General features: G+C 73.4%; 415 protein-coding genes, 1 tRNA gene and 2 pseudogenes (2 of these 418 cut by a window edge). 185 read left to right on the plus strand and 233 right to left on the minus strand.

All coding sequences use genetic code 11. The annotated features are described in order from the left end of the window. Together egtD and H1226_RS13060 are read left to right on the plus strand one after the other, a co-directional pair. Positions 1–839, plus strand: the 3' portion of a protein-coding gene (gene egtD, locus H1226_RS13055; RefSeq protein ID WP_258349223.1) for an L-histidine N(alpha)-methyltransferase. Its footprint begins 133 nt before the window's first position; the window shows 839 of its 972 coding nt (coding positions 134–972); its start codon lies beyond the left edge, outside the window; the stop codon is at positions 837–839. A gap of 81 nt (positions 840–920) precedes the next feature. Then, positions 921–1,385 (plus strand): nitroreductase family deazaflavin-dependent oxidoreductase, encoded by a 465-nt coding sequence (locus H1226_RS13060; RefSeq protein WP_258349224.1) that lies wholly within the window; start codon positions 921–923, stop codon positions 1,383–1,385. A 13-nt stretch (positions 1,386–1,398) separates the two neighbouring features. Here the strand turns inward: H1226_RS13060 and H1226_RS13065 are convergent, their stop codons facing one another. Both H1226_RS13065 and H1226_RS13070 read right to left on the minus strand, forming a co-directional pair. Beyond that, entirely contained in the window at positions 1,399–2,109 is a 711-nt protein-coding gene (locus H1226_RS13065) for an SAM-dependent methyltransferase (protein WP_258349225.1), read from the minus strand. A gap of 346 nt (positions 2,110–2,455) precedes the next feature. Further along, a complete protein-coding gene (locus tag H1226_RS13070) occupies positions 2,456–2,731 on the minus strand; it encodes a hypothetical protein (RefSeq protein ID WP_258349226.1) in 276 nt (91 codons plus the stop codon). 290 nt (positions 2,732–3,021) lie between these two features. On the opposite strand from H1226_RS13070, the gene H1226_RS13075 reads away from it, so the two are divergent. After that, positions 3,022–4,416 (plus strand): LCP family protein, encoded by a 1,395-nt coding sequence (locus H1226_RS13075; RefSeq protein WP_258349227.1) that lies wholly within the window; start codon positions 3,022–3,024, stop codon positions 4,414–4,416. Positions 4,417–4,494: 78 nt separating this feature from the next. Here the strand turns inward: H1226_RS13075 and H1226_RS13080 are convergent, their stop codons facing one another. Next, positions 4,495–7,305, minus strand: coding sequence for an aconitate hydratase (locus H1226_RS13080; protein ID WP_258349228.1), 2,811 nt, complete (start codon positions 7,303–7,305; stop codon positions 4,495–4,497). A gap of 367 nt (positions 7,306–7,672) precedes the next feature. On the opposite strand from H1226_RS13080, the gene H1226_RS13085 reads away from it, so the two are divergent. Both H1226_RS13085 and H1226_RS13090 read left to right on the plus strand, forming a co-directional pair. Next, complete coding sequence (locus tag H1226_RS13085) at positions 7,673–8,542, plus strand: MIP/aquaporin family protein (protein WP_258349229.1); 870 nt, start codon at positions 7,673–7,675, stop codon at positions 8,540–8,542. A 113-nt stretch (positions 8,543–8,655) separates the two neighbouring features. After that, positions 8,656–9,615 carry an EamA family transporter gene (locus H1226_RS13090; protein WP_258349230.1) on the plus strand — a complete coding sequence of 320 codons (960 nt, stop codon included), beginning with the start codon at positions 8,656–8,658 and terminating at the stop codon, positions 9,613–9,615. 300 nt (positions 9,616–9,915) lie between these two features. Here the strand turns inward: H1226_RS13090 and H1226_RS13095 are convergent, their stop codons facing one another. The 9 genes from H1226_RS13095 to H1226_RS13135 all read right to left on the minus strand — a co-directional run bounded on the left by H1226_RS13095 (position 9,916) and on the right by H1226_RS13135 (position 25,072). Next, positions 9,916–14,454 carry a cation-translocating P-type ATPase gene (locus tag H1226_RS13095; protein ID WP_258349231.1) on the minus strand — a complete coding sequence of 1,513 codons (4,539 nt, stop codon included), beginning with the start codon at positions 14,452–14,454 and terminating at the stop codon, positions 9,916–9,918. Positions 14,455–14,602: 148 nt separating this feature from the next. Next, entirely contained in the window at positions 14,603–15,310 is a 708-nt protein-coding gene (locus tag H1226_RS13100; protein WP_258349232.1) for a hypothetical protein, read from the minus strand. A 113-nt stretch (positions 15,311–15,423) separates the two neighbouring features. After that, positions 15,424–16,128, minus strand: coding sequence for a sirohydrochlorin chelatase (locus tag H1226_RS13105; protein ID WP_258349233.1), 705 nt, complete (start codon positions 16,126–16,128; stop codon positions 15,424–15,426). Then, on the minus strand, positions 16,125–17,231 hold the full coding sequence (locus tag H1226_RS13110; RefSeq protein WP_258349406.1) for a uroporphyrinogen-III synthase: 1,107 nt from the start codon (positions 17,229–17,231) through the stop codon (positions 16,125–16,127). The genes H1226_RS13105 and H1226_RS13110 overlap by 4 nt, the downstream gene beginning before the upstream one ends. 112 nt (positions 17,232–17,343) lie before the next feature. Then, positions 17,344–17,670 (minus strand): nitrite reductase small subunit NirD, encoded by a 327-nt coding sequence (nirD, locus tag H1226_RS13115; protein ID WP_224957423.1) that lies wholly within the window; start codon positions 17,668–17,670, stop codon positions 17,344–17,346. Next, complete coding sequence (gene nirB, locus H1226_RS13120) at positions 17,667–20,192, minus strand: nitrite reductase large subunit NirB (protein ID WP_258349234.1); 2,526 nt, start codon at positions 20,190–20,192, stop codon at positions 17,667–17,669. The genes nirD and nirB overlap by 4 nt, the downstream gene beginning before the upstream one ends. Next, entirely contained in the window at positions 20,189–21,601 is a 1,413-nt protein-coding gene (locus H1226_RS13125; protein WP_258349235.1) for an FAD-dependent oxidoreductase, read from the minus strand. Before H1226_RS13125 ends, nirB begins: the two co-directional genes overlap by 4 nt. Next, positions 21,598–23,703, minus strand: coding sequence for a molybdopterin oxidoreductase family protein (locus H1226_RS13130; protein ID WP_258349236.1), 2,106 nt, complete (start codon positions 23,701–23,703; stop codon positions 21,598–21,600). Before H1226_RS13130 ends, H1226_RS13125 begins: the two co-directional genes overlap by 4 nt. Further along, positions 23,696–25,072 (minus strand): MFS transporter, encoded by a 1,377-nt coding sequence (locus H1226_RS13135; RefSeq protein ID WP_258349237.1) that lies wholly within the window; start codon positions 25,070–25,072, stop codon positions 23,696–23,698. Before H1226_RS13135 ends, H1226_RS13130 begins: the two co-directional genes overlap by 8 nt. A gap of 170 nt (positions 25,073–25,242) precedes the next feature. Between H1226_RS13135 and H1226_RS13140 the strand changes: the two genes are divergently transcribed. From H1226_RS13140 to H1226_RS13170, 7 genes are all read left to right on the plus strand, one after another. After that, positions 25,243–26,073, plus strand: a complete 831-nt coding sequence (locus H1226_RS13140) for an SIR2 family NAD-dependent protein deacylase (protein WP_373690053.1) — start codon at positions 25,243–25,245, stop codon at positions 26,071–26,073. A gap of 267 nt (positions 26,074–26,340) precedes the next feature. Further along, positions 26,341–27,657: an NlpC/P60 family protein gene (locus H1226_RS13145; RefSeq protein ID WP_258349238.1), complete on the plus strand. Its 1,317-nt coding sequence runs from the start codon at positions 26,341–26,343 to the stop codon at positions 27,655–27,657. 111 nt (positions 27,658–27,768) lie between these two features. Further along, complete coding sequence (gene mobA / locus H1226_RS13150; protein ID WP_258349239.1) at positions 27,769–28,320, plus strand: molybdenum cofactor guanylyltransferase; 552 nt, start codon at positions 27,769–27,771, stop codon at positions 28,318–28,320. A gap of 382 nt (positions 28,321–28,702) precedes the next feature. Beyond that, the gene (locus H1226_RS13155) at positions 28,703–29,791 is read left to right on the plus strand and encodes an AAA family ATPase (RefSeq protein WP_224957430.1); all 1,089 of its coding nucleotides are present in this window, start codon (positions 28,703–28,705) and stop codon (positions 29,789–29,791) included. Positions 29,792–29,841: 50 nt separating this feature from the next. Next, the gene (locus H1226_RS13160) at positions 29,842–30,795 is read left to right on the plus strand and encodes a DUF58 domain-containing protein (RefSeq protein ID WP_258349240.1); all 954 of its coding nucleotides are present in this window, start codon (positions 29,842–29,844) and stop codon (positions 30,793–30,795) included. Positions 30,796–30,797: 2 nt separating this feature from the next. Then, the gene (locus H1226_RS13165; RefSeq protein WP_224957467.1) at positions 30,798–31,778 is read left to right on the plus strand and encodes a VWA domain-containing protein; all 981 of its coding nucleotides are present in this window, start codon (positions 30,798–30,800) and stop codon (positions 31,776–31,778) included. Between the two features lie 24 nt (positions 31,779–31,802). Continuing rightward, a complete protein-coding gene (locus tag H1226_RS13170) occupies positions 31,803–32,393 on the plus strand; it encodes a class I SAM-dependent methyltransferase (protein WP_258349241.1) in 591 nt (196 codons plus the stop codon). A 39-nt stretch (positions 32,394–32,432) separates the two neighbouring features. Here H1226_RS13170 and H1226_RS13175 read toward each other — a convergent pair whose 3' ends face one another. Further along, a complete protein-coding gene (locus H1226_RS13175) occupies positions 32,433–33,455 on the minus strand; it encodes an SAM-dependent methyltransferase (protein WP_258349242.1) in 1,023 nt (340 codons plus the stop codon). A gap of 213 nt (positions 33,456–33,668) precedes the next feature. On the opposite strand from H1226_RS13175, the gene H1226_RS13180 reads away from it, so the two are divergent. Next, on the plus strand, positions 33,669–34,391 hold the full coding sequence (locus H1226_RS13180; protein WP_224957436.1) for an MgtC/SapB family protein: 723 nt from the start codon (positions 33,669–33,671) through the stop codon (positions 34,389–34,391). Between the two features lie 207 nt (positions 34,392–34,598). Here H1226_RS13180 and H1226_RS13185 read toward each other — a convergent pair whose 3' ends face one another. Further along, the gene (locus H1226_RS13185) at positions 34,599–37,484 is read right to left on the minus strand and encodes an FAD-binding and (Fe-S)-binding domain-containing protein (protein ID WP_258349243.1); all 2,886 of its coding nucleotides are present in this window, start codon (positions 37,482–37,484) and stop codon (positions 34,599–34,601) included. Positions 37,485–37,746: 262 nt separating this feature from the next. Between H1226_RS13185 and fabG the strand changes: the two genes are divergently transcribed. The 3 genes from fabG to H1226_RS13200 all read left to right on the plus strand — a co-directional run bounded on the left by fabG (position 37,747) and on the right by H1226_RS13200 (position 40,392). Further along, positions 37,747–38,451: a 3-oxoacyl-ACP reductase FabG gene (gene fabG / locus H1226_RS13190; protein WP_224957440.1), complete on the plus strand. Its 705-nt coding sequence runs from the start codon at positions 37,747–37,749 to the stop codon at positions 38,449–38,451. A 70-nt stretch (positions 38,452–38,521) separates the two neighbouring features. Continuing rightward, the gene (gene fabI, locus H1226_RS13195) at positions 38,522–39,289 is read left to right on the plus strand and encodes an enoyl-ACP reductase FabI (protein WP_224957442.1); all 768 of its coding nucleotides are present in this window, start codon (positions 38,522–38,524) and stop codon (positions 39,287–39,289) included. An 80-nt stretch (positions 39,290–39,369) separates the two neighbouring features. Further along, positions 39,370–40,392, plus strand: a complete 1,023-nt coding sequence (locus H1226_RS13200; protein ID WP_258349244.1) for a ferrochelatase — start codon at positions 39,370–39,372, stop codon at positions 40,390–40,392. 61 nt (positions 40,393–40,453) lie between these two features. Here the strand turns inward: H1226_RS13200 and H1226_RS13205 are convergent, their stop codons facing one another. After that, the gene (locus H1226_RS13205; protein ID WP_258349245.1) at positions 40,454–41,077 is read right to left on the minus strand and encodes a TetR/AcrR family transcriptional regulator; all 624 of its coding nucleotides are present in this window, start codon (positions 41,075–41,077) and stop codon (positions 40,454–40,456) included. A 148-nt stretch (positions 41,078–41,225) separates the two neighbouring features. Here H1226_RS13205 and H1226_RS13210 point away from each other — a divergent pair, with 148 nt between their 5' ends. Further along, complete coding sequence (locus H1226_RS13210; RefSeq protein WP_224966124.1) at positions 41,226–42,050, plus strand: oxygenase MpaB family protein; 825 nt, start codon at positions 41,226–41,228, stop codon at positions 42,048–42,050. 1 nt (position 42,051) lies between these two features. On the opposite strand, the gene H1226_RS13215 is transcribed toward H1226_RS13210, so the two are convergent. Further along, the gene (locus tag H1226_RS13215; protein WP_224966123.1) at positions 42,052–42,825 is read right to left on the minus strand and encodes a hypothetical protein; all 774 of its coding nucleotides are present in this window, start codon (positions 42,823–42,825) and stop codon (positions 42,052–42,054) included. A gap of 139 nt (positions 42,826–42,964) precedes the next feature. Between H1226_RS13215 and H1226_RS13220 the strand changes: the two genes are divergently transcribed. The 3 genes from H1226_RS13220 to H1226_RS13230 all read left to right on the plus strand — a co-directional run bounded on the left by H1226_RS13220 (position 42,965) and on the right by H1226_RS13230 (position 45,562). Further along, the gene (locus H1226_RS13220) at positions 42,965–43,771 is read left to right on the plus strand and encodes a DUF3097 domain-containing protein (RefSeq protein ID WP_258349246.1); all 807 of its coding nucleotides are present in this window, start codon (positions 42,965–42,967) and stop codon (positions 43,769–43,771) included. 137 nt (positions 43,772–43,908) lie between these two features. Further along, positions 43,909–44,337 (plus strand): NfeD family protein, encoded by a 429-nt coding sequence (locus tag H1226_RS13225; RefSeq protein WP_258349247.1) that lies wholly within the window; start codon positions 43,909–43,911, stop codon positions 44,335–44,337. Between the two features lie 13 nt (positions 44,338–44,350). Beyond that, complete coding sequence (locus tag H1226_RS13230; protein WP_258349248.1) at positions 44,351–45,562, plus strand: SPFH domain-containing protein; 1,212 nt, start codon at positions 44,351–44,353, stop codon at positions 45,560–45,562. A 170-nt stretch (positions 45,563–45,732) separates the two neighbouring features. Here the strand turns inward: H1226_RS13230 and H1226_RS13235 are convergent, their stop codons facing one another. Continuing rightward, positions 45,733–46,458, minus strand: a complete 726-nt coding sequence (locus H1226_RS13235) for a GntR family transcriptional regulator (protein ID WP_258349249.1) — start codon at positions 46,456–46,458, stop codon at positions 45,733–45,735. Positions 46,459–46,525: 67 nt separating this feature from the next. Here H1226_RS13235 and H1226_RS13240 point away from each other — a divergent pair, with 67 nt between their 5' ends. After that, a complete protein-coding gene (locus H1226_RS13240; RefSeq protein ID WP_258349250.1) occupies positions 46,526–47,800 on the plus strand; it encodes an MFS transporter in 1,275 nt (424 codons plus the stop codon). A 78-nt stretch (positions 47,801–47,878) separates the two neighbouring features. Beyond that, entirely contained in the window at positions 47,879–49,312 is a 1,434-nt protein-coding gene (locus H1226_RS13245) for an aldehyde dehydrogenase family protein (RefSeq protein WP_258349251.1), read from the plus strand. Positions 49,313–49,383: 71 nt separating this feature from the next. On the opposite strand, the gene H1226_RS13250 is transcribed toward H1226_RS13245, so the two are convergent. Then, positions 49,384–50,307, minus strand: coding sequence for a LysR family transcriptional regulator (locus H1226_RS13250; RefSeq protein ID WP_258349252.1), 924 nt, complete (start codon positions 50,305–50,307; stop codon positions 49,384–49,386). 114 nt (positions 50,308–50,421) lie between these two features. On the opposite strand from H1226_RS13250, the gene H1226_RS13255 reads away from it, so the two are divergent. Further along, positions 50,422–51,408, plus strand: coding sequence for a YeiH family protein (locus H1226_RS13255; RefSeq protein ID WP_258349253.1), 987 nt, complete (start codon positions 50,422–50,424; stop codon positions 51,406–51,408). A 111-nt stretch (positions 51,409–51,519) separates the two neighbouring features. Here the strand turns inward: H1226_RS13255 and H1226_RS13260 are convergent, their stop codons facing one another. Then, positions 51,520–52,944 (minus strand): amidase, encoded by a 1,425-nt coding sequence (locus tag H1226_RS13260; protein ID WP_258349254.1) that lies wholly within the window; start codon positions 52,942–52,944, stop codon positions 51,520–51,522. Beyond that, positions 52,941–53,924, minus strand: a complete 984-nt coding sequence (locus H1226_RS13265) for a D-2-hydroxyacid dehydrogenase (RefSeq protein ID WP_224968991.1) — start codon at positions 53,922–53,924, stop codon at positions 52,941–52,943. The genes H1226_RS13260 and H1226_RS13265 overlap by 4 nt, the downstream gene beginning before the upstream one ends. A gap of 309 nt (positions 53,925–54,233) precedes the next feature. Here H1226_RS13265 and H1226_RS13270 point away from each other — a divergent pair, with 309 nt between their 5' ends. The 4 genes from H1226_RS13270 to H1226_RS13285 all read left to right on the plus strand — a co-directional run bounded on the left by H1226_RS13270 (position 54,234) and on the right by H1226_RS13285 (position 57,159). After that, positions 54,234–54,728 carry a DUF3830 family protein gene (locus tag H1226_RS13270; protein WP_224961495.1) on the plus strand — a complete coding sequence of 165 codons (495 nt, stop codon included), beginning with the start codon at positions 54,234–54,236 and terminating at the stop codon, positions 54,726–54,728. 14 nt (positions 54,729–54,742) lie between these two features. Continuing rightward, positions 54,743–55,504 (plus strand): maleate cis-trans isomerase family protein, encoded by a 762-nt coding sequence (locus H1226_RS13275; protein WP_224961494.1) that lies wholly within the window; start codon positions 54,743–54,745, stop codon positions 55,502–55,504. Positions 55,505–55,664: 160 nt separating this feature from the next. After that, positions 55,665–56,423: a maleate cis-trans isomerase family protein gene (locus H1226_RS13280; protein ID WP_258349255.1), complete on the plus strand. Its 759-nt coding sequence runs from the start codon at positions 55,665–55,667 to the stop codon at positions 56,421–56,423. 25 nt (positions 56,424–56,448) lie between these two features. Further along, positions 56,449–57,159, plus strand: coding sequence for a GntR family transcriptional regulator (locus tag H1226_RS13285; protein ID WP_258349256.1), 711 nt, complete (start codon positions 56,449–56,451; stop codon positions 57,157–57,159). Positions 57,160–57,213: 54 nt separating this feature from the next. Here the strand turns inward: H1226_RS13285 and H1226_RS13290 are convergent, their stop codons facing one another. The 3 genes from H1226_RS13290 to H1226_RS13300 form a co-directional block, all read right to left on the minus strand. After that, complete coding sequence (locus H1226_RS13290) at positions 57,214–58,362, minus strand: glycerol dehydrogenase (RefSeq protein ID WP_258349257.1); 1,149 nt, start codon at positions 58,360–58,362, stop codon at positions 57,214–57,216. 219 nt (positions 58,363–58,581) lie between these two features. Then, positions 58,582–59,289 (minus strand): DUF3632 domain-containing protein, encoded by a 708-nt coding sequence (locus tag H1226_RS13295; RefSeq protein WP_258349258.1) that lies wholly within the window; start codon positions 59,287–59,289, stop codon positions 58,582–58,584. 86 nt (positions 59,290–59,375) lie between these two features. Continuing rightward, a complete protein-coding gene (locus H1226_RS13300) occupies positions 59,376–60,869 on the minus strand; it encodes an NAD-dependent succinate-semialdehyde dehydrogenase (protein WP_224961483.1) in 1,494 nt (497 codons plus the stop codon). A gap of 104 nt (positions 60,870–60,973) precedes the next feature. On the opposite strand from H1226_RS13300, the gene H1226_RS13305 reads away from it, so the two are divergent. Further along, positions 60,974–62,230: an aspartate aminotransferase family protein gene (locus H1226_RS13305; RefSeq protein WP_258349259.1), complete on the plus strand. Its 1,257-nt coding sequence runs from the start codon at positions 60,974–60,976 to the stop codon at positions 62,228–62,230. Positions 62,231–62,461: 231 nt separating this feature from the next. Then, positions 62,462–63,571, plus strand: coding sequence for an LCP family protein (locus tag H1226_RS13310; RefSeq protein ID WP_258349260.1), 1,110 nt, complete (start codon positions 62,462–62,464; stop codon positions 63,569–63,571). 75 nt (positions 63,572–63,646) lie between these two features. Here the strand turns inward: H1226_RS13310 and H1226_RS13315 are convergent, their stop codons facing one another. Beyond that, on the minus strand, positions 63,647–64,444 hold the full coding sequence (locus tag H1226_RS13315) for a lysozyme (RefSeq protein ID WP_258349261.1): 798 nt from the start codon (positions 64,442–64,444) through the stop codon (positions 63,647–63,649). A 260-nt stretch (positions 64,445–64,704) separates the two neighbouring features. Between H1226_RS13315 and H1226_RS13320 the strand changes: the two genes are divergently transcribed. The 3 genes from H1226_RS13320 (at position 64,705) to H1226_RS13330 (ending at position 67,776) form a co-directional block, all read left to right on the plus strand. Continuing rightward, positions 64,705–66,471, plus strand: a complete 1,767-nt coding sequence (locus H1226_RS13320) for an ABC-ATPase domain-containing protein (RefSeq protein WP_258349262.1) — start codon at positions 64,705–64,707, stop codon at positions 66,469–66,471. A gap of 80 nt (positions 66,472–66,551) precedes the next feature. Continuing rightward, a complete protein-coding gene (locus H1226_RS13325; RefSeq protein ID WP_258349263.1) occupies positions 66,552–67,202 on the plus strand; it encodes a phosphoribosyltransferase in 651 nt (216 codons plus the stop codon). 181 nt (positions 67,203–67,383) lie between these two features. Continuing rightward, positions 67,384–67,776, plus strand: coding sequence for a hypothetical protein (locus tag H1226_RS13330; RefSeq protein WP_224968860.1), 393 nt, complete (start codon positions 67,384–67,386; stop codon positions 67,774–67,776). A 14-nt stretch (positions 67,777–67,790) separates the two neighbouring features. Here the strand turns inward: H1226_RS13330 and H1226_RS13335 are convergent, their stop codons facing one another. Further along, the gene (locus H1226_RS13335) at positions 67,791–67,979 is read right to left on the minus strand and encodes a hypothetical protein (protein ID WP_224961470.1); all 189 of its coding nucleotides are present in this window, start codon (positions 67,977–67,979) and stop codon (positions 67,791–67,793) included. Between the two features lie 128 nt (positions 67,980–68,107). Between H1226_RS13335 and H1226_RS13340 the strand changes: the two genes are divergently transcribed. From H1226_RS13340 to H1226_RS13355, 4 genes are all read left to right on the plus strand, one after another. After that, complete coding sequence (locus tag H1226_RS13340; RefSeq protein ID WP_258349264.1) at positions 68,108–69,532, plus strand: MFS transporter; 1,425 nt, start codon at positions 68,108–68,110, stop codon at positions 69,530–69,532. A gap of 58 nt (positions 69,533–69,590) precedes the next feature. Continuing rightward, on the plus strand, positions 69,591–71,969 hold the full coding sequence (locus tag H1226_RS13345; protein WP_258349265.1) for an ATP-dependent Clp protease ATP-binding subunit: 2,379 nt from the start codon (positions 69,591–69,593) through the stop codon (positions 71,967–71,969). A gap of 75 nt (positions 71,970–72,044) precedes the next feature. Continuing rightward, on the plus strand, positions 72,045–73,988 hold the full coding sequence (locus tag H1226_RS13350) for an aconitate hydratase (RefSeq protein ID WP_258349266.1): 1,944 nt from the start codon (positions 72,045–72,047) through the stop codon (positions 73,986–73,988). Positions 73,989–74,219: 231 nt separating this feature from the next. Then, positions 74,220–74,714 carry an STAS domain-containing protein gene (locus H1226_RS13355; RefSeq protein WP_225045122.1) on the plus strand — a complete coding sequence of 165 codons (495 nt, stop codon included), beginning with the start codon at positions 74,220–74,222 and terminating at the stop codon, positions 74,712–74,714. A gap of 16 nt (positions 74,715–74,730) precedes the next feature. Here the strand turns inward: H1226_RS13355 and H1226_RS13360 are convergent, their stop codons facing one another. Next, positions 74,731–75,231, minus strand: a complete 501-nt coding sequence (locus H1226_RS13360; RefSeq protein ID WP_309148812.1) for a GNAT family N-acetyltransferase — start codon at positions 75,229–75,231, stop codon at positions 74,731–74,733. Positions 75,232–75,351: 120 nt separating this feature from the next. On the opposite strand from H1226_RS13360, the gene H1226_RS13370 reads away from it, so the two are divergent. Further along, positions 75,352–76,101 (plus strand): GntR family transcriptional regulator, encoded by a 750-nt coding sequence (locus tag H1226_RS13370; protein WP_258349267.1) that lies wholly within the window; start codon positions 75,352–75,354, stop codon positions 76,099–76,101. Next, the gene (locus H1226_RS13375; RefSeq protein WP_258349268.1) at positions 76,098–76,637 is read left to right on the plus strand and encodes a gamma carbonic anhydrase family protein; all 540 of its coding nucleotides are present in this window, start codon (positions 76,098–76,100) and stop codon (positions 76,635–76,637) included. Before H1226_RS13370 ends, H1226_RS13375 begins: the two co-directional genes overlap by 4 nt. A 595-nt stretch (positions 76,638–77,232) precedes the next feature. On the opposite strand, the gene H1226_RS13380 is transcribed toward H1226_RS13375, so the two are convergent. Further along, positions 77,233–77,493, minus strand: a complete 261-nt coding sequence (locus H1226_RS13380; protein ID WP_224963023.1) for a Prokaryotic metallothionein — start codon at positions 77,491–77,493, stop codon at positions 77,233–77,235. A 221-nt stretch (positions 77,494–77,714) separates the two neighbouring features. Here H1226_RS13380 and H1226_RS13385 point away from each other — a divergent pair, with 221 nt between their 5' ends. Further along, positions 77,715–80,753 carry an alpha-mannosidase gene (locus H1226_RS13385; RefSeq protein ID WP_258349269.1) on the plus strand — a complete coding sequence of 1,013 codons (3,039 nt, stop codon included), beginning with the start codon at positions 77,715–77,717 and terminating at the stop codon, positions 80,751–80,753. A gap of 496 nt (positions 80,754–81,249) precedes the next feature. Then, complete coding sequence (locus H1226_RS13390) at positions 81,250–81,558, plus strand: DUF6221 family protein (protein WP_224963286.1); 309 nt, start codon at positions 81,250–81,252, stop codon at positions 81,556–81,558. A 6-nt stretch (positions 81,559–81,564) separates the two neighbouring features. Here the strand turns inward: H1226_RS13390 and H1226_RS13395 are convergent, their stop codons facing one another. Then, complete coding sequence (locus H1226_RS13395; RefSeq protein ID WP_224963284.1) at positions 81,565–81,825, minus strand: DUF3040 domain-containing protein; 261 nt, start codon at positions 81,823–81,825, stop codon at positions 81,565–81,567. A gap of 75 nt (positions 81,826–81,900) precedes the next feature. Continuing rightward, entirely contained in the window at positions 81,901–82,749 is an 849-nt protein-coding gene (locus H1226_RS13400) for a class I SAM-dependent methyltransferase (RefSeq protein WP_258349270.1), read from the minus strand. Positions 82,750–83,789: 1,040 nt separating this feature from the next. Between H1226_RS13400 and H1226_RS13405 the strand changes: the two genes are divergently transcribed. Continuing rightward, positions 83,790–84,167: a YunG family protein gene (locus H1226_RS13405; protein ID WP_258349271.1), complete on the plus strand. Its 378-nt coding sequence runs from the start codon at positions 83,790–83,792 to the stop codon at positions 84,165–84,167. Positions 84,168–84,170: 3 nt separating this feature from the next. On the opposite strand, the gene H1226_RS13410 is transcribed toward H1226_RS13405, so the two are convergent. Beyond that, positions 84,171–85,022 (minus strand): SDR family NAD(P)-dependent oxidoreductase, encoded by an 852-nt coding sequence (locus H1226_RS13410; protein WP_258349272.1) that lies wholly within the window; start codon positions 85,020–85,022, stop codon positions 84,171–84,173. A gap of 12 nt (positions 85,023–85,034) precedes the next feature. Then, positions 85,035–86,108: an AraC family transcriptional regulator gene (locus tag H1226_RS13415; RefSeq protein ID WP_258349273.1), complete on the minus strand. Its 1,074-nt coding sequence runs from the start codon at positions 86,106–86,108 to the stop codon at positions 85,035–85,037. 69 nt (positions 86,109–86,177) lie between these two features. Here H1226_RS13415 and H1226_RS13420 point away from each other — a divergent pair, with 69 nt between their 5' ends. Further along, complete coding sequence (locus tag H1226_RS13420) at positions 86,178–87,686, plus strand: flavin-containing monooxygenase (protein WP_258349274.1); 1,509 nt, start codon at positions 86,178–86,180, stop codon at positions 87,684–87,686. 231 nt (positions 87,687–87,917) lie between these two features. On the opposite strand, the gene H1226_RS13425 is transcribed toward H1226_RS13420, so the two are convergent. Beyond that, positions 87,918–88,166, minus strand: a complete 249-nt coding sequence (locus H1226_RS13425) for a hypothetical protein (protein ID WP_258349275.1) — start codon at positions 88,164–88,166, stop codon at positions 87,918–87,920. Positions 88,167–88,477: 311 nt separating this feature from the next. Beyond that, on the minus strand, positions 88,478–89,194 hold the full coding sequence (locus H1226_RS13430; protein WP_258349276.1) for a 3-keto-5-aminohexanoate cleavage protein: 717 nt from the start codon (positions 89,192–89,194) through the stop codon (positions 88,478–88,480). 692 nt (positions 89,195–89,886) lie between these two features. Here H1226_RS13430 and H1226_RS13435 point away from each other — a divergent pair. Continuing rightward, entirely contained in the window at positions 89,887–90,873 is a 987-nt protein-coding gene (locus H1226_RS13435) for a malate dehydrogenase (RefSeq protein ID WP_258349277.1), read from the plus strand. 113 nt (positions 90,874–90,986) lie between these two features. Here the strand turns inward: H1226_RS13435 and H1226_RS13440 are convergent, their stop codons facing one another. Continuing rightward, positions 90,987–91,424, minus strand: a complete 438-nt coding sequence (locus H1226_RS13440; protein WP_258349278.1) for a nitroreductase family deazaflavin-dependent oxidoreductase — start codon at positions 91,422–91,424, stop codon at positions 90,987–90,989. Between the two features lie 207 nt (positions 91,425–91,631). Here H1226_RS13440 and H1226_RS13445 point away from each other — a divergent pair, with 207 nt between their 5' ends. The 5 genes from H1226_RS13445 (at position 91,632) to H1226_RS13465 (ending at position 95,242) form a co-directional block, all read left to right on the plus strand. Further along, positions 91,632–92,645: an NAD(P)/FAD-dependent oxidoreductase gene (locus H1226_RS13445; RefSeq protein ID WP_258349279.1), complete on the plus strand. Its 1,014-nt coding sequence runs from the start codon at positions 91,632–91,634 to the stop codon at positions 92,643–92,645. A gap of 28 nt (positions 92,646–92,673) precedes the next feature. Next, entirely contained in the window at positions 92,674–93,303 is a 630-nt protein-coding gene (locus H1226_RS13450) for an SAM-dependent methyltransferase (RefSeq protein WP_258349280.1), read from the plus strand. A gap of 134 nt (positions 93,304–93,437) precedes the next feature. Continuing rightward, entirely contained in the window at positions 93,438–94,361 is a 924-nt protein-coding gene (locus H1226_RS13455) for a hypothetical protein (protein WP_258349281.1), read from the plus strand. 156 nt (positions 94,362–94,517) lie between these two features. Then, the gene (locus H1226_RS13460; protein ID WP_225045140.1) at positions 94,518–94,976 is read left to right on the plus strand and encodes a hypothetical protein; all 459 of its coding nucleotides are present in this window, start codon (positions 94,518–94,520) and stop codon (positions 94,974–94,976) included. Between the two features lie 5 nt (positions 94,977–94,981). Further along, complete coding sequence (locus H1226_RS13465) at positions 94,982–95,242, plus strand: DUF3817 domain-containing protein (protein ID WP_258349408.1); 261 nt, start codon at positions 94,982–94,984, stop codon at positions 95,240–95,242. Between the two features lie 71 nt (positions 95,243–95,313). On the opposite strand, the gene H1226_RS13470 is transcribed toward H1226_RS13465, so the two are convergent. From H1226_RS13470 to H1226_RS13480, 3 genes and pseudogenes are all read right to left on the minus strand, one after another. After that, on the minus strand, positions 95,314–97,470 hold the full coding sequence (locus H1226_RS13470; RefSeq protein WP_258349282.1) for an ATP-binding protein: 2,157 nt from the start codon (positions 97,468–97,470) through the stop codon (positions 95,314–95,316). Positions 97,471–97,610: 140 nt separating this feature from the next. Beyond that, positions 97,611–97,820, minus strand: a complete 210-nt coding sequence (locus H1226_RS13475) for a DUF397 domain-containing protein (protein WP_258349409.1) — start codon at positions 97,818–97,820, stop codon at positions 97,611–97,613. Positions 97,821–98,030: 210 nt separating this feature from the next. Continuing rightward, a pseudogene (locus tag H1226_RS13480) lies at positions 98,031–98,138 on the minus strand (DUF397 domain-containing protein); the annotation flags it as partial. 239 nt (positions 98,139–98,377) lie between these two features. Here H1226_RS13480 and H1226_RS13485 point away from each other — a divergent pair. After that, a complete protein-coding gene (locus tag H1226_RS13485) occupies positions 98,378–99,934 on the plus strand; it encodes a class I adenylate-forming enzyme family protein (RefSeq protein ID WP_258349283.1) in 1,557 nt (518 codons plus the stop codon). 40 nt (positions 99,935–99,974) lie between these two features. Here H1226_RS13485 and H1226_RS13490 read toward each other — a convergent pair whose 3' ends face one another. Next, positions 99,975–101,234, minus strand: a complete 1,260-nt coding sequence (locus tag H1226_RS13490; protein WP_258349284.1) for an amidohydrolase family protein — start codon at positions 101,232–101,234, stop codon at positions 99,975–99,977. 118 nt (positions 101,235–101,352) lie between these two features. On the opposite strand from H1226_RS13490, the gene H1226_RS13495 reads away from it, so the two are divergent. Then, positions 101,353–104,454, plus strand: coding sequence for a UvrD-helicase domain-containing protein (locus H1226_RS13495; protein WP_258349285.1), 3,102 nt, complete (start codon positions 101,353–101,355; stop codon positions 104,452–104,454). A gap of 108 nt (positions 104,455–104,562) precedes the next feature. Here the strand turns inward: H1226_RS13495 and H1226_RS13500 are convergent, their stop codons facing one another. After that, a complete protein-coding gene (locus H1226_RS13500) occupies positions 104,563–105,171 on the minus strand; it encodes a TetR/AcrR family transcriptional regulator (protein ID WP_258349286.1) in 609 nt (202 codons plus the stop codon). Between the two features lie 100 nt (positions 105,172–105,271). On the opposite strand from H1226_RS13500, the gene H1226_RS13505 reads away from it, so the two are divergent. After that, positions 105,272–105,904, plus strand: a complete 633-nt coding sequence (locus H1226_RS13505; RefSeq protein ID WP_258349287.1) for an FMN-dependent NADH-azoreductase — start codon at positions 105,272–105,274, stop codon at positions 105,902–105,904. A 60-nt stretch (positions 105,905–105,964) separates the two neighbouring features. Here the strand turns inward: H1226_RS13505 and H1226_RS13510 are convergent, their stop codons facing one another. The 3 genes from H1226_RS13510 to H1226_RS13520 form a co-directional block, all read right to left on the minus strand. Continuing rightward, positions 105,965–106,852 carry an acyl-CoA dehydrogenase family protein gene (locus H1226_RS13510; RefSeq protein WP_258349288.1) on the minus strand — a complete coding sequence of 296 codons (888 nt, stop codon included), beginning with the start codon at positions 106,850–106,852 and terminating at the stop codon, positions 105,965–105,967. Continuing rightward, on the minus strand, positions 106,853–107,107 hold the full coding sequence (locus H1226_RS13515) for an acyl-CoA dehydrogenase family protein (RefSeq protein ID WP_258349289.1): 255 nt from the start codon (positions 107,105–107,107) through the stop codon (positions 106,853–106,855). 102 nt (positions 107,108–107,209) lie between these two features. Then, positions 107,210–107,542 (minus strand): hypothetical protein, encoded by a 333-nt coding sequence (locus tag H1226_RS13520; protein WP_258349290.1) that lies wholly within the window; start codon positions 107,540–107,542, stop codon positions 107,210–107,212. Between the two features lie 400 nt (positions 107,543–107,942). On the opposite strand from H1226_RS13520, the gene H1226_RS13525 reads away from it, so the two are divergent. Further along, positions 107,943–109,109 carry a glycosyltransferase gene (locus H1226_RS13525; protein ID WP_258349291.1) on the plus strand — a complete coding sequence of 389 codons (1,167 nt, stop codon included), beginning with the start codon at positions 107,943–107,945 and terminating at the stop codon, positions 109,107–109,109. Positions 109,110–109,123: 14 nt separating this feature from the next. Here H1226_RS13525 and H1226_RS13530 read toward each other — a convergent pair whose 3' ends face one another. Continuing rightward, positions 109,124–110,116: a helix-turn-helix transcriptional regulator gene (locus H1226_RS13530; protein WP_258349292.1), complete on the minus strand. Its 993-nt coding sequence runs from the start codon at positions 110,114–110,116 to the stop codon at positions 109,124–109,126. A gap of 90 nt (positions 110,117–110,206) precedes the next feature. Between H1226_RS13530 and H1226_RS13535 the strand changes: the two genes are divergently transcribed. From H1226_RS13535 to H1226_RS13545, 3 genes are all read left to right on the plus strand, one after another. Continuing rightward, on the plus strand, positions 110,207–110,605 hold the full coding sequence (locus H1226_RS13535) for a VOC family protein (protein WP_224968212.1): 399 nt from the start codon (positions 110,207–110,209) through the stop codon (positions 110,603–110,605). Positions 110,606–110,659: 54 nt separating this feature from the next. Then, positions 110,660–111,511 carry a class I SAM-dependent methyltransferase gene (locus tag H1226_RS13540; RefSeq protein WP_258349293.1) on the plus strand — a complete coding sequence of 284 codons (852 nt, stop codon included), beginning with the start codon at positions 110,660–110,662 and terminating at the stop codon, positions 111,509–111,511. A 311-nt stretch (positions 111,512–111,822) separates the two neighbouring features. Next, on the plus strand, positions 111,823–112,581 hold the full coding sequence (locus tag H1226_RS13545; protein WP_258349294.1) for a sulfite exporter TauE/SafE family protein: 759 nt from the start codon (positions 111,823–111,825) through the stop codon (positions 112,579–112,581). On the opposite strand, the gene H1226_RS13550 is transcribed toward H1226_RS13545, so the two are convergent. After that, positions 112,582–113,760 carry a tyrosine-type recombinase/integrase gene (locus H1226_RS13550; protein WP_258349295.1) on the minus strand — a complete coding sequence of 393 codons (1,179 nt, stop codon included), beginning with the start codon at positions 113,758–113,760 and terminating at the stop codon, positions 112,582–112,584. A gap of 234 nt (positions 113,761–113,994) precedes the next feature. Here H1226_RS13550 and H1226_RS13555 point away from each other — a divergent pair, with 234 nt between their 5' ends. Next, entirely contained in the window at positions 113,995–115,191 is a 1,197-nt protein-coding gene (locus H1226_RS13555; protein WP_258349296.1) for a coiled-coil domain-containing protein, read from the plus strand. Positions 115,192–115,565: 374 nt separating this feature from the next. Here H1226_RS13555 and H1226_RS13560 read toward each other — a convergent pair whose 3' ends face one another. Next, positions 115,566–116,612, minus strand: a complete 1,047-nt coding sequence (locus tag H1226_RS13560; RefSeq protein ID WP_258349297.1) for a ParB/RepB/Spo0J family partition protein — start codon at positions 116,610–116,612, stop codon at positions 115,566–115,568. 492 nt (positions 116,613–117,104) lie between these two features. On the opposite strand from H1226_RS13560, the gene H1226_RS13565 reads away from it, so the two are divergent. From H1226_RS13565 to H1226_RS13585, 5 genes are read left to right on the plus strand one after another with little or no spacing between them, the layout of a single operon-like run. Then, positions 117,105–118,040 (plus strand): NAD-dependent epimerase/dehydratase family protein, encoded by a 936-nt coding sequence (locus H1226_RS13565; RefSeq protein WP_258349298.1) that lies wholly within the window; start codon positions 117,105–117,107, stop codon positions 118,038–118,040. A gap of 33 nt (positions 118,041–118,073) precedes the next feature. After that, on the plus strand, positions 118,074–119,474 hold the full coding sequence (locus tag H1226_RS13570) for a KamA family radical SAM protein (protein WP_373690054.1): 1,401 nt from the start codon (positions 118,074–118,076) through the stop codon (positions 119,472–119,474). A gap of 59 nt (positions 119,475–119,533) precedes the next feature. Next, positions 119,534–119,821 (plus strand): hypothetical protein, encoded by a 288-nt coding sequence (locus H1226_RS13575; protein ID WP_258349299.1) that lies wholly within the window; start codon positions 119,534–119,536, stop codon positions 119,819–119,821. Further along, the gene (locus tag H1226_RS13580) at positions 119,818–120,711 is read left to right on the plus strand and encodes a macrolide 2'-phosphotransferase (protein WP_258349300.1); all 894 of its coding nucleotides are present in this window, start codon (positions 119,818–119,820) and stop codon (positions 120,709–120,711) included. Before H1226_RS13575 ends, H1226_RS13580 begins: the two co-directional genes overlap by 4 nt. 35 nt (positions 120,712–120,746) lie before the next feature. Continuing rightward, positions 120,747–121,838: a nucleoside 2-deoxyribosyltransferase domain-containing protein gene (locus H1226_RS13585; protein WP_258349301.1), complete on the plus strand. Its 1,092-nt coding sequence runs from the start codon at positions 120,747–120,749 to the stop codon at positions 121,836–121,838. 13 nt (positions 121,839–121,851) lie between these two features. Here H1226_RS13585 and H1226_RS13590 read toward each other — a convergent pair whose 3' ends face one another. From H1226_RS13590 to H1226_RS13610, 5 genes are all read right to left on the minus strand, one after another. Continuing rightward, complete coding sequence (locus H1226_RS13590; RefSeq protein ID WP_258349302.1) at positions 121,852–123,630, minus strand: ABC transporter ATP-binding protein; 1,779 nt, start codon at positions 123,628–123,630, stop codon at positions 121,852–121,854. Further along, a complete protein-coding gene (locus H1226_RS13595; RefSeq protein WP_258349303.1) occupies positions 123,627–125,300 on the minus strand; it encodes an ABC transporter transmembrane domain-containing protein in 1,674 nt (557 codons plus the stop codon). The genes H1226_RS13590 and H1226_RS13595 overlap by 4 nt, the downstream gene beginning before the upstream one ends. 261 nt (positions 125,301–125,561) lie before the next feature. Then, positions 125,562–127,109 (minus strand): amino acid adenylation domain-containing protein, encoded by a 1,548-nt coding sequence (locus tag H1226_RS13600; protein ID WP_258349304.1) that lies wholly within the window; start codon positions 127,107–127,109, stop codon positions 125,562–125,564. Further along, positions 127,109–128,716, minus strand: coding sequence for a condensation domain-containing protein (locus tag H1226_RS13605; protein WP_258349305.1), 1,608 nt, complete (start codon positions 128,714–128,716; stop codon positions 127,109–127,111). Before H1226_RS13605 ends, H1226_RS13600 begins: the two co-directional genes overlap by 1 nt. Next, positions 128,713–130,431: a carbamoyltransferase family protein gene (locus H1226_RS13610; protein ID WP_258349306.1), complete on the minus strand. Its 1,719-nt coding sequence runs from the start codon at positions 130,429–130,431 to the stop codon at positions 128,713–128,715. The genes H1226_RS13605 and H1226_RS13610 overlap by 4 nt, the downstream gene beginning before the upstream one ends. A gap of 96 nt (positions 130,432–130,527) precedes the next feature. Between H1226_RS13610 and H1226_RS13615 the strand changes: the two genes are divergently transcribed. Then, complete coding sequence (locus H1226_RS13615; protein WP_258349307.1) at positions 130,528–132,102, plus strand: CocE/NonD family hydrolase; 1,575 nt, start codon at positions 130,528–130,530, stop codon at positions 132,100–132,102. Here the strand turns inward: H1226_RS13615 and H1226_RS13620 are convergent. From H1226_RS13620 to vioD, 9 genes are all read right to left on the minus strand, one after another. Continuing rightward, positions 132,063–133,094, minus strand: coding sequence for a glycosyltransferase (locus H1226_RS13620; RefSeq protein ID WP_258349308.1), 1,032 nt, complete (start codon positions 133,092–133,094; stop codon positions 132,063–132,065). The two genes, H1226_RS13615 and H1226_RS13620, sit on opposite strands and share 40 nt — an antisense overlap. 3 nt (positions 133,095–133,097) lie before the next feature. Next, entirely contained in the window at positions 133,098–134,342 is a 1,245-nt protein-coding gene (locus tag H1226_RS13625) for an ATP-grasp domain-containing protein (protein ID WP_258349309.1), read from the minus strand. Next, a complete protein-coding gene (locus H1226_RS13630; RefSeq protein WP_258349310.1) occupies positions 134,335–135,006 on the minus strand; it encodes a PIG-L deacetylase family protein in 672 nt (223 codons plus the stop codon). Before H1226_RS13630 ends, H1226_RS13625 begins: the two co-directional genes overlap by 8 nt. Continuing rightward, positions 135,003–135,965 carry an NAD-dependent epimerase/dehydratase family protein gene (locus tag H1226_RS13635; RefSeq protein ID WP_258349311.1) on the minus strand — a complete coding sequence of 321 codons (963 nt, stop codon included), beginning with the start codon at positions 135,963–135,965 and terminating at the stop codon, positions 135,003–135,005. Before H1226_RS13635 ends, H1226_RS13630 begins: the two co-directional genes overlap by 4 nt. 112 nt (positions 135,966–136,077) lie before the next feature. Further along, entirely contained in the window at positions 136,078–137,130 is a 1,053-nt protein-coding gene (locus tag H1226_RS13640; protein WP_258349312.1) for a Gfo/Idh/MocA family protein, read from the minus strand. 75 nt (positions 137,131–137,205) lie between these two features. Further along, entirely contained in the window at positions 137,206–137,946 is a 741-nt protein-coding gene (locus H1226_RS13645; protein ID WP_258341050.1) for a hypothetical protein, read from the minus strand. 3 nt (positions 137,947–137,949) lie between these two features. After that, on the minus strand, positions 137,950–138,966 hold the full coding sequence (gene vioC, locus H1226_RS13650; protein ID WP_258341051.1) for an arginine beta-hydroxylase, Fe(II)/alpha-ketoglutarate-dependent: 1,017 nt from the start codon (positions 138,964–138,966) through the stop codon (positions 137,950–137,952). Positions 138,967–138,989: 23 nt separating this feature from the next. Continuing rightward, positions 138,990–140,792: a non-ribosomal peptide synthetase gene (locus H1226_RS13655; RefSeq protein ID WP_258341052.1), complete on the minus strand. Its 1,803-nt coding sequence runs from the start codon at positions 140,790–140,792 to the stop codon at positions 138,990–138,992. Then, positions 140,789–141,946, minus strand: coding sequence for a capreomycidine synthase (vioD, locus tag H1226_RS13660; protein WP_258341053.1), 1,158 nt, complete (start codon positions 141,944–141,946; stop codon positions 140,789–140,791). Before vioD ends, H1226_RS13655 begins: the two co-directional genes overlap by 4 nt. A 365-nt stretch (positions 141,947–142,311) precedes the next feature. Between vioD and H1226_RS13665 the strand changes: the two genes are divergently transcribed. From H1226_RS13665 to H1226_RS13675, 3 genes are all read left to right on the plus strand, one after another. Next, complete coding sequence (locus tag H1226_RS13665) at positions 142,312–142,875, plus strand: GNAT family N-acetyltransferase (protein ID WP_258341054.1); 564 nt, start codon at positions 142,312–142,314, stop codon at positions 142,873–142,875. A gap of 149 nt (positions 142,876–143,024) precedes the next feature. Continuing rightward, positions 143,025–143,816, plus strand: coding sequence for an alpha/beta fold hydrolase (locus H1226_RS13670; RefSeq protein WP_258341055.1), 792 nt, complete (start codon positions 143,025–143,027; stop codon positions 143,814–143,816). Positions 143,817–144,104: 288 nt separating this feature from the next. Continuing rightward, positions 144,105–145,292 carry an amidohydrolase family protein gene (locus H1226_RS13675; RefSeq protein ID WP_258341056.1) on the plus strand — a complete coding sequence of 396 codons (1,188 nt, stop codon included), beginning with the start codon at positions 144,105–144,107 and terminating at the stop codon, positions 145,290–145,292. A 3-nt stretch (positions 145,293–145,295) separates the two neighbouring features. Here H1226_RS13675 and H1226_RS13680 read toward each other — a convergent pair whose 3' ends face one another. After that, positions 145,296–146,225 carry a zinc-binding dehydrogenase gene (locus tag H1226_RS13680; protein WP_258341057.1) on the minus strand — a complete coding sequence of 310 codons (930 nt, stop codon included), beginning with the start codon at positions 146,223–146,225 and terminating at the stop codon, positions 145,296–145,298. Positions 146,226–146,382: 157 nt separating this feature from the next. Between H1226_RS13680 and H1226_RS13685 the strand changes: the two genes are divergently transcribed. The 3 genes from H1226_RS13685 to H1226_RS13695 all read left to right on the plus strand — a co-directional run bounded on the left by H1226_RS13685 (position 146,383) and on the right by H1226_RS13695 (position 148,701). Next, a complete protein-coding gene (locus tag H1226_RS13685; RefSeq protein ID WP_258341058.1) occupies positions 146,383–147,333 on the plus strand; it encodes a phosphotransferase in 951 nt (316 codons plus the stop codon). Between the two features lie 87 nt (positions 147,334–147,420). Continuing rightward, on the plus strand, positions 147,421–148,059 hold the full coding sequence (locus H1226_RS13690) for a TetR/AcrR family transcriptional regulator (RefSeq protein ID WP_258341059.1): 639 nt from the start codon (positions 147,421–147,423) through the stop codon (positions 148,057–148,059). A gap of 207 nt (positions 148,060–148,266) precedes the next feature. Continuing rightward, complete coding sequence (locus H1226_RS13695; RefSeq protein WP_224967809.1) at positions 148,267–148,701, plus strand: VOC family protein; 435 nt, start codon at positions 148,267–148,269, stop codon at positions 148,699–148,701. A 7-nt stretch (positions 148,702–148,708) separates the two neighbouring features. Here H1226_RS13695 and H1226_RS13700 read toward each other — a convergent pair whose 3' ends face one another. The 5 genes from H1226_RS13700 to H1226_RS13720 form a co-directional block, all read right to left on the minus strand. Continuing rightward, positions 148,709–149,251 (minus strand): DnaJ family domain-containing protein, encoded by a 543-nt coding sequence (locus H1226_RS13700; RefSeq protein WP_258341060.1) that lies wholly within the window; start codon positions 149,249–149,251, stop codon positions 148,709–148,711. Between the two features lie 191 nt (positions 149,252–149,442). Further along, positions 149,443–150,225, minus strand: a complete 783-nt coding sequence (locus tag H1226_RS13705; RefSeq protein WP_258341061.1) for an SDR family NAD(P)-dependent oxidoreductase — start codon at positions 150,223–150,225, stop codon at positions 149,443–149,445. 200 nt (positions 150,226–150,425) lie between these two features. Continuing rightward, positions 150,426–151,007 (minus strand): hydrolase, encoded by a 582-nt coding sequence (locus H1226_RS13710; RefSeq protein ID WP_258341062.1) that lies wholly within the window; start codon positions 151,005–151,007, stop codon positions 150,426–150,428. Between the two features lie 35 nt (positions 151,008–151,042). Beyond that, the gene (locus H1226_RS13715; RefSeq protein ID WP_309148729.1) at positions 151,043–152,410 is read right to left on the minus strand and encodes an MFS transporter; all 1,368 of its coding nucleotides are present in this window, start codon (positions 152,408–152,410) and stop codon (positions 151,043–151,045) included. Beyond that, positions 152,407–152,850, minus strand: coding sequence for a MarR family winged helix-turn-helix transcriptional regulator (locus H1226_RS13720; RefSeq protein WP_258341063.1), 444 nt, complete (start codon positions 152,848–152,850; stop codon positions 152,407–152,409). Before H1226_RS13720 ends, H1226_RS13715 begins: the two co-directional genes overlap by 4 nt. 134 nt (positions 152,851–152,984) lie before the next feature. Here H1226_RS13720 and H1226_RS13725 point away from each other — a divergent pair, with 134 nt between their 5' ends. Further along, positions 152,985–153,290 (plus strand): GNAT family N-acetyltransferase, encoded by a 306-nt coding sequence (locus H1226_RS13725; protein WP_258341064.1) that lies wholly within the window; start codon positions 152,985–152,987, stop codon positions 153,288–153,290. Positions 153,291–153,312: 22 nt separating this feature from the next. Next, complete coding sequence (locus H1226_RS13730; protein WP_258341065.1) at positions 153,313–154,317, plus strand: pirin family protein; 1,005 nt, start codon at positions 153,313–153,315, stop codon at positions 154,315–154,317. A 6-nt stretch (positions 154,318–154,323) separates the two neighbouring features. Here H1226_RS13730 and H1226_RS13735 read toward each other — a convergent pair whose 3' ends face one another. Together H1226_RS13735 and H1226_RS13740 are read right to left on the minus strand one after the other, a co-directional pair. Further along, positions 154,324–154,857, minus strand: coding sequence for a GNAT family N-acetyltransferase (locus tag H1226_RS13735; protein WP_258341066.1), 534 nt, complete (start codon positions 154,855–154,857; stop codon positions 154,324–154,326). Between the two features lie 44 nt (positions 154,858–154,901). Next, complete coding sequence (locus H1226_RS13740) at positions 154,902–156,356, minus strand: carboxylesterase/lipase family protein (protein ID WP_258341067.1); 1,455 nt, start codon at positions 156,354–156,356, stop codon at positions 154,902–154,904. Between the two features lie 114 nt (positions 156,357–156,470). On the opposite strand from H1226_RS13740, the gene H1226_RS13745 reads away from it, so the two are divergent. The 8 genes from H1226_RS13745 to H1226_RS13780 all read left to right on the plus strand — a co-directional run bounded on the left by H1226_RS13745 (position 156,471) and on the right by H1226_RS13780 (position 164,171). Next, the gene (locus tag H1226_RS13745; RefSeq protein WP_224961453.1) at positions 156,471–157,238 is read left to right on the plus strand and encodes an exonuclease domain-containing protein; all 768 of its coding nucleotides are present in this window, start codon (positions 156,471–156,473) and stop codon (positions 157,236–157,238) included. Between the two features lie 165 nt (positions 157,239–157,403). Next, positions 157,404–159,152, plus strand: coding sequence for a glycosyl hydrolase family 28-related protein (locus H1226_RS13750; RefSeq protein ID WP_258341068.1), 1,749 nt, complete (start codon positions 157,404–157,406; stop codon positions 159,150–159,152). A gap of 628 nt (positions 159,153–159,780) precedes the next feature. Further along, on the plus strand, positions 159,781–160,101 hold the full coding sequence (locus tag H1226_RS13755; RefSeq protein ID WP_258341069.1) for a hypothetical protein: 321 nt from the start codon (positions 159,781–159,783) through the stop codon (positions 160,099–160,101). Between the two features lie 133 nt (positions 160,102–160,234). Beyond that, positions 160,235–161,035: a putative protein N(5)-glutamine methyltransferase gene (locus H1226_RS13760; RefSeq protein ID WP_258341070.1), complete on the plus strand. Its 801-nt coding sequence runs from the start codon at positions 160,235–160,237 to the stop codon at positions 161,033–161,035. 134 nt (positions 161,036–161,169) lie between these two features. Beyond that, a complete protein-coding gene (locus H1226_RS13765; protein ID WP_258341071.1) occupies positions 161,170–162,237 on the plus strand; it encodes a s-methyl-5-thioribose-1-phosphate isomerase in 1,068 nt (355 codons plus the stop codon). Continuing rightward, complete coding sequence (gene mtnC / locus H1226_RS13770; RefSeq protein ID WP_258341072.1) at positions 162,234–162,953, plus strand: acireductone synthase; 720 nt, start codon at positions 162,234–162,236, stop codon at positions 162,951–162,953. The genes H1226_RS13765 and mtnC overlap by 4 nt, the downstream gene beginning before the upstream one ends. After that, positions 162,950–163,585 (plus strand): methylthioribulose 1-phosphate dehydratase, encoded by a 636-nt coding sequence (gene mtnB / locus H1226_RS13775; protein ID WP_258341073.1) that lies wholly within the window; start codon positions 162,950–162,952, stop codon positions 163,583–163,585. The genes mtnC and mtnB overlap by 4 nt, the downstream gene beginning before the upstream one ends. A 13-nt stretch (positions 163,586–163,598) precedes the next feature. Then, positions 163,599–164,171 (plus strand): 1,2-dihydroxy-3-keto-5-methylthiopentene dioxygenase, encoded by a 573-nt coding sequence (locus H1226_RS13780; protein ID WP_258341074.1) that lies wholly within the window; start codon positions 163,599–163,601, stop codon positions 164,169–164,171. A gap of 194 nt (positions 164,172–164,365) precedes the next feature. Here the strand turns inward: H1226_RS13780 and H1226_RS13785 are convergent, their stop codons facing one another. From H1226_RS13785 to H1226_RS13805, 5 genes are all read right to left on the minus strand, one after another. Continuing rightward, on the minus strand, positions 164,366–165,544 hold the full coding sequence (locus tag H1226_RS13785; protein WP_258341075.1) for a macrolide family glycosyltransferase: 1,179 nt from the start codon (positions 165,542–165,544) through the stop codon (positions 164,366–164,368). Between the two features lie 152 nt (positions 165,545–165,696). Beyond that, a complete protein-coding gene (locus H1226_RS13790; protein WP_258349412.1) occupies positions 165,697–166,848 on the minus strand; it encodes an RtcB family protein in 1,152 nt (383 codons plus the stop codon). Positions 166,849–167,149: 301 nt separating this feature from the next. Then, positions 167,150–167,608 (minus strand): DUF6314 family protein, encoded by a 459-nt coding sequence (locus H1226_RS13795; RefSeq protein WP_258341076.1) that lies wholly within the window; start codon positions 167,606–167,608, stop codon positions 167,150–167,152. Next, a complete protein-coding gene (locus H1226_RS13800; RefSeq protein ID WP_258341077.1) occupies positions 167,605–168,294 on the minus strand; it encodes a histidine phosphatase family protein in 690 nt (229 codons plus the stop codon). Before H1226_RS13800 ends, H1226_RS13795 begins: the two co-directional genes overlap by 4 nt. Before the next feature lie 103 nt (positions 168,295–168,397). Continuing rightward, complete coding sequence (locus H1226_RS13805) at positions 168,398–169,228, minus strand: undecaprenyl-diphosphate phosphatase (protein WP_258341078.1); 831 nt, start codon at positions 169,226–169,228, stop codon at positions 168,398–168,400. A gap of 361 nt (positions 169,229–169,589) precedes the next feature. Here H1226_RS13805 and H1226_RS13810 point away from each other — a divergent pair, with 361 nt between their 5' ends. From H1226_RS13810 to H1226_RS13820, 3 genes are all read left to right on the plus strand, one after another. Then, positions 169,590–170,564 (plus strand): YncE family protein, encoded by a 975-nt coding sequence (locus H1226_RS13810; RefSeq protein ID WP_258341079.1) that lies wholly within the window; start codon positions 169,590–169,592, stop codon positions 170,562–170,564. Further along, positions 170,561–170,833, plus strand: coding sequence for a DUF5703 family protein (locus H1226_RS13815; RefSeq protein ID WP_224960547.1), 273 nt, complete (start codon positions 170,561–170,563; stop codon positions 170,831–170,833). Before H1226_RS13810 ends, H1226_RS13815 begins: the two co-directional genes overlap by 4 nt. 206 nt (positions 170,834–171,039) lie before the next feature. Then, entirely contained in the window at positions 171,040–171,201 is a 162-nt protein-coding gene (locus H1226_RS13820; protein ID WP_224960549.1) for a hypothetical protein, read from the plus strand. 38 nt (positions 171,202–171,239) lie between these two features. Here H1226_RS13820 and H1226_RS13825 read toward each other — a convergent pair whose 3' ends face one another. Beyond that, on the minus strand, positions 171,240–171,899 hold the full coding sequence (locus tag H1226_RS13825; protein ID WP_258341080.1) for a TetR family transcriptional regulator: 660 nt from the start codon (positions 171,897–171,899) through the stop codon (positions 171,240–171,242). 138 nt (positions 171,900–172,037) lie between these two features. On the opposite strand from H1226_RS13825, the gene H1226_RS13830 reads away from it, so the two are divergent. After that, positions 172,038–173,195 (plus strand): acyl-CoA dehydrogenase, encoded by a 1,158-nt coding sequence (locus tag H1226_RS13830; protein ID WP_224969010.1) that lies wholly within the window; start codon positions 172,038–172,040, stop codon positions 173,193–173,195. Between the two features lie 46 nt (positions 173,196–173,241). Here the strand turns inward: H1226_RS13830 and H1226_RS13835 are convergent, their stop codons facing one another. Then, complete coding sequence (locus H1226_RS13835) at positions 173,242–173,718, minus strand: YkvA family protein (RefSeq protein ID WP_224960553.1); 477 nt, start codon at positions 173,716–173,718, stop codon at positions 173,242–173,244. A gap of 149 nt (positions 173,719–173,867) precedes the next feature. Between H1226_RS13835 and murJ the strand changes: the two genes are divergently transcribed. Continuing rightward, positions 173,868–175,484 (plus strand): murein biosynthesis integral membrane protein MurJ, encoded by a 1,617-nt coding sequence (murJ, locus tag H1226_RS13840; protein WP_258341081.1) that lies wholly within the window; start codon positions 173,868–173,870, stop codon positions 175,482–175,484. Positions 175,485–175,494: 10 nt separating this feature from the next. On the opposite strand, the gene H1226_RS13845 is transcribed toward murJ, so the two are convergent. The 11 genes from H1226_RS13845 to H1226_RS13895 all read right to left on the minus strand — a co-directional run bounded on the left by H1226_RS13845 (position 175,495) and on the right by H1226_RS13895 (position 193,417). Continuing rightward, positions 175,495–176,217 carry a type 1 glutamine amidotransferase gene (locus H1226_RS13845; protein ID WP_224960556.1) on the minus strand — a complete coding sequence of 241 codons (723 nt, stop codon included), beginning with the start codon at positions 176,215–176,217 and terminating at the stop codon, positions 175,495–175,497. Next, positions 176,214–177,617 carry a MurT ligase domain-containing protein gene (locus H1226_RS13850; protein ID WP_258341082.1) on the minus strand — a complete coding sequence of 468 codons (1,404 nt, stop codon included), beginning with the start codon at positions 177,615–177,617 and terminating at the stop codon, positions 176,214–176,216. Before H1226_RS13850 ends, H1226_RS13845 begins: the two co-directional genes overlap by 4 nt. Positions 177,618–177,669: 52 nt before the next feature. Further along, positions 177,670–177,864, minus strand: coding sequence for a hypothetical protein (locus H1226_RS13855; protein ID WP_224960560.1), 195 nt, complete (start codon positions 177,862–177,864; stop codon positions 177,670–177,672). A gap of 489 nt (positions 177,865–178,353) precedes the next feature. Next, positions 178,354–180,687 (minus strand): ABC transporter permease, encoded by a 2,334-nt coding sequence (locus H1226_RS13860; protein WP_258341083.1) that lies wholly within the window; start codon positions 180,685–180,687, stop codon positions 178,354–178,356. A 30-nt stretch (positions 180,688–180,717) separates the two neighbouring features. After that, positions 180,718–183,045, minus strand: coding sequence for an FtsX-like permease family protein (locus tag H1226_RS13865; protein ID WP_258341084.1), 2,328 nt, complete (start codon positions 183,043–183,045; stop codon positions 180,718–180,720). Positions 183,046–183,118: 73 nt separating this feature from the next. Then, complete coding sequence (locus H1226_RS13870) at positions 183,119–185,455, minus strand: ABC transporter permease (protein ID WP_258341085.1); 2,337 nt, start codon at positions 185,453–185,455, stop codon at positions 183,119–183,121. Continuing rightward, positions 185,452–186,153, minus strand: a complete 702-nt coding sequence (locus H1226_RS13875; RefSeq protein ID WP_258341086.1) for an ABC transporter ATP-binding protein — start codon at positions 186,151–186,153, stop codon at positions 185,452–185,454. The genes H1226_RS13870 and H1226_RS13875 overlap by 4 nt, the downstream gene beginning before the upstream one ends. Before the next feature lie 254 nt (positions 186,154–186,407). Then, positions 186,408–187,349 (minus strand): NrfD/PsrC family molybdoenzyme membrane anchor subunit, encoded by a 942-nt coding sequence (gene nrfD / locus H1226_RS13880; RefSeq protein ID WP_258341087.1) that lies wholly within the window; start codon positions 187,347–187,349, stop codon positions 186,408–186,410. Beyond that, entirely contained in the window at positions 187,346–188,284 is a 939-nt protein-coding gene (locus H1226_RS13885) for a 4Fe-4S dicluster domain-containing protein (protein WP_258341088.1), read from the minus strand. Before H1226_RS13885 ends, nrfD begins: the two co-directional genes overlap by 4 nt. A gap of 11 nt (positions 188,285–188,295) precedes the next feature. Further along, entirely contained in the window at positions 188,296–191,595 is a 3,300-nt protein-coding gene (gene fdh / locus H1226_RS13890) for a formate dehydrogenase (protein WP_258341089.1), read from the minus strand. A gap of 97 nt (positions 191,596–191,692) precedes the next feature. Beyond that, positions 191,693–193,417: an MFS transporter gene (locus H1226_RS13895; RefSeq protein ID WP_258341090.1), complete on the minus strand. Its 1,725-nt coding sequence runs from the start codon at positions 193,415–193,417 to the stop codon at positions 191,693–191,695. Between the two features lie 120 nt (positions 193,418–193,537). Here H1226_RS13895 and H1226_RS13900 point away from each other — a divergent pair, with 120 nt between their 5' ends. Continuing rightward, positions 193,538–194,191 (plus strand): TetR/AcrR family transcriptional regulator, encoded by a 654-nt coding sequence (locus tag H1226_RS13900; protein WP_258341091.1) that lies wholly within the window; start codon positions 193,538–193,540, stop codon positions 194,189–194,191. Positions 194,192–194,302: 111 nt separating this feature from the next. Here the strand turns inward: H1226_RS13900 and selD are convergent, their stop codons facing one another. After that, a complete protein-coding gene (gene selD / locus H1226_RS13905; RefSeq protein ID WP_373690077.1) occupies positions 194,303–195,292 on the minus strand; it encodes a selenide, water dikinase SelD in 990 nt (329 codons plus the stop codon). A gap of 167 nt (positions 195,293–195,459) precedes the next feature. After that, positions 195,460–196,632 (minus strand): acyl-CoA dehydrogenase family protein, encoded by a 1,173-nt coding sequence (locus tag H1226_RS13910; protein WP_258341093.1) that lies wholly within the window; start codon positions 196,630–196,632, stop codon positions 195,460–195,462. A 108-nt stretch (positions 196,633–196,740) separates the two neighbouring features. Here H1226_RS13910 and H1226_RS13915 point away from each other — a divergent pair, with 108 nt between their 5' ends. The 8 genes from H1226_RS13915 (at position 196,741) to H1226_RS13950 (ending at position 205,728) form a co-directional block, all read left to right on the plus strand. Beyond that, positions 196,741–197,379 carry a TetR/AcrR family transcriptional regulator gene (locus H1226_RS13915; RefSeq protein ID WP_258341094.1) on the plus strand — a complete coding sequence of 213 codons (639 nt, stop codon included), beginning with the start codon at positions 196,741–196,743 and terminating at the stop codon, positions 197,377–197,379. A gap of 93 nt (positions 197,380–197,472) precedes the next feature. Continuing rightward, positions 197,473–197,568 (plus strand) — tRNA-Sec (locus H1226_RS13920). A 51-nt stretch (positions 197,569–197,619) separates the two neighbouring features. Further along, entirely contained in the window at positions 197,620–198,015 is a 396-nt protein-coding gene (locus H1226_RS13925) for a DUF5313 family protein (protein ID WP_224969086.1), read from the plus strand. Positions 198,016–198,066: 51 nt separating this feature from the next. After that, positions 198,067–199,362: an L-seryl-tRNA(Sec) selenium transferase gene (selA, locus tag H1226_RS13930; RefSeq protein WP_258341095.1), complete on the plus strand. Its 1,296-nt coding sequence runs from the start codon at positions 198,067–198,069 to the stop codon at positions 199,360–199,362. Further along, positions 199,353–201,128, plus strand: coding sequence for a selenocysteine-specific translation elongation factor (gene selB, locus H1226_RS13935; RefSeq protein ID WP_258341096.1), 1,776 nt, complete (start codon positions 199,353–199,355; stop codon positions 201,126–201,128). The genes selA and selB overlap by 10 nt, the downstream gene beginning before the upstream one ends. 86 nt (positions 201,129–201,214) lie before the next feature. Then, a complete protein-coding gene (ku, locus tag H1226_RS13940; protein ID WP_224963300.1) occupies positions 201,215–202,162 on the plus strand; it encodes a non-homologous end joining protein Ku in 948 nt (315 codons plus the stop codon). Between the two features lie 13 nt (positions 202,163–202,175). Beyond that, positions 202,176–203,078, plus strand: a complete 903-nt coding sequence (ligD, locus tag H1226_RS13945; RefSeq protein WP_258341097.1) for a non-homologous end-joining DNA ligase — start codon at positions 202,176–202,178, stop codon at positions 203,076–203,078. A gap of 127 nt (positions 203,079–203,205) precedes the next feature. Then, complete coding sequence (locus H1226_RS13950) at positions 203,206–205,728, plus strand: ATP-dependent Clp protease ATP-binding subunit (RefSeq protein ID WP_224963254.1); 2,523 nt, start codon at positions 203,206–203,208, stop codon at positions 205,726–205,728. 157 nt (positions 205,729–205,885) lie between these two features. On the opposite strand, the gene H1226_RS13955 is transcribed toward H1226_RS13950, so the two are convergent. Next, the gene (locus H1226_RS13955; RefSeq protein ID WP_224963251.1) at positions 205,886–206,350 is read right to left on the minus strand and encodes a PPOX class F420-dependent oxidoreductase; all 465 of its coding nucleotides are present in this window, start codon (positions 206,348–206,350) and stop codon (positions 205,886–205,888) included. Between the two features lie 325 nt (positions 206,351–206,675). Here H1226_RS13955 and H1226_RS13960 point away from each other — a divergent pair, with 325 nt between their 5' ends. The 7 genes from H1226_RS13960 to H1226_RS13990 all read left to right on the plus strand — a co-directional run bounded on the left by H1226_RS13960 (position 206,676) and on the right by H1226_RS13990 (position 213,586). Next, a complete protein-coding gene (locus H1226_RS13960) occupies positions 206,676–207,320 on the plus strand; it encodes a hypothetical protein (protein WP_258341098.1) in 645 nt (214 codons plus the stop codon). A gap of 35 nt (positions 207,321–207,355) precedes the next feature. Further along, on the plus strand, positions 207,356–208,951 hold the full coding sequence (locus tag H1226_RS13965; protein WP_258341099.1) for a molybdopterin-dependent oxidoreductase: 1,596 nt from the start codon (positions 207,356–207,358) through the stop codon (positions 208,949–208,951). Positions 208,952–209,063: 112 nt separating this feature from the next. Then, positions 209,064–209,720 carry a fasciclin domain-containing protein gene (locus H1226_RS13970; RefSeq protein ID WP_258341101.1) on the plus strand — a complete coding sequence of 219 codons (657 nt, stop codon included), beginning with the start codon at positions 209,064–209,066 and terminating at the stop codon, positions 209,718–209,720. A gap of 105 nt (positions 209,721–209,825) precedes the next feature. Then, positions 209,826–210,806, plus strand: coding sequence for a phytoene/squalene synthase family protein (locus H1226_RS13975; RefSeq protein ID WP_258349413.1), 981 nt, complete (start codon positions 209,826–209,828; stop codon positions 210,804–210,806). Further along, positions 210,803–211,507: a class I SAM-dependent methyltransferase gene (locus tag H1226_RS13980; RefSeq protein ID WP_258341102.1), complete on the plus strand. Its 705-nt coding sequence runs from the start codon at positions 210,803–210,805 to the stop codon at positions 211,505–211,507. Before H1226_RS13975 ends, H1226_RS13980 begins: the two co-directional genes overlap by 4 nt. Continuing rightward, on the plus strand, positions 211,500–213,017 hold the full coding sequence (locus H1226_RS13985; RefSeq protein WP_258341103.1) for an FAD-dependent oxidoreductase: 1,518 nt from the start codon (positions 211,500–211,502) through the stop codon (positions 213,015–213,017). The genes H1226_RS13980 and H1226_RS13985 overlap by 8 nt, the downstream gene beginning before the upstream one ends. Before the next feature lie 44 nt (positions 213,018–213,061). Then, entirely contained in the window at positions 213,062–213,586 is a 525-nt protein-coding gene (locus H1226_RS13990) for a hypothetical protein (RefSeq protein WP_258341104.1), read from the plus strand. 3 nt (positions 213,587–213,589) lie between these two features. Here H1226_RS13990 and H1226_RS13995 read toward each other — a convergent pair whose 3' ends face one another. Continuing rightward, positions 213,590–214,570: a Rieske (2Fe-2S) protein gene (locus H1226_RS13995; protein WP_258341105.1), complete on the minus strand. Its 981-nt coding sequence runs from the start codon at positions 214,568–214,570 to the stop codon at positions 213,590–213,592. A 184-nt stretch (positions 214,571–214,754) separates the two neighbouring features. Here H1226_RS13995 and H1226_RS14000 point away from each other — a divergent pair, with 184 nt between their 5' ends. Beyond that, positions 214,755–215,087, plus strand: a complete 333-nt coding sequence (locus H1226_RS14000; protein WP_258341106.1) for a plasmid stabilization protein — start codon at positions 214,755–214,757, stop codon at positions 215,085–215,087. Positions 215,088–215,113: 26 nt separating this feature from the next. Here the strand turns inward: H1226_RS14000 and H1226_RS14005 are convergent, their stop codons facing one another. Together H1226_RS14005 and H1226_RS14010 are read right to left on the minus strand one after the other, a co-directional pair. Next, positions 215,114–215,515, minus strand: a complete 402-nt coding sequence (locus H1226_RS14005) for a hypothetical protein (protein WP_258341107.1) — start codon at positions 215,513–215,515, stop codon at positions 215,114–215,116. 175 nt (positions 215,516–215,690) lie between these two features. Then, complete coding sequence (locus tag H1226_RS14010) at positions 215,691–216,860, minus strand: S8 family serine peptidase (protein WP_224958730.1); 1,170 nt, start codon at positions 216,858–216,860, stop codon at positions 215,691–215,693. 313 nt (positions 216,861–217,173) lie between these two features. On the opposite strand from H1226_RS14010, the gene H1226_RS14015 reads away from it, so the two are divergent. Then, positions 217,174–217,599 carry a universal stress protein gene (locus tag H1226_RS14015; RefSeq protein ID WP_224958729.1) on the plus strand — a complete coding sequence of 142 codons (426 nt, stop codon included), beginning with the start codon at positions 217,174–217,176 and terminating at the stop codon, positions 217,597–217,599. 65 nt (positions 217,600–217,664) lie between these two features. After that, positions 217,665–218,651 (plus strand): NAD-dependent epimerase/dehydratase family protein, encoded by a 987-nt coding sequence (locus tag H1226_RS14020; RefSeq protein ID WP_258341108.1) that lies wholly within the window; start codon positions 217,665–217,667, stop codon positions 218,649–218,651. A 21-nt stretch (positions 218,652–218,672) separates the two neighbouring features. Here the strand turns inward: H1226_RS14020 and H1226_RS14025 are convergent, their stop codons facing one another. The 10 genes from H1226_RS14025 to H1226_RS14070 all read right to left on the minus strand — a co-directional run bounded on the left by H1226_RS14025 (position 218,673) and on the right by H1226_RS14070 (position 230,657). Then, entirely contained in the window at positions 218,673–219,515 is an 843-nt protein-coding gene (locus H1226_RS14025; RefSeq protein WP_258341109.1) for a PLP-dependent lyase/thiolase, read from the minus strand. Then, positions 219,512–219,790, minus strand: a complete 279-nt coding sequence (locus tag H1226_RS14030; protein WP_258341110.1) for a hypothetical protein — start codon at positions 219,788–219,790, stop codon at positions 219,512–219,514. Before H1226_RS14030 ends, H1226_RS14025 begins: the two co-directional genes overlap by 4 nt. A 113-nt stretch (positions 219,791–219,903) precedes the next feature. Next, positions 219,904–221,430 carry an arylsulfotransferase family protein gene (locus tag H1226_RS14035; RefSeq protein WP_258341111.1) on the minus strand — a complete coding sequence of 509 codons (1,527 nt, stop codon included), beginning with the start codon at positions 221,428–221,430 and terminating at the stop codon, positions 219,904–219,906. Positions 221,431–221,492: 62 nt separating this feature from the next. Continuing rightward, on the minus strand, positions 221,493–222,155 hold the full coding sequence (locus H1226_RS14040; RefSeq protein ID WP_258341112.1) for a sulfotransferase family protein: 663 nt from the start codon (positions 222,153–222,155) through the stop codon (positions 221,493–221,495). A gap of 56 nt (positions 222,156–222,211) precedes the next feature. Beyond that, positions 222,212–223,498: a sulfate adenylyltransferase subunit 1 gene (locus H1226_RS14045; protein WP_258341113.1), complete on the minus strand. Its 1,287-nt coding sequence runs from the start codon at positions 223,496–223,498 to the stop codon at positions 222,212–222,214. Beyond that, positions 223,498–224,409 carry a sulfate adenylyltransferase subunit CysD gene (cysD, locus tag H1226_RS14050; RefSeq protein WP_224958722.1) on the minus strand — a complete coding sequence of 304 codons (912 nt, stop codon included), beginning with the start codon at positions 224,407–224,409 and terminating at the stop codon, positions 223,498–223,500. The genes H1226_RS14045 and cysD overlap by 1 nt, the downstream gene beginning before the upstream one ends. Continuing rightward, positions 224,409–225,182: an inositol monophosphatase family protein gene (locus H1226_RS14055; protein WP_258341114.1), complete on the minus strand. Its 774-nt coding sequence runs from the start codon at positions 225,180–225,182 to the stop codon at positions 224,409–224,411. Before H1226_RS14055 ends, cysD begins: the two co-directional genes overlap by 1 nt. Further along, a complete protein-coding gene (locus H1226_RS14060; RefSeq protein WP_258341115.1) occupies positions 225,179–226,063 on the minus strand; it encodes a sulfite exporter TauE/SafE family protein in 885 nt (294 codons plus the stop codon). The genes H1226_RS14055 and H1226_RS14060 overlap by 4 nt, the downstream gene beginning before the upstream one ends. Then, entirely contained in the window at positions 226,060–227,580 is a 1,521-nt protein-coding gene (gene cysC, locus H1226_RS14065; RefSeq protein ID WP_373689952.1) for an adenylyl-sulfate kinase, read from the minus strand. The genes H1226_RS14060 and cysC overlap by 4 nt, the downstream gene beginning before the upstream one ends. Positions 227,581–227,705: 125 nt before the next feature. Next, positions 227,706–230,657, minus strand: a complete 2,952-nt coding sequence (locus tag H1226_RS14070; protein ID WP_258341117.1) for an alpha-L-rhamnosidase — start codon at positions 230,655–230,657, stop codon at positions 227,706–227,708. A gap of 145 nt (positions 230,658–230,802) precedes the next feature. Between H1226_RS14070 and H1226_RS14075 the strand changes: the two genes are divergently transcribed. Next, positions 230,803–232,275, plus strand: a complete 1,473-nt coding sequence (locus tag H1226_RS14075; RefSeq protein ID WP_258341118.1) for an MFS transporter — start codon at positions 230,803–230,805, stop codon at positions 232,273–232,275. Positions 232,276–232,317: 42 nt separating this feature from the next. Here the strand turns inward: H1226_RS14075 and H1226_RS14080 are convergent, their stop codons facing one another. Genes H1226_RS14080 through H1226_RS14095 form a run of 4 tightly spaced genes read right to left on the minus strand, consistent with a single transcriptional unit; the run spans position 232,318 to position 234,843 of the window. Then, the gene (locus tag H1226_RS14080) at positions 232,318–232,557 is read right to left on the minus strand and encodes a hypothetical protein (protein ID WP_258341119.1); all 240 of its coding nucleotides are present in this window, start codon (positions 232,555–232,557) and stop codon (positions 232,318–232,320) included. Beyond that, positions 232,554–232,781, minus strand: a complete 228-nt coding sequence (locus H1226_RS14085; protein WP_258341120.1) for a non-oxidative hydroxyarylic acid decarboxylases subunit D — start codon at positions 232,779–232,781, stop codon at positions 232,554–232,556. The genes H1226_RS14080 and H1226_RS14085 overlap by 4 nt, the downstream gene beginning before the upstream one ends. Before the next feature lie 23 nt (positions 232,782–232,804). After that, entirely contained in the window at positions 232,805–234,229 is a 1,425-nt protein-coding gene (locus H1226_RS14090) for a non-oxidative hydroxyarylic acid decarboxylases subunit C (RefSeq protein ID WP_224958708.1), read from the minus strand. Between the two features lie 17 nt (positions 234,230–234,246). Further along, a complete protein-coding gene (locus tag H1226_RS14095) occupies positions 234,247–234,843 on the minus strand; it encodes a non-oxidative hydroxyarylic acid decarboxylases subunit B (protein WP_425565682.1) in 597 nt (198 codons plus the stop codon). 143 nt (positions 234,844–234,986) lie between these two features. Here H1226_RS14095 and H1226_RS14100 point away from each other — a divergent pair, with 143 nt between their 5' ends. Further along, entirely contained in the window at positions 234,987–235,436 is a 450-nt protein-coding gene (locus H1226_RS14100) for a MarR family winged helix-turn-helix transcriptional regulator (RefSeq protein WP_224967825.1), read from the plus strand. 270 nt (positions 235,437–235,706) lie between these two features. Further along, complete coding sequence (locus H1226_RS14105; RefSeq protein ID WP_258341121.1) at positions 235,707–237,455, plus strand: sensor histidine kinase; 1,749 nt, start codon at positions 235,707–235,709, stop codon at positions 237,453–237,455. 40 nt (positions 237,456–237,495) lie between these two features. Here H1226_RS14105 and H1226_RS14110 read toward each other — a convergent pair whose 3' ends face one another. Next, on the minus strand, positions 237,496–238,185 hold the full coding sequence (locus H1226_RS14110; RefSeq protein WP_224967823.1) for a response regulator: 690 nt from the start codon (positions 238,183–238,185) through the stop codon (positions 237,496–237,498). Positions 238,186–238,495: 310 nt separating this feature from the next. On the opposite strand from H1226_RS14110, the gene H1226_RS14115 reads away from it, so the two are divergent. Beyond that, a complete protein-coding gene (locus H1226_RS14115) occupies positions 238,496–238,732 on the plus strand; it encodes a hypothetical protein (protein ID WP_258341122.1) in 237 nt (78 codons plus the stop codon). A gap of 49 nt (positions 238,733–238,781) precedes the next feature. On the opposite strand, the gene H1226_RS14120 is transcribed toward H1226_RS14115, so the two are convergent. Together H1226_RS14120 and sfnG are read right to left on the minus strand one after the other, a co-directional pair. After that, positions 238,782–240,008 carry an acyl-CoA dehydrogenase family protein gene (locus H1226_RS14120; RefSeq protein ID WP_258341123.1) on the minus strand — a complete coding sequence of 409 codons (1,227 nt, stop codon included), beginning with the start codon at positions 240,006–240,008 and terminating at the stop codon, positions 238,782–238,784. Between the two features lie 34 nt (positions 240,009–240,042). Further along, entirely contained in the window at positions 240,043–241,170 is a 1,128-nt protein-coding gene (gene sfnG, locus H1226_RS14125; RefSeq protein ID WP_258341124.1) for a dimethylsulfone monooxygenase SfnG, read from the minus strand. A 468-nt stretch (positions 241,171–241,638) separates the two neighbouring features. Between sfnG and H1226_RS14130 the strand changes: the two genes are divergently transcribed. From H1226_RS14130 to H1226_RS14185, 12 genes are all read left to right on the plus strand, one after another. Further along, positions 241,639–242,124, plus strand: coding sequence for an NUDIX hydrolase (locus H1226_RS14130; RefSeq protein ID WP_224958701.1), 486 nt, complete (start codon positions 241,639–241,641; stop codon positions 242,122–242,124). A gap of 536 nt (positions 242,125–242,660) precedes the next feature. After that, a complete protein-coding gene (locus tag H1226_RS14135) occupies positions 242,661–243,479 on the plus strand; it encodes a CoA transferase subunit A (protein ID WP_258341125.1) in 819 nt (272 codons plus the stop codon). Continuing rightward, positions 243,476–244,237 (plus strand): CoA-transferase subunit beta, encoded by a 762-nt coding sequence (locus tag H1226_RS14140; RefSeq protein ID WP_258341126.1) that lies wholly within the window; start codon positions 243,476–243,478, stop codon positions 244,235–244,237. The genes H1226_RS14135 and H1226_RS14140 overlap by 4 nt, the downstream gene beginning before the upstream one ends. Beyond that, positions 244,234–245,415 (plus strand): thiolase family protein, encoded by a 1,182-nt coding sequence (locus tag H1226_RS14145; RefSeq protein ID WP_258341127.1) that lies wholly within the window; start codon positions 244,234–244,236, stop codon positions 245,413–245,415. Before H1226_RS14140 ends, H1226_RS14145 begins: the two co-directional genes overlap by 4 nt. Before the next feature lie 14 nt (positions 245,416–245,429). Further along, the gene (gene pcaH, locus H1226_RS14150; RefSeq protein ID WP_258341128.1) at positions 245,430–246,152 is read left to right on the plus strand and encodes a protocatechuate 3,4-dioxygenase subunit beta; all 723 of its coding nucleotides are present in this window, start codon (positions 245,430–245,432) and stop codon (positions 246,150–246,152) included. Further along, positions 246,152–246,721: a protocatechuate 3,4-dioxygenase subunit alpha gene (gene pcaG / locus H1226_RS14155; protein WP_258341129.1), complete on the plus strand. Its 570-nt coding sequence runs from the start codon at positions 246,152–246,154 to the stop codon at positions 246,719–246,721. The genes pcaH and pcaG overlap by 1 nt, the downstream gene beginning before the upstream one ends. A 19-nt stretch (positions 246,722–246,740) precedes the next feature. Next, entirely contained in the window at positions 246,741–248,054 is a 1,314-nt protein-coding gene (pcaB, locus tag H1226_RS14160; protein ID WP_258341130.1) for a 3-carboxy-cis,cis-muconate cycloisomerase, read from the plus strand. Then, entirely contained in the window at positions 248,051–248,812 is a 762-nt protein-coding gene (gene pcaD / locus H1226_RS14165; RefSeq protein WP_258341131.1) for a 3-oxoadipate enol-lactonase, read from the plus strand. The genes pcaB and pcaD overlap by 4 nt, the downstream gene beginning before the upstream one ends. Further along, the gene (gene pcaC, locus H1226_RS14170) at positions 248,809–249,192 is read left to right on the plus strand and encodes a 4-carboxymuconolactone decarboxylase (protein ID WP_258341132.1); all 384 of its coding nucleotides are present in this window, start codon (positions 248,809–248,811) and stop codon (positions 249,190–249,192) included. Before pcaD ends, pcaC begins: the two co-directional genes overlap by 4 nt. Before the next feature lie 84 nt (positions 249,193–249,276). Then, positions 249,277–250,074: an IclR family transcriptional regulator gene (locus tag H1226_RS14175; protein ID WP_258341133.1), complete on the plus strand. Its 798-nt coding sequence runs from the start codon at positions 249,277–249,279 to the stop codon at positions 250,072–250,074. A gap of 102 nt (positions 250,075–250,176) precedes the next feature. Then, positions 250,177–250,719 carry a MarR family winged helix-turn-helix transcriptional regulator gene (locus H1226_RS14180; protein WP_224958681.1) on the plus strand — a complete coding sequence of 181 codons (543 nt, stop codon included), beginning with the start codon at positions 250,177–250,179 and terminating at the stop codon, positions 250,717–250,719. Continuing rightward, on the plus strand, positions 250,716–251,717 hold the full coding sequence (locus H1226_RS14185; protein ID WP_258341134.1) for an LLM class flavin-dependent oxidoreductase: 1,002 nt from the start codon (positions 250,716–250,718) through the stop codon (positions 251,715–251,717). The genes H1226_RS14180 and H1226_RS14185 overlap by 4 nt, the downstream gene beginning before the upstream one ends. Positions 251,718–251,724: 7 nt before the next feature. On the opposite strand, the gene H1226_RS14190 is transcribed toward H1226_RS14185, so the two are convergent. The 5 genes from H1226_RS14190 to H1226_RS14210 all read right to left on the minus strand — a co-directional run bounded on the left by H1226_RS14190 (position 251,725) and on the right by H1226_RS14210 (position 257,652). Next, complete coding sequence (locus H1226_RS14190) at positions 251,725–252,759, minus strand: DUF3616 domain-containing protein (protein ID WP_258341135.1); 1,035 nt, start codon at positions 252,757–252,759, stop codon at positions 251,725–251,727. Between the two features lie 289 nt (positions 252,760–253,048). Continuing rightward, a complete protein-coding gene (locus H1226_RS14195) occupies positions 253,049–253,975 on the minus strand; it encodes a sugar kinase (RefSeq protein WP_258341136.1) in 927 nt (308 codons plus the stop codon). Positions 253,976–254,036: 61 nt separating this feature from the next. Beyond that, positions 254,037–255,251, minus strand: coding sequence for a D-mannonate dehydratase ManD (gene manD, locus H1226_RS14200; protein ID WP_224962821.1), 1,215 nt, complete (start codon positions 255,249–255,251; stop codon positions 254,037–254,039). Next, positions 255,248–256,270 carry an alcohol dehydrogenase catalytic domain-containing protein gene (locus H1226_RS14205; RefSeq protein WP_258341137.1) on the minus strand — a complete coding sequence of 341 codons (1,023 nt, stop codon included), beginning with the start codon at positions 256,268–256,270 and terminating at the stop codon, positions 255,248–255,250. Before H1226_RS14205 ends, manD begins: the two co-directional genes overlap by 4 nt. 62 nt (positions 256,271–256,332) lie before the next feature. Beyond that, a complete protein-coding gene (locus H1226_RS14210; RefSeq protein ID WP_258341138.1) occupies positions 256,333–257,652 on the minus strand; it encodes an MFS transporter in 1,320 nt (439 codons plus the stop codon). Between the two features lie 137 nt (positions 257,653–257,789). Here H1226_RS14210 and H1226_RS14215 point away from each other — a divergent pair, with 137 nt between their 5' ends. Further along, positions 257,790–258,533, plus strand: a complete 744-nt coding sequence (locus tag H1226_RS14215; protein ID WP_224962816.1) for an IclR family transcriptional regulator — start codon at positions 257,790–257,792, stop codon at positions 258,531–258,533. A 290-nt stretch (positions 258,534–258,823) separates the two neighbouring features. After that, the gene (locus tag H1226_RS14220) at positions 258,824–259,051 is read left to right on the plus strand and encodes a hypothetical protein (RefSeq protein ID WP_224962814.1); all 228 of its coding nucleotides are present in this window, start codon (positions 258,824–258,826) and stop codon (positions 259,049–259,051) included. A gap of 12 nt (positions 259,052–259,063) precedes the next feature. Here the strand turns inward: H1226_RS14220 and H1226_RS14225 are convergent, their stop codons facing one another. The 3 genes from H1226_RS14225 to H1226_RS14235 all read right to left on the minus strand — a co-directional run bounded on the left by H1226_RS14225 (position 259,064) and on the right by H1226_RS14235 (position 262,255). Beyond that, positions 259,064–259,633: a GNAT family N-acetyltransferase gene (locus H1226_RS14225; RefSeq protein WP_224978288.1), complete on the minus strand. Its 570-nt coding sequence runs from the start codon at positions 259,631–259,633 to the stop codon at positions 259,064–259,066. Beyond that, positions 259,623–261,140 carry an APC family permease gene (locus H1226_RS14230; RefSeq protein WP_258341139.1) on the minus strand — a complete coding sequence of 506 codons (1,518 nt, stop codon included), beginning with the start codon at positions 261,138–261,140 and terminating at the stop codon, positions 259,623–259,625. The genes H1226_RS14225 and H1226_RS14230 overlap by 11 nt, the downstream gene beginning before the upstream one ends. Positions 261,141–261,418: 278 nt before the next feature. Then, complete coding sequence (locus tag H1226_RS14235; RefSeq protein WP_258341140.1) at positions 261,419–262,255, minus strand: GPP34 family phosphoprotein; 837 nt, start codon at positions 262,253–262,255, stop codon at positions 261,419–261,421. 459 nt (positions 262,256–262,714) lie between these two features. On the opposite strand from H1226_RS14235, the gene H1226_RS14240 reads away from it, so the two are divergent. Continuing rightward, positions 262,715–264,595 carry an ABC transporter ATP-binding protein gene (locus H1226_RS14240; protein ID WP_258341141.1) on the plus strand — a complete coding sequence of 627 codons (1,881 nt, stop codon included), beginning with the start codon at positions 262,715–262,717 and terminating at the stop codon, positions 264,593–264,595. A 307-nt stretch (positions 264,596–264,902) separates the two neighbouring features. Here the strand turns inward: H1226_RS14240 and H1226_RS14245 are convergent, their stop codons facing one another. Beyond that, positions 264,903–265,391: a MarR family winged helix-turn-helix transcriptional regulator gene (locus tag H1226_RS14245; protein WP_258341142.1), complete on the minus strand. Its 489-nt coding sequence runs from the start codon at positions 265,389–265,391 to the stop codon at positions 264,903–264,905. A gap of 83 nt (positions 265,392–265,474) precedes the next feature. On the opposite strand from H1226_RS14245, the gene H1226_RS14250 reads away from it, so the two are divergent. After that, positions 265,475–266,266 carry a dioxygenase family protein gene (locus H1226_RS14250; RefSeq protein WP_258341143.1) on the plus strand — a complete coding sequence of 264 codons (792 nt, stop codon included), beginning with the start codon at positions 265,475–265,477 and terminating at the stop codon, positions 266,264–266,266. 185 nt (positions 266,267–266,451) lie between these two features. Here the strand turns inward: H1226_RS14250 and H1226_RS14255 are convergent, their stop codons facing one another. Beyond that, a complete protein-coding gene (locus H1226_RS14255) occupies positions 266,452–267,408 on the minus strand; it encodes a PHP domain-containing protein (protein WP_258341144.1) in 957 nt (318 codons plus the stop codon). 80 nt (positions 267,409–267,488) lie between these two features. Here H1226_RS14255 and H1226_RS14260 point away from each other — a divergent pair, with 80 nt between their 5' ends. Further along, positions 267,489–267,839: a LysR family transcriptional regulator gene (locus tag H1226_RS14260; RefSeq protein WP_258341145.1), complete on the plus strand. Its 351-nt coding sequence runs from the start codon at positions 267,489–267,491 to the stop codon at positions 267,837–267,839. 71 nt (positions 267,840–267,910) lie between these two features. After that, on the plus strand, positions 267,911–268,978 hold the full coding sequence (locus H1226_RS14265) for a tartrate dehydrogenase (protein WP_258341146.1): 1,068 nt from the start codon (positions 267,911–267,913) through the stop codon (positions 268,976–268,978). Positions 268,979–269,084: 106 nt separating this feature from the next. On the opposite strand, the gene H1226_RS14270 is transcribed toward H1226_RS14265, so the two are convergent. Next, positions 269,085–271,013 carry a glycoside hydrolase family 5 protein gene (locus tag H1226_RS14270; protein WP_258341147.1) on the minus strand — a complete coding sequence of 643 codons (1,929 nt, stop codon included), beginning with the start codon at positions 271,011–271,013 and terminating at the stop codon, positions 269,085–269,087. A 228-nt stretch (positions 271,014–271,241) separates the two neighbouring features. Here H1226_RS14270 and H1226_RS14275 point away from each other — a divergent pair, with 228 nt between their 5' ends. Then, positions 271,242–271,376 (plus strand): hypothetical protein, encoded by a 135-nt coding sequence (locus tag H1226_RS14275; RefSeq protein ID WP_255615664.1) that lies wholly within the window; start codon positions 271,242–271,244, stop codon positions 271,374–271,376. On the opposite strand, the gene H1226_RS14280 is transcribed toward H1226_RS14275, so the two are convergent. The 3 genes from H1226_RS14280 to H1226_RS14290 form a co-directional block, all read right to left on the minus strand. Next, positions 271,377–274,964, minus strand: coding sequence for a HAMP domain-containing protein (locus H1226_RS14280; RefSeq protein WP_258341148.1), 3,588 nt, complete (start codon positions 274,962–274,964; stop codon positions 271,377–271,379). 4 nt (positions 274,965–274,968) lie between these two features. After that, positions 274,969–275,625 carry a response regulator gene (locus H1226_RS14285; RefSeq protein ID WP_258341149.1) on the minus strand — a complete coding sequence of 219 codons (657 nt, stop codon included), beginning with the start codon at positions 275,623–275,625 and terminating at the stop codon, positions 274,969–274,971. A gap of 392 nt (positions 275,626–276,017) precedes the next feature. Continuing rightward, positions 276,018–276,242, minus strand: a complete 225-nt coding sequence (locus H1226_RS14290) for a hypothetical protein (RefSeq protein ID WP_258341150.1) — start codon at positions 276,240–276,242, stop codon at positions 276,018–276,020. 143 nt (positions 276,243–276,385) lie between these two features. On the opposite strand from H1226_RS14290, the gene H1226_RS14295 reads away from it, so the two are divergent. Continuing rightward, a complete protein-coding gene (locus H1226_RS14295) occupies positions 276,386–277,765 on the plus strand; it encodes a dihydrolipoyl dehydrogenase family protein (RefSeq protein WP_258341151.1) in 1,380 nt (459 codons plus the stop codon). Positions 277,766–278,139: 374 nt separating this feature from the next. After that, positions 278,140–278,457, plus strand: coding sequence for a ferredoxin (fdxA, locus tag H1226_RS14300; RefSeq protein ID WP_224959841.1), 318 nt, complete (start codon positions 278,140–278,142; stop codon positions 278,455–278,457). A gap of 22 nt (positions 278,458–278,479) precedes the next feature. Here fdxA and H1226_RS14305 read toward each other — a convergent pair whose 3' ends face one another. The 3 genes from H1226_RS14305 to H1226_RS14315 all read right to left on the minus strand — a co-directional run bounded on the left by H1226_RS14305 (position 278,480) and on the right by H1226_RS14315 (position 283,187). Continuing rightward, entirely contained in the window at positions 278,480–280,135 is a 1,656-nt protein-coding gene (locus H1226_RS14305; protein ID WP_258341152.1) for a class I adenylate-forming enzyme family protein, read from the minus strand. Between the two features lie 301 nt (positions 280,136–280,436). Continuing rightward, on the minus strand, positions 280,437–281,582 hold the full coding sequence (locus H1226_RS14310; protein WP_258341153.1) for a thiolase family protein: 1,146 nt from the start codon (positions 281,580–281,582) through the stop codon (positions 280,437–280,439). A gap of 69 nt (positions 281,583–281,651) precedes the next feature. Beyond that, complete coding sequence (locus H1226_RS14315; protein ID WP_258341154.1) at positions 281,652–283,187, minus strand: acyl-CoA synthetase; 1,536 nt, start codon at positions 283,185–283,187, stop codon at positions 281,652–281,654. Between the two features lie 182 nt (positions 283,188–283,369). On the opposite strand from H1226_RS14315, the gene H1226_RS14320 reads away from it, so the two are divergent. Beyond that, a complete protein-coding gene (locus tag H1226_RS14320) occupies positions 283,370–284,020 on the plus strand; it encodes a TetR/AcrR family transcriptional regulator (protein ID WP_258341155.1) in 651 nt (216 codons plus the stop codon). Positions 284,021–284,036: 16 nt separating this feature from the next. On the opposite strand, the gene H1226_RS14325 is transcribed toward H1226_RS14320, so the two are convergent. Then, positions 284,037–284,774, minus strand: a complete 738-nt coding sequence (locus H1226_RS14325; RefSeq protein ID WP_258341156.1) for a GAF and ANTAR domain-containing protein — start codon at positions 284,772–284,774, stop codon at positions 284,037–284,039. Positions 284,775–284,940: 166 nt separating this feature from the next. Continuing rightward, positions 284,941–285,705, minus strand: coding sequence for a 3-hydroxyacyl-CoA dehydrogenase (locus H1226_RS14330; protein WP_225045160.1), 765 nt, complete (start codon positions 285,703–285,705; stop codon positions 284,941–284,943). A gap of 309 nt (positions 285,706–286,014) precedes the next feature. On the opposite strand from H1226_RS14330, the gene H1226_RS14335 reads away from it, so the two are divergent. Then, positions 286,015–287,589 (plus strand): long-chain-fatty-acid--CoA ligase, encoded by a 1,575-nt coding sequence (locus H1226_RS14335; RefSeq protein WP_258341157.1) that lies wholly within the window; start codon positions 286,015–286,017, stop codon positions 287,587–287,589. A 51-nt stretch (positions 287,590–287,640) separates the two neighbouring features. Here H1226_RS14335 and H1226_RS14340 read toward each other — a convergent pair whose 3' ends face one another. Both H1226_RS14340 and H1226_RS14345 read right to left on the minus strand, forming a co-directional pair. After that, a complete protein-coding gene (locus tag H1226_RS14340; RefSeq protein ID WP_258341158.1) occupies positions 287,641–288,399 on the minus strand; it encodes a PaaI family thioesterase in 759 nt (252 codons plus the stop codon). Continuing rightward, positions 288,384–289,148, minus strand: coding sequence for a crotonase/enoyl-CoA hydratase family protein (locus H1226_RS14345; protein WP_258341159.1), 765 nt, complete (start codon positions 289,146–289,148; stop codon positions 288,384–288,386). Before H1226_RS14345 ends, H1226_RS14340 begins: the two co-directional genes overlap by 16 nt. A gap of 192 nt (positions 289,149–289,340) precedes the next feature. Between H1226_RS14345 and H1226_RS14350 the strand changes: the two genes are divergently transcribed. The 3 genes from H1226_RS14350 to H1226_RS14360 all read left to right on the plus strand — a co-directional run bounded on the left by H1226_RS14350 (position 289,341) and on the right by H1226_RS14360 (position 292,514). Next, positions 289,341–289,886 carry a DUF1697 domain-containing protein gene (locus tag H1226_RS14350; RefSeq protein ID WP_258341160.1) on the plus strand — a complete coding sequence of 182 codons (546 nt, stop codon included), beginning with the start codon at positions 289,341–289,343 and terminating at the stop codon, positions 289,884–289,886. 132 nt (positions 289,887–290,018) lie between these two features. Next, entirely contained in the window at positions 290,019–291,929 is a 1,911-nt protein-coding gene (dnaK, locus tag H1226_RS14355; protein WP_258341161.1) for a molecular chaperone DnaK, read from the plus strand. Positions 291,930–291,932: 3 nt separating this feature from the next. Next, positions 291,933–292,514, plus strand: a complete 582-nt coding sequence (locus tag H1226_RS14360; RefSeq protein ID WP_258341162.1) for a nucleotide exchange factor GrpE — start codon at positions 291,933–291,935, stop codon at positions 292,512–292,514. 198 nt (positions 292,515–292,712) lie between these two features. Here H1226_RS14360 and H1226_RS14365 read toward each other — a convergent pair whose 3' ends face one another. After that, positions 292,713–293,018, minus strand: coding sequence for a hypothetical protein (locus tag H1226_RS14365; protein ID WP_258341163.1), 306 nt, complete (start codon positions 293,016–293,018; stop codon positions 292,713–292,715). 196 nt (positions 293,019–293,214) lie between these two features. On the opposite strand from H1226_RS14365, the gene H1226_RS14370 reads away from it, so the two are divergent. Beyond that, positions 293,215–294,054, plus strand: coding sequence for a helix-turn-helix domain-containing protein (locus tag H1226_RS14370; RefSeq protein ID WP_258341164.1), 840 nt, complete (start codon positions 293,215–293,217; stop codon positions 294,052–294,054). Next, the gene (locus tag H1226_RS14375) at positions 294,044–294,235 is read left to right on the plus strand and encodes a DUF397 domain-containing protein (protein ID WP_258341165.1); all 192 of its coding nucleotides are present in this window, start codon (positions 294,044–294,046) and stop codon (positions 294,233–294,235) included. The genes H1226_RS14370 and H1226_RS14375 overlap by 11 nt, the downstream gene beginning before the upstream one ends. A 128-nt stretch (positions 294,236–294,363) precedes the next feature. On the opposite strand, the gene H1226_RS14380 is transcribed toward H1226_RS14375, so the two are convergent. Beyond that, complete coding sequence (locus H1226_RS14380) at positions 294,364–295,560, minus strand: macrolide family glycosyltransferase (protein WP_258341166.1); 1,197 nt, start codon at positions 295,558–295,560, stop codon at positions 294,364–294,366. 279 nt (positions 295,561–295,839) lie between these two features. Here H1226_RS14380 and H1226_RS14385 point away from each other — a divergent pair, with 279 nt between their 5' ends. Beyond that, on the plus strand, positions 295,840–296,403 hold the full coding sequence (locus H1226_RS14385; protein WP_258341167.1) for a TIGR03086 family metal-binding protein: 564 nt from the start codon (positions 295,840–295,842) through the stop codon (positions 296,401–296,403). A 261-nt stretch (positions 296,404–296,664) separates the two neighbouring features. Here the strand turns inward: H1226_RS14385 and H1226_RS14390 are convergent, their stop codons facing one another. The 8 genes from H1226_RS14390 to H1226_RS14425 all read right to left on the minus strand — a co-directional run bounded on the left by H1226_RS14390 (position 296,665) and on the right by H1226_RS14425 (position 309,536). Continuing rightward, positions 296,665–298,116: a glutamate synthase subunit beta gene (locus H1226_RS14390; RefSeq protein WP_258341168.1), complete on the minus strand. Its 1,452-nt coding sequence runs from the start codon at positions 298,114–298,116 to the stop codon at positions 296,665–296,667. Next, on the minus strand, positions 298,109–302,674 hold the full coding sequence (gene gltB, locus H1226_RS14395) for a glutamate synthase large subunit (protein WP_258341169.1): 4,566 nt from the start codon (positions 302,672–302,674) through the stop codon (positions 298,109–298,111). The genes H1226_RS14390 and gltB overlap by 8 nt, the downstream gene beginning before the upstream one ends. Positions 302,675–303,390: 716 nt before the next feature. Continuing rightward, the gene (locus H1226_RS14400) at positions 303,391–304,677 is read right to left on the minus strand and encodes a glycosyltransferase family 87 protein (RefSeq protein WP_258341170.1); all 1,287 of its coding nucleotides are present in this window, start codon (positions 304,675–304,677) and stop codon (positions 303,391–303,393) included. A 415-nt stretch (positions 304,678–305,092) separates the two neighbouring features. Next, entirely contained in the window at positions 305,093–305,554 is a 462-nt protein-coding gene (locus H1226_RS14405) for a cupin domain-containing protein (protein ID WP_224966868.1), read from the minus strand. Between the two features lie 19 nt (positions 305,555–305,573). After that, entirely contained in the window at positions 305,574–306,638 is a 1,065-nt protein-coding gene (locus H1226_RS14410) for an Rrf2 family transcriptional regulator (protein WP_258341171.1), read from the minus strand. Between the two features lie 64 nt (positions 306,639–306,702). After that, positions 306,703–307,821: an LLM class flavin-dependent oxidoreductase gene (locus H1226_RS14415; RefSeq protein ID WP_224958876.1), complete on the minus strand. Its 1,119-nt coding sequence runs from the start codon at positions 307,819–307,821 to the stop codon at positions 306,703–306,705. A gap of 84 nt (positions 307,822–307,905) precedes the next feature. Continuing rightward, a complete protein-coding gene (locus H1226_RS14420; RefSeq protein WP_373690078.1) occupies positions 307,906–308,613 on the minus strand; it encodes an ABC transporter ATP-binding protein in 708 nt (235 codons plus the stop codon). A 53-nt stretch (positions 308,614–308,666) separates the two neighbouring features. Beyond that, the gene (locus H1226_RS14425) at positions 308,667–309,536 is read right to left on the minus strand and encodes an ABC transporter permease (RefSeq protein WP_258341172.1); all 870 of its coding nucleotides are present in this window, start codon (positions 309,534–309,536) and stop codon (positions 308,667–308,669) included. 419 nt (positions 309,537–309,955) lie between these two features. On the opposite strand from H1226_RS14425, the gene H1226_RS14430 reads away from it, so the two are divergent. Further along, complete coding sequence (locus H1226_RS14430; protein WP_224958872.1) at positions 309,956–310,795, plus strand: metallophosphoesterase family protein; 840 nt, start codon at positions 309,956–309,958, stop codon at positions 310,793–310,795. Continuing rightward, positions 310,792–311,448, plus strand: a complete 657-nt coding sequence (locus H1226_RS14435; RefSeq protein WP_258341173.1) for a 4'-phosphopantetheinyl transferase family protein — start codon at positions 310,792–310,794, stop codon at positions 311,446–311,448. The genes H1226_RS14430 and H1226_RS14435 overlap by 4 nt, the downstream gene beginning before the upstream one ends. A gap of 177 nt (positions 311,449–311,625) precedes the next feature. On the opposite strand, the gene H1226_RS14440 is transcribed toward H1226_RS14435, so the two are convergent. From H1226_RS14440 to H1226_RS14465, 6 genes are all read right to left on the minus strand, one after another. Continuing rightward, positions 311,626–312,795 carry a lipid-transfer protein gene (locus tag H1226_RS14440; RefSeq protein ID WP_258341174.1) on the minus strand — a complete coding sequence of 390 codons (1,170 nt, stop codon included), beginning with the start codon at positions 312,793–312,795 and terminating at the stop codon, positions 311,626–311,628. Continuing rightward, positions 312,792–313,223 (minus strand): MaoC/PaaZ C-terminal domain-containing protein, encoded by a 432-nt coding sequence (locus H1226_RS14445; protein ID WP_224958868.1) that lies wholly within the window; start codon positions 313,221–313,223, stop codon positions 312,792–312,794. The genes H1226_RS14440 and H1226_RS14445 overlap by 4 nt, the downstream gene beginning before the upstream one ends. Then, complete coding sequence (locus H1226_RS14450) at positions 313,220–314,188, minus strand: bifunctional MaoC family dehydratase N-terminal/OB-fold nucleic acid binding domain-containing protein (RefSeq protein ID WP_258341175.1); 969 nt, start codon at positions 314,186–314,188, stop codon at positions 313,220–313,222. The genes H1226_RS14445 and H1226_RS14450 overlap by 4 nt, the downstream gene beginning before the upstream one ends. Before the next feature lie 91 nt (positions 314,189–314,279). Then, positions 314,280–315,443, minus strand: coding sequence for an acyl-CoA dehydrogenase family protein (locus H1226_RS14455; RefSeq protein WP_258341176.1), 1,164 nt, complete (start codon positions 315,441–315,443; stop codon positions 314,280–314,282). A 9-nt stretch (positions 315,444–315,452) separates the two neighbouring features. Further along, positions 315,453–316,541 (minus strand): acyl-CoA dehydrogenase family protein, encoded by a 1,089-nt coding sequence (locus tag H1226_RS14460; protein ID WP_258341177.1) that lies wholly within the window; start codon positions 316,539–316,541, stop codon positions 315,453–315,455. Between the two features lie 83 nt (positions 316,542–316,624). Further along, positions 316,625–318,799: an acyl-CoA dehydrogenase gene (locus H1226_RS14465; RefSeq protein ID WP_258341178.1), complete on the minus strand. Its 2,175-nt coding sequence runs from the start codon at positions 318,797–318,799 to the stop codon at positions 316,625–316,627. A 99-nt stretch (positions 318,800–318,898) separates the two neighbouring features. On the opposite strand from H1226_RS14465, the gene H1226_RS14470 reads away from it, so the two are divergent. Next, a complete protein-coding gene (locus tag H1226_RS14470; RefSeq protein ID WP_258341179.1) occupies positions 318,899–319,570 on the plus strand; it encodes a class I SAM-dependent methyltransferase in 672 nt (223 codons plus the stop codon). Between the two features lie 58 nt (positions 319,571–319,628). Here the strand turns inward: H1226_RS14470 and H1226_RS14475 are convergent, their stop codons facing one another. From H1226_RS14475 to H1226_RS14485, 3 genes are read right to left on the minus strand one after another with little or no spacing between them, the layout of a single operon-like run. Then, complete coding sequence (locus H1226_RS14475; protein ID WP_258341180.1) at positions 319,629–320,720, minus strand: prenyltransferase; 1,092 nt, start codon at positions 320,718–320,720, stop codon at positions 319,629–319,631. Continuing rightward, positions 320,713–321,438, minus strand: coding sequence for a class I SAM-dependent methyltransferase (locus H1226_RS14480; RefSeq protein WP_258341181.1), 726 nt, complete (start codon positions 321,436–321,438; stop codon positions 320,713–320,715). The genes H1226_RS14475 and H1226_RS14480 overlap by 8 nt, the downstream gene beginning before the upstream one ends. Further along, the gene (locus H1226_RS14485) at positions 321,432–322,673 is read right to left on the minus strand and encodes a glycosyltransferase family 4 protein (RefSeq protein WP_258341182.1); all 1,242 of its coding nucleotides are present in this window, start codon (positions 322,671–322,673) and stop codon (positions 321,432–321,434) included. The genes H1226_RS14480 and H1226_RS14485 overlap by 7 nt, the downstream gene beginning before the upstream one ends. A 155-nt stretch (positions 322,674–322,828) precedes the next feature. On the opposite strand from H1226_RS14485, the gene kstR reads away from it, so the two are divergent. After that, on the plus strand, positions 322,829–323,449 hold the full coding sequence (gene kstR / locus H1226_RS14490; protein ID WP_373690079.1) for a cholesterol catabolism transcriptional regulator KstR: 621 nt from the start codon (positions 322,829–322,831) through the stop codon (positions 323,447–323,449). A 29-nt stretch (positions 323,450–323,478) separates the two neighbouring features. Here kstR and H1226_RS14495 read toward each other — a convergent pair whose 3' ends face one another. From H1226_RS14495 to H1226_RS14510, 4 genes are all read right to left on the minus strand, one after another. After that, positions 323,479–324,510 (minus strand): MBL fold metallo-hydrolase, encoded by a 1,032-nt coding sequence (locus H1226_RS14495; protein WP_258341183.1) that lies wholly within the window; start codon positions 324,508–324,510, stop codon positions 323,479–323,481. A gap of 240 nt (positions 324,511–324,750) precedes the next feature. Next, a complete protein-coding gene (locus H1226_RS14500; protein ID WP_258341184.1) occupies positions 324,751–325,917 on the minus strand; it encodes an acetyl-CoA C-acetyltransferase in 1,167 nt (388 codons plus the stop codon). A gap of 31 nt (positions 325,918–325,948) precedes the next feature. After that, positions 325,949–326,857, minus strand: coding sequence for an SDR family oxidoreductase (locus tag H1226_RS14505; protein ID WP_258341185.1), 909 nt, complete (start codon positions 326,855–326,857; stop codon positions 325,949–325,951). 30 nt (positions 326,858–326,887) lie between these two features. Continuing rightward, positions 326,888–327,655, minus strand: a complete 768-nt coding sequence (locus H1226_RS14510) for an SDR family oxidoreductase (RefSeq protein ID WP_258341186.1) — start codon at positions 327,653–327,655, stop codon at positions 326,888–326,890. 124 nt (positions 327,656–327,779) lie between these two features. On the opposite strand from H1226_RS14510, the gene H1226_RS14515 reads away from it, so the two are divergent. From H1226_RS14515 to H1226_RS14530, 4 genes are read left to right on the plus strand one after another with little or no spacing between them, the layout of a single operon-like run. Beyond that, positions 327,780–328,538, plus strand: coding sequence for an enoyl-CoA hydratase family protein (locus H1226_RS14515; protein ID WP_258341187.1), 759 nt, complete (start codon positions 327,780–327,782; stop codon positions 328,536–328,538). 5 nt (positions 328,539–328,543) lie between these two features. Continuing rightward, entirely contained in the window at positions 328,544–329,407 is an 864-nt protein-coding gene (locus H1226_RS14520; RefSeq protein WP_258341188.1) for a CoA transferase subunit A, read from the plus strand. Continuing rightward, positions 329,407–330,153 (plus strand): CoA-transferase subunit beta, encoded by a 747-nt coding sequence (locus H1226_RS14525; RefSeq protein ID WP_373689953.1) that lies wholly within the window; start codon positions 329,407–329,409, stop codon positions 330,151–330,153. The genes H1226_RS14520 and H1226_RS14525 overlap by 1 nt, the downstream gene beginning before the upstream one ends. A gap of 11 nt (positions 330,154–330,164) precedes the next feature. After that, positions 330,165–331,223 carry an NAD(P)H-dependent flavin oxidoreductase gene (locus tag H1226_RS14530; RefSeq protein ID WP_258349416.1) on the plus strand — a complete coding sequence of 353 codons (1,059 nt, stop codon included), beginning with the start codon at positions 330,165–330,167 and terminating at the stop codon, positions 331,221–331,223. Here H1226_RS14530 and H1226_RS14535 read toward each other — a convergent pair. Genes H1226_RS14535 through H1226_RS14545 form a run of 3 tightly spaced genes read right to left on the minus strand, consistent with a single transcriptional unit; the run spans position 331,204 to position 333,831 of the window. After that, positions 331,204–331,827, minus strand: a complete 624-nt coding sequence (locus tag H1226_RS14535; protein ID WP_258341190.1) for a TetR/AcrR family transcriptional regulator — start codon at positions 331,825–331,827, stop codon at positions 331,204–331,206. The two genes, H1226_RS14530 and H1226_RS14535, sit on opposite strands and share 20 nt — an antisense overlap. Positions 331,828–331,873: 46 nt before the next feature. Next, on the minus strand, positions 331,874–332,653 hold the full coding sequence (locus tag H1226_RS14540; protein ID WP_258341191.1) for an SDR family oxidoreductase: 780 nt from the start codon (positions 332,651–332,653) through the stop codon (positions 331,874–331,876). Continuing rightward, a complete protein-coding gene (locus H1226_RS14545; RefSeq protein ID WP_258341192.1) occupies positions 332,650–333,831 on the minus strand; it encodes an acyl-CoA dehydrogenase family protein in 1,182 nt (393 codons plus the stop codon). The genes H1226_RS14540 and H1226_RS14545 overlap by 4 nt, the downstream gene beginning before the upstream one ends. A 132-nt stretch (positions 333,832–333,963) precedes the next feature. Here H1226_RS14545 and H1226_RS14550 point away from each other — a divergent pair, with 132 nt between their 5' ends. The 4 genes and pseudogenes from H1226_RS14550 to H1226_RS14565 all read left to right on the plus strand — a co-directional run bounded on the left by H1226_RS14550 (position 333,964) and on the right by H1226_RS14565 (position 338,343). Further along, on the plus strand, positions 333,964–334,824 hold the full coding sequence (locus H1226_RS14550; RefSeq protein WP_258341193.1) for an enoyl-CoA hydratase: 861 nt from the start codon (positions 333,964–333,966) through the stop codon (positions 334,822–334,824). Positions 334,825–334,837: 13 nt separating this feature from the next. After that, positions 334,838–335,997: pseudogene (locus H1226_RS14555) on the plus strand (acyl-CoA dehydrogenase family protein). After that, positions 335,994–336,998, plus strand: coding sequence for an acyl-CoA dehydrogenase family protein (locus tag H1226_RS14560; protein ID WP_258341194.1), 1,005 nt, complete (start codon positions 335,994–335,996; stop codon positions 336,996–336,998). The pseudogene H1226_RS14555 and the gene H1226_RS14560 overlap by 4 nt, the downstream one beginning before the upstream one ends. A 229-nt stretch (positions 336,999–337,227) precedes the next feature. Beyond that, a complete protein-coding gene (locus tag H1226_RS14565) occupies positions 337,228–338,343 on the plus strand; it encodes an acyl-CoA dehydrogenase family protein (protein WP_258341195.1) in 1,116 nt (371 codons plus the stop codon). A gap of 82 nt (positions 338,344–338,425) precedes the next feature. Here H1226_RS14565 and H1226_RS14570 read toward each other — a convergent pair whose 3' ends face one another. The 13 genes from H1226_RS14570 to H1226_RS14630 form a co-directional block, all read right to left on the minus strand. Next, the gene (locus H1226_RS14570) at positions 338,426–339,592 is read right to left on the minus strand and encodes an MCE family protein (protein WP_258341196.1); all 1,167 of its coding nucleotides are present in this window, start codon (positions 339,590–339,592) and stop codon (positions 338,426–338,428) included. Next, on the minus strand, positions 339,592–340,644 hold the full coding sequence (locus H1226_RS14575; RefSeq protein ID WP_224963293.1) for an MCE family protein: 1,053 nt from the start codon (positions 340,642–340,644) through the stop codon (positions 339,592–339,594). The genes H1226_RS14570 and H1226_RS14575 overlap by 1 nt, the downstream gene beginning before the upstream one ends. Beyond that, entirely contained in the window at positions 340,644–341,795 is a 1,152-nt protein-coding gene (locus H1226_RS14580) for an MCE family protein (RefSeq protein WP_258341197.1), read from the minus strand. The genes H1226_RS14575 and H1226_RS14580 overlap by 1 nt, the downstream gene beginning before the upstream one ends. Continuing rightward, positions 341,792–342,805, minus strand: coding sequence for an MCE family protein (locus tag H1226_RS14585; protein WP_258341198.1), 1,014 nt, complete (start codon positions 342,803–342,805; stop codon positions 341,792–341,794). Before H1226_RS14585 ends, H1226_RS14580 begins: the two co-directional genes overlap by 4 nt. Beyond that, complete coding sequence (locus tag H1226_RS14590; RefSeq protein WP_258341199.1) at positions 342,802–343,839, minus strand: MCE family protein; 1,038 nt, start codon at positions 343,837–343,839, stop codon at positions 342,802–342,804. The genes H1226_RS14585 and H1226_RS14590 overlap by 4 nt, the downstream gene beginning before the upstream one ends. Next, positions 343,836–345,158: an MCE family protein gene (locus H1226_RS14595; protein ID WP_258341200.1), complete on the minus strand. Its 1,323-nt coding sequence runs from the start codon at positions 345,156–345,158 to the stop codon at positions 343,836–343,838. The genes H1226_RS14590 and H1226_RS14595 overlap by 4 nt, the downstream gene beginning before the upstream one ends. Further along, positions 345,155–346,024, minus strand: coding sequence for an MlaE family ABC transporter permease (locus H1226_RS14600; protein WP_258341201.1), 870 nt, complete (start codon positions 346,022–346,024; stop codon positions 345,155–345,157). Before H1226_RS14600 ends, H1226_RS14595 begins: the two co-directional genes overlap by 4 nt. Continuing rightward, positions 346,024–346,818 (minus strand): MlaE family ABC transporter permease, encoded by a 795-nt coding sequence (locus H1226_RS14605; protein WP_258341202.1) that lies wholly within the window; start codon positions 346,816–346,818, stop codon positions 346,024–346,026. Before H1226_RS14605 ends, H1226_RS14600 begins: the two co-directional genes overlap by 1 nt. A gap of 156 nt (positions 346,819–346,974) precedes the next feature. After that, positions 346,975–347,724: a glucose 1-dehydrogenase gene (locus H1226_RS14610; protein WP_258341203.1), complete on the minus strand. Its 750-nt coding sequence runs from the start codon at positions 347,722–347,724 to the stop codon at positions 346,975–346,977. 1 nt (position 347,725) lies between these two features. Then, positions 347,726–349,234 carry an aldehyde dehydrogenase family protein gene (locus H1226_RS14615; protein ID WP_258341204.1) on the minus strand — a complete coding sequence of 503 codons (1,509 nt, stop codon included), beginning with the start codon at positions 349,232–349,234 and terminating at the stop codon, positions 347,726–347,728. Between the two features lie 44 nt (positions 349,235–349,278). Then, positions 349,279–350,160 (minus strand): 3-oxoacyl-ACP reductase, encoded by an 882-nt coding sequence (locus H1226_RS14620; protein WP_258349417.1) that lies wholly within the window; start codon positions 350,158–350,160, stop codon positions 349,279–349,281. Positions 350,161–350,377: 217 nt separating this feature from the next. Beyond that, positions 350,378–351,454, minus strand: a complete 1,077-nt coding sequence (locus H1226_RS14625) for a Zn-dependent alcohol dehydrogenase (protein WP_258341205.1) — start codon at positions 351,452–351,454, stop codon at positions 350,378–350,380. Positions 351,455–351,547: 93 nt separating this feature from the next. Then, positions 351,548–351,757, minus strand: coding sequence for a ferredoxin (locus H1226_RS14630; protein ID WP_258341206.1), 210 nt, complete (start codon positions 351,755–351,757; stop codon positions 351,548–351,550). A 300-nt stretch (positions 351,758–352,057) separates the two neighbouring features. Here H1226_RS14630 and H1226_RS14635 point away from each other — a divergent pair, with 300 nt between their 5' ends. The 3 genes from H1226_RS14635 to H1226_RS14645 all read left to right on the plus strand — a co-directional run bounded on the left by H1226_RS14635 (position 352,058) and on the right by H1226_RS14645 (position 356,295). Beyond that, positions 352,058–353,236, plus strand: a complete 1,179-nt coding sequence (locus H1226_RS14635; RefSeq protein ID WP_258341207.1) for an acyl-CoA dehydrogenase family protein — start codon at positions 352,058–352,060, stop codon at positions 353,234–353,236. A gap of 38 nt (positions 353,237–353,274) precedes the next feature. Further along, a complete protein-coding gene (locus tag H1226_RS14640; protein ID WP_258341208.1) occupies positions 353,275–354,393 on the plus strand; it encodes an acyl-CoA dehydrogenase family protein in 1,119 nt (372 codons plus the stop codon). A gap of 273 nt (positions 354,394–354,666) precedes the next feature. Next, positions 354,667–356,295, plus strand: a complete 1,629-nt coding sequence (locus H1226_RS14645; protein WP_258341209.1) for a long-chain-fatty-acid--CoA ligase — start codon at positions 354,667–354,669, stop codon at positions 356,293–356,295. Here the strand turns inward: H1226_RS14645 and H1226_RS14650 are convergent. From H1226_RS14650 to H1226_RS14665, 4 genes are all read right to left on the minus strand, one after another. Next, on the minus strand, positions 356,270–356,503 hold the full coding sequence (locus H1226_RS14650; RefSeq protein ID WP_455363828.1) for a helix-turn-helix domain-containing protein: 234 nt from the start codon (positions 356,501–356,503) through the stop codon (positions 356,270–356,272). The genes H1226_RS14645 and H1226_RS14650 overlap by 26 nt on opposite strands. Continuing rightward, positions 356,500–357,147 (minus strand): DUF2975 domain-containing protein, encoded by a 648-nt coding sequence (locus H1226_RS14655; protein ID WP_258341210.1) that lies wholly within the window; start codon positions 357,145–357,147, stop codon positions 356,500–356,502. The genes H1226_RS14650 and H1226_RS14655 overlap by 4 nt, the downstream gene beginning before the upstream one ends. A 79-nt stretch (positions 357,148–357,226) precedes the next feature. Next, on the minus strand, positions 357,227–358,330 hold the full coding sequence (locus H1226_RS14660) for an NAD(P)H-dependent flavin oxidoreductase (RefSeq protein WP_258341211.1): 1,104 nt from the start codon (positions 358,328–358,330) through the stop codon (positions 357,227–357,229). Beyond that, positions 358,330–360,048 carry an acyl-CoA synthetase gene (locus H1226_RS14665; RefSeq protein ID WP_258341212.1) on the minus strand — a complete coding sequence of 573 codons (1,719 nt, stop codon included), beginning with the start codon at positions 360,046–360,048 and terminating at the stop codon, positions 358,330–358,332. Before H1226_RS14665 ends, H1226_RS14660 begins: the two co-directional genes overlap by 1 nt. A 96-nt stretch (positions 360,049–360,144) precedes the next feature. Here H1226_RS14665 and H1226_RS14670 point away from each other — a divergent pair, with 96 nt between their 5' ends. After that, positions 360,145–360,933, plus strand: a complete 789-nt coding sequence (locus H1226_RS14670) for a crotonase/enoyl-CoA hydratase family protein (RefSeq protein WP_258341213.1) — start codon at positions 360,145–360,147, stop codon at positions 360,931–360,933. Positions 360,934–360,998: 65 nt separating this feature from the next. Here the strand turns inward: H1226_RS14670 and H1226_RS14675 are convergent, their stop codons facing one another. Together H1226_RS14675 and H1226_RS14680 are read right to left on the minus strand one after the other, a co-directional pair. Beyond that, the gene (locus H1226_RS14675; protein ID WP_258341214.1) at positions 360,999–362,519 is read right to left on the minus strand and encodes an acyl-CoA synthetase; all 1,521 of its coding nucleotides are present in this window, start codon (positions 362,517–362,519) and stop codon (positions 360,999–361,001) included. Between the two features lie 52 nt (positions 362,520–362,571). Beyond that, positions 362,572–363,636: an LLM class F420-dependent oxidoreductase gene (locus H1226_RS14680; protein WP_258341215.1), complete on the minus strand. Its 1,065-nt coding sequence runs from the start codon at positions 363,634–363,636 to the stop codon at positions 362,572–362,574. 100 nt (positions 363,637–363,736) lie between these two features. On the opposite strand from H1226_RS14680, the gene H1226_RS14685 reads away from it, so the two are divergent. Genes H1226_RS14685 through H1226_RS14705 form a run of 5 tightly spaced genes read left to right on the plus strand, consistent with a single transcriptional unit; the run spans position 363,737 to position 368,348 of the window. Continuing rightward, on the plus strand, positions 363,737–364,759 hold the full coding sequence (locus H1226_RS14685) for a Zn-ribbon domain-containing OB-fold protein (protein WP_258341216.1): 1,023 nt from the start codon (positions 363,737–363,739) through the stop codon (positions 364,757–364,759). A 25-nt stretch (positions 364,760–364,784) separates the two neighbouring features. Beyond that, positions 364,785–365,840 (plus strand): thiolase domain-containing protein, encoded by a 1,056-nt coding sequence (locus H1226_RS14690; RefSeq protein WP_258341217.1) that lies wholly within the window; start codon positions 364,785–364,787, stop codon positions 365,838–365,840. Continuing rightward, positions 365,840–367,009, plus strand: a complete 1,170-nt coding sequence (locus H1226_RS14695) for a thiolase domain-containing protein (RefSeq protein WP_258341218.1) — start codon at positions 365,840–365,842, stop codon at positions 367,007–367,009. The genes H1226_RS14690 and H1226_RS14695 overlap by 1 nt, the downstream gene beginning before the upstream one ends. Further along, positions 367,009–367,887, plus strand: a complete 879-nt coding sequence (locus H1226_RS14700) for a TIGR03619 family F420-dependent LLM class oxidoreductase (protein ID WP_258341219.1) — start codon at positions 367,009–367,011, stop codon at positions 367,885–367,887. Before H1226_RS14695 ends, H1226_RS14700 begins: the two co-directional genes overlap by 1 nt. Beyond that, the gene (locus H1226_RS14705; RefSeq protein WP_258341220.1) at positions 367,884–368,348 is read left to right on the plus strand and encodes a nuclear transport factor 2 family protein; all 465 of its coding nucleotides are present in this window, start codon (positions 367,884–367,886) and stop codon (positions 368,346–368,348) included. Before H1226_RS14700 ends, H1226_RS14705 begins: the two co-directional genes overlap by 4 nt. A 221-nt stretch (positions 368,349–368,569) precedes the next feature. Here the strand turns inward: H1226_RS14705 and H1226_RS14710 are convergent, their stop codons facing one another. Further along, on the minus strand, positions 368,570–368,977 hold the full coding sequence (locus tag H1226_RS14710; protein ID WP_258341221.1) for a RidA family protein: 408 nt from the start codon (positions 368,975–368,977) through the stop codon (positions 368,570–368,572). A 94-nt stretch (positions 368,978–369,071) separates the two neighbouring features. Between H1226_RS14710 and H1226_RS14715 the strand changes: the two genes are divergently transcribed. Then, a complete protein-coding gene (locus H1226_RS14715; protein WP_225045131.1) occupies positions 369,072–369,455 on the plus strand; it encodes a winged helix-turn-helix transcriptional regulator in 384 nt (127 codons plus the stop codon). Positions 369,456–369,479: 24 nt separating this feature from the next. Here H1226_RS14715 and H1226_RS14720 read toward each other — a convergent pair whose 3' ends face one another. Further along, positions 369,480–370,706, minus strand: a complete 1,227-nt coding sequence (locus H1226_RS14720; RefSeq protein ID WP_258341222.1) for a cytochrome P450 — start codon at positions 370,704–370,706, stop codon at positions 369,480–369,482. Between the two features lie 228 nt (positions 370,707–370,934). Here H1226_RS14720 and H1226_RS14725 point away from each other — a divergent pair, with 228 nt between their 5' ends. Further along, the gene (locus H1226_RS14725; protein WP_258341223.1) at positions 370,935–372,080 is read left to right on the plus strand and encodes a steroid 3-ketoacyl-CoA thiolase; all 1,146 of its coding nucleotides are present in this window, start codon (positions 370,935–370,937) and stop codon (positions 372,078–372,080) included. A gap of 4 nt (positions 372,081–372,084) precedes the next feature. Beyond that, positions 372,085–373,668 carry a FadD3 family acyl-CoA ligase gene (locus tag H1226_RS14730; RefSeq protein WP_258341224.1) on the plus strand — a complete coding sequence of 528 codons (1,584 nt, stop codon included), beginning with the start codon at positions 372,085–372,087 and terminating at the stop codon, positions 373,666–373,668. 228 nt (positions 373,669–373,896) lie between these two features. On the opposite strand, the gene H1226_RS14735 is transcribed toward H1226_RS14730, so the two are convergent. From H1226_RS14735 to H1226_RS14775, 9 genes are all read right to left on the minus strand, one after another. Further along, positions 373,897–374,754, minus strand: coding sequence for an SAM-dependent methyltransferase (locus H1226_RS14735; protein WP_258341225.1), 858 nt, complete (start codon positions 374,752–374,754; stop codon positions 373,897–373,899). 64 nt (positions 374,755–374,818) lie between these two features. Beyond that, positions 374,819–375,346 (minus strand): 3-hydroxy-9,10-secoandrosta-1,3,5(10)-triene-9,17-dione monooxygenase reductase subunit, encoded by a 528-nt coding sequence (gene hsaB, locus H1226_RS14740; RefSeq protein ID WP_258341226.1) that lies wholly within the window; start codon positions 375,344–375,346, stop codon positions 374,819–374,821. Continuing rightward, a complete protein-coding gene (gene hsaC / locus H1226_RS14745) occupies positions 375,343–376,245 on the minus strand; it encodes an iron-dependent extradiol dioxygenase HsaC (RefSeq protein ID WP_258341227.1) in 903 nt (300 codons plus the stop codon). The genes hsaB and hsaC overlap by 4 nt, the downstream gene beginning before the upstream one ends. Positions 376,246–376,263: 18 nt before the next feature. Continuing rightward, positions 376,264–377,142, minus strand: coding sequence for a 4,5:9,10-diseco-3-hydroxy-5,9,17-trioxoandrosta-1(10),2-diene-4-oate hydrolase (hsaD, locus tag H1226_RS14750; RefSeq protein WP_344927824.1), 879 nt, complete (start codon positions 377,140–377,142; stop codon positions 376,264–376,266). 11 nt (positions 377,143–377,153) lie between these two features. Continuing rightward, a complete protein-coding gene (hsaA, locus tag H1226_RS14755) occupies positions 377,154–378,332 on the minus strand; it encodes a 3-hydroxy-9,10-secoandrosta-1,3,5(10)-triene-9,17-dione monooxygenase oxygenase subunit (protein ID WP_258341228.1) in 1,179 nt (392 codons plus the stop codon). Positions 378,333–378,461: 129 nt separating this feature from the next. Next, entirely contained in the window at positions 378,462–379,532 is a 1,071-nt protein-coding gene (gene dmpG / locus H1226_RS14760) for a 4-hydroxy-2-oxovalerate aldolase (protein ID WP_258341229.1), read from the minus strand. Then, positions 379,529–380,440 (minus strand): acetaldehyde dehydrogenase (acetylating), encoded by a 912-nt coding sequence (locus tag H1226_RS14765; RefSeq protein ID WP_258349419.1) that lies wholly within the window; start codon positions 380,438–380,440, stop codon positions 379,529–379,531. The genes dmpG and H1226_RS14765 overlap by 4 nt, the downstream gene beginning before the upstream one ends. Before the next feature lie 19 nt (positions 380,441–380,459). Beyond that, positions 380,460–381,254, minus strand: coding sequence for a 2-keto-4-pentenoate hydratase (locus tag H1226_RS14770; RefSeq protein ID WP_258341230.1), 795 nt, complete (start codon positions 381,252–381,254; stop codon positions 380,460–380,462). After that, a complete protein-coding gene (locus tag H1226_RS14775; protein ID WP_224959191.1) occupies positions 381,241–382,872 on the minus strand; it encodes an FAD-binding protein in 1,632 nt (543 codons plus the stop codon). The genes H1226_RS14770 and H1226_RS14775 overlap by 14 nt, the downstream gene beginning before the upstream one ends. Positions 382,873–382,970: 98 nt before the next feature. Between H1226_RS14775 and kstD the strand changes: the two genes are divergently transcribed. Genes kstD through H1226_RS14800 form a run of 5 tightly spaced genes read left to right on the plus strand, consistent with a single transcriptional unit; the run spans position 382,971 to position 387,995 of the window. Beyond that, positions 382,971–384,686 (plus strand): 3-oxosteroid 1-dehydrogenase, encoded by a 1,716-nt coding sequence (gene kstD, locus H1226_RS14780; RefSeq protein WP_258341231.1) that lies wholly within the window; start codon positions 382,971–382,973, stop codon positions 384,684–384,686. Further along, entirely contained in the window at positions 384,683–385,816 is a 1,134-nt protein-coding gene (locus tag H1226_RS14785) for an aromatic ring-hydroxylating dioxygenase subunit alpha (RefSeq protein ID WP_258341232.1), read from the plus strand. The genes kstD and H1226_RS14785 overlap by 4 nt, the downstream gene beginning before the upstream one ends. Then, on the plus strand, positions 385,813–386,121 hold the full coding sequence (locus H1226_RS14790; protein WP_373689954.1) for a hypothetical protein: 309 nt from the start codon (positions 385,813–385,815) through the stop codon (positions 386,119–386,121). The genes H1226_RS14785 and H1226_RS14790 overlap by 4 nt, the downstream gene beginning before the upstream one ends. Continuing rightward, positions 386,118–387,125, plus strand: coding sequence for a ferredoxin--NADP reductase (locus tag H1226_RS14795; protein ID WP_258341233.1), 1,008 nt, complete (start codon positions 386,118–386,120; stop codon positions 387,123–387,125). Before H1226_RS14790 ends, H1226_RS14795 begins: the two co-directional genes overlap by 4 nt. Before the next feature lie 9 nt (positions 387,126–387,134). After that, positions 387,135–387,995 (plus strand): MaoC/PaaZ C-terminal domain-containing protein, encoded by an 861-nt coding sequence (locus tag H1226_RS14800; RefSeq protein WP_258341234.1) that lies wholly within the window; start codon positions 387,135–387,137, stop codon positions 387,993–387,995. 61 nt (positions 387,996–388,056) lie between these two features. Here the strand turns inward: H1226_RS14800 and H1226_RS14805 are convergent, their stop codons facing one another. Continuing rightward, on the minus strand, positions 388,057–389,115 hold the full coding sequence (locus tag H1226_RS14805; protein ID WP_258341235.1) for a glycoside hydrolase family 76 protein: 1,059 nt from the start codon (positions 389,113–389,115) through the stop codon (positions 388,057–388,059). A gap of 414 nt (positions 389,116–389,529) precedes the next feature. Between H1226_RS14805 and helR the strand changes: the two genes are divergently transcribed. Continuing rightward, positions 389,530–391,740 (plus strand): RNA polymerase recycling motor ATPase HelR, encoded by a 2,211-nt coding sequence (gene helR / locus H1226_RS14810; RefSeq protein WP_258341236.1) that lies wholly within the window; start codon positions 389,530–389,532, stop codon positions 391,738–391,740. Between the two features lie 712 nt (positions 391,741–392,452). Here the strand turns inward: helR and H1226_RS14815 are convergent. Beyond that, the gene (locus tag H1226_RS14815; protein WP_258341237.1) at positions 392,453–393,685 is read right to left on the minus strand and encodes an epoxide hydrolase family protein; all 1,233 of its coding nucleotides are present in this window, start codon (positions 393,683–393,685) and stop codon (positions 392,453–392,455) included. A gap of 172 nt (positions 393,686–393,857) precedes the next feature. Between H1226_RS14815 and H1226_RS14820 the strand changes: the two genes are divergently transcribed. Both H1226_RS14820 and H1226_RS14825 read left to right on the plus strand, forming a co-directional pair. Then, positions 393,858–394,796, plus strand: a complete 939-nt coding sequence (locus tag H1226_RS14820; protein WP_258349420.1) for an aldo/keto reductase — start codon at positions 393,858–393,860, stop codon at positions 394,794–394,796. Positions 394,797–394,958: 162 nt separating this feature from the next. Further along, positions 394,959–396,224, plus strand: a complete 1,266-nt coding sequence (locus H1226_RS14825; RefSeq protein WP_258341238.1) for a low temperature requirement protein A — start codon at positions 394,959–394,961, stop codon at positions 396,222–396,224. 81 nt (positions 396,225–396,305) lie between these two features. Here H1226_RS14825 and H1226_RS14830 read toward each other — a convergent pair whose 3' ends face one another. The 6 genes from H1226_RS14830 to H1226_RS14855 all read right to left on the minus strand — a co-directional run bounded on the left by H1226_RS14830 (position 396,306) and on the right by H1226_RS14855 (position 400,018). Further along, on the minus strand, positions 396,306–397,478 hold the full coding sequence (locus H1226_RS14830) for an MFS transporter (RefSeq protein WP_258341239.1): 1,173 nt from the start codon (positions 397,476–397,478) through the stop codon (positions 396,306–396,308). Continuing rightward, complete coding sequence (locus tag H1226_RS14835) at positions 397,475–398,128, minus strand: GntR family transcriptional regulator (protein ID WP_258341240.1); 654 nt, start codon at positions 398,126–398,128, stop codon at positions 397,475–397,477. Before H1226_RS14835 ends, H1226_RS14830 begins: the two co-directional genes overlap by 4 nt. Before the next feature lie 184 nt (positions 398,129–398,312). Further along, positions 398,313–398,498, minus strand: coding sequence for a hypothetical protein (locus H1226_RS14840; protein ID WP_224967171.1), 186 nt, complete (start codon positions 398,496–398,498; stop codon positions 398,313–398,315). Positions 398,499–398,564: 66 nt separating this feature from the next. Further along, positions 398,565–398,762, minus strand: coding sequence for a DUF397 domain-containing protein (locus H1226_RS14845; RefSeq protein ID WP_258341241.1), 198 nt, complete (start codon positions 398,760–398,762; stop codon positions 398,565–398,567). Positions 398,763–398,956: 194 nt separating this feature from the next. Continuing rightward, positions 398,957–399,157: a DUF397 domain-containing protein gene (locus H1226_RS14850; protein WP_258341242.1), complete on the minus strand. Its 201-nt coding sequence runs from the start codon at positions 399,155–399,157 to the stop codon at positions 398,957–398,959. A gap of 15 nt (positions 399,158–399,172) precedes the next feature. Then, the gene (locus tag H1226_RS14855; RefSeq protein ID WP_258341243.1) at positions 399,173–400,018 is read right to left on the minus strand and encodes a helix-turn-helix domain-containing protein; all 846 of its coding nucleotides are present in this window, start codon (positions 400,016–400,018) and stop codon (positions 399,173–399,175) included. A gap of 122 nt (positions 400,019–400,140) precedes the next feature. On the opposite strand from H1226_RS14855, the gene H1226_RS14860 reads away from it, so the two are divergent. From H1226_RS14860 to H1226_RS14875, 4 genes are all read left to right on the plus strand, one after another. Next, a complete protein-coding gene (locus H1226_RS14860) occupies positions 400,141–400,383 on the plus strand; it encodes a zinc finger protein (protein WP_258341244.1) in 243 nt (80 codons plus the stop codon). A 560-nt stretch (positions 400,384–400,943) separates the two neighbouring features. After that, positions 400,944–401,471: a GNAT family N-acetyltransferase gene (locus H1226_RS14865; protein ID WP_258341245.1), complete on the plus strand. Its 528-nt coding sequence runs from the start codon at positions 400,944–400,946 to the stop codon at positions 401,469–401,471. An 83-nt stretch (positions 401,472–401,554) separates the two neighbouring features. Continuing rightward, positions 401,555–402,427, plus strand: coding sequence for a hypothetical protein (locus H1226_RS14870; protein ID WP_258341246.1), 873 nt, complete (start codon positions 401,555–401,557; stop codon positions 402,425–402,427). 301 nt (positions 402,428–402,728) lie between these two features. Continuing rightward, on the plus strand, positions 402,729–403,133 hold the full coding sequence (locus H1226_RS14875; RefSeq protein ID WP_258341247.1) for a hypothetical protein: 405 nt from the start codon (positions 402,729–402,731) through the stop codon (positions 403,131–403,133). Positions 403,134–403,172: 39 nt separating this feature from the next. On the opposite strand, the gene H1226_RS14880 is transcribed toward H1226_RS14875, so the two are convergent. The 4 genes from H1226_RS14880 to wrbA form a co-directional block, all read right to left on the minus strand. Then, a complete protein-coding gene (locus tag H1226_RS14880; RefSeq protein WP_258341248.1) occupies positions 403,173–404,030 on the minus strand; it encodes a helix-turn-helix domain-containing protein in 858 nt (285 codons plus the stop codon). Between the two features lie 155 nt (positions 404,031–404,185). Beyond that, positions 404,186–404,800: an alpha/beta hydrolase gene (locus H1226_RS14885; protein ID WP_258341249.1), complete on the minus strand. Its 615-nt coding sequence runs from the start codon at positions 404,798–404,800 to the stop codon at positions 404,186–404,188. Beyond that, the gene (locus H1226_RS14890; protein ID WP_224978087.1) at positions 404,797–405,762 is read right to left on the minus strand and encodes a ring-cleaving dioxygenase; all 966 of its coding nucleotides are present in this window, start codon (positions 405,760–405,762) and stop codon (positions 404,797–404,799) included. The genes H1226_RS14885 and H1226_RS14890 overlap by 4 nt, the downstream gene beginning before the upstream one ends. 138 nt (positions 405,763–405,900) lie before the next feature. Next, positions 405,901–406,512 carry an NAD(P)H:quinone oxidoreductase gene (gene wrbA, locus H1226_RS14895; RefSeq protein WP_258341250.1) on the minus strand — a complete coding sequence of 204 codons (612 nt, stop codon included), beginning with the start codon at positions 406,510–406,512 and terminating at the stop codon, positions 405,901–405,903. Positions 406,513–406,714: 202 nt separating this feature from the next. On the opposite strand from wrbA, the gene H1226_RS14900 reads away from it, so the two are divergent. Beyond that, a complete protein-coding gene (locus H1226_RS14900) occupies positions 406,715–407,209 on the plus strand; it encodes a MarR family winged helix-turn-helix transcriptional regulator (RefSeq protein ID WP_224968444.1) in 495 nt (164 codons plus the stop codon). Here the strand turns inward: H1226_RS14900 and H1226_RS14905 are convergent. Then, positions 407,206–407,724, minus strand: a complete 519-nt coding sequence (locus H1226_RS14905) for a 2'-5' RNA ligase family protein (protein WP_258341251.1) — start codon at positions 407,722–407,724, stop codon at positions 407,206–407,208. The genes H1226_RS14900 and H1226_RS14905 overlap by 4 nt on opposite strands. A gap of 176 nt (positions 407,725–407,900) precedes the next feature. Here H1226_RS14905 and H1226_RS14910 point away from each other — a divergent pair, with 176 nt between their 5' ends. Beyond that, the gene (locus H1226_RS14910; protein ID WP_258341252.1) at positions 407,901–408,659 is read left to right on the plus strand and encodes a TetR/AcrR family transcriptional regulator; all 759 of its coding nucleotides are present in this window, start codon (positions 407,901–407,903) and stop codon (positions 408,657–408,659) included. Between the two features lie 114 nt (positions 408,660–408,773). On the opposite strand, the gene H1226_RS14915 is transcribed toward H1226_RS14910, so the two are convergent. From H1226_RS14915 to H1226_RS14940, 6 genes are all read right to left on the minus strand, one after another. Continuing rightward, positions 408,774–409,790, minus strand: a complete 1,017-nt coding sequence (locus H1226_RS14915) for an Acg family FMN-binding oxidoreductase (protein WP_224959147.1) — start codon at positions 409,788–409,790, stop codon at positions 408,774–408,776. Between the two features lie 129 nt (positions 409,791–409,919). Next, the gene (locus H1226_RS14920; RefSeq protein WP_224959145.1) at positions 409,920–410,105 is read right to left on the minus strand and encodes a hypothetical protein; all 186 of its coding nucleotides are present in this window, start codon (positions 410,103–410,105) and stop codon (positions 409,920–409,922) included. Positions 410,106–410,272: 167 nt separating this feature from the next. Then, positions 410,273–412,042, minus strand: a complete 1,770-nt coding sequence (locus H1226_RS14925; protein ID WP_258341253.1) for an acetyl/propionyl/methylcrotonyl-CoA carboxylase subunit alpha — start codon at positions 412,040–412,042, stop codon at positions 410,273–410,275. Positions 412,043–412,148: 106 nt separating this feature from the next. Continuing rightward, positions 412,149–412,442 carry an acyl-CoA carboxylase subunit epsilon gene (locus H1226_RS14930; RefSeq protein ID WP_258341254.1) on the minus strand — a complete coding sequence of 98 codons (294 nt, stop codon included), beginning with the start codon at positions 412,440–412,442 and terminating at the stop codon, positions 412,149–412,151. 10 nt (positions 412,443–412,452) lie between these two features. Continuing rightward, positions 412,453–414,090, minus strand: a complete 1,638-nt coding sequence (locus H1226_RS14935) for an acyl-CoA carboxylase subunit beta (protein ID WP_258341255.1) — start codon at positions 414,088–414,090, stop codon at positions 412,453–412,455. 231 nt (positions 414,091–414,321) lie between these two features. Further along, positions 414,322–415,503 (minus strand): TetR/AcrR family transcriptional regulator, encoded by a 1,182-nt coding sequence (locus tag H1226_RS14940; RefSeq protein WP_258341256.1) that lies wholly within the window; start codon positions 415,501–415,503, stop codon positions 414,322–414,324. A 193-nt stretch (positions 415,504–415,696) separates the two neighbouring features. Here H1226_RS14940 and H1226_RS14945 point away from each other — a divergent pair, with 193 nt between their 5' ends. Then, positions 415,697–416,500, plus strand: coding sequence for an enoyl-CoA hydratase-related protein (locus H1226_RS14945; RefSeq protein ID WP_258341257.1), 804 nt, complete (start codon positions 415,697–415,699; stop codon positions 416,498–416,500). A gap of 39 nt (positions 416,501–416,539) precedes the next feature. Here the strand turns inward: H1226_RS14945 and H1226_RS14950 are convergent, their stop codons facing one another. Continuing rightward, positions 416,540–417,865: a hypothetical protein gene (locus H1226_RS14950; protein ID WP_258341258.1), complete on the minus strand. Its 1,326-nt coding sequence runs from the start codon at positions 417,863–417,865 to the stop codon at positions 416,540–416,542. 340 nt (positions 417,866–418,205) lie between these two features. Here H1226_RS14950 and H1226_RS14955 point away from each other — a divergent pair, with 340 nt between their 5' ends. Beyond that, entirely contained in the window at positions 418,206–419,123 is a 918-nt protein-coding gene (locus tag H1226_RS14955; RefSeq protein ID WP_224959135.1) for an oxygenase MpaB family protein, read from the plus strand. A gap of 167 nt (positions 419,124–419,290) precedes the next feature. Here the strand turns inward: H1226_RS14955 and H1226_RS14960 are convergent, their stop codons facing one another. The 10 genes from H1226_RS14960 to H1226_RS15005 form a co-directional block, all read right to left on the minus strand. Then, positions 419,291–419,974, minus strand: a complete 684-nt coding sequence (locus H1226_RS14960; RefSeq protein ID WP_258341259.1) for an SDR family NAD(P)-dependent oxidoreductase — start codon at positions 419,972–419,974, stop codon at positions 419,291–419,293. A gap of 163 nt (positions 419,975–420,137) precedes the next feature. After that, a complete protein-coding gene (locus H1226_RS14965) occupies positions 420,138–420,677 on the minus strand; it encodes a VirB8/TrbF family protein (protein WP_258341260.1) in 540 nt (179 codons plus the stop codon). A gap of 185 nt (positions 420,678–420,862) precedes the next feature. Next, on the minus strand, positions 420,863–422,050 hold the full coding sequence (locus H1226_RS14970; RefSeq protein WP_258341261.1) for an MlaD family protein: 1,188 nt from the start codon (positions 422,048–422,050) through the stop codon (positions 420,863–420,865). Continuing rightward, a complete protein-coding gene (locus tag H1226_RS14975; protein WP_258341262.1) occupies positions 422,047–423,090 on the minus strand; it encodes an MCE family protein in 1,044 nt (347 codons plus the stop codon). The genes H1226_RS14970 and H1226_RS14975 overlap by 4 nt, the downstream gene beginning before the upstream one ends. Then, entirely contained in the window at positions 423,087–424,169 is a 1,083-nt protein-coding gene (locus H1226_RS14980; protein ID WP_258341263.1) for an MCE family protein, read from the minus strand. Before H1226_RS14980 ends, H1226_RS14975 begins: the two co-directional genes overlap by 4 nt. Continuing rightward, positions 424,166–425,161, minus strand: coding sequence for an MCE family protein (locus H1226_RS14985; RefSeq protein WP_258341264.1), 996 nt, complete (start codon positions 425,159–425,161; stop codon positions 424,166–424,168). Before H1226_RS14985 ends, H1226_RS14980 begins: the two co-directional genes overlap by 4 nt. Beyond that, positions 425,158–426,159 (minus strand): MCE family protein, encoded by a 1,002-nt coding sequence (locus tag H1226_RS14990; RefSeq protein WP_258341265.1) that lies wholly within the window; start codon positions 426,157–426,159, stop codon positions 425,158–425,160. Before H1226_RS14990 ends, H1226_RS14985 begins: the two co-directional genes overlap by 4 nt. After that, on the minus strand, positions 426,156–427,349 hold the full coding sequence (locus H1226_RS14995; RefSeq protein WP_258341266.1) for an MCE family protein: 1,194 nt from the start codon (positions 427,347–427,349) through the stop codon (positions 426,156–426,158). The genes H1226_RS14990 and H1226_RS14995 overlap by 4 nt, the downstream gene beginning before the upstream one ends. Continuing rightward, positions 427,349–428,209, minus strand: coding sequence for an MlaE family ABC transporter permease (locus tag H1226_RS15000; RefSeq protein WP_258341267.1), 861 nt, complete (start codon positions 428,207–428,209; stop codon positions 427,349–427,351). Before H1226_RS15000 ends, H1226_RS14995 begins: the two co-directional genes overlap by 1 nt. Next, complete coding sequence (locus H1226_RS15005; protein WP_258341268.1) at positions 428,209–429,015, minus strand: MlaE family ABC transporter permease; 807 nt, start codon at positions 429,013–429,015, stop codon at positions 428,209–428,211. The genes H1226_RS15000 and H1226_RS15005 overlap by 1 nt, the downstream gene beginning before the upstream one ends. 96 nt (positions 429,016–429,111) lie before the next feature. Between H1226_RS15005 and H1226_RS15010 the strand changes: the two genes are divergently transcribed. Next, positions 429,112–429,717, plus strand: a complete 606-nt coding sequence (locus H1226_RS15010) for a TetR/AcrR family transcriptional regulator (RefSeq protein WP_258341269.1) — start codon at positions 429,112–429,114, stop codon at positions 429,715–429,717. Positions 429,718–429,725: 8 nt separating this feature from the next. On the opposite strand, the gene H1226_RS15015 is transcribed toward H1226_RS15010, so the two are convergent. From H1226_RS15015 to H1226_RS15030, 4 genes are all read right to left on the minus strand, one after another. Continuing rightward, entirely contained in the window at positions 429,726–430,709 is a 984-nt protein-coding gene (locus H1226_RS15015) for an SRPBCC family protein (RefSeq protein ID WP_258341270.1), read from the minus strand. After that, positions 430,702–431,175, minus strand: coding sequence for a hypothetical protein (locus H1226_RS15020; RefSeq protein WP_224966813.1), 474 nt, complete (start codon positions 431,173–431,175; stop codon positions 430,702–430,704). The genes H1226_RS15015 and H1226_RS15020 overlap by 8 nt, the downstream gene beginning before the upstream one ends. A 177-nt stretch (positions 431,176–431,352) precedes the next feature. After that, a complete protein-coding gene (locus H1226_RS15025; protein WP_258341271.1) occupies positions 431,353–431,805 on the minus strand; it encodes an FHA domain-containing protein in 453 nt (150 codons plus the stop codon). A 356-nt stretch (positions 431,806–432,161) separates the two neighbouring features. Further along, complete coding sequence (locus tag H1226_RS15030; RefSeq protein ID WP_224966814.1) at positions 432,162–432,446, minus strand: hypothetical protein; 285 nt, start codon at positions 432,444–432,446, stop codon at positions 432,162–432,164. A gap of 117 nt (positions 432,447–432,563) precedes the next feature. Here H1226_RS15030 and H1226_RS15035 point away from each other — a divergent pair, with 117 nt between their 5' ends. The 3 genes from H1226_RS15035 (at position 432,564) to H1226_RS15045 (ending at position 435,005) form a co-directional block, all read left to right on the plus strand. Next, the gene (locus tag H1226_RS15035) at positions 432,564–433,286 is read left to right on the plus strand and encodes a YqeB family protein (RefSeq protein ID WP_258341272.1); all 723 of its coding nucleotides are present in this window, start codon (positions 432,564–432,566) and stop codon (positions 433,284–433,286) included. After that, positions 433,286–433,894 carry a TetR/AcrR family transcriptional regulator gene (locus tag H1226_RS15040; RefSeq protein ID WP_258341273.1) on the plus strand — a complete coding sequence of 203 codons (609 nt, stop codon included), beginning with the start codon at positions 433,286–433,288 and terminating at the stop codon, positions 433,892–433,894. Before H1226_RS15035 ends, H1226_RS15040 begins: the two co-directional genes overlap by 1 nt. 214 nt (positions 433,895–434,108) lie before the next feature. Further along, complete coding sequence (locus H1226_RS15045; RefSeq protein WP_258341274.1) at positions 434,109–435,005, plus strand: MerR family transcriptional regulator; 897 nt, start codon at positions 434,109–434,111, stop codon at positions 435,003–435,005. A 205-nt stretch (positions 435,006–435,210) separates the two neighbouring features. Here H1226_RS15045 and H1226_RS15050 read toward each other — a convergent pair whose 3' ends face one another. Further along, a complete protein-coding gene (locus H1226_RS15050; RefSeq protein ID WP_258341275.1) occupies positions 435,211–435,957 on the minus strand; it encodes an SDR family oxidoreductase in 747 nt (248 codons plus the stop codon). A gap of 127 nt (positions 435,958–436,084) precedes the next feature. On the opposite strand from H1226_RS15050, the gene H1226_RS15055 reads away from it, so the two are divergent. Further along, complete coding sequence (locus tag H1226_RS15055) at positions 436,085–437,302, plus strand: glycoside hydrolase family 25 protein (RefSeq protein WP_258341276.1); 1,218 nt, start codon at positions 436,085–436,087, stop codon at positions 437,300–437,302. A gap of 97 nt (positions 437,303–437,399) precedes the next feature. On the opposite strand, the gene H1226_RS15060 is transcribed toward H1226_RS15055, so the two are convergent. The 3 genes from H1226_RS15060 to H1226_RS15070 form a co-directional block, all read right to left on the minus strand. After that, positions 437,400–440,690 carry an arabinosyltransferase domain-containing protein gene (locus tag H1226_RS15060; protein WP_373689955.1) on the minus strand — a complete coding sequence of 1,097 codons (3,291 nt, stop codon included), beginning with the start codon at positions 440,688–440,690 and terminating at the stop codon, positions 437,400–437,402. 425 nt (positions 440,691–441,115) lie between these two features. Further along, on the minus strand, positions 441,116–443,401 hold the full coding sequence (locus tag H1226_RS15065) for a molybdopterin-dependent oxidoreductase (protein WP_258341277.1): 2,286 nt from the start codon (positions 443,399–443,401) through the stop codon (positions 441,116–441,118). An 81-nt stretch (positions 443,402–443,482) separates the two neighbouring features. Then, positions 443,483–445,330 carry an AMP-dependent synthetase/ligase gene (locus H1226_RS15070; RefSeq protein WP_258341278.1) on the minus strand — a complete coding sequence of 616 codons (1,848 nt, stop codon included), beginning with the start codon at positions 445,328–445,330 and terminating at the stop codon, positions 443,483–443,485. Between the two features lie 105 nt (positions 445,331–445,435). On the opposite strand from H1226_RS15070, the gene H1226_RS15075 reads away from it, so the two are divergent. Beyond that, on the plus strand, positions 445,436–446,527 hold the full coding sequence (locus H1226_RS15075) for an AraC family transcriptional regulator (protein WP_258341279.1): 1,092 nt from the start codon (positions 445,436–445,438) through the stop codon (positions 446,525–446,527). A 124-nt stretch (positions 446,528–446,651) separates the two neighbouring features. On the opposite strand, the gene H1226_RS15080 is transcribed toward H1226_RS15075, so the two are convergent. Both H1226_RS15080 and H1226_RS15085 read right to left on the minus strand, forming a co-directional pair. Next, positions 446,652–447,962 carry an MCE family protein gene (locus H1226_RS15080; protein WP_258341280.1) on the minus strand — a complete coding sequence of 437 codons (1,311 nt, stop codon included), beginning with the start codon at positions 447,960–447,962 and terminating at the stop codon, positions 446,652–446,654. A 343-nt stretch (positions 447,963–448,305) separates the two neighbouring features. After that, positions 448,306–448,590, minus strand: a complete 285-nt coding sequence (locus H1226_RS15085) for a hypothetical protein (RefSeq protein WP_258341281.1) — start codon at positions 448,588–448,590, stop codon at positions 448,306–448,308. A gap of 85 nt (positions 448,591–448,675) precedes the next feature. Here H1226_RS15085 and H1226_RS15090 point away from each other — a divergent pair, with 85 nt between their 5' ends. The 3 genes from H1226_RS15090 (at position 448,676) to H1226_RS15100 (ending at position 451,026) form a co-directional block, all read left to right on the plus strand. After that, the gene (locus tag H1226_RS15090; RefSeq protein ID WP_224955655.1) at positions 448,676–448,912 is read left to right on the plus strand and encodes a DUF397 domain-containing protein; all 237 of its coding nucleotides are present in this window, start codon (positions 448,676–448,678) and stop codon (positions 448,910–448,912) included. Positions 448,913–449,063: 151 nt separating this feature from the next. Beyond that, the gene (locus tag H1226_RS15095; RefSeq protein ID WP_224955656.1) at positions 449,064–449,924 is read left to right on the plus strand and encodes a helix-turn-helix domain-containing protein; all 861 of its coding nucleotides are present in this window, start codon (positions 449,064–449,066) and stop codon (positions 449,922–449,924) included. A gap of 232 nt (positions 449,925–450,156) precedes the next feature. Next, positions 450,157–451,026, plus strand: a complete 870-nt coding sequence (locus tag H1226_RS15100) for an SAM-dependent methyltransferase (RefSeq protein WP_224955657.1) — start codon at positions 450,157–450,159, stop codon at positions 451,024–451,026. A gap of 24 nt (positions 451,027–451,050) precedes the next feature. Here H1226_RS15100 and H1226_RS15105 read toward each other — a convergent pair whose 3' ends face one another. The 5 genes from H1226_RS15105 to H1226_RS15120 all read right to left on the minus strand — a co-directional run bounded on the left by H1226_RS15105 (position 451,051) and on the right by H1226_RS15120 (position 455,136). Beyond that, positions 451,051–452,367, minus strand: coding sequence for an LLM class flavin-dependent oxidoreductase (locus H1226_RS15105; RefSeq protein ID WP_258349422.1), 1,317 nt, complete (start codon positions 452,365–452,367; stop codon positions 451,051–451,053). A 13-nt stretch (positions 452,368–452,380) separates the two neighbouring features. Next, complete coding sequence (locus H1226_RS15110; protein ID WP_258341282.1) at positions 452,381–453,379, minus strand: ABC transporter substrate-binding protein; 999 nt, start codon at positions 453,377–453,379, stop codon at positions 452,381–452,383. 109 nt (positions 453,380–453,488) lie between these two features. Further along, the gene (locus H1226_RS28340) at positions 453,489–453,566 is read right to left on the minus strand and encodes a putative leader peptide (RefSeq protein WP_358444385.1); all 78 of its coding nucleotides are present in this window, start codon (positions 453,564–453,566) and stop codon (positions 453,489–453,491) included. A gap of 121 nt (positions 453,567–453,687) precedes the next feature. Beyond that, positions 453,688–454,113: a universal stress protein gene (locus H1226_RS15115; RefSeq protein WP_258341283.1), complete on the minus strand. Its 426-nt coding sequence runs from the start codon at positions 454,111–454,113 to the stop codon at positions 453,688–453,690. Positions 454,114–454,347: 234 nt separating this feature from the next. Next, on the minus strand, positions 454,348–455,136 hold the full coding sequence (locus H1226_RS15120) for an enoyl-CoA hydratase/isomerase family protein (protein WP_258341284.1): 789 nt from the start codon (positions 455,134–455,136) through the stop codon (positions 454,348–454,350). Positions 455,137–455,233: 97 nt separating this feature from the next. Between H1226_RS15120 and H1226_RS15125 the strand changes: the two genes are divergently transcribed. Continuing rightward, positions 455,234–455,950: a dienelactone hydrolase family protein gene (locus H1226_RS15125; RefSeq protein ID WP_258341285.1), complete on the plus strand. Its 717-nt coding sequence runs from the start codon at positions 455,234–455,236 to the stop codon at positions 455,948–455,950. A 216-nt stretch (positions 455,951–456,166) separates the two neighbouring features. Here H1226_RS15125 and H1226_RS15130 read toward each other — a convergent pair whose 3' ends face one another. From H1226_RS15130 to H1226_RS15140, 3 genes are all read right to left on the minus strand, one after another. Further along, on the minus strand, positions 456,167–457,087 hold the full coding sequence (locus H1226_RS15130; protein WP_258341286.1) for an AEC family transporter: 921 nt from the start codon (positions 457,085–457,087) through the stop codon (positions 456,167–456,169). Positions 457,088–457,434: 347 nt separating this feature from the next. Continuing rightward, complete coding sequence (locus H1226_RS15135) at positions 457,435–458,391, minus strand: SAM-dependent methyltransferase (protein ID WP_258341287.1); 957 nt, start codon at positions 458,389–458,391, stop codon at positions 457,435–457,437. A gap of 144 nt (positions 458,392–458,535) precedes the next feature. Further along, a protein-coding gene (locus tag H1226_RS15140) for an IclR family transcriptional regulator (RefSeq protein WP_258341288.1) crosses the window boundary here: on the minus strand, positions 458,536–458,738 show its 3' portion. The gene runs 601 nt beyond the window's last position; only the last 203 of its 804 coding nucleotides appear in the window; its start codon lies off the right edge, out of view — the gene reads right to left on this strand; its stop codon occupies positions 458,536–458,538.

Raw genomic sequence — 458,738 nt, forward strand, 5'->3', positions numbered from 1 at the left:
GCGAGCTGTTCGAGCGGATCACCGCGCTGCCGGAGTACTACCAGACCCGCGCCGAGCACGGCATCCTCGGCAGGCACGCCGTGGACGTCGCCGAGCTCACCGGGGCGGGCACCCTCGTCGAGCTCGGCTCCGGCTCCTCGGAGAAGACCCGGCTGCTGCTGGACGCGCTGCGCAAGACCGCGACGCTGCGGCGGTTCGTGCCGCTGGACGTCTCGGAGTCCGCGCTGCGCCAGGCGATCACCGCGATCGCCGTGGACTACCCGGAGCTGCCGGTGCGGGGCATCGTCGGCGACTTCACCACCGAGCTCGCCGCGGTGCCCGCGGGCAGCGGGCGGCTGGTGGCGTTCCTCGGCGGCACCATCGGCAACTTCCCGCCCGCCGAGCGCGCCCGGTTCCTCGTCGCGGTGCGCGCCGCGCTGCGGCCGGGGGAGTGGTTGCTGCTGGGCACCGACCTGGTGAAGGACCCGGACCGGCTGGTGCGGGCCTACGACGACGCCCAGGGCGTGACGGCCGAGTTCGACCGCAACGTGCTGCGGGTGCTCAACCGGGAGCTGCGCGCCGGGTTCGACCCGGACGCGTTCGCGCACGTGGCCCGGTGGGACGCCGAGCAGGAGTGGATCGAGATGCGGTTGCGGGCGAGCCGGGCGATGCGGGTGCCGATCGAGGAGCTAGGCCTGACCGTGGAGCTCGCCGCAGGCGAGGAGATCCGCACCGAGGTGTCGGCGAAGTTCCGCCGCACCCGCGTCGAGGGCGAACTCGCCGACGCCGGGTTCGAGCTCACCCGCTGGTGGCTCGACGACGCGGGCGACTTCGCGCTGTCCCTGGCCACCGCGGTCTGAACCCCGCCCGCACCGTGGCCGCGATCACGACCGCGGGTCGCGGCCGCGGTGCGGTGTGACAGGGTTGGCCGGGTGAGCGGCATGATCAAGGTTGCGCAGTGGCTGGGTCGCAAGCAGTGGTTCGCCTCGGCGGGCCGGAAGCTGGTGCCCGCCGACCTCGCCGTGCAGCGGCGCACCGGTGGCCGGATCGGCCTGGCACGGCTGGCCGGGTTGTCCTCGATGCTGCTCACCACCACCGGGCGGCGCAGCGGCCTGCCGCGGGAGGTGCCGCTGCTGTACGTGCCGCACGGCGACGACTTCCTGGTGGTCGGCTCGAACTGGGGCCAGGCGTCGCACCCGGCCTGGTCGGCGAACCTGCTCGCGCACCCGGAGGCCGAGGTGGACGTGATCTCCCGCCGGGTCCCGGTGCGCGCGGTGCTGCTCACCGGCGAGGAGCGGGAACGGCTGTGGCACGAGGTGGTCCTGCCGTTCTGGCCCGCCTACGCGGACTACGCCCGCCGCGCCGGCGGCCGCGAACTGCGCGTCTTCCGCCTCACCCCGCGCTGAGGCGAGCGGGTCCTCAGCGGCGTTCGCCGATGAGGACCGACCAGCCGAGCGACCCGCGTTCCCGGGTCAGGTAGTCGTTGCGGAACCGGCGCGAGTCGCCCAGCACCCGCTCCCGGTCGGGGTGCTCGGGGTTGCGCCTGGCCCAGGTGTGGGCGTTCTTCCACTGCCCGGACTCGTAGCGGTCCCAGTCGTCGAGCGAGGCCGACACCAGGCCGGTGACCTCCACGTCGAACTCCTCGGCGACGTGCACCAGCTCGATCAGCGACGGCAGCTCCTCGGTGGAGGAACCGTCGACGGAGTGCACGTCGCCGATCGCGAACCGGCCGTGCTCCACCAGCGCCGCGACCATCCACTCCATCGACGCGCGGAACCCGCCGAGCGCGAAGCTCGCGCCCAGGCAGGTCGCGACCGCGTACCCGCCGGGCTCCGGCTCGAACTCCAGCGCGGGCCCGTGCACGTGCCGCACCCGGTCGGTCAGCCCGGAGGCCGCGGCGCGGTCCCGCGCGGCCCGCACGAACTCCTCGTTGTTCTCCAGCCCCACCACTTCGGCGCCCATCGCGGCGAGTTCGGCGGCCCACCAACCGCGCCCGGCCCCGACGTCGAGCACCCGGTCACCGGCGCCGATCTCGAGGTGTTCGGCGACCTCGCGGAGCTTCGCTGGGCTGATCGGGTTCTGCACGTCGTGGGTGGATTCGACGATGGAGAAGTAGTCGCTGTCGCTCATCGGCGGCAAGGGTAGCGGACCCGGAGATCACCCCCGCCCGGTGTTTCGTCCCCCGGCTGCGGCGGGCGGAACCGCCGGGATGGATCTTGGGCGCGCCCCGGGACCGGAGCGGAGTTGCGGCCGTGCGCGCAGCCGGACCGCGAGGAGGGCCGATGACCCGTGCGAGCCGACCCGGCTTCGGGGGGAGGCCGCCCCGTGTGGCGCAGCCCGACCGGCCGTCGCGGGAGCCGTGCGGGGACGAGTGCCCGGCGGGCGGTGATCACGTGCTGATCCCCGAGCAAGGGGGCCGGATGGTGTGCGTCACGTGCGACCAGGTCCGCTGAGCACCGCCCGCAGGCGGCCCGTGTCAGGCGCGGCCGGGTGCGGGGAGACCGACGAGGCAGCGCAGGCACGGCATGCCCGCCGGTCCCGGCGAGACCTCGGCGACGTCGGCGGGGATCAGCTCGCCGCACGCGGTCGTCCAGCGCACGACGTCCGCCACCGGCCCGTCGGCTTCGGCCAGGTGGGCCTGTCTGCGGGATTCGGCGACGGCGCCCGGCGCGTAGCGGACGGCCACGACCCGGGTGGTGCGGGCGGGTGTTCGTCGGCCACCGGACGGGGCGTTCTCCGATGCGTCGGGCAAGCCGGTTCACCTCCGGGGGTGGGACGCGGCCGCCGACGCGGGTGACGCGGGGTAGGCGGCGCCGCTACCCGAGCAGGGTAACGACAGCGGGCGGAGGGCGGAACCTCCGATCCGCGGGCGGGTTCGGCGCAGCGGACGGTGACCGTGCCCGGACGTTCCCGGTGCTGCGCGCGGGTGTTCGGCGGAACGGAGCACGTCCGCCGATGCGGCAGCGGGCCGTCGGCGCACGGCTGAACGGGGCAGCCGCGGCTAGCCTGACCAGCGGTCCGCGCAATCCAGGGGGTGGCTCGTTGGGTCGAGAATCACGCGCGTTCGACGCGCCGCGGCTGCCGCACCGGTCACGGGCTTCGACGGTGGCCCGGGTCGGCGCGGCCCTGCTGTCGGCGGCGGTGCTCGCGGTGACCGGCTACGGCTGGGCGAACTACGGCGACCTGCGGTGGGCGCTGAGCACCAGCGCCGCCACCGAGGGCGCGACGGCCGACGGGGCCACCGACATCCTGCTGGTGGGTTTGGACAGCCGCACCGACGCGCAGGGGCGGCCGCTGCCGGACGACGTGCTGCGCCGGCTGGGGGCGGGGCGGAACCCGGCGAGCCTGACCGACACGCTGATCCTGGTGCACGTGCCGGAGGACGGGTCGCGGGCCACCGCGTTCTCCATCCCGCGCGACACGTACACGACCATCCCGGGGCACGGCGAGCACAAGATCAATTCGGCGTACGGGCGGGGGAAGGCGGCGGCCGCGGCGCGCCTGGTCGGGCTCGACCCGGCGGAGCGGGAACGGCGCTCCGCCGACGCGGGCCGATCGCTGGTCACCGACTCGGTGCAGCGGCTGACCGGGGTGCAGGTCGACCACTACGCGGAGGTGAACCTGCTGGGCTTCGCGCGGCTCACCGAGGCCGTCGGCGGGGTGCCGGTGTGCTTGAAGCGGCCGGTGCGCGATTCCTACTCGGGGGCGGAGTTCGCCGCGGGGCACCAGCGGATCGCCGGTGCGAAGGCGCTGGCGTTCGTGCGCCAGCGCCACGGCCTGCCCCGCGGGGACCTGGACCGGATGGTGCGCCAGCAGGCGTTCCTGGCCGGGCTGGTGCGGACCGCGACCTCCGGCGGGGTGCTCGCGCAGCCCGCGCGGCTGAGCGAGCTGATCGACTCGGCGCGGCAGTCGATCGTGCTGGACCGGGCGTGGGACGTGCTGACCTTCGCCCAGCGGATGCAGGGGCTCACCGCGGGGGCCGTCGAGTTCTCCACCATCCCGATCCGGGACGCGAACTTCGACACCCGCGACGGCCAGGCGGTGCGGGTCGATCCGGTCGAGGTCGGCCGCGCCGTGCAGGGCGCCGCGCACGGCAGGCCGGTGCCGCGCCAGGCCGATCCCACGGGCGCGCGCTCCACCGGGGAGCGCACCGCGGAGACCGGCCGGTCGACGTCCACCCGCAGCACCCGGGAGGCCGACGAGACCGGCGCGTCCACGAGCTCGCCGCGGACCTCGACGACCCGCACGTCCCGGTCGAGCGAGGAGACCACGAGCCCCTCCAGCGCCACCCGCTCGTCGAGCACCCGCTCCACGACCTCGGAGACCACGCGGACCTCGGAGCCGACGACGAGCCGCACGGGCACTTCGGCGCCCCGCCAGGAGCAGCCCATCGCCCCGGAACCGCTCACCGCCGACGGCATCAACTGCATCAACTGACCCGGAACGCGCGACGGCCCCGGCACGCTTGTGACGTGCCGGGGCCGCCGATCAGCTACCTGCCGGATCGGCAGGTGATCAGGAGCGGATCATCTTGCGCAGCACGTACTGCAGGATGCCGCCGTTGCGGTAGTAGTCCGCCTCACCGGGGGTGTCGATGCGCACCTTGGCGTCGAACTCGACGGTGGAACCGTCGCCCTTGGTGGCCACGACCTTGACCGTCGGCGGGGTCTCGCCGTCGTTGAGCGCGGTGATGCCCGACAGGTCGAAGGTCTCGGTGCCGTCCAGGCCCAGCGACTTCGCCGAGGAGCCCTCGGGGAACTGCAGCGGGATGACGCCCATGCCGATCAGGTTCGAGCGGTGGATGCGCTCGAAGGACTCGGCGATGACCGCCCGCACGCCCAGCAGGCTGGTGCCCTTCGCGGCCCAGTCGCGGGAGGAACCGGAGCCGTACTCCTTGCCGCCCAGCACGACCAGCGGGGTGCCCTGCGCGGCGTAGTTCTGCGCGGCGTCGTAGATGAACGCCTGCGGAGCGCCGTCCTGGGTGAAGTCCCGCGTGTAGCCGCCCTGCACGTCGTCCAGCAGCAGGTTCCGCAGCCGGATGTTCGCGAAGGTGCCGCGGATCATGACCTCGTGGTTGCCGCGGCGCGACCCGTAGGAGTTGAAGTCCTTGCGGTCGATGCCGTGGTCGCTGAGGTACTTGCCCGCGGGGGAGTCCGGCTTGATCGCACCGGCCGGGGAGATGTGGTCGGTGGTGACCGAGTCGCCCAGCAGCGCCAGCACGCGGGCACCGGAGATGTCGGTGACCGGGCTCGGCTCCATGCCCATGCCCTCGAAGTACGGGGGCTTGCGCACGTAGGTGGACTCGGAGTCCCACTCGAAGGTCTCGCCCTCCGGCGTGGGCAGCGAACGCCAGCGCTCGTCGCCCTTGAACACGTCGGAGTAGTCCTTGGTGAACATCTCCTGGGTGATCGCGTAGTCGATGGTCTCCTGGACCTCCTGCGGCGAGGGCCACAGGTCGCGCAGGAACACCGGCTTGCCCTCGGTGTCGTGACCGAGCGGGTCGGTCTCGAAGTCGAAGTCCATGGTGCCCGCGAGCGCGTAGGCGATGACCAGCGGCGGCGAGGCCAGGTAGTTCATCTTGACGTCGGGGTTGATCCGGCCCTCGAAGTTCCGGTTGCCCGACAGCACCGAGGTGACCGACAGGTCGTTCTGCTGCACCGCGGCGGAGATCTCCTCCGGCAGCGGGCCGGAGTTGCCGATGCAGGTGGTGCAGCCGTAGCCGACCAGGTGGAAGCCGAGCTTCTCCAGGTACGGCCAGAGACCGGCCTTCTCGTAGTAGTCGGTGACGACCTGCGAACCCGGCGCCATCGAGGTCTTCACCCAGGGCTTGCGGGTGAGGCCCTTGTCCACGGCGTTGCGGGCCAGCAGCGCGGCACCCAGCATCACCGACGGGTTGGAGGTGTTGGTGCAGGAGGTGATCGAGGCGATCACCACGGCACCGTGGTCGAGCTCGAACTCGCCGTACTCGTCCGAGGACACCTTGATCGGGTTCGTCGGGCGGCCGGAGGCGCCGTCGGCGGCCGAGACCAGCCGCGGCTTGTCGCCCTCGCCGTGGTGGGTCACCGACACCGGGTCGCTGGCGGGGAAGGACTCCTCGCCGGCCTCGTCGAGCGCCGCGTCGTCGGTGTTCTGCACCTGCACGTAGTCGGTGAGCGACTTGCGGAACGACGGCTTGGCGTCGGAGACCTCGATGCGGTCCTGCGGGCGCTTCGGCCCGGCGATGGACGGCACCACGGTGGAGAGGTCCAGCTCCAGGTACTCGGAGTACTCCGGCTCGTGGTCGGCGTCGTGCCAGAGGCCCTGCTCCTTGGCGTAGGCCTCCACCAGCGCGACCTGGTCGGCCGGGCGGCCGGTGAGCTTGAGGTAGCGGATCGTCTCGTCGTCGATCGGGAAGATCGCGGCGGTCGAGCCGAACTCGGGGCTCATGTTGCCGATGGTGGCGCGGTTGGCCAGCGGCACCGAGGCGACGCCCGAACCGTAGAACTCGACGAACTTGCCGACGACGCCCTGCTTGCGCAGCATCTCGGTGATCGTGAGGACCACGTCGGTGGCGGTGGCACCGGCGGGGATCTCCCCGGTCAGCTTGAAGCCGACCACGCGCGGGATGAGCATCGAGACCGGCTGGCCCAGCATCGCGGCCTCGGCCTCGATGCCGCCGACGCCCCAGCCCAGCACGCCCAGGCCGTTGACCATGGTGGTGTGCGAGTCGGTGCCGACGCACGAGTCCGGGTAGGCCTGGCCGTTGCGGGCCATCACGGTGCGGGCCAGGTGCTCGATGTTGACCTGGTGCACGATGCCGGTGCCCGGGGGGACGACCTTGAACTCGTCGAAGGCGCCCTGGCCCCAGCGCAGGAACTGGTAGCGCTCCTTGTTGCGGCCGTACTCGAACTCGACGTTGCGCTCGAAGGCGTCCGGCTTGCCGAACACGTCGATGATCACCGAGTGGTCGATGACCAGCTCGGCGGGGGCCAGCGGGTTCACCTTGGAGGTGTCGCCGCCGAGGTCGGCGACGGCCTCGCGCATGGTGGCCAGGTCGACCACGCAGGGGACTCCGGTGAAGTCCTGCATGATGACCCGCGCGGGGGTGAACTGGATCTCCGTCGACGGCTCGGCCTTGGCGTCCCAGCTCGCCAGGGCGCGCACGTGGTCGGCGGTGATGTTCGCACCGTCCTCGGTGCGCAGCAGGTTCTCCAGCAGGATCTTGAGGCTGTAGGGCAGCCGCGCCGCGCCGTCGACCGCGTTCAGCCGGAACACCTCGTAGGAGGCGTCACCGACCTTCAGCGTGCCGCGGGCACCGAAGCTGTCCTTGCTCGCAGGTGCAGTCACGTTCAACTCCATCTCGCGACGGGCGCAAGTCAGTTCAGGGAACGACCGCGAGTCTCGCGCACGTCGGCCGAGCATGCGCGCAGCCCCGGCGGTCTGATGGTCGTAACAGTACGCTTGTCCTGTAATCCGGCTCAAGGCCGGGTCCGCCCGAATCGGCCGTCCGATGTTCCGGTTCGTGCACAACCCCGTTTTTTCCGGCGGAATCCCCTCCGGAACGCCGCGGAACGGTGCGGGAGATCACGTTTCGCCCCGGGCGCGTCCCGCCCTCCTCGGCGCCGCGCGCCCACCGGGCCGCGGACTTACGCTCGACGCGGCAGACCGCCCGGGCGGAACGGTGCCGTCCGGCGCTCCAGCGCAGGGGGGAACCATGGCCACACGGGAGCGGTCCCGCAGCGGGCTCGGCGGCGAGCTGGCGGCGGAATTCCTCGGCACCTTCGTGCTCATCCTGCTGGGCTGCGGCTCGGTGGCCGTCGCGCTCGCCGGGCTCCCCGGTTCCGGCCGCCAGGAGGACGCGTTCGGCGCGGGCAACTGGCTCATCATCGCCTTCGGCTGGGGCTTCGCCGTCGTGTTCGGCGTCTACATCGCGGGCGGCGTCAGCGGCGCGCACATCAACCCCGCCGTCACCCTGGCCTTCGCCGTCCGGCGGAGCTTCCCGTGGCGCAAGGTCGTGCCCTACGTGGCCGCGCAGGTCGTCGGGGCCTTCCTCGCCGCGGGCGTCGTGCACGCCTGCTACCGGTGGGCCATCGACGCCTACAACGCGAAGGCCGGGGTCACCCGCCCGGAATCGCTGGACACGTTCTCGATCTTCGCGACGTTCCCGGCGAAGTACTTCGGCGACTCCTGGTTCGGCCCGCTGCTGGACCAGGTCGTGGGCACCGCGATCCTCGTGGCGCTGATCTGCGCGCTCATCGACCTGCGCAACACCGCGCCCGCCTCGAACCTCGGCCCCTTCCTGATCGGGATGGTAGTGACCGCCATCGGGCTGAGCTTCGGCACCAACGCGGGTTACGCGATCAACCCGGCGCGCGACTTCGGGCCGCGGCTGTGGACCTACCTGGCCGGGTGGGACCAGATCGCGCTGCCCGGCAGCTACCAGTACTTCAGCTGGTACTTCTGGATCCCGATCGTCGGGCCGCTGGTCGGCGGGGTGCTCGGCGCGGTCGTCTACGACCTGTTCATCGGCCGGGTGCTCGCCGCGCGCGACACGGCGCCCGAACCCGGCCGGACCGGCGACTAGACCGGACGGTCCGCCCTCGATCCGGCTGGTCGACCGGTCGGGCGGAACCGCGGAGGTGCGGTGCTCCGGGTGGTGCCGGGACTCGGAGCGGCGGGCCCGGCGCCTGTGCTTCGATGACCTGCGTGCGCACCCTGCTCGCCGCTCCCAAGTCCGCCGGCGTGACCGCCGCGGTCCTCTCCGCGTTCTGCTTCGGCGGCTCGGGCCCGTTCGCGAAACCGCTGATCACCGTCGGTTTCACCCCGCTGCAGGTGGCGTGGATGCGGCTGGCGGGCGGGGCGCTGCTGATGCTGCCGTTCGCGGTGCGCCACGCCGGAGCGCTGCGGCGGGCGCCGTGGCTGCTGCTGGGCTACGGGCTGTTCGCCATCGCCGGGGTGCAGACCTGCTACTTCGCGGCCATCGCCTCGATCCCGGTGGCGGTGGCGCTGCTCATCGAGTTCCTGGGGCCGGTGCTGGTCCTCGGCTGGATCCGGTTCGTGCGCCGCGCCCCGGTGACCAGGCAGGCCGCGATCGGCACCGCGCTCGCGCTGGTCGGGCTGGCGTGCGTCGTGGAGGTCGCCGCCGGGCTGCGCTTCGACCCGGCCGGGCTGCTGCTCGCGCTGGCCGCGGCCGGGTGCCAGGCCGGGTACTTCCTGCTCTCGGACAGCTCCGCCGAGGTGGATCCGCGGGCACTGGTCTCCTACGGCCTGCTCGTCGGTGCCGCCGTCGTCACGCTGGTCGCGCGGCCGTGGGAGCTGGACTGGGCGCTGCTGGCGCGGCCGGTGCAGCTGTCCGGCACGCCGTTCCCGGCGCTGCTCGTCGTCGGATGGGTCGTGCTGGTGAGCACCGTGCTCGCCTACCTCACCGGCATCCTGGCGGTGCGGCGGCTGTCGCCGCCGGTCGCGGGCGCGGTGGCGTTCCTGGAGCCGGTGGTGGCCACGGTGCTGGCCTGGCTGCTGCTCGGCGAGCACGTCGGCCCGTGGCAGCTCGCCGGGGGAGCGCTGGTGCTCGCCGGTGCCTTCATCGCCCAGCGGTCCGCCCCCGCGGTCGAACCCACCGCCCGGCCCGTCGAGGTCCGGGCAACGCCGGAGCGCTGATCGGTCAGGCCGCGCGGGTGCGGGACATGCGCTGGTAGGCGGTCTTGGCGGCGTGGACGATGAGCCCCTCCAAGAGGGCCACGGCCACGCTGGTCAGCAGGGTCGCCAGGAAGTTCATGGTGGGCGTGCTTTCTGCCGTCGGATTCCTGCTCGTACGCCCCGACGGTCCCGGTGCGGGGTGAGGGCCGGGTTGGTTCCGGGTGACGGGCAGGTGAAGCGGCGGGGAAAATCCGCCGTTCCACCAGGTGAGGGGATCTCCGGGGCCGCGCGCGACCGGTCGCCCGAGGTGCCGCGTGCCGCTCACCCGGGTGTCGTGGCGAGCGGCGCGGACCCGGTGGGGATGCCGCGGTCGGCGCCGTTGCGGGCGGCGCGCGGAGGCGGGAGCACCTCGCCGTCCACGACCGGACCGTCCGCACCCTCGGTGATCTCGTCCGGGGCCGGTTCGGCCGGTTCCTCCTCCGCCGCGGGCAGCGCGCGCGGTTCGGCGGGGGAGGAATCCGCAGGTGGGCGCTGCCACAGCACCACGGCCGTGGTGGTTCCGATCGCCGAGCCCACCGCGATGCACCACTGGTGTGGTAGTAGCGGACTGCTACCGAAGAAGCGGCTCAACCCCGGCACCTGCACCACCCCGAACAGCACCACCAGCGACACCGCGCCCGAGGCGAGCACCAGCCGCGTGCGCCCGCGCACGGCGAGGGTCTGGGCGAGCTGCGCGGCCACCAGCGCCACCAGGCCGGTGGTGCGGGCCTGCGCCGCGGTGGACACCGGGCGGGCCAGCGCCCAGGCGAGTCCGGCCGCGCCCGCCGTGGCCGCTGCGCGCAGGTACACGGCCTCCGTGAGCGCCTTGCCGAGCGAGGCGTCCGGCCCTTCGGCGAGCAACCGCTCCGGGGTGGCGTGCGGCGGCGGCCGCACCGCGATCGCGATCGCGGGCAGCACGTCGGTCAGCATGTTCACCACCAGCAGCTGGCGGGCGTTGAGCCCGGCGTCCCCGCCGAAGAACCCGGACCCGACCGCGTAGCCGATCTCGCCGAGGTTGCCGCCGAGCAGCATCGACAGCGCGTCGTGCACCGAGGCCCACATCCCGCGGCCCTCCACGATGCCGTCGGTGATGGTCTCGATCCGGTCGTCGGCCACCACGAGGTCCGCCGACTCCCGCGCCGCCGGGGTCGCGCGCGAACCCAGCGCGATGCCGACGTGCGCGAGCTTGATCGCGGGCACGTCGTTGGCGCCGTCGCCGGTCATCGCCACGGTGCGGCCGTCGGCGCGCAGCAACCGCACGATGCGGGCCTTCTGCGCCGGGCTGACCCGGGCGAACACCGAGACGGCGGGGAGTTCGGCGGCCAGCTCCTCGTCGTCGAGCTCGTCGAGCTCCGCGCCGTGCAGCACCCGCTTGCCGCCGAGCATGCCGAGCTCCGCGGCGATGGCCTCGGCGGTGCTCGGGTGATCGCCGGTGATCATGATGACGTCGACTCCGGCCCGCCGCAGCCGGCTGACCGCTTCGGCGGCGGTGGGGTGCACCGGGTCGGCCAGGCCGAGCAGCCCGACGAAGTCCAGCCCGTACACCTCGGCGTCGTCCAGTTCGGACCCGGTGTCGTCCGGCGCGGCCTTCTCGGCGACGGCCAGCAGCCGGTAGCCGAGCAGCGCGAGCCGCTCGATCTCGCGCTCCACCTCGGCGCGGGCCGGCGCGTCGAACTCGGCGCCCCGCCACCGCGTGCAGCGCTCCAGTACGACCTCGGGCGCGCCCTTGACGTGCAGCTCGACCCCGTCGGGGCCGCGGGTGCGGGTGGCGTGGAAGCTGCGGGACGGTTCGAACGGCAGGTCCGCCAGCACCTCGCGGTCGTTCGGGTCGATGCCGGCGGCCAGCGCGCCCTCCAGCACGGCCCGGTCGGTGAGGTGCGGCAGCGGCTGGTCGCCCTCGGCCTGCGGGTTCGCCCGCACCGCGGCCTCGACCACGGCGCGCCCGGCGGCGTCGAGCCGGTCCGGGGTGCTGCTGCGCGTGCCGTCGGAGACCTGCCCGAGGGTGATGCGCCCCTGGGTGAGGGTGCCGGTCTTGTCGAAGCACAGCGCGTCCACCCGGCCCAGCGCCTCGATGGTGGCCGGGCTGCGCACCAGCACGCCGCGGCGGGCCAGGCGCCGCGCCGCGGCCAGCTCGGCGAGGGTCGCCACGAACGGCAACCCTTCCGGGACGGCGGCGACCGCGAGGCCGACCGCGCGGCCGACGGTGGCCCGCAGCGGGGTGCCGCGCAGCAGGTCCACCGCCAGCAGCGCGCCGCCCGCGCCGACGGACAGCGGCAGGATCTGCCGGGTCAGTTCGGCGAGCCGGGCCTCCACCCCGCCCGCGGCACCGGTGGGGTGCCCGTCCTCGCCGGTGGTGCGTCCGACCTCGGTGGCGGCGCCGGTGGCGACGACGACGGCGGTCGCGGTGCCGGTGGCCACGGTGGTGCCCTGGTAGAGCATCCCGGTGCGGTCGCCGAGCGCCGCCGCCGAGGTCGCTTCCGGCGTCTTGACCACCAGGGCCGACTCGCCGGTGAGGCTGGACTCGTCGACCTCCAGGTACTCGGCCGCCAGCACCCGGCAGTCGGCGGGCACCCCGTCGCCGGAGCGCAGTTCCACCACGTCTCCCGGCACCAGCTGGTCGGCGGGCACCGTGGAGGTGGCGCCGTCGCGGCGCACGTGCGCGGGCAGCTGCCCGGCGTCGAGCAGCCTGGCGAGCTCGCGGTCGGTGGCGATGCGCTGCACCCCGTCGATGAGCGCGCTGATCCCCAGCACCCCGGTGATCAGCACCGCGTCCACCGCGGATCCCAGCCCGGCGGACACGACCGCGCCGGCGACCAGCACCGGGGTCATCGGGTTGACCAGCCCTTCCAGCGTGGCGCCGACGACCCCGATCCCGCGGTCGGCGCATTGCGGCTGGGCGCGGCGCCAGCGGCGCGCGACGGCGGCGCTGAGACCGTCGACCGAGCTGTCCAGCAGTCCCAGCACGGCCCTGCCGGGCAGCGCGTGCCACGGGGTCCGCTGGTGCGGCGCGGGCGGTGGTCGCTCGCCCGCCTGGAACCCGGCCAGGGTCCCGGTGCCGAGCGCGAAGAGGTTCGCCGCGTGCACCGGCAGCCCGGCGCGCGCCGGCGCGCCCGCCGACGGTCCGAGCGCGCCGAACAGCACGCCGAGGCACGCCCCGCCCGCGCACAGCGCCGCGGCGTGCTTGCTGGCGGTGCGGGCTTCGGCGACGGCGCACAGCGCGCTGTGCGCCTCGGACCGGTTCGGGGACAGCAGGTCGGCGCCCCACGGCATCGGCTGGTCGTCCTCGGCGATCCCGATGCCGACGTCGGCGGCGGCCAACGCGGCGTGCGCGCGGGTGGACAGCACCGCCACCACCCGGCCGTCCTGCTGCAGCCGCCGCACGGAGGCGGCGAGCCGGGTGCCGCCGTGCACCACGTCGTCGACGGTGATCCGGCGGTCCAGCTTGCTGCCGATCCCGGCGAGCACCGCGGTCCCCGCGGCCCGGGCGGCCTCGGCGAGCGCTTCGGCCAGCGGGTCGAGCTCGTCGATGACGACCACCACGGCGACGGCCTCGTCGTTCCGGCGCAGCTCCAGCAGCACCGCACCCCGGTCGCGGTGCGCGCGCAGCTCGGCCTGCACTCGCCCGGGCAGTTGCGCGGCGCGGCCGTCGAGCGGCGCACAGGACCACTTCCCGCGGCTGCGGCGGGCCTTCGGGCGCTGCGGGTCGACGAGCTCGGCGGCGTGCGCGAACAACCGGGTGGCGTCGGCATCGCTGTCCAGCGGCAGCACCTCGTCCACGACGCGCCTGCCGGTCAGCAGCGCCGGGGCGTCCAGCACGACGGTGTCCACCCGGTCCAGCTTGCGCAGCGCCTTCGGTTCGAGGACGAGGGTGCCGCGGGCGGACAGCGCGGTGGTCAGCTGCGCGGCGAACCCCTCGCGGCCGGTCTTCGCCGGTTTCGGGATCGCGGCGAGCATGGTGGCGAGCGCGCGCCGCTGATCGCGGGTGGCGGCGAGCACCGTGCCGTAGCCGCCGAGGGCGAACGCGCCCGCGAGGTTCGAGACCTGCTCGACCGGACCGTCCGGCAGCTCGACCGGCCGCGGCTCGGTGCTGATCGCGGTGGATTCGTGCGCTCCCGGCGGGGTGGTCTCCTCCCACCGGCGCCACGCCTGCTGGCGGGCGATGCCCTCGCGGGCGGAGCAGAAGCGGGCGGACAGGTCGCTGAACACCGCCAGCGGGTTCTGCGAGAGGCCCTGGGTGACGGCCCCGCCCACGGCGAGCGCCGCTTCGGCACCGGTGCTCCCGAGGGTGCGCTCGGCTCCTTCGCGCAGCCACGGCACCGCGTCCGCCAGCGACACCGCGGCCGGGATCAGCGGGGACGCGGGCCGGAACGGCAGCAGTCCGGCGACGGCCGAGTAGCCGAGGCCGAGCACGCTCAGCCCGAACGCGCCGACGTCGCGCATCAGCGCGTCGGGGTTGCCGGGATGCGCGACACCTGCGGGGGAGCTGCCGAGGCCGGCCAGGTCGTGGTCGCGCTCGACGGCGTCGACGACCTCGGCCAGCACCGCGCACCCGACCTGCTCGGCGTCGTGGTGCACCAGCACCCGGCCGAGCACGGCGTTCACCTCGACCGACGCCACGCCGTCCACTTCGGACAGCCGCGCGCGCAGGTCCCGCGCGGCTCCGGCGGACTCGGGCAGGTGCAGGCCGCGCACTTCCAGGTGGGTGCGGCCGTGCCGGGAGTAGGTGCGGCGGTTCAGCGGCGGGGAACCGGTGTTGCGCACGGCGTCGAGCACCGGCGCGGCGAGGTGGGCGGCTCGGGACAGCAGGGCGCCGAACGGCATGGATCCCCTCTCCAGGCGTGCGTCCCGTCGGCGGACGCGGTGGGCGGGACGCGAGGTTCCGGGTGCGGCGCGCACCGCCTCGGCCCGGGACGCGGGCCCGGGGACCGGGGCGGTGCGGTGCGCGGTGCCCGGCACCGCGGTGCGGCTACTACTCGTGCCGCTCGCGGCCGATGACGGCGGTGCCGACGCCGATGGCCAGCGCGACCGGCCATTCGAGCAGGCTCAGCGCGACGCCCGCGGCGAGACCGCCGTAGAACAGGGCCTGGCCGGGTTCGGGCAGCTGCGCGCGGACCGCTTCGGTCGCGGAGGCGAGTTCGTGCTTGCCCGGCAGGTGCACGTCGGGCTTGTGGAACTGGGCCGTGACGAACGGCAGGTGCACGGTGGCTTCCTGCGCCTTCGACGAGGTGGCGGCGGTCCGCGAGGTGCCGGTGGAGGTGCCGCTCGTCCCAGTGCTGGTGGTGCCGGTGCTCGTGGTGCCGCGGCTGCCTGCGGTGCGGCGCCCGGTCGTGGCGGGGCGCGACGTTCCGCTGGTGCTGCGCGTGGTCCCGCTGCTGCGCGAGGTTCCGGTGCTGCGCGTGGTCCCGCTGCTGGTGCGCGAGCTCCGGGAAGTGCTGGATCCGGTGCGCGAGCCGCGGGCCGTGCCGGAGCCGGAGCCGCTCGACGTGCGCGACGATCCGGTGCTGCTCGACGTGGTGCTCGTCCCGGACGTGCCGGTGCTCTGCCGGGTGCTGCTGGAGCGGGAACCGCCGGAGCGCGAGCCGGACCCGGAGGAGCCGGATCCGCGCCCCCGGGCGCTGCCGCCGGACGTGCGCCGACCGGAACCTGATGTCGCTCCGGAACTGGTTGCGCTGGTCATGTGTGCCTCCCCGCTGACGACGCAAGAAATGTCCACCGTAAGCGGGGCTGAACGAGCTATGAATCGAACGAACTCCAAGTCCCCACGAAGGAGTCAGGTCGGAGGACCCGGCTTCACCGCGGGTGGCCCGGCCCGGCCCGGACGGGGTCGAACACCTCCCGGCAGGCGGACCGGTAGCGGCGCAGCACCAGGTCCACCACCAGCGGGTGCGCCCCGATCGGGGCCGCCGCCGCGCGCACCGGCAGCGCCGCGAGCCCGCGGTGGAACCTCCCCGGCGCCAGCAGGTACGGCGCGACGAACCGCTCCGGCCCGGGCTCGGCGCACACCTCCGCGGTGCGCGGCGCCGCGGTCGTGACGTAGCTCGGCCGCAGCACCTGCCCGCAGCGCGCGCCGAGCAGCCGCGCGGTGGTCCGCACGTCGGCGAGCGCCCGCGGATCCGTCGAGCCGGCGGCGGCGAACACCACCGCCGCGCCCGGCCGCCACCCCGCGGCCCGCAACCGCCGCAGCATCACCTCGGCGAGCACCGGGTCCGGCCCCAGCGGCGCGCTCGTCGTCACGTCCTCGCGTCCCGCGGCGGCCAGTTGCGCGGGCAGGTCGACCCGCACGTGGTACCCGGCGGCGAGGAACGCGGGCACCGCCACCACCGGCCCGTCCAGCCCGTCCAGCGCCTCGGCGACGGTCGGTCCGATGACGTCGACGTAGGCGGTGCGCACCGCGATCCCGGCGCGCTCGGCGACGGCGGCGGCGATCCGATCCACGACCGGCGGCCCGGCCGGGTCGCGGGTGCCGTGCGCGACCAGCAGCAGCGGGGGAGTCACGCGCCCTCCAGCGGCAGCCGGTAGCCGCGCTTGATCACCGTCTGCACCAGTTCCGGGTCGCCGAGCGCGGACCGCAGCCGTGCCACGGCTTGCTCCACGGCGTGCGCGTCGGCGGACGGCGACCGCCTCGGCGCCAGGGCGGCGGCGAGCTCCTCGCGGGCGACGACCTCGCCGGGCCGGGCCAGCAGCACCCGCAGCAGCGCCTTGCCGCCCGGCGAGAGGGGCCGCGGTACCCCGTCGACGGCGGCCGCGTGCCCGCGCAGCTGCAGGGTGCGCCCGGCGACGGGCAGCGACGGGTAGCGCCCGGGCAACCGCTCGCACAGCTCCCGCACCAGCGCGCCGAGCCGGGCGCGCCGCGGCAGCACCGCGGGCACGTCCACCTCGGCCAGCGGTGCGTGCGTCACCGGGCCGACGCACGCCGCCAGCACCGGCCCGCGCAGCGCGGCGAGCAGTTCACGGCGGCACCCCTGCTCGGTGGCGCGAGCCAGCAGTCCGGCCGCGGCGGGCGCGCTGGTGAACGTGACGGCGTCGAGCTCGCGGGCGCACACCGCGTCGACCAGCGCCGCCAGCGCGGCGGTGTCGGCGGGCGGGCACCAGCGGTACACCGGGACCTCGACGACCTCGGCGCCCGCGGACCGCAGCGCGGCGGTGAACTCCGGCAGTGGTCTGCCGTGCAGCTGCACCGCGACCCGCACCCCGGCCAACGGTGCGGCCAGCAGGTGCGCCAGCAGGTCCGCGGACGACTCGGACTCGGGCGACCAGGCGTCCGGCAACCCGGCGGCGCGGACCGCGCCGCGCGCCTTCGGCCCGCGCGCCAGCAGGCGGGCCGAGCCGAGCGCGCTGAGCAGGTCCGCGCCGAACCCCCAGCCCTCGGCGGCCTCCACCCAGCCGCGGAACCCGATCCCCGTCGTGGCCACCACCACCGACGGCGGGGCCTCGACGCACCGCTCGGTGGCGGCGCGCAGCCGCGCGTCGTCGGCGACCGGCACGATCCGCAGCGCCGCCCCGGGCAGCACCCGCGCCCCGCACCGCGCCAGCAGCGCGGTCTGCTCGTCGACGCGGCGCGCGGCGGTGACGCCGACGGTGAACCCGGCCAGCGGCATCGGTGGTTCGCGCAACGTCACCACCTCCCCGCACCGGTCGCGACGAGCTCGGGAACCGGTGGGCGGGCCGGGGCGGCGGCTCGGCGCCGGAACGGAGACGGGCAGCACGCGTTCACGGCAGCCCGACCTCCACCACTCCGCCGCGCCGCCGCACCGGGAAGGTCGGCAGCCGGGCGGCCGGATCGTCCAGGCACGCACCGGTGCGCAGCGAGAACACCTGCTTGAGCATCGGCGAGGCCACGGTCGGTTCGCCGCCGCGATCGCCGACGATGCCGCGGCTGATCACCCCCGCCCCGCAGAACGGGTCGACGCCGCCCACCGCGTACAGCTCGTCGTCGGAGGTGCGGAACAGCGCGACCGGCCCGGCGGCGAGCAGCGCGGGCACGCCGCAGGCGGGCGGCAGCGCCTCCCACGGGCAGATCGGGTACCAGGTCGTCATGCGGGGACCTCCGCGGAACCGGGCCGGATCGACGGCGCGGGCAGCGGGACCGGGCCGGTGCCCGGCCGGTCCCGATCGGGCAGGAAACCGACCGTCGGGTCGGGCGCGTCGGGGGCGTTGACGAAGGACACGAACCGGGCCAGCTTCGCCGGGTCGGCCAGCACCCCGGCCCACTCGTCGGCGTAGCCCTCGACGTGCTCGGCCATCGCGGCCTCCAGGTCGGCGGCGATGCCCAGCGAGTCCTCGACGACGACCTCTCGCACGTGGTCCAGGCCGCCGTCGAGGGATTCGATCCACGCGGCGGTGCGCTGCAACCGGTCGGCGGTGCGCACGTAGAACATCAGGAACCGGTCGACGAGCCGGATCAGCTGCTCGTCGTCGAGGTCGGCGGCGAGCAGCTCCGCGTGCCGCGGGCTGAACCCGCCGTTGCCGCCGACGTGCAGGTTCCAGCCGCGGTCGGTGGCGATGACGCCGAAGTCCTTCGACCGGGCCTCCGCGCATTCGCGCGCGCAGCCCGACACCCCCGACTTGAGCTTGTGCGGCGCCCGCAGCCCGCGGTAGCGCAGTTCGAGCCGGACGGCCATCGCCACCGAGTCCTGCACGCCGTAGCGGCACCAGTCGGTGCCCACGCAGGACTTCACGGTGCGCAGCGCCTTGCCGTAGGCGTGCCCCGATTCGAACCCGGCGTCCACCAACCGGCGCCAGATCGCGGGGAGCTGCTCGACGCGGGCGCCGAACAGGTCGATCCGCTGCCCGCCGGTGATCTTCGTGTAGAGCCCGAACTCGCGGGCCACCTCACCGAGCACGATGAGCCCGTCCGCGCTGATCTCCCCGCCCGGCACCCGCGGCACCACCGAATAGGTGCCGTTGCGCTGCAGGTTGGCCAGGAACCGGTCGTTGGTGTCCTGCAGCCCGGCGTGCTCGGCGTCGAGCACGTGCCCGCGCCCGAGGCTCGCCAGGATCGAGGCCACCACCGGTTTGCACACGTCGCAGCCGCGACCGCGGCCGTGGGCGCGGACCAGTTCGGAGAACGTGGCGATGCCGGTGGCCCGGACGATCTCGAACAGCTCGGCGCGGGAGTGGGCGAAGTGCTCGCACAGCGCGCGGGAGGGCGCGACGCCGCAGTCGGCGAGCAGCCTGCCGAGCATCGGCACGCACGACCCGCAGCTCGTCCCCGCCCGGGTGCACGCCTTGATCCCGGCCACATCGGACAGCCCGGAGCCGCCGATCGCCGCGGTGATGTCCCCTGTGGACACGTTGTTGCAGGAGCACACCACCGCGTCGTCCGGCAGCGCCCCCGCGTCCGGCGCGGGGCCGGCGGGCAGCAGCAGCCGCTCCGGCGGGGCGGGCAGCGCGCGGCCCACCAGCGGCCGCAGCGAGGCGTAGGCGCTCGCGTCGCCGACCAGCACCCCGCCCAGCAGCACCTGCGCGTCGTCGCTGAGCACGAGCTTCGCGTAGGTGCCCGCCGCGTGGTTGGCGTGCACCACCTCCAGCGCGCCGTCCGCGGTCGCGTGCGCGTCGCCGAAGCTGGCCACGTCCACTCCGAGCAGCTTCAGCTTCGTCGACATGTCGGCACCGGTGAACGCGTCGCCGTCGAGCCCCAGCAGCTGGCGCACCACCACTTCGGCCATCGCGTAGCCGGGGGCGACCAGCCCGTAGCAGCGGCCCTCGACGGCGGCGCACTCGCCGACCGCCCAGACGTGCTCGTCGGAAGTGCGGCAGCGCCCGTCCACCAGCACCCCGCCGCGGTCGGCAAGCGCCAGACCGGACCGCTCGGCGAGCTCGTCGCGCGGGCGCACCCCCGCGGAGAACACCACCAGCTCGGCCGCGATGCTGTCGCCGTCGCCGAGGGTCACCCCGGCTACGCGCCCGTCCGGCCCGGCGTCGATCGAGGCGGTCGCCGTCCCGCAGCGCACCGCCAGCCCCAGGTCCTCGACCAGCCGCGCCAGCACCCGCCCGCCGCCGTCGTCGACCTGCAGCGGCAGCAGCCGGGGCGCCCGCTCCACCACGTGCGGGCGCATCCCCAGCAGCCGCAGCGCGTTCGCCGCTTCCAGCCCGAGCAGCCCGCCACCGATGACGACCCCGGGCGCGCCCGCCACCGCCGCGTCCCGGATGCCGTCCAGGTCGTCGAGCGTGCGGTACACGTGGCAGCCGGCCAGGTCGTGCCCGGGCACCGGCGGCACGAACGGCCGGGACCCGGTGGCCAGCACCAGCGCGTCGTAGCGGAACTCGGCGCCGCCGGTGGTGCGCACGGTCCGCGCCGCGCGGTCGATGCTCGTGACGGCGTGGTCCAGGTGCAGCCGCACCAGCGGGTCGGCGAAGAATCCCGGCCCGGCCAGGCCGAGGTCCGCGGCGCTGCTGCCGTCCAGGTAGGACGACAGGGCCACCCGGTCGTAGGCCGCGCGGGGTTCCTCGGCGAGGACCTCCACCCGCCAGCGGTCCGCGTCGTCGCGGGCGCGCAGCTCCTCGACGAGGCGGTGGCCGACCATCCCGTGGCCGATCACGACAAGGGTTCGGGTCATGCGACGCCCTCCTGTTCGGGTTCGTCGGCTCCGGTCGGTCCGTCGGCGCGCAGCGCGGCGCACAGGGCGCGCACCTCGTCGGCGCAGCCGCCGCAGCCGGTGGTGGCCCGGGTGGTCCGGGCCAGCGAGCCGAGGTCGCGGGCACCGGCGCGCCACGCGTCCTCCAGCCGCCGCTTGCTCACGTCGTTGCAGCGGCACAGCACCGCGTCCGCGGGCAGCTCGGCCGGTGCGGCGGCGGGCGCGGCGCCCAGCAGCAGGCCCAGCCGGTCCACCGGCAGCGGCAGGCCCCGGTCGTGCAGCTGGGCGAGGGTGGCGGCGGCCTGCGGGAACCCGATCAGCACCCCTGCGGCGAGGCGCTCGGCGCGGACCGCGAGCTTCGCGTACCGGCCGCGCGCCGGGTCCGAGAGCACCACCTGCTCCACCTCGGGGGACGCCAGCAGCGCCACGTCACCCAGCGAGGCCACGTCGATGCCGCGCGCCTTGAGCCGGGTCGCGGTCGCTCCGGCGCGGTACCGCGCCGCACCGCCGGCGAGCCGCCGCGCCAGCACCTCCGCCTGCTCCCAGGCCGGTGCGATCAGCCCGGGCACCCGCCCGTCGTGCTCGGCGCAGTCGCCGAGGGCGTGCACGTGCGGGTCCGAGGTCGTCAGGTGGTCGTCCACCAGCACGCCGCGCCCCACCCGCAGCCCCGCCTCGCGGGCGAGCCCCGCCTCCGGGACCACGCCGGTGCACAGCACCACCACGTCCGCGGCCAGCACCTCGCCGTCGTCGAGCACCAGCTCACCCGGCCGGTGCGCGGCGGCGCGGCGGCCGAACCGGGTCCGCACGCCCGCCTCCCGCAGGTGCTCGGCCAGCAGCGCTCCGCCCGCCGCGTCGAGCTGCCGGTCCATCGGGTGCGGATTCGGGTGCACCAGCACCACGTCCAGGCCGCGGCCGAGCAGTCCGCGCGCGGTCTCCACGCCGAGCACCCCGCCGCCGAGCACCACCGCGCGCCGCGCCCCGGCCGGAATCCGCGCGCAGTCCGCGAGGGTCCGCAGCGCCGCGACACCGGCCGCGAGCGTCCCGTCCGCCGCGCGCAGCCCCGGCACCGCGGGCACCGCCGCCCGCGCCCCGGTCGCCAGCACCAGCTCGTCGTACCGGTGCACCACCCCGGCGTCCGTGCGCACCAGCCGCCGCGCGGGATCGACGGCGGTCGCGGTGACTCCGGTCCGCACCTCGGCGTCGAGCTCCGGCAGCTCCACCGCGTCCGGCGGCAACGTCCCGTCCAGCACCGAGGCCAGCAGCACCCGGTTGTAGGCGGGCCGGTCCTCCGCGCCCAGCACCGTGATCGGGCCGTCGTGGCCGTGCCCGCGCAGTCGCTCCACCAGGCGGTGCGCGGCGGGACCGTTCCCGGCGATCAGCACGTGGTTCACGCGAACACCTCCGCCGCATCCCCGGCGGGCGGCGCCGGGTCGGCGGGCAGCGGATCGAGCCGGGCCGCGGCCACCTTGAACTCCGGCATCCGGCTGCGCGGGTCCAGCGCCGGGTTCGTCAGCAGGTTCGCCCGCCCCGCGCCGGGGAAGTGGAACGGCAGGAACACGGTGTCCACCCGCATCGAGTCCACCAGCCGCACCCGCGCGGCGGTCCGGCCGCGCGCCGAGCTCACCAGCGCCAGATCCCCGTCGGCGAGCCCCGCGCGCCGCGCCGTGTCCGGGTGCACCTCGACGAACGCCTCCGGCGCTGCGGCCGCCAGCTCCGGGATCCGGCGGGTCTGGGCACCGGACTGGTAGTGGGCCAGCACCCGGCCGGTGGTGGCGTGCAGCGGGAACTCGGCGGACACCTGCTCCGCCGCCGGGCGGTGCTCCACCGCGGCGAACCGGGCGCGGCCGTCGGGGTGGGCGAACCGGTCCAGGAACAGCCGGGGCGTGCCCGGGTGGTCCTCGGCGGGGCACGGCCAGTGCAGCGCCTCCCCGGCGTCGAGCCGCTCGTAGCTGATCCCCGCGTAGTCGGCTGCGCCGCCCGCCGACGCGCGGCGCAGCTCCTCGAACACCTCGCGCGGCGTGGTGGGGTAGCGGTGGCCGGGTTCGCCGAGCCGCCGCGCCAGCCCGTGCAGCACCTCCAGGTCGCTGCGCGCGTGCCCCGGCGGCACCCGCACCCGGCGGCGGCGCAGCACCCGGCCTTCCAGGTTCGTCACGGTGCCGTCCTCCTCGGCCCACTGCGCCACCGGCAGCACCACGTCCGCCGCGCGCGCCGTCTCCGAGGGCACGAAGTCCGCCACCACCAGCAGGTCCAGCGCCGCCAGCCGCTCGGCGACGTGCCCGGCGCGCGGCGCGGAGACCACCGGGTTCGACCCGAACACCAGCAGCCCGCGCACCCCGCCCGGCGCGCCCGCCGCATCCAGCAGCTCGTAGGCGCTGATCCCCGGCCCGGGCAGCGATTCCGGCGGCACGCCCCACACCCCGGCGACGTGCTCGCGCGCCGCGGGGTCGGTGATCGAGCGGTAGCCGGGCAGCTGGTCGGCCTTCTGCCCGTGCTCCCGGCCGCCCTGCCCGTTGCCCTGCCCGGTGAGGCACCCGTACCCGCTGCCCTCGCGGCCGGGCAGTCCGAGCGCGAGAGCGAGGTCGATGAACCCGGCGACGGTGTCGGTGCCCTTCGCGTGCTGCTCGGCGCCGCGCCCGGTCAGCACGTAGGCCCGGTCGGCGCGCGCGAGCATCCGCACCGCCGCCCGCTGAGCGCGCACCGGTACGCCGGTGATCCGCTCCACCCGCTCCGGCCACCAGCTCATCGCGCGCTGCCGGGCCGCGTCGAAACCGGTGGTGCGGTCCCGGACGTAGTCGCCGTCCACCCAGCCGTCGACGACCGCGATGTGCAGCATCCCCAGCACCAGCGCCAGATCGGTGCCCGGCGCGGGCTGCAGGTGCAGGGCGGCGCGCTGCGCGGTGGCGCTGCGCCGCGGGTCGATGACGACCAGCTCCGGCGCGGTGAGGTGCCGCAGCAGCGGCGGCATCGTCTCGGCCGGGTTCGCCCCGGCCAGCAGCACCACGTCCGCCCGGCCGAGGTCGGTCACCGGGAACGGCAGCCCCCGGTCCGAGCCGAACGCGGCGGTCCCGGCCGCGGCCGCCGAGGACATGCAGAACCGGCCGTTGTAGTCGATGCGGCTGGTGCCCAGCGCGAGCCGCGCGAACTTCCCCAGCAGGTACGACTTCTCGTTCGTCAGCCCGCCGCCGCCGAACACGCCGACCGCGTCCGAGCCGTGCTCGGCCTGGAGCTCCCGCACCCGGTCGGCGACGGTGCGCAGCGCGGTGTCCCAGTCCACGGCCCGCAGCCGGCCGCCGCGCCGCACCATCGGGTGCAGCAGCCGGTCGGGGACGTCGAGCAGCGCGGGCGCGGTCCAGCCCTTCTGGCACAGCCCGCCCCGGTTCACCGGGAAGTCCGTCGGTTCGACCACGACGCCGGTGCGCTCCCGGGTCAACCGGGTGCCGCACTGCAACGCGCAGTAGGGGCAGTGGGTGGTCGTGGTGCGGGGTTCAGGCACGGCCGGGACCTCCCGCGATCGCGGGCCGCGCCGCAGCGTGCCGCGGACGCAGGTACACCGCCCAGGTCACCAGCACGCACACCAGGTAGCAGCCGAGGAACGTGGCCAGCGCGGCGTCCCCGCTGGCGGCCGCCCCGCCGAACGAGGCGCGGAACGCCAGGTTGATGAACACCCCGCCGAGCGCCCCGACCGCGCCGGCCGCGCCCATCAGCGCCCCGGAGGACCTGCGGGCCCGCGCGAACGCGTCCGCGGGTACCCCGCCCCCGGCGATCTCCCGGCGCGCCCGGTCGGCGAACACCGCCGGGATCATCTTGTACACCGAGCCGTTGCCGACCCCGCTGAGCACGAACAGCACCACGAACGACCCCAGGTACAGCGGGAACGAGTCCAGCCCGGAGGCCACCAGCAGCACCCCGGTCCCCGCGGCCATCGCCAGGAAGTTCCAGCACGTCACCCGCGCCCCGCCGCACCGGTCGGCCAGCAGCCCGCCGACCGGCCGCGCCAGCGAACCCAGCAGCGGCCCCAGGAACGTCCAGGTCGCGGCCTGCAGCGGGGTGAAGCCGAACTCGCTCTGCAGCACGAGCCCGAACGCGAACCCGTAGCCGATGAACGACCCGAACGTCCCGACGTAGAGCAGCGAGAGCCACCAGGCGTGCGAGCTGCGCAGCACCTCCCGCTGCGCGCCCGGTGCGGTGACGACCGCGTCGACGTCGTCCATCCGCAGCGCCGCCAGCAGCGCGGCCAGCACGATCAGCGGCAGGTAGATCCCGGCGACCAGCGCCGGGCTCGTCCCGCCCGCGGTGGCCACCACGAGCAACCCCACCACCTGCACGACGGCGACGCCGATGTTCCCGCCACCGGCGTTCAACCCGAGCGCCCAACCCTGCTCCCGCTGCGGGAAGAAGCTCGTGATGTTGGTCATCGAGGAGGCGAAGTTGCCGCCGCCGAGCCCGGTCAGCGCACCCAGCACCAGGAACACGCCCAGCGGCGTCCCCGGCTGCTGCACGAAGTAGCAGATCAGCCCGGTCGGCACCAGCAGCACCGAGGTGGCGAACACCGTCCACCTCCGCCCGCCGAAGCGGGTCACCGCGTAGCTGTAGGGCAGCCGCAGCAGCGCCCCCACCAGCGTCGGCACCGTGGTCAGCAGGAACTTCTCGGCGGCGTCGAAGTCCAGGCCGATCTCCGGGGACATGAACAGCACCAGGACCGACCAGATGCTCCACACCGAGAACCCGACGTGCTCGGACAGGATCGACAGCCGCAGGTTGCGGTGCGCGACCCGCCGGCCGGTGCGCTGCCAGAACGCCTCGTCCTCCGGGTCCCAGCCGTCGATCCGGCGACCGGGCCTGCTGTGCGGGGTGGTGGTCACCGCGCCTCCTCTCGTCGGGCAGGGCCGACGCTAGGAACCGGGTGTTTCCGCCGATCGACGCCGCGCGTTACCGCGAGGCAAAGCCGCCATCACACCCGCGCGGCCGCCGGGCGTGAACTGCGCCGACGCCCGGATTCGGGGTGGCTGCGGCCACGTGGCACCGTGGTGGGGTGACAGCACGCGGCAGCGATCCCGGCACCGAGCACGCCCGCGCCCGGGAGTTGTTCGGCTCGGCCCGGCGCATCACGGCGCTGACCGGGGCGGGGGTGTCCACCGCCTCGGGCATCCCGGACTTCCGCGGCCCGAACGGGGTGTGGACGCGGGATCCGCGGGCCCAGCGGCTCACCGACCTCGACTCGTACGTGGCCGACCCGGAGGTGCGCAGGCTCGCCTGGCGCGGCCGAGCCGAGCACCCGGCGTGGGAGGCGGTGCCGAACCCGGCGCACCGCGCGTTCGCCGACCTGGCCGCGCAGGGCCGGCTGACCTCGCTGCTCACCCAGAACATCGACGGACTGCACCAGCGGGCGGGGCTCCCGGCCGGGCTGGTGCTGGAGCTGCACGGTTCGGTGTTCGGCGTGGTCTGCCTGGACTGCGGGGCGACCGGGTCGATGCGGGCGGCGCTGGAGCGCGTCGCCGACGGCGAGGAGGACCCGCCGTGCCGTTCCTGCGGCGGGATCCTGAAGTCCACCACCATCTCGTTCGGCCAGAACCTCGACCCGGACGTGATCCGCGCCGCGCAGCGGGCCGCCCTGGACTGCGATCTGTTCGTCGCGGCCGGGACGTCGCTGACGGTGCACCCGGCGGCGGGGCTGGCGGAGCTCGCGGTGCGCGCCGGTGCGCGGCTGGTGATCTGCAACGCGGAGCCGACGCCGTACGACGAGCTCGCCGCCGCGGTGCTGCGCGAGCCGCTGGCCGAGGTGCTGCCGGAGCTGGCCGCGGTGCCGCTCGCCGAGTCCGGTGAGCCGCTGCGCACCTGGGGCGACCCGAGCACCTGGGGCTGAACCGGCCCTCGCACCCCGCAAGCACCCGAGATCGTCTCGACGATCTCGGGTCGATTCCGTGCTCGCCTGCTCGCCTGCTCGGCTTGAGCGGTTCAGCGCGCCCGAAAAGTCCTGTTCATGCCCTGAAGTACGGCTTGTGGCGCAAGTGGTTCGTGCGACGAATTGCGAGCAGTGGGGTCACGATGCACAGTTGTGCTCGTCCTGTGCGCTGAATGGCGCAACACTGCAAGTCCGAACGGCCTAGTTCGGTGCCTGGAGGTGGCGGTCGTGCGGCGACCTCGACTACTGCCCGGCGGTCTGGTGCTCGCCTCCGCGTTCGCCCTCGCGCTCCCGCTGGCCGCGGCCGGCGCGCCGGAACCCCCGGCGCGACCTGACGACGGCGAGATCCAAACACAGCGCGACCGGGTCGGCGACCGGGCGGACCGCGTCGGCGAGCTCACCCAACGCCTCTCCGAAGCCGAGACCCGGCTGACCGAGCTGAGCGCGCGGGTGGAGCTGGCGATGGAGGACGCCAACAAGGCGCGCGTCGACCTGGACCGCGCCGAACTCGCCCGCTCCCGCGCGGAGCAGACCGCGGCCGGTGCCCAGGGCCAGGCCAACGCGGCCGCCGACGAGGTGGAGCGCCAGCGCGCCCGGCTCGACGAGTTCGCGGCGGGCAGCTACCGGCAGGGCAGCAAGCTCGGCTCGCTCACCGCGTACGTGGGCGCCCGCGGGCCGGACGAGCTGCTGGAGCGCGCCGAACTCCTCGACACCGTCGGGCGCACCCAGCTCGACGTGCTCGACGACCTGGAGCGGTCCCGCATCGACCGGGTCAACAAGGACTCCCTCGCGCGCGAAGCCCTAGAGGAAGCGGCCGCGGCCCGCGCCACCGCCGCCGAGGCGAAGGGACGTGCCGACACCGCGCAGCAGGCCGCGATCGCCGCCCGCGCCTCGCAGGCGAGCACCTCCGCGAGGCTGGAGGCCGAACGCTCCGGCGTGCAGCAGGAGCTCACCGCCGCCCGCGCCGCCGTGCGCGGGCTGGAATCCCAGCGCGACCGCTACGAGGAGTGGCTCGAGGCGAGCCAGGCGGCGCAGGCCCAGCAGGCGGCCGAGGCGCAGGCCGCCGCCGGGAACGCGCAGGGCGGCCCCGCGCCGGACTCCGACGACGACACCGAGGTCGCCACCGGTTCGGTGGAGACCGTCGTGCGGCGGGCGCTCTCCCAGCTCGGCATGCCCTACGCGTGGGGCGGCGGCAACTCCAGCGGCCCGACCCGCGGCATCCGCGACGGGGGAGTGGCCGACTCGTACGGCGATTACCAGAAGATCGGGTTCGACTGCTCCGGGCTGATGATCTACGCGTTCGCCGGGGCGGGGGTGCAGCTCGACCACTACAGCGGCTACCAGTACCAGTCCGGCACCCAGGTGCCGCTGTCCTCGATGCAGCGCGGGGACATGCTGTTCTGGCGCAGCGGGGGACGGGTGCATCACGTGGCGCTGTACTTGGGCGGTGGCCGGATGGTGGAGGCGCCGTACTCGGGTTCGAAGGTGCGGGTCACCTCGGTGCGGTACGCGGGCATCGCGCCCTACGCGGTCCGCCTCCTCTGATCGGTTCCGACGGCGGTCGTGCCGGGTTGTCCCCACCGGCACGACCGCCGCCGTGCGTTCCGGGGTGGGGTGCCCGCGCCGCGGCGGCGGTGCTGCGGTAGGCATCGGGGCGTGGTGGACGAATTCGCAGCGGTGGTCCTCGCGGGCGGGAGCTCCCGCCGGCTCGGGGGAGTGGACAAGCTCGCGTTGAGCACCGGTGGCCGCACCTTGCTGGCGCACACCGCGCTGGCGGTGCGCGACGCCGACCCGGTGGTGGTGGTCGGGCCGCGGCGGCCGGTGCCGGTGCCGGTGCGGTGGGCGCGGGAGGATCCGCCCGGGTCGGGTCCGCTCGCCGGGCTGCACGCGGGGCTGGAGGAGGTCCCGTTCGAGCGGGGCCTGGTCGCGGTGCTGGCCGCCGATCACCCGGGGCTCTCGGCCGGGACCGTGGCGCGGCTGCGCGCGGCGGCGGCGGAGTCCGGCGCGGTGCTGGTGGACGCGGACGGCGCGGTGCAGTGGCTGCTGGGCGTCTGGCCGGTCGACGTGCTGCGCGCGGCGATGCCGGAGCAGGTTCGGGACCGGCCGGTGCGCGCGTTGTTCGGCGCGCTGCACCCGGCGCACGTCCCGGCGGTGGGGGCGGAGGCGGCCGACGTGGACACCCCGCAGGACCTGCACCGCCTGGGCTGAGCGGCCCGGGGCCCGCTGGGAGGGCCCGGGTGGCGCCGCGCTCGAACGATCAGCGGGTGCGTGAGCGCAGGAGTGCGCGTCCGGATGTTCATTGGCTCGGTAACTTCAGTGTTGACTGAAATCAATCCGCCCGCGCGGCCTCGCCCTCCGACGTCCGGCCGAAAACGGCCAGGAGGAGGGAGATCGCTTCACAGGGGCCACACCGCCGGTGCGGTTCACTGCGAACCTGGCCGGGTGCCCCCTCGCGCGACCGGGGCGCGCCCGTGCCAAGATCGCTGCGAAGTGCGCTCGGCGCGCGAGCGCCCACGTCCGCCGAGGCCCGGCGGCCCGGCACCGCGGCGAACGCCCGAAGCGACCAGGGAAGCGAACGAGAGGTGTCGAAGTGACCGAGGCCGGCGAGGGCGGAGCGGCGCCCGCGGACCAGGTGAGCACACCGGCCCGGGACGCGCAGTTGCTCGAACGCACCGTGTTCGAGGTCAAGCGGATCATCGTCGGGCAGGACCGGCTCGTCGAACGGGTCCTGGTCGGCCTGCTGGCCAAGGGCCACGTGCTGCTCGAAGGCGTGCCCGGCGTGGCCAAGACGCTCGCCGTGGAGACCTTCGCGAAGGTCGTCGGCGGCTCGTTCTCCCGCCTGCAGTTCACCCCCGACCTGGTGCCCGCCGACATCCTCGGCACCCGGATCTACCGGCAGGGCAGTGAGCGCTTCGACGTCGAGCTCGGCCCGGTGCTGGCGAACTTCGTGCTGGCCGACGAGATCAACCGCGCGCCCGCCAAGGTGCAGTCGGCGCTGCTGGAGGTCATGGCCGAGCGGCACGTGTCCATCGGTGGCGAGAGCTTCCCGATGCCGAAGCCGTTCCTGGTGCTGGCCACCCAGAACCCCATCGAGAACGAAGGCGTCTACCCGCTGCCGGAGGCGCAGCGGGACCGGTTCCTGTTCAAGCTGCAGGTCGAGTACCCCTCGGCCGAGGAGGAGCGGGAGATCGTCTACCGGATGGGCGTGGCGAGTCCCGAGCCGACGCCGGTGCTCGACGCCGACGAGCTGACCCGGCTGCAGGACGTCGCCGCGCAGGTGTTCGTGCACCACGCGCTGGTCGACTACGTCGTGCGGCTGGTGCTGGCGACGCGCACCCCGAACGACCACGGCCTGTCCGACATCGCCGGGTGGGTGTCCTACGGCGCCTCGCCGCGAGCGAGCCTCGGCATCGTCGCCGCGTCCCGGGCGCTGGCGCTGGTCCGCGGCCGCGACTACGTGCTCCCGCAGGACGTGGTGGACGTGGTGCCGGACGTGCTGCGGCACCGGCTGGTGCTGTCCTACGACGCGCTCGCCGACGGGATCCCGGTCGACCACATCGTCAACCGGGTGCTGCAGACCGTGCCGCTGCCGCAGGTCTCGGCGCGTCCGCAGGCGAACCCGCCGCAGGCGCAGCCCGGGTACGGGCAGGCGCCGGTCGGCCCGCCGCCGCAGTACTGACCCGCGGCCGCGCGCCCATGACCCACTCGACGAACGAGGAGCGATCAGCCGTGCCGGTGAGTTCCGCCCAGGCAGGTGCGGACCGCCCGTCCTGGGCCCCGCCGGAGCTGGAAGGGCCCCGGCTGCACGCCGCACTGCGCTCGCTGGAGCTGACCGTGCGCGGCCGGCTCGACGGCCTGCTGCAAGGCAACCACCTCGGCCTGGTACCCGGTCCGGGCACCGAGCCGGGGGAGGCGCGGGTCTACCAGCCCGGCGACGACGTGCGGCGGATGGACTGGGCGGTCACCGCCCGGATGTCCGAACCGCACATCCGGCAGACCGTGGCCGACCGCGAGCTGGAGACCTGGGTGGCGATGGACCTGTCGCCGAGCCTCGACTTCGGTTCCGCGGCCTGCGACAAGCGGGAGCTGGCGATCGCGGCGCTGGCCGCGGTGACGCACCTGACCAGCGGCGGCGGGAACCGGATCGGTGCGGTGGTGGACAACGGCACCGGGCCGGTGCGGCTGCCGGCGCGCGGCGGGCTGGGGCATTCGCGGGGGCTGCTGCGCAAGGTCGCCGAGACCGCGCGGGCGGACGAGGGGACCCGGGGTGACCTGCCGCGGCTGCTGGAGTCGTTGCGGCGCCCGCCGCGGCGGCGGGGCCTGGCGGTGGTGGTCTCCGACTTCCTCGGCGAGCTGGACTGGCAGCGCGCGCTGCGCGGGCTCGGCGCCCGGCACTCGCTGCTCGCGGTCGAGGTGCTCGACCCGCGAGACCTGGAGCTGCCGGACGTCGGCACCGTGGTGCTGTCCGATCCCGAGACGGGGGAGCAGCGGGAAGTGCGCACGACACCGGTGCTGCGCAAGGAGTTCGCTGCCGCGGCCGCGGCGCACCGCGAGGAGGTCGCGGCGGCGCTGCGGCGAGCTGGCTGCGCGCACCTGGTGCTGCGAACGGATTCGGATTGGATCGCCGACGTGGTGCGGTTCGTGGTGGCCCGCAAGCGCGGATGGTCCGGAGGAACGGCGTGATGTTGAGCTTGTCGGGTTTCACCGCGCCGTGGTGGTTCCTGCTGCTGCTGGTGGTCGCCGCGCTCGTCGGCGGGTACGTGTGGGCGCAGCAGCGGGCGCGCAAGGAGGCGCTGCGGTTCAGCAACCTGGCGGTGCTGGACCGGGTGGCGCCGAAGCGGCAGGGCTGGCCCAAGCACGTGCCCGCCGCGCTGCTGGCCGTCGCGATGATCCTGCTGACCGTGGCGCTGTCCGGGCCGACCGCGGAGCAGCGCATCCCGCGGAACCGGGCGACGGTGATGCTCACCGTGGACGTGTCGCTGTCGATGATGGCCAAGGACGTCGAGCCGAGCCGCCTGGAGGCGGCGAAGATCGCGGCGAAGGAGTTCGCCGACAAGCTCACCCCCGGCATCAACCTCGGACTGGTGTCGTTCGCGGGCACCGCCACCGTGATGGTGATGCCCACGACGGACCGCACGGCGGTGAAGCAGGCCATCGACAACCTCTCGCTGTCGGAGGCCACCGCGACCGGTGACGGCATCAACGCGTCGATGTCGGCGATCGACTCCTTCGGCAAGATGGTCGGCGGCCCCGGTGGCGCGCCGCCCGCCCGGATCGTGCTGATGGCCGACGGCGGGCAGACCATCCCGCGCGACATGAACGCTCCGCGCGGTGCCTACACGAAGGCGGGGGAGGCGAAGAAGGCCGGCATCCCGATCACCACGATCTCGTTCGGCACCGATTACGGCACGATCGACATCGAAGGCCAGTCGCAGCCGGTGGAAGTCGACGACGAGGCCATGGAGGAGATCGCGGACCTCTCCGGCGGCGAGTTCCACAAGGCCGCCAGCGCCGAACAGCTGCGCCGCGTCTACGACACGTTGGGCGAGCAGATCGGCTACGAGATCAAGCACACAGACGCCAGCAAGCCGTGGTCGGTGCTGGGTACGCTCACCGCGATCGTCGCGGCGGTGCTCTCGTTGCTGCTGGGGCGACGTCTGCCCTGACGCCGCAGAGCACGGGAGCCCGAGGTGAGCAGTGCCGCCGGTGCGGTGGAATTCCTCCGCGAGTTCGTGAAGTCCCCGGCGACGACGGCCGCGGTGGGCCCCAGCTCCCGCCACTTGGCGCGGGACATGGTGGCGCCGATCCCGGCCACCGGTGATCCGGTGGTGGTGGAGCTCGGACCCGGGACGGGCGCGTTCACCGAGGCGATCCAGCAGCGGCTCGGCGGCCGGGGCACGCACCTGGCGGTGGAGCTCAACCAGCGGTGGGCGGAGTCGTTGAGCGCCCGGTTCCCCGAGGTGGACGTGGAGTGCGCCGACGCCCGCGCGTTGCCGCGGCTGCTGGCGGAGCGGGGCGTGCGGGCCGACGTGGTGGTCAGCGGGCTGCCGTGGGCGGCGCACGCGCCGCAGGGCGGGGTGCCGCTGATCCGGCTGATCGCGGACTCGTTGACCGAGCAGGGGGCGTTCACGCAGTTCGCGTACACGTGGACGCGGTGGGCGGCTCCGGCGCGGCGGCAGCACGCCGACCTGCGCGCGACCTTCGAGGAGACGGTGCTGAGCCGCACGGTGTGGCGGAACGTGCCGCCCGCGCTGGTGTACCTGGCGCGGCGTCCTCGCTGATCTTCGAGTCGGACGCCGGCCGCGCGAGCGGGCAGGCGGTCAGTCCCGCGGCCTGCGCAGCAGGACGAGCCTGCCGAGCGGGCTGGCGACGATCTGCGGTTCGTCGAACCCGGCCGCGGTGCCCTCGGTGGCGAGGTCTTCGGCCGACACGCCGAACGCGACCCGCTGGCGGCGGTGGAACAAGCGGTCCAGCGCACCGCGGGTGCCGGGGTCGTCCTGGGCGGGGAACAGTTCCTGGACCAGCAGCAGGCCACCGGGGCGCAGGGCGCGGCGGATGGCGGCGAGGGTGCCGGCGCGGGCTTCGGCAGGGAAGAACGCCTGGGCCCAGTAGCAGACCTCGAAGGCGTCCGCGTCCGGCAGCTCCCGGGCGTCGGTGACGCGCACGTCGAGCCGGTCGGCGACCCCGGCGTCCGCGGCGCGGGCGGTGAGCTCGGCGGCGACGGCGGGGACGACCTCGACGCCGACGGCGCGCAGCCCGTCGTGCAGGGCGAGCGTGGTCAGCAGCGCGCCGCCGACGCCGCTGCCGACGTCGAGCAGCGGGCCGCCCCGCGCCAGCCGGTCCTGGTAGTCGGGCAGGGCCTGGTAGAGCACCTGGTACAGCTGCCGTGCGCCGTCCTCGGGCCGCACGCCCCAGCCGCGGGCGAGCCGCAGCGCCTGCTCGCCGTCGAGGTCGTGCTGCCGCTCGGCGGGCAGGACGGCTCCTGCGACGCGGTCGCGGGCCAGGTCCGCGGCGTCGAGCACGGTCGGCACGTCGACGCCGGAGGCTCCCGCGAGCAGGGCGTCGAAGGCGGGGGTGAGCCGGAACGCGTCGTCCTGGTGCTGCACGACGCCCGCCGAGGTGAGGGCGGCCAGCACGTCCTCGGTCTGTTCGGCCGGGGTGCCCGTGGCCTCCGCCAGCCGGGCGGCGGTGGTCCCGTCCCGCAGCCGGTCGAGCCAGCCCGCGCGGTGCGCGGCGCGGAACAGTTCGAAGAGCTCCAGGCCTTCCGCCCAGCCCTGCACGGTGGCGCGCGCCGCGAGGGCGGACTGGAGTCCGTCGAGGCCGGACGCTCCGCTGTCGTGCACTGCCGCTCCTCGGGTCCGTTGGGCCGTTCCATGATCGACAGTACTCCGCCGGGGTGCGGTGGTGCGGTTGCGGGCGGTGCGGTCCGGTTCGCGGTGAATGCGACTCCTGTCCGGTGTTCGTGCTGGTCAAGGCGGTGTGGCTGATCGATCCGGTGGGGCTGGTCATGGTCGGTGGGCGTGTCCGCCGAGCCGTGCCCGGGTTACGTTCGTCCGATGGCGGATGAGGTGGTCTCGGGATTGGGTGAGATCCCGCTGCTCGTGGAGCTGGGGAGCGCGCTGCTGCTGTCCAGCCTGGTAGGGCTGGAACGCGAGGTGCGGGCCAAGAGCGCGGGTCTGCGCACGCACACCCTGGTCGGGGTGGGTGCGGCGCTGTTCATGCTGGTGTCGAAGTACGGCTTCGGGGACATGCTGGAGTTCGACCGGGTGTCGCTGGACCCGTCGCGGGTGGCCGCGCAGGTCGTGTCGGGCATCGGGTTCATCGGCGGCGGATTGATCTTCGTGCGGCGGGACGTGGTGCGGGGGCTGACCACGGCGGCGACGGTGTGGCTGGTCGCGGCGATCGGGATGGCCTGCGGTGGTGGCCTGGTGCTGCTGGCGTCGGCGACGACGCTGGTGCACTTCCTGGTGGCGGTGGGGTATCCGCGGCTGCTGCAGCTGCTGCGCGGGGTGCTCCGGGAGCCGCAGATCGTGCGGGTGGGCTACCTGGACGGGCACGGGGTGCTGCGCGAGGTGCTGACGCTGTGCACGAGCCGCGGGTTGAAGGTGCTGGACCTGCAGGTGGAGCGCGAGGACACCGACGACGAGGACCAGCGCACCGCCGTGGTCGCGGTCCGGCTGCAGGGCAAGCAGCCGGTGGCGGGACTCGTCGAGGAGATCAACGGCTTCCCCGGAGTGCTGCACGCCGCGGTCGGCGACTCCGCGGAGGCGGGGATTTGATCGTCCTGCTGCTGGGAGATGGGTCGGGTGCGGAACCTCGGCGGTTCCCTCGCTGCGGGCAGTCCGTACACGGCGACATCGCTGTCCTCGCGAGGGAACCGCGGAGAACCCGTGGGTGGTCCGGTTGATCGGGTGGTCGCTGGCTCAGCGGCTGCGCCGCTGACAGGAAACGGCCGAAGATCCGCCGGGCAGGTTCGAAGGCGGGCCTCACCCGTCGAGGGCTCGGCGGACCAGGGTGGCCAGGTGGACCGGTTCGACGTCGGTGGCCTGGCGGATCTGCAACCGGCAGCTGAAGCCGTCGGCGACGACCGAGGTGCCGGGTTCGGCGGCGCGCACCGCGGGCAGCAGGGCCTGCTCGGCGCAGTCCATCGACACCTCGTAGTGGCCGCGTTCGAAGCCGAAGTTCCCGGCGAGGCCGCAGCAGCCGGCGTCGAGGACCTCGGCGTCGGTCCCGGTGGCGGCGAGCGCGGCCCGGTCGGCGTCGAAGCCGAGCTCGGCGTACTGGTGGCAGTGCCGCTGCACGAGGGCCTTGCCGCCGCCGGTGCGCTGCCAGCGCTCGCGGGTGGGTTCGACGTGTTCGGCGAAGGTGCGGGTGGCGGCGGCGAGCGCCTGCACGTCCGGGTCGTGCGGGGCGAGTTCGAGGGCGTCGCCGCGCAGGAACGCGGTGCAGCTCGGTTCGAGCCCGATCACCGGTAGCCCGGCGTCGATCCGCGGGCGCAGCAGGCGCGCGGTGCGCTGCACGACGCGGCGGGCGGTGCCGAGCTGCCCGGTGGAGGCCCAGGTCAGCCCGCAGCACACCGGTTCGCGGGGGAGTTCGACGGTGTGGCCGAGGCGTTCGAGGGCGAGGACGGCGTCGCGGCCGATGTGCGGGTCGAAGTGGTCGGTGAAGGTGTCCGGGAACAGCAGCGCGGGGGCGCCGCCGGGGGTGCTCGGGTGTTCGCGGTGGGTCCACCAGGACCGCAGGCTGCGTCCGGCGAGCTGCGGCATCCGCCGTTCGGGCGCGATGCCGCCGAGTCGTTTGACCAGCGGTGCCGCCGGGCCGTCGAGCATCGCGTTGACCAGGCCGGGCGCGATCCGGCCGAGGGCGAGCCACAGCGGCAGGAAGCCCATCGAGTAGTGGGAGGCGGGCCGCGGCCGGTGCCGGTAGTGGTGGTGCAGGAACTCGGCCTTGTAGGTCGCCATGTCGACACCGACGGGGCAGTCGGTCTTGCAGCCCTTGCACGAGAGGCACAGGTCGAGCGCCTCGCGGACTTCGCGGGAGCGCCAGCCGCCGCGGATCAGCGAGCCGTTGAGCATCTCGAACAGCAGGTGGGCACGGCCTCGGGTGGAGTGCTGCTCGTCCTTGGTGGCCCGGTAGCTGGGGCACATCACCCCACCTGTGGTGTTCAGGCACTTGCCCATGCCGACGCAGCGCCTGCTGGCGGGCGCGAGGTCGCCGCCGTCGGCGTGCAGCGCCAGCTCGGTGCGGGTGGGGATGTTCGGCGGGGCGACCAGCAGCCGCAGGTCGGCGTCGACGGGCCGGGGCCGCACGATCTGGCCGGGGTTGAGCAGGTCGTCGGGGTCGAAGGCCGACTTGAACCGCTCGAACGCGCCGATGATCTCCGGCGGGTACATCCGGGACAGCAGCGCCGAGCGGGCCCGCCCGTCGCCGTGCTCGCCGGAGACCGAACCGCCGTGGGCGACGACGAGGTCGGCGGCGGCCTCCAGGAACTCGCGGTAGCGGGCGGCGCCGGGGCCGTCGAGCAGGTCGAAGTCGACGCGCACGTGGATGCAGCCGTCGCCGTAGTGCCCGTAGGTGACGCCCTTGCGCCCGAACCGGGCCAGCAGCGCGTCGAACTCGCGCAGGTAGGCGCCGAGCCGTTCCGGCGGCACGGCGGCGTCCTCCCACCCGGACCAGCGCTCGGAGCCGTCGGCCATCCGGGTGGAGTAGCCGGAGCCCTCCTCGCGGATCTTCCACAGCGCGCCCATCCGGGCCGGGTCGGTGTGCACGACGGCTTCGGCGCGGGAGCCGATCGCGCGGCGGACGCGTTCGGCGGCGTTCTCGGCGTCGCGCCGGTCGGTGCCGCCGACCTCGACGAGCAGCCAGCTGCGGCCGCCGGGCAGCAGCCGCAGCGCGGGGGAGGAGGGGTTGCGGACGCGGACCACGTCGACGAGTTCGGCGCTGAGCCCTTCGATGGCGAGCGCGTCGAGCCCGCGCAGCCGGGTGACCTGGTCGGCGGCGGCGTAGCTGTCCTCGAAGCCGAGCACGATCATGGCGCGCGCGGCGGGTGTCTCGACGAGTTCGACGGTGGCGCCGAGCAGCACCGCGCAGCCGCCTTCGGTGCCGGTCAGCGCGCGGGCCAGGTGGAACCCGTTCTCCGGCAGCAGCTGTTCGAGGTTGTAGCCGGACACCCGCCGGGTGAGGTCGGGGAACGAGGCGCGCACCTGCTCGGCGGTGTCGTCGCGCAGCGCCCGCAGCTGCTGGTAGAGCCGTCCGGTGCGGTCCTCGCGGGCGCACAGCGCGTCGAGCTCGGCGGGGGAGGTCTCCCCGACGGTGAGCCGGGTGCCGTCGGAGAGCAGCACGTCCAGCGAGCGCACGTTGTCGACGGTCTTGCCCCAGGCCACCGAGTGGGTGCCGCAGGAGTTGTTGCCGATCATGCCGCCGAGGGTGCAGCGGCTGTGCGTGGACGGGTCGGGCCCGAACGCGAGCCCGTGCGGCTTCACTGCGGCCTGCAGGACGTCGAGCACCACGCCCGGTTCCACGGTGGCCAGCCGCCGCTCGGGGTCGACGTCGAGGATGCGGTTGAAGTGCCGGGAGAAGTCCAGCACCAGCCCGGGTCCGCAGGCGTTGCCCGCGATGCTGGTGCCCGCGCCGCGGCCGGTGATCGGCACCCGGTGCTCGCGGGCGACGGCGACCGCGGCGGCCACGTCCCCGGCGTGGCGGGGGTGCACGACGCCGAGCGGCACCTGCCGGTAGTTCGAGGCGTCGGTGGAGTACAGGGCGCGGGTGCCGGGGTCGAACCGGGCGGGTCCGTCGAGCACGCCGCGCAGCGCTGCGGCGAGTTCGGCGGGGTCGGGCTGGGGCGCGGTGGTGGTCGCGGCGGTGGTGGTCAAGCGAGAACTCCTGTCCTGGCCGTGGGCAGGTGCGGTCGGGGATCGCGGTCCGGGATCGCGGCTGTACGCACCGTAGGTCTTCGCGGGGCCGGAAGGCGGTGTCCACTGTCGGCGCGCCACCGCTCTGGCGATCGATTTCTGTTCGGAGCGGATGGGAGGCCGGTACCGGTGAACCGATAATGTCGCGGCTGTTCAGGTGAACGGACTCGCCCGTCGGGGCGCGGGCGTTCACCGCGCAGGGCTTTTCGGGAGGAGATCCACAGTGGGACGGTCCGTTCTGGTGACCGGAGGCAACCGCGGCATCGGGTTGGCCATCGCCCGCGCGTTCCAGGCGGCGGGCGACGAGGTGGCGGTCACCCACCGCGGCTCGGGCGCTCCGGACGGGCTGCGCGGCGTGCAGTGCGACGTCACCGACGCCGAGCAGGTCTCGGCGGCCTTCGACGAGGTGGAGGCCGCGCAGGGCCGCGTCGAGGTGCTGGTGTCCAACGCCGGGATCACCGACGACGGGCTGCTGCTGCGCATGGGGGAGGAGCAGTTCGGCCGGGTGCTCGACGCGAACCTCGCCGGTTCGTACCGGGTCGCGAAGCGGGCGGCGAGCAGCATGCTGCGGCTCAAGCGCGGCCGGATGGTGTTCGTGTCCTCCGTGGTGGGTCTTTCCGGCGGGGCCGGTCAGGCGAACTACGCGGCGAGCAAGGCGGGTCTGGTCGGCCTGGCGCGCTCCATCGCCCGCGAGCTGGGGTCGCGGTCGATCACCGCGAACGTGGTCGCCCCCGGGTTCGTCACCACCGACATGACCGACGCGCTCTCCGAGGAGCGCAAGAAGGAGATCTTCGCCCAGGTGCCGCTGGCCCGGTTCGCGGAACCGGAGGAGGTCGCGAGCACGGTGGCGTGGCTGGCCTCGGACGCGGCCGCCTACGTCACCGGCGCCGTGATCCCGGTCGACGGCGGCCTGGGCATGGGGCACTGAGCGGTACCCGCCCGGTTTTTCACCCGGCCCGCCGCGCGGCGGGCCCAAGCAAGCACAGCGGAGGAAGTTCGTGAGCGGATTGCTCGAAGGCAAGCGCATCCTGATCACCGGCGTGATCACCGACGCGTCGATCGCGTTCCACGCGGCCAAGATGGCGCAGGAGCAGGGCGCGGAAGTGGTGCTCACCGGGTTCGGCCGGATGAGCCTGGTGGAGCGCATCGCGGGCCGGTTGCCGAAGCCCGCGCCGGTGCTGGAGCTGGACGTGACCAACGCCGAGCACCGCGACAGCCTGGCCGACCGGGTGCGCGAGCACGTCGACGGCCTCGACGGCGTGCTTCACTCGATCGGGTTCGCGCCGGCGTCCTGCCTCGGCGGTGACTTCCTGGACGCGCCGTGGGAGGACGTGTCCACGGCGGTGGAGATCTCGGCGTACTCGCTGAAGTCGCTGACCACCGCGACGCTGCCGCTGCTGTCGGCGGGTTCGTCGATCGTGGGCATGGACTTCGACGCGCGCGTCGCCTGGCCGGCCTACGACTGGATGGGCGTGGCGAAGGCGGCGCTGGAGTCGACCAGCCGCTACCTGGCCCGCGAGCTCGGTCCGCGGGGCATCCGGGTGAACCTGGTGTCGGCGGGCCCGGTGCGCACGATGGCCGCGAAGTCCATCCCCGGCTTCTCCGGGCTGGAGGAGACCTGGGGCGAGCGGGCTCCGCTGGGCTGGGACGTCAACGACCCGACCCCGGTGGCGCAGTCGATCTGCGCGGTGCTGTCGGACTGGCTGCCCAAGACCACCGGCTCGATGATCATGGTGGACGGCGGGTTCTCCGCGCTCGGCGCGTGAGCCCGGTGGGGCGTGCGCGGGCCGCCCGCACGCCCCACCCCCCGTGAGCGGCCCGTTCGGCGGCGGGCCATCATGGTCGGGTGAGTTTCGATGCGCTGCTGTTCTTGTCGTTCGGTGGACCGGAGGGCCCGGAGGACGTCCGGCCGTTCCTGGAGAACGTCACCCGGGGCAGAGGCGTGCCGCCGGAGCGGCTGGACGAGGTGGCCGAGCACTACCACCACTTCGACGGGGTCTCGCCGATCAACCGGCTCAACCGCGAGATCATGGCCGGGTTGCAGGAGCAGCTGCGCGCCGAGGGCCGGGACCTGCCGGTGTACTGGGGCAACCGCAACTGGCACCCGATGGTCGAGGAGACCGTGGCGCGGATGGCCGAGGACGGCGTGCGCAACGCGCTGGTGTTCGCCACCTCCGCGTGGGGCGGCTACTCGGGTTGCAAGCAGTACCACGAGGACATCGCCCGGACCCGCGAAGCGGTGGGGGAGCAGGCCCCGGACCTGGTGAAGCTGCGCCAGTTCTTCGACCACCCGCTGTTCGTGGCCGCCAACGCCGACGCGGTGCGCCGCGCCTACGCCGAGCTCGGTGATCCGCAGGCCCGGCTGGTGTTCACCGCGCACTCGGTGCCGGTGCGCGCCGATTCGATGCCCGGCCCGGACGGCCGCCCCGAGTGGTACTCCCGGCAGGTCGCCGAGTGCGCCCGGCTCGTCGCCGAGGAGGCCGGGGTGGAGGCCTACGACGTGGTGTGGCAGTCCCGGTCCGGCCCGCCGCAGGTGCCGTGGCTGGAGCCGGACGTGGTGGACCACGTCGAGGACCTGCACGCCAAGGGCGTCGCCTCGGTGGTGGTGAGCCCGATCGGGTTCGTCTCCGACCACCTCGAAGTGATCTGGGACCTGGACAACGAGGCCGCGGAGAAGGCCGCAGAGCTCGGCATGGGCTTCGTGCGGGCCGGGACCGCCGGGGACGATCCGCGGTTCGCGAAGATGATCGTGGAGCTGATCTCCGAGCACGTGGACGAGGTGCGGCCGCGGAAGCTGTCGCTGATGCCCGCCGCCGGCTGCGGCCGCAACGGCGAGGTGTGCGCGCCGGGCTGCTGCTCGCCGTCCTGACGCTCGTCGCTCGCGGGGCCGCGGTGGTCGTGGGACCGCCGCGGCCCTCGCGCGTCCGGGCTCAGTCCCGGACGGGGGCGCCGATGGCGAGGAAGATGCGGGTGCAGTGCTCGACCAGGTCGTCGCGGTCGATGCGCAACGCCCCGTCCAGCCAGGCGGTGAGGGTCTGGGCGAGGCCGCCGACGGCGAACTGGCTGAGCACGTCCAGGTCGGCGCTGTCGCCCAGCCCGTAGAAGTCCTTGGCCTGGCCGCCGAGCAGTCCGGCGAACAGCAGCGTGGAGCGCTGCCTGCGTTCGGCGAGCACGGCGCCCGCGCGGGTGGAGAACAGCAGTCGCCCGCGCCGCGGGTCGTCGCCGACGACGCCGATGACGGTGCCGAGCCCGGCCCGCACCTTGGCCGCCGCGTCGTGCGGGGCGGCCGTGACCGCGGCCAGCGCGCCGGTGGCGAGGTCGTCGATGACCTGGTCGTAGACGGCGGCGGTGAGCTCCTCGCGGTCGGCGAAGCTCTCGTAGAAGTAGCGGGCGGCGAGCCCGGCCCGCTTGCACACGCCGCGCACCGAGAGGGTGGCGTCGGCGTCGGGTGCGCCGAGCAGGTCCAGGCCCGCTTCGAGGAACCGGACGCGCCGCTCGGCCTTGCGGTGGTCGCCGTCGACACCGCCGTACACCCGCAGGGAAGACGGCTCCATGCCGCCCATCTTGGCATCTCGCGGGACGGGTCCGGGCGGGTCTTGACAGTGGGGGAACTGATCGGTTCCATATCTGCTAACGGGTGTGAGCAGAGTTCGCCGGGCGGGGCCGCCCGCACTGCCACCCGCTAGCGGAGGAGAGGGACCGATGACAGCTCCCACCGGATCACGCGTGCGCGAGGACGAACTGGTCGTCGGCGCCGGCCTGCTCGCCGGCGGCGCCAACGTGATCATGCAGCTGGCCCGGCCGGGCGTCGGCTACGGCGTCGTCGAGAGCAAGGTCGACAGCGGCAACATCTTCAAGCACCCCGTCAAGCGCACCCGCACCACGCTGACCTACCTCGCGGTCGCCACCATGGGCACCGACGAGGAACGCGCCCTATTCCGGCGCGCCACCAACCGCTCCCACGCCCAGGTGCGCTCCACCTCGACCAGCCCGGTGTCCTACAACGCCTTCGACAAGAACCTGCAGCTGTGGGTGGCGGCCTGCCTCTACCGCGGCATCGAGGACGTCCACCGGATCTTCGTCGGGGAGCTCACCGACGCCGAGATCGACGAGCTCTACCGGCGCTCCGCCACCCTCGGCACCACCCTGCAGGTCACCGACGACATGTGGCCCGCCGACCGCGCCGCCTTCGAGGAGTACTGGAACGACGCGCTCGACCAGGTCCACGTCGACGACACCGTGCGCGCCTACCTGCACCAGATCGCGGTGCTCGGTTTCATGCCGCGCTACGTCCGCGCGCCGCTGGGCCGGTTCAACCGGTTCATCACCACCGGCTTCCTGCCGCAGCGGTTCCGCGACGAGATGCGGCTGCCCTGGACCGACCGCGACCAGCGCCGCTTCGACCGGCTCACCCGCGTCATGGGTGCGGTCATCCGGCGGCTGCCCCCGGTGCTGCGCAAGTTCCCGTTCAACTACTACCTGTGGGACGTGCGGCGCCGGATCGGGGCGGGTGCTCCGCTGGTGTGAGTCAGTGCTTGCCGGCGCTGTCGGCCAGCACCCGCACCATCTCCGCGATCGAGGCCCGCCGGGCCGCCCGGACCGAGTCGAACAGCGGCCGCAGGGCCTCCGTGCGCGCCCGCGTCGCGGACGCCGACAGCGCTCCGCCCGGGGCGTCGTCGGTGGCCACCCACAGGATCGCCTCCACCTCGGAGGCGCGCTGCAGGATTCGCAGCGGCCGCTGCGGCACGTCCTCCGGCCACGGCGGCTTCGGGCGGTCGGCCACCGTCGAGGCGATCTCGTCGCGCACGCCGGGGCGGTGCTTGGCGATGTCCAGGTCGATCAGCGTGCTCGCGGCCTCCCGCATCGCCGAGGACATGCCGTGCTCGGCCTCCCCGATCGGCAGGTGCTCGGCGGGCGGCAGCTCACCGACGGCGAACACCGTCCAGCGCAGGATCCCCTCGGCGACCGGCTCGGGCACCAGGCCCAGCCCGGCCTCCGGCAGCACCGCCGCCTCACCGCGGCGCAACGCCTGCTTGGAGAACGGGCTCGCCGAACCCAGGCCCCGCACGTCACCGGGTACCGGCAGCGCCAGCTCCCCAGCGGTGGCACCGGCCTTGCGCAGCGCCGCCAGCAGCAGCGCCGGACCGGCCGGGGTGTCCTGCGGGCCCGGCAGTTCCAACCGGGCGGCGAGTTCGTCGTCGGCGGCGCGCACTTCCTGCGATTCGCCCCAGACCTGCAGAGCGTCGAGCACGTCGTCCGCGGCGGTCGCACCGTGCAACCACGCGGACGTCCAGACGACCATCGTTGCGCTTGGGCATGGCACGTCGAGAGAGAGTACGTATCCCGTCCGCGCGCATCAGCCCGGGGGCCGCGCGGTGTGGGCCTCGTCGCGGGCGGCGTGCCGCGACCACGGCGTCCGCGATGGTGCATAGGATCTTCGCGTGCGTTCGGTCAACTACGGCAACGACGTCCTGTCCTCCGGTCGCAAGCGCCGCGAGATCCCCGAGGTCCCCGCCGAGCCTGGGCTCGTGGTCGAGGACCCGGCCAGCGGCTTCTGCGGCGCGGTGGTGCGCGTGGAGAAGGGCAACGCGGTGCTGGAGGACCGGCGCGGCGCCCACCGGCTGTTCCCGATGCGGCCCGCCGCGTTCCTGCTGGAGGGCCGCCCGGTCACCCTCGTCCCGGTGCCCGCCACCGCCCCAGCCGCGACCCGCACCTCCGCGTCCGGGTCGGTGCACGTCGACGGGCTGCGGGCCAGGGAGGCTCGGGGCAGCCGCATCTGGGTGGAGGGCCTGCACGACGCCGAGCTGGTCGAACGCGTCTGGGGCCACGACCTGCGCGTCGAAGGCGTCGTGGTGGAGCCGCTGCACGGCGTGGACGACCTGCCCGGGCTGCTCGGCGAGTTCCGCCCCCGCGCCGGTCACCGGGTCGGGGTGCTGGTGGACCACCTCGTCGAGGGCAGCAAGGAGTCCCGGCTCGTCGGCGGGATCGACGACCCGCACGTGCTCATCACCGGACACCCCTTCGTCGACGTGTGGGAGGCGGTCAAACCCGCGTCCCTGGGCATCGCGGCCTGGCCGCGGGTGCCGCGCGGGCAGGACTGGAAGGAAGGCGTCTGCGCCGAGCTGGGCTGGGGCGAACCGGCCGAGGGCTGGCGCCGCGTGCTCGGCGCGGTCGAGGGCTTCCGCGACCTGGAGGCCCCGCTGATCGGCGCCGTCGAGCGGCTGATCGACTTCGTCACCGAGCCCTGATCCCGTTCCGGGCCTGCCCGGGCGTCCACGGTGGAACGCCGGCGTTCCACCACCCGAGCGCCGCGCGGCGGGAGCCGAGCCGGTCAGGTTGGCCGGAACAACCCCACAGAACGCTTGTGCTCTGCCACGATGGGTGCATGGCCCCCGTCGTGTGGTTGATCATCGGTGTGATCCTGGTGGCGGCCGAGGTGCTGTCCGGGGAGTTCGTCCTCGTGATGCTCGGCCTCGCCGCGCTGGGGACCGCGCTGGTGGTCCTGGCCGGAGCGCCGACGTGGCTGGCGGCCGTGGTGTTCGCCGCGCTGGCCGGGGGACTGGTGCTGGGGGCGCGTCCGGCGTTGAAGCGCCGCTTCCTCGGTGGCCGAGAGCTGAAGACCAACGTGGACGCCCTGGTCGGCAAGCACGCCGTCGTGGTCGCCACGGTCGACCACCAGGGCGGCCGGGTCCGCATCGACGGGGACGTGTGGTCGGCCCGCGCGAGCGCTGAGGCCGACGTCTTCGAAGCCGATTCAACGGTGCTGGTCACGGAGATCTCCGGGGCCACCGCCATCGTCGCGGCACAACCGTGAACTGGAGGGTGCAGTGGAATTGATCGTGCTGGCGGTGGTGGTGCTGCTGGTGATCGTGGTGGTGGCCAAATCCGTCCTCGTGGTGCCGCAGGCGCAGGCCTCGGTGATCGAGCGGCTGGGCCGGTTCCGCACCGTCGCCGCGCCCGGGCTGAACTTCCTGATGCCGTTCCTGGACCGGGTGCGGGCGAAGATCGACCTGCGCGAGCAGGTGGTGTCCTTCCCGCCGCAGCCGGTGATCACCCAGGACAACCTGACGGTGTCGATCGACACCGTGGTGTACTTCCAGGTCACCGACTCGCGTTCGGCGGTCTACGAGATCTCCAACTACATCGTCGGCGTGGAGCAGCTGACCACGACGACGCTGCGCAACGTGGTCGGCGGCATGAGCCTGGAGGAGACGCTGACCTCCCGGGACCAGATCAACACGCAGCTGCGCGGCGTGCTGGACCAGGAGACCGGGCGCTGGGGCATCCGTGTGGCGCGGGTCGAGCTCAAGGCGATCGACCCGCCGCCGTCCATCAAGGACTCGATGGAGAAGCAGATGCGCGCCGACCGGGAGAAGCGCGCGATGATCCTGAACGCGGAGGGCGCGCGCGAGTCCGCCATCAAGACCGCGGAAGGCCAGAAGCAGTCCCAGATCCTCGCGGCCGAGGGCGCGAAGCAGGCGTCGATCCTGGACGCGGAGGGCGAGCGCCAGTCCAGCATCCTGCGCGCCCAGGGTGAGCGGGCCAGTCGCTACCTGCAGGCGCAGGGCCAGGCGAAGGCGATCGAGAAGGTCTTCGCCGCGGTGAAGCGGGGCAAGCCCACGCCGGAGCTGCTGGCCTACCAGTACCTGCAGACCCTGCCGCAGATGGCGCAGGGCGACGCGAACAAGGTGTGGGTGGTGCCCAGCGACTTCAACAAGTCCTTGGAGGGCTTCGCCCGGATGCTCGGTGCGCCCGGCGAGGACGGCACGTTCCGCTACGAGCCCCCGAAGGAGGAGCCGCCGGCGGGCAGCCCGGAGGACGAGGAGGAGTCGGTGGCCGCGTGGTTCGACACCTCGTCGAACCCGGAGGTCGCCGAGGCCGTGCGCGCCGCGGAGGAGGTGGCCCGCAAGGAGGTGCCGAGCGCCGCGGCGGGGATGCCCTCCGGTGGTGCCGCGTTGTCGGGTCCGAAGGCCACGCAGGCGCTGGGGGAGACCGGGGCGCTCGGTGAGCCCCCGGTGGGTGGTGGTTCCCCGGCCTGATCGGATTCTGGCCCGGGCAGAGGCCCGGGAGCGAGAAGAAGTGGGCGGCGTGCGCGCCGCCCACTTTTGCACCGCAACCACTTTATTAGCTCGATGGTTTCAGCGGCGGCCGAAATCAATGATCTAAAGATCAAGAACAAGAACGTGCAAAGACGCTCGGGGGCCGGCGCTCAGGCTGGGGGTTCGAGCATCGGGCCGCCCGCGACTCCGAGCGCTCGCAGCACGCCGAGCAGGTGGTCGCGCAGGACCGCCTTGGCGGTGTCCGCGGCGCCGTCGCGCACGGCGGTCGCCACCTCGGCGTGCTGCCGGGTGATGTCCGGGCGGCGGTCCTGGGTCCGGGCTCCGGCGGTGATCCGCAGTTGCCGGTCGCGCAGCGCGTTGTAGAGGTCGTCGATGATGGGGTTGGCCGCGGCGGCGACCAGCCGGGCGTGGAAGTCGCGGTCGGCCTCGTGCATCTCCGCCGTACTCAGGCCGCTGCCGTCGCACGCCGCGTGGGCGCTGAGCTCCTCGCCGACCCGGCGCATCGTCGCGGGGCCGTCTGCCGCGATCTTGTCGATGGCGAAGCTCTCCAGCGCCAGCCGGGCTTCGAGGACGGCGCGGGCCTCGGTGGGGGTGACCGGGACGACCAAGGCTCCCCGCTTCGGGTAGAGCCGCAGGAAGCCTTCGGTCTGCAGCCGCAGGAAAGCCTCGCGCACCGGGGTGCGGGACATGTTCATGGCGGTGGCCACTTCGCCTTCGGACAGCAGGTGCCCGTCGGGGTAGGTGCCGTCGAGCAGCCCGGTCTTGACGTGCCGGTAGGCCCGGTCCGCGGCCGGAGGTTCCGCGCTCGCCGGGCCGGTGCCGCCAGGGGCGGCGGTGGGCGGCGGCACGTCGTGGTTCGGTGTTGCGCTCGACACGCGCCCATAGTACTGATCCGCGCCTTGTATCTATGGTGGATACAAGTCGAGAGAGGTGGGTGTTCCGGTGTCGGTCGGTGTTGCCGGGGAACAGCAGGTGGCGCGATCGAGCGTCGTCCAGCGCGGGGCCTGGCTGGTGTGGGGCGTGGGTGCGGCGTGCTACTTCGTGGCGTTGTTCCACCGGGCGAGCTTGGGGGTCGCGGCGCCGGACGCGCTGGTGCGCTTCTCCGCGGGCCCGGGGGTGCTGGCGCTGTTCTCGGCGCTGCAGCTGGGCGTGTACCTGGTGCTGCAGGTGCCGTCGGGTCTGCTGGCGGACCGGTTGGGGCCGCGGCGGGTCATCACCGGCGGGGTGCTGGCGCTGGCGATCGGTTCCGCGGTGTTCGCGGTGAGCGGCTCGGTGCTGGGTGGGGTCACCGGCCGGGTGTTCATCGGCATCGGTGACGCGTTCATGTTCACCAACGTGCTGCGGTTGGCGGCGCAGTGGTTCCCGGCCGACCGCTACGGCCGGGTGGCGGCGCTGACCGGTCTGGTCGGTGGGCTCGGGCAGGTGCTCTCGACGGTGCCGTTGACCTCGGCACTGCACGGTCTGGGCTGGGTGCCGACGTTCTTGGGGGCGGCGGGTCTGACCGCGGTGTTGGCGGTGGTGGCAGGTGCGGTGATCCGGGATCGGCCGGCCGGGCTGGGCCCCGAGGTCCCGTCGGAGGTCGGGGAGCGGATCTCCCGCACGTTGCGCGTGGTGGTGGCGCAGCGCGGCACGAAGCAGTCGTTCTGGGTGCACTTCGTGCTCCTCTCCCAGTTCTTGGCGATCACGACGTTGTGGGGTGCGCCGTGGTTGACCGGTGCGCAGGGCGTGGTGTCGTCGGCGGCCGGTGGTCTGCTGCTGGTGGCGGCGATCGGGTTCATCGCGGGCTCGTTGGTGGCGAGCCAGTGGATCGCGGGGCGCCCGCGGCGGCGGGAGCGCTACACGCTGGGGATGTCGGTGCTGGTCGTGCTGACCTGGCTGCTGGTGGTGGTGTGGCCGACGGCCATGTCGGTGCCGCTGCTGGTGGTGGTGCTGGCGGTGCTGGGCTTCGGTGGTGGCGCGGCGATGCTGGCGTTCGACGGTGCGCGGGAGGCGAACGCGGTGCACCGCTCGGGTGCGGCGTCGGGCGTGGTGAACATGGGCGGTTTCCTGGCGGGGGTGCTGATCCAGGTGCTGGTCGGGTTGGTGCTGGAGGTGGTGTCGGTGCTGCCTGCGCTGGAGGCGTACCGGTGGGCGTTCGTGCCGGTGGTGGTGCTGCTGGCGGTGGGTACCGCGGGGCAGTGGGTCTGCCGGACGCGTCCGGTGGAGGTGCGGTCGTGAGGGCGCGGCGCGGCTGAGCGCGGTGCCGGTGCGCGGTTAGGGTCGCGTGATCGGTGCCGTCGGTCGGAGGAGGTCCGGGTGTCCACTGCGCTGGAGCTGCGGAACGTCGTGGGCGGGGTGCGGTCGGGAACGGTGGCGGGGGAGTCGTTGCCGTTGGTGGATCCGGCTTCGGGGGAGGAGTACGGGTCGGCTCCGCTGACGCGGTGGACCGATGTGGACGAGGTGATGGGGGTGGCGGCCGCGGCGTTCGAGGAGTGGTCGGTGACGACTCCGGGGGAGCGGCAGCGGGTGTTGTTGCGGTGGGCGGAGGAGGTGGAGCGGTCCGCGGAGCGGTTCGTGCTGGCGGAGTGCCGGAACACGGGCAAGCCGTGGGAGGTGGTGCGGTCGGGGGAGTTGCCGCGGGCGGTGGATCTGCTGCGGTTCTACGCGGGTGCGGCGCGGTTGCAGGAGGCGGGTGCGGCGGGGGAGTACGTGCCGGGGTGCACGTCGTTCGCGCGGCGGGAGCCGATCGGGGTGTGCGCGCAGGTGGCGTCGTGGACGCATCCGTTGCTGTTGGCGGTGGCGCGGGTGGCGCCGGCGTTGGCGGCGGGGAATGCGGTGGTGTTCAAGCCTGCGGAGACGACGCCGGTGAGCGCGGTGTTGTTGGCGGAGTCGGCGGTGGGGGTGTTGCCGTCGGGGTTGTTCAACGTGATCTGCGGTGATCGGGACAGTGGTCGGGCGATGGTGGCGCACGAGGTGCCGGGGATGTTCTCGATCACGGGGACGGTGCGGTCGGGGATGGAGGTGGCGGGTGCTGCGGCGGCGGATTTGAAGCGGGCGCACTTGCAGTTGGGTGGGAAGGCGCCTGCGGTGGTGTTCGGGGATGCGGAGGTGGGTGCGGCGGCGCGGGGTATCGCGGCGGCGGCGTTCGGGGATGCGGGGCAGAGCTGCACGGCGGCGAGCCGGGTGCTGGTGGCGGAGGGCGTGTACGAGGAGTTGGTGGCGGAGTTGGCGGCGCAGGCGGAGGTGTGGCGGCCGGGGCCGCCGCAGGATCCGGATGCGGCGTTCGGTCCGTTGAACAGCGCTGGGCAGCGGGAGTTGGTGGCGGGGTACGTGGAGCGGTTGCCCGCGCATGCGCGGGTGGTGGCGGGTGGTCGTCGTCGTGGTGGGCGGGGGTTCTTCTACGAGGCGACGGTGGTGGCGGACGTGGAGCAGTCGGACGAGTTGGTGCAGCACGAGGTGTTGGGTCCGGTGGTGGTGGTGCAGCGGTTCTCCTCGGAGGAGGAGGCGGTGGAGTTGGCGAACGGGGTGCGCTACGGGTTGGTGGCGAGTGTGTGGACGCGTGATCATGCGCGGGCGATGCGGATGTCGCGGGCGTTGCAGGCCGGGACGGTGTGGGTGAACGTGCATCGGCCGTTGGTGGCGGAGATGCCGCACAGCGGGTTCAAGCATTCGGCGTCGGCGCGGGATTTCGGCCGGTTCGGGTTGGAGGAGTACAGCCGGGTGAAGCACGTGATGTCCGGTCTGGGGTGAGCGGGTGGTGGTCATGACTCCATGGTGCGGAGTCGAACAGGCGTTCGCCAGTGCTCGATGGGGTGATCGTGTCAGCGGGTGGCGGTGCCGTTGTCGGTGGCGTCGCGGAGGGCGACGGAGAGCAGGGCCGCGGCGGGTCCGGTGAGGCGGTGCCCGGCGCGCCAGACGGCGTGCAGGGGGCGGTGGAGGTCGAGTCCGGTGACGGGGACTTCGACGACGTGGCCCGCGGCGAGGTCGGTGGCCACGGCGAGGGTGCTGAGCACGGCGGGTCCGGCGCCTGCGACGACGCTGTTGCGCACCGAGGTGGTGGAGTGCAGTTCGAGCAGGGGTTCGGTGGGGGTGGCGCCTGCGGTGGCGAGCGCGTGTTCGAGGGTTTCGCGGGTGCCGGAGCCGTGTTCGCGGACGATGAGCGGGGTGGCGGCGAGTTCGGTGGGGTCGAGGGGTTCGCGGCGCCGGGCCCAGCGGTGGTCGGGTGGGACGACGACGGTGAGGCGGTCGCGGGCGAGGTAGCGCACGGAGACGCCGTCGGGGACCTCGGGTGATTCGAGGAAGCCGAGGTCGGCGCGGTCGTGGCGGACGGCGTCGGTGACGGCGGTGGAGTTGGCGACGTCGAGTTCGAGGCGGAGTCCGGTGAAGGCGGTGCGCAGCGAGGTGAGCCAGCGCGGGGCGAGGTAGTCGGCGATGGTCATGCTGGCGGCGACGCGGAGGCGTTGTTCGTGGCGGGCGCGCAGGGCGTGCACGCCGGTGTGCAGGGCGTCGAGGTCGGTGAGCACGTCGCGTGCCCAGTCGAGGACGGTGCCGCCGGCGGGGGTGAGGTCGGCGCCGCGACGGGTGCGTTCGACGAGGTGGAGGCCGAGGCGGCGTTCGAGGCTGTTGAGGCGTTTGCTGGCGGAGGGTTGGCTGATCCGCAGTTGGGCGGCTGCGGCGCCGATGCTGCCGAGTTCGGCGATGAGCACGAGGAGTCGCAGGGATAGCGGGTCCGGATCTTCTGCCATGCAGCAACTGTAGCTCGCAGGGGTTCTCTGGCCCTGTGGTGATGCATTCCGGTTATGGGTTCCTGTGCGGTTGACGGCTACCGGGCGCGCGGGTGGCGGGTGAGGCTCGGGGGCATGCGGACGTCGGTGGAGTTGCGTGCGGTGTGGTCGGAGCGTCGATCGGGTGTGCTGGTGGCCGCGGTGGGGGTGCTGGTCGCGCAGCTGTTGTCGGCGTGGGTGCCGGGGGTGGGCGTGGTGACCGCTGCGGTGGTGTTGGGGGTGCTGGTGGGGAACCTGCCGGGTGGCACGGGTGCGGCGGGTCCGGGCTTGGCGTGGGTGGCGCGGGCGCCGTTGCGGGCGGGGGTGGTGCTGCTGGGGTTGCAGCTGGCGGTGGGCCAGGTGCTGGGGTTGGGGGCGGCGACGTTGGGCGTGGTGGTGGCGGTGGTCGTGGTGGGGGTGCTGGGCACGGTGCTGATCGGTCGTGCGCTCGGGTTGCCGCCGGGGTTGTCGGTGCTGGTGGCGGTGGGGTCGTCGATCTGCGGTGCGTCGGCGATCGCGGCGGTGGAGGGCGTGGTGGAGCGCGAGGACGAGGACGTGGCGGCGGGGGTGGCGATGGTGACGGTGTTCGGCACGCTGCTGGTGGTGCTGGTGCCGTTGGTCGGTTCGGCGTGGGGGTGGGGTGCTGAGGACGTGGGGCGGGTCGCGGGTGGCGGCGTGCACGAGGTCGCGCAGGTGGTCGCGGCGGCTTCTCCTGCCGGTGCGGCGGCGGTGTCGGTGGCGGTGGTGGTGAAGTTGAGCCGGGTGGCGTTGCTGGCTCCGGTGGTGGCGGTGATCGGGTTGGTGCGGCGGCGCGGCGGGGGTGGGGTGCCGCTGCTGCCGTTGTTCGTGGTGGGTTTCCTGGTGGCGATGGGGGTGCGGGCCACGGGTTGGGTGCCCGCGCCGGTGTTGGGGGTGGCGGCGCAGGTGTCGTCGGTGCTGTTGGCGGCGGCGCTGTTCGCGTTGGGCACGGCGGTGCGGGTGAGCGGGTTGCGGCGTGCGGGGCCGCGGGCGCTGCTGCTGGGGGCGTGTTCGACGGTGCTGGTGGTGGGCACGGCCGCGACGGGGATGCTGTTGGTGGCGTGATGCGCGCGAACGCGGCCCGGCCGGGACGTCCGGTCGGGCCGCGTTCGTCGTCCTGCGGGTGGCGCGTCGGCTGGGCGTGGCCACCTGTTCGTCCTGGCGGGTGAGGGGCCGCTATCGGCGGGGGCGCTGCCAGGGGTGGGCTCGTTCGTAGGCGCGGCAGGCGCGCAGGACGCGGGCGTCGGAGTGGCGGGGTCCGACGATCTGCAGGCCGATGGGCAGGCCGTCGCCGGTGAACCCGCAGGGGATGCTGGCGGCGGGCTGCTGGGTCATGTTGAACGGGTAGGTGAACGGGGTCCACCCGGTCCAGCGTCGGCTGGTGGCCTCGGCGGGTGCTTCGAGGCCGGCGTCGAACGGGGCGATGCCGACGGTGGGGGTCAGCAGCAGGTCGTAGGTCTCGTGGAAGGCGCCCATGCGCTGGCCGAGGAGCATGCGGGTGTTGGTGGCTTCGAGGTAGTCCTGGGCGTCGTAGGTGAGGCCTTGTTCGACGATCTCGGCGAGCCCGGGGTCGAGCAGGGCGCGTTGGGCGTCGGTGAGGTGCTCGACGGATTTGGCGGCGCCGGAGAACCACAGCACGTGGAAGTCCTCGACGGGGTCGCTGAAGCCGGGGTCGGCGTGCTCGACGGTGGCGCCGAGTTCGGCGAAGGTGCGGGCGGCGCGGGTGACGGCGTCGGCGATCTCGGGGTCGACGGTGGCGAAGCCGAGGTCGGTGCTCAGGGCGATGCGCAGGCCGGCGACGCCGTCGTCGAGTCCGTCGAGGAAGGACTGCGCGGGTGGTTCGAGCGCGGACCAGTCGCGGCTGTCGGGTCCGCTGAGCACGTCGAGCATGAGCGCGGTCTCGGTGACGGTGGTGGTCATCGGTCCGGCGTGGGCCATGGTGCCGTAGGGGCTGGCGGGGTAGTGGGGGATGCGCCCGTAGGTGGGTTTGATGGTGCAGATGCCGCAGAAGGCCGCGGGGATGCGCACGGATCCGCCGCCGTCGGTGCCGATGGCCAGGGGCGCCATGCCGAGTGCGACGGCGGCGCCTGCTCCGCCGCTGGAGCCGCCGGGGGTGCGCTCGGGGTTCCAGGGGTTGCGGGTGATGCCGTTGAGGGTGTTGTCGGTGACGCCCTTCCAGGCGAGTTCGGGGGTGGTGGTCTTGCCGACGAACACGGCTCCGTGTTCGCGCAGCCGGGCGACGGCGGGTGCGTCGGCGGTCCAGGGCTGGTGGGGGTCGATGGTGCGGGAGCCGCGGAGGGTGGGCCAGTCCCGGGTGAGGAAGATGTCCTTGATGGAGGTGGGCACGCCGTCGAGGCGGCCGCGGGGTTCGCCGCGGGACCAGCGGTCTTCGGCGGCGCGGGCCTGGTCGAGGGCGCGGTCGGCGTCGACGAGGCAGTAGGCGTTGACGGCGGGGTCGGCGTCGGCGATGCGGGCGAGGGTGGCTTCGGTGGCTTCGACGGGGGAGAGCTCTCGGGTGGCGAAGCGTTCGAGCATGTCGGTGGCGGTGAGGTCCGCCGGGGTGGTGGCGTGGGTGGGTGCCGCGTCTGGGGTCGAGGTCATCGGTTCCGCTCCGTTCCGCTGACGTAGCCGCGCTGCTTGTCCACTACGTTGCGCAGTTCGCCGCCGTGGGCGTAGCTGCGCAGGTTGTCCAGGAAGAGTTCCACCAGTTCGGTGGTCCAGCCGATGGTGTCGCCGGACATGTGCGGGGAGATCAGGACGTTGGGCATCTCCCACAGGGGTGAGGTGCTGGGGAGGGGTTCGGTGTCGAAGACGTCGAGGGCGGCGCCGGCGATGGTGCCGGCTTCGAGGGCTTCGACGAGGTCGGGTTGGACGACGAGTTCGCCGCGTCCGACGTTGATCAGGCGTGCGGTGGGCCGGAACCGGGTGAGGGCGTCGGCGTCGATGAGCCCGTGGGTCTGCTCGGTCAGGGGTGCGGCGAGCACGACGTAGTCGTAGTCGCCGAGGACGTCGTGGAGCCGGTCGGAGGCGTGCACGGTGCCGAAGTCGGGGTCGCCGGTGCGGGCGACGCGTCCGGCGCCGTGCACGTGGAGTCCGGCGGCGGTGAGCCTGCCTGCGATGGCGCGTCCGATGGGGCCGGTGCCGACGACGAGGGCGGCCTTGCCCGTGATGCGTTCGGTTTCGCGGTGGCGCCATTCGCGGCGGTCTTGCAGGCGCACGCTGGTGTGCAGGTCCTTGGCGAAGGCGAGGACGGTGGCCAGGACGTATTCGGCCATGGGTGCGTCGAAGATGCCGCGGGAGTTGGTGAGGGCGACTTGGGAGTCGAGCAGGTCGGGGAACAGCAGCCGGTCGACGCCGGCGCTGGCGGCGTGGACCCAGCGCAGCGCGTCGGCGTGCGCCCAGGTGTCGGCGACGGCGTCGGAGCGGAAGTCCCACACGAACAGCACGTCGGCGCCGGGCAGTGCGGTGGCGAGCTCGTCCTCGGTGGTGGGGCGGAGTTCGGCGGCCGCGGCGATGCGGTCCATGGCCGGTGGCGGGTTGCCACCGTGGAGGACGACGACGGTGGGGGTGTGGTGGGTCATGACCTGCCTTCGCGGTCGTCGGGGTGGGGGTGCGCGTCGTCGCGGCGTTCCGGGCGATCGCGCCTGCCTGGCTGCCGATCATGGCCTGGAGTCGATCGTCGTCCGGGGATTGACACGCTAGGAAGCGCTCGTAGGATTGTCAACAATCCGCAGGTACCTCGCTGCGGGGCCGCCACCGGTCGGTGCGCGCGGCCCGCGGGGGAGGTCTTCGGCCCTGGGCAGGGCACGGCGTGACCGGTGGTGGTCGCGAGCCGAGACCGCGGAGACCGATTCCCATCTGCACGTCCCCCTCATGGAACGGAATTCACCATGCCCAGGTACCTGTCGATCACGTTGGAGAAGCGCGGTGTCTCGTGCGTGGCGGAGTTGCTGGACGCCGACGCGCCCCGAACCTGCGAGGCCGTGTGGCAGGCGTTGCCGCAGGCGGGCCCGGTGCACCACGCGAAGTACGCGCGCAACGAGATCTACACGATGGTCGAGCGCTTCGCCGCGCGGGAACCGGGTCAGGAGAACCCGACGGTGACGCCGATCCCCGGTGACCTCGTGTACTTCTCCTTCGACAGCGGGATGCTCGACCGCGGGTTCAAGGAGGAGAAGGACCTGCAGGAGCTGCCGGGGGTGATCGACCTGGCGATCTTCTACGGGCGCAACAACCTGCTGCTCAACGGGGACGTGGGCTGGGTGCCGGGCAACGTCTACGGCTCCATCGTGGAGGGCTTGGCGGAGTTCGCGGCGGCCTGCAACGACGTGTGGCGCGCGGGCAGCGTCGGGGAGCGGTTGCGCTACGAACGCCGCTCGGGCTGACGGGGGCCGGACCGATGCCACCGGAGGACCTGCTGGGCGGGCTGCCAGGTCCGGTGCCGCAGCGCGGGGTGGGCGTGGTCGCCCCGTTCGACCTGGCGATGGATCGCGAGTTGTGGCGGTGGACGCCGCCGGAGGTGTCGCTGTACCTGACGCGGACCGCGTTCGTGCCGGTGCCGATGACGGTGGAGATGGCGTCGTTGATCTCCGACGAGGCGGCGGTGCACGCCGCGACGCGCGACCTGCTGACCCCGGAGCCGGAGGTGGTGGCCTACGCGTGCGCGTCGGGCAGTTTCGTCGACGGTGCGGCCGGGGAGCGGAACCTGACCTCGGTGATGCGGGAGGCGGGTGCGCCCGCGGCGGTGACGACCTCGGGTGCGCTGGTGCAGGCGCTGGAGGTGCTCGGGGCGCGGCGGGTGGCGATCGCGACGCCGTACGTGGCGAACGTGACCGAGCGGCTGGTGGGGTTCCTCGGCGAGCACGGTGTCGAGGTGGTCACCAGCGTGGGGCTGGGCCTGCTGGGCCGGATCTGGCAGGTCGGGTACCGGCAGGTGGTGGACATCGTGCGCTCGGCGGACCGCCCGGACGCGGAGGCGATGTTCATCAGCTGCACGAACCTGCCGACCTACGACATCATCGGGCCGCTGGAGCAGGAGCTGGGCAAACCGGTGCTCACGGCGAACCAGGTGACGATGTGGGCGGCGCTGCGGTCGATGGGGTTGCCCGCGGTGGCCCCGCAGCAGCGGCTGGTGCGGGCCTGCGCCGCGCCGGCCGCCTGATCGGCGCCGCTGCGGCGTGTCGATCGAATTACGAAAGCGTTTCTGCCATGTCGGGCGGCCCCGAACCGTGCGGTAACATTGTCGACAATTGACCGCCGGTCCGGTGTCGTTCGCCCGTGGTCCCGTCGGGATCGCGGGGCGATCAAGGAGGGAGCTGCCGGTGTCGATCACCGCGGGAATTCTCTACCCCGGATACAGCGCCGAGGACGACTACCCGGCCCTGCAACGGCTGCTCGGCGAGGACGTCGCGCTGCCGCTGGTGCACACCGAGATGCGCGAGGACGCCCACCGGGTGGACGCGCTGCTCGACGTCGGTTCCGACGAGGTCCTGGCCGACGGTGCCCGCGCGCTGCTGGACCACGAGGTCGAAGCGGTGATCTGGGCGTGCACCAGCGGCAGCTTCGTCTTCGGCTGGGACGGGGCCCGCGAGCAGGTGGAGAAGTTGCAGGCCGTGACCGGGCTGCCGACCTCCAGCACCTCGTTCGCGTTCGTGCACGCCGCCGCGCGCCTCGGGCTGCGGCGGGTGGCGGTCGCCGCGACCTACCCGGCCGACGTCGCCGACCGGTTCGCGGCGTTCTTGGCGCACGGCGGCATCGAGGTCACCCGGCTCTCCAGCCGCGGCATCGTCACCGCCGCCGAGGTCGGCACGCTGGGCCGGGAGCAGGTGCTGGAGTTCGCCGCGGCCAACGACGATCCACCCGCGCAGGCGCTGCTGATGCCGGACACGGCGCTGCACACCGCGCAGTGGCTCGACGAGCTCGAAGGGCGCGTGGGCAAGCCGGTGCTGACCGCCAACCAGGTCAGCGCGTGGGAAGTGCTGCGACTGGCCGGGGACACCCGCGCCCGCGAAGGGCTCGGGGCGTTGTTCCGGCAGACCGGTCCGGCGGACGGGCCGCTCGGGGGAGCGGGCCCGCACTAGCGGAGGCGATGAGGAGATGGTGTCGGTGCTCGGAGTCGACGAGCAGAACCAGCACGGCGAGTTAGAGCCGGTGCAGCGCAAGTCCACCGCGGCGATCGTGGCCGACCAGCTGCGGTCGGCGATCATGTACGGGTCGTTGCCGCCGGGCAGCCAGATGGGCGAGGCGGAACTGGCGTCCCGGCTCGGGGTCAGCCGCGGCCCGCTGCGGGAGGCGATGCAGCGGCTGGTGCAGGAAGGGCTGCTGCACAGCGAACCGCACCGCGGGTTGTTCGTGACGACGCTGGACGCCGACGACGTCGCCGACATCTACCTGGCGCGGCTGGCGGTGGAGCGCGCGGCCTGCGAGCGGATCGTGCGCCACCACCGGGTGGAGGCGGTCGCGGAGCTGACCGCCGCGCAGGCCCGCATCGTCTCGGCCGCGGGCCTCGGCGACGCGATCGAGCTCTCCGACGCCGACCAGGAGTTCCACGAGACGCTGGTGCGGGTTTCGGGCAGCCCCCGGTTGCAGCGGATGGCGCAGACGCTGCTGGTGGAGAAGCGGATGTGCTTGACGGCGTTGCAGGACAAGTACACCGCGGACCCGCAGACCCTCGTCGACGAGCACGCGGGCCTGGTGGATGCGATCGAGTCCGGCGACGAGGCGCTGCTGCTGGCGCGGCTGGAGGCGCACATGAACGACGCGCTGGAGCGGCTCAACGCCTTCACCCCGCTGCTGTCGGAGTCCGACGCGAGCTGACCGGCCAGCGCCGGGCCGCGGTGGGGCGGCCCGGCGCGGAACACAGTGCAAGGGTCAGTGCGCGGGCGCGACCGGTTCGGGCAGGCCCGCTTCGGCGCGCACGGCGCGGCCGGTGACCTCCACGGCCTTCAGCGCGTCCACGACGGCGTCCGCGGTCACCGGGAACGGCAGGTTGTGGATCGTCTCGTCCGGGTGGCAGGCCGCTTCGGCGGCGGTGCGCAGCACCGAGTCGTCGGCGTCGCCGAGCCCGGCCTCGGTCAGCGTGGTGGGCAGTCCGACGCGGGTGGTGAACTCGACGAAGTCGTGGATCTCGCCGCTCGGGCGGCCTTCCAGGATCAGCTGCGCGATCGACCCGATGTTGACCTTCTGGCCGTGGGCGAGGCCGTGGGTGTGCGGGACGGCGGTGAGCCCGTCGTGGATGGCGTGGGCGGCGGCGAGCCCGCCGGATTCGAAGCCGAGCCCGGACAGCAGCGTGTTGGCCTCCACGACCTCCTCCACCGCGGGGGTGACCAGGTGGCGTTCGACGGCGCGCACCGCGGGGATCGCCGATTCGTGCAGGATGTCCCAGGACAGCTGAGCCAGCGCTGCTCCGGCGCGGGTCGCGGCCCCACCGGCCATGGTGGTGGCGTTGGACTGGCGCACGGCGCGAGCTTCGATCCAGGTGGCCAGCGCGTCGCCGATCCCGGCGATGAGGAACCGGGCGGGCGCGTCGGCGACCAGCTGGGTGTCGACGAGGACCAGCGCGGGGTTGCGGTGGTAGAAGCGGTAGGACTCGAAGGACCCGTCGGCGGTGTAGACGACCGACAGCGCCGAGCAGGGCGCGTCGGTGGAGGCGACGGTGGGGACGCTGACCACGGGCAGCCCGGTGTCGTCGCCGGCGGCCTTGGCGGTGTCGATCGGTGCGCCACCACCGACGCCGACGAGCACGTCGGCGCCCTGGGCGCGGGCGGCCTCGGCGACGCGGCCGCTCTCGGCGGCGGTCGGCACTCCGCCGAACCGGTCGAACAGCACCGGCAGCCCGGCGGCGGTGAACGATTCGGTGATCGCGTTCTCGGTCAGGCCGCGCACCACGTCGTCGGCGAGCACCAGCGGGCGGGCGCCGAGCTTCGCCACGTAGGAACCCAGCGAGTCCAGGGCGCCGCGGCCCTGCACGTAGCGGCCGGGGGAGATCAGCGTGCGCAGTGCTGCGGACGTGTCGGTCATGGATGGTGCCCTTCCTGCGTTCGACCCGGTGGACCGGGGTTCGCCCCGAGGGGATCGTGCGGTGCCCGCACGCGGCAACCCGCTGCTCCACATGCTGATAACGCGCTACCCGCGACCTGCCGGAGCGGAAACGCCCCGGCGGTTCCGGTGCAGGTCGGAGGTTCGGGCGAGCGTGCCGGGCCGGTCCCGGGGTGATCGGTGTCGCAGTGCGGGGCGGCTTCAGCGCCGCGGCAGGAACGCCAAGGCCCTCCGGGCGTCGGCGGTGCCGAGTTCGGCGAGGCGGGTGCGCCAGAACGCCCACCGGTCGGGGAAGAAGCCGTGGCCGCGGATCCCGCGGTCCCGCGCCAGCGGCCCGAGCCGGTCGGGTCCGCGATCGTGGTCGGCGAACGCCCGGCGGGTGCGGGCGAACCCGGCCAGCACCGGTCCGCCGTGCTCGGCCCAGCACAGCACCGCGGCCAGGTCCGCGGGTGGTTCGGGCTGTTCGAGGTGCTCGCGCAGCGCCCACAGGGCGTGCAGGGAGAAGTCGATGCCCGCGGTGGTCAGGCGGGCGGCGAACGCGGCCAGCGGCACGGCACCGGTGGGGTCGGCGTCGCAGACCTCGCGCAGCTGTGCGCCGAAGCAGGGCAGGTCGGTGAACACCTCCAGCCCCCACACTCGGTCGGCGCCGGGCAGCGGGCCCAGCTCGCGCAGCGCCACCAGCAGCGCCACCAGCGCGGGCTGGGTGCCGGGGCGGGTGCGGGCGGTGGTGAGCACCGGCTGCCAGGCGGCCCAGAGGATCTCGGCGATCGCGTCCTCGCCGAGTCCCGCGGCGCCTGCGCGGCGCACCGGTGCGGCGAAGCGGTCGGCGCAGGCGGTGGGTGGTTCGTCGCCGCGCAGGTGCTCGGCGAGCAGCGCCCGGTAGTGCTCGGCGGCGGTCTCGTGATCCACCGGGGCGACGCTACCGGGCCCGGCCGTGGCGGTGCCCCCGCGCGCAGCGCACGCGGGGGCACCGGATCCGGTTGCGGGTCAGCGGATCACAGGCCGCCGATGGCGATGTACTTGGTCTCCAGGAACTCGTCGATGCCGACCTTGCCGCCTTCGCGGCCCAGCCCGGAGGCCTTGACCCCGCCGAACGGGGCGGCCGGGTTGCTCACCACGCCCTGGTTGAGGCCGATCATGCCGCTCTCCAGGGCTTCGGAGACGCGCAGCGCCCGGTTGAGGTCGCGGGTGTAGACGTAGGCGACCAGCCCGTACTCGGTGTCGTTGGCCTGGTCGATGGCGCTCTGCTCGTCGGTGAAGGTGCTGATGGGCGCGACCGGCCCGAAGATCTCCTCGCGGGTCATGCGTGCTTGGGCGGGCACGTTCTTGAGGACGGTCGGCGGGTAGAAGTAGCCCTCGCCGTCGTGGCGGGAGCCGCCGACGACGACCTCGGCGCCGTGCCCGACGGCGTCGTTGACGAGTTCGTCGACCTTGCCGAGCTGGGTGGCGTCGATCAGCGGGCCCACCTGCACGTCGTCGGCGACGCCGCGGCCGAGGCGCAGCGACCCCATGCGTTCGGCGAGGCGCCGGGAGAACTCGTCGGCGACGTCGGCGTGCACGTAGAACCGGTTGGCCGCGGTGCAGGCCTCGCCGATGTTGCGCATCTTGGCCTGCATGGCGCCTTCGACGGCGGTGTCGAGGTCGGCGTCGGCGAACACCAGGAACGGGGCGTTGCCGCCGAGTTCCATCGACACGTTGAGGACCTGCTCGGCGGACTGCTCGATGAGCTTGCGGCCCACCGAGGTGGAGCCGGTGAAGGAGAGCTTGCGGGCGCGCCCGTCGCGGATCATCGGTTCCATCACGGCACCGGCGCCGACGGCGGTCACCACGTTGAGCACCCCGTCGGGCAAGCCCGCTTCCTGCAGGATCTCGGCGAGCGCGAGCATCGACAGCGGCGTCTGGTGCGCGGGTTTGATCACCGAGGTGCAGCCGGCGGCGATGGCCGGGCCGATCTTGCGGGTGCCCATGGCCATCGGGAAGTTCCACGGGGTGATCAGCAGGGTGGGGCCGACGGGCTGCTGGGTGACCAGGAAGCGGCCGGTGCCGCTGGGGGCGACGGCGTAGTCGCCGCCGATGCGCACGGCCTCTTCGGCGAACCAGCGGAAGAACTCCGAGGCGTAGGTGATCTCGCCGCGCGCTTCGGGCAGCGGTTTGCCCATTTCCAGGGTCATCAGCAGGGCGAGGTCCTCGTGGCGCTGCTGGATGAGCTCGTAGGCGCGGCGCAGGATCTCCCCGCGTTCCCGCGGCGGGTGTTTGGCCCAGGTGGCCTGGGCTTCGTGCGCGGCGGCGAGGGCGGCGATGCCGTCTTCGGGGCTGGCGTCGGCGACCGAGCACAGCGCTCGCCCGGTGGAGGGGTCTTCGACCTGGTAGGTGCGGTCGCCGGTGGCCGCGCGCCACTTGCCGCCGATGAGCAGCTGCTTGGGGGCGGCGTCGACGACGGCGGCCTCTCGGGACTCGGTGCCTGCGGGGGAGCTGCTGGAGGTGCTCATCTCTGTTCTGCGGGCCTTCCGTGTCGGCGGGTGGACATGACGCAGCCGTGATGGTTGCATGTCCCTCGCGATTGTCAACAATCCTACATTGCTTGGAGTCGGACATGGCTGAGCTCTCGTCGGCGTTGAAGCAGGCGACACCAGTGCTGGCCGCCCGCGGGGAGGGCGTCTACCTCTACGACGAGGACGACCGCCGCTACCTCGACTTCACCGCCGGCATCGGCGTCACCAGCACCGGACACTGCCACCCCCGCGTGGTCGAAGCAGCGCAGCGCCAGGTGGGCACGCTGATCCACGGCCAGTACACGACGGTCATGCACCGGCCGCTGCTCCAGCTGACCGAACGCCTCGGCGAGGTGCTGCCCGCCGGGCTGGACCGGATGTTCTACGTCAACTCCGGCAGCGAAGCGGTGGAGGCCTCGGTGCGGCTGGCCCGCCAGGCCACCGGGCGCCAGACCATCGTCGCCTTCCACGGCGGGTTCCACGGCCGCACCATGGGCGCCGGGGCCCTGACCACCTCGGGTGTGAAGGTGCGCGCCGGGATCGGGCCGATGATGCCGGGCGTGGCGTTCAGCCCGTTCCCCGAGACCTACCGGCACGGCTGGTCGGAGACCGAAGCGGTCCGCTTCGCCCTCGCCGAGCTCGACCAGCTGCTGCTGACCGTCACCTCCCCCAAGGACACCGCCGCGTTCATCGTCGAACCCGTCCTCGGCGAAGGCGGCTACATCCCCACGCCCCCGGAATTCCTCGAAGGACTGCGCGAACGCGCCGACCACCACGGCATCCTGCTCATCGCCGACGAGGTGCAGACCGGCGTCGGGCGCACCGGGAAGTTCTGGGGCCACCAGCACTCCACCATCACACCCGACATCCTGATCACCGCCAAGGGCATCGCCAGCGGATTCCCCATCTCCGGCATCGCCGCCTCCGCCGAACTGATGGGCAAGGCGTGGCCCGGTTCGCAGGGCGGCACCTACGGCGGCAACGCGGTCGCCGCGGCCGCCGCCGTGGCCACCCTGGACGTGGTGCGCGACGAGCACCTCGTGGACAACTCCGCCGAGCAGGGCGCCCGCCTGCAGGAAGGGCTGCGCAAGGTCGCCGCCGAACACCCCGTCATCGGCGAGGTCCGCGGCCGCGGCCTCATGGTCGGCAACGAGTTCACCACCGCCGACGGCCGGCCCGACACCACCACCGCGACCCGCGCGCACGCCGCCGCCGCCGAACGGGGCCTGCTGCTGCTGACCTGCGGGCCCGCGGGCAACGTGGTGCGGATGATCCCGCCGCTGATCGTCACCGCCGAGCAGGTCGACGACGGCGTCGCCCTCTGGTCGGAGGCGGTGTCGGCGGCCGTCCACGGCTGAGCACCGTCGAGGGGCGGGGTGCGGTGCCTGCGGGCGCCGCACCCCGCTGCTGCGTTCGGCCGCCGCCGCTCCCGCCGATGCCGCGCACCCGCTACCCCCAGCGGCTCCGGACGGGTGGTTTCCATACCGTTGCGGTAGCGGTGTGCCGGTCGCCACGGTGCTTCTGGGATGCTGCACCGCACAGGTCGGCACGGAGCGTGCCGGCGAGTCGACTCCGCAGGTGTGAAGGTCATGAGTGATTGGTCGGCGAATCCGCCGAGGGGCCGACGGCCGCAGCAGGGCGGCTACGACTACTACGCCCGCAACCGCGGCGGCGGTGGCGCACCGCCGCAACCACCGCCCACCCGGCGCGCCGGGCCACCGCCCCCGCCGCCGCGTCGGCGCAAGCGGATGGGCTGGGGCAAGCGCATCGGCATCGCCGTGCTGGTGCTGCTGCTGGTCGTGGCCGGGTTCGGCATCTACGTCGACAGCGTCCTGCAACGCACCGAAGCCCTCGAGTACGACGGGCGCATCGCCGACACCCCCGGCACCAACTGGCTGCTGGTGGGCTCCGACAGCCGCGAAGGCCTCGACGAGGCCCAGCGCGAGGAGCTCTCGGCCGGTGACGCCGCCGGGCGCCGCACCGACTCGATGATGCTGGTGCACATCCCCACCGGCGGCGGGAAGCCCGCGCTGATCAGCCTGCCCCGGGACTCCTACGTCCCGATCCCCGGCCACGGCCGCGACCGGCTCAACGCCGCGTTCTCCATCGGTGGCCCGCAGCTGCTGGCCCAGACCGTGGAGACGGTCACCGACGTGCACATCGACCACTACGCCGAGATCGGGTTCGGCGGGTTCTCCGAGCTGGTCGACGCCGTCGGCGGTGTGGACATGTGCCTGGACGAGCCGATGGACGACGACATGGCCAACGTGCACCTGGCGGCGGGCTGCCAGGAGCTCGACGGGCCGCAGGCGCTCGGGTTCGTCCGTGCCCGCTACTCCCTCGACGGCGGCGACCTGGAACGCGCGGAGAACCAGCGCAAGCTGCTGGGTGCGCTCACCGACAAGGCGATGGGCCCGGCGACGCTGCTCAACCCGTTCCGGCTGGTGCCGCTGGCCAACGCGGCGGGCACCACGTTCCTGCTCAACGACTCCGACCACGTCTGGCACCTGTTCTGGCTGGTCAAGGCGCTCGGTGATGTCAGCGGCGGCAACGGGATCACCACCAGCGTCCCGTTCGGGGACTTCGTGCGCACCGACAGCGGCCAGTCGGTCATCAAGTGGGACAGCGCGAACGCCTCGCGCCTGTTCGGGGCGATCGCCGCGAACGAACCGATCCCGGACGACCTCGTCGGACCCTGATCGCGGCGGGCCCGCACGGCGGAGGGGTGGGACCGAACACCGGTCCCACCCCTCCGCTGCGTCCCAGGGGCCCGCTCACATCGCGAACCGCTCCAGCTGCCCCGGATCGCCGTTGAAGGTGTTCTGATCGCCCGGGAACACCCCGGTGTTGTTGAACTGCCAGATCGCCTGGTAGTCCCAGCCCGCGGGCAGCGGTCCCATCTCCGGGGCGAACCGGGCCAGCCACAGCGGGTTGTTCGCCGCGAAGTCCGGGTTCGCCCCCGTGCACTGGTCCCACCAGCGGGTGGTGGTGTAGATCGTGGGGAACCGCCCGGTGCGGGCCTGGTAGGTGCCGCTGAAGTCGGCGATCCACCCCGACATCTGCTCCGGGGACAGGCCGTAGCACTCGTCGCCGTACGGGTTCGACTCGATGTCCAGCGCCCCCGGCAAAGTCCGCCCGTCCGGCACCCACCCGCCGCCGTGGTCGACGAAGTAGTGCGCCTGCTCGGCGCCGGTGGAGCTGTCGGGCAACCCGAAGTGGTAGGCGCCGCGGATCATGCCCGCCGCCCGCGAACCCTCGTACTGCTGCGGATAGCTGTCGCTGGTGAACCCGATGCCCTCGGTGGCCTTGACGTAGGCGAACCGGGCGCCGTCGGCGAACGCCCGCGGCCAGTCCACCGCACCCTGGTGGCCGCTGACGTCCATGCCCGCCACCCCGGGGCCCCGCGGCTGCGGCCCGGACCGGTCGGTGTCCTCGGTGGCGGAACGGCCCACGCTGTAACCGGCCCACGCCCCGTCCGGGTCGGCGCGGTCCAGGCGCGGCGCCGCGTCCGCGCCGTCGGCGCGCGCGGGCAGGGCGGGGGACACGATCGCGGCCAGCAGCGCACCGGTCAACGCGGCAGTCAGCCCGTGGCGCAGCCGGCGGCTCCGGGACGGGCGGGGATGTCGGGGAACGGGCACGGCGGTTCGCCTCCTAGGTGCGGGACGTCCGGTCGGCGCACGCCCGGCCGCCACCGTCGGTGATCGACCGGGTCGAAGATCGTGCGGGCGGAGGATAACCGCTTGATCGCGAACCCGCCCGATCTCAGTCGCCCGACCGTGACCCGAGCGCAGCGGAGTGGATATTCGCCGCCGCGTCGGGTACCTGTCGGGCCATGGCAGAACGAACCCACGGCCCCGGCGGCCCCCGGCGCGACGGGCGCCGCCGCCACGACCACCGACCCGACCGCGGGCCGCAGCAGCACTCCGGGCCGCGCGACGCCGCCGGGCTGCGCTCGCTGCTGCGCGACCTGCACGGCGCCGGCTACGGCCGCTACAAGACGCTGACCGGGGACTGGTCGTTCGACGGGTTCGACCTGGAAGTGCAGCGCGTCCAACCCGACCCCTACGCCCCGGCCAGCCGCTGCGAGGTGCGGGTGCACCCCGGGACCGCGGGCCTGCCCGAGCAGCTGCGCTCCACCCCGGTGCGAGCGCGGGCCGTCGCGGGATTCCTGGTGCGCGCCGCCGAGCACCGGTTGCGCGACAGCGGGCTGCGCGTCGACGCCGGCCGCCAGCAGGTCCTCGACCGCAGCTCCTGCCAGCTGCTGCCCGGCGGCGGGGTGCGGCTGCGGCTGGGCATCGACCTGCCGGGGCGCGGGCGCAGCATCGACGGCCGCGCCGCCGAACGCGCCCTGTGCGACCGGGTGCCGGACGTGGTGGAGGCGGCGCTGCGCTACGCCACCGCCGAGCAGGACCGGCTGCGGGAGTTCGTGGAATCGGTGGAGGACACCGACGCGCTGCGCGAGGAGCTCGCCGCCCGCGACCTGGTGGCGTTCGTCGCCGACGGCGCGGTGCTGCCGCGGCGCAGCGGTGTCGACGAACGCCCCCTGCCCGGTGCGGTGCCGTTCCGCTCACCGGAGTCGATGCGGGTGTCGGTGACCCTGCCCAACCGGGGTGAGGTGTCCGGCATGGGCATCGGGGAGGGCATCACCCTCGTCGTCGGCGGCGGGTTCCACGGCAAGTCCACGCTGCTGCGCGCCCTGGAGAACGGCGTGTACGACCACGTGCCCGGTGACGGGCGGGAACTGGTCGTCAGCCGCGAGGACACGGTGAAGGTCCGCGCCGAGGACGGGCGCCGGGTGCACCGGGTGGACGTGAGCCCGTTCGTGAGCCACCTGCCGACCGGTGCCGACACCGCGGACTTCTCCACCGACAACGCCTCCGGTTCGACCTCGCAGGCCGCGGCGATCGTGGAGTCGGTGGAGGCCGGGGCGGGGGTGCTGCTGGTGGACGAGGACACCGCGGCCACGAACCTAATGATCCGGGACGCGCGGATGCAGGCGCTGGTGGCCAAGGAGTCCGAGCCGCTGACGCCGTTCCTGGACCTGATCCGGCCGCTGTCGCGGTCCCGCGGGGTTTCCACGGTGCTGGTGATGGGCGGGTCGGGCGACTACATGGACGTCGCCGACCGGGTGCTGATGATGGACTCCTACCAGGCGCGGGAGGTCACCGACCGGGCCAGGGCGCTGGCGGCGACCCCCACCGGGCGCAGCCGGGAGGCCGAGGAGTTCCCGCCGGTGCGCGCCCGCATCCCCGCCCCGTCCTCGATCGAGGGGCAGCGCCCGAAGGTGCGGGCTCGCGGCACCGATGCGCTGACGTTGGGGGAGTCGACGGTGGAGTTGCGGGCCGTCGAGCAGCTGGTGGACCCGAGCCAGGTCACCGGGATCGGGTTGGCGCTGGTGACGTGCGTGCGGTCGGGCCTGCTGGACGGGACGCGCACGGTGGCCGAGGTCCTCGACGGGTTCGGGCAGCGGGTCGCCGAGCGCGGCGTGGCCGGGGTGGACGAGCGGTACGCGGGTGATTTCGCGGTGCCGCGCCGCTTCGAGCTGGCCGCGGCGCTCAACCGGTTGCGGACGTTGCGGGTCGCGGCGTTCCGGGACTGATCGGCGCGGGCGGGTTTCCCGCCGGGCCCGTGGCGGGCACACGGTGGTGGCAGGCTCGCCTCGGGAACGGAGGTTCGACGATGCCGGGGCTCGGTGCGGCAGGGCGCTTCCGGGACCGCGAGCACGCGGGTGAGGTGCTCGCCGAGCAGCTCGCGCAGCAGCGGTGGGTGCGGCCGGTGGTGCTGGGCCTGGCCCGTGGCGGGGTGCCGGTGGCGGCGCGGGTCGCCGACCGGTTGGGGGCGCCGCTGCGGGTGGCGGTGGCCCGCAAGATCGGTGCTCCCGGGCAGCCGGAGCTGGCGTTGGGTGCGGTGACCGCGCACGGCCCGCCGAGCTACGACGAGCGGTTGCTGCGGTCGTTCCGGGTGGCGGAGTCGGCGTTGGCCGAGGCGTGCGAGCGGGAGCGCGCCGCCGCGCGGGCCCGCGAGGAGCGTTTCGGCGGTGGCCGGGCGCCGCAGGTCGCCGGGCGGGACGTGCTGCTGGTCGATGACGGGTTGGCGACGGGGGCGACGGCGCGGGCCGCGGTGCGGATGGTGCGGGAGTCCGCGCCGCGCTCGGTGGTGCTGGCGGTGCCGGTGGGTGCTCCGGATGCGGTGGAGGCGTTGCGGGCGGAGGCCGACGAGGTGGTGTGCGTGCTGCGGCCGGTGGACTTCAGCGCGGTGGGGCAGTGGTACGGGAGCTTCGCGGCGACCACCGACGAGGAGGTGGCGCGGCTGCTGGGGTCGTCTTCCTGACGGTCGCCCTCGGTGACGGTGCTTCGGCGGCCGGTGCTGCGCGGCCGTCCCGCACCCCAAAAGCAATGCGTTGCGGAATGCGCAACCCAGGCGTGGGGTTGTGCGGGAAACGGGTTGTTTCCGAGAACTTTCGCCCCGAAGGTGTGGTCTCCACCGGTTCCGTGGGGTTGGCTGAGCTGTTATGACCCTTCCCGCGCACTCCGATCATCCAGCGGCGCCGACGCAGCGGCGCGCCGCCGGCTCCGGCGGCAGGCGGCCCGGGGTCGACGACGGCGGCTACACCGCGGAGGTCGCCCTCCAGGTCGGCGAAGCCGCCCGCGTCCTCGGGGAACGGCTCGGCGACCCGGCCATGCCGCACTCGGTCGCCGACCTCGAACTCGCCACCCGCGGTTTCGCCGCCACCGCCGAAGGCATGGCCGCCGGCGTCGCGGGCGTCACCGAATGGCTGCGTGCCACCGGGCACGCCGGGGCCCTGTCCGGGCACGCCAGCGTCGTGGCCGAGCGCCTCGTGCACGTCAGCCGCGAACTGACCCGGCTCGCGGACGCGGTGGACGCCGCCGAACGTTCCGCCTGACCGCGCGGCGCCGGTCAGCCCTCGGGTTCGTCGCCCGGTGCCGGGGGTTCGGGCCGCAGCGCGGCCGGGTCGTCGTCGGCGGGCGGTTCTGCGTCGAGCTCCTCCTGGGCGCGGGTGGGGTGGTTGCCCTGCAGGAGTCCGCGCACGTCCTGCTCCAGCGCGTCGTCCTGCGCGGGTCCGTGCTTGTCGCTGCCGCGTTGCATCGGCGCTCACCTTCCTTCATCGGGGGTCCCTCGCCTACCCGTCGTCCGGGTGGTCGAATCCCGCCGTCCGGGAGGCGTATCCCACGATCTCTGAAGTTAGGCACGCTAACGAACTAGTGTGGGGTGACGTGACCGCACACGACGTCCAGGAGACCGGCACCGACCGAGCACTGCCCCGCAGCTTCGTGCTGACCATCGCCGCCGGGACCGTGCTGCAAGCGCTCAACGCCTCCACCATGGCCGTCGCCCTCGTCGACATCCGGCAGCAGTTCCACGCCGGCGCGGCCGCGTCCTGGCTGATCTCCGGGCTGTACCTGGCCACCGCCATCGGCTCGCCCACCGCGGGGCGCCTGGCCGACCGCATCGGCGCCCGCCGGGTGTTCACCACCTCCCTCGTGCTCACCGTGCTCAGCTCCCTGCTCGCCCCGCTCGCACCCGACCTCGGCTGGCTGATCGCGCTGCGCATCCTGCTGGGCCTGGGCACCTGCGCGGCGTTCCCCGCCGGAGTCGCGATGCTGCGCGCCGAAGCCGACCGCCGCGGCACCGCCCTGCCCGCGGGGGCGCTGAGCGCCCTGGCCATCGGCGGACAGGTCATGATCGCCTTCGGCCCCGTCGTCGGCGGACTGCTGGTGTCCTGGCAGGGCTGGCAATCGATCTTCCTGATCAACGTGCCCCTCGGCCTCGCCGTCGGCCTCGCGGCCTGGCGCCACCTGCCCGCCGACCCGCCCCGGCCACCCACCAGCACCACCGCCGTGCTGCGCGGCCTCGACCTGCCCGGCGCCGCCCTGTTCACCGGCTGCATCGCCGTGCTCATGCTGTTCCTGCTGTCGCTGGCCGAACAGCCCCGCTGGTGGCTGCTCGGACCGCTGGCCGTGCTCGTCGCCGCGTTCACCACCTGGGAACTGCGGGTGCCCGACCCGTTCGCCGACGTGCGGATGCTCGCCCGCAACCGGCCGCTGACCGGCACCTACCTGCGCACCGCGCTGACCTACGTCGCCTTCTACACCGTCTTCTACGGCTACCCGATGTGGCTGCAGAACGCCCGCGGCCTCAGCCCCGACCAGGCAGGGCTGGTCGTGCTGCCCATCGCGCTGCTGGCAATGGCCTCGGTGGCCGTAGCCGGGCGCGTCATCCGCCGCCGCGGGCACCGGCCCGTGCTGCTGGTCGGGTCGGTGGCGCTGCTGGCAGGCGGGTTCGGGCTGACCTTCCTGCACTCCGCCAGCGACCTGGTGCCGCTGCTCGGCGTCGCCGCCCTGCTCGGCCTGCCCAACGGGTTCAACAACATCGGCAACCAAGCCGCCCTCTACCAGCAGGCCGACGCCGCCGACGCGGGCATGGCCTCCGGGCTCTACCGCACCTCCCAGTACGTCGGCGCCAACATCGCCGCCGCCGTCATCGAACTCGGCTTCGCCGGACCGGCCGCTGACGCCGGACTGCACCGGCTCGGTACCGTCGTAGCCGTGATCAGCGCCGTGCTGCTGGCAGGAGCGCTGCGGGAACGGCTCGCCACCGGGCGCCGCGCGGGCGGTGCGTTCCCAACCCAGAAGAGTTGATCACTATGGTGGCGTGGTGCGGGCACGACCGGTGCCCGCCGCGGCAGGAGGTGCACCAGTGGATCGGGGCAGTGCAGGCGATGCGTCGGCCGCATTCGATTCGCTGCTCAACAGCCTCGTCGAAGGCGGCGGCCAGCAGCACCGCACCGAACACGGCCCCGGCGGCCTCGGCCTGGCCAACCTCCTCGACCCCGAAGCCCACGACGTGGTCTCCAAAGCCATCCACGCCACCGTCGACTGGGGCAGCCGCGAACTCGACAGCACCCACCTGCTGTGGGCGGTCACCCAGGTCGACTCCACCGCCCGCATGCTCGCCGACTCCGGTGTCCGCGTCACCGACCTCGCCACCGGCGTGCGCACCGTCGCCGGCACCGTCGACGCCGTCGCCGGCGGACCGCGCCGCGCCCCCGTGCTCTCGTCCTCCGCGCGCCGCGCCCTGCTCGGCGCCCACCAGCAGGCCCTCGGCGAAGGAGCCGAAGTCGTCGGCGCCCGCCACGTGCTGCTGGGCCTGGCCCACGACCCCGAATCCGTCGCGGGCCGCGCACTGGCCCGCGCCATGGAAGGCGGCGAACGCCCCCGCGGCACCCGCAGCGGCCCCGGCTCGCTGAGCGCCACCCCGCGCCTGGACGAGTTCGGCCTCGACATGACCGAACTCGCCCGCAACGGCGCCTTCGACCCCGTCATCGGCCGCGACGAGGAGATCGACCAGGCCATCGAAGTCCTCGGCCGCCGCGCCAAGAACAACCCGGTGTTCATCGGCGACCCCGGTGTCGGCAAGACCGCCCTGGTCGAAGGGCTCGCCCAGCGCATCGTCGACCACGAGGTGCCCTGGCCCCTGGCCGGCAAGCGCCTCGTGTCCCTGGACCTGGCAGGCATGGTCGCCGGCGCGAAGTTCCGCGGCGAATTCGAACAGCGCTTCCGCGACGTGCTCACCGAACTGCGCACCCACCGCGATGACGTCGTCGTGTTCATCGACGAGATGCACAGCATCGTCGGCGCGGGCGCGGGGGAGGGCTCCATGGATGCGGGCACCATGCTCAAACCCGCCCTCGCCCGCGGCGAACTGCACCTGATCGGCGCCACCACCGTCGAGGAGTACCGCAAGCACGTCGAGAAGGACCCGGCGCTGGAACGCCGCTTCCAACCCGTCCTGGTGCCCGAGCCCTCCGTCGAGGACACCATCCGCGTCCTCGACGGCGTCGCCGAGAAGTACCGCCGCCACCACCGGGTCCGCATCGCCCCCGACGCCCTCGACGCCGCCGCCCGCCTCGCCGATCGCTACCTCACCGACCGGTTCCTGCCGGACAAGGCGTTCGACCTGCTCGACCAGGCATGCTCCCGGGTGCGGATGCGCCGCGGCGGCACCTCCTGGGCCGCCGAACCGCTGGTCGAAGCCGCCGACGTCGCCGACGTCGTCGCCCGCCGCACCGGCATCCCCGTCGCCGAAGTCTCCGACCAGGACCGGCGCCGCCTGCTCGACCTCGAACAACGCCTTACCGAACGCGTCGTCGGCCAGCCCGTCGCGGTGCGCTCCGTGGCCGAAGCCGTCCGCCGTGCCCACGCCGGGCTCGCCGACCCCGACCGGCCCATCGGCAGCTTCCTGTTCCTCGGCCCCACCGGCGTCGGCAAGACCGAACTCGCCCGCGCCCTGTCCCGCGCCCTGTTCGGCGACGCCGACCGCATGGCCCGCTTCGACATGGGCGAGTTCCAGGACAAGCACACCGTCTCCCGCCTCATCGGCGCCCCACCCGGCTACGTCGGCTACGAGGAAGCCGGGCAGCTCACCGAACGCATCCGCCGCCAGCCCTACTCGGTGGTGCTGCTCGACGAAGTCGAAAAAGCCCACCCCGACGTGTTCAACACGCTGCTGCAGGTCCTCGACGCCGGACGCCTCACCGACTCCCAAGGCCGCGCCGTCGACTTCCGCAACACCGTGATCATCATGACCTCCAACATCGGCGCCGACCGCATCCTCGACTCCACCGCACCCGCCGACGAACTCGCCGACGCGCTCCTCGACGACCTGCGCGGGTTCTTCCGCCCCGAATTCCTCAACCGCATCGACGAGGTCACCGTCTTCCAAGCCCTCGGCGACCGCGAACTCGCCGAGATCACCTCCCTGCTGCTGGAACGCACCGCCGCGCAGCTGCGCGAACAAGGCATCCGCATGGAGGTCTCCGCCGCCGCCATGGCCTGGCTGGCCGAACGCGGCGCAGGCGGCGAATTCGGCGCCCGCCCGCTGCGGCGCACCATCCAGCGCCACCTCGACACCCGGCTCGCGTCCCTGCTGCTGGAAGGGTCCCTCACCGACGGGGGAGACGTGCTCGTCGACGTCCTCGGCGGCGAACTGTCCCTGCACGTCTCCGCCGCCCGCCCCGGACCCGCAGGCGGCCGCCACGCCGCACCCGCGCACCGCCGCACCAGCGCCCCCGCCTGACCTGATCGTTTGGCCCGCACCCCGCCCGGGTAGCCCCGCGGAGACCGGTGATCCTCCACCACCCGGGAGGCAGCGATGCCGCAGACGCTGGCGCACAAGCTCATCACCGCCCACCTCACCGACGGCGAACCCACCCCGGGAACCGAGATCGGCCTGCGCGTCGACCAGACCCTCACCCAGGACGCCACCGGCACCCTCGTCATGCAGGAACTCGAAGCGTTCGGGCTGCGCCGCGCCCGCACCGAGCTCAGCGCCCAGTACGTCGACCACAACCTCCTGCAAACCGACGAGAAGAACGCCGAAGACCACGCCTACCTGCGCACCGCCGCCGCCCACTACGGGCTCTGGTACTCCCCACCCGGCAATGGCGTCTCCCACCCCACCCACATGCAGCGCTTCGGCGCCCCCGGCAAAACCCTCGCCGGATCCGACTCCCACACCTGCGCCGCCGGATCCCTGGGCATGCTCGCCATCGGCGTCGGCGGCCTCGAAGTCGCCCTCGCCATCACCGGCGCACCACTGCGCCTCCGGATGCCGCACGTGTGGGGAGTGCACCTGGACGGGCGGCTACCGCCGTGGGTGTCGGCCAAGGACGTCGTGCTCGAAATGCTGCGCCGCCACGGCGTCGCCGGCGGCGCCGGGCGCATCATCGAATACCACGGGCCCGGCCTCGCCGAACTCACCGCCATGGACCGGCACGTCATCGCCAACATGGGCGCCGAACTCGGCGCCACCACCACCGTGTTCCCTGCCGACGACGCCGTCCACGACTTCCTGCGCGCCGAAGACCGCGAAGCCGACTTCACTCCGCTGGCCGCCGACCCCGGCGCCGACTACGACCTCACCGAACACATCGACCTGTCCACCCTCGAACCGCTGATCGCCCGGCCCCGCTCACCCGGCAACGTCGTGCCCGTCCGCGAAGCCGCCGGAACCGACATCGGCCAAGTCGTCATCGGCTCCTCCGCCAACCCCGGCCTGCGCGACTTCGCCATCGCCGCCGACATGGTCCGCGGCCGCCGCACCGCCCCGCAGGTCAGCTTCGACATCAACCCCACCTCCCGGCAGATCCTCACCGACCTCGCCGCCACCGGAGACCTCGCCGCACTCGTCACCGCAGGCGCCCGCCTGCACCAGACCGGCTGCCTCGGCTGCATCGGCATGGGACAAGCACCCGCCGAAGGCACCCACTCGCTGCGCACCTTCCCCCGCAACTTCCCCGGCCGCTCCGGCACCCCCGACGACTCGGTGTGGCTGTGCTCCCCGGAGACCGCCACCGCCGCCGCCCTCACCGGCCGCATCACCGACCCCCGCGACCTCGCCGACGACCTCGACCTGCACCCGCGGCCCCGGCTGCCGCAGCGCTCCGCCGTCAACACCGCCATGCTCGTCGCCCCACCACCGGCCGACGACGCCGAACGCATCCGGCCGGAGAAGGGCCCCAACATCTCCGCGCTCCCGGAGTTCACCGCCCTGCCCGACCACCTCGACGCCCCCGTGCTGCTGATCACCGGCGACGACGTCTCCACCGACGAGATCTCCCCGGCAGGAGCCCACGCCCTGCCGCTGCGCTCCAACATCCCCGAACTCGCCCGCTTCACCTTCACCCGCCTCGACCCCGACTACCCGCGCCGCGCCGCCGACACCGGGCCGCACATCGTCATCGGCGGCGACAACTACGGGCAGGGCTCCTCCCGCGAACACGCCGCCATCACCCCCCGCTACCTCGGCGTGCAGCTGGTCATCGCGAAGTCCTTCGCCCGCATCCACTGGCAGAACCTGGTCAACTTCGGGATCCTGCCGCTGCGCTTCACCGACCCCGACGACCACGACCGCATCGACCTCGGCGACGTCCTGACCGCCGACGGCCTGCGCGACCGGCTCCGCACCGGCGGGCCCCTCACCCTCCGCAACACCACGAAGAGTCGCGACATCACCGCCGAACCTCACCTGTCCGAACGACAAACCGAAGCCGTCCTCGCCGGAGGCATCATCCCGCTGTCGGCCAACTCCCCTTAAGTCTTCGCACGATGGTGGCCAGCCTTGTTTCGGTCGGACTAGCGCTCCTACGGTGGGGAAACAGCGGTCGAGCACCTGGCCATGACGTCCCTGGCCCACATCGGAACCGCAGCGCCGCACCCGGGCACAGCCACCGAGATCACCGGTGGCCACCGCAACGCGCCGCCGCCACCGACACGCCCGGACCAGCCACCCCGGCCGCGAACAGCATTCGAACACGGGGGAGGCAGTGTGATTCTCGCGAACACCGGCAACAGCGACCGCACCGCGCACCAGCGGCACGCCCCGGTCGGACTCGAACCGCAACGCACGATTACGCCGCCCCGCGACGCCGGAGAACCCGTCAGCGGCACCCCCGGCCACCCCCGCACCCTGCGGCTGGCCGTGCACCGGCCCGACCCCGGCGTCGTCGTCGTCCACGTCGGCGGCGAGATCGACCTCGCCGCCGCACCCCGCCTCGGCGAAATGGTCCGCCAACGCCTCACCGCCGCCGCCCTGCGCGCCGTCGTCCTCGACCTCACCGACGTCACCTTCTGCAGCTCCGCCGGGCTCGAACTGCTCCTGCACGCCCAACGGCGCGCCGAATGCCGCCGCACCCCGCTCTACGTCGTGTTCGGCACCGGAGCCGTGCTGCGGCTGATCACCCTCACCGGCCTCGCCGACCGGTTCACCAGCCGCGCCACCACCGCCCACGCCATCGCCGACATCCGCCGCCACCACCTCTGACGCCGACCGCGGCACCTCACCCCGCGCGGCACATCGCCACCCGCGGCCAGTGCGGGAACGCCGCCTGCTCGGCCGCATGCCTCGCCGCCAGCCCCGGCGACATCGCCCCAGGCGGCACCTCCCGGAAACCCAGGCGCGCGTAGTACGGGGCGTTCCACGGCACCAGCCGGAACGTCGTCAACGTCAACGCCGCACACCCGAACCGCACGGCCCGCGCACCCGCGTGCGCCAGCAGCGCGGCACCGATGCGCTGCCGCGCACACCACGGATCCACGCTCACCTGCGCCACGTGCAACGCCCCGTCCAACCGCTCGGCGGCCAGGAACGCCACCGGGCCGGCCACTTCCACCGCCACCCACAACGCGCCGCGATCCCGGAACCCCTCCAGCACCCGCACCGGCATCGGCGGATCCAACGCCACCCGATCCATCCCCACCTCCCGGAAGCACGCACCCGACCGGCGCTCCACCTCCGGCAACGCCGCCAGATCGGCGGCCTCCGCGACACGAACCAGCACCACCCCAGCATCACCACCGGCCACCCGCGGCGGCAACCGAATTGCCGAACCGACCGCGGCGCCGCCCCCCACCGCGGCGAACGCCCACCGCACAGGCCCGCGACAGGGCAGACTGACCCCGTGACCGGATCAGTGGAAGATCAGGTGGCGCAGCGGCCGATCGCATCCGCGCCCAACATCGCCGACCCGCCGAGCCTGGTGGAACTGGCGGCCGGAACCCTCCGGCACATGATCATCAGCGGCGGATTGCGCTGCGGCGACCGCATCGTGGAGAACCGCCTCACCCACGAGATGGGCATCAGCCGCCCACCCCTGCGCGAAGCGCTGCGCGTGCTCGAACACGAAGGACTCGTGCGCCAGCTGCCCCGCAAGGGCGTCATCGTCACCCCGCTGACCCTGCACGACATCTACGAGATCGTCACCCTGCGCCGCGAACTCGAACGCTTCGCCGTCCGCCACGGCGTCCCGGTGCGCGAACCCGCCCGGCTCCGCCGCTGCCGCACCGCCCTGGACGCCCTCGCCGCCACCACCGGCGACCCCGCCCTGTTCGCCGAACGATCCCTGCACCTGCGCCTGGCCGTGGTGGGACTCGCCGGCAACGAACGCCTGGAGGACACCTGCCGCAACCTCGGCCTCCAGCTGATGCTCGCGCTCACCCTCACCCACCGCGTCGCACCCGCCCCCGACTTCGCCGCGCAACGGCGCCTGGTCGAGGCCATCGCCGACGGCGATGCCGATACGGTGCTGACGGAACTGGCCCGCACCACCGACCCCCGCACCTTCGACGGCGTCGAAGCGGTCGTCGACGGCCATTCCCACGACGCGGTGCAATGGCTGCGCCGCGAACGCGCCGACCCGGAGGACCCGTGAACGCCCCAGCCGAGACCGCCCGCACCATCACCATCGACGAGCACACCCCGCAGCTGGACGAGGGCGCCTGGGCCGCACCCGGCGCCACCCTCATCGGCCGCGTGCACCTGCACGCCGACGCCAGCATCTGGTACGGGGCGGTGCTGCGCGGCGACAACGAGGACATCACCGTCGGCGAAGGCAGCAACGTCCAGGACGGCTGCGTGCTCCACGCCGACCCCGGGTTCCCGGCCACCGTCGGCCGCGGCGTCACCGTCGGGCACCGCGCCGTGCTGCACGGCTGCACCGTCGGCGACCACTGCCTGATCGGCATGGGCGCCGTCGTCCTCAACGGCGCCGCCATCGGGGAGGGCTCGCTGATCGCGGCCGGAGCCGTCGTGCTCGAAGGCACCGAGGTCCCGCCCGGCTCCCTGGTCGCCGGCACCCCCGCGAAGGTCCGCCGCGAACTCACCGAAGACGAACGCGCCCGCCTGCGGCTGTCCGCGGAGGTCTACGTCGCCAACGCCGGACGCCACCGCGACGCCCTGACCGGCTGACGCCGCCCGCGCGCGGGCAGGGGAGGGGAGCGGTACCACCGGAACCGGCCCCGAACGTGCGAAATGCCGTGGCCCCGTCCGAAGTGGACGGGAGCCACGGCATCTTCAGCAAGCCTGCGTGGGTCGCGAGGTCTCACTTGATGTGGCGTTGACCGTGCTCGCCGGAGCACCGCGCACGCGGTGGGCGCCGGTCCGCGACCCGGTGGGGCGCCACGTTCAGCCGTAGTGACCGGGGCTGACGAACAGAGCCTCAGCTCTGACCGCGACGGGCGGCCGAGCTCACGACCTGCGAGTGGGGGTGTCGCATCACGGTGCGAGCCCGTCCCATCTCCCGTGCCATGTCACCCAGCCAACGAACCAGACCTGCCATCTCGGCATCCCTTCACGCGTAGTGGTCCAGCCGCCACCACCCGCCCCGTGCCCCGCGAACTGGTGCGCCCCGGGTGAGCAAGTGGTGCCACCCCCGTAGTCGTCACTGGTGAACGTCGTGTTTCACCCCGAAAGTAACGAACAGGTAACGAACGCTGGTGCGGGTGGATTCACCCCACAACACCCGTATGAAACGTTTCACCACGCACCAGCCGCACCCGGACCATCACGCAGGGCGACTCCCCACCGCATCCCGCACTTCTTCCACCATCGACATCCCCGACTCCCGCGCACAATGCGCACAGCAGAAGAACCGGCCGCTCACCTCCACCCCGTGCCCCAAGATCCGGCACCCGCAGTGCTCGCACTGCGGCGCCAACCGCTGCGCCGCGCACTCGAACGAATCGAACACGTGCACCCCGCCACCCGACGTGCGCACCTCGAAACTCATCCAGTACTCGTTCCCGCACACCTCGCACGTACCCATCACCACGTCGCCTCCACGATCATCGGGGACCGCGCGCCACACCGGCACGCCCTGCGAAAGGCCCCAGCATGCGAGGCCCCGCGCACCCCGGCAACCGCCATGACCTGCACGAGCGATCACCCAGCCCGGTTCGGCGGCACCCACCCCCACCAGCGATGTGCCACGATGATCGACGCTCAGCAGTGGTCTGCACCAACCCGCTCCGAACGAGGGGACACCACATGCACGACGACCGCGCCGCAGTGGAAAAACGCCTCGACCGCATCCTCGCCGAACGACTCCGGCCCGCCGTGCACACCCGCACCCACCCCCTCGACATCGCCGCCTGGCACGTCCCCGGCGAACCCGTCCCCGCACACCGAGCCCTCCACGCCCGCTACACCCCCGTCCACATCGGACATGAATGGGGACCCGCCTGGGGCACCACCTGGTTCCGCCTCACCGGCACCCTCCCCGAAACCTGGGCCGACCAACCCGTCGAAGCCGTCATCGACCTCGGCTTCGACCTCGACCGCCCCGGATTCCACTGCGAAGGCCTCGCCCACACCGACACCGGCACCCCCATCAAAGGCCTCAACCCCCGCAACACCCACCTGCCCGTCCACACCCCACCCGGACAACCCCTCACCTGGTACGTCGAAGCCGCCGCCAACCCCCTCATCCTCGGCGACAACGGCTACCGACCCACCCACCTCGGCGACCCACCACCCTGGCTCGACGGCGGCACCACCACCGGCACACCCCTCTACCGCCTCACCCGCGCCGACCTCGCCCTCCGCGACCTCACCGTCCACGAACTCGTCCACGACACCGAAGTCCTCGCCCAACTCATGCACGAACTCCCCACCGACTCACCCCGCCGCCACGACATCCTCCGCGCCCTCGAACGCATGCTCGACCGCCTCGACCTCCACGACATCCACACCACCGCACCCGCCGCCCGCCACGAACTCACCACCGCACTCCACCGCCCCGCCCACACCACCACCCACCGCATCAGCGCCACCGGCCACGCCCACATCGACTCCGCCTGGCTCTGGCCCCAACGCGAAACCATCCGCAAAGTCGCCCGCACCGTCGCCAACGTCACCGAACTCATGACCCGCGACCCCGCCTTCACCTTCGCCATGTCCCAAGCCCAACAACTCGCCTGGCTCAAACAACACCACCCCGACCTCTTCGACCGCGTCCGCGAACACGTCCGCACCGGCCAATTCGTCCCCGTCGGCGGCATGTGGGTCGAATCCGACACCAACCTGCCCGGCTCCGAAGCCCTCGCCCGCCAATTCCTCCACGGCAAACGCTTCTACCTCGACGAATTCGGCATCGACACCCAAGAGGTCTGGCTACCCGACTCCTTCGGCTACAGCGCCGCCCTGCCCCAACTCGTCCGCCACTCCGGATCCCGCTGGTTCCTCACCCAGAAGATCTCCTGGAACCAGACCAACAAATTCCCCCACCACACCTTCTGGTGGGAAGGCATCGACGGCACCCGCGTCTTCACCCACTTCCCACCCGTCGACACCTACAACGCCGAACTCACCGGCGCCGAACTCGCCCACGCCAGCCGCAACTTCACCGAACACGGCCACGCCACCCGATCCCTCGTGCCCTACGGCCACGGCGACGGCGGCGGCGGACCCACCCGCGACATGCTCGCCCGCGCCCACCGCCTCGCCGACCTCGAAGGCTCACCCACCGTCGAACTCCACTCACCAGCCGAATTCTTCACCGCCGCCGAAGCCGACCACCGCGACCCCGCCGTCTGGTCCGGCGAGCTCTACCTCGAATTCCACCGCGGCACCTACACCTCCCAAGCCCGCACCAAACAAGGCAACCGCCGCAGCGAACACCTCCTGCGCGAAGCCGAACTCTGGTGCACCACCGCCCACACCACCCTCGGCCACGACTACCCCCACGACACCCTCGACCGCCTGTGGAAAACCGTGCTCCTGCACCAGTTCCACGACATCCTGCCCGGATCCTCCATCGCCTGGGTCCACCGCGAAGCCGAACAGACCTACCAGCACGTCACCGCCGAACTCCACGAACTCATCGACCACGCCCAACGCGCCCTCGCCGGCACCGGACCCGGCACCACCACCTTCAACGCCACACCCCACCACCACGACGGCATCCCCGCCCTCGGCGCCGGAACCCCCACCACACCCGCCGCCACCACCGCCACCGAACACTTCGACGGCACCACCACCCTCGACAACGGCCGCATCCGCGCCACCATCGACCAACGCGGCCTGCTCACCTCAGTGCTCGACCTCGACACCGGCCGCGAAGCCCTCGCCCCCGGACAACCCGGCAACCTCCTCCAACTCCACCCCGACCACCCCAACGCCTGGGACGCCTGGGACCTCGACGAGTTCTACCGCCACCAAGGCCACGACCTCACCGACACCGACCGCACCACCCTCGACGGCACCACCCTCACCGTCCACCGCACCTTCGGGAACTCCACCCTCGTCCAACGACTCCACCTCCACGGCCACACCCTCCACATCGACACCGACATCGACTGGCGCGAAACCGAAAAGATCCTCAAAGCCGCCTTCCCCCTCGACGTCCACGCCGACCGCTCCACCGCCGAAACCCAGTTCGGCCACATCCACCGACCCACCCACACCAACACCACGTGGGACGCCGCCAAGTTCGAGATCTGCGCCCACCGCTGGCTCCACCTCGGCGAACACCACTACGGCCACGCCCTCATCAACGACTCCACCTACGGCCACGACGTCACCCGCCACACCCGCCCCGACGGCGGCACCACCACCACCGCCCGCCTCTCCCTGCTGCGCGCCCCCCGATTCCCCGACCCCCACACCGACCACGGACACCACCACCTGCGCTACGCCCTCGTCGTCGGCGCCGACATCGGCGACGCCATCCGCGAGGGATACCGCCTCAACCTCCCCCCGCGCACCGTCCCCGGCGGCAACGCCGTCCCACCCCTGATCACCCTCGACAACCCCGACGTCATCGTCGAAGCCCTCAAACCCGCCGAAGACCGCAGCGGCGACCTCATCGTCCGCCTCTACGAATCCCGCGGCGGCCGCGCCACCACCACCCTCACCCCGCACTTCCCCCACACCGCGATCACCCGAACCGACCTGCTCGAACGCCCCACCGGCGAACCCCGGCACCACCCCGAACCCATCACCCTGCGCCCCTTCGAAATCCGCACCCTCCGCATCACCCGAACCGGTGCCGAGACCAGGGGAGCGGACCCGGACCCGACCCGGTGAAACCCGCGGCGCGCCGGGGTGAACACCACCCGGACCCGGTGATCGCCGCGCGCCCCACCACCACGCGCTCCGCATCATGGCCGCAGAGCCCGCACCGACCGCACACCGCGCCGGACGGCTCACCGGACCGCGTCCCCCGGGACGCGGACGAAAAAGGGGGTCGGTCGAGCCGCCACACCGGCTCGACCGACCCCCGAAACGCGCCACCGCGCACGACTCTCGCGGGTGATCCGCACACCCCGCCATGGGTACCGTCGAACGATCGAACGAACGACGACGGAGGTACGCCCCGTGCTCGTGGCAGCCACCGGCGCACCAGGCGCCACGAGCCGCGCAGTGCTCGACACCCACCCGAACCACCACGCCCAGGCATGACCCCCGCACACCGCGTCACACCCGGCCCCCTGCCGCGTCCCCACCCGAGCGGGCCGACAACCGGCACCGCACGCCGAACGGCAGAACGGGCGGTACCCGCGTACCGCGGTGGGGGACGACCATGAACCGGTTCGCCGAGTTCCTGCGACGACAGATCGACATCGACCTGGAACTGCTGCGCTGGGTGCGCGAAGACGTCGAAGCGGGCAACGCCAAACCCTGCGGCGGCACCGTCTTCCGCGGCTTCCGCGAATGCGAGCTCAAGACCAGGCTGCTGCGCCAGCACCAGCTCTGCGGCTCCGGCACCGGACCCTGCGACCGGCTCGGCGAGGCCTACCCGCCCGAAGACGAACGCGGCTGCGCCACCCGAGCCCTGCTCGGCCTGCCCTACGCCGACCGGCCCGGCTACCGCGCCCGCTGGCGCCCCTGACCGCCCTCAGGACGTCAACAACCGCCAGCCCCGCGCCGCCAGCAGCACCGTCGCCAACAACCCCGCCAGCAGGAAACCCGCCACCTCACCGAGCACCATGCACAACAACGCCGCCACCACCGCGACGCAGCCCAGCACGACCCGCACCCCGGGCCGCGACCGGCCGGGCAGCTCCGCGCGCCGCAACCGGTCGGCGAAATCGGGGTCCTGCAGAACCAGACCCTTCTCGATTTCCGCGATGCGGCGGCGTTCGTGCCTGGGCAGCATGACCTCGACCTCCCTGGAGTGGACCGACAACCGGCTACCCGCGAGAACGAGATCCCTACACCCCGCAGCCGCAGGTCACGGCCGCCGCGCCCGCACCAGCCACGCCGCCGACTCGAACAGCACGCCCCGCTCGGACTCGTGCTCGGTGAGCAGCGCCAGCAGCCGCGCCTCCGCCCGCTCCCGCTGCGCCGCCTCCAGCCCGGCCAGCAACCCGGAGAACTGCCCGGTGACGAACCGGAACGCGTCCGCGGCGTCCCGGCCGAAGTACATCCGCTCCCGCAGCCCGTCCAGCCGCACCCGCTCGAAACCCGCCGACTCCAGCAACGCCCGCACCACCGCCGGCTCGCTCATCGACAGCGGACCCGGCCCGTCCACCGGCGGCGCGCCCTCGCGCCCACCGGAGAGCACCGAGCGGAACCCGCCCATCCACGGGTTGTGCTCCGCCGGCTGCCAGGTCAGCAGCGCCAGCCCACCGCCCGGCGCCAACGCCCGCCCGAGGTGGGTGAACGCGTCGCGGGGCGCGCCGAAGAACATCGCCCCGTGCCTGCTCAGCACCAGGTCGACGGTGGGGAAGGGGTGCACCTGCGCGTCAGCCCGCTCGAACGACGCGTTCGCCACCCCCTCCCGCTGCGCCAGCACCCGGGCCAGGTCCACCAGCGGCGCCGACAGGTCGACCCCGTGCGCCCAGCCCGCCGCCGCGCGCCGCGCCGCGTCCCGGGTGACCTTTCCGCTGCCGCAGCCGACGTCGAGCACCTGCGCGGCCGGGCTGATCTCGGCCGCGTCCAGGAACCGCTCGTGGTAGGCGGCGACGCCCTCGTCGAAGCGCTCGGCGCGCTCCGCCCAGAACTCGCCCTGATCACCGTCCCACGCCCGGGACTGGGCCGTGTTCGACGGGGCGATCGCGATCTCGGACTGCTCGGCCATGTGCTTCCCCCAGCGGTGCGGTGAACGGTGCGTGCGGGGAGGGGAGTCTATGGGGTAGGGGGACGCGGGATGATCGGGACGGAGATGGCGGAGTCGGCCGTCGCAGGGGCCGCGAAGATCGGCTGGTCCCGCGGTGGGGAGCGGTGTTCGGCGCGGAGCGTTCGCGGTGTCGCGGTAGCGGAGTGGTGGCGGCGCGATCTCGAAGTCGATCAACGGGGTTGTTTGGTGGATAACGTTGATTATCCACCAAATGGAGAAGGGGGCGGGGGCCCGACCACGGGGGACCCCGGTTGCTCCGGGCCGCTCCCGCGCGATGGCGAAGTCGGCGTGCTCGCCGGTTCGGTGCACGTCGTGCGGAACCTTCGCGGCCGCCGCCGGCGCGTCCGCCGATCCGGCCCGGAGTACGACGACCCGGACTCGTGGGGCTTGATCATCCGAGGCCTGTGGATCTTGCTCGCGCGGCGGGTCCTTCGGTCACCTGGCCCCACGCGACCCGCAGCCACCCCGCAAAGCGTCACTGTGACGTTTTGCGGCGGACGGAGACCCGGTATGGGATGCCGTCGGGGATGGTTCGTTCGTGCCGTGGCGGCGAGCCGGCCGCCGCGCAGCCGGGACGCCGCCGCCAGGTGTCGTGTCGGGCACCGCGCCGCGAGCCGCCGAACGTCACCTCGCCGAACCGCCGAACGTCATCGCGCCGTCGAGCCACCACGGCGCCCGTCGGCGAACGCAGGCCCGACACACGCCCGCATCGCACACCCGGCCGCCGACCCCTCCCGACTCGGATCACCCGAGGTCACCGAAGTGCCGATAATCTACATTATGTCAAGTAACGGAGATCCGACCTCCTCCGACCGCTCCCCGCGGCCGCACGAACGCTCCGCACACCACCGAGCCAGCACCCCGCCCGCACGGCACGCCGCACCACCGCCGGCACCGGCAACCATCGGCTCAGCCTCGGCGTCGGGACGAGCCAGCCACGTCGTACCCGCCGGTCACCGCACCACCTGTCGCCTGTCGGTCCCCACCGGTAGGCAGTCCCCATGCCGATGACGTTGACCGGGATCGAACACGCGTTCCGCTGTTTCTGGGGTGCCGACACCTGCGCCCCCGAAGACCTCCCCAAGTGGTCGCCGCGGAACCCCGCGCGCGGCCAGTGCGGGGTGACCGCGCTGGTGCTGCAGGACTTCCTCGGCGGTGAGCTGCTGCGCGGCGAAGTCCTCGTCGCCGGTGCGCGGGTCGACTTCCACTGGTGGAACCTGCTCGGTTCGGTGGAGGTGGATCTGACCCGGGAGCAGTTCGCCCCCGAGGAGGTCGTCGGGCCGGGTGAGGTGGTCGTCCGCGGCCCGCTGCGGCGGATGCAGGCGGAGTACGAGCTGTTGCGCGAGCGGGTGCGGACGCACCTCTCCCCCGTCGGCTGAGCGCTAGCGCCGCAGTGCCGACGGTCGTGACTGCGGGTGCAGCCGGTAGAGCACGTCCATGTAGCGGGCGGGGAAGAGCCGAGCGAGCAGGTCCGGGACGACGGCCGAGGACGCGATGAGCACGCGGCGCTTGCGGCGGTGGACGCCGTCGAGGATCTGGGCGGCGGCCTTGTCGGCCGGGTAGGACAGCAGCTTCGCGTAGTTCGCCCTCCCCCGGGCCAGCTGTTGTTCGTCGACGCCGCTGGCGACGCGGGCGGATTCGGCGATGCGGGTGCGGATGCCGCCGGGGTGCACGGTGGTGACGCCGATGCCTTGTTCGGCGAGTTCGTGGCGGAGGGCGTCGCTGAAGCCGCGCAGTGCGAACTTGCTCGCGGCGTAGGCGGATTGGCCGGGTGGCGCGATGAGGCCGTAGAGGCTGGAGACGTTGACGATGTGCGCGCCTTCGCCGAGCCGGGGCAGCAGCAGCCGGGTGAGGGTGACGGGTGCGCGGAAGTTGATGTCGATGACCCAGTCGAACTCGTCGCCGGTGAGCTGGTCGAAGGTTCCGCCGAGGGCGACTCCGGCGTTGTTGATCAGCAGGGTGATGTGGGGTGCTGCGGTGGTGATGCGCTGGGCCAGGTCGTCGAGGGCCGGTGTGTCGGCGAGGTCGGCGACGTGGGTGTGCACGGTGCGGTCCGGGTGGGTGCCGCGGAGGGTGTCGGCGACGGTGGTGAGGCGGGCTTCGTCGCGGTCGATGAGGACGAGATCGCTGCCGCGGGCGGCGAGCTGGTGGGCCATCTGTTCGCCCATGCCGCTGGCGGCGCCGGTGAGGACGGCGGTGCCGCCGGTGAAGCGGTAGCGGTCGAGGGTGGGCATGCGTCTCCTTGCTCAGCGTCGTGGTGATCGAGTGTGGGTGGCCGTAGGCGTGGTGGCTTGACCTTGCGCGACGTTCTCGTGACTTCGTGCGACACGGCGCATGTCGCTGGGGGTGGTGTGCCACCAGCGTCGGCAGCAGCGGCTGAGCGCGGATTGTTCGGAGAGGCCGAGCAGGGCGGCGATCCGGCCGAGGGGCAGGTCGGTGCTCGTGAGGTAGCGGTGGGCGGCGTGGCGGCGGGCGTCGTCGAGGAGTGCGGCGAAGGTGGTGCCTTCGTCGCGGAGCCGGCGTTGCAGGGTGCGGGGGTGCAGGTTGATGAGGTGGGCGATGGCGCCGATCTCGGGTGGTGTGGTGCCGAGGGCTTGGGTGAGGACGCTGCGGACGCGGGTGGTGAGGTCGGCGCTCTCCCCCGGTGTGCGTTCGGCGAGGTAGGCGAGGGCGAGTTGGCGGACGCGTTCGTCGGCGCCGGTGAGCGGTCGGGTGGTGAGGCTGCGGGGCAGGCGGAGCAGTGCGGCGGGGGCGCCGGTGGTGATGGGGGCGCCGAAGAACTCTTCGTAGACGTGCAGTGGTGCGGCGGGTGTGTGGGGCAGTTCGGCGGTGCGGAGTCCGTAGCGGCCTGCGGCGAGGAAGGTGATGGCGCGGTGCAGGAAGCCGAGTCCGAGGTCGATGGCTTGGCTGGAGGTGGGGGCGCCGGGTGGGAGTTCGTAGCGGAGGGCGGCGATGCCGGGTGTGCCGCGGGGGTCGTCGTCGAGGGTGATGGTGAGGGCGCGGGCGTGGACGAACAGGTAGCGGGTGGCGCATTCGAGTGCGTCGCCGATGGTGGGTGAGTTGCGGATGGCGAGGGCGAGGGGGCCGAGCATGCCGAGGTCCTGGCGGGCGGCGATGCGGAGTCCGAGGTCGGGTCGGTGCAGGTCGGCGGCCGCGGTTTCGAGGGTGGTGACGAGGGCGCGTTCGGGGACGAGGAGGTCGTCGGTGTCGAGTGCGGCGGTGGGCAGGCCTGCGGTGCGGGCGTAGTGCTCTGCGTCGCCGCCGAGTTCGGCGACGGTGGCGCGGAAGCCGCGCAGGCCTGCGGAGCGGATCACCGTCATGTCGTCGAGGGTCAAGGAGTTGTCGTGTGGCGTCAAGATCGGGTCGGGGTGGGTGCGGAGACTGGGGGCATGTCGGAGTCTGCGGTGGATGTCGAGCACGTCGATGTGGTGGTCGTGGGTGCCGGGTTGTCCGGTGTCGGGGCGGCGTACCGGGTGAAGTCGGAGTGCCCTGGTCGTTCGTTGGCGGTGCTGGAGGCGCGGGACGTCTCGGGTGGGACGTGGGATCTGTTCCGGTATCCGGGGGTGCGGTCGGATTCGGACATGGCGACGTTGGGGTATCCGTTCCGGCCGTGGCGGGGGTCGCGGCCGTTGGCGGATGGTGCGTCGATCTTGGAGTACGTGCGGGCGACGGCTGCGGAGTTCGGGATCGAGGGGTTGATCCGGTACCGGACGAAGGTGGTGGCCGCGGAGTGGTCGAGCGCGGAGTCGCGGTGGACGTTGCGGCTGGCGGTGCGGGGTGCGGACGGCGGGGTGTCGGAGCGGGTGTTGACGTGCGGGTTCTTGTACTCGTGCGCGGGTTATTACGACTACGAGCGTGGTCATGAGCCGGTTTTCCCGGGTGTGGAGTCGTTCGGTGGTGAGTTGGTGCATCCGCAGTTCTGGCCGGAGGGCTTGGATCATGCGGGCAAGCGGGTGGTGGTGATCGGTAGTGGTGCGACGGCGGTGACGTTGGTTCCGGCGATGGCGCGGGAGGCGGCGCGGGTGACGATGTTGCAGCGGTCGCCGACGTGGATCAGTCCGGTTCCGGGGCGGGACCGGAAGGCGGAGCGGTTGCGGGCGTGGTTGCCGGAGCGGGTGGCGAGCCGGTTGGTGCGGTGGAAGAACATCGCGTTCTCGACGGCGTTCTTCCAGTTCTGCCAGCGTTTTCCGCGGGCGGCGCGGGGGTTGTTGACGCGGGTGAGCGCGCGGGCGTTGCGGGATGAGGCGGCGGTGCGGGAGCACTTCACGCCGTCGTACGACCCGTGGGACCAGCGGTTGTGCGCGGTGCCGGACGGGGATCTGTTCGGTGCGGTCCGGGAGGGGCGGGCCGAGGTGGTGACGGATCACGTGGAGTCGTTCGTGCCGGAGGGGGTCCGGTTGCGGTCGGGTCGGGTGTTGGCGGCGGATGTGGTGGTGTCGGCGACGGGGTTGCGGTTGTTGGCGTTCGGGGGGATTTCGTTGCGGGTGGACGGTCGTGCGGTGGAGTTGTCGGAGGAGTTCGTGTGGCGTGGGGCGATGGTGTCGGGGGTGCCGAACTTCGCGGTGTGCATCGGGTACACGAACGCGTCGTGGACGTTGCGGGCTGATCTGTCGTCGCGGTTGGTGTGCCGGGTGTTGGGGTTGATGGGTCGGCGGGGTTGGTCGGCGGTGGTGCCGGTGCCGGGTCGGGGGTTGCGGGCGCGGCCGTTGCTGGATCTGGCGTCGGGGTATGTGCAGCGGTCGATCGGCGCGTTCCCGCGGCAGGGTGATCGGGGTTCGTGGCGGGTGCGGCAGAACTACCCGTTGGATGCGGTGGCGACGTTGCGGGGTGGCTTGGCGCGGGAGTTGGTGCCGGTGCCGGTGTCGGGGGTCCGCTCCCCTGCTGTCACGGGGAGTTGAGCAGGGCGCGTTCGGTGCGGGTGGTGAGTCCGGCGAGCCGGGTGCGGCGGTCTCGGAGGGCCCGCTGCGGGATCGTGCCGGGTCGGCGGGCTGAACGCGCCGCCGGTGATCGGCGTGGTGGGGCTGCTCCCGCACTGCGGCGGCCTCGACGAACTCCTGGACGTAGGTGGACGGGAACGGCCCTCGGGCGGCTTCTGCTGCGATACGCCCGCGAAGCCGGTGCGAGTGGTCTCAGCAGCCGCTGCCACCGTCGCCGTTGCGGGCGTCACCGCGGCCCTCGCCGTCGAGGTCGCCGCTGACGTCGCCTCCGTCGAATCCGCGGCCGTGCACGGAGGTGCTGTGCGTGGAGGGGTGGGCGCCGCCGGCCCCGATGAACGGGGCCGCGGTGTAGCCGCTACCGCGCGGGGCGGGGCGGCGTCGAGCGAGCAGGCCGACCACCACGGCGAGCACGAGCACGAAGAGCGCCACTGCTGAGATCACGACGATCAACCCCCATCGTCTCGGGCTCAGTGCCACCCGCGGGAGCCCGTTTCCGTTTCCAGTCCGAGCGGGCGTGTTCGGACGCTATCAGGTCGACGGCACCGCTGAACCGAGAACAGGTGGGTGACCAGCCTGTTCTTCGGCTGGTCACCCACCCCTGGCATCGGATCGCCGTTGACCTCCGCCGGTCGCCGATCCTGTTCCACCGAGCGTCGATCGTGCGTCCGCTGCATCCCGGTTCGACGGCGCGGATGCCTGCTGCCTGCCGCGAGGAGCTGCCGCTCCCCCGCCGCTGGTGCGGGCGTGCGGTGTCAGCGGCTGGTGAGGATCCGGCTGGCGGTGGTGACGAGTGCGGCGTTGTCGGGGGCGATGTCGCCGTCGGGGAGTTGGAGGGTGTCTTCGAGGCCGATGCGGGTGTCGAGGCCGCGGTGGGCGGCGAGGGTGAGCACGGGCCAGGCGCCGGCGCCGGAGCCGTGCAGCAGGACGGGGCTGCGGGCGGGTCCGATGTGGTCGAGGAGGGTGTCGGCGGTGGTGGCGGCGCCGCGGGTGGTGGGGTCGGTGACTTCGGCGAGGACGCGCAGGACTCGGTCGCGGGTGGGTGCGGTGCGGAACCGGTCGGGTCCGTCGGTGCCGGAGTGCAGGCCTGCTTCGACGGCGATGCCGCGGTCGAGGAGGGCGGCGGCGATGTCGTCGGCGCCGTCTTCGTGCCAGTTCACCGAGGCGTGGTCGGGCAGCACGGTCCAGGAGCGGATGGCGGTGATGCGGTCGCGGGGGTCGGGTGCGGTCCAGGCTCCGGTGGTGATGCCGATGGGGGTTCCGGGTGTGGCGGCGCGGACGGCGAGCAGGGTGGCGGCGAGGATGTGCGGGTCGAGGCTGTCGGTGCCGTCGGGGTGTTTGGGGTGCAGGTGCAGTTCGGTGGCTCCGGCCGCGGTGCAGGCGGCTGCGGCGGTGGCGAGCTGTTCGGGGTGCACGGGCAGGTGGTGGTGCTCGCGGGGGGTGCGGGCGCCGTTGAGGCAGGCCTGGAGCATGTGCCTGATTGTGGCGGTTTCCGGGGGTGCGGGGTATTCGGTGCGCTGGGTCGTTGCCGTGCCGGTGGCGTGTCGTGATCATCGGTGGGGTGGTTAGCGTGGTGGTGTGGTGATGTTGGGTGCTCGGGAGCGGTTGGCGATCGATCGCCGGTTGGCGGGGTGGGATGTGGATTCGGCTCGGGGGCCGTGGACGCGGTGGTTGTTGGAGTCGGTGCGGGATCGGCCTGGGGTGCGGGCGGCGGAGTTGGCCGCGGAGGTGGGTCGTCCGGTGTCGCGGGTGAAGGCGCAGGCGTGGTGGTTGGCGGATCTGGGGTTGGTGGAGCGATCCGGTCAGTCGTACCGGTTGTCGGAGCGGGGCGCGGAGTACGTGGCGGGGCGGGGTGAATGAGTGGTGGCGGGTGGGTGCGTCTGGGGTTCCGCCGCTGACGAGGAACCGACGGAGAACTCGCCGGGCGAGTTCGGGCGCGGGCAGCGAGGTTTCGCTTCCGCCGGGGTCCGCTCCCCTGGCCGGGGCTCTGGGTGATGCGGGTGGGTGCGCGGTTCGGGCCGGGTTGATCCGGCCTGCTCGGGTGGGTGCTGAATCGGTCCGGGCGGGTGCGGGTTGTGATCCGTTGCGGCGGCGCGTGCGGGGCGGCGGGTGCGGGATAGCATCGCGGTCGGTAACCGTCCGGCGAGCAGGAAAGATTCCTCCTATGACCAAAGCGCCCGTCACCGTCACCGTCACCGGTGCCGCTGGCCAGATCGGCTACGCGCTGCTGTTCCGGATCGCTTCCGGGCAGCTCATCGGGGCCGACACTCCGATCAAGCTTCGCTTGCTGGAGATCCCGCAGGCCGTGAAGGCGGCCGAGGGCACCGCGATGGAGCTCGACGACTGCGCGTTCCCGTTGTTGAGCAGCGTGGACGTGTTCGACGATGCGACCGCGGCGTTCCAGGGCACGAACGTGGGCCTGCTCGTGGGTGCGCGGCCGCGCACCAAGGGGATGGAGCGCGGTGATCTGCTGGAGGCCAACGGCGGCATCTTCAAGCCGCAGGGCGAGGCGATCAACGCGGGTGCCGCGGAGGACGTGAAGGTGCTGGTGGTCGGGAACCCGGCGAACACCAATGCGCTGATCGCGCAGTCGCACGCCCCGGACGTGCCTGCGGAGCGGTTCACGGCGATGACGCGGCTGGACCACAACCGCGCGTTGACGCAGCTGGCGCAGAAGCTGGGTACGACGGTCACCGACATCAAGAAGCTCACGATCTGGGGCAACCACTCGGCGACGCAGTACCCGGACCTGTTCCACGCGGAGGTCGGCGGGAAGATCGCGGCCGAGCAGGTGGAGCGGTCGTGGCTGGCGGACGAGTTCATCCCGACGGTGGCCAAGCGCGGTGCGGCGATCATCGAGGCGCGTGGTGCGTCGTCGGCGGCGTCGGCGGCGAACGCGGCGATCGATCACGTGCACACCTGGGTCAACGGGACTCCGGAGGGTGACTGGACTTCGGCGGGTGTGGTGTCGGACGGTTCGTACGGGGTGCCGGAGGGCATCATCTCGTCGTTCCCGGTCACGGCGAAGGACGGCCGGTTCGAGATCGTGCAGGGCTTGGATGTCGACGAGTTCTCGCGGGAGCGCATCGACGCTTCGGTGAACGAGCTGGTCGAGGAGCGCGATGCGGTGCGCGGGCTCGGTTTGATCTGAGCGGTGCGTTGACGGAGGGGCCTCGCCGGGTTGCCGGTGGGGCCCCTCCGTCGTGTTCGGGGCCCCGGTGGCGGCGCGTGCAGGTGCTCGGCGCCGGTGTTCGGGTCGGGCCGTCAGGTGAGGGGTTCGAGGAGGAAGACGGGGATGTCGCGGTCGGTCTTGGCCTGGTAGTCGGCGTATTGGGGGAAGACGTCGACGGCGCGCTGCCACCACGTGGTCTTCTCGGCGCCGGTGAGTTCGCGGGCGCGCATGTCCTGCTTGCGGGTGCCGTCCTGGACTTCGACGTGGGGGTGGTGGCGGAGGTTGTGGTACCAGCGGGGGTGGCGGGTGGAGCCGCCGTAGGAGGCGACGGCGAGGTAGCGGCCGTCGTGTTCGACGCGCATGACCGGTACTTTGCGCAGCGCTCCGCTCGTGCGGCCGCGGTGGGTGATGATGATGATCGGTGCGCCGTGCAGGACGGTGCCTTCGGTGCCGCCGGAGGATTCGACGACGGCGACCTGGTCGCGGACCCACCGGGTGGGGCTGGGTAGGTAGTCACCGGTCAGGGGCATGGGGGTGAGTGTTTCCGAGGGTGTGGGCTCCGGCAACGCGGCGTCGCGGGATGCGCGGGTGCGGGTGGTGGGGTGTCGGGTCCGGGTGGTGTGGTCGCAGCGGGTGCGGGGCGCGGCGGCCGCGCGTCGTTCTTTTGCCGGTGTGGCAATTTTCTTCGCCGGATCGGCGCGGTGTGTGGAGCATCGGCTGCAGAGGAGGGATTTCCCATGGATCTGCAGGATCGCTCTTACGAGATCGTCGTGGTCGGTGGCGGTGCGGCGGGCACGAGTGCGGCGTTGAGCTCCGCGCGGGCCCGCCGCAGCGTGCTGGTCGTCGATGCCGGTGAGCCGCGCAACGCCCCTGCCGAGGGCGTGCACAACTACTTGGGCCGCGAGGGCACCCCGCCGGGTGAGCTGGTGGCGGCCGGGCGTGCCGAAGCGGAGCGCTACGGCGCCGAGTTCAGCACCGGTGAGGTCGTCGCCGCCGAGCGCGCACCGGGCGGTGGGTTCCGGCTCACCCTCGCCGGTGGTGCCGCGGTCGTCGCGGCGCGGTTGGTGGTCGCCACCGGCTTGGTCGACGAGCTGCCGCCGGTGCCGGGGCTGGCGCAGCGGTGGGGCCGGGAGGTGCTGCACTGCCCCTACTGCCACGGCTGGGAGGTCCGCGACCGGCACATCGCCGTGCTCGGGACCGGCCCGATGGCGCTGCACCAGGCGCTGCTGTGGCGGCAGTGGAGCCCGCGGGTCACGTTGCTGCGCCACGCCCTCGATGAGCTCGGCGCCGAGGACCGCGCGAACCTGGACGCCCGCGGTATCACCGTCGTGCCCGGCCCGGTGGAGGGCGTGCGGGTGGAGGAGGACCGGTTCACCGGTGTCGAGGTCGGCGGGCGGCTGCTGGCCTGCGATGCGCTGGTGGTGGCGCCGCTGTTCACCGCTCGTCTCGGTGCCCTGGCCGAGCTGGGGCTGCGCACCGAACCGGTGCGCCGCGGCGATGTGCTGGTCGGTACTCGCCTGCCCGTGGACGCCACCGGTGCGACCGCGGTGCCGGGGGTGTGGGCGGCGGGCAACGTCACGGACTTGACCGGCAACGTCATCGGCGCCGCCGCCGCGGGCGCGAACGTCGCCGCCCAGGTCAACTCGGATCTCGTCGAAGCCGACCTCCGCCGGGCCCGCGCCGATCCGTTCGTCGTGCGGGAACGCGAGGTCGCCGATCTCGTCGCGGGCGAGCGGCGCCACGGGCTGTGAACGACGACGACCACGTGAGGAGCGCCTGATGAGCGATCGCACCGCCGAAGTGCGGCTGTGGGACGAGATGTACAGCGGGGCCGAGCACTACTGGAGCGGCGAGGCCAACACCGCCTTGGTCGAGCAGGTCGCGGACCTGCCGCCGGGCCGGGTGCTCGACCTGGGCTGCGGGGAGGGCGGGGACGCGCTGTGGTTCGCCGGCCGGGGTTGGCAGGTCACCGCGGTGGACCTGTCCCCCGTCGTCCTCGGGCGTGCCCGCGCCCGTTGCGCCGAAGCGGGTCTGGACGGGCGCATCGACTGGCGGGAGGTGGACTTGGCCGTGGACTTCCCGGCGGGCGAGTTCGACCTGGTCTCGGCGCAGTTCCTGCACTCGTGGGGTGAGCTGCCCCGGGAGCGGGTGCTGCGCCGCGCGGCCGAGGCCGTCGCCCCCGGTGGGACCTTGCTCGTCGAAGGGCACTGCGGGTGGCCGGAGTGGGAGCGGAATCCGCATCCGGAGGTGCACTTCCCCACCCCGCAGGAGGTCGTGGATTCCTTGCGGCTCGCCGACGGGCGGTGGGAGGTGCAGGTCTGCGCCGAGCACGAACGCGTCCAGGCCGCACCGGACGGCACCGAGATCACCCGCATCGATTCCACCGTCAAGGTCCGCCGGTTGCGCTGAGCGGTTCCCCGGTGCCCGGTCCGGTCGAGCACCGGGGATCTGCCCCTGGTGGTGCCCGTTCGTCCCTTTCCCGGCGCCACCGGGGGCGGCGACGGTGGGGTGCATCCCGATCACGTCCGTCCAGGGAGGACTCGATGCGTCGTACGCGCGATCAGCGGTCGGCCGCGGCACGGGCTCGGCCGGGGCACCCGTCGGGCCTGGAGGTCGAGAACGATGCGGTCTGCGCCTCGGGCGGGCGGGTGCCGCACGGTGTCGCGGCGTTGCAGCGGGTGGTGGGCAACGCCGCGGTCGCCCGGTTGCTCGGCGACCGGCCGTCCCGCGGTGACGGGACGCCCGTGCAGCGTGCCGTCGTCGATTACGCGGACGCCGAGGAGCCCGTGGTGGTGACGTTGGAACAGATCACGGCCCGTCCGGAGTTCCAGGGCCTGACCGCCGCCCAGCGGGAGGGTCTGGCGGCGAAGGTCGCCTCGGACGACTACTTCGTGCTGCAGGACCTGTTGCGCAGCACCGTGACGGGCGCGGTCAGCGGACCGCATCCTCGCGAGGGGCGTTTCCTGGCCGAATTGGCGAGCAAGCGGAGCAACGTGTTCGCCTACGACCCGGAGATGGCCGAGAGCGCGATCCGGCGCGTGCTGAACGATCAGCTGGTTCCCGAGGGCGCCGTGATGTTGCACGCGGACTCGATCACCTCGTTCGGTGACCACGTGCCCAGGACGGACGTGTTCGTCCCGCATCCGGGGCCGTGGACGATGGCGGCGGCGGGTTCGGATCTCGCCGCGGCCTTGGACCACGTGCTCGGCTCGGGCAGCCGTGCGTTCGTGCTCACCGACAACGAACCCGAGAGCACTTACGCAGCCCACTTGCAGGAGCGGATCGGTCAGATCAACGCCGCTGGGCAGCAGGATCCGGCCTACCGGCCGCTGGCGGTCGCGGTCGAGAAGATCGCCGCTTCCGGGGCGGCAGGCCAGCGGATCGGGTTCGGCGCGGACTCCGACGGGGTCGAGATGGAAGCGGGGCATCGGGGGGATTACCGCCTGCTGCGGATCACCCGGAGCTGACTCGACCGCGGTGGCCCTGCGGGGCTCGTCGTGGTTGAGCACGCGCGCTCGCCCGGGCTGGCGAGAACCCGGTGGTTGTTGTCGATCACGCCACTGCCGGGCGTGCCGGAGGCCGACTAGCTTTCCCTCCGACCCCTCGGAGAGGAAGAGCCCCCAGTGACGAAGTTCCTGCTCAGCGTGCACGTGCTCGCGGCGGTCCTGGCCATCGGCCCGGTCGCCGTCGCGGGCAGCGCATTCCCCCGCTACCTGCGCGCCGCCGCCACCGATCCGAACGCGCCCGCGGTGCTGCGCGCCCTGCACCGGCTGTGCCGGGTGTACGCGCTGCTGGGCATCGTGGTGCCGGTGTTCGGGTTGGCGACGGCGTCGCAGCTGGGGGTGCTCGGTGACGCGTGGCTGATCACCTCGATCGTGCTGACCGCCGGGGCCGCCGCACTGCTGGCCGCGGCGATCCTGCCCGCGCAGCGCCGTGCCCTGGAGCTGGCGGGTGATGCCGAAGCCGTGGACGCCGCGCGGCTGCCGGCGCGGCTGGGCATGAGCACCGGGGTGTTCAACCTGCTGTGGGCCGTCGTGGTCGTGCTCATGATCATCCGGCCTGGTTCGACGACGGGGGCGTGAGCGGGATGCGCGGAGAACTCCGCCTGCTGCGCGCGGCCGCGATCGTCGAAGCGGCCTCGCTGCTGGTGCTGCTGGTCAACCTCGCCACCGTGCACTGGGAGCCGGTCGCCTCGGCCACCGGCCCGATCCACGGCTGCGCCTACCTGCTGGCCATCGCCGCCACCTGGGCCGGCCCGGCACCGACCCGGGCCAGGCTCGTGGCCCTGATCCCCGCCGTCGGCGGCCTCCTCGCCCTCCGCGAAACCCGCCGCACCCCGACGACCTGAGCGGGTGGCCCGCTTGTCCCACCAGATCTGACGAACGTGCCGATCACCGCCGGACGATCAGCGTCTTGCGGTCAGAGCTGCCCGAGATCTGCGCGCACCGCTTCGGCCTCTGCGGCTCCGCATGCTTCGAACTCCTGCAAGGCTTCCTGCCACGCGTTTCGAGTGCCGTCGACATCACCGGCCGCGGAGAGCGCGGCGCCGAGTCCGCGCAAGCTCGTCGCCGCCCCGTGCCGGTGCCCGATGGCACGGCGGTGCTCAGCTGCTTTCCGGAAGGTTGCGGCGGCCTCCGCGAACCGTCCTGCGGCCAGGCAGGCATCGCCCCGATTGTTCAGTACGAATCCTTCGCCCCATTGTTCGCCGACCCGCCGGTACAGCGCCACCGCTTCGTCGAACGCGATGAGGGCCTCGTCGATGTCGCCGCGCCCGCTGTACAGGAGACCGAAACCCGCTCGGGCATAGCCCATGCCGTTCGCGTCACCAGCGGCCGCCCGGAGGCGGAACCCCTCATGAAGCGGTTCCTCCGCCGAATCGAAGTCACCGAGGCGCAGGTGCGCGTACGCATGGCTGATCAGCATCATCCCGTAGAAGGGCTCGGTGTCGTCCAGCAACGACAGCGCCGCCGCTCGCTTCTCGATCGCCTCCTCGTACTGCTGCAACGAGTAGTGCAGCCCGGCCAAGTCCTCCAACAGATGCCCCTCGGCCCGCCGGTCCCCCAGCGCGCGAGCTGATCGCACTGCGATGCTGAAACTGCGCAACCAATCATCGGTGTGGCGGCGGAGGTTGAAGTAGTACATCAACGTGTAGGGCAACTGCCACGCGTGTTCGTGCAGCCCTTCAGCGGCGGCATGTTCGACGACCGCCACCAGGTTCGCGCGTTCCGCGTCCCACCATTCGATGCCCGCGTCGCTGGTGTCGAATTCCTTGGCACGGATCTCGGAATCCGGTGGATCCGGCACGAACAACCGCGAGTGGCTGGTCAGGCTGCGCTCGACACCGCGGCTCGTTCGCAGGTAATGGTCCACGAGCCTGCGCAGCGCCGCGATCCGCTCGGCCGCGTCCTCGTCCCGGGCTGCGCATTCGGCGGCGTAGGACCGCAGCAGATCGTGCATCTCGTAACGGTCGGAACCGCGCAGCTCTACGAGGTGGGCCTGCACCAGATCGCGCAGCACCCGGCGTGCCGCAGTCCGTTGCAACCCGGCGAGGGCCGCAACCGCGTCCAGCTCCACGTGCGGCCCGCGCAGCAGCCCGAACAGCCTGAACAGCCGTGCCGCTCCCTGCGGCAGCGACCGATAGGACCACGAGAACACGGCTCGCACGCCGGTCTCCCCGCCCATGTCCAGGGCGTTGAGGCGTTCTTGCTCGTCACCGACTTCTTCGACCAGCTCGGCCAACGGCACGCCCGGCATCTGCACCGCTCTGAAAGCGACCATGCTCAGCGCGAGCGGTAACCCGGCGCAGCACGTGATCAGCGCGTCGACCGCGGGTGATTCCGATGCCACGCGATCCGCACCGAGATGACCGGCCAGCAGATCCCTCGCTTGATCGTGGGGTAGGACTTCCAAGCTGATGCGGGAGGCTCCTTCGCTCATGACAAGATCGTCCAGCCGATTGCGGCTCGTCACCAATACCAGGCATCCGTCGCAGCCCGGAAGCAGCGGACGCACCTGTGCGGACGACCGCGCGTTGTCCAGCACGAGCAGCATCCGGCGCCCGTGCAGCAAGCTGCGCAACATGGAAGCCCGATTGCCGGGGTCCACCGGGATCGTGTCGTGCGCAACGTCCAACGCCAGCAGGAAATCGCGCAGGACGTCGGCAGTGGGCATCGGTTCCGCCGCAGGATCGAACCCGCGGAGGTTCACGTACAACTCCCCATCCGGAAATCGGTCGCGGACGTGATGCGCCCAGTGCACCACCAGACTCGACTTCCCGACCCCCGCAACACCGTCGATCATCGACAGCAGCACCAGCCCAGCAGCCGAACCGCCGTTGAGCAACGTGGTCAGAGCGTCCTGTTCGACGCCCCGGTCCACGAAATGCCGCAGCCGAGGCGGAAGTTGACGGGGAATGCTGCGCGCCGGTACATGAGGTTGGTGGAAGTGCACGTCGCCGTGGATCTGCCCTGCTTGCACGACGTGCCCCGACACCGAACCCGAGACGTCGTTGGACACGGCCGCGTCCTCGCCAGCACCTGTTCCGCTCATCTGTCCCAACCAGACGTTGTTGATCAACGATGGTCAGATTGCCACAGAGCGGAACCAGGTGGGCACCCATTGCGACCGATGCTGCCGAAACGCCTGAACGGAGCAGTGGAACCGAGTTGGCGGGCGAGCCGGGGCCGCGAACAGCGTGGAGCCGCAGTAGTACGCGCTCACGCGAGGGTGTCCTCGTCGCGGACGCGGAGGTCTTGGAGGAACTGGCGGAAGGCGCGGCGGCTGAACATCAGGACCGCGCCGAGGGGGCTCTTCGAGTCGCGGACCGCGATGCGCGCGGGCAGCGCCGCGACTTCGACGCACTCCTGCACCGTGCTGCGGCTGCTCTTACGCCAGGTGACGGTTCCGAGCTCAGCACTGGTGGTCATGTCCGCCTCCGCCTGGATCGGTCCGGGTGACTCCCCCACCAGTGAAACCGGGCGGGGCCGAGCGCCGCTAGCTCCAGGTGGGTGGACGGTCTCGCACGCGGCGTGATCGGCTCGGGGTGCTGCGCCCGGCCTGGTCAGCGGATCGTCGCGGTGAACCGGCGGAACGCCGCACGGGACACGACCAGCACCGGACCGGACGGAATGTTTCGAATCCCGCACGGCGACCTCGTCGGCCACCGCCGCGACTTCCACGCACTCCTCGGTGATGCTGCGGCTGCTCTTGCGCCAGGTGAGGTTCTCCGGCGCGCGATCGGTCATCCCGTCATCGCACGTGGTGCTTCGCGGGGCCGATGCGGCGGCCGGTGGCTCGAAGCTCAGGGGTTGCTCGCGGGGTTCGGTGGTTCCGCGTCGGAGCGCTGCCGTCCGTTGCGGATCGGTGGACCGGCCGAATAGGACGAATGGTTTTTTCTGGGCGTGGGTGCAGGGTTCTGGAAGTCGGGGGTGTTACCGCGTGATTGCATACCCCGGTGATTTCCAATGCCACGTTCCCACCAGGTATGTACTTAGAGCGAATTCTTCCCCAGTGGGAGCAGGACGAGGAACGCGACGCGATCATCGACGGCGCGGTGCGGTTCACCCGCGGACAGTCCCGCCGACTGCTCTTCCAGATCGGACACACGCTGCGCGAGCAGGGGCTCGGCCCGGGCGACGGCGTCGGGCTGTTCCTCACCAACCGCGCGGAATCGGCGCTGGTGGTGCTCGCGGTGCACCTGATCGGCTGCCGCGCGGTGATGCTGCCACCGGAACCCGGCCCCGGGGAACTCGCCGGGCTCATCGACCAGTCCGGGGCGCGGACCGTCGTCGTCGACCCCGCGCACGGGCAGCAGGCCCTGCGCGCCGCCGAACGCTGCACCAGCAGCCCCGCGCTGCTGAGCCTGGGCGCCGCCACCGACTCCTTCACCGACGCCGACCTGCTGGCGCTCGCCGCGCACCAGCCCGAGCACCGCCCCGAACCCGCACCGGAACCCGGCCCGGACGACGCGGTCACCGTCTTCTACACCGGCGGCACCCTCGGCAAGCCGAAGCTCGCCGCCCACAGCAGGAACCCCTACGACGCGATCGCGGCCATCGCCGAGATGATGCGCGCCGAGCGCTCGACCGGTGCCGACCGCGTCCTCGCCATCACCCTGCTCACCCACACCAGCGGGCACCTGACCATGCTGCACGCGTTCATGACCGGCTCACCGCTGCTGGTGCTGCCCGAATGGGACGCCGACGCCGCCTTCACCACCCTGCGCGACGAGAAGATCACCGCCACGATGCTGGTCCCGCCGATGCTGTACCAGCTGCTGGACCACCCGGACTGCACCCCGGGCGCGCTGCCCTCGCTGCGGCAGATCACCCTCGGCGCGGCACCGGTCGCCCCCGAACGGCTCCGGCAGGCCGTGGAGATGTTCGGGCCGATCATCGCCCAGGGCTACGGGCAGACCGAGTGCGCGGGCATCGTCACCATGCCCCCGCAGGAGCTGCCCGACCCCGCCGACCACGACTCCCCGCTGTGGCGCAGCTGCGGACGCCCCTTCCCCGGCACCCAGGTGCAGATCCGCGGCGAGGACGGCGAGGTGCTGCCGCAGGGCGAAGCGGGTGAGGTCTGCTCGCTCAACCCGATGCGGATGCTCGGCTACTGGAACGACCCCGAGCGCACCGCGGTCGCCGTCGACGCCGACGGGTGGCTGCGCACCGGCGACATCGGCTACCTCGACGCCGACGGCTACCTGTACCTGGTGGACCGCGCCAAGGACATCATCGTCACCGGTGAGGCCGGCGGGAACGTCTACAGCCGCCTGCTGGAGGACTTCCTGCACACCCTGCCCGGCGTGCGCCACGCCGCGGCCGTCGGCATCCCCGACGAAGCCGTGGGCGAACGGGTGCGGCTGTTCCTCGTCGGCGAGGACATCGACCTCGACGCCGTGCCCGCCGCGGTCACCGCCGAACTCGGCACGACCTACACCCCGCACGACGTGGTGCTGGTGCCCGAACTGCCGACCACCCCGATCGGCAAGGTCGACAAGAAGGCCCTGCGCGCCCTCCCGGAACCCGCGCTCGCCCGCTGAGCCCGTCCCGGCGCCCCGCCGCGAGCCGGTGGGGCGCCGGTCAGGCCGGGGTGACCGGTTCGCCTCGGGTGAGCACGAGGCGCTGGCGGCGCAGGGCGTGCACGTCGGCGCTCGGGTCGCCGTCGACGACGAGCAGGTCGGCGTCGAAACCGGCGGAGACCCGGCCCACGCGGTCCAGGCCCAGGGCCGCGGCCGCACCGGCGGTGGCCAGCTCCACCACCCGGCCCGGCGTCCAGCCCACGGCCTCCACGTAGTACGACAGCGCCCCGGCGTAGTCGTCGAACACCGAGGTCGGCACGCCCGAATCCGTGCCGGGCAGGAACGCCACCCCGCGCTCGTCCATCCAGCGCACCCGCTGCACCGCCTCGGCGAACCGCTGCTCGCCGACGAACTCGGCGAACCCGCGCCAGTCCGGCGGATACGCGTGGCAGACCGCGATGCCGCGGGCGCTGATCTCCCGGGCCACCTCGTCGCGCAGGTCCGGTCCCGAGTTCTGCTCGCCCTGCCACGAGCAGTGCTCGATGGTGGACACCCCGGCGGCGACGGCGGCCGCGATCGACCCGGTGCCGTGCGCGTGCGCGGCCACCGGCAGGCCCGCGGCCGTGGCCTCCTCGACCACCACCCGCAGCTCCTGCCGGCTGAACTGGGCTGCCCAGGTCGGCGGCGAATCCGGAGTCATCTGGCCACCGGAGGCCATCACCTTGATGACGTCGGCGCCCAGGGCGGCGTTGTGCCGCACCTGCGCGCGGATCGCCTCGATCCCGTCGACCTCGCCGCCGAAGAACCAGCAATGCCCCTTCGGCGGCGTCAGAGGCGCGGCGGAGCCCAGCAGTCGCGGGCCGGTGAGTTCGCCCCGGTCGATCGCGTCCCGCACCCGCAGCACCAGCCCGCGGCGATCCCCCAGGTCGCGCAACGTCGTCACCCCGGCCCGCAACGCCCGCTGCGCCCGCCCCACGACCCCGAGCAGCAGTTCCGCGTCGTCGGCGTCGAAGTAGTGCGCCAGCATCGCCATGCTCGCGTCCCACACCAGGTGCGCGTGCCCGTTGATCAGGCCGGGCAGGATCGTCGCGCCCGGGAAGTCGCGGCGCTGCGCGCCTGCGGCGCCCGGGTGCCGGTCGAGTTCGGCGCGCGGCCCGGCGGCGACGATCGTGGATCCGTCCACCAGCACCGCGCCGTCGGGGATCCGGTCCCCGTCCGGGCCGGTCAGGACCAGATCAGCGGTCAGCAGCAGCACGAGGAGACCTCCGACGAGCACGGCGCGCAGCCACGGCCTGGTCCGGCCGGGAACGCGGGCGAGCACCCGCCACCCCAGTGATCCGGCGAGCGCCGCCGACCCTACCGAGACCCACCACCCCGGCGGGCGGCATTCGCGAAACTCACCGGGCGGACACCGGCGAGCGGACTGGCAAGATCACCGGGTGCGTTTTCACGCCGATCTGCACGTCCACTCGAAGTACTCCCGCGCGTGCAGCAAGGACTGCGACATCGAGCACCTGACGTGGTGGGCGCGGCGCAAGGGCATCGCCGTGGTCGGGACCGGCGACCTCACCCACCCCGCCTGGTTCGCGCAGCTGCGGGAAGTCCTCGAACCCGCCGAGCCCGGGCTGCTGCGGCTGCGCCCGGAGCTGGACCGGGAGATCACCGCGGCGATGCCCGCGAACTGCGGCGGTGACGTGCGGTTCATGCTCTCCTGCGAGATCTCCACGATCTACAAGTACGGCGAGCACACCCGCAAGATCCACCACCTGTGCTACCTGCCGGACTTCGCCGCCGCGGAGGAGTTCTCCCGCCGCCTCGGCCGGATCGGCAACCTCGCCTCCGACGGGCGGCCCATCCTCGGGCTCGATTCCCGCGATCTGCTGGAGATCACCCTCGAATGCGGCGGCTACCTGGTGCCCGCCCACATCTGGACGCCGTGGTTCGCGGTGCTGGGTTCCAAGGCCGGGTTCGACTCCGTCGACGCGGCCTACCGGGACCTCGCCGGGCACGTCTTCGCCCTCGAAACCGGCCTGTCCAGCGACCCGGAGATGAACTGGCGCGTGTCCGGGCTCGACCGCTACACACTGGTCAGCCACTCCGACGCGCACTCCCCGCCGATGCTGGGCCGCGAGGCCACCGTGTTCGACACCGACCTCGACTACTACGCCATCAAACGCGCGCTGGAAACCCGCGACGGGTTCGCAGGCACCGTCGAGTTCTTCCCCGAAGAGGGCAAGTACCACCTCGACGGGCACCGCAAGTGCGGGGTGCGGCTCGAACCCGCCGACACCGAAGCCCGCGCCGGACGCTGCCCGGAATGCGGGAAACCGCTCACCGTCGGCGTGCAGCACCGCGTCGACGACCTCGCCGACCGCGCCGCCGGCGTCCGCCCGGATGGGGCCGCCGGGTTCCGCAACCTCATCCCGTTGCCGGAGATCGTCGGCGAGATCCACGGCGTCGGGCCCAAGAGCAAGAAGGTCTTCGGCGCCGTGTCCGACCTCGTCGCCGCCCACGGGCCCGAACTGGGCATCCTCGACGACGTGCCGCTCGACGAGCTGCACCGCAGCGACCCGCGCGTCGCCGAAGCCATCGGACGGCTGCGCGCCGGGGAAGTCGTGCGCGACGCCGGGTACGACGGGGAGTACGGCACCATCCGCGTGTTCCAGCCCGCCGAACTCGCCCGCCTGCGCAACGGCGACTCCTACAGCCTGTTCGACGACGACCTGTTCGCCCCCGCCGAAGCGCCCCGGCAGCCCGTCGCCGCCGAACCCGAGCCCCGGCCGGAACCGGCCGAGGCTCCCGCCACCGCACCGGAAGCGCCCGCGCACGGCATCCTCGCCGGACTCGACCCCGACCAGCGCGCCGCCGCCGGAGTCCCCGCCGGGCCGCTGCTCATCGTCGCCGGGCCCGGCACCGGCAAGACCCGCACCGTCACCCACCGCCTCGCGCACCTCGTCCTCGAACGCGACGTGCCCGCCCGCGACTGCCTCGCGATCACCTTCACCCGCCGCGCCGCCGACGAACTCACCGAACGGCTGCACGCGCTCATCGGCCCCGACGCCGACGACATCACCGTCGGCACCTTCCACTCCTTCGGACTCGGCTTCCTGCGCGAACACCACGACCGCCTCGGGCTCACCGCCGCCTTCGGCGTCGCCGACACCGCCCGCAAGCACGGCGTGCTCACCGAGATCACCGGCGACGAGACCGCGGCCCGCGCACTCGCCCGCGGCCTCACCGACCCCGGACCGGCCGACCCAGCGCACGCCGAGGCCGCCGCCCGCTACCGGGCGCGGCTGCGGGAACTCGACCTCGTCGACTTCGACGACCTCGTCACCGAACCCGTGCGGCTGCTCGAAGCAGACCCGCAGCTGACCGCGGCCTACCGCGACCGGTACCGGTGGATCACCGTCGACGAGTACCAGGACGTCGACGACACCCAGTACCGGCTGCTGCGCGCCCTGGCACCGCCGGAGGCGAACCTGACCGCCATCGGCGACCCCGACCAGGCCATCTACTCGTTCCGCGGCGCCGACGTCGGGTTCTTCCTGCGGTTCGAACAGGACTACCCCACCGCGCCCGCGCACGCGCTGACCCGCAACTACCGCAGCGGCCGCCACATCATCGACACCGCCGTGCGCGCCATCGCTCCCGGCACCCTCGTGCCCGGCCGAGCCCTGCACGCCGCCTCCCCTCGCGAGGCACACCGCGTGGTGCGCCACGACGCCGCCGACGAACGCACCGAAGCGGCGTTCGTCGCCCGCACCATCGACGGCCTGCTCGGCGGCTCCTCGTTCCACTCCCTCGACAGCGGCCGCGTCACCGGCGACGGGCCCGGCGGCATCGGGTTCGACGACATCGCCGTGCTCTACCGCACCGACGCCCAATCCCGCGTGCTGCTCGACGAGTTCGCCCGCGCCGGGCTGCCGGTGCAGAAGCGCTCCCACGACCCGCTGTCCGCCCGCGCCGGCGTCGACCTGCTGCTGGCCGAACTCGCCCACGTCGCCGACCGCGACGGCAGCGCCCTGGACGAGCTGCGCGCCGCCGCGACCACCGTCGTGTTCAGCGTCCCCGACGAAACCCAGGCCGACGTGCACGGCGCGGTCGAACTGCTGACCCCGCTCGCCGCCCGCTGCGGCGACGACCTCGCCCGGTTCCGCCGCGAAGTGGTGCTCGGCGCCGAGGTCGACGCCCTCGACCCGCGCGCCGAAGCGATCTCCCTGCTGACCCTGCACGCCTCGAAAGGCCTCGAATTCCCGGTGGTGTTCCTCGTCGGCTGCGAGGACGGGCTGCTGCCGCTGAGCTGGCCCGGCACCGCACCCACCGCCGAGGAGATCGCCGAAGAACGCCGCCTGTTCTTCGTCGGCGTCACCAGGGCCCAGGACCACCTGTGGCTCACCGGCGCCGCGCGGCGCACCCGCCACGGCCAGGTCCGCGACCGCACCCCGTCGCCGTTCCTCACCGGCCTCGGCGACGCCGTCACCCGAGCCGAGGCACCCGCCCCGCGCAAGGCCCGCGCGACCCAGCTCAGCCTGCTGTGAGGAGCGCGGGCTGCACGCGCTGAGCCGGCACCGGGGAGCGTGCTCGCCGCGTGCGGCCACGTCGGCGGCTTCGCGGCCGGACGGAGCGCGCTCACCGGGCTCCGGCGCTCAGCCCCGCGCGTCGTCGATGAGGACGCGTTCGACCAGCGTCCGCCAGCTCTCGACCAGGCTCACCTCCGCGCCCGGTGCGGGCTCGGCCGCGTCCGGGCGCAGGTAGAACAGCACCGGCCCCTCCAGCGCGGCCGAGAGCTGGAGGGCGAGGCCGTCCGGCTCCGGCACGTCCGCCTCGCCGAGCAGCATCCTGACGTGCAGCCGGGTCAGGCTGATCCCGGAGCCGACGTCCGCCCGTCCGGGACCCGCGGCCGCCTGCGCGAACGCGTGGTGGCGCAGCAGGTACGGGATGCGTTCCCGGCCGTAGGCGATGAGCCGCTCGGCGGGACCGGCACCGGGCCCCAGCGGCGGCGGCCCGGACAGCACCCGCTGCTGGAACCGGCTCTCGTCGTCCTCCAACAGGGCGCGGAAGATGCCCGCGCGGCTGCCGAAGCGCCGGAACACGGTTCCCTTGCCCAGGCCCGCGCGCTCGGCCAGGCCGTCCATGGTCACCTTCTCGACGCCGTGCTCCGCGATCAGCTCGCGCACGACCGCCAGCAGGTGCTCGCGGTTGCGCACCGCGTCGGCACGTTCCGCGCGCGGCTTCCCGAAGGGCACGACATCCACACCGGCGAACCTACCCCGGAACAAAAGCGGGGTACGGTCCGTTTATCGTTCCGGGTGTGACGACGGGTCACGCACCGCACCACCGCAAGGAGCCGCACGCATGAACCTCTTCCGCCTGGACGCCAGCATCCTGCCCGGCACCTCCACCAGCGCCGAGCTCGCCGACCTCGCCGAAGCCGAATGGACCGCGGCCCACCCCGGCGCCACGATCACCCGGCGCCACCTCGCCGCCGAGCCGCTGCCCGCCGACGCGTGGACATCGGCCACCACCGCCGGATTCACCCCCGAAGCCGACCGCACCCCGCAGCAGCGGGAAGCCCTCGGCCTGGCGGCAGCGCTGGCCGACGAACTCCGCCACGCCGACGCGGCCATCTTCGCCGTGCCGATGTACAACTTCGGCGTCTCCCAGCACTTCAAGACCTGGGCCGACCTGGTCATCGCGGGCGCGGGCCCCACCGACCCGCTGCTGGCGGGCAAGCCCGCGGTCCTGATCACCACCATCGGCGGCGGCTACGGCCCCGGCACCCCGCGCGACGGCTGGGACCACTCCAGCCCGTACCTGCAGCGCATCCTCGGCGACGTCTGGCAGGCCGACCTCACCTTCATCAAGCGCGAGCTGACCCTCGCCGCGAGCAACCCCGCGATGGAGGCCCTGCGCGACCTCGCCGAGCAGCAGCACGCCGAAGCGCAGGCCGCCGCCCGCGACGCGGGCAAGGCCCTCGCCGACCGCTGAACCCGCAGCGGTGCCCGCGCGACGTCGAGCGGACGCGGGCACCGCAACCAGGCCGCGGCCTCAGAGCAGGCCGGACGGCGCCTCGTCGAGACCGAGCAGCAGGACGCCGTAGTCGTCCTCGACGACGTGCGAGGTGAACTGCACGTGCCGCGACCCGACCGCGAAGTCCCGCCAGAACCGCTGCAGCGGATTCGCGCTGTCCAGGCCGGTGGAACCGTGCAGGTCCAGCAGCTCTTCCAGCGCGCCGCGGCATTCCCGCACCGCGGTGATCAGGTCCATCCGCAGCCGGGCCCGCTCCTCGGCCGGCAGGGCCTCGCCGGGCGAGGCGGATTCGAGAGCCTCGGCGATCCCGAGCATCCGCCGCCGCGCGGTGTCGATCGCGTGCGCGGCGACCGCGAGGTTCCTGCGCGCACCGGGCGAATCGGCCATCGTCGAGTGCGCCGGGTTCGGCGAGGTGCGCTTGCCGACGACCTCGGTCACCACGTCCAGCGCGCCGCGCGCGGCACCCCACAGCGGGGCGAACAACCCGACCGCGATCGCCAGGTTCGACAGCGACGCCCCGATCCGCGCCAGGTCCAGCAGGTGCGTGTCGGGGATCCACACGTCCTCGCCGACCAGGGTGTGGCTGCCGGTGCCGCCCAGCCCCGCCATGTTCCAGTCCCGCTCGACGGTGAGATCGCGGGTGCGGGCGAACACCGCGGCGGGCTGCGCCGGGCGATCCCCCTCCGCCGGGAACCGCACCGACAGCATCGCCCACTCGGCCAGCTCGCAGCCCGACGCGTACGGCCACCGCCCGGAGACGCGCAGACCGCCGGGCTCGCGGACAGCGGTGCCGGTGCGCGCCGAGGAGCACACCACGGCGTCGACGTCGCGGAACGCGTCCGCGTACGCCTCGTCGGTGGTGCCGATCTGCAGCAGGCTCTTCGCCTCGCAGGTCGTGGCCGCCACTCACGCCGTCGACGGGCAACCCCGCCCGAGCTCGGCCAGGAACCGGACCCGCGTGGTGAGACCGGCTTCGAGCCCGCCGTCGGCTCGGCGCACGCCCAGGGCGAACGCGCCCGCGGCCCGGGCGGCGGCCGCACTGGCATCGGTGATCCGCCGATCCCGCTCGGTGACCGCGGCGTCGGCCGCCGCCTGCTTCGCCGCGGTTCGAGCGGCATCGAGCAGCGGGACGGCCGCGCCGTCGAGGATGTCAGTCGTCATGAGCTCGGCAACATTCCATGATCGACATCTATTCCCGGGATGCGGGAAACCGGTCAGCGGAATCCGCAGCGGCTCGTCCCCGCCGGGGACCGGCGCTGCGCCTCAGCCCGGCAGGTCCCCGCGTTCGACGCGGTACTGCTCGACCAGCACCTCGTGCTCCGCCGCAGCACCCCGCCGCAGCACGACCTCCCGCCCGGTCAGCCCCCGGACCCGCTCGGCGAGCCGCTCGGCGACCTCGGCCGAGGCGATGATCGCGACGACCAGGCACACTCCGGTGCCGGTGTCGCGCACGGTGCACGTCCACGGCACCTCGCACGGCCCCCGGTGCTCCGGTTCCGGGCACAGCAGCAGCGCGATCGGCTCCTGCCACGCCAAGGCCTCCCGCGTCGAGGTACACCCGTGGACCTGCACCTCGTGCACACCCGCTTCTCCCATGCCCACCACCCTCGGACATCGGACAGCCCGGAACATCGGGGATGCCACCGACCCGGCACCGGGGCCGTCCGGCTCGACGCCTCCCCGACGACCCCGGCGAACTGCTCCGCTGCCCCCGCAGGTGAGCACCTGCTCCGGTGCGCGAACCGGGAGCCGGTTGATCCGCCGGTGACACTCGATGGACGGGAACCAGCTACGCGCGCTTCGACCAGCGATCGCGAGCCCCCATCGCCGAGCGGCCGGTGTTCTTCGTGGCCACGGCCCCGCCGGCCGCAAGACCGACGCCGAGTGCGCCGCCCACTGCGCGGCCGAGGAGCACAACGGCACCGGCATCGACAGCCGGCCCGCCCGGCCGCTGCCCCGCAGCTAGCCTGCGCACACGACACGACCGGGGGTTCGGATGCGGGCACTGCTGGCCACCATGGGAACGCGCGGCGAGGTGCAGCCGCTGCTGGCGCTGGCGCGCGCCCTGCTCGACCACGGGCACCGCGCGCAGGTCGCCGTGCCACCGGACTTCCGCGGCCACACCGAGCGCCTCGGAGTGCCGGCGCTCGCGCTCGGGCCGCCGATGCGCGGCTCCGACTGGGACCTGACCACCGATGCCGGTCGCCGCCGCGCCGCCGAGGACACCGTCGCCGCCCAGTTCGCCGTGCTGCCCGCGGCCGCGGCCGGAGCGGACGTGCTGGTGGGCGCCGGGTCGTTGGCGATCGGCGTGCGCTCGGCCGCCGAACTCGCCGGGACCCGCTACGTCCACGTGCACTACTGCCCGGCGACGCTGCCGTCCCCGCGCCACCCGCCCGCCCCGTGGCCGGGCTGGCCGCAGCATCCCGCGGGCGGCAACGCGCAGCTGTGGGCCGCCGACGAGCGCCGGTGGGACACCACCTGGGGCGAACCGCTGCGCACCCACCGCGCCGCCGCCGGACTCCCACCGATCGGCGGCGTGCGCGCCCACGTGTTCGGGGATCGGCCGTGGCTGGCCGCCGACCCGGTCCTCGGCCCGTGGCCCGGTGACGAGGTGCACCGGACCGGGGCGTGGCTGCTGCCCGAACACCGCCCGCTGCCGCCCGAAGTCGTCGACTTCCTCGACAACGGTGATCCCCCGGTCCACTTCGGACTCGGCAGCAGGCCTGCCGCCGCGGACGATCTCGCCCAGGCCGCGGTCGAGGCGGCCCGGCGAGTCGGGCGTCGCGCGATCATCTCCCGCGGCTGGGCCGGGCTCGACCCGCCGGCCGGGGACCACCTGGTCGTCGACGACCTCGACCACCAGGTCCTGTTCCCGCACGTCGCCGCCGCCGTGCACCACGGGGGCGCGGGCACCAGCACCGCGGCCGCCCGCGCCGGAATCCCGCAGGTCCTGCTGCCGGAGGTCTACGACCAGCACTACTGGGCCCGGCGCGTCACCGAGCTCGGCATCGGCGCCGCACACCCCGGCACGCCCACCGCGGACTCACTCGCCGCCGCGCTGCGCACCGCGCTCACCGGTGCAGAACGCGCCCGGCACCTCGCAAGCCGGATCACAACCGACGGCGCCCGCATCGCAGCCCGAGACCTCGCCCGGCCGGGCTGAGCGGCCGACGCCCCCTACCGATCGCCACCCGCTCCGGGAGGGCGTCTGCGCGCCGAACGCGCAAGGCGATCGGCGAACGCCGCGACGTGCTCGCGCAGCTCGGCGGGACGCTCGATGACGAAGGGCAGGTCCAAGGCGGCGAGCACGCCCGGCACCCAGTCGAGCCGCTCCGCCCGCAACTCCACCCGGCACCACCCCGGCTCGTCCACGGCCTCCGAGACGACCGCGAGCCCCGCGGGCAGCCCGCCGCGGACCCGCCCGGCCTCGCCCTGCACCAGCAGCACCACCTCGTGCCGGTGCGGGGCGGTGGCCAGCCCGGTCAGCACCCGCTGCGCCGCGTCCACCTCGCCCGGCGGGTCGAACGAGCCGGTCAGCGGCGTCGCCGCCGAGATGCGGTCCAGCCGGAAGTTGCGGTCCGCGCCGACCCCAGGATCAACACCGGTCACGTACCAGCGGCCCGAGTGCGCGACGAGCCCGTACGGGTGCAGGGTGCGGTCGCTGCGCCTGCCGTCGGCGGCGGTGTAGCGGATCGACACCGGCCGGTGGTGGCGCACCGCATCGGCGATCGCCAGCAGCACCGCCGCCTCCGGCACCGGGGGATCCGCGGCCGCGCTGGTGAAGGCGAGGGAGCCGAGCACCGCATCGAGCCTGCCCCGCAGCCGCTGCGGCAGCACCCGCCGGATCTTCGCCGCCGCCGTCTCCCCGGAGGCGCCCGTGGCCGTGGCCAACCCGGCCCGGCGCCCGGCGACCAGTCCGAGCAACACCGCCAGCGCCTCCTCGTCGGTGAGCATCAGCGGCGGCAGCCGGTGCCCGGTGGCGAGCCGGTAGCCGCCGTAGCGGCCGCGCACCGACTCCACCGGCACCTCCAGGTCCAGCAGGTGATCGACGTAGCGGCGCACCGTGCGCTCGTCCACCCCCAACCGGTCCGCGAGCTCGGCGACGGGGCGGGTGCCGCCCGACTGCAGCAGTTCCAGCAGGGCCAGCACGCGAGCGGTGGGTCGGGGCACGCCCGAGATTCTCCCTCCGATACCGGGCGGGTTCCGCCCGGTATCGCTCGTAGCGTGCGGCTGACAAGCACCGAACGAACAGGAGCACCCGTGGACTTCGCCTCGATCCGCATCATCACCGCCGACGTCGCCCGCCTCGCCGACTTCTACGAGCGCGCCACCGGCATCGCGGCCACCTGGGCCACCGCGGATTTCGCCGAGATCAACGCCCCCGCGGCGACCCTCGCGATCGCCGGCACCCGCACCGTCCCGCTGTTCGCTCCCGGCTCGGCGCAGCCCGGCGAGAACCGCAGCGTCATCATCGAATTCCTGGTCGCCGACGTGGACGCGGTGCACCGGAACCTCACCGGCGTCGTGCCCGAGTTCGTCACCGAACCCACCACGATGCCCTGGGGGAACCGGGCGCTGCTGTTGCGCGACCCCGACGGCAACCTCGTCAACTTCTTCACCCCCGTCACCCCGGAGGCCATCGCGAAGTTCGCCCGCTGATCAGGTGGCCGGATTCACCCGGGCCGGGCGCTGGTCGCTGAGTAGGTTCGGGGCATGGACGCCGAGGAACCCAGCCGGACCGCGCTCGCGACCGCCCGCGCCCGCGCCTACCACCAGGTCGCCGACCGGCCGCTGATCCTCGTCGACCCGCTCGCCGGGCCCCTGCTCGGCGTCACCGACGACGAGCTGGCCGCGTCCGGCGAGCCCGCCGAGGACCGCATCGACAGCCGGGCGCGCCGGTTGTTCTTCGCCGCCCGGGCCCGCTTCGCCGAGGACCGCGTGGCCGCGGCCGCCGCAGCCGGGGTGCGGCAGGTCGTGGTCCTCGGCGCGGGCCTGGACACCTTCGCCCACCGCAACCCGCACCCCGGGCTGCGCGTGTTCGAAGTCGACCACCCGGCCACCCAGGCGTGGAAGCGCGAGCGCCTCGCCGCGGCCGGGATCCGGCGGCCCGAGACGATGACCTTCGTGCCGGTCGACTTCGAAACCGATGCGCTGGCCACCGAACTGGCCGCCGCTGGATTCGACCGGGCCGCACCGGCCGTGTTCGTGTGGCTCGGCGTCGTGTTCTACCTGAGCCCGGAAGCCGCGCACGACACCCTCGCCTACATCGCCGGCCAGGCCCGGCCCGTCGAGGTCGTCTTCGACTACCTGCGACCCGCCGGCACCGACGCGGAACGGGCGCGGCTGCGGCGGCGCGCCGAACGGGTCGCCGCCCTCGGCGAACCCTGGCACAGCCTGTTCACCCCCGAGGACATCGCCGCGCAGCTGCACGGGCTCGGGTTCACCGAGGTCGAGGACCACTCCGCCACCGAACTCGTCGCCGGTTACCTCGACGGGCCGGCGGAATTCGACGGCGCGCCGCCCGAGGCGCTGCGCGCGAGCCGCCTCCTGCGCGCCCGCCGCTGAGCGGACCCGCCGCGCCCGGAGGCAACGGCGCCCGCAACACCGGGTTCGGCTCGCCCGGCGAGGAACCGGCCGCCATCGAGCGGCGGCAACGCGGCCCGCCTGTTCCCCGGCTCGCCTGACCAGCCCATGATTTCGTCACCGTGACTCAACTGAATCATGTCCAGGCATCCGCGAAGATCGTCGCGGATCGGACCCGGCGCGACTTCGACGTGATCCCTGCCCGGTAACTTGAGCACCCGCACAGCCCGGGAACCGCAGGACGCTGAGGAGGCTGCCGTGGCGCTGAACCACGATCGACCGGTGGCCGCGCGGTGACGGACCCCGCCACCCTGCTCGCCCTGGCGCTGTTCGGCCTCGTCGGCGGCATCGGCATCACCGCCCTCGGACCCGGCGGCGTGCTGCCCACCATCGGCCTGTTCGCCCTCACCGGACTGCCCCCGGCCGCGGTCGCCGGGACCGCCATCGTCACCCACATCGCCACCGGCGCACTCGGCACCGCCGCCTACACCCGCTCCGGCCAGCTGCGCGAACCCGAGACCCGGCGCACCGCGCTGATCCTCGCCGGCACCGCCGTGCTCGGCACCCCGATCGGCGTGCAGCTCAACACCCTCGTGTCCGCACGCACCTTCGGGATCGTGCTCGCCGTGCTGGTCACCGCGGTGGCCGGGCTGGTGTGGTTCCGCGAACAGCGCACGCCCACCCAGGACCGGGCGCACCCGCCGGTGGTGGGAGTGGTGCTGCTCGGGCTGGCCGTGGCCGTCGCCTCGGGCATCGTCGGCATCGGCGGGCCGATGCTCACCGTCCCGCTGCTGATCGCGCTGCGCGTGCCGGTGCTCGAAGCGCTCGCCGCCGCCCAAGCCCAATCGATCGTCATCGCCGGCGTCGGCACCATCGGCTACCTCGCCCACGGCGCCATCGACTGGCCGCTGGCCGCGATCGTGGGTGTGCCGGAACTGATCGGCGTGCTGCTCGGCTGGAAGATCGCCCGCTCGCTGCCCACCCGCACCCTCAAGTACGCGCTGATCGTCACCCTGCTCGCGCTCGCGCCCTACCTCGCGCTGCACGGCTGATCACCGCAGCCAGCCCCGGTGCAGCGCCGGGGCCAACTCGTGCGCCGCCGAGTTGGCCAGGTCCTCGGCATCGTGCAGGTAGCCCTCGGTGGTCGACAGCGCCGCATGCCCCAGGTCGTGCTGCACCTGGCGAGGTTCGGCGCCGCGGGTGATGGCGTGCGTGGCGTAGGAGTGCCGCGCCGAATGCGGGTGGATCGTCTCCCGCAACGGGCCGAGGTGGGCCGCGACCAGCGAAGCCTGCTCACCGTCGAGCACCTCCCGCACTCGCCGGGACCGGGGCGGCGCCGCATCCGGAGCGGGGGCGAACGTCGCGCACAACCGCCGCAGCACCGCCTGCACGTGCGAGACGTGCACCCGCCGGCCCGTCGAGGTCACGAACATCGGCTCCGGCTCGCGCAAGCCCGGCTGCCCGCGCAACGCCGGAACCTGCGGCGCGGCCCGCACCCGCAGGTAGTCCGCCACCGCATCCGCCACCGGCGCCGCCAACGCCACCCGCCGGTCTTTCGCGCCCTTGCCGTGCACCCGCAGCGCGGCAGGACCACCCGCGGCCGGGCGGTGGTAGTCGTCCAGGTTCACCCCGACCAGCTCCTCCGCGCGCACCCCGGTACCGATCAGCACCTCCACCATCGCCCGGTCCCGCGGCCCGTTGCGGTGCCGGTCGGCCAGCAGGTGCGCGGCCAGCAGCAGCGCCCGGCACGCCTCGAACGACCACATCGCCGTCTGCGACGGGCTCGAACCGGACCGGTTGAGGTGCTGGGCGGAGCGGTCCACCAGCGCGGCCGGGTTGTGCTCGGCGAGGCCTTCCCGCAGCAGGTACTTCTGGTAGAACGCCGAGACCGCCGAGAGCATCCGCGCCCGGGTCGCGTCCCGGTACCCGGCCCGGGCGAGTTCCTCCAGCCACCGCTCCACGTGCTGCACCCGCACCTCCGCGAACGAGCCGAAGCCCTCGCGCACGCACCAGTGCAGCCATTCCAGCCCCGTCGGTTCGCCGCGCCGAGCCCGCCCGCGGCGACGTCCCGGCTCGGGGGCGGTGTAGCCGGGGACCCAGTCCAGCGGGATGCCGAGATCGGTGGCGTAGGCGAGGCGGGTGTTCAACGAGGCGTAGACGCGCAGGAACTCCGCGAACCGCTCCGGGCCCGGCGTGCCGGTCCGCTCCTGGCGGGTGGCGACCTCGGTCATGCGTCTCCTCTGCCTCGCGGGCCCCTCATCTTTCGGGGGCCGATTCCACCGCGGGTCGTGTCCGTTTTGCCGTAGTGCGCGGTCGTTCCGGTTTCGCGGCGCCGCAAGATCAGAGTATATCCATAATCCTGGTTATCCATATGAACCCACCGAGACTTCGTGGGCAGGGCAGTTAAAGTATCGAAACCCGAACCGAATGATAAGGTTTCAAAACCTAAACCAGCTGGAGGAAGAGTGCAGGTCAACGTGAGCGAAGAGGCGGAGATCCACGGCGCCCCCGAGCAGGCCGCCACCCGCACACCCCCGGCCCGCCGCGGCAGCCGGGACGAACGACGGGAGACCACGCTGCGGGCCCTGGCCGCCGGAGAGGACGCCGCCTGCGCCTACTGCGGCGAACCGCTGCCGCCGCTGCCCCCGCGCGGCGGACGCCCCACCCCCTACTGCGCCCCCGACCCCGACCGGTACGGGCAGTGGGGCGCCAAGACGATCAGCTGCGCCATGCTCGACGAGCACCGCGAGATCTGGACCCGCGTCTACGGCCCCGATCAGCCGATGACCCACCTCGACGTGCACGCCCTCGACGAACGGCTCGCCGGGCTCACCGGGGTGCTCGACCCGGTGCGCACCGAGGTCGCCGCGCTGCGGCAGCACGCCACCGAACAGCTCGCCACCGCGCTCACCGCCCGCGCCACCGCCGAAGCCGATCGGGACGACGCGCTGGAGAAGTCCCGCGCCGCCGAGCACGACCGGGACCGCGCCCGCGCCGAGGCCGCCGAAGCCCACGAGCAGGCGGCGACCGCCCGCGCCGCGCAGGAGACCGCCGAGGCCGAACGCGATCAGGCCGTGCAGGACCGCGACGCCGCCCACGCCGACCGGGACGCCGCGCGCCGCGACAGCGCTCAAGCCCACGCCGACCGGCAGGCCGCCCTCACCCAAGCCGCCGCCGCCCAGCAGCACATCACCGAGCTCAACGACGCCCGCGCCACCGAACGCGCCGCCGCGCTCGACGAGCAGGAACGCCTCCGTCACGAAGCCGACGAGGAACGGCAGCGGCTGCGCGACGAACTCGACCAGCACTGGCGGCAGCGGCTGCACGACCAGGAGGCCGCGTTGACCGAGCGGATCACCGCCACCCGCGAGGCCGCCGACGCCCGCGCCGCCGAACTCACCGACCGGCTCACCGAAGCGACCCGCTCCTACGCCGCCGGCCTCGCCCCGCTGCACGCGGAACTCGCCGCCGAACGCACCGCCCACGCCGAGCAGCAGGCGGCCGCGGCCACCGCCCGCCGCGAACACGAGGAATTCCGCACGGCCCTGCGCCAGGCCCTCACCACCGAACCCGGCGACGAGCTGCCCGCACGGGTGCGCGCCCTGCTCGGACCGGACGGCGAGGACCCGGTAGGCGAGAGCTCCGGGACGACCACCGGCTGAGCACGGCGGCGACCACCCGCGATCGGCCTCGGCGACCGGGTCCGCGCCGATATCGCGGAGGGGAGATCACCCGATCATTTCGTCACGGTGCTGGAAGTCGACGGTGTCCAAGGGTGCGGAAACGATCACTCTCGCGCCGGTCCGGACGCCCGACGGGTGGCGAAGGAGCCGCACCCACGACGTTGATCAGCGCGGACCGGTGCTGCCCGGACCGGCCGGGCCGGGCCTCGCGGACCGCGCCGGGCCGGTCGAGGGCACCCCCGATCGCCGCCGTCGAGACCCGCGAACAGCCCGGCCACCGACGCGGAACCAGGTGCGCACCCGGCTAGCCCGCCCGACGCGCGCCGTCCGGCCCGGGCACGTCCCTGCCGCGGTCAGCCGTCACCCGCGGCCGGGGTGTTCGGCACCGCCGCGTGCCGCCGCTTGAGCTGGTCGGCGAACTCCCGCCACAGCTCGGCGCAGTCCTCGGCCGCAGCGCTGATCACCTCCACCTGGTGGCCCGGCAGGTTGGCGATCAACCTGTCCCATCCCCCGGAACGCAGCGCTCCGGCGAAGTTGGTGTGCAGCAACCGGATCAGCGCTCTGCCCGATTCGGAGAAGCGCAGCGACGGGTCCTTGCCGAGGTCGTGCAGCACCCGCGGCCAGTCGCGAGCGCAGGGTTCCGCGGCCTGGGGTCGCCGCGCCACCGGGATCGGCTCGGGGCGTGCGGCCCGCACGAGCGCGTGTCCCTCGGCCGCGCAGCGCGCCGTACCGGCGGCCGCGGCGCCACCGGGGTCCGACAACCGGTCCCGCACCTTCTTCGCGGTGCTGACCGAGACGCCGCAGGCCGCGGCGACCTGCCGCAGCGACGCATGCGGGTTCTCGGCGAGGAACTGCGCGATGCGCCGCCAGTTCAGCGCGGCGTCGGCAGGCCTGCGACGACCGTCGTGACCGATCCGGACCTCGGCGGCGAACACGCCCCCGTGCGCGCGGCCGCGGATCGCGGCCACCGTGCGAGCCGAGATCCCGGCGATGTCGGCGATGACGCGATCCGACCAGTCGGGGTTCGTCGCCAGGATGCGCACCGCGGCGATCTTGCGCTCGGCGAACGACAGCGGCAGGCCGTGGGTGACGTTGGAGCGGACGGCGAGCACGAACGACTCGGCCGCGTCACCGTCGAAGAACCGCACGGTGATCTGCTGCTCCCCGTTGGCGATCGCGGCGCGCAACCGGTGCATGCCGTCGACCACCCGCATCGACCCGCGCTGCACGGTGATCGGCGGCAGCTCGGCGCCCAGCTCCGCGAGCAGGCGGACGTGCTCGGCGTTCTCGCCGTCGATCCGCGGCGAGTCGGACAGGTGCAGGTCCCGGATGGGGACGCGGTGCACCGCGGACGCCAACCGGTTCTCCGGGTCGTCGGGGAATGCGCGCCCGGCGGTCATGTGGCCGGCTCCGGAACGAGACGGCGGAACGGTCCGCGCGGTCGCGGGCTCACCGAAGGACAGGCACGATTCACGACCCACTCCAGACGGGCGGCCGACAATGGGAGATCCATCCGGAGATTAGCAGTCGCACAATTCCCGCTCACGCCTCCGGACGAGTGATCGATTCGAATCGAACCGCGAACGCCGGGCCGAGTTCCGCCCGGAGAGCGTCCTGGCATCGGCGACGCCGCAGCACAGCGCGGTGCCACCACCTGGACTCCTCGGTTCGAGGCAGGACTGCCGAGTTGTTTCGGCGTTCGACGCGAGGAACCCCCGGATCGCACCGAGCAATTTCTCGGACAGCCGTGACGAGGCGTGCGCGCGTCAAACTTTTCCACATTACCCACCCTCGCAATTTTTCGGCAAAACGTGGACGAACAGCGCTCCTTTCCGCACCATTCGGCCCGGCGCCGGAGAATCCCGGCGCGCGGTTCCCGAAAGGATGTGCCAGTGCGCTGTCTCGTTACCGGCGGGGCGGGCTTCATCGGATCCGCCGTGGTGGACCGGCTGCTCGCCGACGGCCACGACGTGATCGTCGTCGACGACCTGCGGCGCGGCCGGGCCCAGAACCTCGCCGAGGCGCTCGGCTCCGGCCGGTGCGCGCTGCTGCGCGTCGACGTCACGACGCCGCGAGTGCGCGAGGTCGTCGTCGAGACCCGCCCCGAGGTCGTGCTGCACCTGGCCGCGCAGGTCGACGTGCGAGCCAGCGTCGCGGACCCGCTCACCGATGCCCGGCTCAACGTGCTGGGCACCCTCAACGTGGCCGAGGCCGCCCGGATCGCGGCCTGCCGCAAGATCGTGTTCGCGTCCTCGGGAGGTTCCATCTACGGCGCCGCGGCGGTGCTGCCCGTCGCCGAGACCGCGCCGCTGCGGCCGCGTTCGCCGTACGCGGCGGCGAAGGTGGCCTGCGAGATCTACCTCGACACGTATCGGCGGCTGCACGGGCTGGAATGCACGCACCTCGCACCGGCCAACGTCTACGGGCCCCGGCAGGACGACTCCGGGGAATCCGGTGCGGTCGCCGTGTTCGCCCGCGCGCTGCTGCGCGGCGAGCCGACGACCGTGTTCGGCGACGGGTCCAACACCCGCGACTACGTCTTCGTCGGCGACGTCGCCGACGCGTTCGCGCTGGCCGTGGGTGACGCGGGAAACGGCGGCCGCTTCAACCTCGGTACCGGGGTGCAGACCTCCGACCGGCTGCTGCACACCCGCGTCGCGGCCGCGGCGGGGGCACCGGACCGGCCGCGGGCCGCCCCGGCTCGGGCCGGCGATCTGCGCCGATCGGCGCTGGCCTGCACGGCGGCCGCCCGCGAACTCGACTGGAAACCGCAGGTCGACCTCGCCGAGGGGATCCGCCGAACGGTCGAGCACCTGCGCACGCACTGACTCGCTCCGCTCAGACGCAAGGAGATGCCTTCCGTGCTCAGCGACACCGAACCGCCCCCGTCCGAGGTGGGAGCCCACCGGCCGGACCTGTCCTCCGGGACAGCGCCGTACCAGTACCGCCGCCGCGAGCTGGTCGAACGCGACTGGACGCGGTTCCGCCCGTGGCGCGAGGTGACGCGCGCGGAGTGGGAGTCGATCCGCTGGCAGCGCGCGCACTGCGTGAAGAGCGTGCGGCAGCTGCGCGAGCTGATGGGCGACCGGCTCGGCGAGGCGTTCTACGAGGACCTCGCCCGCGATCAGGCGCACCGGGCGACGATGTCGATGCTGCTGCCACCGCAGATGATCAACACGATCGCCGGGGGCAGCACCGACGACTGGTACGCCGACCCGGTGCGGCGCTACATGGTGCCGGTGTTCTCCGACCGCCGCACCGACTGGCCGTCGCACCCGCGGGCCGAGCGCGATTCGCTGCACGAGCTGGAGATGTGGGTCGTCGAGGGGCTGACGCACCGCTACCCCACCAAGGTGCTCGCCGAAGTGGTGCCGACCTGCCCGCAGTATTGCGGTCACTGCACCCGGATGGACCTCGTCGGCCTGTCCACACCTCAGGTGGAGAAGCTGCGGTTCACCGCCAAACCGGCCGACCGGCTCGCCGCGATGCTGGGCTACCTGCGCCGGACCCCCGGTGTGCGCGACGTCGTCGTCTCCGGCGGCGACGTCGCCAACCTGCCGTGGCCGAGGCTGGAGCGGTTCGTCGCCGCCCTGCTGGAGATCGACCACGTGCGCGACATCCGGCTGGCCAGCAAGTCGCTGGTCACGTTGCCGCAGCACTGGTTGCAGGACGAGGTGCGGGCGGGGGTGGCGAGGCTGGCGGCGACAGCCCGGCACCGCGGTGTCTCCCTCGCGATCCACACCCACGTCAACGCGGCCCAGCAGGTGACCCCGCTGGCGGCCCGCGCGTGCCGGGCGATGCTGGAGGCCGGTCTGCGCGACGTGCGCAACCAGGGCGTGTTGCTGCGCGGGGTCAACGACAGCAGCGAGGCGCTGCTGGACCTGTGCTTCGCGCTGCTCGACGGGGCGGGCGTCATGCCCTACTACTTCTACCAGTGCGACATGATCCCGTTCAGCGAGCACTGGCGGCTGGCGCTGTGGGAGGCCCAGCGGCTCCAGCACGACATCCTGGGCTACCTGCCCGGTTTCGCGACGCCGCGGGTGGTCTGCGACGTGCCCTTCGTCGGGAAGCGCTGGGTGCACCAGCACAGCCACTACGACCGGGAACGCGGCATCAGCCACTGGCGCAAGGGTTACCTGACCGATCCGGAGCGGCGCGGTGAACAGCCGCTGGGCCGCGGCCACGAGTTCTTCGACCCGATCCACACCTTGCCCGAATCCGGCAGGCAGTGGTGGCAGGAGCGGAGCGCCGGGCACGCCTGAGCGCAACGCATCGGGCGGCGCCGCCGCGACACCGAGATCATGCGTCTGAGGAGGAACGGTTGTCCAGCGGAGACGAGGAGCGCGGGGGTTCGACGCGCGACGGGCAGTTGCGGCGGCTGGCGGAGCTGGATTCGTTGCTGCGCGCCCCGGCGGCCCGTCCCGCGGCGCACGACGAAGCGTTGCTGTGCCTGCTGGAATGCGCGTGCCGGGCGGCGCGGGCGCTGGGGCGCGCCGAGCTGGACGGGCGCGACCGCGAGCTGCTGCACGAGGCGTTGCGCGCGGCCAGGGCGGCGGCCACCTGCGTGGCCTACGCCATGAGCTGCCCCGGACCCGGAGCGCGGCCGTGACCGGGACCGCGGCGCGGGTGGCCGACGCCGCCGCGCGGATCGGTGTCGCGCTGGTCCCGGGGACCGCGCGGGCCGACTGCAGCGGCTGGGACTTCTCGGTGGTGCACGTGGCCGGCGAGGACGGCACGGACTGGATCTTGCGGTATCCGCGGAGGCCCGAGGCGGCTGCCCTGGCACGGGTGGAGGCGCGAGTGCTGGCGCGGGTGCGCGATCACCTGGACGTCGCCGTTCCGCGCTGGGTGGTGCACGACCCCGACCTGATCGCCTACCGCCGGCTGCCCGGCGTGCCCGCGGGCACGGAGGATCCGGTGCTGCTGCGCTACCGGTGGCGCATCGATCCGGTCGCGGCGCGGCGGGAGTACCTGGCGCCGCTGTGCGGGTTGCTGGCCACCGTCCACGAGATCACCGACGTCGCCGGGCTCACCACCTGCGGGATCGATCGCGTCCGCGAGCGGCTCAGCGCCGACCTCGACCGGGCCGAGACCGCGTTGCCGGTCCGGGCCGAGGCCGTGCGCCGCTGGCGCCGGTGGCTGGGGCGGGACCGCGGATGGCCGCCGCACCCGGTGCTGGTGCACGGCGACGTGCATCCGGGGCACACGTTGGTGCGGAGCTCGGACGCGAAGCTGATCGGGATGCTGGACTGGGCCGATGCCGAGATCGGCGACCCGTCGGCGGACTTCGCGGACATGTGCTTCGCGGGCGGTGCGGCGGTGCTGGACGCGATGCTGGCGCACTACCGGGCGCGCGGCGGGTCGGTGTGGCCGGGGATGCGCGAGCACGTCCTGGCCCGGTGCTCGTTCCTCTGGGTCAAGGTCGGGCTGCGCGGCCTCGACACCGGCCGGGACGACCTGGTGGCGACCGCGTCGCGGCGGTTGCGGGCTCCCGCGTGAGCTCGGTCCGGTTCCGGCGTCCCCGAGGAGGAGCTGTGGGCAGTGCGGTCACCGTCGTGCACGTCGATGAGGCGGCGCCCGACTCCTGGTCGGCGGCGATCTACCTGTGCGGGCCGACGCCGGTCGACTCGGCGATCCCGTCGTGGCGGCCCGCGGCGGTGCGCGAACTGCGCGCCCGGTGGCGTGGCGCGGGCAGGCTGGTGGTGTTCGTGCCGGAGCCGGTGCGCGCCTACCCGGCCTACGCCGACCAGGTGGCGTGGGAGAACGCGATGATGCGGCGCAGCGACGTCGTGCTGTTCTTCGTCCCCAGGCGCATGCCCGCGTTGCCGGGGTTGGTGTCGAACATCAAGTGGGGTGCGTGGCACGACTCGGGGCGGGCGGTGCTCGGGGCGCCCGCGGACGCGGACCGGATGGAGTACCTGCGCCACCAGGCCGCCGAACTCGGTGTCCCGGTGGCCGGTGATGTGCCCGCCACGTGCGCGGCCGCGCTGGAGCTGCTGGGCGCGGGTGCGCGACGCCGTGGCGGGGAGCGCGCGGTGCCCTTGCCGGTGTGGCGGACCGGGGAGTTCCAGCGCTGGTACGGGGCGCGGCGGGCCGTCGGTGACGTGCTGGTGGACGCGCGGGTGGAGCGCTCCGGGCGCGGCGGCTGGTCGCTGTGGGCGACGGTGCGTTCGGCGAGCGGGGTCGAGGTTTCCGGGCGGGTCGCCGGGCACGGCGATCGGGTTCCGGTGCTGCTGCACGGCCGGGACGACCGGTTCGAGCGGATCCGGTTGGCGTTCGCGGCGTCCGGGCCGGTGTCGGGCCGGCCGGGTTCGTCCGGCCTGCCGGTCGTTCCCGCCGCCGTGGAGCCGTCCGGCGTCGCGGGGGTGCGGGCGCTGATCCGCACGTGGACGGGGCTCGACGTGGCCGCCGAGCGGGTGCGCATCGTGCCGGCCGGGCACGGCGACCCGGAGCATTCGCCGTCGCTGCTGCGACCTTGCGCCGTGGAGCTCACCGACGCGGAGCTGGACGGGATCTGCGACGGCGCCCTGCGGGTCCGCACCGTGCGGGAGGGCGCCGCGGACTTCGCGACGTGGGGCATCCTCGCCGCTGCCCTGCTGGGGCCGCGCGGTCCAGCCGCCCGCTGAAGGTCGTGTCCGGTCAGTCGTGGTCCGCGCGGTTCCACGCGGACCACAACCGCGCGTAGGTGCCGCCGGCCGCGACGACCTCGTCGTGGGTGCCGACCTCGACGATGCGTCCCGCGTCGAGCACCGCGATCCGGTCGGCCTCGGCCGCGGTGTCCAGCCGGTGCTCGATGGAGATCACCGTGCGACCGGCCAGCACCGCGGCGAGCGAGCGCTCCACCTGCCGGGACGCCGCCGCGTCCACGAGCGCGGTGGCCTCGTCGAGCACCACGGTCGCGGGGTCGGCGAGCACGAACCGCGCCAGCGCGAGCCGTTGGGCCACCGACGCGGGCACGGTGATCGTCCCGTCGCCGATCTCGGTGTCCAAGCCGTGCGGCAACGACCGCACCCAGTCCGCGAGGTCGACGAGGTCGAGGGCGTCGAGCAGTTCCGCGTCGCTCCAGTCCGCGCCCGGGTCGCCGTCGCGGTCGGCCAAGGTGAGGTTCTCCCGCGCGGTGCCGAGGAAGACGTGGTGTTCCTGGGTGATCAGCGCGATCTCGCGGCGCAGCGCCTCGGTGCTGAGGCTCGTGGTGGGCACGCCGCCGACCAGCACGGATCCGCCGTCCGGGGCGTGCACCCCGGCCACCAGCTTGGCCAAGGTGGACTTGCCCGCGCCGGAGGCGCCGACCAGCACGATCCGTTCGCCTTCCCGGACGTCGAGGTCGACGCCGCGCAGGACCTCGTGCCCGGGCCGGTAGCCGAACCGCACGTCGCGCAGCCGGATCGCGTGCCCGCGCGGAGGCGGCGAGTCCGGGATCTCGGGCGTGGGGATCCGGTCGGCGCCCAGCACCCGGCGCAGCGCGGCATTGCCGATCTGGAGCTCGTCGACCCAGGTGAGCAGTTCGTTGAGCGGTCCGCCGAGCAGCTGCACGTAGACGACCACCGCGGTCAGCTCGCCCAGGCCGACGAGTCCGTGCCGGTGGGCGAGCACGCCGAGCAGCAGCACGACCCCGGCCGGGACCGTGGTGGCCAGGTCCAGGCTGGGGAACCACACCTTCTGCAGGTCCGCGGTCCGGGCCCGGGTGCGCACGACCGCGGCCACCGCCCGGCCGTGGTGGTCGACGCGGCGCGGTCCGAGGCCGAAGGTCTCGGTGGTGGCGCAGCCGTGGACGGTTTCGTGGGTGCTGGCGAGCACGTCGGCTTCCTCGACGAGCAGCCGGGCGTAGGCGCGGCGCGCTCGCGGCCGGTACCACCAGGTCGACAGCACCGCGAACGGCAGTCCGGCCAGCAGCGCGAGCGACAGCAGCGGCGAGGTCAGCACGATCGCCGCGGCGAGGAACACCAGCGTCAGCGCGGAGATCACGATCTCCGGCAGCGCGTGGCGGATCCCCTCGTCGAGCCGGTCCACGTCGGAGGTCGCGCGGCTGAGCAGGTCCCCGGTCCCGGCGGATTCGACGGTCTGCGGGGGGAGTTCGACCACCGTGCGCACGAACTCCTCCCGCGTCTCGGCCAGCACCTTCTCGCCGAGGTAGGCCGCGCGCACCATCGCGGCGCGCTGCAGCAGCGCCTCCACCGAGAGCACGCCGAGCAGCGCCAGCGCGATGAGGTCCACGCGCGCCGTGGTGGTGCCCGCGGTGACCGAGTCGACCAGCAGGCCCAGCAGCCGGGGCCCCACCAGGGCGGCGAGGAGCGCCAGCGCGAACAGCAGCAGGACCGAGGTCACCGCCGCGGCGTTGGCCCGCAACACCCGGCGCACCCAGGTGCGGACCTGGGCGGTGTCGGCGATCGGCAGCGGCGTGCGCGTCGCGGTGCTCACAGCGGGTCTCCTCCGGTCGCGGTGGCAGGTTCGGCGTCGAGCCGGCAGGTCCGGTCGGCCGCCTTCGTCCACAGCGGGCTCTGGCTGAACACGACGGTGCTGCGGCCGCGGCGGTGTTCGGCGAGCCGCCGCACGATGAGGGCTTCGGTGTGCGCGTCCACGGCGGAGGTGGGGTCTTCCAGCACCAGCACTTCCGGGTCGGCGAGCACGGCGCGGGCCAGCACCAGCCGTTGCCGCTGGCCGTGCGAGAGCGACCTGCCGCCTTCGGCGACCGCCGCGGACGGGCCGCCGAGCGAGTCGAGGACGTCCGCGGCGGCCGCGACGTGCAGCGCGGTCGTGAGTTCGGCGCGGCCGGCCGTTCGCCGCACGCTGGTCAGCTCGTCGTCGAGCGCACCGCTGAACAGGGTGTCGGTGTGGGTGCACAGCACGACGCGGCGCCGCAGCTGTGCGAGGTCCAGCCGCTCGATCGGGAGGCCGCCGACGGTGACCTCTCCGGTTCCGGCGCTGCGCCGGGTGATCCGCGCGGCGGTGGGGCCGCTGACCGCGCTGGGCGCGTCGACGACCGTGAGCGCTCCCGGTTCGACGACGAGGCCGGTCGGCGAGTCCACGATGCGCAGTGCGGTCTTCGGCAACGGCACCGGGTCCGCGGGCGGCGGGGGTGCCGGTTCGAGCCGCAGGACGCGCCGCATCCGCCGGGCCGCCACCAGCGCCATGCTCACCGAGTCGGCGGTTTCGGTCGCCGTGCTCACCGGCAGCGTCAGGAACGCCGCCGCACCGTAGAAGGCGATCAGCTCGCCCGGACTGATCACGCCGCCGAGGACGAGACGCGCGCCGAGCCACGTGACCACGACGGTGACCAGGCCGGGCAGCAGCACTCCGGCCGCCTCCAGCCACGCCTCCGTCCGGCCCGCGGCCCCGCCCGCCGCGCGCACGCGCTGGCTGACCACGGCGAACCTGCGGGCGAAGCGGCGCTCGCCCCCGATGCCGCGCAGCACCCGCAGGCCCGCGACGATGTCGCCGGCTCGGGCGGTGGCGTCGCCGAGGTGTTCGCGCTGCTGCTCGTTGCGTTCCTGCAGCGGCCGCAGCAGCGGTCCGATGCCTGCGACCGCCAGCGGCACGCCGACCAGCGCGACCGCGCCGAGCAGCGGCGAGGTCAGCACCAGCACCACCGACACCACGGCGAAGGCGACCAGCGAGCCGATCGCGCGCCCCACGACCTCGAACGCGTCGCCGATGTTGTCGACGTCCCCGGCGGTGATCGCGACGACGTCGCCGGTGCGGGCCTGTTCGCGCAGCGACCCCCCGAGGCGCACCGAGTGCCGCAGCAGCACCCGGTGGCCGACCGACACGGCGTGCATCTCGGCAGCCGTCGCGGCCTGGATGAGCCCCGCTCCGGCAAGGGCCTGCACCGCGCCCAGGCCGAACACGGCGCACGCCCAGCCGTACACGGCACCGTCGGCGCCGTGGGCGATGCCCGCGTCGATGGCGCGGCCGATCACCAGCGGGACCAGCGCTAGGGGCACCATCCAGCAGACGCCGAGCGCGGCGGCGGCCACCAGCGGCCACGGCCGCAGCCGCACCAGCCACCACAGCAGCCGCCAGGCGCTGCGGGAGTCGGCTTCCGGGAGCACGTCCGGATGCCCGGGACGGACGAACCTGTCAGATCGCATGTTCCACCTGTCGTCGTGCTGCCGTCGCGCAGCGGCGCGGACGGCGGATCCTCGACCTGCTCCGCAGCGCGCGAGCGAGCTCCTGGCCGGTTCGGCTCCGGGGAAGACCGCCGTTCTCACCAGGGGCGCCGGTGACCCGGGTGGCCGCGTGCGCCGGCGCCGATCAGCGGCCTCGCCCGCGACGGGACCAGAACGGCGAAGCAGTGGGGACGCCGTGCCCCGGCTCGATCCGACGGGCCCGTCGCTCGTACCGGCGCGGCATCAGGGAGAACCGCGCAGATGCTCGTCGCGGGTGGCGTTCCGGTCGATCTTGCCACTGGCCGTGTAGCGGAGCTCGGGGACCGCCACCAACTCGTTCGGCACGAGGTGCGCCGGCACCGAATCGACGAGCCGCGCGCGAACGCGGCCGAGCACGGTGTCCGCGTCGGCCGCCGCGACGACGAACGCCACCAGCGATTCGTGCTCGCCGCGCCGCGCCGCGGCCACGGCGACCGCCACCACGCCGGGCACCGCGGCGATCTGCTCCTCCACGGTGTTCAGGTCGACCCGGAAACCGCGGATCTTCACCTGGTGCCCGATGCGGCCGTGGAAGACCAGTGCGCCGTCCGGGCGGGCGCGCACCAGGTCGTGCGTGCGGTACCACCTGCGGGGGCCGTCGCCGAAGTCCGCGCGCGGGAACCACTTCGCGGTCAGCCCCGGATCGCCGTGGTAGCCCAGCGCCACGTTCGGGCCGCTGAGGTACAGCTCGCCGACCTCGCCGGGGCCGACGGGTTCGCCGGTGTCCTCGGAGATCAGCCGTTGGCGCACGTGCGGCAGCGGCCGGCCGATCACGACGCCGCCACCGTCGACCACGTCCGGTCCGTCCAGGCGCACCGCGTGGGTGATCATGCCGGTCTCGGTGGCGCCGTAGGTGTTGAGCAACCGGACGTGCCCGGCGCCGAGCCGCCCCCAGCGTTCCAGCATGTCCGCCCGGCACGCCTCCCCGCCGATGATCACGGTGCGCACGCAGCCCGGCAGCGGTGCGCCCTCGTCCAGCAGCCGGTTCACCAGCAGCAGCCAATAGCTCGTGGTCAGGTTGAGCACGCTGATCTCGTGCTCGGCCAGCACCTCCGACATGCGCACGTCGCAGTCGTCGTCGATGACGAGCGTCCCGCCCCCGGTCAGGGTCGGCAGCACCTCCTCCAGGCTCGTGTCGCTGGCCGCGCTGTGGAAGTACAGCGCCGTCTCGCCGGGCCGGATGCCGAACAGCTCGCGCAGCCGCGGGACGGTCGCGGCCAGCGCGCTGTGCGGCAGCACCACGCCCTTGGGAGCTCCGGTCGAGCCGGAGGTGAACAGCACGTAGGCCGGGTCCCCTGCGACGACGGGTTCGGCGGCCTCGCGCACCGGCAGGTCCGCGTTCGTCCAGTTGATCTCGATCAGCTCCGGCACCGGCGGCCGGTACCCGGTGGCGGCGGTCGCGACCACTTCGACGCAGCCGGTCGCGGCCAGCACCGAACGCAGGTACGCCGAAGGCGCGTCCGGGTCGACCGGCAGGTAGCAGCGCCCGGCGGCGAGCACGCCGAGCATCGCGGCCACGTCGTGCGCGGACCGGTGCGCGACGACGCCGACCGGGGGTTGCTCGTGCTCGGCGCGAGGCGTGACGGCGTCGGCGACGGCACTGACCCAGCGGGCGAGCGTGCGGTAGCTGACGGCCACGCCGTCGCTGACGATCGCCGGGCAATCCGGGTCCGCGCGGGCGTGCGCGAACACGCCGTCCACGATGTTGGCCGGCGCGATGGTGGGGGGTGCGTCGAGGTCGGGCGTGCTCATCAGCGCTCGCTCCTGTGCGGTTCGGGGGACGTCTCGGGTCGGCACGCCCGGCGGCGGTGCTCGGCGGCCAGGCGCCGGATCGTCGCGGGCACGTGCAGGGCGCGGGAGTACCACCACTCGACGCGCAGTTCACCGTCGGAGATCATCGCCAGCACCTCGATCAGGTGCGGCCGGGACCAGTCGGCGGCGGTGATCCCGGTGGGCTGCTCGTCGGCGACGTCGATCAGCACCTCGCCGATCGGCAGCGCGTCCTCGTCGCCCTCGTAGTCGAAGGACACGTCGGAGCGGGCGGCCGAGCGCAACCGGCCGGAGGGACGCGGTCTGCCGTGGTGGCGCAGCGCGCCGTAGCCGACACCGCCGTGCGGCATGCCGTCGAGGTGGTCGCGGGTGCCGATGAGCCCGCCCGCCCGGGACAGGCGCACCGGCACGGACACCGTGAACCAGCCGGTGGTGCGGCCGAGGTCGACGGGGGCGAGATCCTCGTCGCGACCGTGGCGCAGCACGTCGAGCCGGAACCGGTCGGTGCCGCACCACGTCGCCAGCACCTCGCCGAGCGCGTGCAGCAGCACCGTCGCGGGCGGCACCCGCTCTCCGCCCACCGCGGTCGTCAGGAGGCGGCCGGTCTGCTCCCGGGTGAACCGTTCCACGTGGATCTCCGCGGTGGCGCCGGTGTTCGCCCGGTGCGGGTCGTCGTGCGGGAAGTCCAGCGGCACCGCGGCGGGGGTGTCGAGCACGCCGGTCCACCACGGCAGTTCCGCTTCCGCACCGGGTGTCCGGGCGTACTCGGCGACCGCCGCGGCCCACCGCAGCGCGGACGTGCCCTCACCGGGCAGCGCCGGTTCGGCGCCCGCCTCGGCGGCCGCGGCGAGGTGCTCCAGGTCGGCGAGGATGATCGGCCAGGACATCAGGTCGACGGTCAGCTGGTGTGCGGTCACCAGCAGCCACCCGGGTGCGTCGCCCGCGTCGAAGAAGACGCAGCGGAAGGTGCGGCCCGCGGCCAGGTCCAGCTCGCGCTGCTCCCGCTCCGCGCGCCGCAGCACCTGCTCGCCCGCCCGCCGTTCACCGAGGCCGGTGACGTCGACCTGGTGGAACACCGCATCCCGGTCGCCGTCCTCGGCGTCCCACGAAGTCTGCCTCGGCCGCTGCCCGGGCCGGTCCTCCACCCGCAGCCGCAGCGACTGGTGCCGGACCACGAGGCCGCGCACCGCGGTGCGCAAGGTCGCGCCGCGCACCGCGGGGCGGGTGCGGAACAGCAGCGACTGGTTCCAGTGGTCGCGCCCGCCGCGCTGCATGTCCCAGGCGTGCTCCTGGGAGGGCGCGAACACCACCGGGCCGAGCAGTTCACCGCCGGCGCCGCCGGCCGTGCCCTCCCGCGCGCGCACCGTCCGCACGAGCGCGTCCAGCGTCAGGTCCGGGTCGAGCAGTTCCCGCAGCGCGATCCGGGCCGCGAACTCGATCTCGGCGCTGCGGGCGAGGCGGATCAGGTCCAGCGAGTCGACGCCCTGCTGCCACAGCGCCGTCGCGGGATCGAACTCCGCGGTCACCAGCCGATGCCCGAGCAGTTCCACCAGCCGGTCCCGCACCCGCTGGTCGTCCCCGCCGGTCATGACCGCCCCCCGGTGTCCCGGCGCACCAGGAACGGTCCGAGCGCCACCGCGTCGAGCGGGCACCGGGCGAAGGTCGCCAGCGCGTCGTCCGGGGAGCACACGACGGGTTCTTCCTTGCCGTTGAACGAGGTGTTGAGCACGACCGGGACACCGGTGCGCTCGCCCACCGCACCGAGCAGCCGGTGGTAGAGCGGGTCGACGTCGGCGGAGACGGTCTGCGGCCGGGTGGTGCGGTCCTCGTGCACCACCGCGGGCATCAGCTCCCGGGAGCTCTCCGGCACCGGGGTGGTCACGATCATGTACGGCAGCGGGGTGGGAACGCCGAGCAGTTCCGGCGCGGCTTCCGCGGGCAGGCTCGGTGCGAACGGGCGCCACGCCTCCCGGTCCTTGACCCGCACGTTGACCCGGTCGCGCTGGGACAGCGGCGCGGGGCGGGTGAGGATGCTGCGGTGGCCCAGCGCGCGCGGACCGCCCTCCGCCGCGCCTTGCACCCAGCCCACCACGTCGCCGGCCGCGATCAGGTCGGCGGTGGCCTCGGCGATGTCGGCCGGTTCGGTGTAGGCGATGCCGGCCGCCTCCAGCCGTTCCCGGATCCGCCCCGCGCTCCACCGCGGGCCCCAGGCCACCGACCCGGTCATCGGCCGCACCCGTTCGCCTGCCTCGGCGGCGACGAACGCCGCGGCGCCGAGCGCGACGCCCTGGTCCCCGGCCAGCGGCTGCACGAACAGGTCGCGGACCTCCGGCATCCGCAGCAGCTTCCCGTTGAGGGTGGCGTTGAACGCGACACCGCCCGCCAGCAGCAACGTGCGCTGCCCGGTTTCGCGCAGCAGCGCGCGCACCAGGCCCATCGCGCACTGCTCCACGGCGGACTGCGCGGTGGCGGCGAGGTCCCGGTAGTCGAACGGATCCCGCTCGGTCACCCGCCGGAACCGGCCGATCGCCGGGTCGAAGCGGGTGCTGACCCGGTTCGGCGGCAACGGCTGCGTGCGCGCCAGGTGCTCCCGCCACAGCTCCAGCGCCGCGGACTCCTCGTCGGTGCTGCCGCGCGCGAGCAGGCCCTCCGGGACGGCGTCGAGGGTGTAGCCGTCGTCGGTGAACCCGAACGTGCCGAACGTGGCGTCGCCGGGCGTGCCGTAGGAGGCCAGCCCCATCATCTTCCCGGCCGCGTCGCCGCCCAGTCCGACGTGCTCGCACACCGCGGAGTAGAAGTAGCCCAGCGACCAGCCGGGCCGAACCGAGCGCAGCATCCGCACCCTGCCCCGCTCGCCCACGGCGAGGCTCGCGCTCTCGTTCTCGCCCTGGCCGTCGAGCACCAGGATCGCGCCGCGGTCGTGGCCGGAGAGGTGGTAGGCGCTGGCCGCGTGCGCGTGGTGGTGGCCGACGAACGTCAGCTGCGGGTCGCGGCCGCGCGGGAACAGCGCCGCGGGCAGCAAGTGCTCCAGCGCGTCGCGTTCGCACGAGAACCAGTCCAACCCGCGATCGCGGTAGAGCCGCGGCAGGTCCCAGCCGTGGGCGACGACGTCCACGTCGTCCAGCGCGAGTCCGGCGCGGTCCAGGCAGTGCGCGGTCGCGTTCAGCGGCGCCGCGCCGTAGGCGTGCTTGTGCCGGGTGAAGCGCTCCTCTTCGGCGAACGCCACCACTTCTCCGTCGATGAGCAGGCAGGCCGCCGCGTCATGACTGACACCGGGCCACCCGTTGACTCCGAGAACGCGCATGCTCGATCCTTTGCCCACTGTGCTGACAACGGCTGCGCACCGGATCGGTGCGCGACTGATCCGGGAGCGGAAACGGACATCAAAGTCACCCGCGGATTGCGGATTCCGCTGCGGGACAACACTGTTCTCCTCGCCGACCTGTACCGGCCGGACACGGCGGACCGGCTGCCGACCGCGGTGCGGCGCACCCCTTACGGCCGTTCGGGAGCGCCCGGGGGACGGTCCGTGGACGGGCTGCGCCTGGTGCGGGCCGGGTACAACCTGCTGGTGCAGAGCACGCGCGGCCGGGACGGTTCCGATGGCGCCTTCCGGCCGTTCGCCACCGAACGCGAGGACGGCGCCGACACGCTCGACTGGGTCGCCGCTCAGCCGTGGTGCGACGGCAGGACCGCGCTGTTCGGCCGCTCCTACGAGGGCATGGCGGCGCTGCTGGCGGCGCCGGATTCCGGGTGCGGAGCGGTCGCCGCGCAGGTCGCGCCCGGTTCCCGCGCCGGTGCCACGCGTTCCGGTGGTGCGTTCCAGCTCGGGTTCTGCCTGCACTGGGTGCTGTGCGATCTGGTGCTGCCCGAGCTCGCGGCCGGTTCGGCGGCGGCCGCCGAGGTCATCGCCGCGCTCGACGACATCGACCGGCTCTACGCCGATCCCGGTGCGGCGCTGGAGCTGCTGGACAGGTGCGCGCCGTACTACCGGGACTGGCTGGAGGAACCCGCGGTGGCGGAGGAACCCGCCGCGGGACCGCCGCTGCTGAGCATCGGCGGCTGGTACGACATCTTCCTCGCCGACGGCCTCGCGGCGCGCTCCCGGCGGCCCGAGCTGTCCACGTTGGTCGTCGGACCCTGGTCGCACTGCGTCACCGGCGGGATCTTCCCGCAGCGGCGCTACGGCCACGCCGCCGACGAGGACGTCGTCGACATCACCGCCCTGCACATCGCGCACTTCGACCGGGCGTTGAAGGGCCGGGACACCGCGCCCGGCGCGCCGGTCCGGTTGTTCGTCACCGGAGCCGACGAGTGGCGCGACTTCCCGTGCTGGCCGGTTCCCGGCACCACCGACCAGGCCGTGCACCTGGCCGGCCGGGGACGGGCCGCCGAAGGCGACGGGCGGTTGCTGCCCGAGCCGGCGGAGCCCGCATCGGACCAGCTGCGCCACGACCCGGCCGCACCGGTGCCCACGTGCGGCGGGGCCACGCTGATGACCGGGATGTTCGTCGGCGCCGACTGCGGCCCCCTCGACCAGCGCGACGTCGAACGACACCCCCACGTGCTGCGCTACACCGGTGACCGGCTGCACCGGCCGCTCACCGTCATCGGCGAGGTGCGGGTGGTGCTCGGTTTCGCCGCCACCACCCCCGATGCGGACTTGGCGGCGAAGCTCGTCGACGTGCACCCGGACGGCCGGGCCGAGCTGCTCTGCGACGGCGTGCTGCGCGCCCGCCACCGCGACCCGGGCGCCCCGGCCGGTCTGGAACCCGGCCGGATCACCGAGCTCGCGGTGCGGCTGGGCGCGGTGGCGCACCGGTTCGGCGCGGGACACCGCATCCGGCTCGACCTCGCCGCGAGCAACTTCCCCCGGTTCGACCTCGACCCCGCCCTGGCCGCGGGCGTGGTCGGCGCGGTGCACCACGGTGGCGCTCACGGGTCCTGCCTGGTGCTGCCGGTGTCCCCGGACTGATCGCCGGCCGCGGCGATCGGGGTGCCGTGGCGCGCGTGCGACTCCCGCAACCGCCGCTTCTGCTCGGGGCTCAGCTCGCAGCAGTGCTGCGGGATGGCGTGCACCATCCGGACCCGCCGCGCCGTCGCCGGGTACCGCGCCCGCACCCGGTAGGGGTCCCGCAGCAGGTGGTGGAGCGTTCCGGTGTGCAGCGCCGCCTTGAGCACCGCGTAGTACGCGGCGGCACCGATCCCCTTGCGCCGCGCGCAGTGCAGCAGCGTCCGCGACGCCTCGAAGCACCGCCACAGCACCGGCACGGCCGGGGTGGTGAACACGCCCAGCTCCTGGGCGATGCCCTCCCCGATGCCGTAGCGGAAGTAGCTGCGCACGTTCTGGAACCCGCGCTGCGCGTCGTGGAAGATCCGCGCCTCCGGCAGGGAGCGCACCGCGATCCCGGCCAGCTGCAACCGGAAGTCGAACTCGCGGTCCTCGCACCAGTGGATCAGCGGGTTGAAGTGGTAGCCGCCGATGCGCTCGACGATGCCGCGGTCGTAGACCAGCGGCGGGGACAACGCGCTGATGTAGTCGCCCTCGTCGTACTCGCGGACCCGGGCGGTGAGCCTGCTCAGCAGCTCGTCGGCTTCGCCGTAGACGACCTGCCCCTTGACCACCGGGTCGGTCAGCGCCGCGCGCACCATCGACCGGATCACGCCGGGCGCGAAGGTGCAGTCGGAGTCCATCAGCAGCAGGTAGCGGCCCGCGGCGGCCTCGGCCCCGGCGTTGTAGGCGGCGCCGAGGTTGCCCGCGTCGGCGATCTCGGTGATCGTCAGCGGTTCGGGCCGGGCCGCCAGCAGGGCGCGGATCTGGGCGGTGGCGCCGTTGAGCGCCAGCACCACCTCCACGTCCTCGTCGATGGAGTTCAGGCACTCGGCGATGCGCACGTCGTCGCGCAGCGCGATGATCACGCTGGTCGCGGCCAGCGCGCGCGACAGCTCCGGTTCGTCGTCGCCCACGGCTCACCTCTCCCGGTTCGGGTCGTCGGTCTCCAAGCGCACCGGCAGCGAGCGCAGCGCCGCGGCGGCCACGGACTCCGCTTCGGCGACCGACTCCCCGGTCGCGATGACGCCGCCGAGCACGTCGGTCCCGCTGCCGCAGCGCGGCAGCCTCGTGCCGGCGCGGGGGCGCACTCCCCAGAACAGGTCGTGCACCCGCGGGTCTCGCGGCACCTGGCCGAGATCTCCCGCCCAGGCCACGAATTCGCCGTCCACCGGGCGGAACCGCTGCACCACCGCCCGGCACCGGGTGGGCACGAGCTCGTCGACCGCGAGCGGCCTGCCCAGGGCGAGCCGGGCCAGGTTGGGCAGCGGGTCGACGCCGGTGCTCAGCGGCATCACCTCGGTGGCGATCCGGGCGCCGGTGATCCGCGCGGTGATCTCCAGCAGGAACACCTCGCCGTCCGCGGTGCGCAGCACATCGGTGTTGATCACAGCGGGATCCAGTTCCAGGGCCCGCGCGGCGGTGTGCACGACCGCCAGCACTTCGCGCACCTGCTCCGCGGTGAGCGCGGTGGGCAGGGTGTCACCGCTTTCCAGGAAGTGCGGTGCGAACAGCTCCTTGTTCCGGTAGTCGCGGTCGGCGAACCCGACCGGGTGCAGCACGCCGTCGGCGAGGAACGCGACCGCGGTGTGCTCGGTGCCCTCCAGGAATTCCTCCAGCACGATCCGGCCGGACCGGCTCAGCCGCAGCGCCCGCTCGACCAGCGGCCGCGCGGTCTCCGGACCGTCCACTTTGGCCACCCCCACCGATGAGGACCGGTCGCACGGTTTGACCACGGCGGGCAGTCCCAGTTCGCGCAGCCCGTCGAGCGCGCCGCGCAGCGTCGTGGCCACCGCGTGGCGGGGCGTGGCCACTCCGGCCGCGGCGAGCCGCCGCAGCCTGCGGTGCTTGAGGGTGCAGTCCAGCGCGACGCGCTCGGGCAGGCCCGGGCAGCCGAAACGGGCCGCCAGCCCGCTCACGGCGGGCGGGTTGTCGCAACCGAGGGACAGCACACCGTCGAGCCCCGTGATCCCGGCTCCGGCGAGCCCGGCCGCGACCGCGTCCGCGTCGTGCGGGTCGACCCGCAGCACGGTGCCCGCGTCGCGGTGCGCGGCCGGCCCGGGGCGTTCGGTGGCGACCACGACCTCCAGGCCGAGGCGGGCCAGCGCGGAGACCGACCCGTCCATCCCGGCGCCGACGCCGCAGACCAGCAGCCGGCTACCCACGGGCGGCCACCTGCAGCACCTGGAACACCTCGGCGTGCCCGCCACCGGAGGTCAGCACGCCCCGGTAGGACGCCAGGCCGCGCACTCCCTCGTCCCAGCGGGCGTGCGCGAGCTGCGACCGGTAGCAGCCCATCGCGGCCACCTTCGCCTCCAGGTGCTCGCCGATGTCGCGCACGTGCTGGAACCGGGCCAGCGGCGACCACACCTCGTAGCCCAGCACCAGTTCCGGCGCGGACATCGGTTCGCCCGCTTCGCCGAAGAACGACGACTGGGCCATCCACAGCGCCTCCACTCCGAGCCGGTGCACCGCGCGGTGCTCGACGTCGTCGTCGTTGTCGTGCGGCAGGTACACCACCTGCGGGCGGGTTTCGCGCAGCGCCCGCACCACGTCGAGGTGCAACCGCCGGGACGACCGCAGATCGCGGGAGGGCTCGTCGAGCCGCACGCACCTGCTCACCCCGAGCACCGCGCAGGCGTCGGCGGTCTCCTGGGCGAACTCCTCATCGGTGACGTCGTCGTCGAATCCGCTGCGTTCGCGTTCGACCACGACCACGACGGTCACCCGCGCTCCGTTCGCCGCGTGCGCGGCGATCGACCCGCCGCAGCCGATCACCTCGTCGTCCGGGTGCGGCGCGAGCACCAGCACGTCGCGGACCCCGGTCACGACGCGCTCGCCGGGACGAGTCCGTACCAGCGGGCCCACTGCGCGGTCAGCGCGATGCCGTCGGCGAACGACACCCGCGCGTGGTGGCCCAGCTCCCGCCGCAGCTTGCCGAACTCGGCGCGGCCGGGCTGGCGGTACAGCGCCAGCTCCCAGTCCGCAACGGTGCACCGACCCGCTCCGGACGGGGTGCCGTGGCCGAGCATGCCGCGGAAGGCGTCGAAGAACGCGCCCCAGCTGACCGGTTCGTCGCTGCCCACCAGGTAGCGCTGCCCCGCCGCGACGGGCGCGGTGACGGCCAGCCGTGCCGCGTCGGCGACGTCGTCGACGTGCACGGCGTTGCTGATCCCGGCGTCCCCGGTCGGCAGGTGCTCGTAGTCGGCGGCGGGCCGCGTCAGCTGCGCCACCGTCCACTGCTCGGCCCACGGCCCGTAGATCACCCCGGGTTGCAGCACCACGGTCTCCAGCCCCTCGCCGTGCGCCCGCAGCACGAGGCGCTCCGCGGCGAGCTTCTGCTGCTCGTACTCGCGGTCGCCGGGATCGTCGGGGCGGGCCGGCGCCGACTCGGTGATCCGCTCGATCGTGGTCCGGTCGTAGACGTCCAGCGTGCTCAGGTGCACGACGCGCCGCACACCCGCCCGCCGGGCCGCGGCGAGCACGTTCGCGGTTCCCCCGACGGTGGTGGCCCAGCGTTCGTCCTCCGATCCGCGCGAGCCGAAGGCGCAGTGCACGACCACGTCGACGCCGCGGAACGCGTCCTCCAGCGCCTCCTGGTCGAGCAGGTCGGCGACCCGGAACGACATCCGCTCCTGCGGCAGCAGGGCGAACCTGGCCACCCGCCCGAACCCGCGCACCACCGGCACGACCCGCTCCGCCCCATCGAGCACCAGCCGTTCCACGATCCGCCCGCCGACGAGCCCGCTCGCTCCGGTCACGGCCACGGTTCTGTCCGCAGTGGTCATCCAGACATCCCTCCAGGTCTTCGATCGTCTCGTCAGCAGCGGAAGCCGATCAGCGGTGACCGGCTCGGACACGTCGGCACCCGGCCCGCTGCGGCTCGCCCTCGGTGGACTCCTAGGCGCGGACCGCTCCGGCGTCGCCGGTGATCCAGGGCTGGGCCCACGCGCGCCGGGCGGGGCCGTGGTAGCAGCGGTCGATCAGGTCGACGACGGCGAGCCCGTCGGCGGGAACGGAGTGCGGTGCGGTGCCGCGCTCGACGGCGGCCGCGAAGTCCGCCAGCTGCTCCACGAACAGCAGCTCCCACTCGCCCTGCGCGGGCGCCACCGGTGCCACGTCACCGCGGTGGAGCTCGACGCCGTCCGCGGTGATCAACGTGCACTCCCCGGCGGGGAAGTCCGTACCGATCGTGGCCGTCGCCCGGTCGCCGACGACGGTGCAGCCGCCGCCGAGCGGCCGCAGCCTGCTCAACGACACCCGCGCCTCGACCGGTCCGAACCGCAGCGACAGCTCCGCGTCGGACTCGACGCCGCCGAGGGAGTTGTCGCGGTAGTCGGCGACTTCCACGTCGGGCCCGAACCACCACAGCAGGGTGTCCAGGACGTGCGCGCCGGTGTCGGTGAGCACCCCGCCCCCGGCCAGCGCGCGGTCGAACATCGACCAGCTCACCGGTTCCCACCCGTAGGGCGCCCCTTCGACCCAGTCGACGCGGCGCACGTCGCCCAGCTCGCCGGACCGGATCAGCCGCCGCACCCAGGCGTAGGCGGGGAACAGCCGCCGCGGGTGCGCCATGGCGAGCACGGCCGCACCGGAGCGGGCCCGCTCGACCAGGTGGCGCGCGTCGGCGGGGCCGGTGGTCATCGGTTTCTCCAGCAGCACGTGCTTGCCGTGCGCGAGCAGATCTTCGGCCACGGCGCGGTGCGCGGTGTGCGGGACGACCACCACGGCCGCGTCGAACTCGTCGAGGACCTCGTGCACGGCGGTGGCCGGCCGCACGTCCCCGGTACCGGAGTGCGCCCGGTACACCTCCAGGGCCCGCTCGGCCTCCCGCGGGCTCCGGTCGACCAACGCGGTCAACCGCACCTGCGGTCCGGACCGGGCGAGCGCGGGCAGATGGCATCCGCGCGCCGCCGCTCCGCAACCGACGACGGCCAGGCGAAGTGATGACATGGTGGAACCTCCGTTCAACGGCCGGGATTCGACCGAGACGTCCTTCGTCCGCAGGCGGTGCGGCCACCGGCACCGCTACTCGGATCCGCCCGAGGCGGGCGGTTCGTGGTGCAGCCAGAGGTTGGGTTCCGCGTAGGTTCCGGTGCCGTCCTCGGCCACGACGATCGGAGCCAGGGCGCCGGGTACGAGGTAGCGCCCCGGCGCGGGTATCGGCAGGTCCAGCAGTTCCGCCCAGCGCTCCGCCGGTTGGCTGATCACCAGCGAGCGTTCGGCCACGGCCAGCCGCCGCGCCCCCAGCTCCAGGTGGGTCCGCAGCCACGGGTCGAAGCAGCGCCCGTCCCGGTCGGTCCAGTCGGCGTAGTCGCCGAGCGGGATGAGCGGGTACCGGCACTTCCTGGTGGGCCGCAGCGGGACGAGCACGCCGCGCCGGACCCGGCGGGCCGCGCGGTCGATCAGCTCCCGCAGCAGGATCCGGGCGTCGCCGCTGCCGCGGTGCACCGCCGAGACCGACAGCGCGCACACGACGTCGTGCCCGCTCCGCCCGGCGTTGTCGATCACCTCGACGAGCACGTCGTCGGAGCCGCCCGGCAGCCCCGGCACCGTCCCGTCCCACCAGGCGGGCAGCGCGTTCGCCGCGGCCCGCAACGACCCGTCCTCGGCCAGCAGGCACAGCTGCCATTCGGGGAACAGTTCGCCGAGCCGGTGCCAACGCCAGTTCCCCGGCGATTCCCAGCTCATGAACGCGGGCATGTTGCGGCCGACGAGGGCGTCGACGTCGGCGGTGAGCTGCGGATCCCTGGCGAGGTCGGTGAGCACGGCTCAGCCCAGCAGGCGGGATTCGGCGCCGGCGCGCATGTCGCGGGACTTCGCCAGATCAGCGGTCACGCACACCCGTTTGAGCCAGCGGTCGGTGCCGTCGTAGCGCGCCCGGAACGGCAGCCTGCCGTGCACCGCGCGGTGGTTGTTGAGGACCAGCAGGTCGCCGACGTCGGCGACCACGGGACGCATCCGGGCGTCGACGTGCTCGACGATCGCGCGGAACGCGCGCGCGGCCTCCGCGTCGGTGGGCTCCGCCATGAAGTACGGGTCGAGCCGCAGGCACGGGGCTTCGCGGTCGCCGAACAGCACGGCCACCGGCCGCTGCTCGTCCAGCATCCGCTGGATGCCGTCGAAGCGGCCGCCGCGGGTGCCGGTGCTGTTGTTCTTCGGCAGGTGCGACTCGTCCGGCGCGATGTGGAACCGCTCCTGGAACAGGACGTCCACGTCGTGCGGCGACAGCGCGGAGACGTCGAGCTCGCCGACGGTCGTCGGCACGTGGTCGGGGTTGCGCAGCGCCGCCAGCAGCAGGAAGTCCCCGCGGTACGGGTGGAAGGCGTCCTCGGTGTGCCAGGTCAGGAGTTCCCGGCTGCCGAGGCCGAGCTGGTCGTTCTCGTGGGCGCGGACGGGGAAGATGTCGTGCACCAGCACCCCGTCCTGCTGGGTGGCCCAGCCGAACGGTTCGCCCAGCAGCGCCGAGTACAGCAGCAGCAGGATCTCCTCCGGGAACTCGGGGCCGGGGCGGTGGCGGGCGCGCCAGTGCTCCGGAGTCGGGCCGATGCGCTCCTGGTCGACCAGGTGCCCGCGCACGACGCAGTAGCCGGCGCGGTCGCCCATGGCGAACTCGCGCAGGTGGCGCTGCACGCCGTAGGGCAGCTGGCCGGCGAGGTAGGGCAGGTCCAGCATGAGCCCCGGATCGTCGAACGACGGGTAGGCGCGGGACACGGCCAGGACGTGCTCGGCGATCGTGCGGGCCTCGTCGGGTTCCAGGACGTAGGGCGCGCGGTCGGCTTTCGACATGCCAACTCTCCTTCCTGCGAGGACTACCGGTGCGGGGTGGCAGGTGCCGGGGCGGTCCGCAGCTGCGCGGACAGCCGTCGTGGCGTGCGGTGGCCGAACAGGACGCGGGGCCGCAGTTCCCGGGCCGGGTCGAGTTCGCGGCGCAGCTCGGCGATCAGGCGCAGCGCCAGCACCGAATGCCCGCCGTGGACGAAGAAGTCGTCGTCGGGGCCGAGGTCCGGCGCGTCGAGCACGTCGCGGAAGCAGCGCAGGACCGTGGCCAGCAGCGCGTCCGAACCGGTTCCGCCACCGGAACCGGCCGGCACGGCGGTCCACGACACCAGCGCGTCGCGGTCGACCTTGCCGTGGGCGTTCTTCGGGAGTTCCCGGACGTGGTGGATGCGGTGCGGCACGAGGGCTTCCGGCAGCACCGCGGCCAGTCGCGCGCTCAGCCGCGCGGACCGCGCCTCGGGGAGCGCGGGTGCGCAGCCCGCGGCCGGGGCCGAGCCGTCGCCGACCACCAGGTAGGCCCACAACGCGGTGCCGGTGCGCGGGTCGGCCAGCACCACTGCCTGTTCGGCGGGTGCGTGTTCGGTGAGCAGCCGCTCGATGCGCGCGGGTTCCACCCGGTGACCGCGGATCTTGAGCTGGTCGTCCACCCGGCCGGCGAACACGAGCTGGCCGTCCGCGTCGATCCGTCCCAGGTCGCCGGTCGCGCAGATGCGCGCCCCGGTGCGCGGGTCCCGGCCGAAGCGCGCGTCGGTGGTCCCGTCGACGTGGCCGCGTCCGACGAGGGGGCCGCCGAGGTGGATTTCGCCGGTCTCCCCGTGCGCCACGGCGGCGCCCGCGGCGTCCCGGATCGACACCTCGACCTCCGGCAGCGGTACGCCGACGGGGACTTCCGACGCCTCCGCGGGGAGGTTCCCGTCGTACGTGGTGGAGGTGACGGTGCATTCGGTCAGCCCGTAGACGTGCACCAGCCGGACGTCGTGGGCGCGCTGCCACGCCCGGTAGGCGTCCGGGTCCATGCGCTCGCCACCGACGAGCGCGGTGTGCAACGCGCGCGGCGGCGGCCGCCGGTGCGCGGCGAGCCAGCGGCCGTACTCCAGCCAGTACTGCGTGGACAGTTCGACGACGGTGCTGGCGGTGTCCTCCAGCATCCGGTGCAGCTCGTCGAGCGCCGGTACCCGATCGTCGCGGCGGCAGACCACGGCGGCTCCCGCCGTCAGCGCGGGGAACACCTCCTCGATGAGCACGTCGAAGCCGAGCGAGGCGAGCTGCGCCCACCGGTCGTCCGGTCCCAGCCGCAGCCGGTCGCGCACGGCCGGTGCGAACCGGGACAGGGAATTCCGCTCGATCGCGATGCCCTTGGGCGCGCCGGTCGATCCGGAGGTGAACAGCACGTACGCCAGCTGGTCGCCGTCGTGCAGGTGGCGTCGCCAGTCGCACCGGCCGCCGGCCCCGGACCGCCCGGGAACCAGCACGGGAACCTCGCCGAACACCGCGGGATCCGCCCGGTCGGCGAGCCACATCTCGGCGTTCGCGCCTGCGGCGATGGCCGCTCGGGCCGAACGCGGCAGCGCGCCGTCCAGGACGGTGAACGCCGCTCCGCTCTTGAGCACCGCGACCATGCCCGCGACCGTGCTCGCCGGGGAGGCCAGCGCCAGGCCGACGATCCGTTCCGGCCCGGCACCGCGTGCGACGAGGTCCGCGGCCAGCGCGTCCGTGCGCCGGTCCAGCTCGCGGTAGGTCAGCACCGGTCCGCCGTCGATGATCAGCGCGGGCCGGTGCGGACCCTCGCCGACGCACCGCTCCCACTGGGCCAGCAGGTCCGCTTCGGCCGTCATGACCGCGCTCCGCGCAACCAGGCCGACAACTCCCCGAGTCCCGCCCGGAACTCCCGTTCGGCGCCGCCGAACCCGAGCCGCACCCCGTCCGGCCTGCCGAACGCGCTGCCCGGCACGAGCAGGGTGCGGTGCGCCTCCAGCAGGCCGAGGCAGAACGCTTCGCAGTCGGCGGCCTCCCCGCTGAGCCCGCGGATCTCCAGCAGCGCGCACACCCCGCCGAGGGGTTCCTGCCAGCGCACGTGCTCGGCGTGCTCGGCCACCCAGGCGCGCAGCCGGTCGAGGTTGCGCCGCGCTTCGGCTCGGCGTGGTTCGATCAGCGCGGGGGCGCGGCGCATGGCGCGGGCGGCGATCAGTTCGACCAGCGGGGACAGGAACAACGTGCTGCGGTCGCGCCGCGGGAACGTGGCCCGCAGCAGTTCGGGTGGCCCCAGGCACCAGCCGACGCGGAGCCCGGGGAGGCCGAACGCCTTGGAGAACGTGCCGTAGGACAGGGTCCGCTCGTAGCGGGACGCGGGCTCGGGCAGCTGGGCCCAGCGGTGGGTGATCTCGGAGAACGCCGCGTCCCAGACGAGCAGCGCGCCGGTCGTCGCGACGTGGTCGACGAACGCCGCCCAGCCCTCCGGGGACAGGGTGCGGCCCGTCGGGTTGTGCGGGAAGTTCACGATCACGGCCGCGACGTCGCCGGTGATCAGTTCGGCCAGCACGGCCGGGTCCACGTGGCCGCCGCGCACCGCCCCGGTCGGCAGCACGGCGACCTCGCAGCCGATGGCCGCCGGGTAGTGCCCGAGCGCGTGGTAAGCGCTCTCCTGCACCACGACCCGGTCACCGGGGCGCAGCACCACCGGCAGCGTGAGCGCGATGGCTTCGCTGGAGCCGTGGGTGACCAGCACCCGGTCCGGGTCGCCGTCGCCGTAGCGGTCGGCGATGGCTCGGCGGACGTCCGCTCCGCCTTGGGAGTCGCTGTCGTCCATGAGCACCGCGTCGAGTTCGGCCCGGCCGATGCCGCAGGCGAGGCGCACTTGCTCGAAGGTGTAAGGCCGCACCCCGCTGGAGCTGAGGTCGAGCACGCCGGGTCGCAGGTGGCGGCGGTACCACTCCTCCAGCAGCGGGGCCGAGTTCGCCGGAACCTGGTCCGGCAGCCGTGTTGCCCTCAACCTTGCGTCCCTTCCTCAAGCCGGCGCGGGACGGCGGCGCTCCCGCGATCGATCTCCTACGAGGACGACCCTCGAACGGTGCGCCGAAATGGTCCGAACACCCGTGAATCGCCAGGTTCGGCCGGAATCGGTGCCGAGGTCCGGATCAGAATCGCCACGTCCGCTCCGCCGCGTCAAGCGGGCGGTGTTCGACCGCGCAAATACGCGGTCGAACACCGGGAGAACGGTGTCACCCGAATGTGTGCGCACATTCCACGAATGCCGCGGATGATCGCACTCCGGGCACGTGCAATACCCCGATCCGAGCGCGTCGCAAATCCGGTATCGGTATTCACGGTCGCCGCGCGTTGTGCGATCATCGCCACGTGATCGAGCAGCAGAACGACTCCCCGAGCACCGGAATCACCTTCCGCAGGGCCGGGAACGGAGATGAAGCCGCCGTCCGCGCGATCGACGGATCCTTCACCACGAACACCATCTTCGAAGTCAGCGGGGACGAAGACGGTTTCCGCTTGCGCGAGATTCCGGTGTCACCTCCGATCAACAAGGTGTTCCCCGCCGATGCGGAAGAGGACGACGAGGACGACGACCCGGTTCGGTTCGTGTGCGTCGACTCCGCCGGAGTGGTCTGCGGTTTCATCGACCTCGAACACGAGCCTTGGAATGGCCGGATGACCATTTCCGATGTGGAAATATCTCCGGAGCAACGGGGGCGCGGAATCGGTCGCGAACTGGTGAACCTGGCCATCGGCCACGCCCGCGAACTGCGGGCCCGAACCCTGTGGCTGGAGGTCACCAACATCAACGCGCCCGCCATCAACGCGTATCGGCGCCTGGGCTTCACGCTCTGCGGACTGGACACCTCGCTGTACCGGGGAACCGCGTCGGAAGGCGAAACGGCGCTGTTCATGAGCCGCGACCTGACCTGAGCACCCGGGTGCCGCCGCGACCGGCGACGACTCGGTGACGGGTGCACGCCCCGCGAGACCGCCGTCGCCGGAACCGTCCGCGGCGCTCGTCGCCGACGTCGCCCCGGGCCACCCGTCGCCCGCGGAGTGACCACCGTTCGGGAGGACCGATGCCGGTAGAGGACGACCGCGGCGCACCACCGCCCTTCGGCGACGTCGGCACCGGCGAGCCGGTGGTGCTGGTGACGGGGTCCGGCGCGGGCGGATCGACGTGGCACCTGCAGGTTCCGGCGCTGGTCGCGGCCGGGTACCGGGTGCTCACCCCGGACCACCGGGAGCACTCGGCCGGTGGTGCCGACGATCTCGTCGCGGACCTCGTCAGGTTGATCGAACGCGTACGGCTGGGGCCGTGCCGCCTCGTCGGCACGTCGCTGGGCGCGCACGTGGTCCAAGAGCTGCTGCTGGCCCGTCCGGACCTCGCCCGGCAGGCGGTGCTGCTGGCGACCCGCGGCCGCGCCGACGCACTGCGCGCGGCCATGGTGGCCGCCGAACGCGAACTGCTCGCCAGCGGCGTCGTGCTCCCGCCCGGGTACGCGGCGGTGCAGCGGGCGCTGCAGTTCTTGTCCCCCGCGACGCTCAACGACGACGTGCGGCTCACCGACTGGCTGGACCTGTTCGAGGCGTTCCCGCCGGAGCGCGCGACGGAACTCGTGGACGTCGCGGCGGACCGGCTCGACGCCTACCGGGCGATCCGGGTGCCGACCCTGGTGATCGGGTTCGGCGATGACCTGATCGCGCCGCCGCACCTGGGTCGCGAGGTGGCCGCGGCCATCCCCGGAGCGCGCTACATGGAGATCGCCGACTGCGCCCACTACGGCTACCTCGAACGGCCGGAGGCGGTGAACTCGGCTCTGCTCGACTTCTTCGCACCACCGTCCGCAGGCCGCACGCCGCCGACGTGATCGGCGGCGTCGACACCCCCGCAGGAGTTCCGCACCGCCGGTACCGGCGGTGGAGCGCTCGAACGGGTGCACCCCGCTCGGGTCGGACGACGACACCGGCCGAACCCGGCGGTGAATATCCGCGATCGGCCTCGGCGACCCGGTTCGCGCCGCTACGTTCCGGAGGAACGACGACCGAGACCACGCGCTCTTTTCGTCACCGTGCCGAAAGGCGCCGGAGTCGGGAGACGCGCGAGAACGATCTCCTTCGGCCCCTTCGGCGGGCCGGAAGACGAAGGAGCCGCACCCATGAAGCTGATCAGCGCGGACCGGGTGCTGGCCGGGCCGGCCGGGCGGTGCCTCGAAGACGGCGCCGTCCTGGTCGAGGGCGCCCGGATCGCCGCGGTCGGGACGCGCGAGCAGCTGCGCCACCGGGAGCACACCCGGCACGAGCACTGGTCCGGCGCCACCCTGCTGCCCGGGCTGATCAACGCCCACGTGCACCTGGTCTTCGACGACACCGCCCCCGATCCGGCCGCCCTGGTCGAGCGGGTGCGCACCACCTCCGACGAGCGGCTGCACGAGCAGGCGGCCGGGCGCGCGCTGCGGGCACTGCGCTCCGGCACGACGACGCTGCGGGACTGCGGCGACCGGGACGGGATCACCGCGCGGCTGCGGGACGAGATCCGCACCGGCGCCACCACCGGCCCGCGCCTGATCACCACCGGACCGCCGCTGACCGTGCCGGACGGGCACTGCTGGTTCCTCGGCGGTGCCGCCGGAACGGACGAGGAGTTGCGCGAGCGGGTGCGGCGCAACGCCGAGCTCGGCGTCGACATGATCAAGGTGATGGCCTCGGGCGGGCAGATCACCCCCGGCTCCCCACCGAGCTGGCAGTCCCAGTTCGACCGCGACCGGCTGCGCCTCGTCGTCGCCGAAGCCGAGCGGCACGGGCTGCCGGTCGCCGCGCACGCCCACGGCACCACCGCGATCCGCGACGCCGTGGCCGCGGGCGTGCGCACCGTCGAGCACTGCTCCTGGACGACCGGGCCGGGTGAGGTGCACCGCGACGCCGCGACCGCCGCGGAGATGGCCGCGCGCGGTGTGCACGCGTGCGCGGCCTCCTCCCGCAACTGGCGGCGGATCATCGACTCGCTGCCCCCGGAGGTCGCCGAGCAGGTCTACGGCCGGTTGCCGTGGCTGGCCGAACGCGGCGTCGGGCTGATCACCGGCACCGACGCGGGTCTGCCGGCCAGCCCGTTCGACGACCTGGCCGGGGCGCTGCAGCTCTACGTCCACCTCGGGTTCGCCGCCGACCGCGTCGTGGAGATGGCGACCACGACGAGCGCGGCCGCGCTCGGGCTGGGCGAGGTGACCGGCCGGCTCGCTCCCGGCTTGGACGCGGACCTGCTCGTCGTCGACGGTGATCCGCGCACCGGCCTCGCCGCGCTGGGCGCGGTGCGCGCCGTGTTCGCCCGGGGCGCGGCGGTCGGCTGAACCTCAGCTGAGGTCGAGGACCGCTTTGCCGTGCAGCCGGGCGCCGCGCAGCTGGTCGATGGCCTCCCCGGCCCGCTCCCAGTCACCGCGCCAGGAGATCTCCGGGTGCAGCCGCCCGGTCGCGACTTGCCCGGCCAGCCAGGTCAGGTCCGCGCCCAGCCCAGGGGCGGAGGGCATGAAGAACGTGACCAGGTGGCGGTCGTCGTTGCCGGGCGCGCCGAACAGCTCGCCGTGCGGGAAGTGCTCGGCTTCGCCGGTGGTGTGCCCGACGGCGACCAGCGTGCCGCCCGGGTGCAGCTTCCGGAACGCGCTGACCAGCTGCGGGCCGCCGACGTTGTCGACCACGCCGTGCACGGGTGCGTCGAGCTCGTCCGGCCCGCCGATCACCTCGTGGGCACCGAGGTCGCGCAGCTCGTCGCCGCGTGCGGTGGTGTCGCGGGTGGAGGCGATCACGTGCGCCCCGCCGAGGCGGGCGAGTTCGACCGCGTAGCGCCCGACTCCGCCGGTGGCGCCGGTGACCAGCACGCGCCTGCCGAGGATCGGGCCGAGGCGGCGCAGGGCGCGCAGCGCGCTGGCCCCGGCGACCGGGACGGTGCTGAGCAGCCCGAGGTCGGCTCCCTCGGGCGCGGTGCCGATCGCGTCGGTGTCCACGGCGCGCAGCTCGGCCCACCCGCCCTGCATGGCCATGGTGACCACCGGGGTGCCTGCGGCCGGGCCGGATCCGTCGGCGGCGGGGCGTTCGACGACGCCCGCGGCGTCCCAGCCCAGCAGCGTGCCGTCGGGCGAGCCGGGCAGCAGGTCGGTGACCTCGCCGTAGTTCAACGAGATCGCCGAGACCCGCACCAGCGCCTGGTCCGGCGCGGGTGCGGGGTCGGTGGTGCGGCCGAGCCGCAGCCCGGTGGGTGCGGAGTGGTCGACGAGCAGTGCACGCATGGCGCCGCGCCTTTCCCCTGGGTGGAGTCGTCGCTCGGACGCGACCACCCATTTATGCCACCGAGTGGCAGTTGGCGTCAAGTGGCATACCCGGTGGTGATCCGACCGGCCGGAAAATCCGTCGCACCCCGAACCGCCGCGTGACAGCATCTGCCGCATGCCCGCAGCCGTGACCGCGCAGCAGCGCGCCGACCGCACCGCCCGCGCCCTCGCCGCCGCCACCGCGGCCGGCCGCGACCTCGGACTCGACGTCGGCGCGGCGACCGTGCTGCACGACGCGTTCTCCGTCGTCGTGCACCTGTCCCCCTCCCCGGTCGTGGTGCGGGTGCCGACCGTGCTGCCGGGCGGTACCGACGTCGAGACCCAGGCAGCCCGCCAGCGCAGCGAGCTCGACGTCGTGGCCTGGCTGGCCGAGCAGGGCGTGCCCGTCGTCGCGCCGAGCCCGCTCGTGCCCCGCGAACCGGTGCGGCGCGACGGCTTCTCGATGACCTGCTGGCAGCTCGTCGAGCACGACACCACCGCCGAACCCGACTACCTCGACCGCTGCCGCCTGGTCGCCGACCTGCACCTGGCGCTGCGCAGCTACCCCGGCGCGCTGCCCTTCCTGGACGCGGTCGACCTCGGGATGATCACCCGCGGGCTCGCCGACCTCGCCGAGCTGCCCGAGCTGCTCGCCCCCGCCGACCTGGAACGAGCCCGCCGGGAATGGGACGTGCTCGCGCCGCTGGTGCGGTCCCGCCAGGAGTTCGAGGCCGCGTTCCCCGGCGTCGGCATCCAGCCGATCCACGGTGACGCGCCCGCCGTCAACATCCTCACCACGCCCGGCGGCGACCTGTTCGCCGACTTCGAACTCGCCACCTCCGGGCCCGTCGAATGGGACCTGGCGTTCCTCGGCGCCGACGCCGCCACCACCTACGACGCGGCGGCGCGCGCACTCGGCCTGCGCACCCTCGACGACCGGGTGCTGCGCCTGGTCGACGCGATCGGCGTGCTGCGCTCGGTGGCCTGCCTCGCCCTCGCCCCGCAGCTGCCGATGCTCGCCGAAGCCGTCGCCCCGGTGCTCGACCGCTGGCGGGACGGCCCCTTCGCCGGTGGCTTCGAGCGCTGACCTCGCCCGCCTCCGCGCCACCGGGTGCCGTCCGTCCCCGAGCGGCATCCACCACTCGGGGACGGACCTGCGCGTAGGCTCGGCCGCATGCCCGAGGCCCCCGCAGGTTCGCTGCGCGAGCGCAAGAAGCAGCGCACCCGCCAAGAGCTGATCGACACCGCGTTGGAGATGTTCACCGAACGCGGCTTCGACGCGGTCACCCTCGACGAGCTCTGCGCCGCCGTCGAAATCTCCAAGCGCACGTTCTTCCGCTACTTCACCAGCAAGGAAGACGTCGCGATGGCCCCCAGCCAGGACATGTGGGCCGCGCTGATCGAACGGCTGCGCGCCGGTGAACCCGGCCTGGACCGCACCCTGCTGGACTCCGTCCAGGACGACCTGCTCGCCGTCGTGGCGGACATGCCCGAAGGATGGGCGCGCCGCACCCTGGCCGCGCACCGGCTCACCGCCACCACCCCGTCGATCAACGGGCACAACCTGCACTTCTGCGACCGCACCACCCGCACCGTCCGCGACGTGCTCGGCAAGCGGTTCGCCATCCCCGACGACACCACCGATCCGCGGCCGCGGATCGCCCTCGACGTGCTGATCTCCGCGACCCGTTGCGCTCACGACGCGTGGGCCGCCGGGAGCACCGGCACCCGCGACGAGCTGCTCGCCCACCTGCGGACCGCGTTCGCCGCGATCCCCGGCGCGCTCACCTGCACTCCGCACGTGCGGGGCTGAACCGCGCACGCCTCGCCTTCGGCCGGGTCGTGCTGCTTCGCCGCCGTTCCGGGTGCTCGGCGCCCTCCCCGGCTCGCCGATGGGGACCCCGGTCGACGCCCTCGGGTTCGCCCCGATCAGGGCGGTGCTCCTGGGAAGAGCGCGCTGACCTCCGGAATTCTCGCCGTTCCCGGCCCCGGCGCGAGCCCCGCCACCTAGGGTGAGCGGATGTCGTCGATCAAGCAGGTCCAGGTCACCTTCGACTGCGCCGAACCGGAACGCCTCGCCCGGTTCTGGTGCGAGGTGCTCGGTTACGTCGTCCCGCCACCGCCGGAAGGCTTCACGAGCTGGGCGGAATACGACCGCACGCTGCCGCCGGAACGGCAGGGCGCCGGGTTCGTGTGCCGCGACCCCGAAGGGCAGGGCCCGCGGCTGTACTTCCAGCGCGTTCCCGAAGGCAAGGTCGTCAAGAACCGGGTGCACCTGGACGTGCGGGTCGGCACCGGCCTGGTGGGCGAGGAGCGCGTCGCCGCGCTCGAAGCGGAATGCGCCCGGCTGGTCGAGCTCGGCGCGCAGCGGGTGCGGCTGCTGGTCGCCGACGAGTACGACGAGTCCTGCCTGGTGATGCAGGACATCGAGGGCAACGAGTTCTGCCTCGACTGACCGCCGTTCAGCCGCGCCCGGCGGGGAACCGGCTGGTGCCGCGCAAGAAGCGGGTGATGCGCTGCCACCGCCCGCCCAACGGCTCCGCCCGGACCGGCGCGGCCGGAGCGGTGGCGCGGGCCCGCGCGCGCTGGTCGCGCCAGTCGGCGACGAGTTCCTCCACCTGCACCAGGCCCAGCGGCACCTGCGGTCCGGTCGGGGTGCGCAGCCACGCCAGGATGCGCCGGTTGAGCTCCGCGGCCGCATCCCGCACGGCCTGCTCGGACGGCAGCTGCCGCACCTCGCCGCGGAGCCGTTCGGCCTCCTTGCGCAGTTGCAGCGGGGTCGGCAGCAGCGCCTCGCGGGACAGGCCTTCGCGATCGACGTAGCCGCGGACCCACCACAGCTCGTCGTGCGGCTCACCGGCGCCGGGCAGCGGGCGGCCCAGGCCGTCGAGGTCCTCGAAGTCGCCGCGTTCCTGGGCGACGCGGATCTGCCGCTCGATCCACGTCTCGAACGTCGTGCCGTGCGGTTTGCGCTCGGTCATGCCGCCCTCCCGCGTCGTCGCCACCGGCTCCCACGATATCCGCGGCTCCACGGCCGATCGAGCGCCGCTCAGCGCGCCGCGAACGCGCGCAGGTGGCGAACTTCTCCCAGCACCTGGCCGGCCGACCCGGTGCCGGGAGAAGAGCTCCGGCGCGGAGCGTCCCACCGGCACCACCACCTCGGCGCCGAGGAAGGGGGCGCCGACCAGGTCAGCTTTCAGGTGCGCAGGTGGGACGCGCCGTTGACGTCGAGCACCGCGCCCGAGGACCAGGTCGCCTCCGGTGAGGCCAGGTACAGCACGGCCGAAGCGACCTCCTCCGGCGCCGCGACCCGGCCGAACGGGCTCTGCGCCCGGATGTCGGCGCCCTGCTGCCCCGCCAACCGGCCCGCGACGCGTTCGGTCTCGACGAACCCCGGCGCCACCGAGACCACCGCGATGCCGTGCGGCGCCAGCGCCACCGCCAGCGACTGGCCGAGCGCGTGCAGCGCCGCCTTGCTCGCCGCGTACGCCGGGTGGTCGGGTTCGCCGCGGAACGCGCCGCGCGACCCGACGTTGACGATGCGCCCGGTGGCGCCGCGTTCGATGAGGTGCGCGGCCACCTGGTGGCTCAGGTTCGCCGCGCCCAGCAGGTTCACCTCGACGGTGCTGCGCCACGCGGCCTGCCAGTCGGCGTAGGAGGTGGTCGCGGGCGGGTGCGGGGTCATCACCGCCGCGTTGTTGACCAGCACGTCGAGGGCGCCGAGCCCGTCGACCGCCTCCCCGACCAGGCGCTGCACCTGGCCGGGGTCGGCGAGGTCGGCCCGCACCAGCACGTGCCCGGAACCGGGCAGCGAATCGAGGGTGCGGGCGGCGTCCTCGGGCCGAGAGGAGCAGTGCACGGCCACCCGGTCCCCGGCCTGGGCGAACGCGGTCGCGATGGCCCGCCCGATACCGCGCGAAGCGCCGGTGACCAGCACCCCGCGCCCGGATTCGGCCGAGTGGTGGGAAGAACTCGACATGGGACTCCGATCGCTGGGTCTCGACTTCTGCTGTGGAACGGGTGGCGGAACCGCACCGCGTGTCCTCGAACCTGCGCCGCGGGCCGTGTCCGTGTCCTGTCAGCGGCGAAGCCGATGAGCAGAGACCACGCACGCAGCTCGACCACCCGCGGGTTCCGCCACCCCAGTGCTACACGACGAGAGTTGAGCAGAGAGGCCGGTCAGCGGGTCGACTCGAACAGGTCGACGACCTCGTCGGTGGTCCCCGTTTCGCCGAGGCGCGGGAAGATCCGCTCCAGGCTGTTGCGGTGCGCCTCCGCGTCGAGGTCGGTCATCGCGTCGGTGGCCAGTGTGACGTGGTAGCCGTGCTCGTGCGCGGCGCGCGCGGTGGACTCCACGCCGAGGCTGGTGGCGATGCCGCCGAGCACGATCTGGGTGACGCCGCGGCGCCGCAGCTGCACGTCCAGGTCGGTGCCGTGGAAGGCGCCCCAGTTCCGCTTGGTCACCACGATGTCGGCGGGGTGGCCGGCGAGTTCGTCGATGATCCGGTCCCAGCCCTCCGGGAACTCGCGGCGGCCGCCCCCGGCGGAGGTGCGGCCCGGCGCGGCGTCGGCGCCGTCGGCGGCGAAGCTGACCCGCACCAGCACGACCGGGGCGTCGTGCTCGCGGAACACCTCGGCGAGCCGGACGCAGCGCTGCACCACGTCGGCGGTGGTGTGCGGGGTTCCGGGCGCGCCGGCGATGCCGTTCTGCAGGTCGATGACGACCAGCGCGGTGCGCGGGTCGAGCGTGCTCAGGGACATGGGTGGAACCTTTCCGGGAGGGGTTTTCCGGTCGATCACCGCACCGCCGCGGGCCCGAGGCGCCGCAGGGTGCGGTCGAGCACCGTCACCACCAGCAGCAGGGCGGCGACGACGATCAGGAACAGGGCGAGGCCGTGCAGCCCGGTGGTGTCGGCTCCCCCGCTGAGGAAGGTGCCGCCTGCGGCGGCCGCGACCATCGCCCCGACGTAGGTGAAGGTGCGCAGCAACCCGGCGGAGGAACCCATCCGCTCGGGGTCGGCCTGGTGGTAGAGCGCCTTCTGGTTGGCGAGGCTGATCAGCCCCTGCGGGATGCCGACGACGACCGCGATCGCCACCAGCAGCCAGATCCCGCTGCGCGCGCCGACGAACAGCAGCAGCGCGCACGCCACCAGCTGGGCCAGGCCGCCGACGAGCAGCTTGCCGCGGACGCCGTCGCTGCGGCCGGTGGTGCTGGACACGACGATGCCGGTGAGGAACATCGGCAGCAGCACCAGCCCGGATTTGGTGGGCGTGAGCCCGCGGCCCTGCTCCATCCACTGGGTGTAGCCGAACAGGAACGCGTAGGAGACGGTGAACGCCAGCAGCGTCCGCGCGAAGGTGCCCAGCACCGGCGGGTTCCCGGCCAGCACCCGCAGGTCCAGGAACGGTTCCGCCGCGCGCAGCTCCCGCACCGCGAACCCGGCCCCGGCGGCGACCGCGAGCACCGGCAGGTACCAGTGCGCGGTGGAAGGCTCCATCAGGAACAGCAGCAGCGCGCTCAGCGTCGCCGCGAACAGCGCGATGCCGGGCACGTCGAGCGAACCCGAACCGGATTCGTGCCCGCCGCCGCGGGGCAGCCGCAGCGCACCGAGCACCAGGCAGGCCAGCGAGAGCGGGATGTTCACCGCGAACACGGTGCGCCAGCCGCCGAACCCGATCAGCAGCCCGCCGAGGGTGGGGCCGACCACGGCGATGGTCTGCGCGGAGATCGCCAGCGCGGTCAGCACCCCGTTCGGGCTGTCCCGCCCGGTGCGCCGCGATTCGCTGCGGATCAGGTGCATCGCCGCCGGGTAGCCCGCGCAGGTGCCGAAGCCGATCAGCACCCGCGCGACGACGAGCACGCCGAGGTTCGGCGCCAGCGCCCCGAGCACTCCGGCGATCCCGAGCAGCGCCGCACCGGCGAGGAACAGCCGCCGCGGGCCGTGCAGGTCCACCAGTCTGCCCACCACGGGCTGGCCGATGGCGGTGGCCAGGTACAGCGCGGACACCAGCCACGCCGTCTCGGCGGGTGGCGCGCCGAGGGCGGCGCCGATCGGCACCAGCGCCACGGCGATCATCGAGGAGTTCACCGGGTTCAGCGCCGACCCGAGCACCATCGGGGCGATCAGCTTCCGGTCGAAGCGCTCCTGCCCGGTGGCGGTCACCGCTCCGCGACCCGTTCCAGCAGCGCCATCGCCTCGATGATCACGTGTCGTTCCTGTTCGGTGCAGCGTTCCTGCAGGGCGGTGGTGAGCCATTCGCGGCGGGCCTGCCGATCGCCTTCGGCGCGGCGCTTGCCCGCGTCGCTGAGCGTGATGAGCTGCCTGCGGCCGTCGGCCGGGTCGGGGCGGCGTTCGATGAGCCCGTGCTGGTCGAGGGCGGCGAGCGTGCTGGCCATCGATTGCGGCCGCACCCCTTCGGCGACCGCGAGCACGCTGGCCGAGGAGTCGCCCTCCTTGCCGAGCCGGGTGAGCACCGAGGTCTGCGAGGGGGTGAGGTCGTCGCCGACGGCCAGCTCGCGCAGCCTGCGCCGCAGCCTGCCGACCACCACCCGCACCTCGCGGGAGGCGCGCACCGCCGAGTCGTCGTTCCCGGTTCCCGTCATGCCCCCACGGTAAATTCGACAGGCTGAACTGTCCAGTCCCACCTGTCCAGTTCGACCTGCTCAGCCTCGACTGCCCGGAATGCGCGATCGTCCCGAACCGGACGCACCGCCGCGCCAACTGGTAGAAGGGCGGTATGAGCGAACAACCGCAGGTGCAGGACCACCCGGAGCGCAACCGGTTCGAGATCACCGTCGGCGGCGAGCTCGCCGGGTTCGCCGACTACCGGCGCACCCCCGGGCACGTCGACCTGGTGCACACCGAGATCGACCCCGCCCACCAGGGCGCCGGGCTCGCCGGGACGCTCGCGAAGTCCGCGCTCGAGTCGCTGCGCGCCGAAGGAGTGCAGGTCACGCCGTCCTGCTCCTACATCGCCGCCTACATCCGCAAGCACCCCGACTACCTCGACCTGGTGCCCGAGTCCGCGCGCGCCGCCCTCTGATCGCGCGGGCTACCGTCGTCCGGTGAGCAACACCGAGCCGGACCCCGCCGAACGCACCGTCTGCGACGGGCCGCCCACCGGCACCGCCGAACCCCGCGCGGACCTGCTCGAACCGCGCGACGTGCCGCTGGGCGGGCCGCGGGCGATGCGGGTGCGGCGCACCCTGCCGCACCGGGACCTGCGCATGGTCGGCGCCTGGTGCTTCGTGGACTCCTACGGTCCGACCGACCTCGGCGGTGGTCCGGGGATGCAGGTGCCCCCGCACCCGCACATCGGGTTGCAGACCGTCAGCTGGCTGCTCGACGGCGAGATCCTGCACCAGGACAGCCTCGGCAACGCGCGGCTGGTGCGGCCCGGGCAGCTGAACCTGATGACCGCGGGCGGCGGCATCGCCCACTCCGAGCAGACCCCGGCCGAGCACTCCCCGGTGCTGCACGGCGTGCAGCTGTGGATCGCCCAGCCCGAACGGGACCGCAACGGGCCAGCCCACTTCGAGCAGCACGCCGACCTGCCGGTGCTCACCGAGGACGGCGGCCGCATCACCGTGATCAACGGCGAGCTCGGCGGCGCCACCTCACCGGCCCGCACCTGCACCCCGCTGGTCGGCGCCGAGATCGCGCTGCGCCCCGGTGGGCGGGTGCGGCTGCCGCTGCGCCCGGACTTCGAGCACGCGGTGCTGGCGCTGTCGGATCCGGTGGAGGTCGACGGCACCGCGCTCACCACCGGCTCGCTGCTGCACCTCGGCGAAGGGCGCCGGGAGGTCCTGCTGTCCGCGGAATCGGCGAGCCGGGCCCTGCTGATCGGCGGGGCGCCGTTCGACGAGGAACTGGTCATGTGGTGGAACTTCGTCGCCCGCACCCACGAGGAGGTCGTCGAAGCGCGCCGCGACTGGGAGGCCGAGCGCACCGGCCCCAGCCCGGACCGGTTCGGAGCCGTGCCCGGCTACGACGGCGCCGCGCTGCCCGCGCCCGAACCACCCCGCGCACGCCTGCGCGCCCGCCCCCGGGCCCGGCACCTGGAGCGCTGAGGCGGCTCACCGGGCCCGGTCGGACCAGACGACCTCCCCGTCCACGACCGCCGAGGTCGGGGACAGGCCCACCGCGCGGGCGACCGCGCTCGACCGCCGGTGTCCGGCACGGATGTGCGCGGTCAGCTCGCCGACGCCCTGCTCGTGCAGCCAGCCGGCCATGGCACGCGCCGCTTCCTGCGCGTAGCCGTGGCCCTGGTGCTCGGTGCCGACGACCCAGGCGAGCGCGGCCCGCAGCAGCCCCGGCTCCGGGCGGGTGAGCGTGGCCTGCACGGTGCCGCGAACCCGCCCGTCGGCGCGGCCGCGCACGATCCAGTTCAGCCAGCCCTGCTCGCCGTCCGGGGAGTGCCCGGCCACCTGCCACCGGTAGCGCGCCGCGAGCTCGTCGGCGGAACGCGGTTCCCCACCGGTCCACTCGTGCAGCCGCACGTCGTCGAGGACCGGCGCGGTCTCCCGCGCGTGCTCGACCCGCAGCGGTTCCAGCCGCAGTCGAACCGTCAGCAGCGGCGCGGCGGCCGGCCAGGCCGCGAGATCGGACACGCCGCGGATCGTAGCCGCGCAGGCCACCGGCGGCCGGGCACCCGTCACCGGGGCCCGGCGGCCCCCGGCTCGGGTCCCGCGGTGAACACGTGCCCGCCGCGGTGCTCCGGCCACCCCGGGTCGCCGGTGGCCACGAACGACACCCACGCCCCGTGCAGCCGATCCGCCAGAGCACGGTCCGGCTCCTCCCCGAGCAGCCCGGTCGGCCCGGTGGCGACCGCCAGGTTGTGGAACACGAACGGCAGCTCCAACCCGTGGCAGGCACCCAGCCGGCCGCCGAAGCGCGGCGAGCGCCAGGTGAACTCGGCGACGTGCGTGCGCCCACCCGAATCGCGGTGGCGCGCGGCGAACTCCCTGGCCGGCAGCCGGAACACCAGGTCGGTCAGCGCCGCCGACAGCGCCTCGCCCGCCGGGCGCCGCCCCAGCCCGTAGGCCGCGAGCACGCCGGACGCGTCCGGGTGCGAGGCACCGAGCGCGGCGACGGCCTGCTCGTCGGTGGTGGAGTCGACGACGCCGGAGGCCGCCAGGTACAGCGCCATCTCCTCCCGGCAGGTGCTCACCAGCACGTCGATCCCGGCCGCGCTGCCCGCGGCCACCGCCTCGCCCGGCGGCACCGGCAGCACGTCGTCGCCGTGCACCGGCAGGAACGCGCTGAGCCTGAACGACGGGTCGTGGCCGTGCTCGTCGCGCAGGTCCGGAGCACCGCCGGGCGCCATGACCGCTGCTTGCGCGGCCAGCAGCTCCCGCACCCCGACCCGCCGGAACGCCTCCGCCGTCGCGGGAACGCCCAGGTGCCGCGCCAGCGACTCCACCAGCGCCCGACCCAGGTCCCGCGAGCGGGTCATGCCGGTGTGCCCGCTCTGCACGATCGCCCGGTCCACCAGCCCGTCCAGCAGCGGCGAACCGAGCAGGTCCGCGATGCTCATCGCCCCGGAGGACTGCCCGCACACCGTGACGTTGCCCGGGTCGCCGCCGAACGCGGCGGCGTTCTCCCGCACCCAGCGCAGCGCGGCCAGCTGGTCGCGCAATCCCACGTTCGTCTCCCCGATCGGGGCGAAGCCCTCCGCTCCCAACCGGTGGTTGATCGCGACCAGCACCACCCCGGAGCGGGCGAACGCGGCCCCGTCGTAGAGCGGTGCCGCGCCGCCGCCGCTGACGAACGCGCCGCCGTGCACGAACACCAGCACCGGCAGCCCGGCGCCGTCCTGGTCCGGGCGGGTGATCTCGGCGGTCAGGTAGTCGTCGCCGCCGGACCACTCCGGGCCGCGCAGCACCGAGACGTCCAAGCCCGGCAGCTCCCCCGCGGCCTGCTGCGGCGCGACCGGCCCGACCCGGTCCGCCGCGCGCACCCCGTCCCAGCGCGGCGCCGGTCGTGGGGCCGCGAACCGCAGGTCACCGGTGGGTGCGGCCGCGTAGGGCACCGCGCGGAAGCGCACCACCCCGCCGCCGCGGATCCCGCGGACCCGCCCCGACGTGGTGGTGGCGATCGGTTCTGCCACTGCCCGGTCCTCCTCCTGCCGCGCCCGATCGAGTCGGGCGGATCACTGCGCGATCACCGGATCCTCCGGCGAGGCCCGCTGATCCCGTCGGACGATCTCGATACCGTGGCGATCATGACCAACCCCACGTCGTCCTGGGCGGACGGGCCGCTGCTGGCGTTCGACCTGGAAACCACCGGAACGGACACCGGCACCGACCGGATCGTCACCGGCACCCTGATCTCCATCGTGCCCGGCCGCGAACCGCAGGTCCGCACCTGGCTGGCCGACCCCGGTGTGGAGATCCCCGCCGAGGCCGCCGAAGTGCACGGCATCAGCACCGACCACGCTCGCGAGCACGGCCGCCCCGCCGCGGAGGTCGCCGCCGAGATCGCCGAAGCGCTGACCGACACCTGGCACCCGACGCGGCCGCTGTGCGTGTTCAACGCGCCGTTCGACCTGTCGCTGCTGGACTCGGAGCTGCGCCGCCACCACGGGCGGAAGCTGGAGGTGACCGGGCCGGTCGTCGATCCGCGCTGCCTGGACAAGCGGTTCGACCGCTACCGCAAGGGCAAGCGCACCCTCGGCGCCCTGTGCGAGCACTACCGGGTGCGGCTGGACTCCGCGCACGACGCCACCGCCGACGCGCTGGCCTGCGCCCGGCTGGCGTGGCGGCTGGCCAAGACCCACCCGGACGAGATCGGCACCCGCGCCCTCGCCGCCCTGCACGAGGACCAGACCGGCTGGCACCGCGACCAGCAGCACGACTTCGCCGGGTTCCTCGACCGCCAGGCCGACCGCGCCACCGACACCGCCGAAGCCGACGGGCTGCGGGCCCGCGCGGCCGACGTGCGCGCCCGCGCCGAGCACTGGCCGCTGGCGCTGGTCGCCGAACCGGCCTGACGGCGAGTGGGGCAACGGGTGCGGCGCGCGGAGCAGCCGCCCTGTCGGGTTCCCGTCATCGGGTCCGCCCGGGTCCGGCGCGCTCCTACGGTGAGCGCTTTCCGCAGGTGACGCGGCCGTGCGGGCCGCCGATCCCGCTCGTTCCCCGGACCCGAAGGACGTGCTGTGCCGAGCCCCGAACTCCCCGACACCGGCCGCGATCCGCGGTGGCGCCGCCGCGCCGTGACGGCCGCGGTCGCGCTGCTGGCCGCGGGCACCACCGCGCCGGCCACCGCGGCCGCCGAACCCGACGCGCGCGCCGGCGCGCAGACCCCGTTCACCTCGGGGGAAGCCGAGGACGCCGAGACCAACGGCACCGTGCTGGGCCCCGACCTCACCCAGGGCAGCCTCGCCTCGGAGGCCTCCGGGCGGCGCGCGGTGACCTTGGACGGCCCGGACCGGTACGTCGAGTTCACCCTCGGCGCCGACGCGAACGCGCTGACCGTCTCCGGCAACGTCCCGGACGGCACCGAGGGCACCGTGACCGTCTCGGTCAACGGTGAACGCCTCGACACCCCGCTGCGGGTCACCAGCGAGTACTCCTACCTCGACACCCCGGACATCGAAGGGTCGACGACCCACCACCTGTTCGACCACGCCCGCCTGCTGCTGGACCGCGACCTGCACGCCGGGGACGTGGTGCGGCTCCAACCGGGCACGGTGCCCTCCTACACCGTCGACGTCGCCGACTTCGAACAGGTCGCCCCCGCCCCCGAGGCGCCGCAGGGCTCGGTGTCCGTGCTCGACACCGGTGCCGATCCGACCGGCGCCGAGGACTCCGCGGCCGCGTTCACCGCCGCGATCGAGCAGGCCAGGGCCGCGGGCACCGAGGTGTGGGTGCCCGAAGGCCGGTTCCGCATCGACTCCCCGCTGGCCGTCGAACAGGTCTCGATCATCGGCGCCGGGCCGTGGCGGTCGGTGCTGCTGAGCTCGCACCTGATCGACCAGACCGAGTCCGCGGGCGGGGTGCGGCTGCGCGACTTCGCGGTGCTCGGCGACGTCACCGACCGGGTCGACGACTCCCCGGACAACTTCGCCACCGGCAGTCTCGGCGCGGGTTCCGAGGTGACCGGGTTGTGGTTGCAGCACCTCAAGGTCGGCATGTGGCTGACCGGGAACAACGACGACCTGCTCGTCGAGGGCAACCGGATCCTGGACACCACCGCCGACGGCATCAACCTCAACGGGTCGGCCCGCGGCGTGCGGGTGCGGAACAACTTCCTGCGCAACACCGGCGACGATTCGCTGGCCATGTGGTCGCTGCACGCGCCCGACACCGGCAGCTCGTTCACCGGCAACACCGTGATCGCGCCGAACCTCGCCAACGGCATCGCCGTCTACGGCGGCACCGATCTGCAGGTGCGGGACAACCTGGTCGCCGACACCAACGCGCTGGGCAGCGGCATCGCGATCTCCAACCAGGCGTTCGCGGCTCCGTTCTTCCCGCTCAGCGGCACGATCGAGGTGACCGGCAACGAGCTGGTGCGCACCGGGGCGATGAACCCGAACCGGCAACACCCGATGGGGGCGCTGCGGGTGGACGCGTACGACTCGCCCATCGAGGCCGAGGTCCGGATCGCCGGGACGACCGCGACCGGCAGCCCGTACTCGGTGTTCGAGTTCTCCTCCGGCGGCGGGCAGGGCCACGAGGTCCGCGGCGTCACCGTCGAGGGCGCGGAGCTGCGCGGCGTGGGCACGGTCGTCGTGCAGGCCGAGACCGGCGGTGCGGCCCGCTTCGAGCAGGTCACCGCGGAGTCCGTGGGCGCGGCCGGGGTGTACAACTGCCCGGACCGGGGGACGTTCACCGTCGATCTCGGCGCCGGCAACAGCGGCTGGGACGACATCTGGCCGTGCGGGACGTGGCCCGAGCCGTGAGCCGCGGCGGGTCTCCCCGAGGTCGATCCCGGGGAGACCCGCGCACGCAGCGAACAGGGCGGGTGTCCTGCGGTGCCCGCGCACCGGTCTCCTGCCACGGACCGTGAGCACGAAGGTGCCCGAACCGGCCCGCGAAGTCGGCACGGCCGCTCACGGTCGGCGACCGCGGGCGGGATGTGGCGGGGAACGCATCCCGCTTCTGGCCCTAGCGACCGCAGTGATCGCCGCAGTTGAGGACGATGTTCGGCACTGGCCGTGACAGTGCGCGGCGGATCACCCACATTTCGCGCCCACTCGGGTGGTGCTTTACCGGTCCGTTACCGGTAGGGTCTGATCCGCCGGTGGGTCACCCACTGGTGGTACTGGCCGTTTGCTCCCCGCAGAGTCGATACGGATGACACTTCAAGACGATCTAGTTCGCCCCTGGTTCCAGCCGGCGGTCCCGCCCGAGCAGCAGGACCGTTCGCGGCCCGATGCCGGACCGGTGACCACTCGCTTCGTCGGAGAACTGCCCCTCGATGCGGCACCGGCACCGTCCGCCTCCCCCGGCCCCGCCCGTCCGGCGGCGCGCCCGGAGGACTTCCTGCCCCGCCCGGATGCGCCGGCGCCGAGGCCGGATCGAGTCGAGGTGACCCAGCCCTACATCCCGGCGATCCGGGAAGAGCGGCCGGAGTTCGCCAAGCGGCTCAATCCGGACCCACCGGCCGCGCGGGCGGGCACCATCGAGGAGGTGCCACCGAAGTCCCCGTCCGGCACGCTCGCCGACCTCATCCCGGTGACCCCGCCGGAGGCCCCCGCGGCCCCGCCGGTCCCGGACACCGCGGCCGCGCCGCCCGCGAAGGTCCCGCCGCGGCAGCCGGCCAAGCGCCGCAGCCTGGCGCGCAGGGTCGTGCGCCGCATCATCGGCCCGGACCTGCTGCGCAAGGACCCGCCGAAGAAGCGCCGCTGACGTTCTTCCCCGACGCGGCGGTCGAGCCCGAACCCGGTGCTCGGCCGCCGCGTCGTCGCGTGCGCGGCCACCGGCCGCCCGCTCCCCGCGGGATCCTCGGAAGGTCCCACCGCGCACCTCCGGAGGTCGCCCGTTGTCCCAGCCATCCCCGTCGTCAACGGCGGACCGGTTCGACCAGGTCGTGGCCCGGTTGCGGGCGGCGGGCTGCGTGTTCGCCGAGGACGAGGCCCGGCTGCTGCTGGCGGCGGCCGCCGACCCGGGCGACCTCGCCGAGCTGGTGCGGCGGCGGGCCGAGGGCCTGCCGCTGGAGCAGGTGCTGGGCTGGGCGGAATTCCTCGGGCTGCGCATCGCGGTCGAGCCGGGCGTGTTCGTCCCGCGGCGGCGCACCGAACTGCTCGCCCGCGAGGCCATCGACGCCGCCCGCGCCGCCGGCCCGGAACCGCTGGTGGTGGACCTGTGCTGCGGCTCCGGCGCGGTCGGCGCCGCCGTGCTGGCGGCCGTGCCCGCGGCGGTGGTGCACGCCGCCGACATCGACGCGGCCGCGGTGCGCTGCGCCCGCCGCAACCTGCCCCCGGAGCGGGTGCACGCCGGTGACCTGGGCCGGGCGCTGCCCGCGGCGCTGCGCGGCCGGGTGGACGTCCTGGCGGTCAACGCGCCCTACGTGCCGACGGCGCGGATCCCGCTGATGCCGCCGGAAGCGCGCGACCACGAACCGGCGACCGCCCTCGACGGCGGGGACGACGGGCTCGACCTGCACCGGCGGGTCGCCGCCGCCGCGCCCGCCCTGCTCGCCCCCGGCGGTGTCCTGCTCATCGAGACCAGCACCGAGCAGGCCGCGGGAACGGCCGCGGCGATGACCCGGCACGGCCTGCTCCCGCACACCACCGAGGACCCGGACGTGGCGGGCACCGTGGTCCGCGGCAGCACCCGCTGACCTCGCCCGATGCGGAAACGCATGCGCATCCGGCAGTCCCGGGATCTGGAAGAAGTTGCGCCACCGGGGGGTCGCCTCAGTAATCTGAGCGATCTGATCTTCCACCGGTCGACGACTATCCACAGAGGACGCAGATGCCGTTGATCACCGACCCGGCGACCCCGCCGGTGCTGGCCGACAGCGTTCGGCTCGCCGACGACGGCGTGCACCTGCTGGACCGCCGGGTGTTCCCGTTCGAACGCACCTGGGTGCACGCCCGCGACGTCGAGCAGGTCGCCCGCGCCATCGAGGACATGGTCACCCAGTCCAGCGGCCCGTACTTCGCCGCGCTGTGGGGCCTCGCGCTGGCCGCCCGCCACGCCGCCGCCGACGCGCCCGACCAGGTCACCGAGCGGGTCCGCGCGGCCGCGGACCGGCTCATCGCCACCCGGCCCACCAACGACCACCAGCGGCTCGCCGCGGCGTTCGTGCTCGACGCCGTCGACGCCGCCCGCGCCCGCGGCGAGGACTCCCCGGCGGAACTCGCCGCCGCCGCGCTGGCCGGGGCGCGCGCCGGGGACGCCGACTACCGGGGGCGCAGCCGCGCCATGGGCGAGGCCGCCGCGCGGCTGCTGCCCGACGGCGCCCGGGTGCTCACCCACTGCTGGGGCGACCTGTACCTGACCGAGACGGTCGCCGCCGCCCAGCGCGCGGGCAAGGAACTCACCTTCTACTGCACCGAAACCCGCCCCTACCTGCAAGGCGCCCGGCTCACCGCCGAAACCCTCGCCGAGATGGGCGTACCCACCACGCTGATCACCGACGGCATGGGCGCTTCGCTGTTCAGCCGGGGCGAGGTGGACGCGCTGATCACCGCCAGCGACCGGGTCACCCTCGACGGGCACGTCGTCAACAAGGTCGGCACGCTGCAGCTCGCCGTCGCCGCGCACGCCTTCGGCGTGCCGTACCACGCGCTGTGCCACGAGCCGGACCCGAAATCCCCCACCGCGGCGGACGTGCCGATCGAGCACCGCGACGGCGACGAAGTGCTGCACACCCTCGGGCGGCGCACCGCCAGCGAACGCGTCCGGGGCCACTACCCCGCGTTCGACGTGACCCCGCCCCGGTTCGTCACCACCGTCGTCACCGACCGGGGCCCGTTCGCCCCCGGCGCGCTCGCCGGGTACGAGCACCCCACCCACGACCAGGGGGAACAGGAATGACCGAACCGGTAGCGGCCCGCTGGGTCGTCATCGACATCGAAGGCACGGTCACCCCGACCAGCCAGGTCCGCGAAGTGCTCTACGACTACGCCCGCCCCAGGCTCGGCCCGTGGATCGACGAGCACCCCGACGACCCGGAGGTCGGCGCCGCGGTCGCCGACGTGCGCGCCGAAGCGGGCCTGCCCGCCGACGCCGGCACCGACGCGGTCGTGGCGGTGCTGCACGCCTGGATGGACGCCGACCGCAAGGCCACCCCGCTCAAAACCCTGCAGGGCCTCATCTGGCGGCAGGGCTACGCGGACGCGGAGCTGACCACCGAGCTGTTCCCCGACGTCGTCGGCGCCCTGCTGCACTTCCACGACCAGGGCGCGGGGCTGGCCGTGTTCTCCTCCGGGTCGGTGGCCGCGCAGATCGCGTCGTTCTCGCACACCGGCGACGGGGACCTGCGGCACCTGTTCCAGCACCACTTCGACACCACCAACGCCGGGCCCAAGCGGGAGGCGCGCTCCTACCGGGCGATGACCGAAGTCCTCGGCACCGACCCCGGTGACGTGCTGTTCGCCTCCGACGTGCCCGCGGAACTCGACGCCGCCGCCGAAGCCGGGTGGCGCACCGTCGGGCTCGCCCGGCCCGGCGAACCGTTCGCCGACGCCGACTTCGGCACGCACCGCGCCGTCACCACCTTCGACGACATCAGCATCGAGGTGCCCGCATGAGCGCCCCCATCACCGCCGGGGAGCTCGACGCCGCCGGGGCCGCGCTGGCCGCGGAATCCGCGCGGTTCGCCGGGCTCGGCTGGATGCGCGGCACCTCCGGGAACCTGTCGGTCACCTTGCGCACCGACCCGCTGCGGCTGGCGGTCACCACCAGCGGCCGGGACAAGGGCGAACTGACCCCGCAGGACGTGGTGGTCGTCGACGCGGCCGGCGCCGCCGTCCCCGACCAGCCGCGGCCCGGCCGGCGGCCGTCCGCCGAAGCCGGGCTGCACGCGCGCGTCGCCGCCCGCGCCGGAGCGGGAGCCGTGGTGCACGTGCACGTCATCGCCCCGGTGCTCGCCGCCGCCCGTTGGCCCGGCGGAATCGTGCTGCGCGACCTGGAGATGCTCAAAGGGCTCGGCCGCAGCGCCCACGACGACGAGGTGACCGTGCCGGTCGTACCCAACGGACAGGACATGACCTGGCTCGGCGACCGCTTCGACGAGGTCTTCGACCCGGCGACCCCGGCGCTGGTCGTCGCGGGCCACGGCGTGTACGTGTGGGGCGACGACCTCGCCCAGGCGCGGCACCGCACCGAATGCCTGGAGTGGTTGACCTCGTTCGCCCTCGCCGCCGACCAGCACACCTCGTGAACAGGAGAACCGCATGACCCTGCTGACCGTCTGGGACGACACCGACCCGGGCACCGCCACGCTGCGCACCGAGGACCCCGCCGAGATCGGTGGCGTCCTCAAGGAGTTCGGGGTCCGCTTCGAACGCTGGCAGCTGCGGGAGCTGCCCGCCGACGCCACCTCCGAGCAGGTCCTCGACGCCTACCGGTCCGAAGTGGACCGGGTCATCGACAGCGAGGGCTACATCAAGGTCGACGCGATCGCGATGCGGCCCTCCGCCGACCCCGAATGGCCGGCGAAGGCCAAGGCCGCGCGGGAGAAGTTCCTGTCCGAGCACACCCACGACGACGACGAGGACCGGTTCTTCGCCCGCGGCGCCGGGGTGTTCTACCTGCACCTCGACGGCAAGGTGTACGCGGTGCTGTGCGAGGCCGGGGACCTGCTCAGCGTCCCCGCCAACACCACGCACTGGTTCGACATGGGCACCAGCCCCGACTTCGTGTCCATCCGCTTCTTCCACGACGACGACGGGTGGATCGGCGAGTTCCTCAACACCGACACCGCCGAGAAGTTCCCCACCTTCGACGACCTGATGGCCGGTCGCTGACGGTCCGCTTCCCGTCGGGAGCCGGGCCGGGTGGCGGAACCTCAGCGGTGCCCTCGCGAGGGCACCGCTGAGAAACCGCGGGCGGGTGGCCGGCCGCGCAGCACCTCCGCCGCCGGGAGGGGAATCCGCCGCGCGAGGCCGTGGGTGCACGGCCCGGCCGGTCCTGCCGGACCGGTGGGCCGTTCACCCGCGGGTCAGCGGCAGGCGTTCTCGATGACGTCCGCGCCCGCGACGGGGCCGCCGGCGGCGGCGATGTCGGCGCGCATGCCGGCCAGGTTGGCCCTGATGTCCTCGTCGGAGGCGACGGCCTCCACCGCGGCGAACACGCTCTGCGCGGTGATCTCCTCCTCCGGCAACCTGCGGCCCAAGCCCAGTTCGGTGACGCGGTCGGCGTTGGCGGCCTGCTCCATCATCTGCGGGACGCCCACCATCGGGACCCCGTAGGCCAGCGCCTCCATCGTCGACCCCATCCCGTTGTGCGTGACGAACGCCGAAGCGCGCCGCAGCACCCCCAGCTGCGGGAACGAGGGCCGCACGTCGAAGTTCGCCGGGATCTCACCGAGCTCGGCGACGTCCACCACACCGCCGATGGACATCGCGACCTGCCAGCGGGTGCCGCCGAAGGCCTCCAGGAACGTGCGGTACAGGTCCGGGCGGTCGTTGAACCCGGTGCCCAGCGAGATGAACAGCAGCGGTGCCTGCTCGTCGGCCGGGGTGTAGTCCTGCTCGGCGCGGCTGCCCAGGCACGGGCCGACGAAGTGGAAGCCGTCGTCGAAGGTCTCCCCGCCGAACTGGAACGACTTCGGCAGGAACACCACGCTGTCCGCACCGGGTACCGGGCGCATCGGGAACTGGTCGCCGGAGAGCCCGTACTCCTCGCCGAGCTCCTGGAACAGCGCGGCCGCCTTCACCAGCGCCGGGTGCTGCGGGTCGAAGTCCGCGGGCACCGACCGCTGCTGCAGCGACACCTGCTCGTTCGCGGCGAAGCTGGGTACCAGCGGGACGATCGGCACGTCCAGCTTCTGCGCGAGCAGCCGGCCCGCCGGGGTGAGCATGTCGACGCACACCACGTCGGGCCGGTCCGCGGAGAACCGCTCCAGCAGCACCGGCAGCGCGTTGCGGCTCTCCCCGTGCAGGTACTCCAGCATCCCGGCCATCACGTCGACGGTCATCTGCATGCCGGGCCGCACCGACGGCAGCGTCGAGGGCATCTCGACCCCGTCGGCTCCCGCGGCCTCCACCAGCTCGAGCATGCTCTGCCCGGTGGCGTAGCTGACCCGGTTGCCGCGCCGGGTGAGCTCCTCCACCAGCGGCAGGGTCGGGTTGATGTGCCCGTGGCCGGGCACGGTGACCACGGCGATGTGCTTGTTCACGATTCCCCTAGCGATCGGTATCGGCCGCTCGGCCCGCACCGGTCCAGTCTGCCCGTCCCCGCTCGGCGAGGTGCGCGGGGAGCCGTGCGGTGATCGTCACACCGCGCGTGCTCCCGACATCGGATGGTCACTGCGCTCGCCCGCCGCGGCGATCAGCCCTTCACGCAGACGACCTGCTTGAGGTGGGCGACGACGTCGACGAGGTCGGTCTGCGCCCGGATCACCTCGTCGATGTCCTTGTAGGCGGACGGGATCTCGTCGACCACGCCCGCGTCCTTGCGGCACTCCACCCCCGCGGTCTGGGTCGCCAGGTCGGCGGCGGTGAACGTCCGGCGCGCCTTCGACCGCGACATCGCCCGCCCCGCGCCGTGCGAGGCGGAGGTGAACGACTCCGGGTTGCCGAGGCCGCGCACGATGAACGATCCCGTCCCCATGCTGCCCGGGATGATCCCGAGTTCGCCGCTGCCCGCGCGGATGGCGCCCTTGCGGGTCACCAGCAGCGGCACGCCGCCGTAGGTCTCCTCGGCGACGTAGTTGTGGTGGCAGGAGATCGGCTCGTCGAACCGGGTGCCCGGCACGGTGGCCGCCAGCGCCCGCTGCACCAGCGACACCAGCACCGCCCGGTTGCGCCGCGCGTACTCCTGCGCCCAGAACAGGTCGCGCCGGTAGGCCGCCATCTGCGGGGTGCCCGCCACGAACACCGCCAGGTCCCGGTCCGGCAGGTCGGCGTTGTGCGGCAAGGACTTCGCCACCTCGATGTGCCGCTCGGCGAGCTCCTTGCCGATGTTGCGGGAACCCGAGTGCAGCATCAGCCACACCCGGCCCTCGTCGGTGCCGCCCTGCTCCAGGCACACCTCGATGAAGTGGTTCCCGCCGCCGAGGCTGCCCAGCTGCCGCAGCGCCCGCTGCCGCCTGCCGCGCACCCCGTCGTGCAGCTCCTCGAAGCCGCCCCAGAACCCGTCCCAGCCCGATTCGCCGGCCACCCGGCCGGTGTCCACCGGTTCGTCGTGCATCGCGAACCCGACCGGCACCGCCGATTCGATGCGCCGCCGCAGCCGGCCGAGGTCGTCGGGCAGGTCCGCGGCTCGCAACGAGGTGCGCACCGCGCTCATCCCGCAGCCGATGTCCACCCCGACCGCGGCCGGGGACACCGCGTCGCGCATCGCGATGACGCTGCCGACCGTCGCGCCCTTGCCCAGGTGCACGTCCGGCATCACCGCCAGCCCGTGCACCCACGGCAGGTCGGCGATGTTGCGCAGCTGGGCCATCGCCGCGTCCTCCACCCGGGACGGGTCCGCCCACATCCGGATGGGCACCCCGCTGCCCGGCACCACGCTGACCACCACGACCTCCTAGGAAGAACCGCCACCGGACCCGACGGGTCTCCGGGGCGGGAAGACGAAGAACCCGGGCCGCTCGGGCCCGGGCACCAGCACGCGAGAACGACGGGCGTCAGCGGACGCCACGACGCGCGGGCAGGACGGGACACGAGCGGATTCGCCACCGGACCGGCGCCACGCGACCACCTCCCGCGCGCTCGAACGACTCGTCGATCATGCGGTGCGGCTTCGCCGGGCCGCAACCGAATTTCGGCGCGGCCGGGCCTCACGCCCGGGTGAACTCGGTGGTCAGGACGTGGGCCTTCGCCGGGCCCGCCACGTGCCAGCGCTGCCACCAGGAGCCGGGGCCGTGCACCGCGTACTCGCCGCGGTAGAGGTCGGCCCGGCACGGGTGCTCCACCCGCCAACGCCCGGACCGCAGGTCCAGGTCGTGGAAGTAGCCGCCGTGGTCGAAGTGCACCGACGCGGTGGCCGGGTCGACCAGCCGGTAGTGCAGCGTCCGCTGCGCCGGACCGCGGTGCGCGCCCAGCTCCAGCTCCCCGGTCTCGCGGTACACGAGCTCGCCGGACCCGGCGGTGAACTCCGCTTCGCCCGCGAAACCGCCCAGCCGCACGCCCGCGTCGTCGGCTATGTCGCGCCGCAGCACCCACCGGCCCGCGAAGTACTCCGCCAGGTCCGGGACGGGAACCGGGGCGAGGTCCGGGACCGGGAGCGGCTCGGTCACGCCGAGGCGCCGGTGGAGCCGCCCACCACCGCGTCCGAGGACGCGGCCTCCTTCGGCGGCAGCAGGCCGGACACGTCCGAGCCGGTGTCGTTGACCTTGAGCACGAACGGGCGGGTCTCGGTGTAGCGCACCACGCTGATCGAGCACGGGTCGACGACGATCCGCTGGAACCCGTCCAGGTGCACGCCCAGCGCGTCCGCCAGCACCGACTTGATCACGTCGCCGTGCGAGCAGACCGCCCACACCGCGTTCGCCCCGAACTCCGCCGACACGCGCGCGTCGTGCTCGCGGATCGCGGCGACCGCCCGCGCCTGCACGTGCGCCAGACCCTCCCCACCGGGGAACACCGCCGCGGACGGGTGCTGCTGCACCACCGACCACAGCGGTTCGGCGGTCAGCTCGGAGATCTTCCGGCCGGTCCAGTCGCCGTAGTCCACTTCGGAGAGCCGCTCGTCCACCACCGGTGCCAGCTCGCGGGCCGCGGCGAACTCCCGCACCGTCTCGCCGCACCGCTGCAGCGGGGAGACCACCAGCGAGGAGATCGGCACCTCCGCGAGCCGCCCGGTCAGGCCCGCCGCCTGCGCGTTCCCCGCGGTGTCCAGGCCCACGCCCGGGCTGCGCCCGGCCAGCACCCCCGAACCGTTCGCCGCCGACCGTGCGTGCCTGAGCAGGATGAGTGTCGCCACGGAAACCGAGGGTAGGCCCCGCCGCGGACCGCGCCGAACCCCACCCGAGCACGACGGTGGCCCGGCGCCGCGCGGGCACCGGGCCACCGGGGGCCGAGCACGATCAGGGCTGCATGACGCCGAGCCCGAGCAGCGCGAACACCAGCAGGCCCAGCCCGATCCGGTACCAGACGAACAGGTACACGCTGTGGCGCTCCACGAACCGCAGCAGCCACGCGATGCACGCGTAGCCCACCAGGCCGGCCACCAGCGTCGCCACGATCATCTGCGCACCCGAGGGCTGCAGGCCGGGACCACCGCCCTCGAACACGTGCGGGATCTCCGAGAGGCCCGCCGCGAACACCGCGGGGATCGCCAGCAGGAACGAGAACCGCACCGCCGTCGGCCGGGTCAGCCCCAGCGACAGCCCGGCGGTGATCGTGCCACCGGAGCGCGACACCCCGGGGATCAGCGCCAGCGCCTGCGCCAGTCCCATCAGCACGCCGTCGCGCAGCGTCAGGCCGTCCTGCGACCGCCGCTGCCTGCCGAACCGCTCCGCCAGCCCCAGCAGCACGCCGAAGACGATCAGCATCGCGCCGGTCACCCACAGGCTGCGCAGCGCCCCGCGGATGTAGTCCTGGAACAGCAGGCCCAGCACCCCGATCGGGATGCTGCCCACGATCACGTACCACGCCAGCCGGTAGTCCTGGGTGCGCCGCACCTCGGCGTCGACCAGGCCGCGGAACCACGTGCCGATCAGCCGGACGATGTCCTTGATGAAGAAGATGACCACGGCCAGTTCGGTACCGATCTGCGTCACCGCCGTGAACGAGGCGCCCGCGTCATCGCCGAAGAACAACTCCGAGACGATCCGCAGGTGCCCCGACGACGAGATCGGCAGGAACTCGGTCAGACCCTGGACCACGGCGAGCACCATGGCCTGCAACCACGACAACTGAACCCACTCCAGTGCTGTGAGAGATGAATCGGGCCCGCACCGGTTCCGCGACCAGGGCGACGCCTCGTCCTGAGCGCAAATCTTGCATCACCGCCCGCACCTGCCCCGTCCCGCCCCACCGCAGCGGCCACCAGCGACGACCCGCCCACCGAGCCCCGGCGTCGCCCCCGCTGGCGGAGACGAACTCTCGGCGAACGCGTCGTGAACGCCATCGGCGCCGGACGGGGCCTGGCCCACCGCCGGTGACGGGTGCGATGCTGGGTGGTCACCCGGGGGTGGGCGGCCGAGCACCACGGCAAATCAGGGATCCTGGAGGGGTCACCGCCCGAACCGCGGGCGCACGCACCTGGAGGGCCCCTTGCGCCGACTGGTCGCCGCCTGCCTCACCGCCACCGTGCTCACCGGCTGCGGTGGTGTCGGCGCCGACGATCCGCTGCAGGTCACCGACACGCTCACCGCCGCCGAACCGGCCCGCGCCCCCGACCAGCCCGCCCGGCCCGCGGGCACCGTGGTGCCCGCCCCGCCGACTGCGCTGAGCGCGTTCCTGCCCGGCGCTTCGACGTTGGCGACCGCGCACGAGCGCACCGTGTCCCTCTACGACGCGCGCGACCTGCGCCGCGCTCCGCGCACGGTGCGGCTGCCCGCGGCGCCCGCGACGTTGCGCGCCACCCCGGACGGGAAGCTGCTGGCCGCCCAGCCCGACGCCGACCTGGTCGCCCGCATCGATCCGGCGACCGGGACCGCCGAGCAGCTGCGCTACCCGGGCCGTCCGCTGGACGCCGCGCTCGTTCCCGGTGGGCTGGCGGTGGCGTTGGAGGCCACCGGCAGCGTCGCGCTGCCCGGCGGGAAGCAGGCCACCGGGTTCAAGCGGCCCGCGGAGCTGGTCGAGCTCGGCGGGCGGCTGCACGTGCTCGACGTGCTGGCGACCTCGTTGACGCCGGTCGACCCGGCCACCGGGGAGAAGGAACCCGCGCTGCGGGCGGGCACCGGCGCCACGCACGTGGCCGCCGACCGCTACGACCGGGTGCTGGCCGTGGACACCCGCGGGCAGGAGCTGCTGGCCTTCGCCACCGATCCGCTGATCATGAAGCAGCGCTACCCGGTGCCCGGCGCGCCCTTCGCCCTGGCCTACGACCCCGGCCGGGACCTCGCGTGGATCACGCTGACGGCGAGCAACGAGCTCGTCGGCTACGACGTCGCGGGCGGGGAACCGCGGGAGGTGCACCGGGTGCCGACCGTGCGGCAGCCGAACTCGGCGGCCGTGGACCCCGCTACCGGAGCAGTGTTCGTCGCCTCGGCAACCGGGGCAGGAATGCAGGTGGTGACGCCATGAGCGAAGAACGGGACCCCGAAACCTCTTCCGAGCCCGCCCCCGCCGGCCGCGGGGCGCGGGAGAGCGGCTTCTCCGACGAGAAGTGGGACTACCGGCCGCTGCGGCTGCCGCCGGGCATCACCCGGCTCAGCGCCGCCACCCAGCTGAGCATCCACGCCGAGTTCTCCGGGTGGGAGCTGTCCCGGGTGCTGCTCTACTCCGACGGCACCCGCAAGGTGTGGCTGCGCCGCCGCCGGAGCACCCCGGGCGTACCGGAGCTGCGCACCTGATCGGTCGCCCGTCGGGTGGGTGAGCCGGTATCGGCGGTCTCCGGTCTTCGCGGGTTCCTGACGCGTTCCTGATGCGTCGGCCGTGCCGTGTGGCGGGTCCGTTCCGGTGGACTGAAGATATCGACGGCGTGGTGGGAGTGCGATCTGCGCCACTCCCCAGGACCATCGGCCATACCCTCCCGACACCCGACGAACAGGAGCACGACGTGGAACCCGCCGAGCACAACCCGGCCGACCAGTTCGACCCGCCGCGCGCGAGCGTGCAGACGCTGCTGCCCGAGGCCGCCGTTCCAGGACAGCACCGCGGGCAGTGGCCCGGTGAGCTCGACGACGCCGACGAGAGCCACCTGATCCGCGGCTACGACTGACCGAACCCGGTCCCCGGCCCGGGACCGCCCGCCACCGGCTACGCGGGTGCGCTCCCCACCCGGTCGTCCAGCGCGGCGCCGAGGGTTCCGGGCCAGGTCGCGGCCATGCCGCGCACTCCTGCCAGCGCGGCGTGCAGCCTGCCGCGCGCGTCGAGCTCGGCGCCGCTCTTGAGCCATTCCCGCAGCACCTGGTTGTGCGCGGCGACGACGGCGGCCGCCGCGACCGCCGCGCGCAGCGCCGCGTCCGGTTCGCCGTCGTAGCGGCCGCGCAGGTAGCGGGTGAACGCCCGCTGGTAGTCGTCGGTGCTGGCGATCTCCTTGGCCCGCAGCGACGGGACCTGCCTGGTCAGCGCGAAGCGCTGCAGCGACACCGCGGGGTCGGCCAGGTAGGTCTCCAGCACCGCTTCGGCGGCCCGGCACACCGCGGGCAGCGGTTCCTCGCCGCCGGCCTGCTCCAGCAGCTCGGCCACGTCGGCCAGCCGCTCCTCGTGGTCGCCGAACACGGCGTCCTCCTTGGAGCGGAAGTACCGGAAGAAGGTGCGCCTGCCGACCCCGGCGGCCTCGGCGATCTGGTCGACGGTGGTGGCTTCGAACCCGTTCGCGGCGAACAGGTCCAGCGCGGCCGACGACACGGTGCCGCGGATCCGGCGGCGGCCCTGCGGGGTGCGGCCTGCGCGCGGCCGCGGCTGCTCGGACATGGCCGAAATATACCCACCCGATTGAGAGTGGCACTCCGTGCCGTTAGGATTCCGGCGACCGAGGGCGCGGCGCCACACCCGCACCCGGATCCGGCGATCACCACGGCCCCAGCGCAACGCTGGAGACGGGAGGCAGCAGTGAACCCGAACTTCGAGACCTACCGGCTCAACGACGAGCACGACGCCCTGCGCGAGGCGGTGCGCGCCCTCGCCGAGAAGGAGATCGCCCCGCACGCCGCCGAGGTCGACGAGCAGGAGCGCTACCCGCAGGAAGCGCTCGACGCCCTGGTCAAGGCCGGGTTCGCCGCCGTGCACGTGCCCGAGGCCTACGGCGGCGAAGGCGCCGACTCGGTCGCCACCTGCATCGTCATCGAAGAGGTCGCCCGCGTCTGCGCCTCCTCCTCGCTGATCCCCGCGGTGAACAAGCTCGGCACCATGCCGATCATCCTGTCCGGCTCCGAGGACCTGAAGAAGAAGGTCCTCGGCGACCTCGCCGCGGGCACCGCCACCGCCTCCTACGCGCTGTCCGAGCGCGAAGCCGGCTCCGACGCCGCCGCCATGAAGACCCGCGCCCACCGCTCCGGCGACGACTGGGTCCTCAACGGCAGCAAGTGCTGGATCACCAACGGCGGCGTGTCCAGCTGGTACACCGTCATGGCCGTCACCGACCCGGACAAGAAGGCCAACGGCATCAGCGCCTTCGCCGTGCACAAGGACGACCCGGGCTTCGTCGTCGGGCCCAAGGAGAAGAAGCTCGGCATCAAGGGCTCGCCCACTGTCGAGCTCTACTTCGAGGACGCCACCATCCCCGGCGACCGCATCATCGGCGAGCCCGGCACCGGCTTCAAGACCGCCCTGGCCACCCTCGACCACACCCGGCCCACCATCGGCGCCCAGGCCGTCGGCATCGCCCAGGGCGCTCTCGACCAGGCGCTGGCCTACGTCAAGGAGCGCAAGCAGTTCGGCAAGTCCATCAGCGACTTCCAGGGCGTCCAGTTCATGCTCGCCGACATGGCCATGAAGGTCGAAGCCGCCCGCCACATGGTCTACGTCTCCGCGGCCCGCGCCGAGCGCGGTGAGGGCAACCTCGGGTTCATCTCCGCCGCCGCGAAGTGCTTCGCCTCCGACGTCGCCATGGAGGTCACCACCGACGCCGTGCAGCTGTTCGGCGGCGCCGGCTACACCCGCGACTTCCCGGTGGAGCGCATGATGCGCGACGCCAAGATCACCCAGATCTACGAGGGCACCAACCAGATCCAGCGCATGGTGATGTCCCGCGCCCTGCTCAAGGGCTGACCGCCCCCGCCCGTGGCCCCCGGTACCGCCGGGGGCCACGGCGCGTTCACGCCTCGCCCGCGTCCTCGTCGTCGGTCTCCCGCGCCAACTGGTTGCCCGCCTCCGCGTACAGGCTCGTCAGCAGCCACGCCCCCACCCCGATGTCATCGGTGATGCCCACCAGCGGCAGCAGGTCCGGCACGAAATCCAGCGGCCAGATCAGGTACAGCACCCCCGCCAGCCACAGCACCGTCTGGTAGCGCGGCACCGCCGCGGGCCGGCCGCGCCACGGCGCCGCGACCATCGACGGGATCGCCCGCAACCGCCGCACCGGACCACCCGTGCCCGGCGCCGACCGGTGCGCCCGCCGCGCCGCCCGCACCGGGGCGAGCCTGCGCCGCACCAGCGCGACCAGCCCGGCGATCACCACGCCGATGCCCGCCGCGATCAGGCCGCCCGGCACCAGCCAGCCCTGCCCGCTCCAGTCCCCGACCACGAGCGCCACCACACCGGCCAGGACGAGCACTCCACCAACGGCGATCATCACGAACACCCCTCACGAGCACGGGAACCGGCACCAGCCTGCCACGAGCCGCCGCGCAGCCCCGATCACCCGCCCGGTCCGACCGGCACGCGAGCCACCACGATCCGTGCCACAGTCGCCGAGGGCCGGGCGGACAGCAGGGGGGCACCGTGGTCGAACAGGCCGAACCGACACGTCGGCAACCGTCGCTGGCCCGCGCGGGCGGCACCATGGCCGTGGCCACCGTCGTCAGCCGGATCACCGGACTCGCCTCGAAGGTCGTGCTCGTCGCCGTCCTCGGCCTCGGCATGGTCAACGACTCCTACACGGTCGCCAACACGCTACCGACCGTCGTCAACGAACTGCTCCTCGGCGGCGTTCTCACCAGCGTCGCCGTCCCGCTGCTGGTGCGCGCCCAGCAGCGCGGCGAACGCGACGGCGAGCAGTACGCGCAATGGCTGATCACCACGGGTGGGGTGCTCATGGCGGGGGCCACCGTCGTCGCCGTCGCCACCGCACCGCTGCTGACCGCGCTCTACCTCGGCGCCCACACCCGCGCCAACACCGCGCTGACCACCGCTTTCGCCTACCTGCTGCTGCCGGCGATCCTCTTCTACGGCCTGTCCGCGCTGCTGTCGGCGGTGCTCAACGCCCGGCACGTGTTCGGCCCGCCCGCCTGGGCGCCCGTGGTCAACAACCTCGTCGTGCTCACCACGGCCGGGGTGTTCGTGCTGCTGCCCGGCACCATCACCCTCGACCCGGTGCGCATGGGAGAACCGAAGCTGCTCGTGCTCGGCATCGGCACCGCGCTCGGCATCGTCGCGCAGAGCCTCGTCGTCGCCGTCTCGCTGCGCCGCACCGGTTTCCGCTACCGCTGGCGGTGGGGCTGGGACCACCGGCTCGGCGAGTTCGCCTCGCTCGCCGGGTGGGTCGTGCTCTACACGCTGATCAGCCAGTTCGGCATGATCGTCACCACCCGCGTCGGCGCGCAGGGCACCGAGGGCAGCGTCGCCACCTTCACCTACGCGTGGCTGCTGTCCCAGGTCCCCTACGGGGTGCTCGGGGTGTCGCTGCTGACCGCGCTCATGCCGCGCATCAGCCGCTCCGCCACCGACCCCGACACCCGCGCGTTCGTCGCCGACCTGTCGCTGGGCACCCGGATGAGCGGGGTGCTGCTGCTGCCGATCAGCGCGCTCATGCTCGTCGCCGGGGGCTCGCTGGGCATCGCGTTCTTCTCCCTCGGCAACAACGGCATCGCCGCCGCCGACCGGCTCGGCGCCACCATCGGGGTGTGCGCGCTGGGCATCGTGCCGTTCGCGATCACCATGCTGCAGCTGCGCGCCTTCTACGCCATGAAGGACGCCCGCACGCCCACCGCCATCAACCTGATCATGGTCGTGTTCCGGTCGGGGCTGTGCTACCTGTTCCTGGCCACCACCGACCCGGAGGACCTCGTCGTCGGCGTCGCGCTCGCCATGTCGCTGAGCTTCGCCCTCGGTGCGCTGGTCGGGCAGCTGTGGCTGCGGGCCCGCGTCGGCGGCGTCGACACACGCCGCACCGCGGGGAGCCTGCTGCGCGCGCTCGCGGTCACCGCGGTGGCCTGCGGCTGCGCCCTCGCCGCCGACCGGGCCGTGCACGCCGCGCTCGGCGAGACCGGTGCCGTGGCCGGTGCGTGGATCACGCTCGTCGTGGACGGCGTCGTCGTGCTCGCCGCGAGCTTCGGCGGCCTGCTGCTGGTGCGCGCCCCCGAAGTGCAACCGGTGCGCGAAGCGCTGCGCCGGCGCTGAGCGCGCAGGCTCACTTCGGGTTGCGCGCCCGCACCCGGGTGCGCTCCACCCGCAGCGCCGCCAGTTCCTCCGGTTCCGCGATCGGCTGCAGCGGCGCCCCCATCGCCCACTCCAGCAGCAGGTCCGCCAGCGCCGGGTTCCGCGCGAGGATCGGGCCGTGCAGGTAGGTGCAGACCACGTGCCCGCGCACCGCGCCCTCCGCGCGCTCGTGCCCGTTGCCGGTGCCCCGGGTCACCCGCCCCAGCGGGACCGAACCCGCACCGAGCCTGGTGCGGCCCAGGTGGTTCTCGAAGCCGGTCAGCATCCCCACCCCGGCCAGCACCGAGTTCGCCGTCACCTCCCCGATCGCGCGTTCCCCGGCGGGTTCGGTGACCGCGTCCACCAGACCCAGGCCCTCGTGGCGCACTCCGTCGCCGGTGGTGAACTCGGTGCCCAGCAGCTGCAGGCCCCCGCAGATCCCCAGCACCGGCACCCCGCGCGCCGCCGCGCGCTGCAGGCCGGGCGAACGCGACAGCACCCGCATCGCCGCGGTCTGCGCCACGTCCTCACCGCCGCCCAGCAGGTACACGTCGCAGGACTCCGGCACCTCCGGGGCGGAGGACAGCACCGTCACCGTCTCGCTCGGGATGCCCCGCCACGCCAGCCGCTGCTCCAGCACCAGCACGTTCCCGCGGTCCCCGTAGGTGCCCAGCAGGTCCGGCAGCAGCAGCGCGATCCGCACGCCCCCGCTCATCGGGTCACGCTCCGGGCCAGCAGGTCGCGGAAGGCGGTGTAGTTCGCGATCACGTCCGGTTCGGCCCCGCTGCGGCCCAGCGCGTCCTGCGGGGTGCCCACCACCTCGCAGCGCACCCCCGCGTACCGCAACCGCACCGCCAGGTCCAAGCCCCGTTCGCCGGTCACCAGCACCGCCCTCCCGCGCAACGACTCGAAGTCCACGTCCCACAGCCAGGAGACGTCGTAGCCGTCGGCCTCCCTGCTGTTGACCACCAGCACCAGCGGCCGGTCGTGCCCGGAGACCAGGTCGAGCATCTCCAGCCAGCTCGCCGGGTTCTTCGCCAGCAGCAGCCGCACCACCCGGTCGTCGAGCAGCACGGTGGCGTAGCGGCCGCTGGCCTGGCGCAGGTCGGCGATCCGGGCCAGCACCCGGTCCGGGTCGCAGCCGAGTTCGGCGGCGGCGGCGACCGCGAAGGTGGCGTTGATCCGGTTGACGTGCCCGGGCAGCTGCAGGCTCAGCTGCCGCGCCCGCCCGTCCGGGCCGAGGACCGCGTCCGCGGTGACCGTCCAGTCCGCCTCGGGGCGGGCCAGGCCGCACTCGCAGCGCCACGGACCGTCGAGGTCGGTGATGCACGCGCCACAGCGCGGGCAGTTCGACGCGTCGTGCATCCAGCGCGCCCCGCCGGACACCCAGGTCACCCCGGGGTGCCCGGCGGCGACGGAGACGATGTTCGGGTCGTCGCGGTTGGCGACGACGCGGGTCCGCGGCACGCGTTCCAGCGCGGCGCGCAGGCTGCGCTGCACGGTGCGGATCTCCCCGACGCGGTCCATCTGGTCCCGGCTGAGGTTGAGCAGCACGATCACCGACGGCGCGAACTCGGCGGTGACCTGGGCGAGGTGCAGTTCGTCCACTTCGAGGGCGGCGAACGGCGCGGACAGGTCGGTCATCAGCGCGGCGACGTGCCCGTCGAGCATGTTCGCGCCGGTGACGTTGCTGGTGGCGGTGCCGCGGCTGCGCAGGGCTTCGGCGACCAGTGCGGTGGTGGTGGTCTTGCCGTTGGTGCCGGTGATCATGACGATGCGCCGGCCCGCGGCGAGCCTGCCGAGCAGGCCGGGTTGCAGGCTCAGCGCCAGCCTGCCGCCGATCATGCCGCCGCTGCCCAGGCGCAGCCGCCGGGACATGCCTGCGACGACGCGGCCCGCGCCGACGGCCAGCGAGGTGCGCAGCGGCCTGCCGGTGGCGGGTCCGCCGGGATGCGGCGGGGCGATCACCCGCCACGGCGGGACCGCGGCCGGGTCGGTGGGCGTCGCGTCGTCGGCCGCGCGGGGCGGCGGCGGGACCCCCTCGCCCGCCGCGGTCCGCTCGCCGTCGGGCTCCGCGGTCTCGCCCTGCTCGCCGTCCCTTCTGGTTCCGGTCATTCGTCACTCCCCCTTGACGAACAGCGGTGCGGTGGCCGGTGCCCGGCTCACCTCACTGCCGCGGGACCAGGGGATCGACCAGGTCCGGCCTGCTCACCGCCCTCGCCCGCCGCTTCGACAGTGTGGCCCGGCGCCGCCGATACAGCGCGACGAATCCGAGCAGGCCACCGGCGGTCAACGTCAGCGCACCGACCTGCCCGTGGGTCTGCAGCGATTCGGCGAGCACCACCTGATGTGCGGGGAACACGACTCCTCGGCACCTCCCTCCCCGTGTCGGCTGAGCCGGGTTTCCGGCGTGGCCCCCATGGTCGGAGCGCGTCGGTCACGGACCGGTGCCGACATGCCGGAGCGTCACCCGGCCGGGCTGCACGTTCCGGTCGTGCGCGGCGAGCTCGGTGCCGCGGTCTCGTCCGGCGATCAGGCGTCGCGGCTCACTAGGGTCGTCACCGCGTCCGGTGCCGGGACCGCCGGACGCGGTGACGCGCTGGGGACCGGGGAGTCGTGCGATGACCGAGTACTGGGTGCTGTTCGTGCTGGGGGCGGTGGTGTTCGGCGGGGTGTGGTGGACGGCGTGGGACATCCGGTCGGACCTGCGGCGCAGGCGGCTGAAGTGACCCGGTCTCCCGGCGGCCGAGGGCGACGGCCTCGGGTCGTCGAACGCGCGCAGCGGGTCGTTCCCGCAGCCGCTGAGCTGCCGACCACCTGATCAACGGCCTCCGGCGAGCCGCGAAGAGAGCTATTCGACGTGGAGGCCGTCGCTGTTCATGGCTTTGGACAGGGTGGGTGCGGTCAGTGCGGTGACGACGAGCACCGACACCGCGGCGAAGGCCAGCACCGCGGCGGTGCCCGGCAGGTCCAGCGCCGGGATCTCGGCGAAGTCCGTCACGTAGATCAGCACGCCCAGCCCGTACCCGGCGGGCACCGCGATCGCGGTGGCCAAGAGCATGGGTACGGCGTTCTGCAGGAAGGCCGACCACACGAGCGTGCTGCGCTTGGCCCCCACCGCACCGAGCACGGCCATCGGGCGGGCGCGTTCGTGGATCTGTTCGACGGCGGTGACCAGCAGGCTGCATCCGATCAGCGAGAACACCACCAGAGCTCCCGCCAGCAGCCCCGTCTTCACCAGCTGGAGCGTGGCGGTCGGCACCACGGGCCCCGCCGCGACGGTGTCGGAGACCTCCCCTTGTTCCAGGGTCGCCTCGACGAGGTTGCGGATGCGTTCGACGAGGTCCTGCGGGGTCGTCGCCGCCAGCTCGATCCGGATGTCCACGTTGCGCGGCTCCAGCGGGATGCCCGTCGCCGCGGCCGGTGTGATCAGCAGGCCCGCGGGCGTGAGCATGTTCCGTTCGGCGTTGCGCGGTTGCGTCGGACGCAGCGGCGGAACCGTCCAGGAGGCCCCGGAGCCGGGAGTCTCGGCGCTGGAGCCTCCTGGCGAGCCGACCGTCCACGTTTCGCCGGTGCGCGGCGGTTCGCCCTCGCCGTCGCTGCCCGCGGACGCGGCGAAGGTGTCGCCGTCCCGGCAGTCGGGGGCCATGCCGAGTCGGGTGATCAGGTCGCAGTCGGCGATCACCGCGTACGTCGAGCGGTCCGGTCCGGCCTGGAGGGTGATCTGGTGGTGGCCGCTGACCGCGACCACTCCGGGCAGCGCGGCCAGTTCGGTGCGCAGCTGCTGCAGCCCGTCCCGGCCGGAGCGGTCCTCGCGGCCGGAGATCGACGCCGTCCGCGGCTCCGACGGGTGCTCTGCGACCTGCTGTTCGAGGGAGGCGAGCATGGTTTGGAGGGCGATGATGCCGGTGACGACGACGGCGATGGCGCTGACGGAGCGGGCGGCGGTGCCGCTGGTGAGCTGCAGGCGGCGCAGCGCTAGTTGCCAGGCCACCGGGCCGGCGTGTCCGCGCCGGGCGACGTTCTCCACGATCCAGGGCAGCAGCAGCGGCACCGACAGCAGCACCAGCGCCACCGCGAGGACCACCAGCGCGCCCCAGACGTTCGAATCCCAGCCCAGCGGCATGCGCGACACCACCAGACCGGCGATGCCCAGCACCAGCGCCGCCGCGCCCGGCCACAGCCTGCGGCGGATCGGCGTGGCCTGGCGCACCGAGCGCAGCGGGTCGTGCACGGCGCCGCGCAGCGCGGCCAGCGAGATCAGCACGGTGAGCGCCGGAACCCCCGCGGTGATCAGCACCGCCGGCCACCACACCGGGGTGATGTCGGAGACGAACACGGACACGAACGACGTCTCGAACCGGGAGAACGCGAGGTGCCCGGCGAGGAACAGCGCCCAGCCCGCCAGCACCCCGGTGCTCGCGCCGACGAGCGCTTCCCCGGAGGCGATGCGGCGTACCTGCCAGGCGCTGGCGCCGACCAGGCGCAGGGCGGCGAGTCTGCGTTGGCGGGCGGCTTCGGCCAGCCTCGTCGTGCTGATCACGAACACCACGACCGGCAGCAGCAGCGCGCAAGCGCCGATCAGCACCAGCAGCCAGGTCGACTCCCCGTACGAGGGCGGCCGGTAGGTCTCACCGAAGTGGTCGACGACCCGGATGCTCGCGGCCTGCTCGGTCAGCCCGGACGCACCACCGTAGTAGTGCAGCTCTCCCGGTGTGAGCAGTCCGTCGTCGCCGATGGTGCCGGTGATGGTGCCGGGCAGGCGTTCGCGCAGCAGTGCGGAGTCGGGTCGGGCCAGCAGGTCGGCCAGCGCCGGGGACACGATCAGCTCTCCCACGGCCGGGTAGTGGTCCAACCCGGCGGGCAGCGGCGCGTCGGGGCGCTGCGGCTGCAGCAGCCGCCCGGTGATGCGCTGCCCCCGGAACGTCGTGCTGTCGTGCAGTCCCAGGACGGCGGTGGAGGCCGCGGGCTCGGTCTCGTAGGTGAGCTCCATGTGGCGGCCGGCGGTCCGCTCCGCGTGCCGCTCCAGCCACGTGGGCAGCGACGCGCTGATCAGGAGGACGAGCACGCCGATGCCGATGCCGACGGTCATCAGGGCGAGGCGCCCCCACGGGGTGTTGCGGTCGCCGACGGCGAGCCGTGCGCCCAGCACCAGGTCTGCGGTCCAGGTGCGGATCCTGCTCATCGTGCGCGGTCTCCTCGGCGTCGGTGACGGCTATTCGGTGTGGAGCCCGTCGGGGCTCATGGCCTTGGACAGGGCGGGGGCGGTCAGTGCGGTGACGACGAGCACCGACACGGCGGCGAAGGCCAGCACCGCCGCCATCCCCGGCAGGTCCGGGGCGATCAGGAGTTCGGACTGCGACGCCAGGGCCAGCGTTCCCGTGGCGTAGCCGATGGGAACCGCCGGCACCAGCGCGAGCAGCATCGGTACGGCGTTCTGCAGGAAGGCCGACCAGACGAGGGTGCTGCGCTTGGCCCCCACCGCACCGAGCACGGCCATCGGGCGGGCCCGTTCGTGGATCTGCTCGGCGGCGGTGACCAGCAGGCTGCACCCGATCAGCGAGAACACCACCAGGGCCCCTGCCAGCAACCCCTGTCCGAGCAGCCGGATCGCGGCCAGCGATTCCTCGACGCCGGTCCAGTTCGCCGCGCCGACGGTCGGTTTCCGCAGGTTCGCCGCGGCGGCGTTGCGGATGTGCTCGACCAGGTCCGGTGGCGCGTCGGCTTCGAGGTCGACGCTCATCACCGCGGTACGCGCCTCCATCGGGACCGCGGTGGCCGCGGCCGGGGTCAGGACCAGGTCGTAGCCGTTGAACTCGGCGGTGCCCCGGCCGACGAGGCGCCCAGGCGGAACAGGCCAGTCCACCGTCTCCGGGCCGGTGCCCGCCGCGTTCGAGTGCGGCGTGGCGATCCGCCACGGGCGGCCTTCCTGCGCGCGGACGTCGACGTCGTCGGAGTGCTCGGGGAGGAACACGTCGCCGTCGCGGCACTCGCCCACCGGAACGAAGCGGGTGATCGTGGCGCAGTCGGCGATGCTGATCAGCAGCGAGTCCGCGCCGGAGGCGGCGTTGGCCTCGTGCATCGCGGTCACCGATCGCACTCCGGGCATCGCGGTGATCTCGGCCGCGGTCGCGCTCATCGCGGGCCGCCCGGCCGGGTCCTCGTCGGCGTAGACGTACACCGAGTGCGCGTCGGCCGCTCCGGTGCCGCGCTGCGCGTAGTTCGCCTCGCTGGCGGCGAGCATGGTCTGCAGGGCGATGACGCCGGTGACGACGACGGCGATGGCGCTGACGGAGCGGGCCGCGGTGCCGCTGGTCAGGTGCAGCCTGCGCAGCGCGAGCTGCCAGGCCACCGGGCCCCCGCGGACCCGTTCGGCGAGGGACGCCACACCCCACGGCAGCAGCAGCGGCACCGACAGCAGGATCAGCACGATCGAGACGACCAGCCAGGCCATCCACCAGTCCGTGCTCCAGCTCTGCAAGCGGGCCGTCGCGACACCGAGGATCCCCACCACCAGCGGCACGCACCGCGGCCACAGCCTGCGGCGGATCGGCGTGGCCTGGCGCACCGAGCGCAGCGGGTCGTGCACGGCGCCGCGCAGCGCGACCAGCGAGATCAGCACGGTCGCGGCCGGGACCCCCAAGGTCACCGCCGCGGCCGGCCACCACATCGGGGTGAGGTCGGCGACGAACACCGCCCCGGAGGACGCCTCGAACCGGGAGAGCGCCAGGTGCGCGGCCCCGAACAGGCCCCACCCGGCGAGCACCCCGGTGGTGGCGCCGACGAGGGTTTCGCCGGAGGCGATGCGGCGCACCTGCCAGGCGCTGGCGCCGACCAGGCGCAGTGCGGCGAGCCTGCGTTGGCGGGCGGCTTCGGCCAGCCTGGTCGTGCTGATCACGAACACCACGACCGGCAGCAGCAGCGCGCAAGCGCCCATCGCCCACAGCAGCAGCAGGTCCGGCGTCGAGGTCGGCTTGTCGTCGTAGGTCTCGCCGAAGTGGTCGTCGACGCGGTAGTCGGCGTTCCACCCGGTCAGCCCGGCGGCGCCACCGTAGTAGTGCAGTTCCCCGGGCATGAGCAGTCCGTCGTCGCCGATGGTGCCGGTGATGGTGCCGGGCAGGCGTTCGCGCAGCAGTGCGGAGTCGGGCCGGGCCAGCAGGTCGGCCAGTGCCGGGGACACGATCAGCTCTCCCACGGCCGGGTAGTGGTCCAGACCCGCCGGCAGCGGGGCGTCCGGGCCTCGCGGTTCGAGCAGCACGCCGGAGATCGCGTGCTCGTGGAACGTGGTGCGACCGTCCACACCGAGCACCGCGGCCGGAATGCCCCAGCGGTCGGACTCGGCGTCGGCCAGGTCGCGGGCGGCGGCGCGCTGATCTTTGGCTTCGGCCCAGTTCGGCAGCGCGGTGCTGGCCAGCAGCACGAGCACGCCGATGCCGACGCCGACGGTCATCAGGGCGAGACGCCCCCACGGGGTGTTGCGGTCACCGACGGCGAGACGGATCCCCAGCACCAGGTCCGCGATCCAGCTGCGGATCCTGCTCATCGCCCTGCCTCCTCGGCGGCGTTCGGTTCTCGGTACGGGACGGTCCCCACCCCGGGGCGGGGTGCGGGCGGGACTACTCGGAGTGCAGCCCTTCGGAGCTCATGGCCTTGGACAGGGCGGGTGCGGTCAGCGCGGTGACGACGAGTACCGACACGGCGGCGAAGGCCAGCACCGCCGCCATCCCCAGCAGGTCCACGGCGGGCAGGAGCGTGAACCCCGCCGCCATGAGCACCCCGCCGAGGACGTAACCGACCGGGACGGCGACCACCAGGGCCAAGAGCATGGGTACGGCGTTCTGCAGGAAGGCCGACCAGACGAGCGTGCTGCGCTTGGCTCCGACGGCGCCGAGCACGGCCATGGGGCGGGCGCGTTCGTGGATCTGTTCGACGGCGGTGACCAGCAGGCTGCACCCGATCAGCGAGAACACCACCAGGGCCCCTGCCAGCAACCCGTACTTGACCAGGTTCAACGCGATGCGCGGGTCGGTCCCCTCGGTGTAGCTCTCGTAGATGTCCGGGTTCGGCAGGTGGTGCCAGGCCGCGGTGCGGATCTGGTCGAGCAGCTGCGGTGGCGCGTGCTCGTCGCGCATCACGGTGAGGCTCACCCGGCGGGTCTCCATCGGGATCCCCGCGGCGGCGGCCGGGGTCAGCACCAGGTTCGGCGCGTTGAGCGCCTCGGGCGTGCGCGGGCCTGCGGGGAGCACGGGCGGGACGACCCAGGCGATGGTGCCCGGCCCGGTGGCGTTCGAACCGGACCGGTCGATCTCCCACCGCTCCCCTTCGCGCAGCGGCCGTTGACCTTCTTCGAGTGGGCTGTCCTCGGTGCGGGCGGGTGAGAAGGCATCACCGTCGCGGCACTCCCCGACCTCGATGATCCGGCTGATCGTGGCGCAGTCGGCGATCGCCACCGACGCGGCGGAACGTTCTCCGGAACGCAGGGAAACCGTGTGCTGGGCCGTCACCGAGCGCACCCCGGGCAGCGCGGCGATCTCGTCCCGCGTGGCGCTCAACCCTTCCCGGCCGGTCAGGTCCTCCTGCCCGTAGACGTTCACCTCCGATGTGCTCGTCCGGGTCGTCAGCCGCTGGTACTGCTGTTCGAGGGCGGCGACCATGGTTTGGAGGGCGATGATGCCGGTGACGACGACGGCGATGGCGCTGACGGAGCGGGCGGCGGTGCCGCTGGTGAGGTGCAGGCGGCGGAGTGCCAGTTGCCAGGCGAGCGGGCCGGTGTGCCAGTGTCGGGCGACGTTCTCCACGATCCAGGGCAGCAGCAGCGGCACCGACAGCAGCACCAGCGCCACCGCGAAGACCGGGATCGAGATGCGCAGGTCCGAGGACCCGATCTCGGTCCAGGGAACCGTGACGCCCACCATGCCCAGCACGAGCGGCACCAGCCGCGGCCACAACCGGCGGCGGCGGGGCATCGCCTGGCGCACCGCACCGAGCGGGTCGCCGACCGCGCCGCGCAGCGCGGCCAGCGCGATCAGCACGGTGGACAGCGGAACACCCGCGGTGATCAGCGCCGCCAGCCACCACACGGGCGTGAAGTCGTCGACGAACGCCGAGAAGCCGGCCACCTCGAGCCGGTCCACCGTCCAGTGGCACACCGCGAACAGGCCCCACCCGGCGAGCACCCCGGTGGTGGCGCCGACGAGGGTTTCGCCGGAGGCGATGCGGCGCACCTGCCAGGCGCTGGCGCCGACGAGGCGCAGTGCGGCGAGCCTGCGTTGGCGGGCGGCTTCGGCCAGCCTGGTGGTGCTGATCACGAACACGATGACCGGCAGCAGCAGTGCGCAGGCGCCGATCGACCACAGCATCAGGGTTTCCGGCGTGGAGTTGAACTTGTCGTCGTAGGTCTCGCCGAAGTGGTCGTCGACGCGGTAGTCGGCGTTCCACTCGGTCAGCCCGGTGGCGCCCGCGTAGTAGTACAGCTCTGCCGGCGAGAGCAGTCCGTCGTCGCCGATGGTGCCGGTGACGGTGCCGGGCAGGCGGTCCCGCAGCAGCTCGGTTCCGGGCCGGGCCAGCAGGTCGGCCAGTGCCGGGGACACGATCAGCTCTCCGGCCGCCGGGTAGTGGTCCAGGCCGGCGGGCAGCGGGGCGTCCGGGCGCCGCGGTTCGACGAGCAGGCCCTCCACCGCTTCCCGGCCGAACGCGGTCCTGCCGTCCAAGCCGAGCACCGCTGCCGGGACCTGCGACTGCTCGGCCGTGGCGTGGGCCATGTCGCGGGCGGCGATGCGCTGGTCGCGGGCGTCGAGCCAGTTCGGCAGCGCGGCGCTGGCCAGCAGCACGAGCACGCCGATGCCGATGCCGACGGTCATCAGCGCGAGGCGTCCCCACGGGGTGTTGCGATCGCCGATGGCGAGGCGGATCCCCAGCACCAGGTCGGCGATCCAGGTGCGGGACCTGCTCATCGCGCGGTCTCCTCCGCCAGGGCCGTTCTCCCGTCGCGGATGACGACTTCGCGGTGCGCGTAGGCGGCGACGGTGGGTTCGTGGGTCACCAGCACCACGGCGCTGCCGGATTCGGAGGCGGTCTCGGTGAGCAGCTGCATCACTTCGCGGCCGCCGGTGGAGTCGAGGGCACCGGTCGGTTCGTCGGCGAAGATCACCGACGGGTCGGCGACCAGTGCGCGGGCGAGGGCGGCGCGCTGGCCCTGGCCGCCGGAGATCTCGCCGGGGCGCTTGTCGAGCTGGGCGGTGACGCCGAGCTTGTCGGCCCAGTCGCGGGCGCGGCGCTCGGACTTGCTGCGGGCGGCACCGTTGAGGCGCAGCGGCAGCGCGATGTTCTCCAGCACGCTCAGCTCCGGGACGAGCTGGCCGAACTGGAACACGAACCCGAACTCGGAGCGCCGCAGCGCGCTGCGCTCGTCGTCGGACATGGCGGTGACGTCGCGGCCTCGGAAGCGGACCGTGCCGGATTCGGGGGCGACGACCCCGGCCATGCAGTGCAGCAGCGTGGACTTGCCGGATCCGGAGGCGCCGACGACGGCGACGACCTCACCGGCGTCCACGGCGAGGTCCGCGCCGCGCAGCGCGGGGGTGGCGCCGAAGGAGCAGACCAGATCGGTCCCGGTGAGCATCGATTCGGTGCCGGACCTGGACGCGGTCATGCTGGGGTCTCCTTCTGCGTGCTGCGGGGGCCGGGTGCGACGGCGCGATTCTCCCGGTGGCGCGCCGCGGCGCCGGCGGCGGGTGCTCCCCCGGCCGATCCGGTTCCCGGGCGCGTCGTGCGGGGCCGGTCGTCGGACTCCGACCGATCATGCATGGCCGAACCCTACACGGCCGGGTGAACCGCTCCGGCGCGTTTCGGCAAGATCGTTCCGCGCGGGTGGGCCGCGTCGGCTCCGCTCGCGCGGTGCCCGGTCTACCCGTCTCCTCCGGTGGACGCGGGAGCACCGGCGTTCGCCCGTTCCCGCTGCGGCACGACGGTGTAGCGGGGGTCGCGGGCGGTGACCCGCCCGGCTTCGAAGATCCCGAAGCGGGCGGCGGCCCCGGCCGCGGCCAGGCACGACCCGGCGACCGCCGCGATCCGCCGGTCCCGCCCGGCCAGCGCCGCCGCGGCCGCACCGGCCCAGGTCAGGATCCGGGAGGCGCGCAGCAACCGGCCGGGCGTGCCGGTGTCGTAGGCCTCGGCGGCGAGCCCGGCGCGCTGCAGCATGCGGTGCTCGGCGGCCAGTTCCAGCGCGGACCCGGTGATCGCCATCCGCCGCGCCGGGGCGGCCTGGGCGGTCGGGGTGGCGAGCAGGGCGATACCGCCCGCGCTGGAGACGGCGCTGCCGGCGAACACGAACGGCAGCTCCCGGTGCACCTCGTGCCAGCCGGGCACGGCGGTGTCGGCCAGCAGCACCGCGGTGTAGGTGGTCATGGCGGGGCCGAGCACGGCGGCGGCGGCGCCCGCGAGCCTGCCGGTGCCGGGCAGCAGGCCGGTGAGGTCGCTGGCGGCCGCTGCGGCGGTCAGCCCGGAGAACGGGGCGAGGATCCAGGAGCCGACGCTCAGCGGCGAGGTCGGTTTCAGCACCCGCAGCATGTTCAGGAACCGCAGCGGCCGCCCGAGGTCGTGCACGAGCGCGAGCACGCTGGCCCCGGCGCCGGCCGCGGCGGCGACGCGCCCGGTGCGGCGCAGCTCGGGCCGCCCGGTCAGGTCGGCCAGCGCCGCCATCACCGCCGAGCCGCCTGCCAGCCCGCCGAGGAACAGGTAGGCGGGCACGTCGGGGACCTTCCAGGTGGGGCTCTTGATGATCTGCCGCCCGTAGTAGGAGCGGAACTCGGCGTCGGGCACGATCGATTCCCCGCGGCGCCTGCTCATCGCCGTCCCCGCCCGGCGAAGCAGACCGCGACCAAGGCGGCGGCGGTGCCCGCGGCGGCCGCGGCGTGCCGCCACATCGCCGGCAGGTCGCGGGTGGTCACGACCGGGTCGGGTGGCAGCCCGTAGACCTCGGGTTCGTCGAGCAGCAGGAAGAACGCGCCGTCCCCGCCGACGCCGTCGCCGGGGTCGTGGCCGTAGAGGCGGGCGCCGGTCTCACCGCGTTCGTGCAGTTCGTCGACACGGCGGGCGGCGCGGGCGCGGAGTTCGTCGAGCGGCCCGTACTGGATGGACTCGGTGGGGCAGGCGGTGGCGCAGGCGGGGGCGAGCCCGGCGCCGAGCCGGTCCTGGCACAGGGTGCACTTGAACGCGCCGCCGTCCCCGGGCCGGATGTCGATCACCCCGTAGGGGCAGGCGGGCACGCAGTAGCCGCAGCCGTTGCACACGTCGTCCTGCACGAGCACGGTGCCGTGCTCGGTGCGGATGAGCGCCCCGGTGGGGCACACGTCGAGGCAGGCGGCGTGGGTGCAGTGCTTGCACACGTCGGAGGACATCAGCCACCGCACCCCGCCTCCCCCGCCGCCGGGCGAGCCGTCGCCGGGCGAGCCGTCGCCGGTGGACCCGTCGCCGGTGGACCCGTCGCCGGGTGGTCCGAGGCCGGGCATGCCGAGGTCGGTGGCGGGCAGCTCCTGTTCGACGAACGCGACATGCCGCCAGGTGCTGGCACCGAGGTCGCCGGTGTTGTCGTAGGACATGCCGGTGAGTTCCAGGCCGTCCTCGGGCAGCAGGTTCCACTCTTTGCAGGCCACTTCGCAGGCCTTGCAGCCGATGCAGATGCTGGTGTCGGTGAAGAACCCGACGCGTTCGGGGTGCTCGGCGTAGCCGGCGTCGGCGGCGGGGTCCTCCAGCGGTCCGCTGAGGCTGGTGCGATCGACCACGGCTGGCTCCCTCATCGTCCGGTGTCGCGGGGGTCGTCGGCGTGTTCGGTTCCGGTGCGCCCGGTGATGCCCGCGCGCCTGCGGTGCTCGGCGACGAGCTCGGCGAGCGCGGGGCCCCTGGGGCGGCGGCCGGGGCGGATGTCGCAGGTCCCGGCCTTGGTCTCCATGATGTGCACGTTCGGGTCCAGGGACACTCCGATCAGTTCGTTGGCGGCGTCGCCGGTGCTCAGCCCGTTCGGCCCCCAGTGCCAGGGCAGCCCGACCTGGTGCAGGGTGCGGTCGCCGAGGCGCAGCGGCCGCAGCCGGCGGGTGATCAGCACGCGGGCTTCGATGGCGCTGCGGGCGGTGATGATGGTGGCCCAGCCCAGGTGCCGCAGGCCGCGTTCGGCGGCCAGTTCCGGGGAGACCTCGACGAACATGGCGGGGGCGAGTTCGGACAGGTGGTGCAGCCAGCGGCTCATGCCCCCGGCGGTGTGGTGCTCGGTGAGGCGGAACGTGGTGAACGCGTACGGGTAGACCTCGGCGCCGGGTTCGCGCCCGCTGGGCTGGTAGCGGTTCTCCGGGCGGGAGAGGGTCTGGCGGGCGGGGTTGCGCTGCTGGCGGTCGTGCAGCGGGTTGGCCAGCGGTGATTCCTGCGGTTCGTAGTGGGCGGGCAGCGGCCCGTCGACGAGCCCGGCGGGGACGTAGAGCCAGCCGCGGCCGTCGCTCTGCATGATGAACGGGTCGGTGCCCGCGAGCCCGGCGGGCCCGGTGGCGCCGTCGGGGGGCCGGTAGCCGGGGTGCTTGTCGGTCTCGAAGTCGGGGACGTCGTGCCCGCGCCAGCGCCCGGCGTCCTCGTCCCACCACACGTAGGCCTTGCGGTCGCTCCACGGCCTGCCCTGCGGGTCGGCGGAGGCGCGGTTGTAGAGGGCGCGGCGGTTCGCCGGCCACGCCCAGCCCCAGTCGGGGGCGACCCAGTTCTGCTCGCGTCCGGGGGTGCGGCGGGCGGCCTGGTTGGTCTCCTCGGCGTGCACCCCGCTGTAGATCCAGCAGCCGCAGGAGGTGCTGCCGTCGGCGCGGAGTTCGGCGTAGCCGGACACGGTGGTGCCGTCGGGTCCGGTGCCGTTGATCTCGCGGAGCACGGCGTCGGCGCTGGGTTCGGCGATAGCGCCTTCGGTCGGGTAGTCCCAGGTGAGGTCGAGCAGGGGCCGGTCGTTCTCCTGCTGCTCGGGGGTGCGCCGGTCGCGGCGGGCGGTGAGCTCCTCCCGGAGCCTGCGGCCGAGGTGGTAGTAGAACCACAGGTCGCTGCGCCGGTCCCCGCGGGGTTCGACGGCCTTGTGGTGCCACTGCAGCAGCCGCTGGGTGTTGGTGAACGAGCCGTCCTTCTCGGTGTGGGCGGCGGCGGGCAGGAAGAACACCTCGGTTCCGATGTCCGGTGTGGACAGCTCGCCGTTCTGGACTTCGGGCCCGTCCTTCCAGAACGTGGCGGTTTCGATCATGTTGAGGTCGCGGACGACGAGCCAGTCGAGGTTGGCCAGCCCGAGCCGCTGCTGCCGCGAGTTCGCGGTGCCCACCGCCGGGTTCTCCCCGATCACGAAGTAGCCCTTGACCTTGCCGTCGATCTGGTCGGCGACGGTCTGGAAGGTGCCGTGGTCACCGGTGAGCCGCGGCAGGTTCGCGAAGGCGAAGTCGTTGTCGGGGGTCGCCGCGTCCCCCCACCAGGCCTTGAGGAGGCTGACCACGTAGGAACGCATGTTCGCCCAGTAGCCGCGGGCGTGCTCGTCGGCGGCGACGAACGCGTCGAGGTCGTGGTCGGTCTGGGCCTGCGGCATCGGGATGTAGCCGGGCAGCAGGTTGAACAGCGTGGGGATGTCGGTGGAGCCCTGGATGCTGGCGTGCCCGCGCAGCGCGAGGATGCCCGCGCCGGGGCGGCCGATGTTGCCCAGCAGCAGCTGCAGGATGGAGGCGGCGCGGATGTACTGCACGCCGACGGTGTGATGGGTCCAGCCGACGGCGTAGGCGATGGTGGTGGTGCGGTCCCGCCCGGAGTTGCTGATCAGCGCGTCGGCGACCCGCTGGAACTCGGCCCGCGGCACGCCGCAGGTCTGCTCGACCATCTCCGGGGTGTAGCGGGCGAAGTGCCGTTTGAGCAGCTGGAACACGCACCGCGGGTGCTGCAGCGTCGGGTCGGTCTCGGGGGTGCCGTGGTAGACGGGCCCGCCGGATCCGGCGCGTTCGGGCCGGCTGCCCGCGCGTTCCCGGCCGTGCGGGCTGGCGGGCCGGTCCTCGCGTGGTTTCTCCCAGGACACCGCGGAGAGCGCTTCGGCGCCCTCGTACTGCCAGCTGCTCGGGTCGTAGGCCCCTTCGTCGGGGTCGAACCCGGAGAACACGCCGTCGAGGTCCTCGGTGTCGGCGAACTCCTCCCCGATGATCATGGCGGCGTTGGTGTAGTTCACCACGTAGTCGTGGAAGTGGGCGTCGCGTTCGAGGACCTGGTGGATCAGCCCGCCGAGGAACGCGATGTCGCTGCCCGCGCGCAGCGGCACGTGCTGGTCGGCGACCGCGGAGGTGCGGGTGAAGCGCGGGTCGACGTGGATGACGGTGGCGCCGCGCGCTTGGGCCTCGGTCACCCACTGGAAGCCGACGGGGTGCGCTTCGGCCATGTTGGAACCCTGGATGAGGATGCAGTCGGCGTTGGCCAGGTCTTGCAGGAAGGTCGTGGCCCCTCCCCGCCCGAAGGAGGTTCCCAGACCGGGAACCGTGGAGGAGTGTCAAATGCGCGCCTGGTTCTCCACCTGGATGGCGCCCATGGCGGTGTAGAGCTTCTTCATGAGGTAGTTCTCCTCGTTGTCGAGGGTCGCTCCTCCGAGGCTCGCGATGCCCGTGGTGCGCCGCAGCGGCCTGCCTTCCTCGTCGGCCTGCTGCCAGGTGGCGTCCCGCGTGGCCAGCACGCGGTCGGTGATCATGTCGAGTGCGGTGTCGAGGTCGAGGTCCTCCCACTCGGTGCCGTGCGGGCGCCGGTAGCGGACCCGGTCCTGCCGGGTGGGTGCGGTGACGAGTTCGCGGCTGGCGGAGCCCTTGGGGCAGAGCCTGCCGCGGCTGATCGGCGAGTCCGGGTCGCCTTCGATCTGGGTGATCTCGCCGTCGCGCACGAACACCTGCTGCCCGCAGCCGACGGCGCAGTACGGGCAGATCGAGCGCACGACCCGGTCGGCGTCCTGGGTGCGGGCGCGGAGCGCGTCGGTGCGGCGGGAGCGGGCGGCGGTGCCGCGCCCGAGCGGGTCGGGTCCGGTGAGCTGGCGGACCAGCGGCCAGTTCAGCCACTGCGGCATCCGGCGACCTCCTCCCGCGAACGACGACGGCGGGTGCCCGATTCCCCATCGGACACCCGCCGCGGCGGTGGTGCAAGCCGGTCGTGCTCGCCGCTGGTCAGCCGCTGATGTTCTCGGCGGGCCGGTCGTCGTCGCGCTCGGCGGTGGCGCCCGCGGCCGGGTCGGGCTCGGTTCCGGCGTCGTCCGCGGCCTCGGGTGCCGGGGTGCCGGCCTGGGTGGCCGTGCGCGGCATCCAGATCCAGGCGATGAGCGCGGCGAGCAGGATCAGCGCGGCGCCGGCGAGGTTGGCGAAGCGCATCCCGCCCATCCAGGACACCACGACGTCGTGGGCCAGGGCGGCGCCCTGCTGCCCGAGGGACGCGGCGACCTGGAGGCCACCGGGCAGCGATTCCTTCGCCATCGCTTGGGCCTCGGGCGGCAATCCGGCCACGGCCGGGCCCAGCTGGGTGGAGTAGGCGCTGCCGAGGACGCTGCCCAGCACGGCGACGCCGAGGGAGGCGCCGACCTCGCGGGTGACGTCGTTGGTGGCCGAACCCATGCCGGCGCGGGCGCGCGGCACGTTCGCCATCAGCTGGTCGGTGGCCGGGGCCATCGCCAGCGACATGCCGCCGGAGGTCAGCGCCAGCGGCAGCAGCAGGTGCAGGTAGCCGGAGTCGGCGGTCAGGGTGCTGAGCCCGGCCATGCCGCAGGCGGCGAGCACCAGGCCGGCGGCGATGGTGGTGCGCGGGCCGAACCGGCCCACGATGCGCCCGACCTGCGGGGCGACCAGCACCATCATCACCGACATCGGCAGCATGGCCACCGAGGAGCCCAGCGGCGAGTACCCGAACACCAGGATCAGCGTCTGGCTCAGCGAGAAGAACACGCCGATCATCGCGAAGAACACCAGGGTCAGCGCGACCGCGGAGGCGGAGAACCCGGCGTTGCGGAACAGGTCCATGTCCAGCATCGGGTCCTTGACCCGCCGTTCCCAGGCGACGAACGCGCCGACGAGCAGCAGCCCGACCACGACCATGATCAGGGTGCGGGGTGCGGTCCAGCCGACGTGCTGGGCGTCGATGAGCCCGTAGACGACGACGGTGATGCCGACGGTGGACAGGATCGCGCCGCCGATGTCGATGCCGCCGTGCCCGCCTTCGACGGGCGCGTCGCTGCCCGCGTTCTTCGGCACGTAGCGGATGCTGGCGATGACGGCCACGACCACGACGGGCACGTTGATCGCGAACACCGCGTGCCAGGTGCTGACCTCCAGCAGCAGCCCGGCGATGACCGGGCCGAGGGCGGTGCCCGCACCGGAGACCGCGGCCCACACCCCGACCGCCTTGGTGCGCTCGGAGCTGGGGAACACGCTGGTGAGGATGGACAGCGTCACCGGCATGATCATCGATCCGCCGAGGCCGAGCAGCCCGCGGGCGGCGATCAGCTCGGCGCTGGAGCTGACGAAGAAGCACACGTACAGCGACACCGCGCCGAACAGCACCAGCCCGGCCTGCAGCATGAGCTTGCGCCCGTAGCGGTCGGCGAGGGTGGAGGTGGTGAACAGCAGCCCCGCGAACACCAGGGCGTAGGCGTTGCTGAACCACTGCTGGTCCGACAGCGAGGAGCCGAGGTCCTGGGACAGGAACGGCAGGGCGACGCCGAGCGAGGTGTTCGCCAGCATCGTCGCCGACAGCGCCAGGCACAGCACCAGCAGCGTGGTCCAGCGGCGGCGATAGACCCCCAGGTCGATGCCGTCGGCGACGGCGCGGCGCTCGCCTTCGGTGTTCGGGCCTTCGGTGGGGTGCGCACCGCCCGAAGCCGACTCGGGGTGGGTACCGGACACGAGGTCTCCTCATTTCGCGTGCGACAGGATGCCCACCCACGTTATGTCACCACTGCCATTTGTCACTCATGACATCAGTCACCGTTGACGGAACGTGCACACCGGGTGAACCTGGGTCGCATGACCGCCGCACCCGTCGAACCCTCCGCCGAGCCCGTCGACCGCAGGCGGCGCCGCACCGCCCGCACCCGGGCGGGCATCGAGGAGGCGGCGCTGCGGCTGTTCACCGAGCGGGGCTTCGACAACACCACCGTCGAGCAGATCGCCGAGGCCGCCGACATCGCCCCGCGCACCTTCTTCCGCCACTTCCCCAGCAAGGACGCGGTGCTGTTCGGCGATTCGCTGCGCGAGCAGGAGCGGATGCACCAGGTGCTGGCCTCCCGGCCCGCCGACGAGCACCCGATGCGCAAGCTGGCCGCGGCCATGTTCGACACCGCCGAGCGGGTGCAGGCCGATCGGCGCCAGCACCTGATGCGCGCGCAGCTGCTGGATTCCCTGGAGGCCGGGGGCGACTACGAATCGCACCTGATGCACCGGCGCTGGGTGCACGAGGTGGCGAGCAGCCTCGCCGAGCACTGCGGTGGCGGCGAACCCGATCCGCGGCTGTACACGTGGTCGATGCTGATGATGACCTGCTTCGGTTCGGCGATGCGGTCGTGGCTGGTGCGCACCGACGGCGCGACGCTGCCCGACATCCTCGCGGAACTGCTCGCCGAGACCTCCGCGGGCCTGCGCGAGGTCACCGCGGACCCGATCGGCGGTCCCCTGCCCTGACCCGTTCCGGCCCGGACGGGTGCGGGCCGGGGTTCCTCGCGAACCTGGTCGCGCCGCCACACCACCCCGACCCGGTCGGGCGGCGGTGGGCACCCGCAGCCGCGTACCGGGTCAGCGCACGGTGATGAGGTGTTCGGTGCGGGGGACCAACTCGCCGATGACGGGGGCTCCGGGGATCTCACCAGCCACCAGCAGCCCGCCGGAGGTCTGGGCGTCGACCAGCAGCAGCGCCTCGCCTTCGCTGGTGGCGGCGAGGGAGCAGTGCGGGCGCACCCAGTCGAGGTTGCGGTGCGTGCCGCCGCTGACGTGCCCGTCGCGCAGCGCCTCCCGCGCCCCGTCCAGGTAGGGCACGGCGGCGGAGTCGAGGACGGCGGAGACCCCGCTGGCGCGCACGAGTTTCAGCAGGTGCCCGAGCAGCCCGAACCCGGTGACGTCGGTCGCGCAGCGCGCCCCGGCGGCCAGCGCGGCGGCCGAGGCCTCGGCGTTGAGCTCGGTCATGGCGGCCACGGCCTGCGGGAACACCTCACCGGTGGCCTTGTGCCGGGTGTTGAGCACGCCGATGCCGAGGGGTTTGGTCAGCGACAGCGGTAGCCCGGCGCGCCCGGCGTCGTTGCGCAGCAGCGCGTCGGGGTCGGCGGTGCCGGTGGCGGCCATGCCGTACTTGGGTTCGGGGTCGTCGACGCTGTGCCCGCCTGCGACGGGGCAGCCCGCGGCGCGGCCGACGTCGAGGCCACCGCGCAGCACCTCGCGGGCCAGTTCCAGCGGGAGCCGGTCGCGGGGCCAGCACAGCAGGTTGATCGCCAGCACCGGGCGAGCGCCCATCGCGTAGAGGTCGGACAGGGCGTTGGTGGCCGCGATCCGGCCCCAGTCGTAGGCGTCGTCGACGACGGGGGTGAAGAAGTCCGCGGTGCTGACCACCGCCTGCCCGGCCGGGTCGATGCGGACCGCGGCGGCGTCGTCGCCGTCGTCGAGGCCGACCAGCAGCGCCGGGTCGGGCACGCCGCGCAGGTCGGCGACGACCTCCTCCAGCTCTCCGGGCGGGATCTTGCAGGCGCAGCCGCCGCCGTGGGCGTACTGGGTGAGCCGGTACCGGGTGGGCACGTCGAGTTCCGTCACGTCACCGACCGTATCCACCTCGTCGACCCGGTGCCCGGTTCCCGGGGCGGAGCGACCCGTTCGCGGCCCGTCGGGCGCGGCTCGGCGCAGTTGCGCACGTCGGTGGCCCCGGCGGCGGCGCGGGCGGGACCACCGGGCGCCGCCGGGTGCGGTCAGAACCGGATGACGCTGGACGGTTCGGCGACGGTGCCGGTGAGCTCGTGGCGGCCGATGTAGACGTTCTTGGCGTCGACGGGGTCGTGGGAGGCGAAGGTGCGGGCGTTGCGCCAGAACCGGTCGTAGCGGTGGGCGTGGGAGGTGCTGCGGGCGCCGGTGATCTCGTGGATCTCGGCGGCGGTCTCGAGGGAGGCCTCGACGGCGGCGACCTTGGCGCGGAAGCAGTCGACGGTGGTCTCGTCGGTGTCCTCGGCGCCGGTTTCGAGCCGGTCGGCGGCGGTGTGCAGCAGGGCGCGGGAGGCGGCGAGCCTGCTGGAGGTGGCGCCGATGCGGCGCAGCACCAGCGGGTCGTCGGCGGGTCCCGAGAAGCGGGGCAGCGAGCCGCGGGTCATGGTGCGGGCGTGCCCGAGCAGGGCATCGAGGGCGCCTTCGCCGATGCCTTGCAGCAGCGCCGCGTGCAGCAGCATCACCGCGCCGAGGAACACCGGGGAGGGCGTGGCCGGGGCGGGCCGGTGGTGGCCGTCGGGGGCGAAGACGTCCCGGTAGGTGAGGGTGCGGCTGCGGGTGCCGCGCTGGCCCATGTTGTCCCAGTCGTCGTGGGCTTCGATCCGCGGGTCGTCGAGGTCGACCAGCGCTTGGTGCGGGGCACCGTCGAGCAGGCAGCGCACGAGCGCGGCCCCGCCACCGCCGCTGTTGGAGTTGAAGGTCTTGGTGCCGGTGACCAGCACTCCCCCGTCGACGCGGCGGGCGGTGACCGTGCCGGTGGTCCCGGTTTCGGCGACGGAGGAGACGAACCGCAGCCCGTCGTGCAGCACCCGGTGCGCCAGCTCCTCCCGGGTGCCGCGCGGCAGTCCGTTGCCGGGGCCGAACAGTTCGCGGGCGACCAGGGCGGTGGTGAGCCAGTTCTGCCCGGTGGGCCCGTCGCCGGCGCTGATCTCGCGGACGGCGCGGATGAGGGTGCCCCAGCCGCCGCGTTCGGTGCCGTCCCAGAGCCCGCCGTGGGCGGCGGGCACGACGAGCCGGGCGGTGCCGAGTTCGGCGAGCAGCGCGAGGTTGCCGGTGGGGTCGGCGTTGTCGCGGTCGGCGGCGAATCCGCCTTCGGCGAGCCGCGGGCGGTGCGCCCGGATGGCGTGCAGCAGCGCGGTGCCCTCGTCCTCGGGGGTCGGCATGACGAACCTCCAAATGCGAACGTGAATTCTCGTTCTCGAATATAGCGGGCGGTGGGCGCCACCCGTCAAGGACGAACCGGCCCGATCACCGCCGATACGATGCGGGCCATGACCGACGAGCCGGACCCCCAGGCGCACTACCGGCAACCCCGCCAAGCCCGCAGCGCCGCCACCCTGGCCCGCGTCCTGGAAGCCGCCGAAGAACTCGCCTTCGACATCGGCCTCGAACAACTTACGATCACCGGCGTCGCCGAACGCGCCGGAGTGTCCGTCGGCTCCATCTACCGCCGCTTCGACGGCAAGGACCAACTCCTCGCCGCCCTCACCGACCGGATGCTGCACCAGCGCGAAACCGACCTCGCCGACGCGCTGCGCACCGCCGAACCCACCCTGCCCGGCGTCCTGCACGCCTACACCGACGCGCTGCTGCGCTCGTTCACCTCGACCCGATCGCTGTTCCCCTACCTGCTGCGCGCCCACGAGATCGACGTCCTCGACCGCGGCGCCCGCACCATCACCGAAGTGCACCGGCTGCTGATCGACGCCGCCACCCCGCACACCGGCGACATCCGCCGCGACGACCCCGGCGCCGCCCTCGACGCCGTCGCCCGCGCCCTGCTGGGCGCCTGCTTCCACAACTCGGTGCGCCCCGACCGGCCCGCCGACGAACCCACGATGCGCCGCTACGCCGACGAACTCGCCGAAATGGGACTCGCCTACCTGCGCACCCCCGACCGCGAACACTGACCCCGCGCACCGACCCCACCCTGGGCAGCGGGCCCCGGGCAGCGCGCCCCACCCGCCCGGCGTAGGTTGGGCGCCGCCCGCACGACGGGCAGAGGAGGCGTCAGGGCGCCTGGTGGCCCCCGCGGTCTTCAACACCGACGTGGCCGAGCACCTCGGCCAGGCGGGTTCGATTCCCGTCCGCCTCCGCCACCGGCCCAGCGCCCACCGGCCCAGCACCGCACGCCGACTACACTGCCCGCCGTGGCGATCGAGCGGCCCGGACCGGTGCGCTGGCTGTACTACCAGTACGGCGGCACGCTGCCCCCCACCTACCGCGACTGGGTGCTGCGCGACGCGACCTGCTCCACCTGGGTGCTGCGGGTCTGCCTGCGCGGCCTGCTGCACGTGCTCCCGCTGATCGCGCTGCTGTTCGGCGTGCTGTGGTGGGCCGGTGGATCCTGGCCGATCGCACTGGGCTCCGTGCTGCTCGGCGTGCTGGTGGTGCTGCGGATCGTGCTGACCAGCTCGGTGGAGAGCGTCGACGCCCGCCTCGCCCGCCACGGCTTCCCACCCGGCCACGCCTCCGCGGTGCGCTCCCAGCTGGACGCCGACGCCGCCGCCCGCTACCGCGCCACCTGGCGCGGCGAACACTCCTGATCACGCGATCGCGCGCAGCACGACCCCCGCCGGGCTCCTAGGCTGCGCCGCATGGACGCGCGCCGCCGGATCCCCGCCACGGACCGGGTGCTGGCCGACCCCCTGCTGCACGGCGCCGCCGACCGGCTCGGCCACGACGTGGTGCGCCGCGCCGTGCACGACGCCCAGCAGCAGGCCCGCCACGGCCACCTGCCACCCGAGCAGGTCGCCGCCGCCGCCCGCGCCGCACTCCCCGACACCGCCTGCGGCATGCGCCGGGTCATCAACGCCAGCGGAGTGCTGCTGCACACCAACCTCGGCCGCGCCCCCCTCTCCGACGCCGCCATCGACGCGGTGCGCGCCACCGCGGGCACCAGCGACGTCGAACTCGACCTCACCACCGGACGACGTGGCCCCCGTGGCCGCGGCACGCGCGACGCCCTGATCGACGCCGTACCCGCCGCCGAAGACGCCCACGTCGTCAACAACGGAGCCGCCGCCCTCTCCCTCGCGGCCACCGCCCTCGCCGCGGGCCGCGAGATCGTGCTCGCCCGCGGCGAACTCGTCGAGATCGGCGACGGATTCCGCATCCCCGACCTGCTCACCGCCACCGGCGCGCGACTGCGCGAAGTCGGCACCACCAACCGGGTCCACCTCGCCGACTACCAGGACGCCCTCGGACCCGACACCGGCTTCGTGCTCAAGGTCCACCCCTCGAACTTCCGCATCACCGGCTTCACCTCCCACGTGACCGTCGCCGAACTCCGCACCCTGCCCGCACCCGTCGTCGCCGACATCGGCTCCGGCCTGCTGCACCCGCACCCCAAGCTGCCCGCCGAACCCGACGCGCAACGCACCCTCGCCGCCGGAGCCGACCTCGTCACCGCCAGCGGCGACAAACTCCTCGGCGGCCCCCAAGCCGGCCTGCTGCTCGGCACCACCGACCTGATCACCCGGCTGCGACGGCACCCGCTGGCCCGTGCACTGCGCGTCGACAAGCTCACCCTCGCCGCCCTCGAAGCCACCGTCCGCGGTCCCGCCACCCCCACCGCCCGCGCCCTCGCCCGCACCCCCGCCGAACTCCTCGACCGCGCCCGCCGCATCGCCGCCGCCCTGCGCGACCGCGGCATCGACGCCGACGCCCACGACAGCACCGCCACCGTCGGCGGCGGCGGAGCCCCCGGCGTCGAACTGCCCAGCGCCGCGATCACCCTGCCCGCCCGGTTCGCCACCGCCCTGCGCACCGCCCCCACCCCCGTGCTCGGACGCGTCGAACAGGACCGCTGCCTGCTCGACCTGCTCGCCGTCGCCCCCACCGACGACCACACCCTCATCGACACCACCGCGGCGGCCGACCGATGCACGTGATCGCCACCGCCGGGCACGTCGACCACGGCAAGACCACCCTGCTGCGGCAGCTCACCGGCATGGAACCCGACCGGTGGGAACAAGAACGCGACCGCGGCATGACCATCGACCTCGGCTTCGCCTGGACCACCCTCGGCACCCGCACGCTGGCGTTCATCGACGTACCCGGCCACGAACGGTTCGTGCCCAACATGCTCGCCGGCGCAGGCACCGCCCCCGCCGCCCTGTTCGTCGTCGCCGCCGACGAAGGCTGGCAACCGCAATCCGACGAACACCTCGCCGCGCTGCACGCCCTCGGCGTGCGCCACGCCCTGCTCGCCATCACCCGCACCGACCTCGCCGACCCCACCGACGCCGAAACCCGAGCCCTGCAGAACCTGGCCGCAACCACCCTCGCCGACCCACCGGTCGTGCAAGTCAGCGGCCGCACCGGCGCCGGCCTGCCCGCGCTGCGCACCGCCCTGGCCGAGCTCACCGACTCCCTGCCCACCCCCGACACCACCGGACCCGTGCGGCTGTGGATCGACCGGGCCTTCACCATCCGCGGCGCAGGCACCGTCGTCACCGGCACCCTCACCGCAGGCACCCTGCGCACCGGCGACCGGCTGCGCCTGCACCCCGCCGACCAGGACGTCGTGGTCCGCGGCCTGCACACCCTCGGCGAACCCCGCACCCACGTCACCGCCACCGCCCGGGTCGCGGTCAACCTGCGCGGCATCCCGCACCGGCAGGTCCGCCGCGGGCACGCCCTGCTCACCGAGCACGGCGGACACCGCAGCGACCTCGTCGACGTGCGCCTGCCCGAAACCACCGCCGCCGACCTGCCCCGCCACCTCGTGCTGCACCTCGGCTCCGCCGCCGTACCCGTCCGCATCCGCCCCCTCGGCACCCGCACCGCCCGGCTGTCCCTGGCCGCACCACTACCGGTGCGCATCGGCGACCGGGTGCTGCTGCGCGACCCCGGCGGCCACCACATCCACGGCGCCGACCTGCTCGACGTGCGCCCCCGCCCCCTGCACCGCCGCGGCGCCGCCCGCGACCGCGCCCGCGAACTCGACAGCATCCCCACCCGACCCGACGGCACCACCGCACCCGACGGGGCCGCCGAACTCCGGCGCCGCAAGCTCATCCGCCACCACGAGCTGCGCGCCATGGGCGCCGAACCCCCCGCCGACGCACCCACCGCCGCAGGCTGGCTGCTCGACCCGGCCCACCGCGACACCCTCGCCGCGCACCTCGTGCACCTGCTGCACGAACACCGCCACCAGCACCCGCTCGACGCCGGCATGAGCCTCGAAGCCGCCCGCCGCGCCCTCGACCTGCCCGACCCGGCACTGCTGGAACCACTCCTGCGCACCCCCACCGCCCGCGACGTGCACCGCGCCGACGGCAGGCTGCGCCTGGGCACCGCACCCTGGCCCCCCGAAGTCGCCGCCGCGCTGCACGCCCTGCACGACACCCTGCGCGCCGACCCGTTCACCGCCCCCACCGCCGACGAACTCCACGACCTCGGCCTCGGCCCCGCCGCCCTCGCCGCCGCCGCCCGCGCCGGAGAACTCCTGCGCCTGGCCCCCGGCATCGTGCTCGCCGCGGGCGCCGACCAGCACGCCTGCGACGTGCTCGCCACCCTGCCCCAGCCGTTCACCCCCGCCGACGCCCGCCGCGCCCTGCGCACCACCCGCCGCGTCGCCCTGCCCCTGCTGGAACTGCTCGCCCGCGACGGCCGCACCGAACGCCTCCCCGACGGCACCCACCGGCTGCGCTGAACACCGCGGACCGTGCGATCAGCCCAAGCGCGGCGCATCGTGGGGACATGACGGGCCGGGTCGCCCGGCAGCGAGGGAGGCACGTCATGGCACGCAAGATCTGGACCGGCTCCATCAACTTCGGCCTGGTGACCATCCCGGTCGGCCTCTACGCCGCCACCGAGGACCACAGCCCCTCCTTCCACCAGTACCAACGCGGCACCACCGACCGCGTCCGCTACAAGCGCGTCAACGAACGCACCGGCGACGAGGTCGACTACGGCGACATCGTCAAAGGCCGCGAAGTCGAGGGCACCCTGATCACCGTCGACCAGGAAGAGCTCGACGAGATCGCCCCCGGCCGCTCCCGCACCATCGACATCACCTCCTTCGTCGACCTCGACGAGATCGACCCGGTGCACTTCCAACGCACCTACTGGCTCGCACCCAACGCCAAGGAGAACCACCGGCCCTACGACCTGCTGCGCCGCGCCATGGAGCAGACCAACCAGGTCGGCATCGCCACCTTCGTGCTGCGCGGCAAGGAATACCTCACCGCCGTGCGCGCCGACGACGCCGCGCTCGCCCTCAACACGCTGTTCTTCGCCGACGAGATCCGCGACCCCGCCCAGATCATCGGCGACACCGCAGGCTCGGCACCCTCCGACAAGGAACTGGAAATGGCCGAGACCGTCATCGAATCCATGACCGGCGAATGGCACCCCGAGGACTACGAGGACACCTACACCGACCGCGTCGAACAACTCCTCGCCGACAAGGCCCGCGGCGTCGAACCCGCCGCCGAGGCCGAACCCGCCGCCGACACCGACGTCATCGACCTCACCGACGCGCTCCGCCGCAGCGTCGAACACGCCCGCGGCACCCGCAGCAGCAGCCGACGCGGCGGGCGCGGAGACGAACTCGGCGAACTCACCAAGGGCGAACTCGACAAGCGCGCCAAGGAACTCGGCGTCCGCGGCCGCTCCAAGATGAACCGCGCCGAACTCGAAGACGCCGTCCGCGACGCCACCCACGGCTCGCGCGCCGCGTCCTGACCGGAGCACCACCGTGGGACGCGTGACCGTGCGAGTGCAGGACCGCGAACTGACCCTGTCCAACCTGGACAAGGTGCTCTACCCCGCCTGCGGGTTCCGCAAACGCGACGTCATCGACTACTACCGGCGCATCGCCCCCGTGCTGCTGCCGCACCTGCGCGGCCGCGCCACCACCCTCATCCGCTACCCCGACGGCGTCGACTCCGGCTCGTTCTACGAGAAGGACGTCTCCCGCCACGCCCCCGACTGGGTCCCCACCGCCCGCCTGGTCAGCGGCGCCGACGGCACCGGCCGCGCCGTCAACCACCACGTGCTCATCGACGCCCTGCCCACCCTGGTGTGGACCGCGAACCTCGCAGCCCTCGAACTCCACGTCCCCCAGTGGACCGTCGGCGAACACGACACCCGCAACACCCCCGACCTGCTCGTGTTCGACCTCGACCCAGGGCCACCCGCCACCATCGTCGAATGCTGCCGCGCCGCCGAAATCCTGCACGAACGGCTGCGCGCCGACGGACTGCGCGCCTACCCGAAGACCAGCGGCGCCAAAGGCATGCAGCTGTACTGCCCGGTGCGCACCGAACGCCCCGACCGCACCTCCGCCTACGCCAAGCGGCTCGCCCACGAACTCGCCGCCGAACACCCCGACGCGCTGCTGGCGAAGATGAACCGCGCCGCCCGCACCGGCAAGGTCTTCCTCGACTGGAGCCAGAACAACCCCGCCAAGACCACCATCGCCCCCTACTCGCTGCGCGCCCGCGACCACCCCACCGCCTCCACCCCCCTCACCTGGGACGAAGTCCGCGCCTGCCGCGAACCCGACCAGCTGCGCTACACCGCCGACGACGTCCTCGAACGCGTCGACGACCACGGCGACCTGCTCGCCGACCTGCACACCGACCCGCACCCGCTGTGACCCCCACCCACCCCCGCCGCTCCGTGACGAGCCGCATACCGCGGAATGCCACCACCGCGCACGCGTGTTTGAGCCGACGAGACCCGCGGGAAGACAACGAGGAGTTTCACGGACGAGAGAGGTGACCATGACCGGCTTCTTCGGCTCCGGAGGGTTCGGTTCGAGCCCCTTCGACGACTTCCTGGCCCGCTACCTCTCCGGTGGCGACGGCCCGAACCAGCCCCAACGGGTCGACCTCACCCGCCTGATGAGCAGGCACGCCCAAGACCTGGTGGCCAACGCCGCCCGCCTCACCGTCGAACACGGCGGCCGCGACCTCGACACCCACCACCTGCTGTGGGCGGCCACCCGCTCCGAAACCACCCGCGCCATGCTGGAACGCGCCGGAGCCGACCCCGACCCGCTCGCCCAGCGCATCGAACAGCAGCTGCCCACCGGCGACGCCGTCGAACAACCACCCGCGCTGACCCCCGCGGCCAAGCGCACCCTGCTCGAATCGCACCAGATCGCCCGCGCCGTCGGCGCCTCCTACATCGGCCCCGACCACCTGCTGCTCGCGCTGGCCGCCAACCCCGAATCGCAGGCCGGGCGCATCCTCGCCGCGGCCCACGTCACCCTCGAATCGCTGCAGGCAGGCCCCGCCGATCCGGCGCAGCCGCGGCCCGACACCGCCGAGACCAGCAGCACCCCCACCCTGGAGCAGTTCGGCCAGGACCTCACCACCAAGGCCCGCGACGGCGGCCTCGACCCCGTCATCGGCCGCGACGAGGAGATCGAGCAGACCATTGAAGTGCTCTCCCGCCGCACCAAGAACAACCCGGTGCTCATCGGCGAAGCCGGCGTCGGCAAGACCTCCGTCGTCGAAGGCCTCGCCCAACGCGTCGTCGACGGCCAAGTGCCCGACGTGCTCCAGGACAAGCGCGTCGTGCAACTCGACCTCTCCGGCGTCGTCGCAGGCACCCGCTACCGCGGCGACTTCGAAGAACGCATGAACAAACTCCTCGACGAGATCAGCAAGAACCGCGACCGGCTGATCATCTTCATCGACGAGCTGCACACCGTCGTCGGCGCAGGCGGCTCCGACGGCGCCGTCGACGCGGGCAACATGCTCAAACCCAAGCTCGCCCGCGGCGAACTGCACGTCGTCGGCGCCACCACCCTCGACGAATACCGCACCAACATCGAGAAGGACGCCGCGCTGGAACGCCGCTTCCAGCCCATCACCGTCGACGAACCCAGCGTCGCCGACACCGAACGCATCCTCTGCGGCCTCCGAGACCGCTACGAAGCCCACCACCAGGTCCGGTTCCACGACGACGCCATCCGCGCCGCCGCCGAACTCGCCGACCGCTACATCACCGACCGGTTCCTGCCCGACAAGGCCATCGACCTCATCGACCAGGCAGGCGCCCGCAAACGGCTGCGCACCGGAACACCCGACACCGACCTGCGCGAACTCGAACAGCGCAACGACGAACTCAGCCGCGACAAGGCCCAAGCCATCGCCGAAGAGGACTACGAACGCGCCGCCAACCTCCGCGACGAGATCGTCGCGGTCCGCGAACGGATCCGGTCCCAACGCCAAGGCGGCGGCGGCATCCCCGTCGTCGGCCGCGAAGAGATCGCCGACGTCGTCTCCCGCGCCACCGGCATCCCCGCCACCCAACTCACCGAGCAGGAGAAGACCCGCCTGCTCAACCTCGAAGAACAACTGCACAAGCGCGTCGTCGGCCAGGACGAAGCCGTCCACGCCATCGCCCGCGCCGTCCGCCGCTCCCGCACCGGCATGGGCGACCCCAACCGGCCCGTCGGCACCTTCCTGTTCCTCGGACCCACCGGCGTCGGCAAGACCGAACTCGCCCGGGCGCTGGCCGAATCCCTCTTCGGCGACCAGGACCGCATGGTCCGCCTGGACATGAGCGAATTCCAAGAAGCCCACACCGCCAGCCGCATGGTCGGCTCCCCACCCGGCTACGTCGGCTACGGCGAAGCCGGCCAGCTCACCGAAGCCGTCCGCCGCCGCCCCTACTCGGTCATCCTCCTCGACGAGATCGAGAAGGCCCACCCCGACGTGTTCAACACCCTGCTGCAAGTCCTCGACGACGGCCGCCTCACCGACGGCCAAGGCCGCACCGTCGACTTCAGCAACACCGTGCTGATCATGACCAGCAACCTCGGCTCCGACATCATCTCGCAACGCTCCGGAGTCCTCGGCTTCTCCAGCCGCGGCCAGGAACAAGCCGACGAACCCGCCCGCGACCGCCTCATGGCACGACTCCGCGACGCGTTCCGGCCCGAATTTCTCAACCGCATCGACGAAGTCGTCATGTTCCGCAGGCTCGAAACCGACCAGCTGCACCGCATCACCGAACTGCTGCTCGGCGACACCCGCGAACGCCTCGGCACCCAGGACATCGAAGTCGACTTCAGCAACGCCGCCGTCGACTGGATCACCGAACACGGCCACCAACCCGACTACGGCGCCCGCCCGCTGCGGCGCACCATCCAACGCGAAGTCGACGACTCCATCTCCGAACTGCTCCTCGAAGGCAAGCTCGGCGAAGGACAACGCGTCGAAGTCGACACCTCCGGCGACCAGCTCACCTTCCAGATCAGGCCCGCCCTCGAAACCGGCGCCGGAACCTCCTGACCCACCGGCACCCGAAAAAAGTCAGCACGGAGGGTGACCGAGCCGATGCGATGAGTTACGATGATGATCGCCGCCGCACCTCCCCCTCGTGCGGCGAAGGACGCCCAGGGCTTGGACCCCCAGCAAGCCCTGGGCGTCACTCACGTCCGGAACCGGCTCACTCCGCCAACCGCGCCGGAAAACCACCCGTCGCGATCGGACCCCACGACTCGATCGACACCCGGATCAGCGACTTGCCCTGCTTGCGCATCGCCTCCCGGTACTCGTCCCAATCCGGATGCTCACCCGAGATGCACCGGAAGTACTCCACCAGCGGCTCCACGCTCTCCGGCGGATCCACCACCTCCGCCGAACCGTCCACCTGCACCCACGGACCGTTGAACTCATCCGAGAGCACGCACACCGACACCCGGCCCGACCGGCGCACGTTCACCGCCTTCGCCCGCTCCGGATACGTCGACACCACGATCCGCCCCTGCCCGTCCACCCCGCACGTCACCGGCGAGATCTGCGGACGACCCGACGCCCGCTCCGTCACCAGCAACGCACGATGACGCGGACGCACGAACTCCAACAGCTCCGGGAACTCGACCCGATCATTGGTGGCGATGCTGGGGGCCACAGCGGTCCTTCCGACGCACGACGAACTGACGGCCGAAAACCTACCCCAACCACCCGGCCACCACCCCGCACCACCACCGACCCGCGTGACGATAACCGCCGCCCACACAGGTGTTTCCACCGATCACGCGCGCCATGTGAGTGACGAAAGACCCTGCGATCTGCGCACCCGCCCCCGTAGCCTCGCACCAAGGCCACGCCCCGCCGCACCACCGCGGGAGCAGCACCGGCCACCGAACTGGGGACGCGGACACGGCCCACCGGCCACCCGCAGCACCACCGCACGCGCGCGCCACCACACCGGCCCGCGGAACCGGGGGACGACCTTGCCGAGGATCGACGCGGTCGCACGAGAATTCCTGCGCTACCTCTACGCCGAAGACCACTTCCGCCCCGAGGTCGCCGCCTTCCTGCACAGCCCGCACGCCCGCACCCTCACCCCACCCCCCGACCACACCGAACTCGCCGAAGCCCTCGACTCCCTGCGCCACCACCAACTCGTCGCCACCGGACGCGAACACACCGACGGACTCCCCCACCGAGCCGGCCTCACCGGCACCGGACTCATCTGCGTCAGCGAACACGACGGCGACCTGCCCGCCTGGCGCCGCACCCGCACCACCACCGTCCTCACCGCACCACCACCCCCACCCCACGTCATCAGCCCACGCCCCGCCGCCGAACCCACCACCGTCCCCACCGACTCCCTCCACGGCATCGCCCGCGTCGCCCGCATCTGCCTGCTCGCCCTCCCCACCGTCCACGCCCGCTACGGCGAACACGACCCCGTCCAACGCACCGCCCGGCAACTCTTCGACGCCACCCGCGGCCCCCACCCCGACCCCCGCCGCATCCGCAGCCTCACCACCGAACTCCGCAACCACCTCAGCACCGGCACCATCGCCAACACCCTCGGCGTCGTCCTGCTCGACAGCCTCGACGAAGCCATCCGCGAAGCCCAACTCCCCTGACCAATCCCCCACGCCCACCGCTCCGAACCGGTCACGTGCACCCGACCCGCCCACCCCGGCTCACCCCCACCGCGGCCACCTGGTGCGGCCTCGCAGCCGCCACCACTGCCATCGGCACCGGACACCTCACCGCCGCACTCCTCGAACCCCGCTCCTCCCCCTTCCTCGCCATCGGCAACGCCGCCATCGACCGCACCCCCGAACCCGTCAAGCACTTCGCCATCACCACCTTCGGCCAAGCCGACAAAACCGCCCTGCTCACCGGCATGGCCCTCGTCCTCGCACTCCTCGCCGCCACCGCCGGACTCCTCTCCCGCCGCGACCCCCGACCCGGCACCGCCCTCATCGCCGCCACCGGACTCCTCGCCACCGCCGCCGTGCTCTCCCGCCCCGACATCGGCACCGCAGGCCTCCTCGCGCCCCTCGTCGCCACCCTCACCGGCATCGCCGCCTTCCACGCCCTGCACCGCACCGCACCCACCACCACGACCCCACCACCGCCACCCGCCCACGACCCGCACGACACCCTCGAAGAACCCCTCGACCCCGCACTCCCACCCGAAACCACCCACCCCGACCGGCGCCGCTTCCTCACCACCTCCGCCGCCGTCGCCACCACCGCAGGCCTCACCGCCACCACCGGCGCACTCCTGCCCGGCGGCCCCGACACCGACACCGCCCGCCGCACCATCGCCCGCGCACTCCCACCCGCCGGCCCCCCGACCCCCGGCACCGACTTCGCCGACGCGGGCACCCCCACCTTCATCACCCCGAACGACGACTTCTACCGAGTCGACACCGCGCTGAGCATCCCCCGCATCGACCTCGCCGACTGGCGACTGCGCGTGCACGGCATGGTCGAACGCGAACTCGACCTCGACTTCACCGCACTGCGCCGATTCCCCCAGACCACCCGCACCATCACCATGACCTGCGTCTCCAACGAAATCGGCGGCCCCTACACCTCCACCGCCGAATTCACCGGCGTCCCCATCCGCGACGTCCTCCTCGCCGCCGGAATCCGCCCCGGAGCCGAACAGGTCTTCAGCACCAGCACCGACGGATTCACCGCCGGAACACCCACCGACGCACTCCTCGAACCCGAACGCGGCGCCCTGCTCGCCTACGGCATGAACGGCCAACCCCTCCCCGCCGCCCACGGCTACCCCGTCCGCATGGTCACCCCCGGCCTCTACGGCTACGTCTCCGCCACCAAATGGCTCACCGACCTCGAACTCACCACCTTCGACAAGCAGGCCTACTGGATCCAACGCGGCTGGGGACGCCTCGCCCCCATCAAGGTCCAATCCCGCATCGACACCCCCGGCGGATTCGGCCGCATCCCCGCCGGCCGCACCACCATCGCCGGCACCGCCTGGGCCCAACCCATCGGCATCGAACGCGTCGAAGTCCGCGCCGACGGCGGACCGTGGCACACCGCCCGACTGTCCACGGAGGTCAACCCCCACACCTGGCGGATGTGGCGCTGCGAACTCGACCTCCCACCCGGCGGCCACACCATCGAATGCCGCGCCACCGACCACCACGGCACCACCCAAACCCCCCGCCGCGCCCCCGTCCTCCCCGACGGCGCCACCGGCTGGCACTCCGTCTTCTGCACCACCCGCTGACCACCCCAAGAAAAAAATCACCAACCGACCAATCCGGACCCGACCCAGCACCGAACACCCCACGACGACAACGGAAAACGCCCCAGGGCGAAACCCGAGAGGAACACCTCACATGACGATCCGCCGCCGCGCCGCAGCGATCACCGGCACCACCGCCGCCCTCGCCCTCGCCCTCACCGCCTGCGGACAAGGCCAGCAGAACGACACCCCCGCCGCGCAGGAACCCGCCCCCGCACCCGCACCGGCCCCCACCGCCGACGGCGTCACCACCGCCGACGACGTCTTCGGCCCCGCCTGCTCCCAGGTCCCCAGCGACCCCAACGACCCCGGCTCCGTCCAGGGCATGATCGACGACACGGTCGGCACCGCCGCGAGCAACAACCCCCTGCTCACCAAGCTCACCGCCGCCGTCCAGGCCGCCGGGCTCGGCGACACCCTCAACAAGGGCGACGCCAACTACACCGTCTTCGCCCCCGCCGACCCCGCCTTCGACGCCGTCCCCGCCGACACCCTCAACGCCCTGCTCACCGACCCCGCCCAGAAGCAGCAGCTCACCGACCTGCTCACCTACCACGTCGTCCCCCAGCGGATGGACGCCGACGGCATCGCCCAGGCCGGCAAGCTCCCCACCGCCCAAGGCGGCGAACTCACCGTCGAAGGAAGCGGCGACAACCTCAAGATCAACGGCGCCTCCGTGCTGTGCGGCAACGTCCCCACCGCCAACGCCACCGTCTTCGTCGTCGACAAGGTCCTCATGCCCGGCAAGTGACCCGAACCGGGTGCCACACCACCCGACCGGGGTGGCCCGGCCCACGTGCGGGCGGCGCTGACGAGCGCCGCCCGCGACCCGTGTGCTTCGATCTCCACCGTGGACGTGCCGAACCGAGAACTCCGGCGCCCCGCCCGAGAAACCTCACCAGCGGCGCGGCGCGAACTCGACGCCGCAGGCATCCACGACCCCGCCCTCCGCGCCGCCTACACCCGCTGCCGCGCCCTCAACGCCGAACACGGCCGCACCTACTTCCTCGCCACCCGGCTCCTCCCCACCGCCGACCGCCCCGCCGTGCACGCCCTCTACGGATTCGCCCGCTGGGCCGACGACATCGTCGACGACACCACCACCCCCACCGACACCCGCGAACGCGAACTCCACCACCTCGACGCCGCCCTGCACCGCGCCCTCCACCACGGCAGCACCGACCACCCCGCCCTCGCCGCCGTCGCCGACACCGCCCACCGCTACCGGCTCCCCACCACCCTGTTCACCGACTTCATGCGCTCCATGCGAATGGACCTGCGCATCACCGAATACCCCACCCGAGCCGCACTCGACGACTACGTCCACGGCTCCGCCGGAGTCATCGGCCTGCAAGTCCTCCCCGTCCTCGGCACCACCGGCCCCCGCGAACACGCCGCGCCCCACGCCGCCGCACTCGGATTCGCCTTCCAGCTCACCAACTTCCTCCGCGACGTCGGTGAAGACCTCGACCGCGGCCGCGTCTACCTCCCCGCCGACGAACTCGCCGCCTTCGGCGTCGACACCGACCGGCTGCACTGGTGCCGCCGAAACGGACGCCCCGACGCACCCGTCCGCCGCGCCCTCAGCGACCAGGTCGCCCGCACCCGCGCCCTCTACCGCAGCGCCGAACCCGGCATCGCCCTCCTGCACCCCGCAGCCCGCCCCTGCGTGCGCACCGCACACCTGCTCTACGGCGAAATCCTCGACCTCATCGTCGAATCCGGCTACCAGGTCTTCGGCCACCGCCTCGCCGTACCCACCAGCCGACGCCTCGGCGTCGCCGCACCCCGCATGCTCACCGCACTCACCACCCGAGCCCTGCGGAGCCGCCGATGAACCCCCGGGTCACCACCCTGTTCGACCGCGGCGGCCGCGACTACGACGCCCTCGTCGCCGCCAACCCCGGCTACCACCGCGACCTGCACCGCTCCGCCCGACGCCTCCGCATCCCCGGCGACGGCCACGGCCTCCACCTGCTCGACCTCGGCTGCGGCACCGGCGCCTCCACCCGCGCCCTGCACCGAGCGCTGCCCGCCGCCACCATCACCGCCGTCGACGGATCCGCCCGCATGCTCGCCCGCGCCCGCGAGAAGCCCTGGCCCACCACCGTCCGCTTCGTCCACGCCGACGCCCACGACCTCCCCGACGCCGGCGTGCACGGCCCGTTCGACGGCATCCTCGCCGCCTACCTGCTGCGCAACCTCCCCGACCCGGACGCCGGACTCCGCCTGCTGCACGACCTGCTCCGGCCCGGAGCACCGCTGGCCGTGCACGACTACTCGCTGCCCCGGCGCCGCGCCGACCGGCTGCTGTGGCACGCCGTGTGCTGGAGCGTGATCATCCCCGCCGGGCGGTGGGTCACCGGCGACACCGCGCTCTACCGCTACCTGTGGCGCAGCGCCCTCGACTTCGACTCCCCACCGGAACTCACCGCGCGGATGCGCCGCACCGGGTTCACCGGCGTGCGCGTCGAACCCATGTCCGGCTGGCAGCGCACCCTCACCCACACCTTCCTCGGGAGGAGACCCGTTGCGTGACCCGCGCGCCGTCCGCCACCCCGCCCACCCCGGCGCCGACCGAGCAGGCACCGGCGGACCCCGCGTCGCCGTCGTCGGCGGCGGCATCGCCGGGCTCACCGCCGCCGCCTGCCTGAGCGACCGCGGCGCCGACGTGCTGCTGCTGGAACGCGAACCGCACCTCGGCGGACGCGTCGGCGGCTGGAGCACCACTCTCGCCGACGGCTCCGAGGTCGCGATGAACCGCGGCTTCCACGCCTTCTTCCGGCAGTACTACAACCTGCGCCGCCTGCTGCGCCGCGCCGACCCCGACCTCGCCGGGCTCGTCGCCCTCCCCGAGTACCCGCTGCTGAGCGCGGGCGGCAGCACCGACACCTTCGCCGGGCTCCCGCAATCACCGCCGTGGAACGCGCTCGGCTTCGTCTCCCGCAGCCCCACCTTCCGCTGGCGCGACGTGCCCGGCATGGACCTGCGCGCCGCCGCCACCCTCGCCGACGTGCGGGTGCCCGGCGTCTACGCCCGGCTGGACGGGACCAACGCCGCCGACTACCTGCGCGACATCGGGTTCCCGCCCGCCGCGCGGCACCTGGCGTTCGAGGTGTTCTCCCGCAGCTTCTTCGCCCCGCCCACCGACCTGTCCGCCGCCGAGCTGGCGCTGATGTTCCACCTGTACTTCCTCGGCTCCAGCGAGGGACTGCTGTTCGACGTCGCCGCCGACTCGTTCCCCACCGCGCTGTGGGAACCGCTGCGGACGCACCTCGCAGCCCGGGGCGTGCGGTTCCGGCTCGGCACCGAGGTCGCCGAGATCTCGCACCGCGGCCCGCGCGAGTTCGCCGTGCACCCGGCGGACGGCGAGCCGGTGGCGGCCGACGCCGTGGTGCTGGCCACCGAACTCGGCGGAGCGCAGCGCGTTCTCGCCGACTCCCCCGAACTGGCGCACCGCGCGTGGCGGGAGCGGGTCGGTGCGCTGCGCAGCGCACCACCGTTCCTGGTGTCCCGGTTCTGGCTGGACCGGCCGGTGCGCGCCGACCGGCACGCGTTCCTCGGCACCAGCGGGTTCGGCCCGGTGGACAACATCAGCGTGCTGGAGCGCTACGAGCACGACGCCGCCGAGTGGACCCGCGCGCACGGCGGATCCGTCGTCGAGGTGCACTGCTACGCCCTGGCGCCCGACGCGACCGTCCCGGGAATGCGGTCCCGGGTGCTCGACGAGCTGCACCGGGTCTACCCGGAGACCACCACGGCCGGGATCGTCGACGAACGCCACGAGCTGCGCGCGGACTGCCCGCTGTTCCCGCCCGGCGGGTTCGCCGCGCGGCCGACGATCACCACCCCCGAACCGGGACTGGTGCTGGCCGGGGACCACGTGCGGGTCGACCTGCCGGTGGCGCTGATGGAACGGGCCGCCACCAGCGGGATGCTGGCGGCGAACCGGCTGCTGCGGCTGTGGGGGCTGCTCGGGCACGACGTGTGGAGCGTGCCGGTCGCAGGGCGTTCACCGCTGCTGCGGCTGGCCGCGCGGTTCGCCTGAGGCTCGTCGTCGTTGCGGGGGTTGTTCTTCGTGCTCGTCGAACATTGATTTCGGTCGACACTGAAACCATCGTGCTTAGAAAGATACGTCGGCCGGGCGGGCCGCCCGGCCGACGATCCAGGGCTCAGGCGCCGCTGCCGCCGTCGACCGGGACGCTCGCGCCGGTCACCATCGAGGCCCGTGCGGATCCGGACCGCGGCGCCGGACACCGGGACTCCGCCGCGCTGCGGCTCACCGACGGCGAATCCGACCACCTGCACGTCGGCCCCGCGCCCAACCGGACCCGGCGGCACCGGCGCGACGCCCGGCCCGGCATCCGCACGCTGCTCGAACGACTACCGCTGACGGCGGGCATCGTGGTGTCGGCCAGGTTCGACGTGCTCGCGTGGCATCCCGTCGTCGGGGAGGTCACGGTCGACTGCGACTCGCTCGCGCTCAGCGACCGCAACCAGCACCTCGTGTTCCACACCGCGCAGCCCGGCTCCCCCCCCCGACGCCGAAGCGCTGGCGCTGCTGGACGTGCTGGGCACCGAGCGGTTCGACGCGGGCGAAGCCTCGCGACCGGATGACCTTCAGCCCCCGGACCGGCCGCGGAGCTCGCAGCGGCGCTCCGCGTAGGCCAGGTCGTCGCGCCACAACCGCAACGCCGCCCACCGCATCACCGGCCGCAACCCGCCCGCCGCCGCGCGGGCCAGCCGGAAACCCGGCCGCGTCGAATGCGCCACCACCGCTTCGACCACCGCCGTCGTCGGGCGCCCGGCCGAGTTCCGGCCCAGCGGCGTCGCGTGCGTCTCGACGACGCTGCCCAGGCCCTCCCCCGCCACGATGTGCATCACCACGGTGCGCGGCTCCGGGGCGGTGAAGGTCGCGCGCACCGGCACCCCTACTCCCCCGGTCAGCCGGAACGACACCGCGACCTCGAACTCGTCCCGCTCCGCGTCCGGCTCGCGCAGCACCTCCAGGTTCGCGAACGAGTACGGGTGGAACCACGAGCCGTGCCACGGGTCCAACCGGTTCGCCACCACGTCCCGCGGCTCGCACACCCCCACCGCGGTGGCCACCGCGTCGACGCTGCCCGCCGGCGGCGGCCGGGTCGGCAGCACGGGCGCGGGCAGCGGTGCCTCCCCGCCGGCCGCGTCCAAGCGGACCCAGGCGAGCACCCCGTCGTCGTGCGCGGGGAAGGTGCGCCAGCCCGCAGTCCCCTCCCCCAGGCACATCCCGTGCCAGCGGCACACCAGCCGTCCCTCGTGCAGCCGCGCCTCCCGCAGCGGGGCGCCCAGGTGCGGGCAGGCGCCGGGACCGACGTGCAACTCCCCTGATCCGTCGCGCCACGCCACCAGTTCCACACCGGCCACCGTGCGCCCGAACGGCCGCGACGCGGAGATCTCCCGGCTCCCGGCCAGCACGAACCAGTTCCCCGACGGCCGGGCCTGCGCGCGCCGCAGCGCGGCCGCGATCAGCTCCGGCCGCGCCTGCCGCCAGGTGCCCGGCTGCTCCGCCCAGCGCGGCGAGCGGATCCGCCGGAGCGGAAACCGCACTCCCTGCTCACCCATGCGCACTCCCGTTCGTCAGCGGTGCAGCGTAGTCCCGAGCGGCGCCGCCGGCCCGCTCCCCGCGCGGTCGCGGAACGGATTCCGCCGAACGCGCAAGGGAATTCCGTCCCCCTCCGGAGGTGTACCGCCGTCACTGCGCGGGTAGAGCGGAACCGGAACACCGCCTCGTCGGAGGAGGAGCACCATGCCCGCCGGAGCGAACCGCAAGCAGGAACGCCAGTACGAGCACATCAAGCACGGCGCCGAACGGCGCGGCAGCAGCGAAGGCCGGGCCGAGGAGATCGCCGCCCGCACCGTGAACAAGGAACGCGCGCAGCAGGGCCAGGCCAAGCGGCGCAGCAAGACCTCGGTGCAGGACATCTCACCGGAGCGCCGCGGCGGACTGCGCTCCGGGAACCGCACCGGGCCGCTCGGCCGCACCAAGGCGCAGCTCTACCAGGACGCGCGCCGGGCCGGGATCGGCGGCCGTTCGAAGATGAGCAAGGCCGAGCTGGAGAAGGCGTTGTCCCGCGGCTGACTCCGAGCAGCACGGCGGCGGGGCGTTCACCGCTCCGCGTCGTGCTGCTCGGCGATGGCGGCGGCCGCGGCCTGGACGCAGTTGCCGAGGTCCTCCGCGGCCGCCGCGGCCTGGTCGAGGGCCACGTGCGCGTCGGTGGGCCGCGCGGTTCCCGGCGTGGCGTAACGACGGGCGAGACCGTCCAGCAGCAGCGCCAGCCGGTGCCCGCGGACAGCCACGTCGAGCAGCGCGTCCCGCGCGGACAGCGCGCCCGGCTCGCCGCCGGGTTCGGTGCGGGCGTCGGGGATCGACGCGGGTTCCACCGCGCGGTCGGCGCCGTCCAGCGCCGCCCCCATCTCCTCGCGCGCGCGGACCGCTTCGTCGACCGCCGCCGCCCGGTCCGGTTCTCGACCGGTCCGGCCACCGCCGGTTGCGTCGCCTGTGCTCATCTCCGTCCCCCCGGCCGATCGCCTGCCGGAAGATCCGCCGCCGGCGCCCCGCGGGACAGCGGGGGCGGCGGACCTGACCGGCTGCGCGCGGACTACCCGGAACGGGGGACGGGCACACCTGGCAGCGCGGGTGGCGGGCGCGCGCGAAGCGCACCCGCCACCCGCGGAACCGGGCTCAGGGTGCCTGGACGATGCCCGCGCCGATGTCGGTGGACGGCAGCGGCAGGCGCTTGGCGTTCTGCGCGAGGCGAGCCCAGAGGCCCCACGCCCGTTCCGGGTACTGCTGGGCGAGCAGCGCGGCGACGCCCGCGACGTGCGGGGTGGCCATGCTGGTGCCGCTGAGCTTCCGGTAGCGCTCCTGACCCGGCCAGCTGGAGTACACGTCCACCCCCGGCCCGACCACGTCGACCTGGCCGATCTGGTCCACCGTGCCGGAGGAGAAGTCGGCGACCGCGCCCTGCTCGTCCACCGCGCCGACGGCGAGGATCGACGGGCAGTTCGCCGGGTGCCCGACCGGCGCGATCGCTCCCGCCGACCGCTGACTCTCGTTGCCCGCGGCGGCCACGATGAGCGTGCCGCGCTCGATGGCGCGCCGCGCCACGCGTTCGAACGCTTCGGAGAACGGCTGCCCCGGTTCGGTCGGCGCGCCCAGCGACATCGACACCACCGAGCAGCCGTTGGAGATCGCCCACTGGATGCCGGACAGGATCCCGCTGTCCCCGCCGGATCCCTCGTCGCTGAGCACCTTGCCCGCGTAGATCGACGCCTCGGACGCGATGCCGTAGCCCGGGCCGGACTGGGTGCTGCGCGGCCCGCAGGCGGTGCCGATGCAGTGCGTGCCGTGGCCGTGCCCGTCGTGGGCGTCCTGCCCCTCCACGAAGGACCCGGTGACGACGTCCCGGCCGGCGAAGTCGGGGTGCTGCTCGTCGAAGCCGGTGTCGAGCACGGCGACCCGGATGCCCTTGCCGGTGGGCGTGCTCTGGTCGGCCCGGACGGCGCGCAGGCCCCAGGTGACTTCGGCGTCGGCGGCGGGTTGCGGGGATCCGATGGCGAAGACCCGGCGCTCTGCTTCGATCGCCGCCAGCGGGGTGCCGCGTTCGCGCACCGAGTTCTGCAGCGCGGTGAACTGCTCCGGGTCGGCGTCGACGAGCGCGACGCCGAGTTCGTGCAGCACGACGCCGCCTGCGCCGCTGAACAGCGCTCCGGGCGCGGCGCCCGCGGCGTCGGCGGTGCTGGCGGTGCGGATACCGGCGAGCCGGTTGAGCTCCCGGGCACCGAGCACCGTCGCGTCGTCCTCCAGCAGGACCAGGTAGCGGCCGGTGGTTCCACTCTCGGCTGCGGTCATGATCGCCCCCTTGCTCTCGGTGAAACGTGCCCCTTGAGGTAACTCCCGTCCCACCCGTCCCGGCAAGACGCCGGTCGTGTGCGGATGATCCCCCGTTTTTCCCTTGCACAGCGGGAAATTCACCCTCACCCACCGTGCCGGGTGACCCCTGATCGGCGAGCACGACACGGAGAGTTCCGTTCCGAACCGGAGGAGTTCCGCTCGACCGGAGGCGCCGGGGTTCCGGCGGCCCGCCCGTTCGTCGCACACTGGGGGCCGCGGAGCGCGAGTCCCTCCGCCGCCGGGGCGGCGGACCACACCAACGAGGTGGCGCATGGACAGCACGACCGAGAACGTGATCATCGTGGGTGTCGACGGGTCCGAACCGTCCCGCGCGGCGCTGCGCTGGGCGATGCGGCAGGCCGAGCACACCGGCGCCGCGGTGCGCGCCGTGGTCGCCTGGGAATACCCGGCGTTCTACAGCTGGGAGGGCGGGCCGATGCCGCCGGACGACTTCCAGCAGGCCGCCGAGCGGAACATGCACGACGCGGTGGACGCGGTGACCGGACCGGGCAGCGCGGTGGAGCGCGTGGTGGTGCACGGGCACTCCGCGCAGGCGCTGCTGGAGGCCGCCGACGGCGCGGAGCTGCTGGTGGTCGGCAGCCGCGGCCACGGCGGCTTCTACCGCACGCTGCTGGGCTCGGTGAGCCAGCGCTGCGCGGTGCACGCGAAGTGCCCGGTGGTCATCGTCCGCGAATGAGGGCTCCGGCCCGCGCCGCGAAAACCGCTTTCCCCGCGCGACGCGGACCCGTAGCGTCGGCCCGCGTGAACGACGAGAAGATCCTGGTCACCGGCAGTGCAGGCCACCTCGGGGAGGCGCTGGTGCGCGGCCTGCGCGCCGAAGGCCGCGACGTGGTGGGGCTGGACCTGCTGCCGTCCCGGTTCACCACGGCCACCGGCTCGATCACCGATCGGGAGCTGCTGCGCCGCTGCCTGGACGGAGTCACCGGCGTGCTGCACGCGGCGACGCTGCACAAGCCGCACGTCGGCTCGCACGACCGGCAGGCGTTCGTGGACACCAACGTCAGCGGGACGCTCGCGCTGCTGGAGGAATCCGTGGCCGCGGGGGTGCGGAGCTTCGTGTTCACCAGCAGCACCAGCGCGTTCGGCCGCGCGCTGACCCCGGCACCGGGCGAGCCCGCGACGTGGATCACCGAGGACGTGGTGCCGGTGCCGCGCAACGTCTACGGCGTCACCAAGATCGCCGCCGAGCAGGTCTGCGAACTGGTGCACCGCGACCACGGGCTGCCGGTGGTGGTGCTGCGCACCTCCCGCTTCTTCCCGGAGGACGACGACCGCGAGGACGTCCGCACCGCCTACGACGGGCTCAACGCGAAGGTCAACGAGCACCTGTACCGGCGGGTGGAGCTGCAGGACGCGGTGGACGCGCACCGGCTGGCGCTGGCGCGGGCCCCGCAGCTCGGGTTCGGCCGCTACATCATCAGCGCCACTCCCCCGTTCTCCCCGCAGGACGCGGCGCTGCTGCGGACCGACGCCCCCGAGGTGGTGCGGCGGCTGTTCCCCGACCAGGAGGCGGAGTACGCGCGGCGCGGCTGGCGGATGTTCCCCTCGCTGGACCGGGTGTACGCCAACGACCGGGCCCGTGCGGACCTCGGCTGGACGCCGCGGTGGGACTTCCGGCACGTGCTGGACCTGCTGCGCGCGGACGAGGACGTGCGCAGCCCGCTGACCAGGGCGGTCGGTGCGAAGGGCTACCACCCGTACCCGCACGGGGTCTACACCCGGCCCTGACGGGGCGCGGTTCCCCGGCGGTCAGAGCCCCTTGAAGGGGTGGGCGGTGGCGACGAGGACGGCGGTCTCGCCCGGCGCGATGCGGCCGGATCCGTGCAGCCGGTGCAGCGCGGGGAGCACCAGGGCGCTGGCCCCTTCGAGCAGGATCCCGTGCCGCGCCAGCCGTTCCGCGGCCGCTGCGGCCCTGTCGGCGACGACCGGATCTCCCCCGGATTCCGCCAGCACCCGCTGCGCTTGCACCGTGGTGGAGCCGCCGCCGATCGACGGGGCACCGGTGGCCGTCCCCGGGAAGGAGTCGTGCACGCCCGCGCCCGCGCGGACCGCGCTCAGCCGCGGGAACGGTTCGACCAGGTGCACCCGGGGGCCGGGCCGGTCGTGCCGCCGCGCCGCCTCCCGCAACCCGAGGTGCGCGCCGAAGGCGAGGTCGCCGCGCGCGGTCGGCAGCAGCACGTGCTCCGGGACGCGGCCGAGGCCGTCCACCACCTCCCAGCCGAGCGGTCGCATCGCGTCCACGCCGAACGGGCTGCTGCCCACGGCGGGCCGCACGTAGTTCGTCACCGCGAGCCGACCCGGATCGGCGGCGCGGTCGCGGACGAAGTCCCAGCGCTGCTCGGCGTCCTCGAACACGTGCAGCCGCGCGCCGGTGGCGCGCACCGCGTCGACGATCGGGGCGGGCACGGCGGTGGTGACGGCGAGGTCGCACTCCAGCCCGTAGAGCGCGGCGTAGGCGGCCAGCGACACCGCGGCGTTGCCGGAGGACGCGGCCACGACCCCCGCGCAGCCCGCCGCGGCGGCCCGGCCGACCGCGCCCCAGCTGAACCGGTCCTTGTGCGAACCGGTCGGGTTCGCGGCCTCGTTCTTCACCCACACCTCGACGCCGTCCGGGCGAGCTCGGCGGGCAGCGGGAACAGCGGGGTGCCGCCTTCGCCGAGGGTGCGGGCGCCGCGCAGCGGCAGCTGCCCGAACGGGTCCCCGTCGTAGCGGCAGCGCAGGTTCGCCGGGGTGCCGCGCACCAGGCAGTCCGGGCAGCCGGCGGTCAGGTCGCCGACGGGGTGCGAGCGCCCGCAGCCGAGGCAGTCGAGCGCGACGAGGCGTTCGTTCGTGGTGACCTGCGGGGCGTGCGGCATGGGCGTGCTCACGATCGTGCGAACCGGACGGAGGACCACCGCGCACCCTAGCTTCCCGGTTCGCCGCGCGGACCGGTCCCGAACGGCCCGGTCGAGCGGTCGACCGGGCCGTTCACCTGGCGCGATCAGGCGACTTCGGCCGCCGGGGAGTCGCCGAGGACCTCGCCCCGGGCGTCGAGCGCCTGCACGCCGACGAAGGCGGCGGCGCCGGGCACGTCCACCCGGGTCTCGAAACCGGTGCGCGGCACGTCCTGCACGGGCGCGAGGTTCGCCTCGTCCGGCCCGGTCAGCACCCGCCACGCGGCGACCTCGGTGGCCCCGTTCCAGCTGGCGTACACGCTGGTGACGCCGTCCCCGGCCTGCCCGGCCACGGCGGGCCGGTCGAGCGGTCTGCCGACCCACGGGGACCGGAACGCGCGGTAGGAGGTGATGGAGTCGACGAAGTTGCCGTGGAACAGCACCTCGCCGTCCGCGTCGAACTCGGTGAAGTACGGCTCCCCGCCCCAGCCGACGAACAGGTGGTCCTCGTCGAGCAGCTGGGTGTTGCCCTGGTTCGGCGCGAGCAGCCCCTCCGGGCTCTCGTGGCTGCGCCGCACGGTCGCGGTGCGCGCCTGCTCGTCGACGTCGAGCACGAGCGCCCGGGAGCGCCCGCGGCCAGGTGCGGCGGCGGCGTTGTCGAACAGGGTGATCGTGCCGTCCTCGCGGCGCCTGCAGTCGTGCTGCCAGGCGAACGCGGCGTCCGGCCCCATCTCGAAGTCGCTCTTCTTGCCGTTGAGCCGCCAGGTGACCTCGCCGGTGCCGCGGTCGATGCGGTAGACGGCGTGCGTGCAGCGGGCGGAGACGAGCAGCGCGTCGCCGTCCTCGCAGACCGCGTTGAGGTGGATGTAGTCGAACCACTCCTCCGGATCCGCGGGTACCGGGTAGAAGGATTCCTCGATGGCGACGTGCTCCAGGCTGCGCCACTCGAACAGCAGCTCGCCGCCGGCGATGTCGATCTCCTGCACGACGCCTTCGAGCACCTTCGCGTTCGCCGCGCCGCCGACGGGCGTGGTGTCGGCGCGGACCTCGGTGTAGACGATGATCAGCGCGGTGCCGCGCGGGGTGATCACGAACTCGTGCATGTCGCCTTCGAGGCCGTTGGCGGGCCGCACGGTCGCGATGCGCTGGTAGCTCTCGTCGACGATCGCGAACTGCCCGGTGCCGAAGCCCGGCGGGACGTGGATGGCGCCTTCCCAGAAGGTCAGCACCGGTTTCTCCTGGTACTGCTGCACCTGCATGTCGGCGATGACGCCCTCGGCGGGGTGCGAGAACCACACCGGTTGCCCCAGGTCGTCCATGATCAGCGCGCCGGGCTGGAAGTCGGCGCGCGGGGCGGCGGCCGCGGGGTCGAGCTTGTTCGCCCCGGCCGGGGTGAGCAGCACGTGGCCGGGCCGGACGCCGGCGGCGGGGGTGCTGATGGCGACCTGCGGCGGGTTCAGGTCGGGGCGGCTCACGAAGGTGTGGCCGGCGCGCGTCCCGGCGCGGGGCGCGGGTGCGGCCGCTGCGGCGGCGGTCGCGGCGGTGCCGGTGCTCACCAGGGCGGGGACGGCGGAGGCGGCGGCGAGCATCCGCAGCACGCTGCGGCGGCCTAACTCGCGCGGGTGGGGCGTCATCGGTCGGCTCCTCGGAGTGGTTCGGGGGACGCGGGCGCGGTGCCGCGGCACCGCGGGCCGGGTCAGGCGTTGCTGAACGGGGAGGGGAACTTCCCTTCGCTCCGGACCTGCTCGGCGAGGTCGCGGATGGAGGCGCTGTCGTTGACGTGCGGGAAGTCCTCGGCCGGGACCGGCACGTCGAGGAACTCGCACAGCGGCTCCCAGCCCTGGCCGGGCTGGTACTCCAGCAGCCGGTCGGCGGGGACGGTGGCGCGGACTTCGGCGTTGTGCCGCTCGAACACCTCGATGGCGTGCGCGCGGTCCTCGAAGCGGCCGTCGAAGGTGCCGTTCCAGATCATCCGCTCGATGGTGGGGCGCAGCTTCGTGGTGAACGGGTCGTCCGAGTCGCCCGGCGGGTCCTGCACGAACTGGTAGATGGTGTCGTAGGTGCTGTCGTACCAGCGCTGCGGGTCGCGGGTGGTGAGCAGGACCTTCGCGTCCGGGTAGGCCTCCACCAGCTCGCGCCAGAACGTGCAGCCCGGCCAGTCCACAGTGGACCGGTACCCGCCGAGGACCTGGTCCCAGTCCACCGGACCGTCCAGCGCGCGAGCCCAGTCCCGCATCCGCTCGGGCTCCGCGATGACCTCGAACATGTGGTAGCACGGCCCGAAGCCGAGGTGTTCCAGCGCCGCCTTCATCGACGCGGTCCCGGTGCGGCCGAAACCGGCTCCGATGATCTTGACCATGGTGTTGCTCCTAGTCGTGCTCGCTCTTCCCGGTGGCGCCTGGAGGCGCCGGGTCCTCACCGCGCTTCGGTGATCATCACGGCGCCGACGGTGGCGTGCGTGGCCTCGTCGACCAGCAGGCCGCCGCCGGTGAGCCGGTTGCGCTCGTAGGGATCGCAGAACACCGGCTGCGCCAGCCGCAGGCCGACCTCGCCGATGTCGTTGAGGCCCAGCTTCGCGGCCGGTTCGCGGTGCAGCGTCGTCACGTCCACCCGGTGGTGCACCGCGGTGACCAGGGCCTTGACCGTGCGCGTGGTGTGCTTGAGCAGCAGCCGAGTTCCGGGCCGCAGCACCGGGTTCGCCGCCATCCAGCACACCCGGGCGGTCAGCTCGGTCGCCGCTGCCGGCGGGGCGTCCGGGGCGCACAGCAGGTCGCCGCGCCCCACGTCGATCTCGTCGGCCAGCCGCACCGACACCGACTGCGGCGCCCTGGCCTCGGCGAGCGCGCCGTCCGCGGTGTCCACCGCGGTCACCCGGGTGCGCAGGCCCGAGGGCAGGTGCAGCACCTCGGCGTCCTCGTGCACCGAGCCACCGCTGATCTGGCCCGCGTAGCCCCGGTAGTCCCGCTCGGGGGCGCGGATCACGTACTGCACCGGCAGCCGGAAGTCCCCGGCCGCCCGGTCGTCCTCGATGTGCACCCGCTCCAAGTGCTCCAGTAGCGACGGGCCCTCGTACCACGGCATCCGGTCCGAGCGGTGCACCACGTTGTCGCCGCGCAGCGCCGAGATCGGGATCGCGGTGACCTCGGGCAGCTCCAGCTCCGCGGTGAACCGGGCGAACTCCGCGGTGATCGCCGCGAACACCTCGTGGTCGTGGTCGACCAGGTCCATCTTGTTCACCGCCAGCACCAGCCGCGGCACCCGCAGCAGCCCGGCCAGCACCGCGTGCCTACGGCTCTGCTCGGTGAGCCCGTTGCGGGCGTCGACCAGCACGATCGCCAGGTCCGCGGTGGAGGCGCCGGTGACCATGTTCCGGGTGTACTGGGCGTGCCCGGGCGTGTCGGCGATGATGAACGCGCGGTGCGCGGTCTCGAAGTACCGGTGCGCCACGTCGATCGTGATGCCCTGCTCGCGCTCCGCGCGCAGGCCGTCGGTGACCATCGCCAGGTCCAGCCCGTCGTCGCCGCGCTCGCGGCCGACCAGCTCCAGCATCTCCAGCTGGTCGGCCAGCAGCGAGCGGGAGTCGTGCAGCAGCCTGCCGATCAACGTGCTCTTGCCGTCGTCGACGGCCCCGGCGGTGGCGAACCGCAGCAGGCTGTCGGCGGGGGCGAAGCTCCGTTCCTCCGCATCGGTGGGCAGGCTCATCAGAAGTACCCCTCTCGCTTGCGGTCCTCCATGGACGCCGCGCTCGCGCGGTCGTCGGCACGGGTCTGGCCGCGTTCGGTGACCTTCGTGGCGGCGATCTCGGCGATCACCTCGGCGACCGTGGACGCGGTGGACGGCACCGCCCCGGTGCAGGTCATGTCGCCGATGGTGCGGAACCGCACGGACTTCTCGGTGAGCACCTCGTCCGGATCGCGGTGCACGAACGGGTTGTCGGCGAGGTACATGCCGTCGCGTTCGAAGACCTTCCGCCGGTGCGCGAAGTACAGCGCGGGCAGCTCCACGCCGTCCTGGTCGACGTAGGTCCAGATGTCGCGCTCGGTCCAGTTCGACAGCGGGAACGCGCGCACGTTCTCCCCCGGGCCGATCAGCCCGTTGTAGAGGTTCCACAGCTCGGGGCGCTGGTTGCGCGGGTCCCACTGGCCGAAGGCGTCGCGGAAGGACAGCATCCGCTCCTTCGCACGCGCACGTTCCTCGTCGCGGCGGGCGCCGCCGAACAGCGAGTCGAACCGGTGCTCGGCGATGGCGTCGAGCAGCGTCACCGTCTGCGCCCGGTTGCGGCTGGCACCGCGGCCCTCCTGCTCGACGACGCGGCCCGCGTCGATGGAGTCCTGCACGGACGCGACCACCAGCCGCACGCCGAGCTCGGCGGCGCGGCGGTCCCGGAACTCCAGCACCTCCTCGAAGTTGTGGCCGGTGTCCACGTGCAGCACCGGGAACGGGATCGGGGCGGGCCAGAACGCCTTCTCGGCCAGGCGCAGCAGCACCGCGGAGTCCTTGCCGCCGGAGAACAGCAGCGCGGGCCGGTCGAACTCGGCGGCGACCTCGCGGATCAGGTGCAGCGCCTCGGATTCGAGGACGTCCAGGCGGGACAGGGCGCGTCGGGCGGGCATCAACTGCTCCCCTCGGGAGGTGTTCCAGGTGCGGCGGCCACCGCCGCCAGCAGCGGTTCGGCCAGTTCGGGGCGGCAGACCAGCAGGTCCGGCAGCCACGGGTCGGGTCGGTCGTAGACGAGCGGCGAGCCGTCGAGGCGGCTGGTGTGCAGCCCGGCGGCCCGGGCCACGCCGATCGGGGCGGCGCTGTCCCACTCGTACTGGCCGCCCGCGTGCAAGTAGGCGTCGACCTCGCCGCGGACCACCGCGCTGATCTTGGCGCCTGCCGAGCCCATCGGGACGGTCTCGGCACCGAGCGCGGCGGCGACGGCGGCGACGAACTCCGGCGGGCGGCTGCGGCTCACCGCGATGCGCGGCGGCCCGCCGTGCGCGGCCGGGACCCGCGGCGGGCTGCCGGTGCCGAGCACCAGGCCCGCGGCGGGCAGCGCCACGGCGGCCGCCCGCACCTGGTGCTCCGCGGCGAGCGCCACGTGCACGGCCCAGTCGGGGCGGTCCGGTTCGGAGAACTCCCTGGTGCCGTCGAGGGGATCCACGATCCACACCCGGCCGCCGCCGGAGCGCTTGGGACCCGCGGTGCCGTGCTCGGAGAGCACCGCGTCCTGCGGGCGCTGCTCGGCGAGCGCGGCCAGCAGCAGTTCGTGCGCGGCGGCGTCGCCCTCGTCACCGAGCACCTTGCCGTCCACTTCGGACCGGCGACGCGCGCGCAGCTCCAGCAGGCACCGCCCGGCCTCGTCCGCCAGCCGCGCGGCCAGCTCGTGATCGTCCGCCTTCACCCGGTTCCTCCTTCGGCGCCGGCATCGATCCGCTCCCCCGCCGGGGCCGACGCCCGACCGCGGGAGAACCATCCGGACGACACCGCCGCGGCGGCGAGCGCGACCAGCACGCCGAGCGCCGCCGCCACCGCCGCCCCCGTTCCGGCCAGCATCGCCCCGCTGGCGGCGAGCATGCCGCCCAGCAGCACCCGGACGGGCCGGTCCGGGATGCGCGCCGACAGCAGTGATCCGGCGAGCACCCCGGGTAGCGAACCGGCCAGCAGCGAGCCCACCAACCCGAGGTCGACCTGGCCGTGCAGCAGATGTCCCAGCGCGGCGACCAGCACCAGCGGCACGGCCTGCACCAGGTCGGTGCCGACCAGCCGCGCCGAGCTCATCGCCCGGTCCAGCAGCAGCAGGCACACGATGACGATGGACCCGGAACCGACCGAGGTGGTGCCGACGACGAACCCGGCGGCCGCGCCCAGCAGCACGGCGGGGACCGGGCGGATCCGCGGTGCCGCGCCGGACGCCGGACGTCCGCGGTCCAGGCGCATCCGCACCACCAGGGTCACCGCGGCGAGCAGCACCGCGGCCGCGCTCACCCCCTTGAGCACCGCGCCGGTGCCCGCGCCGAGCCGGCCCGCGAGCAGCGAGCCGAGCAGCGCGCACGGCAGCGAGCCCAGGCACAGCAGGCCCACCGTCGGCAGGTGAGCGGTGCGCCGCCGCAGGTGCACGGCCGCGCCCACCGGTTTCATCACCGCGCCCGCCACCAGGTCGGTGGACACCGCGGCCAGCGGCGGCACGCCGAACACGACGGTCAGCAGCGGCATCGTGAGGGCACCGCCGCCCATCCCGGTCAGGCCGACCAGCGATCCGGTCAGCAGACCGGTCAGGGTCACTCCGAGGTCCACGAGCGCACCCAGCCCCGTTCCCGCAGCAGCGCCACGACCCGGGCGACGGCTTCGCCCTGGGACAGCCCGGAGGTGTCCAGCGCCAGGTCGGCGTCGGTGGGCGGCTCGTAGGGCGCGGACACGCCGGTGAACTCGGGCAGCGCCCCGGCCCGCGCCTTGCGGTACAGGCCCTTGCGGTCGCGGCGTTCGCACTCGCCGAGCGGGGTGGCGACGTGCACCAGCAGGAACCCGCCGCAGTCGGACACCATGCGGCGCACCGCGTCCCGGTCGGCCGCGTAGGGCGCGATGGGCGCGCAGATCGCCGCGCCGCCGTGCCGGGTGACCTCGGAGGCGACGAACCCGATGCGGCGCACGTTGCGGCTGCGGTCGGCGGCGGAGAACCCGAGGCCTTCGCAGAGGGTCCGGCGCACCACGTCCCCGTCCAGCAGCGTCACCGCCCGGTGGTCGTGCTGGCTGAGCTCGTCGCGCAGCGCGCGGGCCAGGGTGGACTTGCCCGCCCCGGACAGGCCGGTGAACAGCACGGTGAAGCCGCGTTCGGCCAGCGGCGGGTGCAGCCTGCGCTGGTGTTCGGCGATCGCCGGAGTGGTGAACCAGGACGGCAACGGGGCGCCCTCGTCGAGGCGGGCGCGCAGCTCCTCGGCGCCCAGGCCGCCACGCCCGCAGCCGGGTTCGACCCGCTCGGCGCGGATCCAGGCGTCGGCGGAGTCGCGGACCAGTTCGGGCGGAGCGACCACGGTGATCGGCGAGTCCTCGACCGGGTCCGCGGTGACCAGGTGGGTCGCGCCGTAGGCGGCGGCGACCTGCGCGGCCAGCGCCGCGTCGGCCTTCGGGTCGGGCCGGCGGGCCAGCGGGACCGGCACGACCGCGGTGCCCGCGGGCAGGTGCGGGCGGGCGGCGAGCAGGGCCTGCACCAGCAGTTCCGGGCGCGGCCCGGTCATCCGGGGCAGCAGCAGCACGTGCCCGTCGAACTCGGCGGCGAGTTCGCGCAGCTGCGCGAGTTCGCGGTGGTGCAGCGGGGCGTCGGCGACGACGCCGAGCACCGGTCCGGCGGGCAGGTCCGCGCGGACCTCGGCGGCGGGCGGGCGCATCCGGCGCAGCGCTCCGGCGGGGTCCGCCGCGGCGCGCAGCACTCCGGCGGCGAAGCAGGTGGTGCCGTCGGACCAGGGATCGTCGTTGCGCAGCACCGCGACCGGGGCGCCTTCGGCGTCGCGCAGCTCGATCCGGGGCGCGTCGGCGAGGTCGGCGGGCACCGGCAGCACGATCGGCGCGGGCCACGGGGTGCCGTCCAGCAACCGGCGCCGGGTGCGCACCGAGTCGACGTCGGCGGCGCCGAGGAATCCGGTCAACGGACCGAAGGCACCGTCCAGCAGCAATTCCACATCGGACAGTTCAGCGGGTTCGGGGGTCCAGCCCGGGATCGTCCCGTCAGGGCCGGGACATTCAGGCTCCGCTCTGCTCGCGCTCACACGCACCTCTGTCCGCTGGTCGGGGCCGACTTGATGCATACCGTGCCGAAGTGGGATCGACGGGTGAACCCCGGTGTCCACTTCTCGCCACATCGCATTTTTCCCACCGCACCGGCACATTTCCAGCCTTGACGAATCGCCGATTCCGGCATTGTTCGCGAACTTCACCGGTCGTTTCGGGACTCCGCGCGGGGCAGCGTCGAGCGGAACGTGCGCTCCCCCGGCCCCAGCTCGAACACGCCGTGCCCGTCGCGGACCAGGTCCGCTCCGGCGGTGCGGCCGGGCACGTGCACCTCGGCGGTGGTGTTCGGCGGGATCCGCACGGTGAGGGTGAACTCGCGCCCGTCGCGGCACCAGCGGGACTCGACCCGGCCCGCGGGGGTGGTGTGGTGGCCCTCGACCCGGCGCAGGTCGCCCACGACCTTGGGCCGGATGCGCAGCCGCCGGAAGCCGGTGGAGCCCGGCGCCTGGTCGAGGCCGGCGAGTCCGGTGTGGAACCACTCGTCGAGCTGGGTCAAGATCATGTGGTTCAGCGAGTTGCGCAGGTCCCACTGCTCCGGAACCGTGCTGAGCCCGCCCGGGTTCGCCGGGGTGTCCCGGAAGAACGCGCCGTAACCGGCGTCCTGGTGCAGCGCCTCCCACAGCAGCTCGTCGCGGTCGGCGTCGCGCAGCACCCGCACCACCGGCCCGAGTCCAAGGTGCCCGGCGCGCAGCAGCGGGCCGCTGGACGCGCGGACGCGTTCGACCAGCGCGGCCAGCACCCGCGGGCGTTCCGGCACGGGCACGATCCCGGCGTCCAGCGGCATCGCCTGCGCCGCCTGCGTCGCGCCCCGCTCGGTCCCGTCGCCGCTGTAGCAGCCGAGGTCGGGCAGGTAGAACCGCTCGTGGAAGGCGCGGGCGATGTCCTCGGCCAGCGCGCCGTACTCGCGCGCGTCCGCGGGGTTCCCCAGTGCCGCGGCCACGTCCGCCACGGCGCGGGCGGTGGCGTGGTAGCCCCAGGTTCCGGTGAGCTCTCCCGCGGTCTCCTCCGCCGCCACCCAGTCGCCGAGCTCGCCGACGACCAGGTGCCGGTGCGCCTTGCGGCGCCGCAGGTAGTCCAGGTAGGCCGTCATGGCCGGGTAGTGCCGCGCCATCGTCTCGGCGTCGTCGTAGAGCCGGTGCAGCAGCCACGGCACCAGCACGATCGCGTTGCCCCAGTTGACCTCGTCGCCGAACCGGTCCCGGTAGCCCCAGTCGTAGACGGGCGCCTTCAGCGCCACGTTGCCCACGTCGGGCCCGCGCCCGGACTGCCCTTCGGCGAGGTGCCGCTGCATCGTCGGCAGGTAGGCCGCGAGGTCGAAGTGCCGGGACAGCACGCCCATCGGGTGCGTGTAGTCGGCGCCGTAGGCCAGCTTCTCCCGGCCGGGGCAGTCGGTGAGCACCGACATCAGGTTCGAGGCGACGGAGAAGTGCGCCATCCGGTGCAGCCGGTCCACCCGCTCGTCGGAGGTGCGCACCGACCCGGCGCGCGGCGCGTCGGCCCGCAGTTGCAGCCCGACGACCTCGGGACGCACCTCGGGTGGCGCGGTGACCTCCACGAAGCGCATCGCGAAGTACTGGAAGGCGGGCTGCCAGGTCTCCCCGCCGGGCAGGCCCGCGGCGGTGTAGGTGTGCAGCACGTCGGTGCCACGCCGGTCGTTGCGGATCGAGGTCTGGTCGACGGAGCCGTCCGGCGCCAGCGATTCACCGGGCCGCAGGGCCACGACGGTGCCCGCGGGCACTTCGGGCAGCCGCAGCCGCGGCCAGCCCGCGAGGTTCTGCCCCAGGTCGAACACCCGGCGTCCCGGTTCGAGCTCGCGCACCCGCACCGGCCGCCACTCGCGCACGATCCGCACCGGCTGCGCCCGGCGCCACACGAGTTCGGTGCCGCCGTTCGGCGGCGTGGTGCGGATCGCGTCGACCCACCCGGCCGGCTCGCCGTCGCGGCGGGTCGCGGCCGCGGTGTGGTCGGCGCCGGGCTCGTCCCAGCCGGGCTGGGCGCGGCGGGCGTCGTGGTCGGTGCCGGAGAACCAGTTGTCGGTGATCGCGGGCCCCAGCGCGGTGCGCCAGTCCGGTCCGCTGACGATGTCGCGCCGCCCGTCGGGCCCGGTCAGCTCCAGGCGGGCGATCAGCCGCGGGGACACCGCGGCGCCGGCGGTCGGTTCCCACTGCGCCACCGGGTCTCCGGAGCCTTCGACGGGTGCGCCCGCGGGGTGCCGGTGCTCCAGCGGCGGGGCGATGATCAGCCCGTGCTCGTCGGCGGCGACGACCTGCCTGCTCTCCCAACGATCGCGGGTGCCGATGGTGACGGTCCCGCCGATGGGGTGGCCACCCGGATCCGGGACGCGGATGCGGTCGGCGCCGGGGTGCGCGGGCACCAGCAGCTCGCCGCGCGCCGGTTCGGTGCTGGTCCACCACGAGTAGGGGTCGCGCGCGCCGCCGCGGGTGCCGTGCCGGTGCACGTGCGCGGTGCCGTGGCCGAGCGCCACGCCGAGCACGTTCGCCCCGGGCAGCAGGAGTTCCCGCACGTCGTGCACCCGGTGTTCGGCGGAGCGCTGGTAGTTCGAGTTCCCGGGGGCCAGCACCTCGTCGGTCACCGGCCGCCCGTTGAGGGTCGCGGCGTGCACGCCCAGCCCGCACAGGTGCAGCCGGGCGGCGCTGATCGGCCCGCACGTGGTGAACGCCTTCGCGAAGATCGGCAGCGGATCGCCGGGTCCGCGGTCCGGGTGCGCGATCCAGCTCGCCGTTCCCCAGTCCCGGCGGGTGAGCAGCCCGAGCTCCCACTCGCAGCGCCCGCTCCACGGGGACCAGCGCTCGTGCTCGTCGCGGACCCGCACTCGCCAGCGCAACCGCTGCCGCGCGGCGGGTTCCGGTCCGCCGCAGCGCACCCGCGCGCGCCCGGACTCGACCACGCCGCTGTCCCACCAGGTCCGGCCGTCCGGATCGGTGACCTCGACCTGGAAGGCGGTCTGCAGGCCGCCGGGTTCCGCGTCCTCCGCGGCGAACCCCCAGCTGAGCACCGGGTGCCGGTCGTCGACGCCGAGCAGCGGCCCGGTGCGGCCGTCGATGCGGAGGCGTTCCGGGCGGATTCCGGTCATCGGCTGCTCCAGCGCGGTCGTCTGCCGCTCTCGTTCTACGCACCGCGGCACCGGCCGTCAACACTCCACAGTGGACGGATGCCCGGGGTGGCGCGGCCGCCTATCCTCGGTGCGTCGGCCGGACGACGGCCGCGGAGAGGACCGCATGACCAGCACCGACGGCAATCCCACCGCCACCATCCCGCTGGCGAGCCGCACCGGCCGGTGGATCATCGCGGGCACCATCCTCGGCTCGGGCGTGGCGTTCCTGGACGGGTCGGTGGTGAACGTGGCGCTGCCCGCCATCGGCCGAGACACCGGCGGCGGGTTCGCGGTGCTGCAGTGGGTGCTGGACGCGTACCTGCTCACGCTGAGCGCGCTGCTGCTGCTCGGCGGGGCGCTCGGCGACCGCTACGGGCGGCGGCGGGTGTTCCAGATCGGGCTCGTGGTGTTCACCCTCGCCTCCCTAGGCTGCGGGCTCGCGCCCAGCGGGGAGCTGCTGATCGTGGCACGGCTGCTGCAGGGCGTCGGCGGGGCGCTGCTCGTGCCGGGCAGCCTCGCGCTGATCAACTCCACCATCCGGTCCGAGGACCGCGGCCGGGCGGTGGGCACCTGGGCCGGCCTGACCGGGGTGTCCTCCGCGCTCGGGCCGTTCATCGGCGGGTGGCTGGTGGACGCGGCGTCCTGGCGCTGGGTGTTCTTCATCAACGTGCCGCTGGCCGCGCTCGCCCTGCACGTCACCGCCCGGCACGTGCCGGAGACCCGCAGCGGGCGGCCCGGCTCGCCCGACCTCGCCGGGGCCGCAACGATCACGCTCGGCCTGGCCGGGGCGATCTACGCGCTGATCGAGCTGCCCGCGCGCGGCTGGAACCCGGTCACCACCGCCGCGCTGGTCGTCGGGGTCGCCGGGCTGGTCGCGTTCCCGCTGCTCGAACACCGCGGGCGGAACCCGATCCTGCCGCTGAACCTGTTCGCCTCCCGCCAGTTCACCGGGGCGAACCTCACCACGTTCACCGTGTACGCGGCGCTCAGCGGCGCGCTGTTCCTGCTGTCGTTGCAGCTGCAGCAGACCCTCGGCTACTCGGCGCTGCGCGCGGGGGTGGCGACGCTGCCGATCACCGTGATCATGCTGCTGATCTCCGGGCGGATGGGTGCGCTGGCGCAGCGCACCGGGCCGCGGCTGCCGATGACGATCGGGCCGTTCGGATGCGCGGCGGGGCTGGCGCTGCTGACCTGGGCGGAGCCGGGCTCGACCTACCTCACCGGGGTGCTGCCCGGGGTGCTCGTGTTCGGGCTGGGCCTGTCGGTGACGGTGGCGCCGCTGACCTCGGCGGTGCTCGCCTCGGTGACCGCCGATCGTGCCGGGGTGGCCTCCGGGGTGAACAACGCGATCTCCCGCCTCGCCGGGCTGGTCGCGGTGGCGGTGCTGCCGCTGGTCGCGGGGATGACCGGGCCCGGGGACACCGTCGCCGACGGGTTCGGGTTCGCCATGCTGGTCTCGGCCGGGGCGTGCGCGCTCGGCGGCGTGCTGTCCTGGTGCACGGTCGGCGGCCGCCGCCTCGCGGTCGAGCCGATGCCGCTGCCCGGGGTGCAGCAGGCCTGCCAGGACCCGTGCACCTGCACCGACGCCCACCGCTGACCCGCCCCGCCCGACCTACTCGGCCGGGCGGGCGCCGGAAGGTCAGCTGACCCGGTCGAAGGTCCACTGGTGCGGTGGTCGCGCGACCAGGTGCGGCGGCGGGGTCGGCAGCCGCGGCGGGTCCGCGTCGTGGTGCGCGATGAGCACGACGCGGTCCTCGGCCGAGCGGTACAGCTCGACCGCACCGCAGCGGGGCACCGCGTGCTCCCGGACCCACGCCAGCAGCTCCGGCTGCGCGCCCGGCGCGGCCCGCACCTCCCACATCAGCGCCCGGCCGCTCACGGCGCACCCCGCAGCGGCGGGACGGCGGGCATCTCGGTCGCCGATTCGACGTCCTGGCGGGTCATCCGGAACGCCTCCGGGTAGGACTCGCGGCGGGTGCGGCGCTCCGGTTCGGTGCTGCGCCAGAAGTAGTGGCAGCACTCGCAGCGGCGCACCTCCCACACCCCGGCGACCGGCGACACGGCCTGCAGCGTCACCTCGGTCGCGGCACAACGCGGGCACATCGCGCTCTCCTCTCGTCGTCGGTTCAGTTCTCGCGCAGCAGGGCGCGCAGCTTCTCCACCCAGCGCCCGGTCTCGGGCAGGTCCCGCACCGGCTGGCCGTAGTGCCCGCGCGCGTCCGGCGCCACCGGCGTCGTCGCGTCGATCACCAGCTTGTCGCTGATGCCCGCGGGCTGCGACCCCGGATCGAGGCCCACCACCGACATGTTCGGCAGCACCACCAGGTCCCCGGCCGGGTTGACCTTCGTGGACAGCGCCCACATCACCTGCGGCAGGTCGAACGGGTCCACGTCCTCGTCGACGACGATCACGACCTTGGTGTAGCCGAGGCCGTGCGGCGTCGTCATCGCCCGCAGCCCCACCGCGCGGGCGAAACCGCCGTAGCGCTTCTTGGTGGACACGATCGCCAGCAGCCCGTGCGTGTACATCGCGTTGACCGCCTGCACCTCGGGGAACTCCGCGCGCAGCTGCTGGTAGAGCGGCACGCAGGTGGCCGGGCCGATCAGGTAGTCGATCTCGGTCCACGGCTTGCCCAGGTACAGCGATTCGAAGATCGGGTCGGTGCGGAAGGAGATGCGGTCGATGCGCACCACCGGCATGTTCCGGCCGCCGGAGTAGTGCCCGGTGAACTCGCCGAACGGCCCCTCGACCTCGCGGCGCCGCCCGACGACCACGCCTTCGAGCAGCACCTCGCAGCCCCACGGCACGTCGAACCCGGTCAGCGGCCCGGTGGCGATCGGCGCCGGGGCCCCGCGCAGCGCGCCCGCCATCTCGTACTCGGACTGCTCGTAGCCGAGCGGGGTGCCGCCGACGATGGTGATCATCGGGTCGTTGCCGAGCGCGATCGCGACCGGCAGGTCCTCGCCGCGCTCCTCGGCCTTGCCCAGGTGCAGCGCGATGTCGTGCATCGGCACCGGTTGCAGGCCGAGTTCGTTCCGGCCCTTGACCTCCATCCGGTAGACGCCGACGTTCTGCTTGGCGAAGTTCTCCGGATCGTCCGGGTCGCGGGAGACGACGGCGGCCTTGTCCAGGTAGAAGCCGCCGTCGCCGTCGTTGAGCCGGAACAGCGGCAGCACCTCGAACAGGTCGACCTCGGCGCCTTCGCGGGAGTTCGCCAGGAACGGCGGGTCGGCGCGGCGCTCGGGGGCGACCGGGAAGTCCTCCCAGCGCCGGATGAACTCCTGCACCTGCTCGCGGGTGGAGGTCTCCGGCGGCATCCCCATCGCGATGGCGTGGTTGGGCCAGGACCCGTGCGCGTTGAGCACGATGCGCGGGTCGGTGAACCCGGTGACGTCGTCGAACCGCAGCGCGGGCGCGCCCTCGCCGAGCCGGGACACGGCGTTGGCGGCGGCGCCGAGGTCCGGTTCCGGATCGACCTGTTCGGTGATCCGCAGCAGCTGTCCCGCCTCGTCGAGCGCATCCAGGTAGGACCGCAGGTCGTCGTGGGCCACTTCTCCTCCTTCACTGGTCATCGGTCGGCCGATGCGTCCCGGGCCGCGCGGAGACCGCCCCAGCGAGGGGTGTCCGGCGCGGGCAGGTCGAACTGGTCGAGGACCCGCATCACGACGTGGTCGAGCAGATCGGTCACCGACTGCGGGTGGTCGTAGAAGGCGGGCATCGGCGGGACCAGCACGGCGCCCATCCGGGAGAGCGCGAGCATGTTCTCCAGGTGGATCTCGCTCAGCGGCGTCTCCCGCGGGACGAGCACGAGCTTGCGCCGCTCCTTGAGCACCACGTCGGCGGCACGTCCGATGAGCCCGTCGGCGTAGCCGGTGCGGATGCCGGCGAGGGTCTTCATGCTGCACGGCACGACGATCATGCCGTCGGTGCGGAACGAGCCGGACGAGATGGACGCGCCCTGTTCGGCGGGCCCGTGCACCACGTCGGCGAGCTCGGCGACCTCGCGGGTGCTGCGGCCGGTTTCGAGCTCGACGGTGGTGCGGGCCCAGCGGCTCAGCACCAGGTGCGTCTCGACCTCGGGCAGGCCGCGCAGCGCTTCGAGCAGGCGCACGCCCAGCGGCGCCCCGGTGGCTCCGGTCATCCCGACGATCAGGCGCACCGCCACCCGCCTCCTTTAGTTCGTAGACGAACGTTCGTACACACACTACCACTCCCGCAGCCGCGGTCACCGCGGCGACGGCTCCGGCCCCACCGCCCGAACCGATCTCGTAGGATGCGAGCCCACCGGACCGGCAAGAGGAGTGCGTCGTGCAGCTGGAAAGCGCCGTCTTCCACCTGATGCGCCGGGTCCTGCAGGACCACGGCGCCCGCTGGCAGGCGCGATCCCCGCAGCTGACCAAGCCGCAGTACGCCGCGCTCACCGCCATCGACGAGGCCCCCGGCATCGAACAGGCCGCGCTGGGCAGGCGCGCCGCGATCGACAAGGCGACGCTCGCCGCGATGCTCGCCCGCCTCGAACAGCGCGGGCTCGTCGCGCGCACCGTCGACCGCTACGACCGCAGGCGCCGCGTGCTGGAGCTGACCGACGAGGGCAGGCGGGTGCTGCGCGAGACCACCGCGCTCGCCGACGAGATCAACAGCACCGCGCTGGACCGGCTCAGCGCCGAGGAATCGGACCGGCTCCGGCAGCTGCTCACCAAGCTCGCCGCCGACGAGACCGGCGAGCTCGCCCCGCCCCCGGAAACCCCCGGCACCTGACCGAGAACGACTCGCCACCACCGCGGCGTTCGGTCACACTCAGGTCACGCTCGACCCCGCGCCGACGGCACGCGGCCCGGCACCGGCGAGCACCGGCACGTCCGCCACGGGCACGGCCGCACCCCGCGGCCGCCGCCCCGACGACCCGGCCCGCGTTCGGCCCGCAGCCCCGGCGGCACCCGGCCGAGACCGCGCCGGGAACGGGCGGCTCCCGCACCGACGCCCCGCCGAAGCACCTCGGCGGGCCCGCCGCACACCGATGGATCAGCGATGTCCGAAGCCTCCTCCCACGACCCGGTCACCGACCGGCTGCAAGAGGTGGCCTCCACGTTGGGCGACCTCCGCCTCGACGAACTGCTCGGCGAGCTGCAGGAGCGGCTGGCCAGGGTGATCAGCACCCGGGACCGGATGCAGGACCTGCTGGACGCGGTCCTCGCGATCGGCACCGAGCTGGAGCTCGACACCACCCTGCACCGCATCGTCACCGCCGCCACCGAGCTGGTGCAGGCCCGCTACGGCGCGCTGGGCGTGCTCGGGCCGGACGGCGAGTTCACCCAGTTCGTGCACGTCGGCATCGACGAGGCCACCGTCGCCCGGATGGGGCCGACGCCGCGGGGCCGCGGGCTGCTCGGGCAGCTCACCCGGGATCCGCGCCCGCTGCGGCTGCGCGACCTCACCCAGCACCCGGCGTCGATCGGCTTCCCGCAGCACCACCCGCCGATGCGCGGCTTCCTCGCCATCCCCATCCGGGTGCGCGACGAGGTGTTCGGCAACCTGTACCTCACCGAGAAGCTCGACGGCGGCGAGTTCGGCCAGGACGACGAGGTGGTGCTGCGCGCGCTGGCCGCGGCCGCCGGGGTGACCATCGAGAACGCGCGGCTGTTCGACCAGGCGCGGCTGCGGCACCGCTGGTTGCAGGCCTCCAGCGAGATCACCACCGAGCTGCTGTCCGGGGTGAGCACCGCCGACGGGCTGCGGCTCATCGCGCAGCGCGCCATGGAGATCTCCCGCGCCGACTGCGCGCTGATCGTGCTGGCCCGCCAGGGCACCTCCACCGGCCAGGCACGGGTCGAGGCCGTCGCCGGGGAGGCGGACATCGAGGTGGGCATCCCGGTGAGCACCGACGGTCCGGTGCTGGCCAGCCTCACCGGCGACACGCCGGTGCTGGAGTCGGACGTGTCCGCGTCCCCGGTCAGCGGGCTCAACCACGTGCTGCCCGGCTACGGCCCGGCGCTGGCCGTGCCGCTGCACTCGGGCGAGGCGGGCGCGGGCGCGGTGATCGCGTTGCGCCGCAAGGAGAGCAGACCGTTCGGGCCGGGCCAGGTGCCGCTGCTGGCGTCCTTCGCCGACCAGACGGCGATCGCGCTGGAGCTGGCGGCGAAGAACCGCGCGCAGCGCCAGCTCGACGTGTTCGGCGAGCGCGACCGCATCGCCCGCGACCTGCACGACCACGTGATCCAGCGGCTGTTCGCGACCGGGCTGAGCCTGCAGGGCACGCTGCGCCGCGCGACCGACTCGGACGTGCGGCGGCGGGTGCAGCAGTCGGTGCAGCAGCTCGACGACACGGTGCGCGAGATCCGCACCGCCATCTTCGACCTGCACTCCTCGCCCGGCGCGGACGACCCGGTGAGCCTGCGCCGCCGGTTGCTGGACACCGTCGCCGACGCCAGCAGCGGCGCCGGGTTCGCCCCGGCGGTGCGGATGTCCGGTGCGATCGACACCGCGGTGCCCGCCGGCCACTTCGAGCACGCGGAGGCGGTGGTGCGGGAGGCGGTCGCGAACGCGCTGCGCCACGGCGGGGCCACCGCGATCACGGTGTCGGTGGACACCGGCGCGGAGCTCACCATCGAGGTGGTCGACAACGGCTGCGGCGCGGCCGGCGGAGCTCCCGGCAACGGGTTGCGCAACCTCCGCGCCCGCGCCGAACAGCTCGCAGGCACCCTGGAACTCACCACCCCCGAGGACGGCGGTACCCGCCTCACCTGGCGAGCCCCCCTCCCCCACGACGACCCCGCCTGACCGGAAGCGCCCGCCGAACGCCGGGCCGTGCACCCCGAGGTCAACCGGAGGAAGGACGAGAGCGGAGTTCGGTGGCCAGGACCGCCGCTTGGGTGCGGCGTTGCATCCCGAGCTTCGAGAGCAGCTGCGAGACGTAGTTCTTCACGGTCTTCTCGGCGAGGAACATCCGCTCGGCGATCTGCCGGTTGGTCATCCCGGCGCCGATCAGCTCCAGCACGGCCCGTTCCTGTTCGGTGAGCCGCCGCAGCGGGTCCTCCCGGGAGTGCTTGCGCCGCTGCCGTTCGAGCACGGCGGAGGTGGTGGCCGCGTCGAGCAGCGAACGACCGGCGGCGACCTGCCGGATCGCGGAGCGCAGGTCGGATCCGAGGACCTGCTTGAGCACGTACCCGGACGCCCCGGCCATGATCGCGTCCAGCAGGGCTTCGTCGTCGGAGAACGAGGTGAGCACCAGGCAGCGCACTCCGGGCAGCAGGGAGAGCAGTTCGCGGCACAGCTCGATGCCGTTGCCGTCGGGCAGCCGCACGTCGAGCACCGCCACGTCGGGCCGGGCCGGTGGCAGCCGCACCAGGGCCTCCTGCACGGTGCCGACCTCGGCGACGATGGTGAAGTCGTCCTCGTCCTCCAGGAGGTCGGCGATCCCGCGGCGCACCACCTCGTGGTCGTCGACGAGGGCGATGCGGGTCGCGCCGCCCGCGTCGGGGCCGGTGCCCGCCTCGTCCGGTTGTGCCATCTCGCAGCCCCCGCTTCCGCCCGCGGCGTGCGGGCGCGCCAGAAACCGTCGCTCCCAGGCTAAGGGCGGTGCGGCGGGCGGCGCAGGGCCGGCGGCGGTGCCCGCTGATCCGGACTCCGGCGGTGGCTGGTGGTGGCCGCATGTCGGTCCGGCTCCGTCCTGGCGTCGTGCGCCGGGTGCCCCCAGCTGTTCTCACCTGTTCGACGGTACGAACCGGATACGGCGGGTCACACGGTCGAAGGTCCCGCCCCCGGCCGGATGACCACGGCCGGGAACTGTTCCGCACCGGTGGCGCGCTGTGGTGTCATCGGTGCTGATCATCGCCGTGGCCCGCGAGGCCGCGGCGCGCGGCGAGCGGGGAAGGGACGGCGGGATGCGGCGAGGACGGCGGGGTCACCCGTGCGAGCCGGACGCGAGCAGGCTGGGACCGTGGTTCTGCCCGGAGTGCGGCCAGGAGTGGGAGATCCACGGCGTGGCGGGCGGCAGGCCGAAGGTCCGGCGGGTCAGCCGGGTCGCGAAGTTCGTCGCCACCTGGCTCGGCGGCTGACGCGCGGCGCGACCCGCCCGGTGGCGCCGGGCGGGTCGCGCGCACCGGATCACGTGTACCAGGTCGGTTCCGGGATCTCGCCGAGCAGCGCGTAGCGGCCCACCTCGACCCGCTTGTACGCGATCGGGTCGTGCAGCGTGTGGGTGCGCAGGTTGCGCCAGAAGATGTCCAGGCCGGCGGAGTTCGCGGTCGCCCGGGCCCCGGTCACCTCGTAGATCCGGGTGGCGATCTCCAGTCCGGTCTGCACGATCCGCTCCTTGGCGGCGGCGATGAGCACGGCGGCCTGCCCGCGCTGCGCGGCGGTCACCGAGTCCCGTTCGGCGTGCAGCAACCCGTCGATGCGCTGCCCGGCGCGGTCCACGAGCGCTTCCGCGGCCCACAGCTTCGCCTGCAGGTCGCCGTAGGTGTCGAGGACGTAGAACTCCTCGGTGGCGCTGTCCTTGTCGTCCCCGCCGTAGGGCCACGGCCGGGTCTTCTCCCGGGTGTAGGCGGTCGCGGCGTCCAGGGCGCCCTGCGCGATGCCGAGGTAGAAGTTGGTGAACACCAGCTGGATGGTGGGCGTGTTCAGCGTGTTGTAGACCAGCGGCTGGAACCGCTTGTCCACGTAGCCCGCCGCCGACTCCCACGGCACCCGCACGCCGCGGATCTCGACGCTGCCGGATTCGGTGAGCCGCTGGCCGAGGTTGTCCCAGTCGTCGCCGTAGACGATGGCCTCCTGGTCGGAGGGCACGATGGCGAAGATGTGGTCGTCGGTGCCGTCGAGGACGCCCTCCAGCACGGTGAGGTCGGAGACCTTGCTGCCGGTGGAGAAGGACTTTCGCCCAGTGTAGACGATCTCATCGCCCTCGTCGGTGATGACCACGTCGGAGTCGCGCGGGTTCACCGCCCCGCCGAAGAACAGGTCGTTCTCGGTGTAGAGCTGCTCGACGGCGTCGATCTGCGCGTCGGTGCCGACCAGCCGCACCGCCCACGCCCACAGGTAGTGGTAGCCGAGCAGCTGGCCGATGGACCCGTCGCCCTTGGCGACCTCGCGGATCACCCGGTAGGCGGTGTCCCAGCGCTGACCGCCCCCGCCGTGCTCGACGGGCCCGAGCAGCCGGACCAGGCCGGATTCCTTGAGCAGCCGGACTTCGGCGTGCGGGGTGGCGCCGGCGCGGTCGCGCTCGACGGCGTCGACGGCCAGCAGCGCGGCCACGTCGCGGGCGCGTTCGAGCCAGCCCTCGGGGGTGTCGGGTCGTCGTTCCCAGCGGGTGGTGGTCGGTTCGGTGGTGCTCACAGCGGTTCTCCTCGGGTTGCGGTGGTGCGGGTGGTCACCGGGTGGCGCCGATGGGGTCGCCGGTGCGGTCGAGGTCCGCTTCGAGTTCGCGGACGATGGGCAGCACGTGGGTGCCGAAGTGCTCGACGTCTTCGAGGTAGTGCAGGAATCCGAGCAGGATCAGGTCCGCGCCGCGCTTCTTGTACTCGATGATGCGGTGCGCGATCTGCTCCGGAGTGCCGATGAGGCCGGTGCGGAAGCCGTCGTTGTACTGGACGAGGTCGGCGAATTCGGAGTCCGCCCACATGCCCTTGCCGTCCGATGTGGACTTCCCGGCCTGCTGCACGGACTTGCGGAACCCTTCGACGGCGGCCACGTCAGCCTTGTCCACGATCTCCTTGAGCACGGCCCTCGCCTCGGCCTCGGTGTCGCGGGCGATGTGGAAGCCGTTGAGGCCGAAGCGGACGGTGCGGCCGTGGGCGGCGGCCTGGGCGCGGACGTCGGCGACCTGCTCGCTGAACCCGTCGAAGTCCTTGCCGTTGCTGAAGTACCAGTCCGAGACGCGTCCGGCGAGGGTGCGCGCCGCGGAGGAGTTGCCGCCCTGGAAGATCTCCGGGTGCGGGCGCCCGGGCACCTCGAACGGTTGCGGGCGCAGGCTGAAGTCGCGGATGCGGTAGAAGTCGCCGGCCAGCTCGAAGTTCGGCTGCGTCCACAGCCCGCGCAGCACGCGGATGAACTCCTCGGTGCGCCGGTAGCGCTCGTCGTGCTCCAGCCAGGGTTCGCCGAGGCCGGTGAACTCCTCCTTGAACCAGCCGCTGACGATGTTCACCGCGAACCGGCCCTGGGACAGGATGTCGGCGGTGATGCCGAACTTCGCGAGGATCGCCGGGTGCCACAGGCCGGGGTGGGCGGCGACGATGAGCTTGAGCCGTTCGGTGGCCAGCAGCAGGCCGAGGCTGAACGCGGCCGGGTCGTGCTGCTGCGCGGCACCGTAGCTGGAGGCGTAGCGGACCTGGCTGAGCGCGTACTCGAACCCGCTGCGCTCGGCGAGCACCGCGAGTTCCTTGTTGTACTCGAACCCGAAGTCGGTGCGCTGTTCGATGGTGCTGGTGACCAGGCCGCCGCTGACGTTGGGCACCCAGTAGGCGAACTTCAGCGGTGCGGCGGGGATGTCGGTGGACACGGTCGTCTCCCGTGGACAGGTCGTGCCGGCGGTGCGCGCGCAGGACGGCGCGCACCGCCGGGTGCGGGGGAAGGTGCCGGTGGCCGCGGTGCGGCGCGAACCGGGTGCGCGGTGGGCGCGACCGGGACGATCACCGGGAGGAGTGCTGATGCCGCCGGAGTCGCGGCGAGGACATCAGGTCAGCGACGACAACCCTGCGCACCGACGCGGACGAAGTCCACGTGGCGGCGGCGGGTCAGGCTGGTCGCGATGAGCACGGGATCATCGTGACCGCATCGGCTGAACGGTGTCAACGGAATGCCGCCACCGTTCCACCAGCCGGGCATCGTCCACAGTGGATGATCGTAACCGGATCGGGCGCCCGTGCGGATCTCCGCGCGGCGGAGCGGGACTCCGCGGGCCCCGCGCGGTAACGTGATCGGTTCGACCGCGCGGCGCCCGACGCCGGGGCAGGAAGGGGATTCAGCCATGGCCAAGTTCACCTGGCACACCCGCGCCGTGCCCGGAGGCCTACCGGTCCGCCAGGTCTACGGGTTCCTGTTCGCCCCGGACGGGCGCGTGCTGATCAGGGTGGACGGCGCGAAGCACTCGCTGCCCGGCGGGCGACCGGAGCCCGGCGAGTCCGCCTACGTGGACATCTTGCGGCGCGAGACCTACGAGGAGGTCACGCTCGACATCGCCGAGCCGCACTACCTCGGCTACCAGTGCGTCGACGACGGGCACTCGCCGTACGCGCAGGTGCGGATGGTCGCCGAGATCAGCCGGGTGCACCCGCCGGAACCGGACCCGGACAACGGGCGCACCTACCTGCGGCTGCTGGTGCACCCGGGCAAGGCGGGCGACCTGCTCAACTGGGGCGAGACGGGCCACCAGCAGGCCGCGGCCGCGGCGAACGCCGCGATCGCCGTGCTCGGCCTCCCGCACCAGGGCCTGCCGGACAGCGGCTACCTCTGACCCTCGGGCGCCCCGCGCGGTCCAGCCGGTGCTCGGCCCGGTGCGGAGCCGGCCGCGGCGCCTCGATCGGCGGCCTGGGCCGCCCGGCCACCGGGACCGGCGCCGCGACCGCCACCCAGGACGTCGCGATCCCCAGCGGGCGCTCCAGCGGCACCAGGCCGACGAGCCCGGCGGGGACCCGGCGCCGAGGTGGCACGCGAGGTACGGCGCCCCGGTGATCGCCCCGCGGCACGACCTCCTCCACGGCGGCCGTCGCCCCCGCCGTAGGCCGGCCCGTGCCCGGCCCCCGCGACGACCGCCGCCGGCGGCACCAGGCTCGCCGGCAACGACCCGGCCACCGTCCAGGCCAGGAACCCGGACCGCGACCACGACCCGCCGCCCCCTCGGCTTCGGAGTGAACGGACCGTTCGCCTCATCTCGTTGGTCGAACGGTCCGTTCACCACTGCTCCGCGCGGTGCTTGACCGCGTCGTCGCGGCGGCACTACTGTTCGCTCAAAGAACACATGTTCACTATGCGCACGATCGGAGCGGATCGGTGGCACGCATCCTCGCCCTCGACGAGGCGATCGCCGAGTTGGTCGCCGACGGCGACGTGATCGCACTCGAAGGCTTCACCCACCTCATCCCGGTCGCCGCCGGGCACGAGATCATCCGGCAGCGCAAGCGCGACCTGGTGCTGTGCCGGATGACGCCGGACATCGTCTACGACCAGCTCATCGGCGCCGGGTGCGCGCGCAAGCTGGTGTTCTCCTGGGGCGGCAACCCCGGAGTCGGTTCGCTGCACCGGTTCCGGGACGCCGTGCAGCACTCCTGGCCGGTGCCGCTGGAGATCGAGGAGCACAGCCACGCCGGCATGGCCAACCGCTACGCCGCGGGCGCCTCCGGGCTGCCGTTCGCGATCCTGCGCGGCTACACCGGCACCGACCTGCCCGCGCACACCGACTCCATCAAGACCGTCACCTGCCCGTTCACCGGCGAGGAGCTGGCCGCGGTACCCGCGCTGAACCCGGACGTCGGCATCGTGCACGCGCAGCAGGCCGACCGGCAGGGCAACGTGCAGCTGTGGGGCATCACCGGGGTGCAGAAGGAGACCGTGCTCGCCGCGAAGCGCTCCCTGGTGACCGTCGAGGAGGTCGTCGACGAGCTCACCCCGCGGCCCGGCGCCGTGGTGCTGCCGACGTGGGCCGTCACCGCCGTCGCCGAGGTCCCCGGCGGCGCCCACCCGTCCTACGCGCAGGGCTACTCGGAACGGGACAACGACCACTACCGGCGCTGGGACGCGATCTCTCGCGACCGCGCCGAGTTCGAGGCGTGGCTGGACCGCGAGGGCCTGGTCGAGAGGAGCGCGCGATGACGTTCACCGCCGACGAGATGATGAGCGTCGCGGCCGCGCGCTCGCTCACCGACGGTGCCGCCTGCTTCGTCGGCATCGGGCTGCCCAGCACCGCCGCGAACCTGGCCCGCCGCACCCACGCCCCCGACCTGGTGCTGATCTACGAATCGGGCACGCTCGGGGCGAAACCGGACCGGCTGCCGCTGTCCATCGGCGACGGGGTGCTCGCCGACACGGCCGACTCGGTGGTGAGCGTGCCGGAGATCTTCAACTACTGGTTGCAGCCGGGCCGCATCGACTTCGGGTTCCTCGGCGGCGCGCAGATCGACCGGTTCGGCAACATCAACTCGACCGTGATCGGGGACGACTACGCGGACCCGAAGGTGCGGCTGCCCGGCGCGGGCGGTGCCCCGGAGATCGCCGCCTCCTGCAAGGAGGTGCTGGTGGTGATGCGCCAGAGCACCCGCAGCTTCGTGGAGTCCGTCGACTTCATCAGTTCCGTCGGCTACGGCCGCGGCGCGGGCGACCGGGAGCGGCTGGGGCTGCGCGGGCGCGGCCCGGTGAAGGTGATCACCGACCTGGGCGTGCTCGAACCCGATCCGCGGACCTGCGAGCTGACCCTCACCCGGCTGAGCCCCGGCGTGTCCGTCGAGCAGGTGCGGGCCGCCACCGGCTGGAACCTCGAAGTCGCCGACCCGCCCACCGTGCAGGAACCCCCGACCGACACCGAACTGCGGGTGCTGCGGGAACTGAAGGCCACGATCGGAGCAGAAGCATGAGCAACGGCGCTCACATCCTGGACGCGGTGCGCACGCCCTTCGGCCGCTACGGCAAGGGCCTCGCCGAGGTGCGCCCGGACGACCTGGCCGCGCACGTGGTGCGCACCCTCGTGGACCGCTCCCCCGGGCTGGATCCGGCGCGCATCGAGGACGTCGCGTTCGGCGACGCCAACGGCGCCGGGGAGGACAACCGCAACGTCGCGCGGATGGCGGCGCTGCTGGCGGGCCTGCCGACCGGCGTCCCGGGCGCCACGGTGAACCGGCTGTGCGGATCCGGGCTGGAGGCCGCCATCGGCGCCAGCCGGGCCGTGGAGACCGGCGACCACGAACTGACCATCGCCGGCGGCGTCGAGTCGATGAGCCGCGCGCCGTGGGTGCTGCAGAAACCAGCGGGCGGTTTCCCGCGCGGGCACGAGACGCTGCACTCGACCACTCTCGGCTGGCGGATGACGAACCCGGCGATGCCGGAGCGCTGGACCATCGGGCTCGGTTCCTCCGCCGAACTGCTCGCCGAACGCTACGGCATCGGCCGCGAGGCCCAGGACGAGTTCGCGGTGCGCAGCCACCGCCGCGCCGCCGCCGCGTGGGAGGCCGGGGCGTTCGAGCGCGAAGTGGTCCCCGTGCCGGGCACCGAGCTGACCGCGGACGAGGGCGTGCGGGCGGACAGCTCGGTGGCGAAGCTGGCGAAGCTCAAGCCCGCGTTCCGCGACGGCGGCACCGTCACCGCGGGCAACTCCTCCCCGCTCAACGACGGCGCCGCCGCGCTGCTCATCGGTTCCGAAGCGGTCGCCGCCGACCTGGGCGTCACCCCGCTGGCCCGGATCGCCGGGCGCGGCGTCGCCGGGGTGGATCCGGACGTGTTCGGCATCGGCCCGGTGGCGGCGGCGGAGACCGCGCTGCGCCGCGCGGGCATCGGCTGGGGCGACCTGACCGCGGTGGAGCTCAACGAGGCGTTCGCCGCGCAGTCGCTGGCCTGCCTCGCCGAATGGCCGGACCTGGACCCGGAGATCGTGAACGTGCAGGGCGGCGCCATCGCCCTCGGCCACCCGCTGGGCGCGTCGGGCGCGCGCATCCTGGGAACCCTGGCGCACCAGCTGCGGGCCGCGGGTGGCGGCTGGGGGCTGGCGGCGATCTGCATCGGGGTGGGGCAGGGCCTGGCCGTGGTCCTGCAGGCGTGAAGGAGGAGCCGACGATGAGCATGCTGCTGCCGCACTACCCGCCCGACACCGCCTCGCACCCGCCGCTGGACAGCGCCGAGTACCGCTCCTCGGCGCTGCGGTACCCGAAGCAGCCGCTGCGGCTGCTGCCGCAGTACCTCACCGAGGTCACCGGCCCGCTGCTGGGCCACGACCGGGTGGGCGAGCACGACCACGACCTGACCGCCGGGCACGCGGGCGAACCGATGGGCGAGCGGATCGTCGTCAGCGGCCGGGTACTCGACTCCGGCGGGAAACCGGTGCCGCACACGCTGCTGGAGCTGTGGCAGGCGAACTCGGCGGGCCGCTACCTGCACTCCGGCGACCGGCACCCGGCACCGCTGGACCCGAACTTCACCGGCGTGGGGCGGGCGATGACGGACGCGGACGGCCACTACCGGTTCGTGACGATCAAGCCGGGCGCCTACCCGTGGCGCAACCACGACAACGCGTGGCGGCCGGCGCACCTGCACTTCTCGCTGTTCGGGCAGGCGTTCACCCAGCGGTTGATCACCCAGATGTACTTCCCGGGCGATCCGCTGTTCGGCCAGGACCCGATCTTCAACTCGGTGCGCGACCCGGCGGCGCGGGACCGCATGATCAGCCGGTTCGACCTGGCGAGCACCGTGCCGGAGTGGGCGCTGAGCTACAAGTTCGACATCGTGCTGCGCGGCGCGCACGCCACCCCGTTCGAGGACGACGAGGAGGACGACGACTGATGCCGGAGCAGGGTGCGCTCACCACGCCGTCGCAGACGGTCGGACCGTTCTACGCGCTGCCGGACGGGTTGCTGTGGCCGGACGGCCCCGAGGTCGTCGCGCCCGGCGCGCCCGGCGCGATCCTGCTGCGCGGAACGGTGTTCGACGGAGCGGGCGAGCCGGTGCCGGACGCGGTGCTGGAGATCTGGCAGGCCGATGAGCGGGGCCGGTTCGCCCACCACGCCGATCCGCGCGGCGCGGCGGGCTCGTTCCAGGGATTCGGGCGCTGCGGCACCGATCCGCGTGGCGGTTTCTGGTTCCGCACGGTCAAACCCGGCCCGCTGCCGACGCCCGACGGGCGCACCGAAGCACCGCACCTGGACGTGACGGTGCTGGCGCGCGGCATGCTGCAGCGGCTGGTGACCCGGGTGTACTTCCCCGACGAGGCCGCCGCGAACGCCGCCGACCCCGTGCTGTCCACCGTGGAGGAGGAACGCCGGGGCACGCTGGTCGCGGTCGCCGAACCGGACGGGCTGCGCTTCGACGTCCGCCTCCAGGGCGACGGCGAGACCGTCTTCTTCGAGCTCTGAGGCCGCGATGTTCACCCCGATGTTCAGCACGCCGGACGCCGAACGGCGCACCGGCGCGGCGGCGTGGGCGCAGGCGATGCTCGACTTCGAGGCGGCCCTGGTCCGCGCGCAGGCCCGCGCCGGGGTGGTCCCGCCGGACGCGGCCGAGCGGATCGCGGCGCACTGCCGGGCCGAGGAGTTCGACCTGGAGTCGATCGCGCGCCGCGCCGTCGGCTCGGCGACCCCGGTGATCGCGCTGGTCGCGGACTTGACCGCCCTGGTGGAGCCCGCGGACCGCCCGCACGTGCACGTGGGCGCCACCAGCCAGGACGTGCTGGACACGGCCGCGATGCTGGTGGCCCGCCGCGCGCTGCGCGGGGTGCTAGCCGACCTGCGCGGCGCCGCCGACCGCTGCGCCGAGCTGGCGCGGGACCACCGCGGCACGCTCATGATCGGACGCTCGCTGCTGCAGCAGGCGTTGCCGACGACGTTCGGCCGCCGCTGCGCGAGCTGGCTGACCGCGCTGGACGAGTCAGCGGACGCGCTGGACCGGGTGGTCGCCGAGCGGCTCGCGGTGCAGCTGGGCGGCCCCGCCGGAACGCTCGGTTCCCTCGGCGACCGCGGCACGGCCGTGCTCGGGCACCTCGCCGCCGAGCTGGGACTGGCCGAACCGGTGCTGCCGTGGCACACCGACCGCACCCGCGTCGCCGAGCTGGCGGGCGCGCTGGGCACCGCGGCGGGCGCACTCGGCAAGATCGCGCTGGACGTGGAGCTGCACGCGCAGACCGAGGTCGGCGAGCTCGCCGAGGGCAGCTCCGGCGGTTCCTCGGCGATGCCGCACAAGCAGAACCCGGCGGGTTCGGTGCTGATCACCGCCGCCGCGCACCGGGTGCCCGGCCTGGTGGCGACGCTGCTGGCGGCGATGCCGCAGCCGCACGAGCGCGCCGCCGGGACCTGGCAGGCCGAATGGGAACCGCTGACCGAACTGCTGCGCCTGGTCGCCGCCGCCTCCTCCGGCGCGGAGCGGCTGCTGGCCGGGCTGCGGGTGCGCACCGATCGGATGGCGGCGAACGTGGAGCTCACCGCCGGGCTGGTGATGGCCGAGAGCGCGTCCGCCGCGCTGCGCGGCGCGCTGGGCGGCACCGAGGCGCGGCAGCTGGTCGCCGAGCTGTGCGGGCGGGTCGCCGAGCGCGGCGGCACGTTGCGCTCCGCGCTGCTCGCCGACGAGCGGGTGCGGGCGGTGCTGTCCGAACCGGAGGTCGTCGCGGCGACCGAGCCCGCCGACCACCTCGGATCGGCCGGGGCGTTCGTGGACCGCGCCCTGGCCCGGCACGACCTCGGAGGGAACCGATGATCCCGCACCACGACCTGACCGGACCGGACGGCGCCGAGGTGCTGGTGCTGTCCAATTCGCTGGGCACCGCCCTGGGGCTCTGGGACGGGCAGCTGCCGGTGCTCGCCGAGCACTTCCGGGTGCTGCGCTACGACCAGCGCGGGCACGGGGGCACCGCCGCACCACCCGGCCCGTACCGGCTCGGCGAGCTCGGCACGGACGTGCTGGAGCTGCTGGACCGGCTCGGCGTGGCCCGCGCGCACTTCGCGGGGGTGTCGCTGGGCGGCATGACCGGCATGTGGCTGGCCCAGCACGCGCCGGAGCGGATCGGGCGGCTCGCGCTGATCTGCACCTCCGCCGAGCTCACCCCGCGCCAGGCGTGGCGGGACCGCGCCGCGCAGGCCCGGCGGGAGGGCACCACGTCGATGGTCGCGAGCTCCCTGGAGCGCTGGTTCACGCCCGCGTTCGCCGGCGGGGACGGGGTGGTGCCGTTCGCCGCCGCGCTCAGCGCCTGCGACGACGAGGGCTACGCGAGCTGCGCGGAGGCGATCGCCGAGCTGGACCTGGTGGACGGCCTGCCGCGGATCACCGCGCCGACGCTGGTGCTCGCCGGCCGCGAGGACCCGGCCACTCCCCCGCCGCACGCCGAACGCATCGCCGCCGCGGTGCCCGGTGCGCGCCTGGAGATCCTCGATGACGCCTCGCACCTGGCCGTCGCGGAACGGCCGGACGCGGTGAACGCCCTGCTGCTGGACCACTTCACGAGGAGCGCGCGATGACCGACGACACGACCCGGCACGCCGAGGGCATGGCGGTGCGCCGCGCGGTGCTCGGCGACGCGCACGTGGACCGCGCCGTCGCGGCGACGACCGAGTTCACCGCCGGATTCCAGGACTTCATCACCCGCTACGCGTGGGGCGAGCTGTGGGCCGGGGACGGGGTGCCGCGCCCGACCCGCAGTTGCCTGACGCTGGCGATCCTCGCCGCGACCGGCTGCGAGGAGGAGTTCGCGATGCACGTGCGCGCCGCCCGCCGCAACGGCGTCAGCCCCGAGGAGATCCGCGAGGTGCTGATGCACGTCGCGATCTACGCCGGGGTGCCGAAGGCGAACCGCGCCTTCGCCCTCGCCCGGGACGTGCTCGCCGCCGAGGACGGCTGACGGGTGCCGCGGGCGGCCCGGGTGTCGCATGTGGAACGGTAGGTGCCCGGGGGCGAGGGCCGCTCCGGACGAGCGAGGAGAGCGATGGAACCGGCTTCGGAATCCGGCGGGTACGTGCAGTCGCTGGCGCGCGGCCTCGCGGTGATCCGCGCGTTCGACGAGACGCGGCCGGAGATGACGCTCAGCGACGTCGCGCGGGCCACCGACCTGTCCCGCGCCGCCGCCCGCCGGTTCCTGCACACCCTGGTGCAGCTGGGCTACGTGTGGACGGACGGCAGGCGGTTCGCGCTGACGCCGCGGGTGCTGGAGCTGGGCTTCGCCTACCTGTCCAGCATGTCGCTGCCGGAGATCGCTCAGCCGCACCTGGAACGCCTGGTGTCGCGGGTGCACGAATCGGCGTCGGTGTCGGTGCTCGACGGCGACGACATCGTCTACATCGCCCGGGTGCCCACCAGCCGCATCATGACCGTGTCGATCAACATCGGCACCCGGTTCCCCGCGTACGCGACCTCGATGGGCCGGGTGCTGCTGGCGAACCTGCCGGACGAGCGGCTGGACGACTTCCTCGCGCGGGTGCGGCTGGACCCGCTGGGCCCGCACACCGTGGGCAGCGCCGCGGAGCTGCGCGCCGAGCTGGCGCGGATCCGGGAGCAGGGCTGGTCGCTGGTGGACCAGGAGCTGGAGGCGGGGCTGCGGTCGATCGCCGCGCCGATCCGGGACCGCGCGGACCGGGTGGTGGCGGCGGCGAACATCTCCTCGCACGCCAGCCGCACCACGGCCGAACAGGCGCGGGAGAACCTGCTGCCGCCGCTGCTGGAGACGACCGGGGCGATCGGCGCGGACCTGCGCTCGGCGCCCGGTTCGGCGGCCACCGCGCGGTGATCGGCTGAGGACCGGGGGCTCCCGAACGGCCCTGCCCGGCATCCCTCGCCCCGATATCGGTATCGTACCGGTATCGCCGGAACGCCGAGGAGGGACGAGACCGTGACCGACGCGCAGCACCCCCGCGCCGCGGCCGGCACCGAGCTCCCCGAGCCGGGCCCACCGAGCGAACCGGACGGCACCACCTGCGACGCGATCGACACCGTCGAGTTCCAGACCGCGGTGCTGATGCGCAACCTGGAGATGCTGTGCCGCCGCGGCGAACTCCACCAGGAGGTGGACCGCGCCGGGTACCTGCTGCTGCGCACCTTGATCGCGCGCGGCCCGTCCGACATCGGCGGGCTCGCCGCCGCGCTCGGCCTGGACCCGTCCACGACCGGCAGGCAGGTGCTCGCCGCGGAACGCGCCGGGCACCTCACCCGCAGCCCCGACGGCGCCGACCGCCGCCGCAGCGTCCTGGCGATCACCGGTTCCGGTGCGGCGGCGGTGCGCGCGGTGTGCGAACGCCGCCGCGAACGCACCGCGGCCCTGCTCTCCGGCTGGAGCGAGCAGGACCTGCGGCTGCTGTCCGAGATGGTCAGCCGCTACAACCGGGCCATCGCCGAGGAATTCCTGGAAACCGACCCGCCCGGAGGGGCTTCGTGACCGCACCGCACGTTCCGCTCGACGTCCTCGACCTCGTCTCCGTCAGCGAGGGCTCCACCATCGCCGACGCGATCGCCTCCTCGATGGCGGCCGCCGAACTCGCCGACGAGCTCGGCTACTCGCGGGTGTGGTACGCCGAGCACCACAACACCCCGTACCTCGGCGCCACCGCGACCGCGCTGCTCATCGCGCAGGCCGCCGACCGCACCGAGCGGATCCGCGTCGGCTCCGGCGGCATCATGCTGCCCAACCACGCGCCGCTGCAGGTGGCGGAGTCGTTCGGCACCCTGGCCCAGTTGCACCCCGGGCGGATCGACCTCGGGCTGGGCCGCGCGCCCGGCACCGACCAGCTCACCGCCCAGCTGCTGAGCCGGTCCGGGGCGGACGCGCAGAGCTTCGCGAACTCGATCTACGACCTCACCGGCTGGTTCGGCGACGAAGGCCGCGGGCACAGCGCACCGGTCACCGCGGGGCCGGCGACCGGGACGCACGTCCCGCTGTGGGTGCTGGGATCCACGGTGAACGGCGCGTCCATCGCGGGGCAGCTGGGCCTGCCGTTCGCGGTCGCCTCGCACTTCGCGCCCGCCGACCTGGACGAGATCGTCGAGGTGTACCGCTCCGCGTTCTCCACCGAGGCACCGACCGCGCAGCTCACCGAGCCGCGCCTGATGATCGGCGTGAACGTCCTGGTCGCTCCTTCCGACGAGGAGGCGGCACGGCTGTGGACGACGGTGCAGCGCATGTTCGTCAACGTGCGCAGCGGAAACCGGCGCGCCCTCGAAGCACCGGTGGACCCCGACGCGGTCGACGCCCGGGAACGCCACTTCGCCGACGCGATGCTCGGCATCAACGCCGTCGGCTCCCCGGAGACCGCGGTGCGCCGGCTGGAGGAGCTGGTGACCCGCACCGGCGCCGACGAGCTCATCACCGTCACCTACTGCCACGACCCCGCCGACCGCCTCCGCTCCCTGAAGCTCCTCGCCGAAGCCTGGTTCTGAGGCCCGGTCAGTCCGGGGCGAGGACGTCGGCGAGGACGGTGCCGGGTTCGGGCAGGCGCGCCGGGGCGGGGCTGTCGTGGACGACGAGGAGGTCGCCGCCGGGCAGCACGGTGATGCCCTCGGCGTGGTCGCGGCCTTCGCCGTGCGGCAGGTCGGCCACCCGGACCAGTTCGTCGCGGCGCACGACCTCCGGCAGGTCGGCGCGGGCGGCGCCGGGCCAGCGGTACAGCCGCACCGGGCCGGACAGCGCCATCGACGGCCCGGCGAGCACCAGCAGGTCGTCGCCGTGCGGGCACAGGTCGCGGACGCCGAGGCCGTCGAGGTCCAGGAAGTGCTTGGCGTAGCGCCGGTGCCCGTCGACCTTGCGCAGCACCAGCTCGCCGTCCTCCTCGCGGGGCGCCAGCCGCAGCACCACCGCCCAGCCGCGCAGCACCGGGCCGCGCAGGCCCAGCAGCACCCGCTCCGTCCCCGGCTCGCCGTGCACCGCGATGCCCTCGACGTCGAAACCGTTGTCCTTGCCGGGGATCGGCAGGAACGCCGCCAGGTGCGGGTCGTCGGCCAGCAGCTCGCGCAGGCCCGGTTCGCCGAGCGCCGCGCTGCGCGCCCCGTCGCGGGTGCGGCGCACCGGGACGCCGTCGGAGAGCGCGACCCGCGCCAGCACACGGCGAGCCGGTTCCGGTACGACGGTGGCGAGGCGCTTGGCTGCCTTCGCGTCCGAGTGGTGGGCCTTCGGTTTCTTGCGCTTCGCGCTGTGCGAACCGACGACCCACAGGTAGGGGCCGCGGCGGGCCAGGCCCTCCACGTCGACCTCCTCGTCGGCGCCGCCGGGCAGGTCCAGCACCTCGGTGAGGTCGAACGAGACGTGCTCGGCGTACTCGGGGCGCGGTGCGTCGGTGCGGGTGAAGCGCTCCACCGTGGCGGTCTCGTCGCCGCCGACCCACAGGTGGTGGCCGTCGGCCCGGACCGCGGACAGGTTGACGTGCGTCTCCGCGCGCACGGCGTCGGAGTGGAAGCGCAGCGCGGCCGTACGAGTGGTCCCCATGCGCCTTTTCTACACGGGTGTGTTGTCGCTCGTTTTGCGTGGCACGGGGGTGGCGGAACCTCAGCGGTTCCCTCGCTGCGGGATCGATTTCCCGAGTGGCTCCGCCACGAGGGAAATCGCTGTCCTCGCGAGGGAACCGCTGAGAACCCGCGGGTGGTCCGGTTGCTCTGGTGGTCGCTGCTCAGCGGCTTCGCCGCTGACAAGAAAACGACAAGACCCGCCGGGCGGGTTCGGGCGCTGAGGTTCGGCAACCCGACTACGACGCAAAACCGAGTTCAACGACCGGCGGTCACCCGACCGGCGCCGCGGACCGCCGGGGCAGCACCGACTCGGCGACGATCGCGCCGCGGTGCCGGATCACCGTGGCGGCCAGCTCCTGCGCGCGGTGCGCCGCCGCGACCGGATCGGCACCGGTGAGCCGAGCCGCGAGGTAACCGGCGTCGAACGCATCCCCGGCGGCGGTCGAGTCCACCACGGACTCCACCGGCACGGCAGGCACCCGCACGACCCGCTCGCCGTCGAGGACGACGCAGCCCGCGGCACCGTCCTTGACCGCGACGTCCGCCACCCCGGCCGCCCGGAGCCTGTCCACTGTGGACTCCGCGGTGGGGTCGCCGAACAGCGCCTGCTCGTCGGAGAACGTGGGCAGCCCGATCGCCGTCAGCGACCACAGTTCCCGCACCTGCTCGGCCGCCACGGCGGCACCGTCCCACCCGGCCGGCCGGTAGTTGCTGTCGAAGGACACCCGGCCACCGGCGTCGCGGAACCGCCGCAGCGCCGCGCGCAGCCGCTCCCGCGCGGGCGGCGCGAGGATCTGCAGGCTGATCGCCGACAGGTGCACCAGGTCGTAGCCGTCGAAATCCGGTTCCCCGTCGGCGAACAGGCCGCGGGCCGCCGACTGCGAGCGGTAGTAGGTGAACGAGCGCTCGCCGTGCTCGTCGGTGCGCACCAGGTACAGCCCCGGCTGCGCCCCGGCGACCCGGCCGATCCGGTCGGTACCGACGCCCTCCGCGCGCATCGCCGCCACGATCCGGTCGCTGTAGTGGTCGTCCCCCACCAGGGTCAGGTAGTCCACCTGCAGCTCCGCGGATCCGGTGAGCCGGGACAGGTAGGTCGCGGTGTTGAACGTGTCCCCCGCGCAGCCCAGCGACAGCACGTCCGCTTCCCGGTGGGTCAGTTCGATCATGCATTCGCCGATGGCCAGTACCCGGATCACGCCCGGTCCTCCCCGTCTCGTCCCGCCCGGCGGCGCCGGGTGATCACCGATTCCACCACGCTCACCAGTCGTGCATCGAGCCGTCCCGCAACCGGTTCACCGGCAGGTACTTCGGCGAGTACGGGTAGCGGGCCGCGGCCTCCTCGTCGAGCTCCACGCCGAGGCCGGGGGCGTCGCCGGGATGCATGTAGCCGTCCCGGAACGAGTAGTTCACCTTGAACACCTCACCCGCCGGATCCAGGTGACCCATGTACTCCTGCACGCCGAAGTTCGGCACCGTCAGGTCCAGGTGCAGCGCGGCGGCGAACGACACCGGCGACAGGTCACCCGCGCCGTGCGAACCGGTGCGCACCCCGTGCAGCGCCGCCAGCTCGAACACCTGCCGCAGGTGGGTGATCCCGCCGGTGTGCGACACCGAGGTGCGGATGTAGTCGATCAACCGCTCGCTGATCAGGTGCTTGCAGTCCCAGATCGAGTTGAACACCTCGCCGACCGCGATCGGGGTGGTGGTGTGCTGCCGGATCGTGCGGAACGCCTCCTGGTCCTCGGCCGGGGTGGGGTCCTCGATCCAGAACATCCGGTACGGCTCCAGCGACTTGCCCAGCTGCGCGGCCTCCAGCGGCGAGAGCCGGTGGTGCACGTCGTGCAGCAGGTGGAAGTCGTAGCCGAACCGCTCCCGCACGGCGCGCATCAGCTCCGGCGCGAACTCCAGGTACGCCGGGGTGTGCCACACGTTGTCCGAGGGCATCGCCGCGTCCGCCGGTTCGTAGGTGGAACCGGTCCCCGGGTGGTGCAGCCCGTAGGTGCTCTCCAGGCCGGGCACGGCGGCCTGCACCCGGATCGCCCGGTACCCGCGCTCCCGGTAGGCGGCGACGTCGTCGAGCAGCTCCTCGACGCTCTGCCCGCTGGCGTGCCCGTAGATCATCACGCCCTCGCGCGCGGCGCCGCCGAGCAACCGGTGCACCGGCAGCCCGGTCTCCTTGCCGAGCAGGTCCCACAGCGCGACGTCGACGGCGGCGATCGCGGTCATCGTCACCGGCCCGCGCCGCCAGTAGGCACCGCGGTACAGGTACTGCCAGATGTCGTTGATGCGCCCCGAATCCCGCCCGATCAGCAGCGGGCACACGTGGTCGCGCAGGTAGGAGGCGACGGCGAGCTCGCGCCCGTTGAGCGTGGCGTCGCCGAGCCCGGTCAGCCCGTCCTCGGTGGTGATCTTCAGCGTGACGTAGTTGCGGCCGGGGCAGGTGACGACGACGTCGGCGGCGGTGATCTTCACGGGGTCTCCTCGGCGAGCACGGCGATCTTCAGATGATCGCGTTCGGTCAGTGCGGTGCGCAGCGCCCGATCGGCTTCGGCGAGCGGGAACCGGGCGGTGACCATCCGCTCCAGGTCGGCCCGCCCGGAGCGCAGCAGCGCCGCGGCGGCGGCGAACGCTCCCGGTCCGTAGCGGAAGCAGCCGCGCACGTCGATCTCCCAGCGCTGCGCCGCCGCCAGCAGGTCGGGCGCCGCGGGCCGGTTCGCGGGGATCCCGACCAGGGCGACGACCCCGCCGGGAACCAGCGCGTCCAGGCGCACCGCCTCCGGCGCACCGGAGCACTCCAGCTGCTGGTCGAAGGCACCCGGCTCGGGGTGGACGGTGCCGGTGTCCAACACCTCGTCCGCTCCGGCCCCGGCGGCGAGGTCGAGCCGCCGCCGATCGACGTCGGTGAGCACGATCCGCGCGGCGCCGGCGGCGCGGGCCGCCGCGACCGCGAGCTGCCCGATCGGACCCGCTCCCGTGACCAGCACCGAGGCGCCGCTGAACACCCCGGCGCGGCGCACCGCCCAGCAGGCCACCGCGAGGGGTTCGACCAGCGCGGCCACCGCCGGATCGGTCCCGGCTGGCACCCGGTGCACCAGTTCCGCGTCCACCACCAGCGTGCCGCGGATCGTGCCGTGCACCGGCGGCGAACCGAAGCAGCGCCCCGACGGGCACAGGTTGTAGCGGCCCGCCGCGCAGGTCGGGCAGCGGCGGCACGGGCGCGCCGGTTCGACCGCGACGGATGCGCCGAGCAGTCCCGCGTCGACGCCCTCGCCGAGTTCGACGACCACCCCGGAGGCCTCGTGCCCCAGCACCGTGGGCGAGCGCAGCACGTTCGACCCGTTGCGGCCGTCGGCGTAGTAGTGCAGGTCGCTGCCGCACAACCCGGTGGCGCGCACCGCCACCCGCACCGCACCGGGCCGCAGCGGCTCCGGCTCCACCTGTTCCACCCGCAGGTCCCGGGCGCCGTGCAGCACGGCGGCTCGTTCGCTCACCACTCCTCCACTCCGTCAGCTCCTCGTTTCCGCGCCCCCGTCCGGGGAAGTCCGCCGCGGACTCACGTGCGGACCGGCAGCGGCTCCACCTTGCGGATCAGCACCCCGTAGGAGAACGCGCCCACCAGGCCCAGCACCCCGGACAGCACCAGCGGCGCCACGAACGATCCGCCGGTCGCCGTCTGCAGCACGCCGGTGACGATCGGGCCGACGAACCCGGCGATGTTCGACGCGCAGTTCTGGATGCCCGCCAGCGAGGACACCTGCCCGGGCTGCGGCGCCACGTCCGCGGGCAGCGACGCCACCGACGCCGCGCTGAACGCCAGGCTCGCGTAGGAGATCGACAGCAGCACCACCGCGGTCGCCGCGTTCGGCACCACCACCGCCAGCGCGATCACGGAACTCAGCAGCATGCCCGGGATCAGGCAGGTCTTGCGGGCCCGGGTGAGGCTCCAGCCGCGCCGCACCAGCGAATCCGACGCCCAGCCGCCGAGCAGGCTGCCGCCGATCGCCACCACGCCGGGGATCGCACCCACCGTGCCCAGCTCCAGCAGGTCGAAACCGCGCGCCTGCACCAGGTAGCTCGGGAACCAGGTGATGAAGAAGAAGATGATGTAGTTCAGGCAGAAGAAGCCCAGCATCATCGCCCACACCGTGCGGTACCGGAACAGGTCGCGCCAGCGCACCTTCGGCCCGTCGTCCGATGTGGACTCCTCGCGCGCGCCGCCCGCCCGGATGTAGGCCAGCTCCTCCTCCGTCACCCGCGGGTGGTCCTCCGGTTCGTGGTAGGACAGCCACCACCACCCCGCCCACAGCAGGGCGAGGACGCCGACGACGAGGAACGCGGCCCGCCAGCCCTCCCAGGCGATGATCGCGGTCACCACCGGCAGCGCCACCGCGGTGCCCGCCCGCGCGCCGTTGTCCCAGATGCTGTTGGCGAAGGCGCGCTCGCGGCGCGGGAACCAGCGGGACACGACCTTCGCCGAACCCGGGTAGCCGGTGGACTCGCCGATGCCCAGCAGGAAGCGGAACACCAGCAACGACAGCAGCCCGGTGACCAGGCCGGTGAGCATCGTCGCCACGCCCCACACCAGGGCGCCGAGCGCGAACGCGCGCTTCGCCCCGATCCGGTCGATGAGGGCGCCGGCGGGGAGCTGGAAACCCGCGTACGCCAGGAAGAACGTGCCGAGCACCAGCCCCTGCACGCTCGGGTCGAAGCCCAGGTCGTGGTTCATCGACGGCAGCGCCACGCTCAGCGCGGAGCGGTCCACGTAGTTCACCGAGAGGCCGACGAAGCACAGCAGCGCCATGCCCCACCGCAGGTTGTGCGCGCGGCCGCGGGGGCGGGCCGCCCCGGTCGCGGCCTCGGTTCGCCCGGTCATCGCTCCTCCTCGAGCCGCCCGGTTCCCGCGCCCGACGGAGTCGTTCCGTTCCGCGGAATACCGTTCTGCTGATGCGAACGGTAGCGTAAGGGGGAGATCACCGGAAAATCAACGGCCGAGGAAGCGGTGCAGCACCTATGAGCTCCGGCGCCACCGAAGGCAGCGCACTGCGCACGCTGCGCGTGCTCGAAGCAGTGGCCCGCACCGGCGGCCCGCACCGGCTCGGCGAGATCGCCGCCGACACCGGCATCGCCAAACCCAGCACGCACCGCATCCTCAGCGGGCTCAGCGGCGCCGGGTACGTCGTCAGCGACGGCGACGGCGCCTACGGCCTCGGCCCCCGCGCCTACGCGCTGTCCGCCACCATCGCCTCCGCCGAGGACACGGGCGGCGACACCGTGCTGCGCCGGTTCCAGTCCGAGGTCCAGCAGACGGTGCACGTGGCGCTGCGCAGCGGCGATCACGCCATCTACGTGCGCAAGGTGGACAGTCCCGGGCCGTACCGGATGGCGTCCCGGATCGGCGGCGTGCTGCCGCTGCACTGCACCGCCATCGGCAAGGCCGTCCTCGCCCACCTGCCCGCGGACGAACGGGCGCCGCTGCTGCGAGACCTCACCGCCCGCACCGAGCGCACCACCACCGATCCCGCCGTGCTGGAGCAGGAGCTGGCCCGGGTGCGGGCCGACGGCTGCGCGCTCGACGACGAGGAGAACGAGCCGACCATCCGCTGCCTCGCCGCCCCGATGCTGGACCGCGCGGGCCGGCCGGTCGGCGGGGTGAGCATCTCGACGATCACCTTCCAGACCCCGAAGGAGGCGCTGCTGGCGCACGCGGACCGGTTGGTCGAGACGGCCGCGCTGCTCGCGCCCCTCTACACCTGACCACCGCCCGGCATCCCGCACCGCCGCGCGTTTTCCCCCGGGCGATGGGGAAAACCGGACGTCGCGGGCACGGGGGCCGCCGCCGGATCGCAACCCTCCGGCAACCGGATCGGAGTACGCTCGGTCACCACACCGGTGACGACGGTGACCGCGCGGCACCCGGCCGGGCCCGCTCCACCCCCCGGCCCCCGAAACCGAAGATCCCTCGATCCGGTGAGTTCGGGAACCGGACGGGCCGGACCGGAGTCGGAACCGGTTGCCGTCAGGAGTCGGCGAAGGGAGTCACTGCAGTGGATCAAGTCCGCGCCCGGTTGCGCGGCGGGCCCGAGGACGGCCGCGAGGTCAGCGTCCCCGCCGATCCCACCGGCCACCCCGTTCCGCGCATCACCGTGCCCGTCCGCGTCCCGGAGCAGCGCCGCGCGACCGCACCACCGCCGCTGCTGGTGTACGAGCGGTCCGGCTCGAAGCACACCGGAACCTGGGACTTCGACTACGTCGGGGCCGAGTCCCAGACCTGACCCCGGCGCACCTCACCGACCGGCCACCGCTCGCCACATCGGGTGCAGCAGCGGACCGCCGGGCAGTTCGATCGGCGTGCCCAGGTCGGCGAAGCCCAGCCGCTGGTACAGCGCGCGGCTGGCGGTGCTGCTCGCCTCCAGGTACGTGGGCAGCCCGGCCCGGTCGCACTCGCGCAGGCTCGCGGCCAGCGCGGCCGTGCCCGCTCCGGCGCGCTGCCGGTGCGGCGGGACGCCGATCAGCGACAGGTACCAGTGCGCGACCAGCGGGTGCCGCTCCCCGGTGAGCTCGCCGAAGGTCGCGAACCGGTCGGCGAAGGGCCCGAGCAGCTCGTGGAGCCGCCGTTCCCCCTCGTCATCCAGCGTCTTGGGCGGCTCCCGCCCGTCGCCGCGGAACCACACCTGCACCGCCGAACCCGTGGTGACCACGGCACCCGTGCGTTCGGCGTGCGCGACGGTCAGCTCGAACCACGCTTCGTACAGCGGTCTGCGCCGCGCGGGATCGGGCACCAGCCAGCAGGAGACCGCGTCGTGGACGAACGCGCTGACCAGCGTCCGGACGGGCAGGTCGAGGTCAGTTCGCATCGCCCGGCTCCTCGGCTCGATCGATCGTGGCGGATCGCGCTCCCATGCCGATCCGCGCGTAGGCATCCGGCCGGCGCACCCGCAGCACCGCGCCCCAGCAGAACCCGGCCAGCGCGACCGCCAGGTACGCGCCGGGCAGCGCCCACGCCGCCGCGGAACCCGGCGGCAGGCCCAGCACCGTGCCGAAGGAGTGCAGGGTCAGGACCAGGATCCCGGTGAGCACCACCGCCGCGATGCCCGGCGCCAGCAACGTCCGCCACCGCCCGCACCCGTGCCCCGGCACCCGCAGGAAGTAGCCGACGACGGCGAACGAGGTGGCGGTGACCAGGCACAGCACGCCGAGCGCTCCACCGGACGCACCCCAGAAGAACAGGTGGACGATCGGGTCCCACCCGGTCACCGCGAACAGCGCGATCACCAGCGCGGTGATGACGCTCTGCGTCACCGATCCCGCGGTGGGCGCCGAGGTGCGCGGGCTGGTGACCCCGAGCGCGCGCGGCCCGATGCCCTCCCGGCCGAGGGCGAACAGGTAGCGGGCACACACGTGGTGGAACGACAGCATGCCCGCGAACAGGCTCGTCACGTACAGCGCGGACCCGAGCGTGACCAGCGCGGCCGGCAGCCGCTCGGCGGCGAGCACGAACATCAGCTCGGTGGAGTGCTCCCCGGCGGCGGCCACGATCCGGTCCGGTCCGGTGGCCACGGTCAGCGCCCAGGTGGAGAGCCCGTAGATCCCGCCGATCAGCGCCAGCGACAGGTAGGTGGCGCGCCCGACGGTCCGCGGGTCGCGGGCCTCCTCCGCGAGCACCGTGGAGTTCTCGAAGCCGATGAACCCGGTGAAGGCGATCACCAGGATCACCCCGGCCGCGGCGGTGCCCAGCTGCAGCGGGTTCAAGGTGGTCAGCGTGACCCCCGGCTCGGCGGGGTCGGTGACGAACGCCAGGTCGTAGAGCAGGATCATCGCGATCTCGGCGAGCAGCAGCACGCCCAGCACGCGCCCGTTGACGTCGATGCGCAGCACCCCGAGCACCGCGACGAGCCCGGTGCCCACCCCGGAGAACACCCACCACGGCAGCGCGGGCCCACCGGCCTGGTGCAGGAAGTCGGCCGCCCCCACCCCGCAACCGCCGACCAGGCTGACCTGCACCATCGCGTAGGCGAGCACGGCGACCCCGCCCGCTGCGGTGCCGCTGGTCCGGCCGAGCCCCTTCGCGATGTAGGCGTAGAACGCCCCCGCGTTCTCCACGTGCCGGGACATCGCCACGTAGCCGACGGCGAACAGGCCGAGGACGACCGCGACCGCCAGATAACCGACGGGGATGCCGTTCACGCCCGAGACGGCGAACCCGCTGACCGCTCCCCCGCCGACGACGGTCTCCGGGGCCGCCGCGGCGACGGTGAAGAAGATGATCGACCACATGCCGAGGCGGGAGGCGGCGAGCGAGTTCGCCACCGGTCCCGGGCGGGGTGATCGCTCCGCCGATCTGGGCAGGGTGGACGGTGGCACGGTCGGTTCTCCTCGCTGGTCGGGGTGGGTCGGGTCGTCCGCGGTGCCCCGCGGGCGTCCGGTGTTCGGACGTGGTACCGGAGCCGCTGCGGTGCGGAACTCGGCTGCCGCGGCCGGGAACTCGCCTGCAGCGGTGCAGGCCTTCCCCGGCGCGGCGGGGAACTCGTTGCCGCCGTGCGGGTGCTCTCCCCGCCTCGGTGCGGGTGCCGGTGCGGGCTCCGCGGTCCCGCTGTCGGGTCGGTGCGCCGGGCCGCGGATCCGCTTCCGGGGTACCGCGTTCATCTCCGCGGGGTCATGGCCCACTGCTCGCGGGCGGCGGTCACCTCCGCGACGACGGTGCGCAGGCCCGCGGGCAGCCGGGGCAGCCACTGCTCGGCCCGCTGCTCCGCGCGGCGCTGCACGGGGCGGGGCAGGCCGAGCCGGCCGGTGACGCCGGTGCCGGTGACCAGCAGGGCCAGCGCGACCTCGGCCTGGGCGTCCGGGACGGTGATCATCCCGGAGCGGATCGCGGCGGATTCCTCGTGCGCGAACGTGTCCACCACCGCCTCCGCCGGGTCGCGCTGGTCGAGCCGGACCGGGCGCCAGGCGACCGCGGGCCCGGCGCGCCACCCGGCGGTGACCGGCACCTCGCGGACCACGTCGATGATGGTGAGGCGGGCGCGGACCTTCTCGGTCGCCGTGCCGGACAGGTACTGGATCCAGGTGCGCACCGAGTGCTGCGGCTCGGAGCGGATCTCGCGCAGCACCGACCAGGACAGGAAGTCCGGCGGCATGCCCTTGCCCGCCGGGCGGACGGTGGGCAGCACGCCGATCTCGTCTTCCAGCAGCAGTTCGGCGAGCAGGCCGCCCGCGCAACCGAGCGCGACCAGCTTGGGGTCCACCCGCGCGGCGAGCCGGTCGGTGCCAGTGTGCGCCACCAGGAAGTAGCGGTCGGCCAGCCGCAGCGGGATGCGGCCGGTGCGGGTGGCCCGTTCCCGGGACGCGCGTTCCGCGCGCGGATCCGGCGCCCGGGCGTCCGGACCTTCCTCGTCCGGCGGGTCCGGTGACGTGGTCAGGACGGCTCGCGGCAGCCGGCGCGACCGGCCGCCGTTCACCGCGCCCTCGTGGATCGGCATGAACACCCCAGTGACTCGGTTTCCCCCGGGAAACACCCTCGCGACGACGACTCCGCAGCGTTTCCAACCCGGGACACAGCGTAATCGTTCCCGGTCCGGGCCAAGATCCTCCAGAAGCGCGATGTTCGCTGTGATCAAGCCGACCCGACTTCGCTCGTTCGAGTGGTCATCAGTGGTCCGGCGTCGGAAACCCCTTGACGCGGAACGACTTCCCCTCCGAAAGCGGGCGCTCGCGGCACCGGCGGCGGGGCGCTCCGGAACACCCGGCCGCTCCCGGGCGTTTGACTTCGAGTTAACGCGAACTAGCACGATCGGCGCCGACCCACCACGAACGGCGCCGCGCCCGGCCCGCACCGCGGTCCCGTCCCAGGACGCCGCCCGCACCGGCCGCGCACCGCACCGGCTCCGCGACCGACCCGAACCGGCCGGCGGAGCCGCCACACCGAGAGGAACCACCACATGACCAGCTGGGAGACGATGCGCTCCTTCGCCAGCGACGACTCGGTGACCAGGCAGCGCCTGGCACCCGGGCTCGCCAGGCGGATCGCGCGCTACGCCCGCCCGTACCTGCGCGACATCGTCCCGTTCCTGGTGCTGGTCGCCGCGGCCGCCGTGCTCGGCGTGGTGACCCCGCTACTGTTCAAGGCGATCATCGACCACGGCATCCTGCCGCGGAACCCGGGCGTGGTGCTGTGGCTGGCGCTGGCCGTCGCCCTGGTCGCGGTGCTGGAGGCCGGGATGTCGCTGCTGCAGCGCTGGTACTCCGCGAAGCTCGGCGAAGGCCTCATCTACGACCTGCGCTCCGAGGTGTTCGACCACGTGCAGCGGATGCCGGTCGCGTTCTTCGTGCGGGCGCAGACCGGATCGCTGGTCAGCAGGCTCAACACCGACGTGATCGGCGCCCAGCGCGCGCTGACCAGCACCCTGTCCTCGGTGGTGTCGAACGTGCTGAGCCTGGTGCTGGTGCTGGCGACGATGTTCACGCTGTCCTGGCAGATCACGCTGATCGCGCTGGCGCTGCTGCCGCTGTTCCTGCTGCCGGTGCGCTGGGTCGGCCGCCGGTTGCAGCGGATCACCCGCGAGCAGATGAAGACCGACGCCGAGCTGAGCTCGCTGATGACGGAGCGCTTCGGCGTCGGCGGCGCGATGCTGGCGAAGCTCTACGGCCGGGCCGACGAGGAGGCCGGGATGTTCTCCTCCCGGGCGGCGCGGGTCCGCGACCTGGGCGTGGTCTCGGCGATGTACAGCCGGGTGTTCTTCGTGGCGCTGACCCTGCTGGCCTCGCTGGCCACGGCCGTGGTGTACGGGCTCGGCGGCGGGCTGGTGATCTCCGGGGCGTTCGAGCTGGGCACGCTGGTGGCGCTGGCGACGCTGCTGAGCAGGCTCTACGGCCCGCTGACCGCGCTGTCCAACGTGCACGTGGACGTGATGACGGCGCTGGTCAGCTTCGACCGGGTCTTCGAGGTGCTGGACCTGCGGCCGATGGTCGAGGAGAAGCCGGACGCGGTGGTGCTCGACTCCCGGACCGAGCCGGCGGCCGTCGAGTTCGACGGGGTGTCGTTCCGCTACCCGGCCTCCGCGGAGGTGTCGCTGGCCTCGCTGGAGTCGGTGGCGCGCCCGGAGAGCGCCCCGGCGCACGAGGTGCTGCACGACATCAGCTTCCGCGCCGAGCCGGGCCAGACCATCGCCCTGGTGGGGCATTCCGGCGCGGGGAAGACGACGATCACGCACCTCGCGGGACGGCTCTATGACGTCGACGCGGGCAGCGTCCGGGTCGGCGGGCACGACGTGCGGGACGTGGCGCTGCGTTCGCTGTACTCGACGGTCGGCGTGGTCACCCAGGACGCGCACCTGTTCCACGACACGATCCGCGCGAACCTGGCCTACGCGCGGCCCGGGGCGTCCGACGCCGACCTGCTGGCCGCGCTGCGCACCGCGCAGCTGCAGGATCTGGTGGCCGACCTGCCGGACGGGCTGGACACGGTGGTCGGCGACCGCGGCTACCGGCTCTCCGGCGGGGAAAAGCAGCGGCTGGCGATCGCGCGGTTGCTGCTGAAGGCACCGCCGGTGGTGGTGCTGGACGAGGCCACCGCGCACCTGGATTCGGAGTCGGAGGCGGCGGTGCAGCGGGCGCTGTCCACGGCGCTGGCCGGGCGGACCGCGTTGGTGATCGCGCACCGGCTCTCCACGATCCGCGAGGCGGACCGGATCCTGGTGATCTCCGGTGGCCGCATCGCCGAGCAGGGCACCCATGCCGATCTGCTCGCCCGCGACGGCCTCTACGCGGAGCTGTACCGCACCCAGTTCGCCGATTCCGCGGAGGCCGCCTCGACCACCTGATCCACCGCGGGCGTGCGGCCCGCCGAAACCCGGCGGCCCGCGCGCCCGCACCCGACGCGCCGGACGACGATGCCTCCGCGGGCGCATCACTCCGGCCCGCGACCGGTCCCGCACCTCAAGCTCGTTCGAGGTCTCCGTCCGGCCCCACCCCGGCCACCGCCATCTGCAACGGGTGGCCGCCGCGAACGAACACCACGGAGCTCCACCGCGAGGTGCTCAAGAACCTGCGGCCCGCCAAGCCGAACCCACGCATTTTCGATCTTCCGCCGGCAGGCTCCGGCGTCCTTCGGGCGCAGGCCCTCCGCGGTCAGTCGGTGAGGGGGCGGGTACCCCTGTGGCCGTCCGGGTCGATGCGGCGGAGCATCGCGCCGCAGATCTCCCCCATCTGCTGGACCTGCGGGCCGGTGAGCGCGTCGAGCACCAGGTCGCGGACCCGTTCGACGTGCCCGGGCGCGGCTTCGACGACCTTGCGGTACCCGGCATCGGTGAGCTCGGCGAGGTTGCTGCGGCCGTCCCGGTCCGAGCGGGCGCGGCGCACCCAGCCGTTCTTCTCCAGCCGCGCCACCACGTGCGAGACGCGGGACGGCGAGGCGCTGGCGCGGGCGGCGAGGTCGCTCATCCGCAGCGACCGGTCGGGGCGTTCGGAGAGCATCGCCATCACCCAGTAGCCGAAGTGCGTGACACCGGAGTCGCGCTGCAGCTGGGAGTCGAGCGCGGGCGGCAGCAGGGTCATGAGCATCGCGAGCTGGCGCCATGCCTGCTGCTCTTCGTCGGTCAACCAGCGCGGCTCGTCCACCGGACCAGTCTAACCAGACCGGTTGAGTCGACCTGCGGCTTTGCCTATCCTAATATTTGAAGCTTCAATCAAAGGAGTAGGCGATGACCGCAGCGCACCCCGGGCCGATGCCTGCCCTCTACCTCAGCCACGGAGCGCCACCGCTGGTCGACGACGAGCTGTGGACCGGCCAGCTGGCCGGGTGGAGCGCCGCCCTGCCGCACCCGCGCGCCATCCTGGTGATCTCCGCGCACTGGGAGTCCGCGCCGCTGATGCTCGGCGCCACCGACACCGGGGTGCCGCTGACCTACGACTTCACCGGCTTCGCCGAGCGCTACTACCGCACCGAGTACCGCAGCCCGGGCGCCCCGGAGCTCGCCGCGCGGGTCGCCGCCCTGATGCCGGACGCCGAACCGGTCGCGCACCTGCCACGACGCGGGCTCGACCACGGGGCGTACGTCCCGCTGACCGTGATGTACCCGGACGCCGACGTCCCGGTGCTGCAGATGTCGCTGCCCACCCTGGACCCGACCCGCCTGCTGGAGATCGGGCGCAGGCTCCGGCCATTGCGCGACGACGGCGTGCTGATCATCGGCTCCGGGTTCACCACGCACGGGCTGCCGTTCCTCACCGACCCGAGCCCGCGCGCCGCCGCGCCCACCTGGTCGCAGGAGTTCGACCTGTGGGCCGGGGAGGCGCTGGCCCGCGGCGCCGTGGACGAGCTGGCCGCCTACGCCGACCACGCCCCCGGGATGCCCTACGCGCACCCGACGGCCGAGCACTTCGCGCCGCTGTTCGTCACCCTCGGCGCCGCGACCGACCCGGAGGCGCCGCCGGAGCAGCTCATCGACGGCTACTGGATGGGCCTGGCCAAGCGTTCGTTCCAGGTGGCCTGACCGGCCGCGGCCAGGTCGGCGGCCCGCCGGCGAGGCCGGGCACTCCTCGGCGAGCCAGGGCGCTCCTCAGCCAGGCCGGGCACTCCTCGGCGAGGACGGACGGTCTGCGGCGCGGCCGGGCCGGTCCGCAGCGAGCATCTGCCGAGCGCCGGGAGAAACCGCCCGACCAGCGCCTCGGCACGACCTCAGCCCGCGTTGACGATCCGTTCCGCCGGGATGCCGCAGCGCTCGGCGCGGGCGCACCCGTGGATCTGCCAGTCCAGCTGGCCCGGAGCGTGCGCGTCGGAGTCGATCGCGAACTCGCAGCCCAGCTCGAAGGCCCGCCCGAGCAGCTCCATCGGCGGATCCAGCCGCTCCGGCCGCGAATTGATCTCGACGGCGACGCCGTGGTCGCGGCAGGCGCGGAACACCTCCTCCGGGTCGAACTCCGACGGCGGCCGCTTCGAGCGCAACCGGCCGGTGCAGTGCCCCAGCACGTCCACCCGCGGGTGCACGACCGCCGCGCACATCCGGCGGGTCATCTCCCGACGCGGCATCCGCAGCTTGGAGTGCACGCTCGCCACCACCACGTCCAGCTCGGCGAGCAGCCCCGGGTCCTGGTCGAGCGCGCCGTCGTCGAGGACGTCCACCTCGATGCCGGTGCGGATCCGGAACGGGGCGAGCTCGACGTTCAGCTCGGCCACCAGCTCCAGCTGGGCGCGCAGCCGCTCGGCGCTCAGCCCGCGCGCGACGGTCAACCGCGGCGAGTGGTCGGTGAGCGCGATCCACTCGTGCCCGAGGTCCCGCGCGGTGCGGGCCATCTCGGCGACCGGGCTGCCGCCGTCGGACCAGTCGGAGTGGGTGTGGCAGTCCCCGCGCAGCCTGGCCCGCAACCCGCGTCCCTCCCCCGGTTCGGGCGCGTCCGCGCGCAGCCGCGCGAGGTAGTCCGGGGTGCGGCCGCGCACCGCCTGCTCGATCACGCCCGCGGTGGTGCGGCCGATGCCGGGCAGCTCGGTCAGCCGCCCGTCCGAGGTGCGCTGCTCCAGGTCGTCGTGCCGGGCGACGACGTCGGCGGCGCGGCGGAACGCGCGCACCCGGAACGCGGGCTCGTCCGCGCGCTCCAGCAGGAACGCGATCTCCCGCAGTGCGGCACCGGGGTCCATCCTCCGTTGGTAACCGGTCCTCGCCGCGGTCGCACTCCGGCGGGAGGATGCGCACGGACCAGGCCGGCACGGGAGGCACGGTGGAGGCGCGGCAGCTGGAGCACTTCGTCACGATCGTCGACGAGGGCGGGTTCAACCGCGCCGCCGAGCGCCCGCACGTCGCGCAGCCCTCGCTGTCGCAGGCGGCGCGGGCGCTGGAGCGGGACGTGGCGCTGTTCCACCGCCTGGGCAGGAGGGCGGGGCTCGCCGAGGCGGGCCGGGCGATGCTCGAACCGGCGCGGCAGGTGTTGCGGAAGGCGGAGTTCGCGCGGGCCGCCGGTGCCCGCGCCCTCGACCTGGCACCGGCGGCGGAGCTGCGGATCCCGCTGGTCCACCGCCCGGTGCCGCTCACCCCAGCCGCGCAGCGCTTCGCAGACCTGGCGCTGGGCTGATAGGCGTTCCCTCTCCTCCGGATCCGCGGCCGGTCCTGGACGCCGCCGCGAGATCCGCGTTGGATGGCGGCATGTCCAGCTACGAGATCGCGGTCCTGCCGGGTGACGGCATCGGTACCGAGGTGATGCCGGAGGCGCTGCGCGTGCTCGACGCGGTGCGCGCCGAGCACGGCACCGAGTTCCGCTACCGGCACTTCGACTGGAGTTGCGAGACCTACCGGGAGACGGGCCGGATGATGCCGGCGGACGGCATCGACCGGCTGCGCGACCACGATTCGATCCTGCTCGGCGCGGTCGGCTACCCGGGCGTGCCGGACCACGTGTCGCTGTGGGGCCTGCTGCTGCCGATCCGCCGGGAGTTCGACCAGTACGTGAACCTGCGGCCGGTGCGGCTGTTGCCGGGGGTGACGCCTCCGGTGCGGGACAAGGCGCCTGGCGACATCGACTTCTGGGTGGTGCGGGAGAACACCGAGGGCGAGTACTCGCGGCTCGGCGGGCGCCAGGGCGAGGGCACCCCGGCGGAGATGGTGCTGCAGACGGCGGTGTTCACCCGGCACGGCACCGACCGGATCCTGCGCTACGCCTTCGAGTTCGCCGAGCGGATCGGGAAACCGCACGTCACGTCGGGGACGAAGTCGAACGGGATCTACCACTCGATGCCGTACTGGGACGAGCGGTTCCGGGCGATCGCGGCGGAGCACCCGCAGGTGGCGGTGGACCAGGACCACATCGACATCCTGTGCGCCCGGTTCGTGATGTCGCCGGAGCGGTTCGACGTGGTGGTGGCGAGCAACCTGTTCGGCGACATCCTCTCCGACCTGGGGCCGGGGGTGACCGGCACGATCGGCGTGGCGCCGTCGGGGAACATCAACCCGGAGCGGCGGTTCCCGTCGACGTTCGAGCCGGTGCACGGTTCGGCGCCGGACATCGCGGGGCGCGGGGTGGCGAATCCGATCGGGCAGATCTGGTCGGCGGCGATGATGCTGGACCACCTCGGCGAGCAGGACGCTGCCGCGGACGTGGTGCGGGCGATCGAGTCGGTGCTGGGGGCGGGCGCGGTGCGCACTCCGGACCTGGGCGGGACGGCGAGCACCGCGGATCTCGGGAAGGCGATCGCCGCGGAGATCGGCGCGGCGTGACCGCGGCGGGCCGCGCACCTCGCGGGTGCGCGGCTCGCACGTACGCGGCACACGGGTACGCGGCTCACGGGCGCGCGGCACGCGGGTCCGCGGCCGGGCGCGCGGCTCAGCCGGGGAAGTTGTGCTGGAGCCAGCCGGTGAGTTCCGCCCGCGCCGCGGCGAGCCGGTCGGGGGCGGGAGCGCCGGGGCCGTTGGCGATGAGCGCGACGTGCACCGCGCCCGGGTCGTCGGGCGCCGACAGCAGCAGCCGGGAGTCCTCCGTGCGGTGAACGGCGTCCGCGTCGAGGTCGGAGAGCACGGTGGTGGCGCGCTCGCCGAAGGTCGCCGGCAGGTGCAGTTCGGTCGGCGCCGCGCCCGGCCCGTCCCGCCAGACGAGCACGCCGAACTGCCCGTCGCCGACGACCTCGCGCAGCGCGGGCAGCTCGGCGGGGATCCGGTTCCAGGTGAGGGTGGTGTCCCCGTCGCGGGAGCGGTCCTCGTAGCTGAACGCGAGCGTGCTGCCGTCCACCGCGCGCGGGTACACCCGGTCCAGCACACGGGGATCGGCGCGCAGCCCCAGGGTTCCGGTGTCGTCGCGGTGCACCACGGAGAAGTCCTCGCCGTTCCACCCGTCGGCATCGGTCCGCACCTTGTCCGGGTTCCCGTTCATCTCCTCGTGGTGCCTGCCGTGGTAGACGTCCCACTGCCACTGGGTTCCGGAGAGCACCGGTCCGGATTCGGCGGGCCGCTGCCACCAGTCCGCGCCGGGCAGCCGGGAGTCCATGCCCTGGTAGAGACCTTTGAGGACGGTCGGGAACTTCTCGGCGGTGTTCCCGCCGAGCGGATGCCCGAACTCGGAGACGAACCCGGTGGTGCCGAGGTCGGCGGCGCGGTCCCGGATCTCGGCGAAGTCCGCGGAGTTCTCCCCGTCCCGCGCCTTCCCGTACAGCCCGGATTGGGCGAGGGCGTGGTAGAAGTGCGCGTTGAACACGTACCGGGTGCCGAGCGCGTCGAGCTCGGTGAACCCGCCCGGCTCCCGCACGAACGGCACGTTGTTGTTCCAGAACAGCGCGGGTTCGACGTAGGCGGGTTTGTCCTGCCAGCCGGCGCGGTCCATCGCGGCCCGGAACTCCTCGAAGAACGGCCACAGCAGGTCGCGTTCCCATTCGGCGGCGTCCTGGCCGTCGTCGAGCTCCCCGGCGTGCGGCTCGTTCATCGGGTCGAAGCCCAGGACGCGCTGGAACTGGGCCGGGGTGAGGTGGGTGGCCAGGTGGCGCAGCGTGATCTCGGCCTGGTCCAGGAACGCTTCCCGCACACCGACCGGGCCTGCCTCCGTGGGGATGCGGCGGTCGTGCCAGAAGTCGGCCTTGGCCTGCTTCACCGCCTGGTTGTTCATCATGTTCTGCCCCCAGTGGACGCAGATCCCGCAGCTCTCCGGCGGGTAGTCGCCGCCGTCGACGACCCAGTCCGGTGCGCCGTCTCCGGTGTACCAGCTGTCCGGGCGGAACAGGTGCCGGGAGTAGAGGTCCTGGTGGTAGTCGGGCAGCACCCAGAACCCGGCGTCCGCGAACGCGGCGATCTGCTCGGTGACCTGGCGCAGGTAGTCATGGTCGATGCGGTCCGGGGCGGGCTGCACCCGCTCCCAGGACAGCAGGAAGCGGACGGCGTTGGCGCCGGTGCTCTCGCGCAGCGCGGTGGCCGATTCGCGGGCGTCCGCGGTGTCGGCGAAGGGCAGGTTGCCGTTCTCGGCGAGCTTGACCTCGCCGGAAATGTTGAAGCCGCGCAGCACGACCTCCCGGCCGTGCCCGTCGCGGTAGGACGCCCCGTTCGCGGACGGCACGAGGGTGAGGGTGCGGGCGGCGGCGTCGGCGGGCGCCGCGGCGCCGGGCGGGTCCGCTGGTGCTGCGGCGCCGGGGACGTCGGCGAGTGCATCGGCGCGGGGCACGTCGAGCGCTGCGGCGCGGGCGACCTCGGCGGGCGGCGGTGCGGCGTGCGCGAGCGGGAGCGGGAACGCGACCAGCGACAGCGCGCAGGCGGCGCCGAGCGAGCGGATCATGCGCCACAAGCTACGAACCGGGCGGTCCACCCACAACCATCAAACGTGAACAGCGTTCATCTTTCATTCGTTCGGCGCAACGCGCACCGAGCCGCACCCGCGAGCACCCGCGACCCCGGTTCCCGGTACCGGGACCACGGCACCTACGCTGGACGTTTCCGGCCTCGTCAGTCCCCCGAGCGGGGCCGGAATCCCCGACCCCCGGAACCCCGAACCGCTGGACCCACCATGAGCACCGGACCGGAACCTCGGCACCAGCACGGCGTCGACCACTTCGACGCGACCTTCGCCCGCGACCTCGTCTGGGCGCAGCGGCTGCGCGAACAGCTCGCCGAGCTCCCCACCACCGACGACGAGCGCTGATCAGGCTCCCGGGCCGGACCCCGGCCCCGGGTCGAGCCCGAGCTGCTCGGCCAGCAGCCGCAGCAACCGCTCCGCGTCCACCGGTTTCGTCACGCACTCGGTCGCCCCGGCTTCGAGGCTGCGCTCCCGGTCCCCCGGCATCGCCTTCGCCGTCACCGCGATGATCGGCAGGCCCCGGTGCCGCGGGATCCGCCGGATGGTTCGGATCGTGGAATCCCCGTCGAGCTCCGGCATCATCACGTCCATCAGCACGATCGCCACGTCCTCGTTCTCCTGCAGCGCACCCAGCCCGGCGATCCCGTTGTCCGCGTGCACCACCCGCAGGCCGCGCTGCTCCAGCAGGGCGGTGAGCGCGTAAACGCTGCGCGGGTCGTCGTCGACCACCAGCACCCGCTGGCCGGTGAACCGCGGCACCGCGTCGCGCCCCTCGCCGGGTTCCGCGCCGGTGAGCTCGCCGAACGAGGCGGTGGATTCCCAGTCCAGCAGCGGTGGATCGATGCCTTCGGCGGCCACGTCGAAGTGCACCTCCGCGCTGCTCGGGGCGAGCTCGGCCACCGGCGGGGCGGTGAGCCCGGCGATCGCCGCCGGAGGCGCGGGGTCGTCCTCGGCGTCCGGCTCGGCATCGGGGCCTTCCGGCGGCAGCAGCAGGGTGAACGTGCTGCCGCGGCCCGGTTCGCTGTCCACGGCGAGCCGCCCGCCGAGCAGCGCGGTCAGCTCCCGGCTGATCGACAGGCCCAGCCCGGTGCCGCCGAACTCGCGCACGATCGTCCCGTCGCCCTGCTGGAACGCCTCGAAGATCCGGTCGAGCTTGCCCGCGGGCACCCCGATCCCGGTGTCCGCGACCGAGAACGCGACCTGCCCGGAGCCGCGGTCCCGGTCGATGCGCAACCGCACCGAGCCGCGTTCGGTGAACTTCACCGCGTTCGACAGCAGGTTGCGCAGGATCTGCTCCAGCCTGCTCTGGTCGGTGCGGATCGTCGCGGGCACCGAATCCCCCGCCACGGCGGTGAATTCGAGCCCCTTGTCCTCGGCGACCGGCCGGTACTGGGCGTCCAGGTGCCGGACCAGTTCGGCGGTCGGCACGTCCTCCGGCAGCACCGTCATCCGGCCCGCCTCCACTTTGGACAGATCCAGCACGTCGTTGATCAGCGCCAGCAGGTCGCTGCCCGCGGCGTGGATGGTGCGGGCCAGGTCCACCTGCTGCGAGGTGAGGTTGCCGTCGACGTTGTCGGCGAGCAGCTTCGCCAGCAGCAACGAGCTGTTCAGCGGGGTGCGCAGCTCGTGCGACATGTTCGCCAGGAACTCCGACTTGTACGCCGAGGCCTGGGAGAGCTCGCCCGCGCGTTCCTCCAGCTGCTGGCGGGCCTGCTCGATCTCGCTGTTCTTGATCTCGATGTCCCGGTTGCGGGCGGCCAGCTGCTCGGCCTTCTCGGCGAGTTCCGAGTTGGAGCGCTGCAGCTCGTTCTGCTGCTGCTCCAGCTGCTCGGACCGGGCCCGCAGCTCGCGGGCGAGGCGCTGCGATTCGGCCAGCAGTTCCTCGGTGCGGGTGTTGGCGAGGATCGTGTTGACCTCCACCCCGATGGTCTCCTGCAGCCGTTGCAGCAGGTCCAGGTGCAGCGCGCTGAACTCGTGCACCGAGGCCAGTTCCAGCACGGCCAGCACCTCGTCCTCGAACAGCACCGGCACCACGACCACGCCGACCGGTTTCGCCGCGCCCAGCCCGGAGCTGATCCGCAGGTACTCCGGCGGGGTTTCGCGCACCAGGATCGTGGTGCGGTCCGCGGCGGCCTGCCCGACCAGCGACTGCCCCAGCTCGAAGCGCTCCGGGGTGCCCGCGTGCGGGAGCCCGTAGACGGCGGTGCGGGTCAGCTCCGGCGCCCCGTCCGAACCGGGCAGCGCCAGGTAGAACGCGCCGTACTGCGCGGAGACCAGCGGCACCAGCTCGGTCATGATCAGCGAGGCGAGGGAGTGCAGCTCGGCACGGCCGCGCATCAGGCCGGACAGCCGGGTGAGGTGGGTCTTGAGCCAGTCCTGCTCCTCGTTGGTGCGGGTGGTCTCGGCCAGGTTCGAGATCATCGCGTTGATGTCGTCCTTGAGCTCGGCGACCTCGCCGCTGGCCTCCACGGTGATCTGCCGGGTGAGGTCACCGCTGGTGACGGCGTTGGCGACCCCGGCGATGGCCCGGACCTGGGTGGTCAGGTTCCCGGCGAGCCGGTTCACGCTCTCGGTGAGCCGCCGCCAGGTGCCGGAGACGTCGGCGACCTCCGCCTGGCCGCCGAGCTTGCCCTCGGTGCCGACCTCGCGGGCCACCCGCGTCACCTCGGAGGCGAACCCGGACAGCTGATCCACCATCGTGTTGATCGTGGTCTTGAGCTCCAGGATCTCGCCCTGCGCGTCCACGTCGATCTTCTTGGACAGGTCTCCCCCGGCGACGGCGGTGGTGACCTGGGCGATGTTGCGCACCTGGTTGGTCAGGTTGCGGGCCATCAGGTTGACGTTGTCGGTGAGGTCCTTCCACGTCCCGGCGACGCCCGGCACCCGCGCCTGCCCGCCGAGGATGCCTTCGGTGCCGACCTCGCGGGCCACCAGGGTGACCTGCTCGGCGAAGGAACCGAGGGTCTCGACCATGCCGTTGATCGTCGCGGCCAGCGCGGCGACCTCGCCCTTGGTCTCCACGGTGATCTTCTTGGACAGGTCGCCGCCCGCGACCGCGGAGGCGACGGCGGCGATGTTGCGGACCTGCGCGGTGAGGTTGTCCGCCATCAGGTTGACGTTGTCGGTGAGGTCCTTCCAGGTGCCGCCGACGCCCGGCACCCGCGCCTGCCCGCCGAGCTTGCCCTCGGTGCCGACCTCCCGGGAGACGCGGGTGACCTCGTCGGCGAACGCGGAGAGCTGGTCCACCATCGTGTTCAGCGTGTTCTTCAGCTCCAGGATCTCGCCGCGCGCGTCCACGTCGATCTTCTGGCTGAGGTCGCCGCGCGCCACCGCCGCGGCGACCTGCGAGATGTTGCGGACCTGCGCGGTGAGGTTGTCGGCCATCAGGTTCACCGAGTCGGTCAGCCCGCGCCACGTCCCGGCCACGCCGGGCACCTGCGCCTGGCCGCCGAGCCTGCCCTCGCTGCCGACCTCGCGCGCCACCCGCGTCACCTCGGAGGCGAACAGCGATAGCTGGTCGAGCAGGTCGTTGAACCGGGAGGCCACGTCGCCGAGCCCGCCGGGCAGCCGCTCCCCGGAGCGGCGCGGCATCCGCTGCGACAGGTCCCCGGCGGCGACGGCGCCGAGGACGCGGCTGAGTTCGCCGACGGGCCGCAGCAGCGAGTCGAGCAGTTCCTCCACGGCCCGTTCGGCCTCCCGCCAGCCGCCGGTGCCGCCGAACGCGGCCGCCGGGCGCGGCCACTCCCCGCGCGACGTTGAGCCGGTGACCCGGCGCAGTTCGGCGATGAGCCGCTGGTTGCGCTCGGCGAGGTCGTTGAACGCCGCGGCCAGCTCCGCGTCCGGGCCGGCGACCGCGAGCCTGCGGCGGAAGTTGCCGTCCCGCAGGTCCCGCAGACCGGCGAGCAGCCGCTCCCGCCCGGGGTCGGCGGTCACCGGGTCATCCCTTGCCGCGCGCGCCGCGGTCCAGCCGCAGCTCGGTGGCCAGCACGGCGGCCTCGCTGCGGTGGCGCATCGCCAGCTTCGCCAGCATCTGCGACACGTAGTTCTTGATGGTCTTCTCGGCGAGGTACATCCGCTGCGAGATCTCGCGGTTGGTGAGTCCTTCGCCGATGAGCTCCAGCACCTCCCGCTCCCGCGAGGTCAGCTCGCGCAGCGGGTCGGCGCGCTCCTGCTCGCGGCGCAGCCAGGACAGCATCGCCTCGGTCTTCTTCGGGCTCAGCAGCGAGCGGCCGGAGCCGACGGTGCGCAGCGCGCTGAGCAGCTCCTCGCTCACCACGCCCTTGAGCACGAAGCCCGACGCCCCGGCCAGGATCGCGTCCAGCAGCGCCTCGTGGTCGTCGAACGAGGTGAGCATCAGGCACCGCAGGCCCGGCTGCCGCGATCGCAGTTCCCGGCACAGCTCCACGCCGTTGCCGTCGGGCAGCCGCACGTCGAGCACCACCACGTCCGGGTCGTGCTGCGGCACCAGCGCCAGCGCCTCGGTCGCAGACGCCGCCTCGCCGATCAGCTCCAGTTCGGGGTCGGATTTCACCAGGGCCGCCACACCCCGCCGGATCACCTCGTGGTCGTCGACCACGAACACGCGCATCGCCATCTCGCTCGCCGGCCTCCCTCGTGGATCACCGCGGACACCAGGGCACCGACCAGGATAGGCACGAGCGGGCGTTATGCGCCCGGGGCGGAGTGGCGTCGATCTCGCAGTTCGAGCGGGGAAACGGGGACGACCGCGGTGCCGGCCAGCCCCGGGCTGAGGCGGCGGGCGTACCAGGACAGCTGGCACTGCTCGCGGCAGAAGTCGTCGGACGGGCTGGAGGACGGGATCGGTTCGCGGCAACTCGCACAGGTCATCATCGCTGCACCGCCTCCTCTGGAGGGCACCGTGGCAAGGTTCGTGCACCCCAGTGCACCCCCCGGTTGTTCCACCTGGGTTGCGCCCAGGTCACGGAACGGCGCCCACGGCGGTGCGGCGAACGGCGCAGCGCGGCCTCAGCCGTCCCGCATGAGGCGGTCGAAGGCGGCGTTGGCGTGCGCCCACTCGGTGGTGAGCACCGCGTCGCGGTCCTCGGCCGCGGTGGTGACGACGAAGCCGGGTTCGGCGACGCGGCGGCGCAGCTGGACGAGGTGCCCGGCGGCGGACCGCCCCAGCCGTTCGCCGTTGTCCCGCGGAACGCTCTGCCCGGGTGCGAGTTCGGTGGTGTCGGTGTCGGCCATGGTTCCGTTGTAGCCACCCGCGCGCCTCGTCGCAGGACAGCGGCGAGGCGCGTGCGGCGGCGGCGCGGCAGTGGTGCGCTGGGGGCGGCAGAGGTGACCGGGACGCCGGATCTCGGGACGACGACGCGGACGAGGAGCGACGGATGGCAGCCGAAGAGGTCGACGTGGTCGTGATCGGCATGGGACCCGGTGGGGAGGACGTCGCCGGGCGCTTGGCCACGGCGGGGCTGGACGTGGTGGCCGTGGAGGCCCGGCTGGTCGGCGGCGAGTGCCCGTACTACGCGTGCATCCCGACGAAGATGATGGTGCGCGGCGCGGACGCGCTCGGCGAGGCCCGCCGGGTGCCGGAACTGGCCGGTTCCGCGACGGTGCGGCCCGACTTCACCCCGGTCGCGGACCGGATCCGGGACGAGGCCACGACCGGCTGGGACGACACGGCCGCGGTGCAGCGGTTCGAGAAGATTGGCGGCCGGTTGGTGCGCGGCCGCGGCCGCATCACCGCTCCCGGCGAGGTGACGGTGACCGGCGGCGCGCAGCTGCGGACCTTCCACGCGCGCCGGGGGATCGTGCTCAACCCGGGCACCGAGCCGGTGGTGCCGCCCGTGGAGGGCCTCGCGGGCACGCCCTACTGGACGAACCGGGAGGCGGTGGCGGCGCGGGAGGCGCCGGATTCGCTGCTGGTGCTCGGCGCGGGGCCGGTGGGGTTGGAGTTCACCCAGGTGTTCGCGCGGTTCGGCAGCGCCGTCACCCTCGTCGACAACGGGGAACGCGTGCTCGGCCCGGCCGAACCGGAGGCCTCCGCGGTGCTGGAGCGGGTGCTGCGCGCCGAGGGAGTCGACGTGCGCACCGGAACGGCGGTGCGGCGCGTCTCGCACGACGGGGACCTGTTCCGCGTCGAGTTCGACGGGGGCGAGCCGGTGCGGGTGCGTCGGCTGCTGGTGGCGACCGGGCGGCGCACCGACCTGGCGGAGCTCGGCGTCGGCGCGGTCGGGCTCGACGAGAACGCCCGCACGATCCCGGTGGACGGGCGGTTGCGCGCCGCCGACGGGGTGTGGGCGATCGGTGACGTCACCGGGCACGGCGCGTTCACCCACGTCTCCGTCCACCAGGCGCCGATCGCGGCGGCCGACCTGCTCGGCACCGGTGGTCCCGCGGCCGACTACCGGGCGGTGCCGTCGGTGACGTTCACCGATCCGGAGGTGGGCATGGTCGGGCTCACCGAATCCGCCGCGCTGGAGCGGGGGTTCCGAGTGCGCACCGGCATCGCGCAGCTCCCCGCCACGCCGCGCGGCTTCATCCACGGCCCCGGCAACGACGGTCTGGTCAAGGTGGTGGCCGACGCGGACCGGGACGTGCTGGTCGGGGCGACGGCGGTGGCCCCCGGCGGCGGTGAGGTACTGGGGGCGCTGTCGGTGGCGGTGCACGCGGAGGTGCCGCTGGCGGTGCTGCGGCAGCAGATCTGGGCCTACCCGACGTTCCACCGGGCCATCTCGGCGGCGCTGGAGGACCTGGATGCGGGCTGAGCTGGTCGGGGCGGCTCGGCAGGCCCGGGCGACCCCTTGACCCACCCAAGTCGGTCGAGCGGCCAACTCACCTGGTGACCTCTCCGAGGTGAGTGGGCCATCAGCCCGTTCTGGCCGGTCGAGCGGCCCACTCACCTGGTGGCCACTCCGAGGTGAGTGGACCCCCAGCCCGTTCTGGTCGGTCGAGTAGGCCACTCACCTGGTGACCTCTCCGAGGTGAGTGGGCCATCAGCCCATTCTGGTCGGTCGAGTGGGCCACTCACCTGGTGATCTCTTCGGGGTGGGGGTCGTGGCCGGGTCGAACCGGGGCCGGAGGTTTGAGCGGGCCCGGCACCGGGGAGGCCGCCAGGTGGAACCGATGTTCGGAGGCCCCGTTGACCTACGTGATCACCGAACCGTGCGTGGACGTGCTGGACCGCTCCTGCGTGGACGAGTGCCCGGTGGACTGCATCTACGAAGGCGGCCGGATGCTCTACATCCATCCGGACGAGTGCATCGACTGCGGCGCCTGCGAACCCGTCTGCCCGGTGGAGGCGATCTACTACGAGGACGACGTGCCGGACGAGCAGGCCGCCTACACGCAGGCGAACGCGGAGTTCTTCACCGAGCTCGGTTCGCCGGGCGGCGCGGCCTCGGTCGGCAAGGTGGACCGGGACGTCCCGCCGATCTCCGACCTCCCGCCGATGGCCTGACCCGGGTGGCCGCCCGGGGACGTCAGGGGGCGAGTTCGCGGCGGAGGTCGCGCTTGAGGACCTTGCCGGTGCTGGTGCGCGGGAGCGGCCCGGTGCGCAGGTGCACCTGCTCGGGCACCTTGAACGCGGCGAGGCGTTCGCCGACGTGGGCGCGGAGCTCGTCCGCCCCGGCCTTCGCGCCGTCGTGCAGCCGGACCACGGCGGCGACCTGCTCGCCGAGCTCGCGGTGCGGCACGCCGACCACGGCGGCGTCGGCGACGTCGGGGTGCTCGAACAGCGCGGCCTCCACTTCGGCGCAGTAGACGTTCTCGCCGCCGCGGATGACGATGTCCTTGATCCGGTCCACCACGTGCACCCGTCCGTCGGTGCGGTGCCCGAGGTCGCCGGTGCGGAACCAGCCGTCGCTGAACGCGGCCGCGGTGGACTCCGGGTCGTTCCAGTAGCCGCGCACCACGTTGGGCCCGCGGAACCACAGCTCGCCGATCTCGCCGTCGGGCAGGTCCTGCTCGGTGCCGGGGTCGACGACGCGCAGCTGCGCGCCGGGGACGCAGCGGCCGACGCTGTCGGGGTGCTCGACGTACTCGGGCCCGGTGTTGTTCACCACCGCCGAGGTGGTCTCGGTGAGCCCGTAGCCGTTGCCGGGGGCGACGTCCGGGGCGAACGCGGTGTGCACCAGCCCCACCAGGTCCGGCGGGATCGGCGCCCCGCCCATGTTCACCACTTCCACGGTGGACAGGTCGCCTTCGGCGTGCCGGGCGAGGTCGCGCAGCACGGTGGGCACGCCGGCCAGCGTGGTGAGCCGTTCCCGCCGCACCAGGTCGATGGCCTCGTCGGCGTCCCAGCGGTACAGGGTGGCGATCTTCGCCCCGGCGAGGGTCGCCGAGCACATCCCGGACAGGCCGGCGATGTGGAAGATCGGGAAGGTCAGCAGCACCCCGATCCGCGCGTCGGGACCGGGTTCCACACCGGCGGCGAGCTGCCCGGCGCGGCGGCCGAGCGCCATGTTCCACAGGTTCGTGCAGTGGTTGCGGTGGCTGGCGACGGCGCCCTTGGGGCGCCCGGTGGTGCCGGAGGTGTACATGATGGTGGCGTCGTCGTCCGGTGCCACCACCACGTCCGGCAGCGAGTCCACCGGATCGAGGCCGGTGAGCAGGTCCGCCCAGCAGCGCACCCCTGCGGGCGGGCCGTCCCCGCGCACCTGCACGACGTCGAGGTCGCCGAAGTCGGGGGCGAGCTCGGCGACCCGTTCGGCGTCGGCGAACAGCACGCGCGCCCCGGAATCGGCCAGCGCGTAGCGCAGTTCCGGCGCGGTCCACCACGCGTTCAGCGGTACCGCGACGAGTCCGGCGGCCTGCACGGCCCAGAAGATCGGCGCCCACTCCGGGTAGTTGCGCATCGCGATCGCGACCCGGTCGCCCGGGTCGAGGCCGAAGTCGGCGCGCAGGCTCCGGGCCAGCCCGGCGGCGGTCCGCAGGTGTTCGGCGTAGCTCCACCGCTGCTCGCCGAACACCAGGTAGTCGGCGTCGCCGTGCGCGGCGGTGCTGATCAGCACGTCGCGGAGGGTCTGCGGTCCGGTCGCGTAGACCCGCATCGGGATGCCGCGCACCTCGGCGTCGACCAGTTCGAACTCGCCGCCCGGTCCGGTCAGGCCTGCCAGCAACCGCTCCCGATCCGCCATGCCGCGACTCCTCCCCGGTCCACGCCGACCGGTCGATTCCACGATCGGATCCAGTCTGCGGTACTGAACGGTCTCGGGACCAGCCCCCGAACCGCCGCCGCGCCGGGCACCTCCGGACGAACGGGACGAGCACGGCCGGGGCTCCGGTGGCGCGGGTTCGCAGCGGTTCCCCCGCGAGGACGGCGAGGCCGCCGCGCCTGGACGTGCGGCAGAAATCGCGGCCGCACCGGGGGAACGGGCAGCGGGGGACCCGCTCACCCCGGTGCTGCGCGGCGGAAGCGGGCGGACGGCCGGTGGGACCTCAGACCAGCTCCAGGATCGTCGCGTTGGCCTGGCCGCCTCCTTCGCACATGGTCTGCAACCCGTACCGCGTTCCGGTGTCCCGCAGGTGGTGGACGAGGGTGGTCATGATCCGCGCGCCGCTGGCGCCGAGGGGGTGGCCGAGGGCGATGGCGCCGCCGAGCGGGTTGAGGGTCTTCGGGTCGGCGCCGATCTCGGCGAGCCAGGCGAGCGGGACGGGTGCGAAGGCCTCGTTGACTTCGAAGGCGCCGATCCGGTCGAGCTCGATCCCGCTGCGCCGCAGGGCTTTGCGGGTGGCGGGGATGGGCGCGGTGAGCATGATGACCGGGTCGCCCCCGGCGAGCGAGGCGGTGTGCACGCGGGCGAGGGGGCGGAGTCCGAGCTGGGCGGCCTTCTCGCTGGTGGTCATGAGCAGCGCGGCGGAACCATCGCTGATCTGGGAGCTGTTGGCGGCGGTGATGACGCCGTCCTCGCGGAAGGCCGGCTTGAGCCCGGCGAGCTTGTCGGTGGTGCCGCCGCGGCGGATTCCCTCGTCGCGGTCGACGACGGTGCCGTCGGGTGCGGTGATGGGCAGGATCTGGCCGTCGAAGGCGCCGGAGTCCTGCGCGGCGGCGGCCTTCTCGTGCGAGGCGAGGCTGAACTCGTCGAGCCGGGTGCGGCTGAGCCCCCAGCGTTCGGCGATCATCTCGGCGCCGATGCCCTGGTTCGGCGGGTCACCCAGGTAGCGGTCGAGCAGTCGGGTCCCGAAGGGGTCGGCGCCCTGGGCGGCGCTGCCCATCGGGACGCGGCTCATGGATTCGACGCCGCCCGCGATGACGACGTCGTAGTGCCCGGCGATGAGCCCGGCGGCGGCGAAGTGCGCGGACTGCTGCGAGGAGCCGCACTGGCGGTCGACGGTGACGCCGGTGACGGTGTCGGGCCAGCCCGCGGCGAGCACGGCGTTGCGGGCGATGTCGAGGGTCTGCTCGCCGACCTGGCCGACGCAGCCCCAGATGACGTCGTCGACTTCGCCGGGGTCGAGGCCGGCCCGGCCGACGAGTCCTTCGAGGACCTGGGCGGACAGGTCGACGGGGTGCACTCCGGACAGCGCGCCACCGCGCTTGCCGACGGGGGTGCGGACGGCTTCCACGATCACCGCGTCACGCATGGTGTTCCTCCCACCGAGAAAAACGGTCAACTCTGACCGTCAACGAGGTCGACCGGTTCCGCGTGACGGTCACGCGGACGCGTACCGGGATTTCAGGGCGCCCTTCACGAGCTTCCCGGTCGGCGTGCGGGGCAGTTCGGCGAGGAAGTCGACGCTGCTGGGCGCCTTGTAGTGCGCGATCCGGGCGCGCACGTACTCCAGCAGCTCCCGCTCCAGCTCCGGGCCCGGTTCCGCACCGGCCGCGGGCTGCACCACGGCCTTCACCGACTCGCCCATCTCCGCGTCGGGCACGCCGATCACCGCCACGTCGGCGATGCGCGGGTGCAGCGCCAGCAGGTCCTCGACCTCCTGCGGGTAGATGTTCACCCCACCCGAGATGATCATGAAAGCCTTGCGGTCGGTGAGGAACAGGAAGCCCTCGTCGTCCAGGTAGCCGACGTCGCCGACCGTCGCCCAGGCCGGGTGCTCCGGGTGCCGCGCGGACCGGGTCTTCTCGGCGTCGCCCCAGTACTCGAAGGACTGCTCCTCGCGGGAGAAGTACACGGTGCCGACCTCGCCGGGCGGCAGCTCGCGGCCGTCGTCCGCGCAGATCCGCAGCTCACCGAGCACCGCGCGCCCCACCGAACCGGGTTTCCGCTGCCACTGCGCGGAATCGATGAACGTCATGCCGATGCCCTCGGTCGAGGAGTAGTACTCCAGCAGGATCGGCCCCCACCACTCGATCATCGCCTGCTTCACCTCGGCCGGGCACGGCGCGGCCGCGTGCACCGCGACGCGGTGGCTGGAGAGGTCGTAGCGGTTGCGCACCTGCGCGGGCAGCTTCAGCATCCGCACGAACATCGTCGGTACCCACTGGCTGTGCGTGACGTGGTGGCGTTCGATCGAGCGCAACGCCAGTTCCGGGTCGAACTTCTCCATCAGCACCACGGTCCCGCCGAGCGCGTGCGTGGACGCGCAGTAGCGCAGCGGCGCCGCGTGGTAGATCGGCGCGGGCGAGAGGTACCGCGAACCGGGCCCGATCCCGTACAGCCGCGCGACGACCGGGGTGAGCACGTCGCCTTCCTCGTGCACCTGCCGGTCGGGCAGTTCCGGGCGGATCCCCTTGGGGCGCCCGGTGGTTCCGGACGAGTACAGCATGTCCGCGCCGCGCGGCTGGTCCGCAGGCGGCCGCGGCGAGCAGCGGGCCAGCGCGGCCTCGTAGTCGGCGAACCCGGCGACCTCGCCGCCGAAGGCGAGTCGCACCCGCAGTCCCGGCACCAGCGCGGCCACCTCGGCGGCTGCCGCGGCCAGGGCGGCGGACACCACGAGCGCGCCCGCGCCGGAATCCTCGACGACGTAGGCGATCTCGGCCGGGGTGAGGTGGCTGTTGACGGCGGTGACGTAGAGCCCGGAGCGCACCGCGGCCCAGTACACCTCGAACGCGGGCGGGGTGTTGTCGGTCAGCAGCGCCACCACGTCGCCGCGGCGCAGCCCGGCCTCGCGCAGCGCGTGCGCCAGCCGGATCGACCGCTCCTCCAGCTCCCCGTAGGTCAACCGCTCGCCCGATCCCGCCATGATCACGGCGGGCCGGTCCGGGTCGGTCGCGGCGTGGGCACCTGGGTACATGGCGGTTCCTCCTCGAACCTCGGCCACGCCGCGGGCCTCCGCCGCCCGGCGAAGCGGCGGAGGCCACGGCGGAACCCGGTGCGGGCACCGGGCCCGGCCCGAGCCTGGCACCGCCGCACCACGACGGTCAATGCCGACTGCTTCCCTGCCGGGAGGTTTTCCGGGCCGGGTACGCTGACCGGGTGGTTCGGTCCGACACGGCTAAGACGACGGCTCCCGGCGCACCGCGCACCCGCGAGGAGCGCACCGCCGACAGCAGAGCGCTGATCCTCGACGCCGCCGTGGACTGCCTCATCGAGCACGGCTACGCGGGCGCCTCCACCTTGGTGATCCAGGCGAAGGCCGGAGTGTCGCGCGGGCGGCTGCTGCACCACTTCCCGTCCCGGGACGGACTGCTGGTGGCGGCCGCGCAGCACCTGGCGAACACGCGGCTCGCGCAGACCAGCGTGCACGCCGAGCACAAGCTCGCCGACGAACCGGACGGGCCCGCGCGGGTGGACCGGTGCATCGAACTGCTGTGGGCGACGTTCCAGGAACCGCACTTCTGGGCGGCGATCGAGCTGTGGACGGCCGCGCGCACCAACCCGGCGCTGGCCGCGGCGCTGCTGCCGGAGGAGCGCGGGCTGCGCGCCGCGATCCGGGAGGCCACCGACGGGATCTGGGGCCCCGCGGTGCGCGCGCACCCGCGGTACGAGCTGCTGCGGGAGCTGCTGTTCACCAGCATGCGCGGCGCGGCGATGCCCTACGCCTTCGAGGACCGCTCCCCCGCCACCGACCCGCACCTGGCGCTGTGGAAGGACCTGGCCCACCGGTTGCTGGACGACGAGGACTGACCGAGGCCGGGCGCGATCACCGCTCGGGGCGGTCCGAGCCGGTCGCGGGGCGGGGGGCACCGCCGGGGTTCTCGTGCTCGCGCACCACCCAGGCGGCCACTTCGGTCAGCTTGATGTTGGCCTCCTTCGACGCCCGCACCAGCAGGTCGAACGCCCGCTGACCGGAGATGCCGTACTGGGCCATCAGCAGCCCCTTCGCCTGGCCGATCCCGTCCCGCGACGCCACCGCTTCGCCGAGCTGGCGCTGTTCTCGCGCACCGGAGAGCGCCAACGCGGCGTGCGCCGCGAAGATCTCACCGATGAGGCGGCTCTCCTCGCCGAAGCGGACGTCGTGGCCGCCGTAGAGGTTCAACGCTCCCAGGGTGTCCTGCTGCACGAACAACCGGAACGAGATCAGGCTGCTCACCCCGAGCCGGTGCGCCCGTTCCGCGAAGCGCGGCCAGCGGGTCTCCGTCGCGAAATCGTCCACCAGCACGGTCTCGTGCTCCCAGATGGCGTCCAGGCACGGCCCTTCGCCCAGCTCCTGCTGCGCCCCGTCGCACAGCCGCACCAGTTCTTCCGTCGGCACCCGCGCCCGCACCTTCCGCCGGTGCACCTGCGTGATCCCGCCGGAGAGGACCCCGGGCACCGTCCCGACGGCGGACCGCACGATGCCGGCCAAGGTCTCCTCCTCGCTCGATTCCGCTTCCAGGTTCCGGGCGAGCGCGCTCATGGTGCGCGCGAGTCCGTGGCGCGGGTTCTGATCACCGGTCATGGCGGCTCCTCCGGCTCGTAGCTCGCCGTGCGGCGCCGGGTGGTCCCGCACGACTCGGCCGGGCCGTACGTCCGGGTGGCGCGACCCGACCTTCGACGCTGCGTGCTGAGACCCTCTCATCCGAGAGCCCGCAGCACACCCGCCGCGATCACGCACCACCGGACGCTCAGCGCGGGGCCATGCGGATGGCGCCGTCGAGGCGGATGACCTCGCCGTTGAGCATCGGGTTGGCGACGATGTGCTCGGCGAGCGCGCCGAACTCGTCGGGTTCGCCGAGCCGCGAGGGGTGCGGGACCTGTTCGCCCAGCGACGCCTTGACCTCCTCGGAGGCACCGGCCAGCAGCGGGGTGTTGAACAGGCCGGGTGCGATGGTGACCACCCGGATGCGGTGCTCGGCGAGGTCGCGGGCGATCGGCAGGGTCATCCCGACGACGCCGCCCTTGGACGCGGAGTAGGCGGCCTGCCCGACCTGGCCGTCGAAGGCGGCGGCGGAGGCGGTGTTGATGATGACGCCGCGCTCCTCCCCCACCGGCTCGTGGGTGATCATCCGTTCGGCACCGAGGCGCAGCACGTTGAAGGTGCCGATCAGGTTGATGTTGATGATCTTCGTGAACGCGGCGAGCGGGAACGCGCCGTGCTTGCGGCTCACCACCCGCAGCGCGTTGCCGAGGCCCGCGCAGTTCACGACCACCCGCAGCGGCCCGAGCTCCCGGGCGGCGTCGAGCGCCGCGGCGACCTGGTCCTCGTCGGTCACGTCGGCCGCGGCGAACCGGGCCCGCTCGCCGAGGTCGGCGGCGACCTGCTCGCCCGCCGAGGTGGGCAGGTCCAGCAGCACGACGCTGCCACCGGCCGCGACCAGCCGCTTCGCGGTGGCCAACCCGAGCCCGGACGCTCCTCCGGTGATGACTGCGACGCCGCCGGTGATGTCCATGCGCTCCTCCTCGTCCCGGCGGGACCACCCGGGCCCCGACCAGTCAGCAATGACCGTTTTCTACGGCACCCGGCGCACCGCCCGCAAGAACCCGCCGCGAACCGGGGTGGGCGGACCGTTGAACCGACCAGATCGGACGAGCGGCCCGCTCACCCCGCCCGCCAGGCCCGAGTGAACGGACCGTTGGTCCAACTAGATGGGACGAACGGTCCGTTCACTCCAGTCCGCGGGGCCGGCGACACATTTCGGGGCCGCGGCTCGTTGTCCTCCACGTCACCCGGACCCGTCGTCAACGCCGAGGACTCGCCGATGCACAGCACACGCCCCACCGGTACCGGTATGACCAGCAGCGACCAGATCGCGCGGCACGCCCGGAAGATCCCCGACGCGGTGGCGCTGCGCTTCGGCGACGCGGGCCGCACGTACCGCGAGCTCGACGAGCGGCTGAGCAGGCTGGCGAATGCGCTGCTGGCGCGCGGGGTGTCGGCGGGCGACCGGGTCGCGGTGCTGGGCTTGAACGGCATCGAGGTGGTGGAGGCCTACCACGCGTGCGGCAGGCTCGGCGCGATCTGCGTGCCGATCAACTTCCGGCTGGTGGCCGACGAGGTGGCGTACGCGCTGACCGACAGCGGCGCGGTCGCGGTGGTGGTGGACGCGGCGCTGGCCCCGGTGCTGGCGAAAGCCCGCGAGCAGGCGCCGGAGGTGCGCACCGTCCTGGTGATCGGCGAGGCGGACACCGGCGCGGAGGGCTACGAGGAGGCGCTGGCGGCGGCCGATCCGGTCTCGCCCGGTGTCGACGTAGACGAACAATCGCCCGCGTTCATCATGTACACCTCGGGCACGACGGGCCGCCCGAAGGGCGCGGTGCTGACGCACCACAACCTGCTGCTGCACTCGTTCAGCATGATGGCGCACCTGGGCACGCCCGCCGGGGAGCGGGTGGGGATCTCGGGCGCGCCGCTGTTCCACATCGCCGGGGTGTCCACGATGCTGCCGAACGTGCTGCTGGGGGGCTGCACGGTGCTCTCCCGTTCGGGCCGGTTCGATCCGGCGGAGGTGGTGGACGTGCTGGAGCGGGAGCGCGTCACGGACTGCTTCTTCGTTCCGGCGCAGTGGCAGGCGATCTGCTCGGTGCCGGGCGTGGCCGAGCGTGATTGGTCGGCGCTGCACCGGTTGTCGTGGGGTGCGGCGCCCGCGTCGACCCCGCTGCTGCGCCGCCTGATCGAGGTGTTCCCGGACGCGGAGGTGGTGACCTCGTTCGGCCAGACCGAGTGCAGTCCGGTGACGACGCTGCTGCGCGGCGAGGACGCGCTGCGCAAGATCGGTTCGGTGGGCACGCCGATGCTCAACGTCGAGGTCCGCGTGGTGGACGAGGAGATGAACGACGTGCCGCGCGGCGAGGTCGGCGAGATCGTGTACCGCGGCCCGACGGTGATGCAGGGCTACTGGGGCAAACCGGCGGAGACCGCGGACGCGTTCGCGGGCGGCTGGTTCCACTCCGGTGACCTGGTGCGGGAGGACGAGGACGGCTACTACTTCGTCGTCGACCGCAAGAAGGACATGATCATCTCGGGCGGGGAGAACATCTACTGCGCCGAGGTGGAGGACGTGCTGGCCGGGCACCCGAAGGTCGGCGAGGTGGCGCTGATCGGCGTGCCGGACGAGAAGTGGGGCGAGACCCCGCTGGCGGTGCTGGTCGCCCGCGACCCGGCGGATCCGCCGACGGCCGCGGACGTGGAGGCCTACTGCCGCGAGCACCTGGCCGGCTACAAGCGCCCCCGCCACATCTCGGTGATCGCGGAGCTGCCGCGCAACCCGAGCGGCAAGATCCTCAAGACGAGGCTGCGCACCGCCCGCGCGGACGGCGAGCTCCCCGACACCTGATCCGGGCGGGCGGCCCGCTCGCGCATCGGGCGGGCCGTCCACCCGCGGGAGCTACTTCTCGGACCACCGCGGCGGCGGGTTGTCGCCGAAGATGCGCTCGGCCTGCTCGGCGGTGGGGATCACGAAGATCCCGCTGGCTTCCACGAGGAGCCGGTCCGGTTCGTCCTCGGTGGTGATGGTGGCCTTCGGCCCGGTGCACCGATCGGTGATCGAGTCCTCCGGCACCCAGGCGGTGAGCCGCAGCGGGGTTTCCAGCGGCACCGGCCTGCGGTAGCGCAGCGACAGCGACACGGTCATGCCGGGGCGGCCCTGGGCGGCGTGCGCGTGCCCGAGGATCTGGTCGACGAGCATGGCGCTGATCCCGCCGTGGGTGTAGCTGTGCGGGCCTTCGTAGGCGAGCCCGAGCGTGCAGGTGCCGGTGGCGACGCCGTCGGCGACCCGCACCCGCATCGGTGGTGCGATCGGGTTTCCGGGCCCGCTGGCGGGGTTGTACATCCGCCTGCCGGGTTTGGCGTCGTCGAGCGTCGGCGGCACGTGCCGGGTGCGGCTCGCTTCGGTGAGCGGGCCGACGAGGTCGCGGGCCTGGTCGGCGGTCTTGCGCAGCGTGGCGGCGTCCACCTCGGTGCCGGCGGCGGCCTGGACGAGTTCGCGCAGCGCGTCGCCGAGTTCGCGCGCGGCGCGGGCCCGGTCCTGGGCGTGGTCCTCGCCGGAGCCGTCGGGCTCGCGTTCGGCGTCGGACTGGCGGTATTCGCTGATGACGGGTGTCTCCTGGTCGTTCCGGTGGTGCGCCGCGGTCACTCGCCGCGCCACACGGGGGCGCGCTTCTCCGCGAACGCGCGGGCGCCTTCCTGCGCGTCGGCGGAGCCGAACACGGGCCCGGCGATCTCGGCCTGTTCGGCGAAGGCGTCGGCGTCGGTCCAGCGCAGCGCGCCGGAGACGATCTGCTTGGTGGCGCGCACGGCGAGCGGCCCGTTGGCGGCGACGCGCGCGGCGAGCTCCTTAGCACCGTCGAGGGCGCCGCCGGGTTCGGTGAGGCTGTTGACGAGGCCGTGGGCGTGCGCCTTCTCGGCGGTGAGCGGGTCGCCGGTGAGCGCGATCTCCATGGCCAGCTGGTACGGCAGCGCCTTCGGCAGCCGCAGCAGTCCGCCCGCGGCGGCGACGAGTCCGCGCTTGACCTCGGGCAGCCCGAACTTCGCTTCGCGGGAGGCGACGACGAGGTCGGCGGACAGCGCGAGTTCGCAGCCCCCGGCCAGCGCCCAGCCTTCGACGGCGGCGATGAGCGGCTTGGCCGGCGGCCGCTCGGTGAGGCCGCCGAAGCCGCGGCCGGGCACGTGCGGCCGTTCGCCGCGGGTGAAGGCCTTGAGGTCCATGCCCGCGCAGAACGTGCCGCCGGCGCCGGTGATGATGCCGAGGACGAGGTCGCTGCGGGATTCGAGTTCGTCGACGGCGGCGGCGATGCCTTCGGCGACGGAGGCGTCGACGGCGTTGCGGGCTTCGGGCCGGTCGATGGTGATGACGGCGATGCCGTCGCCGAATTCGGTGCGGACGCTCTCGCTCACGTGCTGCTCTCCTCCTGCTCCGCGCCGCCTGGCGGTGGCGTTCTCCCTGGCAGTGTTACTCGCTCGCGAAAAAACGGTCAAGGCAGACCGCTGCGGGTCACTGTGCGGTCGGCCACCTCGCGATGCTCCCACGCGCGCCGGGATCGTCGGTGGTGGCGGGCATGCTGTGTCGCGGACGAGAGGGGGTGCGCGGTGCGGCACCGGCAGGTCGCCCTGCTCCGCGGGGTGAACGTGGGCGGGCACAACAGGATTCCGATGGCGCGGTGGCGGGAGGTGCTGTCCGGGCGGGGTTTCGGCGAGGTCGCCACGCTGCTGCAGAGCGGCAACGCGGTGTTCACCGCGCCCTGCCCGGCGGTCGAGTCGGAGCGGCTGGTGGCGGCGGACCTCGCCGCGGAGTTCGGGTTCGAGGTGCCGGTGCTGGTGCGCACCCGCGACGAGCTGGCGGCGGTGGTGGCGGCCGATCCGCTGGGCGAGGTGGCGAGCGTCCCGGCGCAGTACCTGGTGACCTTCCTGTCCGCCCGCCCCGATCCGGCGGCGCTGGCGGAGCTGGACGTGGCGGGCTGCGCGCCGGACGTGGTGCGGTTCGGCGAGCGCGAGGTCTACGTGTGGTGCCCGGAGGGCGTGCGGAACTCGCGGGTGCCGCAGTCCTGGTGGGAGCGGCGACTCGGCCTGCGCGCGACCTCCCGGAACTGGTCGACGGTGACCCGCCTGCTGGAGCTGGCCGACGCCGGCCGGTGAGCTCGTCTCGGGGTTCGGCCCGGGACGTTGTCCCCTACCGATGTGCCGCGGCGACGTCTGACGCTGGGTCCTGGGAGCCACGTGGTGGCGCCGCGCGGCCGGGCTGCGGCGCAACCGAGCGAGGAGGGCGCAATGGGGCGAGCGGTGGGCATCGACCTGGGCACGACGAACTCCGTGGTGGCGGTGCTGGAGGGCGGCGAGGCGACCGTCATCGCGAACTCGGAGGGCGCGCGCACGACACCGTCGGTGGTGGCGTTCGCCCGCAGCGGTGAGCTGCTGACCGGCCAGCCCGCGAAGAACCAGGCGGTCACGAACGTCGATCGCACGATCCGGTCGGTGAAGCGGCACATGGGCACCGACTGGAAGACAACGATCGACGAGAAGGACTACACGGCGCAGGAGATCAGCGCCCGCGTGCTGATGAAGTTGAAGCGCGACGCGGAGACCTACCTGGGCGAGGACGTGACCGATGCGGTGATCACGGTCCCGGCGTACTTCGACGACGCGCAGCGGCAGACGACGAAGGAGGCCGGGCAGATCGCCGGGCTGAACGTGCTGCGCATCATCAACGAGCCCACCGCCGCCGCGCTCGCCTACGGGCTGGAGAAGGGCGAGAAGGAGCAGACGATCCTGGTGTTCGACCTCGGTGGCGGGACGTTCGACGTGTCGCTGCTGGACGTCGGCGAGGGCCTGGTCGAGGTGAAGGCGACCTCGGGTGACACGGACCTGGGCGGCGATGACTGGGACCAGCGGATCGTGGACTGGCTGGTGGAGAAGTTCAAGGCGTCCTCGGGCATCGACCTGACGAAGGACAAGATGGCCTTGCAACGCATCAAGGAGGCCGCGGAGAAGGCCAAGATCGAGCTGTCGAGCTCTTCGACGACGAACATCAACCTGCCGTACATCACGGTGGATTCCGAGAAGAACCCGATGTTCCTGGACGAGACGCTGTCCCGCGCGGAGTTCCAGCGCATCACCTCGGACCTGCTGGAGCGCACCCGCAAGCCGTTCGAGAACGCGGTGCGGGACGCGGGGATCTCGGTGCAGGACGTGGACCACGTGGTGCTGGTGGGCGGTTCCACGCGGATGCCCGCGGTGACGGAGCTGGTGAAGGAGCTGACCGGCGGCAAGGAACCGCACAAGGGCGTGAACCCGGACGAGGTGGTGGCGGTCGGCGCCGCGTTGCAGGCGGGGGTGCTGCGCGGCGAGGTGAAGGACGTCCTGCTGCTGGACGTGACACCGCTGTCCTTGGGCATCGAGACCAAGGGCGGGATCATGACGAAGCTGATCGAGCGGAACACCACGATCCCGACGAAGCGTTCGGAGACGTTCACGACGGCGGACGACAACCAGCCTTCGGTGCAGATCCAGGTGTTCCAGGGCGAGCGGGAGATCGCGGCGCACAACAAGAAGCTGGGCAGCTTCGACCTGACGGGCCTGCCGCCGGCGCCGCGCGGGGTGCCGCAGATCGAGGTGTCGTTCGACATCGACGCGAACGGCATCGTGCACGTCAACGCGAAGGACCTCGGCACCGGCAAGGAGCAGTCCATCCAGATCTCCGGCGGTTCGGCGCTGCCGAAGGAGGACATCGACCGGATGGTCTCGGACGCCGAGGCGCACGCCGACGAGGACCGCAACCGCCGCGAGGAGGCGGAGACCCGCAACCAGGCCGAAACCCTCGTCTACCAGACGGAGAAGGTCCTCACCGACAACGACGACAAGCTGCCCGCGGAGCTGAAGGAGCGGGTGCGGTCGTCGATCGGCGAGGCGAACGAGGCGCTGCGCGGGCAGGACGTGTCGGCGATCCGGACGGCGGTGGACAAGCTGGCGTCCGAGTCGCAGGAGCTGGGCCAGGCGATCTACGGCAACGCCGGAGGCGGTGCGGGCCCGTCGGCGGGCGCGGCAGGCGCGGGTGGCGCGGACGTGGGCGGTTCCGGGTCCGGTGGCTCGGGGTCGGGCGGTTCGGGGGCCGGCGGTTCCGGGTCGGGGGACGACGACGTGGTGGACGCGGAGGTCGTCGACGACCCGGAGGACCGGAGGTGAGCGATGGACGACGATCGCCGCAACTCGTTGCCGGTGCCCGCGGAACCGCGCGGCGGCCGACCGCACGTCGCGCCCTCCCCCGCCGCCGACGAGCCCGAACGACCCCCGCCCGAACCGGACCCGGCGGAGCAGATCACCCGGCTGCGCGGTGAGCGGGACGCGCACCTGGAGATGCTGCGCCGGGTGACGGCCGAGTTCGACAACTACCGCAAGCGGATGCTGCGGGAGCAGACCACGCACCTGGACCGGGCCGCCGAGGGCGTGCTCACCCAGCTGCTGCCGGTGGTGGACGCGGTGGAGATCGGCGCCCGGCACCACCCGGAGGCGCTGGGCCCGGTGCACGAGCAGCTGCAGCACACCCTCGCCGCCGAAGGCCTGCACCGGTTCGACCCGCTGGGCGAGCCGTTCGACCCGGCCGTGCACGAGGCGGTGGCGCCGGCCGAACCGTCCACCGTCGTCCCGCTGCGCCGCGCTCCCGAGGCAGAGGCAGTGGTCGCCGAGGTGCTGCGGCCCGGCTACCGCGTGCACGGCCACCTGCTGCGCCCGGCGCTGGTCCGCCTGGCACCGCCCCCGGCTCCCGAGTGAACGGACCGTTCGTCCAGCTCTATCGGACAAGCGGTCCGTTCACCCACCCGAAAACCGAGACGATCTCACCTGTTGCTGGAGTGAACGGACCGTTCGTCCCCTCTACTTGGCCGAACGGTCCGTTCACCCGCGCTCGGAGGCGGTGTTCGTTCCGGGTGAACGGACCGTTCGTCCCATGCCGTTGGTCGAACGGTCCGTTCACTTCGCCGGACCGGACTGGGCGGGCAGTTCGTCCGCCCAGATCAGGTGCACCTGGTCGTGCCGGGCCAGGTGGGCGACGGCGGCGTCGACGGACCGGAACCGCGCGCGTCCGCGCCCGTCCTCGGCTGCGAACACCTCGGCCGCGTCTCCGAAGTCGAGCCCCCAGCACCGCACGAACCCGTCCTCCCGCACCCCGATCTCCTCGCACACCGCGAACAACCGCGGCCGGTGCGCGGCCACCAACTCCCCCAGCTCCCGCCGGAACTCCTCGATCGTCGGGGTGGTCCTGCTCGTCGATTCCACATTTCTCCTCAGCTGGACACCGACGCACCGTTTCCACTGTGGACATATCGCCCGATCGGGGGGATGCGCCGCGGATACGATCACCGCTTCTCGAACGCCGGGAACGTAGCAACGCCGGAACCGGCCGGGGAAATCACAGATCACACGACACGTTCAGGGGTTGCACGCGCGACCGGGTCGCCGAGGGAGGTCAGCAGTGCCGAAGTTCGCCGGTTCCCAGGCAAGGGCGATCGGAGCTGAGATGCGCCGAGCCCGAGATTCACTCGAATGGACCTTGGAGACGTTGGCGGCGGCGACGGACATATCCCGATCCACCCTGTCCCGCATCGAGACGGGCGCACGCCGCGCGGACGTCGGCGAAGCCGCCTCCATCCTCACCGCCCTAGCCATCACCGGACCCGCCAAACAACGCCTGCTGCGCCTCGCGGGTGAAGGCGCCGGAACCTGGGTGGAGATCGGTCCCGCAATGGAGCAACAGCTCAGCGCGATCGCGGCGTACGAGAGCGAGGCCCGTTCGATCTCCGATTTCCAGATCTCGGTGGTTCCCGGGCTGCTCCAGACTTCCGCCTACGCTCGCGACCTGATCGGGACGTCGCCGCTGGGAACGGCATCACGGGATCGAGCGGCCCGCACCAGGATTGCGCGCCAATCAGCGCTGAACCGCCCGGCGTTGTCGGACTACCGCGCGTTCATCGACGAAGCGGCGCTGCGCCGCCGAGTGGGTGCCGATCCTCGAACAATGACCGATCAGCTGCGAAAGTTGGTGGAGACGGTCCAGCGGCCGGGGTTGGAGGTACGGGTGGTCCCGTTCTCGTCGGGAGCGTATTGGGGCTGCGAAGGCCCGTTCACCTTGTACGACCTCGGCAGCCACCACGTCGTCTACCAGGAGAACGCCGGAAGCGGGGTGTTCATCGAAGAGCAGGCCATCGAGCTGTACCAACGGGTTCTCGTGAACCTCGACCGCTTGGCGCTCGACGCCTCGGAATCGAACGACCTCCTCACCCGCTACGCAAAGAGGTACGAACATGATCTTTGAGTTCCGCAAGAGCAGCTACAGCGGCGGCGGGAGCGGCACCTGCGTCGAGGTCGCCCTCAACGTCCCTGCCCGCGCCGCCATCCGCGACAGCAAGAACCCGACCGGAACCCCACTGCTCTTCGAACGCTCCGCCTTCACGACCTTCCTCGCCGCCCTCAAATCCGACCACTACCCCACCTGATCGACCCAGGTGAGTGGCCAACCCGCCCACGCAGCACGGGCGAACGGGACACTCACCTGAGCTCCGGACAGGTGAGTGGCCCGTTCGCCCACGTGGGATGGGCGGATGGGCCACTCACCTCGAAGGGGTCAGGAGAGGAAGCGTTCCAGGGCGTCGGCGCCCGCGGGGGCTCCGCCGCTGGTGAGGACGGCTTCGCGCATCTCGGCGAGGTTGGCGCGGATCTGCTCGTCCGCGGCGACCTCGTCCACTGTGGACCGCAGTAGCTCCGGGGTGACGTCGTCGGCCACCAGCCGCTTGCCGAGCCCGAGCTCCTGGGCGCGGTCGGCGTTGGCCTCCTGCTCCGGCATCTGCGGGAACGCGATCGGCGGCACGCCGTAGTACAGCGTCTCCATCGTCGAGTTCATGCCGGTGTGGGTGAGGAACGCGGTGGCGTGCTGCAGCACGGCGGGCTGCGGGAAGCTCTTGCGCACCTCGAAGTTCTCCGGGATCTCGCCCAGGTCGGCCTCGTCCACGACCTTGCCGATGGACATGGCGACCTGCCAGTCGGAGTCGCGGAACGCCTCGATGCACAGCCGGAAGAACTCGGGGCGCTGGTTGAACACGGTGCCCAGCGAGATGAACAGCAGCGGTTGGTCGCCGTGCTTCGGCTTCCAGTCGACGACACCGCGCTGCCCGACGGACGGGCCGATGAACTCGAAGCGGTCGTCGAAGGTCTCCGCGTGCAGCTGGAACTTCTTCGGCAGGAACACCAGGTTCAGCGGCGACGGCTTCGCCTGGCCGAACGAGGACGGGTCGAAGGTGACGCCGAACTCGGTGGTCAGCTCCTTCATCCGCTTCGCGAAGTCCTGCAGGATCGGGTGGTTCGGGTCGAAGGGGTTCTCCTGGTCCTTCTGCATCATCACGTCGCGCAGCGAGAAGTGCTCGTTGCCCGCGAAATGCGGGATGAGCGCCACCTCGGGCACGTCCAGCTTCTCGGCGAGCATCGGACCGGTCGCCTCGGCCTGGTCGAAGCACACCGCATCCGGCAGGTCCTGGCCGAAGTGCTCGACGAGCTTCGGGAACGACCGCTGGATGTCCTCGATGCGGAACTCCAGCATCGGGGCCATGGCCTCGGGCGTGAACTTGGCGAAGTTGGTGGGCATCTCGGGCATCACGGTGCCGGTGTCGAACAGCGTGGCACCGGCGGCCTGGACGGCGTCGTGGAATTCGGGACCGATGGCGTAGGTGACGCGGTGGCCGCGGCGGACGAGCTCCTCCACCAGCGGCAGCGTCGGGTTGACGTGTCCGTGCGCGGTCATGCTGACGAACGCGAAGTGCTTGCTCATGTTCCCCTCGGGATGCTGCTTGCCCGGACCGGCCCATACCCGCCGCGCCCGATCGACCTAGCCCATGGTCCTCCGAACGCAGCGCCGAAAAAAGGTGTTTTCCGCAACCAATTACTTTCACGGCGCAGCACGGAGCGCGACAGCGAGCCGTTGACCTGCGACGACACCCAGCCTTGAGCGGGCGGTGTGATCCGCGCCGCTGCCCGGACGAGGCCGGACGAACCGGACGGCGACCCGGCTCGCCCGGGCGGGAACATGATCGCGGAGTAGCGTTCCGGCATGCCGACACCAGCTCAGCAGTTGATCCCCGGCGCCCTGCAGCGCTTCGGCGCTCGGGTGCACGCGATCGAGGACCACCAGTGGCGCGGTCCGACGCCGTGCACCGCCTGGACCGTCCGCGACCTCGTCGGCCACCTCGTCGGCGAACACCGCTGGGCGCCGCACCTGCTCGCCGGCGAGACCATGGAGCAGGTCGGCGACCGCTACGACGGCGACCTGCTCGGCGACGACCCGGCACGCGCGTGGGACGAGGCCGCGAGCGCCTCCCGCGCGGCGTGGGAGGTCGCCGACCTGACCGGGAGCGCCCGGTTCTCCTTCGGCGAAGCGCCGATGACCACCTACGCGGAGCAGATGCTCATCGACCTCACCGTGCACGGCTGGGACCTGGCACACGCCACCGGGCAGCCCGAGGGCCTCGACCCGGCCGCGGTCGAACTCGGCCTCGCCTACGCGCGCCCCAACGCCGACCGGATGGCGGCCCTCGGCATCATCGACCCGCCGATCCCCACCGACAGCACCGATCCCGCAGTGCAACTCCTCGCCCTGCTGGGCCGCCGCGCCTGACCGCCCGTCACCGAACCCGCCCGGCGGGCCATGGCTCCTTCCTGTCAGCGGCGAAGCCGCTGAGCAGCGACCACGCACGCAGCTCGACCACCCGCGGGTTCTCAGCGGTTTCCTCGCGAGGACAGCGTTTTCTCCTGTGGCGGAGCCACCTGTGAAAACGATCCCGCAGCGAGGGAACCGCTGAGGTTCCGCCACCCCCATGCTCCGCAACGAGCGAAGCGCCCCGGGACGTGGTCCCGGGGCGCTTCGCGACGCGCTCGATCAGACCAGCGGGCGGTCCGTCGGGGCGATCGGGGCGGGTAGCACGTCCCGGCCCGTCAGGTAGCGGTCCACCCCGGCGGCCGCGGACCGGCCCTCGGAGATCGCCCACACGATCAGCGACTGGCCGCGTCCCATGTCACCGGCCGTGAACACACCGTCCACAGTGGTCATGAAGTCCGAGTCGCGGGCGACGTTGCCTCGCTCGTCGAGCTCCACGCCGAGGTCGGTGAGCAGGCCCTCCTTCTCCGGGCCGACGAAGCCCATCGCCAGGAACGCCAGCTGGCACGGCAGCTCCCGCTCGGTGCCCTCGACCGGCACGAAGCGCCCGTCCTCGCGGCGCACCTCCGCGAGCCGCAGCGCGCGCAGGTTCCCGTTCTCGTCGGCGAGGAACTCCTGGGTGTTGACGGAGAACAGCCGCTCCCCGCCCTCCTCGTGCGCCGAGGTCACCTTGAACGTCATCGGGTACGTCGGCCACGGCTGGCTGTCCGGCCGCGCGGACGGCGGCGTCGGCATGATCTCCAGCTGGGTGACCGACTTCGCGCCCTGGCGGTGCGCGGTGCCGACGCAGTCCGCACCGGTGTCACCACCGCCGATCACCACGACGTCCTTGCCCGCGGCGTCGATCGGCGAGGACGGCAAGTCGCCTTCCTGCACCTTGTTTGCCAGCGGCAGGTACTCCATCGCCTGGTGCACCCCGACCGCCTCGCGGCCGGTGATCGGCAGGTCCCGGGCCGCGGTGGCGCCGCCGGCGAGGACCACCGCGTCGTAGTCCGCCTTCAGCTGCTCCACCGACACGTCCACGCCGACGTGCACGCCGGTGCGGAACTCGGTGCCCTCGGCCCGCAGCTGCCCGAGCCTGCGGTCCAGGCGCCGCTTCTCCATCTTGAACTCGGGGATCCCGTAGCGCAGCAGCCCGCCGATGCGGTCCGCCCGCTCGTAGACCACCACGTCGTGGCCCGCGCGGGTCAGCTGCTGGGCGGCGGCCAGGCCGGACGGACCCGACCCGATCACCGCGACCTTCTTGCCGGTCTTCGACGCGGGCGGCTGCGGCGGCACCCGGCCCTCGGCCCAGGCCCGGTCGATGATCTCGATCTCGACCTGCTTGATCGTCACCGGATCGGAGTTGATGCCGACGACGCACGCCGCCTCGCACGGGGCGGGGCACAACGTCCCGGTGAACTCCGGGAAGTTGTTCGTGGCGTGCAGCCGCTCGATCGCCTCGCTCCAGTCGTCGCGCCAGGTGAGGTCGTTCCACTCCGGGATCAGGTTGCCCAGCGGACAACCGTTGTGGCAGAACGGGATGCCGCAGTCCATGCAGCGGCCCGCCTGCTCCTTGACCCGGCCCGGCTCGAAGTCCAGGTAGACCTCGCGCCAGTCCTTGATCCGGATGTCCACGGGGCGGCGCTCGGGCGTCTGGCGCGCCGTGGTGATGAAGCCCTTCGGGTCAGCCATGAGCCGCCTCCATGATCGCCTGGTCAACGTCGCGGCCGTCGCGCTCGGCGGCGGTCTGCGCGGCCAGCACGCGCTTGAAGTCGCGCGGCATGACCTTCGCGAAGCGCGCCACCGACCGGTCCCAGTCCGCCAGCAGCTCCGCCGCCACCTGCGACGCCGTCTGCTCGTGGTGCCTGCGGACCCGGTCGTGCAGGAATTCCCGGTCGGCCTCGTCCAGCGGATCGAGGTCCACCATCTCCGGGTTGACCCGCTCCTCCCGCAGGTCCAGCACGTAGGCGATGCCGCCGGACATGCCGGCCGCGAAGTTGCGGCCGGTGCCGCCGAGGACCACCGCGCGGCCTCCGGTCATGTACTCGCAGCCGTGGTCGCCGATGCCCTCGACGACGGCGATCGCGCCCGAGTTCCGCACGCAGAACCGCTCGCCCACCACGCCGCGCACGAACAGCTCACCGGACGTCGCGCCGTAGAGCAGCACGTTGCCCGCGATCACGTTGTCCTCGGCGGTGTAGGCCGCGCCCTCCGGTGGGCGCACCACGATCCGCCCGCCCGACAGGCCCTTGCCGACGTAGTCGTTGCCGTCGCCGAGCAGCCGCAGCGTGATGCCCCGCGGCACGAACGCCCCGAAGCTCTGCCCGGCCGAACCGGTGAACGTCACGTCGATCGTGTCGTCCGGCAACCCCTCGCCGCCCCACCGGCGGGTCAGCTCGTGGCCGAGCATGGTGCCCACCGTGCGGTTGACGTTGCGCACCGGCAGCTCCAGCCGCACCGGTGTCGCGTCCTTCAGCGCACCCTCGCTGAGCTGGATCAGCGTGTGGTCCAGGGCCTTGTCCAGGCCGTGGTCCTGGGTGGTGGTGTTGTGCAGCGCCGCGCCCGCCGCGAGCTCCGGCACGTGGGTGATCGCCGAGAGGTCCAGCTCCTCGGTCTTCCAGTGCCGCACCGCGTCGTCGGTGTCGATCAGCTCGGCGTGCCCGACGGCCTCCTCGATGGACCGGAAGCCGAGTTCCGCCAAGTACTCCCGCACTTCCTGGGCGATGAACTCGAAGAAGTTCACCACGTACTCGGCCTTGCCGTCGAACTTCGCCCGCAGCTGCGGGTTCTGGGTGGCCACGCCCACCGGGCAGGTGTCCAGGTGGCACACCCGCATCATGATGCAGCCGGACACGACCAGCGGGGCGGTGGCGAAGCCGAACTCCTCCGCGCCCAGCAGCGCCGCGATCACCACGTCGCGGCCGGTCTTGAGCTGCCCGTCGGTCTGCACCACGATCCGGTCGCGCAGGTCGTTGGCCAGCAGCGTCTGCTGCGTCTCGGCCAGCCCCAGCTCCCACGGGCCGCCCGCGTGCTTGATCGAGGACAGCGGGGAGGCGCCGGTGCCGCCGTCGTGCCCGGAGATCAGCACCACGTCCGCGTGCGCCTTGCTCACGCCCGCCGCGACCGTGCCGACGCCGACCTCGCTGACCAGCTTGACGTGGATCCGCGCCTTCGGGTTGGCGTTCTTCAGGTCGTGGATCAGCTGCGCGAGGTCCTCGATGGAGTAGATGTCGTGGTGCGGCGGCGGGGAGATCAGCCCCACGCCCGGCGTGGAGTGCCGGGTCTTGCCCACCCACGGGTACACCTTGTGACCGGGCAGCTGCCCGCCCTCGCCGGGCTTCGCGCCCTGCGCCATCTTGATCTGGATGTCGTCGGCGTTGACCAGGTACTCGCTGGTGACGCCGAACCGTCCGGAGGCGACCTGCTTGATCGCCGAGCGGCGCGAGTCGCCGTTGGCGTCCGGGGTGAACCGGTCGGCGTCCTCACCGCCCTCGCCGGTGTTGGACTTCCCGCCGAGGCGGTTCATCGCGATCGCGAGGGTCTCGTGCATCTCCTGCGAGATCGAACCGTAGGAGATGGCGCCGGTGGCGAACCGCTTCACGATCGACTCGACTGGCTCGACCTCCTCGATCGGCACCGGCCGCCGGGCGTCCTCGCGGAACTTGAACAGACCGCGCAGCGTCATCAGGTCGCGCGACTGGTCGTCGACGGCCTTCGTGTACTCCTTGAAGACCTCGTAGCGGCCGGACCGCGTGGAGTGCTGCAGCTTGAACACGGTGCGCGGGTTGAACAGGTGCGGGTCGCCCTCGCGCCGCCACTGGTACTCACCGCCCACCTGCAAGGTGCGGTGCGGGGCCTGCACGCCGTCGTCCGGGTAGGCGCGGCGGTGCCGCTCGGCGACCTCCTTGGCCAGCAGGTCGAAGCCGACCCCGCCGAGCCGCGAGGTGGTGCCGGCGAAACATCGGTCGATGACCTCGGCACCGAGCCCGATCGCCTCGAAGATCTGCGCGCCGGTGTAGGAGGCCACCGTGGACACGCCCATCTTCGACATCGTCTTGCGCACGCCCTTGCCGAGCGCCTTGATCAGGTTCCCGGTGGCCTGCGCCGGGTCGAGTCCCTGGAGCACGCCGTTGTGCACCAGGTCCTCGACGCTGGCCATCGCCAGGTACGGGTTGACGGCCGCGGCGCCGTAGCCGATCAGCAGCGCGACGTGGTGCACCTCGCGCACGTCACCGGCCTCGATCACCAGGCCGACGTGGGTGCGGGTCTTCTCCCGCACCAGGTGGTGGTGCACCGCGCCGGTCGCCAGCAGCGACGGGATCGGCGCGTGCTCGGCGTCGGCGGCCCGGTCGGACAGCACCAGCACGTGCGCGCCCTCGGCGACCGCGGCGGACACCTCGGCGCAGATCTCGTCGAGCCGCTCCCGCAGCGCCTCGCCACCGCCGCGCACCGGGTAGGTGCTGGAGATGATCGCGGGCTTCAGGCCGGGGCGGTCGCCGTCGTCGTCGATGTGCACGATCTTGGCGAGCTGGTCGTTGTCCAGCACCGGGAACGGCAGCACCAGCTGCTTGCAGGCGTCCGGGTCGTGGTCGAGCAGGTTGTGCTCGGGCCCGACGTGCGTCGCCAGCGAGGTCACCAACTCCTCGCGGATGGCGTCCAGCGGCGGGTTCGTGACCTGCGCGAACAGCTGCGTGAAGTAGTCGAACAGCTGCCGCGGGCGCTTCGAGAACGCCGCGAACGGCACGTCGTTGCCCATCGAGCCGATCGGCTCCGCCCCACCGGCGGCCATCGGCTTGAGCAGCACGTTCAGCTCTTCCTGCGTGTAGCCGAACACCTGCTGGCCGTGCACCAGCGACGCGTGCGAGGGGACCTCGCGGTCGCGGTCCGGCAGGTCGCCCAGGTGCACCACGCCCTCGTCCAGCCACTGCTGGTACGGGTGCGCGGCCGCGAGTTCGCCCTTGATCTCCTCGTCGTCGACGATGCGCCCGGCACCGGTGTCGACCAGGAACATGCGGCCCGGCTGCAACCGGCCCTTGCGCACCACGCGCGCCGGGTCCAGTTCGAGCACGCCGACCTCGCTGGCCAGCACGACGAGGCCGTCGTCGGTCACCCAGTAGCGGCCGGGGCGCAGCCCGTTGCGGTCCAGCACCGCGCCGATCTGGGTGCCGTCGGTGAACGCCACCAGCGCGGGGCCGTCCCAGGGTTCCATCAGGTAGTTGTGGAACTCGTAGAACGCGCGGCGCTGCGGGTCCATCTCGGCGTGGTTCTCCCACGCCTCCGGGATCATCATCAGCACCGAGTGCGGCAGCGACCGCCCGCCCAGGTGCAGCAGCTCCAGCACCTCGTCGAAGGTGGCCGAGTCGCTGCCGTCCGGCGTCGCGATCGGGTACAGCCGCTGCAGGTCACCGGGGATGAGGTCGGTCGCGAGCATGCTCTCGCGGGTCCGCATCCAGTTCCGGTTCCCCTTCATCGTGTTGATCTCGCCGTTGTGCGCGATGAACCGGTACGGGTGCGCCAGCGGCCACGACGGGAACGTGTTCGTGGAGAACCGCGAGTGCACCAGGCCGATGGCGCTGGTGAACCGCTCGTCGGCCAGGTCCGGGTAGAACGCGCCCAGCTGGGTCTCGCTGAGCATTCCCTTGTAGACGAAGGTCCGCGCCGACAGGCTCGGGAAGTACACCGCGGCCTCGTGCTCGGCGCGCTTGCGCACGCAGAACGCGCGGCGTTCGAACTGGAGGGCCGATTCGGACTCGGCTCCGTCGCTGCCGTGCCCGATGAACAGCTGGCGGAAGCTCGGCATCACCTCGCGGGCGGCCCGCCCGGCGTGCTCCGGCTCGATCGGCACCTCGCGCCAGCCGAGCAGGGTGAGGCCCTCCTCGGCGACGATCCGCTCGACGATCCCGGCCGCCTCCCGCGCCTCGTCGGCGTCGGCGGGCAGGAAGGCCGTCCCGGCCGCGTAACCGCCCGCTTCGGGCAGGTCGAACGGGACCACGGCGCGGAAGAACTCGTCGGGGACCTGCGTCAGCACGCCGACGCCGTCCCCCGTCTCCGGGTCGGCGCCCTTGGCGCCCCGGTGCTCCAGGTTGCGCAATGCCGTGAGGGCGTTCTGCACCAGTGCATGGCTGCGCCGCCCGTGCATGTCGGCCACGAACGCCACTCCGCAGGCGTCGTGGTCGTGAGCCGGGTCGTACAGACCCCGCTCGGCGGCGCGACGTTGCGCCTCATTTCTCAAATACTGGGAATCCGGCATCGATCCTCCCGTCGCCAGGCCCGGATCGCGGCGAGGGAATTGTGAGCACTCGCAAGCGATCCGCGAAAACCTTTCGGGCACTGACAAAAGGATGCGCCGTTGCATCGTCGGTCAGTTCCGGGCACTGTACAGACGGATCGGGCCCACGGCTACGCCTGAGTAACACGGATGAAAATCACATGGCGGCGTCCCGGAGCGTGGAACCGGCCGCCTTCGGGCGGTCAACCGCAGGTCACCTTCGATCAACCCCCTGACCAGCGGCGGCGCCCGCGGGAACCGGGCTCCAGGGCTCACGGGCAGGCGTTGCGCCTGATCACGACGGCTTTTTCGGTCCAGTCCGGTTCGAGCGTGATGCAGCACACAGCCCGGGAAGGGTTGCCTGACTCGAACCCCATCGAGACCGTCCTCTGTGGAACCCCGGCTTCCCCCGCCGCCGCCCCGAATTCACACGGATGACGCAGCGCCGAGACCAGATTCCCGTGCCATGCGCCGAATCCGGGCTCCGGATGAAACGTTCCATTCGGACATCACGCCGCCGACCGGCGACGACGGGACGGCCACCGGCTCCCGCAGGCGGTCCCGGCGCCGCCGATCGCGCTCCGCGAGCGGCCGCGCACCCGGCGCGCACGCAGCGGACCCGAGTCCGGGCGCCCGGGGCAGCGGTGCGGAATGGCCCGGCTCCACACCGTCACGATTCGCAATTCCCGGCCGGACGGTCAATCGCGGGACGGGTCTCCGGTCACCGCGGGCGCCGGTTCCGCGTAACGCGACAGCAGCAGAAGCATTGCGATTCCGATCAGCAGATAGGAATTGCCGAACAGGTGCTGTAGCGCATTCCAGTTCCCATTGGCCGGGAACATCCGGAACGTGGTGACGAAGGCGGCCAGCACGAGCACGCCCGCCGACACCAGCCAGCCGCGGCTGCGCCTGCGCAACGCCGTGCCGGCCGCGACGAGCACGCCCGGCGCCACCCACACCCAGTGGTCCGACCAGGACGTCGGCGAGACCAGCAGCGCCAGCAGTGCCGTCGCCAGCAGCGCCGGAGCCACCTCCGCCGTGCGCAGCACCCGCACCGCCACCAGCGTCAGCACCAGCGCGCACAGCGCCCACAGCGCGTGCTCGGTCAACGCGGGCAGGTCCAGCCGGGACAACGCGCCCATGATCGACTGGTTGGTGTGGTACGAGGAACCGCTGACGCCCGCGGCCGGACCGGTGCCGAACCAGTAGTCCATCGACGCCGAGCGGTTCAGCACGAACCCGAAGCAGGTCCCGGCGGCGGCGGTGATCGCGGCGACCGCGGCCGCCCGGTACTCCTTGCGCACCAGGAAAAACAGCAGGAACGCGGCCGGCGTCAGCTTGATCGCGGCGGCCAGGCCGACCAGCAGGCCCCGCGGCCAGCGCGGGTGCTCGGTCAGGCAGTCCACCGCCACCAGCCCCATCAGCAGCACGTTGACCTGGCCCAGCCCGAACGACGCGTACACCGGTTCCAGCAGCAGCGTGCCCGGCAGGCCGATCGCGGCCACCGCGGCCGCGCTCTCCCGGCCCAGGTGCGGCCACGTCCGCCGCGCCACCAGGTACAGCACCACGCCGATCGCGACCAGGTCCGTCAGGTAGAGCAGCCACAGCCCCGCCACGTACGGCAGCACCGACGGCACCGCCAGCGGCAGCAGCGCGAACGGCGGGTACACCCACGGCAGGATCCGGTCGGCGCTCGTCATCGGACCGCCGACCGTGATGTCCCCGCCGCTGAGCCAGGTGTGCACCGCCCAGCGGTACACCTGGTAGTCGACGCCCGCGCCGTGCCCCAGCCCGGCGCGGCTCATCAGGAACAGCGCCACCAGCGAGACCAGCAGCGCCACCGCACCGGCGGCGATGACCGGCCGCGGCCGGACCAGCACGTGGGCGCGCAGCCGCGCGAACCAGCGCTGCGCGGTGGCGAGGTAGCGGGTGAGTGCGGCCTGCCTGGGCCCGGGTAACCGGGGGCTGCGTAGCGGGGTGGCCAACGAGATCCTTCCGTCGCGCGGCCACCAGCATCGGCTGCCCGATCCCCGACTAGGAGCATCCGGCCGCAGGGGTGCACCTGGATACAGGCGCAGAACTCTATCCAACCGCCCGGAGTGCTCCACCCCACACCCCACTCCGGGCGAGGTGGGCGGCCAGCTCGGGCCCTCGGGCCACCCACCCGGTCGATCACTCCACCAGCCCGCCAGGTAGGTCATGTCCGTTCCCCGTCAGCGGCGAAGCCGATGAGCAGCGACCACGCACGCAGCCGGACCACCCGCGGGTTCTCAGCGGGAGTCTCGCGAGGACAGCGTTTTCGCCTGTGGCGGAGCCACCGGTGAAAACGATCCCGCAGCGAGACTCCCGCTGAGGTTCCGCCGCCCCACCACGACGCAGCAGAAGCAGAAAACCAATCCGTCAGAGCGCGTAGAGCTCCGGGAGGTTGACGACTATGGCCTCCTGGGTGCTCCGGGAGATCACCACGACGGCCTTGTGCTCCGGGTCCGGATTCTCCTCGCGGTGCGGCACGTACGGCGGCACGAAGATGTAGTCGCCGGGCTCGGTCTCGATCCGCACCTCCTCGGTGCCGTCGTGGAAGACGAACCGGGGGTGGCCGCTGACCACGTAGATCGCGGTCTCCGACTCGCCGTGGTGGTGGTTGTCGGAGGCCGTCGCGGGCGCCACGTGCGTCTCGCCGGTCCAGATCCGCTCGGAGCCGACGGTGTCGCCGCTGATCGCCGCGAACCGCTGCATGCCCTCGGTCTGCGCGGTGCCCCCGTCCAGCTCGCTGCCGCGGATGTGGTGCAGCCGGGAGCGCAGCGACTGCTTCTCCGCGGGGTCGACCTTCGAGGTCAGGTCGGGGTGGAATGCGTCCGCCATGGAACTGCTCCGTTCTGGGTCAGGCCGCCGCGCGCTGTTCGGCGGCCAGGTCGGCGATGGTGATCCGTTCGAGGAAGTCCGCGACGGCGCCGCCGAGCCGCGTCCACACCGCGTCCCGCTCGGCGTCGTCGTGCCGGGAGGTCACCGCGCCTTCGACGACGCGGACCACGTCGGCGAGGGTGATCTCCGCGGCGTCCCGCGCCGGCCAGTAGCCGCCTTCGCAGCCGCGCTGGCTGTGCACGAGGCCGCCGCGGCGCAGCTCCACCATCAGGTTCACCAGCGAGTTCAGCGGGATCCCCTGGGTGCGGGCCATCGATTCGCAGGTCTGCTGCCTGCCGCTGCTCGCCAGCTCCACCAGGGCGCGCACCGAGTAGTCGACGCGCGCGGAGATGTGCACGGGCGCGGCGCGGCGCACCCGGGTGCTCCTGGTCGCGGCCACCTCCGGCAGCACCACGGCGCCCTTGGCGATCTCCTCGCAGAACAGCACGATCCGGGCGGCGACGCTGCGGTGCACCTTGTCGTTGAGCACGTCGTGCACGCCGTCCTTGAACACCGCGGTGCTGGCCTGCGGGTGCGCGGCGCCGAGCCGGGTGACCGGGTCGACGGGCGCGATGGCGTCGGCATCGCCGTGCAGCAGCAGCACCGGCACGTCCGGGAGCCGCTGCGGCGGTTCGGCGGTGCCCGCGTCGAGCTCGCCCCAGTGGAAGTCCGGGTCGGCGCTGAGCCGCTCGCGGTGGATCGGGCAGGAGGTGCGGGCGGCGATCTCGTCCTCGCGCCCGGCGGGCGCACCGGGCGCCGCGGCCAGCGGGGTGCCCGCCAGCACCAGCCCGTCCACCTCGGTCTCCAGCGCGGTCTCCCAGGCGCGCAGCGCACCGGTGTCGGTGCCGACGAGGATGCGGGCGGTGTCGCCCGCCCCGTCGAACCAGTCGGCCGGTGCGGTGCCGAGGTCCGGGACGACGACGGTGTAGCCGTCGACGGCGAGCCTGCGGCCGAACCGCTCGTACAGGCCGGGGTGTTCGCCCCGCCCGTGCAGCACCACGACGTGGCCCCGCGAAACGGTCTCCGGCACCCAGCTGCGGGTCATCTCGACTCCATTCGTTCCGTGCCCGGCATCATGCACCCCCGGGCGACCCGGCGGTCCGGCGCGCTCACGCCGGTGTCCGCTCGGCGGCGCCCGCGCGGCGCGCCACTTCTTCGCGGACGGCGGGGATGAGCTCCCGGCCGTAGTCGATGGCGTCGTCCAGCGGGTCGTAGCCGCGGATGAGCAGCGTGGTCACCCCGATGTCCACGTAGTCGGCGAGCGCCTTCGCGACGGTCTCGGCGGTGCCGACGAGCGCGGTGGAGTTCCCGGCCGCGTTGGTGGCCTGCGAGGTCGGGGTCCACAGCGCCCGGTCGTGCAGCTCGCCCTTGGCGGCCGCTGCCAGCAGGCGCTGCGAGCCGACGTTGGCGACCTCCGAGTCCTTGCCCAGCGTCTTCGGCCCGGTGAAGGAGCCGAACCCGCCGCGAGCGGCCCGGATCCGGTCCAGCACGGAGTGCGCGCGCTCCCAGGCGAGTTCCTCGGTGGCGCCGAGGATGGGCCGGAACGACACGCTGATGCCGGGCACGTCGGTGCGTCCGGCGGCCCGCGCGGCGGCGCGGACGGAGGCGATCTGCTCGGCGGTCTCGGCCAGCGGCTCGCCCCACAGCGCGAACACGTCGGCGTGCTTGCCGCCGACCCGGTAGGCCGCCGCGGAGGAACCGCCGAAGTACAGCGGGATCCGGGGCCGCTGCACGGGTTTCACCGCGGTGCTGAAGTCCTCGATCCGGTAGTTCGGCCCGTCGTGGTCGATCGGCCCGTCCTCGGTCCACGCCCGCTCGAGCACCTCCAGGTACTCGTCGGTGCGCGCGTAGCGCTGCTCCTTGTCCAGGTGGTCGCCGTCGCGGCGTTGGTCGGCGTCGCTGCCGCCGGAGATGACGTGCACCGCGATCCGCCCGCCGGACAGCGCGTCCAGCGTGGCGAAGGTCCGCGCGGCCAGCGTGGGTGCCACGAATCCGGGCCGGTGCGCGATGAGCAGCCCGAGCCGGTCGGTGTGCGCGGCGACGTGCGCGGCCAGCTGGGTGCCGTCCGGGGATCCGGAGCCGTGGCCGATGAGGACCCGGTCGAAGCCGCCGTCCTCGTGGGCGCGGGCGAAGCGGCGCAGGAACGCCGGGTCCACGGCGGGGCCGCTCGCCGGGTGGATCTCGGAGACGTGCTGGGCGCCGATCATGCCGACGATTTCCACACTCATGGTCAGGCACTTCCTGTCTCGGTTCCCGGGGCCCGCGGGGCCGGGGTGGAGCGGCGGAGGAGCGCGCCGCGGGGAGGGGGTCGGTCAGTGCACGCCGAGCCACGAGAGGAGTTCGGCGCGCTGGGCGACGAACGCGGGCGCGGCCACGTCGCGCGGGCGGGGGTGCTCGACGAGCTGGTCGTGCACGATGCCGCCGCCGTCGAGCACCAGCACCCGGTCGGCGAGCAGCAGCGCCTCCTCCACGTCGTGGGTGACGAGCAGGATCGCGCAGCCGTGCCGCTGCCACAGCTCCCCCACCAGCGCCTGCACCTTGATCCGGGTGAGCGCGTCGAGCGCGGAGAACGGTTCGTCGAGCAGCAGCAGGTCCGGTTCCCGCACCAGGGCGCGGGCCAGCGACGCGCGCTGCGCCTCGCCGCCGGAGAGCACCTTCGGCCACTCGTCGACCCGGTGCCCGAGGCCCACCTCCTCCAGCGCCGCCACGGCCTTGGCCCGGTCCGGCCTGCCGCGCAGGCCGAGGACCACGTTGCGCCACACCCGCTTCCACGGCAGCAGCCGCGGCGCTTGGAAGGCGACGGCGCGCCGCTGGGCGACCCGCACCTCGCCGCTGATCTCGTGGTCGAGGTCGGCGAGGATGCGCAGCAGGGTGCTCTTGCCGCAGCCGCTGGGGCCGAGCAGAGCGACGAACTGGCCGGGTTCGATGTCCAGGTCCAGGCCGTCGAGCACGGTGCGGTCGCCGAAGCTCTTGGTGAGCCCGCGCACGGAGGCCGCCGACTCGGCGGGCGCGGTGGCCACCGCGACGCCGGTGGGCTCGGGGGTCACCTGGTCGGTGTCGGGTGCGGATTCGGTCACGCTCCGCGGAAAGCCGGTCGCCATGCCAGCATGGTCCTTTCGAGAAGTCGGACGAGGAAGTCGGCCACCAGGCCGAGCAGGGCGTAGAGCACCAGGCACACGACGATCACGTCGGTCTGGAAGAACTCGCGGGCCATGTTCATCTCGTAGCCGATGCCGGCCGTCGCGTTGATCGTCTCGCCGAACACCAGCGCCAGCCACGCCGAGCCGAGCGAGAACCGCAGCCCCACCAGCGCGTTCGGCATCGCCGCAGGCAGGATCACGTGCCGCACCTGGGCGAACCAGCCGAGCCCGAGGGTCTTGGCCGCTTCGACCAGCCCGGCGTCCACGTTGCGGATGCCGCCGAAGATGTTCATGTACAGCGGGAAGGTCACCGCGAGCGCGATGAGCACGATCTTCGGCGTCTCCCCGATCCCGAACCAGATGATCAGCAGCGGGATGAGGCCGATCACCGGCACGGTGCGCAACATCTGCATCGGGGCGTCGGCGATGTCCTCCCCGCGCCGGAACAGCCCGGAGAGGGTCGCGAGCACGACGGCGGCGACCAGGCCGAAGACGAGGCCGACCGCGACGCGCTGCACCGAGGCGAGCACCGCGTCCTGCAACCGGCCCTCCTGCCACATCTCCCAGGCGGTGGCGGCGACCGTGCCCGGGGAGGCGAGCGTGTCGTCGTCGAGGACACCGGTGGAGCTGAGCACCTGCCACAGCACGATCAGCCCGATCGGGCTGAAGGTCTTGACCAGCCAGCGGGGCAGCCGCTGCTCCCCCTTGGCCCGATCGGTGCGCACCGTCGTGACGGGTATCGCGCCGGGGCCGGGGCCGGGGCCGGTGTCGGATCGGGCGCTCTCGGGCGCTGGCAAGGTCATCGTCACGCTCCACTGGCATGCGGGGAGGCGGCACCGGCCGGGTTCGGCGCGGTGCGGCGGAGTTCGAGGGCGCGTCGGCGTCGACGCGGTACCGGGCGCTCCGGTTCGGGAGCGGCCGTGCGGTGCGGAGTGCCCGGGGCCGGGCGGGAGGAAGGGCTCAGGCGCTACAGAGCGCGGAGGACACTCGGGCGAAATCCACGTATCCGCGCGTGGTGAGCGTCGACGTCCGGGCCATGCGATCACGGTAGCCACGCGCCGCGCCCGCTGTAAACCCAACCCGGCACGACAGGATTGACCTCTCGGATGGTGGGACTCCGCCGGGCAGCCCCCCGCACCGGCGATCGGACGGGCAGGAGAACCCCTAGAAGGCCCGCGGAACGGGCGGGCGGGCCGCGCGGCTCGGATATGATCGCCGCATCATGAGCTCCGGCGAACTGCTGGCCGTCAGCGATCTGCACGTCGCGATGGCCGAGAACAAGGACATCGCGCGCGGGCTGCGGCCCCGCACCGACGAGGACTGGCTGATCGTCGCGGGCGACGTGGGCGAGCTGTCCGAGGACATCTCCTGGGCGCTGGGCATGCTCGCCGAGCGGTTCGCGAAGGTCATCTGGGTTCCCGGCAACCACGAGCTGTGGACGCCGAAGCAGGACCCGCTGCAGCTGCGCGGCGAAGCCCGCTACCTGGAACTGGTGCGCCGCTGCCGCGAACTCGGCGTCGTCACGCCGGAGGACGAGTTCCCGGTGTGGACCGGGCGCGGCGGGCCGGTGACGATCGCGCCGCTGTTCGTGCTCTACGACTACACGTTCCGCCCCGCCGGGACCTCCACGAAGGAGGAGGCGCTGGCGGTCGCGCACGAGTCGGGCGTGGTGTGCAGCGACGAGTTCCTGCTGCACCCCGATCCGCACCCGACCCGCGACGACTGGTGCCGGGCCCGGCTGTCCTACAGCGAGCGCCGGCTCGCCGAGTGCGACCCGGAACTGCCGACGGTGCTGGTGAACCACTACCCGCTGGTGCGCGAACCCACCGACGTGCTCTGGTACCCGCAGTTCGCGCAGTGGTGCGGCACGGTACACACCGCCGACTGGCACCTGCGGCACCGGGCGGCCGCGGTCGTCTACGGGCACCTGCACATCCCGCGCACCACCTGGCACGACGGCGTGCGGTTCCAGGAGGTGTCGGTGGGCTACCCGCGCGAGTGGAAGCGGCACGGGCTGCCGGACGATCCGCTGCGCCTGGTCTTCCCGGAGGAGACGTCGTGATCGAACGCCTGCTGCCCGGCGAACTCGCCTGGGAGGAGACCCGCACCGACCCGCCGGACGCCTGGCTGTTCGACGAGGAGGCGGCGGTCATCGCGCGCGCCGTGGACAAGCGGCGCCGCGAGTTCACCACCGCGCGGCACTGCGCCCGCGCCGCCCTCGCGAAGATCGGCGTGCCCGCCGCACCGCTGCTGCCCGGCGAGCGGGGCGCACCCGGCTGGCCGGACGGGGTGGTGGGCAGCATGACGCACTGCGCCGGCTACCGGGCCGCCGTGGTGGGCCTGCGGGAGTCGGTGCTCACCGTCGGCATCGACGCCGAACCGCACGACGCGCTGCCGGACGGGGTGCTCAACGCGGTGACGCTGCCGGCCGAACGGCCGCGGATCCAGGCGCTGTCCACTGCGGACCCGTCCGTGCACTGGGACCGGATCCTGTTCAGCGCCAAGGAATCCGTGTACAAGGCGTGGTTCCCGATCGCGCGGGAGTGGCTGGGGTTCGAGGACGCCGACCTCACCCTCGACCGGGACGGGACGTTCGCCGCGCGGCTGCTGAAGACCGGGCCGGAGGTGGAGGGCGAGCCGCTCACGTCGTTCTCCGGGCGCTGGCTCGCCGACGACGGCCTCATCATCACCGCCATCGCCCGCCTGCCGCGCTGATCCCGAGCACCCGCACCCGCTCACCGAAGGTGAGTGCCCCACCCGCCCACGCACCACAGTCCAACGGCCCACTCACCTCCCCGAGAGCTACCAGGGTGGCGGCGGCAGGTGAGTGGTCCGTTGGGCCGACGAGGCTGGGCGAAGGGGTCACTCACCTGGGGCGGGGTTTGGGGCGGGTCAGGGGGTGGTGAGGACGAGGCCGCTGGTGGGGACCCCGGTTCCGGCGGTGACGAGGACGTTGGGGACGTCGGCGAGCTGGTTGGCGGCGGTGCCGCGGAGCTGGCGGACCGCCTCGGCGATGCCGTTCATGCCGTGCACGTACGCCTCGCCGAGCTGCCCGCCGTGGGTGTTGATCGGCAACCGCCCGTCCAGCCCGATGCCGCCGTCGGCGATGAAGTGCCGCGCCTCGCCGCGCCCGCAGAAGCCGAGTTCTTCGAGCTGCACCAGCACGAACGGCGTGAAGTGGTCGTAGAGCACCGCCATCCGCACGTCCTGCGGCCCGATCCCGGCCTGCCGCCACAGCTGGCGGGCGACCAGCCCCATCTCCGGGAGCGCGGCGAGCTCGTCCCGGTAGTAGCTGGTCATGGTGAACTGGTCCGGCCCGCTGCCCTGCGCGGCGGCGGCGACCACGGCGGGCGGGTGCGGCAGGTCCCGGGCCCGTTCGGCGCTGACCACGACGAGCGCCACCCCGCCGTCGCTCTCCTGGCAGCAGTCCAGCAGGTGCAGCGGTTCGGTGATCCACCGGGACGCCTGGTGCTCGGCGAGGGTGATGGGGCGCCCGTGGAACCAGGCGTTCGGGTTGGTGGCGGCGTGCGCGCGGTCGACGACCGCGACCCGGCCGAAGTCCTCGCTGGTGGCGCCGTACTCGTGCAGGTAGCGGCGGGCGAACATGGCGACCTGCGCACCCGGCGTGCCGAGCCCGACGGGGTAGCTCCAGCCGTTGTCCACCCCGGACGAGGTGGGGGCGGCGGCCGCAGCGGCCTGCACCTGCCCGAACCGGTGCCCGGAGCGCTCGTTGAACGCCCGGTAGCACACCACCACGTCCGCGATCCCGGCCGAGACGGCGAGCGCGGCCTGCTGCACGGTGGCGCAGGCGGCACCGCCGCCGTAGTGCACCCGGCTGAAGAACCGCAGTTCGGGCACGCCCAGTTCGCGCGCCACCGCGATCTCGGTGTTCTCGTCCATCGTGAACGTCACCAGACCATCCACATCGGACGGTTCGAGCCCGGCGTCGGTGACCGCGGCGCGGACCGCCTCGGCGGCCAGCTGGAGTTCGCTGCGGCCGGAGTCCTTGGAGAACTCGGTGGCGCCGATCCCGGCGATGGCGGTCCGTCCCGCGAAGCTCATGATGCCCCCTCCGGCAGCGCGACCCGGACGGTGCCGCGCAGGTGTTCGCCGAGTCCGTTGCGGCCCAGCACCTCCACCTCGAACTCGCCGTCGTCGGCGCGGGACAGCACCTGCCCGAACAGCGCCAAGGTGTCGTGCGCGTAGCAGGGTGCGCCGAGCCGCACCGACACGCCGCGCACCAGCGCCTCCGGGCCCGCCCAGTCGGTGACGTAGCGCTGCGCGAGCCCGGTGCTGGTGAGGATGTTGACGAAGATGTCCGCGGATCCCCCGGCCTGCGCCCGGTCGCGGTCGTGGTGCACGTCCTGGAAGTCGCGGGTGGCGAGCGCGCTGCTGACGATGAAGGTCGGCGTCATCTCGATCCGTACCTCCGGCAGCGACTCCCCCACCCGCACCTCCGGGGCGGTGCGCGTGCGCGGCAACGTGGTCATGCGGCACCTCCGGCCGGCCGCCAGAACGGCGTGGTGATCTCCCCTTCGGCCCGGTAGTCCACCTGGACCCGCAGGCCGATCTCGACCCGGTCCGGTTCGACGCCGTGCAGCTCGCCGAGCATCCGCACCCCTTCGTCCAGTTCCACCAGCGCGATCACCAGCGGCAGCGTCTTGCCCGGTAGCGGCGGGTGGTGGTGCACCACGTAGCTGTACACCTCGCCGAGCCCGGCGGCGACCAGGTGCGTCGGCGAGGTGGCGCCGCACTCCGGGCACATCGGGCCCGGCGGGTGGCGCAGCAGGCCGCAACCGCCGCAGCGCTGGATCCGGAGCTCCCGCTCGGCGGTGCCGGCCCAGAAGTACGCGGTGTCCCGGCTGATCGCGGGCAGGATCGCCGGCGCCGGTTCCGGTTCGGCCGCCGGAGCGGCCGGTTCCCCCTGCGGCGGCCGGAACTTCAGCACCCGGAACATCATCTCCGCGACCGGTTCCGCCCCGGAGTACCAGGTGCTGCGGGTGGTGACGAACCAGCCGTCGCCGAGGCCGGTCCGCTTGGGGCCGACCACCGATTCGAGCCGGGTGGTGACGCCGATCCGCTCGCCGTGGCGCAGGTACCGGTGGTAGGTCTGCTCGCTGTTCGTCGCGACCACCGAGGTGAAACCGCGCTCGTCCAGCGCGGTCATCATCGCGTGCAGCGGATCGTCGGTGTCGAAGTCGGGGCGCAGCCCGGGCATCGTCCACACCTGCGCCATCGCGGGCGGGGCGACGAGTCCACCGTGGACGGAGGCGGTGGCCGCGGATTCGTCGGCGTAGACGGGGTTCTCGTCGCCCAGCGCCTCCACCCAGTTGTTGATCATCGGTTGGTTCACCGGATCGCGGGCGAGCCGCGGCCCCGACTCCCCCGCCGCCCGGATCCGCTCGGCCACCGCCCGGATCTCCGCATCGGCGTCCCGCTCCACCTGCACGCCCATCACCGCTCCCTCCGCTCCAGCGCCCGTCCCCGATCCCCGCGCCCCGCCACGGCGAAGCCGGTCAGCACCGGTCGCGGCGGGCCCGTGCCGCTCACCGCGGAACCCTGGGCAGTCCGAGACCGGCCGTGGCGATCAGCTCCCGCTGGACCTCGTTGACGCCGCCGCCGAAGGTGAGCACCAAGTTCCGCTTGCCCTGCACGTCCAGCCAGTCCAGCAGCCGCCCGGTGCCGGGGTCGGCGGCGTCGCCGTGCCGGGCCACCACCTCCTCGAACAGCCGGCCCAGGGATTGGATGCGCTCGGAGGTGAGCACCTTCGTCGTCGAGGCGTCCGCCGCCGCCACCGGCCCGCCCGCGGCGACCTGCCAGTTCAGCAGCTCGTTGACCCGGGTGCAGGCGTGCGCGAGCGCCAGCGCGCGCCGCACGTCCGGCAGCTCCACCAGCGGGGTGCCGTCCGGGTCGCGGCGCGCGGCGGCCCAGTCCCGGACGCGCGCGGCCATCCCGTCGATGCGCCCGGCGGGCCCGAGCATGACCCGCTCGTGGTTGAGCTGGGTGGTGATCAGCTGCCAGCCGCGGTCCTGCTCCCCCACGAGCCGCGACACCGGCACCCGCACCCCGGTGAAGTAGGTGGCGTTGACGTGGTGCGCCCCGTCGCAGGTGATGATCGGCGTCCACGAGTAGCCGGGGTCGGTGGTGTCCACGATGAGGATCGAGATCCCCCGGTGCTTCGGCGCGTCCGGGTCGGTGCGGCAGGCCAGCCAGATGTGGTCGGCGTCGTGCGCGCCGGTGGTGAAGATCTTCTGGCCGTCCACCACGTAGTGGTCGCCGTCGCGCACGGCGCGGGTGCGCAGCGCGGCCAGGTCGGTGCCCGCCTCCGGTTCGGTGTAGCCGATGGCGAAGTGCAGCTCCCCGGCGAGGATCTTGGGCAGGAAGTGGGCCTTCTGCTCGGGCGTGCCGTGCGCCAGCAGCGTCGGGCCCACCGTCTGCAGCGTCACCGAGGGCAGCTGCACGTCGGCGCGCGCCGCCTCGCTGGCGAAGATGTGCTGGGCCACCGGGCCGAACCCGCGGCCGCCGTACTCCACGGGCCAGCCGACGCCGAGCCACCCGTCGCGGCCCATCCGCCGCACGACTTCGCGGTACACCGCGCCGTGCCGCTCGGTGCCGAGTTCGGCGCGTTCCTCCTCGCTGAGCAGGCCGCTGAAGTAGCTGCGCAGTTCGGCGCGCAGCGCCTGCTGCTGCTCGGTGCAGTCGATGAACACGGGTGCTCCTCACCGCCGCGCGAGCCGGTCGGCGAGCGCGTCCACCGCGCTCCCGGAGCCGCCCAGCAGCCTGGTCAGGTCCTTCACCAGCGAGTGGTGCCGGTGCAACGGGTAGGTGACGTCGAGCCCGATCCCGCCGTGCAGGTGGTGGCAGGTGTGCAGCGCGGCCGGGGCCTGCTCGGTGAGCCACAGCGCGGCGACCGCCAGGTCCTCGTCGGCGGGTCGCCGCTCGTCGAGCCGCCAGCAGGCCGCGAGCACCGCGAGGTGCAGGGTGCGGGCGGCGATGTGCACGTCGGCGATCTGCCCGGCGACGGCTTGGAACGCCGCGAGCGGCCGGCCGAACTGGGTGCGGGTGCGCACGTGCTCGGTGGTGAGCGCGAGCGCGCCCGCGAGGGCGCCGTCGCCGAGCGCGCAGATCCCGGCGCGGGCGCACCGCAGCAGGTCGGGCAGCGCGTCCGCGCCGCCGAGCCGTTCGCCGCGCGCCTGCGCGAAGCGCGTCGTCCACGCGGTGCCACCGGAGGTCGAGGTGGGTTCCAGCTCGACGCCGGGCGCGTCGGGCCGCAGCAGCGCGACGGCGATCCCACCTCCTTCGACGGTGACCGGGACCAGGATCTCGCGGGCCGCGGCGGCCGCGGGCACGTCGGTCTTGGTGCCGGTGACGACCAGCTCGGCGCCGTCCGGCCGGGCCGAGGTGCGGGGTGCGGGGGTCAGCGGCGCGGAGGGTTCGCCGAGCGCGGCGGTGAGCACCTGCCCGGATCCGACCTCGCCGAGCAGCCGGTCCTGCTGGGCGGGGGTGCCGTGCCGGGCCACCGGCAGCACGCCGAACGCCGTGGTCGCCAGCGCCGGGACGGGGGCCGCGTGCCTGCCGATCTCGGTGAGCAGCACGGCGGTGGCCAGCGGGCCGAGCCCGGCGCCGCCGAGGCGTTCCGGGACGGCCAGCGAGAGCAGTCCGGCGGCGGCCAGCGCCTTCCAGGTGTGAGAACCCGTTCCGGATCCGTCGCCGTCCGGCGCGTTCCGGCTCCGATCGCGTTCGCGGACGAGGACGTCGTTCGCCAGCTCCCGCAACGGTTGATGCGTGTCGTCGAGCGCGAAATCCACATCGGCTCCCCGCGTCGCCCAGCCCGGACCATGAATGGAACTTGTTCTAGTTCTAGCCGCACGGGTGGTCCCGGCGCAAGGGTTCAGCTCCGCGGCAGGCCCAGGATCTGCTCGGCCGCGACCGTGCGCAGCACCTGCGTGGTGCCGCCTGCGATGCTCAGGCACCGGCTGAGCAGGAACTCCCGCGCCGGTCCCGCCGCCGCACCGTCGGCCGCCGCGCCCTCCGGTCCGAGCAGTTCCAAGGCCGTCTCCGCGACCTGCTGGCGGTGCCGCACCCCGACCAGCTTCTCCACGCTCGCCTGCGCGCCCGGATCGCGGCCTTCCAGGCTCAGCAGCGTCGCCCGCGAACGCAGCAGCGACACCGACAGGCCCTCCGCCACCCGCGCGCCCACCCGGTCCAGCCCGGGATCGTCCGCCTCCCGCGCCACCGCCAGCAGCGCTTCCACGTCCGCGCCCAGCGCCGAACCACCGCCCATCGCGACCCGCTCGCCGGACAGCGTGGTGCGCGCCAGCCGCCAGCCCTCGCCCGGTTCGCCCACCACCTGCTCGTCGGGCACGAACACGCCGTCCAGGAACACCTCGTTGAACACCGACTCGCCGGTGATCTCCCGCAGCGGGCGCACGTCGATGCCCTCGGCCGCCATGTCCACCAGGAAGTAGGTGATGCCGCGGTGCTTCGGCACGTCCGGGTCGGTGCGGGCCAGGCAGATCGCCCAGTGCGCCTCGCGGGCCATCGACGTCCACACCTTCTGCCCGTGCAGCCGCCACCCGCCGGGCACCCGTTCGGCACGGGTGCGCAGCCCGGCCAGGTCGGAGCCCGCCCCGGGTTCGCTGAACAGCTGGCACCAGGTGATCTCGCCGAGCGCGGTGGGCCGCACGAACCGCGCGCACTGCTCGGCCGTGCCGTGCCCGAGCAGCGTCGGCACCGCCCAGCCGCCGATCACCAGGTCCGGGCGGACCACCCCGGCGGCCCGCAGCTCCTCGTCGATCAGCAGCTGCAGGCCGGGGCCCGCGTCGAGGCCGTGCGGGCGCGGCCAGTGCGGCGCGAGGTAGCCGGTGTCGACCAGCCGCGCCCGCTGCTCACCGGCCGGAGTCCGCGCCAGTTCCCGGGTGGTGGCGCGCACTTCCGCCCGCCGCTCCCGCACCGCCGCGGGCAGCTCGCCGCCCGCGCCGAGCCCGCGGCGGGCACCACCCAGGGCGAGCTCGGCGGTGCGCCGCCGCCACGCCCCTCCCCCGCCGAGCCACTGCCGCAGGGCCACCGCGCGCCGCAGGTGCAGGTGCGCGTCGTGCTCCCAGGTGAAGCCGATGCCGCCGAGCACCTGCACGCAGTCCTTCGCGGTGTCCACCGCCGCGTCCAGCGCGATCGCCCCGGCCGCCGCGGCCGCGAGCGGGTGCTGGCCGGGGTCCTCGTCCAGCGCGCGGGCCGCGTCCCAGGCCAGCGCGGCGACCTGCTCGGCGCGGCACAGCATCTCGGCGCACAGGTGCTTGACGGCCTGGAAGCTCCCGATCACCCGGCCGAACTGCTCGCGGGTGCGGGCGTGCGCCACCGCCGTGCGCAGGCACCACCCGGCGACCCCGGAGGCCTCGGCCGCCGCGAGGGTCACCAGCACGTCGCGCACCTCCGCAGTGCCCAGCCCGGGCAGCAGCGACTCCGCGCCGACCTCGACGCCGGAGAGCTCGATCCGGCCCAGCGAGCGGGAGAAGTCCAGCGCGCGGCGCGGTTCGATCCGGGCGCGGGCCGCGTCGAGCAGGAACCACGCGTCCCGCCCGTCCGGACCGCGCGCGGCGAGCAGCAGGCGCGCGGCGTCCGGCGCGGACGGCACCGGATCGACCACGCCGGACACGAGCAGCCCGCCGCGCGGCCCGGTTTCGGCGACCAGCCCTCCGGGGCCGGCCGCGACGGCGACCGGGAGCGCACCCGCGGCCAGTTCCGGCAGCACGGCGGGGAGATCTCCACCACGGCCGAGCAGCACGCCGGCCGCGCAGGTCGAGGCGATCGGCCCGGGCGGCAGCGCCTCGGCCACCGGTTCCAGCGCCGCCGCCAGATCGGCCATCCCGCCGCCCGCGCCACCGTTGCGCTCCGGCACCGCGATGGCGAACACGCCCAGCTCGGCCAATTCCGCCCAGCCGCGGCCCGGTTCCCACCGGGTGCCGGGTTCCTCGCGGGCCCGCACCTCGTCGGTGCCGTCGAGCCGGTCGGCCCACGCCCGGATCGACTCCCGCACGTCGCGCTGCAGTTCGGTGCTCGCGATCGGCATCGCGCCCTCCCACGCCGGAGACTAGGTAGAACACGTTCTACCTGATTCGGGGTGTTCCTGCGTAGGCTCGGCGGGACAGCCGGACCCGAAAGGACTCACGTGACACCGACCGCGACGACCGGAACCCCCAGCCTGCCGCCCGAACTCGCGGCCAAGGCCGAGCGGGCGATCGGCTTCATGCCCGCCGACGAAGGGCTCGCGCTGCACCGCGCCGCCCTCGACTTCCTCGGCACCGGGCTGGCCGTCGAGGTCGGGTCCTACTGCGGGAAGTCGACGATCTACCTGGGCGCGGCGGCCCGCGCTACCGGCGGCCGCGTCGTCACCGTCGACCACCACCGCGGCTCCGAGGAGCACCAGCCCGGCTGGGAGTACCACGATCCGGAGCTGGTGGACCCGCAGGTCGGCAAACTCGACACGCTCGGGGTGTTCCGCCGCACGATCGCCGACGCCGGCCTGGAGGACGAGGTGGTCGCGATCGTCGGCAGCTCCCGCGCCACGTCCTCGTTCTGGCGCAGCCCGCTGAACCTGCTGTTCATCGACGGCGGGCACACCGACGAGGCGGCGAACACCGACTTCGAGGGCTGGGCGCCGTGGGTCGCGCGCGGCGGGGCGCTGGTCATCCACGACGTGTTCCCGGACCCGGCCGACGGCGGGCAGGCGCCGTACCGGATCTACCGCCGCGCCCTCGACGGCGGGAACTTCCGGGAGGTCCGCCAGGTCGGCTCGCTGCGCGTGCTGGAACGCACCGCGGGCGAACCCGGCGCCCTCTGACCTCGGCCGAACGGCCCACCGGCCCGGCGAGAACGGGCGGGTGGGCCGCCGGGCCCGATCAGTCGGTGACCAGCTCCGAGAGCCGCGCGGGGCAGCCGCAGGCGTCGTCCACCGGGCGGGCGCCGGTCGGCGGGCCGGGCCGGGCGGTGTGGAAGATCGCGGCGCCCGGGGTCGCCCGGGACAGCGCGTCCGCGGCCAGCACCACCGCCGCACCCGTCCACGTGGTGCGCTCCACCGGCCACCGCTTGCCGTCGGAGTAGACCAGGCCGGTCCAGTACGAACCGTCCTCCTCGCGCAGGTGCTGCATCGCGGCCAACGCCTCGACCGCCTGCTCCCGCCGCCCCAGCAGCTCCAGGCTCAGCACCAGCTCGCAGGTCTCCGCACCCGTCACCCACGGGTTGTCGTCCACGCACCGCACGCCGAGCCCGTCGACGAAGAAGTCCGCCCAGCGCCGCAGGATCCGGTCGTGCCCGGCGGCGTCGCGCAGCGGCCCGCCCAGCACCGGGTAGTACCAGTCCATCGCGTAGCGGTCCTTCGCCGCGAACGCCTCCGGGTGGTGGCGCAGCGCGTGCGCCAGCCGTTCCAGCGCCACCTCCCAGTCCGGCTGCGCGACGCCGAGGTGGTCGGCCAGCGCCAACGCGCACACCAGGCTGTGGTGGATGCTGGCGCTGCCCGCCAGCAGCGCCTCCCCCGCGACCTCGCCGCCGGTGCCCCGGGCCCAGGCGACCTCGCCCCTGGCCTGCTGCAGGCCCAGCACGAAGTCGATCGCCCGCCGCACCACCGGCCACATCCGCTCGGCGAAGCCCTCGTCACCGGTGGTCGTGACGTGGTGCCAGACGCCGACCGCCGGGTAGGCGCAGAAGTTGGTGTCCGAGGCGGCGTCCTCCACCACGTCGTCCCGCACCTGCAGCGGCCAGGACCCGTCCGAGCGCTGCGTCGCGCGCAGCCACTCGTAGGCACGTTCCGCCTCGGCGACCAGGCCGGCCGCCGACAGGGCCATCGCCGACTCGACGTGGTCCCACGGATCCACGTGCCCGCCGGGGAACCACGGCACCGCGCCGGAACGCAGCTGCACCGCGGCGATGGACCGCGCGGTCGCCAGCACCTGCGGCGCGGAGACCACCCCGTCGACGGCCGGCAGTTCAGGCACCCACGACCTCCGGTTTGTACAGGTACACCGCCAGGCTCTTGCCGAGCACCGGGTTCAGCGCGGACTCGACGGTCCGGGTCAGCCACGGCTTCTTCATCAGGTCCCACACCAGCAGCTTGTGGTACAGCTTCGGCAGCGGGTGGTCCCCGTTCTCCACGCCCACCGCGCACTTGAGCCACCAGTACGGCGAGTGCAGCGCGTGCGCGTGGTGGTGGTGCACCTCGCGCAGCCCCGCCTCCCGCAACCGGCCGATCAGCTGCTCGCGCCGGTAGATGCGCACGTGCCCGCCCTCGACCTGGTGGTACTCGTCGGACAGCGCCCAGCAGATCCGCTCCGGCCACTGCCGCGGGACCGTCACCACGACGCGGCCGCCGGGTCGCACCACGCGCACCAGTTCGCGCATGGCCTTCTCGTCCTCCGGGATGTGCTCCATGATCTCGGAGGCGATGACCTGGTCGAAGTGGTCGTCCGGGAACGGCAGGCCGAGCGCGTCCCCGCTGACCGTCGTCGCCGACGCCCCCTCCGGCACCTCACCGGCGGCGGCCATCGCGCCGAACATCGTCTCCACCTCGGCCAGCGCCTCGGTGTCCTGGTCGAAGGCCACCACGTTCGCGCCGCGCCGCAGGTACTCGAAGGAGTGCCGTCCGGCACCGCACCCGAGGTCCAGCACCCGCTGCCCCGCCCGCACGCCGAGCAGGTCGAAATCCACCGTCAGCACCGCTCGCCCACCATTTCCGCCTCCGCTTCGGCATACCGTTCCGCGGTGGCCGCGGCCACCGACGCCCAGCTGTACTCGCGCAGCACCCGCTGCCTGCCGTTCTCGCCCATCCGCCGCCTGCGCTCCGGGTCGTCCAGCAGCGCGCCGAGCGCCCCGGCGAGCGCTTCGGCGTCCCCGGGTGGCACCAGGTCGGCGCACTCCCCGTCCGGTCCGGCGACCTCCGGGATCGCGCCCGCGCGGCTGGCGACCAGCGGGGTGCCGCAGGACATCGCCTCCACCGTGGGCAGCGAGAAGCCCTCGTAGAGCGACGGAACGCAGGCGATCTCGGCGGAGCCGACCAGCTCGGCGAGCTCCTCGTCACTGATGCCGCTGACGGTGCGGACAGCGCCGGAGATGTCCAGCTCGTCGATGAGCCGCTCGGTCGGCCCGCCCGGGGTCGGCGAGGCGACGAGAACGAGTTCCACCTCGCGCTCGGTGCGCAGCTTCGCCACCGCCTCCAGCAGCGTGCCGACGCCCTTGAGCGGGGTGTCCGCGCTGGCCATCGCGACGATCCGGCCGGGCACCCGCGGGCGCTCCGGCGGCCGGAAGACCTCGTGGTCCACGCCGAGCGGCACCACCCGCAGCCGTCCCGGGTCCACGCCGAAGTCCTCGACGATGTCGCGGGCCGAGGATTCCGAGACGGTGAGCAGTTCGGGGATCCGCCGCGCCACCCGGCCCTGCATCCGCAGGAACCCGTACCAGCGGCGCACCCCGAACCGCCGCCAGCCCTCGGCGGCGGCCAGCTCCAGCCTGCGGTCGTGGGTGATCGGGTGGTGCACGGTCGCCACCAGCGGCAGCCCGGCGCGGCGCAGCCCCAGCAGCCCGTAGCCGAGGCACTGGTTGTCGTGCACCACGTCGAACTCGCCGGCCCGCGCCCGCAGCAGCTTCGCCGCGCGCAGGCTGAAGGTGAGCGGTTCCGGGAAGCCGGCCGACCACATGGTCGCGACCTCCAGCACGTCGGTGAGGTCGCGCAGCTCCCGCCAGTGCGGGGTGCGGAACGGGTCGGGTTCCCGGTAGAGGTCCAGGCTCGGCACCCGGGTCAGCTCCACGCCCGGGTCCAGGTCCGGGTACGGCGGGCCGGAGAACACCTCGACGCGGTGGCCGAGCCCGACCAGTTCGCGGCTCAGGTTCCGGACGTAGACGCCTTGCCCGCCGCAGTGCGGCTTGCTCCGGTACGACAGCAGCGCTACTCGCACGAATTCACCTCGCAGGGCCGCCGCGGCACGCAACGGGTAGAGTGGAACATGTTCTCATCCAGGCATGAGGCCGGCGCAGCCCCGCCGGGAGGGACGCCGCCCGCGCGGGCGGCGCAGCGAGACCGACGCACGAGAGGACCGACCTCATGAACGCCATGCCGCGACGCGGTGCCGCGAGCAGCGCGGCCAGCCTGCTGGCCGACGACCAGGGCGGCTCGGCGGCGCAGAACGCGCGTCGCAAGCGGATCATCGACGCCACCATCGCCCTCGCGGGCAAGGGAGGCTACGAGGCCGTGCAGATGCGCGCGGTGGCCGAGAAGGCCGACGTGGCGCTGGGAACGCTCTACCGGTACTTCCCGTCCAAGATCCACCTGCTGGTGACCGGCCTGGCCCGCGAGTTCGAGCGGTCGCTGGACCGGCTGGACCGCAGCAAGATCCCCGGCGACACCCCGTACGACCGGGTGCTGCACGTGCTGTCCCGCACGACCCGCACCATGCAGCGCAACCCGCAGCTGACCGAGGCGATGACGCGGGCGTTCATGTTCGCCGACACCTCGGCGGCCAACGAGGTCGACGCGGTCGGCGCGCTGACCGAGGCGCTGTTCAGCGGGGCGATGACCACCGGCGACGAGGAGCCGACCGACGAGCAGCGCGCGATCGCCCGCGTGATCGCGGACGTGTGGCTGTCCAACCTGGTCGCCTGGGTGACCCGCCGCGCCTCGGCGACCGACGTGGCGAACCGGCTGGAGCTCACGGTTCGCCTGCTGCTGCGCTGAAACCCGGCGCGCGCTGTGCCGCCTTCCCATCAGGCCTGCCGGTAGCGGTCGACACCGTCCGATGTGGACCGGCGCAGGCGGCCGCGCTCCACCAGCACGTCCAGGTGCGCCAGGGTCTCGCCGACGGCCAGGATCCGGTTGAACTCGTCCAGGTCGGCGAAGGCCCGCTCCCGGCGGGTCCAGCCGAGCGCGCTCGCGGTCTCGAAACCGGTGGCCGCGCCAGCGAGCACCGCGGCCTCGGTCTGGTCCAGCCGCCGCTCGTGGTGGTCGAGGAGTTCGGCGACCCTGGCGTGCGCGCTGCCGGTGACCGGCCCGTGCGCGGGCAGCAGCCGCAGGTCCGGCAGCTCGCCGACCAGCCGCAGCGAGCTCAGGTAGTCACCGAGCGGCAGCGGGGTGCGGGCGGCCTCCAGCCCGATGGACGGCGTGATGTGCGGCAGCACGTGGTCCCCGGCGAACAGCAGCCCGTTCGCCGCGTCGACGAACACGACGTGCCCGCGGGTGTGGCCGGGGGTCTCCAGCACGCGCAGCGTCCGGGAACCGACCCGGACCTCGGCGCCGTCGTCGAGCCACTCGTCGGGCTGCTCGTAGTCCTGCTCCGGTCCGCCGCCGTCGCCGGCGAGCGCGTCGCGCACCATCGCGGCGAGCTCGTGCGCACCGGCGCGTTCCAGCTTGCCGAGCTGCCGGTCCGCGGTGCCGTCCAGCAGCGCCTCCAGCGAGGGGCGCTCTCCCGAGCCGAGGGCGATGGTGGCGCCGGTCTCGGCGCGCAGCCGCACCGCGAGGGTGTAGTGGTCCCGGTGCAGGTGGGTGACCAGGAAGCGGCGCACGTCGGCGAGCTCGCGGCCCAGCAGCCCGAGGCCGCGCTCCAGCGCTTCGCGGGCCTCCGGCAGCGCCCACCCGGCGTCGACGAGCGCCAGCCCGTCGTCGTCCTCCAGGGCGTAGACGTTGACCGCGCGCAGCCCGTCGCCGGGCATGGGCAGCGGGATCCGGTGCACCCCGGGCGCGACCTCGAACGCCCCGGGTTCGATCCACTCGTGCCGCCCGCGCGCCACGTCCACTTCCACCAACCGAACCTCCCGGATGACGACCTCGCCCCTGGCAAGGTAAACGTGAAATGTCCTCAGAAGGTCACGTGCGGTCTAGAACACACCTCCTGGGCGGACTCCGGAACACGGTCCGGACCGGCTCAGCGCCCTCCGGACGGGCGCGCGGCCCCGCCCGCACCCGGCCGACCAGCGATGGCTCCGCCGAGCAGGAATCCTGACATCCGATCGGTGATCCGCGCCACGTGGCCCCGGCCGGCGCTAGCCCGCGAGCCGTTCGAGGACGGTGACGTTCGCGGTGCCGCCGCCCTCGCACATCGTCTGCAGGCCGTAGCGGCCACCGGTGCGCTCCAGCTCGCCCAGCATCGTCGCCATCAGCTTCGTCCCGGTCGCGCCCAGCGGATGCCCGAGCGCGATCGCGCCGCCGTTCGGGTTGACCACCGCCGGATCCACGTCGATCTCCCGCTGCCAGGCCAGCACCACGCTCGCGAACGCCTCGTTGATCTCCACCACGTCCAGGTCGGACGCGGACAGCCCCGCCTTCCGCAGCGCGTGCCGGGTGGCCTCGATCGGCGCGGACAGCATCAGCACCGGGTCGTCGCCCCGCACGCTCAGGTGGTGGATGCGGGCCCGCGGGCGCCAGCCGTGCGCGGCCACCGCCCGCTCCGAGGCCACCAGCAGCGCCGAGGCGCCGTCGGAGAGCTGGCTGGACACCCCGGCGGTGAGCAGCCCGTCCGGCCGCAGCGGCCGGAGCGCGGCCAGCTTCTCCGGCCCGGTGTCGCGGCGGGGCCCCTCGTCGCGCTCCACCCCGGCGACCGGCACCAGCTCGGCGTCGAAGCGGCCCTCGTCGATCGCGGCGATCGCGCGGCGGTGGCTGCGCAGCGCGAACTCCTCCATGTCCGCGCGCGAGACGCCCCAGCGGCGGGCGATGAGCTCGGCGCCCTGGAACTGGGTGACCTCGGCGTCGCCGTAGCGCCGCTGCCAGCCGTGCGAACCCGAGTCCGGTCCGTAGGCGACGGGGAAGTCCAGCCCGTCTGCGGCGCGCAGCGCGCTGCCGATCGGGATGGCGCTCATGTTCGCCACCCCGCCCGCCACCACCACGTCCGCGGTCCCGCTGAGCACCGCCTGCGCCGCGAAGTGCACCGCCTGCTGCGAAGAACCGCACTGCCGGTCGATCGTCACGCCCGGCACGTGCTCCGGGAAGCCGGCGGCGAGCCAGCCGGTGCGGGCGATGTTGCCGGCCTGCGCGCCGACGGCGTCCACGCAGCCCCACACCACGTCGTCCACCGCGGCCGGATCCGCGCCGGTGCGCTCCACCAGCGCGCGGAGCACGTGCGCGGACAGGTCCGCCGGGTGCACCCCGCTGAGCCCGCCGCCGCGCTTGCCCACCGGTGTGCGCAGCGCGTCGACGATGTACGCCTCGGTCATCTCGCTCCCGTCGTTGCGGCCCTGTTCGGATTCACGCCCCGTAGACCGGTTCCGGTTCGGGGTCGCGGCGCAGCAGGTCGTGCACCACCGCGCCGAGTTCCGCCGGATCGCGGCGGCGGCCCGCGTCGTCGCCGGCGCCGTGGCGCCAGCCGGTCATCAGCCGCACCTCGCCGCCCCGCACCTCGAAGACGCGTCCGGTGACGGCGGCCGATTCGGCGCTGCCGAGCCACACCACCAGCGGGGAGACGTTCTCCGGCGCCATCGCGTCGAAACCTCCCCCGTCCGGGCGGGCCATGTCCGCGGCGAACACCTGCTCGGTCATCCGGGTGCGCGCCGCCGGGGCGATCGCGTTCGCGGTGACGCCGTAGCGGCCGAGCTCGGCGGCGGCGTTCACCGTCAGCGCGGCGATGCCCGCCTTCGCCGCCGCGTAGTTGCCCTGCCCGACGCTGCCGAGCAGGCCCGCGCCGGAGCAGGTGTTCACGATGCGCGCGTCCACCCGCTCCCCCGCCTTCGCCCGGTCCCGCCAGTGCGCGGCCGCGTGCCGCATCGTCGCGGCGTGGCCCTTGAGGTGGACGCGCAGCACCTCGTCCCACTCCTGCTCGGCGAGGTTCACCAGCATCCGGTCCCGCACGAAGCCCGCGTTGTTCACCAGCACGTCCAGCCGCCCGAAGGTCGCCACCGCGCGCGCCACCAGCCGTTCGGCCTGCGCCCAGTCGGCCACGTCGGACCCGTCGGCGACGGCCTCGCCTCCGGCGGCCCGGATCTCCGCGACGACCGCGTCGGCGGCCGCGGCGTCCCCACCACCGCCGTCGAGGCCGACTCCGATGTCGTTGACCACCACCGACGCGCCCTGGCGGGCGAACTCCAGCGCGTGGGCGCGACCGAGGCCGCGCGCCGCACCGGTCACCACGACCACCCTGCCCGCGCAGATTCCCGTCACGGCCACCTCCTGCTCGTCGTCGGGCGCCGATCAGCCCGGCGCCTGGAACCGCTCGGCCAGCCGCGCCAGGTTCGGGTGCGGCTCACCGCCGCCGTGCACGGACAGCACGTCCCCGGTCAGGTAGCCCGCCAGCGGTGAGGCGAGGAACGCGCACAGCGCGCCGACCTCCTCCGGTTCCGCCGGGCGGCCCAGCGGAATCCCTTCCGCGAAGCCGGAATCCCGCGCCGTGGCACCGAAGTGCTCGGCGAAGTTCTCGGTGCTCGCCACGCCCACCGCGACCGCGTTCACCCGCACCGCGGGCGCGAACTCCAGCGAAAGCGTGCGGGTCAGGTTCTCCAGCCCGGCCTTCGCGGCCGCGTAGGCGGCGATGGTGGGCGCGGGCCGCCGCGCCGCCACGCTGCTGATCATGGTGATGGAGCCGCCGGTCTCCCGCAGCGCCGGCCACGCCCGCTGGCTGACCAGCAGCGGTGCCAGCAGGTTCAGCTCGACGACCTTCGCGTGGAACCGCGGCGAGGCGGTGGCGGTGTCCGCGGGCGGCGCGCCACCGGCGTTGTTCACCAGCACGTCGAGCCGGCCCTCCGCGCGCACGATCGCCGCGATCAGCTCGTCCACCTGGTCCGGGTCGCGCACGTCGGCCGCCCGGAACTCGGCCTCCGGTGGCGCCTCCGGTGGGTTCCGGGAGCAGACCCACACCCGCGCGCCCGCCCGCCGCAGCACCGCCGCGATGCCCGCGCCGATGCCGCGGGTTCCGCCGGTCACCAGCGCCACCCGGCCGGACAGGTCGATCTCGACGCTCATGGGACTCCTCCGGAATTCGTTGCCGCTGCGGGGAAATCCGGTTCCGCTCCGCCTCTGGCGAGGACTTCGCGGCGGTTGCTACCGTACCAGCAACAACCTAACAAGTGCTAGGTTCGGTGATGCCATGACAGTCCGGATCCACCGCCACGACAACGGAATCGCGGTGCTGACCGTCGACCACCCACCGGTGAACGCCCTCCCCGCGCGGGGCTGGTTCGACCTCGCCGAAGCCGTCCGCGCGCAGGGCGCCGACCCCGGCGTCCGGGTGCTCGTGCTGCGGGCCGAGGGCCGCGGGTTCAACGCGGGCGTGGACATCAAGGAACTCGCCGCCGACCCCGGGCACGGCAAGCTGATCGAGGTCAACCGCGGCTGCTACGAGGCCTTCCGCGAGGTCTACGAGTGCCCGGTACCGGTGATCAGCGCCGTGCACGGGTTCTGCCTGGGCGGCGGCATCGGGCTGGTCGGCAACTCGGACGTGGTGCTGGCGAGCGAGGACGCCTACTTCGGGCTGCCGGAGGTGGACCGGGGCGCGCTCGGCGCCGCCACCCACCTGTCCCGGCTGGTGCCCCCGCACTTCGCGCGCGCCATGTTCTACACCGGGCGCACCGCCACGGCGCGGCAGCTCGCCGGCTTCGGCTCGGTGTGGGACGTCGTCGAACCCGCGCGGCTGCCCGCGGCGGCGCTGGAACTCGCCGGCGAGATCGCCGCGAAGGACCCGCTGGTGATCCGCAAGGCCAAGGAATCGCTCAACGGCATCGACCCGGTGGACGTGCACCGCAGCTACCGGTTCGAGCAGGGTTTCACCTTCGAGCTCAACCTCAGCGGGGTGTCCGACCGGGCACGGGAGGAGTTCGTGCACGGCGACTCCCGGCGGGGAGGGTGAGGGCGGTGCGGGACAAGCTGGTGAGCCCCGACGAGATCGCGGGGCGGCTGCGCAGCGGGATGACCATCGGCATCGGCGGCTGGGGTTCCCGGCGCAAACCGATGGCGCTGGTGCGGGCGATCCTGCGCACCGAGGTGCGCGATCTGACGCTGGTCTCCTACGGCGGCCCGGACGTCGGTCTGCTGGCCGCCGCGGGCAGGCTGCGGAAGGTGGTGCACGGGTTCGTGTCGCTGGACTCGATCCCGCTGGACCCGCACTTCCGGGCGGCGCGCCAGCGCGGGGAGCTCGCGGTCGCCGAGTACGACGAGGGCATGGTGCTGGCGGGCCTGCGCGCCGCGGCCGCGCGGCTGCCGTTCCTGCCGACCCGCGCGGGGCTCGGCTCCGACGTGCCCGCGCTCGACCCGGAGCTGCGCACCGTGCGCTCCCCCTACCCGGACGGCGAGGAGCTGCTGGCGATGCCCGCACTGCGGCTGGACGCCGCGCTGGTGCACCTCAACCGCGCCGACCGGCACGGCAACGCCCAGTACCTCGGGCCCGACCCGTACTTCGACGACCTGATGTGCGCCGCCGCCGACCACGGCTACCTCAGCTGCGAGCGGGTGGTGCCGACCGAGGAGCTGCTGCGAGGCGGGCCGGTGCAGTCGCTGCTGCTGGACCGCACGCACGTGGACGCGGTCGCGGAGACCCCGCGCGGCGCGCACTTCACCTCCTGCACCCCGGACCACGAGCGGGACGAGGCGTTCCAGCGCCGCTACGCCGCGGCCGCCGCCGACGCGGCGAGCTGGCAGGCGTTCCACGACGAATTCCTCGCCGGGGACGAACGGTCCTACCAGGCCGCGGTGGACGCGGCGCGGGAGGTGAACGGGTGATGGACGCGACCAGGGCGGAGGTGTGCGCCACGGCCTGCGCCGACAGCTGGGACGACGCCGGGGAGGTGCTGGCCTCCCCGTTCGGGCTGATCCCCGCGCTCGGCGCCCGGCTGGCCCGGCTGACCACGGCACCGGATCTGCTGCTCACCGACGGGGAGGCGGTGCTGCTGGCCGAACCGCCCCCGCTGGGCCGCGAGTCCGAAGCGGCCACGGCCGAGGGCTGGATGCCGTACCGCCGGGTCCTCGACCTGCTCGCGGGCGGGCGCAGGCGGGTGATGATGGGCGCCACCCAGATCGACCGGCACGGCAACCAGAACATCTCCCGGATCGGGCCGTGGGAGCGGCCGAAGGTGCAGCTGATCGGGGTGCGCGGGGCGCCGGGCAACAGCGTCAACCACGTCACGAACTACTGGGTGCCGAAGCACGGCGTGCGGACCTTCGTGGAACGCGTCGACCTGGTCTGCGGTGTCGGGCACGACCGGGCCACCGGTGCCGCCGGCCGGTTCCACGACGTGCGGGTGGTGGTCACCGACCTCGCGGTGCTCGACTTCGCCGGGCCGGACCGGACGATGCGGCTGCGCTCGGTGCACCCGGGCGTGACCGTGCGCGAAGTCCAGGAGCGCACCGGGTTCGAGCTGGACACCTCGGCGGTCGCCGAGACCCGGCTGCCGTCGGCCGAGGAGCTGGCGCTGATCCGCGGCAGGCTGGACCCGGACGGGCTGCGGTACCGGGAGGTGCCCGCGTGAGCGCGCCGCGGCTGGACACCGCGCTGTGCCGGTTGACCGGGGTGCGCCACCCGATCGTGCAGACCGGGATGGGCTGGGTCGCGGGACCGCGGCTCGTGTCGGCGACCGCGGAGGCGGGTGCGCTCGGCATCCTCGCCTCCGCCACGATGAGCCACGAGCGGCTGGCGGCCTCGATCCGGGAGGTGCGGGAGCGCACCGACCGGCCGTTCGGGGTGAACCTGCGCGCCGATGCCGCCGACGCCGAGCAGCGGGTGGACCTGCTGATCCGCGAACGGGTCCCGGTCGCCTCGTTCGCGCTGCTGCCCGCCGAACGGCTCGTCGGCAAGCTCAAGGACGCGGGCATCGTGGTGATCCCCTCCGTCGGGGCGCGCAGGCACGCCGAGAAGGTCGCGGCGTGGGGCGCGGACGCGGTGCTGGTGCAGGGCGGCGAGGGCGGCGGGCACACCGGCCCGGTCGCCACCACCGTGCTGCTGCCGCAGGTGCTCGACGCGGTGGACCTGCCGGTGATCGCCGCGGGCGGGTTCTTCGACGGTCGCGGGCTGGCCGCCGCGCTCTGCTACGGCGCGGCCGGGATCGGCATGGGCACCCGGTTCCTGCTCACCCGGGACAGCCCGGTGCCGGACGAGGTGAAGCGGCGCTACCTCGCCGCGGGCGCGCACGAAGCGCTGGTGACCGCGCGGGTGGACGGGATGCCGCACCGGATGCTGCGCAGCGCGCTCACCGACACCGCCGAATCCCGGTGGCGGCGGCTGCCCGGCGCGTTGCGGCGGGCGGCGGCGTTCAAGGCGAGCAGCGGGCTGACCTGGCGCGCGATGCTCGCCGAAGGCCGGTCGATGCGGCGCCGCCGCGAGATGCCGTGGAGCGCGGTGCTGCTGGCCGCCAACACGCCCGCGCTGATCGAGGCGGGCCTGGTGCGCGGCGACACCGACGCCGGGGTGCTGCCCGCCGGGCAGGTGGTCGGCGCGCTCGACGAGCTGCCCGGCTGCGCGGAGCTGGTGGCGCGGATCGTCGCGGACGCCGCCCGCGTGCTCGGCGAGACCGCCGCGCGGGTCACGCCCGCGGCGCCATGATCCCCTCGCACAGCAGCGTCACGTGCTGGTCGGCGATCACCTGGGCGTTCAGCCTGCCGCGCGGGTTGTACCAGTGCACCGTGGTCCACACCGTGTCCCGGATGAACCGGTAGGCGATCTTGACGTGCAGGTCGTCGCGGAACACGCCGTCCCGCTGCCCCTGCTGCAGCACCTTGGTCCAGGTGCGCTCGAAGTCGTTGCCCGCCCGGCGCAGGTAGGCGAAGCGGTCGAACTGCGCCAGGTGCTTCGCCTCGTTCTGGTAGATCGTCACCGCCGAGCGGTACCGGTCCATCGCCTGGAACGAGCACCGCACCAGCTCGGTGATGGTGGTGCGCGGGTCGTGCTCCTCGCGCAGCACCTCGGCGTAGAGCTCCTGCTGGTAGCCGAGAAATTCGCGGAGGATCTCGTCGACCATCGACTCCTTGGAGTCGAAGTGGTGGTAGAGGCTGCCGGACAGGATGCCGGCGGCGTCGGCGATCTCGCGGACGGTGGTGACCACGAAGCCGCGCCGCGCGAACAGGTCGGCGGCGATCGCGAGCAGTTCCGCCCGCCGCCGCGACCCGGTCGTCGCCACGTCCCCGGCCGAGCGCTTGCTTCCCACCATCCCACCATCCTCTCACCACCCCGGGGCGGTGCTCGTTCACCGGGTCTCAGGGGTGCTGGCTGCTGACCGAGAGGACCTCTCCGGTCAGGTAGGTGGCGTAGTCGGAGGCGAGGAAGACGATGGTGTTCGCGACCTCCCAGGGCTCGGCGGAGCGGCCGAACGCCTCGCGGGATTCGAGTTCGGCCAGCAGCGGCGCGGAGGTGACCTTCGCCAGGTGCGGGTGCAGCACCAGGCTCGGCGCCACCGCGTTGACCCGGACGCCGAACTCGGCGGCGTCGAGGGCCGCGCACCGGGTCAGCGCCATCACCCCGGCCTTCGCGGCCGCGTAGTGCGCCTGCCCGGCCTGCGCCCGCCAGCCGACCACCGAGGCGTTGTTCACCACCGCTCCCCCGCCGCCGGCGTCCCGGAAGTGCCGGATCGCGGCGCGGGTGCAGCGGAACGTGCCGTTGAGGGTGACGTCGAGGACGCCGTCCCACTGCTCATCGGTCATGTCCTGGATGGCGGCCGTGCCGCCGAGCCCGGCGTTGTTGACGACCACGTCGAGCCGGCCGAACTCGGCGGTGGCGGCGGCGAACAGGTCCGCCACCTGCCGCTCGTCGGTGACGTCGCAGGGCACGGCGAGCACCCGCGCGCCCGGCAGCTCGGCGAGTTCGGCGCGAGTGGCCTCCAGCCGCCGCTCGTGCCGGTCGCTGAGCACGACCCGGGCGCCTTCGCGCAGCATCCGGCGGGCGGTGGCCGCGCCGATCCCCGTTCCCGCGGCGGCGGTGACGAGCGCGGTCCGGCCGGTCAGCAGCGCGTGCGGGGCGGGTTCGGCGGGAGCGGTCACGGCCGGGCCTCCTTCGGCAGGCCGAGCACCCGCTCGGCGATGATGGTGCGCTGGATCTCGTTGGAGCCGCCGTAGATCGTGTCGGCGCGGGAGAACAGGAACAGCCGCTGCCCCTCGTCGAGCTCGTAGGGCGCTCCGGCGGCGACCAGCCCGCAGGCTCCGGCGACCTCCACCGCCAGTTCACCGAGGCCGCGGTGGAAGGTCGCCCAGTGCAGCTTCGCGATGGATGCCTCCGGCCCGGCCGTGCCCTCGGCGACGCCGGTGAGGGTGCGCAGCGCGGTGAACCGCATGACCTCCAGCCCGATCCACGCCCGGGTGATCTTGTCGCGCAGCACCGGGTCGTCCAGGGCGCCGCCGGTGCGGGCGAGTTCGGTGATGCGTTCCAGTTCGCGCCGGAACACCACCTGCTGGTCGATGGTGCCGACGCCGCGTTCGAAGCCGAGGGTGCCCATGGCGACCCGCCAGCCGTCGCCGGCCTCGCCGACGACGTGCTCGGCGGCGGTGCGGGCGCCGTCGAAGAACACCTCGTTGAACTCGGAGGTGCCGGTGAGCTGCACGATGGGCCGCACCTCGACGCCCGGCCGGTCCATCGGCACCAGCAGGCAGGACAGCCCGCGGTGGCGCTGCCCCGGCGGCCCGGTGCGGGCGAGCAGGAAGCACCAGTCCGCCTGGTGCGCCAGCGAGGTCCACGTCTTCTGCCCGTCGATCACCCAGTCCGGCCCGTCGCGCCGCGCCCGGGTGGACACGTTCGCCAGGTCGGAGCCGGCCGAGGGTTCGGAGTAGCCCTGGCACCACAGCTCGCGGACCGCCACGATCTCCGGCAGGAACCGGCGGCGCTGCTGCTCGGTGCCGAAGGCGATCAGCGTGGGCCCGAGCAGCTCTTCGCCGACGTGGCCGACGCGCACCGGCGCCGCGGCCCGCGCGTACTCCTCGTGGAAGATCACCTGCTGCGCGGTGGAGGCGCCGCGCCCGCCGTGCTCCACCGGCCAGCCCAGGCAGGTCCAGCCGCCGTCGGCGAGCAGCCGGTCCCAGGCCAGCCGGACCTCGAACGCCTCGTGCTCGCTGCCCGGGCCGCCGAGCCCGCGGGCGTCGGCGAACTCGCCGGTGAGGTGGTCGCCGAGCCAGTCGCGGACCTCGCGGCGGAACGCCGCTTCGGCCGGGCTGTCGGTGAGGTCCATCCGAGCACCGCCTTCCACCGGGTCGCGATTCGGATTCTCCAGCAGCGGTCGGGAAAATCAACCCCTACCAAGCACTTGCTAGTGTCGGCTAGCCTCGGGTGGCCGGGCGACTCCCGCGACGAGGAGCAGACGATGGCCGACGACGAACCGGTGGTGCGCTACGAGCGGGTCGAGCGGACCGCCGTGGTGACGATGAACCGGCCGCGGTATCGCAACGCGCAGAACTCCGCGATGACCTACGCGCTCGACGACGCGTTCTACCGGGCCTGCGCCGACGACGAGGTCGGGGCGATCGTGCTGGCCGGGGCGGGCGAGCACTTCTCCGCGGGCCACGACATCGGCTCCCCCGGCCGGGACGCGGACGTGGACTTCGAACGCCGCGCCGGGCTGTGGTGGGGCCACGTCGGCCGGTCCGGCGGGGAGTCCCGCTTCGCCCGCGAGCAGGAGGTGTACCTGGGCATGTGCCGCCGCTGGCGGGAGATGCCGAAGCCGGTGGTCGCGAGCGTGCAGGGCGCGTGCGTCGCGGGCGGGCTGATGCTGGCGTGGGTGTGCGACCTGGTCGTGGCCGCCGAGGACGCGTTCTTCGCCGATCCGGTGGTGCGGATGGGGATTCCGGGCGTCGAGTACTTCGTGCACCCGTGGGTGCTGGGACCGCGGGTGGCGAAAGAGCTGCTGTTCACCGGCAGGCGGCTGAGCGCGCGGCGGGCGCACGAGATCGGCATGGTCACCGAGGTGGTGCCCCGCGACCGGCTCGCCGAGACCTCGCTGGCGCTGGCCGCCGAGGTGGCGGCGATGCCCCGGTTCGGGCTGGCGCTGGCGAAGAAGGCCGTCAACCAGGCCGAGGACCTGATGGGCAGGCACAGCGGCCTCGATTCGGCGTTCGGGTTGCACCACCTGGCGCACGCACACAACGCCGAGGTCGGCGGCGACTCGCTGGCCGGCATGGACGCGAAGGGCATGAAGCGGGCCGCCGACGACGGCCCGCCCCGCTGAACCGGAGGACGCCGTGGACCTGACGTTCGCAGCCGAGGACCTGGCGTTCCGCGACGAGGTGCGGGCGTGGCTCGCGGCCAACCTGCCCCGGAACCGCTGCCGTCGCTGGAGACCGAGCGCGGTTTCGCCGCGCACCGCGAGTGGGAGCGCGCCCTGCACGCGGCGCGGCTGTCGGTGGTGTCCTGGCCGGTGGAGTTCGGCGGCCGCGACGCGTCCCTGGTGCGCTGGCTGCTGTTCGAGGAGGAGTACCACGCGGCCGGGGCGCCGGGCCGGGTCGGGCAGAACGGGATCTTCCTGCTGGCGCCGACGATGTTCGAGCACGGCACGCCGCGGCAGCGCGAGCGCTACCTGCCCCGGATGGCGTCCGGGGAGGAGATCTGGGCGCAGGCATGGTCCGAACCCGAGGCGGGCAGCGACCTCGCCGGAATCCGCAGCCGGGCCCACCGGGTGCCGGGCGGCTGGCGGTTGTCCGGGCAGAAGACGTGGAGTTCGCGGGCCGCGTTCGCCGACCGCGCGTTCGGGCTGTTCCGCAGCGACCCGGACGCGCAGCGGCACCGCGGGCTCACCTACTTCCTGTTCCCGCTGGACGCCGAAGGCGTCGTGGTGCGCCCGATCCCCCGGCTGGACGGGAAGCCCGCGTTCGCGGAGATCTTCCTGGACGAGGTGTTCGTGCCGGACGAGGACGTGCTCGGCGGTGTCGGCGAGGGCTGGCGGGTGGCGATGAGCACCGCGAGCAGCGAACGCGGCCTGTCGCTGCGCAGCCCCGGCCGGTTCCTGGCGGCGGCCCGCCGGCTGGTGCGGGTGTGGCGGGAGCGCGGCGCGGACCGGGAGGCGCGGGACGGGGTGGTGGCCGCGTGGCTCGGCGCGCAGGCCTACCGGCTGGCGACGTTCGAGACGGTGACGAAGGTGCTGGGCGGCGCGCGGATCGGCGCGGAGGCGAGCCTCACCAAGCTGTTCTGGTCCGAGCTGGACATCGCGCTGCACGAGACGGCGCTGGACCTGCTCGGCCCGGACGGGGAGCTCGCCGCCGACTCCCCGGGCGCACCGGACGGCGGTGCCTGGGCCGAGGGGCACCTGTTCGCGCTGGCCGGACCGATCTACGCGGGCACCAACGAGATCCAGCGCAACGTCGTCGCCGAGCGGCTGCTCGGCCTGCCCCGGGAGCCGCGATGAGGTTCACCCGCACCACCGCGCAGCAGGACATGGCCGAGTCGTTGCGCGCACTGCTGGCCGATGTCGGCGGAACCGCGCTGGCACGGGCCTGGTCGGACGGGGACGCGGCGCCGTGGTGGCGCTGCTGGGCGCGACTGGGCGAACTGGGCGCGTGCGGGGTCGCGGTGCCCGGCGAGTTCGGCGGGCTCGGGCTGGGCGCGGTGGAGACCGCGGTGTGCCTGGAGGAGTTCGGGTACGCGGGGCTGCCCGGGCCGGTGGTGGAGACCGTCGCGGTCGCCCCCGCGCTGCTTGCGGGCAGCGCCGATCAGCACCGGCTGCCGGAGCTCGCCGCCGGGCGGGCGGTGCTGGCGGTCGCGTTCGACGAGCTCGTGCCGCGCGCGCTGGACGCCGACGTGGCCGCGGCCACCTACCGCTGCGCCGGGACGCGGGTCCTCCGCGCGGACCCGGTCGGTGCGCCGGAGCGGTCGGTCGATCCGGTGCGGCGGCTGTGGGCGCTCGGGGCGGCCGGCACCGCGGTGGCCGGGGCGCGTCCGGCCGCCGCGTTCGACGCCGGGGTGCTGGGGTGCGCGGCGCAGCTGCTGGGTGCGGGGCGGCGGTTGCTGGACGACTCGGTGCGGCACGTGCGGGACCGCCACCAGTTCGGCAGGCCCGTCGGGAGCTTCCAGGCCGTCAAGCACCACCTGGCGGACGTGGCGCTGCGGCTGGAGTTCGCCCGGCCGCTGCTGCACGGGGCGTGCCTGTCGCTGGACGCCGGTGCGGCGCACGCGGCGCGCGACGCGTCCGCCGCGAAGCTCGCCGCGGCCGAGGCCGCGCACCTGGCCGCGCGCACCGCGCTGCAGGTGCACGGCGCGATCGGCTACACCGCCGAACACCCGCTGCACCTCTGGACGTTGAAGGTCACCGCACTGCGCGCGGCCTGGGGCGACCCCGCCTGGCACCGCCGACGGATCGCCGACGCCCTAGCGGCCGGGAGCACGGCCGACATCGGAACCTGCAGTTGAACTCCTGCCACGAGACGGGGTGGTCCCGTCGGTTCCCCGTCAGCGGCGCAGCCGCTGAACGGCGAGCACCAGAGCAAGCCGACCACCCGCGGGTTCTCAGCGGTTCCCTCGCGAGGACAGCGATTTCTCCTGTGGCGGAGCCACCGGTGACATCGATCCCGCAGCGAGGGGGCCGCTGAGGTTCCGCCACCCGAGCACCCGGCAGCAGAAGCGGGGAGAGGAAGGAAAAGTGCACTTCGCGTTCAGCGCGCAGCAGGAGGACCTCCGGCTGACCGTCCGCGCCCTGCTGGACCAGGACGGCGGCCCGCACGTGCCCGCGCCGCCACCGGCGCCCGCCCCGCTCGGGCACGACCCGGAGCTGTGGCGGCGGCTCGGCGCGGAGATCGGCGCGGCCGGGCTCACCGTCCCCGAGGAGCACGGCGGCAGCGGCGCCACCCTCGTCGAGAGCTGCCTCGTCGCCGAGGAACTGGGCCGCAGGCTCGTGCCGTCCCCGTTCGTCGGCGGCACCGCGCTCGCCGTCGAAGCGCTGCTGACCGCGGGCGACTCGGCGGCCGCGGAACGGCTGCTGCCGGGTATCGCCGCCGCCGACCGGCTGGTGGCGCTCGCGTGGGCCGAACCGGAGAACTGGTGGCAGGACACGGGATTCGCCACCACCGCGCGGCTCGACGCGGGCACGTGGCGGCTGGACGGGCGCAAGAGCTTCGTGCTCGACGGCGCGCGGGCGGACGCGTTCCTGGTCGTCGCGACCGCCCCGGACGGGCCCGCGCTGTTCGAGGCGGCGGCGGAGCCGGCAGCGGTGCTGCCGCACCCGGTCGTGGACCCGACCCGGCCGATGTGCGCGCTGGAGCTGTCCGCGGCGCCGGCCGCGCCGATCGGGCCGGCCGGGCCGGTGCTGGCGCGCTGCCGGGACGCGGCGGCGGTGCTGCTGGCGGCCGAGTGCGTGGGCGCCGCGGACCGGTGGCTCGGCGAGATCGTCGGCTACGTGCAGACCCGGGTGCAGTTCGGCAGGCCGATCGGCTCGTTCCAGGCGATCAAGCACCGGCTCGCCGACCTCTACGTGGCGGTGGAGTCGGCGCGCTCGCTGTCGTACGCGGCGAGCTGGGCGGTCGGCACCCGCGACGAGCGCGGGTCCGCGTGGGCGGCGATGGCCAAGTCGCTGTGCTGCGAGACCTACCAGGACGTGGCGGCCGAGGGCATCCAGCTGCACGGCGGCCTCGGGATCACCTGGGAGCACGAGGCGCACCTGCACCTGAAACGAGCCCACGGCGCCGCGCACCTCTTCGGCACCCCCCGCAGCCACCGCCGCCGCCTCGAAGCGCTCCACCACCGCATCGCGGGCCCGTGAACCCGCCCGGCAGGTCGTGCCGTTCTCCTGCCGGCGGCGGAGCCGCCGGGGTTCCGCCACCCGGGTGCCACCGACAAGCTCATCACCGCGGAGGCAGCGGGAGGGGCGGGGCGGTGGCCGGCACCGGGACCGCGTCGGGAACGGGGGCGCGGGGAACGTTGGCGGAGCCGCGGACGTTGGTGGGGCCGTCCGGCGGTTCGGCGCACCGGATGTCCGGGTTCGCCGGGATCGGCGTGATGTCGTCGCCGGGGCGGCGTTCGGTTCCCTCGTAGCCCTTCTCGCAGGCCAGCGGGTTGAAGAAGTTGAGCACCACGCCCAGGTGCCCGCGCCCGTCGCCGTCCTGCGCGCTGTGGCTGGCGGCCGACATCATCGGCATCGCCACCAGCACGTTCTCCAGCGCCGGGCCGCGGACGTCGAGCAGCCGCGCGGTGGTGAGCAGGTTCGCGGTGGTCGCGGCGAGACCGGTGCCGCTGTCGCGCAGCAGGCCGTCGAGCTGTTCGGCGGCCGGCGGGGCGACGTCGGCGAGCCGCCGCAGGTCCGGGTCGGAGGCGCGCAGCTGTTCGGCGACCTGGCGCAGGCCGCGGCTGAACTCGATGATCTGCCCGGATTGCTGCTGCTGGGTGCGCAGCACCACGTCGGAGTTCGCCAGCAGCGCGGTGGTGCTCGGCAGGTTGCGGTCGGCGGCGGCGATGAGCGATCCGGTGCTGTCCAGCATCCGCTGCAGGTGCGGCCCGGTGCCCTGCAGCGCGGTGCCGGATTCCTCGACGACGGTGCGCAGCGCGTCCAGCGGCACGTCCGCGACGAGCCGGTCCAGGTTCAGCAGCAGCGATTCCGGCGGGGGTGGCAGTTCGGCGCGCTCGGCGGGGATCACCGACCCGTCCCGCAGCACCGGTCCGTGCTCGTCGTCGGGCCGCAGGTCGAGGTACTGCTCCCCCACCGCCGAGCGGTTCGCCGCCGCCGCGCGCGCGTCCGCGGGGATCGGCGGGGCGGCGGAGTCGATGTGCAGGTCCAGCGCCGCTCCGCGGTCGGTGAGCCGCACCCCGGTGACCCGCCCGACGGCCACTCCCCGGTAGGTGACCTCCGAGTTGGTGAACACCCCACCGGTGTCGGGCACCTCCACCACGACGGCGTAGCCGCCCGCCCCGACCAACCGGTCCAGTCCCGCGTAGCGGGCGCCGGTGAACCCGATGCCGACGACGGCGATGAGCAGGAACAGCCCCAGCCGGATCGTCGTGGCCCTGCTGAACATCACGGCCCCCCGAGCGGTAGCGGTGCGCCCGAGTCGGAGATCCCGGGCAGCGGCAACAGCGGCCCGCTGCTGTTCGACAGGTTGCCGAGGACGCTGGTCAGGTCCAGGTCGAGGTCCACGTCGACGTTCACGAAATCGCCCTTGAGCGGGACCATCGCGTTCTCCGGGAACGGGTAGCTGGCCAGGTAGCCGATGGCCTTCGGCAGGTCGGTGCCCGCCTTCGCGAGTTCGCGCAGCGTCGGCGCGAGCGCGTCGAGGTCGGCGACCAGGTCGTCCCGGCTCGCGTCGGCCGTGCGCACCGCGACCTGGGAGAACCGGTCGAGGGCCCGCAGCATTCGCACCAGGTCGCCGCGCTGCCGCTCCAGGACGCGCAGTCCGGGTTCGAGCCCGTCCAGGCCGGTGGTGAGGTCGTCGAGCTGTCCGCGCAGGTCGGCGGAGAGCCGGTTCAGCCCGTCGAGCGCGCGGGTGATGTCCTGCTTCTGCTCGTCCAGCCGGGACACCGCTTCGTCCACTCGGGACAGCAGCGAGCGCACCTGCGGTTCGTTGCCGCCGAGCGCGCGGTCCAGTTCCTCGACGATGCCGTTGAGCTGCGCGACGCCGCCGCCGTTGAGCAGCAGGGACAGCGCGCCGAGCACCTCTTCGACCTGCGGGTTGCGGTCGGTGCGCTCCAGCGGGATCTCCGCGCCGTCGCGCAGCGGGCCGCCCGCGGGTTCGGCGGGCCGGGCGAGCTCGACGAACTTCTCCCCCAGCAGGCTGGATTGCCGCAGCCGCGCTTCGGCGTTGGCGGGCAGCCGCACGTCCCCGTTGACGACGAGCGTGACCACGGCGGTCGCGTTGTCGGGGGCGAGCCCGATGCCGCGGACCTTCCCGACCGGCACGTCGTCCACCTTCACCCCGGCTTGCGGCACCAGGTCGAGGACGTCGGCGAACCGCACCCGCACCTCGTACGGGTGGTCGCCGAGGTCGGCGCCGCCGGGCAGCGGCGCGTCCTGCACCGAGGCGCCGCACCCGGTGACCAGCAGCAGCGCGCAGCAGCCGAGCGCCCGGCGCATCACGGGCCACCGAGGCCGAGCGGCAGCGGCGGGAGCTCCCCGCGGGAGAGGTGGTCCACCGCTTCCCCGGGCGAGGGCAGCGGGACGGCACCGTCGAGCACCCCGGCCAGCCCCGCGCAGGTCCGCCCCAGCTCCGGCGGAACCTGCGCGGGCGCGGCGGATTCCAGCAGCTTGCACACCAACAGCACCGGCGGGAACGTCAGCTCGTTGATGTTGGCGCGGACCGCGACGGTGCCGGAGGCGGCGTCGTAGGCGTTGATGAAGTTGCTCATCCCGGTCGGGGCGATGTCGAGGACTTCGCCGAGCGTTTCCCGCTGCTCCACCAGCGCCCTGGTCACGTCGGCGAGCTGGTCCACGTTGGCGGTCACCGATTCCCGGTTGTCCCGCACGAACCCGTCGAGGTCGGTGAGCGCGGCCGTCAGCGAGCTCAGCGCGGCGGCGGTCTGCTGCCGCTCGTCGGCGAGGAACCCGGAGACGTCGGCGAGCCGGGTGTGGAAGTCCCGCACCTGCGCGTCGTTGGCGGCCAGCGTCGCGGTGAACTCGTTGAGGTGGTCGACGGTGGCGAACAGGTCGTCGTGCGAGCCGTCGAGGGTGGCCGACAGTTCGCCGAGCCGCCGCACCGTCTCGTTCAGCTTCGCCCCGTTGCCGTCGAGGTTCGCCGCGGCGGTGCCGAGCAGGTCCGACAGCGCCCCGTCCCGGTTGGCGCCGTCCGGCCCGAGGGCTTCGGTGAGCGCGTTGGCGCTGCGGTACAGGTCGTCGAGGTCGGCGGGGACCATCGTGCGGTCGGTGCCGAGCACCGCGCCGGGGGCCAGCTCCGGGCCGCCCTCGTAAGCGGGGGTGAGCTGCACGTACCGGTCGCTGACGAGGCTCGGGGCCACCACCACCGCGCCCGCCGCGGCGGGGACGCGGAGCTCGCGGTCCACGCTCAGCTCCACCCGCACCCGGCCGCCTTCGGGCCGCACCGAGGTGACGCGGCCGACCTCGACGCCCAGCACCCGCACCGACGACTGCGGGTACAGGCCCACGGCCCGCTCGAAGTAGGCGGTGATGCGGGTGCCCGGGTCGCGCAGCACCCACCACAGCGCGCCGCTGAGCAGCAGCACCAGCACGCAGCCGAAGGCGAGCAGCGCCGTCGCCGGTCTCCGGTTCATCGTCCACCTCCGCGGAGGTCGCAGCCGTGCGGGTTGATCTGCAGCGGGCCGGCGTCCACGGTCGGCGGCACCAGCCCGCACAGGTAGCCGTCGAACCAGCGCCCGTTGCCGACGGTGTTGTTGAACCCGGTCACGTAGGGCCGCAGCGCGGCGATGGTGGCCGCCACCTGGTCCTGGTTGCGCTGCAGCATGGCGGTGACCTGCTGCAGCTCGCGCAGCGCCGGGTTCAGCCGCTGCTGGTTGTCGGCGACGAGCCCGCGCAGCTGCGCGGAGACCTCCTGGGTGCCGCGCAGCAGCGAGCCGATGGCGTCGCGGCGGCGTTGGAGTTCGCCGAGCAGCAGGTTCCCGTCGCCGACGAGCCGGGCGACCTGCGCGTCGCGGTCGGCGGCGATGCCGCTGACGTCGGCGGCGTGGTGCAGCAGGTCGGCGAGCTGCTCGTCGCGGGAGGCGATGGTGCGGGACAGGGCGGCGAGCCCGTCCACGGCGCCGCCGAGGTGCTGCTCCCCGCCGCGCAGGCTCTCGGACAGGACCTGGAAGCTGCGGGCGAGCTGGTCGGTGTCGACCCGGCCGGTGCTGCGGGCGACCTGGTCGAGGGCATCGGGGATGTCGAAGGGCACCTCGGTGCGGGCGTCGGGGATGGTGCGGTCCGGGTCCTGCGGGTGCGCGCCGCCGGGGCGCAGCGCCAGGTTCTTCGCGCCCAGCAAGGTCTTCAGCTGGATGGACACCGTGCTGCGGTCTCCGACGGGCACGTCCTCGACGCGGAACCGCACCAGCACCCTGTTCCCGTCGAGGCCCACCTCGGTGACCTCGCCGACGCGGACGCCGGCGACCTCCACGTCGTCGCCCGCGCCGAGCCCGGCGGATTCGGTGAACTGCGCCGAGTAGGTGGTGCCGCCGCCGAGCAGCGGCAGGTCGTTCGCGAAGAACGCCAGCAGCGTCACGGCGGTCAGCAGCCCGAGGGCGACGACGCCGACGGTGGCCTGGTCGCGGTCGCGCAGCGCGGTGCTCATGGGCGGCACCTCTCGGGCATCCGGGTCGGGGGCAGCGGCAGCACCTGGGCTCGCACGTCGAGCCCGGAGATGCCGATGGTTCCGGTGAGGCGGCACAGGTAGAAGTTGAACCAGCTGCCGTAGCTCACCGTGCGGGTCAGCGAGTCGAGCCGGCCCGGCAGCGTCCGCAGGTCGTGCTCCAGCTGCGGCAGCCCGGCGTTCAGGTTCGCCGACAGGTCGCCGAGCGCGGCCACGTCCTCGCGCAGCGGCGGCCGGACGTCGCGCAGCAGCCCCGCGGTGGTGCCGGTGAGCTCGTCGAGGGCGGCGACCGCGTCACCGACGGGTTCGCGCTGTGCGGCGAAGCCGCTGACGAGGCGTTGCAGCGCGTCGACGAGCCCGGCGAGTTCCGGTCCGCGGGCGCCGACCTGGGCGAGCACGGCGTTGAGGTTGTCGATGACCTGCCCGATCACCTGGTCCTTCTCGGCGAGCGTCCCGGTCAGCGACGCGGTGTGCGCGAGGATGCTCTGCACGGTGCCGCCTTCCCCTTGCAGCACCTGGACGAGCTCGCCGGAGAGCCGGTTGACGTCACCCGGTTCGAGGGCGCGCAGCAGCGGCTGGAACCCGTTGAACAGCGCGGTGAGGTTCAGCGCCGGCCGGGTCTGGGCGACGGGCAGCACCGCGTCGGCGGGCAGCACGGCTTCGCCGGGGTCGAGGGCCGCGTCGAGCGCGAGGTAGCGCTGCCCGGCGAGGTTGCGGTACTTGACGGTGGCGATGGCGTCCGCGGGCAGCCGCCGCGCCGCGTCCACCTGGAACCGGGCCAGCGCGCGGCGGCCGTCGACCACCTCCAGCGAGGTGACCTGCCCGACCCGCACCCCGGCGATGCGGACCTCGTCGCCTTCGCCGAGCCCGGAGGCGTCGTCGAACTCGGCGGCGTAGCCGGTGGTGGACCCGACGTCGGAGGCCGCGATGGTCATCGCGAGCAGCCCGGTGAGCAGCCCGGTGACAAGCGTGAACAACGACAGCTTGACCAGCGGTGCGGCGAGTCCGGCCCTCATCGCAGGGTCACCTCCGCTCCGCGGTAGACGGGTCCGACGAGCACGCTGCTCCAGTCCGGCACGTCGCCCGGGGTGCGGTGCAGCTCGGGCGCGAGCAGCGCGGCGACCAGGTCGCGTTCGGCGGGCGAGTTCACCAGCGGCCCGTCCGCGGACTGCGCGCTGGTGGCGGCGGGCTGCTGCTCCCCCGGGCAGTTCGGCGGCGGCGGGTGGGTGGAGCCGTCGCGCAGCGGCCCGCCGGGCGGGTACTGCGGGAAGCGGTCCGGCGGTTCGACCCACGGGTAGCAGCGCGGGCCGCGGGTGTCCTCGTAGCGGGGCGAGTCGATGCCGGGCAGGTACTTCCCGCGGCTGCCGGTGATCTCGATGGTGACCTTCTGCATCGGGTTCGCGTCACCCGCGCCGAACGCCCGCTCGGCGATGGGGATGCTGCGGGTGAGCTGGTCGAGCACGCAGCCGTACTGCGGCGCGTACCGGGCGAGCAGGTCCACCGTGGACCGCGAATCGGCGGCGAGCCGGATCAGGTTGTCCCCGTTGGCGTCCAGGAACCGGGTCGCGTTCTCCGCGGTGACGGCGGTGGTCTTCCAGACGTGCTCGAACGCGTCGCGCCGTTGTGCGATCGTGCCGCTGGTGGTGGTGAGGTCCCGCATCGCGCGCAGCAGGTCGGGTGCCGCCTCGTGGTAGGTGCGGGCGACGTCGTCGACGCGGCCCAGCACCGACCGCAGCCGCGGCAGCGACGGGTTGAACCGGCCGAGGTAGCCGTCGAGGTCGCGCAGCGTCGTGCCGAGCTGCTCGCCGCGCCCGTCCAGCGCCTGCGACACGGCGTTCAGCGTGGCCGCGAGCTGCTGCGGCTGCACCGCCTGCAGCAGCGGCAGCAGGTCGTCGAGGACGCGTTCCACCTCGATGGCGGCGGAGCTGCGGTCCTGCCCGATCACGTCCCCCGCGACCAGGTGCGGGCCGGTGCCCGGGCCGGTGTGCGCGAGGGACACGTACCGCTCCCCGAACAGCGTCTTCGGCAGCAGCCGCGCGGTGGCGTCGGCGGGGATCAGCTCGGCCATCTCCGGGCGCAGCGCCAGGTCCAGCTCGGCGCGGTCCGGTCCGGGGCGCACCGCGCGCACCTCGCCGACGAGCACGCCGCGCACCTTCACGTCCGATCCGGCGCGCAGCTCGTTGCCCGCCCGGTCGGTGTGCAGCACGACCGGCACCACCGGCGTGAACGACTTCCGGTAGAAGCCGATCATGCAGGTGAAGAACAGCGCGGACACCAGCAGGAACACCAGCCCCAGCAGCTGGTGCCCGCGCCGGTCCCGCCGCGCCCGCCTCATCCGGCGATCCGCACGGTCGTGGTCGAACCCCAGATCGCCAGGCTCAGGAAGAAGTCCAGCACCGCCACCAGCACGATCGAGGTGCGCACCGCCCGCCCGACCGCGATGCCCACGCCCGCGGGCCCGCCGCGCGCGGTGTAGCCGTAGTAGCAGTGCGTCAAGATCACCACGAGGCTGAACACCAGCACCTTCCCGAACGACCACAGCACGTCCTGCGGCGGCAGGAACAGGTGGAAGTAGTGGTCGTAGGTGCCCGCCGACTGCCCGTAGAACCACACGGTGATCTGCCGCGACGCGAAGTAGGAACCGAGCAGCCCCACCACGTACAGCGGGATCACCGCCGCGAGCCCGGCCAGCACCCGGCTGGTCACCAGGTAGGGCACGGTGCGCACGCCCATCACTTCGAGCGCGTCGATCTCGTCGGAGATGCGCATCGCGCCGAGCTGCGCGGTGAACCCGCAGCCGACCGTCGCCGACAACGCCAGGCCCGCCGACAGCGGCGCGACCTCGCGGGTGTCGAAGTAGGCGGCGATGAACCCGGTCAGCGCGGAGGTGCCGAGCTGGTCCAGCGAGGAGTAGCCCTGCAACCCGACGATCGCCCCGGTGCACACCGTCATCCCGATCATCACGCCGAGCGTGCCGCCGATGACGGCGAGCGCGCCGCTGCCGAACATCACCTCGGTGAGCAGCCGCCCCGTCTCCCGCGGGTACTTGCGCAACGTCAGCGGCGCCAGCGCCAGCGCCCGCAGGTAGAACGCCAGCTGCCACCCGAGCCCGGCGAGCGCGTCGCCGAGGCGGGAGAACAGCAGCGCGAACCGGCGCCGCCACGGCGTCGGCGGCGGCAGGTACTGCTCGGTCGCGACCATCACAACTCCTTCGGCGGAACGAGTTGCAGGTAGATCCCGGTGATCACCAGGTTGATCGCGAACAGCAGCAGGAAGGTGATCACCACGGCCTGGTTCACCGCGTCGCCCACGCCCTTCGGCCCGCCGGCCGGGTGCAGGCCCCGGTAGGCGGCGACCACCCCGGCCACGAACCCGTAGATCAGCGCCTTGAGCTCGCTGACGTAGAGGTCCGGCAGCTGCGCGAGCGCGTTGAAGCTGGCCAGGTAGGCGCCGGGCGTGCCGCCCTGCAGCACCACGTTGAAGAAGTAGCCGCCGGCCACGCCCACCACGCTGACCAGCCCGTTGAGCAGCAGCGCGACGAACACGGCGCCGAGCACGCGCGGCACGATCAGCCGGTGCACCACGGAGACGCCGAGCACTTCCATCGCGTCGATCTCCTCGCGGATGGTGCGGGCGCCGATGTCCGCGCACACCGCCGAACCGCCCGCCCCGGCCACCAGCAGCGCGGTGATCAACGGGCTGGCCTGCTGCAGGATGGACAGCGCGCTGGCCGCGCCGGTGAACGACTGGGCGCCGATCTGCTGGGTCAGCGACCCGAGCTGCATGGCGATCACCGCGCCGAACGGGATGGCCACCAGCGCGGTCGGCAGGATGGTGACGCTCGCGAACAGCCACGCCTGCTGCACCCACTCCCGCACCTGGAACGGGCGTCTGGGCACGGCGCGCAGCACTTCCCAGGACAGCGTGGCGAGCCTGCCGACCTGGGCGAACGCGGCGCTCGCGGGGACGCGGTGGCTGGAGCCGGGCGAGTTCACGGCGACTCCCCGCCCGCGCGGCGGCACCGCACCACTTCGACGCCCATCGCTGCACCACCTCGTCGTCGCGCTCGCGCCGGGTCCGGCCCGCGGCGGCGCCGCGGGCGACCTGCTCGGTCCCCGCCGGTGCCCGACCCGGCGGGCCCGGCGGCGGGGTCATCTGGCCAGGGAATGCGTTGCGGTGGCACCTCCGTCCGCGACGAACTCGGCGCCGGTGCAGTAAGAGCTGTCGTCGCTCGCCAGGAACGCCACCAGGTTCGCGACCTCCTCGGGCCGCCCGACGCGGCCGAGGGCGAGCCGGGCGGCGGCGAAGTCGTCCAGCGCGGCGCCCACCTGCGCGCGCACCATCGCGGTGTCGATCACGCCGGGGTGCACCGAGTTGACCCGGATGCCGCGGTGGCCGAGCTCCAGCGCGGCCACCTTCGTCATGCCGCGCACCGCGAACTTGCTGGCCGAGTAGGCGATCGAACCGGCCATCCCGGCCAGTCCCTCCACAGAGGACACGTTGATGATGGAACCGCCGTCGCGCATCGACCGCTGCACCGCCCGCATGCCGAGGAAGGCGCCGAACTGGTTGACCCGCACCACCCGCTCGAAGTCGGCGGGCTCGGTCTCGGCCAGCGGCGCCAGGTGCAGCACGCCCGCGTTGTTCACCAGCACGTCGACCGGGCCGAACGCGTCCTCGGCGGCCGCGACGGCACCGTCCCACGCGGCCTCGTCGGTGACGTCGAGGTGCCGGAACCGGGCGTCCGCCCCGAGCTCGGCGGCCAGCGCCCGCCCCGCCTCGTCGGCGACGTCGCCGAGCAGCACCCGCGCGCCGTCCGCGACGAGGCGCCGCGCCGCCGCCGCGCCTTGGCCACCCGCCGCCCCGGTGATGATCGCGACCTTGCCGCGCAACCCGGCCACCTCACATCAGCTCGTCGGTCAGCGGCAGCAGCACCGACTTCAGCTCGGTGTAGGCCTCGTAGGCGCTCCGGCCGCCTTCGCGGCCCAGCCCGGACTGCTTGTACCCGCCGAACGGCAGGTGCGGTTCGACCTGGAACCCGTTGATGCCGACCGTGCCGGCGCGCAGCTTCCGCGCGACGCGGAACGCCCGCGCGGCGTCGGCGGTGAACACGCCCGCGCCGAGCCCGTACTCGGTGTCGTTGGCCAGCCGCACCGCCTCGTCCTCGTCGGTGAACGGCACCACCGACAGCACCGGGCCGAACACCTCCTGGCGGGCGATCTCCATCCCGTTGTCCACGTCGGCGAAGATCGCGGGGGTGACGAAGTTCCCGGCGGCCAGCTCGCCGTCGGCGCGGACCCCGCCGGTGACCAGCCGGGCGCCGTCCCGCTCCGCCCGCCCCACCAGGTCCAGCACCCGTTCCAGCTGCCGCTCGTTGATCAGCGGGCTGGAGAGCACGCCCGGGTCGAACGGGTCGCCGTAGGTGACCGAGGCGGCGATCAGCTCGGCCGCGCCGAGGAATTCCTCGTAGACGTCGCGGTGCACCAGCGCCCTGGTGTGCGCGACGCACGCCTGCCCGGACAGCCCCAGGGTCACCATGCCCATCGCGGTCATGCCCGCCATCCCGGCGTCGGCGTCCGGGAACACCAGCGCGGGGCTCTTGCCGCCGAGTTCCAGCGAGACGCGCTTGAAGGTGGGTGCCGAGGCCTCGACGATGCGCCGCCCGACCTCGCGGCTGCCGGTGAAGCTGACCTTGTCCACCGCCGGGTGGGTGATGAGCGCTTCGCCGGTGGTCTCCCCGGTGCCGGTGACGACGTTGAGCGCCCCGCCGGGCAGCCCGGCCTCGACGAGCAGCTCCACCATCCGCAGCACCGAGAACGTCGCGTGCTCGGACGGTTTCAGCACCACGGTGCACCCGGCGGCGAGCGCGGGCGCGACCTTCTGCGCGAACAGCAGGAACGGCGCGTTCCACGGCAGGATCGCGGCGACCACGCCGATCGGTTCGCGCAGCGTCATCGCCAGGTGGTCGCCGCCCTGGTACGGCGGCAGCGTCTCGCCACCGGCCTTGTCGATCCACCCGGCGTGGTGGTCGAAGACGTCGGCGGCGACGTCCACGGAACCGGCGTAGACGGTGCCGAACGACAGCGGCACCCCGTTGTCCAGCGCCTGCAGCCCGCGCAGCTCCTCGGCGTGCTCCCGCAGCGATTCGGCGTAGCGGTGCAGCAACCGGGCGCGGCGGCCGACCGGCAGTCCCGGCCATTCCCCCTCGTCGAAGGCGCGGCGGGCGGCGCGGACCGCGTCGTCCACGTCCTCGGCACCGGCGACCGGGAACGTCCCGATCTCCTCCTGGGTGGCGGGATGGCGGTGGGTCCAGGTGCGACCGGAGCGGGCCTGGCGCCGCTCGCCGTCGACGAGCAGCGAGCCGTCCGGCAGCCCGATCCGCTCGCGGTGCTTCTGCACGGTCAGCGACATCCTGGTCACTCCTCCTGGTCGAGCGGTCGGGCGTGCTTCGGGGCCTAGCCCAGCGACAGCAGGTCGTCGCTGGTGAACATGCCGCCCGCGCGGTCGGCGAAGTGGCCGCCGACGGCCCGGTGCAGCTCCTCGGTGGTCCAGGTGGGTCCGGCGGCGTCGAAGCGGCGCTCGATCGTCGGCGGGGCCATCAGCGCCACCTTCCCGCCGTGCACCACGAACACCTGGCCGTTGACGGCGCCGGCGGCCGGGGCCGCCAGGTAGGCGACGAACGGTGCGACGTGCTCGGTGGACAGCGGGTCCACGCCGTCGTCCGGCGCCGGGCCGAAGACGTCCTCGGTCATGGCGGTGCGGGCGCGCGGGCAGATCGCGTTGGCGCGCACTCCGTAGCGGGCGGTGGCGCGGGCGGTGGAGACGGTGAGCGCGGCGATCCCGGCCTTCGCGGCCGCGTAGTTCGGCTGGCCGCCGGACCCGAGCAGGAACGCCTCGGAAGCGGTGTTCACGATCCGGGCGCCGACCTCGGCGCCGGTCTCCTTGCACAGCCGGCGCCAGTGCGCGGTGGCGGCCCGGGTGAGCAGGAAGTGGCCGCGCAGGTGCACCCGGACCACCTCGTCCCAGTCCTGGTCGGACATGCCGAACACCATCCGGTCGCGCAGCACGCCCGCGTTGTTCACCACCACGTGCAGGCCGCCGAAGTGCTCCAGCGCGGCGGCCAGCAGCCCGTCCGCGGTGTCCCGCTCGGCCACGTCGCCGCGCACCGCGACGGCCCGGCCGCCCGCTTTGGTGATCTCGGCGGCGACGTCGTCGGCGGCGGCGGAGACGTCGTTGAGCACGAGGCTCGCCCCCGCTCCGGCGAGCGCGAGCGCCTCGGCCCGGCCGAGCCCGGCGCCCGCGCCGGTGACCACGGCGACCCGCCCGTCCAGCCGCAGCTCCGGACTCTGCTCCACAGTGGACTCCTCAGGTCGGATGCTCCGGTGATCGGTGGCCGGGCCGCTCGGTGGCGAAACCGGTCAGTGGCCCGGCAGATCAGTGGCTCAGCCGGTCGGTCGCCCGGCCGGTCGGCGGCCCGGCCGGTCGGCGGCCCGGCCGGTCGGCGGCCCGGCCGGTCGGCGGCCCGGCCGGTCGGCGGCCCGGCCGGTCGGCGGTCTAGTCGAAGGTGACGATCTGGCGCACCAGCGCGGCATCGCCGCCCTGCAGCGCGGCCAGCCCGTCGTTGATCTCGGACAGCGGCAGCCGCCTGCTGACCATGCCCTCCAGGTCGAGCAGCCCGGCGCGCCAGAACCGCAGCATCCGGTCGATGTCCCGGCGCGGGTCGGCCGAGCCGTAGAAGGACGGCAGGATCCTGCGCTCGTTGAGGAACAGCTCCTGCGCGGTGAACTCGACCTTCTGCTCCGCCCCGCCCGCGCCGACGATGACGGTGCTGCCGCCGCGGCGGGTGGCGTCGTAGGCGGCGCGGATGGTGCCCGCCAGCCCCACGACCTCGATGGCGCAGTCGAACCCGGCGCCGCCGGTGAGCTCCTGCTTGAGCTCGTCGAAGCCGTCGGGGGTGGCGGTGTGCGTCGCGCCGAACCGGCGAGCCCCGGCGTGCTTGCCGACCACCGGGTCCACCGCGACGATCGTGGTCGCCCCGGCCAGCCGCGCCCCCTGGACCACCGAGATCCCGACGCCGCCGCAGCCGATGACGGCGACGGTGGCGCCCGGTTCGATCCGGGCGGTGTTGAGCACCGCACCCACGCCGGTCAGCACCCCGCAGCCCAGCAGCGCGGCCACCTCGAACGGCACGTCCGGCTCGACCTTGATCGCCCCGGCGCGGGGCAGCACCAGCTCCTCGGCGAAGGTGCCGCAGCCGGCGAAGCCGAAGACCGGCTGGGAGCCGACCTCGAAGCGCGGCGAGGTGAACGCGGCGACGGTGTGCACCGCACACAGGTGCGGCTGGCCGTGCAGGCATTCCCGGCAGGTCCCGCAGGGCGGGACGAAGGTGATGGTGACGTGGTCGCCGGGCACCAGGTCGGTCACCTGGTCGCCGACGGCGAGCACTTCCCCCGCGCCTTCGTGGCCCATCACGCCGGGGGCGAGCGCGGGAAGCGTGCCGTTCATCGCGGACAGGTCGCTGTGGCAGATGCCGGCCGCGCGGATCCGCACGTGCACTTCACCTGGCCCGGGAGCCACCACGGCCGCGTCCGCGCGGACGTGGAGCCGGTCGTCGCCGATCTGATCGAGCACCGCTGCTTCCACGGTCCTGTCCCCTCGTCGCGTCCACGCCCGCCGGAGCGGACCGTTGCCTGCGCCACACGGTAGAACTTGTTACCGTTCTGCTCAAGACCCGAGTTCATCCGGCCCCTCAACGAAGTACAACGCCCCTTTGGGGCACAGCTGCACCGCTTTGGTAACACGTTCTACCCGTTCGGCGGGGACGGGGCGGTGGACGTGTAGCCGCTCGTCCTCGTCCAGCTCGAAGACCTCCGGAGCGAGCCCGGCGCAGACCCCGTTAGCCTCGCACAGCTCCGGTCGCACGCCGATCTCCATGACCACCTCCGCACTCGTGGACCCCTGTCCGCGCGACGGATCGGCACCGGCCTCCTGCGAGGACAACGAGCCGCACCCGCCCCGGGACACCGTCCGGCCGCCGGATCACCCGAGCGGACCAGCGCGCCCCGCCCCGGCGAGGTTCCGAACCTAGAACGCGTTCCACGCTAACCGACCGGGACCTCCGGAATCGATGGATGACGACCGGTAGGAGGAAGGTCGACCCGCGAGCGCCCGCCGGTCTATGGTCACTGCAACACGTTGCACTCGAACCGTGCATCGCTCGCGCCAGGAGGCCCCATGCACATCGGCTTCACCCCCGAGCAGCAGCGGCTGCGGCAACGGCTGCGCGACTACTTCGCGGACCTGATGACCGACGAGCTGCGCGCCGAACTGACCGGCGACGGCGACTACGGCGACGGCGGGGCCTACGAGCGGGTCGTGCGCAGGCTCGGCGCCGACGGCTGGCTCACCCTCGGCTGGCCCCGCGAACACGGCGGCCACGGCGGCACCATGCTGGAACAGCTCATCTTCACCGACGAGGCGGCCGTGGCCGGCGTCCCGGTGCCGTTCCTGACGCTCAACAGCATCGCCCCGACGATCATGCGCTACGGCACCCCGGAGCAGCGCGCCCGGTACCTGCCGGGCATCGCTTCGGGCGAACTGCACTTCGCCATCGGCTACTCCGAACCCGAGGCGGGGACCGATCTCGCCTCGCTGCGCACCACCGCGGTGCGCGACGGCGACCACTACGTGATCAACGGGCAGAAGATGTGGACGAGCCTGGTGCAGTACGCCGACCACATCTGGCTGGCCTGCCGCACCGACCCGGACGCCCGCAAGCACGAGGGCCTCAGCGTGCTGGTCGTGCCGACCGACTCCCCCGGCTTCTCCTGGACCCCGGTGCGCACCGTCGCCGGGCCCACCACCAGCGCCACCTACTACGAGGACGTGCGGGTGCCGGTGAGCGCGCTGGTCGGCGCCGAGAACGGCGGGTGGCCGCTGATCACCAACCAGCTCAACCACGAACGGGTCGCCCTGACCTCCGCGGCCCCGATCATCGCGGCGCTCGGGCAGGTGCGGGAGTGGGCGCGGCGCACCGAACTCGCCGACGGGCGCCGGGTGCTCGACCAGGAGTGGGTGCGCTCGCACCTGGCGCGGGTGCACGCGGGGGCCGAGGTGCTCAAGCTGATGAACTGGAAGATCGCCTGGACCGCCGAGCGGGAACCGGCGCCCGCCGCGGCATCGGCGACGAAGGTCTACGGCACCGAGCTAGCGATCGAGGCCTACCGGCTGCTGATGGAGGTGCTCGGGCCCGCGGGGCACGTGCGCGGCGGCTCGCCGGGTGCGGCGCTGCGCGGCCGGGTCGAGCGGATGCACCGGGCCGCGCTGATCCTCACCTTCGGCGGCGGCACCAACGAGGTGCAGCGCGACATCGTCGCCACCGCGGGCCTCGGCCTGCCGCGCGCCCGCCGGTGACGAGCGCCGGAACCCACCACTCGCAGAGGAGCACCGCGATGGACTTCACCCCCACTGAGCAGCAGCAGGACCTCACCGAGCTGACCCGCCGGATCACGACCGACCGGGTCACCACCGAGCGGTTGCGCGAAGTGGAATCCGGGCCGGAGCGCTTCGACCGCGCGCTGTGGGCGGAATTGGCGAAGGCGGGCGTGCTCGGCGCCGGGCTGCCCGATTCCCTCGGCGGCGGGGGCTGCGGACCGCTGGAGCAGTGCGCGGTGCTGGTGGAACTGGGCCGCGCCGTCGCCCCGGTGCCGTACCTGGCGTCCCTGGTCGCCGGGGCGGGTGCGCTCGCCCGGTTCGGCGACGAGCAGCAGTGCGAGCGCTGGGCGCGGCCCGCGGGCGGCGGCGAGCTCGTGCTCACCGCCGCGTTCGCCGAAGGCGCCGAACCCGTTCCGGACCCGCCCGCGACCCGCGCCGAACGGGCGGACGAGCGGTGGGTGCTGCACGGCGCGAAGGTCGCGGTGCCCGCCGGGACGGTCGCCGACGCGTTCCTCGTCCCCGCCACGACCCCGGACGGCACCCGGGTGTTCGTGGTCGCCGCCGCCGACCCGGGCGTCTCGGTGCGGGCGCAGCAGGTCGTGGACGGGGACGCGGAAGCGGTGCTGGAGCTGGCGGCGGTCGCGCTCGACGCGGACCGGCTGCTCGGCGGCGCCGAGGTCGCGCGGTGGCTCGCCGACCGGTACGCGCTCGGGGCGTGCGCCGAACAGCTCGGCGTGCTGGAGCGGGCGCTGGAGCTCACCGCCGCGCACGCCCGCGAACGCGTCCAGTTCGACCGCCCGATCGGCACCTTCCAGGCGGTCTCGCAGCGGCTCGCCGACGCCTACGTCGACGTGGAGGCCGTCCGGCTCACGCTGTGGCAGGCCGCGTACCGGGCCGCGCAGGACCTGCCGTGCGCCGCCGAGGTGGCCGTCGCGAAGTTCTGGGCCGCCGAAGCCGGGCACCGCGTGGCGCATACCGCGGTCCACGTGCACGGCGGCACGGGCATCGACCTGGACCACGACCTGCACCGCTACTTCACCGCAGCCAAGCGCCGCGAGTTCGCCCTCGGCGGCGCCACCGCGCAGCTGCACCGCATCGGCGCGGCGCTGGCCACCGACGAAATCTCCTTGGACTGACTGGCTTGTCTTCCACTCGTGTTGCGTAGCGCCCACTGGGCCTTGCCGTTTTCTTGTCAGCGGCGAAGCCGCTGAGCAGCGACCACCAGAGCAACAAGACCACCCGCGGGTTCTCAGCGGCTTCCTCGCGAGGACAGCGATTTCGCCGTGTGTTTGACATACATCAGAAATCGCGGCCACACCGAAAAGCGGGCAGCGAGGAAGCCGCTGAGGTTCCGCCACCCCAGTGCTACGCAACACAAGTGGGAAATCGAAGCGACGGGAGGAGCGGGCATGGTTGAGCGGACTCCGACGGTGACCGAGCTGCTGCTGGCGCGGGCCGACGACCCGCGGCCGGGACTGCGCTTCGAGGACCGGGAGTGGAGCTGGGCCGAGCACGTGCGGCGCAGCGCCGAACTCGCCGCCCTGCTCCGCGCGCTGCTGCCCGCCGACGGGCCGCCGCACGTCGGGGTGCTGCTGGACAACGTGCCGGAGTTCTCCTTCCTGCTGGGCGCGGCCGCGCTGTCCGGCACAGTGCTGGCGGGGCTCAACCCGGGCCGGCGGGGCGCGGCGCTGGCCCGGGACGTGCGGCTCGCGGACTGCGCGTTGGTGCTGACCGAGCCGCGGCACGCCCCGCTGCTGGACGGCGCCGAGCTCGACGCCGAGGTGCTGGTGCTCGGCTCCCCGGAGTGGGAGCGGGCGCTGGCCGGGCACCGCGGCGCCCCGCTCGACCCGGTGCCCGCCACCCCGGACGACCTGTTCGCGCTGCTGTTCACCTCCGGCACCGGCGGCGAGCCGAAGGCGGTGCGCTGCACGCACGGCAAGGTCGCGTTCCCGGGCCGGATGCTCGCCGACCGGTTCCGGCTGGGCGGGCGGGACGGCACGTACGTGTCGATGCCGCTGTTCCACTCGAACGCGCTGTTCGCCGGGTGGGCGGTGGGCCTGGCGGCGGGCGCGGCGATCTCGTTGCGGCGCCGGTTCTCCGCGTCGGAGTTCCTGCCCGACGTGCGCCGGTTCGGCGCCACCTACGCGAACTACGTCGGCACGCCCCTGTCGTACGTGCTGGCCACCCCGCCGCGGCCGGACGACGCGGACAACCCGCTGCGGATCGCCTACGGCAACGAGGGCGCCGAGCGGGACCTGGCGCGGTTCGCGGAGCGCTTCGGCTGCCGGGTGGTGGACGGGTTCGGCTCCACCGAAGGCGGCATCGCCATCGCCCGCACCCCGGACGCGCCACCCGGTTCGCTCGGCAGGCCCGGCCCCGGGGTGGCGGTGCTGCACCCGGACACCGGGCGGCGGTGCGCGGTGGCGGTCTTCGACCGGGACGGACGGCTCGCCAACCCGGACGAGGCGGTCGGCGAACTGGTCAACACCGCGGGCGCCGGCTGGTTCGCCGGCTACTACGGCGCGCCGGAGGACGACGCGCAGCGGATGCGCGGCGGCATGTACCGGTCCGGCGACCTCGGCTACCTCGACGCGGACGGGTTCTGCTACTTCGCGGGCCGTTCCGCGGAATGGCTGCGCGTCGGCGGGGAGAACCTGGGTGCCGCGCCGATCGAGCGGGTGCTGCTGCGGCATCCGGCGATCGCGCACGCCGCGGTGTACGCGGTGCCGGACCCGGCGGTCGGCGACCAGGTGATGGCGGCGCTGGTGCTCGCCGACGAGCTCGACGACCTCGGTGATTTCCTGGCCGCGCAACCGGATCTGGGTCCGAAGCAGCTGCCGCGGTTCGTCCGGATCGCCGCGGAGCTGCCGCGCACCGGCACGCACAAGGTGCTCAAGCGCGAACTCGCCGCCCAGCGCTGGAACTGCCCGGACCCGGTGTGGTGGCGCCCCGGGCCGGACCCGGTCTACGAGGCCCTGCCCCCGGAGCGGGCGGCCGAGCTGGACGGCCGCGCTACGCGTCCGGTTCCTCGAAGCTGAGCAGGTCCCCGGGCTGGCAGTCGAGCACCGCGCAGATCTTGGCCAGCGTGGAGAACCGGATCGCCCTGGCCCGCTGGTTCTTCAGGATCGACAGGTTCGCGAGGGTGATGCCGACCCGGTCGCCGAGCTCGGTCAGGGTCATGTCCCGCTCGGCCAGCAGCCGGTCCAGGTGCACGCGGACGCCGTGCGGCTCGTCGTCGGCGGTCACACCGTCCCCGCCAGGTCCTCGCGCATCCGCACGGCTTCCCGCATGATCCGGGAGAAGATCAAGGCGGCGAGCCCGGCCAGCACCGCGAACCACGGGAACGGGTTTCCGCTCATCGCCTGCCACGGCTGGCCGCCGCCGAACACGTCGGGCGGGGTGGCCGCCGGGACCGTGCTCGCGACCAGGGCCTGCCGCGACCACCCGGTCACCGCGGCGGCGACCGGGCCGCCGAGCACCAGGAACCAGCCGAGCGCGGTCATCCGGCGCGGTACCGGGTCGGTGAACGCGCCGTGGCGCACCGCGGTCCGCAGCAGCGCGGTGAGCAGCAGCAGCGCCACCGCCGCGAACAGGTAGCCCGGCAGCCGCACCCCCAGGTCCCACATCCGCTGCACCGCGTCGGGGTCCTGCAGGCAGAACCGGACGACGCCGCTGCCGCCGACGCGCACCCCGGCGGCCGCGGCGGGCGGATCGGCGAGTTCGAGGTTCGCCCAGCTGTCGGTGAAGGCGCAGATCTCCCCGTCGTCGGTCGCGTGCCGGGCGAGCATCCCCGCGAACAGCACCGCGCTGCCCGCCGCGAGCACCGTCGAGAGGGTCACCGAGATCCTGGTCGACGCCGAGTACCGCACATCGTCTCCTTTATCGTTCATCGATATCACGATCATCGATAAAGGCCCTGCGTGTCAAGTCGCGCGCCGAGCACCCGCCGCCCGCCCCGGACGACGGGCGTCAGCGCAGGCGGCCCAGGCGGGCGAGGGTGTCGTCGGCCTCGCGGAGCAGCTCGCCCATCAGCTCCTCCACGCCGCGCACCGCGTTCATCCGGCCCACGACCTGCCCCACCGGCATCGAGACCACCTCCGGGTCCTCGGCCGCGCTGATCCGCTGGTGCGCCTCGCTGACCAGGATGTTCTGCAGCGGCATCGGCAGCGGCTCGGGCGCGTCCGGTTCGCTCCACGCCTCGGTCCAACGGGTCTTGAGCAGCCGCGCCGGTTTGCCGGTGTAGATGCGGGTGCGCACCGTGTCCGCGGAACCAGCGGCGACCAGCGCCCGCTGCATCGCCGAGCCGCCGGTGGTCTGCGCGTACTCGCGGGTCGCCAGCCAGTACGAACCCATCCACGCCCCGCTCGCGCCCAGGGCAAGCGCGGCCGCGATCTGGCGCCCGGAGCCGATGCCGCCCGCGGCGAGCACCGGCGCGCGGTCGCCGACGGCGTCCACGATCTCCGGCACCAGCACCATGGTGGCGATCTCGCCGGTGTGCCCGCCCGCCTCGTGGCCCTGCGCCACGACCAGGTCCACGCCCTGTTCGACGTGCCTGCGGGCGTGCTCGGCCTTGCCGGCGAGCGCCGCGACCTGCACGCCGCGCTCGTGGGCCCGGCCGATCACGTCCGGCGGCGGGGAACCGAGCGCGTTGGCGATGAGCGCGACCGGGTGCCGCAGCGCCACGTCCACGTGCGAGCGGGCCACCGAGTGCAGCCAGCCGAGCACCGCGTCCCCGGTCTCCTGCCCGGCGGGCAGCTCCGGCACGCCGAGCCGGTCGAGGGTGCGGCGCACGAAATCCCGGTGCTGCTGCGGCACCATCGCCGCCAAGTCCACATCGGACCCCTCGGTGGGCACGGTGGAGGGCATCACCACGTCCACGCCGTACGGGCGGTCGCCGGTGTTGCGGTCCATCCAGTCCAGGACCGCGTCGAGCTCGGCGGCGTCGTTGAACCGCACGCAGCCGAGCACCCCCAGCCCGCCCGCGCGGCTGACGGCGGCGGCGACGTGCTCGGACGGGGTGAAGGCGACGATCGGGTGCTCGATGCCGAGCCGGTCGCAGAGGTCGGTGCGCATCAGGAGGTCCTTTCGGCCGCGTCCCGCGCGGCGGAGCCGGGGTCGTCGGCGGGTGGGTCGGACTTCTCGGCGGCGGTGCGCTGCGGGCCGGATTCGGCTGCTGCGGCGGGAGTTCTGCCGGAGCGGGCGCAGCTCGGCCGGAACCGCTCGGCGAACCCGCGGGCCCACCGGTAGTCCGGCTTGCCGCTGGGCGAGCGGCGCACCTCCCCCGCCAGCCACAGCTTGCGCGGCACCTTGTACCCGGCGATGTGCTCGCGCGCGTGCCGGTCCAGGTCGTCCCAGGCGGGCGCGGCCCCGTCGCGGGTCTGCACGACGGCGGCCACGCACTGCCCGAGCCGCTCGTCGGGGACGCCGAACACGAGCGCGTCGAACACGGCGGGATGGGCCTTGAGCACGCCCTCGACCTCTTCGGGGTAGACCTTCTCGCCGCCGGTGTTCACCGACATCGAGCCGCGGCCGAGCATGGTGACGGTGCCGTCGGCTTCGTAGCGGGCGTAGTCGCCGGGCACCACGTAGCGGGTGCCGTCGATCTCCACGAACACCGCGCCGGTCTTGTCCGGGTCCTTGTAGTAGCCCAGCGGCACGTGCCCGGAGCGGGCGAGCAGCCCGACCTCGGTCGAGTCCGGCGGCAGCAGCGTCCCGTCCCGGCCGATGATCGCGGTCGCCGCGTCGGCGTTCACCCGGGGCCCGCCGGTGGTCGAGGTGTCCGCGCTGAGCACGCCGATGCCGCTGAACCCGGTCTCGGAGCTGCCGATGGAGTCGGTGAGCAGCACGCCGGGCAGCGCGTCGAGGTACTGGCGCTGCACCGACGGGGAGAACAGCGCGGCGCTGCTGGAGATCGCGACCAGCGAGGACACGTCGTGCTCGCCCTCGTGCAGCGCTTCGATCAGCGGCCGGGCCATCGCGTCGCCGGTGATGGCCAGGACGTGCACGCCGTGGCGTTCGACGGCGCGCCAGATCTCGTGCGGGTCGAACTCGGGGACGATCACGACGGGGCTGCAGGCGAACAGGTTCCCGAAGGCGGCCCACTGCGCGGCGCCGTGGATGAACGGGGCGGCCGGCAAGCGCACCAGCCCGCCGTTCGTGGCGCCGTCGCGGGCCTGCTGCCACTCGTCGGCCATCGGTTCGCCGGTCATGAAGTCGATGCCGCCGCCGAGGGTGCGCCAGACGTCCTCGTGGCGCCACATCACGCCCTTCGGGTCGCCGGTGGTGCCGCCGGTGTAGAGCAGGAACAGGTCGTCGTCGGAGCGGGCCGGGAAGTCGCGCTCGTCGGAGCCCTCGGCGAGGGCGGTCTCGTAGGGGGTCGCCTCGCAGTCCAGGTCGCTGCCGTCCTCCAGGACGAGCACGTGCCGCAGCCCCGGCGGCAGCGCCTGCGCCACCCGGTCGGCGTAGCGGCGTTCGTGCACCAGCGCGACGAGGTCGGCGTCCGCGTAGAGGTAGCGCAGTTCTCCCGCCACGTAGCGGTAGTTGACGTTGACCGCGACCGCGCGCAGCTTGTACGCGGCCAGCATGGCTTCGAGGGCTTCGATGCGGTTGCGGGTGTGCACCCCGATGTGCGAGCCCCGGCCCAGCCCGCGGGCGGCCCAGTGGTGGGCGAGCCGGTTCGATCGGCGTTCCAGTTCGGCGAAGGTGGCCCGGTGCTCGCCGCAGATCACGGCGACGCGCTCGGGTGTCAGGTCGACGGCGTGCTCGAAGAGATCCGCGATGTTGTGTGCCACCCGATCGAAATTAGAACATGTTATCGTTCGAGGCAACGGGCCGATCGGTTCACGTTTCCCTGCAAGGCTTTCCCGCTCGCACCCCCGGAGGAACGCATGTCCGGAACATCCCCGCACTGCCTGGTGGACCGGCGCGGTCCGGTGCTGGTCGTGACGCTCAACCGGCCCGAGGCCCGCAACGCGCTGTCCGCCGAGATGATGGCGATCATGCAGCGCGCCTGGGACGAGGTGGACGCCGATCCCGGCATCCGCGCCTGCGTGCTCACCGGCGCGGGCGGCGCGTTCTGCGCCGGCGCGGACCTCAAGGCCATGACCAGCAGCCACCCCGGCGACACCACGGCGGGCCGCGACCTGTCGGTGATCGAACCGCTGCTGAAGGGCCGCAGGCTCACCAAACCGCTCATCGCCGCCGTCGAAGGCCCGGCCGTCGCGGGCGGCACCGAGATCCTGCAGGCCACCGACATCCGGATCGCGGGCCGCAGCGCGCGGTTCGGCGTCTCGGAGTGCCGGTGGGGCCTGTTCCCGCTCGGCGGGTCCGCGGTGCGGCTGCCGCGGCAGATCCCCTACGCGCGGGCCGCCGAGATCCTGCTGACCGGCAGGCACCTCAGCGCCGAGGAGGCCGCGGAGATCGGCCTGATCGGCCGGGTGGTGCCGGACGGCGAGGCGCTGCCGACCGCGCTGGAGCTCGCCGAGCTCGTGGCCGCGAACGGGCCGCTGGCGGTGCGCGCGATCCTGCGCACCATGCGCGAGACCGAAGGCATGCCGGAGCAGGAGGCCTTCCAGGTCGACACCCGGCTGGGCCTGGAGGTCTTCCGCAGCGCCGACGCGAAGGAGGGCCCCCGCGCCTTCGCGGAGAAGCGCACGCCCCGCTTCCGCGGCGAATGACCGCCGGGTGAACGGCCCGTCCGATCGGGCGGAGCCGTTCACCTGAACCGTCCGGACGGGTGCGGTCAGGACTTGAGCTTGCGCTTGTAGAGCTTGCCGTTGGGGTCGCGCGGTAGTTCGTCGGTGTAGTCGACGATGCGCGGCAACTTGAACCCGGCGATGCGGTCCGCGGCGAACTCCAGCAGTTCCGCGGTGAGCGCCGCCTCCCCCGCGATGCCGGGCGCGGGCTGCACGACGGCCTTCACCTGCTCGCCCCAGTCCTCGTGCGGCACGCCGAACACGGCGACGTCGGCGACCTTCGGGTGCACCGAGAGCGCGTTCTCGATCTCCGCCGGGTAGATGTTCACCCCGCCCGAGATGATCAGGTCGCTCTTGCGGTCCCGCAGGTACAGGTACCCGTCCTCGTCGAGGTACCCGACGTCGCCGAGGGTGAACAGGTCGCCGACGCGTCCCTCGCGGGTCTTCTCCGGGGCCTGGTGGTACTCGAAGCTGGAGGTGCCCATCCGCATGTACACGGTCCCGACCTCCCCCGGCGGCAGCTCCGCGCCGTCGTCGTCGAGCACCCGCACCACCGACCCGGGCCAGGCCCGGCCGACCGAACCGGGTTTGCGCAGCCACTCGGCGGCGGGGATCACGGTGCCGCCGCCCTCGGTGGCCGCGTAGTACTCGACGACCACCGGGCCCCACCAGTCGAGCATCCGCTGCTTCACCTCGATCGGGCAAGGCGCGGCTCCGTGGATGGCGACGCGCATCGAGGAGACGTCGTAGCGCTCCCGCACCTGCTCGGGCAGCGCCAGCAGCCGGTGGAACTGGGTCGGCACCACGTGCGTGTGCGTCACCCGGTGCCGCTCGACGAGCGCGAGCATCCGTTCCGGGTCCCACCGGTCCACCAGCACCACCGGATGGCCCAGCTGCAGGGAAATGCTCGCGAAGTTGAGCACCGCGGTGTGGTACAGCGGCGAGCCGCACAGGTGCACGTGCCCGTCGAACGGTTCCAGCCCGAAGATGCCGAAGAACCACTGCGAGTACACCGGGACCTGGTCGGGATCGGCGCCGGTCAGCGCCCGGCGGACGCCCTTGGGCCTGCCCGTGGTGCCGGAGGTGTAGAGCATCGGCGAGCCCGCGGTGCGCACGTCCGGGCGGGTCGCGGGCTCGCCGGCGCCGAGCTCGGCCAGCGGCCGGAACCCGGGGACCTCGCCGACGGCGAACCGGCGGTGCTCGTCCAGCTCGGCGCGGTCGGCGGCATCGGTGGCGGCCGCGGCGAAGCGCTCGTGCGCGAGGAACGCCTTCGCCCCGCTGTCGCCGAGGATGTAGGCGATCTCGGCGCCGACGAGGTGCCAGTTCACCGTGACCACGTACAGCCCGGTCTGCAGCGCGGCGAAGTAGGCGGCGAGCAGCTCGGGTCCGTTCGGCAGCAGCAGCACCACGCTGTCGCCCGGTTCGAGGCCCATCGCCTGCCAGCCGCGGCCGAGCCGGTCGGCCTCGGCGGCGAGTTCGCCGTAGCCGATCTCCCGTTCGTCGGGGGTGATCAGCGCGGTGCGGCCGGGATGTTCGGCGGCGATGTTCCAGAGTCCGATGTCGGTCACGGCGCACTCCTGTCCCCGGGGTCCGGCGGTTCCCACCAAGCTAGAACGCGTTTCACTTCGACGGCAAGGGCTCGTCGTCCGCGCCGAGCACCGCGTCCGCCACCGCGTGCAGCTGCGCGACGTCCCGGCAGCCCACCAGCAGCACGTCCACCCCGGCCCGCCGCCAGGCGCGGACCCCGGCGCGGACCTGCTCGCGGTCGCCGATGATCGCGACGTCGTCGACGAGCTCGTCCGGCACCGCGGCGACGGCCTCGGCGCGGCGCCCGGCCTGGAAGTGCGCGGTGATCTCCTCGACCGCGGCGGCGTAGCCCATCCGCCGGAACAGGTCGGCGTGGAAGTTCATCCGGGTCGCGCCCATGCCGCCGATGTAGAGCGCCAGCGACGGCTTGACCTGCTCCTTCGCCGCGGCCGGATCGTCGGTGACCACGACCTGGCAGGTGGCGGCGACCTCGAACCCGGCGCGGTCCCGCCGCGCCCCGGGCCGGGCGAAGCCGTCGGCGAGCCACTGCTGGTAGAGCGGGGCGGCGCGCGGCGAGAAGTACACCGCGATCCAGCCGTCGGCGATCTCCGCGGTCTGCGCCACGTTGCGCGGGCCCTCGGCGCCGAGCCAGATCGGCAGGTCGGCGCGCAGCGGGTGGGTGATCGGCCGCAGCGCCTTGCCGAGCCCGAGCGCGCCCGGGCCGGTGGCGGGCAGCGGGTAGTGCGGGCCGTTGTTGCGCACCGGCGCCTCGCGGGCCAGCACCTGGCGCACCACGTCGACGTATTCCCTGGTGCGCGCCAGGGGTTTCCCGAACGGCGCGCCGTACCAGCCCTCCACGACCTGCGGCCCGGACACCCCGAGCCCGAGCACGTGGCGACCGCCGGAGAGGTGGTCGAGGGTGAGCGCGTGCATCGCGCAGGCCGCCGGAGACCGCGCGGACAACTGCGCCACCGAGGTGCCCAGCCGCACCCGGCTGGTGGCGCTGCCCCACCAGGCCAGCGGGGTGAACGCATCGGAACCCCAGGACTCGGCGGCGAAAACCCCGTCGAAACCGGCGGATTCCGCGGCGGCGACCAGTGCCGGGGCGTCCGCCGGGGGCGCCGCGCCCCAATATCCGAGTTGCAGTCCGAGCCGCACGGCGGGCCTCCTCGCGTCGGGGTGCGGCCGGGTGGCCGCGGGTGTCCCCATCGTGCGCCGAGCATTGCCGCCTTGGCGAGAACATGTTTCACTTCATCGCGTGACCGAGATCGCGGAACCGCTCAGCGCCCCGCTCGAAGTCGGCTTCGACTACACCCGTTCGCCGGGCCCCGTGCTCGGCCGCTTCGCCGCCGGGTTGCGGCAGCGGCGGATCACCGGGGTGCGCGGCTCGGACGGCCGGGTGCACGTGCCCGCCGTCGAGCACGACCCGGTCACCGCCGCCCCGCTCGACGAGTTCGTCGAGGTCGGCGACACCGGGACGGTGCGCAGCTGGTCGTGGATCCCGGAACCGCTCGAAGGCCAGCCGCTGCCGCACGGGTTCGCCTGGGCGCTGGTGCGGCTGGACGGGGCGGACACCGCGCTGCTGCACGCGGTGGACGCCGGTTCGGCGGACCGGATGCGCACCGGGATGCGGGTGCGGGCGCGGTGGGCGGCGGAACGGGTCGGCGGCATCCGGGACATCGCCTGCTTCGACCCGGTTCCCGACGGTCCCGATTCCCCCGGCGACGCCGATTCGCCCGATGATGCCGGTGCGCCCGGCGACACCACCTCCGCCGCACCGCGGGACGACTCCGGCCTCGAACCCGTGCAGCTGCTGACCACCCCGATCCACCTGCACTACCGGCATTCCGCCTCCCCGGAGGAGAGCCGCTACCTGCGCGGCCTCGCCGAGGGCCGGTTGCTGGGCCAGCGGTGCCCGGCCTGCCGCAAGGTCTACATCCCGCCGCGCGGCGCCTGCCCCACCGACGGCGTGCCCACCGAGCAGGAGGTGGAGCTGCCGGACACCGGGATCGTCACGACGTTCTGCATCGTCAACGTCCCGTTCCTGGGCCAGCGCATCACCCCGCCCTACGTCGCGGCCTACGTGCTGCTCGACGGTGCGGACATCGCGTTCCTGCACCTGGTGCTGGGCTGCGCGGCCGAGGAGGTCCGGATGGGCATGCGGGTGCGGGCCGAGTGGAAGCCGCGCGCCGAGTGGGACACGACGCTGCGCAACATCGACCACTTCCGCCCGTCCGGCGAACCGGACGCGCCGTACGAGTCCTACGCCCACCACCTGTGACCGCCCGCCGGCGTTGGGAGCGCGCATGACCGACAGCGATGTGGCCGTCGTGGGTTTCGCCCAGGCGCCGAACGTCCGCGCCACCAGCGGCACCACGAACGGCGTGGAGATGCTGGTGCCGGTGTTCGAGGAACTGCTCTCCGGCACTGGGATGCGCACGGAGGACGTGGGCTTCTGGTGCTCGGGTTCGTCGGACTACCTGGCGGGCCGGGCGTTCTCGTTCATCGCGGCGATCGACGCGATCGGCGCGTTCCCGCCGATCAACGAGTCGCACGTGGAGATGGACGCGGCGTGGGCGCTGTACGAGGCGTGGGTGAAGATCCGCACCGGCGAGGTGGACACGGCGCTGGTGTACGGCTTCGGCAAGTCCTCGGCGGGTGAGCTGCGGCGGGTGCTGGCGATGCAGCTGGATCCGTACTTCGCCGCGCCGCTGTGGCCGGACTCGGTGGGCGTCGCCGGGTTGCAGGCGCGGCTCGGCCTCGAGTCCGGGGCGTTCGCCGAGCAGGACATGGCGGAGGTGGCGGCCCGCTCGCGCGCCGACGCCGAGCAGAACCCGCACGCGCAGCTGTCCGGCCGGGTGCTGGTCGCGGAGCTGCTGGCGCGGCCGTACCTGGCGGATCCGCTGCGCGCGCACGACTGCGCGCCGATCACCGACGGAGCCTCGGCGGTGCTGCTGGCGAGCGCGGGGCGGGCCCGGGAACTGCGGGACCGCCCGGCGTGGATCACCGGGGTGGAACACCGCATCGAGTCGGCCGAGCTGGGCGGCCGGGACCTCACCGCTTCACCGTCCACCGCGGACGCGGGGCGGGCAGCGGGCGCCGAGGGCGTCGAGCTCGCCGAGCTGCACGCGCCGTTCACCCACCAGGAGCTGCTGCTGCGCGACGCCCTCGGCCTCGACGGGTCGGTGCGGATCAACCCCTCGGGCGGGGCGTTGTGCGGCAATCCGATGTTCGCCGCCGGGCTCACCCGGATCGGCGAGGCGGCGCGGCGGGTGTGGTCGGGCGAGGCGGGAAAGGTCCTCGCGCACGCCACCAGCGGACCCGCGTTGCAGCAGAACCTCGTGTGCGTGATGGAGGGCTGATGGGCAAGCAGATCGCCGCGGTGCTCGGAACCGGCCAGACCCGGCACGCCAGCCGCCGCACCGACGTGTCGATGGCCGGGTTGTGCCGGGAGGCGGTGGACCGGGCGATGGCCGACGCCGAGGTCGGCTGGGACGAGGTGGACGCGGTCGTCGTCGGCAAGGCCCCCGACCTATTCGAGGGCGTGATGATGCCGGAGCTGGTGCTCGCCGATGCGTTGGGCGCCACCGGGAAACCGCTGCTGCGGGTGCACACCGCCGGTTCCGTGGGCGGCTCGACGGCGAACGTGGCGGCGAGCCTGGTGCAGGCCGGGGTGCACCGCCGGGTGCTGGCGGTGGCGTTCGAGAAGCAGTCCGAGTCGAACGCCATGTGGGCGCTGTCGATCATGCCGCCGTTCTCGATGCCGGTGGGCGCGGGCGCGGGCGGCTACTTCGCCCCGCACGTGCGCTCCTACATCCGCCGTTCCGGCGCCCCGCCGCACATCGGGGCGATGGTGGCGGTGAAGGACCGGCGCAACGGCAGCCGCAACCCGTGGGCGCACGTGCGGCAGGCGGACTTGACGGTGGAGTCGGTGCTGGCCTCGCAGATGCTGTGGGACCCGATCCGCTACGACGAGACCTGCCCGTCCTCGGACGGGGCGTGCGCGATGGTGCTCGGCGACGAGCACGCCGCTGCGGCCACCGGCCGCCCGGTGGCGTGGATCCACGCCACCGCGATGCGCACCGAGCCGACCACGTTCGCCGGCCGCGACCAGGTGAGCCCGCAGGCCGGGCGGGACGCGGCGGCGGCGCTCTGGGCGCAGGGCGGCATCAACGATCCGATGTCCGAAGTGGACGTCGCCGAGCTCTACGTGCCGTTCTCCTGGTTCGAGCCGATGTGGCTGGAGAACCTGGGTTTCGCCGCCGAAGGCGAGGGCTGGAAGCTCACCGAGGCGGGCGAGACCGCGATCGGCGGCAGGCTGCCGGTGAACCCGTCCGGTGGTGTGCTGTCGTCGAACCCGATCGGCGCCTCCGGGATGCTGCGGTTCGCCGAGGCGGCGATGCAGGTGATGGGCCGGGCGGGCGAGCACCAGGTGGACGGGGCGCGCACCGCGCTCGGGCACGCCTACGGCGGGGGCTCGCAATACTTCTCGATGTGGGTCGTGGGCGCCGCGCGGCCCGGGGAGCGCTGATGGAGTTCACGTTGTCCGTGGCCATGTGCCCGCTGCCGGAGCTGACCGCGCTGGCGCGCGCGGCGGAGGAGGCCGGGTTCGCCGCGATCGCGCTGCCGGACTCGCTGTTCTACTCCGAGCACGTCGCCGCCGACTACCCGTACACCCCCGACGGCGAGCGGATGTGGACCGAGGAGACGCCGTGGACCGATCCGCTGGTGGCGGCCGCGGCGATGGGCGCGGTGACCGAGCGGCTGCGGTTCTACACCTCGGTGCTGAAGCTGGGGCCGCGGAATCCGCTGCTGCTGGCGCGGCAGGTGGCGTCGGTGGCGGCGCTGACCGGGGACCGGTTCGGCTTGGGCGTCGGCATCGGCTGGACGCCGGAGGAGTTCGAGTGGTGCGGGGCGCCGTTCGAGCGGCGCGGTGCGCGGGTGGACGAGGCGATCGACGTGCTGCGGCTGGTGCTCGGCGGCGGGATGGTGGAGCACCACGGCGAGTTCTTCGACTTCGGCCGGTTGCGCATGTCCCCCGCCCCCGGCCGGCCGGTGCCGATCTACGTGGGCGGGCACACCGAGCGGGCGCTGCGGCGGGCGGCGTCGCGCGGTGACGGCTGGTCCTCGGCGATGATGCGGATCTCCGAGCTGCGCACCACCATCGCCCGGCTCGCCGAGCTGCGCGCGGAGTTCGGCCGCGAGGCGGAGCCCTTCGAGATCCAGGCGGTGTGCGTGGACCGGTTCGGCGCGGACGGCTACCGGGAGCAGGCGGCGGCGGGCGTGACCGATGCGATCGTGGTGCCGTGGGTGCTCGACGGCCACGGTTTCGACGCGGACCTCGCGGTGAAGCGGGACTCGCTGGAGCGCTTCGCCGAGCAGGTCATCCGTCCGTTGGCGGCCGGATGAGCGGCCCGGAGGCGACGAGGCGCGGTTCGGTGCGGTGGGACGCGACGGAGGCGGAGCACCCGGCGCGGCGGGCGGCGCGGGCCTCGATGGCGGCGGTGGCGCGCGGCGCGAAGGCGGATTGGCTGGCGCTGTTCGCCGCGGACGCGCTGGTGCAGGACCCGGTCGGCCCGTCCCCGCTGGACCCGTCCGGGCAGGGACATCGGGGCACGGCGGCGATCGGCGCGTTCTGGGACTCGGTGATCGCGGGGGCGGCGAGCCTGCACTTCCACGTGCACGACTCGTTCGCCGCCGGCTCGGAGGTCGCCAACACCGGCCGCATCCGCACCCACCTCCCCGACGGCGCGACGATGGACGCCGACGGCGTCTTCCTCTACCGCGTGGACGACAGCGGTCTGCTCATCTCGATGCGAGCCTTCTGGGAATTCGACCGAGCAATGGCAACCCTCACCCCGAACCCCTGAACCCCCCAACCGCCTCGCAGTCCATTGCCTGTCAGCGGCGCAGCCGCTGAGCCAACGACCACCAAAGCAACAAGACCACCCGCGGGTTCTCAGCGGGATTCTCGCGAGGACAGCTTTTTCCCTCGTGGCGGAGCCACTTGGGAAAAAGATCCCGCAGCGAGAATCCCGCTGAGGTTCCGCCACCCGCCCCGCCCCGCAACAGAAGTGATGAGACAGCCGTTTCAGTCGAGGACTGCCGTTGCTTCTAGTTCTATGAGCATGTCCGGTTCTGCTAGGGCGGCCACCCCGATGCCGGTGAACGGGGGCAGCGCGGCCCCGCCCAGCTTCGCGCTCGCCCGCGCCCGCCCCGCCATGAACTGCTCGAACTTCTCCGGCGTCCAGTCCACCAGGTAGGCGGTCAGCTTCGCCACGTCCGCGAACGAGGCGCCCGCCGCCGCCAGCGCGGTGGCGACGTTGAGGTAGACCTGCTCGACCTGCGCGGCGACATCGCCCGTCCCGACCGGGTTCCCGTGCTCGTCGCGGGCGACCTGCCCGGCCACGAACACCAGCTTCGACCCGGTGGCGACCGACACCTGCCGGTACAGCTCGACCTCCGGCAGCCCGTCCGGGTTCACCAGCGTGATGGCCATCGTGCACCTCCGTGCTCTCTTGTGGTTACCGGGAAACCGTAGGAGAGTGCCGCGTGACGTGGAAGAACGCACTTTTCCGTAACCGAGGAACCTGATGGGAACCGAGAACTTCACCAGCCCGCTCGGGGACGAGGCGGACCTGCGGCGCGCCGACTCGCTCGCGCGGGAGATCTTCACCGAGGTCGCCAACAAGTGGGCGTTCCTCATCATCGACCTGCTCGGAGAGGGCAGCCTGCGCTTCAGCGAGCTGCGCGGGCGGATCGACGGCATCAGCCACAAGATGCTCACCCAGAACCTGCGGATGCTGGAGCGCAACGGCCTGCTGGAACGCACCGTGCACCCGGTGGTGCCGCCGCGGGTGGACTACGAGCTCACCGAACCGGGGCGGGCGTTGCGGCAGGTGGTGCACGGGATGTGCGACTGGACCCACACCCACCTAGCGGCCATCGAAGCCGCCCGCCGGGGGTTCGGGGGATAGCTGGTTCGTCTGCGGCGGGGTGGGTCAGCGGTAGCGGACTTGGAGTTCCTTGATGCCGTTGAGCCAGCCGGAGCGCAGGCGGCGGGGTTCGCCGGCCTTGGCGATGCCGGGCATCCGGTCGGCGATGGCCTGGAAGATGAGGTCGATCTCCAGCCGGGCCAGGTTCGCCCCGAGGCAGTAGTGCGCGCCGGTGCCGCCGAACCCGACGTGCGGGTTGGGGTCGCGGGTGATGTCGAAGCGCTCCGGTTCGTCGAAGACCTCGGGGTCGAAGTTGGCGGAGCTGTAGAACATCGCGACCCGCTCGCCGCGCCCGATCGCCACCCCGTTCAGCTCGGTGTCGGCGAGCGCGGTGCGCTGGAAGGACATCACCGGGGTCGCCCAGCGCACGATCTCGTCGGCGGTGGTGGCGGGGCGCTGCTCCTTGAACAGCTCCCACTGCTCGGGGTGGTCGAGCATGGCGAGCATGCCGTGGGTGATGGCGTTGCGGGTGGTCTCGTTGCCCGCGACCGCGAGCAGCAGCACGAAGAAGCCGAACTCGTCGTCGCTGAGCGCGTGCCCGTCCACGTCGGCCTGCACGAGCTTGGTGACGATGTCGTCCATCGGGCAGCCGCGGCGCTGCTCGGCCATGCCCATGCTGTAGCCGAGCAGTTCGGTGGCGGCGGCGGCCGGGTCGATGGAGTACTCGGGGTCGTCGTAGGCGATCATCTGGTTGGACCAGTCGAAGATGTTCTTGCGGTGCTCCTGCGGCACACCGAGCAGTTCGGCGATGGCCTGCAGCGGGAGTTCGCAGGCGACGTCGGTGACGAAGTCGCCGGTGCTGCCGGTGAACGCGGTCTCGACGATGCGTTCGGCGCGTTCCCGCAGCGCGTCGCGGAGGCCGTTGATGGCGCGCGGGGTGAAGCCGCGGGCGACGATGCCGCGCAGCTTGGTGTGCTCGGGCGGGTCCATGTTGAGCAGGATCAACCGCTGCATCTCGATCTGCTCGCGGTTCATCTCGGAGGTGAAGCGGGTGATCGCGGTGTTCTCCCAGGAGGAGTACACGTCGCTGCGGCGCGAGACCTCCTTGACCTCGGCGTGCCTGCTCACCACCCAGTAGCCCTCGTCGTCGTAGCCGGCCTTGCCGCGGGGCAGCGGGTTCCACCACACCGGTGCGGTGCGCCGGAGTTCGGCGAACTCGCGCATGGGCAGCCGTTCGGCGTAGAGGTCGGGGTCGGTGAAGTCGAAGCCGGGCGGGATGTGGGGGCAGACCACTGGCAACCTCCTGCGGGCCGCACGGAGACACGAGTCCACGAAAGAGAACTTGTTCTATGTGAACCGAACCACATCCGATCTGGTTAGTAAACCCCCGTAACAGTGATGATCACGCGCTGGGTCCGGATTCTCCCCGCGCCGACGCGACCCCGCGGCACGACCTTGTCTATAACGAGAACAAGTTCTACATTGAAACTTCCGGTCGTTCATGCCGAGAGGAGACGAACGGTGGGCACTCCGGTGATCGTGGACGCGGCACGCACTCCGATCGGCAGGCGCCGGGGCGCGCTCTCCGGCCTGCACCCCGCGGAACTGCTCGGGGTCGCCCAGCGCGGCCTGCTCGACCGGGCCGGCCTCGCCCCGGAACTCGTCGAGCAGGTCATCGGCGGCTGCGTCACCCAGGCGGGCGCGCAGGCCGGCAACATCACCCGCACCTCCTGGCTGCACGCGGGCCTGCCCGAGACGACCGGCTGCACCACCGTCGACGCCCAGTGCGGCTCGGCCCAGCAGGCCGCGCACCTGGTCGCCGGGCTGATCAGCACCGGCGCCGTGGACGTCGGCATCGCCTGCGGCGTGGAGGCGATGAGCCGGGTGCCGCTGGGCGCCAACCTCGGCACCGAGGCGGGACGGCCGCGCCCCGACAGCTGGGACCTCGACCTGCCGAACCAGTACCTGGCCGCCGACCGCATCGCCGAACGGCGCGGCCTGGACCGCGCCGAGGTGGACCTGTTCGGGCTGCGCTCGCAACGGCTCGCCCGCGCCGCCTGGGACGAAGGCCGGTTCGCCCGCGAGACCGTGCCGACCCGCGCCCCCGCCCCCGACGGCGGCACCCACCTGGTCACCCGGGACGAGGGACTGCGCGAGACCAGCGCGGAAGCGCTCGCCGGGCTGAAACCCGTGCTGGACGCCGGATTCCACACCGCGGGCACGGCCTCGCAGATCTCCGACGGCGCCGCCGCGGTGCTGCTCGCCGACGCCGACCGGGCCGCCGCGCTCGGCCTGCGCCCGCGGGCCCGGATCGTCGCGCAGTGCCTCGTCGGCGCCGAGCCGTACTACCACCTGGACGGGCCGGTGCAGGCCACCGCGAGGGTGCTGGAGCGGTCCGGGATGAAGATCGGCGACATCGACCTGTTCGAGGTGAACGAGGCGTTCGCCTCCGTCGTGCTGTCCTGGGCCGCGGTGCACCGGCCCGACCTGGAGCGGGTGAACGTCAACGGCGGCGCGATCGCGCTGGGCCACCCGGTCGGCGCCACCGGAGCTCGGCTGATCACCAGTGCACTGCACGAGCTGGAACGGCGGGACGCGAGCACCGCGCTGATCACGATGTGCGCGGGCGGCGCCCTGTCCACCGGGACCATCATCGAGCGGATCTGAGGCCGTGGACGTCCCGGAGACGGTGCCCGCCGCCCTCGACCTCGCCGCCGAGCGGTTCGCCGAGCGCTCCGCCGTCGTCGACCCGGTGCTGCGGCTGACCTTCCGGGAGCTGCGCGAGCAGGTCCGCGAGCTGGCGGGTTTCCTGCTCGCCGAAGGCGTCCGGGCCGGGGACCGGGTGGCGCTGAACTCGCCGAACACCGGGCACTGGGTGGTGGCGGCGCTGGCCGCGCTGCACGTGGGCGCGGTGCTGGTGCCGATCAACACCCGGTTCACCCCGGCCGAGACCCGCGACGTGCTGGTGCGCAGCTCGGCGAGCGCACTGGTGGTGGCCGACACCTTCCTCGGGCGGGACCGGCTGCGGGAGCTGCGCGCGCAGGGAGGTGAGCCGACCGGCACCCCGGTGCCCGGCCTGCCCGCGCTGCGCACGGTCCTGCGCATCCCGGTGGAGGGCGCCGCGGCACCGCTGCCGCGCTGCGCGGACTGGGCCGAGGCCGGTGGCCGCTCGCTCCCGGCCGACCGGGTGGACGAGGCCGCCGCCCGGGTGCGCGGCACCGATCCCAGCGACCTGCTCTACACCTCCGGGACCACCGGGCGCAGCAAGGGCGTGCTCAGCGCGCACCGCCAGGCCCTCGCCGTCGCCGACGCGTGGGCGACCTGCGGGCGCGTCGACGAGGCGGACCGGTACCTGGTGGTGAACCCGTTCTTCCACAGCTTCGGCTACAAGGCGGGCATCCTGGTGTGCCTGCTGCGCGGGGCGGCGATCGTGCCGGTGCCGGTGTTCGACACCCGCGCGGTGCTGGAACTGGTGCACCGCGAGCGGATCACCGTGCTGCCCGGGCCGCCCACCGTCTACCAGTCCATCTTGGACGATCCGGCGCGCGCCGAGCACGACCTCTCCAGCCTGCGGCTGGCCGTCACCGGTGCGGCCTCGGTGCCGCGGGTGCTGGTGGAGCGGATGCAGCGGGAGCTCAGCTTCGACACCGTGCTCACCGCCTACGGACTGACCGAGGCCGTGGTCGCGACCATGTGCCGCCCGGAGGACGACGACGCGGTGGTCGCCACCACCTGCGGGCGCCCCACCGCCGGCTTCGAACTGCGCATCGCGGGCGCCGACGGCCGCCCCCTGCCCACCGGCGAGGTCGGCGAGGTGCTGCTGCGCGGCCCGAACACGATGCTCGGCTACCGGGACGAACCGGCGCAGACCCGCGCCGCCGTCGACGCGGACGGCTGGCTGCACACCGGCGACCTCGGCCGGGTGGACCGCGCGGGCAGGCTCACCATCACCGACCGGCTCAAGGACATGTACGTCTGCGGCGGGTTCAACGTGTACCCGGCCGAGGTCGAGCAGGCGATCGCGCGGCTGCCCGGCGTAACCGAGACCGCGGTGGTCGGCGTGCCCGATGCCCGCCTCGGCGAGGTCGGGAAGGCCTACGTGGTCGCCGCCCCCGGCCACCGGCTCACCGCCGACGAGGTCCTGGCCCACTGCCGCGAGCACCTCGCCAACTTCAAGCTCCCCCGCCACGTCGAGTTCCGCGCCGCACTCCCCCGCACCCCCACCGGCAAGGTCCGCAAACCCGACCTGCGGTGACTCACTGCCTGTTCTGCCGCGTAGGGCTCGGGTAGCGGAACCTCAGCGGCTTCCTCGCTGCGGGATCGATGTCTGATGTATGTCCAACACACGGCGACATCGCTGTCCTCGCGAGGAAGCCGCTGAGAACCCGCGGCGGTGCCGGCTGCTCGGGTGGTCGCTGCTCAGCGGCTTCGCCGCTGACAGGACACCGACACGAACCGCCGCGCGAGTTCAGAGACAGGGCACTCACCCGGGCAGGCGGACCCCGCTCGCGTAGCCACCGGAGTCCGCCTCGGGTGCGGCGCGACCCCACCGCCGCGCGAGGTCGTGGTGCCGGTGGAATTCCACTCGCCAGCCGCGGTCGCCGAGCCGGTGGGCGTTGTCCTGGTCGACGCCGGATTCGCCGGCGCTGGGCGCCGCGCCGCGGCCGACGAACTCGCGCATCCGCCGGTAGGTCTCGTCGTCCGGTGCGGCGATCGCGGTCTTCACGAGCCTGCTGCCGGGTGCGCTGAGCTCGGTGATGGTGTCCAGCACCGCGGTGGCGTCGGCGGGCGGGAGGTAGGCGAGCACGCCCTCCTCCAGCCACGCGGTGCGGCGGGCGGGGTCGAAGCCGGCTGCGGTGAGGTCGGCCGCCCAGTTCCCGCGCAGGTCGGTGGGCACGGTGGTGCGCTGCGCGGCGGACCTCGGGCGCGCGGGGTGGTCGCGCAGCACCGGTTCCTTGAACGCGAACATCGCGGGCGAGTCCAGTTCGAAGCACGCCACGTGCGCGGGCAGCGGGAGCCGCAGCGCCCGCGTGCTCAGCCCGGCTCCGACGTCGACGACCTGGGTACAGCCCGCTCCGACGGCGGCCGACAGCTGCTCGTCGAAGTGGCGGGTGGCGACGACGCGGCCGTCGTGGAAGCTCTCGACCAGGCCTTGCAGCCGTTCCCAGGTCCGCGCGCCGTCGGGTGCGCTGCGGAATGCGGTTTCGGCGGCGGCGGCGGACGCGCGCGCGTAGGGGTCCGCGATCAGGCGATCTTCTCGGTCGGTCTCGCGTGCGCGGATGAGCGCGACGCCCACGGCGGTGCTGCCCACCCCGGTGAGCGGTTCCGGTGTGCCGGTCATCGGCGCCTCCCCAGGTCGGCTTCCGGCAACCTACCCCGCGGGCGGCGTCGAGCGGGCGGCTTCGTCAGAGCCAGTCGTCCTCGCGGGGCCAGATCAGGGGCGGCGGCGGTTCCTCCACGTTCGCGTAGCCGCCGCGGTAGAACAGCAGCGGGCGGCGCGGGTCTCCCTCGCCGAGGGCGTGCACCCGGCCGATGACGACGTAGTGGTCGCCCGCCTCGTGGACCGCGTCGACGGCGCAGTCCGCCCACGCCAGCACGTCGTCGAGCACCGGGGCCCCCGAGGGCGCCGGGTGCCAGCCGACCTCGGCGAACTTGTCCGCACCACCGCGGCCGAACGCGGTGCTCACCGCTTCCTGCCGGTCGGCGAGCACGTTCACGCAGAACCGCCCGGACGCCGCCAGCAGCGGCCAGGTCCGGGAGCCGCGCCCGGGGCAGAACAGCACCAGCGGCGGGTCCAGCGACAGCGCCGCGAACGACTGGCAGGTGAAGCCGACCGGCCGGGCGCCGTCCATCCCGGCGACCACGGTGACCCCGGTGCAGAACCGGCCGAGGACGCGCCGGAAGCTCGCCTGGTCTGGTCCGGCCTGCGTCATCCGCGGGCCCCGACGCTGAAGTCGTGGCCCCACAGGCTGACCGCGGTGCTCTCCCGGGCGATCCAGTCCTCGTCGGCGACCTGCCTGCCCTCGCAGCCGAACTCGACGTCGAAGCCGCCCGGCGAGCGCAGGTAGAACGACAGCATCAGGTCGTTGACGTGCCTGCCCAGCGTCGCCGACAGCGGCACCTTCCGCCGCTGCGCGCGGTCCAGCGCCAGGCCCACGTCGTCCACGTCGGCGACCTCCACCATGAGGTGGACGATGCCGCTGGGCGTGGGCATCGGCAGGAACGCCAGGCTGTGGTGGCGCGGGTTGCAGCCGAAGAACCGCAGCCACGCCGGTTCCCCGTCGGCCGGCCTGCCGACGAGTTCGGGGGCGAGCCGCATCGAGTCGCGCAGCCGGAGACCCAGCACGTCGCGGTAGAAGTGCAGCGCCGCCGCGTCGTCGTGGGTGGACAGCACCACGTGCCCGAGCCCCTGCTCCTCGGTGACGAACCGGTGCCCGTAGGGGCTGACCACGCGGCGGTGCCGCAGTTCGGCGCCGTGGAAGACCTCCTGGGTGTTTCCGGAGGGGTCCTCGAAGCGGATCAGCCCGCACACCCGCCGGTCGGCGAGGTCGGCGGCGTCCCCGGCCTTCCAGGACACCCCGGCGGCGTCCAGGTTCCGCGCCACCTCGGCGACTTCCGCTTCGTTCGCGGCCTCCCAGCCGGTCTGGGCGAGCCGGTCGGCCTCCCCGGGGACGATCACCAGCCGGGCCGGGAAGTCGTCCATCCGGAAGTACACCGCGTCCGGGTCGGGCCCGTCGCCCTCGATCATGCCGAGGACCTTGGTGCCGAACACCCGCCACGCCTCGACGTCGGTGGCCTCGATCCGCAGGTATCCCAGCGAGCGGATGCCCATCGCGCACTCCCTCGATCGTCAGTCCAGCAAGAAGTCCTGGACGAGCCGGTTGAACTCGGCGAACTTCTCCAGCTGCGCCCAGTGCCCGCAGCCGCCGAAGACGTGCAGCTGCGCGCGCGGGATCAGCTTCAGCGCCAGCAGCGCCCCGTCCAGCGGGTTCACCCGGTCCTCGCGTCCCCACACCAGCAGCACCCGCTGCCGCAGCCGGTGGGCCTCCCGCCACAGCAGGCCCTGCTCGACGGTCTCGGCGCGGCGGAACGACTCGCCCATCGCGCGCATCGCGGCCAGCGACTCCGGGTCGGCGGCGGCCGCGTAGCGCTGCTCCAGCAGCTCGTCGGTGATCAGCGACTGGTCGTGCACCATGGTGCGCAGGAACGCTTCGAGCTTCTGCTTGCTCGGCCCCGGCGGGGCGGCGAACTCGGCGAGCCGCCGCACGCCTTCGGTGGGGTCGGGGGCGAACAGGTTCAGGCTCAGCCCGCCCGGGCCCATCAGCACCAGCCGCCCGGCCCGGTCCGGGTGCTCCAGCGCGAAGCGGACGGCGGTCCCGCCGCCGAGCGAGTTGCCCAGCAGGTGCGCGCGTCCCAGCCCGAGCACGTCGAACAGCTCGTGCAGGGCGGTGGCGCTGTGGGTGAAGTACTGGCCGTGCTCGGTGGGCTTGCCGGAACGGCCGAAACCGGGCTGGTCCACGGCGATGGTGCGGAAGTGCCGGGCGAGCACGGGGACGTTGCGGCTGAAGTTGCTCCACGCGGAGGCGCCGGGGCCGCCGCCGTGCAGCAGCACCACCGCGTCGGCGTGCTCGGCGCCCGCCTCGTGGTAGTGCAGCCGCAGCCCGGACGGGAGTTCTGCGGTGCGGCCGGTGGAGTGCTCGTCGAGCTCGGTTTCCGCTGCGGTGCCCACGGTTTCTCCCCTCACACCATCGAATCCTTGATCGGCAGGCCGAATTCGCCGGTGCCGAACATCGTGTACGCGCGTTCCGGGTCGTTGGCGGCGTGCACCCGCCCGGCGTGCGCGTCCCGCCAGAACCGCTGGATGGGGGTGCCGGTGGCCAGCGCCCGCCCGCCGGAGTTCTCGAAGAGCCGGTCGATCGCCTCGATGCAGCGGGTGGTGGCGCGGACCTGGTCGCGGCGGGCGCGCAGCCGCAGCGCCATCGGCACCTGCTCGCCGGCGGCGACGAGCTCGTACTCCTCGGCGATGTTGCCGCTGAGCTGCAGCCAGGCGGCGTCGATCTCGCTGGCGGCCTCGGCGATGCGCACCTTCGCGAACGGGTCCTCCTTGGACTTCTCGCCGGCGTAGGCGGCGCGGACCCGTGCTCCCTGGTGCTCGACGTGCGCGTCGTAGGCGCCCTGGGCCATGCCGATGATGGGCGCGGTGATGGTGGTGGGGTGCACGGTGCCCCACGGCAGCCGGTACAGCGGGCCGGTGTTGATCTCGTGGCCGGGGCAGCGGCCCTCGGACATGGCCAGGAAGCTCAGCGCGCGGTGCGCGGGCACGAACACGTCGTCCACGACGACGTCGTTGCTGCCGCTGCCGCGCAGGCCCACGGTGTCCCACACGTCGTCGACGCGGTAGTCGCCCAACGGCACCAGGTAGGTGCAGAAGTCCACCACCTCGCCCGCCGCGTCGTGGGCGGGCCCGCCGACGAACGCCCAGCTCGCGTGGTCGCAGCCGGAGGAGAAGCTCCAGCGCCCGGACAGCCGGTAGCCGCCGTCGACGACGGTCGCCCGGCCCATCGGCGCGTAGGAGGAGGACACCAGCGTGCTCGGGTCCTCGGCCCACACCTCGTCCTGCGCCTGCTGCGGGAACAGCGCGAGGTGCCAGGGGTGCACGCCGAGGATGGAGGCGACCCAGCCGGTGGAGCCGCAGGCGCTGCCGAGCAGCCGGACGGCGCGGTAGAAGTCGACCGGGTGGGCTTCGACGCCGTCGTAGCGGGCGGGTTGCAGCATCCGGAAGAACCCGGTGCGCTGGAGCTCCTCGACGGTCTCCTCGGGGATGCGGCGGGCGTCCTCGGCCTTCTGCGCGCGTTCCCGCAGCCCCGGCAGCAGCCCGCGCACCTCGTCGACGATCCGCCGCCCGTCCTGCTCGCTCATTACGCGCTCCCGTTCCCGCGCCCGCGGGCACGTCGTGGAACTTGTTCCGCCGGTGGCTCGACTCGTGGTGCTGAACCCGTTTCCAGCACGGCTCGCGCACCACTCGCCGATACTAGAACACGTTCTCGTTCATGTCGAGGATCGGGCACCGTCCACATCGGACTCCGCTGCCGCCCGCAGCTCCAGCGCGAGCGCGATCAGCTGGTCTTCCTGCCCGCCGACGAGCTTCCGCTCCCCCGCCCGCACCAGCAGCGCCGCCGCGTCCACCCCGTAGCGCTCGGCCTGCACCTCCGCGTGCCGCAGGAAGCTCGAATACACCCCGGCGTAGCCCATCATCAGCGCGGCGCGGTCCAGCAGGCACTCCTGCGGCATCGCCGGGCGCACCACGTCCTCGGCGGCGTCGGCGATCGCGAAGAAGTCCACGCCGGTGCGGATGCCCAGCTTGTCGCACACCCCGACGAACGCCTCCACCGGCGTGTTGCCCGCCCCGGCGCCGAACCGGCGGGCGCTGCCGTCGATCTGCACCGCGCCCGCCCGCGCCGCGGCCACCGAGTTCGCCACCGCCACGCCCAGGTTCTCGTGCCCGTGGAACCCGACCTGCGCCTCCGCGCCGACCTCGGCGGCGATCGCCGCGACCCGGTCGGCGACCTGCTCCAGCACCAGCGCCCCGGCCGAATCCACCACGTGCACGCACTGGCAGCCCGCGTCCACCATGATCCGGGCCTGCGCGGCCAGCTCCTCCGGTGGCCGGGAATGCGCCATCATCAGGAACCCGACGGTCTCCAGGCCGCGTTCCCGGGCCAGCCGGAAGTGCTGCACCGACACGTCGGCCTCGGTGCAGTGCGTGGCGATCCGGCACACCTGCGCACCGCCGTCCTGGGCGGCGGCGATGTCGTCGAGCACGCCGACGCCGGGCAGCACCAGGAACGCGATCTTCGCCCGGCGGGCGGTGCGGGCGGCGAGCGCGATCAGCTCCTGCTCGGGGGTAGTGGAGAAGCCGTAGGTGAACGAGGAACCGCCGAGCCCGTCGCCGTGGCTCACCTCGATCACCGGCACTCCGGCGCCGTCGAGCGCGGTCACGATCGCGCGCACCTCCTCGGCGGTGAACCGGTGCCGCTTGTGGTGCGAACCGTCGCGCAACGAGGTGTCGGTGATGCGCACGTCCAGCTCGTCGGAGAACGTCCTGGGCAGCTCGGTCACGAGATCCGCTCCTCCGCGTCGGCCGGGCGGCCCGCGCGGACGAGCCGCTCGCCCACCCGCACCGCCGCGGCGGTCATGATGTCCAGGTTCCCCGCGTAGGGCGGGAGGAAGTCACCGGCGCCTTCGACCTCGACGAACACCCCGACCCGCAGGTCGTCGCCGAGCAGGTCGAACTGCGGCTCGCCCAGCAGCCGGTAGCCGGGCACGTAGCCGGCGATCTCGGCGACCATCCGGTGCAGCGAGCCGCTGATCGCGTCCCGGTCGGAATCCGGTGGCACCGCGCAGAACACGGTGTCCCGCATGATCATCGGCGGGTCGGCGGGGTTGAGCACGATGATCGCCTTGCCCCGCGCGGCGCCGCCGATGCGCTCGATCCCGCGGGCGGTGGTGCGGGTGAACTCGTCGATGTTCGCCCGCGTGCCCGGACCCGCCGACACCGACGCGACCGAGGCGACGATCTCCGCGTAGCGCACCGGGGCGGCACGGGAGACGGCGTGCACCAGCGGGATCGTGGCCTGCCCGCCGCAGGTGATCAGGTTCAGGTCGGGTGCCGCCAGGTGCTCGCCGAGGTTCACCGGCGGCACCACCGCCGGGCCCACCGCCGCCGGGGTGAGGTCCACGGCCCGGATCCCGGCTTCGGCGTAGCGGGGCGCGTTCGCGCGGTGCACGGCCGCGGAGGTCACCTCGAACACCACGTCGGGGCGCTCGTCCTGGGCCAGCAGCCAGTCCACCCCGCCCGCGTCGGCGGCCACCCCGAGCTCGCGGGCCCGCCGCAGCCCCGCGCTGCCCGGGTCGATGCCCGCCATCCAGCGGGGCGCCAGCAGCGGGGACCGGTGCAGCTTGTGCAGCAGGTCGGTGCCGATGTTGCCGGACCCCACGATCGCCGCGGTCGCCTTGCCCGTACTCATCATCGAGCTCCTCGAAGCGTCATCGGAACGTCACCGACGCGGCGCCGAGCCGCCGCCCGCCGGTGCTGAACTCGGCCGCGAAGGCCGCCCCCGCCCCCACGTCCACCGCACGGGTGCAGGAACCGGGCAGCACCACGTGCCCGGCGCGCAGCCGCACCCCGAACCCGGCGACCTTGCGCGCCAGCCACGCCACCGCCCGCACCGGATCGCCGAGCACCGCGTCCGACCGGCCCTCCGCGATGCGTTCCCCGTCCCGGTGCAGCACCGCGTCGATGGCCCGCGGATCGACCGAATCCGGCGGAATCCGCTGCTCCCCCAGCACGAATCCGGCGGAGGAGGCGTTGTCGGCGATGGTGTCGGCCAGCCGGATGCGCCAGTCCGCGATGCGGCTGTCGATCAGCTCGATCGCGGGCACCAGCGCCGCGGTCCCGGCCAGCACGTCGCGTTCGGTGCAGCCGTGGCCGGGCAGGTCGACGCCGAGCAGGAACCCGACCTCCACCTCCACCCGCGGGAAGCAGTAGCGCCGCACCGCCACCGGCACGTCCGGGTCGAGGCGCATGTCGGCGAGCAGGTGGCCGTAGTCGGGTTCGTCGACGCCCATCATCGCCTGCATCACCGGGGAGGACAGGCCCACCTTGTGCCCCACGACCTCGGTGCCGGGCAGTCGCCGCCGGATGTTGCCGAGCTGGATCTCGTAGGCGTCCTCCGCGGTCAGCAGCGGGTGCGAGTCGGTCAGCGGCGGGATCGGGGCCCGGTCCCGCTCGGCCCGCCGCAGTCGCGCCGCCAGGTCCTCGCGCTGGTCATCCGTGAGCACGTTCCCCTCCTCCACCGGGCGCCAGCCAGTGCCCCGCGCGCCGCCCGGAGAACACGCAGTCGGCCAGCGAGAGCCCGCTGACGTAGGAGTTCGAGCACAGCCCCACCGCGGTGCGCCCCGCGGCGTGCAGCCCGGGCACCGGCCGATCCCGCTCGTCGAGCACCGCACCGGTGTCCTCGTCGACGCGCAGCCCGCCGAGGGTGAGCATCGGGCACGGGTAGGCGGCGCTGGGCCGGATCGACAGGTCCAGCAGCGTGTACGGCGGCGTGCGCAGCGGCCGCACGAACTCGGCGGGTTTGCCCACCGGGTCCGCGCCGGGCGCGGCGGTGTCGTGGGCGTGGGCGGTGGCGGCGAGCCCGGCCGGGTCGATGCCGGCGAGCTCGGCGACCTCGGTGATCGTCGGGGCGGTCACCGCTCGGCGGTGCAGCAGGTGCAGCGCCTGCAGCAGCTGGAACCACACGGTCTGCCGGGGCAGCGAGCGCAGCGCGCGGCGCCGGGTCTCGGCGTCGATGAGCAGCCAGCCGCGCCCGCCGTGGTGGTGGACCAGCGCATCGCCCAGCGCGGCGCCGTAGCGGGATTCGTCGCAGACCCGCTTCCCGTGCTCGTCGACGAGCACGCCGTGCAGGAACTCGCTGGGCGGGGTGATGAACCGCCACACCGAGACGTTGCCGAGCTTGGCGGTGGTGCCACCCGCGGACCGGCCGAGCCGGATGCCGCTGCCGTCGTCGGCGCGGGTGCCCAGCGGCAGCCCGCCGCGGTGGCGCGGCGCGTGGTGGCGCAGCAGTTCCCGGTCGGCGATGAACCCGCCCGCGGCGAGCACCACCCCGCGACGGGCGCGGATCCGCAGCGGCACGGCGCGGCGGCGTTCGACCCGTTCGGCGACCGCGTGCAACCGCCGGGCCAGGGCGGGCAGGTAGATGCCGGGTTTCGCGGCCAGCCGCGCAGCGGTCCGGTGCAGCGCCCGCGCGGGCCGGGCCGCGGTGCGCAGGGTGGCGCACTCGACGCCGCGCACCTCGCCGCCGTCGCGGATCAGCCCGGTGACGCGGGTCTGGTCGAGGATCCGCACCCCGGCGGCGCGCACCGCTCGGGCCAGCGCGGTGTGCAGCACCTTCCCGGAGGTGCCGCGCCCCACCGGCCGGTGCCCGCGCGGTGCGGGCCGGGCGAGGTCGCGGAAGCCGCCCGCGGCCTCGCTGCCGGAGTAGTACAGGTGGTGGCGGCGGCTCGGGTAGGAGGTCTTGTACGGCGCGAGGGCGTCGCCGAAGCGCACTCCCCTGGCTTCCAGCCAGTCGATCATCTCGGGGCCACCCGCGCAGAAGCGGCGCAGCGTCGCCGGGGACACCGCGTCGCCGACCTCGGCGCGCAGGTAGGCGTGGACGTCCTCGACCGAGTCGGTGACGCCCGCGGCGCGCTGCGGGCGGGTGCCGCCCCCGGCGTAGACGATGCCGCCGGAGAGCCTGCTGGTGCCGCCCCCGCCGAACCGGTCGAGCACGACGACCTCGGCACCGGCCTCGGCGGCTTCGAGCGCGGCGCAGGCGCCCGCGACGCCGAACCCCACGACGACCACGTCCGCCTCGATCTCCTCGCCCACGGCACCCTCCGAGTGAAACAGGTTCTGCATCAGCCACTCGACTGCACGTTCATGTTCCAGGTCGTCACCGTAGCGCCATGTCGACTAAAACTATAACCTGTTTCAGTATTGCGAGCGATGGAGGTGGCATGAGCGCACCCGTCCCGACACCCGACGAGCGGTTCGACGTCGTGGTCGTAGGCAGCGGCGCGGCCGGGATGACCGCGGCGATCACCGCCGCGCGGGCCGGCCTGCGCGCGGTGCTGGTGGAGAAGGCCGCCCGCTACGGCGGATCCACCGCGCGCTCCGGCGGCGGCCTGTGGCTGCCGGGCAACGCGGTGCTCGCCCGCCACGACGACACCCCCGAGCGGGCCGCGGCCTACCTGGACCACATCGTCGGCGACACCGCCCCCGCCGAACTGCGCCGCGCGTTCCTCGACCACGGGCCCGCGATGCTCGACGAGGTCCTCGCCGCCACCCCGTTGCGGCTGCGCTGGGTCCCCGGCTACTCCGACTACTACCCCGAAGCCCCCGGCGGACGGGCCGAAGGCAGATCCGTCGAACCGAAACCCCTCGACGGCCGCCTCCTCGGCGACGAGCTCGACCGGCTGGAACCGGACTTCACCAAGGCACCGCCGAACTTCGCCGTCACCCAAGCCGACTTCCGCCGGCTCAACCTCGTCGCCCGGCACCCCCGCGGCGTGCTGCGCGCCCTGCGCGTCGGCACCCGCTACCTGCTCGCCACCCTGCTGCGCAAACGGCTGCTGGTGCGCGGGCAAGCGCTCGCCGCCGCCCTGCGCGCCGGACTCCGCGACCAGGGCGTGCCGCTGTGGCTGAACACCCCGCTGCTCGACCTGCTGCACGAGGACGGCCGCGTCACCGGCGTGCTGGTGCGCCGCGACGGCGCGGAGGTCGCGCTGCGCGCGCGCCGCGGCGTGCTGCTGGCCGCGGGCGGCTTCGAACGCGACGCCGAAATGCGCCGACGCCACCAGCGCGCCCCCATCGGCGCCGACTGGACCGTCGGCGCCGCCGCCAACACCGGCGACGCGATCCGCGCCGCCCAGCGCATCGGCGCCGACGTCGACCTGATGGACGACGCCTGGTGGGGACCGTCGATCCCGCTCACCGGCGGCCCCTGGTTCTGCCTCGCCGAACGCACCCTGCCCGGCTGCCTCCTGGTCAACGGCGACGGCGAGCGGTTCGTCAACGAGGCCGCGCCCTACGTGGACGCCGTGCACGCCATGTACGGGCCCGGCGACGGACCCGCCCGCAACATCCCGACCTGGCTGATCGCCGACCAGCGCTACCGGAACCGCTACCCGTTCGCCGGGCTCGGCCCACGCCACCCGTTCCCCCGCCGCTGGTACGACGCCGGAGCCGTCCACCGCGCCGACACCCTCGCCGAACTCGCCGCCGCCATCGACGTCCCCGCCGAACCGCTGCGCGGCACCGTCGAACGGTTCAACGCGCACGCCCGCACCGGCGAGGACACCGACTTCGGCCGCGGCCGCAGCGCCTACGACCGCTACTACGGCGACCCCACCAACCGGCCCAACCCTTGCCTGGCGGAGCTGACCACCGCCCCGTACTACGCGGTGCGCATCGTGCCCGGCGACCTCGGCACCAAGGGCGGGCTGCGCACCGACGCCCGTGCCCGCGTGCTGCGCACCGACGACGCACCGATCCCCGGCCTCTACGCGGCGGGCAACACCGCCGCCGCCGCGATGGGCCGCACCTACGCCGGACCGGGCGCCACTCTCGGCCCGGCCATGACCTTCGGCCACCTCGCCGCGCTGCACATGGCAGGCGCGGCACCCGAACCCGCTGCGAACCCCGACCGGGGTGAACGGAGGAGCCAGCGATGACGCCGAACGACGACGTGCGCACCATCGACGTCGGAACCCCGCCCACCAGGTTCGCCCGCGGCTGGCACTGCCTCGGCCTCGCCGAGACCTTCAAGGACGGCAGACCGCACCCCGTCGAAGCCTTCGGCGGCAAGCTCGTCGTCTTCCAAGCAGGCGACGGCGCGCTGCACGTCCTCGACGCCTACTGCAGGCACATGGGCGGCGACCTCAGCCAGGGCAGCATCAAGGGCGACGCCGTCGCCTGCCCGTTCCACGACTGGCGCTGGTCCGGCGAAGGCCGCTGCGTCGGCATCCCCTACGCCAAGCGCATCCCGCTGCGCGCCCGCACCCAGGCCTGGACCTGCCTGGAGCGCAACGGGCAGCTGTTCGTCTGGCACGACCCCGAGGGCTCCGCACCCACCGACGAGGTCGCCATCCCCGAACTCCCCGAGGTCGGCGACCCGGAGTGGAGCAGCTGGACCTGGGACTCGGTGTTCATCGAAGGCTCGCACTGCCGCGAGATCGTGGACAACGTGGTGGACATGGCGCACTTCTTCTACGTGCACTTCGCCTTCCCCACCTACTTCAAGAACGTCTTCGACGGGCACGTCGCCACCCAGTACCTCAACACCAAGGGCCGGCCCGACGTCGGCTCCCGCTCCAACTACTCCGGCGAGGACAACCTCGGCGTCTCCGAAGCCTCCTACTACGGGCCCTCGTACATGATCGACCGGCTGTGGAACCAGCACCGCGGCACCACCGTCGAGACCATCCTGATCAACTGCCACTACCCGGTGACCGCGAACTCCTTCGTGCTGCAGTGGGGCGTGCTGGCCAAGAAGCTGCCCGGCCTCGACGACGAGCAGGCCGACGCGATGGCCGCCAAGATCGCCAAGGGCACCAGCGTCGGATTCCTGCAGGACGTGGAGATCTGGCGCAACAAGACCCGCATCGACAACCCGCTGCTGTGCGAGGAGGACGGCCCCGTCTACCAGCTGCGCCGCTGGTACGAGCAGTTCTACACCGACGTCGCCGACCTCACCGAGGACATGACCGGCCGCTTCGAGTTCGAAGTGGACACCACCCGCGCGAACATCGCCTGGGAGCAGGAGGTCGCCGACAACCTGGCCCGCCGGGCGGACTCCCCGTGAACCCGCCGGACTGGGCCAAAGCACCCGCTGGCGACGCCGCGCTGCACGAGCGCACCGCCGCCGACCGCCGCGAACAGCTCGAAGGCGGCCTGCGACCGGTGCGCTGCGACCGATGCGGAACCTGCGTGCTGGCCAAGAAGAACAGCCCCGCCCACACCAGCGTGCAGTGGACCCGCCGCGCCGCCCAGGACTGCCCCGCGCTCGCCGACGCCGCCCGCGGCGGCAGCACCGCGCACGTCCCCGGCTGCCCCGACCTGGAGGACAGCATCGGCGCGCGGCTGCGCCACGATCGGGAGGCGCCATGATCCACCGGCTCAAGGTCGACGAGGTCGTCGAGGAGTCCCCGGACGCCCGCTCCCTCGTGTTCGCCGACCCCGGGGACGACTTCTCCTACCGGCCGGGGCAGTTCCTCACCCTGCGGGTGCCGGACGAGCACGGCGGCTCCCTCGCCCGCTGCTACTCGCTGTCGAGCTCCCCGCACACCGGCGCCGCCCTGCAGGTCACCGTCAAACGCGTGCCCGACGGCCGCGGCTCCAACTGGCTGTGCGACCACGTCACCGCCGGAACGGTGCTGGACGTGCTGGCGCCCGACGGCGGCTTCAGCCCGAAGTCGCTGGACGCCGACTTCCTATTGCTGGCCGGCGGCAGCGGCATCACCCCGATCATGTCCATCGCGCGCTCCGCGCTCACCGCCGGGATCGGCCGGATCGCGCTGCTCTACGCCAACCGGGACGAACGCTCGGTGATCTTCGCCGAAGCGCTGCGGCACCTCGCCGCCGAACACCCGGAACGGCTCGTGGTGCTGCACTGGCTGGAGACCGTGCAGGGCCTGCCCGACGCCGCGGCGCTGCGCGCGCTCACCGCACCGTTCGCCGACCGCGAGGTCTTCCTCTGCGGCCCGAACGCGTTCATGGACGTCGCCACCGAAGCCCTCGCCACCGCCCCCGGGCGGCTGCACGTGGAGCGCTTCCACTCGCTGACCGCCAACCCCTTCGAGCAGGACCCGCCGACCGCGGCGGAAGACGCCGCGGGAGGATCGGCCACCGCGCACGTGGAGATCGACGGCGACCGGCACCGCCTGGACTGGCCCCGGCGGCAGCGGCTGCTGGACCTGCTGCTGGACCGCGGCATCGATGCCCCGTTCTCCTGCAGGCAGGGCGCGTGCAGCGCCTGCGCCTGCCGCATCACCGCCGGGGAGGTCAGCATGGAGCGCAACGACATCCTGGAGCAGCAAGACCTCGACGACGGGATCGTGCTGGCCTGCCAGTCGTTCCCGGTCACCGACGAGGTCCACGTCAGCTACGAGTGAAGGAGCCGCATGCCCATCGACCCGGACCTGGCCATCGGAGCCACCGTCGCCGACCAGGACGTCACCTGGACCGAATCCGACGTGCTGCTCTACCACCTGGCGCTCGGCGCCGGAGACCCGCCGACCGACCCGGGCGAACTGCGCTACGCCTACGAGCAGGACCTGCACGTGCTGCCCACCTTCGCGGTGGTGGCGCCGAACCTGCGCCAGTTCGAACCACCCGCGCTGTCCTTCCCCGGCATCGAGGTGGACCTGGCGAAGGTGCTGCACGGCTCGCAGCAGATCACCCCGCACCGCCCGCTGCCGGTCTCCGGCGGCGCCCGCGCCACCACCCGCATCGTCGACGTGCTGGACAAGGGCAAGGCCGCGGTGATCGTGCAGGAGACCGTGCTCACCGACGCCGACGGGCCGCTGTGCTCCGCCCGCTCGATGATCTTCGCCCGCGGTGAGGGCGGCTTCGGCGGGCACCGCGGTTCCGCCCCGCGCGTCGAACTCCCGCGGCGGGAACCGGACCTGGTGGTCGACTCCCGCACCGAACCGCGGCAGGCGCTGCTGTACCGGCTCTGCGGCGACCGGAACCCGCTGCACGCCGATCCCGCGTTCGCCGCGGCCGCCGGGTTCGAGCGACCGATCCTGCACGGCCTGTGCACCTACGGCGTGGTGTGCAAGTCCATCGTGGACACCGCGCTCGGCGGCGAGGTCGACCGGGTCGCCACCTTCGGCGCCCGCTTCGCCGGCGTCGTCCACCCCGGCGAGACCCTCCGCACCCGCATCTGGACCGAACCCGGCGGCACCCTGCTGGCCACCACCACCGTCCCGGAACGCGCGGACACCGCAGTCCTCGACGCCATCACCCTCACCACCAGGTGAGTGGCCCACCCGCCCAGTCCCACCGGGCGAACGGGCCACTCACCTGCTCACGATCGGATGCTCAGGTGCGGCCGGCGGCGTTGAGCAGGTCCAGCGCGCTGTGCTGGCAACCGTGCCCGACACCCGGCTCCACCCACGGCCCGTTCCAGTGCGGACCGTACGAGTCCTGCTCGTCGCGGTCGCGGGCGTGGGCCGCATCCGCCTGCCGCGCCAGGTAACCGGTGTACGGGTGGTCGGCCAGCTCCGCGTTCAGCACGCCCAGCCCGCGCACGTACGGCCCCTTGAACGAAGCCCCGTCACCATCGCAGTCGTCACCCTCGACCGGCTCGCGCAGGATCCCGTCCGGGTTCAGGTAGGCCGAGCCGGTCGAGGCGTCGGCGAGCGCCCGCGCCCGCTCCAGCAGCGCCGCGTCCCCGGTGGCGCGGTGCAGCTCCACCAACCCGCCCAGCAGCACGCCCTGGTTGTACGTCCACGCCGTGTCGCCGTTGTTCGCGCACTCCCCGGTGAGCCCGTCGTTGACCAGCCCGCCCTCCCCGATCATGCCGCTGCCCTCGAACCACGCCCACCCGTCGCGAGCCCGCTGCAAGTAGGTCGTGTCCCCGGGAATCCTGTTGTGCAGCGCCACGTTCAGCTCGACGTAGAGCTCGTTGGTGATCGCGTTCTTGTAGGCCTTGTCCCGGTGCCACAGCACCCCGCCACCGCACTCCGGCGTCCAGTGCGCCGCCATGTGGTCGGCGTCGGCGCGCGCCGTCGCCAGGTACCGCTCGTCCCCGGTGAGGTCGTGCGCGGCCACCCACGCCATCCCCCACCACCCGGTGTCGTCGAGGTAGTCGTTGCGGAAGTCCCCGCCCTGGGCGTTCCGGTTCAGCTCGTAGGTGCGGTCGATGGCGTGCTCGTGCTCGCGATCCCCGCTGATCCGGATGCTCTCGATCAGCGCCGTCAGCGCGTTCGCCGAGGTCCACCAGTTCCCGGTGTCGAACAGCCCGATGTCCTCGCGGTAGCGCCCCATCAACGCCGTCGCGGCCGCACCGCCGGGGCTGTCCGCGGCGGCCGCCGCGGGTGCGGCCGGGGCGCACAGCAGCAGGCAGCACAGCAGGCCGAGCGCTCGGAAACCGGTCATGGCAGCCCCCTCCGCCCCGCCCGGCGTCGCGCGGGAGCGCTCCCACGATCACCGGGCCCGCGCGGCGCTGTCAACGCGGATCACCCCGGCGGCGGCAGGCCGCTGCCGGTCCGCTGCGGAACGGGGAGGAAGCTGGACGCGAAAAAAGGGGAGCCCCCGCTCCCCTTCCCCGTCCAACTCAAAACGCACCGGGGTCCTTGCGGCAAGACCCCAGCCATGGCGCACAATCAGCCGCCGAAGCCACGACCTGCGAAAACGAGATGTGTCCTCGTCCACATCCGAGGTCGGCACGGGCGCGGCCGGGAAGCGGAGCGCGCCCGGCAGCGGTTTCGAACGAGGGGACGAGCACCGGCAGCGGCATCGCCGGCGCTCGAAGCAGTGCGAGGAAGACGGTTCAGCGACTGTGAGGGGCCCGTGTCAGCACAGGGGTACGAAGAGGAATTGCGGTCCGAGCGCGACCACGTCGCCGGCCTCTACGCGAGGCTCGACGCGGAACGCGCCCGGGTGCGCGGCGAGTACAAGGCATCGCTGCGCGGTGACGGCGAGTCGCTGGTGGAGCGGGACGTGCAGGTGCGCGCGCTCGCGCGCGAGGTGCGGCGGCTGGACGTGGTGGACAACGGGCTGTGCTTCGGCAGGCTCGAAGCGGAGTCCGGGCAGCACTCCTACATCGGGCGGATCGGGCTGTTCGACGCCGACGACGACTACGAGCCGTTGCTGCTGGACTGGCGCGCCCCGGCGGCCCGCCCGTTCTACGTGGCGACCGGCGCGCACCCGGAGGGCGTGCGCACCCGCCGCCAGTTCCGCACCCGCAACCGGGAGGTGCTCGCCTTCACCGACGAGCACCTGGGTGGCCCCGGCGGCGACGAGGAGGGCGACGCGGCGCTGCTGGCGGCCGTGAACGCGCCGCGCGGCGGCGAGATGCGCGACATCGTCGCGACCATCCAGGCCGAGCAGGACGAGATCATCCGGCTGGAGCACCAGGGCGTGCTGGTGATCGAGGGCGGCCCGGGCACCGGCAAGACGGTGGTGGCGCTGCACCGCGTCGCCTACCTGCTCTACACCCGGCGGGAGCGGATGGAGCGCCACGGCGTGCTGGTGGTGGGGCCGAACCCGGCGTTCCTGACCCACATCGGCCGGGTGCTGCCCTCGCTGGGCGAGACCGACGTGGTGTTCATGACGCCCGGCGACCTGGTGCCGGGCCTGCAGGTCACCGCCGAGGACGCCCCGGAGGTGGCGCGGGCCAAGGGTTCGCTGCGGATGCTGGACGTGCTGGCCGCGGCCGTCGCCGACCGCCAGCGGCTGCCCGAGGCGCCGCTGCCGATCGAGCTGTCCGACGCCGCGGTGCGCATCGACGCCGACACCGCCGAGTGGGCGCGGCAGGAGGCGCGGGACACCGGGCTGCCGCACAACGAGGCGCGGGCCACCTTCATCGAGATCGTCACCTACGTGCTCACCGAACGGGCGATCACCCGCATCGGCCGGGGGTGGCTGGGCAAGGAGGACGTGGCGGCCCGCGAGCAGCTGCGCCGCGACCTGCGCGCGGAACTGGCCGAGAAACCGGAGTTCGCCGCCGCGCTCGCCGAGCTGTGGCCGGTGCTCACCCCCCAGGAACTGCTGGCCGACCTGTACACCTCCCCGGAGCGGCTGCGCGCGGCGGGAGCCGACGCGGCGCTGCTGCGCACCGACGGCGCGGCGTGGACGGTGTCGGACGTGCCGCTGCTCGACGAGCTGGTGGACCTGCTGGGCCGGGACAAGCTGGCCGAGCGGGCCGCGAAGCAGGCCGCCGAGCGGGAGCGCAAGGCCGAGCAGGAGTACGCCGCGGGCGTCCTGGAGATCATGGAGGTGGAGCGGCACGACATGATGGACGACGAGGACCACCTGCTCGCCCAAGACCTCGTGGGCGCCGATGACCTCGCCGACCGGTTCGTGGAGCACGACACCCGCAGCCTCGCCGAACGCGCCGCCGCCGACCGGGACTGGACCTACCGGCACGTCGTCGTCGACGAAGCGCAGGAACTGTCCGAAATGGACTGGCGGGTGCTGGTGCGGCGCTGCCCGGCGCGGTCGTTCACCGTGGTCGGCGACCTCGCGCAGCGCCGCTCGGCGGCCGGGGCGACTTCCTGGGGTTCGATGCTGGACCGGTACGTGCCGGGCCGTTGGCAGTACCGGCCGCTGTCGGTGAACTACCGCACCCCGGCGGAGATCATGGCGATCGCGGGTTCGCTGCTCGCCGAGTTCGCCCCGGAGGTGACGGCACCGGAGTCGGTCCGCTCCTGCGGTGTTCCCCCGTGGTCGCGGCGGGTCACCGACGAGGAGCTGCCCGCGGCCGTCGCGGAGTTCACCCGGGCCGAGGCCGACCGGGAGGGCACCTGCGTGGTGATCGGGCCGCCGGACGTGCCGGGCGCGGTGCCCGCTTCGGAGACGAAGGGCCTGGAGTACGACGCGGTGCTGGTCGTCGATCCGGACCGGATCCTCGCCGACGGCCCGCGCGGCGCGGCGGAGCTGTACGTGGCGCTCACCCGCGCCACCCAGCGGCTCGGCGTGCTGCACCGCGAACCGCTGCCCCGGGCGCTGTCCGGGCTGGTGGAGCTCGACGGCCCGGTGCCGGCGGGTTCGGCGCAGTAGTCACCGGACGGCCGCGGCCGGAGTCCGGCTCCTCTGCGGCCGTCTTCGGTGGTTCGTCTTCGAGCGTTGATTTCACTCGACACTGAACTGATCGCACCATTTGATGGGTCCGGTGCCGCCGCCCCCGAGCGTCGATCGAGGGCTCGGACCAGCGGCGAGGCCTGCGGCTGCACCGGCAGGGCGCGCCCGCGGACCTCGCTCGCGATACCCGATCCCACCTCCGGCGGTCTGCGACCAGCGCCAGCCGCGCCGCAGCGGAGCCGATCCGGCGAAGCCCCGGCGCCGCCGCAGGCACCCCGGCGCCTACGCCGCGGCCCGCCGCCGCACCCCTGGGCCGGCTCTACGCACGCCCACTCCGCACGAGCGGCTTCCCCTCACCGCTCTCCTCGGCTTCGCCGTCTTTCTCCTCAGCCGGGTTTATTTCACTCGACACTGAAGCCACCGCACCCTCTGACGCACGACGAGTCGGGCGTCCCACGAGACCTGGCACGGCCGAACAGGCCACCGACCCGCCCGATCCCCGACCGGCCCGAGCCCTCCTCCTGTCAGCGGCGCAGCCGCCGCCCACCCGATCAACGGGACCAACCGCGGGTTTCCAGCGGGATCCTCGCGAGGACAGCGCTCCCGCCCGTGGCGGAGCCACCGGTGAGAACGGTCCGGCAGCGCGGATCCCGCTGCGGTTCCGCCACCCCACCCCTCGCGGGAGGCGCGGTCACCCCCGTCGAAGACCGCGGAAGGTTCGGCGGAGGTCTGCTACCCAGCCGTCGGGGTTCTCCCACGGGATGAAGTGCCCGCCGCGGTCGTGCGCGTTGACGTTGACGTGGTTGAACCAGGCGGCCTGCGGCCCGTCCTCGAACGCCCGGATGCGCTCGGCGGCGGTGCGGATGCCGGGCGGGTTCTCGTAGGTGACGAAGGTGAGGCCGACCGGTGCCTGCACGACGGGCTTCCGGTCGTGCGCGGGCGTCCACGGGTACCGGTTGGCGTTGGCGTAGTAGCGCAGCGAGGTGCCGATCGAGTTGGTCGCCCAGTAGATCGTGGCGTGCGTCAGCAGCTCGTCCGCGGTGAACACCGATCCGAGGTTACCGCCGTTGTCGCTCCACGAGTTCCACCGCTCCAGCAGCCAGGCGAGCAGCCCGGCGGGCGAGTCGCTCAGCCCGTGCGCCAGGGTCCCGCCGTCGAGCACGTGCACGGCGAGGTGCGAGGCCGAGCGGCGGTCCAGCTCGACGATCCGGTCCCGCAGCTCGGCGGGCTGGTCGTCGGTGAGCGGCCGGTTCCGGGCGAAGTCCCAGGCGCGCGGACCGGTGAAGAAGTCCAGCGGCAGCCCGGAACCGATGTGGATGCCGTGCAGCTCGTCGGCGTACTTGTGCCCGAGCTGGCTGGAGACGAGGCCGCCGATGTCGCAGCCCCCGGCGGCGTACTTCGCGTGCCCCAGCACCTCGGTCATCAGGACGTGCCAGAGGTCGGCGACCTTCCAGAAGTTGACGTCGGGGAAACCGGTGAGCGGCCCGGGGAACCCGAATCCGGGCAGTGACGGCACGATCACCTCGAACGCGTCCGCCGGGTCGCCGCCGGACGCGCCCGGATCGGCGAGCGGGTCGATCACCTTCGACCAGTGCCAGAACGTCCACGGCCAGCCGTGGGTGAGGATCAGCGGGATCGGGCGGGGTCCGCGGCCCGGCTTGCGCATGAAGTGCACCGGCACCCCGGCGACGGTCACCTGGTAGTGCTCGTAGGCGTTGATCGCGGCCTCCGCCGCGCGCCAGTCGTAGCCGTCCCGCCAGTGCTCGACCAGCTCGCGCAGGTAGCCGGCGGGGACGCCGTAGGACCAGTCGTCGTCCCCCTCGTCCAGCGGCGACCTGGTCGCGGCGAGGCGGGCGCGCAGGTCGGCCAGCACCTCGTCGGGGACGTGGATCGGAACGGGGTCCAGGGGGAACCGGGTGGTCATGGTGCGGTCCTCGCTCGGTCGGGTGACGGGTTGCGGAGCCGAGCCGCCGCCCGGAGCGCCCGGGCGCGGACCTCCGGCGCCGCAACGATTCCACGAGCACGTCGCGCGGTACAGCGGTCCGAGTCCGCGGCGGAGCGGTGCCGGGTGCTGTTCCAATGGGGCCATGACAGAGCTGCGCACCCTGGGTTCGTCCGACCTCGCCGTCTCCCGCCTCTGCTTGGGCGGCAACGTGTTCGGGTGGACCGCCGACCGGAACGACTCGTTCGCCGTCCTCGACGCCTACACCGCGGCGGGCGGCAACTTCATCGACACCGCCGACTCGTACATGAACCGGCCGGGCAACGAGCCCGGGCAGTCCGAGCGGATCATCGGCGAGTGGCTCGCCGCCCGCGGCGGCCGGGACGACGTGGTCATCGCGACGAAGGTGGCCCACCACCCGGACTTCAGGGGGCTCGCGCCCGCCAACGTCAAGGCGGCCGCGGAGGCCTCGCTGCGCCGGTTGGGCACCGACCGGATCGACCTGTACTACACGCACTTCGACGACGAATCCGTGCCGGTGGCCGACATCATCACCGCGCTCGACGAGCTGGTTCGGGAGGGCAAGGTCCGCGCGATCGCCGCCTCCAACATCAGCCCGCAGCGGCTCGCCGACTCGCTGGCGTTCTCCGAGCGGGAGGGCCTGGCCCGCTACGTCGCGCTGCAACCGCACTACAACCTGGTCTCCCGCGACACCTACGAGGGCGAGCTGCGGGACGTCGTCGAACGGGCCGGGCTGGGGTGCGTGCCGTACTTCGCGCTCGCTTCCGGTTTCCTCACCGGCAAGTACCGGCCGGGCAGCACCGTGGACAGCGAGCGCAGCGAACCGCGGCTGGCCGGGCGGTACGCGGGCAGCGAGCGCTCCGCGCGGGTGCTCGCCGCGCTGGACGAGGTCGCCGCCGAGCGGGACGCGGCGCACGCGACGGTGGCGCTGGCGTGGCTCGCGCGGCAGCCGACGGTGGTCGCGCCGATCGCCTCCGCCCGCAACACCGAGCAGCTGCCCGCGCTGCTCGCGATGCACGACCTGGAGCTGACCGCCGACGACCTCCGGAAGCTGGACGCGGCCTCCGCCTGACTCCGACCGGACCGTCCCGTTCGCCGCGACGACGCCGGGCGAACGGGACGGTCACCTGCCGTCGGCGTGCGGCCGATCACCGCCACCCGAGCCCCCGAACGGCCCATCGGCGCATACGATCACCCGCGGCCCGATGCGAACGACCCGGACGGGAAGCCGAACATGAGCGAGCACGACCACCCCGGTGGCCTGGCGCATCCGCGACAGCCGATGACCGGTCGCGACCCGGACGAACCGGGCCGGGTCGCCACTCCCCTGGAGCTGCTGTTCGACCTGACCTTCGTGGTCGCGGTCGGCACCGCCGCCTCCTTCCTCGCCGAGACGCTGGCCGGGGGGCACGTCGTGCCAGGGATCACCGCGTTCGTGCTCGCGATGTTCGCGATCAGCGTGGCGTGGATCAGCTTCAGCTGGTTCGCCTCCGCCTTCGACACCGACGACTGGCTGTACCGGGCGTTGACGATGCTGCAGATGATCGGCGTGGTCGTCTTCGCCCTGGGCCTGCCCGCGCTGTTCACCGGCCTGGCCGAGGAGTCGCGCCTCGAAGTGCGGGTGATCGTGCTCGGCTACGTCGTGATGCGGGTCGCGATGGTGCTGCAGTGGTGGCGGGCGGCGCGGGAATCGCCCGAGTTCAGCGCGGTCGGCTTCGCGAACATCCGGTGGACGGTGCTCGCGCAGGTCGGCTGGGTCGTGCTCGCCTTCGCGAACCTGCCGCTCGGCGTCGCGTTGGCGGCGTTCGTGCTGCTCGGGCTGCTGGAGCTGGCGCTGCCGGTCTTCGCGCAGGGGCGCGCGCACGGCACGCCCTGGCACCCGCACCACGTGGCGGAGCGCTACAGCGCCTTCGCGATCATCACCCTCGGCGAAGGCGTCGTCGGCACCATCGCCTCCTCCGGCGAGCTGCTCGGCGGCGGCAGCGGCGTGAACTGGAGCGGGGACGCGGTCGCGGTGGTCGTCGCGGGCGTCGGCCTGACCTTCGGCATGTGGTGGGTGTACTTCGCGACCCCGTTCGGCGGGGTGCTGGAGCAGCGCCGCGCCCGCGGCTACCTGTTCGGCTACGGGCACATCCTGGTGTTCGGGGGAATCGCCGGGACCGGTGCCGGGCTGCACCTGGCGGGGTTGCAGCTGGAGCACCACTCGACGATCGGCAACGCCACGGTGGTGCTGGCGCTGGCCGTGCCGCTCGGGCTGTACCTGCTGGTCGTGTACCTGCTGCACGCGCTGCTGCTGTCGGAGGCCGACGGGTTCCACGTGCTGCTGCTGGTGATCACGCTCGGGGTGCTCGGGGCCGCGGTCGCGCTGGCCGCGGCGGGCGTGGGGATCGCGGCGTGCCTGCTGGTGGTGATGCTGGCGCCGTACGTGACGGTGCTCGGCCACGAGACGATCGGGCACCGGCACCAGCGGCGCGCGCTGGACGGCCTGCGGCGGCGCTGATGTTCACCCGGCGGCGGCGCCGCAGGCGATCATCCGGCGGCGGCGCCGCAGGCGAGCACCCGGCGCGGTCGCCGCAGGCGATCATCCGGCGCGGTCGGCGCCGTCGAACGGCAGGCCGCGGGCGAGGAACGCGGTGCCCGCGAGCCCGATCGCGGTGGCGAGCAGCACCCCGGCCGCGCCGACCCCGCTGGCGACCAGCCCCACCGCGCCGGGCAGCACGACCTGCCCGGCGCGGTTCCCGGTGAGGCGCAACGACATCGCGCGCCCGCGCAGGCCGGGCGGTGTCGATTCGGCCAGCCACGACATGGTCAGCGGCTGCCCGACGCCGAGCCCGAGCCCGGCGATCAGCACCGCGACGGCCAGCGCCCACACCGGCACCGGTGCCGCGGTCACCGCGAGCCCGACCGCGGCGGCGGTGATGCTCAGCACCAGCAGCTTCCGGCGGCCCAGCAGCCGGGTGGTGCTGCCCAGGAAGAACCGGGACACCATCGAGGCCACCGCCCGCAGTCCCAGCAGCCCACCGACCACGCCGGAGGCGATGTGCCGTTCGGCGCCGAGCGCGGGGAGGTACACCACCGACAGGTCCACGGCCGCGAGCACCACGCAGCTCGTGCACAGCGCGGGCACCAGTCCCGGCAGCCGCAGCAGCCCGCGCACTCCCGGCGAGCCGTCCGGTGCGGCGGCCGAGGACGGGGTGCCGCTGGTGATGCCGAAGGAGCACACCAGCAGCGCAGCGGCTAGCGCCGTCGCTCCCCAGAAGATCGGCGTGGTGTCCGGGATCGCCGCCGCACCGCCGAACACGACGATCAGCAGCGGCCCGGCGGCCTGCCCGAGGGAGGCGGCGAACGTGTAGTAGCCGAACGCCGCGTCCAGCCGCGCCGAGGACGTCATGTTCGCCACCAGCGCCTGCTGCCCGATCACCGAGCACAGGTGGGCGGTGCCCAGCAGCACGTTGCCCACGACGAGCCCCAGCACCGAGCCGCCGAGGGTCAGGAACGCCGCGCCCGCCGCGCACATCAGTACGCCGCCGGCGACCATCACCCGCCGCTCCCCCAGCCGGTCCACGATGTGCCCGGCGGGCAGCGCCAGCACCAGCGGCACCAGCGCGAAGCTGCCGGAGAGCACGCCCAGCCAGGACGCGGGCACGTCCAGCTCCAGCGCGCGGTAGGAGGTGGCGGGCCGCAGCACGAAGGTGACGACCTGGGTCAGCACCGCGTGCGCCAGCAGCACCCACACCCGCCGGTCGAGCCTCACGAGGCGTCGCCGTGCAGCAGGCTGCGCGCGGACCGGGCGCTGAGGCTGGCGTCGATGTGCCTGCGCATCAGGTCGGCGGCGGCCTCGGCGTCCCCGGCGATGACGTGTTCGGCGAGCAGCCGGTGCTCGTCGTCGCGCTCGTTGCGCTCCGCGGAGCTGCGGCCTTCGGCGAGCGCGTGCATCCGGTACCGGTCGGCCTTGTCCCACAGCCCGTCGAGCGCGTCGACGAGCAGATCGTTGTGCGAGGCGCGGTAGATCGCGGCGTGGAACCGGCGCTGCTCGGCGAGCTGCTGCAAGGACGGGTCGTTCGGCAGGGCCCGCTGCTCGTCGACGGAGCGGCGGATCTCGGCGATGTCGTCCTTGGTGCGGCGTTCGGCGGCGAGGGCGGCGGCCGTCGGGTCCAGCACCCGCCGCAGCTCCACGAGGTCCCGGACCTCTTCCCCGCTGAGCTGGGTGACGCGGGCGTCGCGGTGCGCGTCGAGCTCCACGAACCGTTCCGTCATGAGCCTGCGCAGCGCCTCCCGCAGCGGGGTGGTGCTGATCCCGATGGTGCGGGCGAGGGTCGCCTGGTTCAGCACCGAGCCCGGCGGGAACTCGCCGGAGAGGATCTTCTCGCGCACGCTCGCGTAGGCGTACTCGCTCTTGGTCATGCGCGCTGCCGCCGGTTCGTCCATGCACCCGCCCTTCGATCCCTTATAGCCTCGCACATCGGTGCGGGCGGATGCATCGAAGGTGGCATCACCACAGGTGGTGACCTCAGCGACGGCGAGTCGGGATCATCACGATCGCCGGATCAGGAGCCCTCGCGGGCGGAGGTTATAAGCTGCGTGGCGCTCACTTCGAGGCGTCCTTGCCGCGCTGCCAGAACAGCACCCCGCCCTGCGCGACGGCGGCGAGCGCGACGAGCCCGACCGCGAGCCCCGTCATCCAGGTCCAGCCGATGTAGAACGCCACGCCGACCACCAGGGCGAGGACGATGAGCGTCCTGATCAGGAACAACGTCATGCTCCGCGTGCTCATCAGGACACCCCTCCCCGTTCCGGAGCGGCGCCGCGCCGCCCCCGCGGAACCCTACCGACCGGCTGATCAGCGGTCGTACCGACCGGACTTGACCGCCCCCAGGAACGCCGCGAAACCCGCCGTCGACGCGGCCAGTACCGGAGACGCCTCGCCGAGTTTGCTGTCCCGGAGGAGAGCTCGTCCGGGCAAGTTCAGCGCTGTCTCCACGCAGGCGTTCGCTTGTCCCGATCGCGCGGACTTGATCCAGTTCGGCTCCGGAAGCACGTTGCTACTCCTTCATGCGTGAGGCGTGACATCCAGCGATGTTGCGCAAGAACGCGCTCAACTCCGCCGCCTTCCGGTGCGCCGGTTCGCGACGAGGCGAAACGGCCGGGCTAGCTCGGTGGCGTCCACGACGAGCGCCCCGAGCAGGACCGCCCCCTCCCTGCTCGGGCGGCGGGGCATTTCCCAGCGGCTGATCAGCGGTCGTACTTGCCGGACTTGACCGCTCCGAGGAACGCGGCGAAACCGTCGGCCGACGCCACCAGCACCGGGGACGCCTCACCTAGCTTGCTGTCCCGCACCCACGCTCTTCCCGGCACGTCCAGCGCCACCTCGACGCAGTTGTTCCCCTGCCCGCTCCGGGATGCCTTGCGCCACTTCGCTGAAGAGATCGACATGCCCCGCAGTATCCCTCAGAGATCCACAAGCTCCCCCCTCAGCCCGCGGATCAGCGCCGAGCTGTCGGCCACCGGCAATGCAGTCGACCGCACGTCATCGAAGAGTTTCGCCAACGTGGCCACTTCGTCCGGCTTGTCCACGAGTTGCCCGCCGATCGGAGTATCCATGTACCCAAGGCTTTCGTGGTCCGAGTCCGGAAAACCGAGCAACACGAAGGAACCGTGCGGACATGCGTGCGCTCCCGCTCCGTACGGCAGCACCTGAATGATCACGTTCGGCTGGGCGGACATCGAGATCAGATGATCGAGCTGCCGGTCCATGAGATCCCGTCCGCCGACACGGCGATGCAGGGCTTCCTCCGCGAGCACGACCCGCAGTTCCAGTCGGGGCTCTTCAAGCAGCCTCCGCTGACGCGCCAGCCTGGCCGAAACCCACGCATCCAGCGTGTCCCCACTCAGCGATGCACGTCCGACTTGGTGCATCTCGCGCACGTAGTCCTCGGTTTGAAGCAGACCGGGGATGATACCCAGTTCGAACGTACACACCTGCGAAGCGTCAGTCTCGTAGTCGACATAGGGCGCGAACCACGAAGGAAGCCGGTAGGCGGACCAACGCCCACGACTCGTCCCTGCTCGCCGGATCTCCTCCATCTCGCCCCGGACAGCTTGATCAGCGCCGTAGAGGTCGAGCAAAGCCGCAAGCTCCAGCTTCTTCGCACCCGATCTTCCGGCCTCCATGTGCCTGATTTTTGCTTCCGAGCAGCCGAGCCTCCGCGCCGCATCGGTCGTGCTCAGAGCCGCGCCAACGCGAAGTTTCCGAAGCCACTGGCCGAGATGCCGACGTTGCGCTGTTGCTGCCATCCACTGCCTCCGACATGCGGTGTCACCTGAAGAGGTAATCGACATTCTGACACGTCAACTTTATCTTTGACGAGTCAAGATCACACACGGTGATCGTACGGCAACAGATCTGGAGGGTTCGCATGGTCGGAAACCACCAGCGAAATCGACAACGCCACTTCTGGCGCCCGGCAGGAGACGGACGCAGGCACGCGTTCCGGGGATCTCGGTGGGACGGGCGGACGACCGAGGCGGTCACGGTGTGCGGCGACGAGGTGACGTTGTCGGCCGACACCGACGAGACCGCGTGGGTCGTCGCCCCCAGCTGTCTCGACTGCAACGGCCTGCTGCTGCGGGAGAAGCGCGGAGGAGGCGGGCATGGATGATCGAGGGCTTCGCGGTCGATGCGACCGGACTGACGCACGTGGCGGAACTTCGCACCGGCCGGACGCTGTGCGGTGCCGTTGTGGTGGCGGCGCGATCGGCGGTCCCGGCGGGCACCTGTGGTTCTTGTGTCGCGGAGACGCTGCTCGCCCGAGCGCGGCGAGCCCCCCGCGTCCGGAACGGACCGGAGCTTGGGCGCGGGGCCCGGGCGGGGGCCGCTGGCATCGTGTCCTGCGGTGTGCTGGAGGCAGCCTCCCCCGAGCCTGCGGCGGACACGTGCGCGGGCCGCTGGATTTGCGCCGGACCGAGCCCGCGGACCTGACCGCTCGGTGCCCTCGCTGCCTGGCCGCGACCGAGACCGGACACGAGGGACCGTGCGCCGCGTGACCTGACCTCGGGTCCGGTGCGCCGGACCCGCGCGAGCCTCCTGTGCGCCGCGACCTACCCCGATCCGGGTCGCGCGAGGGAGGACGGGACCCCGCATCCGCCCAGGCGGGTGCGGGGTTCTTCGCGCTTCGGGATCGGGTTGCTCGTGGGGTGGGGTTCGGGGTGGGGTTGGCGGATGGTCGATGTGGTGGTGCCGGGTCCGGCGGACGATGGACTGGTCGACGCGGTGGCGGAGTTGCTGGAAGCGCAGGTGCGGGCGGGGGCCGCGCTCGGGTGGGTGGAACCGCCGCCGCGCGCGGAGATCGCCGAGCTGATCGGCGGGATCCTCGCCGACGGGCCGGGCGAGGCCGCGTGCGCGGTGGCCCGGGACGCGGGCGAGCTCGTCGGGTTCGGGTACTGGCGGCGCTACGCGCGGCCGACGCACCGCCCGCACGCGGACCTGGAGAAGCTGGCCGTCGCCCCGTCCGCGAGCAGGCGCGGGATCGGCCGGGCCGTGCTGCGCGCGCTCGTGGCGAGCGCCCGGGCGGCCGGCGTCGAACAGCTCACCCTCGACTTCCGCGGGGACAACCACGCCGCCGAACGCCTGTACCGCTCCGAGGGGTTCGTCGAATACGGGCGCCTCGCCGGGTTCGTCGCCCCGGCCGACGGCACCCGCCACGACAAGGTCCTGCACGTCAAGGACCTCCGCGCTCCGACCGGCTGAAAACCCCGTGGCACGAGCCGAGATCCCGCTACGCTGATCCACTGATCACGATCGTGGGGCACGACTGATCCTGGGGGCGCGGCATGGCGGACGACGACGAGGACGAGTCCCGGACCGGGCAACCGGATTCCAGCAACGTTCCGTGGGTGGCGATCATCGGATTCGCCGCGTCCGCGGTGACTGTGCTCGGATTCCTCGGGTTCCAGAACGTCGGCGAGGTCCGGGATTGGGTGGCGTCGGGGCCGAGCACGTCGGCCGCGCCGACCTTCGACCACTACGCCGCGGACACCTCGGAATCCGACGACCACCCGACCACCGAGGAATCGGCGACCACCGAAGCATCCGAGAGCGCCGAGGAAACCACCGCGGAAACGACCTCCGGCGAGGAGGAACCCGAATTCGACCCCGCCGACCTGGACGACGAGGACACCGATCCCACCCCGTTCACCAGTTCCGCGCTGCTCGTGAACTCGTTCACCACCGATCGCGGGACCACGTACGAGCTGGTCTCCGCGGGCGCGACGCCCTGCGGGGAGGCCACCGGCACCAGCGAGGACGTCCGCCGCACCCTGCACTCCTACCGCTGCTCGACCGCGATGAGCGGCGTCTACCTGGTCGACGACGACACCGCGGGCGAGAACGCGCAGGTGCTCGTCTCGGTACAGGTCATCCCGTTCGAGACGGCCGCGGCCGCGGGCGGTGCCCGGGCGAGCATCAACGGGAACGCGCACTGGGACTTCGGCGTGTGGTGCCCCCGGTCCGGGATCGGGCAGCACGCCTGCTCGACCGGCTACACCGACGCGCGCAGGTACGGCTACCAGCGCACCGACCACCGCTACCTGATCGGCGTGTCGGCGGTGTACGCGAACCTGAGCCCGACCAGGGACGCCGATCCCTGGCTGATCGAGGCGGCAGCGGAAGGCGTGTCGGCGAACGGGCCGCGGGACGACGGCTGAACCGGCCGCGCCCGCAACCGGAAGCGGCATCCCGTTCCGCAGCCGACATCGCCGAATCGTCGAATCGTGCGATGACCGGTCGCACCACTTGCACGAAATCCGCAGTGGCACCGGAAGAGCGCCGATGTCGCGCGGCACGGCGCAATTTCCACGCCCGAACGGTTCCGCGCGACCGCCGAAAGGCCTAATCTCCGATTCAGGGAATCCCACCGGGACTTCCCACCGAGATTTCCCACCGGCCTTCCGCCGGGGCTTTCCACCGGGATTTTCCTCCGGTGCTTTCCACTGGGGCTGGAGCCGCATGAACGAGCAGAACCGACACCGCAACACCATGTCCGGCACCAGCGGCCGAACGGTCCAGGTCGGAGCGGTCCACGGCGACCTGACCATCACCGACGGCCGGGCCCGCCGCAGGCTGGCCGTCTGTGCGCCGCTCGCCGCCGTCGCCCTGGTGCTCGGCACGTCCCCGGCGACCACGCCCGCACCCGCGCCACCGGCACCACCGCCGGTCGCGGAGTCCAGCGCCCCGCCACCGCCGTGGGAGGTGTCCTCGTCCGGGACCGGGCGCGGCGACACCGAGCTCTCGTCCCGCTCCGGCACGCCCGACGGACCGCACAGCGGGGCCGAGTGCGCCGGGACCGGCGCGGACACGCACTGCGAGGTCTCCTCCGGCGTCACCTTCACCCCGACGGCACCGGCCGGATGAGTCGAGCAGCGCACGACCCGATCGGCGCACCGGGCCGATTCACCCGTGGTGGCGCGAGGAATCCGGGATCGGGCGGGTGGCGGCGGGCGCGTTGAGGCTGCCGAGGAGCGCGAGGGCTTCGGCCGACGGGCTGCCCGGTTCGGCGCGGTAGACCATCAGCTGCTGGCCCGGCGCGCTGTGCACCGAGAACGTCTCGTAGCTCAACGTCATCTCCCCCACCTGCGGGTGGAAGAACCGCTTGGACTCGTTGGCCTTGCGGCGGACGTCGTGCCGCGCCCACAACCGGGCGAACTCGGCGCTGTGCAGGGACAACTCGCCGACCAGCTCCACCAGCCGCGGATCCTCGCGGTCGAGACCGGCGGCCGCGTGCAGCCCGGCGACGGTGTTCTCCGCGACCCGCTCCCAGTCCAGGAAGAACCGGTGCGCGTCCGGATCGAGGAACAGCATCCGCACCAGATCACCGCTGTGGGGATGCCCGCCGTAGAGGGCGGCGCCGAGCTCGTTGTCGGCAAGGACAATGTAGTAGCGGTCCAGCACGACCGCCGGGGTGCCGGGCCAGGATTCCAGCAGCCGCAACAGGTTCGGGCTCACCCGCTCCGACCGCGCGGTCCGCCGGACGGTGCCGGGCCGGGTGAGGCGGTGCAGGTGCGTCGTGGCCTCCGCGTCCAGGTGCAGCACCGTCGCCAGCGCGTCGATCACCTGCGGCGAGGGGTTGCGCTCCCGGCCCTGCTCCAGCCGCACGTAGTAGTCCGAGCTGACCCCGGCCAGCGAGGCGAGCTCCTCGCGGCGCAGGCCCGCGACCCGCCGCCTGCCCACCGCGGGCAGGTTCCAGTCCTCGGGCCGCACCTGGGCGCGGCGGGCGCGGAGGAATTCGCCGAGCGGGTTGTCACCGTCCATGCCGTCCAGGCTAGGCGCGTCCGGCCGCCGGAGGGTGGCCGCGGAACTCCTAGACAGGGCGTACGAGCGGGCAGGAGAGGCGGCCGGGCACGGGAAAGGCGGGCCGTCCGCCCCACCCGGCGAACGACCCGCCTTCCACCCTCCCCGACCCGATTTCAGGGGCGGGTGAGCCACTGCGCGGCGTCGCGCACGCCCGCCGCGGTGATCTGGTGCCCGCCAGGGTGCCAGGACGTCGTGATCTCCGCACCGCGAGCGGTCAGCGCCTCGACCAGCCCGTTCGCGGCGGCCAGCGGGGCCATCGGATCGGCCTGCCCGTTGCCGAGGAACACCCGGGTGCCGGTGAGGTCGTGCCGGGGCGCGTCCGGGACGGGCAGCATCGCGGCGAACAGCACCGCCTCGGTCAGCACCTCCGGGCGCAACAGGGCCACCGCGGCCGCGATGTTGGCGCCGTTGGAGAAGCCGACGGCGACGAGCCGCCTGCCGCGCCACCCGTAGGCGTCCACGGCCTCGGCGAGGAAGTCGGCGAGCTGGTGGGCGCGGGCCACGACGTCCTCGGTGTCGAACACGCCCTCCGCCAGCCGCCGGAACCAGCGGGCCGCGCCGCCCTCCGACACCGGCCCGGCGGGGGCGAGCACCGGAGACCGCGGGCTGAGCTGCTCGGCGAGCCCGCGCAGGTCACCGGGCGCGCCCCCGGTGCCGTGCAGCAGCACCAGCACGGGCGCGTCCGCGTCGCCGCCGGCGTGCTCGTGCGGCAGGGACAGCGCGGTCACCCCAGCACCTCCGGGTTGTTCTCGGCGGGCAGGTCCAGCTTCGGCAGCATGCGGTCGATGTCCTCGCGCTTCGGCTCCAGCCACGGCGGCAGCTTCAACGCGCGCCCCAGTTCCAGCAGGGGTTCGTCCGCGGTGAAGCCGGGTTCGTCGGTGGCGATCTCCAGCAGGGTGCCGCCGGGTTCGCGGAAGTAGAGGGAGCGGAAGTACTGCCGGTCCAGGATGGAGGTGACGTTCACCCCGTCGCCGACGAGCTCCTCCCGCCACGCGGCCTGCGTCGCCTCGTCCGGCGCCCGCCACGCCACGTGGTGCACCGCGCCCGCGGCGACCAGGCCCCGCGGGGCGTCCGGGGTGACCAGCACGTCGACGAAGGCGCCCGGCCCGCCGTCCCCGGCGGTGAACCGGAGGCGGTTCTGCTCCTGGGCGGCGAATTCGAGGCCGAGGCCGCGGAACATCTCGGCGGTCGCGTCCTCGTGGTCGACCGACAACGTCACCGAGTGCAGGCCGCGCACCCCGTGCTCGGCGGGCACGGTGCCGCCTTCCCACGGCGCGCGCGGATCGCCCTGCGGGTGCGCGACCAGGGACAGCGCCAGGCCGTCCGGGTCGCGGAAGGTCAGCGCCTCCTCGCCGTCGCGGCTGTGCACCCGGCTGGTCTCGACGCCCTGCTCGGCCAGGTGCCGCTGCCACCAGCCGATCGAGCCCTCCGGCACCGAGAACGACGTGGTGGTGGCCTGGCCGGTGCCGTGCCGCCCGCTGGGCGCGTCCTTCCACGGGAAGAACGTCAGCAGCGAACCGGGTTTGCCGGACTCGTCGCCGTAGTAGAGGTGGTAGGTGCCCGGGTCGTCGAAGTTGACCGTCGTCTTGACCAGGCGCAAGCCCAGCGTCCGCAGGTAGAAGTCCGCGTTGCGCTGCGGATCGCCCGCGATCGCCGTGACGTGGTGCAGCCCGCTCGTCGCGATGCTCATCGAAATCTCCACTGCTGGAAGGGAACCCGCGCGGGTGCGCGGGTGTCCGGCGGTCCTCCCGCCGAAGGCCCCCCGACCGGGAGGACCGCCGGAGCTTCCGCCGCCCGCAGGGCCACCGAAGCGGTCGGGCGGAAGCGGTCAGGCGCCGTTCTTGAGGCGCCGGGCGACCTCGACGACGCGGCGGGCCTGCACCCCGGCGGCGGTGCGGGTCTCGTCGTCCACCGGCAGCTGGCCCTGGGCGTCGACGTGGCTGGTGCCGTACGGGTTGCCGTCGACGAACTTGGAGCCGTCGGTGTAGCCGGGGCTCACGATGATGCCGCCGAAGTGGTGGATCGTGTTGTACAGCGCCAGCAGCGTGGACTCCTGGCCGCCGTGCTTGGTGGCGCTGGAGGTGAAGCCGCTGTAGACCTTGTCGGCCAGCAGGCCCTGCTGCCACTCGCCGCCGAGGGTGTCGATGAACTGCTTGAGCTGGGCGGCGATGTTGCCGTAGCGGGTGGGCGAACCGAAGATCACCGCGTCGGCCCACACCACGTCCTCGGCCGCGACCTCCGGCACCGACCGGGTGGCCTCGACGTTGGCGCGCCACGCGGGGTTCGCGTCGATGGCGGCGTCGGGGGCCAGCTCGGGCGCCTTGCGCAGGCGCACCTCGGCGCCGGCCTGCTCCGCCTCGGCGACCAGTGCGTTCGCGATCTCGTTGATCGTGCCGGTCGACGAGTAGTAGATGACGCTGAGCTTGACGGGGTCGGCCATGAACAACTCCTTCGCGGGGCCGGGCGTCGAACCCGGCCGGGGTTCTCGTTCGGGAGCTCCGCGGCTCCTCGGGGACGACGCTATCGAGATTTCCTCTTCCGCGCAAGATACTTTCCGGCGAAGCATCGGGGCGGTAGACTCGCTCCGGCGAACGGACCACCCGAGGGGAGAACAGGTGAGCGGCGGCAGCGCCACGAACGCGGTGCGGACGACGGAGAACGGAGGTGCGCGGGCCGACCCCGGCACCGACGACGACGAGATCGTCACCTGGTGGGGCCTGGTGATCGAGGGCTACCACCTCACCCAGGAACGCCTGATGAGCGAGATCGCCGACCGCTTCGGCCTCGCCCCCGGGTCCTTCGACATCCTGCTTCGCCTGGTGCGCTCCCCCGAGCACAAGATGCCGATGACCCGACTCGCCCGGGAAGCCGCGCTCAGCAGCGGTGGCTTCACCAAGGTCGCCGACCGGCTCGCCGCCGCCGACCTGATCGTGCGCGAACCCTGCGACACCGACCGCCGCGTCACCTACGCGGTGCTCACCGAGCACGGCCTCGACATGGCCGAACGCGCCCGCGAAGCCTGCGCCGAGATCCTGCGCCGCCGCGTCCTCGCCCCGCTCGGGCTGGACCGGTCCGAGGCGCTCGCCGAAGCGATGCGCACGCTGCGCGCCGCCAACGGCGAGGACGGGATCTACTAGCCGCGCAACGGCAACCGGGCCCGCAGCGACCAGGCGCCGTCGAATTCCACCAGCCACGCCTCGTCCAGCAGCGCGGGCGGCGGAAGAGCACCCGCCACGTGCTCGGCGATCTCCCGCGCCCGCTGCGGGGTCACGTCGAGCGCGATCGTGACGTGCGGATCAGGTTCGCCGTACCTGCCGTCGTAGGGGCGCAGGTCCCACCGCGCGGCGAGCTCCGCGGTCAGCTCGCGCAGCGGACCGTCCGGTTCGGGCCGCAACGGCACGAATCCCGCGTCGAGGTGGCGCTGCGCCACGTCCGCGGTGAACTCCACCCGCACCGGTGCGCGGCGCGCGACGAGCTCGGCCAGTTCGGCCAGCACCGCCTCGTCCACCTCCGGCAGGAACGGGTGCAGCACCGTGAGGTGCGCGGGCAACCCCGGCCGCACCGCGCCCGGGAACCGCTCGCCGACCGCGCGCAGCAGCGGATCCGCGACGGGAACGGGGAACAGGACGGCGGTGGCGCGGGCGGAAGGCATGGGTCCCTTATACCGCCCCGAGATCACCCAGTCCCGCGCACCGCCGGTCCCGCCGGGGATCGAGCACCCACCGCCCGGACGATGATCGACTCGTCCGCGGTTGGCTAGGCTGGGTGGCCGATCGGGCCCCGGCGCACGGCGGTCCGGAAGCACCCGGACGGCGAACAGGGGCGTGCATGGTGGTCAGGAAGCGGGATCCGGCGCGGACGCTGGCGCTGCTGTGGCGAGCGCCGGAGCACCGCTCCCGCAAACCCGGGCTCGGCGCCGACGAGATCGTGCGGGCCGGCATCGAGCTCGCCGATGCCGAAGGCCTCGCCGCGCTGTCGATGCGCGGCGTCGCCGAACGGCTCGGCGCGGGCACCATGTCGCTCTACACCTACGTGCCGAGCAAGGAAGACCTCATCGACGTCATGCTCGACACCGTCTACGGCGAGACCGAGCCGCCCGGCCCCGAGCTCACCGGCTGGCGCGCGAAGCTGGAGCACGTGGCGCGGCAGAACTGGAAACTGCACCGCAAGCACCCGTGGACGCTGGAGATCGGCACCGCCCGTCCCGTGCTCGGCCCGCAGGAGACCGCGAAGTACGAGCGCGAACTGCGCACCGTCGACGGCATCGGGCTCACCGAGGTCGAGATGGATTCGGTGCTGAGCCTCGTGCTCGGGCACGCGCGCACCGCCGCCCGCGGGGCCGCGGAAGCCGCCGACGCCGAACGGCGCACCGGCCTCACCGACGAGCAGTGGTGGCAGGCGCACGCCCCGCTGCTGGACCGGCTGATCGACCCGGAGCACTTCCCCACCGCGGCGAAGGTGGGCACCGCGGCGGGCTCGGCGCACGGCGCGGCGACGAACGCGGCGCACCGCTTCGAGTTCGGACTGGCCCGCGTGCTGGACGGCGTGGAAGTGCTCATCCGCTCCCGCGAGCGGTCCGGGAGCTGACGAGACGCCCGCTCACGCCGTTGTGGGCGGGACGTCCCACCGGGAGGGAACCACATCGCCGCCCTCCGGTCCACGGTTCGCGATCACCGCAGGGGTTCCCTCCGCGAACCGGCCTCACGGCGCGACCGCGGGCCGCGGCGCGGTGAGCAGGGTGTCCTCCGGGGCGCGGCGCGGGGTGGCCGGCACCGGGGTGCCGTAGCCGATCCGCAGCACCGCCTGCGGTTCCAGCGTTCCGCCGAGCAGCGCCCGCAGTTCCCCCCGGGTCTCCCGCACCTCGATCACCTGGGAGAGCATCGAGGCGGCCAGCCCGAGCGAGGTCGCGGTCAGCAGCAGCCGCTGCAACGCCTCCCCCGCCTCCAGGTCCGCCTGCCTGCCGCGGCCGTACGAGCACAGCACCAGCATCAGCGGGTCGTCCTCGAAGTCCTTGCCCGGCACCCGCGGCCGGTCCCGCCCACCGGAGTAGTCGCGCAGCACCCACTCGTCCTGCGGTTCCCGGGTCGGGCCCGCCGAGGCGGCCTGCACGCCTTCCGCCGCACCGTCCGGCAATCCCGTCCACGCCGCCATCTCCGCGCGGAACGCCTCGTCGCGCAGCTGCCGGTCGTGCGCCCGGCGCACCAGTCCGAGCAGCTCGGCGCGCTGCGGCCGGTCGACCACGTGCAGCCAGGAGTGCTCGGCGGACACCGAGCCGACCAGCGCGGTGCGGTGCGGCTTCGGCACCGGGGTGGCAAGGAACGGGCGCCGGTTGGTGCGGCGGGCGGTGATGGCGCGCAGCAGCGCGGACTGCTCGGCGCGCACCCGGACGGAACCGCCGCGCCGCACCTGGGCCAGCAGTTCCGGTTCCCGCTCGCTGGGCAGCAGGGTGACCAGCGGCCGAACCCCGACGTGCTCCAGCGCCAGCCGCAGGTCGTACAGCGCCGCCCCGCACCCCAGCCGCAGCTCCCGGTCCTCCGGGTCGGTGCCGGGCATCCGGCGGCTGAGGTCTGCGTGCAGCTCGATCACGTCCGCGGTCACCCGGAACAGCCACGGCTGCCGGTTGTGCAGCGACGGGGCCCGGCCGGCCAGCCGCACCACCTGCGCGACCTGCTCCGGTGCGAGCCCCAGCGCCGGCGGGAATGCGGGCACGCCGTCCATGACCTCGTCCTCCTGACCGCGGGAGCGGGAGCGATGCCCCGCGCGGTCCACGATGCAGGCCGGGCCGTCCCGCTGACATGGGCCAAAGTCCCGCATCGGGAGCAGCGCACCCGCCGCCGGAGCCCCGGCTCAGACCGGTTGCGGCAAGCGGCGGCCGGCGGGGCGGGTCGTGGCCTGGTAGCAGGGGCGGCACACCTCGCCGGTGGAGGTCATGGTGAGCTGCGGGGCGAGCAGCCGGAGGCCGTGCTCGGGGGTCTCCTGGCAGATGCCGTGGTGGCCGGCTTGGCGGCACAGGCAGGTGCACAACGCGTCCATCGTTCCTCCTAGGAGTGTCGGCTCCCGGCGCACGCACCGCCGCGACCACATCGTCGTCCACAGTGGAATCGCCGTCGGATCTCCCGCGGGCGCGGGACCGGCGACCCCGGTGCGAAGGCGCACCACCGGGCTCCCCGCCGGGCTCGCACCACCCGGCGGGGACCCGATCAGTCCTCGATCGTGCAGAGCACCGCGCCCTGCGACACCGAGTCGCCCGGCGCCGCGCTGAGCCCGGTGACCGTGCCGTCCTTGTGCGCGGTCACGGGGTTCTCCATCTTCATCGCCTCCAGCACGCCGATCAGCTCCCCGGCGGCGACCTGCGCGCCTTCTTCCACGGCGAGCTTGATCAGGGTGCCCTGCATGGGTGCGGTGACCGCGTTGCCGGAGACCGCCCCGCCCGCACCACCGGCGGCGCGCTTGCGGGGCTTCTTCTTCGCCGCCGCGGCCGGTGCGGCGCCGCCGCCCAGGTCGGCGGGCAGCGAGACCTCCACCCGGCGGCCGTCCACCTCGACGATCACCGTGCGGCGCGGCCCGGCCTCCTCCTCCGGCGGGACGGAGTCGTCGAACGGCGCGAGCCGGTTGTCGAACTCGGTCTCGATCCACCGGGTGTGCACGGTGAACGACTCCAGGCCGGTCTCGGCGACGTACGCCGGGTCGCGCAGCACGGCGCGGTGGAACGGGAGCACGGTGGCGATGCCCTCGACCTGCATCTCCTCCAGCACGCGGCGGGCCCGCGCGATGGCCTGCGGGCGGTCGGCGCCGGTGACGATCACCTTCGCCAGCAGCGAGTCGAACTGGCCGCCGATCACGCTGCCCGACTCCACGCCGGCGTCCACCCGCACCCCGGGTCCGGCGGGGGCGACGAACCGGGTGACGGTGCCCGGGGCGGGCAGGAAGTTGCGGCCCGGGTCCTCGCCGTTGATCCGGAACTCGATGGAGTGGCCGATCGGAGTGGGGTCGGCGTCCAGGTCGAGGTGCCCGCCCGCGGCGATGCGGAACTGCTCGTTCACCAGGTCCAGGCCGGTGGTCTCCTCCGAGACGGGGTGCTCGACCTGCAGCCGGGTGTTGACCTCCAGGAAGGAGATGGTGCCGTCGGCGCCGACGAGGAACTCGACGGTTCCGGCGCCGTGGTAGCCGGCCTGCGCGCAGATGGCGCGGGCGGCGGTGTGGATCTGCTCGCGCTGCGCGTCGCTGAGGAACGGGGCAGGCGCCTCCTCCACCAGCTTCTGGTGCCTGCGCTGCAGCGAGCAGTCCCGGGTGCCGACCACGATGACCTTGCCGTGCTGGTCGGCGAGCACCTGGGCCTCGACGTGCCGCGGCCGGTCCAGGTAGCGCTCCACGAAGCACTCGCCGCGGCCGAAGGCCGACACGGCCTCGCGCACCGCGGAGTCGAACAGCTCGGGGATCTCCTCCAGCGTGCGGGCGACCTTGAGGCCGCGGCCGCCACCGCCGAACGCGGCCTTGATGGCCACGGGCAGCCCGTGCTCCCGGGCGAAGGCGACGACCTCGTCGGCGTCGGCGACCGGGTCCTCGGTGCCGGGCACCAGCGGCGCCCCGGCGGCCAGCGCGATCTTGCGGGCGGTGACCTTGTCGCCGAGGTCGCGGATCGCCTGCGGCGTCGGGCCGATCCACACCAGCCCGGCGTCCAGCACGGCCTGCGCGAAGTCGGCGTTCTCGGACAGGAAGCCGTAGCCCGGGTGCACCGCGTCCGCCCCGGCGCGGGTCGCCGCGGAGATCACCTTCTGGAAGTCCAGGTACGACTCGGCGGCGGTGGTGCCGCCCAGCGCGAACGCCTCGTCGGCGAGGCGGACGAACACCGCGTCGGCGTCCGGTTCGGCGTACACGGCCACCGAGGCGATGCCGGCGTCCCGGCACGCCCGCACCACTCGCACCGCGATCTCGCCGCGGTTGGCCACCAGAACCTTCTTCAACCCCATGGTGTTCACACCATCCCTGTACGCAGTGGTCGTGTCCCGGCGGGTCCCGGTGCGGGAACCGGCCGGTCGTTCTTCGGGGCGCGCGCGGCGCCGGGTGCGGCGCGCATCAGCGCGGCCGCGTGGAGTAGCGCCACGCCCCTTCGCCGGGACGCGGGGCGCCCTGCGCCGGGCCGAACCGCAGCCGGTCCGCGCGGGACGCCCAGTACGACACGGGCCCGCGCGGTTCCGCGGCCGGTGCGGCGGCGTCGAGCGCGGTGATCGTCGCGGTCAGCGCGGCCAGCTCGGTGTCGGTGGGGCTGCCGCGCACGACGCGCAGCAGCGGTCGCGGCAGCGCCCCGGTGCCGTCGTCCTCGCCGGTCAGCACGTCGAGCCGCGGCGCGTTCTCGTCCGGACTGCTCATCGCGGCTCCTTCACAGCGGGATGTTGCCGTGCTTCTTGGCGGGCAGGGACTCGCGCTTGTCCGCCAGCATCCGCAGCGACCGGGCCAGGTAGCCGCGGGTGTGCGAGGGCGGGATCACCGAGTCCACGTAGCCGCGTTCGGCCGCCACGTAGGGGTTGCACAGGGCGTCCTCGTACTCCTGCTGGAGCTGGGCGCGCAGCGCCTCGACGTCCTCGCCGCGCTCGGCGGCCTCCTTCAGCCTGCGCCGGTAGAGGATGTTCGCCGCGCCCTGGGCGCCCATCACCGCGATCTGCGCGGTCGGCCAGGCCAGGTTGATGTCCGCGCCGAGGTGCTTGGAACCCATCACGTCGTAGGCGCCGCCGTAGGCCTTGCGGATGATCACGGTGACGAGCGGGACGGTCGCCTCGGCGTAGGCGTAGAGCAGCTTCGCGCCGCGCCGGATGATGCCGTTCCACTCCTGGTCCGTGCCGGGCAGGAACCCGGGCACGTCCACGAAGGTCAGCACCGGCACGTTGAACGCGTCGCAGGTGCGCACGAACCGCGCGGCCTTCTCGCTGGCGTCGATGTCGAGGGTGCCCGCCATCTGGGTGGGCTGATTGGCCACGACGCCGACGCTGCGCCCTTCGACGCGGCCGAAGCCGACGACGATGTTCGGCGCGAACAGCGCGGAGACCTCCAGGAACTCGCCGTCGTCGAGGACGCGGGTGAGCACTTCCTTGACGTCGTAGGGCTGGTTCGGCGAATCCGGCACCAGCGCGTCGAGTTCGAGGTCGGACTCCCCCACCCCGTCGGCGATGGACCCGGCCTCGGCGTCCGCGTCGAACGCGGGCGGGTCGGAGAGGTTGTTCGACGGCAGGAACGACAGCAGTTCCTTGACGTAGTCGACCGCGTCCTGCTCGTCGGAGGCCAGGTAGTGCGCGTTGCCGGAGCGGGAGTTGTGCGTGCGGGCGCCGCCGAGCTCTTCGAAGCTGACCTCTTCCCCGGTCACCGTCTTGATCACGTCGGGCCCGGTGATGAACATGTGCGAGGTCTGGTCGACCATCACGGTGAAGTCGGTGATCGCCGGGGAGTAGACCGCTCCGCCCGCGCACGGTCCGACGACCAGCGAGATCTGCGGGATGACGCCGGAGGCGTGGGTGTTGCGCTTGAAGATCTCCGCGTAGAGCCCCAGCGCGGCCACGCCCTCCTGGATCCGGGCGCCGCCGGAGTCGTTGATGCCGACCAGCGGGCAGCCGGTCTTGAGCGCCAGGTCCATCACCTTGACGATCTTCTCGCCGAACACCTCGCCGAGGGAGCCGCCGAACACGGTGAAGTCCTGCGAGAACAGGCAGATCTTGCGCCCGTCGACGGTGCCGTAGCCGGTGACGACGCCGTCGCCGTAGGGCCGGTCGGCGTCCAGGCCGAAGTTGGTGGAGCGGTGCCGGGCGTGCTCGTCGAGTTCCACGAACGAACCGGGGTCGAGCAGCAGGTCGATGCGCTCGCGGGCGGTGAGCTTGCCCTTGGCGTGCTGGCGTTCGACGGCCCGGTCGGAACCCGCGTGCACCGCCTCGTGGTTGCGCCGGTACAGGTCCGCCAGCCGGCCGGCGGTGGTGTGGATGTCCGGCTCCTCCGCGGGCGGGACGCCCACCGGTTCCGTCGCGCTGCTCATCGCTCCTGCGACCGCCATTCCTCGCTCGTGGACGATTCCGCGGCCGTGCGCGCCGATCCGGCGGGCGGACCGCGTCGGCACGACCGGAACCCGGGCTGACCCGGGTTCCCCGAGCGGAGGCTAATCCGCGGACGTCCGGCGAGTCAACCGAGAAGTGAGCAGGCCCTACCCGGCGCCGGGCCGGGAAAGCGCTGGTTCACGACCACCACGGTCCGGAGAAGTGAACAGCCGCTAGTGGGGCTCCGAGCCGCTGGTGAACATCAGCGCGGCGCCGACCCGGCGCACCGCCTCCGGGGCGCGGACGGTGCCGGTGCGGGCCATGTCGTTGGCCAGCGTCAACGTGGCCTGCACCAGGACCCGCGCGGTGGCCGCGTCCAGCTCCGGGCGCACCTCGCGCAGCAGCGCCACCCACTCGGTCACGTACTCGTGCTGGGTCTGCCGCGCCCGGTGCCGCTCGTGGTCGGGCAGGTGCCCGACCTCGCCGACGAGGATGTCGATGAACCCGCCGTGGTCGAGGGCGAAGGTGATGTAGGACCACAGCAGCGCGCGCAGCGCCTCGGCCGCGTCGGGCCGGCGCACCAGGGTCCGGCCGAGGTCGATCTCCAGCCACGCCGAGCCGCGGGTGATCACCGCGTCGAGCAGCTCCTGCTTGCTGGCGAAGTGGTTGTAGACGCTGGGCCCGGCGATGCCGACCTCGGCGCCGATCTCCTCGGTGGTCACGGCCGCGTAGCCGCGTTCGGCGAACAGCCGGGTCGCCGCGGACAGGAGCTGACGCCGCCGGGACGAACCGCCGCGCTGCAGCAGCAGCGCATCCGCGTCCGGAATGGCCGCCCCGCGCCCGGACAGCAGCGGCGGCAGCCCGGCGACGGTGACGATCACGTCCCGCAGCAGCGCCTCGAACTGGGCCCGCGGCAGCTCCACGCGGTGGTACGACGGGCTGGTCAACGCGCTGAACAGGCACCAGCCGCGGAACCGCGCGTCCTCCTCGGCCAGGTCGGGCCGCCAGGAGCGGGCGAGGTCGGCGAGGCCGCCCGCGACGACCCGCAGCTGGTCCTTGAGCTCGTCGCGGTCCTCCGCGGGCAGGTGCCGGGCCTCCCGCTGCCACAGCACCCCGAGCTCGCGGTGGTCCAGCGCGGTCGCGGCCAGTTCCCGCACCACCGCGTCCAGGTCGTCGGAGCGTGCCCCCAGCACCCGCTCGAACGGGTGCAGGTGGTCGAGCACGACCCGGTGCAGCAGCAGCTGCTTGCCCTTGAAGTGGCGGTACAGCGCGGACGGGCCGACCCCGACGGCCTCCGCGATGTCGCTGACGCCGACCCGCGCGTAGCCCTGCTCGTAGAACAGGCGGGAGGCGGCGGCGATGATGAGCTCCCGCCGGTTCCGCGGCCGGGTCCCACCCGGCTTCGTCTCGGCCACTGGCCCGACCTCCCGGCACGCTCGTCCCGGCGCGTTCGCGCCGCGTTCCCGGCACAGGATAGGCCGGGCGCCGCCGAGCACCGGTCCTCCCGCACGCGGCCGCGCATCCGCTACGGTCAGCGCTGACCGCGAAGAGTGGATCACGGCCGGGCGAGCGCGGCCGATCCGACCTCAGCCTCGGAGGAGGCCCGGCATGACCGGCAGCACCGGGATCCGCACCAGCACCGGCGACGGCGTGCGCACCGTCCACTTCACCCGGCCGGAGCAGCGCAACGCGATGGACGGCGCGATGTTCACCGCCTACTACACCGCGCTCGCCGAAGCCGACGACGACCCGGAGGTGCGGGCGATCGTGGTCACCGGCGACGGCGACTGGTTCTGCAGCGGCGCCGCGCCGGACGCCCTGCACCTGCTGGCCGGGGACGACGCGCCCGACCTGGAGACCGCGCTCGGACATCCGCCGCACCTGCCGATGACGCTGCGGAAACCGCTGATCGCGGCGGTGAACGGCGGCGCCGCCGGGCTCGGGCTCGCGCAGGCGCTGTTCGCCGACGTGCGGTTCCTGGCCGAGGGCGCGCGGCTGTCCACCGCGTTCAGCAGGCTCGGCCTGATCGGCGAGTACGGCACCGCCTGGCTGCTGCCCCGGCTCGTCGGCGTGGGCGCCGCGATGGACCTGCTGCTGTCCGCCCGCAAGATCGACGCGGCGGAGGCGGCGGCGCTCGGCCTGGCGCAGCACGTGCTGCCGCGGGCCGAGGTGCTGCCCGCCGCCCAGGAGTACGCCCGCGGGCTCGCCGCGCACTGCTCACCGCGGTCGATGGCGATCATCAAGCAGCAGGTGTGGCGCGGGCTCGACCTCGACGGACCGCGGGCCGTCGCCGAATCGGTGCGGCTGATGGGCGAATCGCTGCGGGCACCCGACTTCCAGGCCGCCGTGCAGCGCCTCGGGCAGCGCGGACCGGTCGGCTTCCCGCCGCTGCCGCCGAACCGATCGGCGTGAGCGGCGCCGCCCGCGGAACTGCTCCGCGCGGCGCCGGATTCACCCGGAACCACCACTCCCGCGGCGTGCCTCGAACCAGGCGCGCACCTCGGCCGGAAGCCGGTCCCCCACCCCGGGTTCCGGGTCGTAGCAGGCGGCGTAGGCCTCCGCGAACCATTCCTTCGGGGTCGAGAACTGGTAGTTGGACAGCGCGTGCGCGCGGCGCTGCGCCGTCGAGTAGCTGACCCAGTCGTCGTACTGGTCCACGTGGTAAGTGCGCCCCTCGACGTCGAGGACGGTCGCGCCGCCGTCGTCGAGGGACCAGGGCTGCGCGAGGGCGAGCCGGACGAACCGCAGCGCCAGGTCCCGGCGCCGCTCGAACTCCGGCGGCGCCAAGAGCGCCTTGAACCGCTCGAAGTACGCGTGCAGCCGGTCCCCGTTCTCGCGCACCTCCGGCGTGCGGATCAACGCGGAGAGCGTGCTCACGGCGGCCGCCTGCCGCAGCCCGCCGAGTACGTCGAGGAGATCGGCCTTCCGCAGCGCCGCCCTCGCGACCTCGCCGTCCGCGTCGCCGCCGTGGACCCGCCAGCCGCCGAAGCGCTCCTGGGCGGCGAGCTCGACCGACCACTCGACCATCGCGTCGACGGAGTGGCCCACCTCGTGGCGGACGGTCCACTCCAGCAGGTTCCCGTGGGCCAGCTCGTCCGAGACGCCGGCCATGACGTGCCGCCGCCCCGGGCGGATCCCGAGCCGGTGGTCCTGGCGCAGGCCGACGCCGCTCATCCCGCTCAACGCCCCGTGGTCCATCAGGCGGCGCTGCCAGTGGGAACCCCGGTTGAGCCGCGCGTACAACCAGCCGGGTGCGCGGATCCCCCCGGCGAGGATCGGGCGCACGATGCCGATGGTGCGCTCGTCCTCGTCGTAGGCGCTGGCGCGCGCGCCGCCCGGGTCCGGTTCGATGGCGACGAGCTGCTCGTTCGGACCCAGGTCTTCGCTCGGCAGGGTGGCCAGCGCCGTGACGATCCGGTCCAGCTCGGCGTGGGTGAAGTGCCCCCGGTCGCCGGGAGGCGGCCCGATCCGGATGCCGTACTCCTCGCTCAGCCGCCGCTCGCGCTCCTCGACGCCGTCCCGCCCGGCTCGCTCCGGTGCGGCGCCGTGGCCCGCTGCCGCGGCGTTCTCGGTGCGTTCCGCGGCGCCGGTTCCGGTCCGTTGCACGGCCTCGCCCCGGGAACGCCGCACCCAGTCGGCCGCCGCCGCGTTGCCGAGCGTGCGCTGGAGCGCGACCAGGCGGGCCTGCCGCGGACCGCCGTCGAGTTCGGGCGCCGCCGATCGGTGCACGACCGCGCCCGGCTCCCGCCCGGCGGGTGCACGTTCGTGGTGTCGCACGGCCACCTCCCCCAGCGCGCGGAGCCACCCGGCTCCCGACGAGTCTCCGCCGCTCGCGAGCGGGGTCGCAAGGTCGTCGCGGGCCCGCTCACCTGCCCGGGAGGGCACCGCGGGCTGCCCGGACGGCCCCGTGCGGGCGTTCGGGACGGCCCCGGCGCGGGCGGTTCGAGACGGCCCCGGCGCGGACGTCCGGGACCGGCCCCTGCTGCGACCTCGGCGCCGCGGGCCGATCTCCCGATCCCGCCGCCGCGACCGCAGTAGCCTCCGTCATACCCGGCGGGCCCGTCTCGTTGCACCCGTCGAGGGCTCGGCCGGAACCGGCCCGCAGAGGAGGTTGGCAATGGCACGCACCTGGTTGCGGCGCATCGCGGAACTGGACCCGGTCACCGACCACCAGGAGATCTACAAGATCTCGGCGGGATGCGAGTTCCCCTTCGACTACCAGCGGGCGCTGGAGTTCGCCCTGTTCCGGACGTACTGCGTGCCGAGCATCTCGGCGCTGCTGGCCGCGACCGGCGAGTTCGAGAAGCGGCCGCAGCAGCGCTACGACGACACCGCGCTGCTGATGACCGAGATCGCCGAGCACGGCTACGACTCCGAACGCGGCAAGCAAGCGCTGCGGGTGATCAACCGGGCGCACGGGCGGTACGTGATCTCCAACGACGACATGCTCTACGTGCTGTCGACGTTCGTCTACGACCCGGTGGACTGGATCGACCGGTTCGGCTGGCGGCCGCTGCACCCGCACGAGCGGGACGCGGCGTTCCACTACTTCCTGGCCGTCGGCAAGCGGATGGGCATCAAGGACATCCCGCCGACCTTCGCCGAGTTCCGCCGGTTCAAGGACGAGTACGAGCGGGAGCACTTCCGCTACTCGGACACCAACCACGCCGTGGGCCGCTACACGATGGACCTGTTCTGCTCGTGGTTCCCGAAGCCGCTGCGGCCCGCGGTCGGGCTGGGGGTGCGGGCGCTGCTGGACGAACCGATGCTCACCGCGTTCGGCTTCCGCGCCGCACCGGCGTGGGTCGGGGCGGCGGCGCGCGGTGGGCTGAAGGCGCGGTCGGCGGTGGTGCGGCTGCTGCCGGAGCGGCGGATCTCGAAGCTGACGCAGGACCCGAAGAGCCGCACCTACCCGAACTACCCGCACGGCTACACGCCCGAGGACCTCGGCGCGCCCCCGCCGCCGAGCGACCTCGACCCGAAGTGGCTCCGCCGCGGGTGCCCGTTCCCGGCACCGAGTGAGAAGACCAGCTGACCGCGGCCGGTCATGATCCGCGCGGGCGCACCCGCGCCCGGACGCGCGGCCCCGTCCCGAACAGGGGCGAGGTATCCGACGACCGGTGGTGACCGAGCGGCTGCCCGGACCGGATACCTCGACCGCGACTCGCGGAGCCGGGACGGGGGTCGCAGCCCCGACGACGTTCAGGACTGGAGGCCGACGAGCGGGGCGGTCCTCCGCCAGAGGCGATCGATGAGCGCGTCGTCGTGGACCTGCGGGTTCGTCTGCCGCGGTGTGGCGAGCTTCTGCTGGGAGTAGAAGCGGCCGGGTTGCCAGTCGATCCCCGGGGCGCCGGCGAGGAAGTGGGCGAGGTTCGATCCCCCCTTCTCCGGCGAGATCAGGGCGAGCCGGGACAAGGGGGTCCGGTACATCAGCCGGGTCATGATGTTGTTGTTCTCGGCACCGAAGGCGGTCCGCACGTTACCCGGGTCGAACGAGACGGCGTTGATCCCGGCGTCGCGGTAGCGGGCGTGCAGCCCCTGGGCGAACAGGATGTTCGCGAGCTTCGCATCGCCGTACGCCCGCATCGGGGTGTAGGTCCTCTCGTGGTTCAGGTCATCGACGTCGACTCGACCCACGAGCCTGGCCGAGACGCTCGAGGTGTTGACCACGACACCGTCCCCGGCCTGCAACCGGTCCAGCAGCAGGTGCGTGAGCAGGAACGGCGCGAGCAGGTTGACCTGGAAGGTCTTCTCGTTGCCGTCGACGGTCACGGTGCGTTCGCCGAAGATGGCGCCCGCGTTGTTCGCGAGGGCGTCGATGCGGTCGAACGCACCCCGGATCTCCGACCCGAGACGTCGCACCATGAGCGCCGTCCGCCTCTTCACCGCGACGACCGTCCCCCACTCCACGCCCGCCTAGCCGAGATCCGCTGCCACCCCCACGTCGCGTCCGGCGTGGCGGCCGGGTCCAACCGGCGCCCTCTCGACCCGGCCGGAACGCCGGCGCTCCGAGCGGAGCGGGACCCGCACGTGCACTCCGCGGTACCGGTCAGATCAGCTGGACGTCGTCGATGAGCCACTGGTCCCCTGAGTGCACCAGCGTCAGCCGCATCCGGGTGCGGTCGACCCGCGGTTCGGGGCTGTTGGTGTTGGTGATCGTCTGGTCGACGAACAGCAGCAGCACCGCGCGGTCCGCGCTCGATTCGGCCACGCCCGCGTGCAGCACCTCGCCCTTCGAGGTGGCCTGGTACTGCTGGATGAGTTGGGTGAGCCCGTCGCTGACCTCCTGGTACTGCCGCGCGAACGCGGGCGAGGAGTGCTGCGCGACGCGGTCGAAGTTCCCGGCCAGGTCCTGGTGGTCGTAGGTGGTCAGCGCCAGCGCGTACTCGCGGCCCGCGGCGAGCGCGCCGGCGCGGGCGGCGTCCTCAGTGGCGCGCCGGTGCAGCAGCCAGCCGGTGGTGGCGAGGCCGCCGAGCAGCAGGACGACCGCGGCGGCGAGGACCGCCCGGCCGCCGGGCCGCCGTCGCCGCGCGGGTTCCGGGGTGCCGCTCGCCGCACCGGCCGCGGTGGTGTCCGCAGTGGACTCCACGATCGGCTCCGCAGCCGATTCCCCAGCCGATTCCCCAGCCGATTCCCCAGCCGATTCCACGGCAGGCTCCGCGCCGGAGCCCGCAGCCGATTCCGCGGTGGATTCCGCAGTGGACTCCACGACGGGCTCCGCGCTGTGCCCCCGCATCCGTCCGGTCCCGTTCTGGCCGGTCGCCGTCTCGCCGCTCATCGCACTCCCTGGAACATGATCGAGGACCACGGCCGTGGTCCCAGCACCCCGCCGCCCGCGCTCGGCTCCGCGGCGGCGGGAGCACCCGGTGCCGGGTGCCGCACCGGCTCGGCGGCCGGTGTCCGGGGGCGCGGCGCGCTGTCGGCGCCGCGCTGTTCGAGGCCCGGCCCCGGCGCGCAGCTCCAGTCGAGCCGCGGTGCGCGCGGGGCGGTGTCGGTCGGGGGACGCCGTTCGGTGCCGTAGTAGCAGGCGGGCCCCTGGGCGGCGACGAGGTAGAAGTCGGCGACGTCGCCGTGCACGATGCTCGCCAGGTCGGACAGCCCCCGCGGCAGCGCGGTCATCGTCTCGCGCAGCGCGGGAACGTGGGTGCCGAGCACTTCCCCGGTGGCGATCAGGTTGCCGAGCAGCGCGCCCGCGTCCCGCTCGCCGCGCGCGAGCAGGTCGGCCGCGGCCCGGGTTGTGCCGGGCGCGGTCTCGGCGAGGTGGCGCAGCGCCGGTTCCTGCGCGCGCGCCTGGTCGGCCAGCTCCCGCACCGAGGCCGCGAGCTCGGGCAGCCCGTCGGCCTGGTCCAGCAGTGCGGGCCCCTGCTCGGCGAGGTTCGCCAGCTGCGGTTCCCGTTCCACCGCGAGCCGGGTGAGGTCGCGGGTGCCGTCCAGGATGCGCCGCAGCTGCGGGGCGGTGCCGTCGAGCTCGGCGGCGGCCTCGGACAGCACCCGCACGTCGTGCGGGTCGATGCTCTCGGCGAGGTCGGTGGCGCGCACCAGCAGGGTCTCCAGCGGCAGCGGGGTGCTGGTGCGCTCGGCGCCGATCACGTCGCCGTCGCGCAGGTACGGCGGGGCGCCGGTGCCGGGCCGCAGGTCGAGGTGCTGCACGGCCATCGGGGTGTCCATGCTGATCCGCGCGGTGGTGTCCGCCGGGACGCGGCTGCCCGGATCCAGCAGCAGCCGCAGCGTGACGCCGTCGCCGCCGGGGTCGATCCGGACGGACTCGACGGTGCCGGTGCGCACGCCGCGGTAGGTCACCTGGGAGGTGGCGGCGAGGCCCGCCGCGTCCGGCATCCGCACCGCCACCCGCACGGGCGTGCCGAGGGCGCGCGGGCCGAGCGCGGTGTCGAGCACGAACGCGGCGCAGCCGAGCCCGATGACGAGGAACAGGACGAGCTGGATCAGCACGGCGCGGCTCATCGGGTGCCTCCGGTCAGCAGGTCGGCGGCGGATCCGGGCGGTACGAGCGCCGGCCCGGGCACCGGTGGCGGCCGCCCGGTCAGCAGCGGCAGCAGGCTGCCGGAGACGTCGAGGGTGCCGTCCAGGTTCAGGTAGTCGCCGGGGATGGCGCTGCCCAGCCGCTGCTGGAACGTGCGCAGCGAGGTGAGCGTGTCGGCGAGGTCGCCGTTGAACCCGGCCAGCGAGTCCAGCACCGGCCGCAGCGCGTCGAGCTGCGCGGCGAACGCGGGCCCGGCTTCGCGCACGATGCCGTCGCCGCTGCGGCCGAGTTCGGTGACGCCGGTGAGCAGCCGGTCGAACCGCTCCCGCTGCCCCAGCAGCACGTCCACGGCCGGGGTGAGGTCGTGCAGCGCGGCCTCCAGCAGCGGGGTGTGCGCCGCGGTCTCGGTGGAGAGCCGGTGCAGCGAGTCGATGGCGGTGTCGAACTCCGCGCGGTGCGAGTCCACTTCGGACAGCAGTGCGTCCAGCCGGTGCAGCAGGTCCCGCACCTGCGCTTCGCGCCCGCCGAGCGCGGTGTCGAGCTCGGTGACGATGGTGCGGGCTTGGTCGAGACCGCTGCCGCCGAGCACGGTGCCGAGGGCGGCGAGGGTGTTCTCCAGGTCCGGGCCGCGGGCGGTGCGGTCCAGCGGGATGGTGTCCCCGTCGGCGAGCAGCTCGGCGGTGGCCGGTCGCACGGGCGGTTCCAGCACGACGAACTGCTCGCCGAGCGCCGAGGTCAGCTCCAGCCGGGCCGCGGTGTCCGCGGGCAGCCGCAGCCCCGGCCGCAGCCGCAGCACCGCGACCGCGGTGAAGTCCCGCGTGGACAGTCCCTGGACCTGCCCGACGGTGTCCTGCCCGATCCGCACCGCCCCGCCGACGGGCAGGTCGGAGACGTCGTCGAACACCGCGGAGATCCGGGTTCCGCCGGTGCCGCCGATCGGCAGCTCGTGCAGGCTCAGCCCGCAGGAACTCGTCAGCAGCGCGGCACCCAGCAGCAGCGGCAGCAGCTTGGCCGTGCTCATCGGCCACCTCCGGGCAGGGCGTGCAGCGGGTCCAGCTCCGGCGGGAACGGGATCGGGTTGACCAGGCCGGGCGCGGAGCACAGCGGCACCGGGATCCGCTCGCACAACCGGGCGGTGGCCGGGAACTGGTCGAGGGAGGTGGAGATGTTCAGCCGGATGCGCAGCCGCTCGTCATCGGTGATGGCGCGGCTGAAGTTGCCGAACACCAGCGGCAGCTGGGTGAGCAGTTCGGCGAGCTGCTCGCGCTGCGCGGCGACCTGGCCGGTGGTGCCCGCGAGGTCGTGGACGCTGCCGGTGAGGTCCTCGCCGTGCTCGCGGACCAGCGCGTCGGCTTCGGCGAGCGCGCGGGTCAGTCTGCCGATGGTCTCGTCGAGGTGCAGCCGTTCGGCGTCGTAGTCCGCACCCGCCTGCCGCACCCCGGCCGCCAGGGATTCCACTGTGGACCGATGCACGGACAGCGCGCGCACCAGCGAATCCAGGTTCCCGATCAGCGCCCCGATCCGCTCCCCGTCCCCCGCCAGCACCCCGGTGGCCCCGGCGAGCCGGTCGATCGCGGTGCGCAGCTTCGGCCCGTTGCCGTCGGCCGCGGTCGCCGCCCGGTGCAGCAGTGCACCGAGGTCGCCCTGCTCGTCGAGCCCGTCCGGACCGAGTGCGGTGAGCACGGTGTCCAGCGACGACATCAGTTCGTCCCAGCGGATCGGCGCGTGCGCGCGTGCGGCGGGGATCACGCCGCCGTCGGCGAGCCGGGGCCCGCCGGTGTACCCGGGTCCGAGTTCGACGAACCGGTCGCTGATCAGCTGCGGGCTCAGCACGTAGGCGTGCGCGTCGGCGGGCACCGGCACGTCCGGGCGGATCCGCATCCGCACCCGCACCACCGGCCCGCGCGGCGACACCTCCGCCACGAGTCCGACCGGCACGCCCAGCACCTGCACCGCGCTGCCCGGGTAGATGCCGTCGACGGTGGCGAAGTCGGCGGACACGACGCGCACCGGTTCGGGCCGCAGCAGCGCGTACCAGCCGCCGACCAGCAGCAGCGCGGCGGTGCAGCCGAGGGCGATCGCGCGGGTCGTCCGGCTCATCGGCACCCCTCCAGCAGTCCGGCCAGGCACAGCAGGTTGTCCGGCAGCGGCCCGGCGGGCCCGGACACGTCGCCCCAGCTGCCGTTGCCGGTGGCGTTGGCCAGCGATCTCCCGGCGGGACCGAGGGTGGCGATGGTGGTGGCGATGGCCTGCTCGTCGCGGTGCAGCGCGGCGGTGATCTCCCGCAGGTCGCCCAGCAGCGGCCCGAGCTTGGCGGAGTTCGCGCCGAGGAACTCGTCGAGCCGGGCGCTGAGCGCGTCCACGTCGTCGATGAGCCGCAGCACCACGTCCCGGCGTTCGGTGAGGGTGCGCACGACCAGGTCGGCGTCGCCGAGCAGCCGCACCAGCACGTCCTGCTGGCGCACCAGCGCGTCGGTGGTGCCGCGCGCGCCATCGAGGAGCGCGTCGAGCTGCTCGTCGTGCCGGTCGACGAGCGCCGCGGCCCCGGCGATCCCGTCCAGCGCGCGGCCCACCAGCTCCGGGTCGTCGGGCATCGCCTCGCCCGCGGTGCGCATCATCTCGCGCAGCGCACCCAGGTCCAGCTCCTCGGCGGTGCCGGTGGCGGCGGCGCCGAGTTCGTCGAGGCTGTACGGCACCCGGGTGCGGTCGAGCGGGATCACCGCCCCGGCGTCGAGCCGCCCCGCGCCGGCCGGTTCGACGGCCAGGTAGCGGGCGCCCATCACGGTCGCCAGCCGCACCGAGGCGGAGGTGGCGGTGCCGAGCCGCTGCCCCGCGTCCAGCCTAAACACCACCCGCACCCGGTCTCCGGCGAGCTCCAGCCCGGTGACCCGGCCGGCGGGCACCCCGGCCACGTGCACCTGGGCGTCGGCTAGCCCGGCGGCGTTGGCGAATTCGGCGGTGTACTCCCGGGTCCGCCACAGGAACGACAGCTGCGGCACCGCGATCACGCCGCCCAGCACGAGCAGCAGCACCAGGATGCCCGCCCCGCCGGTGACGAGCGGGTCGTCCCGCCACGCCGATCGCCGCCTCATCGGCACACCTCCGAGTGCGGGCCGCCGCCGAGGTCGACCTGCGCCCCGGCGACCGACAACCGCAGGTTGCAGACGTAGATGTTGACCCAGCTGCCGTGGTCCAGCGTCCGGTTCAACCGGGTCACCAGCTCCGGCAGCCCCTGCACGGCGGTGTCGAACCGGTGCTGCTCGGCGACCCAGCCGCGGGACAGCTCGCCGAGCGCGTCCACGTCGCGGGTCAGCCCCGGGGTGATCCGGTCCATCGAGCCGCGCACCGAGTTCGCCAGTGCCCCGCCCGCGTCGAGGGCTCCGGCGATGCGCTCCCGGTCCGCGGCGACCGCCGAGGTCAGGTCGCCGAGCCTGCCGATGAGCGCGTGCAGCTCGGCGCGGTGTTCACCGGTGGTGCGCAGCACCGCGTTCAGGTTGCCCAGCACCTCGCCGATGACCTGGTCGCGTTCGGCGAGCCCGGAAGTCACCGACACCACCCGCTCCAGCAGCGCGGTGAGGGTGCCGGCTTCGCCTTGGAACACCGCGATCAGCTCGTGCGCGAGGCGGTTGGCCTGCTGCGGGTCCAGTGCGTCGAACAGCGGCCGGAATCCGTTCATCAGCGCGGTGAGCTCCAAGGCGGGGCGGGTCCGTTGCAGCGGGATCGTGGCGCCCGCGGGGAGTTCCGGCCCGCCGCGCGCGGTGGAGTCGAGGGCCAGGTACCGGCCGCCGAGCAGGTCGGCGTAGCGGACGGCGGCGCGGGTGTCGGCGGGCAGCGGCTGCTCGGCGAGGACGTCGAAGTCCACCACGGCGGTCCCGTCCCGCAGCCGCACGCCGGTGACGGCGCCGACGCGGACCCCGGCGATGCGGATCTCGCTGCCCTGCCGGACGCCTTGGACGTCGGTGAACTCGGCGCGGTAGGCGCGGGTGGCGCCGTCCAGCGGGTGGTTCAGCGTGTTGACCACCAGCACGGCGCAGAGCACGGCGACCAGGACGAAGGCGGTGAACTTGGCGGCGGTGGCGGCGAGCCTCATGGCAGCACCACCTGCGTGCCGCGCAGCACCGGGCCGGCCAGCAGGCCGACCAGCTCCGGCCCACCGTCCGATGTGGACTCGACGGGGAACGCCTCCCGCAGCGCGGCCTTCTCCGCGGCGGATCCGACCGGGCCGACCGCTCCCCCGGCCGCGGACGGTGGCGGGCAGTCCGGCCCGTCCAGCCCCGGGTAGCGCGGGCAGTCCGCCGCGTCGTAGGGGTGCGGGTCGTCCAGCGTCACCGGCGCGCGGATCTGGAAGCGCCCGTCGACGAAGGTGCGGCTCGCGTTCGCGGTGAACTCCCGCAGCTCGTGCAGCGTCGCGGTGATCCCGGCCGCGTTCCCGCCGAGCACCGCCGAGACCGGTTCCGCGGTGCGCACCACCTGCACGGCGCGCGCCCCGTTCTCGTCCAGGAACCGCTGCGACCGCTCGGTGAGCTCGGTTCCCGCGTCGAGCAGCTCGGTCAGGTTCTCCCGCTGCGCCACCACCGCCCGGGACAGCGCCACCGCGTCGTCGACGGTGGCCAGCAGGTCCGGGGCCGCGTCCGCGAGCTGGTCGGCGAGCCCCGCGACCTCACCGATCCGGCCGGCGGTGCGGGCCGGGTCGATCCGCCCGGTCAGCTCGTGCAGCCCGTCGATCGTCTCACCGAGCTCGGCGCCGCGACCGCGCAGCGCATCCGCCACGGTCCCCAGCGCCACCTGCAGCTCGGCGGGCCGCAGTGAGTCCAGCAGCGCGAACATCCGGGTGTAGGCCGCGTAGATGCGCACCGCCTCCGGCCCCGCGTCGGCTTCGACCCGGTCGCCCGCCGCCAGCCGGGGCCCGGTGGCGTCCGGCGCGGCGAGCTCCACGTACTGGTCGCCGAACAGCGTCTTCGGCAGCACCCGCACCCGCACCGCGGCCGGGACTGCGGCGAGCGCGGCGGGATCCATCCGCAGCACCAGCCGCGCACCGGCGGCGTCCGGCACCACCTCGGCGAGCTCGCCGACCACCACCCCGCGGTAGCGCACCGCGGACCCCTCCCGCACCGGTCCGGCCGCGGCGGGCACGCTCGCGTGCACCAGCGGCGCCTGCCGGAACGCCCCCGCACCGCCGAGGACCGCGAGCACCGCCGCGCCCAGCACCAGCAGCACCCCGCCGAGACCGCGCACCGCCAGCGCGCTCCGGCTCACCCCGCCGCGGGACAGGTCCACCATCAGCGCACCCCCAGCGCGGGCAGGCTGGGGCTCAGCCCCCAGAACAGCAGGGTCAGCACCATGTCGGTGAAGGTGATCGCCACGATGCTCGCCCGCAGCGCCCGCCCGGCGGCGCGGCCGACGCCTTCCGGGCCTCCGGTGGCGTAGTAGCCGTAGAAGCAGTGCACCAGCGTCACCACCATCGCGAACACCACCGCCTTCGCCAGCGACAGCGCCACGTCCGACGGGCTCAGCAGCAGCTGGAAGTAGAAGTCGTAGGTGCCCCCGGACTGCCCCTGCACCACGACCACCGCGACCCGGGTCGCGAGGTAGGAGGCGAACAGGCCCACCAGGTACAGCGGGACCACCGAGATGAACGCCGCCGCCATCCGGGTGCTGACCAGGAACGGCAGCGAGCGCACCGCCATCGACTCCAGCGCGTCGATCTCGTCGGAGATCCGCATCGCGCCGAGCTGCGCGGTGAACCCGGTGCCGACCTTCGCCGCCAGCGCCACGCCCGCGACCAGCGGCGCCAGCTCCCGGGTGTTCACCATCGCCGACATCAGCCCGGACATCGGCGTCAGGCCGATCAGGTCGAGCCCCCGGTAGCCCTCCAGCCCCACCTGGGTGCTGGCCACGAAGGACATCGCGAAGATCACGCCGATAGTGCCGCCCCCGGCGAACAGCGAGGCCGAGCCGAAGCTGATCTCCGCGACCTGCCGCGCCACGTGCCTGCGGTAGTGCACCAGCACCCGCGGCACCGCCAGCACGGCCCGGACGTGGAAGGTGGCCTGCACCCCGAACGCGACCAGCAGGTCGCCCAGCCCGCGCCACCGCCGGGCGGAACCGCGCCGCACCGCGCGGGCCGGCGGACCGGCCATCAGAACTCGCCCTTCGGCGGGAGCAGCAGCGGGTGCAGCTCGGTGAGCACCGTGTTCGCCACGAACACCAGCACGAACGCCATCACCACGGCCTCGTTCACCGCGTCGCCGAGCCCGCTGGGGCCGCCGCGGGCGGTGAGCCCCTTGAACGCCGACACCAGCGCGGCCAGCACCGCGAACACCCCGGCCTTCACCTCGGCGACCAGGAACCCGCCCGGGTCGGCGTAGGCGGTCAGCGTCGCGAGGAAACCGCCGGAGGAACCGCCCAGCAGCACGTGCACGAACAGCGTCGCGCCGATCCCGACGGCCATCACCACGCCGTTGAGCAACACCGTCACCACGACCGCGGCGAGCACCCTGGGCACCACCAGCCGTTCCACTGTGGACAGACCCATGACCTCCATGGCCTCGGTCTCCTCGCGCAGCTTGCGCGAACCCAGGTCGGCGCAGATCGCCGAACCGCCCACCCCGGAGATCATCAACGCGCACACCAGCGGCGCGGCCTGGCCCACCACCACGAACGCGACCACCGCTCCCGCGTAACCCTCGGCGCCGAGCTGCCCGGCCAGCGAACCGATGTTCACCGCCACCAGCACGCCCAGCGGGATCGTCATCAGCACCGCGGGCAGCGCGCTCACCGCGGCCAGGAACCAGCACTGCTCCAGGCATTCCCGCCAGGCCAGCCGCCGGCCCAGCACCGCCCGCACCCCGGCGCGCGCGGTTCGCGCGGCGAACACCACCAGCAGTCCCGCCTGCGCGGCCGCGTCCGCGACCGGTCCCCGGGCGGGCGGTGTCTCCAGGGCCATCGTCGGCTCCCTCCGCAGTGCGTCGCACCACTAGAACGAGTGTTGCGTAGCATGCGTTACGGAACAAGTGTTTCGTCTTCCTCGGGAGGAACCGCCGTGGCCAAGAGGATCCGCGACCCGAAGGCGCGCGAGCACATCGTGGCGGCGGCCCGGCGGCTGCTCGCCGACCGCGGTCTCACCGCCACCACCGTGCGCGCGGTGGCCGCCGAGGCCGAGGTCTCCACCGGCTCGGTCACGCACTACTTCGAGGACAAGGCCGAGCTGATCGGCGCGGCCCTGCGGTTCAACGGCGCGATCGCCGCGGAGCGCGTCGTGGCGGCCGTCGGCGACCGGCGCGGGCTGGACGCGGTGCAGCGCGCCACCCAGGGACTGCTGCCGGTCGACGAGGAACGGCTCACCTGCTGGCGGGTGTGGCTGGCGCTGTGGTCGCACCAGCCGGACGACCCGGCGGGCGGTTTCGGCGCGGGCTACCAGGTGTGGCGTTCGCTGCTGCGCCGCCACCTCACCGAGGCGGTGGCCGACGGGGAGCTGCCCGACGGCCTGGACCTCCCGCACGAGATCAGCGTGCTGGGCACCCTGGTGGTCGGCACCGGTCTGCTGGCGGGTTCGGACCTGTCCACCCGCGACCAGCTGCGCAGGCGGGCGCGGCGCATCTTCAACGAGCACTTCGCCCGGCTGGCACAGCAGAACTCCGCCGTCTGACGCGGGACCTACCGGCGCCGCACCGGGCGCACGCCGCGCGGCCTGCGCACCGGCTCGGGCTCCGCGGAGGCCTCGCCGGAGCGGTCCTGCCCGATCTCGTCGGCGAGCTCCTCGTCGTCGCCGTCCTCCCGCCGGGCGGACCCGCCGTCGTCGCCCGCGGATCCGTCGTCTTCCGCGGACTCGCCCTGCTCCTGCGCCAGGGCGTCCTCGTGGCTGCGGACCACCTCGCCGTCCCGGATCTCGCCGCGCCAGCCCTCGACCTCGTCCTGCTCCAGCACGGTGCGCGTCATCAGGTGCCGCTGCACGTGCTTGAAGTCCGAGCGCGCCCGGCGGCCCTGCGCCCGCCACAGGTTCGCCGTCTTCTCGAAGAAACCCTGCGGGTGGTACTCGAGGACGAGCAGGATGCGGGTCAGCGTCGGGCCGAGCTCGTGGAAGGTCACCGTGCCGTCCACCGAGCCCTTCGACCCGGTCGAGTGCCACACGATCCGGCTGTCGGGCACCTGCTCCTGGATGGTGGAGCGCCAGCTGCGGTGCGACAGGAAGATCTGCGCCCGCCAGTCGAGCTCCTCGTCGGACTCCTGCTGGACGCTCTCGACCTTGCGGGTGAAGCTCGGGAAGTCCTCGAAGCGGGTCCACTGGTCGTAGGCCACCCGCAGCGGCAGGCCGACGTCGCACTGCTCGACGATGTTGACGACCTTCGCCGAGCTGCCGCCGCCACCTCCGCCGCCGGAGCCTCCCCCACCCGCCGAGTCCTCACCGGCCGCGCCGGAGCTCCCGCCGCCGGTGACCGCCGCCAGCAGGCCGGAGCCACCGCCCTCGTCGTCCCGCGCGTAGTCGGTGAGCCTGCCGACGAGTCCTTCCGCCCGTTCGCCGAGCCCGGACACCGCGCGCTCCGCGAGCGCCGACAGCAGGTCGCGCACCGCGTCGCGCAGGTGGTCCCACGGAAGTCCGCGCGCGGCACCGCCGCCGGAGTCGTCCCGCTGCTCAGCCATCGTCCTCACCTCGCGTCGAGCGGTCGCCGCCGCGCCGCGGCGAGGGACGGCCGGCCGGGCGGGCGCCGCGCGAACGGGGTCCCGGACGGCTGCGGGCGGGGTCCTCGCCGCGCGGGCGCCGACCCGCCTCCGCCGGTTCCGCCGGGGCTTCGTCTTCGAGGTCCGCCGCGCCCTCTCCCCGCAGTCCGGCGGCCCGTTCGGTCAGCGCGTCGCCCCAGGAGTCGATCCGCCGGGACGCCGCGGCGCCGGCCGCGGTCTTGGCCGCGTCGACCAGCCGCGCCCGCAGGTCACCGGTGAGCGCTTCCGACCCGCTGACCGAGCTCAGGCCCTGCTTGAGCAGTTCGGTGGGATCGGTGGGCAACTTCTTGCCCGCCAGCAGACCGCCGACCACGATCGCCAGCTTCATCTTCCGCGTGCGGCCCAGCAGGTAGCCGACGGCCACCGCGGCTGCGATGCGAGATTTCATGGTGGACCTCCCAGCGACAGGCGACCGCGGATGCTCCGCCGCCGGATGCCGGTCGAGGGCGTCGAGATGCTCGGAGTGCACGCCGGTCCGCTCGGGAGCGACGGGTGCTGCCGCCCACGCTACGCCCCGGGACCTGCGACGACAGGGTCGACCGGACCTGCCGCCGGAGCGTCGGGATCAGCTGCCGGCGTGGAAGGTGAACCGGACCTTGCCCACCCAGATCTCGTCGCCATCGGCGAGCACCGCCCGATCCACCACCTGCCGGTTCAGGTAGGTGCCGTTGAGCGACCCGGCGTCCTGGATGGCAAAGTTCTCGCCGTCGCGGCGGATCTCGGTGTGGTAGCGCGACACGGTCACGTCGCCGAGCACGATGTCGCAGTCACGGTGCCTGCCGAGGACCGTGGTGTCCCGCTCCAGCGGGAACACCGCGCCCTGGTCCGGGCCGCGGGAGATCACCAGCGCCGCCACCCCCGTGCGGGGGCGCGGCGGTGCCACCGCGGCGGAACCCGCTTCGTCGGCTCGCGGTGCGGGAACGCCGACGGCGCGCTCGTCCTGCTGGGTCGGAACCGCTGCCCGGGCTGCCGGAGCCTCGGTACCGGGGCGGTAGGTGCCGAACGGGGATCGGATCATCGTAGTTCTCCTTGCGCGGACCACTCAGCTCGTGCATTTCCCACTGTGGCCCCGGATCCCCGGGGCGCGACCGGGCCCTAGGTCCCGAACCCGTCGTGTCCTCCGGCACACGGCGTCACCGGCCGACCCCGCACCGCGTCCGGCCGGGTGACCCACCGCACCGTGCTCGGCACTCCGCGCCACTCCGCACCGGTTCACCGGAGGCGCGTCCGGCGCAGCGGACCGTTCACCGGCGGGCCGCTCGGAGCCCGGCGCCCGCGACCCCGGGACAGGGAAAAGGGGGCCGGTCTGCCGCCCCGACCACGGCAGACCGGCCCCCGCCGGCGTTCCCCGCTGAAGTACCGCCTCGTCCGGCCCTAAGCGGGGTGCGCCTCGCTCACGTGCAGCGGGGTCCCCTGCATGCACGTGGTGGGCGCGCCGGGGTCCGGCCGGCCGCGCACCACCAGGTGCGCACCGGGTTTCACCACCGACGGATCGCCGCCGACCAGCAGGTACGGCGAACGGCCTTGGCCGGGGAGCAGGAAGCAGCGCGGCTCCACGCCCGCCTGCACCCGGCCGGTCACGGTGATCTGCTCGGCACCGGGATCGGCGATCGCGGGCGCGGCCGCCCCCGCCATGCCCAGCACGGACACGAGCAGCATCCCTGTCGTTACCCACCGCGACGTCGTCATGGCGCCCATTGCACAAGGAACTCCCCGGGATCGCCACTCGAAGGCCCGGCAGAAGTTAAACCGAGCACTCGCTCTACTATTCCGGTCATGACGTCGTACTCTCCCCCGGTTCCCGCGGCCGGGAAGGCCGCGGTCGCGGTCGAGCCCGCGTGGCTGCGCTACGGATCCGCGATCGGCCTGCCGGTGGTGGGCGGTGCGCTCGGCTGGCTGCTGGCGCTCGCGGCGGACTGGATCGCCGGCCTGCCGTGGGCGCCGTTCCAGGGGGTGTTCGAGCTGGTGTCCTCGCTGCCGCAACCGCACGGCACGCTGGGCGTCGCCGGGCTCGGCGTGCTCGCCGGACTCGGGTTCCTGTCGCTGATGATCGGCGACCGGCTCCGGGTGTCGGTGTCCGCGGAGCAGATCGAGCTGCGCCGCGGGCTGCGCGACGTCTCCACCGTGCCCGGCTCGTGCGTGTCGGCGGCGCTGCTCGACCACGGCGCGCTGGTGCTGCTGGACGCGGCGGGCGACGAACCGGCCAGGGCCCGCACCGACATCACCGCGGGCGCGCTGCGCACCGCGTTCCGCGCGCACGGCTACCGGTGGCTCGACGCCGATCCGCACGCGGGCGAGTTCGAGCTGTGGGTCCCGGACACGCCCGAGGTCGGCCCGCGCGCCGACGCGCTGCTCCGGGCCCGCGCCCACGCGCGGAAGAAGGGCCGCCACGCCGAGACCGACAAGTTGCGCGACGCGCTGGTCCGCGCCGGATACCTGGTGCGCGACGAGAAGAAGCAGCAGTACTGGCGGAAGCGTCCGCAGCGGGACGAGGACTGATGCGCACCGTCGACCCGGTCCGCTACGCCGCCCGCCGCCGGAACATCGTCGAGGCGGCGGGCGGCTGCTTCGCGCGCAAGGGCTTCGACCGCACCACGACCGCGGACATCTGCGCGGCGGCGGGGATCAGCTCCGGCAGCCTGTTCCACTACTTCCCGAACAAGCGCGCGGTGTTCCTGGCGATCTTCGAGCAGGACGGCCGGGACAACGCCGAGCAGCTGGCGCTCGCCGTGGCCGACGCGGACCCGTGGGCGGGACTGCTCGGGCTGGTCGACCACCTGGTGCGCCCGCTGGCCGATCCGGACTCGGCGGGGCTGGTGGTGGAGCTGATCGCGCAGGCCGGGCGGGACCCGGAGCTGGCCGAGCTGGTCGTGCGCAACGACCGCGAGCTGCGCGCGGGCATCGCGGCCCTGCTGTCCCGGGCGGCGGAGCAGGGCCGGATCGACGACCAGGTCGATCCCGCGCAGGCCGCGCACTGGGTGCTGGGCCTGACCGACGCGCTGTTCTCCCGAGCCGGGATCGACCGCGACTTCGACCCGCTGGCCGAACTCCCCACGCTCCGGACCATCCTCGCCCGCTACCTCGGCGCGGTGGAACGGATCGGCTGATCCTCCCGGCGGCGAAGCCGCCGAGGACGCCGGCCGGTGCGATGAACTCGCGGCTCGAACCCGGTCGCGGCGATCCGCGGCCGTGCCCCTGCGGCCCGCGGCGTCCACGGACGGCCCGGCGATCACCGGCATCGGCGCGCGGGGTTGCACGTGCCGCAGCGGCATGTGGTCCGGTGGAGCCACGTCCCGAATCCCGCGGAAAAGTCCCTGCACCATGCATTCGTCGTTCACCCCGCCCCGCCAGGTCAAGATCGGCGACGCGGCGGCCTTCGCCGGCACCACGCCGCGGGCGATCCGCCACTACCACGAGATCGGCCTGCTGCCCGAGCCGGAGCGGGGCGGCGACGGCCGCCGCCGCTACGGCTACGAGGACATGATCCGCTTGCTGTGGATCCGCAAGATGGCCGACGCGGGGATCGCCCTGGACGACATCCGCGACGCCTTCGCCACGGGCGCGGAGGACTCCGCCGGTGCGGACGGCGGGGAGGGGATCGCGGACGTCCTGGAGCAGCTGGCGGGGACCCTCGCCGCGCAGGAGGCGGAGCTGCGGCGGCAACGGGCCGCCGTGCAGCGGATGCGCGCGGAAGGCAGCCGGCTGGGCCTGCTCTCCGACTTCGTCACCGAACGGCTGGCGGGCCTGCCCCAGGACTCCCTTCGCCAGGAGGACCTGGACGCGCTGCTGGTCACCGAGCGGATCTTCGGCCCGCTCGGCGCTGCCGTCCAGGCCACCCGCTTCCTCGCGCTGGCCGCGGATCCCGCGCTGCGGGAGGCCTCCGACCGCGTCGACGCCGCCGAGGAGGCGTTGGACGACGGGGTCGCCGTCGACGATCCGCGGGTGGCCCGGGTGGCCGCCGAGCGGCACGCCTTCGACAACGCCCTGCAGGCCGCCATCGAGGAATCCGGCCTGGACGAGGACGAGGACGCCCTCTTCGACACCTGGGACGCCGAACATCCGGCCGACGAAGGCGAGGACGAGGGCTCCACCGGCACCCCGGCCCCCACGAGCGCGCTCGAAGCCCTGGGCAAGATGCCCTACGACTTCTCCCCCGCCCGCCTCCGCTGCGCAGAACTCGCCACAGCCCTAGCCACCCAGAACTCCCCAACGCCCTGACCGCCAGGTCCTGCCCGTCCTGTCAGCGGCGAAGCCGCTGAGCAGCGACCACGTACGCAGCCGGACCACCCGCGGGTTCTCAGCGGGCCCCTCGCGAGGACAGCGTTTTCTCATGTGGCGGAGCCACCTGTGAAAACGATCCCGCAGCGAGGGGCCCGCTGAGGTTCCGCCACCCCACCACCAATGCGAGGTGACGCCGGGAAGATCACCCCTCGAAAAGCCGACCCCGGTGGACCTTGTGCTGGGCTGCTTGGGCGAGGGGCCGCAGCACCAGCTGGTCGATGTTGACGTGCAGCGGCTGCGCCACGGCCATCGCGACGACCCCGGCGACGTCCTCGGCGGTCAGCGGCCGGTCCACGTCGGCGTACACGGCGGCGGCCTTGTCGGAGTCACCCCGGAAGCGGTTGAGGGAGAACTCGTCGGTGTGCACCATGCCGGGCTGGATCTCGATGACCCGCACCGGCTGCCCGGCGAGCTCCAGCCGCAGCGTCTCGGTGAGCGCGTGCTGCCCGTGCTTGGCGGCGCTGTACCCGGCCCCGCCCTCGTAGTTGACGAAGGCGGCGGTGGAGGTGAGGTTGACGATGGTGCCGCCACCCCCGGCGCGCAGCAGCGGCAGCAGCGCCTGCGTGACGTGCAGGGTGCCGAGCACGTTGACCTCGTACATGCGCTGCCAGTCCGCGGGGTCGCCGCCCTCGACGGAGTCGGATCCCCAGGCGCCGCCCGCGTTGTTGAGCAGCACGTCGCAGGCGTCGAGCTCCGCGGCGAAGGTGGCCACCGAGTCCCGGTCGGTGACGTCGAGCGGCAGCGCGCGGCCACCGATCTCCTCGGCGAGCGCGGCCAGGCGGTCCTGCCTGCGCGCGGCCACCACGACGTGGAACCCGTCGGCGGCCAGGCGGCGGGCGGTCGCCGCGCCGATCCCGCTGCTGGCTCCGGTCACCACGGCGGTCTGCATCACACGATCTCCCCTGCTCGAAGCCGATCTCGGACCAACCCTAGGAAACGGCGCCGCGCGGTGGCACAGCGGGCCTCGGGGTCCGATTCTTCCCAATGACCCACTTCCGCGCCTCCGGTCGGCTACCGTGAGTAGCGTCCCGACCATCCACGGCGAGTTCCGCGCACCACCCGCCGTCGACCTACGCGAGGTGAGGCCGGCCGTGCTCTACGGCATCGACATCTCCCACCACCAGGGCGCGTTCGACCTGGGCCGCACGCGGGCCGAAGGGTTCGAGTTCGCCTTCCTGAAAGCGACCGAGGGGAGTTCCTTCGTCGACAGCAGGTTCGGCGCCAACCTCGCCAACGCGCGGGCCGCCGGGCTGCTCACCGCCGCCTACCACTACCAGCGCGCCGATTCGAGCGCCGCCTCCCAGGCCGGGCACATCATCAACACGGTGCCCGCCGACGTCCCGGTGATCCTGGACGTGGAGGACGGCGGGGGCGGCGCCGACCTGACGCGCGACATCATCGGCCGGTTGCTCGCCGCCGGGTACCGGTCGCCGCTGCTCTACCTGCCGCGCTGGTACTGGGAGCAGATCGGGTCGCCGTCGCTGGCCGGGCTACCACCGCTGTGGTACTCGCGCTACGCCAGCAACGAGGGCGGCTACGCCAGCGAGATCTACGAGCGGTACCGGGACTTCTACGACGCGCAGTGGGGCGGCTACGGCGGTCTCGGCGTCGCGGTACTGCAGTTCACCAGTTCCGCCACCGTCGCCGGGCACCGGCCCGTCGACGCGAACGCGTTCCGCGGCACCCGCGAAGAGCTCGCGGGGCTGCTCAGCTCAGCTAACCCGGAGGACGACTTGACTCCTGAACAGGCGCAGAAGCTCAACGAGATCCACCACGAGCTGTTCGGCCCGCGCGGACCGCAGGGCCAGATCGTGGGGTGGGGAACCGAGGCGGGCAACCACACCGCCATCGGGCTGCTGGTGCACATGTTCAACGCGCTGCTGGGCCCGCGGCCGTCGCGGGTCCCCGGCGCCGAGCACATCCAGGTGCCCGCGGTGGACGCGATCCGGGACACCAACGGGGTGGTGTACCAGCTCCCGGCGATGATCAACGCCGGTGCCACGGGCGATCCGCAGGCGGTGGCGGAGGCGTTGCGCCCGGTGGTCTCGGAGGTCGCGGGCCCGGCGATCCGCGAGTCGGTGACCGAGGTGTTCGGGGCGGACGACCCGGCGCGCACCGAGGCGCTGGTGCTGGCGATCTCCACCCGGCTCGCCGCCCGGCAGGCCGCGCCGCAGCAGATCCCGGCGCAGGGCAGCCCGCCGCAGGCCCCGGCCCAGCAGCCTCCGGCGCAGTGATCTCCGCGCCGCGCCCGGCGGGTGGCGCGGCGGCGGGAACGACGACGGCCCACCTCCCCGATCCCCGGGGTGGTGGGCCGTTCGCCGTGCCCGAGCCCTACTCGTCGTCGTCACCCGAGTCGAGCGGCCGGATGTCGTTGCGGTCGTCCGAGCTCGGCACGTCCCCGGGCAGCGACACGGTGCGCGGCAGGATGCCCGGGGTCCAGTCGCCCCAGTGCGTCTCCTCGTGCACCTGCATCGCGGATTCCGCGGGCAGCGCGCCCGGCTCGTACGGGTCCACCGCGTACAGCGAACCCCAGTCCCGGTAGAGGTCGTTCTTCAGGTACGTCGGCAGTTCCCGCATGCTGGCGGCCACGTTGAGCCAGCCGAACGGCCCGCCCGCGTCCGGCGAGGACCAGCCCTGGCCGGTGGCCCGCACGGTCTCGCCGCCCGCGACCCGGAACCGCGGCATCTCGGCGATGCCGTGGTGCAGCCCGGAGATCTGCAGGCACGGGTGCACCAAGGTCGCGGGCCACTCCACGTAGGCGGGGCTGTCGCCGACCACGTCGGTCATGTTCGTCAGCTGCGGGGCGCGCGGGGCGCTGACCGCCTGCCAGCCGCGCGCGGACACCGACTGGTCGACGGCGACGACGCGCATCTTCGTGGTGCCCTGGGCGTCGCCGTCCACGACGAGCCGGTGGTCCCGCCAGGCCGGGCCGCCTGCCTGCAGCAGGTAGCGCCGGGCGGTGATCTGGAAGCCCTGCGGGGTGTCCTTGCCGAACTCGACGGCCAGCGAGTTCGCGCCGCCTTCGATCCCGGCCATGGCGAGCACGATCGGCACCTCGCCGGTCGCCGCGCGCTCCGGCACGTCGTACCACTGGGTGCGCAGCTCGCCGGTGCCCTTCGGCGTGTAGCTGCCCCAGACGGGGGCGTTGTCCCCGCCGAACTGGTACGGCGGCCGCCACTCGTCGGCGGCGGTACCGCCCTGCGCGGCGGGGGTGCCGTCCCGGGTGAACCCGGTGAGCTTCGCCCCGAGGTACTCCTCCGGCGTCTCCTCCCCTTCGAGCCGCTTCGACGGGACCGGGACGTCCGGGGAGAACGCGGGCGCCGGGTTCGTCGGCTGGTCCTGGGAGACCTTGAGCATCCCGGCCTGCGGGTTGGTCTCCACGTACACGTAGTCGGAGAGCCCGCAGCTGCCGCCGGGGGTGAGCTGCTTGATGTTGTCGGCCCCCATGCTGTAGCCGCCTTCGCGCTCCTGGATCGCCTTCCCGAACGCGGCGAGCTCGCCGAGGATGAGCAGCGCGCAGATCAGCGACAGCGGCGCCGTGCCGAGCCGCAGCGCCCGGCTGCGGTGCTCCACCCCGTTCTCCGGGGCGAGGCTGCGGTCGCCGCGCACGTGCTCCACGAGCGCGACGACGGCGGCGATGGCGGCGACGAACAGCAGGATGGTGCTGGCGTTGCGCCCGTTGACCGCGGGCGGCATGTCGTACCAGGGCACGCCCCAGCCGGAGACGTACCACCAGGCGTTCGGCCCGGTCGCGGAGAACGCGGAGATCACCATCAGCCCGGAGAAGAACGCGGCCCGGTTGCGCCGGGAGCGCAGCACGGTGGTGCTGGTGGCGAGCGCGGTGAGCGCGGCGACGGCCCCGCCGACGGCGGCGAAGATCCCGAAGTGGTGGGTGTGCTTGGTCTGGGTGAGCGCGAGCGCCACGAACGACATGGCCGCGACCGCCAGCAACCGGCGGCTGGGCCCGAGCGCGGCACCGCGGATCCGGTTGCGCCGCAGCAGCACGACCGCGCAGGTCGCCAGGCACAGCATCACCAGCAGCACCGGGAACCGCCGCGTGAGCGAACCGTCCGGGATCTGGCTGAACAGCATGTTGTAGCGGTTGAGCTCCTGGTACCACTTCTCGCTGGGCCCCAGGTCGATCTTCAGCTCGGTCGCGTCCATGATCGACTGCCAGGTCTGGTCCCAGATCAGCCAGGTCAGGATCACGAAGCCGGACGCGGAGATCGGCGCCAGCACCGGCAGCCAGCCGAACTCCCGCGCGCGCCGCCACACCAGCTTGATCAGCGGTTTGAGCCCGGCGATGAACGGCAGCACCGCGACGATGCCGTGCGGTCCGGCGCCGACGGCGAGCGCGGCCAGCACCAGGCCGAGCGCGGCGGGCATCAGCCTGCTGGTCGCGATGGCGCGCTCCACGGCGCACAGCGCGAGCAGCGAGAACACCACGATGACCGGCTCGGAGCGCAGCCCGTTGTTGTAGGGCAGCCAGAACGCGAGGAACACCGCGGCGGCGGCCCACCCGGCGGCGTTGCTGCGCCGCACCTGCTGGCCGAGCCGCGGCAGCACCTCGCGGCTGATCAGCAGCCAGCTCGCGCAGCCCATCAGCAGCGCGGGCAGCCGCACCCACGGGATCGCGGTGGAGACCTGCACCCACAGCGCGTAGACCTCGTAGAACCAGCCCCACGGCGCTTCGGGGTTGGCGAACCAGCGGTAGTAGTTGCTGACGTACCCGGCGGATTCGCGCGCCCGCGCGATGGCCATGGTGTAGCCGTCGTCGGAGCTCATCGCCCCGATCAGCCACCAGATGCCGAGCGAGCCGAGCACCGCCACGTCCCGCGCGGTCGGCTTCCACCACCCGGGCTGCACCCAGCGCGGGGGGCGGCGCCCGGCGCGCGCGTCCAGCCGCCGCAGGCAGAGCACGGCGCCGATGAACGCCAGGATCGCCAGCGCGCTCACGACGATCTTCAGCGCGGTCGGCGAGCTCTCGAAGCGGTTGTCCACGCGGGCTTCGAAGCGCAATCCGGCGACGTCGTCGGCGCGGGCGTTGAGGTCGGAGTAGATGCCGGTGACCTGCGGCCGGTGGTCACCGGCGATGTTGGTGAGCCAGCGGTCCTCGCCGAACCCGGCCTTGAACCCGATGGCGTCGTTGTGCAGCGCGAGCGTGCAGTCCCCGTCCGGGATGGCCATCGTGTTGACCTGCCGCCCCTTCGACAGCAGGGTGATCCGCCCCTGATCGACGGTGAGGCTCATCCCGGTGAGCCTGCCGTTGTCGGAGTTCGGCGGGTTCGTGCTCAGCAGGTTCGCCGGACCGTCGGTGCGCGCGTCGAGGCTGCGGGCGGCGACGCAGGGGATGTCGGCGTCCAGCCACACCGGCGCGAAGGTGGTCAGCGGAGCGGCGACCGAGGTGGTGCCGCTGGCGGTGGGCCAGCGCAGCGTGGTGATCTCGTGGTGCACCGGCAGGAACGGGACGGAGAGGGACAGCACCGTGCCGAGCACGCCGAGCACCGTCGCGAGCAGCTTCAGCCGTCGGAGGCGCCGATCGGGGCGCGGCCGAGCCGGTTCCGCGGACGGCGCGGATTCCGCCTCCGCGTGATCGGTGTCGTCTTTCTCCGCATTGAGCACGCCCCGGAGAATAGCGGTCGTGGTCATCACGACGACGCAGCATCAACGTCCGTGTTGGGGTCGCCACACCGGTTAACGACACGGCTGAGGGAATGAGCGGCAGAACTCAGGTTCCTCTCAGTGTTCTGTGATCCTTCGGTTATCAAAGGGAGGCCGAACGTCCAGTTCAGACGGTCAGCGGGCCGGTGCCTGCGGTGGTGGCCGGCGATCCCGCGGCGCGGAGAATCCGGCGGTTCCACCGGTGTCGCTCGATCGGGTTGTTCCAGCGGAAATCCGGATTCGGATGAGTTCGTCATCGAGTTCCGCGCCGCTAATCGCATTCCCGGTCGCGCGGTTCGACGAGCGCGACCCGCGGCGCGGATTGTGCTCGGCGCACCGGATCCGGGACGCGGTGCGGGTTCCCGGGACCTGACGCGGCGCGGCCCTCAGCGAGGTCCCGGCACCAGCCGCGGCGGGCGGTGGCAGCTCAGCGGCGGCGGTTCGGCCGTCCAGCGCTCGACCTGCACCCGGGCCTGCTGCCCGGAGCAGCCCTGCGACAGCGGCGAGGTCGGGCGGTCCGCGGTGAGCACGTTCGGGTTGCCGTGCACGCACCACGATCCGCCGGGCTGCGCCGGATCGTCCACCGGGTCGTACCAGGCGCCGGTGGCGAGCACCGCGACCCCGGGCGACACCTCGTCGCTGATCAGCGCCCCGGCGAGGCAGGCACCGCGCTCGTTGAACACCCGGACCACCACGCCCGTGGTGATGCCGCGGGCCGCCGCGTCGTCCGGGTGCAGCCGCACCGGTTCCCGCCCCTCGATCTTCGCGGCGCGGCTGACCGCGCCGACGTCGCCCTGGCCGTGCAGCCGGTTCCGCGGCTGGTGCGCGATCAGCCGCAGCGGGAACCGGTCGTCGGCGAGACCGTCGGACGGTTCGAGCCACACCGGGTGGCCGGGCAGCCCGGCCGCCGCGACGGACGCGGGACACAGCTCGATGCGCCCGCTCGGGGTGGGCAGCGGGCTGCCTGCCGGGTCGGCGCGGAACTCGGCGAGCGGGGTGGTGCGCGGCGGAACGGGCAGTTCGATCTCCCCCGCGTCCCAGAACTCCGCGAACGGCGGCACCCGGTGGCCGTCCGCGGCCAGCCGCTCGCGCCACCGCTCGTAGAGGTGCACCAGCCACTCCCGCGTCCCGCGGCCGGCGGTGAACTCGGCGCGGACGCCGAGGCGGGCGGCGAGCTCGGCGAACACCGCGTGGTCGTCGCGCGCCTCCCCGAACGGCTCCAGCACCCGGCGCATCGCGATCAGGTGTGTGTCCCGCCGCCCCGCGCCGAGGTCCTCCCGTTCGAGGGTCGTGGTCACCGGCAGCACCACGTCGGCGTGCCGGGCGGTGGCCGTCCAGTGCGGCTCGTGCACGACCACCGTGTCCGGCCGGGCGAAGGCGCGGCGCAGCCGGTTGAGGTCCTGGTGGTGGTGGAACGGGTTGCCGCCGGCCCAGTACACGGCCCGCACGTCCGGGTAGCGGTACCGGCCGCCGTCGTAGTCGAACTCGTCGCCGGGGTGCAGCAGCAGGTCTGCGATGCGGGCGACCGGGATGAACTCCGGCACCGGGTTGGTGCCCTGCGGCAGCGTGGGCAGCGGCAGCAGCGGACCGGTGTCGCCGACGTCGCCGATGGAACCGTAGCCGTGCCCGAACCCGCCGCCGGGCAGGCCGATCCCGCCGAGCATCGCCGCCAGCACCAGCCCCGCCCACACCGGCTGCTCGCCGTGCTCGCTGCGCTGCAGCGACCAGCTCACCGAGACCAGGGTGCGCCCGGCCGCCATCCGGCGGGCGAGGGCGCGGATGTCCGCGGCGGGCATCCCGCACAGCGCGCTCGCCCAGTCCGCGTCGCGTTCCGGCCCCGGGCCGCCGCGCAGGTAGCGGGCGAACTCGTCGAAGCCGGTGGTGCAGCGGTCCAGGAACTCCGCGTCGTGCAGGCCCTCGACGAGCAGCGTGTGCGCGAGCCCCAGCATCAGCGCCACGTCGGTCGCCGGACGCACCCGGATCCACTCGGTGCGCCGGCCCGGCGGCACGTCGCTGGCCAGCGGCGAGATCACGGCCAGTTCGGGCCCGTCCCAGTCGGCGAGCACCGCCGAGCCGACGTGCCGGGTCACCCCGCCTGGGGTGACGGAGGCGTTCTTCGGCGCCAGCCCGCCGAACGCCACCACCAGGTCGGTGCGCCGCCGGATCACGTCCCACCCGTCGGCGCCGCGCAGCAGCGGATCCGCGTCCCCCACCAGGTGCGGCAGCAGCATCGCGGAGGTGCCGAAGCTGTAGGTCCCCCGCGAGGACGTGTAGCCGCCGGTCGCGTTGAGGAACCGGTGCAGCTGGCTCTGCGCGTGGTGGAACCGGCCCGCGCTCGCCCAGCCGTAGGAGCCGCCGAACACGGCCCGGTCGCCGTGCCGCTCGCGGACGCGGCGGAGTTCGGCGGCGACCAGGTCGAGCGCGGTGTCCCAGCCGACCTCGACGAACTCCTCCCGGCCGCGCCCGCTCGACGGGCCGGGCCCGTGCTCCAGCCAGCCGCGCCGGACCGCGGGCCGCGCGATCCGCGTCTCGTGCCGGGCGGTGCCGGGGACGTTGCCGAGCAGCGCGGACGGGGCCGGGTCGGCGGGGTGCGGCGCCACTTCCAGCTCGCCGTCCGCGCGGCGGCGCGCCAGGTAGGCGCCCCAGTGCGAAGTCGTGCCCAGCCACGTCATGCCGACCAACATAGGCGGGCCGGCTCGCTGCGGGCGCCGCGGTGCCGGCCCTGCGGGGCGGTGCCCGCGCGGGAATCGCGGTCAGCCCTGGTAGAGGGCGTCCAGCTGCTCCTGGTTGTGCTTGACCACCACCGAGCGGCGGATCTTGCGGGTCGGGGTGAGCTCGCCGCCGTCCTCGGTCCACTCGGTCGGCGCGAACTCCCAGCCGCGGACCTGCTCGATCCGCGCGAGCCGGGTGTTCGCCACCGCGACCGCGGCGTCGATCTCCGCGCGCAGCTTCGGGTCCCCCAGCAGTTCCGCGCGCGGGGCGTTGCCGGGCAGCTCGTTCGCCACGGCCCACTCGCGCAGCGCCTCGACGTCCGGCGCCAGCAGCGCCACCAGGTACGGCCTGCCGTCGCCGTGCACCAGGGCCTGCTCGATCAGCGGGTGCTCCACCAGCAGCGACTCCACCACCACCGGGCTGATGTTCTTGCCCCCGGCGGTGATGATGATCTCCTTCTGCCGCCCGGTGATCCGCAACGTCCCGTCCGGGTCCAGCGAGCCGAGGTCACCGGTGCGCAGGAAACCGTCCATGGTGAACAGTTCGCGATCCTCCTCGGGCAGGTTGCGGTACCCGGAGGTGCACAGCGGGCCGCGCACCAGCACCTCCCCTTCGCGGGTCAGCCGCAGTTCCACCCCGGGCATCGGGGTGCCGACGGTGCCGGGCCTGCGCGGCGAACCCGCGTGGTGCATCACCGCGGCCCCGCAGGTCTCGGACAGGCCGTACACCCCGGTGAGCCCCATGCCGAGCCCGGCGAAGAACCGCTCCAGGCCCGGCGGCAGTGGGGCCGCACCGACCGCGCGCACCGCGCACCGGTCCAGCCCCAGCGCCACCGGGATGCGGTGCAGCACCGCGCGGTGCGCCAGCCGCGCCAGCAGCTTCTCCGCGGCGGTGGAGTCCGGTTCGGCACCGGTCAGCGCCGCGCGCAACGCCCAGCCGCCGAGCTTGCCGCGCACCCCGTCCTGCTCGGCGAGCCGGTTCTCGATGCCGGTGCGCAACCGGTCCCACACCTGCGGGACGCCGAACAGGATCGTCGGGCGCACCTGCGCGAGCCGTTGCGGCAACTGCTTGATCTCGGGGCAGAAGTGCGTCTCCCCGCCGCAGCGCAGCGGCAGGTACACCGACAGCACCCGTTCGGCGATGTGCGCCAGCGGCAGGTACGACAGGCTCACCACCTGCTCGGGCAGCCCGGCGGCCCGCACCAGCGCCTCCACCTCGTAGAGCAGCGCGCGGTGGCTGAGCTCCACGCCCTTGGACGGGCCGGTGGTGCCGGAGGTGTAGATCAGCACCGCGATGTCGCTCGGGTCGGGCCCCCGCTCCTCCTGCGCGTCCGGGTCGGCGGGCAGGAATTCGCCGTCGTCGACGGATTCCCCCAGTTCCAGCAGCTCGTCCCAGCTCATGATCCGGCCGCCGAATCCGTGCGGCCGGGCGTCGCCTACCTCGCCGAGGGTGATGACCACGCCGAGCTCGGTCGGCTCCCCCAGCACGGGCAGCCAGCGGCGCCACGCGTCCTCGCCTTCGACGACGGCGACCTTCGCGCCGGAGTCCACCACGACGTGCCGGATCTGCTCAGGCGCCAGCGTCGCGTACAGCGTGGTGGTGGTCGCGCCGAGCGTCGCCGCGCCCAGGTCGGCCAGGATGTGCTCCGGCCGGTTGCTCGCCATCAGCCCCACCACATCACCGGGCAGCACGCCGAGGGAACGCAGCGCGGCGGCGATGCTCAACGCCCGCCCGTGCACCTGGGACCAGGTCCAGCTCTGCTCGGCGGTGGCGAACGCGAGCGCGTCCGGGCTGGTCCGCGCGATGTCCGCGAGCAGTCCGGGGACCGTGCGCCCGGCGATGGCCGCCTCGATCTCCGCTCGTTCGGCTTCGACCTCGGTCGCGGTCATGCTCTTCCTCCACCTGGCCTAGGAGTGTCGTCCGTCACGATCACGTTAGGCCGGAACGGGGTGGGGGCTATGACCTCCGCGGTCACGTGATTGATACTTCCGGACATGCCGCATCGTCGCGACGTAGATCACAACACCGGCCCGTCCCCCGCGGCGGCCGTTCCCGACCCGGTCGTGCAGGACTGGGACTTCCCCCGGAGCTCGATCAGCGCCCTGCTGCTCACCAGGTTCGCCGGCGAGCACTCCGTGCCCGCGGACGTGGTGCTCGCCGGAACCGGGCTCACCGAACCGGAACTGGAGGATCCGGACCTGTCCGTCGACGCGCACCAGGAGCTGCGGATCGTGCGGAACCTGGTGCGCGCGCTGCCGGACGTGCCGGACCTCGGCATGCGCGCCGGGTTGCAGTACCACCTCACCGCCTACGGCATCCTCGGCTTCGCGTTCATCAGCAGCCCCACCGTGCAGGACGGCATGGCGGTGGCGCTGCGGTACCTGGAGCTGAGCTTCGCGTTCTGCATCCCGCGGGTCCGCTTCGCCGGTGACGAGCTGCACGTCGAGCTGGATGCGGCGGCGATCCCGGCGGACGTGCGGAACTTCCTCATCGCGCGCGACCTGTCCGCGATCCACACCATCATGGTGGAGCTGCTGCCCGCCCCGATCCCGGTGCAGCGCATCGAGTTGAGCCTGCCGGAGCAGCCGAACACCGCGGATCTGGGCGAATTCTTCGGCGTGGTGCCGAAGTTCGGCCAGCCGCACGACGTGATCGTGCTCGACCCGGCGTTCCTGGGACGCCCGCTGCCGCAGGCCAACGAGCAGACCCTGGCGATGTGCGAGGCGCAGTGCCGCGACCTGCTCGCGGGCCGCCGGGAGCGCACCGGGTTCGCCAAGCAGGTGCGGGACCAGATGCTCGGCCCCGACGGGGTGCGGCTGGGCATGGAGGACGTGGCGCGCAAGCTGCACACCACCGCGCGCACCCTGCACCGCAAGCTCAACGCGGAGGGCACCAGCTTCCAGTCGGTGCGCGACGAGGTCCGCGCGGCGCTGGCCGAGGGGATGCTGCGCGACGGGGCGCTGTCGGTGGACGACATCGCGATCCGCCTCGGCTACGCGGAGGCGGCCAGCTTCATCCACGCCTTCAAGCGCTGGACCGGGACCACGCCGATGAGCTACGCGCGGCGGCGCGGCGCGGACCGGTGATCCGGGAACCGGCCCGGTGGCGGGATTCCCGCCACCGGGCCGGCGGCGCCGAGGACGTCGGTCCCGCCGGACGGTGCTCGCGCGGGCCGGGCGAGCACCGGCGGAGCGGGTCCACTGCGGACGGTCAGGTGTAGTCGACTTCCGCCCCGCGCAGGACCGGGCCCACCAGCAGCGAACCCCACTGCGGCATCCTGCTCGCCCGGACGCCCATCGAGGGCGCCAGCGCCAGCGCCACCGCGTCCCGCTCCTGCGGCGAGTTGATCAGCCCGAGGCCGTGCGACCCCGAACCCGCCGAACCGGTGGCAGGCGGGTCTCCCGCGGCAGGCGGGGCGGAACCGTCCTGGATCGGCCCGTCCGGCGGGTACTGCGGCCGCGTCCCGTCCGGGTAGTCGTAGCAGCGCGGGCCGCGCTTGTCGGCGTAGACCGGCTCGTCCCGGCCCGCCACGTATTCGCCGCGCGGTGCCACCACTTCGAGGGTGATGTGCGCGCCCGGCTCGTCGGTGCCCACGCCGAAGACGTCGTCCACCCGCGGGACCGTGTCGGCGAGGGTGCGCAGCAGGCACGGGTACTCCGGCGAGTACTTCGCGAGCACGTCCGCGGTGGGCCGCGCCGACTCGCCGAGCCGGATCAGGTCGTCGCCGTTGGCTTCGAGGAACCCGGTCGCGTCGTTCGACGTCGTCGTCAGCTGCGAGGTCAGCCCGCGCAGATTCTCCTGCTGATCCACCAACGTCCGCGACGTCTGCGACAGATCACCCAACGCCGCCAGCACATCCGGCGCCGCCTGCTCGTAGGTCTCCGCCACCCCCACCAACTGCCGCAGGTTCTCCTGCAACCGCGGCACCGACGGGTTCAACCCCGCCACGTACTCGTTCAACCGCGAGATCGTGTCCCCGATCGACTCACCACGACCGTCCAACGCCTGGCTCAACGAATTCAACGTCACCGCCAGATCATCCGGATGAATCGCCTCCAGCACCGGCATCGTGTCCGCCAGCACCGTCTCCAACTCCACCGACGCCCGCGTCCGATCCTGCGAGATCACATCACCCGAAGCCAACCGCACCGACGACGCCCGCTCCGGCACGTCCAACGACACGTACCGCTCCCCGAACAACGTCCGCGGCAACAACCGCGCCGACACGTTCGACGGCAACAACCGCGCCTTCTCCGGCTCCAACGCCAAGTGCAACTCCGCACCGCCGTCGACGGGCCGCACTTCGGAGACCCGGCCCACGGTCATGCCGCGGACCTTCACCTCGGAATCAGGACCCAGCTGGTTGCCGGTGGACGCGGCGATCAGCACCACGTCCACGCTCGGGCGGAAGACCCCCTGGTACGTCGCCACCGTCGTGCTGAAGAACAACGCGGCGCACAGCAGCAGCGCCAGCCCCAGCAACCTGCGCCGCACCGTCGCATTGGTGCTGTTTTCGCTCATCGGACCGCCGTTGACTCGAACCCGGAACAATTCGACGTGGCCCGCAGCGGTCGGGCGCGCGGTGCGCGCCGGTCCCGCGGGGCCCTCGTCGCGGCGCTCCTCCGGACGGAAGACGATCGGAGGCGCCGGACAGGGCAAGAGACTAGAGCGCGAGGGTGACGTGGGTCATGAGAACCCCGGCCATCCGATTGACCATTCCGGACAGATCATTCCGCCGGGCCGTGGTCGCGACCCCGGAGATCACCGCGCGTGGGATCTCGACGGGGCCCTGGCACGTTCAGCGCGGAGCGCCCGACCCGGTCGGGCCCGCCGGCGGGAGCGCGGGCGGACCGCGCCACCGACGTCAGTCGGCGGAGTCCTCCAGCTGCCGGGACCCGACGGGTATCGAGGCGACGCAGGAGACGCAGGGCATGCAGCCGCCGGCGGGGACGTCGGCGATGGCATCCCGCCGCAGCCCCAACCCGCAGGCGGTGCGGGCGACACCGGCGTCCCAGTCGACCGAAACGATCGCGTGCGCCTGCCGCAGCGACACGCGCGGGTGCCTGCGCAACACCCACACCCGCTGCTCCGCTGCAGCGTCGGAGTCGCGCCGGAGGTGTGCGGAGCTGTTGGCAACGCTGGGCATCATTGATCCCTCCTGTGCTTGAGATTAATCCTACTCAAGGATTAATCTCGTTGTCGAGCTGAACTGAACAGTGCGGAGGGAGCGCCCAGTGCAAGCACCGGACCCGAACCTGATGACCTCGTATTTCCCCCAACACGGCTGGACGGCCGCGCACCGCTGCGGTCCCAACGGCGGCAACTGCGTCGAGGTCAACCACCCCGTGGCGGGCGGCCCCGTCGGAGTCCGCGACAGCAAGAACATCGACGACGGAGTCCTGGTCTTCGACGCGGCGCGCTGGCGCTCGTTCCTGACCAGGACCCGCACCGGTGCGTTCGACCTGCCATGATCACCATCGGTACGATCGGTGGTGTCGATTATTCCCCTTAAGGGTGAAATCATCGGTCGGTCCGGTCACCACCGGGCAGCACGCCATCGGGTGCCCGCTCGGCTAGGATGATCTGCTTGTCGAGACCCCGAACGAAGAGCGGAGATTCCGAGTGCCGAGCACGGTGACGTCGCGGCGCAGACAGCTCGGCAACGAGATCCGCCGAGCGCGGACGGCGGTCGGGATGACCCAGCAGGAGGTCGCCGATCTGCTGGGCTGCAGGCAGGGCAAGGTCAACAAGATCGAGTCCGGCGCGGTGGCGGTCAAGCAGGCCGAGCTCAAGCAGATGCTGGAGGCCTTCCAGTGCAGCGACGCCCAGGCGGAGCTGATGCTGGACCTGGCCCGGTCGAGCACCGGGCAGCGCGGCCAGTGGTCCGGGTACCGGTCCGCGGTGCCGCACTGGTTCCGCACCTTCACCGACCTGGAGCCCGCGGCGGGCGAGATCCTCAGCTGGCACGGCGAGCGGATCCCCGGCCCGTTGCAGTCCGAGCACTACATGCTCACCCAGTTCAGCGAGGATCGCGCCACGGACGTGACCTCGCTGGTGCGCAACCGCCAGGACCGCAAGCAGGTCTTCGACCTGGACCGGCCGCCCTACTACCGGTTCGTGATCGGTGAGGCCGCGTTCCGCCGGATGCCCGGCGGGCCGAACCCGTCGGTGGCGCTGGATCAGGTGGAGCACCTCCTGGCGCTGGGCGAGCGCTACTCGCGGGTGTTCGTGCACGTGCTGCCGTTCGACGTGCGGCTGGCCTTCACGCCGAACGACTTCACGATCATGCGCTTTCCCGACGCCACCAAGGACTTCGTGTTCATCGAACACGCCGCCGGTGGGGTTTACCTCGACGACGAAGGGGACTTCGAGCTGTTCGTGGATGCGTGGGACCGCATCCGCGGTGCCGCGCTGGAACTGAACGAGTCGGTAGACTTCCTGCAGGAATTGGCCGCCGAATTCCGTTCCAAGCTGACCTTCTGACCCTTTTCCGACCGAACCGGATCGGCGGGAGGGCACTGCCCTCCCGCCCACCTCGTGCTGCCGTGCGAACCGAACCGCGGACCGCCCGGCCGATTTCGCGCGTCCACGTGCCCGCAGGCCGCTGACCACGGACATCGGCCGGCTTTTCACCCGATGGCCCCCGCTCACGCCGAGCGGTCGAGGGGTTACTATTCGTCGCAAGATCACCCGGTTGTGACAAAGGACCATGCGAATGAGCGATCTTGATGAGGACCCGTTCCCCCCGCAGCACGCGGATTTGACCAAGCCGAGCGTCGCCCGGGTGTACGACTGGTACCTCGGCGGTAACGCGAACTGGGCCATCGACCGGGAATTCGGCCAGCACGTCGTCGACCAATACCCGTTGTTACGCCCGATCGCGATCAGCAATCGGCTCTTCCTGCACCGAGCGGTCCGGCACCTGGTGGCCCGCGGGGTGCACCAGTTCATCGACATCGGTTCCGGCGTGCCCACGATGGGCAACACGCACTCGGTCGCCGACGAGGTCGAGCCGGGCTCCAAGGTCGTCTACGTCGACCACGAGCCGGTCGCGGTGGCGCACTCCCAGGTGCTGCTGGAGAAGCACGGCGACGGGGAGCGGCACGCCGCGATCAACGCGGATTTCCGCAACCCGGACCGGTTGTGGCAGAAGGCCATCGAGACCGGGGTGCTCGACCTGGAGCAGCCGGTCGCGGTGCTGCTGATCGCGGTGCTGCACGTCCAGCAGCCGGGTCCGGACGGCGAGGACATCTCGCCGCAGGTCATGAAGCGCTACCGGGAGCTGCTGCCGCCCGGCTCGTACCTGGCGCTGTCGCACCTCACCGACGACGGGGTCCCCGCCGAGCTGGACGACCAGCTGGTCGGCATCAAGCAGATGTACGACAACTCCTCCAGCCCGGTGATCTGGCGCAGCCAGGAGGAGATCCGCGAGCTGTTCGGCGACTTCGAGATGCTGGAGCCGGGCATGGCGTGGACGACCGACTGGCACCCGGAGGACAGCAGCCCCAACCACTCGCCGAAGCTGGACTTCAGCCAGTCCGGCGAGTCGGCGATCTGGGCCGGGGTCGGGCGCAAGCCCCTCTGATCCGGCGGACCACCTCGGCGTCGATCAGGGACGCTCGACGCCGAGGTGGTCGCGCAGGGTGTGCCCCTCGTACTCCGTGCGGAATAATCCTCTGCGCTGCAGTTCCGGCACCACCTGCTCGAAGAAGTCCGTGACCCCGCCCGGCACGTACGGCGGCATCAGCACGAACCCGTCGCAGGCACCCGCCTCGAACCAGCGCTGGAACTCGTCGGCGATCGTGGCGGGAGATCCGGCGACCAGCGGGAACGACAGCGTCGCCGCGTACTCGGCACCCAGCTCCCCCAGCGTGATCCCGCGGTCGATCGCATCGGCGATCACGTGCTGGAAGCGGCCCTTGCTGCCGCGGATCTCGTCCCGGACGTCGGGCACCGGCCCGTCGACCGGGAAGCGGGACAGGTCGAGGTTCATGCTCGCCGCCATGAAGGTGAGGCCCGCGATGGGGAGCACCAGCGCACGCAGCTCCCGCTCGACCTCCCGCGCCTGCTCGTCGGTCTCCCCGACCACGGGCATGATCCCGGGCAGCACCCGCACCTCGTGCTCGCCGCGGCCCGCCTCCCGCACCTGCCGCTTGAAGCCGCGGTAGAACTCCACCCCGCGTTCCAGCGTCGGCGCCACCGCGAAGACCAGGTCGGCGTTCGCGGCGGCGAGCCGCTGGAACACCCCCGACGCCCCGGCCTGCACGATCACCGGCCGCCCCTGCGGTGCTCGGGGCACGGGGAGCGGCCCGCGGACCTGGAACCAGTCCCCCGCGTGGTCGGCGTAGCGGACCTTGCTCGCGTCGGCGAACCGGCCCGCGGCCTGGTCGGCGAGCACCGCGCCCTCGTCCCAGGTGTCCCACAGCGCCCGCACCGCGGTGAGGAACTCGGCGGCCCGCTCGTAGCGTTCCTGGTGGCCGAGGTGCTCGGCGCGGCCGAAGTTGCGCGCCTCCCCGTCGCTGACCGAGGTCACCGCGTTCCACCCGGCCCGGCCGCCGCTGAGGTGGTCGATGCTGGCGAACATCCGGGCCACGTGGAACGGCTCCGAGTACGTGGTGGACGCGGTCGCGGCCAGGCCGATCCGCTCGGTCACCGAGGACAGCGCCGACAGCAGCACGATCGGGTCGAGGTGGGTGTTCGGCCGGTGTTCGAGGACCGCGCCGAAGTCGCCGCCGTAGATGTCGTCGACGGCGAGCTTGTCCGCGATGAACAGAAGATCGAGCTTGGCGCGCTCGGCGGCCTCGGCGAGCCGCCGGTAGAGCGCCAGGCCGTGCTCGCCGGGCGGCGCCGCCCGCGGGTGGCGCCAGCCGCCGGCGTGGATCCCGTGGTCGTCGAGGTAGAGCGCGAGGTGCAGCCGCCGGGTCATCGCCACCGCCCGCTCAGTACAGGCCGCGATCGACGTGCTCGCCGATCGTCAGGTGTTCGCGCAGCACGCCGAACTCCAGGTAGTTGTCGGCGACCTCCTGCAGCTGGGCGGTCACCTGGTCGTCGACCGGACCACCGGTGCGCTGCGAGCGGTCCGAGACGAGCCGGGCGACGTTCGGCGGCCGGTGGCTGAGATCGCCGTAGATCCGCGCGTTCTCCTCCGGGTTGGCCCGCGCCCACTCCAGCGCCTTGTTGTAGCGGCCGATGAAGTCGCGGAGGGCGGCGCGGCGGCCCGGGTCGTCGAGCGCTTCCTGGTAGGCGTTGATGAAGCTGAGCCCGTGGGCGAGGCCGTTCGCGTCGCGCAGCACGGTCGCGCCCTGGTCGAGCTGGGCGGCGGCGGTGTACGGGTCCCAGGTGGACCAGGCGTCGATGGCGCCGGAGCTGAGCGCGGCGCTGGCGTTGACCGGTTCGAGGAAGCTGATCCGCACGTCGTCCGCGGACAGCCCCGCTTCGCGCAGCGCGCTCAGCAGCAGGTAGTGCCCGACGCTGCCGGGCGTGGTGGGCGAGACGGTCTTGCCGCGCAGGTCGGCGACCGTGCGGATCGGCGAGCCCTTCGGCACCACGATGGCCAGTCCGTACTGCCGCACCGCCCGGGTCGCCGAGACGATCTTGATGTCGGCGCCGGAGCCGAGCGCGTTGAGCGTCGGCGCGTCCCCGGCGAGTCCGATGTCGACGGCTCCGCTGCGGAGGGCTTCCAGCAGCGGTGCGGCGGCGGCGAACTGGGACCAGTGCACCTGGTACTGCTTGCCGTCGAGCACGCCGGCTGCCTCGACCAGGGCCTGCTGGATGCCCGCCTGGTCGCCGATGGTGAGCGTGACCTTGGTGAGGTCGACGCTGCCGTCCTCGCGGACCGCGGGATTCCCGCCGCAGGCGGCCGCGGCGAGCGGGCTCAGGACGAGCGGGGCGGCGGCCAGCTTGGCCAGGAAGGAACGCCGCGTGGAGCGGGTCGGCATGGGACCTCCAGCGAGGGGTGCGGCCGCCGGGCGGCCGGGCACGAGGTGAGGGCGTCCGTCCGCGCGGGACGGGAGGACCGGTGGGACCGGTGCGGGGGAACGAGCCGGGTCAGCGCGGACAGAGCGCCGAGGCCACCCGCGACAGGTCCACATGACCCCGGGTGGTGAGCATCGGCCGCTGCGGCATGCCCGAACGCTAGCCAGGGCGCCGCGGCGGTGTAAACCCAATCCAACAGGTTGGGAATGCGATCACCGTCACCGCGGGCGACGCCCGGGGGACGACCGATCTGCGCGGACGAACGGGCCGATCACCCCGCGCGGCCGCCGGGTTCGCGGACCACCACCACGGGGCACGTCGCGTGCTGCACGCAGTGCTGCCCGACCGAGCCGAGCAGCGCTCCGGTGAATCCGCCGTGGCCGCGGCTGCCGACGACCAGCAGGTCCGCGTCGGTGGCCGCGTCGATGAGCGCCTTCGCCGGGCCGCCCTGCACGACGACGCGCTCCACGGGCACGCGGGACTCGCCGGCCACCTCGTGCACCACGTCCTGCAGCGTCCGCGCGGTGCGGTGCCCGGCGTCGTCCGGCGCCCAGCCGTAGATCGGTGAGAGGTCCCAGGCCATCAGCGCGGTGATCGCGCCCCCGGCGAGGTCGGCGTGCCACAGCGCCCAGCGCAGCGCGGCGCGCGACGACGCGGAGCCGTCCACTCCGGTCACGATCCGGTAGGTCTCGGTCATGCGCGCCCTCCCCCGCTGGGCCACCACCGTCCCGCAGCCGCGGAGTGGTCGCATCGCGGCGCGGCAGCCCGGCGGCTCGGCGGAGCGGCGGAGCGGCCAGCCGGTGCGACCTGGAGGCGCGGCGGACGTTCGGCGTGGCGCGGCTCGGCAACCCGTCGGCGCGGGACGGGCGACCCGCCGGCGCGGCTCGGCTCGGCGGCTCGGTGGCCCGTCGGCGCGAGCGGGGCGGCGCGGCTACCGGCCGGTGTCGAAGTCCGGGGTCTCCTTGGCGAAGAACGCCCGGACCCCTTCGCGCGCCTCGGCGGAGGTGAACGCCTCGTCGCTGGCGGCCAGCGAGCGCCGCAGCACCTCCTCGTCCGGTTCGTCCGCGGTGGCGTCGATGAGGGATTTCACCAGCCGCAGCGAGGTCCGCGGCCGCCGCCGCAGGACGTCCGCGCGCTCCCGGGCCGCGGCGAGCGCGCCGCCGCGCTCCACCACCTCGTCGAGCAGCCCCCAGGACAGCGCGGTGCTCGCGTCGACCGGGTCGCCGAAGAACATCAGCTGCTTCGCCCGCCCCCGCCCGATCCGCCGCGTCACCCGGTAAGTGCCACCGCTGCCGGGGAACAGCCCGAGCTTGATCTCCGGCAGCCCCACCCGCACCTGCGGTTCGGCGATGATCAGGTCGCAGCACGCCGCCAGTTCCAGGCCACCGCCGTAGGCGAGGCCGCCGAGCGCGGCGATCGTCGGCACCGGCAGCCGCTCCAGCCGGGTGAACACCTCGTTCTGCTTGCGCAGCTTCCGCTCCACGACCGCGCCGGGGCGCATCAGGTCGGGGAACTCGCCGATGTCCGAACCGGCGCAGAACGCCCGCTCCCCCGCCCCGGTGAGGATCACGACGCGCGCGCCGTCGCGCTCCACCGCGTCCAGCGCGGCGTCGAGCGCGCGGGTCAGCTCCAGGGTCACCAGGTTCATCGGCGGGTCGTCCAAGGTCAGCAGGGCGATCCCGGAGTCGGGTTCGTACCGGAGCGGTCCAGGTGCCACCACGCGTCGTCCTCCCGTTCGGCTGCGCTGCCCACCCATCGTGGATCATCGCGGGCGGCCACCGCCCGCCGGTTCCCCCACGAGTGCCTAGGGTGGGGGCATGGCTGAGGAGATCTCCGGGGAATTCGTAGCGGTCGGCCGGTCCCGCGCCTACCTGGCGCGGCCGGAGGTGGACGCGGGCGGCGCGATGCTGCTGCTGCCGATGCTCACCGGCATCGGCGAGCAGGTGCGGGAGTTCGCCGCCGACCTGGCCGCCGCCGGGGTCACCGCGCTGTCCTGGGACCCGTGGGACGGGCCGAGCGCCGACGACACCGGGCGCGACGAGCTGGTGCGGCTGATGGGCGAGCTCGACGACGAGGCGGCGCTCGCCGAGCAGCAGCGGCTGCTCTCGCACCTGTTCAACGAGCTCGGCGCGCAGCGGGCCGGGGTGATCGGCTGGTGCCTCGGCGGCCGGTTCGCGCTGCTGCTGGGCGGACGGGACAAGCGGCTGGCGAACGTGATCGCCTACCACCCGACGGTGCCGATCCCGCCCGCGCCGAACCACGCGCTGGACGCCGCCGAGCACGCCGCTCGGATCGAGGCGCCGGTGATGATGCACTACCCCGGCGCCGACGACCTGGTGCCGCGGGAGAGCTTCGACGCGCTGAACGCGGCGCTCACCGGCCGCGAGCGCGGCGCCAGCATCGTGCACACCTACCCCGGCGCCGAGCACGGGTTCAGCGCCCGCGCCCGCCAGGAGAACCCGGTGAACGCCGAGGCGTACCTGCACTCCTGGCCGCAGACCCTGAGCTTCGTGCGGACTACCACTCTGCGGTGATCTTTCCACTTCTGTTGCTCCGGGGGCGGGTGGCGGAACCTCAGCGGTTCCCTCGCTGAGAACCCGCTGGTGGTCGGTCTGCGTGCCTGGTCGGCAGCTCATCGGCTTCGCCGCTGACAGGAAGACGTTGAAGAGCCACTGGGAAAGCGGGCAGCGAGGAAGCCGCTGAGGTTCCGCCACCCCAGTGCTACACGAGCGAAGTGGAAAGGCAGTCAGTCAGCCGAGCAGCACCGCGATGACCCCGATGGCGGGGGCGGCGAGGATGGTGGACAGCAGCACGGATTCGCGGGCCAGCACCACCGAGGTCTCGTAGCGGGCCGCGTAGGTGAACAGGTTCTGCGCGGCGGGCAGCGCCGAGGTGACGACGACGGCGAACAGCTGCGCGTCGGGCAGGTCGAAGACGAACCGGCCCAGCGCCCAGGCGACCAGCGGCTGCACCACGGACTTGAGGGCCACGGAGAAGAACACCACCTTCTTCTCCGGGCTCCGGCCGGGCAGGCTGGCGCCGCGCAGCGAGATCCCGAACGCCAGCAGCACGCCCGGCACCGCCATCCCGCCGAGCAGGTTGATCGGGTCGAACACGGCGTCCGGCACGTGCAGCCCGGTCGCGGCGACCGCGACGCCGCTGAGCGAACCGAGCACCACGGGGTTGCGGAACGGCGTGGTCAGCCGCGCCGTCCAGGAGGTGTGCGCTCCGGGCCGCGACAGGTCGAGCACGGCCAGCGCGATCGGGGTGACGACGAGCTGCTGCAGCAGCAGCACCGGCGCGACCAGCGACGCGTCGCCGAGCACGTACACCGCGATCGGGATGCCGAGGTTGCCGGAGTTGACGTAGCTGGAGCACAACGCGCCGATGGTGGTGCGCCCGACGTCCCAGCCGCGGACCACCCCGGCCGCGACGAACAGGCCGGCGGCGGCGAAGGTGCTCAGCGCGGTGATCAGCAGCGGCAGCGAGACGATGACGGACAGGTCGGCGCGGGCGAGCGTGGTGAACAGCAGCGCCGGGGTGCCGACGGAGAAGGCGAGCCTGCTCAGCACCTCCTGGCCGTGGTCGCCGAGGGAGCCGCGCAGCGCCACCAGGTAACCGACGGCGATGATGGCGCCGATCACGGCGAACCCGGTGAGCACCCCGGTCACGTCGGCTCCGATCGGCGGGCGGGGGCGGTTCCCCGCCGCCCGGCGCGGTGCGCGCGGCTCATCGGTGCCCACTCCGATCTTCGGCAGGACGCGTCCGGCCGCGCGCGGAAGGGGCGGGGACGCCGGTCAGGGCGCCCGCCGGTCGAGCTCGCGGGCGCCGCCATGCGGATCAGACGATAGCCGACCCGCCCACGAGCGACCACGAGCGCGGGCAATGACATATGTCATGTCGCGGGACGGGGACGGCCGAAGATGACCACATGATGGGAAATCGGCGTTCCGCGATGCTCCACAGAGGACTGATCCGCACCCGTCCTCGCACGCGCGCGGCGGGTCGTCGCGGGCGATCAGCGGAGTTCGGCCACGCCGCACCAGGTTTCGGACTCCTCCGGCGCCGGGTCGCCGGGCTCGGGCGGCGACCCGTGCCACTGCGGGGTCCACACCACGCCGGGCTCCACCAGCCGCCAGCCGTCGAACAGGGCGCGCACCGCCGCGCGGTCGCGGTGCGTGACCTCGGTGCCCGAGGCGGCCAGCAGCTCGCGCAGCTCCCGGGAGGCGTCGGGCTGGTTGTCCTGGGTGGTGTGCGAGATGACGAGGAAGCTGCCCCGGGTGCACTGCTCCCGGTAGGTCCGCAGCATCTCGACGATGCCGTCCGCGTCACTGACGTAGTGCAGCACCGCGACCATGAGCACGGCCACCGGCCGGTCGAGGTCGAGCAACCGCCGGGTGGGCTCCGCAGCCAGCACGTCGCCCGGGTCGCGCACGTCGGCCTGCACCATCGCCGCGTTCTCGTTGCCGCGCAGCAGCTGGCGGGTGTGCGCGGCGGCGACGGGTTCGTCGTCGACGTACACCACGCGGGCCTCGGGGTTGCGGGCCTGCGCGATCTCGTGGGTGTTGCCGCGGGTGGGGATGCCGGAGCCGAGGTCGAGGAACTGGTCGATGCCCTCGTCCACGCAGAACTCCACGGCGCGGCGCAGGAAGGCGCGGTTGGCGCGGGCGACGGCGGGGCCGCTGGGCATCACCGCGAACACCTGGTCGGCGACCTCGCGGTCGATCTTGAAGTTGTGGTCGCCGTTGAGGGCGTAGTCGTACATGCGGGCCGCGTTGGCGTGCTTCACGTCCACTCCGGGGATCGATTCGAGCGAGAATCCGGGGTCGGTCCGCGGCGCCCTGGCGGCGGGTGCGCCGGGGGCGTGCGGCGGAACAGCGGTCCAGGAAGCGCCCGGTGCGGCCTGCTGGGGCGCGGCCGGGCCCGGGTCGGTGCCGATCCGTTCCGCGTCGTGCCGCCGTCCGTCCCGCCCCATCGAACGCTCCCCTCGACGAGCCCGGTCCCCTGGTCGAGCTCCGGCTTCGAGCGTGGCGAGGGGCCCGCGGGCGCGCAAGGGCCGCCCGGCCGAACCCGGTGCGGTCCTTCGGTGGAAGCGGCGCGCGTCAGTCCACTTCGGACATCAGCGCCAGGAGACCTGGGAGGTGGGCCAGCGCAGCGCGGCGCGTTCGATCTCGTCGCGAGCGCGCAACATCCGCCGCACGGCGCGCCGCTCGAACTCCGGGGTGACCCGCGCGGTGGGCACCGAGCAGCTGATCGCGTCCTGCACCGGGTTGTCGTAGCGCAGAGCGACGCCGATGCAGTGCACGCCGACGTTGCTCTCCT

The sequence above is a fragment of the Saccharopolyspora gregorii genome (genome assembly GCF_024734405.1).
Lineage (GTDB): Bacteria > Actinomycetota > Actinomycetes > Mycobacteriales > Pseudonocardiaceae > Saccharopolyspora_C > Saccharopolyspora_C gregorii.

Coding starts and splice junctions, on each gene's coding strand:
- H1226_RS13060 (WP_258349224.1), top strand. CDS start 921: ATGATCAAGGTTGCGCAGTGGCTGGGTCGCAAGCAGTGGTTCGCCTCG.
- H1226_RS13065 (WP_258349225.1), bottom strand. CDS start 2,109: ATGAGCGACAGCGACTACTTCTCCATCGTCGAATCCACCCACGACGTG.
- H1226_RS13085 (WP_258349229.1), top strand. CDS start 7,673: ATGGCCACACGGGAGCGGTCCCGCAGCGGGCTCGGCGGCGAGCTGGCG.
- H1226_RS13090 (WP_258349230.1), top strand. CDS start 8,656: ATGACCTGCGTGCGCACCCTGCTCGCCGCTCCCAAGTCCGCCGGCGTG.
- H1226_RS13095 (WP_258349231.1), bottom strand. CDS start 14,454: ATGCCGTTCGGCGCCCTGCTGTCCCGAGCCGCCCACCTCGCCGCGCCG.
- H1226_RS13100 (WP_258349232.1), bottom strand. CDS start 15,310: ATGACCAGCGCAACCAGTTCCGGAGCGACATCAGGTTCCGGTCGGCGC.
- H1226_RS13110 (WP_258349406.1), bottom strand. CDS start 17,231: ATGCCGCTGGCCGGGTTCACCGTCGGCGTCACCGCCGCGCGCCGCGTC.
- nirD (WP_224957423.1), bottom strand. CDS start 17,670: ATGACGACCTGGTACCCGATCTGCCCGTGGGAGGCGCTGCCGCCCGCC.
- nirB (WP_258349234.1), bottom strand. CDS start 20,192: ATGACCCGAACCCTTGTCGTGATCGGCCACGGGATGGTCGGCCACCGC.
- H1226_RS13180 (WP_224957436.1), top strand. CDS start 33,669: ATGGCGGATGAGGTGGTCTCGGGATTGGGTGAGATCCCGCTGCTCGTG.
- H1226_RS13205 (WP_258349245.1), bottom strand. CDS start 41,077: ATGGAGCCGTCTTCCCTGCGGGTGTACGGCGGTGTCGACGGCGACCAC.
- H1226_RS13210 (WP_224966124.1), top strand. CDS start 41,226: ATGACAGCTCCCACCGGATCACGCGTGCGCGAGGACGAACTGGTCGTC.
- H1226_RS13215 (WP_224966123.1), bottom strand. CDS start 42,825: ATGGTCGTCTGGACGTCCGCGTGGTTGCACGGTGCGACCGCCGCGGAC.
- H1226_RS13225 (WP_258349247.1), top strand. CDS start 43,909: ATGGCCCCCGTCGTGTGGTTGATCATCGGTGTGATCCTGGTGGCGGCC.
- H1226_RS13250 (WP_258349252.1), bottom strand. CDS start 50,307: ATGGCAGAAGATCCGGACCCGCTATCCCTGCGACTCCTCGTGCTCATC.
- H1226_RS13255 (WP_258349253.1), top strand. CDS start 50,422: ATGCGGACGTCGGTGGAGTTGCGTGCGGTGTGGTCGGAGCGTCGATCG.
- H1226_RS13260 (WP_258349254.1), bottom strand. CDS start 52,944: ATGACCTCGACCCCAGACGCGGCACCCACCCACGCCACCACCCCGGCG.
- H1226_RS13265 (WP_224968991.1), bottom strand. CDS start 53,924: ATGACCCACCACACCCCCACCGTCGTCGTCCTCCACGGTGGCAACCCG.
- H1226_RS13270 (WP_224961495.1), top strand. CDS start 54,234: ATGCCCAGGTACCTGTCGATCACGTTGGAGAAGCGCGGTGTCTCGTGC.
- H1226_RS13275 (WP_224961494.1), top strand. CDS start 54,743: ATGCCACCGGAGGACCTGCTGGGCGGGCTGCCAGGTCCGGTGCCGCAG.
- H1226_RS13290 (WP_258349257.1), bottom strand. CDS start 58,362: ATGACCGACACGTCCGCAGCACTGCGCACGCTGATCTCCCCCGGCCGC.
- H1226_RS13300 (WP_224961483.1), bottom strand. CDS start 60,869: ATGAGCACCTCCAGCAGCTCCCCCGCAGGCACCGAGTCCCGAGAGGCC.
- H1226_RS13305 (WP_258349259.1), top strand. CDS start 60,974: ATGGCTGAGCTCTCGTCGGCGTTGAAGCAGGCGACACCAGTGCTGGCC.
- H1226_RS13310 (WP_258349260.1), top strand. CDS start 62,462: ATGAGTGATTGGTCGGCGAATCCGCCGAGGGGCCGACGGCCGCAGCAG.
- H1226_RS13320 (WP_258349262.1), top strand. CDS start 64,705: ATGGCAGAACGAACCCACGGCCCCGGCGGCCCCCGGCGCGACGGGCGC.
- H1226_RS13325 (WP_258349263.1), top strand. CDS start 66,552: ATGCCGGGGCTCGGTGCGGCAGGGCGCTTCCGGGACCGCGAGCACGCG.
- H1226_RS13330 (WP_224968860.1), top strand. CDS start 67,384: ATGACCCTTCCCGCGCACTCCGATCATCCAGCGGCGCCGACGCAGCGG.
- H1226_RS13335 (WP_224961470.1), bottom strand. CDS start 67,979: ATGCAACGCGGCAGCGACAAGCACGGACCCGCGCAGGACGACGCGCTG.
- H1226_RS13350 (WP_258349266.1), top strand. CDS start 72,045: ATGCCGCAGACGCTGGCGCACAAGCTCATCACCGCCCACCTCACCGAC.
- H1226_RS13380 (WP_224963023.1), bottom strand. CDS start 77,493: ATGGGTACGTGCGAGGTGTGCGGGAACGAGTACTGGATGAGTTTCGAG.
- H1226_RS13385 (WP_258349269.1), top strand. CDS start 77,715: ATGCACGACGACCGCGCCGCAGTGGAAAAACGCCTCGACCGCATCCTC.
- H1226_RS13390 (WP_224963286.1), top strand. CDS start 81,250: ATGAACCGGTTCGCCGAGTTCCTGCGACGACAGATCGACATCGACCTG.
- H1226_RS13395 (WP_224963284.1), bottom strand. CDS start 81,825: ATGCTGCCCAGGCACGAACGCCGCCGCATCGCGGAAATCGAGAAGGGT.
- H1226_RS13400 (WP_258349270.1), bottom strand. CDS start 82,749: ATGGCCGAGCAGTCCGAGATCGCGATCGCCCCGTCGAACACGGCCCAG.
- H1226_RS13405 (WP_258349271.1), top strand. CDS start 83,790: ATGCCGATGACGTTGACCGGGATCGAACACGCGTTCCGCTGTTTCTGG.
- H1226_RS13410 (WP_258349272.1), bottom strand. CDS start 85,022: ATGCCCACCCTCGACCGCTACCGCTTCACCGGCGGCACCGCCGTCCTC.
- H1226_RS13415 (WP_258349273.1), bottom strand. CDS start 86,108: ATGACGGTGATCCGCTCCGCAGGCCTGCGCGGCTTCCGCGCCACCGTC.
- H1226_RS13420 (WP_258349274.1), top strand. CDS start 86,178: ATGTCGGAGTCTGCGGTGGATGTCGAGCACGTCGATGTGGTGGTCGTG.
- H1226_RS13430 (WP_258349276.1), bottom strand. CDS start 89,194: ATGCTCCAGGCCTGCCTCAACGGCGCCCGCACCCCCCGCGAGCACCAC.
- H1226_RS13435 (WP_258349277.1), top strand. CDS start 89,887: ATGACCAAAGCGCCCGTCACCGTCACCGTCACCGGTGCCGCTGGCCAG.
- H1226_RS13440 (WP_258349278.1), bottom strand. CDS start 91,424: ATGCCCCTGACCGGTGACTACCTACCCAGCCCCACCCGGTGGGTCCGC.
- H1226_RS13445 (WP_258349279.1), top strand. CDS start 91,632: ATGGATCTGCAGGATCGCTCTTACGAGATCGTCGTGGTCGGTGGCGGT.
- H1226_RS13450 (WP_258349280.1), top strand. CDS start 92,674: ATGAGCGATCGCACCGCCGAAGTGCGGCTGTGGGACGAGATGTACAGC.
- H1226_RS13455 (WP_258349281.1), top strand. CDS start 93,438: ATGCGTCGTACGCGCGATCAGCGGTCGGCCGCGGCACGGGCTCGGCCG.
- H1226_RS13465 (WP_258349408.1), top strand. CDS start 94,982: ATGCGCGGAGAACTCCGCCTGCTGCGCGCGGCCGCGATCGTCGAAGCG.
- H1226_RS13475 (WP_258349409.1), bottom strand. CDS start 97,820: ATGACCACCAGTGCTGAGCTCGGAACCGTCACCTGGCGTAAGAGCAGC.
- H1226_RS13485 (WP_258349283.1), top strand. CDS start 98,378: ATGTACTTAGAGCGAATTCTTCCCCAGTGGGAGCAGGACGAGGAACGC.
- H1226_RS13505 (WP_258349287.1), top strand. CDS start 105,272: ATGAACCTCTTCCGCCTGGACGCCAGCATCCTGCCCGGCACCTCCACC.
- H1226_RS13515 (WP_258349289.1), bottom strand. CDS start 107,107: ATGACGACTGACATCCTCGACGGCGCGGCCGTCCCGCTGCTCGATGCC.
- H1226_RS13520 (WP_258349290.1), bottom strand. CDS start 107,542: ATGGGAGAAGCGGGTGTGCACGAGGTGCAGGTCCACGGGTGTACCTCG.
- H1226_RS13525 (WP_258349291.1), top strand. CDS start 107,943: ATGCGGGCACTGCTGGCCACCATGGGAACGCGCGGCGAGGTGCAGCCG.
- H1226_RS13540 (WP_258349293.1), top strand. CDS start 110,660: ATGGACGCCGAGGAACCCAGCCGGACCGCGCTCGCGACCGCCCGCGCC.
- H1226_RS13550 (WP_258349295.1), bottom strand. CDS start 113,760: ATGACCGAGGTCGCCACCCGCCAGGAGCGGACCGGCACGCCGGGCCCG.
- H1226_RS13560 (WP_258349297.1), bottom strand. CDS start 116,612: ATGACCGCCGGGCGCGCATTCCCCGACGACCCGGAGAACCGGTTGGCG.
- H1226_RS13595 (WP_258349303.1), bottom strand. CDS start 125,300: ATGCGATCTGACAGGTTCGTCCGTCCCGGGCATCCGGACGTGCTCCCG.
- H1226_RS13600 (WP_258349304.1), bottom strand. CDS start 127,109: ATGAGCACGCCCGACCTCGACGCACCCCCCACCATCGCGCCGGCCAAC.
- H1226_RS13605 (WP_258349305.1), bottom strand. CDS start 128,716: ATGACCGGCGGGGACGACCAGCGGGTGCGGGACCGGCTGGTGGAACTG.
- H1226_RS13610 (WP_258349306.1), bottom strand. CDS start 130,431: ATGCGCGTTCTCGGAGTCAACGGGTGGCCCGGTGTCAGTCATGACGCG.
- H1226_RS13635 (WP_258349311.1), bottom strand. CDS start 135,965: ATGACCACTGCGGACAGAACCGTGGCCGTGACCGGAGCGAGCGGGCTC.
- H1226_RS13640 (WP_258349312.1), bottom strand. CDS start 137,130: ATGTCATCACTTCGCCTGGCCGTCGTCGGTTGCGGAGCGGCGGCGCGC.
- vioC (WP_258341051.1), bottom strand. CDS start 138,966: ATGTCGAAAGCCGACCGCGCGCCCTACGTCCTGGAACCCGACGAGGCC.
- H1226_RS13655 (WP_258341052.1), bottom strand. CDS start 140,792: ATGACGGCCGAAGCGGACCTGCTGGCCCAGTGGGAGCGGTGCGTCGGC.
- H1226_RS13670 (WP_258341055.1), top strand. CDS start 143,025: ATGCCGGTAGAGGACGACCGCGGCGCACCACCGCCCTTCGGCGACGTC.
- H1226_RS13675 (WP_258341056.1), top strand. CDS start 144,105: ATGAAGCTGATCAGCGCGGACCGGGTGCTGGCCGGGCCGGCCGGGCGG.
- H1226_RS13680 (WP_258341057.1), bottom strand. CDS start 146,225: ATGCGTGCACTGCTCGTCGACCACTCCGCACCCACCGGGCTGCGGCTC.
- H1226_RS13685 (WP_258341058.1), top strand. CDS start 146,383: ATGCCCGCAGCCGTGACCGCGCAGCAGCGCGCCGACCGCACCGCCCGC.
- H1226_RS13690 (WP_258341059.1), top strand. CDS start 147,421: ATGCCCGAGGCCCCCGCAGGTTCGCTGCGCGAGCGCAAGAAGCAGCGC.
- H1226_RS13695 (WP_224967809.1), top strand. CDS start 148,267: ATGTCGTCGATCAAGCAGGTCCAGGTCACCTTCGACTGCGCCGAACCG.
- H1226_RS13705 (WP_258341061.1), bottom strand. CDS start 150,225: ATGTCGAGTTCTTCCCACCACTCGGCCGAATCCGGGCGCGGGGTGCTG.
- H1226_RS13710 (WP_258341062.1), bottom strand. CDS start 151,007: ATGTCCCTGAGCACGCTCGACCCGCGCACCGCGCTGGTCGTCATCGAC.
- H1226_RS13720 (WP_258341063.1), bottom strand. CDS start 152,850: ATGACGGGAACCGGGAACGACGACTCGGCGGTGCGCGCCTCCCGCGAG.
- H1226_RS13725 (WP_258341064.1), top strand. CDS start 152,985: ATGAGCGAACAACCGCAGGTGCAGGACCACCCGGAGCGCAACCGGTTC.
- H1226_RS13745 (WP_224961453.1), top strand. CDS start 156,471: ATGACCAACCCCACGTCGTCCTGGGCGGACGGGCCGCTGCTGGCGTTC.
- H1226_RS13765 (WP_258341071.1), top strand. CDS start 161,170: ATGCCGTTGATCACCGACCCGGCGACCCCGCCGGTGCTGGCCGACAGC.
- mtnC (WP_258341072.1), top strand. CDS start 162,234: ATGACCGAACCGGTAGCGGCCCGCTGGGTCGTCATCGACATCGAAGGC.
- mtnB (WP_258341073.1), top strand. CDS start 162,950: ATGAGCGCCCCCATCACCGCCGGGGAGCTCGACGCCGCCGGGGCCGCG.
- H1226_RS13780 (WP_258341074.1), top strand. CDS start 163,599: ATGACCCTGCTGACCGTCTGGGACGACACCGACCCGGGCACCGCCACG.
- H1226_RS13790 (WP_258349412.1), bottom strand. CDS start 166,848: ATGTGGGCGGACCCGTCCCGGGTGGAGGACGCGGCGATGGCCCAGCTG.
- H1226_RS13815 (WP_224960547.1), top strand. CDS start 170,561: ATGAGCGAAGAACGGGACCCCGAAACCTCTTCCGAGCCCGCCCCCGCC.
- H1226_RS13825 (WP_258341080.1), bottom strand. CDS start 171,899: ATGTCCGAGCAGCCGCGGCCGCGCGCAGGCCGCACCCCGCAGGGCCGC.
- H1226_RS13835 (WP_224960553.1), bottom strand. CDS start 173,718: ATGATCGCCGTTGGTGGAGTGCTCGTCCTGGCCGGTGTGGTGGCGCTC.
- H1226_RS13845 (WP_224960556.1), bottom strand. CDS start 176,217: ATGAGCGGGGGCGTGCGGATCGCGCTGCTGCTGCCGGACCTGCTGGGC.
- H1226_RS13850 (WP_258341082.1), bottom strand. CDS start 177,617: ATGACCGGAACCAGAAGGGACGGCGAGCAGGGCGAGACCGCGGAGCCC.
- H1226_RS13860 (WP_258341083.1), bottom strand. CDS start 180,687: ATGAGCAGGATCCGCACCTGGACCGCAGACCTGGTGCTGGGCGCACGG.
- H1226_RS13865 (WP_258341084.1), bottom strand. CDS start 183,045: ATGAGCAGGATCCGCAGCTGGATCGCGGACCTGGTGCTGGGGATCCGT.
- H1226_RS13870 (WP_258341085.1), bottom strand. CDS start 185,455: ATGAGCAGGTCCCGCACCTGGATCGCCGACCTGGTGCTGGGGATCCGC.
- H1226_RS13875 (WP_258341086.1), bottom strand. CDS start 186,153: ATGACCGCGTCCAGGTCCGGCACCGAATCGATGCTCACCGGGACCGAT.
- nrfD (WP_258341087.1), bottom strand. CDS start 187,349: ATGAGCAGGCGCCGCGGGGAATCGATCGTGCCCGACGCCGAGTTCCGC.
- H1226_RS13900 (WP_258341091.1), top strand. CDS start 193,538: ATGACCGCCGCACCCGTCGAACCCTCCGCCGAGCCCGTCGACCGCAGG.
- H1226_RS13910 (WP_258341093.1), bottom strand. CDS start 196,632: ATGCCGACCCCCGAGGACGAGGGCACCGCGCTGCTGCACGCCATCCGG.
- H1226_RS13915 (WP_258341094.1), top strand. CDS start 196,741: ATGACCGACGAGCCGGACCCCCAGGCGCACTACCGGCAACCCCGCCAA.
- selA (WP_258341095.1), top strand. CDS start 198,067: ATGGACGCGCGCCGCCGGATCCCCGCCACGGACCGGGTGCTGGCCGAC.
- selB (WP_258341096.1), top strand. CDS start 199,353: ATGCACGTGATCGCCACCGCCGGGCACGTCGACCACGGCAAGACCACC.
- ku (WP_224963300.1), top strand. CDS start 201,215: ATGGCACGCAAGATCTGGACCGGCTCCATCAACTTCGGCCTGGTGACC.
- H1226_RS13950 (WP_224963254.1), top strand. CDS start 203,206: ATGACCGGCTTCTTCGGCTCCGGAGGGTTCGGTTCGAGCCCCTTCGAC.
- H1226_RS13970 (WP_258341101.1), top strand. CDS start 209,064: ATGACGATCCGCCGCCGCGCCGCAGCGATCACCGGCACCACCGCCGCC.
- H1226_RS13980 (WP_258341102.1), top strand. CDS start 210,803: ATGAACCCCCGGGTCACCACCCTGTTCGACCGCGGCGGCCGCGACTAC.
- H1226_RS13995 (WP_258341105.1), bottom strand. CDS start 214,570: ATGGGTGAGCAGGGAGTGCGGTTTCCGCTCCGGCGGATCCGCTCGCCG.
- H1226_RS14000 (WP_258341106.1), top strand. CDS start 214,755: ATGCCCGCCGGAGCGAACCGCAAGCAGGAACGCCAGTACGAGCACATC.
- H1226_RS14005 (WP_258341107.1), bottom strand. CDS start 215,515: ATGAGCACAGGCGACGCAACCGGCGGTGGCCGGACCGGTCGAGAACCG.
- H1226_RS14010 (WP_224958730.1), bottom strand. CDS start 216,860: ATGACCGCAGCCGAGAGTGGAACCACCGGCCGCTACCTGGTCCTGCTG.
- H1226_RS14015 (WP_224958729.1), top strand. CDS start 217,174: ATGGACAGCACGACCGAGAACGTGATCATCGTGGGTGTCGACGGGTCC.
- H1226_RS14035 (WP_258341111.1), bottom strand. CDS start 221,430: ATGACGCCCCACCCGCGCGAGTTAGGCCGCCGCAGCGTGCTGCGGATG.
- H1226_RS14040 (WP_258341112.1), bottom strand. CDS start 222,155: ATGGTCAAGATCATCGGAGCCGGTTTCGGCCGCACCGGGACCGCGTCG.
- H1226_RS14045 (WP_258341113.1), bottom strand. CDS start 223,498: ATGAGCCTGCCCACCGATGCGGAGGAACGGAGCTTCGCCCCCGCCGAC.
- cysD (WP_224958722.1), bottom strand. CDS start 224,409: ATGCCCGCCCGACGCGCCCTGTCCCGCCTGGACGTCCTCGAATCCGAG.
- cysC (WP_373689952.1), bottom strand. CDS start 227,580: ATGCATCAAGTCGGCCCCGACCAGCGGACAGAGGTGCGTGTGAGCGCG.
- H1226_RS14070 (WP_258341117.1), bottom strand. CDS start 230,657: ATGACCGGAATCCGCCCGGAACGCCTCCGCATCGACGGCCGCACCGGG.
- H1226_RS14075 (WP_258341118.1), top strand. CDS start 230,803: ATGACCAGCACCGACGGCAATCCCACCGCCACCATCCCGCTGGCGAGC.
- H1226_RS14085 (WP_258341120.1), bottom strand. CDS start 232,781: ATGTGCCCGCGTTGTGCCGCGACCGAGGTGACGCTGCAGGCCGTGTCG.
- H1226_RS14105 (WP_258341121.1), top strand. CDS start 235,707: ATGTCCGAAGCCTCCTCCCACGACCCGGTCACCGACCGGCTGCAAGAG.
- H1226_RS14110 (WP_224967823.1), bottom strand. CDS start 238,185: ATGGCACAACCGGACGAGGCGGGCACCGGCCCCGACGCGGGCGGCGCG.
- H1226_RS14130 (WP_224958701.1), top strand. CDS start 241,639: ATGGCCAAGTTCACCTGGCACACCCGCGCCGTGCCCGGAGGCCTACCG.
- H1226_RS14140 (WP_258341126.1), top strand. CDS start 243,476: ATGACGTTCACCGCCGACGAGATGATGAGCGTCGCGGCCGCGCGCTCG.
- H1226_RS14145 (WP_258341127.1), top strand. CDS start 244,234: ATGAGCAACGGCGCTCACATCCTGGACGCGGTGCGCACGCCCTTCGGC.
- pcaH (WP_258341128.1), top strand. CDS start 245,430: ATGAGCATGCTGCTGCCGCACTACCCGCCCGACACCGCCTCGCACCCG.
- pcaG (WP_258341129.1), top strand. CDS start 246,152: ATGCCGGAGCAGGGTGCGCTCACCACGCCGTCGCAGACGGTCGGACCG.
- pcaB (WP_258341130.1), top strand. CDS start 246,741: ATGTTCAGCACGCCGGACGCCGAACGGCGCACCGGCGCGGCGGCGTGG.
- pcaD (WP_258341131.1), top strand. CDS start 248,051: ATGATCCCGCACCACGACCTGACCGGACCGGACGGCGCCGAGGTGCTG.
- pcaC (WP_258341132.1), top strand. CDS start 248,809: ATGACCGACGACACGACCCGGCACGCCGAGGGCATGGCGGTGCGCCGC.
- H1226_RS14175 (WP_258341133.1), top strand. CDS start 249,277: ATGGAACCGGCTTCGGAATCCGGCGGGTACGTGCAGTCGCTGGCGCGC.
- H1226_RS14190 (WP_258341135.1), bottom strand. CDS start 252,759: ATGGGGACCACTCGTACGGCCGCGCTGCGCTTCCACTCCGACGCCGTG.
- H1226_RS14210 (WP_258341138.1), bottom strand. CDS start 257,652: ATGACCGGGCGAACCGAGGCCGCGACCGGGGCGGCCCGCCCCCGCGGC.
- H1226_RS14215 (WP_224962816.1), top strand. CDS start 257,790: ATGAGCTCCGGCGCCACCGAAGGCAGCGCACTGCGCACGCTGCGCGTG.
- H1226_RS14225 (WP_224978288.1), bottom strand. CDS start 259,633: ATGCGAACTGACCTCGACCTGCCCGTCCGGACGCTGGTCAGCGCGTTC.
- H1226_RS14235 (WP_258341140.1), bottom strand. CDS start 262,255: ATGCCGATCCACGAGGGCGCGGTGAACGGCGGCCGGTCGCGCCGGCTG.
- H1226_RS14240 (WP_258341141.1), top strand. CDS start 262,715: ATGACCAGCTGGGAGACGATGCGCTCCTTCGCCAGCGACGACTCGGTG.
- H1226_RS14250 (WP_258341143.1), top strand. CDS start 265,475: ATGACCGCAGCGCACCCCGGGCCGATGCCTGCCCTCTACCTCAGCCAC.
- H1226_RS14255 (WP_258341144.1), bottom strand. CDS start 267,408: ATGGACCCCGGTGCCGCACTGCGGGAGATCGCGTTCCTGCTGGAGCGC.
- H1226_RS14265 (WP_258341146.1), top strand. CDS start 267,911: ATGTCCAGCTACGAGATCGCGGTCCTGCCGGGTGACGGCATCGGTACC.
- H1226_RS14270 (WP_258341147.1), bottom strand. CDS start 271,013: ATGATCCGCTCGCTCGGCGCCGCCTGCGCGCTGTCGCTGGTCGCGTTC.
- H1226_RS14275 (WP_255615664.1), top strand. CDS start 271,242: ATGAGCACCGGACCGGAACCTCGGCACCAGCACGGCGTCGACCACTTC.
- H1226_RS14285 (WP_258341149.1), bottom strand. CDS start 275,625: ATGGCGATGCGCGTGTTCGTGGTCGACGACCACGAGGTGATCCGGCGG.
- H1226_RS14290 (WP_258341150.1), bottom strand. CDS start 276,242: ATGGCCGACACCGACACCACCGAACTCGCACCCGGGCAGAGCGTTCCG.
- H1226_RS14295 (WP_258341151.1), top strand. CDS start 276,386: ATGGCAGCCGAAGAGGTCGACGTGGTCGTGATCGGCATGGGACCCGGT.
- H1226_RS14305 (WP_258341152.1), bottom strand. CDS start 280,135: ATGGCGGATCGGGAGCGGTTGCTGGCAGGCCTGACCGGACCGGGCGGC.
- H1226_RS14310 (WP_258341153.1), bottom strand. CDS start 281,582: ATGCGTGACGCGGTGATCGTGGAAGCCGTCCGCACCCCCGTCGGCAAG.
- H1226_RS14315 (WP_258341154.1), bottom strand. CDS start 283,187: ATGTACCCAGGTGCCCACGCCGCGACCGACCCGGACCGGCCCGCCGTG.
- H1226_RS14325 (WP_258341156.1), bottom strand. CDS start 284,774: ATGACCGGTGATCAGAACCCGCGCCACGGACTCGCGCGCACCATGAGC.
- H1226_RS14330 (WP_225045160.1), bottom strand. CDS start 285,705: ATGGACATCACCGGCGGCGTCGCAGTCATCACCGGAGGAGCGTCCGGG.
- H1226_RS14335 (WP_258341157.1), top strand. CDS start 286,015: ATGCACAGCACACGCCCCACCGGTACCGGTATGACCAGCAGCGACCAG.
- dnaK (WP_258341161.1), top strand. CDS start 290,019: ATGGGGCGAGCGGTGGGCATCGACCTGGGCACGACGAACTCCGTGGTG.
- H1226_RS14360 (WP_258341162.1), top strand. CDS start 291,933: ATGGACGACGATCGCCGCAACTCGTTGCCGGTGCCCGCGGAACCGCGC.
- H1226_RS14375 (WP_258341165.1), top strand. CDS start 294,044: ATGATCTTTGAGTTCCGCAAGAGCAGCTACAGCGGCGGCGGGAGCGGC.
- H1226_RS14380 (WP_258341166.1), bottom strand. CDS start 295,560: ATGAGCAAGCACTTCGCGTTCGTCAGCATGACCGCGCACGGACACGTC.
- H1226_RS14385 (WP_258341167.1), top strand. CDS start 295,840: ATGCCGACACCAGCTCAGCAGTTGATCCCCGGCGCCCTGCAGCGCTTC.
- H1226_RS14390 (WP_258341168.1), bottom strand. CDS start 298,116: ATGGCTGACCCGAAGGGCTTCATCACCACGGCGCGCCAGACGCCCGAG.
- gltB (WP_258341169.1), bottom strand. CDS start 302,674: ATGCCGGATTCCCAGTATTTGAGAAATGAGGCGCAACGTCGCGCCGCC.
- H1226_RS14405 (WP_224966868.1), bottom strand. CDS start 305,554: ATGGCGGACGCATTCCACCCCGACCTGACCTCGAAGGTCGACCCCGCG.
- H1226_RS14410 (WP_258341171.1), bottom strand. CDS start 306,638: ATGACCCGCAGCTGGGTGCCGGAGACCGTTTCGCGGGGCCACGTCGTG.
- H1226_RS14415 (WP_224958876.1), bottom strand. CDS start 307,821: ATGAGTGTGGAAATCGTCGGCATGATCGGCGCCCAGCACGTCTCCGAG.
- H1226_RS14425 (WP_258341172.1), bottom strand. CDS start 309,536: ATGACCTTGCCAGCGCCCGAGAGCGCCCGATCCGACACCGGCCCCGGC.
- H1226_RS14430 (WP_224958872.1), top strand. CDS start 309,956: ATGAGCTCCGGCGAACTGCTGGCCGTCAGCGATCTGCACGTCGCGATG.
- H1226_RS14440 (WP_258341174.1), bottom strand. CDS start 312,795: ATGAGCTTCGCGGGACGGACCGCCATCGCCGGGATCGGCGCCACCGAG.
- H1226_RS14445 (WP_224958868.1), bottom strand. CDS start 313,223: ATGACCACGTTGCCGCGCACGCGCACCGCCCCGGAGGTGCGGGTGGGG.
- H1226_RS14450 (WP_258341175.1), bottom strand. CDS start 314,188: ATGGGCGTGCAGGTGGAGCGGGACGCCGATGCGGAGATCCGGGCGGTG.
- H1226_RS14465 (WP_258341178.1), bottom strand. CDS start 318,799: ATGCCGATCGCGAGCACCGAACTGCAGCGCGACGTGCGGGAGTCGATC.
- kstR (WP_373690079.1), top strand. CDS start 322,829: ATGCCGCGACGCGGTGCCGCGAGCAGCGCGGCCAGCCTGCTGGCCGAC.
- H1226_RS14500 (WP_258341184.1), bottom strand. CDS start 325,917: ATGACCGAGGCGTACATCGTCGACGCGCTGCGCACACCGGTGGGCAAG.
- H1226_RS14510 (WP_258341186.1), bottom strand. CDS start 327,655: ATGAGCGTCGAGATCGACCTGTCCGGCCGGGTGGCGCTGGTGACCGGC.
- H1226_RS14515 (WP_258341187.1), top strand. CDS start 327,780: ATGACAGTCCGGATCCACCGCCACGACAACGGAATCGCGGTGCTGACC.
- H1226_RS14525 (WP_373689953.1), top strand. CDS start 329,407: ATGGACGCGACCAGGGCGGAGGTGTGCGCCACGGCCTGCGCCGACAGC.
- H1226_RS14535 (WP_258341190.1), bottom strand. CDS start 331,827: ATGGTGGGAAGCAAGCGCTCGGCCGGGGACGTGGCGACGACCGGGTCG.
- H1226_RS14545 (WP_258341192.1), bottom strand. CDS start 333,831: ATGGACCTCACCGACAGCCCGGCCGAAGCGGCGTTCCGCCGCGAGGTC.
- H1226_RS14550 (WP_258341193.1), top strand. CDS start 333,964: ATGGCCGACGACGAACCGGTGGTGCGCTACGAGCGGGTCGAGCGGACC.
- H1226_RS14560 (WP_258341194.1), top strand. CDS start 335,994: ATGAGGTTCACCCGCACCACCGCGCAGCAGGACATGGCCGAGTCGTTG.
- H1226_RS14570 (WP_258341196.1), bottom strand. CDS start 339,592: ATGTTCAGCAGGGCCACGACGATCCGGCTGGGGCTGTTCCTGCTCATC.
- H1226_RS14575 (WP_224963293.1), bottom strand. CDS start 340,644: ATGCGCCGGGCGCTCGGCTGCTGCGCGCTGCTGCTGGTCACCGGGTGC.
- H1226_RS14580 (WP_258341197.1), bottom strand. CDS start 341,795: ATGAACCGGAGACCGGCGACGGCGCTGCTCGCCTTCGGCTGCGTGCTG.
- H1226_RS14585 (WP_258341198.1), bottom strand. CDS start 342,805: ATGAGCACCGCGCTGCGCGACCGCGACCAGGCCACCGTCGGCGTCGTC.
- H1226_RS14590 (WP_258341199.1), bottom strand. CDS start 343,839: ATGAGGGCCGGACTCGCCGCACCGCTGGTCAAGCTGTCGTTGTTCACG.
- H1226_RS14595 (WP_258341200.1), bottom strand. CDS start 345,158: ATGAGGCGGGCGCGGCGGGACCGGCGCGGGCACCAGCTGCTGGGGCTG.
- H1226_RS14600 (WP_258341201.1), bottom strand. CDS start 346,024: ATGGTCGCGACCGAGCAGTACCTGCCGCCGCCGACGCCGTGGCGGCGC.
- H1226_RS14615 (WP_258341204.1), bottom strand. CDS start 349,234: ATGTCGCTGACCGTGCAGAAGCACCGCGAGCGGATCGGGCTGCCGGAC.
- H1226_RS14630 (WP_258341206.1), bottom strand. CDS start 351,757: ATGGAGATCGGCGTGCGACCGGAGCTGTGCGAGGCTAACGGGGTCTGC.
- H1226_RS14635 (WP_258341207.1), top strand. CDS start 352,058: ATGCACATCGGCTTCACCCCCGAGCAGCAGCGGCTGCGGCAACGGCTG.
- H1226_RS14640 (WP_258341208.1), top strand. CDS start 353,275: ATGGACTTCACCCCCACTGAGCAGCAGCAGGACCTCACCGAGCTGACC.
- H1226_RS14645 (WP_258341209.1), top strand. CDS start 354,667: ATGGTTGAGCGGACTCCGACGGTGACCGAGCTGCTGCTGGCGCGGGCC.
- H1226_RS14655 (WP_258341210.1), bottom strand. CDS start 357,147: ATGAACGATAAAGGAGACGATGTGCGGTACTCGGCGTCGACCAGGATC.
- H1226_RS14660 (WP_258341211.1), bottom strand. CDS start 358,330: ATGCGCACCGACCTCTGCGACCGGCTCGGCATCGAGCACCCGATCGTC.
- H1226_RS14670 (WP_258341213.1), top strand. CDS start 360,145: ATGTCCGGAACATCCCCGCACTGCCTGGTGGACCGGCGCGGTCCGGTG.
- H1226_RS14690 (WP_258341217.1), top strand. CDS start 364,785: ATGACCGACAGCGATGTGGCCGTCGTGGGTTTCGCCCAGGCGCCGAAC.
- H1226_RS14695 (WP_258341218.1), top strand. CDS start 365,840: ATGGGCAAGCAGATCGCCGCGGTGCTCGGAACCGGCCAGACCCGGCAC.
- H1226_RS14700 (WP_258341219.1), top strand. CDS start 367,009: ATGGAGTTCACGTTGTCCGTGGCCATGTGCCCGCTGCCGGAGCTGACC.
- H1226_RS14705 (WP_258341220.1), top strand. CDS start 367,884: ATGAGCGGCCCGGAGGCGACGAGGCGCGGTTCGGTGCGGTGGGACGCG.
- H1226_RS14710 (WP_258341221.1), bottom strand. CDS start 368,977: ATGGCCATCACGCTGGTGAACCCGGACGGGCTGCCGGAGGTCGAGCTG.
- H1226_RS14715 (WP_225045131.1), top strand. CDS start 369,072: ATGGGAACCGAGAACTTCACCAGCCCGCTCGGGGACGAGGCGGACCTG.
- H1226_RS14735 (WP_258341225.1), bottom strand. CDS start 374,754: ATGACCGGCACACCGGAACCGCTCACCGGGGTGGGCAGCACCGCCGTG.
- hsaB (WP_258341226.1), bottom strand. CDS start 375,346: ATGACGCAGGCCGGACCAGACCAGGCGAGCTTCCGGCGCGTCCTCGGC.
- hsaC (WP_258341227.1), bottom strand. CDS start 376,245: ATGGGCATCCGCTCGCTGGGATACCTGCGGATCGAGGCCACCGACGTC.
- hsaA (WP_258341228.1), bottom strand. CDS start 378,332: ATGAGCGAGCAGGACGGGCGGCGGATCGTCGACGAGGTGCGCGGGCTG.
- H1226_RS14765 (WP_258349419.1), bottom strand. CDS start 380,440: ATGAGTACGGGCAAGGCGACCGCGGCGATCGTGGGGTCCGGCAACATC.
- H1226_RS14775 (WP_224959191.1), bottom strand. CDS start 382,872: ATGCAGAACCTGTTTCACTCGGAGGGTGCCGTGGGCGAGGAGATCGAG.
- kstD (WP_258341231.1), top strand. CDS start 382,971: ATGAGCGCACCCGTCCCGACACCCGACGAGCGGTTCGACGTCGTGGTC.
- H1226_RS14785 (WP_258341232.1), top strand. CDS start 384,683: ATGACGCCGAACGACGACGTGCGCACCATCGACGTCGGAACCCCGCCC.
- H1226_RS14795 (WP_258341233.1), top strand. CDS start 386,118: ATGATCCACCGGCTCAAGGTCGACGAGGTCGTCGAGGAGTCCCCGGAC.
- H1226_RS14800 (WP_258341234.1), top strand. CDS start 387,135: ATGCCCATCGACCCGGACCTGGCCATCGGAGCCACCGTCGCCGACCAG.
- H1226_RS14805 (WP_258341235.1), bottom strand. CDS start 389,115: ATGACCGGTTTCCGAGCGCTCGGCCTGCTGTGCTGCCTGCTGCTGTGC.
- H1226_RS14815 (WP_258341237.1), bottom strand. CDS start 393,685: ATGACCACCCGGTTCCCCCTGGACCCCGTTCCGATCCACGTCCCCGAC.
- H1226_RS14825 (WP_258341238.1), top strand. CDS start 394,959: ATGAGCGAGCACGACCACCCCGGTGGCCTGGCGCATCCGCGACAGCCG.
- H1226_RS14835 (WP_258341240.1), bottom strand. CDS start 398,128: ATGACCAAGAGCGAGTACGCCTACGCGAGCGTGCGCGAGAAGATCCTC.
- H1226_RS14840 (WP_224967171.1), bottom strand. CDS start 398,498: ATGAGCACGCGGAGCATGACGTTGTTCCTGATCAGGACGCTCATCGTC.
- H1226_RS14850 (WP_258341242.1), bottom strand. CDS start 399,157: ATGTCGATCTCTTCAGCGAAGTGGCGCAAGGCATCCCGGAGCGGGCAG.
- H1226_RS14855 (WP_258341243.1), bottom strand. CDS start 400,018: ATGGCAGCAACAGCGCAACGTCGGCATCTCGGCCAGTGGCTTCGGAAA.
- H1226_RS14860 (WP_258341244.1), top strand. CDS start 400,141: ATGGTCGGAAACCACCAGCGAAATCGACAACGCCACTTCTGGCGCCCG.
- H1226_RS14865 (WP_258341245.1), top strand. CDS start 400,944: ATGGTCGATGTGGTGGTGCCGGGTCCGGCGGACGATGGACTGGTCGAC.
- H1226_RS14870 (WP_258341246.1), top strand. CDS start 401,555: ATGGCGGACGACGACGAGGACGAGTCCCGGACCGGGCAACCGGATTCC.
- H1226_RS14875 (WP_258341247.1), top strand. CDS start 402,729: ATGAACGAGCAGAACCGACACCGCAACACCATGTCCGGCACCAGCGGC.
- H1226_RS14880 (WP_258341248.1), bottom strand. CDS start 404,030: ATGGACGGTGACAACCCGCTCGGCGAATTCCTCCGCGCCCGCCGCGCC.
- H1226_RS14890 (WP_224978087.1), bottom strand. CDS start 405,762: ATGAGCATCGCGACGAGCGGGCTGCACCACGTCACGGCGATCGCGGGC.
- wrbA (WP_258341250.1), bottom strand. CDS start 406,512: ATGGCCGACCCCGTCAAGCTCAGCGTCATCTACTACTCGTCGACCGGC.
- H1226_RS14905 (WP_258341251.1), bottom strand. CDS start 407,724: ATGCCTTCCGCCCGCGCCACCGCCGTCCTGTTCCCCGTTCCCGTCGCG.
- H1226_RS14910 (WP_258341252.1), top strand. CDS start 407,901: ATGGTGGTCAGGAAGCGGGATCCGGCGCGGACGCTGGCGCTGCTGTGG.
- H1226_RS14915 (WP_224959147.1), bottom strand. CDS start 409,790: ATGGACGGCGTGCCCGCATTCCCGCCGGCGCTGGGGCTCGCACCGGAG.
- H1226_RS14920 (WP_224959145.1), bottom strand. CDS start 410,105: ATGGACGCGTTGTGCACCTGCCTGTGCCGCCAAGCCGGCCACCACGGC.
- H1226_RS14925 (WP_258341253.1), bottom strand. CDS start 412,042: ATGGGGTTGAAGAAGGTTCTGGTGGCCAACCGCGGCGAGATCGCGGTG.
- H1226_RS14930 (WP_258341254.1), bottom strand. CDS start 412,442: ATGAGCAGTCCGGACGAGAACGCGCCGCGGCTCGACGTGCTGACCGGC.
- H1226_RS14935 (WP_258341255.1), bottom strand. CDS start 414,090: ATGAGCAGCGCGACGGAACCGGTGGGCGTCCCGCCCGCGGAGGAGCCG.
- H1226_RS14945 (WP_258341257.1), top strand. CDS start 415,697: ATGACCGGCAGCACCGGGATCCGCACCAGCACCGGCGACGGCGTGCGC.
- H1226_RS14955 (WP_224959135.1), top strand. CDS start 418,206: ATGGCACGCACCTGGTTGCGGCGCATCGCGGAACTGGACCCGGTCACC.
- H1226_RS14970 (WP_258341261.1), bottom strand. CDS start 422,050: ATGAGCCGCGCCGTGCTGATCCAGCTCGTCCTGTTCCTCGTCATCGGG.
- H1226_RS14975 (WP_258341262.1), bottom strand. CDS start 423,090: ATGAGCACGGCCAAGCTGCTGCCGCTGCTGCTGGGTGCCGCGCTGCTG.
- H1226_RS14980 (WP_258341263.1), bottom strand. CDS start 424,169: ATGAGCCGGACGACCCGCGCGATCGCCCTCGGCTGCACCGCCGCGCTG.
- H1226_RS14985 (WP_258341264.1), bottom strand. CDS start 425,161: ATGAGGCGGCGATCGGCGTGGCGGGACGACCCGCTCGTCACCGGCGGG.
- H1226_RS14990 (WP_258341265.1), bottom strand. CDS start 426,159: ATGAGGCTCGCCGCCACCGCCGCCAAGTTCACCGCCTTCGTCCTGGTC.
- H1226_RS14995 (WP_258341266.1), bottom strand. CDS start 427,349: ATGGTGGACCTGTCCCGCGGCGGGGTGAGCCGGAGCGCGCTGGCGGTG.
- H1226_RS15000 (WP_258341267.1), bottom strand. CDS start 428,209: ATGGCCGGTCCGCCGGCCCGCGCGGTGCGGCGCGGTTCCGCCCGGCGG.
- H1226_RS15005 (WP_258341268.1), bottom strand. CDS start 429,015: ATGGCCCTGGAGACACCGCCCGCCCGGGGACCGGTCGCGGACGCGGCC.
- H1226_RS15015 (WP_258341270.1), bottom strand. CDS start 430,709: ATGGCTGAGCAGCGGGACGACTCCGGCGGCGGTGCCGCGCGCGGACTT.
- H1226_RS15020 (WP_224966813.1), bottom strand. CDS start 431,175: ATGAAATCTCGCATCGCAGCCGCGGTGGCCGTCGGCTACCTGCTGGGC.
- H1226_RS15025 (WP_258341271.1), bottom strand. CDS start 431,805: ATGATCCGATCCCCGTTCGGCACCTACCGCCCCGGTACCGAGGCTCCG.
- H1226_RS15030 (WP_224966814.1), bottom strand. CDS start 432,446: ATGCTGCTCGTGTCCGTGCTGGGCATGGCGGGGGCGGCCGCGCCCGCG.
- H1226_RS15035 (WP_258341272.1), top strand. CDS start 432,564: ATGACGTCGTACTCTCCCCCGGTTCCCGCGGCCGGGAAGGCCGCGGTC.
- H1226_RS15040 (WP_258341273.1), top strand. CDS start 433,286: ATGCGCACCGTCGACCCGGTCCGCTACGCCGCCCGCCGCCGGAACATC.
- H1226_RS15045 (WP_258341274.1), top strand. CDS start 434,109: ATGCATTCGTCGTTCACCCCGCCCCGCCAGGTCAAGATCGGCGACGCG.
- H1226_RS15050 (WP_258341275.1), bottom strand. CDS start 435,957: ATGCAGACCGCCGTGGTGACCGGAGCCAGCAGCGGGATCGGCGCGGCG.
- H1226_RS15065 (WP_258341277.1), bottom strand. CDS start 443,401: ATGACGTGGCTGGGCACGACTTCGCACTGGGGCGCCTACCTGGCGCGC.
- H1226_RS15070 (WP_258341278.1), bottom strand. CDS start 445,330: ATGACCGCGACCGAGGTCGAAGCCGAACGAGCGGAGATCGAGGCGGCC.
- H1226_RS15075 (WP_258341279.1), top strand. CDS start 445,436: ATGCCGCATCGTCGCGACGTAGATCACAACACCGGCCCGTCCCCCGCG.
- H1226_RS15080 (WP_258341280.1), bottom strand. CDS start 447,962: ATGAGCGAAAACAGCACCAATGCGACGGTGCGGCGCAGGTTGCTGGGG.
- H1226_RS15085 (WP_258341281.1), bottom strand. CDS start 448,590: ATGATGCCCAGCGTTGCCAACAGCTCCGCACACCTCCGGCGCGACTCC.
- H1226_RS15100 (WP_224955657.1), top strand. CDS start 450,157: ATGAGCGATCTTGATGAGGACCCGTTCCCCCCGCAGCACGCGGATTTG.
- H1226_RS15105 (WP_258349422.1), bottom strand. CDS start 452,367: ATGACCCGGCGGCTGCACCTCGCGCTCTACCTCGACGACCACGGGATC.
- H1226_RS15110 (WP_258341282.1), bottom strand. CDS start 453,379: ATGCCGACCCGCTCCACGCGGCGTTCCTTCCTGGCCAAGCTGGCCGCC.
- H1226_RS28340 (WP_358444385.1), bottom strand. CDS start 453,566: ATGCCGCAGCGGCCGATGCTCACCACCCGGGGTCATGTGGACCTGTCG.
- H1226_RS15115 (WP_258341283.1), bottom strand. CDS start 454,113: ATGACCGAGACCTACCGGATCGTGACCGGAGTGGACGGCTCCGCGTCG.
- H1226_RS15125 (WP_258341285.1), top strand. CDS start 455,234: ATGGCTGAGGAGATCTCCGGGGAATTCGTAGCGGTCGGCCGGTCCCGC.
- H1226_RS15135 (WP_258341287.1), bottom strand. CDS start 458,391: ATGGGGCGGGACGGACGGCGGCACGACGCGGAACGGATCGGCACCGAC.